At 55.7% G+C, this 368,234-nt stretch carries 325 protein-coding genes, 5 tRNA genes, 1 pseudogene and 1 riboswitch (1 of these 332 cut by a window edge); of the genes and pseudogenes, 184 read left to right on the top strand and 147 right to left on the bottom strand.

All coding sequences use genetic code 11. The annotated features are described in order from the left end of the window. From TH2_RS08925 to soxR, 7 genes are all read right to left on the bottom strand, one after another. A partial coding sequence (locus tag TH2_RS08925) for an autotransporter outer membrane beta-barrel domain-containing protein (RefSeq protein WP_008890090.1) occupies positions 1–1,849 on the bottom strand: 1,849 nt, incomplete at its 3' end. Between the two features lie 144 nt (positions 1,850–1,993). Continuing rightward, entirely contained in the window at positions 1,994–3,349 is a 1,356-nt protein-coding gene (locus TH2_RS08920) for an HlyD family type I secretion periplasmic adaptor subunit (RefSeq protein WP_008890089.1), read from the bottom strand. Then, on the bottom strand, positions 3,346–5,490 hold the full coding sequence (locus tag TH2_RS08915; protein ID WP_008890088.1) for a peptidase domain-containing ABC transporter: 2,145 nt from the start codon (positions 5,488–5,490) through the stop codon (positions 3,346–3,348). Before TH2_RS08915 ends, TH2_RS08920 begins: the two co-directional genes overlap by 4 nt. Next, positions 5,487–7,208, bottom strand: a complete 1,722-nt coding sequence (locus TH2_RS08910) for a peptidase domain-containing ABC transporter (protein WP_040823115.1) — start codon at positions 7,206–7,208, stop codon at positions 5,487–5,489. The genes TH2_RS08915 and TH2_RS08910 overlap by 4 nt, the downstream gene beginning before the upstream one ends. 199 nt (positions 7,209–7,407) lie before the next feature. Continuing rightward, entirely contained in the window at positions 7,408–7,815 is a 408-nt protein-coding gene (locus TH2_RS08905) for an RNA-binding S4 domain-containing protein (protein WP_008890086.1), read from the bottom strand. Between the two features lie 97 nt (positions 7,816–7,912). Then, entirely contained in the window at positions 7,913–10,846 is a 2,934-nt protein-coding gene (locus tag TH2_RS08900) for a helicase-related protein (RefSeq protein ID WP_008890085.1), read from the bottom strand. A gap of 157 nt (positions 10,847–11,003) precedes the next feature. Then, positions 11,004–11,465 (bottom strand): redox-sensitive transcriptional activator SoxR, encoded by a 462-nt coding sequence (gene soxR / locus TH2_RS08895; protein ID WP_008890084.1) that lies wholly within the window; start codon positions 11,463–11,465, stop codon positions 11,004–11,006. A 114-nt stretch (positions 11,466–11,579) separates the two neighbouring features. Here soxR and TH2_RS08890 point away from each other — a divergent pair, with 114 nt between their 5' ends. Then, a complete protein-coding gene (locus TH2_RS08890) occupies positions 11,580–12,167 on the top strand; it encodes an NADPH-dependent FMN reductase (RefSeq protein ID WP_008890083.1) in 588 nt (195 codons plus the stop codon). A gap of 186 nt (positions 12,168–12,353) precedes the next feature. On the opposite strand, the gene TH2_RS08885 is transcribed toward TH2_RS08890, so the two are convergent. Beyond that, positions 12,354–12,680: an HPF/RaiA family ribosome-associated protein gene (locus TH2_RS08885; RefSeq protein ID WP_008890082.1), complete on the bottom strand. Its 327-nt coding sequence runs from the start codon at positions 12,678–12,680 to the stop codon at positions 12,354–12,356. 286 nt (positions 12,681–12,966) lie between these two features. On the opposite strand from TH2_RS08885, the gene htpG reads away from it, so the two are divergent. Continuing rightward, complete coding sequence (gene htpG, locus TH2_RS08880) at positions 12,967–14,841, top strand: molecular chaperone HtpG (RefSeq protein ID WP_008890081.1); 1,875 nt, start codon at positions 12,967–12,969, stop codon at positions 14,839–14,841. Positions 14,842–14,927: 86 nt separating this feature from the next. Here htpG and TH2_RS08875 read toward each other — a convergent pair whose 3' ends face one another. Next, a complete protein-coding gene (locus TH2_RS08875; RefSeq protein WP_167549071.1) occupies positions 14,928–16,634 on the bottom strand; it encodes a methyl-accepting chemotaxis protein in 1,707 nt (568 codons plus the stop codon). A 304-nt stretch (positions 16,635–16,938) separates the two neighbouring features. Between TH2_RS08875 and TH2_RS08870 the strand changes: the two genes are divergently transcribed. Further along, a complete protein-coding gene (locus TH2_RS08870; RefSeq protein ID WP_008890079.1) occupies positions 16,939–18,264 on the top strand; it encodes a deoxyguanosinetriphosphate triphosphohydrolase in 1,326 nt (441 codons plus the stop codon). Between the two features lie 3 nt (positions 18,265–18,267). Then, on the top strand, positions 18,268–18,498 hold the full coding sequence (locus tag TH2_RS08865; protein ID WP_008890078.1) for a hypothetical protein: 231 nt from the start codon (positions 18,268–18,270) through the stop codon (positions 18,496–18,498). 104 nt (positions 18,499–18,602) lie between these two features. Here TH2_RS08865 and TH2_RS08860 read toward each other — a convergent pair whose 3' ends face one another. The 7 genes from TH2_RS08860 to TH2_RS08830 all read right to left on the bottom strand — a co-directional run bounded on the left by TH2_RS08860 (position 18,603) and on the right by TH2_RS08830 (position 24,354). Then, positions 18,603–18,800 carry a YqaE/Pmp3 family membrane protein gene (locus TH2_RS08860; RefSeq protein ID WP_008890077.1) on the bottom strand — a complete coding sequence of 66 codons (198 nt, stop codon included), beginning with the start codon at positions 18,798–18,800 and terminating at the stop codon, positions 18,603–18,605. Between the two features lie 30 nt (positions 18,801–18,830). After that, on the bottom strand, positions 18,831–19,676 hold the full coding sequence (locus TH2_RS08855) for an OmpA family protein (RefSeq protein WP_008890076.1): 846 nt from the start codon (positions 19,674–19,676) through the stop codon (positions 18,831–18,833). Positions 19,677–20,108: 432 nt separating this feature from the next. Continuing rightward, positions 20,109–20,975, bottom strand: coding sequence for a DUF748 domain-containing protein (locus TH2_RS08850; RefSeq protein WP_476686691.1), 867 nt, complete (start codon positions 20,973–20,975; stop codon positions 20,109–20,111). A 161-nt stretch (positions 20,976–21,136) separates the two neighbouring features. Continuing rightward, complete coding sequence (xth, locus tag TH2_RS08845; RefSeq protein ID WP_008890074.1) at positions 21,137–21,934, bottom strand: exodeoxyribonuclease III; 798 nt, start codon at positions 21,932–21,934, stop codon at positions 21,137–21,139. 60 nt (positions 21,935–21,994) lie between these two features. Next, positions 21,995–22,681, bottom strand: coding sequence for a fumarylacetoacetate hydrolase family protein (locus TH2_RS08840; protein WP_008890073.1), 687 nt, complete (start codon positions 22,679–22,681; stop codon positions 21,995–21,997). A gap of 146 nt (positions 22,682–22,827) precedes the next feature. Continuing rightward, positions 22,828–23,217: a hypothetical protein gene (locus tag TH2_RS08835; RefSeq protein ID WP_008890072.1), complete on the bottom strand. Its 390-nt coding sequence runs from the start codon at positions 23,215–23,217 to the stop codon at positions 22,828–22,830. Between the two features lie 150 nt (positions 23,218–23,367). Then, positions 23,368–24,354 (bottom strand): 2-hydroxyacid dehydrogenase, encoded by a 987-nt coding sequence (locus TH2_RS08830; protein WP_008890071.1) that lies wholly within the window; start codon positions 24,352–24,354, stop codon positions 23,368–23,370. 200 nt (positions 24,355–24,554) lie between these two features. On the opposite strand from TH2_RS08830, the gene TH2_RS08825 reads away from it, so the two are divergent. Beyond that, complete coding sequence (locus TH2_RS08825; protein WP_008890070.1) at positions 24,555–25,070, top strand: SH3 domain-containing protein; 516 nt, start codon at positions 24,555–24,557, stop codon at positions 25,068–25,070. Positions 25,071–25,109: 39 nt separating this feature from the next. On the opposite strand, the gene TH2_RS08820 is transcribed toward TH2_RS08825, so the two are convergent. After that, positions 25,110–26,159: a flagellin N-terminal helical domain-containing protein gene (locus TH2_RS08820; RefSeq protein ID WP_008890069.1), complete on the bottom strand. Its 1,050-nt coding sequence runs from the start codon at positions 26,157–26,159 to the stop codon at positions 25,110–25,112. Between the two features lie 178 nt (positions 26,160–26,337). Next, on the bottom strand, positions 26,338–27,729 hold the full coding sequence (locus TH2_RS08815; protein ID WP_008890068.1) for a class I SAM-dependent RNA methyltransferase: 1,392 nt from the start codon (positions 27,727–27,729) through the stop codon (positions 26,338–26,340). A gap of 374 nt (positions 27,730–28,103) precedes the next feature. On the opposite strand from TH2_RS08815, the gene TH2_RS08810 reads away from it, so the two are divergent. Beyond that, positions 28,104–30,728, top strand: a complete 2,625-nt coding sequence (locus TH2_RS08810) for a bifunctional diguanylate cyclase/phosphodiesterase (protein ID WP_008890067.1) — start codon at positions 28,104–28,106, stop codon at positions 30,726–30,728. 81 nt (positions 30,729–30,809) lie between these two features. On the opposite strand, the gene mgtE is transcribed toward TH2_RS08810, so the two are convergent. From mgtE to TH2_RS08795, 3 genes are all read right to left on the bottom strand, one after another. Next, positions 30,810–32,213 (bottom strand): magnesium transporter, encoded by a 1,404-nt coding sequence (mgtE, locus tag TH2_RS08805; protein ID WP_008890066.1) that lies wholly within the window; start codon positions 32,211–32,213, stop codon positions 30,810–30,812. 177 nt (positions 32,214–32,390) lie between these two features. Then, positions 32,391–34,682 carry an NADP-dependent malic enzyme gene (locus tag TH2_RS08800; RefSeq protein ID WP_008890065.1) on the bottom strand — a complete coding sequence of 764 codons (2,292 nt, stop codon included), beginning with the start codon at positions 34,680–34,682 and terminating at the stop codon, positions 32,391–32,393. 341 nt (positions 34,683–35,023) lie between these two features. After that, a tRNA-Leu gene (locus TH2_RS08795) sits at positions 35,024–35,110 on the bottom strand. Positions 35,111–35,227: 117 nt separating this feature from the next. Here TH2_RS08795 and lipB point away from each other — a divergent pair. The 3 genes from lipB (at position 35,228) to TH2_RS08780 (ending at position 37,793) form a co-directional block, all read left to right on the top strand. Continuing rightward, positions 35,228–35,878, top strand: coding sequence for a lipoyl(octanoyl) transferase LipB (lipB, locus tag TH2_RS08790; RefSeq protein WP_008890064.1), 651 nt, complete (start codon positions 35,228–35,230; stop codon positions 35,876–35,878). A 20-nt stretch (positions 35,879–35,898) separates the two neighbouring features. Continuing rightward, positions 35,899–36,915: a diguanylate cyclase gene (locus TH2_RS08785; protein WP_051007606.1), complete on the top strand. Its 1,017-nt coding sequence runs from the start codon at positions 35,899–35,901 to the stop codon at positions 36,913–36,915. Between the two features lie 338 nt (positions 36,916–37,253). Beyond that, positions 37,254–37,793 (top strand): hypothetical protein, encoded by a 540-nt coding sequence (locus TH2_RS08780; protein ID WP_120225574.1) that lies wholly within the window; start codon positions 37,254–37,256, stop codon positions 37,791–37,793. A 292-nt stretch (positions 37,794–38,085) separates the two neighbouring features. Here TH2_RS08780 and TH2_RS08775 read toward each other — a convergent pair whose 3' ends face one another. Next, entirely contained in the window at positions 38,086–38,358 is a 273-nt protein-coding gene (locus TH2_RS08775; protein ID WP_008890061.1) for a DUF4169 family protein, read from the bottom strand. Positions 38,359–38,508: 150 nt separating this feature from the next. Beyond that, positions 38,509–39,630 (bottom strand): OmpA family protein, encoded by a 1,122-nt coding sequence (locus TH2_RS08770; RefSeq protein ID WP_008890060.1) that lies wholly within the window; start codon positions 39,628–39,630, stop codon positions 38,509–38,511. A 336-nt stretch (positions 39,631–39,966) separates the two neighbouring features. Between TH2_RS08770 and TH2_RS08765 the strand changes: the two genes are divergently transcribed. Next, a tRNA-Arg gene (locus tag TH2_RS08765) sits at positions 39,967–40,043 on the top strand. Positions 40,044–40,097: 54 nt separating this feature from the next. Further along, positions 40,098–40,174: transfer RNA gene (locus TH2_RS08760), tRNA-Arg, on the top strand. A 171-nt stretch (positions 40,175–40,345) separates the two neighbouring features. Here the strand turns inward: TH2_RS08760 and TH2_RS08755 are convergent. Beyond that, positions 40,346–40,834, bottom strand: coding sequence for a fasciclin domain-containing protein (locus TH2_RS08755; protein WP_008890059.1), 489 nt, complete (start codon positions 40,832–40,834; stop codon positions 40,346–40,348). Between the two features lie 263 nt (positions 40,835–41,097). On the opposite strand from TH2_RS08755, the gene TH2_RS08750 reads away from it, so the two are divergent. Next, positions 41,098–41,619, top strand: a complete 522-nt coding sequence (locus tag TH2_RS08750; protein ID WP_008890058.1) for a glycine cleavage system transcriptional repressor — start codon at positions 41,098–41,100, stop codon at positions 41,617–41,619. A gap of 6 nt (positions 41,620–41,625) precedes the next feature. On the opposite strand, the gene TH2_RS08745 is transcribed toward TH2_RS08750, so the two are convergent. Further along, positions 41,626–42,786, bottom strand: coding sequence for a GGDEF domain-containing protein (locus tag TH2_RS08745; RefSeq protein WP_008890057.1), 1,161 nt, complete (start codon positions 42,784–42,786; stop codon positions 41,626–41,628). Between the two features lie 389 nt (positions 42,787–43,175). Between TH2_RS08745 and TH2_RS08740 the strand changes: the two genes are divergently transcribed. Beyond that, positions 43,176–44,162, top strand: a complete 987-nt coding sequence (locus TH2_RS08740; protein ID WP_008890056.1) for an HpcH/HpaI aldolase/citrate lyase family protein — start codon at positions 43,176–43,178, stop codon at positions 44,160–44,162. A gap of 62 nt (positions 44,163–44,224) precedes the next feature. Here TH2_RS08740 and TH2_RS08735 read toward each other — a convergent pair whose 3' ends face one another. Beyond that, entirely contained in the window at positions 44,225–45,064 is an 840-nt protein-coding gene (locus tag TH2_RS08735) for an NAD(P)H-dependent oxidoreductase (RefSeq protein WP_008890055.1), read from the bottom strand. Positions 45,065–45,161: 97 nt separating this feature from the next. Here TH2_RS08735 and TH2_RS08730 point away from each other — a divergent pair, with 97 nt between their 5' ends. Further along, the gene (locus TH2_RS08730) at positions 45,162–46,076 is read left to right on the top strand and encodes a LysR family transcriptional regulator (RefSeq protein ID WP_008890054.1); all 915 of its coding nucleotides are present in this window, start codon (positions 45,162–45,164) and stop codon (positions 46,074–46,076) included. 91 nt (positions 46,077–46,167) lie between these two features. Here the strand turns inward: TH2_RS08730 and TH2_RS08725 are convergent, their stop codons facing one another. Then, complete coding sequence (locus tag TH2_RS08725; RefSeq protein WP_008890053.1) at positions 46,168–47,190, bottom strand: zinc-binding alcohol dehydrogenase family protein; 1,023 nt, start codon at positions 47,188–47,190, stop codon at positions 46,168–46,170. Positions 47,191–47,368: 178 nt separating this feature from the next. Here TH2_RS08725 and TH2_RS08720 point away from each other — a divergent pair, with 178 nt between their 5' ends. Then, positions 47,369–47,737 (top strand): winged helix-turn-helix transcriptional regulator, encoded by a 369-nt coding sequence (locus tag TH2_RS08720; protein WP_008890052.1) that lies wholly within the window; start codon positions 47,369–47,371, stop codon positions 47,735–47,737. Here the strand turns inward: TH2_RS08720 and TH2_RS08715 are convergent, their stop codons facing one another. Next, positions 47,738–48,232, bottom strand: a complete 495-nt coding sequence (locus TH2_RS08715; protein ID WP_008890051.1) for a GNAT family N-acetyltransferase — start codon at positions 48,230–48,232, stop codon at positions 47,738–47,740. Positions 48,233–48,394: 162 nt separating this feature from the next. On the opposite strand from TH2_RS08715, the gene TH2_RS08710 reads away from it, so the two are divergent. From TH2_RS08710 to TH2_RS08680, 7 genes are all read left to right on the top strand, one after another. Next, positions 48,395–49,351 carry an acetyl-CoA carboxylase carboxyltransferase subunit alpha gene (locus tag TH2_RS08710; protein ID WP_008890050.1) on the top strand — a complete coding sequence of 319 codons (957 nt, stop codon included), beginning with the start codon at positions 48,395–48,397 and terminating at the stop codon, positions 49,349–49,351. Between the two features lie 126 nt (positions 49,352–49,477). After that, on the top strand, positions 49,478–50,314 hold the full coding sequence (locus TH2_RS08705; RefSeq protein WP_008890049.1) for an ion transporter: 837 nt from the start codon (positions 49,478–49,480) through the stop codon (positions 50,312–50,314). A 113-nt stretch (positions 50,315–50,427) separates the two neighbouring features. Further along, entirely contained in the window at positions 50,428–51,207 is a 780-nt protein-coding gene (locus TH2_RS08700; RefSeq protein ID WP_040823107.1) for an MBL fold metallo-hydrolase, read from the top strand. A gap of 107 nt (positions 51,208–51,314) precedes the next feature. Next, complete coding sequence (locus tag TH2_RS08695) at positions 51,315–54,506, top strand: ABC transporter transmembrane domain-containing protein (RefSeq protein ID WP_008890047.1); 3,192 nt, start codon at positions 51,315–51,317, stop codon at positions 54,504–54,506. Between the two features lie 77 nt (positions 54,507–54,583). After that, positions 54,584–54,829, top strand: a complete 246-nt coding sequence (locus TH2_RS08690) for a hypothetical protein (RefSeq protein ID WP_008890046.1) — start codon at positions 54,584–54,586, stop codon at positions 54,827–54,829. A 180-nt stretch (positions 54,830–55,009) separates the two neighbouring features. Next, positions 55,010–56,497, top strand: coding sequence for an NAD-dependent succinate-semialdehyde dehydrogenase (locus tag TH2_RS08685; protein ID WP_008890045.1), 1,488 nt, complete (start codon positions 55,010–55,012; stop codon positions 56,495–56,497). Between the two features lie 56 nt (positions 56,498–56,553). After that, the gene (locus TH2_RS08680) at positions 56,554–57,954 is read left to right on the top strand and encodes an aspartate aminotransferase family protein (protein WP_008890044.1); all 1,401 of its coding nucleotides are present in this window, start codon (positions 56,554–56,556) and stop codon (positions 57,952–57,954) included. Positions 57,955–58,117: 163 nt separating this feature from the next. Here TH2_RS08680 and TH2_RS08675 read toward each other — a convergent pair whose 3' ends face one another. After that, on the bottom strand, positions 58,118–58,543 hold the full coding sequence (locus tag TH2_RS08675; RefSeq protein ID WP_157193941.1) for a hypothetical protein: 426 nt from the start codon (positions 58,541–58,543) through the stop codon (positions 58,118–58,120). 187 nt (positions 58,544–58,730) lie between these two features. Beyond that, the gene (locus TH2_RS08670; RefSeq protein ID WP_008890042.1) at positions 58,731–59,750 is read right to left on the bottom strand and encodes a TRAP transporter substrate-binding protein; all 1,020 of its coding nucleotides are present in this window, start codon (positions 59,748–59,750) and stop codon (positions 58,731–58,733) included. Between the two features lie 227 nt (positions 59,751–59,977). Here TH2_RS08670 and ehuR point away from each other — a divergent pair, with 227 nt between their 5' ends. From ehuR to TH2_RS08605, 13 genes are all read left to right on the top strand, one after another. Further along, positions 59,978–61,375 (top strand): MocR-like ectoine utilization transcription factor EhuR, encoded by a 1,398-nt coding sequence (gene ehuR / locus TH2_RS08665; RefSeq protein WP_008890041.1) that lies wholly within the window; start codon positions 59,978–59,980, stop codon positions 61,373–61,375. A gap of 154 nt (positions 61,376–61,529) precedes the next feature. Next, on the top strand, positions 61,530–62,114 hold the full coding sequence (locus tag TH2_RS08660; protein WP_051007605.1) for a TRAP transporter small permease: 585 nt from the start codon (positions 61,530–61,532) through the stop codon (positions 62,112–62,114). 14 nt (positions 62,115–62,128) lie between these two features. Then, positions 62,129–63,412 (top strand): TRAP transporter large permease, encoded by a 1,284-nt coding sequence (locus TH2_RS08655; RefSeq protein ID WP_008890039.1) that lies wholly within the window; start codon positions 62,129–62,131, stop codon positions 63,410–63,412. 104 nt (positions 63,413–63,516) lie between these two features. Continuing rightward, positions 63,517–64,320: a maleate cis-trans isomerase family protein gene (locus TH2_RS08650; protein WP_008890038.1), complete on the top strand. Its 804-nt coding sequence runs from the start codon at positions 63,517–63,519 to the stop codon at positions 64,318–64,320. Continuing rightward, positions 64,317–65,306, top strand: coding sequence for a hydroxyectoine utilization dehydratase EutB (gene eutB / locus TH2_RS08645; RefSeq protein ID WP_008890037.1), 990 nt, complete (start codon positions 64,317–64,319; stop codon positions 65,304–65,306). The genes TH2_RS08650 and eutB overlap by 4 nt, the downstream gene beginning before the upstream one ends. 6 nt (positions 65,307–65,312) lie before the next feature. Next, a complete protein-coding gene (eutC, locus tag TH2_RS08640) occupies positions 65,313–66,305 on the top strand; it encodes an ectoine utilization protein EutC (RefSeq protein ID WP_008890036.1) in 993 nt (330 codons plus the stop codon). 48 nt (positions 66,306–66,353) lie between these two features. Further along, a complete protein-coding gene (gene doeA, locus TH2_RS08635) occupies positions 66,354–67,535 on the top strand; it encodes an ectoine hydrolase DoeA (protein WP_008890035.1) in 1,182 nt (393 codons plus the stop codon). A gap of 108 nt (positions 67,536–67,643) precedes the next feature. After that, the gene (doeB, locus tag TH2_RS08630; protein WP_008890034.1) at positions 67,644–68,642 is read left to right on the top strand and encodes a N(2)-acetyl-L-2,4-diaminobutanoate deacetylase DoeB; all 999 of its coding nucleotides are present in this window, start codon (positions 67,644–67,646) and stop codon (positions 68,640–68,642) included. 2 nt (positions 68,643–68,644) lie between these two features. Further along, positions 68,645–69,136 carry an Lrp/AsnC family transcriptional regulator gene (locus TH2_RS08625; RefSeq protein WP_008890033.1) on the top strand — a complete coding sequence of 164 codons (492 nt, stop codon included), beginning with the start codon at positions 68,645–68,647 and terminating at the stop codon, positions 69,134–69,136. A gap of 207 nt (positions 69,137–69,343) precedes the next feature. Further along, positions 69,344–70,750: an arylsulfotransferase family protein gene (locus tag TH2_RS08620; protein WP_008890032.1), complete on the top strand. Its 1,407-nt coding sequence runs from the start codon at positions 69,344–69,346 to the stop codon at positions 70,748–70,750. Between the two features lie 8 nt (positions 70,751–70,758). Continuing rightward, entirely contained in the window at positions 70,759–71,052 is a 294-nt protein-coding gene (locus tag TH2_RS08615) for a hypothetical protein (RefSeq protein ID WP_040823280.1), read from the top strand. A gap of 37 nt (positions 71,053–71,089) precedes the next feature. Further along, positions 71,090–71,830, top strand: a complete 741-nt coding sequence (locus tag TH2_RS08610; protein WP_008890030.1) for a hypothetical protein — start codon at positions 71,090–71,092, stop codon at positions 71,828–71,830. After that, positions 71,827–72,954, top strand: coding sequence for a sulfotransferase family protein (locus tag TH2_RS08605; RefSeq protein WP_008890029.1), 1,128 nt, complete (start codon positions 71,827–71,829; stop codon positions 72,952–72,954). The genes TH2_RS08610 and TH2_RS08605 overlap by 4 nt, the downstream gene beginning before the upstream one ends. A gap of 122 nt (positions 72,955–73,076) precedes the next feature. Here TH2_RS08605 and TH2_RS08600 read toward each other — a convergent pair whose 3' ends face one another. The 11 genes from TH2_RS08600 to TH2_RS08550 all read right to left on the bottom strand — a co-directional run bounded on the left by TH2_RS08600 (position 73,077) and on the right by TH2_RS08550 (position 85,492). Then, entirely contained in the window at positions 73,077–73,262 is a 186-nt protein-coding gene (locus TH2_RS08600; protein WP_008890028.1) for a hypothetical protein, read from the bottom strand. After that, complete coding sequence (locus tag TH2_RS08595; RefSeq protein ID WP_008890027.1) at positions 73,262–74,614, bottom strand: amidase; 1,353 nt, start codon at positions 74,612–74,614, stop codon at positions 73,262–73,264. Before TH2_RS08595 ends, TH2_RS08600 begins: the two co-directional genes overlap by 1 nt. A 12-nt stretch (positions 74,615–74,626) precedes the next feature. Further along, entirely contained in the window at positions 74,627–76,048 is a 1,422-nt protein-coding gene (locus TH2_RS08590) for a TRAP transporter large permease (RefSeq protein ID WP_008890026.1), read from the bottom strand. A gap of 71 nt (positions 76,049–76,119) precedes the next feature. Next, positions 76,120–76,692, bottom strand: coding sequence for a TRAP transporter small permease subunit (locus TH2_RS08585; RefSeq protein WP_008890025.1), 573 nt, complete (start codon positions 76,690–76,692; stop codon positions 76,120–76,122). Between the two features lie 97 nt (positions 76,693–76,789). Beyond that, entirely contained in the window at positions 76,790–77,947 is a 1,158-nt protein-coding gene (locus tag TH2_RS08580; RefSeq protein ID WP_040823277.1) for a TRAP transporter substrate-binding protein, read from the bottom strand. A 206-nt stretch (positions 77,948–78,153) separates the two neighbouring features. Then, on the bottom strand, positions 78,154–79,119 hold the full coding sequence (locus TH2_RS08575; protein ID WP_008890023.1) for a 2-hydroxyacid dehydrogenase: 966 nt from the start codon (positions 79,117–79,119) through the stop codon (positions 78,154–78,156). 415 nt (positions 79,120–79,534) lie between these two features. Beyond that, positions 79,535–80,698, bottom strand: a complete 1,164-nt coding sequence (locus TH2_RS08570; protein ID WP_008890022.1) for a Gfo/Idh/MocA family protein — start codon at positions 80,696–80,698, stop codon at positions 79,535–79,537. Between the two features lie 45 nt (positions 80,699–80,743). Continuing rightward, the gene (locus tag TH2_RS08565; protein WP_008890021.1) at positions 80,744–81,799 is read right to left on the bottom strand and encodes a sugar phosphate isomerase/epimerase family protein; all 1,056 of its coding nucleotides are present in this window, start codon (positions 81,797–81,799) and stop codon (positions 80,744–80,746) included. A gap of 112 nt (positions 81,800–81,911) precedes the next feature. Continuing rightward, entirely contained in the window at positions 81,912–82,868 is a 957-nt protein-coding gene (locus TH2_RS08560; RefSeq protein ID WP_040823275.1) for an ABC transporter substrate-binding protein, read from the bottom strand. Between the two features lie 64 nt (positions 82,869–82,932). Further along, complete coding sequence (locus TH2_RS08555; RefSeq protein ID WP_008890019.1) at positions 82,933–83,946, bottom strand: ABC transporter permease; 1,014 nt, start codon at positions 83,944–83,946, stop codon at positions 82,933–82,935. Continuing rightward, complete coding sequence (locus TH2_RS08550) at positions 83,939–85,492, bottom strand: sugar ABC transporter ATP-binding protein (RefSeq protein ID WP_008890018.1); 1,554 nt, start codon at positions 85,490–85,492, stop codon at positions 83,939–83,941. Before TH2_RS08550 ends, TH2_RS08555 begins: the two co-directional genes overlap by 8 nt. Before the next feature lie 439 nt (positions 85,493–85,931). On the opposite strand from TH2_RS08550, the gene TH2_RS08545 reads away from it, so the two are divergent. Further along, positions 85,932–86,966: a LacI family DNA-binding transcriptional regulator gene (locus TH2_RS08545; RefSeq protein ID WP_008890017.1), complete on the top strand. Its 1,035-nt coding sequence runs from the start codon at positions 85,932–85,934 to the stop codon at positions 86,964–86,966. A gap of 26 nt (positions 86,967–86,992) precedes the next feature. Here the strand turns inward: TH2_RS08545 and TH2_RS08540 are convergent, their stop codons facing one another. Continuing rightward, entirely contained in the window at positions 86,993–87,481 is a 489-nt protein-coding gene (locus TH2_RS08540; RefSeq protein ID WP_008890016.1) for a VOC family protein, read from the bottom strand. A gap of 444 nt (positions 87,482–87,925) precedes the next feature. On the opposite strand from TH2_RS08540, the gene nspC reads away from it, so the two are divergent. Both nspC and TH2_RS08530 read left to right on the top strand, forming a co-directional pair. Continuing rightward, positions 87,926–89,023, top strand: a complete 1,098-nt coding sequence (gene nspC, locus TH2_RS08535) for a carboxynorspermidine decarboxylase (protein ID WP_008890015.1) — start codon at positions 87,926–87,928, stop codon at positions 89,021–89,023. Between the two features lie 79 nt (positions 89,024–89,102). Next, positions 89,103–90,344 (top strand): saccharopine dehydrogenase family protein, encoded by a 1,242-nt coding sequence (locus tag TH2_RS08530; protein ID WP_008890014.1) that lies wholly within the window; start codon positions 89,103–89,105, stop codon positions 90,342–90,344. A 126-nt stretch (positions 90,345–90,470) separates the two neighbouring features. Here TH2_RS08530 and TH2_RS08525 read toward each other — a convergent pair whose 3' ends face one another. Beyond that, entirely contained in the window at positions 90,471–91,634 is a 1,164-nt protein-coding gene (locus TH2_RS08525) for an MFS transporter (RefSeq protein ID WP_008890013.1), read from the bottom strand. Positions 91,635–92,229: 595 nt separating this feature from the next. Between TH2_RS08525 and TH2_RS08515 the strand changes: the two genes are divergently transcribed. The 6 genes from TH2_RS08515 (at position 92,230) to TH2_RS08490 (ending at position 99,714) form a co-directional block, all read left to right on the top strand. Beyond that, positions 92,230–93,315 carry a substrate-binding domain-containing protein gene (locus TH2_RS08515; RefSeq protein ID WP_008890011.1) on the top strand — a complete coding sequence of 362 codons (1,086 nt, stop codon included), beginning with the start codon at positions 92,230–92,232 and terminating at the stop codon, positions 93,313–93,315. Further along, entirely contained in the window at positions 93,312–94,658 is a 1,347-nt protein-coding gene (locus TH2_RS08510; protein ID WP_008890010.1) for an ABC transporter substrate-binding protein, read from the top strand. The genes TH2_RS08515 and TH2_RS08510 overlap by 4 nt, the downstream gene beginning before the upstream one ends. Before the next feature lie 71 nt (positions 94,659–94,729). Beyond that, on the top strand, positions 94,730–96,046 hold the full coding sequence (locus TH2_RS08505; RefSeq protein ID WP_008890009.1) for a carbohydrate ABC transporter permease: 1,317 nt from the start codon (positions 94,730–94,732) through the stop codon (positions 96,044–96,046). Beyond that, the gene (locus TH2_RS08500; RefSeq protein WP_008890008.1) at positions 96,046–97,275 is read left to right on the top strand and encodes a carbohydrate ABC transporter permease; all 1,230 of its coding nucleotides are present in this window, start codon (positions 96,046–96,048) and stop codon (positions 97,273–97,275) included. The genes TH2_RS08505 and TH2_RS08500 overlap by 1 nt, the downstream gene beginning before the upstream one ends. A 5-nt stretch (positions 97,276–97,280) precedes the next feature. Further along, the gene (locus TH2_RS08495; RefSeq protein WP_202949000.1) at positions 97,281–98,639 is read left to right on the top strand and encodes an MGH1-like glycoside hydrolase domain-containing protein; all 1,359 of its coding nucleotides are present in this window, start codon (positions 97,281–97,283) and stop codon (positions 98,637–98,639) included. Position 98,640: 1 nt separating this feature from the next. After that, positions 98,641–99,714: an ABC transporter ATP-binding protein gene (locus TH2_RS08490; RefSeq protein ID WP_008890006.1), complete on the top strand. Its 1,074-nt coding sequence runs from the start codon at positions 98,641–98,643 to the stop codon at positions 99,712–99,714. A gap of 166 nt (positions 99,715–99,880) precedes the next feature. Here TH2_RS08490 and TH2_RS08485 read toward each other — a convergent pair whose 3' ends face one another. Next, positions 99,881–100,318: an Lrp/AsnC family transcriptional regulator gene (locus TH2_RS08485; protein ID WP_062955801.1), complete on the bottom strand. Its 438-nt coding sequence runs from the start codon at positions 100,316–100,318 to the stop codon at positions 99,881–99,883. Positions 100,319–100,530: 212 nt separating this feature from the next. Between TH2_RS08485 and TH2_RS08480 the strand changes: the two genes are divergently transcribed. The 7 genes from TH2_RS08480 (at position 100,531) to TH2_RS08450 (ending at position 107,511) form a co-directional block, all read left to right on the top strand. Further along, positions 100,531–100,764 carry a hypothetical protein gene (locus TH2_RS08480; RefSeq protein WP_008890004.1) on the top strand — a complete coding sequence of 78 codons (234 nt, stop codon included), beginning with the start codon at positions 100,531–100,533 and terminating at the stop codon, positions 100,762–100,764. 289 nt (positions 100,765–101,053) lie between these two features. Continuing rightward, complete coding sequence (locus TH2_RS08475; protein ID WP_008890003.1) at positions 101,054–101,515, top strand: (2Fe-2S)-binding protein; 462 nt, start codon at positions 101,054–101,056, stop codon at positions 101,513–101,515. 3 nt (positions 101,516–101,518) lie between these two features. Then, positions 101,519–103,693: a xanthine dehydrogenase family protein molybdopterin-binding subunit gene (locus TH2_RS08470; protein ID WP_008890002.1), complete on the top strand. Its 2,175-nt coding sequence runs from the start codon at positions 101,519–101,521 to the stop codon at positions 103,691–103,693. 87 nt (positions 103,694–103,780) lie between these two features. Continuing rightward, positions 103,781–104,776, top strand: a complete 996-nt coding sequence (locus TH2_RS08465) for an XdhC family protein (RefSeq protein WP_008890001.1) — start codon at positions 103,781–103,783, stop codon at positions 104,774–104,776. 10 nt (positions 104,777–104,786) lie between these two features. After that, entirely contained in the window at positions 104,787–105,389 is a 603-nt protein-coding gene (locus TH2_RS08460) for a nucleotidyltransferase family protein (RefSeq protein ID WP_008890000.1), read from the top strand. 98 nt (positions 105,390–105,487) lie between these two features. Further along, positions 105,488–106,168, top strand: a complete 681-nt coding sequence (locus TH2_RS08455) for a response regulator transcription factor (RefSeq protein WP_008889999.1) — start codon at positions 105,488–105,490, stop codon at positions 106,166–106,168. 5 nt (positions 106,169–106,173) lie between these two features. Beyond that, positions 106,174–107,511, top strand: coding sequence for a sensor histidine kinase (locus tag TH2_RS08450; RefSeq protein WP_008889998.1), 1,338 nt, complete (start codon positions 106,174–106,176; stop codon positions 107,509–107,511). A 52-nt stretch (positions 107,512–107,563) separates the two neighbouring features. Here the strand turns inward: TH2_RS08450 and TH2_RS08445 are convergent, their stop codons facing one another. The 4 genes from TH2_RS08445 to TH2_RS08430 form a co-directional block, all read right to left on the bottom strand. After that, on the bottom strand, positions 107,564–108,784 hold the full coding sequence (locus TH2_RS08445; RefSeq protein ID WP_008889997.1) for an amidohydrolase family protein: 1,221 nt from the start codon (positions 108,782–108,784) through the stop codon (positions 107,564–107,566). Next, positions 108,777–111,341 carry a branched-chain amino acid ABC transporter ATP-binding protein/permease gene (locus TH2_RS08440; RefSeq protein ID WP_008889996.1) on the bottom strand — a complete coding sequence of 855 codons (2,565 nt, stop codon included), beginning with the start codon at positions 111,339–111,341 and terminating at the stop codon, positions 108,777–108,779. The genes TH2_RS08445 and TH2_RS08440 overlap by 8 nt, the downstream gene beginning before the upstream one ends. Beyond that, the gene (locus TH2_RS08435; protein ID WP_040823102.1) at positions 111,341–112,216 is read right to left on the bottom strand and encodes a branched-chain amino acid ABC transporter permease; all 876 of its coding nucleotides are present in this window, start codon (positions 112,214–112,216) and stop codon (positions 111,341–111,343) included. Before TH2_RS08435 ends, TH2_RS08440 begins: the two co-directional genes overlap by 1 nt. Positions 112,217–112,321: 105 nt before the next feature. Continuing rightward, a complete protein-coding gene (locus tag TH2_RS08430) occupies positions 112,322–113,509 on the bottom strand; it encodes an ABC transporter substrate-binding protein (protein ID WP_008889994.1) in 1,188 nt (395 codons plus the stop codon). Between the two features lie 270 nt (positions 113,510–113,779). On the opposite strand from TH2_RS08430, the gene TH2_RS08425 reads away from it, so the two are divergent. Next, entirely contained in the window at positions 113,780–114,205 is a 426-nt protein-coding gene (locus TH2_RS08425; protein WP_008889993.1) for a nuclear transport factor 2 family protein, read from the top strand. Between the two features lie 107 nt (positions 114,206–114,312). Here the strand turns inward: TH2_RS08425 and TH2_RS08420 are convergent, their stop codons facing one another. After that, positions 114,313–115,026 carry a GntR family transcriptional regulator gene (locus TH2_RS08420; protein WP_008889992.1) on the bottom strand — a complete coding sequence of 238 codons (714 nt, stop codon included), beginning with the start codon at positions 115,024–115,026 and terminating at the stop codon, positions 114,313–114,315. A 140-nt stretch (positions 115,027–115,166) separates the two neighbouring features. Between TH2_RS08420 and TH2_RS08415 the strand changes: the two genes are divergently transcribed. Then, positions 115,167–116,759: a gamma-glutamyltransferase family protein gene (locus TH2_RS08415; protein ID WP_008889991.1), complete on the top strand. Its 1,593-nt coding sequence runs from the start codon at positions 115,167–115,169 to the stop codon at positions 116,757–116,759. Between the two features lie 18 nt (positions 116,760–116,777). Here TH2_RS08415 and maiA read toward each other — a convergent pair whose 3' ends face one another. The 3 genes from maiA to hmgA form a co-directional block, all read right to left on the bottom strand. Next, positions 116,778–117,437, bottom strand: coding sequence for a maleylacetoacetate isomerase (maiA, locus tag TH2_RS08410; RefSeq protein WP_157193939.1), 660 nt, complete (start codon positions 117,435–117,437; stop codon positions 116,778–116,780). 21 nt (positions 117,438–117,458) lie between these two features. After that, the gene (locus TH2_RS08405) at positions 117,459–118,478 is read right to left on the bottom strand and encodes a fumarylacetoacetate hydrolase family protein (protein ID WP_008889989.1); all 1,020 of its coding nucleotides are present in this window, start codon (positions 118,476–118,478) and stop codon (positions 117,459–117,461) included. Positions 118,479–118,543: 65 nt separating this feature from the next. Then, the gene (hmgA, locus tag TH2_RS08400) at positions 118,544–119,914 is read right to left on the bottom strand and encodes a homogentisate 1,2-dioxygenase (RefSeq protein WP_008889988.1); all 1,371 of its coding nucleotides are present in this window, start codon (positions 119,912–119,914) and stop codon (positions 118,544–118,546) included. A gap of 80 nt (positions 119,915–119,994) precedes the next feature. Between hmgA and TH2_RS08395 the strand changes: the two genes are divergently transcribed. Continuing rightward, positions 119,995–120,423: a MarR family winged helix-turn-helix transcriptional regulator gene (locus TH2_RS08395; RefSeq protein ID WP_008889987.1), complete on the top strand. Its 429-nt coding sequence runs from the start codon at positions 119,995–119,997 to the stop codon at positions 120,421–120,423. A 10-nt stretch (positions 120,424–120,433) separates the two neighbouring features. Here TH2_RS08395 and TH2_RS08390 read toward each other — a convergent pair whose 3' ends face one another. Continuing rightward, the gene (locus TH2_RS08390) at positions 120,434–121,276 is read right to left on the bottom strand and encodes an IclR family transcriptional regulator (protein WP_008889986.1); all 843 of its coding nucleotides are present in this window, start codon (positions 121,274–121,276) and stop codon (positions 120,434–120,436) included. 203 nt (positions 121,277–121,479) lie between these two features. Here TH2_RS08390 and TH2_RS08385 point away from each other — a divergent pair, with 203 nt between their 5' ends. The 3 genes and pseudogenes from TH2_RS08385 to TH2_RS08375 all read left to right on the top strand — a co-directional run bounded on the left by TH2_RS08385 (position 121,480) and on the right by TH2_RS08375 (position 124,383). Further along, positions 121,480–122,538 (top strand): TRAP transporter substrate-binding protein, encoded by a 1,059-nt coding sequence (locus TH2_RS08385; protein WP_008889985.1) that lies wholly within the window; start codon positions 121,480–121,482, stop codon positions 122,536–122,538. Beyond that, entirely contained in the window at positions 122,535–123,071 is a 537-nt protein-coding gene (locus TH2_RS08380) for a TRAP transporter small permease (RefSeq protein ID WP_008889984.1), read from the top strand. Before TH2_RS08385 ends, TH2_RS08380 begins: the two co-directional genes overlap by 4 nt. Beyond that, positions 123,071–124,383 (top strand): annotated as a pseudogene (locus TH2_RS08375) (TRAP transporter large permease). The gene TH2_RS08380 and the pseudogene TH2_RS08375 overlap by 1 nt, the downstream one beginning before the upstream one ends. An 80-nt stretch (positions 124,384–124,463) precedes the next feature. On the opposite strand, the gene hppD reads toward TH2_RS08375, so the two are convergent. Then, entirely contained in the window at positions 124,464–125,576 is a 1,113-nt protein-coding gene (gene hppD / locus TH2_RS08370; protein ID WP_008889981.1) for a 4-hydroxyphenylpyruvate dioxygenase, read from the bottom strand. A gap of 163 nt (positions 125,577–125,739) precedes the next feature. On the opposite strand from hppD, the gene TH2_RS08365 reads away from it, so the two are divergent. Beyond that, positions 125,740–126,210 (top strand): Lrp/AsnC family transcriptional regulator, encoded by a 471-nt coding sequence (locus TH2_RS08365; RefSeq protein WP_008889980.1) that lies wholly within the window; start codon positions 125,740–125,742, stop codon positions 126,208–126,210. Between the two features lie 366 nt (positions 126,211–126,576). On the opposite strand, the gene TH2_RS08360 is transcribed toward TH2_RS08365, so the two are convergent. From TH2_RS08360 to TH2_RS08340, 5 genes are all read right to left on the bottom strand, one after another. Next, a complete protein-coding gene (locus TH2_RS08360) occupies positions 126,577–127,329 on the bottom strand; it encodes an ABC transporter ATP-binding protein (protein ID WP_008889979.1) in 753 nt (250 codons plus the stop codon). Beyond that, a complete protein-coding gene (locus TH2_RS08355; protein WP_008889978.1) occupies positions 127,326–128,087 on the bottom strand; it encodes an ABC transporter ATP-binding protein in 762 nt (253 codons plus the stop codon). The genes TH2_RS08360 and TH2_RS08355 overlap by 4 nt, the downstream gene beginning before the upstream one ends. A 3-nt stretch (positions 128,088–128,090) precedes the next feature. After that, positions 128,091–129,269 carry a branched-chain amino acid ABC transporter permease gene (locus TH2_RS08350; RefSeq protein WP_008889977.1) on the bottom strand — a complete coding sequence of 393 codons (1,179 nt, stop codon included), beginning with the start codon at positions 129,267–129,269 and terminating at the stop codon, positions 128,091–128,093. A gap of 2 nt (positions 129,270–129,271) precedes the next feature. Continuing rightward, positions 129,272–130,288: a branched-chain amino acid ABC transporter permease gene (locus TH2_RS08345; protein WP_008889976.1), complete on the bottom strand. Its 1,017-nt coding sequence runs from the start codon at positions 130,286–130,288 to the stop codon at positions 129,272–129,274. A gap of 118 nt (positions 130,289–130,406) precedes the next feature. Continuing rightward, a complete protein-coding gene (locus TH2_RS08340; protein ID WP_008889975.1) occupies positions 130,407–131,768 on the bottom strand; it encodes an ABC transporter substrate-binding protein in 1,362 nt (453 codons plus the stop codon). A 202-nt stretch (positions 131,769–131,970) separates the two neighbouring features. Here TH2_RS08340 and TH2_RS08335 point away from each other — a divergent pair, with 202 nt between their 5' ends. The 4 genes from TH2_RS08335 (at position 131,971) to TH2_RS08320 (ending at position 137,082) form a co-directional block, all read left to right on the top strand. After that, a complete protein-coding gene (locus TH2_RS08335) occupies positions 131,971–133,548 on the top strand; it encodes a helix-turn-helix domain-containing protein (protein WP_008889974.1) in 1,578 nt (525 codons plus the stop codon). Between the two features lie 118 nt (positions 133,549–133,666). Continuing rightward, positions 133,667–134,050, top strand: coding sequence for a response regulator transcription factor (locus TH2_RS08330; protein ID WP_040823096.1), 384 nt, complete (start codon positions 133,667–133,669; stop codon positions 134,048–134,050). A 14-nt stretch (positions 134,051–134,064) separates the two neighbouring features. After that, entirely contained in the window at positions 134,065–134,313 is a 249-nt protein-coding gene (locus tag TH2_RS08325) for a hypothetical protein (RefSeq protein ID WP_008889972.1), read from the top strand. A gap of 3 nt (positions 134,314–134,316) precedes the next feature. Next, positions 134,317–137,082 (top strand): sensor histidine kinase, encoded by a 2,766-nt coding sequence (locus tag TH2_RS08320; RefSeq protein WP_008889971.1) that lies wholly within the window; start codon positions 134,317–134,319, stop codon positions 137,080–137,082. Between the two features lie 81 nt (positions 137,083–137,163). On the opposite strand, the gene TH2_RS08315 is transcribed toward TH2_RS08320, so the two are convergent. Next, positions 137,164–138,663: a CoA-acylating methylmalonate-semialdehyde dehydrogenase gene (locus tag TH2_RS08315; RefSeq protein WP_008889970.1), complete on the bottom strand. Its 1,500-nt coding sequence runs from the start codon at positions 138,661–138,663 to the stop codon at positions 137,164–137,166. A gap of 170 nt (positions 138,664–138,833) precedes the next feature. Here TH2_RS08315 and TH2_RS08310 point away from each other — a divergent pair, with 170 nt between their 5' ends. Beyond that, positions 138,834–139,721 carry a LysR family transcriptional regulator gene (locus tag TH2_RS08310; protein ID WP_008889969.1) on the top strand — a complete coding sequence of 296 codons (888 nt, stop codon included), beginning with the start codon at positions 138,834–138,836 and terminating at the stop codon, positions 139,719–139,721. Between the two features lie 141 nt (positions 139,722–139,862). On the opposite strand, the gene TH2_RS08305 is transcribed toward TH2_RS08310, so the two are convergent. Together TH2_RS08305 and TH2_RS08300 are read right to left on the bottom strand one after the other, a co-directional pair. Further along, positions 139,863–140,270 (bottom strand): DUF2218 domain-containing protein, encoded by a 408-nt coding sequence (locus TH2_RS08305; protein WP_008889968.1) that lies wholly within the window; start codon positions 140,268–140,270, stop codon positions 139,863–139,865. Positions 140,271–140,615: 345 nt separating this feature from the next. Continuing rightward, a complete protein-coding gene (locus TH2_RS08300; protein WP_008889967.1) occupies positions 140,616–141,458 on the bottom strand; it encodes a fumarylacetoacetate hydrolase family protein in 843 nt (280 codons plus the stop codon). A gap of 233 nt (positions 141,459–141,691) precedes the next feature. Here TH2_RS08300 and TH2_RS08295 point away from each other — a divergent pair, with 233 nt between their 5' ends. The 3 genes from TH2_RS08295 to TH2_RS08285 all read left to right on the top strand — a co-directional run bounded on the left by TH2_RS08295 (position 141,692) and on the right by TH2_RS08285 (position 145,219). Further along, positions 141,692–142,354: a dienelactone hydrolase family protein gene (locus TH2_RS08295; RefSeq protein WP_040823258.1), complete on the top strand. Its 663-nt coding sequence runs from the start codon at positions 141,692–141,694 to the stop codon at positions 142,352–142,354. 43 nt (positions 142,355–142,397) lie between these two features. Continuing rightward, a complete protein-coding gene (locus TH2_RS08290; RefSeq protein WP_008889965.1) occupies positions 142,398–143,354 on the top strand; it encodes a D-2-hydroxyacid dehydrogenase family protein in 957 nt (318 codons plus the stop codon). Between the two features lie 143 nt (positions 143,355–143,497). Further along, positions 143,498–145,219, top strand: coding sequence for an ABC transporter ATP-binding protein (locus tag TH2_RS08285; protein ID WP_008889964.1), 1,722 nt, complete (start codon positions 143,498–143,500; stop codon positions 145,217–145,219). 20 nt (positions 145,220–145,239) lie between these two features. Here the strand turns inward: TH2_RS08285 and TH2_RS08280 are convergent, their stop codons facing one another. From TH2_RS08280 to TH2_RS08245, 8 genes are all read right to left on the bottom strand, one after another. Further along, positions 145,240–146,031, bottom strand: a complete 792-nt coding sequence (locus TH2_RS08280) for an ABC transporter ATP-binding protein (RefSeq protein ID WP_008889963.1) — start codon at positions 146,029–146,031, stop codon at positions 145,240–145,242. Further along, positions 146,028–147,077 (bottom strand): FecCD family ABC transporter permease, encoded by a 1,050-nt coding sequence (locus TH2_RS08275; protein ID WP_008889962.1) that lies wholly within the window; start codon positions 147,075–147,077, stop codon positions 146,028–146,030. Before TH2_RS08275 ends, TH2_RS08280 begins: the two co-directional genes overlap by 4 nt. Then, complete coding sequence (locus TH2_RS08270; RefSeq protein ID WP_238538676.1) at positions 147,074–148,153, bottom strand: ABC transporter substrate-binding protein; 1,080 nt, start codon at positions 148,151–148,153, stop codon at positions 147,074–147,076. Before TH2_RS08270 ends, TH2_RS08275 begins: the two co-directional genes overlap by 4 nt. Before the next feature lie 125 nt (positions 148,154–148,278). Continuing rightward, positions 148,279–150,576 (bottom strand): TonB-dependent receptor, encoded by a 2,298-nt coding sequence (locus TH2_RS08265; protein WP_008889960.1) that lies wholly within the window; start codon positions 150,574–150,576, stop codon positions 148,279–148,281. A gap of 159 nt (positions 150,577–150,735) precedes the next feature. Beyond that, a complete protein-coding gene (locus TH2_RS20520; RefSeq protein ID WP_008889959.1) occupies positions 150,736–151,776 on the bottom strand; it encodes a FecR family protein in 1,041 nt (346 codons plus the stop codon). Positions 151,777–151,876: 100 nt separating this feature from the next. Continuing rightward, complete coding sequence (locus TH2_RS08255) at positions 151,877–152,464, bottom strand: sigma-70 family RNA polymerase sigma factor (protein ID WP_008889958.1); 588 nt, start codon at positions 152,462–152,464, stop codon at positions 151,877–151,879. Between the two features lie 115 nt (positions 152,465–152,579). Further along, positions 152,580–153,281, bottom strand: a complete 702-nt coding sequence (locus tag TH2_RS08250) for a GntR family transcriptional regulator (protein ID WP_008889957.1) — start codon at positions 153,279–153,281, stop codon at positions 152,580–152,582. Continuing rightward, entirely contained in the window at positions 153,278–154,651 is a 1,374-nt protein-coding gene (locus TH2_RS08245) for a formimidoylglutamate deiminase (RefSeq protein ID WP_008889956.1), read from the bottom strand. The genes TH2_RS08250 and TH2_RS08245 overlap by 4 nt, the downstream gene beginning before the upstream one ends. Before the next feature lie 82 nt (positions 154,652–154,733). On the opposite strand from TH2_RS08245, the gene hutI reads away from it, so the two are divergent. The 7 genes from hutI (at position 154,734) to TH2_RS08210 (ending at position 163,323) form a co-directional block, all read left to right on the top strand. Further along, positions 154,734–155,936, top strand: coding sequence for an imidazolonepropionase (gene hutI / locus TH2_RS08240; RefSeq protein WP_008889955.1), 1,203 nt, complete (start codon positions 154,734–154,736; stop codon positions 155,934–155,936). Positions 155,937–155,986: 50 nt separating this feature from the next. Then, positions 155,987–157,528, top strand: a complete 1,542-nt coding sequence (gene hutH, locus TH2_RS08235; protein ID WP_008889954.1) for a histidine ammonia-lyase — start codon at positions 155,987–155,989, stop codon at positions 157,526–157,528. Between the two features lie 2 nt (positions 157,529–157,530). Then, a complete protein-coding gene (hutG, locus tag TH2_RS08230; RefSeq protein WP_008889953.1) occupies positions 157,531–158,334 on the top strand; it encodes an N-formylglutamate deformylase in 804 nt (267 codons plus the stop codon). Beyond that, entirely contained in the window at positions 158,331–160,007 is a 1,677-nt protein-coding gene (gene hutU, locus TH2_RS08225) for a urocanate hydratase (protein ID WP_008889952.1), read from the top strand. Before hutG ends, hutU begins: the two co-directional genes overlap by 4 nt. A gap of 77 nt (positions 160,008–160,084) precedes the next feature. Beyond that, positions 160,085–161,179 carry a TRAP transporter substrate-binding protein gene (locus TH2_RS08220; protein ID WP_008889951.1) on the top strand — a complete coding sequence of 365 codons (1,095 nt, stop codon included), beginning with the start codon at positions 160,085–160,087 and terminating at the stop codon, positions 161,177–161,179. A gap of 75 nt (positions 161,180–161,254) precedes the next feature. After that, positions 161,255–161,776: a TRAP transporter small permease subunit gene (locus TH2_RS08215; RefSeq protein WP_008889950.1), complete on the top strand. Its 522-nt coding sequence runs from the start codon at positions 161,255–161,257 to the stop codon at positions 161,774–161,776. Then, entirely contained in the window at positions 161,776–163,323 is a 1,548-nt protein-coding gene (locus tag TH2_RS08210) for a TRAP transporter large permease (RefSeq protein WP_008889949.1), read from the top strand. The genes TH2_RS08215 and TH2_RS08210 overlap by 1 nt, the downstream gene beginning before the upstream one ends. A 74-nt stretch (positions 163,324–163,397) precedes the next feature. On the opposite strand, the gene TH2_RS08205 is transcribed toward TH2_RS08210, so the two are convergent. From TH2_RS08205 to TH2_RS08180, 6 genes are all read right to left on the bottom strand, one after another. Then, the gene (locus TH2_RS08205; protein ID WP_008889948.1) at positions 163,398–163,853 is read right to left on the bottom strand and encodes a DUF3237 domain-containing protein; all 456 of its coding nucleotides are present in this window, start codon (positions 163,851–163,853) and stop codon (positions 163,398–163,400) included. Positions 163,854–163,863: 10 nt separating this feature from the next. Continuing rightward, positions 163,864–165,159: a TRAP transporter large permease gene (locus TH2_RS08200; RefSeq protein WP_008889947.1), complete on the bottom strand. Its 1,296-nt coding sequence runs from the start codon at positions 165,157–165,159 to the stop codon at positions 163,864–163,866. Next, positions 165,152–165,739 (bottom strand): TRAP transporter small permease, encoded by a 588-nt coding sequence (locus TH2_RS08195; RefSeq protein ID WP_008889946.1) that lies wholly within the window; start codon positions 165,737–165,739, stop codon positions 165,152–165,154. The genes TH2_RS08200 and TH2_RS08195 overlap by 8 nt, the downstream gene beginning before the upstream one ends. A 65-nt stretch (positions 165,740–165,804) precedes the next feature. Next, complete coding sequence (locus tag TH2_RS08190; RefSeq protein WP_008889945.1) at positions 165,805–166,833, bottom strand: TRAP transporter substrate-binding protein; 1,029 nt, start codon at positions 166,831–166,833, stop codon at positions 165,805–165,807. 205 nt (positions 166,834–167,038) lie between these two features. Continuing rightward, positions 167,039–168,289, bottom strand: a complete 1,251-nt coding sequence (locus TH2_RS08185) for a thiolase family protein (RefSeq protein ID WP_008889944.1) — start codon at positions 168,287–168,289, stop codon at positions 167,039–167,041. 4 nt (positions 168,290–168,293) lie between these two features. Further along, entirely contained in the window at positions 168,294–170,156 is a 1,863-nt protein-coding gene (locus TH2_RS08180; protein ID WP_040823091.1) for a feruloyl-CoA synthase, read from the bottom strand. 244 nt (positions 170,157–170,400) lie between these two features. Between TH2_RS08180 and TH2_RS08175 the strand changes: the two genes are divergently transcribed. From TH2_RS08175 to TH2_RS08085, 19 genes are all read left to right on the top strand, one after another. After that, entirely contained in the window at positions 170,401–171,165 is a 765-nt protein-coding gene (locus TH2_RS08175) for an SDR family NAD(P)-dependent oxidoreductase (protein ID WP_040823089.1), read from the top strand. Positions 171,166–171,197: 32 nt separating this feature from the next. Then, a complete protein-coding gene (locus tag TH2_RS08170; RefSeq protein ID WP_008889941.1) occupies positions 171,198–171,977 on the top strand; it encodes a crotonase/enoyl-CoA hydratase family protein in 780 nt (259 codons plus the stop codon). Positions 171,978–172,133: 156 nt separating this feature from the next. After that, positions 172,134–173,186 (top strand): TRAP transporter substrate-binding protein, encoded by a 1,053-nt coding sequence (locus TH2_RS08165; RefSeq protein WP_008889940.1) that lies wholly within the window; start codon positions 172,134–172,136, stop codon positions 173,184–173,186. A 1-nt stretch (position 173,187) separates the two neighbouring features. Then, complete coding sequence (locus tag TH2_RS08160) at positions 173,188–173,748, top strand: TRAP transporter small permease (protein WP_008889939.1); 561 nt, start codon at positions 173,188–173,190, stop codon at positions 173,746–173,748. Then, complete coding sequence (locus tag TH2_RS08155; RefSeq protein WP_008889938.1) at positions 173,745–175,067, top strand: TRAP transporter large permease; 1,323 nt, start codon at positions 173,745–173,747, stop codon at positions 175,065–175,067. Before TH2_RS08160 ends, TH2_RS08155 begins: the two co-directional genes overlap by 4 nt. Before the next feature lie 26 nt (positions 175,068–175,093). Further along, a complete protein-coding gene (locus TH2_RS08150; RefSeq protein ID WP_157193935.1) occupies positions 175,094–175,573 on the top strand; it encodes a MarR family winged helix-turn-helix transcriptional regulator in 480 nt (159 codons plus the stop codon). A gap of 22 nt (positions 175,574–175,595) precedes the next feature. Then, positions 175,596–176,057 carry an acyl-CoA thioesterase gene (locus tag TH2_RS08145; RefSeq protein WP_008889936.1) on the top strand — a complete coding sequence of 154 codons (462 nt, stop codon included), beginning with the start codon at positions 175,596–175,598 and terminating at the stop codon, positions 176,055–176,057. A gap of 11 nt (positions 176,058–176,068) precedes the next feature. After that, positions 176,069–177,691 carry an acyl-CoA dehydrogenase family protein gene (locus tag TH2_RS08140; RefSeq protein WP_008889935.1) on the top strand — a complete coding sequence of 541 codons (1,623 nt, stop codon included), beginning with the start codon at positions 176,069–176,071 and terminating at the stop codon, positions 177,689–177,691. A gap of 112 nt (positions 177,692–177,803) precedes the next feature. Beyond that, positions 177,804–179,558, top strand: a complete 1,755-nt coding sequence (locus TH2_RS08135; protein WP_008889934.1) for a sensor histidine kinase — start codon at positions 177,804–177,806, stop codon at positions 179,556–179,558. Then, positions 179,527–180,897: a sigma-54-dependent transcriptional regulator gene (locus tag TH2_RS08130; protein ID WP_008889933.1), complete on the top strand. Its 1,371-nt coding sequence runs from the start codon at positions 179,527–179,529 to the stop codon at positions 180,895–180,897. Before TH2_RS08135 ends, TH2_RS08130 begins: the two co-directional genes overlap by 32 nt. A gap of 244 nt (positions 180,898–181,141) precedes the next feature. Beyond that, positions 181,142–182,479: an ABC transporter substrate-binding protein gene (locus TH2_RS08125; protein WP_008889932.1), complete on the top strand. Its 1,338-nt coding sequence runs from the start codon at positions 181,142–181,144 to the stop codon at positions 182,477–182,479. Between the two features lie 21 nt (positions 182,480–182,500). Further along, positions 182,501–183,814, top strand: coding sequence for an ABC transporter substrate-binding protein (locus tag TH2_RS08120; RefSeq protein WP_008889931.1), 1,314 nt, complete (start codon positions 182,501–182,503; stop codon positions 183,812–183,814). Positions 183,815–183,908: 94 nt separating this feature from the next. Then, the gene (locus TH2_RS08115; RefSeq protein WP_008889930.1) at positions 183,909–184,808 is read left to right on the top strand and encodes a branched-chain amino acid ABC transporter permease; all 900 of its coding nucleotides are present in this window, start codon (positions 183,909–183,911) and stop codon (positions 184,806–184,808) included. A gap of 1 nt (position 184,809) precedes the next feature. Next, positions 184,810–185,757, top strand: a complete 948-nt coding sequence (locus TH2_RS08110; RefSeq protein WP_008889929.1) for a branched-chain amino acid ABC transporter permease — start codon at positions 184,810–184,812, stop codon at positions 185,755–185,757. Further along, entirely contained in the window at positions 185,754–186,530 is a 777-nt protein-coding gene (locus TH2_RS08105) for an ABC transporter ATP-binding protein (RefSeq protein ID WP_008889928.1), read from the top strand. The genes TH2_RS08110 and TH2_RS08105 overlap by 4 nt, the downstream gene beginning before the upstream one ends. Beyond that, positions 186,527–187,189: an ABC transporter ATP-binding protein gene (locus TH2_RS08100; RefSeq protein WP_008889927.1), complete on the top strand. Its 663-nt coding sequence runs from the start codon at positions 186,527–186,529 to the stop codon at positions 187,187–187,189. Before TH2_RS08105 ends, TH2_RS08100 begins: the two co-directional genes overlap by 4 nt. Positions 187,190–187,236: 47 nt before the next feature. Beyond that, positions 187,237–188,391, top strand: a complete 1,155-nt coding sequence (locus tag TH2_RS08095; protein WP_008889926.1) for an iron-containing alcohol dehydrogenase — start codon at positions 187,237–187,239, stop codon at positions 188,389–188,391. A gap of 18 nt (positions 188,392–188,409) precedes the next feature. Beyond that, positions 188,410–189,885 carry an NAD-dependent succinate-semialdehyde dehydrogenase gene (locus TH2_RS08090; RefSeq protein WP_008889925.1) on the top strand — a complete coding sequence of 492 codons (1,476 nt, stop codon included), beginning with the start codon at positions 188,410–188,412 and terminating at the stop codon, positions 189,883–189,885. 21 nt (positions 189,886–189,906) lie between these two features. After that, complete coding sequence (locus TH2_RS08085) at positions 189,907–191,061, top strand: iron-containing alcohol dehydrogenase (RefSeq protein WP_008889924.1); 1,155 nt, start codon at positions 189,907–189,909, stop codon at positions 191,059–191,061. Between the two features lie 103 nt (positions 191,062–191,164). Here the strand turns inward: TH2_RS08085 and TH2_RS08080 are convergent, their stop codons facing one another. From TH2_RS08080 to TH2_RS08045, 9 genes are all read right to left on the bottom strand, one after another. Then, positions 191,165–192,112, bottom strand: coding sequence for a cyclase family protein (locus TH2_RS08080; protein ID WP_008889923.1), 948 nt, complete (start codon positions 192,110–192,112; stop codon positions 191,165–191,167). 214 nt (positions 192,113–192,326) lie between these two features. Then, positions 192,327–192,425 (bottom strand) — tRNA-Ser (locus TH2_RS21250). A gap of 372 nt (positions 192,426–192,797) precedes the next feature. Continuing rightward, on the bottom strand, positions 192,798–193,799 hold the full coding sequence (locus tag TH2_RS08075; protein WP_238538675.1) for an aldo/keto reductase: 1,002 nt from the start codon (positions 193,797–193,799) through the stop codon (positions 192,798–192,800). Positions 193,800–193,951: 152 nt separating this feature from the next. Beyond that, positions 193,952–194,590 carry a dihydroxyacetone kinase subunit L gene (locus TH2_RS08070; RefSeq protein ID WP_238538674.1) on the bottom strand — a complete coding sequence of 213 codons (639 nt, stop codon included), beginning with the start codon at positions 194,588–194,590 and terminating at the stop codon, positions 193,952–193,954. A gap of 9 nt (positions 194,591–194,599) precedes the next feature. Beyond that, on the bottom strand, positions 194,600–195,601 hold the full coding sequence (locus TH2_RS08065; RefSeq protein ID WP_008889920.1) for a dihydroxyacetone kinase subunit DhaK: 1,002 nt from the start codon (positions 195,599–195,601) through the stop codon (positions 194,600–194,602). A 10-nt stretch (positions 195,602–195,611) separates the two neighbouring features. After that, positions 195,612–196,676, bottom strand: coding sequence for an ABC transporter permease (locus TH2_RS08060; RefSeq protein WP_008889919.1), 1,065 nt, complete (start codon positions 196,674–196,676; stop codon positions 195,612–195,614). After that, positions 196,673–198,220, bottom strand: a complete 1,548-nt coding sequence (locus tag TH2_RS08055) for a sugar ABC transporter ATP-binding protein (protein ID WP_008889918.1) — start codon at positions 198,218–198,220, stop codon at positions 196,673–196,675. The genes TH2_RS08060 and TH2_RS08055 overlap by 4 nt, the downstream gene beginning before the upstream one ends. 99 nt (positions 198,221–198,319) lie before the next feature. Continuing rightward, positions 198,320–199,330: a substrate-binding domain-containing protein gene (locus TH2_RS08050; protein WP_008889917.1), complete on the bottom strand. Its 1,011-nt coding sequence runs from the start codon at positions 199,328–199,330 to the stop codon at positions 198,320–198,322. 59 nt (positions 199,331–199,389) lie between these two features. Further along, positions 199,390–200,412: an ABC transporter permease gene (locus TH2_RS08045; protein ID WP_008889916.1), complete on the bottom strand. Its 1,023-nt coding sequence runs from the start codon at positions 200,410–200,412 to the stop codon at positions 199,390–199,392. A 184-nt stretch (positions 200,413–200,596) separates the two neighbouring features. Here TH2_RS08045 and TH2_RS08040 point away from each other — a divergent pair, with 184 nt between their 5' ends. Continuing rightward, a complete protein-coding gene (locus TH2_RS08040) occupies positions 200,597–201,637 on the top strand; it encodes a LacI family DNA-binding transcriptional regulator (RefSeq protein ID WP_008889915.1) in 1,041 nt (346 codons plus the stop codon). A gap of 151 nt (positions 201,638–201,788) precedes the next feature. Here TH2_RS08040 and TH2_RS08035 read toward each other — a convergent pair. After that, positions 201,789–201,874: transfer RNA gene (locus tag TH2_RS08035), tRNA-Leu, on the bottom strand. 214 nt (positions 201,875–202,088) lie between these two features. Between TH2_RS08035 and TH2_RS08030 the strand changes: the two genes are divergently transcribed. From TH2_RS08030 to TH2_RS08010, 4 genes are all read left to right on the top strand, one after another. Then, positions 202,089–202,676, top strand: a complete 588-nt coding sequence (locus TH2_RS08030) for a YqaA family protein (RefSeq protein WP_008889914.1) — start codon at positions 202,089–202,091, stop codon at positions 202,674–202,676. 43 nt (positions 202,677–202,719) lie between these two features. Continuing rightward, positions 202,720–203,226, top strand: a complete 507-nt coding sequence (locus TH2_RS08025) for a disulfide bond formation protein B (protein WP_008889913.1) — start codon at positions 202,720–202,722, stop codon at positions 203,224–203,226. A 233-nt stretch (positions 203,227–203,459) separates the two neighbouring features. Next, a complete protein-coding gene (locus TH2_RS08015) occupies positions 203,460–204,347 on the top strand; it encodes a helix-turn-helix transcriptional regulator (protein WP_008889912.1) in 888 nt (295 codons plus the stop codon). Positions 204,348–204,516: 169 nt separating this feature from the next. Then, on the top strand, positions 204,517–206,679 hold the full coding sequence (locus TH2_RS08010; RefSeq protein WP_202949002.1) for a TonB-dependent siderophore receptor: 2,163 nt from the start codon (positions 204,517–204,519) through the stop codon (positions 206,677–206,679). 92 nt (positions 206,680–206,771) lie between these two features. On the opposite strand, the gene TH2_RS08005 is transcribed toward TH2_RS08010, so the two are convergent. Then, positions 206,772–207,338: an HNH endonuclease gene (locus tag TH2_RS08005; protein ID WP_008889910.1), complete on the bottom strand. Its 567-nt coding sequence runs from the start codon at positions 207,336–207,338 to the stop codon at positions 206,772–206,774. A gap of 390 nt (positions 207,339–207,728) precedes the next feature. Continuing rightward, a complete protein-coding gene (gene rpmB, locus TH2_RS08000) occupies positions 207,729–208,022 on the bottom strand; it encodes a 50S ribosomal protein L28 (RefSeq protein ID WP_008889909.1) in 294 nt (97 codons plus the stop codon). Positions 208,023–208,470: 448 nt separating this feature from the next. On the opposite strand from rpmB, the gene TH2_RS07995 reads away from it, so the two are divergent. Further along, positions 208,471–208,659 (top strand): hypothetical protein, encoded by a 189-nt coding sequence (locus TH2_RS07995; protein ID WP_008889908.1) that lies wholly within the window; start codon positions 208,471–208,473, stop codon positions 208,657–208,659. 88 nt (positions 208,660–208,747) lie between these two features. On the opposite strand, the gene TH2_RS07990 is transcribed toward TH2_RS07995, so the two are convergent. The 5 genes from TH2_RS07990 to TH2_RS07970 all read right to left on the bottom strand — a co-directional run bounded on the left by TH2_RS07990 (position 208,748) and on the right by TH2_RS07970 (position 215,652). Continuing rightward, positions 208,748–210,751, bottom strand: a complete 2,004-nt coding sequence (locus tag TH2_RS07990) for a putative bifunctional diguanylate cyclase/phosphodiesterase (protein WP_238538673.1) — start codon at positions 210,749–210,751, stop codon at positions 208,748–208,750. Between the two features lie 194 nt (positions 210,752–210,945). Continuing rightward, positions 210,946–211,785 (bottom strand): tRNA glutamyl-Q(34) synthetase GluQRS, encoded by an 840-nt coding sequence (gene gluQRS / locus TH2_RS07985; protein WP_008889906.1) that lies wholly within the window; start codon positions 211,783–211,785, stop codon positions 210,946–210,948. A 19-nt stretch (positions 211,786–211,804) separates the two neighbouring features. Further along, complete coding sequence (gene cobT / locus TH2_RS07980; RefSeq protein ID WP_008889905.1) at positions 211,805–213,730, bottom strand: cobaltochelatase subunit CobT; 1,926 nt, start codon at positions 213,728–213,730, stop codon at positions 211,805–211,807. A 51-nt stretch (positions 213,731–213,781) separates the two neighbouring features. Continuing rightward, complete coding sequence (gene cobS / locus TH2_RS07975) at positions 213,782–214,789, bottom strand: cobaltochelatase subunit CobS (protein ID WP_008889904.1); 1,008 nt, start codon at positions 214,787–214,789, stop codon at positions 213,782–213,784. 212 nt (positions 214,790–215,001) lie between these two features. After that, the gene (locus TH2_RS07970) at positions 215,002–215,652 is read right to left on the bottom strand and encodes a DnaJ domain-containing protein (RefSeq protein ID WP_008889903.1); all 651 of its coding nucleotides are present in this window, start codon (positions 215,650–215,652) and stop codon (positions 215,002–215,004) included. Between the two features lie 160 nt (positions 215,653–215,812). Here TH2_RS07970 and TH2_RS07965 point away from each other — a divergent pair, with 160 nt between their 5' ends. From TH2_RS07965 to TH2_RS07955, 3 genes are all read left to right on the top strand, one after another. Further along, positions 215,813–216,109, top strand: coding sequence for a BolA family protein (locus tag TH2_RS07965; protein WP_008889902.1), 297 nt, complete (start codon positions 215,813–215,815; stop codon positions 216,107–216,109). 140 nt (positions 216,110–216,249) lie between these two features. Further along, positions 216,250–217,503: a PQQ-dependent sugar dehydrogenase gene (locus TH2_RS07960; protein ID WP_008889901.1), complete on the top strand. Its 1,254-nt coding sequence runs from the start codon at positions 216,250–216,252 to the stop codon at positions 217,501–217,503. After that, complete coding sequence (locus tag TH2_RS07955) at positions 217,503–218,114, top strand: c-type cytochrome (protein WP_008889900.1); 612 nt, start codon at positions 217,503–217,505, stop codon at positions 218,112–218,114. The genes TH2_RS07960 and TH2_RS07955 overlap by 1 nt, the downstream gene beginning before the upstream one ends. 26 nt (positions 218,115–218,140) lie before the next feature. Here the strand turns inward: TH2_RS07955 and TH2_RS07950 are convergent, their stop codons facing one another. The 6 genes from TH2_RS07950 to TH2_RS07925 all read right to left on the bottom strand — a co-directional run bounded on the left by TH2_RS07950 (position 218,141) and on the right by TH2_RS07925 (position 224,258). Further along, positions 218,141–219,421: a transporter substrate-binding domain-containing protein gene (locus tag TH2_RS07950; protein WP_157193933.1), complete on the bottom strand. Its 1,281-nt coding sequence runs from the start codon at positions 219,419–219,421 to the stop codon at positions 218,141–218,143. Between the two features lie 167 nt (positions 219,422–219,588). Beyond that, positions 219,589–220,158: a DUF2889 domain-containing protein gene (locus tag TH2_RS07945; RefSeq protein WP_008889898.1), complete on the bottom strand. Its 570-nt coding sequence runs from the start codon at positions 220,156–220,158 to the stop codon at positions 219,589–219,591. Between the two features lie 212 nt (positions 220,159–220,370). After that, positions 220,371–220,820 (bottom strand): CBS domain-containing protein, encoded by a 450-nt coding sequence (locus TH2_RS07940; protein ID WP_008889897.1) that lies wholly within the window; start codon positions 220,818–220,820, stop codon positions 220,371–220,373. 252 nt (positions 220,821–221,072) lie between these two features. Continuing rightward, positions 221,073–222,347 carry an HlyC/CorC family transporter gene (locus tag TH2_RS07935; protein WP_008889896.1) on the bottom strand — a complete coding sequence of 425 codons (1,275 nt, stop codon included), beginning with the start codon at positions 222,345–222,347 and terminating at the stop codon, positions 221,073–221,075. 179 nt (positions 222,348–222,526) lie between these two features. Beyond that, positions 222,527–223,642 (bottom strand): 3-dehydroquinate synthase, encoded by a 1,116-nt coding sequence (gene aroB, locus TH2_RS07930; RefSeq protein WP_008889895.1) that lies wholly within the window; start codon positions 223,640–223,642, stop codon positions 222,527–222,529. Positions 223,643–223,646: 4 nt separating this feature from the next. Next, complete coding sequence (locus tag TH2_RS07925) at positions 223,647–224,258, bottom strand: shikimate kinase (protein ID WP_157193932.1); 612 nt, start codon at positions 224,256–224,258, stop codon at positions 223,647–223,649. A 387-nt stretch (positions 224,259–224,645) separates the two neighbouring features. Here TH2_RS07925 and TH2_RS21480 point away from each other — a divergent pair, with 387 nt between their 5' ends. The 5 genes from TH2_RS21480 (at position 224,646) to TH2_RS07905 (ending at position 230,369) form a co-directional block, all read left to right on the top strand. Continuing rightward, positions 224,646–224,783, top strand: coding sequence for a hypothetical protein (locus TH2_RS21480; protein ID WP_165374927.1), 138 nt, complete (start codon positions 224,646–224,648; stop codon positions 224,781–224,783). Between the two features lies 1 nt (position 224,784). Next, entirely contained in the window at positions 224,785–226,851 is a 2,067-nt protein-coding gene (locus TH2_RS07920) for a hypothetical protein (RefSeq protein ID WP_008889893.1), read from the top strand. 27 nt (positions 226,852–226,878) lie between these two features. After that, positions 226,879–227,829 (top strand): site-specific tyrosine recombinase XerD, encoded by a 951-nt coding sequence (locus TH2_RS07915; protein ID WP_008889892.1) that lies wholly within the window; start codon positions 226,879–226,881, stop codon positions 227,827–227,829. Between the two features lie 258 nt (positions 227,830–228,087). Next, complete coding sequence (locus tag TH2_RS07910; RefSeq protein WP_238538672.1) at positions 228,088–229,887, top strand: EAL domain-containing protein; 1,800 nt, start codon at positions 228,088–228,090, stop codon at positions 229,885–229,887. A 128-nt stretch (positions 229,888–230,015) separates the two neighbouring features. Next, complete coding sequence (locus TH2_RS07905) at positions 230,016–230,369, top strand: hypothetical protein (protein WP_008889890.1); 354 nt, start codon at positions 230,016–230,018, stop codon at positions 230,367–230,369. Positions 230,370–230,384: 15 nt separating this feature from the next. Here the strand turns inward: TH2_RS07905 and TH2_RS07900 are convergent, their stop codons facing one another. The 5 genes from TH2_RS07900 to TH2_RS07880 are packed head-to-tail and all read right to left on the bottom strand — an operon-like array spanning position 230,385 to position 233,963. Continuing rightward, complete coding sequence (locus TH2_RS07900; RefSeq protein WP_008889889.1) at positions 230,385–231,044, bottom strand: DUF459 domain-containing protein; 660 nt, start codon at positions 231,042–231,044, stop codon at positions 230,385–230,387. Continuing rightward, positions 231,041–232,399, bottom strand: coding sequence for a CCA tRNA nucleotidyltransferase (locus TH2_RS07895; RefSeq protein ID WP_040823231.1), 1,359 nt, complete (start codon positions 232,397–232,399; stop codon positions 231,041–231,043). The genes TH2_RS07900 and TH2_RS07895 overlap by 4 nt, the downstream gene beginning before the upstream one ends. Before the next feature lie 30 nt (positions 232,400–232,429). Then, positions 232,430–232,717: a hypothetical protein gene (locus TH2_RS07890; protein WP_008889887.1), complete on the bottom strand. Its 288-nt coding sequence runs from the start codon at positions 232,715–232,717 to the stop codon at positions 232,430–232,432. Between the two features lie 23 nt (positions 232,718–232,740). Then, positions 232,741–233,385, bottom strand: a complete 645-nt coding sequence (locus TH2_RS07885; RefSeq protein WP_008889886.1) for a CoA pyrophosphatase — start codon at positions 233,383–233,385, stop codon at positions 232,741–232,743. After that, the gene (locus TH2_RS07880) at positions 233,382–233,963 is read right to left on the bottom strand and encodes a DUF1285 domain-containing protein (protein ID WP_008889885.1); all 582 of its coding nucleotides are present in this window, start codon (positions 233,961–233,963) and stop codon (positions 233,382–233,384) included. Before TH2_RS07880 ends, TH2_RS07885 begins: the two co-directional genes overlap by 4 nt. A 113-nt stretch (positions 233,964–234,076) precedes the next feature. Here TH2_RS07880 and TH2_RS07875 point away from each other — a divergent pair, with 113 nt between their 5' ends. From TH2_RS07875 to TH2_RS07860, 4 genes are read left to right on the top strand one after another with little or no spacing between them, the layout of a single operon-like run. Next, entirely contained in the window at positions 234,077–235,117 is a 1,041-nt protein-coding gene (locus TH2_RS07875; RefSeq protein WP_008889884.1) for an AAA family ATPase, read from the top strand. Further along, positions 235,118–236,071, top strand: coding sequence for a DUF58 domain-containing protein (locus TH2_RS07870; protein ID WP_008889883.1), 954 nt, complete (start codon positions 235,118–235,120; stop codon positions 236,069–236,071). Next, positions 236,068–238,779, top strand: coding sequence for a DUF4159 domain-containing protein (locus TH2_RS07865; RefSeq protein ID WP_008889882.1), 2,712 nt, complete (start codon positions 236,068–236,070; stop codon positions 238,777–238,779). Before TH2_RS07870 ends, TH2_RS07865 begins: the two co-directional genes overlap by 4 nt. Beyond that, positions 238,776–240,851, top strand: coding sequence for a hypothetical protein (locus tag TH2_RS07860; RefSeq protein WP_008889881.1), 2,076 nt, complete (start codon positions 238,776–238,778; stop codon positions 240,849–240,851). Before TH2_RS07865 ends, TH2_RS07860 begins: the two co-directional genes overlap by 4 nt. Here TH2_RS07860 and TH2_RS07855 read toward each other — a convergent pair whose 3' ends face one another. Then, positions 240,852–241,817, bottom strand: a complete 966-nt coding sequence (locus TH2_RS07855; RefSeq protein ID WP_008889880.1) for a LysR family transcriptional regulator — start codon at positions 241,815–241,817, stop codon at positions 240,852–240,854. 150 nt (positions 241,818–241,967) lie between these two features. Here TH2_RS07855 and TH2_RS07850 point away from each other — a divergent pair, with 150 nt between their 5' ends. Continuing rightward, positions 241,968–242,927, top strand: a complete 960-nt coding sequence (locus TH2_RS07850) for a glutathione S-transferase family protein (RefSeq protein ID WP_008889879.1) — start codon at positions 241,968–241,970, stop codon at positions 242,925–242,927. Between the two features lie 78 nt (positions 242,928–243,005). Here TH2_RS07850 and TH2_RS07845 read toward each other — a convergent pair whose 3' ends face one another. The 9 genes from TH2_RS07845 to TH2_RS07805 form a co-directional block, all read right to left on the bottom strand. Continuing rightward, positions 243,006–243,509, bottom strand: coding sequence for a F0F1 ATP synthase subunit B family protein (locus tag TH2_RS07845; protein WP_008889878.1), 504 nt, complete (start codon positions 243,507–243,509; stop codon positions 243,006–243,008). A gap of 4 nt (positions 243,510–243,513) precedes the next feature. Further along, entirely contained in the window at positions 243,514–243,999 is a 486-nt protein-coding gene (locus tag TH2_RS07840) for a F0F1 ATP synthase subunit B family protein (RefSeq protein WP_008889877.1), read from the bottom strand. Positions 244,000–244,073: 74 nt separating this feature from the next. After that, the gene (locus TH2_RS07835; RefSeq protein ID WP_007089066.1) at positions 244,074–244,298 is read right to left on the bottom strand and encodes an ATP synthase subunit C family protein; all 225 of its coding nucleotides are present in this window, start codon (positions 244,296–244,298) and stop codon (positions 244,074–244,076) included. A 60-nt stretch (positions 244,299–244,358) separates the two neighbouring features. Continuing rightward, the gene (locus TH2_RS07830; RefSeq protein WP_008889876.1) at positions 244,359–245,081 is read right to left on the bottom strand and encodes a F0F1 ATP synthase subunit A; all 723 of its coding nucleotides are present in this window, start codon (positions 245,079–245,081) and stop codon (positions 244,359–244,361) included. 21 nt (positions 245,082–245,102) lie between these two features. Then, positions 245,103–245,468, bottom strand: a complete 366-nt coding sequence (locus TH2_RS07825; protein WP_040823076.1) for an AtpZ/AtpI family protein — start codon at positions 245,466–245,468, stop codon at positions 245,103–245,105. Positions 245,469–245,917: 449 nt separating this feature from the next. Continuing rightward, positions 245,918–247,249 carry a class I SAM-dependent methyltransferase gene (locus TH2_RS07820; RefSeq protein WP_157193929.1) on the bottom strand — a complete coding sequence of 444 codons (1,332 nt, stop codon included), beginning with the start codon at positions 247,247–247,249 and terminating at the stop codon, positions 245,918–245,920. 88 nt (positions 247,250–247,337) lie between these two features. Next, complete coding sequence (gene smc / locus TH2_RS07815) at positions 247,338–250,871, bottom strand: chromosome segregation protein SMC (protein WP_008889873.1); 3,534 nt, start codon at positions 250,869–250,871, stop codon at positions 247,338–247,340. Between the two features lie 73 nt (positions 250,872–250,944). Further along, positions 250,945–251,541: a thioredoxin domain-containing protein gene (locus tag TH2_RS07810; RefSeq protein ID WP_008889872.1), complete on the bottom strand. Its 597-nt coding sequence runs from the start codon at positions 251,539–251,541 to the stop codon at positions 250,945–250,947. A gap of 232 nt (positions 251,542–251,773) precedes the next feature. After that, a complete protein-coding gene (locus TH2_RS07805; protein ID WP_008889871.1) occupies positions 251,774–252,385 on the bottom strand; it encodes a DUF721 domain-containing protein in 612 nt (203 codons plus the stop codon). Between the two features lie 60 nt (positions 252,386–252,445). Here TH2_RS07805 and mutY point away from each other — a divergent pair, with 60 nt between their 5' ends. Further along, a complete protein-coding gene (gene mutY, locus TH2_RS07800) occupies positions 252,446–253,525 on the top strand; it encodes an A/G-specific adenine glycosylase (protein ID WP_008889870.1) in 1,080 nt (359 codons plus the stop codon). A gap of 90 nt (positions 253,526–253,615) precedes the next feature. Here the strand turns inward: mutY and TH2_RS07795 are convergent, their stop codons facing one another. Together TH2_RS07795 and TH2_RS07790 are read right to left on the bottom strand one after the other, a co-directional pair. Continuing rightward, positions 253,616–253,825 carry a hypothetical protein gene (locus TH2_RS07795; RefSeq protein ID WP_157193927.1) on the bottom strand — a complete coding sequence of 70 codons (210 nt, stop codon included), beginning with the start codon at positions 253,823–253,825 and terminating at the stop codon, positions 253,616–253,618. Positions 253,826–253,965: 140 nt separating this feature from the next. Beyond that, positions 253,966–255,066, bottom strand: coding sequence for a site-specific DNA-methyltransferase (locus TH2_RS07790; protein WP_008889868.1), 1,101 nt, complete (start codon positions 255,064–255,066; stop codon positions 253,966–253,968). Positions 255,067–255,543: 477 nt separating this feature from the next. Here TH2_RS07790 and TH2_RS07785 point away from each other — a divergent pair, with 477 nt between their 5' ends. The 8 genes from TH2_RS07785 (at position 255,544) to TH2_RS07750 (ending at position 264,876) form a co-directional block, all read left to right on the top strand. Continuing rightward, complete coding sequence (locus TH2_RS07785) at positions 255,544–256,551, top strand: BMP family protein (RefSeq protein WP_008889867.1); 1,008 nt, start codon at positions 255,544–255,546, stop codon at positions 256,549–256,551. Positions 256,552–256,682: 131 nt separating this feature from the next. Then, complete coding sequence (locus tag TH2_RS07780) at positions 256,683–258,290, top strand: ABC transporter ATP-binding protein (RefSeq protein WP_008889866.1); 1,608 nt, start codon at positions 256,683–256,685, stop codon at positions 258,288–258,290. After that, positions 258,287–259,357, top strand: a complete 1,071-nt coding sequence (locus TH2_RS07775; RefSeq protein WP_008889865.1) for an ABC transporter permease — start codon at positions 258,287–258,289, stop codon at positions 259,355–259,357. The genes TH2_RS07780 and TH2_RS07775 overlap by 4 nt, the downstream gene beginning before the upstream one ends. A gap of 17 nt (positions 259,358–259,374) precedes the next feature. Next, positions 259,375–260,316 (top strand): ABC transporter permease, encoded by a 942-nt coding sequence (locus TH2_RS07770; protein ID WP_008889864.1) that lies wholly within the window; start codon positions 259,375–259,377, stop codon positions 260,314–260,316. 48 nt (positions 260,317–260,364) lie between these two features. Continuing rightward, positions 260,365–261,654: an amidohydrolase family protein gene (locus TH2_RS07765; RefSeq protein WP_008889863.1), complete on the top strand. Its 1,290-nt coding sequence runs from the start codon at positions 260,365–260,367 to the stop codon at positions 261,652–261,654. 79 nt (positions 261,655–261,733) lie between these two features. Continuing rightward, the gene (locus TH2_RS07760; protein WP_008889862.1) at positions 261,734–262,339 is read left to right on the top strand and encodes a flavin reductase family protein; all 606 of its coding nucleotides are present in this window, start codon (positions 261,734–261,736) and stop codon (positions 262,337–262,339) included. Between the two features lie 166 nt (positions 262,340–262,505). After that, positions 262,506–263,807, top strand: coding sequence for an esterase-like activity of phytase family protein (locus tag TH2_RS07755; protein ID WP_008889861.1), 1,302 nt, complete (start codon positions 262,506–262,508; stop codon positions 263,805–263,807). A gap of 94 nt (positions 263,808–263,901) precedes the next feature. Further along, on the top strand, positions 263,902–264,876 hold the full coding sequence (locus TH2_RS07750) for an SAM-dependent methyltransferase (RefSeq protein WP_338010101.1): 975 nt from the start codon (positions 263,902–263,904) through the stop codon (positions 264,874–264,876). Here the strand turns inward: TH2_RS07750 and TH2_RS07745 are convergent. After that, entirely contained in the window at positions 264,867–265,313 is a 447-nt protein-coding gene (locus tag TH2_RS07745; RefSeq protein ID WP_008889859.1) for a GFA family protein, read from the bottom strand. The two genes, TH2_RS07750 and TH2_RS07745, sit on opposite strands and share 10 nt — an antisense overlap. A gap of 237 nt (positions 265,314–265,550) precedes the next feature. On the opposite strand from TH2_RS07745, the gene nadB reads away from it, so the two are divergent. Together nadB and TH2_RS07735 are read left to right on the top strand one after the other, a co-directional pair. Continuing rightward, complete coding sequence (gene nadB, locus TH2_RS07740; protein WP_051007609.1) at positions 265,551–267,197, top strand: L-aspartate oxidase; 1,647 nt, start codon at positions 265,551–265,553, stop codon at positions 267,195–267,197. After that, complete coding sequence (locus TH2_RS07735) at positions 267,198–267,647, top strand: MOSC domain-containing protein (RefSeq protein ID WP_008889857.1); 450 nt, start codon at positions 267,198–267,200, stop codon at positions 267,645–267,647. Here TH2_RS07735 and TH2_RS07730 read toward each other — a convergent pair. Then, a complete protein-coding gene (locus TH2_RS07730) occupies positions 267,644–268,243 on the bottom strand; it encodes a DUF4269 domain-containing protein (protein ID WP_008889856.1) in 600 nt (199 codons plus the stop codon). The genes TH2_RS07735 and TH2_RS07730 overlap by 4 nt on opposite strands. A gap of 100 nt (positions 268,244–268,343) precedes the next feature. Between TH2_RS07730 and TH2_RS07725 the strand changes: the two genes are divergently transcribed. Continuing rightward, complete coding sequence (locus TH2_RS07725; protein ID WP_008889855.1) at positions 268,344–269,300, top strand: AEC family transporter; 957 nt, start codon at positions 268,344–268,346, stop codon at positions 269,298–269,300. Positions 269,301–269,343: 43 nt separating this feature from the next. On the opposite strand, the gene TH2_RS07720 is transcribed toward TH2_RS07725, so the two are convergent. Then, a complete protein-coding gene (locus TH2_RS07720) occupies positions 269,344–271,218 on the bottom strand; it encodes an ABCB family ABC transporter ATP-binding protein/permease (protein WP_040823212.1) in 1,875 nt (624 codons plus the stop codon). Positions 271,219–271,469: 251 nt separating this feature from the next. Here TH2_RS07720 and TH2_RS07715 point away from each other — a divergent pair, with 251 nt between their 5' ends. The 7 genes from TH2_RS07715 to TH2_RS07685 all read left to right on the top strand — a co-directional run bounded on the left by TH2_RS07715 (position 271,470) and on the right by TH2_RS07685 (position 279,163). Beyond that, on the top strand, positions 271,470–272,756 hold the full coding sequence (locus tag TH2_RS07715; protein WP_008889853.1) for a glutamate-5-semialdehyde dehydrogenase: 1,287 nt from the start codon (positions 271,470–271,472) through the stop codon (positions 272,754–272,756). Next, positions 272,753–273,361, top strand: coding sequence for a nicotinate-nucleotide adenylyltransferase (locus tag TH2_RS07710; protein WP_040823073.1), 609 nt, complete (start codon positions 272,753–272,755; stop codon positions 273,359–273,361). The genes TH2_RS07715 and TH2_RS07710 overlap by 4 nt, the downstream gene beginning before the upstream one ends. Positions 273,362–273,416: 55 nt before the next feature. After that, a complete protein-coding gene (rsfS, locus tag TH2_RS07705; protein ID WP_051007601.1) occupies positions 273,417–273,806 on the top strand; it encodes a ribosome silencing factor in 390 nt (129 codons plus the stop codon). Positions 273,807–273,886: 80 nt separating this feature from the next. Then, positions 273,887–274,345 (top strand): 23S rRNA (pseudouridine(1915)-N(3))-methyltransferase RlmH, encoded by a 459-nt coding sequence (rlmH, locus tag TH2_RS07700; RefSeq protein ID WP_008889850.1) that lies wholly within the window; start codon positions 273,887–273,889, stop codon positions 274,343–274,345. Positions 274,346–274,559: 214 nt separating this feature from the next. Then, entirely contained in the window at positions 274,560–276,323 is a 1,764-nt protein-coding gene (locus TH2_RS07695; protein WP_008889849.1) for a methyl-accepting chemotaxis protein, read from the top strand. A 204-nt stretch (positions 276,324–276,527) separates the two neighbouring features. Beyond that, positions 276,528–278,336 (top strand): methyl-accepting chemotaxis protein, encoded by a 1,809-nt coding sequence (locus TH2_RS07690; RefSeq protein ID WP_008889848.1) that lies wholly within the window; start codon positions 276,528–276,530, stop codon positions 278,334–278,336. Positions 278,337–278,389: 53 nt separating this feature from the next. After that, the gene (locus TH2_RS07685; protein WP_008889847.1) at positions 278,390–279,163 is read left to right on the top strand and encodes a DeoR/GlpR family DNA-binding transcription regulator; all 774 of its coding nucleotides are present in this window, start codon (positions 278,390–278,392) and stop codon (positions 279,161–279,163) included. 23 nt (positions 279,164–279,186) lie between these two features. Here TH2_RS07685 and TH2_RS07680 read toward each other — a convergent pair whose 3' ends face one another. Both TH2_RS07680 and TH2_RS07675 read right to left on the bottom strand, forming a co-directional pair. Beyond that, complete coding sequence (locus TH2_RS07680; protein ID WP_008889846.1) at positions 279,187–280,521, bottom strand: aspartate aminotransferase family protein; 1,335 nt, start codon at positions 280,519–280,521, stop codon at positions 279,187–279,189. Further along, positions 280,518–281,519, bottom strand: a complete 1,002-nt coding sequence (locus TH2_RS07675) for a phosphotransferase enzyme family protein (protein ID WP_008889845.1) — start codon at positions 281,517–281,519, stop codon at positions 280,518–280,520. The genes TH2_RS07680 and TH2_RS07675 overlap by 4 nt, the downstream gene beginning before the upstream one ends. Positions 281,520–281,768: 249 nt before the next feature. On the opposite strand from TH2_RS07675, the gene fabG reads away from it, so the two are divergent. Beyond that, positions 281,769–282,548 (top strand): 3-oxoacyl-ACP reductase FabG, encoded by a 780-nt coding sequence (fabG, locus tag TH2_RS07670; RefSeq protein WP_008889844.1) that lies wholly within the window; start codon positions 281,769–281,771, stop codon positions 282,546–282,548. A gap of 81 nt (positions 282,549–282,629) precedes the next feature. On the opposite strand, the gene TH2_RS07665 is transcribed toward fabG, so the two are convergent. Both TH2_RS07665 and TH2_RS07660 read right to left on the bottom strand, forming a co-directional pair. Then, positions 282,630–283,163, bottom strand: coding sequence for a dihydrofolate reductase family protein (locus tag TH2_RS07665; RefSeq protein WP_008889843.1), 534 nt, complete (start codon positions 283,161–283,163; stop codon positions 282,630–282,632). A 162-nt stretch (positions 283,164–283,325) separates the two neighbouring features. Next, entirely contained in the window at positions 283,326–284,765 is a 1,440-nt protein-coding gene (locus TH2_RS07660; protein WP_008889842.1) for an L-serine ammonia-lyase, read from the bottom strand. A 193-nt stretch (positions 284,766–284,958) separates the two neighbouring features. Next, a riboswitch (glycine riboswitch) is annotated at positions 284,959–285,064 on the bottom strand. A gap of 273 nt (positions 285,065–285,337) precedes the next feature. Here TH2_RS07660 and gpmI point away from each other — a divergent pair. From gpmI to TH2_RS07605, 10 genes are all read left to right on the top strand, one after another. Further along, positions 285,338–286,930 (top strand): 2,3-bisphosphoglycerate-independent phosphoglycerate mutase, encoded by a 1,593-nt coding sequence (gene gpmI, locus TH2_RS07650; RefSeq protein WP_040823068.1) that lies wholly within the window; start codon positions 285,338–285,340, stop codon positions 286,928–286,930. Further along, positions 286,908–288,263 carry a murein hydrolase activator EnvC family protein gene (locus tag TH2_RS07645; RefSeq protein ID WP_008889839.1) on the top strand — a complete coding sequence of 452 codons (1,356 nt, stop codon included), beginning with the start codon at positions 286,908–286,910 and terminating at the stop codon, positions 288,261–288,263. The genes gpmI and TH2_RS07645 overlap by 23 nt, the downstream gene beginning before the upstream one ends. Beyond that, positions 288,260–289,561, top strand: a complete 1,302-nt coding sequence (locus TH2_RS07640) for a S41 family peptidase (protein ID WP_008889838.1) — start codon at positions 288,260–288,262, stop codon at positions 289,559–289,561. The genes TH2_RS07645 and TH2_RS07640 overlap by 4 nt, the downstream gene beginning before the upstream one ends. A gap of 58 nt (positions 289,562–289,619) precedes the next feature. After that, positions 289,620–291,176 carry a divergent polysaccharide deacetylase family protein gene (locus TH2_RS07635; protein WP_008889837.1) on the top strand — a complete coding sequence of 519 codons (1,557 nt, stop codon included), beginning with the start codon at positions 289,620–289,622 and terminating at the stop codon, positions 291,174–291,176. A gap of 42 nt (positions 291,177–291,218) precedes the next feature. Beyond that, positions 291,219–291,746 (top strand): RNA pyrophosphohydrolase, encoded by a 528-nt coding sequence (locus TH2_RS07630; RefSeq protein ID WP_008889836.1) that lies wholly within the window; start codon positions 291,219–291,221, stop codon positions 291,744–291,746. A 78-nt stretch (positions 291,747–291,824) separates the two neighbouring features. Then, positions 291,825–292,013, top strand: coding sequence for a hypothetical protein (locus TH2_RS07625; RefSeq protein ID WP_008889835.1), 189 nt, complete (start codon positions 291,825–291,827; stop codon positions 292,011–292,013). A gap of 121 nt (positions 292,014–292,134) precedes the next feature. Beyond that, on the top strand, positions 292,135–292,941 hold the full coding sequence (locus TH2_RS07620; RefSeq protein ID WP_008889834.1) for a methyltransferase domain-containing protein: 807 nt from the start codon (positions 292,135–292,137) through the stop codon (positions 292,939–292,941). A 36-nt stretch (positions 292,942–292,977) separates the two neighbouring features. After that, a complete protein-coding gene (locus TH2_RS07615; protein WP_008889833.1) occupies positions 292,978–293,823 on the top strand; it encodes an alpha/beta fold hydrolase in 846 nt (281 codons plus the stop codon). A gap of 280 nt (positions 293,824–294,103) precedes the next feature. Next, on the top strand, positions 294,104–294,718 hold the full coding sequence (locus TH2_RS07610) for a hypothetical protein (protein WP_008889832.1): 615 nt from the start codon (positions 294,104–294,106) through the stop codon (positions 294,716–294,718). A gap of 116 nt (positions 294,719–294,834) precedes the next feature. Further along, on the top strand, positions 294,835–295,821 hold the full coding sequence (locus TH2_RS07605; RefSeq protein WP_008889831.1) for a squalene/phytoene synthase family protein: 987 nt from the start codon (positions 294,835–294,837) through the stop codon (positions 295,819–295,821). Positions 295,822–295,896: 75 nt separating this feature from the next. On the opposite strand, the gene TH2_RS07600 is transcribed toward TH2_RS07605, so the two are convergent. From TH2_RS07600 to TH2_RS07590, 3 genes are all read right to left on the bottom strand, one after another. Further along, the gene (locus tag TH2_RS07600; protein WP_008889830.1) at positions 295,897–297,093 is read right to left on the bottom strand and encodes a phosphoglycerate kinase; all 1,197 of its coding nucleotides are present in this window, start codon (positions 297,091–297,093) and stop codon (positions 295,897–295,899) included. A gap of 151 nt (positions 297,094–297,244) precedes the next feature. Beyond that, positions 297,245–298,090 (bottom strand): diaminopimelate epimerase, encoded by an 846-nt coding sequence (dapF, locus tag TH2_RS07595; RefSeq protein WP_040823198.1) that lies wholly within the window; start codon positions 298,088–298,090, stop codon positions 297,245–297,247. Positions 298,091–298,190: 100 nt separating this feature from the next. Next, positions 298,191–298,697, bottom strand: a complete 507-nt coding sequence (locus TH2_RS07590; protein WP_008889828.1) for a hypothetical protein — start codon at positions 298,695–298,697, stop codon at positions 298,191–298,193. A gap of 418 nt (positions 298,698–299,115) precedes the next feature. Between TH2_RS07590 and ccoN the strand changes: the two genes are divergently transcribed. From ccoN to leuB, 20 genes are all read left to right on the top strand, one after another. Beyond that, positions 299,116–300,573 (top strand): cytochrome-c oxidase, cbb3-type subunit I, encoded by a 1,458-nt coding sequence (ccoN, locus tag TH2_RS07585; protein WP_008889827.1) that lies wholly within the window; start codon positions 299,116–299,118, stop codon positions 300,571–300,573. Positions 300,574–300,587: 14 nt separating this feature from the next. Further along, complete coding sequence (gene ccoO / locus TH2_RS07580) at positions 300,588–301,319, top strand: cytochrome-c oxidase, cbb3-type subunit II (RefSeq protein WP_008889826.1); 732 nt, start codon at positions 300,588–300,590, stop codon at positions 301,317–301,319. Between the two features lie 15 nt (positions 301,320–301,334). Next, the gene (locus TH2_RS20750; protein WP_008889825.1) at positions 301,335–301,496 is read left to right on the top strand and encodes a cbb3-type cytochrome c oxidase subunit 3; all 162 of its coding nucleotides are present in this window, start codon (positions 301,335–301,337) and stop codon (positions 301,494–301,496) included. A 15-nt stretch (positions 301,497–301,511) separates the two neighbouring features. Next, a complete protein-coding gene (gene ccoP, locus TH2_RS07575) occupies positions 301,512–302,384 on the top strand; it encodes a cytochrome-c oxidase, cbb3-type subunit III (RefSeq protein ID WP_008889824.1) in 873 nt (290 codons plus the stop codon). Between the two features lie 300 nt (positions 302,385–302,684). Next, positions 302,685–304,190 (top strand): cytochrome c oxidase accessory protein CcoG, encoded by a 1,506-nt coding sequence (gene ccoG, locus TH2_RS07570; protein ID WP_008889823.1) that lies wholly within the window; start codon positions 302,685–302,687, stop codon positions 304,188–304,190. A gap of 32 nt (positions 304,191–304,222) precedes the next feature. After that, a complete protein-coding gene (locus TH2_RS07565; protein ID WP_008889822.1) occupies positions 304,223–304,741 on the top strand; it encodes a FixH family protein in 519 nt (172 codons plus the stop codon). 47 nt (positions 304,742–304,788) lie between these two features. Next, positions 304,789–307,161: a heavy metal translocating P-type ATPase metal-binding domain-containing protein gene (locus TH2_RS07560; RefSeq protein ID WP_238538671.1), complete on the top strand. Its 2,373-nt coding sequence runs from the start codon at positions 304,789–304,791 to the stop codon at positions 307,159–307,161. A 4-nt stretch (positions 307,162–307,165) separates the two neighbouring features. Further along, a complete protein-coding gene (gene ccoS, locus TH2_RS07555; protein ID WP_008889820.1) occupies positions 307,166–307,354 on the top strand; it encodes a cbb3-type cytochrome oxidase assembly protein CcoS in 189 nt (62 codons plus the stop codon). 79 nt (positions 307,355–307,433) lie between these two features. Next, the gene (locus TH2_RS07550) at positions 307,434–308,132 is read left to right on the top strand and encodes a cyclic nucleotide-binding domain-containing protein (protein ID WP_051007599.1); all 699 of its coding nucleotides are present in this window, start codon (positions 307,434–307,436) and stop codon (positions 308,130–308,132) included. A 213-nt stretch (positions 308,133–308,345) separates the two neighbouring features. Next, positions 308,346–309,191: a 3-methyl-2-oxobutanoate hydroxymethyltransferase gene (panB, locus tag TH2_RS07545; RefSeq protein WP_008889818.1), complete on the top strand. Its 846-nt coding sequence runs from the start codon at positions 308,346–308,348 to the stop codon at positions 309,189–309,191. Between the two features lie 45 nt (positions 309,192–309,236). Beyond that, entirely contained in the window at positions 309,237–310,094 is an 858-nt protein-coding gene (gene panC / locus TH2_RS07540; protein ID WP_008889817.1) for a pantoate--beta-alanine ligase, read from the top strand. 265 nt (positions 310,095–310,359) lie between these two features. Further along, complete coding sequence (gene ffh / locus TH2_RS07535; protein ID WP_008889816.1) at positions 310,360–311,847, top strand: signal recognition particle protein; 1,488 nt, start codon at positions 310,360–310,362, stop codon at positions 311,845–311,847. 149 nt (positions 311,848–311,996) lie between these two features. Continuing rightward, a complete protein-coding gene (gene rpsP, locus TH2_RS07530; RefSeq protein WP_008889815.1) occupies positions 311,997–312,410 on the top strand; it encodes a 30S ribosomal protein S16 in 414 nt (137 codons plus the stop codon). Between the two features lie 47 nt (positions 312,411–312,457). Next, complete coding sequence (rimM, locus tag TH2_RS07525) at positions 312,458–313,132, top strand: ribosome maturation factor RimM (protein WP_008889814.1); 675 nt, start codon at positions 312,458–312,460, stop codon at positions 313,130–313,132. 3 nt (positions 313,133–313,135) lie between these two features. Next, entirely contained in the window at positions 313,136–313,852 is a 717-nt protein-coding gene (gene trmD, locus TH2_RS07520) for a tRNA (guanosine(37)-N1)-methyltransferase TrmD (RefSeq protein ID WP_008889813.1), read from the top strand. A gap of 3 nt (positions 313,853–313,855) precedes the next feature. Beyond that, the gene (gene rplS / locus TH2_RS07515) at positions 313,856–314,260 is read left to right on the top strand and encodes a 50S ribosomal protein L19 (protein WP_008889812.1); all 405 of its coding nucleotides are present in this window, start codon (positions 313,856–313,858) and stop codon (positions 314,258–314,260) included. Between the two features lie 545 nt (positions 314,261–314,805). Then, on the top strand, positions 314,806–316,212 hold the full coding sequence (gene leuC / locus TH2_RS07510) for a 3-isopropylmalate dehydratase large subunit (protein WP_008889811.1): 1,407 nt from the start codon (positions 314,806–314,808) through the stop codon (positions 316,210–316,212). A 12-nt stretch (positions 316,213–316,224) separates the two neighbouring features. Next, the gene (locus TH2_RS07505; RefSeq protein WP_008889810.1) at positions 316,225–316,413 is read left to right on the top strand and encodes a hypothetical protein; all 189 of its coding nucleotides are present in this window, start codon (positions 316,225–316,227) and stop codon (positions 316,411–316,413) included. 4 nt (positions 316,414–316,417) lie between these two features. Next, positions 316,418–317,029 (top strand): 3-isopropylmalate dehydratase small subunit, encoded by a 612-nt coding sequence (leuD, locus tag TH2_RS07500; RefSeq protein WP_008889809.1) that lies wholly within the window; start codon positions 316,418–316,420, stop codon positions 317,027–317,029. An 81-nt stretch (positions 317,030–317,110) separates the two neighbouring features. Then, positions 317,111–318,214: a 3-isopropylmalate dehydrogenase gene (gene leuB / locus TH2_RS07495; protein ID WP_008889808.1), complete on the top strand. Its 1,104-nt coding sequence runs from the start codon at positions 317,111–317,113 to the stop codon at positions 318,212–318,214. A 56-nt stretch (positions 318,215–318,270) separates the two neighbouring features. Here the strand turns inward: leuB and sigJ are convergent, their stop codons facing one another. From sigJ to TH2_RS07475, 4 genes are all read right to left on the bottom strand, one after another. Further along, a complete protein-coding gene (gene sigJ / locus TH2_RS07490) occupies positions 318,271–319,173 on the bottom strand; it encodes an RNA polymerase sigma factor SigJ (protein WP_040823064.1) in 903 nt (300 codons plus the stop codon). Positions 319,174–319,276: 103 nt separating this feature from the next. After that, complete coding sequence (locus TH2_RS07485) at positions 319,277–319,711, bottom strand: carboxymuconolactone decarboxylase family protein (protein WP_008889806.1); 435 nt, start codon at positions 319,709–319,711, stop codon at positions 319,277–319,279. A gap of 134 nt (positions 319,712–319,845) precedes the next feature. Next, positions 319,846–320,262 carry a hypothetical protein gene (locus tag TH2_RS07480; protein WP_008889805.1) on the bottom strand — a complete coding sequence of 139 codons (417 nt, stop codon included), beginning with the start codon at positions 320,260–320,262 and terminating at the stop codon, positions 319,846–319,848. Between the two features lie 235 nt (positions 320,263–320,497). Then, the gene (locus TH2_RS07475; RefSeq protein WP_008889804.1) at positions 320,498–321,721 is read right to left on the bottom strand and encodes an SAM-dependent methyltransferase; all 1,224 of its coding nucleotides are present in this window, start codon (positions 321,719–321,721) and stop codon (positions 320,498–320,500) included. A gap of 449 nt (positions 321,722–322,170) precedes the next feature. Between TH2_RS07475 and TH2_RS07470 the strand changes: the two genes are divergently transcribed. From TH2_RS07470 to TH2_RS07440, 7 genes are all read left to right on the top strand, one after another. Then, the gene (locus tag TH2_RS07470) at positions 322,171–323,193 is read left to right on the top strand and encodes an aspartate-semialdehyde dehydrogenase (RefSeq protein ID WP_008889803.1); all 1,023 of its coding nucleotides are present in this window, start codon (positions 322,171–322,173) and stop codon (positions 323,191–323,193) included. A gap of 189 nt (positions 323,194–323,382) precedes the next feature. Further along, positions 323,383–324,333 (top strand): sugar-binding transcriptional regulator, encoded by a 951-nt coding sequence (locus TH2_RS07465; protein WP_008889802.1) that lies wholly within the window; start codon positions 323,383–323,385, stop codon positions 324,331–324,333. Between the two features lie 198 nt (positions 324,334–324,531). Beyond that, a complete protein-coding gene (locus TH2_RS07460) occupies positions 324,532–325,842 on the top strand; it encodes an ABC transporter substrate-binding protein (protein ID WP_040823061.1) in 1,311 nt (436 codons plus the stop codon). 164 nt (positions 325,843–326,006) lie between these two features. Continuing rightward, entirely contained in the window at positions 326,007–326,879 is an 873-nt protein-coding gene (locus TH2_RS07455; RefSeq protein WP_008889800.1) for a carbohydrate ABC transporter permease, read from the top strand. Between the two features lie 9 nt (positions 326,880–326,888). Then, positions 326,889–327,719: a carbohydrate ABC transporter permease gene (locus TH2_RS07450; protein ID WP_008889799.1), complete on the top strand. Its 831-nt coding sequence runs from the start codon at positions 326,889–326,891 to the stop codon at positions 327,717–327,719. A 39-nt stretch (positions 327,720–327,758) separates the two neighbouring features. After that, positions 327,759–328,766: an ABC transporter ATP-binding protein gene (locus TH2_RS07445; protein ID WP_008889798.1), complete on the top strand. Its 1,008-nt coding sequence runs from the start codon at positions 327,759–327,761 to the stop codon at positions 328,764–328,766. Positions 328,767–328,844: 78 nt separating this feature from the next. After that, positions 328,845–329,615: an SDR family NAD(P)-dependent oxidoreductase gene (locus TH2_RS07440; RefSeq protein ID WP_008889797.1), complete on the top strand. Its 771-nt coding sequence runs from the start codon at positions 328,845–328,847 to the stop codon at positions 329,613–329,615. Between the two features lie 355 nt (positions 329,616–329,970). On the opposite strand, the gene TH2_RS07435 is transcribed toward TH2_RS07440, so the two are convergent. Then, complete coding sequence (locus TH2_RS07435) at positions 329,971–331,215, bottom strand: winged helix-turn-helix domain-containing protein (RefSeq protein ID WP_008889796.1); 1,245 nt, start codon at positions 331,213–331,215, stop codon at positions 329,971–329,973. 175 nt (positions 331,216–331,390) lie between these two features. Between TH2_RS07435 and TH2_RS07430 the strand changes: the two genes are divergently transcribed. Beyond that, the gene (locus tag TH2_RS07430) at positions 331,391–333,313 is read left to right on the top strand and encodes an SLC13 family permease (RefSeq protein ID WP_008889795.1); all 1,923 of its coding nucleotides are present in this window, start codon (positions 331,391–331,393) and stop codon (positions 333,311–333,313) included. A gap of 94 nt (positions 333,314–333,407) precedes the next feature. Here TH2_RS07430 and TH2_RS07425 read toward each other — a convergent pair whose 3' ends face one another. The 4 genes from TH2_RS07425 to TH2_RS07410 form a co-directional block, all read right to left on the bottom strand. After that, positions 333,408–334,178, bottom strand: a complete 771-nt coding sequence (locus tag TH2_RS07425) for a hypothetical protein (protein ID WP_008889794.1) — start codon at positions 334,176–334,178, stop codon at positions 333,408–333,410. Positions 334,179–334,397: 219 nt separating this feature from the next. Further along, the gene (folD, locus tag TH2_RS07420; RefSeq protein ID WP_008889793.1) at positions 334,398–335,297 is read right to left on the bottom strand and encodes a bifunctional methylenetetrahydrofolate dehydrogenase/methenyltetrahydrofolate cyclohydrolase FolD; all 900 of its coding nucleotides are present in this window, start codon (positions 335,295–335,297) and stop codon (positions 334,398–334,400) included. Then, a complete protein-coding gene (locus TH2_RS07415) occupies positions 335,294–335,626 on the bottom strand; it encodes a DUF167 family protein (RefSeq protein WP_051007598.1) in 333 nt (110 codons plus the stop codon). The genes folD and TH2_RS07415 overlap by 4 nt, the downstream gene beginning before the upstream one ends. A 37-nt stretch (positions 335,627–335,663) precedes the next feature. Next, positions 335,664–335,960, bottom strand: a complete 297-nt coding sequence (locus TH2_RS07410) for a YggT family protein (protein ID WP_008889791.1) — start codon at positions 335,958–335,960, stop codon at positions 335,664–335,666. 278 nt (positions 335,961–336,238) lie between these two features. Here TH2_RS07410 and TH2_RS07405 point away from each other — a divergent pair, with 278 nt between their 5' ends. Continuing rightward, a complete protein-coding gene (locus tag TH2_RS07405) occupies positions 336,239–336,841 on the top strand; it encodes a DNA-3-methyladenine glycosylase I (RefSeq protein ID WP_008889790.1) in 603 nt (200 codons plus the stop codon). Here the strand turns inward: TH2_RS07405 and TH2_RS07400 are convergent. The 6 genes from TH2_RS07400 to TH2_RS07375 form a co-directional block, all read right to left on the bottom strand. Further along, positions 336,823–337,875, bottom strand: a complete 1,053-nt coding sequence (locus tag TH2_RS07400) for a LacI family DNA-binding transcriptional regulator (RefSeq protein WP_008889789.1) — start codon at positions 337,873–337,875, stop codon at positions 336,823–336,825. The two genes, TH2_RS07405 and TH2_RS07400, sit on opposite strands and share 19 nt — an antisense overlap. Positions 337,876–337,991: 116 nt before the next feature. Then, a complete protein-coding gene (locus TH2_RS07395; RefSeq protein WP_008889788.1) occupies positions 337,992–338,603 on the bottom strand; it encodes an alpha-ketoglutarate-dependent dioxygenase AlkB family protein in 612 nt (203 codons plus the stop codon). Between the two features lie 95 nt (positions 338,604–338,698). Further along, positions 338,699–340,150: an efflux transporter outer membrane subunit gene (locus TH2_RS07390; RefSeq protein WP_008889787.1), complete on the bottom strand. Its 1,452-nt coding sequence runs from the start codon at positions 340,148–340,150 to the stop codon at positions 338,699–338,701. Position 340,151: 1 nt separating this feature from the next. Next, positions 340,152–343,343, bottom strand: coding sequence for an efflux RND transporter permease subunit (locus tag TH2_RS07385; RefSeq protein ID WP_008889786.1), 3,192 nt, complete (start codon positions 343,341–343,343; stop codon positions 340,152–340,154). A 2-nt stretch (positions 343,344–343,345) separates the two neighbouring features. After that, positions 343,346–344,512: an efflux RND transporter periplasmic adaptor subunit gene (locus TH2_RS07380; RefSeq protein ID WP_008889785.1), complete on the bottom strand. Its 1,167-nt coding sequence runs from the start codon at positions 344,510–344,512 to the stop codon at positions 343,346–343,348. Positions 344,513–344,855: 343 nt separating this feature from the next. Then, a complete protein-coding gene (locus tag TH2_RS07375; RefSeq protein WP_008889784.1) occupies positions 344,856–346,967 on the bottom strand; it encodes a methyl-accepting chemotaxis protein in 2,112 nt (703 codons plus the stop codon). Positions 346,968–347,130: 163 nt separating this feature from the next. On the opposite strand from TH2_RS07375, the gene TH2_RS21245 reads away from it, so the two are divergent. Beyond that, entirely contained in the window at positions 347,131–347,268 is a 138-nt protein-coding gene (locus TH2_RS21245) for a hypothetical protein (RefSeq protein WP_157193923.1), read from the top strand. A gap of 69 nt (positions 347,269–347,337) precedes the next feature. After that, positions 347,338–348,246, top strand: coding sequence for an AraC family transcriptional regulator (locus tag TH2_RS07370; protein ID WP_008889783.1), 909 nt, complete (start codon positions 347,338–347,340; stop codon positions 348,244–348,246). Between the two features lie 66 nt (positions 348,247–348,312). Here the strand turns inward: TH2_RS07370 and speB are convergent, their stop codons facing one another. Beyond that, on the bottom strand, positions 348,313–349,368 hold the full coding sequence (gene speB, locus TH2_RS07365; protein ID WP_008889782.1) for an agmatinase: 1,056 nt from the start codon (positions 349,366–349,368) through the stop codon (positions 348,313–348,315). Between the two features lie 166 nt (positions 349,369–349,534). On the opposite strand from speB, the gene TH2_RS07360 reads away from it, so the two are divergent. From TH2_RS07360 to TH2_RS07350, 3 genes are all read left to right on the top strand, one after another. Further along, positions 349,535–350,443 carry a LysR family transcriptional regulator gene (locus tag TH2_RS07360; protein WP_008889781.1) on the top strand — a complete coding sequence of 303 codons (909 nt, stop codon included), beginning with the start codon at positions 349,535–349,537 and terminating at the stop codon, positions 350,441–350,443. Positions 350,444–350,616: 173 nt separating this feature from the next. Further along, on the top strand, positions 350,617–351,474 hold the full coding sequence (locus TH2_RS07355; RefSeq protein ID WP_008889780.1) for an AzlC family ABC transporter permease: 858 nt from the start codon (positions 350,617–350,619) through the stop codon (positions 351,472–351,474). Beyond that, on the top strand, positions 351,471–351,800 hold the full coding sequence (locus tag TH2_RS07350) for an AzlD family protein (RefSeq protein ID WP_008889779.1): 330 nt from the start codon (positions 351,471–351,473) through the stop codon (positions 351,798–351,800). Before TH2_RS07355 ends, TH2_RS07350 begins: the two co-directional genes overlap by 4 nt. Positions 351,801–351,876: 76 nt before the next feature. Here the strand turns inward: TH2_RS07350 and TH2_RS07345 are convergent, their stop codons facing one another. The 3 genes from TH2_RS07345 to TH2_RS07335 all read right to left on the bottom strand — a co-directional run bounded on the left by TH2_RS07345 (position 351,877) and on the right by TH2_RS07335 (position 354,987). After that, entirely contained in the window at positions 351,877–353,472 is a 1,596-nt protein-coding gene (locus TH2_RS07345; RefSeq protein WP_008889778.1) for a peptide chain release factor 3, read from the bottom strand. A 103-nt stretch (positions 353,473–353,575) separates the two neighbouring features. Further along, positions 353,576–354,613, bottom strand: a complete 1,038-nt coding sequence (locus TH2_RS07340) for a permease (RefSeq protein ID WP_008889777.1) — start codon at positions 354,611–354,613, stop codon at positions 353,576–353,578. 50 nt (positions 354,614–354,663) lie between these two features. Next, positions 354,664–354,987 carry an ArsR/SmtB family transcription factor gene (locus tag TH2_RS07335; protein WP_008889776.1) on the bottom strand — a complete coding sequence of 108 codons (324 nt, stop codon included), beginning with the start codon at positions 354,985–354,987 and terminating at the stop codon, positions 354,664–354,666. A 161-nt stretch (positions 354,988–355,148) separates the two neighbouring features. Between TH2_RS07335 and TH2_RS07330 the strand changes: the two genes are divergently transcribed. From TH2_RS07330 to TH2_RS07310, 5 genes are all read left to right on the top strand, one after another. Beyond that, entirely contained in the window at positions 355,149–355,493 is a 345-nt protein-coding gene (locus tag TH2_RS07330; protein ID WP_008889775.1) for an ArsR/SmtB family transcription factor, read from the top strand. After that, positions 355,494–356,525: an ACR3 family arsenite efflux transporter gene (gene arsB / locus TH2_RS07325; RefSeq protein WP_008889774.1), complete on the top strand. Its 1,032-nt coding sequence runs from the start codon at positions 355,494–355,496 to the stop codon at positions 356,523–356,525. Between the two features lie 12 nt (positions 356,526–356,537). Then, a complete protein-coding gene (locus TH2_RS07320) occupies positions 356,538–357,563 on the top strand; it encodes an ArsJ-associated glyceraldehyde-3-phosphate dehydrogenase (RefSeq protein ID WP_008889773.1) in 1,026 nt (341 codons plus the stop codon). 5 nt (positions 357,564–357,568) lie between these two features. Continuing rightward, a complete protein-coding gene (gene arsJ, locus TH2_RS07315; protein WP_008889772.1) occupies positions 357,569–358,795 on the top strand; it encodes an organoarsenical effux MFS transporter ArsJ in 1,227 nt (408 codons plus the stop codon). Positions 358,796–359,135: 340 nt separating this feature from the next. After that, positions 359,136–359,906 (top strand): PhoH family protein, encoded by a 771-nt coding sequence (locus tag TH2_RS07310; protein WP_008889771.1) that lies wholly within the window; start codon positions 359,136–359,138, stop codon positions 359,904–359,906. A gap of 97 nt (positions 359,907–360,003) precedes the next feature. Here TH2_RS07310 and TH2_RS07305 read toward each other — a convergent pair whose 3' ends face one another. Beyond that, positions 360,004–361,023, bottom strand: a complete 1,020-nt coding sequence (locus TH2_RS07305) for a cation diffusion facilitator family transporter (protein WP_008889770.1) — start codon at positions 361,021–361,023, stop codon at positions 360,004–360,006. A 224-nt stretch (positions 361,024–361,247) separates the two neighbouring features. Between TH2_RS07305 and TH2_RS07300 the strand changes: the two genes are divergently transcribed. From TH2_RS07300 to TH2_RS07285, 4 genes are all read left to right on the top strand, one after another. Continuing rightward, positions 361,248–363,230 carry a heme lyase CcmF/NrfE family subunit gene (locus TH2_RS07300; protein ID WP_008889769.1) on the top strand — a complete coding sequence of 661 codons (1,983 nt, stop codon included), beginning with the start codon at positions 361,248–361,250 and terminating at the stop codon, positions 363,228–363,230. Positions 363,231–363,253: 23 nt separating this feature from the next. Then, the gene (ccmI, locus tag TH2_RS07295) at positions 363,254–364,516 is read left to right on the top strand and encodes a c-type cytochrome biogenesis protein CcmI (RefSeq protein ID WP_008889768.1); all 1,263 of its coding nucleotides are present in this window, start codon (positions 363,254–363,256) and stop codon (positions 364,514–364,516) included. A gap of 322 nt (positions 364,517–364,838) precedes the next feature. Continuing rightward, on the top strand, positions 364,839–365,285 hold the full coding sequence (locus TH2_RS07290; protein WP_008889767.1) for a response regulator: 447 nt from the start codon (positions 364,839–364,841) through the stop codon (positions 365,283–365,285). A gap of 23 nt (positions 365,286–365,308) precedes the next feature. After that, positions 365,309–367,891: an ABC transporter permease gene (locus TH2_RS07285; protein ID WP_008889766.1), complete on the top strand. Its 2,583-nt coding sequence runs from the start codon at positions 365,309–365,311 to the stop codon at positions 367,889–367,891. A 101-nt stretch (positions 367,892–367,992) separates the two neighbouring features. Here TH2_RS07285 and atpC read toward each other — a convergent pair whose 3' ends face one another. After that, positions 367,993–368,234 carry the 3' portion of an ATP synthase F1 subunit epsilon gene (gene atpC, locus TH2_RS07280; protein ID WP_008889765.1) on the bottom strand. The gene runs 163 nt beyond the window's last position, so 242 of the gene's 405 nt are visible here — the last part of the coding sequence; the start codon falls outside the window, past its right edge — the gene reads right to left on this strand; its stop codon occupies positions 367,993–367,995.

The raw sequence follows: 368,234 nt of genomic DNA, 5'->3' as shown, positions 1-368,234 counted from the left end.
CTGCCAGCTGATCCGAATTCAACGTCCAAGTCCCGTCACCGTTGTCGGCACCAGCCGACAAGGTCCCGCCGTTCGAAACGCCGCTGATTGTAACTGTGAGTGTCTCGGAGCTGTCAGCCAGACCCGCATCAATATCAAGCGCGATGGCGCTGTCTTCGTTCCCGCTGGCGTCAGAAACATCCAACGTCGGTGCATCTGCAACGCCAGCCACATCAACGGTGATTGAGCTGGTCGTTGTCGCAACATCCGATCCATCTGCTGAAGTTGCCGTCACACCAAGATCGAATGATCCGCTGAAATCCTCAGGCGGGGTGATCGTCAGTCCTGCAAGTTGCTCAGAGCTTAGCGTCCATGTCCCGTCACCGTTGTCAGTCCCGGCAGACAGCGAAGTACCATCCGGAACGCCGCTTATCGTGATGGTGAGTATTTCGGAATTGTCGGTCAGGCCCGCATCGATATTAAGTGCAATGGCTGCGTCTTCGTTGCCTGATGCATCGCTGATATCCAGCGTCGGTGTATCGGCGACGCCTTCGACGTCAACAGTGAGGTTTTGCATCACAACGGCGGTATCATCGCCATCGGTGGTCGAAACCAGAACCGAAAGATCGATTTCGCCACTGAAGTTTTCCGCAGGCGTGAGGGTGAGGCCTTCGAGTTGATCCGCACTCAGCGTCCAGGTGCCATCCCCATTATCCGTCCCGGCAGAGAGCGTCGCGCCATCCGGCACACCTTCAATGGTGATCGCGAGGTTTTCACTGCCATCTAGAAGTTCGGTATCGATATCAAGCGCGATCGCGCTGTCTTCAGTACCACTGGCATCGGAAACATCAAGCGTTGCGCCGTCTGCAACACCGGTGACGTCGACGGTGAAGCTGGCGTTTGTTGTCGCAACACTGCCATTGGCTTCGCGACTGGTTGCCGATATGTCGAGATCAATCGATCCGCTGAAGTTATCCGGCGGCGTCAGGGTCAAACCGCTCAGTTGTCCTAGCGTGAGGGTCCAGGTACCATCGCCATTGTCGGTACCAGCCGAAAGAACAGCACCGTCGGGCAAACCGGAAATCGTGATGGTGAGCGTTTCACTTCCGCCATCAAGGTCATTAAGCGATGCCGACAGATCAAGGGCAATCGCACTGTCTTCGGCACCGGTGACATCATCCGCACTCAGAGACGGCGCATCAGCCACCTTGGGGTCTTCAACCTCGAGCTCGTCCTCGGTATCAAGTTCATCCTCAAGAAGAAGCTCGTCTTCTTCTTCAAGCTCGTCTTCGGCAACCACGGCTTCTGGCGCTGCTGCCTGTTCAACGGGGGGAATGAATTCGGGCCGAAGACCTTCGTCCGCGCCCGGGCCAGGTTCTTCGCGCTCACCGCGCAGCGCGTTGGTATCATTGGTCGCAAGCGGGATTTCCGGCAAATCAACCGTGCTCGGCTCCGATTGCAGGGACAGGTCATCGGCCCCATCAGATCCAAGATTGCTTTGGAATGTATCAGCGCCGGTATCGAGATTGTTTTCGATCTCGGCCGCCTCGTTCAGGGAAATGGTCTGTTGTTCGGTGGCTTCTCTGGCCTGCGCACGTTCCTGACGCTGGGCTGCGGCATTCTGGCGCTGGAAAGCCTGTTGTTCTTCGCCTTGCGGATTTCGGATCTGGGTACCGTAATGAACCGATCCCAATTCCTGTTCCTGCGGACGCGCGGAACTGTCCTGGTCGTCATGCAATTCGACCAGTTCATCACTTTCGCCATCCTGACCAAGCGAACGCTCCAGATCCTCTGTCGAGGCCTGCTGGTCAAGATCACTCCGACCATCGTCAGAGCGGGAATTTTCAGTATCGCGCGCGTCGTCCGCCATCTAACCCATTCTCCGTAAAGTGCAGGACGGGATAGCCCCAACCTACACTTCTATACCATAGTATAGATTCACTGGTGACAACCAGCGAAATGTACGGCCAGGCAGTAGAAATGGGGACCATTTCCAGCGGGACCAGATAATTGCTCAGCGTTCGCTAAACGCTTGATCAAGCGAGACATAGACCGGCTTCAACAGATATTGAAGGAGAGTCCGCTCCCCGGTCTGGATATCGGCCTGAACCGTCATACCGGGAATGATCTTCTGAGCTGAAGCACCTTCGCCGACAGCATCGGCTTCCAGCGCAACCTTGCCCTTATAATACGGACGTCCATCCTCATCAACAAAAGTAGAGGCCGATATCGATACCAATTCACCGTTTATCCCGCCATAGCGGATGAAATCAAACGCACTGACCTTGACCGTGACCGGCTGGCCAAGGTGAACATGGCCGATATCCTCGGTTGAAATGCGGGTTTCGGCGATCAAAACATCATCAACCGGCACCAGCTCCATCACCACCTGTGCAGGCGCAATCACCCCGCCAATCGTGGTGAACTGAAGGCCTTTGATATAGCCGCGAGTGGGCGCAATGATTTCAAGCCGGTCGACGCGATCCCGCAGTTTGCGCAGCGCTTCGCGGGCCTGAGCAATTTCGCCGCCCAGACGGCCAAGTTCGGTAATGGCCTCTTCGCGTTGCGTTTTTTCAAGCTCGTTCAGGCGCAAATTTGCCTCGGCGATGGTTTCGCGCGCCCGCGCCTTTTCGGCAATCACGCCCGAAAGGTTGCCTTGGGCTTCGTTCAGTTCGCGCTGGATATTGAGGAACAGCACCTTGGAATTAAGCCCCTGCTCATAGAGCGACCGGCGCATGGTGACTTCCTGGCTCAGCAGATCAACCGATTTGCGAAGGGTTGCTTCCTGCTCGCTCAGTTGGGCCAGTTCGGCATTGCGTTCCTTGATCTGGACCTCAAGGATTTCGCTTTGGTTGGCATCAAGCTCGGTCTGGATGCGATAAATCTCATCCTGATTCTGCGCAAGTTCCGGATATTGCACCATCAGGGTGGTGAAATCCGGTTCGCGGCCTTCGGCCAGGGCGCGGTAGCGTTCGGCTTCAAGCTGCAAGTTGCCAAGCCGTGTTTCGGTCTGGGACAGTTCCGCCTGCGCCCCGTCGGCCTTGAGGCGGATCAGAACCTGTCCTTGTTCCACAAGGTCACCGTCGCGCACCATGATCTGCTCAATGATGCCGCCTTCAAGATGCTGGATCTTGTTGACCGCACTTGTTGGCATGACCTGCCCGAATGTGATCGCAGTTTCCTTGATTTCGGTGGTTGCAGACCATGCAATCAAGGCAAGGAAGCCAACCGAAAGCATCACCATCGCAGAACGCACAAAGACGGAAATCCCGCCTTCTTCCAGCAGGACCGCATGCGACAAATACCGCGCCATGCGCCGGGATCGCCGGAACCGCTGGATCGCAGTATCCTGAACTGCTGCTTCACTCATAGGTAGCCTCCGTCTATCACTTGCTGCTTGATCCGTTCGGGCGGCCCGTCGCCGCGCAACTGTCCGCCTTCAAGCACAAGAATGCGGTCCGCCAAATCCAGATGACTTGGTCGATGGGTAATCAGGAAAATGGTCGAACCGCCACGCAGACGATTGATCGTGCTTTGGAAGGCACGGTCGGCCCGCTGGTCGAGACCATTGGTGGGTTCATCAAACAGGATAATTGGCGCTTCGCGCACAAACGCACGCGCCAGCGCAAGTCGTTGCAGGAAACTGGCCGAGAAGCGCGATGAGTGCTGATCACCAACACGGGTCTTGAACCCGTTGGGAAGTGCTTCGACCTCATCAAGGATCCCCGCTGACATGCAGGCCATACGCAGATCATCATCGGTCGCGACCGGATTGGCCAAACGCAGGTTTTGTGCAATCGACCCCCGGAAAAACTCGATATCCTGCGGCACATAGGAAATGGCCTGACGCAGGGTTTGCGGGTCCATTTGACGGATATCCGCACCATCAATCAAAACAGCCCCCGCCTGCGGCTGATACATCCCGGCAATCAGTTTGATCAGCGATGATTTCCCTGCCCCGTTCGCCCCGACCACGGCAACCACCTGACCCGGTTTGATATCGAAATTGACCCCGACCAGGGCCGGATCGGAATCCGCACTGTAACGGAAACTGACCCGTGAAAATGTCACTGCCCCGTCAAAGCGATGTTGTTCGACCGAACGTGGGACAAGATCCCCTTCAGGCGCAATGGTCATCAGGCGGTTGATCTGGCGCACACTGCCGCGCAACTGCGCCAGCCGTGGCATGCCGAGAAACGCCTGATTGATCGGGCCAAGAACCCGCCAGGCCAGCATCATCGATGCCACCAGCGCACCGACACTCATTTGGGCTTCCATCACCCGCTGCGCACCAAAGGCAAGCACAAGCGCGCCGGACGTAATCATCAGAACCTGGGCCAATGTATTGATGACGTTATTGACCATCGCCACCCGATAGCCGGAATAAGCCGTATCAGCGGAAATATCGCGAAAGCGTGCCAACCAGCGTTGCTCGGATGCGGTGTATTTCAGTGCCGACATCTTGCCGACGGTCTCGACCAGGAATTCCTGACGGTTGGCGCCATGACGACCAAGTTCGGAAACGCGGCGTGCGACAACCGGAAAGGCAACGATGCCGATCAGTGCGAATACACCGATCAATGCAATCGGAATCAATGCCAGCCAGCCGCCAAGATAGAACATGACAATCAGGAAAAGCGGTACAAACGGCATTTCCATAATCACCAGTGCCATTGGCCCGGTGAAAAATTCACGCACGCTTTCAAAGTCGCGAATACGTGAAATCTGCACCCCCACCGGCGCACGTTCGGTAAAGGCCGGCGGCAAGGACAACAACCGTTCGAAAATGGCACCACTGACAAGCGTATCAAGACGCGCACCAAAGTGGCTGACGATCTGACTGCGAAGTGTGCGCAAAACCCAGCTCAGGATCAGGACGATGCCGATCCCGATGGAAAACTGGATCAACATCGGGATTGACCGCGTGCCGATGACCCGGTCATAGATGCCCATGACGAAAATCGGGGTCGCCAGTGCCAGGATGTTCAAAACAAACGTCATCGCCAGCAACTGATGAAGCAGCCCCGAAAACCGGTCGGCAATCCCCCCAAACCAGCCGCGCTTGTCATCTTCCAGATAACGTTCACGACGATCCGCCGCCGAGAACTGATAAATCTTGCCCGGAAGGGCCGACAGCCTGATGACCATTTCCCGATCCGTGCCACCGTCAAAGACGCGCACACCGTTTTCTTCGGGCCGGATCACGACAAGGGCCGTTCCCTCGTCCGGGACAAACAGGCACGGCATCAGGCGTTCGTCGATCAGGTCAAGCGTCGCGTCGATTTCGCGCGACTGATAGTTCAGATGCGCCATGACATTGCGGAAATCGGTCAGATCAAGCGCCTGATCCATATGTGGCAGCGCCTCGGCGACCTGACGCGGCAATCCGCGCCATCCCAGCGCCTGAAGCAGCGGCCAGACACATGCGTCGAAATCGGACAGCGCATCGGTGCTTTCCAGCCCCATCCGATAGTTCATCGCATAGTCCATGTTTTCGAGCTTTTTCATCATGCCTTCGACCCCGCTGCTGCCCGGGTGCCAGTGTTTTTGGCCGTCTCCGCAGTTTTATTGGTACGACGCAAAACAGGCACAAGATGCTTGTCGATCAGACGGTATTGCTTGTTGGCCATGGCAATCAGGGATGGGCGATGTGACACCATTACCAGCGTGCAGTGCTTTTTAAGCTCCACCATCAGGCTGGTCATGATGTTGTCACCCGCCATATCAAGCGAACTGTTGGCTTCGTCAAACAGGACAATGCGTGGGTAATCAATCAGGGCGCGCGCAACCGCGATGCGCTGTTTTACGCCGCGCGGCAGGGTTTCGGATGCCTGACCACCAACTTCCGTGTCATAGCCTTCGGGCATGCGCATGACGATGTCATCAAGCCCAAGACGCCGCGAAATCTCGATCACGCGATCGACGCCGATTTCCTTGCGAAACCCGGTGATGTTTTCAAGGATCGTGCCTTTGAACATCACGCCATGCTGCGGCAGATAGGCGATCTGACGACGGGTGGACTCGGCGGTGTAATCGGCCGGGTCCTTGCCATCCAAAAGCACTTCACCCCGATCCGGGCGCAAGGCCCCCATCAGAAGCCACAAAAGTGTGGTTTTGCCGGTGCCGTTGTCGCCGGTAATGGCGATGGAATCGCCCGGCTCCACGACCAGATCAAGGTTTTCGAAGATCTTTTTGCCATCCGCATGGGAAAACGCGACATTGCGCAACTCGATCTTGCCATCAAGCAACGGCATTTCCGCGGCCCCAAGCTGGTCTTCTTCTTCGATTTCAAACAGCTCGTTGACGCGCTGGCGCGCAACGCGAATGTTCTGGAATTGCGTCCACAGGGTCATGGCACGCTGAAGCGGCTGGATCGAACGGCCCGACAACATCGTGCAGGCAGCAAGCCCACCGACGGTCAAAGTCCCGTTAATCACAAAAACACTCCCGACAGAAGCCACCAGCACCATGGTCAGCATCGAAAAGGTCGCGCTGGCATTGACCGCTGTGTGGGCCGAGCGTGCGGCACGCAGATCATCACCCGAACATTGTGTCTGGAGCTGATCATGTCGGCGGATCATCAGGTTTTCCATCGCCATCGATTTGATGGTGTGAATGCCCGTCAGGGTTTCGATGATGAAGTTATAGCGCCGTTCATCTGACTGGCTGCGATCATCAAGTGCGCCCCGCAACTGGTGGCCCAGAAACATTGCCGTCAAAAAGAAGGCTGCAAGAATACCAAGCGGCACAAGCACCAATTGACCGCCAATCACTGCAATCAGGGCCAGGAACAAAACAATGAACGGCAGATCGACAACCGCACCAATTGCCTGTCCGGAATAGAAGTCGCGCAGCATATTCAGGCTGTTAAGGCGCTGCAGATGAAGACCCGGTGCGGTTTTGCCATAGTCGGTCAAGCTTGCCGACAGCAAATGTCCGACCGCCTGCTGGGAACTGTAATGTTCAAACTTCGCCGCCGAGAGCGAGGAGATATAAGCCCGGCCAAGACGCAGGATCGCCTCAAGCACAAGCGCGCCCAGCACCCCGAAAATCAAAAGGGTCAGTGTCGGTATGGAACTGTGTGGCAGGACCCGGTCATAGACCTGCAAAAGGGTAATCGGCAGGGCAAGCGTCAGCAGGTTGATCACCAACGCTGTGATCAACAGTGCGAAACGGCCGGTGCGCAAGTGCGACAATGTACCGATATTCAATCGAGACCGACGTCTCATCACGCAGGCGAGCTCCAGATCTTCACAAAACCTACCACCCCAAAGTATGGGGCATATACAATCAGATAGGATGCATACCGGATTGCCCCAGCCAAAGCAAGAAAATCGTGACGAGATTACAACCTGATGTGATCCATTCCATCCCGTGTAAACGGGCACGGGTCAGTTATGGGATACATATTAGCGATACCAGCACATACTATTCATTACTGCCATCACCGCGCAAGCGATCCAGTGCCCGTCGCTCGGCCTTTGTCGGACGCCCTGCCCCCGCTCCGCGTTCGGCCACAGGTGCGGTACGGATATCCGAAGCCACTTCTTTTTTGGGTGTTCGCGGCGGGGAATGATCGGCATAAAGCGCCTGGGCCTCGGGCGCTGGCCCACGTCGTTCTCCAAGGGCGACAACCTCGACAACGCGCAGGTGCGGCCCCTGAAAGAACTGCAGGCGATCACCGGCAACCACCGTGACGCTGGCCTTGGAAACCGACTGACCATTCAGAACAATATGCCCGGCTTGGCAAGCCTTGCTGGCGAGCGATCTGGTTTTGTAAAACCGCGCATGCCAAAGCCATTTATCAATACGAAGCTTCTCTGCCTGTTCCTTCACGGCCACCGATTCCCTGAAATCAACGGGATATTATACAGTTGGAAAGCAGAACGGCGACCCACAAGGGTCGCCGCTCGAGACATGATATCTGAAACGATCAGCCCTTGGCTTCAAGCATTTCCTTAAGCTTGGCAAACGGCGAATCTTCATTGATCTGGTTGGCTTTTTCCGGGGCCTGATTGCGACCACCGCCCGGTTTGCCACCACGGCCACCTTTGCCGCCCTGGTTCGGACGATTGCCGCCCTTGCCTTTCGGGCCACCTTTGCCGCCACCACGGGCTTCCTGACGCGGGCCGCGCTGACCACCACGGTTTTGTCCGCCACCGCGTTTGCGACGATCGACACGGACGAAGTATTTGACTTCGACCAGCTCATCACCATCGGCGTCGGTTTCAACCGCCGGCGTTTCCGAAGTTGCTTCGCCAGACGCATCCGTAGCGACCTCTGCCGGTTCTGCCTTTGCTTCAGCCGGTGCAGCTTCTTCGGCCGGGGCAGCAGCCTTGGCTTCGGTTGCAGCCGCCTCAGAACCCTCTGCGGTTACAGCTTCGGCTTTGCCCGCTTCAGGCTTTGCTTCCTCAGGCTTGGCTGCCTTGGCAGCTTCTTCGGCCTTTTTCTCGGCTTCCTTGGCTTCAAGCTCGGATTTCTTGACCTTGGTTACCTCGGCGCGCCAGCCAAGTGCCGTGAAAACACCTTCGGCCTGTTCGACCGTGCAGCCCAAAAGCGACAGCAGATCAGGATCCGGACGCACCTTGCCATCGTTTTCACGTGCCTTCTGACGCAGCAGGGCGGCAAAACGTTCCAGCATGTCGACACGCGCAGCAAGCGGGCCAACCGGCATGTAACCGGCAGCCAGATAGAAGCCCTTGGAATTCGCACGGTCATTGGGGACCGAGGTCCGGCCTGCCGGCGGCAGTTCCGGAAGGGCATCAAGTTCACGTGCCACCGCCCACAGAATGCCGCGCAGCTCAACCGGATCTGGTTTGAGCGCATCAAGCACATGGACGGTTTCAACACCCAGACGCACGCCAAGCTTGGCAAGTGCCTTGCGGTCTTCGTCAGACAGGTCCTTGACCAGACTTTCGAGTTCCGAACGCGGCACACAGCCCAGACCTTCGTTCAACTGGAACAAAAGTCCGCGAATCGGCCCGGACAACTGACAGTCGCGCAGGCGGGTCAGCATTTTAAGGCGCGTTTCGATATGGGAATTGATGAAATTCTGCAAACGGGTGCGTACCCGTTCGCGGGTCGGACCGTCAAAGAACTCGCTGTCGATGACCTGAACTTCGGGCGACAGAACCGTGTCCCCCTTTTTCAGCACACCAACCGGCGAACCGTTCCACAGCACCTGAAGCTGGCCGTTTACTGCGAACTTGTCGTCTTCGTCAGTTTCAAGTTGTTTGACACGTTGGGCGATTTCGCCGGTCAACGCGCGACGTGCGGCACTGGCAATCGCCTTGCCTTCAAAAGCAGCATCGGTTTCATCAGCAATGAAACGGAATCCGTCAAGACGGCCGACAAATTCACCTTCGACCTGTACTTCACCATTCGCAGTGATGGTAGACATGAGTTCAGACTTGTCCTTGAGACTTTTCAATAAAACCGAGGTCCGTCTGTCAACGAACCTTTGGGTCAGGCGTTCATGTAGCACATCTGAGAGCTTGTCCTCAATGGCCCGCGTGCGTTCCTGCCAATGATTGGCATCTTCGAGCCAGTGATGCTTATGCGATACATATGTCCAGACGCGAATACCTGCCAAACGTGATGACAACTGGTCAATATCACCATCATAACGATCCAGACGCAAGATTTGTTCGCCCAACCAGTCAATGGGCAGTTTGCTTCCGGGTTTCGCAAGATAGCGATAGATAGATGTTAGCAGCCTCGGATGGGCATCGGTATGGATATTTCTGAAGTCGGGAATCTGGCAGATTTCCCACAATAATTGCACCCGATCCGGGGCGGTTGCGATGCGTGCGACATCCTCGTTGCGCGCCAGATGATCAAGCATGATCTCGTCAACCGGTTCGCGCGCCAAAATAAGGGTCGGGTCATCCGACCGCCGGCGCAGCGATTTCTGCAGCGCATCCACGGTGCGAAAATCAAGCCGCGCGTTGCGCCAGAACACTTTTGCAAGCGGCTCGAACTCGTGTTCTTCGATCTGTTCGATGATGTCGGGATCAATCCCCGAAAGATTTCCCGTTACCCCGAACGTGCCGTCATTCATGTGCCGCCCGGCACGGCCAGCAATCTGGGCGGTTTCAGCCGCGGTCAGGCCACGATTGAACTTGCCGTCAAACTTGGTCATCGCGGCAAAGGCGACGTGGTTGAGATCAAGGTTCAAGCCCATGCCGATTGCATCGGTCGCAATCAGATGCTCGACCTCGCCATTCTGGAACATCTCGACCTGGGCGTTACGCGTGCGCGGGCTTAGCGCGCCAAGCACCACCGCCGCCCCGCCCTTTTGACGGCGCACCAATTCGGCAACAGCATAAACTTCCTGGGCAGAAAACGTGACTACCGCCGACTGGGACGGCAGGCGCTGGATTTTCTTGGCCCCGTTATAGGTCAGAGTCGAAAACCGCTCCCGGCGATCAAATTCGACATTATCAACCAGCTTGCGGATCACCGGGCGAATGGTTTCCGCCCCCATGAACATGGTTTCATGGCGTCCGCGCGCATGCAAAAGCCGGTCGGTAAAGACATGGCCACGTTCCGGATCGGCACACATCTGGATTTCATCAATCGCCAGGAAATCAACCTGCTTGGCAACCGGCATGGCCTCGACCGTGCACAGGAAATAACGGGCTGTTTTGGGAAGGATGCGTTCTTCGCCGGTAATCAGTGCCACCGCACCCTTCCCGACCTTGGCGACCGCGCGGTCATAGTTTTCGCGCGCCAGAAGTCTGAGCGGGAACCCGATCATCCCGGTCGTATGTGCCAACATCCGTTCCATGGCGAGATGGGTCTTGCCGGTGTTGGTCGGCCCCAATATGGCAAGGATACGAGGACCGGTTCGGGTTGAAATCTGCATCAAACTTTTCCAATCGACAGCCCAATGATCCGGGCCATCGCAATCATTGGGCCTTTCAACACGCGAACCAGCGCGCTGTCAAGCTTTCTGCCTGCCGTCGCAAGGCGCATCAAACTGGCGTATCGCGGCCCAAACCGCTGATGCCGCGCAAACCCGCCTATTCTTCCTTGAGTTCAAGCAATCTGGCGCCCGGGCCATCACTGCCAAGCGTGTCTCCGGGGTTGTATAGCGGGCATGCGGAAATCGACAGGCAACCACAGCCGATGCATTTACCCAACTGATCGCGCAAACGGGTCAATTGTTCGATGCGTTCATTCAAATCATCGCGCCATTGCGAGGAAAGCTTTTCCCAGTCTTTGATGGTCGGCACGGTATTGGGAGGCAGCTTATCGAGCGCCGCACCGATTTCCGACAGCGGAATACCGGTTTTCTGCGCGACCTTGATGATGGCGAGCTTGCGCAACACGCCGCGGTGAAAACGGCGCTGGTTGCCGTCGGTCCGGATCGAGCTGATCAAACCTTTGCGTTCATAAAAATGCACCGCCGAAACGGCAATGCCGCAACGACTTGCGACTTCTCCGACGCTCAGATAGCGCTGCAACACGCCTTTTTCTGCCATTTTCCCTGCTCCCATTGCCAGCTTTGAAAAAGTTCCAAAACGCGCTTGACCTTAACATTAGTTGAGGTTTTAGAACCTTACTCATTGAAGCGAAATTGGCAAGGAGAGAACACCGTGAAGGAGACATTTAATATCGCCGTCATCTTTGGCAGTGCGCGCGAAGGCCGCTTTTGCGACACGGTCGGGACCTGGGTCGTTGAAACCCTAAAATCGGATCACGAACTTTCTGTTGATATGATTGATCCCGCTGTCTTGAACCTGCCGGCGGCCCACGTTGGGGCTGATCACCCTGCGGTCGCGCACCTTAATACTGCCTTGACCGAGGCCGATGGTTTCATCGTCGTTACCCCGGAATACAATCACAGCTTTACCGGCGAGCTAAAGCTTCTGATCGATGCCGCCAAGCAACAATGGAAACGCAAACCCGTCGGGTTTGTATCCTATGGCGGAATGTCAGGTGGTCTGCGCGCTGTCGAACAATTGCGTCTTGTCTTTGCCGAATTGCATGCGGTGACCCTGCGCGATGTCATAAGCTTCGCCCAAGCCTGGGACAAGTTCGATGATACCGGTCGCCCGATAGACCTCGAAGGTACGAATAACGCCCTTCGTCACATGATGACCGATTTCAAATGGTGGGCTGCCGCACTGCGCGATGCGCGTTACCCGCAAGGCAAACACCATCTTCTTGAGGCGATTGCATAACGCGCGTCCTCTCCGTGGCTGAAGCGACTTCCCCCCGGTCGGTTCACCCCCCCGTATCAGTCCGGCACTGTTTAAATCCCCCAACCCCGGCGGTGTCGGGCTGATACATTTTTCCAACCACCTCGTGCCACCACACGACAAAGCCATCCGGTCGCCCCGCTTCATTTTTAAAGGTATTCAGTGACCTTAGTGGTTGCGCATCTTGTCGGCATATTCCTTGAGCTGTCGACGTGCGGCCTGGAAACTGTTTTTCAGCGCGATATAGACATCCTCATGGGCATGATCGGCACTGTCGCGCTTCACCATGATTTCCTTGCCCGGCACATTAATGCCGAAATGCACGGCAAAACGGTTTCCATGGTTATGAGATGCCTGCGGGCGTTCCACTACAACATGACAACTGGTCATGCGATCGAAGGTTTCTTCCAGTTTTTGCACCTTGAAACGAATGCGCTCGTCCAGCGCATCAGACTGATCAACATCACGGTAGGTGATTTGAACGGGAACCTTCATGGTACGGCCTCCTGTGTAAAGCCTTGGACGCAAGACAGGGCGTTGCACCCTGCCGATTACCCTAGCACTTTTGCTGCTCGGGAAGTTTCAGGAACGCTTCCAGAATGTGGCGTGCGCCCCTGTTATTAAAGCCTCTATATTTATACTTAGGATACAAGACTTGCGCTGCAAGATGCGTTGACGCATATCAAGCTCGGTTTAAAGTTCACCCCGTTAAGGTGTCGGTCCTTCTGCCAATATCGGAGGAGGCTGACAGACGCTTGAAACAAAGGAGAAAAAAGAGGTCATGACGGAAGAAAAAATGCGGTTCGAGGCTGAGGTTAGCCGACTGCTCGATATCGTTGTCCATTCGCTTTATTCCAACAAGGACATCTTCCTGCGCGAGCTGATCTCCAACGCCTCGGATGCGTGCGACAAGCTGCGCTATGAAGCGATTGCCAAACCGGATTTGCTCGCTGGTGATGCCGATTTCAAGGTGCGCCTTCTGACAGATAATGTCCGCAATGTTCTGACGATTGCCGATAACGGGATCGGGATGAACAAGGAAGATCTGGTCGAAAACCTGGGCACCATTGCCAATTCCGGCACCGCCAAGTTCCTTGATGCCGTATCGAAATCCGACAACGCCAAGGATGTCGACCTGATCGGTCAATTCGGGGTCGGTTTCTATTCCGCCTTTATGGTCGCGAGCAAGGTCGAAGTCGTCAGCCGCAAGGCCGGCGATGATCAGGCATGGAAATGGTCATCTGACGGCAAGGGCGAATACACCATTGCCGAGGCCGAAATGGAAGGCCGTGGCACCCAGATCACCCTGCATCTGACCGACGACAACAAGGAATTCACAGACGAACATCGTCTGCGGCATATCGTCAAAACCTATTCCGACCATATCGGCATTCCGGTGGTCCTGATGAAGGGCGACGGTGATGAAACGCTCAATGAGGCCTCCGCCCTCTGGACCCGCCCGAAAAGCGAGATCACCGAAGAACAATACAACGAATTCTACAAGCACACCTCGCACGCGTTCGATGATCCGTGGAAAACCATCCACTATCAGGCCGAAGGTGCGATTGAATATACCGGGTTGCTTTACCTGCCGACCATGCGCCCGTTCGATCTCTATGATCCGCAGCGCAAAGGCCATCTGAAGCTTTATGTCCGCAAGGTGTTCATCACCGAAGGTGCCAACGAATTGCTGCCGCCGTGGCTGCGTTTCGTATCCGGTGTGGTCGACAGTCAGGACCTGCCGCTTAACGTCTCGCGCGAGATGTTGCAGGACCATCCGCTTCTGACCAAGATCAAGAACGGCCTGACCAAAAAGGTCCTGTCCGAACTTGAAACCGCGGCCAAGAAAGACGCGGAAGGGTACGAAACCTTCTGGGAAAACTTCGGCTCGGTCGTCAAGGAAGGCCTTTACGAAGATCAGACCAACCGTGACCGTATCCTCAAACTTGCCCGGTTCCGCTCGACCCATGGCGATGGCTGGACCACACTTGCCGACTATGTCGAACGGATGAAGGACGGCCAGAGGGCGATCTATTACATCAGTGGCGAGGATATCGACGCCCTTAAACGCAGCCCGCAACTTGAAGGCTTTGCTGCCAAGGGGATCGAAGTCCTGCTTCTGACCGATCCGGTTGATGAATTCTGGATGCCGTCTGTCGGCCAGTTTGATGGCAAAGACTTCAAATCTGTCACCCGTGGCGGTGCCGACCTGAACGACATCAAGTCAGATGACAAGGATGACGCCAAGGACGAGAAAAAAGATGATGCCGCAAATGAGGCATCGGTCAGTGCCTTGATTGCCGCGATCAAGGTTGCCCTTGGCACCGGGGTCAAGGACGTTCGGGAATCAGATCGCCTGACCAGTTCGGCCTGCTGTCTGATTGCCGATGAGATGGGCATGGATCTGCGCATGGAACGCCTGATGAAACAGCACAACCGTGTTGATGAAATCAGCCCGCGTATCCTTGAAATCAATCCGAAGCACAGCCTGATCAAAAAGCTGTCTGACATTGCGACCAAGGATGCCAAGGCCCCGATCCTTCATGACGCAGCCCTGCTGTTGCTTGATCAGGCCCGCATCCTCGAAGGCGAAGCCCTGCCCGATCCGGTCAGCTTTGCCCGTCGCCTTGATACCGTTATGGAAAAGGGACTTTAAGGCCCCGACCAAGGACACCAATACCGTTTTGAAACGAAAAAAAGGGCAGCCCTTGTGGGGCTGCCCTTTCTCTTTGCGCTCAGACATCAGGCGGAATTGCGGATCCGCTTGATGAACTGGTCAACTTCCTGGCTCAGGGTTTTGGCCTGTGCGCCCAACTCATTGGCAGCCGACAATACCTGTGTCGACATCGAGCCGGTTTCGTTAGACGCCTGGGTCACATCGCTGATGCTTGCGGAAACCTGGGTGGTCCCGTGCGCAGCTTCCTGGACGTTGCGCGAAATTTCATTGGTCGCAATCGTCTGTTCACGCGCAGACACCGCCACGGTCGATGCCCGGTCGCTGATCTGGCGGACCATTTCGCGGATGGTTTGTACCGCGTTGATCGACACATCTGCACGGCTCTGCATTTCGGAAATCTGGTTTGAAATTTCCTGGGTTGCCTTGGCCGTCTGGGATGCAAGGTTTTTAACCTCGTTTGCAACAACGGCAAATCCCTTGCCCGCGGCACCGGCACGTGCAGCCTCGATGGTGGCATTAAGCGCCAGAAGGTTCGTCTGCGAGGCAATGTCCTCGATCAAAGAGGCAACATTTCCGATCTGCTCGACACTTTCTTGCAACGAAACCATCGTGTCGTTCGTTTTGTCTGCTTCAACCGACGCGCTCTGGGCCAGTTCGGACGCACCATCAATCTGCTGATTGATCTCGTTGATCGATACCGAAAGTTCTTCGGTTGCGGACGCGGCCGACTCAACGTTGGCACTTGCCTGTTCGGTTGCGGCAGCAACCGAAATCGACTGCCGGTTAGTTTCCTCGGCGATCGCGGACAGGTTGCCAGCACTGGTCTGCATCTGCTGTGCAGCGCTTGATACGTTCTCAACAACTTTCTTAACAGATGCCTCGAACTCGTCGGCCATTTTGTTCATGGCTGCTTTTTGCTGCTCAGCTGCGCGTTTTTCGCTTTCGGCTTGCTGTTTCTGCAGCTCTTCCATTTTCTGGGCGTTTTCTTTGAAGACCTGGGTGGCTTTTGCCATGTCGCCAATTTCATCGCCACGATCAAGGCCAATAATCTCAACCTCCAGATCGCCGCCAGCAAGTTTTGCCATTGCGGCTGTCATGCGATTGATCGGCCCGGAAATGCCATTCCCGATCAGAATCGCCAGACCGATCCCGACAGCAAGGGCAATCGCGATGGTTGCGATGATGATTGTGTTCGTCGTGCTGACGCGTTCGGCATTCTCAGCCTTACGCACGCCGATCAGTTTGGCTTCTTCTGCTCTGAAGTCAGCCATGATCTGGCGGAACTTGTCGAAATACAACTTCCCACGTGCTTCACCAACAATATTGGCGATGTCATTCATTGTTTGCCCGTTGCCCACTTCACCACGCATTTTGATGTAGGGCTCGGTGATATTGGCCTGCCAATCCTTTAGGACATTTGCCGCCTCTTCGAGACGCGCGACCTGTGGCGGGTTGTCACTTACGGTCTGCTGCAGTTCTGCGATGTTTTTATAAGTATTCGCCTGGCCCTGCTTGTAGGGATCGAGAAACTCTTCTTTCCCGGCCAGCAAATAGCCACGCATGCCGGTTTCCATATTGACTGCCGAGGCAACGATAGAGTCAGCAACCGAGAGAACCTCGTATGTGTGGTTTACCCAACGGTTCGACTCCGTCAGTTTGTGGAGACTGTTTGAAGCCACCAGACCAACGCCGATAAGGCACAGAAGAGGGAAACCAACCCCGATCATAAACTTGGTTTTGGTTTTAAGGTTAGAGAACTTAAGCATTCGCATTTCAGTGATCCTGGAAAGAGAAAGCCCACCCTCGCAACCTTTGGCCATGAGGACGGGCTCGCCGCGAGAGCATATACTTAAGTATCCACCTTGCACCTATACTTTGGTTTATATCGTATATATCTGATCAAATTTCAACCCTTAAGTATAGATTTACGCGAAAAAAACTGACCCATCACACGCTGCCCAAATAACACATTGAAAATAAATGATTTTCCATATCTTCATGGACTATTTGCCGGTTCATATTTAAAAGAAGCGCGCACAGTCAGCGCGCGCAATCCGGAACAGGGGCCTTCCAACCATGATGAACTGGCAGCAATTGCTATCTCCAGCTCGGCTTGGGTCGCGTCATTCCAGTGTGGGTACATTTGGCAGGTCCGATTTTCACAAGGATTATGACCGGATCATTTTTTCGGCGGCCTTTCGCCGCTTGCAGCGCAAAACGCAAGTTCATCCGTTGCCGGAAAATGACAATGTCCACACCCGTCTGACCCACAGTCTGGAAGTATCCTGTGTTGCCCGGTCTTTGGGATTGATGGTCGGGAACCGCCTGCATGAAAAGGGCAGCCTGCCCGATGCGATTGAGCCCGACCATATGGCCGCCATCGTACAGGCAGCCGCACTTTGCCATGATATCGGCAACCCGCCCTTTGGTCATGCCGGGGAATATGCCATCCGCCAATGGTTTGTCGACGCAAACCCCAAATTCACCGAAGGCCTGACAGAGGCACAGTTTGCCGATCTGACAACATATGAGGGCAATGCCCAGGGTTTCCGCCTTCTGACCAACAAACGGACCGGTCTGTATGACGGCGGAATGCGCCTGACCTATGCGACCTTGGCAAGCTTCTTGAAGTATCCGTGGTCAGCCGCTGGAAGTCCTTTTCCACAGAAAAAGAAATTCGGCGCCTTTCAAAAGGAATTCGGCCTGCTTGAAGAAGTCGCCGATGCCACCGGGTTGATCCGCACCGGCGATCAGGCCTTTTGCCGTCACCCGCTGGTCTATCTGGTCGAGGCTGCTGATGATGTTTGTTATGCCCTGATCGATATCGAGGACGGCGTTGAACTGGAACTTGTCGATTTCGCTATTCTTGAAAAGATGCTGCTGCCCTGCATCACTGATGACCTGCCGGCCGAGTACAACCGTGAACCCAATGTCAGCCGCAAGATTTCCTTCCTTCGGGGTAAAATCATTGCCGGTGTTCTTGATGCACTGGTTGACGCCTTTGTCGCCAACGAGGAGGCACTTCTGGCTGGCGAATGGAAGGGAGATCTGCTGGCATGTGCCAAGGGGCCCTTTAATGACCTGATCGCGCAAGCCAAGTCATTCTCCGAAAAACAGATCATTCTCAACCGCCGCAAGGTCCAGATCGAGGTCGGCGCCTTTGCCCATCTTGAAACCTTGCTCGAAACATTCTGCAAAACCGCCCTTGATGTGCATCACGCACAATCAGAAGCCGACATTTCCTATCGAACCGGACGAGTCCGTGAACTGATCGGCAATGATGCCATGTCCATCGGGGCGTCGCTTTATGATCTTTACCTGGTCATTCTCGATTACGTATCAGGCATGACCGACGATTTTGCCGCCCGTCTTGCCCGTGACATCGGTGGCGGACAGCACTAGGCGATGTGGCTCCTCGGTCCTTTTATTGCCCGCTATCGACGCAGAACGGCGTTTTTCGCCGCCGGCGCACTTGCCGCGATCATCTATGGATTGGTTGATCAAAGCACACGCCCGGAAATACAGGCGTGGTATTGGCCATCTGTTGCCAGTGCGGTGACGTTTTTTCTGACCCGGTTTATCATCTCCCGGCTGATTGGCCGGTTTATCGGCGGTGTGCGCCGTAAACTGCACTAGGACACCCGCCCGGCATTCTAGTCAGATAAAGAAAAAGGCAGGCTCGAAAGCCTGCCTTCTGATGTCGGGATCGTTGCTGTTTGCCATTGGGCAAACGGCTTCAATCATTCCTGACCGCCACCCATGGCGCTGCTGATTTTCTTGTCGGTGTTATACTGGCTGAGCGCGTAAACGGCCCAAATTGCTGCCGGAACCCAACCAATCAGCGTGATCTGCAAGATCAGGCAGATAACACCGGCAATCGGACGCCCGATGGTAAAGAAAAGCAACCAGGGCAGAAGAAGTGCAATCAATAGACGCATGGATGAAATCCCCTTTTTAGTTCGACGTGCTTACATGCCGTCTTCGAAAGTAACCGTCACAACGCGGTTGCCCTGTTCGGGCACGCCGTCAGCAGTTGAAACCGGCACATTGGCTTCACCGCTGATGCTGATTGCAAGTTTGCTTGCCGGAACACCGGCATCACGCAATGCCTTGACCACCGCATCAACGCGCGATTTGGCAAGGATGTCATTATACATCGCATCACCGGCACGGTCAGCATAGGCAACAAGGCTGATCATTTTCGGATCATACTTGCCATAGGCCTCGACAATACCGTTCACAACAGACATCGCCTTGCTATCAATGGCGGCACTGTCGAACCCGAAATAGACATTCATCGGAACCGGCATCGGCATCGCTGCCATCGGGGCCGGGCCGGTATCAAGTTCGGCCTGTACGATGGCCAGGGCCTGATAGAATGCCGAACGGCAGTTATCAATGTCTTCCTGCTGGATGTTTTCTTCGAGTTCCTGCAACCAGCAATCAAAGCTGCTCTGTGCCCGTGCGGCAGCACTGGCAGCCTTTTCACGACCACCGGCCTCAAGGGCCGCCATCAGGTCAGAACGGGCGACTTCGACCTCGGCCTCGGAACCTTCGGGCAGGTTACGTTCGGCAATTGCCTGCGGACCGGAATCCATGCCCATCGCCGCAGTCTTTGAACGGTTGGTGAAATAACGTGCATCGGCCCAGTCAGCCTCATCATATTCTGCCTGGGCAAGGTCTGCATAATTCTGGTGAAGAGCTGCGTCAAAAGCCGATCCTTCGTCGGCCATATCGCGCACTCCGGGAATGTTCATGTTCGCGCACGCGCTCAGAAAGGCGGCGGATACAACGGCAAGCAGTTTGGCTCTCATCGGTGTTACTCCTTGATCTGACCGACTATCGGGATCCCAATCCCATTCTATTTTTTTCGACCCTGCCGACATTTTTTCCAATGTCTTGTCAGGCCATATGGCGGGCCTTGTGACCCGTCCTGTTCCATGCCGTTCTTGTCATAATCAGATCAAAAGACCTGACCCCGAATTTCGATCCACCTCACGTCCGTGGTCGAAGCCCCAAGACAACACAGATTGTGGATATAACTATCCCTAACCCAAGATATATAGAAGTCAAATTCATGAAAAAAAGCAGTGGGATAGAGAAAATTCACAATCAACAGACATCCGGTCTCGCGGCCTGCCTGTTTGATTTGATCACGCTATCGCCAAAAACACAGCGGCCCGATGGATCAAAAACAAATCCATCGGGCCGAACATCACATCAGATCAAGACGATCACACGATGACCTAGTCCGAGGAACCGCCAAACAGCCCCTTGACCGCGCCACCAAGCGCATCGGCACCTTCTTTCAGCTTGGTGCCACCGCCACTTGCAGCGCCACCAATGGCACCGACGACGCCTTTGCCAAGATCACCGACGCCCTGCAACAGGCCATCGACATTCAAGCTTGAAACCGCCTTGAAGACGGCGGTATTGATCGCCGTCAGGATTTCACCGGCAACCTGGGCCGGGGTCGCGCCGCCTTCTTCCTTGCCCACATCGGTCAGATGAATTTCCGGCAGGCTGGCAGACAGTTTCTTGCCCTGCAGGAAGTCTGCCGAAACGCCAACATCACCGTTGCGGACATAGACATTGTCGATAATGATTTTGGTTCCGCCCGCGGCATCGTCGCCAGATGCGGCACCATCAGCGCCACCCGCCCCGGTCGGACCGGAAACACGTTGAACAAAGGCTTCGACGTTGCGCTGGATGGTTGCGATGTTTGAACTGCCATTGCCCAGCTCGTAAATGACACTTGGCTGATCAACCACCACTTCGATGATACGGATCGTGTCGCTGGTCAGGGTCGAACCATCAAGACGGACCGAGATATTGCCAAGCGAGAACGCATAATCGGAGTTGAATCCGTCCGGATTGCCGACCACAAGCCCATTGATCGCCGCTGTATTTTGCGTCGGCTCGATCGACACACCTTCAACCGCGACATCGGCCAGCGTCACACGCGTGCCAGCCTCTTCGATGGTGGATTTCACGATGTTATCAAGATTGACGTAAACATAGACGAGGGCCCCGACGACCAAAACGATGATCACGGCCAGACCAATCAGTATCTTTTTCATTGCCCGTTTCCTGCGTAGTGCCTCACCGAAAATACGCGAAATTCAACCCTTAGGGTGCAAATGGGGACGCATCCGGTTTCGTTCAACCAGAAGAGTTGCGCTGATCGGCCAGACAATCAAGTTATTTCACATGACAAAACAGCGGATTAGGCTTCCCTGATCCGCTGTTTTGAAATCTCGGCTAATCTGCGTATTCAGAGATTGAATTCCACCACAACGGGTGCGTGGTCTGATGGTTTTTCCCAATCCCGGGCAATGTCATAAACCGATGCTGTGCGCACCGTTCCAGCCATGTTTGGCGTCATCCAGACATGGTCCAGTCGACGGCCCTTGTTGCTCGCCCGCCAATCGCGTGCGCGATAGCTCCACCAGCTAAACAGTTTTTCGGGTTCGGGAACCACTTCGCGAACAGCATCGATGAAATCGCCCGATTGGCGGAATTTCTCAAGGATTTCAACCTCTATCGGCGTGTGACTGACCACGCGCAGAAGCTGCTTGTGCGACCAGACATCATTTTCCGATGGCGCAATGTTGAAATCACCAACCAGAACAGCCTTGCGGTTGGGATCGGTTGCCCGACGCTCCCCCCACCAGTTGGTCATTTCATCAATGAAGGACAGCTTGTGGGCAAACTTTTCATTGATTGCCGGATCGGGCTCATCCCCACCAGCCGGGATATAGAAGTTATCAAGTTCGACGCCATTTTCGAACTTTGCCATGCAGTGACGGCGATCTTCCTTGCCACAGAAATGCTTGATGTCGGTTTCGACAAACGGCAGGCGCGATATGATCGCAACCCCGTTATAGCTTTTCATGCCGTGATTATGGCGATGAACATAACCAGCCGCCTCAAAGGCATCATGCGGGAAATGCTCATCGGGGCATTTCAGTTCCTGCAAGCACAGCACATCAGGCTGCTGATCATTCAGAAACTTGATGACCTGTTCAATACGCAGTCGGACGGAATTGATATTCCAGCTTACGATTTTCAAAACGGGCTCCGTTTTTGCTCGATTGAGGATGGGCCCCTGCCCCACGATCCCCTGAAGGGTCTATTTCAAGGTCACAGACAGTTCCGCGACATCTACAATCACCAGATCCATGCGATCACCACGGACAACCTGGCCAACGCCTTCGGGCGTTCCGGTAAACAAAAGATCGCCCGGTTTCAGTTCGATCAGGGTCGAAAGGTGCACCAACGCATCCACCACCGGCCAGATCATTTTCGCCGTGGTGTCGTTCTGGCGCACATCGCCATTGACCGACAATTTAAGGTTGGTTGCATGCGGATTGCCGGCATCGGCCTTGGGCTTGATGGCGGAAATGGCCGCACAGCCATCAAATGATTTTGCCATATCCCATGGCAGGCGACGGTCCTTGAGACCGGCCTGAACATCGCGACGCGTCATATCAAGACCGGCGGCATAGCCAAAAATTGCATCCTCAACGGCGGCACGATCCAGATCCTTGCCCCCCTTGGAAAGCGCAGCCACCAGTTCACCCTCGTAATGCAGGTCTTCCGTGCCCGACGGGTATGGCAAATCACCATTTCCGACCACAAGGCAGTCCGTCGGCTTCATAAAGACACAAGGCGGCGTGTCCGAAGGATCGGAACCCATTTCGCGGACATGTTCGGCGTAGTTTTTGCCGATGCAGAAAATGCGATTTACCGGGAAAACGTCGTCGGTGCCCTGAACCGGAATGGTCGTCGGTGCAGGTGCGTCAAAGATCAAACTCATGATGACCCCGTGTTGTTTATGCGTGATATGCAACAGTCATAAACAAGCACGGATCAGAAAGAAACGCCCAATGCACATTGGCACGTATCTGCTGTCAGGAATTGTCAGCAGGTTGGATCACCGCGCAGCAACAATACGCAGACAGATCACTTGCACTTCTCGCGCAGGATCATATCGCGAACTCTGGTCTTGGCGATCTGCAAGGCAGAAAACTGTTCCGGATCCTGAACAGACGGCACAGCAAGGATCAAAAGTTTGGCGGTTTGGCCGGCATTGACATGAAGATGGTAACGCTGCCCCTGAAGGACCGAAATGCAGCCGTAGTGGCTTTCATATACATTCCCGTCGCCATCACTGACCATGACGGTTCCGGAACGCACAAAGACAATCTCTTCGGCGTGACGGCTTTGGATGCCTGATACCACACATGGCCCGTGCAAGACGACTTCGCGTGTTGCAAGCCCGGCCGCGACGTCGTCATTTGCCGGGGTCGCGACACCCAGATCAGCAACAAGCGTTTTTGGCCGTCTTACCATTTGCATACATCCCGAAATTGAAACCGGTTTGGTTTAATGCCGGGGAAAATGCCTGTAACGGCCACGTCACACCATCCACATATGGGGAGTGTATGAAAAAAGGGGTGATGTACGCGCCATCACCCCTTTGAAATCATTATGGAAAGCAGCCTACAGCAATCCTTCGATCACGCGATCTGGTGGTGTGTGACCGTCAACAAACGTCTTGATATTGATCAGGACCTTTTCGCCCATGTCAACGCGGCCTTCGATGGTGGCCGATCCCATATGCGGCAACAGAACCGCATTTTGCAGTTCCAGAAGCTTCGGGTTCACCGCCGGTTCGTGTTCAAACACGTCCAGTCCGGCACCGGCGATTTCACCATCGGCCAGCATCCGGGTCAGGGCCGGTTCGTCAACGATTTCGCCGCGTGCGGTGTTGACCAGAATGGCATGCGGTTGCATCAGTTTAAGACGACGCGCCGACAGCAAATGATAGGTCGCAGGCGTATGCGGGCAGTTGACCGAAATGACGTCAACATGGGCCAGCATCTGATCAAGGCTTTCCCAATAGGTCGCATCCAGTTCTTCTTCAATATCGGGATGCACACGGCGACGGTTATGGTAATGCACCGAAAGGCCAAAACCCTTTGCCCGGCGTGCCAGCGCGCGGCCGATACGGCCCATGCCGACAATGCCAAGGCGCTTGCCCCAGATGCGATGACCGAGCATAAGCGTCGGGCCCCAGCCCGCCCATTCGCCCTTGCGAATGAGGCGCTCGCCCTCTGCCAGGCGGCGCGATACCGACAAGATCAGCGCCATGGTCATATCCGCGGTATCCTCGGTCAGGACATCGGGCGTGTTGGTGACCGTAATGCCACGCGAACGGGCAGTTTGCAGATCGACATGATCGACACCGGTGCCGAAATTGGCAATCAGGCGCAGATTGGGACCCGCATGGGCCAGAACTGCCGCATCGATCTTGTCGGTGACGGTTGGCACCAGCACATCGGCTTCCTTGACCGCATCAATCAGTTCCTGCTTGCTCATCGGCGCATCATCGATATTCAGACGCGCGTCAAACAGTTCCATCATGCGGGTTTCAATCGCTTCCGGCAGTTTCCGGGTCACGACGACAAGCGGTTTTTTCTTGGTCATGTGCCGATCCTATGCGGTCTTTTAACTCTTTTTCAGACAAAATAAGGCATGGTGCATTTTTGTGCCCTGCCGCAGTGCAGTGATGCCATGCCGTAAGGTACAAAAGCAAGAATTTTGACGCACTTTTTGTAATTTTATTTCGCAACAGCGAATTATTACAAAACCAGCGCAAATGGAATAAATGAAGGAATACCAACAAGATGCCGCAGGTTTTGCGCAAATTTCTGTATCGCTTCATGGCCTTGGCGATTCTTGGCAGTCTGACCGCTCCGATCGTGGCCAGCGCACAGGAATCGGGCCTGCCGATCCCGCGATTTGTCGCGCTGCGCTCTGACAAGGTATTTTTGCGCTCTGGCCCCGGCCTGCGATATCCGAAAGTCTGGATTTATCACCGTCGCAATATGCCGATGGAAGTGGTGTCAGAATTCGATACCTGGCGAAAGGTGCGTGACTGGGAAGGCAGCGAAGGCTGGGTTCATCAAAGCCTTCTGATCGGGTCGCGCCACGTCATCGTGACCGATGAAAACATCACGCTCTATTCCGCCGCCGACAAGAATGCCCGCAAGATTGCGCTGGTCTCGGCAAGTGTGATTGGCCGCATCGAAGACTGCCCGGCGACGGTCGATTGGTGTCAGTTGCGGTTTGGTGATTTCGAAGGCTGGGCGCCCCGCCACGGGTTCTGGGGTATCTATGAAGGCGAGAATGTCGAAGGATAAAACGCCTTCTGTTGATCACCTCGGAAACCAAGATCAGGCTCACGCTTCGACAGAAATCCGATTGGCCGGACGATCCGCACTACCACTGCCGCCCGATGTTCCATTGCCACCGCTGTCATATCCGCCAAATCCGGTGCTTGCCAAAGGCCGGGTTGTTGCGCTGTCTGGAACCGCTTGGCCAAGGAAGTCTTGTGATTGGCTCGGATCGTCGTCTTCGGCGGTCGGGTCGAAGAACGGATATTCTTCCTGTTCGGGCACAGGATCAGGGCGCGGTTCTGGCAAGGCGATACCACCCACCGCGACGGTCTGGTTGGCAAGCTGTGCGGAAATATCGCCAAGATAGGCCTGCAGGTTTTGCGCAATGTTTGCCTGCGCATCCTCGCGACCAGATGGTGCCGATGCCGCCAGTTGCGCCTGGACAATGTTTTCACCCGCAACCTGCGAAACACGGTTCTGGTCCTGCGCTGTTCGCAGGCTCCCCTGATCGGCAGAAACGGAAATCTCGCGCTCACGAAGCGCTTGCTGCGCCTCGTCCACCAACGCACGCGCATTGGAAACGCCCGTGCTGTCGGAAACATTTATCGCCGAAAGGCCGGTCGCCAGATCTTCGGAACTCGAAGCCGACAACGTCACATCAATACGATTGTCTGATGATGTACCGCTGCCAACCTGCAGCGTAATTGTCTGATCCGATGCCAGAAGATCTCGACCCTCAAAATTGCTATTGGCCGCGATATCGTCGATCCGGGTCAGATAATCTTCGATCTGTGCGTTTAACTGGGCGCGTTGCTGTGTGGACAGGTCGCTGTTTTCTTCCGCGACCGTGACAAGCGCGTCAATTTCGTCAAGCGCATCGCCAATCCGAGAAAGATCGCTTGATGCCTGACCAAGAAGTTCACCCGCACTGCCCAAAGACCGGTTTAGTTGCGCATTGGTAGAACCTGCGCTGCGAAGCGGGTCAGTATTGCGGTTTGTGTTTTGATTGTTAGCGGAGAACTGGCTGCCTTCAGACGCAATCAACCGGTTCTGCGGGGCTATTGCACGCGCAGTACTGGTATAAATCGGCAACTGACTGGCCAGTGGTTCCATTGTTTTTCCGCTCAAACAAGCCGGCAAAACAACTACGTGCTGCACGGGCAAAGGGACTGATCAATTTCAATCCCTTGCCAACCTGACCATCCTGGTGTCCGGCGGAAATACCAACTGATAGTATAGTATATCAGTGAATAAAAATTAAGCCCCAAAGCGCACCGCTCTGCAAACGGCGTCAACCGGCAGAAACGCGGCGCAAAATGGCGAATAATTCAAGATGTGACGACCACAGGAACTGATCGACCGGCACGACTTTGGTGATTTCATAGCCGCCATTCCGAAGAACCCGCATGTCACGGCTAAACGTCGCCGGATTGCATGATACGGCAATGATCCATTCCGGCCCGTCGACGGCAAGCGTCTCTGACTGGGCAAGGGCCCCGGCACGCGGCGGATCAAACACCACAAGGTCAAAGCTGCTCAGTTCATCACCAACAAGCGGCTGGCGAAACAGATCGCGCTTTACGACTTTGACCGGGCTACCCGATTGTCCAACCGCATATTGCAGTAACTCCACGGCCCGCGGATCGCTTTCCACAGCCGTGACCGAACGCCGTTTGCCCGAAAGGGCCAGTGAAAATGTAAAACTGCCCACACCGCAAAAAAGATCGGCAACGTTTTTCGGCGCGATATCGGCCAATGCCGACTTGATGGCCGCAACCAGTGCCTGTTCCCCGTCCTGTGTGGCCTGCAAGAAACCGCCCGGCGCAATCGCCACTTCGACACCTTCAAAACGGACAACCGGCAAATGACGCGCAGCAACCGGTTCATCAGGACGATCCCCGGTTTTCCAGCTCAGCCGGGCGATATTTTGCGCTTCCGCGAATTCCGCCAGATCCTGTCGCATATCAAGGTCGGGATCGTTGCTTGCCTGAATAAGCACATCCAGACCACTATCGGTCAGGGTGACAAAAACTTCCTTGATGTCGCGTGCATGTTCCGGCGGGCAGGCTTCAAGGAACATGACAAATGCTTCACGAAACGCCATCAGTTCCGGACGCAAAACCGCACAGTCGGGCACATTCAGAACCGTATGACTGAACCGGCCATGGAAACCGACAAAAACGCCCGTTGCCCCGACATGCACCGAAAAGCCGGCACGACGGCGACTTGCCGGCGGTGAAATCTCCACATCCCCGACAAGCGTTTCGGCATCTTGCGGATCAATGCCAGCCCGCTGAACGGCGACCAAGGCCTTGTCACGTTTCCAGGTGCGATAGTCGTCATCGTTCATGTGCTGCAGGGCGCAGCCCCCGCATTCCTTGAAATGCGCACAGCGTGGCGTGTTATAGCCGCTTGATCGTGCGATTTCGGCAACCACCTCGGCCCCATACCCGTCGCCGCGTTTCTGGCGAAGGGCAACGCGCACCTGATCACCCGGCAACACGCAATCCACATAGATCAAAACCGACTTTCCATCGGGTGTCGCGACATGGGCAATGCCATCGCCGCGCGCACCGATCTGTTCGATGGTGACGTCTGCTTCAAACCCGATCAGCGGATCACGCCGGGATGGCTGACGTTTGCGTCCTCCCCGTGCACGGGGATTGCGGTTATGGTGTTTCATGGACTCTCTCTGGGGGTGATCTTTGTCACACAATGACCGGCCTTTACTGCGGGTGCCGGATTTCCGCCTCAGATACAACACTTCACGTTTTCAGAACAGGGGCTAACACGGATTTATTATCGCCAAACCTGTATCAAAACCCTGTCCCGGAACAGTTTTTGGCAATTACCGTCGAAAATTAATCCGTAAATGCAGGCGACCAACCCCTTAAAGTCGTGTAAGAATAACACCATAAACAAATAGTACCGGTTATCGGCCAGCAAAATACACTGGCATCTTTATCCATCGGTGCATGGATGTTTACTGGTGATAACCGTATGCACACACATCCTGATCGGGGAGGATCAGCAAGGGTCGTTGTGTTTGGGGGAGAGATGGAAGAAGAAACAAAGCACGCTGAGGAAAACGCAACCAAACAAACGTCACGCCTGAAAAAACGGGCGTTGGCGGCTGGTTTTCTGACGGCTGTTTTCTTCGCATCTGTCACCTATCTGATTTGGCAAATGGTTGAAAGCGATCGCCGCGTAATCCTTCAATCTGCGGGCCAGATTACGGCAAATTCCGTTTCCCAGCAGATCAAAGCCATTGTGAACAATAACCTCGCGGTGCTCGAAAGCTTTGCCGACAATTGGCAAGGCGGCCCGCCCGAGGACGAAAGAGACTATCTTTCGATTGCGACCCCGCTTCAAAGCCGCTTCCCGGCACTCCAGGCGATCAACTGGATAACGCCGAACTACATCATTTTGTATGTCGCCCCGATCAAGGGCAACGTTCCGGCCATGGGGGCGGATCTCAAACGCCATCCGCTTGCTGGTCCGGTTCTTGATATCGCGCTTGATCAACGCCGCACCCAGATCACACCAACGCTTGAGCTCATGCAGGGCGGGCGCGGCTTTGCGGCCTATACCCCGGTTCTGGGCCGCGATGGCGAGATTATCGGGATCATCAACGGGGCGTTTCGCATTCGCTCCATGCTGGCGGCGGTGATCAATACCGAACAGGTCGAAGATTACACCGTCCGTGTCCGCGAAGGTGACACCGTTCTGTTTGAAATCCGCGGCGAAGGTGACGATGAAACCCTTCAGCGCACAGTCGCCTTTGATGTGGTTGGCCGCCAATGGCAGGTCGATGTCATTGCCGATCCGCAACTGGCGCACAGCACGATCAATCCCGAACTGATCCTGATATTCGGTGCACTGACGACCATTTTGTTCACGACGATTGTCTTCCTGCTGAGCAACCGGCAGAAAATGGCAATGCGCCGCACGGTTCATCACATCCATGCTGGCGATGACATCAGTGACCTGTCGCTTTCGATCACCAAGCTTGACGGTCATCTGAAATCAATGTCGCCGGAAACCGCCGAATTCTTTGATTTGCGCGAAGAGGATTACGGCTTTATCCGGTTTTATAATCTGGCACCGGAATTCCAGTCGGATGGCACCGCATCCCGGCGTTCGCAGGAAAAGATGCTGCTGGCGATCAACCGTGGCGATGACGAACTCAGGCGTGAATGGATCGTCCGCAGTGCCGAGGGTGTGCATGTCGTCTGCGATCTGACAATGCGGCCCTCCACGACCCATCCGGACTGTGTTGACATCACCTTGCATCACAATCCGGCTGCCAATGCATCGGTCAACCGATTGCGGTATCTGGCGACGCATGATCCGCTGACCGGCCTTCCCAACCATGCCCTGTTTGAGGATCGCCTCAATCAGGCGGTTGCCCATGCCAAACGCTATGAAAAGCTTCTGTCGGTTCTTGTCGTCGATATCGACAATTTCCGGGCGATCAATGACCGGTTCGGGGCGGATGTCGGCGATGAAACGCTGCGCACCATTTCCGGGCGCCTGCGTGCGACCGTGCGCGAAAAGGATACCTGTGCCAGGTTCTCGGGCGATATGTTTGCCATCATCGCAACCGACCTGTCGGAGGCTGAGGGCGCAGCCCTTGTCGCCGAACGCGTGGTCGAAGCCATGTCGCAACCGATCCTGACCACCACGGGCGATGAAATTCGCCTGCATGTCAGTGTCGGTGTCGCACTTTATCCCAACGATGCACGCGCACCATCGCAATTGATGGCCAATGCCGACGCGGCAATGTATCGCGCCCAGAAATCCGCAGAATCATCTTATTGCTTCTTCGTCGAGACGATGAACAACGTGATGCATGCGCGCCTGTCGATGGAAACGCAGTTGCGCCGTTCGGTCGATGAAAAACGTTTTGTTCTGGAATATCAGCCGCGCTATCGCACATCGGACCGCACGCTTACCGGGTTCGAGGCGCTGCTGCGCTGGATTGATGACAGTGGCAAGCGCCGCCTGCCGCCCGATTTCATCGCGGTTGCGGATCGGACAGGCCTGCTTTCGCCCCTTGGTCACTGGATCATCGAAACCGTCTGCAAACAGGTCGCCGACTGGCGCCGTCAGGGCTATGTCCCGGTGCCGATTGCGCTTAACGTTTCAAGCCGCCAGTTCATTCAGGCCGATCTGATCAAGAACATCACCGATCTGACCGCCGAACATGAAGTTGATCCGGCAATGATCGAGATCGAGGTCTCCGAAGAAATCGTCATGCGCGATCCCGAACGCGCCCTTGGTCAATTCTATCGTTTCTCGGAGGCGGGCATTGGCCTGACGCTTGATCATTTTGCGGCGGGCAACACGTCGCTGCGGTATCTGAAACGCTTCCCGGTCCAGCGCATCAAACTGTCCAAGTCGCTGTTTAATGTCGCACTTGATGAACAACCCGAAAACAGCGTCCTGCAACCAGCGATCCGGTTGTGCAAAAGCCTGAACCGTAAGGTGGTTGCCGTTGGCGTTGAAACCGAAGAACAGATGGCATCCCTTCAGGCGGCCGAATGCGATGAAATTCAAGGCTTCCTTCTGTCGCCACCGCGTGATGCGGCCGATACGATGGAACTGCTGATACAGCAGAAACCGACAAAATCGGCAGCCAAAGGCAAGTCACGGCCTGCCAGCGACACGAAATCGGGATAGCCTGAGCCTGTCATTCCGATCAAACAAAACCCCCGCAATCAGATCGATTGCGGGGGTTTGTTTTTTTTGGTGTTCGGATGACTAAAGCAGGAAGACTGCCGCCAATCCCAGAAAGGCGAAAAAGCCGACAACATCGGTAATCGTCGTCAGGAAAACCGCCGACGAGACGGCCGGGTCAATGCCCGCACGTTCCAGACCAAGCGGGATCAGCGCCCCGAACAGACCGGCAAACAGCAGGTTGATGATCATGGCAACGCCGATCACACCACCAAGCAGCATGTCATCAAACCAGAACCACGTCACAGCCCCGGCAAGAACGGCAAAGGCCAGACCGTTCAGGCCACACACCGCGACTTCCTTGCGGATCACGCGCAATGCGTTGGTACTGGTCAGCTCACGCGTGGCAATCGCACGCACGGCCACAGTCAATGTCTGCGTGCCCGCATTACCGCCCATAGAAGCGACGATTGGCATCAGCACAGCCAGCGCAACAAGCTTTTCAATCGTGCCTTCAAACAAACCGATCACAACCGATGCCATGATCGCAGTGCCAAGATTAACCAAAAGCCATGTAAAACGTGATCGGGTGGTGGCAAAGATCGCACTTGAAAGGTCGTCTTCCTCGCCAACACCGGCAAGGCGCATCATGTCTTCTTCGTATTCCTCGTCGATAACGTCAACGACGTCATCAACCGTGATCACACCGACCAGCCGTCCGCTGTCATCCACAACCGGGGCGGAAATCAGGTCGCGCTGACGGAACAGGTGGGCGACGTTTTCCTGTTCCTCGGTCACGACGACCGTGCGCATTTCATCTGATTCCATCACATCGCGGATCAGCACCGGGCGGTTTGTCCGGATCACACGCGACAGCGGCACAATCCCGACCGGGCTATAGCGCGGATCAACGACAATGATGTCATAAAAATCTTCCGGCAGACTTTTGGCGGAACGCAGGAAATCAATGGTTTGCCCGACAGACCAGTAATCCGGGATCGCCACCAGCTCGCGCTGCATGATACGACCGGCGGTATATTCCGGATAAGACAGCGCCTCTTCAACGCGCGCACGCTCGATATCCGACAGCGCGCCAAGAAGTTCGCGCTGCTCATCCTCGTCAAAGTCCTCGATGACTTCGACGACGTCATCGGAATCAAGTTCGGTGATGGCCTCGGCCACCACATCGGTGCCAAGCAGACCAATGACTTCTTCACGAAGTTCATCATCAAGTTCGGTCAGGAATTCCGGATCAAAATCCGGCCGGATCAGATCGACAAGCAACTCACGCTGGTTGGAGCTTGCCCAACCCAGCAAATCGGCAATATCGGCAAAGTGCAACTCGCCCAGAAGATCAGCAGCCTTGCTGCCTTCTTCTTCGCCCAGCGCATCAAAGATTTCGCGGGCATATTCGGGAGTCAGATCGACATATTCATCGCCAGACGACTTTTCCGCCGGCCGGTCGAGTTCTTCAACTTGACCTGTCATCTGCCCCTCCCTGTTTAATGAGCCGCCAATTTTTCCTGCAAAAGATTAAACGCCGTGTCGGGCATTGTGTTCCAACGCCCGGCACGGCTGTTTCTGCGCTATCACATAGCCCCGGTCAAGAGCGCGATAGCAATTCACCCCAGCCCCGCTTGGGATCAAGACGGGGCTGGGAGTATGTTACTGGCTTTCCTGCGTACGTGTGACGGCATCAACAACGGCAATCGCCGTCATGTTGACAATACCGCGTACGGTGATCGACGGGCTGACGACGTGGGCTGATTTGGCCGCACCGACCAGGATCGGCCCAACCGGAAGCCCGTCGCCCAACATCTTGACCATGTTGTACGAGATATTGGCCGCATCGAGTGTTGGCATGACCAGAAGGTTGGCCGAACCGCTCAGCATCGAGTGCGGGAAGATCCGGTCACGGATCGGCTGCGAAATGGCTGCATCCGCATGCATCTCGCCTTCGACCTCAAGATCAGGTGCCTGCGTTCTGATCAGCTGAAGCGCATCACGCATCTTGCAGGCAGACTTGTTTTCGTGGCTGCCGAAGTTGGAATGCGAAATCAACGCGGCCTTTGGCGTCATGCCGAACCGCTTGACCACATCGGCGGCCATGATGGTGGTTTCTGCCACATGTTCCGGGGTCGGATCGACCGACACATAGGTATCGGTCAGGAAGAACGTCCCCTGCTTCATGATCATCATGTTGACCGTGGAGAAATCGGTCACACCTTTGCGCAGGCCGACAAGATTGCGGACATAGCGCAGATGGCGCAGGAAACCGCCCTGACAGCCGCACAGCATCGCATCGACTTCCCCGCGACGCAGCATCAGGGCCGCGATCACGGTCGGACGGGTACGCACAATCGCCCGGGCATATTCCGGGTTGATGCCGCGACGTCCCATGATGTTGTGGAAGTCCTGCCAATCCTGTTCGAAATGCGGATTGTCATCAGGATCGTGAATTTCAATCTGCTCATCGGGGACAAGACGCAGGCCAAGCTCGGTAATCCGTTCAAGGATAACCTCGCGGCGACCAATCAGCACCGGATGACAAATGCCGTCATCGACAAGCACCTGACAGGCCTGCAGAACACGGCGCGATTCGCCTTCGGGATAAACCACGCGTTTCTTGTGCGAGCGCGCCACGTCAAACACCGGCTTCATGACAAGGCCGGACCGGAAGACGAAACCTTCAAGCTGCTGACGATACTCGTCGAAATCCTCGATTGGGCGTTTGGCAACACCGCTTGCCATGGCGGCCTTGGCCACACGGGGCGGAATTTCCAGCATCAGGCGCGGATCAAACGGCTTCGGGATAAGATATTCCGGACCGAATTTAAGTTCCTCCCCGCCATAGGCAGTTGCCACCACGTCTGAAACCTCGGCAGTTGCCAGATCGGCGATGGCATGGACCGCGGCGATCTTCATTTCCTCGTTGATCTCGGTCGCGCCAACATCAAGCGCGCCACGGAACAGGAAAGGGAAGCAAAGAACGTTGTTCACCTGGTTCGGATAATCCGTACGACCGGTGGCCATTACGGCATCCGGGCGGATTTCCTTGACCAGTTCCGGGGAAACTTCCGGCGTCGGGTTGGCCAGCGCCATGATGATCGGGCCTTCGCCCATTTTGCGAAGCTCATCCTCGCCCATCACGTTCGGCGCCGAAAGACCCAGGAAGATATCAGCCCCTTCGATCACGTCGCTCAACGTACGCGCGTTGGTTTCAATCGCGTATTCGGCCTTCCACGGATCCATTTCCTCGGCCCGGCCCTTATAGACCACACCGAACCGGTCAGTGACCGTGATGTTGTGCTTGGGCAAACCCATGGAAACCAGAAGGTTCAGACACGCCAAGGCGGCTGCACCGGCCCCGGATGTCACAAGGCGGACCTTGTTGATGTCCTTGCCGGTCACACGCAGGCCATTGAGGACCGCGGCGGCAACACAGATCGCCGTACCGTGCTGGTCATCGTGGAAAATCGGAATGTTGCAGCGTTTGCGCAATGCCTCTTCGATGATGAAGCATTCCGGTGCCTTAATGTCTTCGAGGTTAACACCCCCGAAAGTCGGCTCCAGCGCTGCGACGATATCGATAAATTTCTGCGGGTCGGTTTCGTTCACTTCCAAATCGAAAACATCGATATTGGCGAACTTCTTGAACAGAACCGCCTTGCCTTCCATCACCGGCTTGGAGGCCAGCGGGCCAATCGGACCAAGGCCAAGCACCGCCGTACCGTTCGAAATCACCCCGACCAGGTTACCGCGCGCAGTGTAATCAGCTGCGGTATCGGGGTTTTTGACGATTTCCTCGCACGCGAACGCGACGCCCGGCGAATAGGCCAGGGCAAGGTCACGCTGGTTTGCAAGGGTGGTGGTTGCCGTTACGGACAATTTCCCCGGGGTGGGATACCGGTGATAGTCCAAAGCTGCTTCGCGCAGCTTGTCATTTCTATTTGCCATTATAATACCTTTGATTTCAGGTATTTACATAAATTAACCGTTAATCGGTTAAATCCTGATAATTCACTCTAGCGGGACCGGTAGACTAAATGAGTTTGGCCCGCGATTGAAGCACTCAGTTCATTCTTCGCCAAGGGGCTGCATTGCGTAATTTTCAACGCGGCACCGCACAATAAATCAATTGTTTATGCCGCAACCGCGTGATGACGCACACCAACCGATCCATTGCCGTATTCAAACCATTGTAGGGGATATATGGGGAAGGTCCACAAACGAAAAAACCCGCCATTGCTGACGGGTTCTTTTTCGTGACCTTCCCGATTGAACGGGAGGCCAGATAATGGTGCGGTCGAGAAGACTCGAACTTCCACGGGGGTTAGCCCACAGCGACCTCAACGCTGCGCGTCTACCAATTCCGCCACGACCGCATATGTTTTGCAGCAAAGCCCTTGAGGTAATTAAGTGGGCTTGCCTTGGTGCGGAAAGGGAGATAGCAAATTGGTATCCCCTGATCAAGGGCTCATTTCACTTATTTGACAGGAAAAATGCAAAGCAACGCCCCAACCGCGCAAATCCCCGAGTGGCGCACCACCCCGGAGTTGGTTTCCTACCCCGAAGCCCTTGCAGAAATGGAAGCCCGCGCAGAGGCCATTCATGCTGGCGAAGCCCATGAACTTGTTTGGTTTCTTGAACATCCGCCGCTTTATACCGCCGGCACCAGTGCCCATGCCGAGGACCTCGTCGATCCGGATCGCTTTCCGGTCTATGACGCGGGCCGCGGCGGGCAATATACCTATCACGGGCCGGGTCAGCGCACGGTTTATCTGATGCTCGACCTTAAGAATCGCGGTCGCGATGTCCGGGTCTATGTCCATAACCTTGAAGAATGGGTGATTCGCACCCTGGCCCTGCTTGGCGTCAAAGGCGAACGGCGTGATGGCCGTGTTGGCATCTGGGTGGTGCGCGATGATGGCCGCGAAGACAAGATCGCCGCCATTGGCGTTCGGGTGCGCCGCTGGGTGACGTTCCATGGCATTGCGATTAATGTCGCCCCGGACCTGACGCATTTCGGTGGAATCGTGCCGTGTGGCATTTCCGACCATGGGGTCACTAGCCTCAAAGATCTTGGCGTCGATATTCCTATGGCGGAACTTGATCGCCTGTTACAACAGACCTTTGGCGAAATCTTTTCGTAACACCAATCCGGGCCTTCCGAATGAGTGACAAGTCGCAACCGGCCAAGGCAGACACCCCGCCAGCTAAAGGCAGATCCAAGGGCCATAAAATGCCCGAAAGCATTGCCGATGGCGGGATGGCCGATGCCGAACGCGACATTCTTGCCGAACTTGAAAAGGCGCTTGGCGAACATATCGCCCTTTTGCTGCGCTGGAACCGCAAGCTGGTTCTGGCGGATTCGGGGACGTCATCTGACACCGACGAAGACGATCATGATTGTGATTTCGGGGCGTGGTACGCGCTTAATCGCCATAACCGCCTGATTGACCAACCCGCCATGCGCGCCCTGGCAACCACCCATCAGCAACTTCACGAGTCGGCCAAACGGCTTTTAAGCGCACATGATGTCGATCACGAAGTCGATTCGGCCGAGTTCGACATGATGGCCCTGCGCGCAGAATCGTTTTTTGCTCAGTTGCGTCGTCTGGAGCGTGCCTTTCGCACCGCGCGATCAGATGTCGATCCTCTCACGGGCACCTATAACCGTCAGACCATGATGGGTGACCTGAATGCCGAACGCGAACGTGCGATCCGCACCGGCGTCCCTACCGCGATCGCGCTGGTCGACCTTGATCACTTTAAATCGGTTAACGACACCTATGGTCATCAGGCAGGTGATCTGGTTTTGCAATCAGTCGCTGGCATCCTGCAATCGCATGTGCGCCCGTTTGATAAAGTATATCGCTATGGCGGTGAGGAATTCCTCGTCTGCCTGCCCAATGCCGACATGAAGCAATGCGCGCGCGTTCTCGAACGCCTGCGTCGCGTGATCGAGGCATCCCCGGTCGCCATCTCGGATGAAACGATATTGCCAGTCACGGCCTCCATCGGCGCGGCACCGATGACCAAAAACCGCACGACCGAGCAAATCATCGAGAAGGCCGACAAGGCCCTGTACGCCGCCAAGGAAGGCGGTCGCAATCGCGTGCGCGTCTGGCGAAACCCGGATGGCAAGACCGCGTCCACGGCCACAAAACCCGGCAAGAACGCGACCTGAGGCGATCTGCGCCGATGCACCAAGGCCGAGAGTGCTGCTACCTGGCCCAAGCCACACCAAATCAGGAAAAATTTTCACCAAATTCTGCTGCAACGCAGCAACGACAATAGGCACCTGTTTTCAGATTGTTACGCCGTGAAAGTGTTTTTGTTCACTACCAAGAACAAAAAATTCCGCATAAGCGAAATCTTGTCTTCACAAGTTGGCAACATATCTGCAAACTATAATAAGAAAAAGCAGCAGGGCTTTGCCCCCATCAAGACCGAGAGAGCAAGGCCAAGAGATAATCGCTGCCGACTTGGGAGGGAATTCGTTTAGACCCGAACGGAGGCCCATGAATGTCCAGTTCTATGGATTTCGCGCCTGGCGACCCGACCTTGATGCTGACCGTACTGCGCAGCGCCGAGGCAAATCTTGATCGCAGCATGTTGCTGCGCCGTGTCTTGTCCCTTTTCTGTACCGACGATTATGGCAATCAGGTTGCCATCCAGGACGGCCCTGACTTGCAGCGCCGCATCGACAATGCCATTGCCAATCTTCAACTGGCTGGCTTGATCCGCATGACGGCTGGCGAAGAACTCTCGATCACCTCGCTTGGCACCGCCATGATGATGGCCTACCCGCTTGGCATCGATGATGGTGTGCTGTGTTCGCTGCCGGCATTTCGCAACAGCCTTTATGAAACCCATGCGCCGGTGGTTCAGGAACGTCACCTGCCGAACTCGGCCTATGGTTCAGGTTTTTCGGCCGGGATCGATGCCCATCGCCTGACCGAAAACCCCTATCCGTCTGATTGCCGTGATCATGAAGACTGGTTGATGGGATGGGATGAGGCCCTTGATCAGGCCAAACGCGAAGCGGAAACGCTGCTGAACTGATCCCCGTGATCCGTTCACACTGCGCCTGAAGACTTGCGACCGGCAAACGGAATGCAATGTCCGAAGCCGCGATTTGAATACCCGGCACTGCCGGTGATGCCGTGCCACCTTGTGCAACGGCCGACACCTGCCCGTTTGATCCGCAACGATGGCAATATGCCATTGCCTCTGCACGTCACACGCGGGCAACAGTTCTCTGCCCCCTGATCACAACTTACAAACCAACAAAGCACCACACGCGGTTTATGCGCATGTAGTCGGCATCTTCTTGTTCACTTGATTGGTTGGGGCGCTATTTAACTTCGCTGTCGGACGGGTCATCAGATGCGAAGATTGAAACCACGTTATTTTCGCTGAGCTCTGCGGCTTGGTCTTCCTCACCACCGGTCGGCTTTTCACGCTTGTGCCCATCATGCTGTTTGTCGGCGTTCTGACGTTCATGTTCAGTCAGGGTGCGTTCGCCGCGCGTGCGCCCGTGCAGCAAGCGGTTCTGATCAGCCTTGCGCGCCTTTTCGTCGCGTTGCTTGCGTTTGCGTGCCTGACGCAGATTAACCAGATCGCCCATATCAGCCTTCTGTTTTCTGGCTTCTGTTTTTCTGGCTGACCGGATCAGGCGAAATAACCTGACCGGCATGACCCGAAATAAAAAACGGGTGCTTCGATCTCCCGAAGCACCCGCTAGCCGTTCTTAAAATCCGTAGGTGTCCGGCAGGACTTAGCGCACGAAGACGTGCACCTCGTTTGCCGAGACAGATGCGCTGGTCGCATCGGAAGCACGCACGCGCGAGCTTGGCATGCCCATATCGGTCAGCGACCGAAGAACTGCCTGCGCGTTGCGCTTGGATTTATTGGCATTCAGCGCAACCTGCGCCGGGGTACCACGATTCGGTGTCACCGCAACCACATCAAAGCTTGCCTGCGGGCGACGTTCAAGAACGCGGTTCACCGCGTTATACAACGCCTGCTCGTACTTGACGCTCGCCGTGTCAAAACGGATCACGACAAGCGGACGATCACTTGGTGCGGCTGCCATACGCTGACCGCTTGATGCCGGTGCAGCCTGCGACTGGAAGACACGCTTGGAAAGGGAATCCCCGAAGATCTCGCCATTCTTGACAGCCAGAGCCAGCGCATTGAGGTTCGCGCGTTCTGTGCTGACATAAGACGTCTGACGGGCAAGGCTTTCGCTGATTTCGTTCAGAAGACGATCAATCAGCACCGTGGTGCGGTTGGTTTCGTCTTCAAGCAGGGCCAGCTGACGGTGGTCTTCGTCAACAGCGCCTGAAACCTGATAGGCCGAACGAACCGACTCAAGCAGGAAGGTCGACAGCGTGCTGTCGGCAGCAACCTTGTTGGCCAGCGAGTTCAACGCGGCAATGTCATCATTCACACGGTCCAGTTCGGACTGTGCGGTGTTCCACTGCTGCACCAGAACCGGGTTACCCGGCGTGGTGCCGACCTGCAGACGGGCACTGATCGCGGCAACCGTGCCGTGATAGGCCTGCGAGTGCGCGACGGTCTGTCCACGCAGCTGCTGCAGTTCGTTGCTATGATTGCTCAAAGCGGATTTGAGACGGTTCAGCTCCTGCTGCATGTTCTCGACCTTGGTACCAACAAAGGTTCCGGTCTGAGATACCCCAGTCAGCGGTTCCGTGCTTGCAGCAACGTCATAGCTGGTGATGGCATCGGCACCAACAGGCTGATTGGCAACGACGTTTTGCTGCGTCGTTTCCTCTTCACCGGCAAGTGTCGGCCACAGGGCCTCAGAAGAAAAAGAACATCCCCCCAGCATCAGGGCGGTGCCGATTACGGCGAGGTAGGTTTTACGAACGGCCATTTCGATCTATTACCTAAGTAGAAATATGCGAATCTCCCTGGGCCTGCCTTTTTATCTAGGTGAAACAAGCCCCTGCTCCCCCGGGATTGAAAGCATCTTAGTCTACGACCACTTATGGAACAAGACGCATTTGCCCCTTTTTTGCCGAGTCTTGTCCTTATTCACTTCAAAGCGGACAAAGCCGGGCAAAACAGGGGCGTAGCAGTCAGGTAAACTGCGCCCTGTGAAAAAATGGCAAAAATTCAAATTTACTGCTTGCAATGGCATGCTCGTTTGCATAAGTTCCGCTCCGCCGACGGGGAGCAGACCTTTGCAAACCGCCGGAAATTAAGGCAAGCGCCCGTAGCTCAGCTGGATAGAGCATCTGACTACGAATCAGAAGGCCGGAGGTTCGAATCCTTCCGGGCGCGCCAGTGAAAGGCTCGACGTTACCGCGTCGGGCCTTTACCATTTATACAAGCGTAAAAGCGCCCGTAGCTCAGCTGGATAGAGCATCTGACTACGAATCAGAAGGCCGGAGGTTCGAATCCTTCCGGGCGCGCCAGTCAAAGGCCCGACGTTACTGCGTCGGGCCTTTGTTGTTTCGCCCACCTGCTTTGCGCTTGCTTGGTCCGGCGCACAATCTGCAAACAACCCCCAGCAGAAAAAAGCCCGGCACATATTTGCACCGGGCTTCGTATCTTATTTCGGGGACTTTATGTCGGTGTGTGCGGGATTACATGCCCGGCATGATCACGGTGTCGATCACGTGAATAACACCGTTGTCAGCTTCGATATCGGCATTGACCACAGTGGCTTCATCGACCATGACACCGTTCATGGCATTCACATCGATGCTGTCACCCTGGACACTGGCCACCATCATTTCCTTGCCTGCGATGTCACCCGACATCACTTTGCCCGGCACCACATGATAGGTCAGGATGGAAACAAGCTTGTCCTTGTTTTCCGGCTTAAGAAGGTCTTCAACGGTGCCTGCCGGCAGTTTGGCAAAGGCTTCGTCGGTCGGCGCAAAGACCGTAAACGGACCTTCGCCTTTAAGCGTATCGACAAGTCCGGCGGCCTGCACGGCCGCTACAAGCGTGTTGAACGAACCGGCGGCAACGGCGGTATCAACGATGTCAGCTGCTTTGGCAGACATGGCGCCAAAGGTCAGGCTGGCAGCAGTCGCAACGGCAATGAGAGACGATTTGATCGCAGACATGGTCCTATCTCCTGTTAACCAACGTGGAATTTCAACGTCGAATTGTTGCTGTCACAGGAAGGCATACGGCCCATCATCGCGTATCAGTTCAATCATATGATTGTGATAACAAAGGCGCATCCAATCACCTTTGCACAACGTACTACACCCTTGGCGCGTAGCCATCCGATCGACAAAATCACTGCATCTTGTATCGCTGCGGTGTTATGGTCAGCTGATCACAAGGGCAAAGCCCGATAAGGGACCTAGGACGGAGCGCACCAATGAATGCCAACACCCGGATCACCATTTCCTGCGATGACCGCGTCGGTTTGATTTCCGATATCACCGGACGACTGTTTGATATCGGCACAAACCTTGGCCCAACGTCATTTTCGCTCGACGGCGATGTTGCGAAGTTTGAAACCAGTTGCGAACTTCCCGACGAATGCCCGATATCCGAATGCGAGGCTGTGCTGCGCGGGCTTTCCCTTGGCAATGCCGACATCACGGTCGAAGCCATTGCCGCCGCCCCTGAAATGACCACGGCACCGGGTGCGACCCATCTGATCGAATGTTCGGGGATCGATCAGCCGGGCCTGATCGCGCGCCTGTCGGAAATCTTTATTGAATACAATGCCAACATCGTCCGTCTGGCGGCATCGGCAACCGATGAAAAGGACGCGCGGATTTATACCCTGCGCTTTGCCGTCGCCATTCCGCCGGAACGCGCCGCCAACTGCCTGGCAACCCTTGCCAATACCGCGGGCTCGATGCGGCTTGTTTTCAAATACGACGAACTTTAGGCCAGGCTAAATCACCACCCGGTTTCGGCCAGATTGCTTTGCCTGATAAAGCTTCTGGTCCGCACTTTTCAGGACTGCCCACGGGTCGGTGGTGTCTTCATCGCGTTCGCACACACCAACTGAAATGGTGACGGAAACGGATTTGTTTTTTTCCGGCGGAGTGATCTTGTTCTCTGCAATCCGTTTACGCAGCGCATCAAGTGGCTCTGCGGCACGTTCGGCACTTCGTCCGGCAAACAGCACGGCAAATTCTTCGCCGCCATAACGGTATGCCTTGCCACCACCGCCGACGCGCGCAAGCTCCCGCGCAACCTTTTTCAAAACGATATCGCCAACATCATGGCCGTAGGTGTCGTTGAACTTCTTGAAGTGATCAACATCAAGCATCGCAATCGCATATTGATTGCCAAGTTCCGCCATCGCATGACCAAGGGCACGCCGACCGGGCAATCCGGTCAGATCATCAACGAATGCCATCCGCCAGGCTTCCTGCGCCAGCCCCGCCAGAACCACACCGGTTGCCGCCAGATATCCATATTGAATAATGCCGGTGCCCATCACCGTTGCCACATCAATCGCAATGATCGCGGCCGCAAAACTGGTTTCAAGCGGCTTGTGCCGGATCAAAAGCAAGACCACCGCGATGACCGATATGATCATCGCCGGATGGGGCATTGCGCCCAAAATACCGGTGCTGACAAAAAAGCGCGTATCGAGCACGCGATGCAGCGCCGATCCGACATCGGGTTGGCCCGCCAGCATCAGCATGACAAAGATCTGCAATCCCAGAACCAGCATCCGGGCAATGCCGCGCGGGTTTAAAACACCGCGTTCGGCCGTAAAGCCCAGCAAAAGCAGATTGATCGGGATCAGATAAAGTGTCGCGACCCGCAGGAACGCCAATCCCTCGGCCGAAATGCCGGCCCCATTACCGACCAGAAGCCAATAGCAAACCAGCAGCAAAGCCATGACAAAAACCGCGCGCCCGCGGTTAAACCACCAGCCAATCGCCCCGCCCAGCACCGCAAGCAAAAACGGTCCGTATCGGACCAATCCGGAAAGTTCGGCTGGCACCAGTGTCGGTGAAACGGCCAGCACCAGACACGCGCCCAAAATCAGGGCAGGTGCCAGTCCGGCAGAAACAACAATGGAATAAGCGCGACGCATGGGGCGTTCGATACTACCTGCTGATGGGGTCTAAGGGCCCGCAACCGATGGCGTTCCCGGTATCGCCGGTAATCTAACGACAGTCCGGTTAAGGGGCTATTGCTTTATCCGGCTTATCTCGAGTTTTTCTGATTTACGGATCGTGTGCACCGAAAGCACTAGAGACATAAGTGTTTTAAAACTTGCCAGCATTCGCATCCGCACCCTAAATTACCCACAGGATTACTGCGACGCACAATGATCGCAGACCACATAACTGTCACGGCGGCCACGGTACGATCCCGAAAACGGGACGCAAGAATACGCCACATGCTTCGCGCGATGATCGATTGAGGATCCATCGCCTGCGACGCACTGATTGAAATGACAGGTTCTGGAGAAACGTTACCATGAGCTTCACCACACCGACCCCGGCCCCGGCACGCCTGAACCGGTCCGAACTTGCCGTTCCCGGCAGCCGGATCGAACTGTTTGAAAAGGCCGCGAAATCCAAGGCCGATGCCATTTTCCTTGATCTGGAAGACGCCGTTGCGCCCAGTGACAAGGAACAGGCACGCAAAAACATCATCGAGGCCATCAACGATATCGACTGGGGCGACAAGGTCCTGTCGGTGCGCATCAATGGTCTTGATACCCATTACATGTATCGTGACGTCGTCGATGTACTTGAACAGGCCGGTGACCGGCTTGACCTGATCATGATCCCCAAGGTCGGAACCGCTGCCGACGTCTATGCCCTTGATATGATGGCAACCCAGATCGAAACGGCCAAGGGCCGCAAAAAGCGCATCGGGTTTGAGCTGATCATTGAAACCGCCCTTGGCATGCAAAACATCCATGAAATTGCCGCAGGCTCCCCACGCAATGAAAGCCTGCATTTCGGGGTCGCCGATTACGCCGCCTCGACCAAGGCGATGACAACCGGCATTGGCGGCCCGAACCCGCATTATGGCGTTCTGACCGACAAGGATGGCGATAATCCGCGCGATTATCACTGGGGTGACATGTGGCATTACGCCATTGCCCGCATGGTGGTTGCGGCCCGCGCCAACGGTCTGCGCCCGATTGATGGTCCATTTGGGGATTTCTCTGACCCGGATGGTTACCGCGCGCAGTCGGCCCGCGCTATGGTTCTGGGCTGTGAGGGCAAATGGGCGATCCACCCAAGCCAGATCACCCTCGCCAACGAGGTCTATTCGCCTTCTGACGCCGAAGTCACCAAGGCCAAGCGCATCCTCGAAGCGATGGAAAAGGCCCAGTCCGAAGGCGCCGGTGCCGTGGCCCTTGATGGTCGTCTGATTGATATCGCATCCATCAAACAGGCCGAGGTCATGGTCCGTCAGGCCGAAGCCATCGCCGCACGCGACGCGGGTTAAACGCCTCATATACAGATCACATCAAAAGGGCCGGGATTTTCCCCGGCCCTTTTCAGTATCATCTAGGATGCCAATCGGCGTGATTGCCTGACCTGCCCGTGCAGGATTTCTTGGGGATCGCCTTCACGCACCAGATGCATGTTGATGCCATCCGACCCACCACCGAGTTCCGGTTTCAAGCGCTGCTTACCATCATAATGGCCACCATTTTGGGTGCGGTACGGGATTGGATCATCGGTGAACAAACCGGCAAGGCGTTGCTTGAACGCAGTCTCGATTTCTGCCCAGCCGTCCTCATCCATGCGATCGGTGCTGTAAACCGGGAATGGCGGCATGACATCCATACCGGGATAGAAAAGCGCACCATGCTGGATCGGCCACAACACATCATCGATGCTGCCATTAACACCGCGGTCACTGTAATGCGGCAAATGTCCACCAATCGGCACAATCAGCATCGCGCGGCGTCCGGCAAGCGTGCCTTCGCCATATCGATCGCCCCAATGCGTCTCACTATGTTCGCCGACACCATAAGCAAAGCCATAGGCGAACACCCGATCAAACCAGCCTTTCAGGATGGCGGGCATGCCGAACCACCACAGTGGAAAGCTGAACAAAACCGCATCCGCCCACAAAAGCTTATCCTGTTCGGCGGCGATATCCGCCGTCTGAAAGCCGGACGCATAGGCATTTTTGGACTCTGCCACATAGATCAGCCGATCAGGATTACGACGTTCGGTGAAATCGTGCGCATCAGCCAGCGGCTTCCATCCCATGGCATAAAGATCAGAAACCTGCACGGCGTGGCCGTCAGCACGCAGTGTTTCAACCGCAACATCCTTTAATGCGCTGGTCAGGGATGCGGGTTCGGGATGGGCATGGACAATCAAGACATTCGACATTGGGCCGTCCTTTCCAAAGGGGATCACGTTCGATGCGTGATCATGGCCTGATGTTCTGCTATCTTTGAAATTCAATAATTTTTGATCTGGTATAAATATGACAGATATCAGCAAGCTTGACCTGAACCTGCTGGTCACACTCGACACGCTGCTGGCCGAACGCAATGTCACGCATGCGGCAAGGCGCCTGAACCTCAGCCAGCCGGCGATTTCAACCCGGCTGACGCGCCTGCGTGATTTGCTGGGCGATCCATTATTACTACCCGCACAGCGCGGCATGATCCCGACCGAACGCGCACTGGAACTGCAAGAACCGCTGCATCAGGCACTGGAAGGTGTTCGCCGGGTCGTTGCGGAAAACAGTCCGTTTGATCCATCAACAATCACCGCCACCATCGCCATTGCCGCCAGTGACTATGTGCAATACGCGATCCTGATGCCGCTTCTTGACGTTTTGCGGCGTGATGCACCGGGGATCAAGGTCGCCTGGCGCACGATCAACACATCCATGCTTGATAGCCAGATGGCGCGCGGTGATGTCAGCCTTGCGCTTTCAACGCCTGAAACCGCGCCAGAAACGCTTCGGATGCGCAAAATCTATCGTGAGGAATATGTCGCAATCGCCAGATGCGATCATCCGGCAATCAGCGAGCCACTTGATCTTGATAGCTTTTGCGCACTTGACCATGTCGTGGTTTCCCCCGAAGGCGGCGGATTTAAGGGGCCCGCGGATGATGCCCTTGCGGCACTTGGACGCAAACGCAACGTTGCCCTGTCTGCACCGGGGTTTCTTGTTGTCCCCGAAATCGTCGCACGCAGCGATATGATCGCCCTTGTGCCCCGGCGGGTTGCCTGCGGTCGCAGCGGTCAGATCCAGATATTTGATCCCCCGATGCCTGTCACAGGTTTTGACATGGCCCTGATCTGGCATGATCGCACCACCACCCATCCCCTCTATCGCTGGCTCCGCGATCAGATCACAGCATTGATCGCAGATGCCTCCGGTGATTAACCGGCAGAGCCCGACAATAAAAAAGGCCGACCCGCGACATTCACGCGGATCGGCCCGAAATTCAGATGCCTGTTACTCTATGGCACTGCGATCAGTCGGCAATGCCGTCAAAGATGATCTTGCCAATGGCCTTGCCACTTTCCAGCAACGCATGCGCTTTCTGCAGGCTTTCCGGTGACAGTGCGCCAAAGCTTTCATTCGCCGTATTGGTAATGGTGCCCTCATCAACCAACTGGGCCACCGTCGCCAGAAGCTTGTGCTGTTCAATCATGTCAGCCGTCTGGAACATCGAACGGGTAAACATGAACTCGTAGGAAAAGCTGGCAGACTTGGCTTTCAGAAGATCCACATTGTGATTTTCCTGCGCCTCGGTGATCGTGACAATCCGGCCCTGCGGCGCGATGACACTCGCCATCACATCAAAATACTGATCGGTTTCCGACGTGCAGAAAATGTAATCAACATTGGCGACATCAATGGCTGCCAGTTCTTCATCCAGCGGATTGCGATGGTTGATCACCTGATCCGCGCCAAGCTTTTTGACCCACGAAATGGTTTCCGGGCGTGATGCGGTCGTGATGACTTTCAGACCGGCAAGCTTTGCCAACTGAATGGCAATCGATCCAACACCACCAGCCCCGCCAATGATCAGGATCGTTTTGTTTGCATTGGCGTCAGCCGCCTTGCGGTCAATCAGAAGACGATCAAACATCGCTTCCCAGGCGGTAATCGTCGTCAATGGCAGGGCGGCTGCGGCGGCAAAATCAAGTGACTTCGGCTTAGGCGCGACAATGCGTTCATCAACAAGTTGCAGCTGGGCATTGGACCCCGAACGGGTCACATCCCCGGCATACCAGACTTCATCGCCCGGACGGAAAAGGGTGACGTCTTCGCCAACGGCTTCGACAACACCGGCCGCATCCCAACCAAGCACCTTGAAGGCGCCGTCATCCTGCTTGCCCTTGCGGACTTTGAAATCAACCGGGTTCACTGCAACGCCCTTTACCCGCACAAGGATATCGTGACCCTCGGCAACCGGGGCATCGGTTTCGATCTGGGTGAACAGGCCGTCGGTTTCGACCGGGGCAGATTTATAAATACCAATGGCTTTCATCTTTGGCATTTCCTTCCATCAAAGGTTTGATTTGTGAATGGCCAAGTTTTAACGCATAATCCTTTTTGAAATAAGTACGCACAATTTCAGCATATAGTATCAATTTGTATACTATTGCGGATTTCCGGGCATTACAGGCACATCACCTGAACCGGTCTTGCTGATTTGGAGGTTGAAGATGAATAGCTGCCCACCCAACAGAAGCCCCGGCTGCCCGGTTGAAGGTGCGCTTGATATGATTGGTGGCAAGTGGAAAGGCGTTGTGATGTTCCATCTGCTTGATGGCACGAAACGCTTTAACGAACTGCGCCGTCTGATGCCCGGCGTCACCCAGCGCATGCTTACCCGCCAGCTCCGCGAACTTGAGGCCGACGGTCTTGTGCATCGTGAAGTCTATGCCGAAGTCCCGCCGCGCGTTGAATACAGCCTGACCCAAAAGGGTGAAACGCTGCGCGGCATTATTCTGGCCCTCAAGGACTGGGGCGAAACCCACGTTCCGTATTATGCGATGTCAAAACGCCCAATGCCCGAAAGTAAAACAGCCTGATCAGATTTGCTGCAAATCACGCGCCATTTTCCAGAATGTCGTTCTGTCATATCCGTCATGAACACCTTCGCCGACAATCGCAAACCCGCGTGATTTGAAGAACGCGATATTGTCTTCAAGTTCGATCCGAACACTAAGCCGCATATGCTGCTTGCCGCGATCACGCGCAAACGCGCAGGCGGCTTCGACCAATGCCTTGCCGATACCAGCCCCCTTGACCGCCGGGTCAACCGAAAGCTTGTAAAGATAGGCGTCCTTGCCGACATCCTCGATCCAGATTTGGCCGATGATGTTGCCATTTCCATCCCGGGCAACAAACAGTGTGTCACGGGCAAAACGCCATTGCAGTTCGGAAACCGAAACCGATTTGGCCGAGCTTGGCGGATCGACAATATCGTCCTGAAAGGCAAAGGCTGCCAAAAGAATTTCAACAAGCCGCTCGAACGAAACGTCGTCCGGGGCATTGATGTGTGTGATCTCGATACTGGACGTCATGGGGTTCCACGTGCAAACTGTCGGGCGTAATGAATGTATGAACACTACGCCATAATTATTACGTAAACGGAAAATATGGACTGTTCATAGCTCCGCCCTTGACGTGGCGGGTCGATATACTATGTTCCGCCCCATTGTTTCCCAGTCGGATATGATGCCCTGATGCATAACTTCCTCGATTTTGAAAAGCCGATCGCCGAACTTGAAGGCAAGATCGAAGAGCTCCGTCATTTGACGGGCAGTGACGAAGTCAACATCGCAGACGAGGTTTCCCGCCTGCAGGAAAAGCTGACCAAGCTTTTGCAAGGCACCTATGGCAAGCTGACCCCCTGGCAGAAAACTCAGGTGGCGCGCCATCCTGATCGTCCGCATTTCACCGACTATATCGCCAACCTGTTTGACGATTTCACCCCGCTTTCCGGTGACCGCCAGTTTGGCGAAGACGCCGCAATCATCGGCGGTTTCGGTCGTTTGCAGGGCCGCACGGTGATGGTGATCGGCCATGAAAAAGGCCGCGACACCGAAACCCGTGTGAAACACAATTTCGGTTCCGCCCGCCCCGAAGGCTATCGCAAGGCAATCCGCCTGATGCGCATGGCTGAGCGTTTCAACATCCCGGTTGTCACCCTTGTTGATACTGCTGGTGCCTTCCCGGGTGCCGATGCCGAGGCGCGCGGCCAGTCCGAAGCCATCGCACGTTCGATCGAAGCCTGCCTTGATATCAAGGTGCCGCTGGTGTCTGTCATCATCGGCGAAGGTGGATCGGGTGGTGCGATTGCGCTTGCGGTTGCCAACAACGTTCTGATGCTTGAAAACTCGATCTATTCGGTGATCTCGCCAGAAGGTTGCGCATCCATTCTGTGGCGTTCTGGCGACGAAGCCAAAACCGCCGCCGAGGCGCTCCGTCTTACCGCGCAGGATCTGTTGCAGCTTGGCGTGATTGACGAAATCGTACCAGAGCCGCTTGGTGGCGCACAGCGCGATGCCAAGGAAGCCTGCAAACGGGTTGGCAAAGCGATCATCAAGGCACTTGAAAGCATGGATGACGTCGAAGGTGGCGTGCTGAAGGCGCGCCGTCGTGACAAGTTCCTTGAAATGGGCCGCAAGGGCCTGAACTGATTTTCCATTCAGGGCGCAGACCATCGTCAATGATGCTGCGCCCTGTTGTCATTTTCCGGCGCAGTCTGTCCGTCGGTTATATCCGGCAAAATGAAGCGCCCTTTTCCGGCCTGGTCGGGAGGCACCATGAATTTTCTTCGCCGGATCGTTGAATCCAATCGCTTTCAAAACTTCATCACCGCCGTCATTGCGATTAACGCCATCATCCTCGGGCTTGAAACCTCCCCGACCGTGATGAATGCGGCGGGGTCGGTGCTGCATGTGCTCGATCAGGTGGCAGTCGCGATTTTTGTCATCGAACTGGTGATGAAACTTGCACTCTATCGGCTGGCCTTCTTCAAGCGCGCCTGGAATGTCTTTGATTTCACGATTGTTGCCATCACCCTGATGCCAGCGGGCCAGGGCGTCTCGGTCCTGCGTGCGCTGCGTATCCTGCGTGCCTTCCGCCTGATTTCGACTGTGCCCTCCATGCGCAAGGTGGTCGAGGCCCTGATGCGCGCCATTCCCGGCATGATTTCCGTCCTGACATTGCTGTCGCTGGTGTTTTATGTCTCGGCCGTGATGGCGACCAAGCTGTTTGGCGAAGGCTTCCCCGACTGGTTTGGCACGATTGGCGAATCACTTTATTCGCTGTTCCAGATCATGACGCTGGAAAGCTGGTCGATGGGCATTGTCCGCCCGGTGATGGAGTCTTATCCGCTGGCGTGGCTTTTCTTCGTGCCGTTCATTCTGGTGACGACATTTGCCGTCCTGAACCTGTTTATCGCGATTGTGGTTGATGCGATGTCGACACATGTCGATGTTGAAGAAACCCAGACCCGCGATGTGATCGAACTCGATCATCAGGAAATCATGACCGAACTGCGCGCTCTGCGTAGTGAAATGAGCAAACTTGCCAACGCCCGGAACGACCATCCACAAGACGTCCCATCCGATCAAAACAAGACATCGACACCATCCTGAACAGTCGGTCAGGCCAGGCTTGCCGGGAAAATTGAGCGGTTACTCATAAAAAGGGGGTGGTTAAACGCCCCGAACCTCGTCTAATCTTTCGACAAATATCGGGAGATCGGGGAATGAAGCTAACGTTTGCGGGGACAGGATCGGCCTTTTGTATGGCCGCTGACAATTTTCAGAGCAACATGGTTCTGGAAACGACCCCGTCGGGCAATGACCAACCACAGCGCCTGCTGATTGACTGCGGTTCAGACGCGCGCCATTCGCTGCGCAACATTGGTCATATGCCAAACGACATTCATGGTGTCTATGTCAGCCATCTGCATTCGGACCATATCGGTGGGCTCGAATGGATGGCGCTTGCCAATTATTTCGTCTTCGAGGGGCACCGGGCGGAACTGTTTGCGGTTGACGAACTGCTTGAACCGCTGTGGGAACACTCATTGCGCGGCGGCCTTGAAATCAGCGACCACGGCAACAGCAAACTGTCGTCCTATTTCGATGTGGTTCCGCTTTCCACCAAGAACGGATTTGACTGGCATGGCATGCATTTCGATGTCATCCCGGTTGCGCATGTCGTGACACCGGAAAGCACGATGTATTCCTATGCCCTGTTCGGTCACGGCCAGAACAAGTCCTTCTTTCTGACAACAGATGCGATTTTCAATCCCGAAGACCACATGCCGTTCTACAAAAAGGCCGACATCATCTTTCAGGATTGCGAACTCGGCCCCCGTCATTCCGGGGTCCATGCCCATTACGACCAACTTGTGACCCTGCCTGCCGAGATCAAGGCGAAGATGTGGCTCTATCACTATCAGGCTTATGATAAACCCGACGCCGTGGCGGACGGTTTCTGCGGGTTCATTGAACCGGAACAAAGTTTTGATCTTGGTTGATCAGACAACCGGCGCATAACCTGCACATTAGGGTCCTGACCCTGCCCAAATATAAAAACGAGCAAACGGAACAAAAATGTTCCACAACCACAAAACGGGACGTGCGAATGCCCAAATCGGTTTTTGCCTATATATGGCGTCATAGCCGCCTCCAGCAGATCATGCTGACATTGGTCACGCTGGCCTCTTTCCCGTTTCTGTATTACTCGCTTGATCTGCCCAAGCAGATCGTCAACGAGGCCATCGGTGGTGCCGGTGCGCCCTATGACATCCTTGGCGTCGATCTGACCCAGATCGAGTATCTGTTCGCCCTCTCGGGCATTTTCCTCGCCCTCGTCTTCGTGAATGGCGGCTTCAAATACTTCATCAACGTCTATCAGGGCGTGATGGCAGAACGCATGCTGCGTCGCATGCGCTACGAGCTTTTTGATCGTGTTCTGCGTTTTCCACTGCCGCATTTCCGCAAGACCAGCCAGGGCGAAATCGTTTCCATGATCACCGCCGAAGCCGAACCGTTGGGCGGCTTCTTTGGCGAGGCCTATGCCCTGCCGCTTTATCAGGGCGGCATTCTGATCACGATTTCGGCCTTTATCTTTATTCAGGACCCTTTGATGGGCCTGGCAGCGATCGCGTTTTATCCGTTGCAGGGCTATCTGATCCCGAAACTGCAACGCCGCGTGAACCTGCTTGGCAAACAGCGCGTTCAGAACGTGCGCCGCATGTCCGAACATATCGGCGAGACGGTTGGTGGTGCGACCGATATCCGTGCCAACGAAACCCAAGGGTTCGAACTGACCCACTTCACCCAGCGTCTGGGCCGGATTTTCGAGATCCGCAAGGAAATCTATTTCCGCAAATTCTTCATCAAGTTCCTGAACAACTTCATCGCCCAGATCACCCCGTTCTTCTTCTACTCCATCGGTGGCTATCTGGTGATTACCGGTGACCTCAGCTTTGGTGCGCTGGTCGCGGCCCTTGCCGCCTACAAGGACATGTCGGCACCGTGGAAAGAGCTTCTCGCCTATTATCAGCGCCTTGCCGATGCCAACATCAAATACGAACAGCTGCACGAACAGTTCGAGCTGCCTGATCTTGCACCGGAACACGAACTGATTGCACCGGTTTCGCCAAAACTGGCCGGCCCGCTGGATGTCAGTGCCCTGTCATGGACGGACGAGGATGGCACCCGCGTTGTCGAAAATGTTTCGTTTAACATGGGGTTGCCGGGCAAGGCCCTTTTGACCGGCGCATCAGACAGTGGCAAATCGCAACTTGCCCGTCTGATTGCCCATATCATGACCCCGACGGGCGGGCGCATTCAGTTTGCCGATTTTGATGCCACCACCCTTCCGGCTGCGGTGGTCGGGCAACGTCTGGCCTATGTCGGGGCGGATGCGTATCTGTTTAATGGCAGCATTTCCGATAACCTGTTCTATGGCCTGAAACACCGCCCCGTCCTTCTGGAGCAGGATAACGATAACCCCGCACCCGACAGCGATGCGGACGCCAAAGCCTATCCCGATCCCAAATTTGTCGATGTCGTCGAACTTGCCGATCCGGCAGACCTGCCGTGGAAGCTGACGCGCGAAATGTATGACGAGATCCAGATGTCGGGCAACATCCCCTATGATCCGTCTGCCGAGTGGATCGATTATGTCGGACCGGGATTTGAATCGCGCGAAGACATGCAAAAGGAACTGATGCGCCTGCTTGAGGTGGTTGGCCTTGATCGTGATATTTATCGCATTGGCCTGCAACGCCGCATCAGCCCCGAAGAACGCCCGAACCTTGTTCAATCGGTACTCGATGTCCGTCCGCGCCTTAAGGAAATTCTGGCCGAACGTCAGCTTTCCGATCTTGTCGAACCGTATGATTTCGACAAATACAACGACAACGCGCCGGTCGGTGTGAACATCCTGTTCGGGACGCCATCACGCACCGAATTCAAGCGGATGGACTTCCTGTCCCATCCCTATATCCAGAAAAGCCTGCGTGAAAGCGGCCTGTATGAAAAGATGATCAAGATGGGGCGTGAAACGCTTGATCTGATGATCGAACTGTTTACCGGCCTGCCGCCGGGGCATGAATTCTTTGACCGTTACAGCTTCGTCTCGGCCGATGAAATGCCCGAGGTGAAGAACATTCTGAAACGTACCGACGGTGTGCGTGTTGATGACATGCGCAAAGAGGACCAGTTGCGTCTTCTCGACGTTGCCATGCAACTGACCCCGGCCCGTCACCGCCTGCGCGTGATTGATGATGATTTCCGTGAACTTGTTCTTCAGGCCCGGCCCAAGTTCCGTGAAAACATGCCCGATGATCTGGCAGGCTATATCGACTTCTTCGAGGCTGATGGCTACGCATCAGCAGCGCCGATCCTTGATAACTTGCTGTTTGGTCGCTTTGCCTATGGCCGTGCAAATTCCGAGGAACGCGTCGGAGAGGTCCTGTTTGAAATCGCCCACGAAGGCGGCCTCTACGAAGGATTGGTGTCCCTTGGCCTTGAAAGCCAGGTCGGCGTTGGCGGCAGCCGCATGTCCCAGACATTGCGTCAGAAAATCGCCCTTGTCCGTGCACTGATCAAGAACCCGGATCTTCTGGTCGTCGACGAAGGTCTTTCGGCGCTGGATCGCGAAACCCGCGAAAGCATCATCAACTACCTGACAGGCGAAAGTGACCATACCAGTCTGGTTTGGGTCGATGATGATGACCATGCCGGTGAAAAGTTCGATACCTTGCTCTATATGTCGAACGGAAAACTGGTCAAACGCAAAAGCATTGCCGATGACAGTGAAACAACAACCGAAGAAACCGAAGACGAAGCCGCAGCTGCACTTGCAGCAGGCGACATCGATCAGGAAGTCCGGTTGCTGCGCACCATCCCGCTATTCGCAGGCCTCGATCCCAGTGTCGTCAAGCTGCTGGCCTTTACCAGCCCGCGCCTGACCTTCAAGCATGGCGAGGTTCTCGTCAAACAGGGCGATCCGGGTGATGCCGCCTTTATCGTCATTTCCGGGCGCGGTGAAATCTGGCTGACCACCGATGAACACCAGACGCTCAAACTGCGTGACGTCCATGCCAAGGAAGTCATTGGCGAAATCGCCCTGCTTGTCGATGCACCGCGCTCGGCAACAATCCGTGCGGTCGAAGACATGACGGTTCTGAAACTCGACAAGACCGAATTCCTCGGCCTTGTCCGACAGGATCAGGCTGTTTCCAATCAGTTGATCCGTGTTCTGGCCGAACGGCTTGATCAAACCACCAAACAGCTGACCAACCGAAACAACGACAAGAACTGACAAAACGAACGGACGGAGCTTCCCGGCAACGGGGCTCCGTCCATCCTTCTTTTGCCTGACCTTATGAACTGCGCCTTATGAACAAAATCGCCTCCATACTTCTTGCCGTATTGCTTGGCATCGTCATGCTGGGCGGCTTTATCGCCCTTGTTGGCGGCAGTGTTATCGGTGCACTGGCCTTCGTCATTGGCATCCCGGTGGCCTTCCCGATGACAACAAGCGTCGTGATCTTGTTTTTTGCCGCCATCATCATCCGAACCCTCATTGAAAAGCGCCGCCAGAAACGCGAAATGCGCAAATATCTTGATCAGTCAGAAGACTGATTTTCTGCGCGTTTTGGCGCTCAACAGAAAAAACATTCGCTTTTTGCCACTCCGCGCCAAAAAAAACGCATCAAATGGCGCCGAGTTCGGTCACCTCCTCTGATCGCCTGTTGATACCTTCCTCTCAGTTCAATGACATGCTTCGCGCAAACCGCGCCAAGCTTAAGGAAGGAGGCCACCATGACGGCACAATCAAAGGAACAGCGTTGCGTATCGCTCAGCCAGCTTTCCGATCTGCGTTTGCTGCGCGAACATGCCTATATTGATGGTCGCTGGTGCTCGGCTGACAACCTTCAGGTGATCGAAGTCACCAACCCGTTCGATGGCAGCTTCATCGGCACCGTTCCGAACATGGGCATTCACGAAACCCGCAAGGCCATCGCGGCTGCCCGGGAAGCCTTCCCGGCATGGGCAGCCCTTCTGCCCCAGGAACGCAGTGCCGCTTTGCGTCGCTGGCATGATCTTCTGATTGAAAACAAGGAAGACCTGGCGCTTCTGATGACCCTTGAACAGGGCAAGCCGATCAACGAAGCCCGCGGCGAGATTGATTACGCTGCAAGTTTCATCGAATTTTACGCCGAAGAAGCCAAACGGGTGAATGTCGAAAACATCACATCCCACCTGCCGGGCCGCAACATGTCGATCAAACGTGAACCGATCGGGGTGACTGCCGCCGTTACACCTTGGAACTTCCCGTGTGCGATGATCACGCGTAAGGCCGCGGCTGCTCTTGCCGCTGGTTGCACCATGATTGTACGCCCGGCCACCGAAACGCCGTTTTCGGCCACCGCACTGGCCGAACTGGCCGAACGTGCGGGCATTCCGGCGGGCGTATTTAACATCGTCACCGGCGATCCGAACCCGGTTGTGGGCGAGCTGTGCGGCCATCACGATGTCCGCGCACTGTCCTTTACCGGCTCGACCGAGGTTGGCCGTCTTCTGCTGTCGCAAGGTGCACAGACCATCAAGAAAATGTCGATGGAACTCGGCGGTCATGCCCCGTTCATCGTCTTTGATGATGTCGATCTCGACGAGGCGGTTGCCCACGCGGTGAACGCCAAATTCGCCACCAGTGGTCAGGACTGCCTGGCGGCCAACCGCATCTTTGTTCAGCGCGACATCTATGATGACTTCCTTGATAAATACGCCAAGGCCATCGCCGATCTGCGGGTTGGCAACGGCATCGAGGAATATGTCGAAATCGGTCCGCTGATGCATGACCGTGCGGTTGCCAAATGCGAAGAACATGTTGCCGATGCGCGCGCCAAGGGTGCCCGTGTTGTCACCGGTGGCAAGAAAATGGGCGGGCTGTTCTTTGCCCCGACCCTGCTTGCCGATGTCACCGAAGACATGAAGATCTTTTCCGAAGAAACCTTTGGCCCGGTCGCCCCGGTCATGCCGTTCGATACCGAGGACGAAGTCGTCGCCAAGGCCAATGACAGCGAATACGGCCTTGCCGCCTATCTGCTGACCAAGGACAACGACCGTGCCGCACGCGTCTCAAACGCCCTTGAATACGGCATGGTTGCGCTGAACTGCGTGAAAATCACCGGTGCACCGATCCCGTTTGGCGGCGTCAAACAATCTGGCCTCGGCCGCGAAGGATCGCGCCATGGCCTCGAAGAATTTACCGAACTGAAATACGTCTGCGCTGCTTACAAAGCCTAGGCTTCAACCTTGGTGCGCGCAAAAGACATCAACCGCATTCACATGGGAGAATTCAAATGAATGTCATCAAAAACACCACTGCTGATCTGCAGGAAATGGACCGGGCGCATTTCATGCACCCCTCGACCCACATGCGTCAGCACGCAGCGGGCGAAACCCCCAACCGCATCATCAATGGCGGCAAGGGCATCTATATCCACGACACCGAAGGTAAGGAAAGCCTTGATGCCTTCGCCGGTCTGTATTGTGTAAACGTCGGCTATGGCCGCACCGAAATTGCCGATGCGATTTATGCGCAGGCAAAGGAACTGGCCTATTACCACACCTATGTCGGGCACGGGAACGAGCCGGTCATTCGTCTGTCGGACCGCATTATCAAAAGCGCGCCCGAAGGCATGCAGCGCGTCTATTACGGCATGTCCGGATCGGACGCCAACGAAACCAACATCAAACTGATCTGGTACTACAACAACATCCGCGGCCTGCCGCAGAAAAAGAAGATCATCTCGCGTTGGCGTGGCTATCACGGCTCGGGCATCATGACCGGCAGCCTGACCGGCCTGGCTGCCTTCCACAACGCATTTGATCTTCCGCGTGCGCCCATTCTGCACACCACCTGCCCGCACCATTACTGGAATGCAGAGGCCGGCGAAACCGAAGCAGAATTTGCCAAACGCTGTGCCAATGATCTGGAAAAAATGATCCTGCGCGAAGGTCCGGAAACCGTTGCTGCCTTCATTGGCGAGCCGGTCATGGGCACAGGCGGCATCATCACCCCGCCAGAAGGCTACTGGGAAGCCATTCAGGCCGTTTTGAACAAATATGATGTGCTTCTGGTCGCCGACGAAGTTGTGACTGCCTTTGGCCGTACCGGGTCCTATTTCGGGTCGCTTCACTATGGCATCAAGCCGGACCTGATCACGATTGCCAAGGGCGTCTCATCTGGCTACCTGCCGCTGTCGGGTGTGATCATTGGCGAACGCGTCTGGAAAGTTCTTGAACAGGGTTCCGATCAGATGGGCCCGATCGGCCATGGCTGGACCTATTCCGCCCATCCGGTCTGTGCGGCGGCTGCCAATGCAAACCTTGATATCGTCGATGGTGAAAACCTGACGGGCAACTCGGCGGAAACCGGTGGTTACTTCCAGAAACGCCTGCATGAAACCTTTGACAACCACCCGCTGGTTGGCGAGGCGCGTGGCGTTGGTCTGATGGCCGCCCTCGAGTTTGTCGCCGATAAAACCAAGAAGGAACGCTTCGATCCGAATGCGAAAATCGGTCCGCGCGTATCAGCCGCCTGCCTTGAGCGTGGCATGATTGCACGCGCCATGCCGCACGGTGACATCCTTGGCTTTGCCCCGCCGCTTTGCATCACCAAGGCCGAAGTCGACAAGGTCATCGACATCGCCAAACAGGCTGTTGATGCAGTCGCCGACGAAGTTGCTGCTGGCAAATAAGCCAGACGGGTGTCACTGCGACATCAGAAATACCCGCCGCGTCAAACCTTCTTCCCGACGCGGCGGTGCACAGGGGCCGGGCCCATGACCGGCCCCTGTTTTATTTCCACGCGACGATGATCTCACTGCCACGATCTCACGGCCACCGGGCGCAAACCCATAGTTACTGGCAGGTCGTCGCAAACTTCCCGGCAGTATCTTTCTTGGACGTCAGCGTGCAAGCAGCGGTGACGCTGCCCGATGCATCTATGATTTGAAGTTGGATCTCGGCATTGCCGCCATCTGCTGACGGCCACCAGATCGAACCGGCACCGTCAGAACCAAACAGGTTCAGATAAGGTGCCGCACCCGCATTGGTCACACCGGCAACAACCGTGGCATTCCCGGAATTACTCAGCGCATCCTTTACCGTCACCTTGGCTGAGTCCGGGGATGTTTCGGCCCATTCGCTCGACGAGATCGGCACGCCATTGGGATTGTAAACTTCCGCCTTTGGCGACGACACAAGCGTACCAAGCGCCATCACGGCAAACATGATTGCCGGGAAGATCGCGTCACGGACAGTTTGAAGCAGGTTGAGCATATTCACAGCCAGTTCCTTTCACGTCAGTTTCATCACCACAGTCCGCTTATCGGAAAGGGCACGTATGAGACGCAGAAACGCTGATGTTGTGAGCATCACCGGGATCACAGACCGACCGTTCAAGACAAACAAAAACCCCCGCAAGCAGTGCCTGCGGGGGTTTGCGATATCTTACGAAATCGGGAAGGCCCGATTACATGTCGGTACCAAACTCTTCACGAAGCGAGTTCAGTACTTCTTCGGTGTCACCACCGACTTCCTCAACAAGGCTTGCGCCAACGCCTTTGGAAGCTTCCTTGAAGACCGAACGCTGTTCGTCATTCAGACGGATCACTTCGATTTCCGGCTTGGCTTCCTTGATGCGTGCAAGGGCTTCGTCATTGGCCTTTTTCTGGGCTTCATAGATGAAGTCATCCAGTTCGGCCTTTACTTCCGCCAGCATCTCTTTGCGTTCATCCGACAGGCCGTCATAGAACGCCGCGTTTGAAACCACGGTGGTGGTGTATTGCTGCTGACCGGCATAGATCAGATGGTCGGTCACTTCGTAGAATTTGGCACTTTCAACGAAGAAGATCGGGTTGACCTGTGCATCAATCACGCTGGTCTGAAGACCGGAATAAACTTCACCCCACGGCAGGGCGACCGGATCAGCACCGAAAGATTCATAAGTTTCGATCAGGATCGGCGAGGTCATAACACGGAATTTCACACCATCGAAATCAGCCGGTTTTTCGACCGGTTTCTTGGTGGTCCAGACCATTTCGCCTTCCGGGTACATGGTATAAAGCTTCAGCCCTTTGGACTCGAAGTCCTTGGACAGACCTTCGTAAATGGTCGGGCTCGAAGACAGGACCTTCTTGTTCACCTCGTTATCCTGCGACAGCAGGTAGGGAACACCAAAGACCTGAATTTCCGGAACGAAAGTCCCCAGGTGACCCGGCGATGCGTTCGAGAACTGAACAGCACCGGCTGCGGTCAGCTCGGTAATGTCGTTCTCGGTGCCAAGCTGGCCATAGGTGTAAATGGTGACATTTACGTCGCCATCGGTCTTTTCTTCGACCAGGCGTTTGAATTCCTGAGCATAAAGGTCCTGAACATCACCCGGGCTTTCTTCGTGGGCGAATTTCCATTCCTCGGCGTGGGCAGCGGTCCCTGCGACGGCAAACAGTGCAGCCGCCGATAGGGTCGCTTTAAGGAGTTTGTTCAGACTCATATCGAAGTCTCCCGTGTTATCGCGCTCAACGATCGGCGCCAACGCTTGTGAAGGCACTCGGATCGGAACGCTTAATTTCAACATCACTGTGATGAACGCCCAAAGTTTTGAAATGTTCCTGCATCAGGTCAATGTTAGTTTTGTCTCATGACAAATTAGTCCGAACACCTACACAGAACAGGTCCGCCATGTTACGCTGGCCAAAACATCAGGGTGGAAAGACAATCATGTGGTTACCTGACATCGACCTCAGCGGCGAAACAGGCCCGAAATACAAGGCACTGGTCGAAGCAATCATTACCGATATTGAATCAGGCAGATTGCGCCACGATGTCCGCATGCCAACACACCGTGAACTGGCCTATCGCCTGAAAGTCAGCGTTCAGACCGTCAGTGCGGCCTACAAGGAAGTCGAACGGCAGGGCTATTTGCGGTCCGAACGGCGTCGCGGCACCTTTGTCCAGGCCCGCCTGACCGACCGGGCATCGTCCTTTATCCTCGATAGTCGCCAACCCGATCTGGTTGATCTTTCGATTGTACGGGCGGCCTATACCGATTTTCACAATGATCTGTCGCGCCAGATGCATGCAAAACTGGCCGAAGAACCCCATCACGGCTGGATGGAAAGCTGCCGGCCGGTTGCCGGGTTTGATTATCACCGCGACATCGGGCGCAACTGGCTTTCCGGCATGGGGGTCGATGTTGAAATCCCCAACCTTCTGATTACCAATGGCGCGGCACAAGGCGTCTTTACCGCCCTTTCCACCGTCATTCAGCCTGATGACGTCGTCCTGACCGAAAGCCTGACCGATCACGGCGTGATCGGCTCGGCCAGCATCCTGCGCTTCAAGCTGGGGGCGCTGCCGACCGATGATGAAGGCATCCTGCCCGATGCGTTTGAGCAAGAATGCCGCACGCGCCAAATCCGGGCCCTTGTCGTCACCCCGATCTTTACCAATCCGACCAACTGCCTGATGGGGTTGGAACGGCGCAAACGCATCGCCGAAATTGCCGAACATTACGGCGTCTACGTCATCGAGGACGATGTCTATCGCCCCCTTCTCGAAGAAAACCTGCCACCAATCACAAGCTTCCTGCCCAAGCTTGGCTTTCATGTCTCAAGCCTGACCAAGGCGGTCATGCCGGGCCTTCGAACCGGCTTTCTGGCTGTTCCCGCGCATTTGTCGATTCGTGCCAGCAGCGTTTTGCGCGTCACCGGATGGATGGGGACTCCATTGATGGCAGAGATCGGCGCACGCTGGATTGCCGATGGCACGGTCGATCAGGCGGTGACAGTCCAACGCGCACTGATGCGCGAACGCCAGGCACTGGTCGCCGATATTCTCGGCGATGCGGTTGTGCGTCATCACCCGACATCGCTGTCGGCCTGGGTGCGTATTCCCGAACATTGGCAGGAAGAATGGTTTGCCTCCGAACTGCGCAAAAACGGCGTAGCTGTCACGATTTCCGACCCGTTCATGACCGTCAAGGTCCCCCGGCCAAACGCCATGCGGATCTGTCTTGGCGGCGCCCCGGATACGCCAACGGTTCAGCATGCCCTGATCCAAATTCGCCATACCATGGATCAAATGCCCGGCGTTCACGCTTTCGACGTGATGTATTGATTTTGTGTCATGACAAAAATCTGATTGAACCATCACAAAGCGTTTTTATTCTGACTGAACCGGCGTGAAGCGAACGACAATCCGTGTGGGAGGGAACCAACATCCGCACACAGCGTTCCACAAAAATGTCTCGCACACGCATCAAGGAGGTTCTATGTCAGGTGCAAACGGGGAGGCCCCCGCTCCGAGTGGCGGGGCGTTGGGGATTTTAAGAAAACTCGACCACGGCTTGTCCGTCGTCGAACGACAGCTCCTCGGATGGAGCATCATCATCATGGCGGTGAACACCGTCGCCAATGTGATCATGCGCCTGGGGTTCAGTTCGAGCATCTTCTTTTCCGAAGAGCTCAATCAGTTTCTGATCATTCTTGTGACATTTGTCGGCATCAGCGAGGCCGCCCGCATGGGGCGCCATATCCGCATGTCGGCCTTTACCGATATGCTGGGGCCGCGCGCCAGCAAGGTCATGATGATCTTCATTACGCTTGGCACGGCCTCTTTGCTGTTCCTTCTGGCCTGGTATTCGATTGATTACGTTTCGTCGCTGATCACATCGAACCGGCTGACCCCGGCCTTGCGCATCCCCTATTACCTGACCGTTCTGATCGTGCCGTTTGGCCTGTGCGTAACCGGCATCCAGTTTGTTCTGGCAGCGTTGACCAACATCCTCAAACCGGGGACGCACCTGTCCTATCAGGTCGAGGATACGTTTGACGACGCCGACGAGCATCATCTGTAAGGGGGAATGGAAAAATGGATTTAGGAACAACAATCCTTCTGGTGATGCTGGGGCTTCTGGTGCTGGGCTTCCCGATGATGGTGCCGCTGGCAACCGCCAGCGTGGTTGCCTTCCTGTTTTACATGCCGATTCCCGAACGCATCCTGATACAGCAGATGGTCACGGGCATCTCGCCGGTCGCCCTGATCGCGGTGCCGATGTTTATCTTTGCCGCCGATATCGTGACAAAGGGGCATACGGCCAACCGGCTGATTGACCTTGCCATGACCTTTGTCGGCCATGTGCGCGGCGGCCTTGCGGTCACAACCGCGCTTGGCTGTACCATGTTTGGCGCGGTATCGGGCTCCACACAGGCGACTGTGGTTGCCATGGGCGGCCCGCTGCGCCCCAAGATGCTCAAGGCCGGCTACGAAGACAAATTCGCCATGGCGCTGATCATCAATGCCAGTGACATCGCGTTTCTGATCCCGCCATCGATTGGCATGATCGTGTTTGGCGTGGTGGGCAAGGTTTCGATCGGTGAACTGTTCCTGGCGGGTATCGGCCCGGGCATTCTCATTCTGATCATGTTCTCGCTGTACTGCATGTACTACGCCAAAAAGAACGACATCCCGACCATCCCGCGCATGACCTGGGCCGAACGCGGCAAGGCCGTGATCAATGCTGGCCCCGCCATCATGTTCCCGGTTCTGATCGTCGGTGGCATCTATCTGGGCTGGGTCAGCCCGACCGAGGTTGCGGCTGTTGCCGTGGTCTATGCCATCATCCTTGAAGTGCTGATCTTCAAGTCGGTCAAATGGTCCGAGTTGCTGGCGATTGCCCGTTCAACCGGTCTGATCACGGCCGTCGTGTTCATTCTGGTCGGCGCGGGCACGACATTCTCGTTCGTGATTTCCTTTGCCCAGATCCCACAACACGTCATTGGCGCATTGGGGCTTGAAGGGGCGAACTCCTACGTGATTCTGGCCGCGATCTGCATTGCCTTCTTTATCGGCTGCATGTTCGTTGACCCGATTGTTGTCATTCTGGTCCTGACCCCGATCTTCATGCCGCTTGTCAATGCGGCCGGTCTGGATCCGGTGCTTGTCGGTACGCTGGTCACACTTCAGGTTGCCATTGGCTCTGCCACGCCACCGTTCGGGTGTGACATCTTTACAGCCATCGCAATCTTCAGGCGACCCTATGCCGAGGTGATCAGTGGAACACCGCCCTTCATCATCATGCTGCTGCTTGCGGCCGTGATTTTGATCTTTGTTCCGCAGATTGCGCTGTTCCTGCCAGAGCTTGCCTTCCGCTGATCAAGTTCTGGCCCGTAAATTCCGGCTGCGACCGGAAGCATATTTGAAAATTTGAAACTGGGTCGTCCTGATTAAATCGGGACGACCCGCTTCTGGAGTTCAGGATGATTTCCGTATCCCGTGCGGTTACGCCAGAGCCGGCAGACGTGCCCTATTCCCCTGATCCGGTCGGACCGGCAGGGCGGATTGGCCTGATCACGCTGGCAACCGATTTTAATAGCGAGGATGACCTGCGCGCCATCCTGCCGGGCGACGTGCGCCTGTTCACCACACGCATTGAAAACGCCAACCCGGTTACGGTCGCAAACCTGCAATCGATGGCGGCTGATCTGCCACGCGCAGCCAAAACGCTGTTGCCGGGGTATGGCGTTGATGTTGCCATTTTCGGCTGCACGTCTGGCACCGCCGTGACCGGTTCGGACAAAATCGCCGAACTGATCAATCAAGGCATGCCCGGCACCAAGGTCACCAATCCGCTTTTGGCCAGTGAATTGGCCCTGCGTGCGGTCGGTGCGCAAAAAATTGCCATCCTGACCCCGTATCTTGCCGATGTAACCCAATCGGTTGCCGACGGTTTTCACCAGCGCGGCTTTGATGTTACCCGTGTGATGGGCTTTGGTCTTGATAACGACTTTGACATGACCGCCCTGCCGCCCAAGGCGCTGCTTGAAGGTGCGCTTAAGGTCGACACGCCGGATGCCGATGCGGTGTTTATTTCCTGCACCGCGATCCGGTCTGCCGAAATCATCTCTGATGCCGAACGTCGCCTGAAGAAGCCGGTCATCACCAGCAATCAGGCCCTGATCTGGCATGCCTTGAACCTGATTGGGTACAAAAATCCGATCACAGGGTTCGGAACCCTGTTTGATCATGCCCCGCAACCAACGAACCAAGTCGAGGTCCCATGAAAGACCCCATCACATTTGCTGATGTTCTTTCTGCCCGCAAAACCATTGCGGGTCATGTGATCCACACACCCTTGCGCCCGTCCGCCGCCCTGTCTGATCGTATCGGAAGCCCCGTCTGGCTGAAATGCGAACAACAACAATATACCGGCAGCTTCAAGCTGCGCGGTGCCGCCAACGCGGTGCTGCGCCTCCGTGACGAGGAAAAGGCCAAGGGTGTCGTTGGCGTATCAACAGGCAACTATGGCCGGGCACTGGCCTTTGCCGCCCGCAATGCCGGGGTGCGATCGATCATTTGCATGTCCGAACTGGTGCCGCAAAACAAGGTCGATGGCATCCGGGCACTCGGTGCCGAAGTCCGCATCATTGGCCAGTCACAGGACGAAGCCCAGCACGAAGTCGACCGGCTGGTCGAACAGGATGGCATGATCATGTTGCCGCCCTTTGACCATGCCGATGTCATTGCCGGCCAAGGCACCCTTGGTCTTGAAATCGTCGAAGCCCTTCCCGACGTGGATACCTTGCTGGTCCCGCTGTCGGGCGGTGGATTGCTTGCCGGTGTGGCGCTGGTTGCCAAATCGGTCAATCCGATGATCCGGGTGGTTGGCATTACCATGGAACGTGGCTGTGCCATGATCACAAGCCTTCAGGAAGGCAAACCGACATCGGTCAAGGAATTGCCGACACTGGCCGACAGCCTTGGCGGCGGCATAGGTGAAAACAACCAGTACACGTTTGATATGTGCGGTGATCTGACCGACGATTTCGTTCTGGTCAACGAAGCCCAGATCGCCGATGGCATCCGGGCTGCCTACCATGATGACCAACAAGTCGTCGAAGGTGCCGGTGCCGTGGGCATTGCCGCCCTACGTGCCGGTCTGGTCGACAATCCCGGTCGCACCGTGGTGCTGACGACGGGGTGCAATATCGACATGGACCTGCACAAACGCATTGTTGGCGGCGAAGACGTCGACCTGATGGCGGAGTAACAAACCATGCCGACAATCAGAATTCTGACCGAAACCGACCTGCGCAAGGTCATTGATCTCGATATGGATGCCATCAACTGTGTCGAAGGCGCGTTCAAGGCGCTTGCCACACAGGACGTCCGCATGCCGCCGATCCTGCGTCTGGATATCGACGAATATAATGGCGAGGTCGATGTCAAAACCGCCTATGTGCCGGGCATCGACAGCTTTGCCATCAAAATCAGCCCGGGCTTCTTTGATAATCCCAAACTCGGCCTGCCATCGGTCAACGGATTGATGAACCTGTTTTCATCCAAGACCGGCCTGCTGGAGGCCGTCTTGCTCGATAACGGCTATCTGACCGATGTGCGCACCGCCGCCGCTGGCGGGGTGGCTGCAAAACATCTGGCCCGCGATGACGCCAAACATGCTGCCATCTTTGGTGCTGGCGTGCAGGCACAGTTGCAGCTTAAGGCACTCACACTGGTGCGCGATATTACATCCGCGACGATCTGGGCACGTGACATCGCCAAGGCCGAGGCGTGTGCCAAAAAGGCATCGCTTGAACTGGGCATTCCGGTGACCGCCACCACGGATGGCAAAGACGCCGCAAGCAACGCGGATATCATCGTCACAACGACGCCTGCGCGCGAACCGGTTCTGATGGCCGATTGGGTCAAGCCCGGAACGCACGTGACCGCGATGGGGTCCGATGCCGAACACAAAAACGAAATTGATCCTGCCCTGATCGGGCAGGCCGACCTTTATGTCAGCGACAGTCAGGCACAGACACGCATTCTTGGCGAACTGCATCACGCCATCGATGCCGGTGTGGTGTCCTCTGACGCGACATTCCCCGAACTCGGCCAAATCATTGCCCAATCCTTGACCGGCAGGACAAGTGCGGGTCAGACTACGGTCTGTGATTTGACCGGAACCGGTGTGCAAGACACCGCTATCGCCACTCTCGCCCGTCACCGCTGTGATGCAGCCGGTACAGGGGTCGAGATTACTTCTTAACAACAAAGGGAAACAGGGTCTGGACCCACCTTTATCTGGAGGCCTGCGATGAGCCAGGTAGAATTGAATTTCACGCGTGAGGAATATGCCGAGCGCCTGGAGAAAACCAAAAAAGCCATGGTGGAAAAGGGGCTCGATCTTTTGATCGTGACCGATCCGTCAAATATGGCCTGGCTAACCGGCTATGACGGCTGGTCGTTCTATGTCCATCAATGCGTACTGGTTCCAATCGAAGACGACCCGATCTGGTTCGGGCGTTCGCAGGATGCCAACGGGGCAAAACGCACGGTCTATATGCCGCATGACCGCATCATTCCCTATGCGGATTACTATGTGCAATCGACCACCCATCACCCGATGGACTACCTTGCCGAGGTGATCGAATATCGCGGCTGGGCATCGCGCCGCATTGGTGTGGAAATGGACAACTACTATTTCTCCGCCAAGGCCTTCCTGCAGCTCCAGACTCATCTGCCAAACGCCAAGTTTTCCGATGCCACGGCCCTTGTGAACTGGCAGCGCGCGGTCAAATCCGAGACCGAGATTTTCTATATGCGGCAAGCCGCCCGCATTGTTGAAAACATGCATGAACGCATTTTCGAAATCGTCGAACCGGGGATGAAAAAGAACGAACTGGTCGCGGAAATCTTCCGTACCGGGATCGCCGGTGTTGACGGCATTGGGGGCGACTATCCGGCCATTGTACCGCTTCTGCCATCGGGCCCGGATGCTGGTGCGCCGCATCTGACCTGGGATGAAAAACCCGTTCCGGGCAATGCCGGGACTTTCTTTGAAATTGCCGGCTGTTACCGCCGTTATCATGCGCCGCTGTCGCGCACGATTTTCCTTGGCGAACCGGATCAACGGTTCCTTGATGCCGAAAGTGCCCTGATCGAAGGCCTTCAGGCCGGGCTCGAAGCCGCCAAACCGGGCAATGTCTGCGAAGACATCGCCATCGCCTTCTTCGGGGTCTTGCAGAAATTCGGCATCGAAAAAGACAGCCGCTGTGGCTATCCGATCGGGCTTTCTTATCCGCCGGACTGGGGCGAACGCACCATGAGCCTGCGCCCCGGTGACCGCACGGTTCTTGAACCGGGCATGACCTTCCACTTCATGCCGGGCCTGTGGTTCGATGACTGGGGGATCGAAATCACCGAAAGCATGATGATCACCGAAACCGGGTCGAAAACCCTGACCAGCTATCCACGCCAGCTGTTTGTCAAAAACTAATTCCGCCAAAGCCGCACCGGACGCGCATCCCAAACATGCCACGTCCGGTGCCAGACGCCACAGCCTGACGACGACGGTCGCGAAGTCAGGCTTTTTAAGGATACGACCATGACAAAACCATCGCCCATCAGCCCGACGATCCCGCTTGATCAGGATGGCATTCACCACGGCTTTTTAAAGCTCCCCTATTCGCGTGATGATTCCGCGTGGGGTGCCGTGATGATCCCGATCACCGTGGTCCGCAATGGCAATGGCCCCACCGCCCTTCTGACCGGCGGCAACCATGGCGACGAATATGAAGGCCTGGTGTCACTATTCAAACTGGCGGAATCCCTGTCCGCGGGTGAAATCACCGGTCGTGTGATCATTCTGCCAGCCATGAACTATCCGGCATTTCGCAGTGCATCTCGGACATCCCCGATTGATGCCGGCAACATGAACCGGTCCTTCCCGGGCAAACCCGATGGCACGGTGACGCAAAAGATCGCCGATTATATCTTCCGTTATCTCGTGCCCGAGGCCGATATCGTTCTTGATATCCATTCCGGCGGCAAGACGCTTGATTTCATCCCGTTCGCAGCCGCCCACGTCCTGCCCGACAAGGAACAGGAAGCACGTTGCGTTGCCGCCATGAAGGCATTCGGCGCACCCTATTCGATGATGATGCTCGAACTGGATGCGGTCGGCATGTTTGACACCGTGGTCGAAGAAGCTGGCAAAACCTTTGTCACCACCGAACTGGGTGGCGGCGGGTCAACCACGGCCGAACGTGTCGCGATTGCGGACCGTGGTGTGCGCAACATCCTTATTCACGCCGGTATCCTCAAGGGTGAAATTGAACCGAGCCCGACCGGCACGACCATGCTTGATATGCCCGATGACCGTTGCTTTGTCGCATCGGAGGCATCCGGCCTGTATGAGCCGTGCGTTGATCTGGGCGACATGGTCAAGGAAGGCGATCTGATCGCGCGTATTTATGATGTCGAACGCACAGGCACCCCGCCGCGCGAATATTATGCCCCGCGTGAAGGCATCGTTTCGTGCCGCCATTTCCAGGGCCTGATCAAAACGGGTGACTGCTTGATTGTGATTGCCGAGGTGCTCTGACCATGGTCCGGCTTGATGAGCTCGATCTGAAAATCCTCAAAACCCTGCAACGCGAAGGGCGCATCACCAAGGTCAAACTGGCCGAGGCGGTGAACCTTTCGCCAAGCCCGTGCTGGGAACGGCTCAAACGCCTCGAAGACCTTGGCGTTATTTCGGGGTATCACGCCCATATCAATCTGGAAAAGCTGGTCAAACCGACACTGGTTCTGACCGAAGTCACCCTCCGTCATCACCAGCATGATGATTTCCAGATTTTCGAACGCGCCGTGCAAGACATCCCCGAAATCGTCGAATGCTATGCGCTTGGCGGCGGGGTGGATTACATGCTCAAGGTGCTGTGTCATGACGTTGATGCCTATCAACGTCTGATCGACCGGCTTTTGGTGTCCAATATCGGGATTGACCGCTATTTCACCTATATCGTCACCAAAAAGGTCAAAACCACCTCAATCACCCCGATTGAAAATCTGGTCGAGCCCCCCGAACGCAAATAAAACCGCACCAGCGGGCAGGATGATTTTTCCTGCCCCGTCTGCATCCGCGCCCCAAAAAAAACGGTATGATTGTTCATATTAACAATTAACGTTTAAGGCGAATTCGCGGCTAATTGCAGACCAATTCGCCGCAATTACCGATAAAATCGCCGTAAATTTGCCCGCACGTCTGCGTAACCTTTCTGTCAAAATACACGGAGGTTATGCGTGCCTGATACTCGTCAATACGAAGAGTCCAACACCACCAATACCGGTGATCGCCTGTTTCTCACAGCCTCTGTGATCGGAATTGCCGCGATCAGCTTTGGGCTTGGCGCGTTTGTGGTACTGGCGGAAGTCCCGCCGTACCAGTCTCTGAAAAATGCCTGGCGTGCCGGAACAGCACTTTGGGAACAACGGACCAAATATACCGATGTCGAACGGCTTGATTTCTGGTCACCGGCCCGCACCGATGAAGTCGGTGTCACCATCCACGACCAGGACAAGGCACAGGCTGGCCTGACACTGTATTCATCGGGCGATGGGCCGCATGCGGTTCTGATCGATATGGATGGCAACATCGTCCATGAATGGCGGATGCCGTTCAGTGCCATTCACGATGAAACATCCCCGATCCCCAATCCGCAAAAAGATGAATTCATGCATTGGCATACGGCCAAGATGGCACCGGATGGCAATCTGATTGTCCAGTATACCGCAGCTGGCGATACGCCTTATGGCTATGGCATGGCCAAGATTGATCGCAATTCAAAACCGATCTGGAAATATCTTGGCACCGCCCATCATGATTTTTCCATCGCCGATGATGGTCGTGTTTATGCGCTGACACAGGAATTCCGGTTCAACACCTATCCCAATCGCAAACAACTCAGGCCGCCGCGCCTTGATGATTTTGCCGTGATCCTGTCGCCCGATGGCAAGGAGATCAAACGCGTCTCGATCCTTGATGCGCTGATCAAGTCCAACTACGCCAACATGGTTGATTTTGCCCCCTATTTCGCCAATGAAGACATCCTTCACACCAACACGATCCAGTTGATCGACGATAAAACAGCCGCCAACTTTGCCTATGGCAAGGCGGGTGATGTTGTTCTGTCCTTCCGCGATCTTGGCATCATTGCCGTTCTGGATATGGATGCGGAAAAGATCACCTGGGCCACCCGTGGGCCGTGGCTCGGCCAACATGACCCGGATGTTCTGCCCAATGGCGACATCCTTTTGTTCGATAACCAGGGACAGTTTGCCGATCCCGATGCCGGGTTCTCGCGCATTTTGCAAATCGATCCGCAAACAAATGCCATTACCTGGCAATACAAGGGCAACGCCGATCAGAAGTTTGACAGCAACATTCGCGCTGATCAGCAACGTCTGCCCAATGGCAATACATTGATTACGGAATCAAGTGGCGGCCGCCTGCTGGAAGTCACCGACAGCGGCGAAATCGTTTGGGAATTCCACAACCCGATCCGCCGCGATGATCCCGACAATCCCGGCAAGAAACTCGTCCCCGTCGTTTCACAGGCCGAACGCATCAGCGATGCGCGTGCCGACCTGTTTCGCACTACCGCCCCCGCCTCGAATACAGGCACCTCCAACGCAGGAGAAGCACAATGAAACCGCAAATGAACAGCTCGATAATTCCGGCATTTAAAGCCAAACAATCCAAGACATTTCTGACCATTGGCACTGTAACGCTTGCAGGCGCGATGATGCTGATTGCCTTTCCCGCCCAGGCCTATGTCGGGCCGGGTGCCGGTCTTAGCCTGTTATCCGCCTTGTGGGCAGTTTTGGCGGCAATCGTCGTTGCAGTCGGTTTTGTCTTGATGTGGCCGCTTCGCAAAATGATGCGCAAACGCAAGGCAAACCGCGCGGCAAAGCCTGCGACCGCCAACGCATCAGAACATCAAAATTCCTGATTGGGCAGGCAGATGAACTCATACCGGACTATTTGCCATGGGATTGTTTGACTGGCCCGCCCCGGCATTTGCCGCCCTTGATGACCTGATGGCCACGGCCATTGGTCCATTTGGCCGGGTGCTGATCTGGGGGTTGATCTGTGCTGGCGTTTCCATGGTTTTATATCGCCTGATCTCGCCGCAAACCCGCATCAAGCAGGTAAAGGCCGAAGTCAAGGCAGCCCAGCGCGCCATGTCCGATGACGATGGCGAGGATTTCGGGCAGGGCATGCAACTTGCCAAGGCGCAGCTTGCCAAATCCTTCAAACTGGTCGGCTTTGTCATCGGCCCGGCGGTTGTGGCATCCCTTCCCGCCCTTGCCCTGATTGTTTGGCTGGACGGGCAATACGGATATAGCTGCCCGCCGCCCGGCGAACCGGTTCAGATCGATGTAGAACCCAAGGACACCGAGATCGAACAGATCGGCGGCAATCCTGATGCGGTCACCGGTGCCTGCCCGATTGTCCAGATCCCCGGACATATCGAAGGACACAGCCATATTGTCGAGGCAGCAGCCCCCATTCCGGTCATGCATCATAAAGTCTGGTGGAACAGCCTGATCGGCAATCCGGCGGGTTATTTGCCCGATGACACCCCGGTCACACAGCTTCGCTTTGCCCTGCAAAGTCAGGAAATCCTCTCTGCCGGTCCGGACTGGGCCCGCGGGTGGGAACTGACATTCTTCGTAAGCCTGTTGCTGGGGTCACTTGCCATCAAGAAAGGGTTTCGGATCGAATGACCAATGCGACCGCGAAACAGGCATCAAACAGCAATGCGTTTCATGTCTCTGGCTGGGATCACTGGCTAAGCGGGCTGGTATCACGCCACCCGCAACACTGGATCCGGCTGGGAAATTTCGAAACCAAACTGGCCGCCGACGCCATTGAAGATATCCGGATCGAAAAGCCGATTTTTGTTGCCGGCCTTGCCCGATCGGGCAGCACCATTTTGCTCGAAACACTGGCCGGTCACGCGGATGCGGCAACCCATCGCTATCGCGATTATCCGCCTGTTTTCACGCCCTGGCTTTGGAACCGCTTTGTCGATCTGGCCCCTGGCAAGAAAAACGTCGCGGTCGAACGCACCCATGCAGACGGCATCAATGTCACCCCCGAAAGCCCCGAAGCCTTCGAGGAAATGATCTGGATGGCCTTCTTTAACAATCTGCATGAAATCGGCAAAAGCAACGTTCTTGATGGCCATATCAGCAACCCGGCCTTTGAACAGTTTTATCGCGATCACATTCGCAAACTGATCCATGTTCGCGGTGGCCAACGTTATGTGTCCAAGGCCAATTATCTGGTCACGCGGATGGAATATCTGCTGTCGATTTTTCCTGATGCCCGGTTTGTCTTACCGGTGCGCGATCCGGTCTGGCACATCGCATCCCTGATCAAGCAGCATAAGCTGTTCTGCGCAGGCGAAGCCGACAACCCGCGCGCCATCGCCCATATGCAACGCGTCGGCCATTACGAATTCGGGCTGGACCGCCGCCCGATCAATACCGGTGATTTGCACGAAACCTTCGCAATCATGAAGCTCTGGACCAATGGCGATGAAATCGAAGGCTGGGCGCGCTACTGGTCCAACCTGCATCATTATCTGGCCGACCGGATGATCGTGAACAAGGATCTGGCAAACGCGACACTGGTCGTGCGCTATGAAGACCTGGTCGCCGATCCTGCCCATCAACTCGCATCCCTGTTTGACCATGTCGAACTGGATGATGCGGGGCCCCTCATTGATCGTGTCGCGCCGACCATTCATGGCCCGGACTATTACCGGCCGAAATTCGATAATGCTGAAATTGCCCTGATCCGCGATATCACAAAGATCGCCGCCAAACGCTTTGGCTATGAATAGGCATCTGTCTGATCCCGCGTGATCGGCCCCACGCGAACGTCACCAAATAAAAAAGCGGGACAGGATCATCATCATCCTGTCCCGCAAGTTTGCTTGCATCTTCTGGGGTTCTCCCCGTCAGATCAGTGTTTGTCTTCCTTGTTGCCCATGGCGACATGCCACATATCCCACCCGGCAAGTCCCACCGTCAGCGCTACGATCAACGCAAGGTCAAAGCGGGTGACATAGCCGACAAGAATGCCGACAAATCCGACAAGTACAGCAAAGGACAGAAGTGCCATGGCACGGTTCAAAAGACTGTTTTCCATTATGCGTTCTCCTGACTGCTGAGATGTGATTTCAACCAGTTGGCGGTCCGCATCAAACGCGCATCATCGCCAATGCGACCAACAAGCTGCACGCCCATCGGCATCCCGCTTTGTGACCACAAAAGCGGGATGGTCACGGCGGGCGTTCCGCAGAACGTCCACAACCCGTTAAAGATCGGGTTGCCGGTGGTCTGATGGTTGGCCGGTGCCGGGCCCGTGGCCGCAGGCGTGATGATCGCATCACAGCGATTGAACACTTCGTCTAGCCCGGCATTCAGGACCTTGCGCCAGTCAAGGGCCGCCAGATAATCCCGTGCCTTGACGTCATTGCCCTTGTCGATGGCCTCAAGGATTTCGGGTGACAGGTGATCACGGCCACGCTTTTCGTAACCGTAATAATCCTTGGCCATTTCGGCAAAGTTGATCCGGGCCCGCAGGGCATTGGCATCTTCAAACGCCTTGGGCAACGGGGCCTCGAAACATTGATCGCCCAGCATCTCGGTAATTTCCCGAAACGCCATGATGGTTTCCTTGTCCGCGACCTCGTCAAATTGCGGCGGCCGAACAAAGGCAAACATCGGTGTCACCAAGGGATCGCTTTTGGCGACATCGACCAACCTTGGCGTCGGGCTTGGTTCTGTTGCCGGATCCCCTGCGTCATATCCAAACAGGCTTTCGGCCACCATCGCCGCCCCGGTGATCGAATTGGCGAAAACACCAATTGTATCAAGGCTCGGACTTTGGCTAAGAACGCCGGTCCGGGCAATCGCGCCAAAGGTCGGCTTGAACCCGACAACACCGCAAAACGATGCCGGTCGAATAACCGATCCGCCGGTTTGCGTCCCCACGGCAAGCGGCACCATGGCGGCTGCCACTGCTGCTGCCGACCCGGCCGATGATCCACCGGGTGTATGATCCGGGTTATGGGGATTGCGCGTTTTAGACGGATGCATAAAGGCAAGCTCGGTCGAAACCGTCTTGCCCATAATGATCGCGCCGGCCGCCTTAAGACGCGATACCAGAACCGCGTCTTCTTCCGGCACGCGCCCCTTATCAAGGACGGTGCCGTTTTCAGTCGGGATCTTGGCGGTATCGATGACATCTTTCAGGCCGACAGGAAGCCCGTGCAACGGACCAATCGGCGCACCTGATTGACGCCTGGCATCAAGGGCACGGGCCTGGGCAATCGCGTGATCGCTGTCAAGCCACGCCCATGCCTGAACCTTTGGTTCGATCTCGGCAATACGCGCCAGACAGGCTTCGACATATTCGACCGCGCGCACCGCCCCGCTGGCAAGGCGGTCGCGCAGTTCGACAACTTCAAGTGTCAGTAGCGGGTTGATATTACTCATCTCATCCCTCCCTTAACGTGCGCCATAGAACAGATCGGGCAGATGGAACACGATTTGCGGGAAGGCGTACATCAGAACCATGCTGACGATCACCATGAACAGGAACGGCATGATCCCCTTGAAGATATCGGTCAACAATATCCCGCTGGGTGCCACCCCCTTAAGGTAATAGGCCGACATCGCCATGGGCGGGGTCAGGAACGAGGTCTGAAGGTTCAGCGCCACCAGAATACCAAAGAACAGCGGATCAATATCAAACAGCGGCAGAAGCGGCAGGAAGATCGGAACGAAGATAATGATGATCTCCGACCATTCCAGCGGCCAGCCCAGCAGGAAGATGATCAACTGTGCCAGCAAAAGGAACTGAAGCGGTGTCAGGTCCAGACCACCGACAAACTCGGCAATCACATGTTCACCACCAAGGTAGGAGAACACCGACGAGAACGTATAAGACCCGACAAACAGCCAGCACACCATCGCCGATGTCCGCACCGTCAGATAAACTGATTCGCGCAGGCGATCAAAGGTCAGGGCCCGATAAGCCGCCGCCAAAAGCATCCCGCCAAGCGCACCGATGGACGCCGCCTCGGTCGGGGTTGCCAGACCAAACAGGATCGATCCCAGAACCGCCAAAATCAGGAAGGCCAGCGGGAAGAACGAGGTCGCCAGCATCCAAAGGACTTTCGGCAACGGCACTTCCGGAATTTCATCGCTGGTTGGACGGGGGGCTGCCTTTGGCTGCAACATTGCACGCCCCATGACGTACAAAAGATACAAACCAACAAGGGTCAGACCCGGCAACAGCGCACCGGCATAAAGCCGCACGATCGACACACCCGACGCCGCGGCATACACAATCAGCATGATCGACGGCGGGATCAGAATGCCCAACGTCCCGCCAGCGCAAATGATGCCCGACGCAAAGCTTTTGTCATAGCGCGCCTTAAGCATCGCAGGCAGCGCCAGCATCCCCATAAGTGTCACCACCGCGCCGACAATGCCGGTTGCGGTTGCAAACAGCGCACAGGTAATCAGCGCCGCAACGCCAAGCGATCCGGGAATGTTACGCGCCGCAATATTAAGGGTGGAGAACAGCCGGTTCACGATATTGGCGCGTTCAACGATATAGCCCATGAACAGGAACAACGGCACGGCGGTCAGAACTTCGTTCGACATCACCGTGTATGTCTGGTTGATGAACAAATCGAATATTCGGTTGTTAAACGCCCCTTCGAACCACGTTATCACCGAGGTCAGGGTTTCGCTGTCCTCAGCCAGCCGGTTAAAGGCCCGCCACATGCGGCCTGCATCGAAATAAGCGTAATATCCAAACCCGATGCCAAGCGCCATCAGGGTAAAGGCAACCGGGAAACCGAGGAATACCAGTATAATAAAGATGCCCAGCATCATCAGGGCGACATGTGCGTCAATCACGTTGGCTGCTCCGTTCGGGGGCGTGTATCGCGTATGGCCGAGGGGTCTGGTTGATCTTGATCGTCATGGGATCAGTCTTCCTTGGCCACTTTTTGCTTCATCAGCAATTCTTCGGTTTCCTGAACATCATCATCGGCATTGCGCCAGTACCCTTCACGGATACACAAAATGCAGCGCATCACCTGTGCGATGCCCTGGATGAACAGAAGAATGCCGGCTGCGACAATCACTGCCTTGAATTGAAAGATCGGAACACCCGCCGGGCTGTTCACGCTTACTTCCCCATAGCCCCATGAACGGGCGGCATATTTCCAGCCCGACAGGATCAGGGCGGTCACACCCGGGAAGAAGAAGAAGATATAAAGAACCAGATCAACCTTGGCCTGGGTTGTGGGTTTCCACAGACGATAAAGGAAATCGCCGCGGACATGCCCGCCACGAGACAGGGTATAGGCCCCACCCATCATGAACAGTGTGCCATACATGATAAATGACACATCAAGCGACCATGTGGTTGGCGCATTAAATAGGTATCGCGATGCCACCTCATAGCTCATGCCAAGCGTCATGAGGATAATCAACCAGCCAAAGGCCTTGCCAAACCAGGCCGAAAGCTTGTCCGCGAATTCAATAAATCCAATCATGAAATCCTGTCCGTTCGCGTATTGACTGCTCCGCCAGCCAAAAGATCAGGCCAACGGAGCAGTCAGGATCATCAAAACACTGAAATCCGAAACAGGATCAGAGTTTCAGTTTGCCCGGGAAGTAGTGTTCATAAGCGAGCTGATAATCAGGCGAGTTCATCAGTTCATAGAAGGTCACACGTTCGACCCAGGCACGCTGGCTGTCGAGAACCCGTTTCATGAACGGATCTTCTTCAAGTGTCGGGATCAGTTTGTCCCAGGCTTCAAGCTGTGCGGCCAGGATCTCTTTCGAGGTCCGGTGAACTTCTACGCCCTCATCCTGCAATTTCTGCAGATCCGAGGAATAGTTGTCCATCGCAAGCGCCGTGTTCGAAGTCGACGCCGCCTCGACAGAGTGACGCAGGATCGCCTGCAGATCCGGCTCAAGGTCTTCCATCAGGGATTTGTTGAACAGGAACTCAAAGCTTTCCGATGCCTGATGGTACGAAGACAGATAGTAGTTCTTCGCAACATCCTGTGCGCCAAAGCGCATGTCAGACGACGGGTTGTTGAATTCGAACGCGTCAATCACGCCACGTTCCATCGCCGGCACAATCTCGCCACCCGGAAGCTGTGCGACCGACATGCCCATCGACTGCAGAAGGTCTGCTGCCAGACCAACGGTGCGGTATTTGAAGCCTTCGATATCGGCAACGGTGTTGACCTGCTCCTTGAACCAGCCGAACGGCTGTGCTGGCATCGGGAAGCCAAGAAGACCAACAACATCCAGCCCCATCACATCCTGGGTCAGTTCGCGATAGAACTCTTCACCACCGCCAGCATAGAACCAGCTCAGCATGGTGGTTGCGGAACCACCAAACACCGGACCGGTACCAAACAGCGATGCCGCCTTGTTTTTACCGTACCAGTAAACCGGCACGGAATGGGCGATATCAATCACGCCGTCATTGACGCCATCAAGAACCTGGAAGGCAGCAACAACAGCACCCGCCGGCAGAAGGTCGATTTTCAGACGACCACCGGACATGGCTTCAACACGGTCAACATACTGCTGGGCAAAGGTCATCCAGATGTCGGATGACGGCCAGGAAGTCTGCATCTTCAGAACCATTGGTGCCGGCTGCGCGTGGACAGCCGGTGCCGCAAACATCCCGGTTGCCGCAGCACCACCCGCCACAACCCCGGTCGCCCCTTTGGTCAGGAACGAACGACGGGATACTTCCTTGGACTTCACGTCTTCAGATTTGGTTTTCATTTCCATTTTTCCTCCCAGATATACCGTTGTTTGCCGTCCACCATTGGCGGGAAACAATCGGTAACTGTCAGCCTTCAAAAGCCCCTGATCTTGATATCCAAGACCATTTTTGATGCGCTTGGTCCGTTCCGGGACCGCAAAAACGGCGCGCATTTTGTTATTGTTAAAGACTTCAACAAACTGGACGCAGGCAGTCTTCCCGACTTCTACGCCACCCGGTCGCCGGGTTCTTTCCCCTGAAAATAGGCATCAAGGTTATCAAGTGCGCGAAACCCCATGGCATCACGCGTTTCTTCGGTAGCAGACCCTATATGTGGTAACAGAAAGACGTTATTCAACGCGCTAATCCGTTGATTTCCACCGGGTTCGTTGCAAAACACATCAAGGCCCGCTGCAAACAGCTTTCCGCTTTGAAGGGCGGCCACAAGCGCATCCTCATCCACCAGGTTGCCACGCGCTGTATTCACAAGGATCGCGCGGTCAGGCAGCATCGCAATTGTCTTGCTGTTGATGATGCCTTTTGTTTCTGGCGTTGACGGGCAATGCAGTGACAGTACGTCGGAATGGGCAAACAGGTCTTCGACCGTCTCGTGGAAAATCGCGCCCTTGGCCATATGATCGGGCAGTGGCTTGCGGTTGTGGTAATGGACTTCCATGCCAAATCCGCGTGCCCGTTCAGCCGCGACCTGACCAACCCGGCCCATGCCCAGAACACCAAACCGCTTGCCGGTGACCTGACGCCCGACCATAAAGGCCGGCGACCAGAAATCCCACTTCCCGGCCCGCACCATCGCATCGCCCTCGGCCCCGCGACGCGCCGCACCCAGCATGCACAGCATGGCAATCTCGGCCGTGGCATCCGACAGCACATCGGGCGTGTTGGTCACGACAATCCCTGCATCCTTGGCTGCAGCCAGATCAACGTGATCCACCCCGACCGAATGATTGGCAATGATCTTGAGGCTCTTGGGCAGTTCGGCAATGACATCAGCCGAAAAATGCTCGGAATGGCACGGCAGGACAGCATCGACCTGCTGGCACTTTTCAATAAGCTCCTCACGCGTGAACACGCGATCTTCGGCATTGGTCAGAACCTGATAGTCCCGCGCGGCGCGTGCCTGAACGGCATCACGCAATCGTCGCGTTATCAGAAGCTTTGGCTTCTCGGGCATGCGGACGCTCCCGGTGATTTCCCTGAAAGTAGTCTTATTTTTTATGATCCTAGGAAACACCTTTACGGAAAATCCAGCAATAGGGGATCAACCAAGAGGCAAGTCTTTTTCACTTCGTGGAAAACCACAAGGCGCGCGAAAGCCATAATATTCACGCCATTGGATATTCAAGCCGTTGATTTCAAATCCTAAAATTCAGAACAGCCCGTTATTTTGGAGTTCGTCCAGAAACAAACAATGTAAAGCAGTTCACACCTCCCGTTTCACCGGTCGCTAAATCTCCACCAGAACAAAAAAGAGCCGCAACCAATAAGGCTGCGGCTCAATGCCGACAGAGCGCCGGACGGGAAGAACACGTTTCAATGGTGAATTCGCGCACACGGAAATCCCCAGATTTCCCGATTGCGCGAAATGATCACATTTTGACCCAAACGGCCCCGTCCCGACCAGAACGCACGACGGCTTCGACAAATTTCATGCCCTCAAGACCTTCCTTGACGCCGGGCACCAACATGGCGGCGGCATCGGCCTTGCCATTGGTCAGATGCGCAACCAACTGATCGGCAAAATCGGTATAAAGGTTTGCAAAGCCTTCAAGATACCCTTCCGGATGCCCGGGCGGCACGCGCACACCATGAAGACCTTCGGCCCCGATGCCTGCCCCGCCGCGGGTCAGCAATTCCGGACGCCCGTCAAGCGGACGGAAATGCATGTGGTTTGGATGTTCCTGCGCCCATTCAAGGCCGCCCTTGTCGCCATAGATCCTCAGGCGAAGGCCGTTTTCATGGCCAATCGCCACCTGGCTTGCCCACAGCATGCCGCGCGCACCATTTTCATAGCGCATCAGGATCTGCACATTGTCATCAAGCTTGCGGCCCTCAACGATGGCATCAACATCGGCACAAAGTTCACTCGGCGTCATGCCAGACACAAAGTTCGCAAGGTTATGGGCATGCGTTCCGATATCGCCAAGCGCACCGCCCATCCCGGCCTTGGCCGGGTCGGCACGCCAGTTGGCCTGCTTGTTATCGGTATCCTCGACCTTGGTTGCCATCCAGCCTTGCGGATATTCGACCTGCACCAGCCGGATATTGCCAAGCTTGCCATCGGCCACCATCTGGCGCGCCTCGCGCACCATCGGATAGGCAGTGTAGTTGTGGGTCAAGGCAAACAGCAGTCCGGTTTCCTTGACCTTGGCCGCGATCTTTTCGGCCTCATCGACGGTCATGCAAAGCGGCTTGTCGCAAATCACGTGAATACCGGCATCCAGCATCGCCATTGCGGCCGGGAAATGCAGGTGGTTGGGTGTGACAATCGCACAGACATCAATGCCGTCTTCACGCGCAGCTTCCTGTTTGGCCATGTCTTCAAAACTGGCATAGCTGCGATCACTATCGATAAACAGCTCTGCTGCCGAGGCCGCTGCGACATCGGGCTTGGATGAAAGCGCACCTGCCACCAGTTCATAGCGATCATCCAGTCGCGCCGCGATGCGATGAACGGCCCCGATGAAGGCCCCCTGCCCACCGCCAACCATGCCCAGGCGCAAACGACGGCCAAGCGATGTTTGTTTGCTCATATCTGCCTCCAAAGTCGAAATGGACGAGTATTGCCCGTAATGCTGCTAGTCGATGCCAAGGATGCGGCGATTGGCCGCCTCGTCCGTGCCGCCATCGGCAAAGTCATCAAAGGCTTTCTCTGTCACACGAATGATGTGATTTTTAATGAATTCGGCCCCTTCGCGGGCACCGTCTTCGGGATGTTTGAGCGCGCATTCCCATTCGAGCACAGCCCAGCCATCAAAATCAATCGCCGCAAGCTTCGAGAAGATGGCGCCAAAATCAACCTGCCCGTCGCCAAGCGACCTGAACCGGCCCGCACGATCAACCCAGCCCTGATACCCGGAATAGACACCCTGTCGGCCGGTTGGATTGAACTCGGCATCCTTGACGTGGAACATCCGGATGCGATCAGCGTAAATATCGATGAAATCAAGGTAATCAAGCTGCTGAAGCACGAAGTGGCTCGGATCATACAGGATGTTGGCACGCGGATGATTTTTCACCCGTTCCAGAAACATCTCGAACGTCGCCCCGTCAAACAGGTCTTCGCCCGGATGGATTTCATAGCAAACATCAACACCCGCCTCGTCGGCGGCATTCAGGATCGGTGTCCAGCGCCTGGCAAGTTCGTCAAACGCGGTTTCGATCAATCCGGCCGGGCGTTGCGGCCAAGGATAAACAAACGGCCAGGCCAGTGCGCCGGAAAATGTTGCATGGGCGTTGATTCCCATATGTTGCGAAGCCTTGATCGCGGCCTTGACCTGTTTGACCGCCCATTCCTGGCGCGCCTTTGGATTGCCGCGCACTTCAGGCACGGCAAAACCGTCAAACATCTCGTCATAGGCGGGATGGACCGCCACAAGCTGGCCCTGAAGATGGGTTGAAAGTTCGGTCACCTGCACGCCGTGCCCGGCAAGTTTACCGATCACTTCATCACAGTAATCCTTGCTTTCGGCGGCCTTTTCGACATCAAACAGGCGCTTGTCCCAGCTTGGAATCTGAACACCTTTATAGCCGAGTGACGCCGCCCAGCGACCAATCGCGTCAAGACTGTCGAACGGGGCTTCGTCGCCGGCAAATTGCGCCAGAAAGATCGCCGGTCCCTTAAGCGTTTTCATCTCAGACCTCTTTAACTGCGTTCTGGTGGAAATCAGTGGAATTCAGTAGAAATCAGGCTGCGTCGGGCGGCGAGCGCCCGACGCAAGAGTGCTTGTCCCAACCAAAGCTCTATTAGAACGGGCTGTCCGGGAAATAGAAGTTCTCGGCATTTTCCTGGGTAACAACGGTCGCACCCAGGATATAGCGACCTTCAACCGGCGCATTCGACGTGAACTTCATAACCGTCACATCCATCGCAGTTGCGATCATTGCCGGCGGATACAGAACATCAATCGGGGTCAGTTCATCGCCATCCATCACGCGTTTGATGATGTCTTTCATGCCAGCACCGCCAACGATGAACATCTCATCGGTACGATCGGCCTGTTTGACGGCCTCGATCACGCCAAGCGCGATGTCGTCATCCTGTGCCCAGACCGCGTTGATTTCCGGGAAGCGTGACAGGAAGTCCTGCATCACTTCATAGCCGTCATCACGGTTCCAGTTGGCATGTTTCATATCAAGGATTTCGATGTTCGAGCCGTCAAGCGCTTCGACAAACGCGTCCACACGCTCGGTATCGATCGTGGTCGGAATGCCGCGCAGAACAACGATCTTGCCTTCGTCATTGAGGCGCTCACGGATGTATTCGCCCGAAACACGGCCAAGTTCCGGGTTGTTGCCCGCAACATAGACGTCTTCAATCCCCGGAAGCGAAAGACCACGGTCAACCACGGTAACAAACTTGCCCGCCTGTTTGACCTGCTGGACCGGAACGGTCAGCGGATCAGACTCAAACGGCAAGACAACCAACGCGTCGATATTCTGAACCGACACCAGATCTTCAAGATCGTTTGCCTGTTCGGTTGCACCATTCGCGCTGACCACAATGACATCGATATTGGGATAGGTTGCCTCAATACGCTTTTCGGCCTGTTCGGCATGCCAGTTCAGGCCACCTGCCCAACCATGGGTCGCTGCCGGGATCGAAACCCCGATCTTGATCTTTTCCTGTGCGATTGCACCGGTCGATGCCAAACCAAGGCCCAGAACACAGGCGGCCCCCAGATATTTTGTAAACGTTTTCATCAACGTTTCCTCCTGATCAAAAAAATGATGCGTTTTCACATTCTTCCCGGACGTTGATCGCCGGTTATTTGCTCTTTTTGCGTCGCCAGTCCCCGCGCTGCAGGAATACCGCAACGATGATGATCAGACCCTGAACTGCTCCGTTCAGATAGTTGCTGATCGCATCCGTCAAATTCAGAATATTGCCAATCGTGGTCAGCATGATCGCGCCGATCACCGTGCCCCAGATCCGGCCATAGCCACCCTTAAGCATCGTGCCACCAATGATCACGGCAGCAATCGCTTCAAGTTCCCAAAGCACCCCGGTCGAGCTTGAGGCCGACCCAAGACGCGGCACATAAATGATGGTCGCAACCGATACGCACAGCCCCTGAATGACATAGGTCAGGGTCTTCACACGGTCGACATGGATTGCCGAATACCGCGCGACCTGCTCGTTTGAGCCAATCGCAAAGCATTTCCGCCCGAACGGCGTCATGTTAAGTAATACATAGCCCGCAACCGCCACGGCAAAGAACACAAGTACCGGCACAGGAATGCCCAGAATGTCGCCGTAATAGACCGGGCGATAAACACCGCGCACATCGAAATCAAGCGACAGGGTCCCGCCATCAGCCATATAGGTCACAAGCGACCGGTAAATCCCCATGGTGCCAAGTGTGACGATAAACGCTTCGATCTTGCCCTTGGTACTGACCAGGCCATTAACGGCACCCGCCGCAATCCCCAGCAAGACTGACAACACCACACCGATCAAAACCGTCTCGATCCCGGCCCCCAGCGTTGCGACAAGCGTATTCATCACAACAATCATGGCACCCGAAATAAACGCCGCCATGGAGCCCACCGAAAGATCAATGCCGCCCGCGGTGATCACAAAGGTAGCACCCACCGCGATGATGCCGATAAAGGCCGCACGGGTGAAAATATTCGAAAGGTTGCCGCCGCTCAGGAACGCGTCATTAATACCCGTGCCCAGAACAAACAGGCCAACGAGGGCCAAAAACGGACCCAAGGCTTTGAAATCGATATTGAAACCACTCGAAGTCGAAGCTTCAGAGCGCTCAAGGCTACTCATAAACAGACACTCCCTGCTTGCCTGAAATTCCTGTCGCGTGCCGCATGATTTCATGCTCGTTGCGGTCGTTGCCTTCGAGAATGCCGGTGATACGCCCCGCCGCCATGACCGCGATGCGATCAGACAGGCCAAGCATTTCTGGCATCTCGGACGACAGGAGAATGACGGATTTACCGCGTTTGGTAAGATCGCCGATGAAATGATAAATCTGGCTTTTGGTGCCGATATCGATGCCGCGCGTCGGCTCGTCGATGATCACGACTTCCGGGTCGGTTTCCATGACCTTGGCCAGCAAAAGCTTCTGCTGATTGCCGCCGGAAAAATCACCGACCTTGGCTTTCGGATCGGCCGCGCGAATGTCAAAGGCCTCGATCGCATTTGCCAGTGCGGCTTCTTCGGCCTTGCGATTAAGGATCACGGTCCCGAATTTTTCAAGTGCCAGCAATGTCAGGTTGGGCCGCATATCCATATTCAGCAACAACCCGCTGCCCTTGCGATCCTTGGTCAGATAGGCAATGCCGCATTTCTTGGCATCTTGCAGGCTGTGGATCGAAACCGGCTCGCCATTGCGTTCGATCTCGCCAGATGATCTGTCGCGCAGGCCAATGATGGCTTCCATCAAGGCTGTCCGCCCGGCCCCGACAATCCCGGCAAAGCCCAGAACCTCACCCCGACGAAGGTCAAAGCTGGCGTCACGCACTTGGCCGTCAACGGATACATTGCGAACAGACATGGCCACATCATGGGCCTCAACCGGCGCGCGGTCGGGGAACATCTGTTTGATGTCCCGCCCGACCATCAGGCGCGCCATGTCGTCTTTTTCAACATCAGTCACCGGCTCGGTCGTGATCAGGCGCCCGTCGCGCAAAACCGTTACCCGGTCGGCAATCGCCTTGATCTCGTCGAGCTTGTGGGAAATGTAAAGGATCGCGACACCCTGTTCGCGCAGGCGCCGGATCTGATCAAACAGGATATCAACCTCGCGCCCGGTCAAGACCGCGGTCGGCTCATCGAGGATCAGAATATCGGCATTTTTGGAAAGCGCCTTGGCAATTTCGACCATCTGACGGTCCGAAACCGCAAGATCCTTGATGCGTGTGCGCGGATCGACATCGCATTGCAATTGATCGAGAAGCTTTTTGGCTTCCGCGCGCATCACCGCCTTATCAAGGAACCAGCCCCGTTTGATCTCGCGGCCAAGGAAGATGTTCTCTTCGACGGTCAGTTGCTCGGCCAGGTTCAGTTCCTGATGGATCAGGATGACGCCATGATTTTCGGCAACTTCACTGTCTTCAAAGGTGACGTCGGCCTGATCAAGGCTAAGCGCACCACTGGTCGGCTGATGATAGCCAGACAGGATTTTCACTAACGTCGATTTGCCCGCACCATTTTCGCCCAAAAGCGCGTGCACTTCCCCCGCATGCAGATCGATGGAAACATCGAAAAGCACCTGTGCCGGGCCAAATGACTTGCAAATCTCCCGACCGGACAACCGCACGCGCGCCTGCTGATCGGGATTAACGGCGTGAACAGCCGCATCCGTCATGAATATATCCTCCCTAGCGTCGCATTTCTTGCGATCAACTGCTTGTTAGGGTCAGGACCCACTAATTTGATTTGGATGGCAGACGTTATATCTGTGAAATCCAAGGAACAGCCCGACGGTCGGGTCGCCATCCCGACCAAGGGATATGACGCAGGAGTTCGCAGATATAACGTCTGTCCTTCGGATTGACCGGATTTGCACGGCCTACTTTGTCGAAAAACCTTGAAAGATATATATCTTCCAGCGGTTTTGCTCCGCGTATCCGCACAAATCCGGTCAACCATCTAAACCAAATTAGTGGGCCCTGACCCTCGCCTTATGTAAACGTTTTCATTTTCGATGTAAACCTTTACATTTTGCTCGGAGTGATCAAAATCACCTGCCGATCCGGGCGTCGAATGCCGCTGGACAGCCTGCAACCGGCGGAGTAGGAAGAAGAATGACTGAAAAAATCGCGACGATTGAAGATGTTGCCCGCCAGGCAGGGGTGTCTATTGCCACTGTCAGCCGGGCCTTGCACAAACCCAATGTGGTTTCCGAAACCACACGCGAAAGAGTGCAAACTGCCATCGCCGCGACCGGTTACACCGCCAATGTCATGGCCCGGAACCTGCGTCTGAACCGTTCGGGGATGATTCTTTTGCTGGTGCCCGATATCGGAAACCCTTTCTTTTCGGCGATTCTGTCCGGCATTGAAAAGGGTGCCAGCCAGGCGGGCTATAACGTCCTGATTGGCGATACGCAAAACGATCCCGAACGCGAAGCAACCTATGCCGCCTATCTGCGCAGCAATCAGGCCGATGCGATGATCCTGCTCAATGGCAGGCTCCCGGCACCGCTTGCCAAGGCCCCGGCAAACGCCACACCACCGGTGGTGATTGCCTGCGAACGCATTCCGGGATGTGCCTTGCCAACCGTCATCATTGATAATGACGAGGCATCCTTTGTTGCGACCAACCATCTGATTGATCTTGGCCATACCCGCATCGCCCATGTCAGTGGCCCGACGGGCAACATCCTGACCACGGACCGCGTGACCGGATATCGCCGCGCCCTGAAATCAGCCGGCATCACCCACGAGCCAAACCTGATTTATCGCGGCGATTTTTCCATCGATTCCGGTATTGCCGCCGGGCGCGCGCTTCTGGCTGATCCAAAGACCCGACCAACGGCTGTGTGTTGCGCCAGTGATGGCATGGCGATCGGGGTGATTGTGGCTGCCAAGGAATATGGGCTTCGCATCCCGCATGATCTATCGGTTGTCGGCTTTGACGATATTCCGCATGCCGCGGCCTATGACCCGCCGATCACCACCGTGCGCCAACCCCGCCGCCGTCTGGGCGAACAGGCGATTGCCTTGCTTCTCGATCGGCTGGGATCAAAAACGCCGCCGTCGCACGGCGAAACCGGACCGGTAATCATCCCGACCGAACTGATCGTCCGGCAAAGTACCGGTCCCTGCCCGTCATCGTAAACAGCCGAAATGACGTCACGACCGGTTCAGGCACTGGCAATCTTTTGCCACTCGCCCATGACGGAACGCGCGTTCCCTTCATGATCCTCGCCGGATTTGGCAATTTCAGAGGCAAAGATTTCAAACCGGATACCATTGGGATCGCGCATAAATAACCGGCGCGACTTGCCGTCATCCTCGCTGTGATAGACCACCTTGTGCTGGAACAGATGGTTTTGCCAGGCAATCACATCGCGCGGGGCGGCACAGCGCAACCCGATATGAAACACATCATCGGGCATGTTTGGATCATCCGGATAAGGCCCGGTATCGGCCGGCCAATCAAAGAACGACAGGCGCGTACCATCGGGCAGCGCATAGGTAATCAGCAAATAATCGGATTTCCACGACGGGCTATAGCCACTTTCCGCGTGGACCAGTGTTGCGCCCACCACTTTGGAATAAAAATGGTCGGTCGCCTCAAGATCGCGGGTCGGAAATGCAAGATGGTCGACACTTACAGGTGCAGGTGACATGGGGCCTCCTCCGTCTGAATGTATCCGTGTTACGGGCGCGACAACATGATGGTAATCATGAATGCGCCCCATGATCAACAGATGGGGCAATGGCCCTTCGAAATCAATGCGATTGCCCCTTGATCAAACCGTCATGAAACCACAACATGCACAGAGGCGCGAAATCGCCTAATAAAGGCGACATTGCAGTATTGACCGCCCCTGCCCCCGCTGCTATTGGGACGCAGCAAAACGCATTTGGCAAACCCGAAGGATGGAGGCATCTGATGAATGAATACAGTTTATCTGTCTCCGTCTATTGGATGACGCACCGTCAGGCTGACCACTAGAAAAGCCGGTTGCCCCACCAATTTGGTGATTTTGCCCAAACCCGGAACCTGACAGCGTGATCGCGCGTTCCGAGTTCACCCGCATTCCCCGTGACATAGTTGTAGAGAGCCGTCCATGCCCGCAACGCCCTATTATCTGATCGACAAGTCCAAGCTTAAAAGCAACATGGAAAAGATCGCCTATGTGCGCGAACATTCCGGTGCCAAGGCGTTGCTTGCGCTGAAATGCTTTGCGACCTGGTCGGTGTTTGACTTCATGTCAGAATATATGGACGGCACCACGTCTTCGTCGCTCTATGAGGTCAAGCTTGGCCGCCAGAAGTTCGGTAAGGAAACTCACGCCTATAGTGTGGCCTATTCCGATGATGAAATCGGCGAAGTGATTGAGAATGCCGACAAGATCATCTTCAATTCCATCAGCCAGCTGACCCGCTTTGCCGATCAGGCATCGGGCATCGTGCGTGGTCTGCGCCTTAACCCGCAGGTCTCGACCTCAAGCTTCGATCTGGCCGATCCGGCCCGCCCGTTCTCGCGCCTGGGCGAATGGGACGTCGCCAAGGTCGAAGCCGTGATGGACCGCATTTCCGGCTTCATGATCCACAATAACTGCGAAAATGCCGACTTTGATCTGTTTGATCAGATGCTGGGCAATATCGAGGAAAAGTTTGGCTCGCTTCTCGCGCGCGTTGAATGGGTAAGCCTCGGCGGCGGCATCCATTTCACCGGCGAAGATTACCCGCTCGATAAATTCTGTGCGCGGCTCAAGGCATTCTCCGAGAAATTCGGCGTGCAGGTCTATCTTGAACCCGGCGAAGCATCGATCACCAAAAGCACCACCCTTGAGGTCACCGTGCTGGATACCCTGTTTAACGGCAAAAACCTTGCCATCGTCGATAGCTCGATCGAAGCCCACATGCTCGATCTTCTGATCTATCGCGAAAATGCCAAGGTCCTGCCGAACACGGGCGATCACCCCTACATGATTTGCGGCAAGTCCTGCCTTGCCGGCGACGTATTTGGCGAATTTGATTTCGAAAACGAGATCAAGGTCGGCGACCGTATCTCCATTCAGGATGCAGCCGGCTACACCATGGTGAAAAAGAACTGGTTTAACGGGGTCGGCATGCCGTCCATCGTGATCCGGGAACTCGACGGAACAGAGCGCGTTGTGCGTGAGTTCAGTTTTGACGACTACGTTTCGAGCCTTTCGTAAATACACGAAAGCGCAGTTTTCATAGCGAACCGGGGAAGTGTTTCCCCACCTCTCAAAACAGGGGAGTTTTTGGCCCGACATGAAAAAGAATGTTCTGATTATCGGCGCAGGTGGCGTCGCCCAGGTCGTTGCACATAAATGCGCACAGCATAATGACGTGCTTGGCGATATTCATATCGCATCGCGCACGGCATCAAAGTGCCAGTCCATCATCGACAGCATCCATGAAAAGAAAAACCTTAAAGAGCAAGGCGTTCTTGAAGGTCACGCCCTGGATGCCACCGATGTCGATGCAACTGCGGCCCTGATCGAAAAAACCGGCTGCCAGATCGTCATTAATGTCGGCTCTGCCTTTATCAACATGCCGGTCATGTCGGCCTGCATTAAAACCGGTGTCGCCTATCTCGATACCGCCATCCATGAAGAGCAGGACAAAATCTGCGAAACCCCGCCATGGTATGCCAACTATGAATGGAAACGCCGTGCCGAGTGTGAGGCCGCTGGCGTTACCGCGATCCTCGGTGTCGGCTTCGATCCGGGCGTGGTGAATGCCTATGCCAAACTGGCTGTCGAAGATTACTTCGATAAAATTGACTCGATCGACATCATCGACATCAACGCCGGCAGCCACGGCAAATACTTTGCCACCAACTTCGATCCGGAAATCAACTTCCGCGAATTCACCGGCACAGTCTATTCCTGGCAGGACAGCAAATGGCAGTCGAACAAGATGTTCGAAGTCAAAAAGATCTGGGACATGCCGGTGGTCGGCGAAAGCCAGACCTTCATGACCGGCCATGACGAAGTCCATTCCCTGTCCCAGAACCTTGACGTGCCAAACGTCCGCTTCTGGATGGGCTTTGGCGATCACTACGTCAATGTTTTCACGGTCCTGAACAATATCGGCCTGCTGTCTGAAAAGCCGGTCACCACAGCCGAGGGCCTCGAAGTCGTACCGCTCAAGGTCGTCAAGGCCTGCCTGCCCGACCCAAGCTCGCTTGCCCCGGACTATACCGGCAAGACCTGCATCGGTGATCTGGTCAAGGGCACCAAGGACGGCAAGGAAACCGAAGTCCTGATCTATAACGTGGCCGACCACAAGGACGCCTACAACGAAGTCGGAAGCCAGGGCATTTCCTATACCGCCGGTGTGCCGCCTGTCGCGGCCGCGATGCTGATCGCAACCGGCGAGTGGGACGTGAAAAAGATGGCAAACGTCGAAGAACTGCCATCCAAACCGTTCCTGAATTTGCTCAACGGCATGGGTCTCCCGACCCGCATCAAGGACGCCAACGGCGACCGCGCGCTCGACTTCTCCTAAGCGCACCTGACAAAATACAAACAAAATGGCGGGCACACATTGCCCGCCATTTTTGTTTTTGATTAGACCGTCATTCCCGCGCAGGCGGGAATCTCCGGCCACTCGAACCGCTATGGATTCCAGATCTCAGGCGCGTCGCCAACTGACGATCACACCACACATCACCAGAACGGCCCCAAACCCGGCCACGGCTGCAAAGCCGAACCCGGCATAAATCGGTCCCATGATCATCGGCCCGGCAAACACCGCCGAATAGGTCACCGCACTATTCAGCCCCATCACCGCCCCGCGCGCATCAGACGCCTGACGGTTCAGCGACACCACCATCGCATTCAGACCAAGCTGATTAAGCATCCCCCAAATAGCGGTTCCGGCCATGGCGCTGATCTGGCTTTGCAGGGTCAATCCCCAGCTGGCGTAACTTGTCGCAATCGCGATCAACACCAGACACAAATACCCGCGGGTAATTTTGGGCGATATCACACCCAACACAAATCCCATGACGCCAAACCCCACGCCATAGGCCATCACGAACATACCGCTGCCCTGTGCTGACAGGTCAAAGGCCGTGCGCACACCCACCCCAAAAAATGCAAAACAGCCGTAAAACGCGGTCATATAAACCAGCATCACCGCCAGCAATTGCCAAACCCCCGGCAGCCGAAATGCGCGCAAGGGCGATGTCCGCGTGCTCATCCCGCCGCGCACATCCGACAGCAACATCACCAGAATACCGGCCACCAGGACCGACAACCCGGCCATCAGGAAATAAACCATCCGCCAGCCAAATTGCTCGGTAATGAACGCTGCGGCGGGGACCGCCACCACCAACGATAACGCCCACCCGGTCAGAACCACACCAAGCCGCGCGGCCTCGCGCCCCTTGGGGGCTGTGGCGGTGACCGTGGCATAGGATCCCGGCAACAACACACCAACCGCCACCCCGGCCAGCGCCTGCGACAGACACAGCCAAATCCAATGCTGACTGAGCCCGCTTGAAATCTGCGCCACCGCCAAAAGAAGTGCCGCACCGCCCAAAACACGCCCGACCGACATCCGGTCAATCATCCCCGCCAGGGTCAGCGCCGATAGGGCCGTCGCCGCCCCGAACGCCGAAATCGCCCAGGCCACATGATAGGTCTGCGTCGAAAGCCCGCCCGCGACTTCTGAGAGGATCGGGCTTAAAACAAACGAATTCGACCCGACAAGCAACACCGCGCCAAGCAAGGCAAGAACCTTTACTTGCGCAATGGCATTCGGATTAATCTCGGCATTTTGGTCTGTCATCATGCCATGTGATAGGGTTTTCCCTGTTTTAGGCAAGGAAATTCAATACTTAGCAGAAAAAAACGAGCCCTGACTTCAAGGCATGCCTCAAACGATAAAAGCAAAAAGGGGACAACCCCCTTTTGGAGATCGTCATTCCCGCGAAGGCGGGAATCCCCTGCCATTCGAACCGCTGTGGATTCCGGGTCTGCGCTTCGCTCAGCCCGGAATGACGAAGCTCGAGGGTTCTGAGGTTTGTCAATGTTCCGGTAGCTGATCATGAATGTTATCGAGTCCTGACCACAAGGTCAGGAAATGATGGCATGGGACATCCCACCCCGCATAGTGCGTCGCACAAAACAACCGGCGCCCAAAAACAATACCATTGGATAAAGGCGCCTCACGATAGACTGGTAGCGCCAAATTTTTCTGAAAACACCCCACCCTTACGAACAGCCCAAACCTGCTACCGCGCCGCAAAATAAACCGTTCAAAATCAACTGTTTGACAACCGAAAGCGGTTTCGGATAGCGTTTCCCTGTTCCGAAAGCGGTTTCGGAGCACCAAACACCGTCAAAAAGACGGTGAAAAGCACAAGAAAGACACTCAGGGAGGTTCCGTGCCGCGCGTTCGGAAGCAAAACGAAACCATGTCGATTGCCCGGCTGGCCAAACATCTTGGTTTGTCCGAGGGAACCGTTTCGCGCGCGCTGAACAATTATCCCGATATCGCCGAGAAAACCGTCGCCCGTGTCCGCAAGGCCGCCGATGAGCTGGGCTATCGCCCCTCGACCACAGCCCGGCGTCTTGCCCGTGGCGTGGTCGAAACCATCGGCTTTGTCCTGCCGGCCCGCGACGGTCATCAGATTGATCCGTTTCTGGCCGAAATTCTCGACGGGCTTGCCACCGAACTTGCCCTGTCTGACTGGGACTTGCTTGTTTCCGCCGTCCCTGATGGTCATGACGAGGTCGAAGTCATGGACCGTTTGATCCAATCGGGCAAGGTCGGCGGATTTGTTGTTGCCCGCACCAAACGCCATGATCCGCGCATTGATTTTTTGCGCACATCCCACATCCCGTTTGTCGCACAAGGCCGTACCGAAAACTGTGACGACTATGCATGGCTTGATATCGACAATGAAAAGGCCTTTGTCGATGCGGTGAATTACCTGGTCGGCCTTGGCCATCGCAAGATCGCCTATCTCGGCGGTGATCCCGAGCTGAATTACGCATGGCAACGGCGCGCCGGCTATCTTGCCGCGACCAAGGCCAAGGGCTGCGATATCGCGCCGGGCTATATGCATGACGGGATCACCAACGAACTGGCCGCCCGCGAGGCCGTCCTGGAAATTCTCAAACTCCCCGATCATCCGACCGCCATTTTGTGTGTGACCGATGCGGTTGCCATCGGCGCGATCCATGCGCTGGCCCATGCCGGTATCGACGTCGGATCGGAAATGTCCGTGATTGGTTTTGATGGCCTGCCGATGGGCGAGGCCATCCATCCCGGCCTGACCACCATGAGCCAGGCCAGCTATAAGATCGGCCGTGAAGTCGGGCGGATCGTTGTTGCGCAGGCGAACAAGGCAAATTCGCCTGCATCCGAATTTTCCCAAATCCTGTGGGAAGCATCGCTGACCGTCCGTGGGTCAGCCAACCCGCCAGCATTGAAGCTGGCCGCCAATGCCAAGGGAGGCATCTCATGAAAACAAGGTTTACGCGTGCATTGACACTCGCAGCCGCCGGTCTGCTGGTTTCCACCAGCATCGCCAGTGCGCAACTGCGGTTCTGGACCACCGAAGAACAACCCGAACGCCTGGCCAAGCAAGAAGAAATGGCCAAGGAGTTCGAAGCCAAAACCGGCACTTCTGTCGAAGTCATTCCGGTCACGGAAACCGAACTTGGCACGCGTGCCACCGCGGCCTATGCCGCCGGTGACTTGCCAGACGTCATTTATCTGACACTGCAATATGTCCTGCCCTGGTCCGAGGCCGGCATCCTTGATACCGAAGCCAATAACGAAGTCGTCAACCAGTTGGGCAAGGATACCTTCGCACCGGCCGCACTCAGCATGGCCGATTTCGACGGCGAAGTTGCCGCCGTGCCCTCTGATGGCTGGACCCAGATGGTGCTTTATCGCAAGGACCTGTTTGACGAAGCCGGTCTTGAGGCCCCCAACACGTATGCCAATATCGTCAAGGCCATCGAAGCCCTGCACAATCCGCCTGAAATGTATGGCTTTGTCGCCGCGACCAAGATCGATGAAAACTTCATGAGCCAGGTGCTTGAGCACGTCTTCCTGGCAAACGGCGCAACCCCGGTGGCCGCCGATGGCTCGGTCGGTTTTGACAAGGCAAAGCTCGTCGAGGCGCTTGAGTTTTATAAAAAACTCGCCGATGCATCGCCCCCCGGTGATCTGTACTGGAAACAGTCGCGCGAGGTTTACTTCGCGGGCAAAGCAGCGATGATCATCTGGTCGCCCTTCATCCTTGATGAACTGGCAGGCCTGCGTGACAGCGCCCCGCCCACCATCAATAACGATCCCACCTCGGGCGAGCTCGCCTCGAAAACCGGTGTTGTCACCCGTCTGATGGGCCCGTCCAATCCGAATGGCGCCGCCTGGGGTGACATTCGTTATTTCGGCATTACCAATGATGCCGATACCGACCCGGCCGAGGAATTTGTCAAATTCTCGCTCGGTGAAGGTTACACCAGCACCCTTTCCATCGCGCCAGAGGGCAAATTCCCGGTCCGTCATGGCACCGCCGAAAATCCCGATGAGTTTGTCAAGGCATGGGCCACCCTTCCGGTCGGTGTGGATCGCAAAAAACCACTGTCGGAGCTCTATGACCCGGCCGTCATCACCGATATCGTTTCCGGTCTTGAAACCGCAAACCGTTGGGGTGTTGCCGAAGGTCAGCTGGCCAAGGCATCGCGCATCATCAACAGTCAGGTCATCAATCGCCGTGTGCGCGAATTCATCGACGGCGAACGTAACGCCGATGCAACTGCTGATCTGATCAACGAAGAAGTCAGCAACATCGAATAAGCGATCTTGATCCGGGGCGCAGATTATCACCGCGCCCCGGATTTCCGATTTTCACAACGGATTTCAAGACGATGGCCCCTTCCAACTCAACCGCTCACCCCCCGGCAACCACCACGCCGCCGCGCAAAGGCAAACTGGGCCCGATGGCCCGGCGCGAAGCACGGCTTGCCCTTTGGATGCTGGCCCCGACATTTCTGATTGTCATGGGCATTGTCCTGTTTCCGTTGCTGGCCAATTTCTGGATTTCGGTCAAGCCGGTCACACTATCGGATTTGCGTCCGCCAACCCCGGTGGTGTCCGAACGGGTGCGGGGCGATTTTGACATCGCCGGACAGGAATTTGAAATCCAGTACCGCCTGCGCAATTCATCGCGCGACGGCGATATCACCGACGTCGTCCTGACCGATACTTTGCCTGCGGGCATTACGGTCATTGATCCGGGGGATGTTTGTACGGTCACGGGGGCTGAGGTCCGCTGTGCCCTTGATGGCCTTCCAGCTGGCGAGCGTACCCGGCTTAAAATGACGGCTGTTTCAGATGAAAGCTTTGCCGCCAATCCGGTTTCCCCGCGCGATAGCGAACCCACCGTTACCGGCACGTCCGACAACATCCTGACCAACAGTGAATTCACCCTTGATAACTTCGCGCGGATATTTGATTCCCACGAATTCTGGTCGGTGCTGTGGGTGACGATCACCTACACGGTCTTTGGCACGCTGGGCGCACTGGTTTTGGGCCTGTTTGCCGCACAGATGCTCAACAAACCCTTTGCTGGCCGCTCGATCATTCGCGGGCTTTTCCTGTTTCCCTATGTGGCACCGGTGATCGCGGTTGCCTTTACCTGGGTGATCCTGCTTGATCCCTTCAACGGCACCTTCAATGCCATCTTGCAACGCATGAACCTTGCCGACGAAGGCGTAAACTTCTTTGGTCAGCGCGACATTCCCATTGATGTTTTTGGGCTCACCATCGATTTCCCGCTGGCCTTGGCAACGGTGATTGCCTTTGAAGCCTGGCGTTATTTCCCGCTGTCCTTCCTGTTCATTCTGGCCCGGATGCAGTCGATTTCATCAGACATGTACGAGGCCGCAGAGGTCGATGGTGCCACGCCCTTGCAACAGTTCTGGCACATTTCCCTGCCGCAACTTCTGGGGATTCTGTCGACGCTGTTCCTGCTGCGCTTCATTTGGACGTTCAACAAGTTCGACGACATCTTCCTTCTGACCGGCGGGGCGGCAGGCACGCGCACACTCACGGTCGATGTCTATGAACAGGGCTTTGCCCTGTCCAATCTTGGCGCCGGGGCGGCGGTGGCGGTTGCCATCTTCATCCTGCTTCTGGTCTTTGCCGTGTTCTATTTCAAATTCGTCCATCGGGAGGATTCGTAATGCGTATCGGTACGGGTCTTCTTCTGGGTCTGCTGACCGGTTTGCTTTGGGGTACAATTGCCGTTGCCCTCACCGGCATTTCATTAACCCTGATCACTGGCCTTCCGGCCACACCGATCATATCGGCGGGCGCACTTGGCGGGGCGGTCAATGCCGCCATCATCATGCTGCGCGCGCCCGCGGATCGCACACCGGGGCTTTACCTTGTCGCCTTTGCTGGCGTCATCATAACCATGATGCTGGTCTCCTTTGGCGCACCGTTCAGTCTGGCCTTTTCGGAAAGTTCGCTTATTCAGGCATTTGGCGTCGGGTTGATCGCACTTACCGTGACTTTTGCCAACCGGGCGGTCCTGATCGACATTCAGTCGGGCATGCTCAAACGCTATAAGATTGATCTGGTGATTGTCCGCACACTCAAGGGCTTTGGCTTTGTGTTCTTTAGCGTCATTGTCATCCTGCCCTTCTACGTGATGGTGATGACCAGCCTCAAGAACCAGCAGGATCTGTTCCTGAACCCGCTGGATCTGTCGATTGATCTGACACAGGGTGCGGCCAGCCTGTTTGACAGCTATGTCGAACTGTTCACCAAGTTCAATTTTGGCCGCTTCCTGCTGATTTCGACCATCGTGTCGGTCTGCACCGTTTTGATCACGCTGGCCTTTTCGATCCCCGGCGCCTATGCGGTAGCGCGTTTGAAATTCCCCGGACAGACGGTGCTTTCAAGCTCGATCCTGCTGATCTATCTGGTGCCGATGATCGTTCTGGTCATTCCGCTTTATGCCGTGTTTAGCCAGCTTGGCCTGCGCAATACGGTAGTTGGCCTTCTGATCGTCTATCCGGCCACCACGGTGCCCGTGGCCCTTTACATGCTGCAGGGCTATTTCCGCGGCCTCCCCGCCGAACTCGAAGAAGCCGGTCTGATGGATGGTCTGTCACGCTTTGGTGTGATCTGGAAAATCACCCTGCCGCTCGCCTTGCCGGCACTGGCATCGGTGTCGCTTTATGTCTTCATGATCGCCTGGAACGAGTTCTTGTTTGCCTTCATGTTCCTTGATGATCCCGACATCTTCACCCTGTCGCGCGGGGTGGTGTCGCTCAATTCATCGGAAGTCCCGCGCCAACACCTGATGGCCGGTGCGGTGATCGCAACGGTGCCGATCCTGGTCATTTTCCTGTGGTTTGAACGCTTCCTCGTTCAGGGCCTGACCGCCGGGAGTGTCAAGGGATGAGTCAGATGAGCCAGATGCGCCTATCCCTCGATCAGCTTACCGGCACCAACAGACGTGCGGCCGACATCCTTATTGGCAATGATCGCGGCGGCTATACCGTGCCAAGTGCCAAGCTCTATCCGTTCCAGTGGAACTGGGATAGCGCGCTGGTTGCCCTTGGCTTTTCGGTGTTTGATTCTGACCGTGCCTGGCAGGAAGTCGAAAGCCTGCTTTCCGCGCAATGGGACAACGGCATGGTGCCGCACATCATTTTCTGGAAAGAGGAAAAAAGCTACTTCCCCGGACCGGAACAGTGGGGCACGACCGACATCGCCAAAAGCCCGCCAACATCGGGCATCACCCAGCCCCCGGTGGCGGCAACCGTGATCGAACGGCTTCTGGCCGAAGACAGTGCTGCCCATCGCGACCGCGCGGCAAAGCTTCTGCCCAAACTTGATCGCTGGCATCAATGGTTCCTCGATGCCCGCGATCCGGATGGGCGCGGCGTGGTTGCGATCATGCATCCATGGGAAAGTGGCCGCGATAATCTGCCCGACTGGGATCGCCCCTTATCCTTTATCGACACCACCGGGGTCGGCACCTATCACCGCCGTGATACCGATATCGTCAACGAAGACGAACGTCCTAAAAACAACGACTATGATCACTATATGGCGCTGGTCAAATTCGGACGCGATTGCAACTGGAACACGGACCACATCGCGCGCAACTGCCCGTTCTGGGTCGCCGAACCGGGCATGAATGCCATCCTGCGGCGGGCCGAACGCGACCTGATCAATATGGCAACGCTACTGGGCCAGGGTGATATCGCCGCCCGCGCCACCGCCCGCCTCGCCCGTCTTGATGCCGGGTTTGAGTTGCTTTGGTCAGAAACCGTCGGCGGCTATGTCACGCTTGATTTGCGTCGCGATGAACACGCCACCGGCCTGACATCAGGAAGCTGGCTTGCACTCTTTGCCGGTCCGGTCGAACCGACGCGCACAACCAAGATGGCCGCAACCCTGACCCACTGGCTTTCGCAGGTCAAACACGGCGTTCCAAGCTTCGATCCCAATCATGAACTGTTTGATTCCATTCGTTATTGGCGCGGTCCGGTTTGGGCCATGGTCAACTGGATGATTGCCACCGGATTGTCTGAGCATGGCGAAACCGACCTTGCCGAGCGTATCCGGCGCGATACGCAGTCCCTTATCGACCAATCCGATTTTCGTGAATATTTCTGCCCGGTGACCGGCCGTGGTGGCGGGGGCACGGATTTTTCGTGGACGGCATCGATGTCGCTTTATTGGGCGGCCCGTCCCGAAACTTTGCCCATCACCCCACACCTTTCGAAAACCGGCACCGCAGATCAGGAGAACACATAAAATGGGCCAGATCGAACTTAAAGGTATCCGCAAATCATTTGGCGGGATTGATGTCATCAAGGGCATCGATCTTCAGATCGATGAAGGTGAGCTGGTGATTTTTGTCGGCCCGTCCGGCTGTGGCAAATCGACGTTGCTGCGCCTGATTTCAGGCCTTGTCGAAGCATCCGATGGCCAGATCCTGATTGATGGCGATGATGTGACCGGCAAGCCCCCGGCGGAGCGCGAGCTTTCGATGGTGTTTCAGTCCTATGCGCTCTATCCGCACAAATCCGTGCGGGAAAATATGGGCTTTGCTCTGACCGTTGCCGGCATGCCAAAGGCCGAAATCACCCAAAAGGTCGATGAAGCCGCCGCAACGCTCAAACTCGAAGACTATCTGGATCGCAAACCCAAGGCACTGTCGGGCGGTCAGCGCCAGCGTGTGGCAATCGGTCGTGCGATTGTCCGAGAACCGCGCGCCTTCCTGTTTGACGAGCCGCTCTCCAACCTTGATGCGGCTTTGCGCGTTGAAATGCGCCTTGAAATCGCCCGCCTGCACCAGAAACTCGGTGCCACCATGGTCTATGTCACCCATGACCAGGTCGAGGCGATGACGCTTGCCGACAAGATCGTCGTTTTGCAAGCTGGCCAGATCGAACAGATCGGCACCCCGCTTGATCTCTATCGCCATCCGGGCAACCTGTTCGTCGCCCAGTTTATCGGCTCGCCAAAAATGAATGTGGTCGACTGCACGGGCAAGGGCACGCAGCTTACCTTTGGCAATGGCAACACATCCGATATTGCCCGCAATGCCGAAGGTGCCACCAAGATGGGCATTCGCCCCGAACATATGGCGCTTTGTGATGCCGGTGATGCCAATGACACCAACAAGGCCATCCTGACCGGCCAGATCGATGTCATGGAACATCTCGGCTCTGACAGCTTTGCCTATGTCAATGTGCCCGATGTCGGTCTGTTCACCGTGCGCATCGTCGGTCATTCCGACGCCAAGGAAGGCGACATGGTCGGCCTGCATTTCGCGTCAAACGATGTCCATCTGTTCGACGCATCGGAAAAAACCATCCCGGCATGACGAAACGCGCATGTCGGATTTTCGATTTGGGCGTCATTGCAATTGTATGAGGATTAAAATGATGTCCAATATCGGGCTTTCTGCCCGATGCCAGACTTTTCACCAATATTGAATAATGGGCTTGGTTATTCATTTTAAGTGAATACCCAAAAAGCCCCTTTTGGCGCTATTTCAGCGATCCCAAAACCGCCAGACTTTCATAGCGTTTGATATAGGGTTCATGAAACACCCGGTCGACAAAGGCGCTGTATTCTTCCATGTCGCTGACCTGAATACGCAGGACAAAATCATGCGCCCCTGTCACATGATGACACTGCACAACCTCAGGCATTCTGCCGAATTCCTCACGCATCAGCATATACCGATCCGGGCGGTCGCGCTCCATGGTCAGAAGCACGATCACCATCATCTTCTTGCCAAACACCTTGGGTGACACGATCGCAACATCGCGTTCAATCACCCCGGTTTCGCGCAGACGCTGCACCCGGCGCAAACAGGCCGCCGATGAAAGACCAACTTTCGCGGACAGCTCATTACCTGTTAAGCGACTGTTTTCCTGCAATAATTCCAGCAGGCGATAGTCAAATTTATCGAGTTCCGCCAAGGTCCAATATCCCAAACGACGCTGTAACATCCTTCGGATAAACATGACCGAAGCAGCCCGCGAAAGAAAATCGTTTTTACAGATTCTTTGCGAAAATCTCGCACGGATTTGCGAACTTTGCGCGCCGTTTCACATAATCCAGACGTAAATTGTTTGTGGGTCCGAAGGAAACTTTGTCCCCTTATTAGCAAACAAACTAGCGAGCCAGCATCATGCCAGCACAGTTTACAAATGGATCCCTCGTCGCCACCACCAATGTCGCGCCGGTATCAGGCGTAACCATCTGGCGCTGGCTCGTCCTTTTCCCGCGCAAATGGGCACAAGCCTACAAGGTCGCCCGTGATGCAGAAATGCTTCGCAACGCCCCACGCGAAGTGCTTGAAGATATCGGCATTGCCCGCAATGACGTCGCGTTCGTCTGCGAACATGGCCACCTGCCGAGATAACGACCTCCCTTATTAACGGTCATCAGGCGCCCCACCTGACGGACCGGCCTTAAAAGCCTGTCGGTGTCCATGCACTGGCAGGCTTTTTGTTTTGATCTCTTTCTCGTCTCCGACGTCCCGCGCGATCCTTCTTAATTCCCTTGGCAGGCTGCCGCTATTGCCCTCCGACCGGCCCGGAGATCGCCATCCCATCACTACCAGATCACGCATTCCGGGCGTTTACCGCTTGGTTACCTGCCCCCACGCGATGATCAGGCATAACAAGCCAAAAGAGAGAGATGAGGCGGTCATGCAATATCAGCTTAAGATCAATGGAGAATCCCGTACCGTTGATGTCGAACCGGGCACCCCGCTGCTTTGGGTTCTGCGCGACGAATTGGAACTTACCGGCACCAAATTTGGTTGCGGCGTTGCCTATTGTGGTGCCTGCACTGTGCATGTGGATGGTTACCCGACCCGTTCCTGCCAGACCTTTGTCGAGGATGCGGTCGATAGCGAAATCACCACCATCGAAGGGGCAACCGACAAGGTCGCCAAGGCAGTACAGGCCGCCTGGCAGGAAAAAGATGTCGTGCAGTGCGGCTGGTGTCAGTCCGGTCAGATCATGTCGGCCATCGGCCTTTTGACCGAAAACCCCAATCCGACCGATGAGGAAATCAAGGATTACATGTACGGCAATGCCTGCCGCTGTGTGACCTATGTCCGCATCAACGAAGCCATCAAGCTCGCATCTGAAAAGCTGGAGGCCTAAGCCATGAACATCAGTGTATCCCGTCGCGGCTTCCTTAAGGGATCGGCCGCTGGCGCCACAGCCCTTTTTGTCGGTGTGAATGCCAAGGGTGTTCTGGCTGCCGGAAGCTCGCTTGCGGCAAATACCGACCTGAACCCATTTGTCAAAATTGATGCCGACGGTGTTGTCACCGTCATCATCAAACATTTCGAAATGGGTCAGGGAACGACCACCGGCCTGACAACCCTGGTTGCCGAAGAAATCGATGCCAACTGGGACAGTGTCAAAACCGATTTCGCACCGGCCGATGATGTCCGCTACAAGAACCTGTTCTTTGGTGCGCAGGGGACCGGTGGTTCGACCTCGATTGCCAACTCGTTTGTCCAGTACCGCGAAGCTGGTGCTGCCGCGCGTGACTTGCTTGTCCGTGCAGCGGCCCAAAGCTGGGGTGTAGATGCATCGACCATCTCTGTTGAGAACGGCATCATTTCATCAGGGAGCAATTCCGGGCACTTTGGCGAATTCGTTGCGATTGCAGCAACCCTTGAAGCCGTTGAAAAGCCGACGATCAAGACCCCGGATCAGTTCAAGCTGATCGGCAACGAAAAGCTCCACCGCAAGGACAATCACGGCAAGACCACCGGGACCGCGATCTTTGCCATGGATGTCAATCTGCCCGGCATGATCTATGCCGCGATCATGCACAGCCCGAAATTCGGTGGCACTGTTGTTTCCTTCGATGACAGTGCGGCAAAGGATGTCGGTGGTTTCATCGCCGCACAGGTCCTGCCAAACAAGGCTGGTGTGGTTGCCTTTGGCAAAAACACCTGGTCGGCATTCCAGGCGCGTGATGCGCTTTCGGTTGAATGGGACTTCAGCGTTGCTGAAACCCGCAGCACCGATGCCCTGATCGCGGCCCATCAGGCCCTGCTTGATGAAAAGCCGGAATTCGAAATCGGCCACGAAATCACGACCGAGAATGTCGCACCCTTGATTGACGGTGCGTCAAAAACCATCGAGGCTGACTTCACCTTCCCGTACCTGGCGCATGCGTCAATGGAATCTCTGAACTGCACGATTGAACCAACCGATTTTGGTGTGCGTGTTCATGACGGTTGTCAGTTCCCGACCATCACGCGACCGACGGTTGCAGCAATCCTTGGGCTTAAACCCGAACAAGTCGAAATCAAGACGTTATATGCCGGTGGTTCGTTTGGCCGTCGCGCCAACCCGACCGCCGACTACAATGCCGAGGCTGCCATGGCCTTTGCCGTGTCGGGCAAAAAAGTCCCGGTCAAACTGGTCTGGAGCCGCGAAGACGACATGAAGGGCGGCTATTACCGCGCCATGTCAGCACACCGGGCAAAGATTGGCCTGGATGCGGATGGCAAGATCGTCGGATGGGACCATCGCCTTGCGATCAAGTCGATCATGAAAGGCACAAGCTTTGAAGGAATGATGGTCCGTGACGGGGTTGATGCGACCTCTGTCGAAGGCGTTTCCGAAAGCCTTTATGCCATCCCGAACCAGGCCATCGGCCTGACGGATTTCCATAACCCGGTGCCGGTTCTTTGGTGGCGTTCGGTGGGACATACCCACACCGCCTATGCCATGGAAACCCTGATGGATATGGTCGCAGCCGAAAGTGGTCAGGACCCGATCGAACTGCGTCTGGCCATGCTGGACGCAGCGCAGCCCAACCAGGCCCGCATGATTGAAGCCATCAAGCACGTGCGTGAGATTTCCGGATGGAAAGAAGGCGACAAGCGCGGCTTTGCCTGCCACTTCTCGTTCAATACCTGCGTCGCGGTTGTGGCGGATGTCTCGGTCGATGACACCAGCGTGCATGTCAACAAGCTGTTCATGGCGGTTGAATGCGGTGTGGCTGTAAACCCCGACGTCATTCGTGCGCAGATGGAAGGCGGGGCAGGCTACGGCCTGACAGCGATCTTGCGCAATCAGATCACCCTGACCGACGGTGAAGTCGATCAGTACAACTTCCCGGATTACGAATTGCTTCGTAATCCCGAAATGCCCGAAGTCGAGGTCGCCATCGTTCCATCGAACGGTGCACCGACCGGTGTTGGCGAACCGGGTCTGCCCCCAACCGGGCCGGCCGTTGCCAATGCGATCTTTGCGCAAACCGGCAAGCGGATCCTGGATCTTCCCATGACCAAGGCCGGTTTCGACTTCGTGTAAGAGATAACTGCTCGGGGGATCATTTTCCCCCATCCCCCACCCCGTGGTTTCCCGGGCAGTTACCCTTTTGCTGAAAGGGCGAGGAATATGACCAATCAACTTTCTGCAATGCTTGGCACCTGGCAGGAAAACCGCGACAGCACTGAATGGGTGCTGGGAACGGTTTATCGCACCGAAGGGTCGGCTTATCGCAAGGCCGGTGCCATGATGCTGATCAACGGTCACGGGCAACAGTTCGGACTACTCAGCGGCGGCTGCCTTGAGGCCGACATTACCCGCAATGCGCGCCGGGCCATGGTGACCGGCAAACCTGTCATGTTGACCTATGACGGCACTGACGAAGATGATCTGTCATTCAAACTTGGCGTGGGATGTGGCGGCACGGTCTATATCATGCTCCAGCCACTTGGCTCCGCGAATGATCTGGGCCTTGGCGATTTGTATGAAGCCCTGCAAAAACGTCAAAGCGGCGTCTATTTCCAGAAAATCGATGCGGTCGAAGGCTATTTCGAGACTGGTGCGCTTTATGGGCAACGCCCGGCCCATATTGAAAACCGTGAGGACGGCAATTGGCTGGTGACACCGATCCAGCCTGAACCCCATGTTCTTGTGGTGGGCGGTGGCCTTGATGCCCGCCCGGTAATTGGCATTGCCCATCAGATGGGCTGGCAAACAACGCTGGTCGATCCACGCCCGGCAAATGCCCGGGCGGAGCATTTCCCCATAGCAGGCACCATCCTGCGCAAGATTGATGGTGACCTGGCAACCTATGTGACCGATCACAAAGTTGATGCGGTTATTCTGATGGCTCATAGTGTCAGCATCGATGCCGCGGCCCTTGCGGTGCTTTGCGATGCACCGATCAAACATCTGTCCGCCCTTGGTCCACGCCATCGGTTTCGCGATGTTCTGAACGAAGCTGGCATTTCGCGGAACGATCTGGCATTTGATATTTCAAGTCCGGCGGGCCTCGACATTGGCGGACAACTTCCTGAAAGCATTGCTCTTTCGATGTTGTCAGGCATTCATGCCGCCCTGTTCAAACAATCAGCGGCCCCGGCCCTGGCACAAGCCGCCGAATAATGCGACCTTGATGATGACGTCACGCACAGACATCCCGAAACCGAAACTGGCCACACTTCTTCTGGCGGCCGGGGAAAGTGCGCGCTTTGGCGGGCGTAAGCAGCTTGCCGATATCAATGGCAAACCCATGATCGAACACGCGCTTGATGCCCTGTCAGGGATGCCAACATCAGACACCTTTGTGGTTCTTGGTGCCTATGGCGATGAAATCGCGCCGTGTCTTGATAGTGGCGTGACGATTATCACCAACGAAAAGTGGGCCACGGGGATGGGAAGCTCGATTGCGTGCGGCATGACGAAAATCGCACGCAACGGCGGGTATGATGGTGTTCTGATTGCCCTGTGTGATCAGGTCAATCTGACCGGCGATGATTACACCCGATTGATCACGGCCTTTGACGGCAAACAGATTGTCGCAACCCGGCACCAAGATGGGCTGGGCGTGCCTGCCATTTTTCCAAAATCTGTCTTTGATGATCTGCAAGGCCTTGCCGGGCCGATTGGCGCGCGCAAAATCATCGACAGCCATGCCGATAACGTGACCGCCCTATCACTTGTAAATGCCGCACTTGATATCGATACCCAAGATGATCTGAAACAAGTGACAGACTAACCGACCTTATGTGCCAAACCGGGCAGCGGGGTGTTTCCTGCTGACCCGTCGGCTGAATTGCGGCATGCTTGCATGTCTTGAAAAACGAGATGACGTGAATGAAAGCAACCGCCCACATCATGGTCCTTTTGGTCGAGGACAACATGGATATCGCCGCCACCGTCAGTGACTATCTGACGATTGAAGGCGTTGAATGCGACCATGCCTATGATGGTGAAACCGCCTATCAGATGGCGCTGACCGGCGAATATGACGTCATCCTGCTTGATCTAATGTTGCCATTCCGTGATGGCATCAGCATCTGCAAGGCGCTGCGCGACGAAGGGGTGGACACCCCGGTTCTTATGCTGACCGCGCGCGATACACTTGATGACAAGATCGAAGGGTTCCACGCCGGGGCGGACGATTATCTGGTCAAACCGTTTGAGCTTGAAGAGCTTCTTTTGCGCACGCGGGTTTTGTCGCGTCGGCGCAGTGGCGAGGTCAGGCGTTTCTCGCTTGGTGACCTGCTTATTGATTTTGAAAACCGTTCCGTGGTGCGGGCTGGTCAGAATATCAGTGTATCGCCAACGGGTTGGACCATTTTGGAAGTTCTCGCGCAAAACAGTCCGCAGGTTGTAACCCGTTCTCGTTTGTCGATGGCACTCTGGCAAGGCGATCCACCTGATACCAATGCGCTGAAGACACATCTTTACAAACTGCGTCATCGGATCGACAAACCGTTTGAGCAAAATCTGATTCACACCATTCCGGGCCAGGGCGTGGCCCTTCGCGAGTAGCCGCTATGAGCACATGTTGCGCACCCAAAACCCGATCCTTTTCCCGCTTTGTGCGCAATTACGTGCTGCTGGGTCTGGTGATTACGCTCGTGCTTTATACGGTGGTCGTCAATTTCTACATGCTGTATGGCAAGTGGATGGTGGCGTCCTTCCAGCTTCAGGTCATTGCCGAACAATATGACAATGAACTGGCCGAAAACCCAGAAGCCGCCTTGCCCAAGGGTTTCAATATTGAAACCTTCACCGGTTTTGATCAGTTGCCGGCGGAATTGCGCGCGCACGCAACACCGGATGATCTTGAGATTGGCGAGCTTTTCTATATCAACACCGACAAATACGCCGCCGAAGAAAACCCGGAAAACCCGGTCTTTCTGGTCTTTCCCTATCAGCTGCGCAATGGGGATGACATCCTGATCCTGCAGACCTATCACGCCGGGGATGAAGACAGCATCTATTTCGTGCGCCTGCACAAGCTGGCTCTGCTGTCGATCCCGTTTGCCATGGCGGTGGTCGGCATCTTTGCCTGGTTCCTGTGGGTGATTGGCAAACGCCTGACCAAGCCATCCGAGAACCTTCAGAACTGGGCCAACAATCTGACGGCAGATAACCTGCGCGAGCCGATCCCGGATTTCGGGTTTGAAGAGCTGAATGACGTTGCCCACGAACTGCATCGATCTGTTGATCAGATCGACAAATTCGTTGCCCGTGAACGTGAATTCCTCCGTCAGGCCAGCCACGAGTTGCGCACGCCTGTTACCATCGTTTCGGGCAATGTCGAACTTCTGGAAAAAAGCCCGCTTAACGCAACGCAGGCACGCGTTATGGCCCGCATCAAACGGGCCAACCGCAATATGCAGCAATTGCTTGAAACCCTGTTGTGGCTGGGCCGTGACAATGCACCGCTTGGCCACACCGAAACGATTAACATCAGCGCCTTCATCGAACAGGAAATCAGTGATCTTTCCTATCTGATGGAGGGCAAACACGTCAGTTGTGCGTTTGAACCTGACAGCCGCGAAACCGAGATCGCGACCTCGCGCGCGGCACTGATGATTGTGGTGTCCAACCTGATCCGAAATGCGTTCCAGCACACACCAAAGGGCGAGGTCAAGATCACACTTTCCGGCACGCAGATCTGTGTCGAGAACGCCATCCTGACCTGCAATGGCCAATGCACGATGCCACAGGGCGAAGGCATTGGCCTGCAACTCGTCCGGCGTATTTGTGAACGTCTTGACTGGACCTGCACGCTTACGCATCTGCCCAATGGCGGCATGTCGGTTTGCCTGGATCCCGGCGCCGAAACGCGGGTTGAGCGCAAACCCGAACTGGTTGAAAACTAATCCTCAGACAAAAAAGGGCAGCTTATCCGCTGCCCTTTTTTATTTGTCTGGCTTATGGCCGAAACAGCTTTGCCGCCGGATGTTCAAACGTTACCCGACCATCCTTCATACCCCAGATCGGGAGACTGATTTCTGAGACCACTTGTGCGCGGCTTTGGGCGGGCAGGACGATGAAGCTTGCGGCTTCGCCAACCGCGATTTTGTTGGATCGGCCGAGAAGTTTGGCCGGGGCGTCGGACACCATGGCAAAGCAGTTTTCAAGTTCGGCCTCGGTCGCGAGCTGACTGACATTGGCGTAAAGATTTGCCATGCGCGAAAGTGAACAGTCCCCATAGGGCGTAAACGGGTTCAGCACATTATTGGTCGCAATCGTGCAGCAAACACCATGGGCGGCAAGCTTGTGCGCAGGCGCGACACCGCAGGGTACGGAATGATCATGATCGCGCCCGGTCAGGAAAAGGTCGGTTGCGGGCAACACGGTCAGGCCGATCCCGGCATCGCGCATAATCGCAATCGTGTCTTCAAGTTCGGGTTTGGGCAAGACCGACAGTTTGGTCACATGCCCGATCATCACCCGGCCCTGCCAGCCAAAGGCGATGGATTGCTTGGCAACTTCGTCAAGATGCCGCCAGCTGGCATCGAGATCGAAATCAAGATGGAAATCCAGATCGACATCATAGTCGCGCGCCATTTCAAACAGACGCAGGATCTGGCCATGTGGATCGGTATCCATATAGGGACAACCGCCCAGTAGATCGGCACCGTTATCCAATGCTGCGCGCAACAGCTCCTCGGTGCCGGGATAGTTAAACAGGCCTTCCTGGGGGAAAACGCAAATCTCGATATCCATTGCCCAGGCATAGTCGGCCTTAAGCCGCTTGATGGCGTTAAAGCCCGCCAAGCCGATGCCCGGATCAATTTCGACATGGGTGCGCACCGCATTGGTGCCCTCAGTAATTGCCTTTTCAATCACGCGGGCACCGCGGGCGTAAATGTCATCCTCGGTAAAGCCGCTTTTGGCGTTGGCGACGGCACTGATCGCGCCCTGAAGCGTGCCGGTTTCGTTTTTGGCACGGTCAAGAATGCAGGCCTTATCAAGGTGAATGTGGCTTTCCACAAAGCCGCAGCTGATCAGCTGGCCAGCTGCATCAAAGCTTGGCGCATCGCCGGCAATTGATTGGGCGATCTCGACAATTTTTCTATCCGCCACGGCAAGATCGACAAGCGTATTCTCACCAGTCAGGCAGGCGTTCCTCACCAGATAATCAAGCATTCTCATGTGTTTCCTGTTTTGGTTTCTTATCGCCTTGTTCCGAGCCCCCCAGATAGGCGGTAATCAGGCGTTCATCTTTTCTCAGCTCGGATGCCTTGCCCTTGGCAACCACCTGCCCCTGTTCAAGGACATATGCATAATCAGCTACCGAAAGCGCCATGGTCGCCATCTGATCGACCAGAAGGATGGTGACACCCTCATCGCGCAATTCGCCGAGAATGGCATAAAGTTCCTCGACCATGGCAGGCGCCAGACCAAGAGATGGTTCATCAAGCAACAGCGCCTTTGGCTTGGCGACCAGACCACGGGCAATTGCCATCATTTGCTGTTCGCCGCCGGACAAAAGACCCGCCGGGCTGTTGATGCGATCGCGCAGACGCGGGAAGCGGTTCAGGATGGCTTCAAGTTCTTCCGAACTGACAGGTTTGGGTTGCTTATAGGCCCCCAGTTCGATGTTTTCGCGGACCGTCAGCTCCGGGAAGACCTGACGGCCTTCGGGCACCAGAACCAAGCCCTGTTCGACGATCTGATGCGGGGCAAGATCATGGATGTATTCGTTATTGAGAACGATCTTGCCATCCACCGGGCGCAGCAACCCGGCCAGTGCGGTCAGGAAGGTCGACTTGCCCGCACCGTTTGCCCCCAGCAGTGCAACCATTTCGCCCTGACGGACCTTAAGATCAATGGAATGCAGAACAGGCGCGGCGCCGTAGCCAGCCGTTAAACGCAGGGTTTCAATCACCGGGGAGTCCCCGGCCTCAAACGGGATCGGGCGCGGGCGGGCCTTCATTTCGCCGTCGCCAAGATAAGCGGCGATAACCTGCGGGTCGTTTTGCACGGCCTGCGGGGTGTCAAAGATGATCGCGGTGCCGGCATCCACGGCCAAAATCTGATCGGAAATGCCCATGACCATTTCCATGTCATGTTCGACCAGCACCACCGTAATCCCGGCATCGGCCAGTTGGCGCAGCAATTTCGCCAGTGACACCTTATCGGCATGCATCAGGCCAGCAGCCGGTTCATCCAGCAATAACACACCGGGTTTGGTCGCAAGCGACCGGGCAATTTCAACAAGCCTGCGATCAACATGCGGCAGGTCACCGGCACGGGCATCAATATCGCCATGATAGCCACAAAAGGCCAGAAGCCCGGCGGCATGGTTGCGGTTGCTATCCGACGCAATCGCACTGAACGGCTTGCCAAACCGGCCGACCGGAAGACCGGCAATGACGTTGTCGATCACCGACATGTTTTCAAACAGACGGGTCGCCTGATAGGTGCGCGCAATGCCATTACGCGCAGCAAAATCGGTTGGCTTGCCTGCGATGTCCTGATCCCCAATCCGCACCACACCTTCGGTCGGTTTGTAAAACCCGCTGATGATGTTCAAAAGTGTGGTTTTACCCGCCCCGTTCGGGCCGATGATCGATGTGACATCGCCCGGCTTGGCGGTGAAGGAAACGGCATTGACCGCCTTGACCCCACCAAACGCAATCGACAGGTTTTCAACCACCAGACCATCGGACTTGGCGTAATCCTTAAGCCCTGCCTCGATCTCGTGCGCCGGGGTGGCGGTGACACCGCGTCTGGTCAGCGGGATGAACCGTTCGATCACGCCGACAATCCCGCGCGGTGCAATCAGCAACACGACAATCAAAAGCCCACCAAAAATGAGCAGGCGATATTCGGCAAAATCCGCCAGCAGTTCGGGCAGCAACACCGAAACCGATGCGCCGACCAGCGGGCCAAGCACCGTGCCCGCCCCGCCCAGAATGACGGCAAACAGATACAGGATCGACTGACTAAGCGGGAAGTTTGACGGTGCGATAAACATCATAAGCGGCGCAAACAACGCCCCGGCAAGCCCGGCCATGGCAGCCGCAATGGCAAAGCCCGATGCCTTGACGGCAAAGGCGTTATAGCCAAGCGAACTTGCGGCGATTTCGGCATCGCGCATGCTGGTCATCGCCATGCCCCAGCCACTTGTTGCCAAGCGACGGAAGGCAAAAAGCGCGACCCCGGCCAGCAAGACACACAGCATCACAAGATCGCGTTCGCTAAACATATAGCCAAACAGGTCGGGCATCGGGAAGCCCATCAGGCCGTTTTGCCCACCCGTCAGTGCGCGCCATTCAATCGCGCCATGTTCAACAATAAAGGCGAAGGCAATCGTCACCATGGCCAAGAACGGCCCGGCCATCCGAACCGCCGAAAGTGCCAAGACACAGCCCGCCAAACCGGCAATCACGGTCGATGCAATCAGCGCCATCCAGAAATTAAGCCCGGCCAGCGTCAGGATCGCACTGGCATAGGCCCCGATGGCAAAGAACCCGACCTGCCCCAGCGACACCAGCCCGGTCAGGCCATACAAAACGTTCAGCCCCACACACAGAACCGTAGTGATGGCGACAAGGCCGATGACGAACTGGGTATAGCCGCCCGTGATCGTCACACCGATCAAACCGGCAATGATGGCGGCCAGGATAGTGGCATCAAGGGCGATGGATTTATTGAGTTTGGGCATCGGATTTTTGAATTTGATTTCGCGTTTCATCATCAGACCTTCTTGATCGCAGCACGGCCAAACAGGCCGCTTGGTTTGACGGTCAGAACCGCGATTACAAGCGCGAAGACGACGATGAAGGTGTAGGACGATCCGAGATAGGTGGTTACCCCGGCCTCAACCAGGCCATAGATAAAGCCGGCCAGCATGACGCTATAGGCCGATGTCATGCCGCCCAGAATGGCAACCGCAAAGGCCTTAAGCCCAAAAAGCGTACCCATATCCGAATGCACCGAAAACAGCGGCGCAATCAGAAGCCCGGCACAGCCGGCCAGCATCGATGAAATGGCAAAGGATCCGGTCACCATCAAGGTGGTGTTGATCCCCATCAGCTTGGCTGCCTGAAGGTTTTGGACCACCGCCAAAAGGGCGCGGCCCTGACGGGTATGACGGAACAGGGCATGCAGTGCGAGTGCCACACCAATGGCCGCGACCGGGATCAGGATCTGTTGCGGATAGACACCCGTGCCAAACACGTTCCAGCTTTCACCCACAAGGGCGGATGGCAGGGTGCGCGGTTCGTTACCAAAGGTGAATAGCACCGCGTTATCAAGCAAAATACCGCCGGCGACGGTGGCCATCAGCCAGGCTTCGGAATTGCGAATGGCAAACGGACGGACAAGGAAAAATTCAACCAGAATACCGGCAAGCCCGCAGCACAAAATGGCCAGCGGATAACCGACAATGACCGGAAAACCATATCTTTCGCAGAATACAAAGCCCAGAACAGCGCCCAGCATCACCATCGATCCTTGCGCGAAATTGACCTTGGAGGACACCGAATAGGTGATCTGGAAACCAAGCGCGATCAGCCCGTACATACTGCCCAGACCGATCCCGGTTATCAGAGCTGCGATTAAAAGTGTCATTGCCAGCCGCCTGCTTATGCCGTGCACGTAAGTGCATCATTTAAAATGGATAAATCCCCTGTCGGCGTGCATTGGGGAACACGCCGACAGGGTTGGATAAGTTGCTTATTTGATCGGAATGATCTGGCCTTCGACGAAATGCGCGAAGGTGTAGTCTTCAGGACCAAGCGCATCCTGATCGTCCGGGGTGAACGGCTTGTCATAGGTTTTGATCATGCCTTCGACACCGCTGATTTCGTACATGGCTTCGCGGATGGCCGGACCCTCGGTCGAACCGGCTTTTTCAATGGCGGCTGCAATCAGAAGGGTCGCGTCATAGGCATTGGCAATGCCGGTTGCCGGGGTCACGTCGGCAAGGGTTTCGATCTCCGGGAATTTTTCCTGAAGTTTAACGAACATCGGATTTGCCGGATCGGTGAACAGATAGGTCTGGATGAAGTGGACTTTCTCGCCCGACTTGCCAGCCAGTTCGGTGAAGCGGCCACCGGCCGGACCCCAATGCGATGAAATCGGCACATCCCAGCCCATGCGATCAAGCGACTTGATCACCTGCGCGGTCGGGGCGACGTTGGCAACGACAAACAGGGAATCAGCGCCGTTTTCCTTAAGACGGGTCAACTGTGGGACAACATCGACATCGTTTGATTCAAACTTTTCGATCCCGGCATGTTCCATGCCACGCTTTTCAAGCGCCTTGAGCAGGCCCTTTTCATTCGACTCCCCCCACGGGTTGTTGATCAGGATCATGCCCGGCTTCTTGGCACCGTAATTGGCGATCAGATATTCCGTGATGGCTTCGTCGACATATTCATCAACGGCCGAAACGCGGAAGACATAGTTTTCCTCGGCACCGTTTTTGGTGATCCCGGTTCCGGCAGCCCACGGACCAATGAACGGGATTTTCTGCTGGTTCACATAGGGCACGATGGCAAAGGATACCGGCGTATCAAGGCCGCCAATGATTGCCGCAACGCCTTCGCGCTGGGCCAGTTCACGGGCCGCAACCAGACCCTTGCCCGGGTTGCTTTCATCATCACGCGAAACAAGTTCAAGCGGCTTGCCAAGAACGCCGCCCTCGGCATTGATCTTGTCAATCGCAAGGGTGATGCCGCGGGTAATGGCTTCGCCCGATTTGGCCGACTGACCGCTAAGTGCGGCGACAAGGCCAAGCTTCACAGTGTCTTCTGCACGGGCATCATGGGAAGGCAAGGTGGTGGCGAACATCAGCGCAGCAGCAGCCCCGAGAAGGGCGGCACGCCGCGTTATTTTCCGGAAAGGCGAAGAAATAGGCATGTGAGACTCCCTGATTATGTGTCTGCGTCGTCCGGCGTCGCAAATTGGGCATGCGCACCAAATCGTCACCGCACTGCAGCAAGCGACATGCCAAGAATCACAATCATTCAAAATCAGGGACTTAGGCGTTTTCCCACCGCTTCGGAAAACAGAATTGCCTCATGTATACGCAGATTGCATGCAATTTTTGCATAAAATTAGTGCATGCAAAATTTCTGCACAGCGTTTATGCTGATGCCAGATCAATTCCCGAAACCAGAGGCCTTCCAAATGAGTGACCAAACCGCGGAAAATGTGCTCGATACCCTGCCGCCAGAGGCGCAGACGGTGCGTGATTTTCTTGACGCATCCATGAAGCCAGACCCGGAACTGGCGGCGACATTCATGTCCGATGATGTCGTCATCACCTTTACCGATGGTCAGAAATACGATCATCCAGCGGGCACAACGGCCTTTAACGCCGCGCGTTATAAATGGGTGAAAAAGAAGTTCGGCCAGTTTGATGTCGCCCACACCAACGGCCAGACTGTTGTTTACAGCACCGGGTGGCTTTACGGCGAATGGCCGGACGGCACCCCGTTTGAAGGCAACCGTTATGTCGACCGTTTCGTGATTGAAAACGGCAAGATCATCAAAATGGATGTCTGGAATGAAAGTGCGGAACGCATCCTGATCCGCAAGGGCATCAAGGCTTGAGCCAGACCGGAACCCGAATGATGCAGCCCGAACCAGCCATCTGCCATCCACACGCCACGCACGAAGTCCCGTGTGTGGCTGTTGATATGGCAGTGGTGCGCGCAGACTTAGCTGGTGCCGTCACGCACCTTTTTGGCATAGGGTTCCAGCGCATCAAGATACAAAAGCGGCCCGCTTTCCTTGGTTGTGAACAGGGCTCGGTCGGCAACTGCCGTCAGATGATGGCGCATCAGTTTACGCGCCGCATCTTCGTCGCCCTTGGCCAGGGCCTCGATAATCTGGCGGTGTTCCTGAATGCCGCAATCGGTCGAATGCGGGCGGGCATAAAGCGACAATGTCAGGCCACAGCGATATCCGATCTCCTCGACATAGCGCAGCAAGACCGGGCTTCCGGCAAGGCGGGCGAGCAGGATATGGAATTCGGTGGCAAGACGGATCGAAATCGGTTCGGACGCGTTTTCGGCTTCGACTTCCTTGGCAAGATGGGCTTCAAGTTCGCCGAGAATTTCCGGGCTCATATTCTTGATCACCCGACTGATGACAAGGTCTTCGATCTGGGTGCGGAGCTCAAACAGATCACGCGCCTCTTCAAGGCTGGGCTTGGCAACAGCAGCCCCCTTGTTACGGCGGAGTTCGACCAGCCCTTCGGCGGCAAGCCGTTCAAGCGACTGACGAATAAGGGTGCGGCTGACGCCGAAACGTTCACCAAGGGAATCTTCGGGCAGCTTCATGCCAGGCATCAGAACACGTTCGAGGATTGCCGAACGCAATGCCGAACTGATCATGTCTGTGCGATGCTTTGCCTTGTCCGCTGCTTTCATCCCGATCCGCCAAGTTTCTTGTTTCGATCACTTTATTGCCTGCGCCTGTATAAAGGATTGCATGCAATTTCGCCACAACCGATGCACGCATAACGCTAACCTGTTTGAAATCAATCCTTTTGGCTGAAAGAACCAAGCCCATGACCGACCATCAAACTGCCCCCGAACATCGCGCCATGGTGACAAGCCCCAGCACAGCGGCCAGCGAAGCCGGTGCGCAAGTCTTGCGCGACGGTGGCACCGCGATTGAGGCCGTCGTCGCCACCGCGGCAGTGTTGGCGGTAACATACCCGCATTTCTGCGGCATTGGCGGTGATGCAGTCTGGATGGTTTCAGACAACACGGGCAAGGTGCAGTCTTTCCTGGGTATTGGTCAGGCCGCCGAAAAAGGCGGCAATACAATCACGCCCGGCACGCCCATTCCGCTACGCGGTCCGGGCTCGACCCTGACCACGGCGTGCACGGTAGATTCATGGCAACACGCCCTTGATCATTCGGCAAAGAACTGGGGCGGGACCAAAAGCCTGTCGCAATTGATCGCGCCTGCGATTACGCTTGCGGAAAATGGCTTTGCGATCAGTCCGTCACAGTGTTTCTGGCTTGATTTCCGTAAAGAGGAAATCGCCAATTGGCCGGGCTTTATGGATGTCTTCACCCCGAATGCCAGAATGCCCCATGTCGGCGAAACATTTCATCAGCCGCATCTGGCGCAAAGCCTCAAACGCATTGCCGAATTTGGCGCGCGTGATTTCTATGAGGGCGGGCTTGCCGATCAGATCGTCAAAGGTTTGTCAGCCGTCGGATCGCCGATCACCAAGGGGGATTTGGCAAAAACCCGGACCCGCACGGTGGATGCGGTGTCGCTTGATTATGGGGACGTCACCCTGTTTGCCCCGCCTGCGCCAACGCAAGGATTGGCGACGCTTATGACCATGGGGGTGTTGCGCGAAATGGGCCAAAAGAACTGGGCAGAGGGAACGGCGGATCATTACCATCTGGTGGTCGAGGCCATCAAACGCGCATTCCTGAAACGCGATCAGATCGCCGATCCCGATTTTACCAGCACCGATTTTACGGCCCTTCTGGATCAAGCCGGTCTGGCCGCAGACGCCAAGGATATCTCGCCCAGCAAGGCGCTTGATTGGCCGCATCCGTTCCGGCATGGCGACACGGTGTTTCTGGCCGCCAAGGATGCCAATGGCAATTGCGCCAGTGTGTTGCAAAGCACCTATTTCGATTGGGGCAGCGGGGTTGTCGCGGGCGATACCGGCATTGTCTGGCAAAACCGCGGGGCAGCGTTTAGCACCGATCCGAACCACCCGAATGCCTTCGCACCGGGCAAGCTTCCGTTCTATACGCTTAATCCCGGCATGGCGCTTAAGGGGGGTAAGCCGCATTTGCTGTATGGCACGCAAGGGGCCGATGGACAGCCACAAACCCTTGCTATGCTGTTGACCCACCTGCTTGATTTCGGCCTGTCGCCGACGGACGCACTCGCCAAACCGCGTTTCCTGTTGGGCAAGACGTTTTCAGACACCAATGACAGCCTGAAACTTGAAGTAGATGCCGGGGATGACGTGTTTGACGAACTGGCCGCACGCGGCCACATCCTGCGCGCGATTGAACCGCAAAGTGCGCTTGCCGGTCAGGCGGGGATCATTCGCATTGATGACGATGGTTACGTCGATGGTGCGCATGATCCACGCAGTGACGGCAAGGCGATTGGCGTTTAGAATCTTCGTTCGCTTGGCCTAGCGCGGGCACTGGTCCGGATGGGCGTTGGCGAAGGCTGCAATCGCGTTACAGCGTTGTTCTATCGCGCAAATTCGCGGAAGGTGAGAAAAGCTCACATTCCAGCGGCGCGCGTTATAAAGCTGCGGGATCAGGCAGATATCGGCCATGGATGGGCGGTCGCCGTGGCAGAAATCGCCATGGTTGCCGTCCCCGTCACCGGCCAGCATGGCTTCAAACCCGGCAAGGCCCGATCCGATATATTTCGCCATCCATTCCTGTCGTGCGGCATCGGCGTCATCACCATGCGCCTCGGCAATATCCATCACATGGCGCACCACACCGAGATTACAGACCGGATGGGTATCCATGGCAATCGCATGCGACAGCGCCCGCACCCGTTGGCGGGCCAGCGTTTCGGTCGGCAAAAGCCCCTGCCCCGGCCGGGTTTCATCAAGATATTCGATGATCGAAACCGACTGGGTCATCATGACCCCGTCGATTTCAAGGGCGGGGACAAGGCCTTGCGGATTGCGCACCAGATGCGCGCCGATTTTGTGGCTGCCAGCCAACAGATCAACCGGCACCGTCCGGTACGGAAGGTCGAGCAACCCCAGCGCAATCCGAACGCGATAACTCGCCGAGGATCGCCAATAGTCATACAAAACGATCTCGCTCATGATCTCGCTCATAGTGGGGCCTTATGGTTTGTATTGGCGGACAGTTTGTTCAATCGCGCCAAAGATTGATTGGCCCTTGGCATCGCGCATTTCGATTTTGACGCTGTCGCCAAATTGCAGGAAGGGCGTTACCGCCGAGCCATTTTCAATGGTTTCGATCATGCGGATTTCAGCAATGCAGGAATAACCCGCACCGCCCGCGGCAACCGGTTTGCCCGGTCCACCATCCAGCTTGTTCGATACCGTGCCCGACCCGATGATCGACCCGGCACAGAGCGGACGGGTGCGTGCGGCGTGGGCCACAAGCTGGGCAAAGTCAAAGGTCATATCGATCCCGGCATTGGCACGCCCGAACGGCTTGCCATTGAGATCGACACACAGCGGCAAATGAAGCTTTCCACCATCCCACGCATCGCCCAGTTCATCCGGGGTCACGGCAACCGGGGAAAAGGCCGAAGACGGCTTGGACTGGAAGAAGCCAAATCCTTTGGCCAGTTCGCCGGGGATAAGACCGCGCAGCGACACATCATTGACCAGCATGATCAACCGAATGGCATCACGCGCCTGATCAAGGGTTGCACCCATTGGCACATCATCGGTGATGACGGCAATTTCGCCTTCCATGTCGATGCCCCAGGCGGTATCGCCCATCAGGATATCATCGCGCGGACCAAGGAAGCTGTCCGACCCGCCCTGATACATCAGCGGATCGGTCCAGAAGCTTTGCGGCATTTCGGCACCACGGGCCTTGCGGACCAATTCAACGTGATTGACATAGGCCGATCCATCAGCCCACTGGAACGCGCGCGGCAAGGGTGAATGCGCCTCGGTCTGATCAAATGCAACGCGTTTGGCCGGACCTGATCCGGCTTCGACATCGCCTGCCAGATCCTTGAGGCGCGGGGCAATATTAGCCCAGTTATCAAGCGCGGCCTGAAGGGTTGGCGCAATCGCGCTGGCATCGACATATTCCGACAGGTCCTTGGAAACCAGCACCAGCTGGCCGTCGCGGGTACCATTTTTAAGGGTGGCGAGTTTCATTGTTTTTGTGCCTCCGGCATTCTTTTCGTTAAGTCCTGAGTGATTGTTTTTGGGGTCGCGGTGACTTACGGGCGACCTTCAGGGGTGCCATCGAACTTACGTTCCAGCCCCGACCAACAATCAAGATAATCGTCCTGAAGCGTTTCCAGTTCGGCGGCGAATTTTGTTAATTGCTGCGGATAGCGGGTCTCGAACATGAACGCCATGGTACCATCGAGTTTTTGCGGCCCGAGTTCGGCGTTCGATGCCTTGTCAAACCCGTAGGCATCCGGGCCATGGGCCAGCATCATGTTATGCAGGCTCATGCCGCCGGGGACAAAGCCCTCTTCCTTGGCGTCATACTGGCCGCAAATCAGGCCCATGAATTCCGACATGATGTTGCGGTGATACCAAGGCGGGCGGAAGGTATTTTCGGCCACCATCCAGCGCGGCGGGAAGATCACGAAATCCACATTGGCGGTGCCGGCCTCGTCCGTCGGGGCGGTCATCACGGTAAAGATCGATGGATCGGGATGATCAAACAGGATCGCACCGACCGGCGAGAAGGTCCGAAGATCATATTTGAACGGTGTGTAGTTGCCGTGCCATGCGACGACATCCAGCGGCGAATGGCCGATTTCGGTGACATGGAACTGCCCGCACCATTTGACCAACACCCGACACGGGGTTTCCTTGTCCTCATAGGCGGCCACGGGGGTTTTGAAATCACGCGGATTGGCAAGGCAGTTGGCCCCGATCGGACCGCGTTCGGGCAGGGTGAATTTGGCGCCATAGTTTTCACAGACATAGCCACGTGCGCCACCATCAACCCCGGCCTCAAGGATGCTGACCTTAAATAACATGCCACGCGGAATAAGTGCTATTTCAAGCGGGGCGACATCCATCATGCCAAGTTCGGTGAAGATGCGAAGCGTGCCACTTTCGGGCACGATCAGAAGTTCGCCATCGGCATTGAAGAAATAGTCATCGACCATGTCGGTGTTACAGACATAGACATGGCTTGCCATGCCGGTCTGGGTCATGGCATCGCCCGCAGTTGTGACCGTGCGCATGCCAGAAATGAAATCAACCGCGTCCTTGGGCATCGGCACTGGATCCCAGCGCAACTGACCAAGGGCAAGGCTGTGATCATTCAAACAAGGTGCGGTTTTCCAAAACGGTCGATCAAGGGCGGCAAAGCGCCCGTTATGCTTTACACTTGGGCGAATGCGATACAGCCAGGACCGTTCATTGGTGCCGCGCGGGGCGGTGAAAGGCGATCCTGAAAGCTGTTCGGCATAAAGCCCATAGGCGCATTTTTGCGGGCTGTTTTGCCCCTGGGGCAACGCATCCGGAAGACTTTCGGTTTCAAAATCATTGCCGAAACCGGGCATGTAACGCAGATCGTTGGCACCACCTTTTTCGGCATTTTTGGTCGGCTCATTGTGATCCGTCATTGCCTTTTTCCTCCCAATCTTTGATATAGTTACATTCGTAACTGTAATTTTTGTAACTATCAAACAGCCTTTTGAAGCCAATGAAATCCGAATTCGATCTTCACAGTTTCCTGCCGTTCCTGATGCATCACGCCAGCGAAAAGCTCAGCCTTGGCTTTCGCGATATCTATCGCGACCGATACCGGATGACGCGGTCCGAATGGCGGGTTCTGGCGACACTCGGCCAGTATGGCGCCCTAACCGCGACCGAAATCATGACCCATACCGGACTGCATAAAACCAAGGTTTCGCGGGCTGTCTTTTCCATCGAGAAACGGCGTTGGTTGAAACGGTTTCAGGATGAAAATGACCGCCGTGTGCATCGCCTTGACCTGACTGCGCAGGGAAAATCGGCCTTCACGTCACTCTGTGAGGCGGGCGTCGCCTATGACCGGAAAGTGCGCGATTTTCTGGGCGAAGATGAATTCAAACGTCTTTCAGACCTCCTGAAACGGTTTAACGACCTGTGATCTCAGCCCCCTAGGCCTGATCAGACTCCGCGCGCGGCGTGCCACCCCAACTTTGCGTGAAATCGGCAATGGCACGGGTAAACACATCGAACGCGGGTTGGCCGGGCTGAAAGTAATTGGCATTGGGGTTCATCAACGTGACGCAACAGGCCACCGCCCCATCCAGATTATAAACCGGCGCACTGATCGCCGATAAACCGGGCACGATATCGCCTTCGATCACAGCCGCCCCGCGATGTTTGGTGTCGGCAATCAGCCGTTCCACCGTGGCATCATCCCAATGCAGGATATCCTGTTCGGCCGAAATAACGTGTTCGATCGCGCTGCGCGGCATGCTGGCCAAAAAGGCCTGCCCGGTCGCAGAGCGCAAAAGCGGCATGACGGTTCCAAGCCCCATGGTCGATATGATCGGCGGGCCACCATGTTCGGTGCGGATCAGGACCGGACCACGTTCCCCCCAGATCGCCAGATGCCCAGATGATCGCAACTCAATCGCCAGATTGCGCAACAGCCGACCGGCGCGCATCACCACATCATTGCGTTCAATCGCCGAAACACCCATGCGCAACGCCATCGGACCAAGACCATACAGCCCCGTCTGGTCATCCTGCCAGGCAAGGCCAATGCGCACCAGACTGGCAAGATAGCGATGGACCTTGGCCGCGGGCATAGAAACCGCGTCTGCAAGGTCCTTTAACGGCACCGGGAATTTGAAATCGCACAAGGCGGCAATAATGACGCCACTGACCTCGACCGACTGAATGCCTTTGCGCTTGTCAGCGGCATCAACCACGTCGGCGATGTCATGTTCGGTTTCGCTATCCGGGATATTTTTGGGCGAGGCTTTGGTCAAAATTTACCTGCATAAATTTCATATTGCGTAATTGATTATATATATCATAATTCCAATTCAAAGAAAAAACAGCATTCCAGGCGCGATCCCAGACTGCCATCCCGGACATGTACAGGCTGATGGCAACTGCACAGCAATCGCTTGGCCCGAAGCAGGTCAGACGCAAGACCAAATGAACGACTTAAAAAAACAGGGAGACATCCGTGAAACATCCTAATCTTCGTAAAACGCTGCTTGGTCTTATGACCGGCGCAACCATTCTGGCCGGTGCCGGTATCGCGCATGCGGCCGACATCACCCTTAAGGTCAGTCACTATCTGCCGCCAAGCCACGGCTTCCAGAAAGACTTCCTTGAAAGCTGGGGACAGCAACTGTCGGAAAAAACCGGCGGCAAAGTCGAAGTCGAGATCTATGACGCCACGTCGGCCTTTGGCAAAATCGACCGTCAGGCCGATCAGGTGCGCGCGGGCGTTATGGATATGGCCGTGGGCCTTAATGGCATTCCGCGTGACCGTTACCCGGCTGCCTCGGTGATTGAACTGCCGTTTTTGGTGAAATATGCCGATTCCGGGTCGGAAACCCTGTGGCAGCTCTACAAGGAAGGCCTTCTTGGCAGTGACTATCAGGACTTCAAGGTCCTTGGCCTGTTTACCCATCCGGGTGGCCTGATCCACACCCTTGATACACCGGTCAGATCGCTTGAGGATCTTAAGGGCCTGCGTCTTCGCACGCCAAGCCCGGCGATTTCGGCAATGCTGGAATCCTTTGGGGCATCCCCAGTCGGCCTGCCGCCTTCGGCCATCTACGAAAACCTTGAAAAAGGCAATATCGAAGGTCTGGTTGCCACCTGGGATCTGGTCAATGCGGTCAAGGCCAATGAACTTTTGAAATATCACACCGATGCTGCGGCCTACATCGCCGGCTTCTATTTCGTCATGAATCAGAAAAAATATGACAGCCTGCCCGACGAAGTGCGGGCCGCAATTGACGAAATTTCCGGCGATGTCCTTGTCGGGAAATTCGGCGACTGGTGGGACAAATGGGAAGCAGTTGGCAAGGCCGATGCGGAAAAACACGGCAATGAAATCATCACGATTGATGACGCCACCCGTGCGGAATGGCAGGAAGCATCCCAGCCGATGATCAAGGAATACCTTGCCAGCCTGAAGGAAAAAGGCGTCTCAGACCCCGAGGCCGTCTATGCGCGCGCGCAGGAACTTATCGCGGAATTTGATGCCAAATATCACGCTGGCGACAAATGACCCAACCGACTGAAAACTTTGGTGGATCGCGGCTTTATGCCGCGGTTCACCGCACTGACCGCTTTATGAACAGACTGACCGACATTCTGGCTTTTGTCGGCATGGCCGCCCTGATCGGTGCGATTGCCATTGTGGTTGTCGACATCATCTGGCGGCGCATTGGCGGCCAATCGATGGTGGGCGCGGTTGACCTGACCCAGTTTTGTGTCATGGCGGCGGCATCCTGGGCGATCCCCTATGCGTTTAGCGCCCATGCCCATGTCACGGTCGACCTGGTCGGCAAGAACCATCTTCGTTTCCTGTTTCGCATCATCGACACCCTGATCCCGCTTCTGTGTGCCGGGTTGATGGCGTTCCTGTTTTACCTGTCATGGGGACGCGCGATGGAACAATGGAGCTATGGCGATGTGTCGCAGAACCTTGAGATCCCGATGATCCTGTTCTGGGGCTTCCTTCTCAGCGGCATGGCGATATCGACAGTGGTCTGTCTTGTCCATTTTCTGAAAATGCTTTTAACGAACGAGAATAACTGATGGCGACGGAATGGGCGGGATTGATCGGGTTTGTTGCAGCACTTGCACTGGCCCTTCTGCGTGTACCGGTTGCTGTTGCGATGGCGGTGGTTGGTATTATCGGAACGCTGCTTTTGACCGACTGGATGTCGGCAAGCTATGTGATGGCAAGCCTGCCGTTTGAGGCGATCTTCCCCTATGGCCTTTCGGTGGTGCCGCTGTTCATTTTCATGGGCGTGTTCGCATCGCACTCAGGCCTTTCAAGCAACCTGTTTCGCGGTATCACGGCGTTTTCCGGACATCGTCCGGGCGGACTTGCCGCATCAAGCATCGCGCCAGTGCGGTGTTTGGCGCGATTTGCGGATCGTCGCTTGCGACCTGTGCGACCATGGGCCGTGTGGCACTGCCTGAAATGCGTCAACGCGGCTATGCCAAAAGTCTTGCCGGGGCATCGATTGCGGCGGGCGGTACACTGGGCGTTCTCATTCCGCCATCGATCCTGCTGGTGATTTACGCGCTGATGACCGAACAATCGATTGGCGCATTGTTTGCCGGTGCGATGATCCCGGGTCTGTTGGCGACGGTTCTTTATATCGCCTCGATCCGTATTCAGGTGATGCGCGATCCGTCGCTTGCGCCGGTCAGCACTTATGTGCCCTGGTCGCGACGCTGGGGCGCGTTGCTGCAAATGTGGGATGCGGTCCTTTTGATCGCCTTGGTGATTGGCGGTATTTATGCCGGCCTGTTTTCCCCGACCGAGGCCGCGGCCGTTGGCGCGGGGGCAGCGTTGCTGTTCGCCTTTATGCGCAAACGCCTGACCTGGAGCGTTTTGCGCACCGGTATTCGCGAAACGGCCGGCATGACCGGGATGATTTTCCTTATTCTGGTGGGGGCGGCACTTTTCAATTTCTTCATTGAAACCAGCGGACTGACCCAGACCTTGGTCGACTGGATCACCACACAGGGCTATTCGCCAATTGTCGTTTTGATCGCGCTTCTGGTGTTTTATGTCGTACTGGGGTGCTTCATGGACAGTCTGTCCATGATCCTTCTGACCGTTGTTCCGGCCTATGGCGTGATTACCGGGGTCGGCTATGACCCGATCTGGTTTGGTGTTGTTCTGGTATCGGTTGTTGAAATCGGCCTGATCACCCCGCCAATTGGCATGAACCTCTTTATCATTCAGGGCGTTTCACCGGACATGAAGATCACGACCCTTGCACGCGGTATCCTGCCATTTCTGGCGGCTGACTTTGTGCGGGTGATCCTGATGATCGCAATCCCGGGGCTGGTTTTGTGGTTGCCGCATATGCTGGGATTTGGTGCCTATTGATTGGTCCCACGGTAAAAAACGAAGCCCCGGAACAGGCAGAACCTGTTCCGGGGCTTTTGCGTTTCTGACCTCAATGGCGCTTATTCGGCGGCATCAACCTTCAACACGCCACGGCGGATCTGGTCTTCTTCGATGCTTTCGAACAGGGCGCGGAAGTTGCCCTCGCCAAAGCCTTCGTCGCCTTTGCGCTGAATAAACTCAAAGAAGATCGGGCCGATCACGGTTTTCGAGAAGATCTGAAGCAAAATCTTGGTCGTGCCGCCATCAACCACCCCTTCACCATCGATCAGGATGCCGTGGGTTTTCATACGTTCAATCGGCTCGTCATGGCCGTGCACACGTTCGTGCGATTTCTCGTAATAGGTTTCCGGCGGGCCGGGCATGAATTTCAGGTCATTGGCGGCAAGCTTGTCGGTGGCGTCATAGATGCCGTCCGTTCCGACCGCGATATGCTGAATGCCTTCGCCCTTGTATTTGCGCAGGTATTCTTCGATCTGGCTTTTATCATCGGTCGATTCATTGAGCGGAATGCGGATCTTGCCACAGGGGGACGTGATCGCGCGGCTGACCAGACCGGTGATTTTACCGGCAATGTCAAAGAAGTGGATTTGCTTGAAGCCAAACAGATCGCGATAGAAGTCCCACCATTTATCCATATTGCCGCGATAGACGTTATGGGTCAGGTGATCGAGGTAATAGAAACCAACCCCTTCTGGCTTCGGATCGCGTTCGCCCAGCCAGTCAAATTCCGCGTCATAGGCCGAACCGGTTTCACCATATTTGTCGACGAAATACAGCAACGACCCGCCAATGCCGACGATGGCCGGGACATCAAGCGTCTTGTCATCCCCGGTGTAGGGCTCCGCCCCCTTGGATACCGCATGATCAAAGGCATGCTTGGCATTCACCACGCGCCATGCCATCGAAGGTGCGCAAGGGCCATGCTTTTCAACGAACTTCATACCATGCGAAGATGGCTCGGCATTGAGGATGTAGTTGATATCGCCCTGACGCCAGACGGTGATGTTTTTGGTCTTGTGCTTGGCAACCGGGCTGTATCCCATGCGGGCAAACAGGGTTTCCAGTTTGTCGGCGTCTTCATGGGCGAATTCAACGAATTCGAACCCGTCGGTTCCGGCCGGGTTTTCATCGCTAATGGTTGCGCGCGGGGCATCATGCGGGAACGGACCCATCGGAAGTCTCCTTTGATTGGAACATTCGAATGATTGGAATTATTCGAATTCTTGTTATGTCCCAATCGTGCGCCAAACCGCGTGCAACGTGCGTGCATTTACGCTTGCTTTTCGGAATTCTTTGCATACATCATGCATTAAACAATCATTTGGCGCGTGAAACATGCAACTGGACCGACTGGACCTTAAACTGCTGGCGGAACTGCAAAAGGATGGCCGTCTGACAAACAATGATTTGTCAGAACGCATCGGTCTTTCGGCGTCACAATGTTCACGCCGCCGTGCCCGCCTTGAAGACGACAAGGTCATTCGCGGATACAGGGCCGATATTGACCGGCAAAAGATGGGCATGGGGTTGCTGGTGGTGATTTCGGTGACACTTGCCACCCATAACCGCGACAATGCCAAACGGTTTGCCAGACTGTTGGCCGATCTGCCCGAAGTACTCGAAGCGTTTTCGCTGACCGGGGAGATGGATTACCACCTTAAGGTCGCGACCAAGGACCTGGCCGCACTTTCGCATTTCGTCAATGAGGTGCTGTTGCCCCATGACTCGGTCCAGCATGTGAAGACGTCGATTGTGCTGAATGTGCTTAAGGATTTCGAGGGGCTTGCCGTTGATCCGGATCTTTAAGCCATAAAAAGGGAAAAGGCCGCGCCCCAGAGGCACGGCCTTACCTGTCCCGAAACTCCCCTTACAAAAAAGTTTCGGTGACGCCCCCCTGTCGTGAGGGTCAGGACCCATCAATTTGATTTAAATGGCAGACGTTATATTTGTGAAATCCAAGGAAAAGCCCGCAGGGCGGGTCGGTATCCCGCACAAGGGATTTGACGCCGGAGTTTGCAAATATAACGTCTGTCCTTCGGATTAACCGGATTTGCACGGGCTACTTTGTCGTAAAACCTTGAAAGATAAATATCTTTCGGCGGCTTTGCTCCGCGTATCCGCACAAATCCGGTCAACCATTAAAACCAAATTGATGGGTCCTGACCCTAATCACTAGATGGCAAGGTACTGGTCGCGCAGTTCCTCGTTATCGAGAACAGCCTGCGCGGTCCCGTCAAAGACGATCTCGCCGCTATCCATGATAATCGCGCGGTCGGCCAGTTTCAGGGCTGCAATTGCATTCTGCTCGACAATAATCGTCGTAATGCCGAGCTTCTTGACGTTTTGCAGGGTCTTTTCAATTTCCTGAACAATGACCGGAGCCAGGCCTTCATAGGGTTCATCAAGCAGCAGAAGCTTGATGTCACGGGCCAGTGCGCGGCCAATCGCCAGCATCTGCTGTTCGCCACCGGAAAGGGTGATGGCTTCCTGTTCCGCCCTTTCACCAAGACGCGGGAACAGCTCATAGATGCGCTGGATCGACCAGCCATGCGGCTCGGCAATCTGGGCCAGTTCAAGGTTCTGCTGAACCGTCATGCCCGGAATGATGCGCCGATCTTCGGGCACAAGTTGCAGACCCAGACGGGCCGCCTGCCATGCCTTCATTTCGTGCAACGGCTGGTGATCAAGCCAGATTTCACCATGCTTGAGTTCCGGGTCGCCCATGCGGGCGAGCGTGCGGAGTGTCGATGTCTTGCCCGCCCCGTTACGACCGAGAAGGGCCAGAATTTCGCCCTCGCGGACATCAAAGGACAGCCCCTGAACGATATAGCTTTCGCCGTAATAGGCGTGGATGTCATAGACCGAGAAAAACGCCGGATCTCCACCCTGTTTACGGACGGGTTCCTGTTTTGGCAAAGCGTTCATACCGTTTCCCCTCCGAGATAGGCTTCCTTGACCCGTGGGTCGTTACGTACTTCTTCCGGTGTGCCTTCACAGATGATGGCACCCTGGGCCAAGACGCTGATGCGATCGGCCAGACTGAACACAACATGCATGTCGTGTTCAATGATCACCTTGGTCATGCCGCGTTCCTTGATCCGTTTGAGCAGATCAATCGTGCGGTTGGTGTCATGGCGCGACATGCCAGCTGTTGGTTCATCGAGCAGGAACAGTTTCGGCTGCTGGCCAAGGCACATGGCAAGTTCAAGACGACGTTTGTCACCACGCGACATCGAACCGGCAAGATGATCCTGGTGCTGAAGCAAGCCGACATCTTCAAGAAGGTGTTCGGCATGTTCGCGGACTTCTTTTTCCGCAAACAGGCTTTTGAGGAAGTTCATCTTGAAAATGCCTTCGCGCTTGGCAAAGGCCGGAACCATCACGTTTTGCAAAAGCGACAGTTCCGGGAAGATTTCCGGCGTCTGGAAAACACGCGCGACACCAAGCTGGTTGATCTCGTGCGGTTCCTTGCCGGTCAGAACCTGGTCGCCCAGCAACACACGACCGCGGCTTGGTGCCAGACGCCCGACGATCACGTTCAGCAATGTCGATTTGCCCGCACCGTTTGGCCCGATGATCGCGTGCACGGTGCCTTCCTTGACCCGAAGGTTGATATCGGAAAGCGCCTGCAGACCGCCAAAGTTCTTGTCGACGTCGGTGACGTCAAGAATGTATTCGGACATGGATCAGACCTCCCCCGCCGATGTTTGTTCTTTTTCTTTGGTTTCGTGGGCTTCGGACTTCGGCTCGGCCTTGTCACGTTTGGTAACCAGGCGCGTCAGGCGCGTGATACCTTCCATGATGCCACCGGGCAGGAAGATCACGATCAGCATGAAGACAAGACCAAGGGTCAGGTGCCAGCCTTCGCCGACAAACAGACCAACCACGGATGCCACCGGATGGGCCAGCCAATCGGGCAGGAAGGAGAACGCATTCAGCAGCACGTCATCGTTAAAGGCCGAGAAGATGTTCTCGAAATACTTGATGATACCTGCACCCAAAAGCGGACCAATCAGGGTCCCGACACCACCAAGGATGGTAATCAGAACGACCTCGCCCGATGCGGTCCATTGCATGCGCTCGGCCCCGGCCAGCGGATCGGTGACCGCCAGAAGCGAACCGGCAAGACCGGCATACATGCCCGAGATGACAAAGGCGGTCATCAGATATGGTCGGGTGCTGAACCCGGTATAGCCCATACGGTTCTGGTTCGACTTGATCGCACGCAGCTTAAGCCCGAACGGTGAGCGGAAGATGCGCAGATATATGAAGAACGATATCAGCATCAGGGCGGCACAGATATAGAAGCCGGAATAACCGATCCCCTCGATCCCGAATAGGTTCGGGGTCGGCAGCGATCCGTCGGCAACGATGCCTGACATGTGATCAAGAATGCGCGGATCGGACTGTGCAAGTTGCAGACCGGTTTCACCATTGGTGATCGGGGTCAGAACCGAATAGGCAAGGTTATAGGACATCTGCGCAAAGGCCAGTGTCAGGATCGAGAAGTAAATCCCTGAACGACGCAACGACACAAAGCCGATCGCGAGCGCAAACAGCCCTGAGAGAACCGTGCCAAAGATCATGGCCGGAATAACGTTCATCGACAGCAGCTTGAACGACCACACCGCCGTGTAGGACCCCACACCCAGGAAGGCTGCGTGACCAAAGGACAGATAACCGGTCAGACCAAACAGGATGTTATAGCCGATGGCAAAGATGCCAAAGATCATGAACTTCTGCATCAGGTCAGGATAGGCCGCCCCGAAGGGCTGCAACCAGATCGGCATGGTCAGGACCACGACCGACAGGATGGCCATAAAGATCATATCTTTCTTGGGCGAGACGATTTTTGTATTTGACATTATTAGCTCTCCATCACGCCCCGGCGTCCCAGCAGACCACGCGGACGGGTCAACAGAATGACGACGGCAACAAGGTAGATGATGATCTGGTCAATGCCCGGGAAGATGTCTTTTACCTCGGTCATGGACGAGAAGGACTGCAGGATCCCCAGCAGGAAGCCAGCGGCCACCGCACCGGGCAAGGAGCCCATGCCACCCACAACAACCACGACAAATGACAGCACCAGGAAGTCCATGCCCAGATGGTAATCCGGGGGCAGAACCGGCGTGTACATCACGCCTGCCAGACCCGCGACCACTGCCGCGATGCCAAACACAATCGTAAAGCGACGTTCAATATTGATGCCCAGAAGTTCGACCGTTTCGCGGTCGGCCATCCCGGCGCGCACCACCATCCCGTAGGTGGTGAAATGCAGGAACGAGAACACAAGACCAATGGTGATCAGCGAGAACGCCAGATAAATCAGACGCCACCAAGGATAAACTACCGCTTCGCCCAGACCAAAGATCGCACCAACGGCGGCAGATCCGGAAACGATATCCGGTGCGCCCTGCGGGATCGGGTTTGCGCCAAAGGCGGCCTTGACCAGTTCCTGAAGCACGATGGCCAGACCAAAAGTCACAAGAATCTGTTCGGCGTGAGGACGCTTGTAGAAATGCCGGATGAGTGAGCGTTCCATGACAATGCCAATGAGCAACATCACCGGTATCGCCAGAATGATCGACAGCGGTACAGACCAGTCAATGATTGCCGTGCCGGTATCGCCAAACCACAGTTCGAGGTAGGGCGTTTCCTTGTAGGCGTCAAAGAAGGTGACCGACTCATCCTTGACCTTGACCGAAAGGGTCAAAAGTTTTTCGAGAGTTACCGCGCAAAATGCGCCCATCATGAAGATGGCACCATGCGCGAAGTTCACCACGCCAAGCGTGCCGAACACCAGAGTCAGGCCAAGCGCAATCAGTGCATAGGCACCGCCCTTGTCCAGACCATTCAGGATTTGAAGAAATATAGCGTCCATCAGATATCCGCCGCGTATTCGTAAGGGACTTAGTCAAAAGTCGTACAGGCCGAGGCCAGAGGGCAAACGGGCCGACCATTGGGAGATGGCCGGCCCTGCTTGCATCAATTTGGGTGCATCAGACTTGATACGGACCCAGTTCACCGCCGAACATGTCGGCCGGATACTCGACCTGTGCACGCGGCACTTCCTTGACGACTTCAAGAAGGTCGAAGTTGGACTGCGGGTTTTCTTTACCACGCACAACCAGAACATCCTTGAAGCACTGATGGTCTTCTGCACGGTACAGGGTCGGGCCATTGCCCGCGCCATCGAACTCGAAACCTTCAAGCTGTTTGATGACTTCCCAAGGTGCGAACGTACCGGCCATTTCGCAGGCGTTTGCATAAAGCAGCGTCTGGACGTAGCAGGTATGCGCAGCCTGGGACGGCGGGAAGCCGTATTCCTGACCGAACGATTTCACGAAGGCCTGCGAACCGGCATCCTGAAGCGACCAGTGCCAGTTGGTGGTCCCAAGGATACCCTTGGCTGCATCGCCAGCACCCTGTGCCATCAGGCGGGAATACAGCGGAACAACGATTTCGAAGTTCTTGCCATTCACCTGTTTGTCACGCAGACCGAACTGAACGGCCTGGGTCAGGGAGTTGACCATGTCCTTACCATAGTGGTTCAGGATCAGGACATCTGCGCCAGAGTTCAGAACCGGGGTGATGTACTGGGAGAAGTCACCAGCACCCACCGGGGTACGAACGGTGTTCACAGTTTCCCAACCGATATTTTCGGTCGCGGCCTTGATCGATTCTTCCTGGGTCCAGCCCCAGGTGTAATCGGCCGTCAGGTGATAGGCGCGGCGTTCTGCGCCATACTCGTCGAGCAGAACCGGCGCGATCGCCTGACCGGACATGTAAGCGTTGAAGAAGTGGCGGAAGCCATAACGCTTTTTGTCTTTACCGGTGGTGTCGTTCGAGTGGGTCAGACCCGCCATGAAGATGACGCCCATTTCCTGGCAAAGACCCTGCACGGCAACAGCCACACCAGAGGACGAACCACCGGTGATCATTGCCACATTGTCTTTTTCGATCATGCGCTTGGCAGAAGCACGCGCGGCATCGGACTTGGTCTGGGTATCACCGGTCACGAACTCGACTTTCTTGCCGAGGATGCCGTTACCCTTAAGCTGAAGCGGCTTGATGGTATTGAGCATACCGCCATCGCCTTCGCCATTAAGGTGCTTGACCGCAAGCTGATAGGCACGCAATTCGTCAGCACCCTCATCGGCATATGGGCCGGTCTGCGGCACGTTGAAACCGAGTTTGACGCTGGCAGCACTGCCCGGATCACCCCGGAAGGTCTGGGCATGCGCGTTCTTGATGAAATGCATCGGGAAAGTGCCGCCGATGAGGGCTGCACCCGTGGTTGCCGCGGATCCCTTCAGGATCGTACGACGAGATACATTTCCGATAAGCTTAGTCTCCGACATGGTTTTCCTCCCCAATGTCTTGGGATCTGTTTCAGAGAAATCTGAGGCCTGTTTTTTGGTTCGTTTTTTTATCGACCTGACAAAACAATGAGGATCATCTGAAAATGAATCAACACCTAGTTGATATAAAAGAACTTTTTTGTAAATATATAGATGAGCTTTGTGAAAATTAGTAAATTCTGTCAACAGGTAAGACTTTAGTATGGCGCGTCAGGCCCCCATCGGACACCGCATTCGCGGACGGCGAAAAGACATCGGGATGACCCAGAATGCCCTGGCGAAGGCTGCGGGCATCTCGGCGTCCTACCTTAATTTGATCGAACATAACCGCCGCTCGATCGGCGGCGGATTGTTGATGCGAATTGCCGAGGCACTGGAAATTCATCCTCACAGCCTGTCAGGGTCCGAGGAAAGCCGGTTGCTTTCGGATCTGGCCGAAGTTGCATCCGACCCGGTCTTTCGCACCACCCCGGTCGAAAGCCGCGAATTCCCCGCCATGATTGCGGCCTCACCGGGCATGATCACAGCGTTCTTGTCGCTGTATCGCGCCTATCGCAGTGGCCTTGATGATATTGACGCGCTGTCCGAACGGCTCAGCCATGACCCGTTCCTAACCGAGGCCAGCCATTCGATCCTGACCCGGATTACCTCGATCCGGACAGTGGCCGAGATTTTCGATGACTATGATGATCTGTCACCCGACCAGCGCGCACGCTTTAACGCGACACTGGTGCGCGAATCCCAGCGCCTTGCCGAATCCGCGACCGAAATTTTCAACTTCCTTGAACGCGGCGAGGCCGGCCGCCCGGCCGCCAGCCCGGCCGAGGAAGTTGATGATCTGTTATATGACAATGCCAACCACTTCCCCGCCCTTGAAGACCACGCCAACAAGATGCGCCCGGTGATTGATCCCGATGGCGGGCTCTATCTGACCGATCTGATCAATTACCTTGAAGACACCCACAACACCCGGATCGAACGCCGCCCGTCCGAGGACTTCCTGACAAGCGGCTATCAGTGGGATGCCAAGAATAATACCCTGTGCATTTCCCGCGCGCTTCCGATCACCTCGGCGCGTTTTCAGGCAGCGCGCACCATCTGCCGGCTTGAGGCCGCAGACCCGATCAACGAGATACTGGATCGCGCCCAGATTGGCAGCAAAGCAGGACGGGTTCGCGCATCCGAGGCATTGATATCCTATACTGCCGCCGCACTCCTGTTTCCCTATGACCTGTTTTTGGATGACGCGCGCAGCATGCGCCATGACATCGAACTTTTGCAGCAACGCTACGCGGCAAGTTGGGAACAGATTTGCCACCGCCTGACGACGCTTCGCCGCCCGGGGGCCGAAGGCATTCCGTTCCACTTGGTGCGCACCGACATCGCCGGGAACATTTCCAAACGGTTCTCGGCATCGGGCCTGCAATTGCCGCGTTATGGCGGGGCGTGCCCGCGCTGGGTGGTGCACGAAGCCTATACCGCGCCCGAACGTGTCATTCCGCAATTTGTCCGTCTGCCCGATGGCAGTGAATTTTTGTTTGTTGCGCGTGCGTTGCGGTCCGGGGCCGGGGGATATGGCGTTCCGCGCTCGGTTCATTCGGTGATGATCGGTTGCGACACGGCCTTTTCAAATGATGTGGTTTATGGCGACCGATTATCGCTTGATCGTCCTGAATCGGCGGTCCCGGTCGGGATTTCATGCCGCCAGTGCCCGCGCGATGATTGCGCACAACGCGCCTATGAAATGGCCGATGGCACGCCGAAAACCGCCAAAAAATGATCTGATGAGGGCTTTCAAGCAACGTCTTATCTATACCACCCCAAAGTAGCATTATCATTCAGCCCGTAAGTCGTTAGGATTGGGAATATAAAAATCCAAAAAATCGGGGAGAACGTCCTTGAATGAGAGACCAAAGGTCTTGATTGCCGAAGACGAGGAAACCATTGTCGAATCACTCAGCTTTCTGATGGAAAAGGAAGGCTATGACGTCAGTGTCGCAACGGATGGCCGTACGGCGATTTCGATGATTGCGCGCGATATTCCGGACATGGTTTTACTTGATGTCATGATGCCCGTTTGCGACGGGTTTGAAGTCGTGCGCGCAGCGCGCAACGACCCCAACACCCGACAAATGCCGATCATGATGCTGACTGCCAAAACCCGCGAAGTGGACCGCCGCAAGGGGCTTGAACTTGGCGTGGATGACTTTGTCACCAAGCCGTTTTCCACACGCGATGTTGTGTCCCGGGTCAAAGCCCTGCTGGAACGTGCGGAAAACTGAGACGCGCGTTTGCGTTGCCCATCAATGCGCAGGAGGCCCCCATCACACCACCACGCAAACTTACCGAACGCGCCCTTGTTCTGATGCTGGTGGCGCTGTTCATCTGGCTGCCGCCGATTGTGGGGATGTTTTCGCTTGATGGCACGATCCTTGGCCTGCCGATCCTGTTTGTCTATTTCTTTGCCGGATGGGCTATCCTGATTGCGCTGTGTGCTGTTCTGACACGTGCGCTGCGCAGTGCTGCCCAGATCGAGAGGAAATAGCCCATGCTATCCTCGGAACTGGTCATCCTTGTGTCGCTGATTTATGTCGGTCTGCTGTATGCGATTGCATGGTGGGGCGACAAACGCGCGCGTGATGGCCATTCCTGGGTCCGCAACCCGACGGTCTATACCTTATCCATCGCGGTATATTGCACGTCATGGACGTTTTATGGCGCGGTCGGAACAGCCGCGCGCAACGGGCTTGAGTATCTGACGATTTATCTTGGCCCGACCGTGATCTTTCTCGGCTGGTGGTTTTTGTTGCGCAAGATGCTGCGCATTTCCAAGGCCCATCGCATTACCTCGATTGCAGACTTTATCTCGTCACGCTATGGCAAAAGCACGCAGCTTTCGGTCCTTGTGACCCTGATCGCGGTGATCGGCACCACGCCCTATATCGCGCTTCAGCTCAAGGCGATTGCCACCAGTTACACTGTTCTGACCGGCTGGGAATTCGGCATGGTCGAACCGGTCCGCGAAACGGTCAGCATCTTTTCCGATAGCGGCTTTTGGGCCGCGGTTGGCCTGACGCTGTTTGGCATTCTGTTTGGCACGCGATTTATTGATGCTGATGAACATCACGAAGGCATGGTGGCCGCCATCGCCTTTGAAAGTCTGGTCAAGCTGTTTGCCCTTCTGGCCGTTGGCTTCTTTGTCTCGTTTGTGATGTATGACGGGCTTGGCGACCTGTTTGCCCAATCAGCCGAAAACGCCGATACGGCAAAGCTCCTGATGCTGCCCGAAGGGGGCAGCTCACGCTGGCTGACGCTTATGATGCTTTCGATGGCGGCCATCCTGTGCCTGCCGCGCCAGTTTCAGGTGATCATTGTTGAAAATGTCGATGAACGTCACCTTGCCACCGCAAGCTGGGCCTTCCCGCTTTATCTTCTGGCGATGAACCTGTTTGTTCTGCCGATTGCACTGGCGGGGCTCGGTGCCCTTCCGGTCTGGTCGGACCCGGACTTCTTTGTGATTTCCGTGCCGCTGTTTGAAGATCAATCGCTGCTGGCGTTGCTCGCCTATGTCGGCGGCCTGTCGGCCAGTACCAGCATGGTGATTGTTGCCACCATTGCGCTTTCGACCATGGTGTGTAACGACCTGATTGTGCCAGCGCTGTTGCGCATTCGCCCGCTGCGCCTGACCGAACGTGATGATCTGACCGGGCTTTTGATCTTTATTCGGCGGGCCTCCATCGTCGTCGTGGTGTTTATGGGCTTTGCCTATTATCGGTCTGCCGGGGCCAGTGATGCGCTGGCCGAAATCGGGCTGATTTCCTTTGCCGCCATTGCCCAGTTCATCCCGATCATGATTGGCGGGCTTTACTGGAAGGGCGGCACACGAACCGGCGCGCAGGTCGCACTCACCATCGGCTTTGCGGTTTGGGGCTATACCCTGTTGCTGCCATCACTTGCCGATAGTGGCTGGATGGATCCGTCGCTTATTCTCAATGGCGCGTTTGGTCATCCGTGGTTGCGCCCCGAAAGCCTGTTTGGTCTGACGGATTTCGCACCCCTGACCCATGCCCTGATCTGGTCGATTTCACTCAATACAGCGGCCTATGTGTTGATCAGTCTGTTTACCGAGCCAAGCGCGCTTGAACGCATTCAGGCAACCCTGTTTGTCGATGCCTTTTCACGCAAGGGGCAGGATACCGTGATCTGGCGGTCATCGGCCTCGGCCAACGATCTTTATGAACTGGTCGAACGGTTTTTGGGCCGGGATCGCGCCTATCAGTCCTTCCGCCAGTTTGATCAAAGCATCGATCCATCCTGGCGCGGCAAGGGCGAAGCCGATGCCGACATGATTGCCTTTACCGAACGGCTTCTGGCGGGCTCCATCGGGGCGGCATCGGCCCGTGTGATGGTGTCATCTGTCGCCAAGGGCGAGATGGTCAGCCTTGATGAAGTGCTTGAGATCCTCGAAGAAACCTCTCACGTCATTGAATATTCCCAGCGCCTTGAAACCAAGTCGCGCGAACTTGAAAAAGCCGCCGCCGAACTGCGTGCCGCCAACGAACGGCTCAAGGAACTGGACCGGCTCAAGGATGAATTCCTGACCATGGTCAGCCATGAATTCAGAACGCCGCTAACCTCGATCCGGTCGTTTTCGGAAATTCTGGTCGACTCCCCGAACCTTGACCCGAAACAAGCCGATCACTTCCTTGAAATCATTGTCCGCGAAAGCGAACGCCTGACCCGCCTGATTGATGACCATCTTGATCTTGCCCGTCTTGAAGCCGGTCATTCCGACTGGCGCGCGGTCGAAGTCGATCCGCGCACAGTACTTGATGAAAGCATTGATGCTGTCAAAGGCCTGTTTGATGCCAAGGGTGTTGTTCTGACCAAGGAATATTCGCGCAATTCGGCCCTGTTGAATGTTGACCGCGACCGCCTGACACAGGTCTTCATCAATCTGCTGTCGAACGCTGCCAAATTCTCTGCGCCGGATCACCCCGAAGTATCGGTGCGCGGGGAAGCCATGGATGGCGGCTATCTGGTTTCGATCACTGATAACGGCAAGGGCGTTGCCCCGAACGAGCTTGAAATCATCTTTGACAAGTTTTCGCGCGGCGGCAAATACGCCGATGACAAACCAAAGCCATCCGGTTCGGGCTTGGGCCTTGCGATCGCCAAGCATGTTGTCGAACATTGTCAGGGCAAGATATGGGCCGAAAGTCCTGCGGGACGCGGGGCAACCTTCCGCGTTTTCATTCCCGGCACCATCATGGAAGCCATCAAGCCCGCCAAACCGGCATCCTTTGGCAGCTAACACCCCGAACAAATAAGGGCGCGCAAATTTGGCTTTGCGCGCCCTTTAATACTGCGATGAGTGCAATACTTATTTCATCGCTTATTTCATGGTCGGCATGACGAATTCAGCACCCTTGCGAATGCCGGTCGGCCAGCGCGTGGTGATGGTTTTCAGCTTGGTATAGAAGCGAACGCCTTCCGGGCCATGCATGTGATGGTCGCCAAACAGCGATGCTTTCCAGCCACCAAACGAATGGAAGGCCATCGGGACCGGGATCGGCACGTTGATGCCGACCATGCCGGTCTGGGTGCGTGCGGCAAATTCACGGGCGGTATCACCATCGCGGGTGAAGATCGCGGTGCCATTGCCATATTCGTGGTCATCAACAAGGTTGGCAGCGGTTTCGAAATCATCGGTACGCACAACCGACAGAACCGGGCCAAAGATCTCTTCCTTGTAGATGCTCATATCCGGGGTGACGTCATCAAAGAGCGTACCACCGACGAAGTAACCGTCTTCATAGCCCTGCAGCTTGATGTCACGGCCATCAACCACCAGTTTGGCACCTTCTTCAACGCCCTTGTTGATATAGCCGACAACCTTGTCACGGTGGGCTGCGGTCACAAGCGGGCCCATTTCGGCCGCCGGATCAATACCCGGTGCCACGCGCAGTTCATTGATGCGCGGAACCAGTTTTTCGATCAGGGTATCGGCGGTTTCCTTGCCGACCGGCACAGCAACCGAGATTGCCATGCAACGCTCGCCGGCCGATCCGTACGCCGCTCCCATCAGGGCATCGACCGCCTGATCCATATCGGCATCAGGCATGATGATCATGTGGTTTTTCGCCCCACCAAGCGCTTGGCAACGCTTGCCCTGCGCGGTCGCGGTTTCATAGATGTATTTGGCAATCGGGGTCGATCCAACAAAGCTGATGGCCGAAACATCCGGATCAAACAGAAGCGCATCCACCGCTTCCTTGTCACCCTGAACAACGTTGAACACGCCATCCGGAAGGCCGGCTTCTGTCAGCCATTCAGCCAGCAGAAGGGAGGCGGACGGATCACGCTCTGACGGCTTCAGGATGAAGCAGTTACCACAGGCAAGGGCGACCGGGAACATCCACATCGGCACCATGGCCGGGAAGTTGAACGGCGTGATACCGGCAACAATACCAAGCGGCTGACGGATGGAATGGCTGTCAACCTTGGTGCCGACATTTTCGGTGAACTCGCCCTTAAGCAGCTGCGGCGCGCCGGTGGCAAATTCAACAACCTCGATCCCGCGGGTGACTTCGCCCAGCGCATCGGACAGAACCTTGCCATGCTCAGCCGTGATGGCGGCTGCGAGTTCTTCGGAACGATCTTCGAGGATGCCAAGGAATTTGTTCAGAATACGCGCACGGCGCAGCGGCGTGGTTGCGGCCCATTCGGCGGCAACGGCGGACGCGGATTCAACAGCGGCACGGACCTCGGCCTTGGATGCCAGATCAACCGTCGCACTCTGTGCGCCTGTTGCCGGATTGAAAACCGGTGCCGAACGCCCGGAGTTACCGGCAACGCGTTTGCCGTTGATGTAATGGGTAAGTTGGGTTGCCATTGGGTTTCTCCCGATAAACCTGATGATCAGTGGGACGATCTTAATATAAGTGGGGGTCTTCCCCCTTAATATCCTGCACCCATTATGACTATGCACAGGGATGCACATCAATTATCATTTCCGCAAATTCGATGTGCAAAAATTAAAGTCACAACAGGATCACACCCATCATGGATTGGGATCGCTTCCGCATCTTTCTGGCTGTTGCCCGCCAAGGCCAGATCCTTGCCGCTGCCCGGCAACTTGGCCTGAACCACGCAACGGTGGGCCGCCAGCTGACAGCACTTGAACAGGAACTTGGCACCAAACTGATTGAACGGCGCACCACCGGATCGGACCTGACCCCGGCGGGACGGGAATTGATGCAGGCGGCAGAGGCCGCAGAGTCGGCTTTTTTGCGTGCTGGCACCGCCGTTTCCAACCAGTCAGAGCTGATCAGCGGCACGGTCCGCGTCGGCGTCCCCGACGGATTGGGCAATTATTTTCTGGCAAGTGAGTTGGCTCACTTTGCATCCAATCACCCGGATCTAGTGATCCAGCTGGTGCCGCTGCCAAGGACATTCTCGCTATCGCAACGCGAAGCTGATATCGCCATCACGCTTGATCGACCCAAGCAAGGGCGCCTGGTGATCAGCAAACTCACCGACTACACACTCAGTGTCTATGCCAGCAAATCCTATATCGAACGTTTTGGTGCGGTCAAAACCGAGGCCGATCTGACAGACCGCCTGTTTGTCACGCATATCGAGGACCTGATTTACAGCCGAGCACTGGATTACGCCGCCCGCCTTGGCAAACTGATGAAACGCCGATTTGAATGCGGCAGCGTGGTGGCCCAGATGGAAGCGGTGCGCAACGGATACGGCATCGGCATCCTGCACGACTACGCCACCGAAGGCATCCCCGACCTCGTCCGCCTGCTGCCTGAAATCCGCTTCACCCGAAACTACTGGATGCTCCAGCACCCGGACACCAAGGATACGCGAAGTGTCGCGGCCATTGTCGATCATATAACGCGCGTCGTACGTGGGGCTCGTGATCGGTTTATCATGAGCTGAGAACACACAATTGCCGTCAACGGCACCGGCCTGAATGCGCAAAGCGGATCGCGATCACATTCCCGTTTGCGACCAGGCAGACAAAACAAAAGCCCGTTCAATGCTGAACGGGCTTTTTGATCACCAAGAAGTGACAAATGGTCATTTATTTCGCCAGTCAATTTCGATCTTGGTCTGCGGCGAGAGGGTCCGAAGCTTGTTTTCGAAATAAGCCTGCATGTCCGCAAGGCTGTGTTCATCGGTCGCCGACATCGCAACTGTCAGAAACAGCGGCGTCGCCGTCAGCTCGCACGCACCATTTTCAAATGCCAGTACACCAGCATCGGGTTTGCGCAGGGTTCCCTTGACGTCTTCGCCACGGGCTTGCAGCATCATCCCCTTGAGAAAGCAAGGCGCGCCGCGCAAATAGATATCTGCAAACGCAAAGCTACCGACACCATCCTGTGCCTTTGAAGTCCGAGACACAGGGCCAGCCTCATCAACTGAAACATCCATCGGATTGACCGAAACCGGCCAAGACTCGTTCACTTTGATCGCCAGATTAGACATGTGCATCACCAATCCTGTAAGGGCGCTTCATGCGCACGGTATCCCCATACCCCTTGGACAAGCATTTCACATTGCTTAAGCACTGAACAACAATGACCTAAAGTCACTTATCGCAGATTGCTTAACAACGTCAATGCACTTTGTTCTGACAAAAATGTCCTGAATTGGGCAAGATGCAAGTCCATGCCCACTAATTTTTGATTTTTTGTTCTCAAGCCAATGAAAACAGGTAGGCGGCACATAAAACAAAGACTTTTATAGAGGCTTAGATCTGCAGTTCACATTCATGTGAGCTGCAGATGTGATAACTATCCCGCCTACCGCTTATCGCAGCCTATTCCCAGCTTAGCCCTGAACGACTTCCTGACGCTGCGCCCCCAAGCCATCGATTCCCAGTTCCATCACGTCACCGGGTTTGAGGTACACCGGCGGGTTTTGCCCCATACCCACACCCGGCGGGGTGCCGGTCGAGATGATGTCACCGGGTTGCAGGCTCATGAAGCGCGACAGATAGCTGACGACGAACGCAACACCATAGGCCATGGTTTTCGTACTGCCATCCTGATAACGCTTGCCGTTCACATCGAGCCACATGGAGAGGTTCTGTGGATCGGCAACCTGATCACGGGTGACAAGCCACGGACCAATCGGACCGAAGGTATCGGCACTTTTGCCCTTCACCCACTGGCCAGAATGTTCGAGCTGAAACGCGCGCTCGGAAACATCATTGATCAGGCAATAACCTGCGACATGATCAAGCGCATCTGCCTCGTCAACATATTTGGTGTGCTTGCCAATCACCACGCCCAGTTCGACTTCCCAATCGGTTTTGGTCGAACCGCGCGGAATTTCAATCGTGTCATTCGGACCACAAACGGCCGAGGTTGCCTTGAGGAAAATGATCGGTTCTGGCGGGAGTTCCATACCGGCTTCTTGCGCATGATCGGAATAGTTCAAACCGATGCAGATAAACTTGCCCGGCCGCCCGACACAGGCACCAATGCGCGGATCACCCGACACGACCGGCAGGCTTTCCGGGTCAAGCGCTGCAATACGTGCAAAGGTTTCATCGGAAATCGTGGTTGGATCAAGATCATCAATCACGCTGGAAAGATCGCGGATTACGCCATCCGCATCACAAAGCCCCGGTTTCTCCGCCCCGACCGGGCCATAGCGCAAAAGCTTCATGAATTCTCTCTCCTGATATCGTCACGCGGGTTCTTTTGCGTCCTGCACAAGCCAAGTCCTGCAAAAAGAACGATTTATTCCTCATACCTTAGTGATGTCACATCATCATCCCAAAGGGCAAGCCAATTGAGGATACATTATCCGCTGTGACCATGATGATTGTTCTCGCCCCGCAATTCGATATCATCACCGAAAGGACCATTGCGCCGAGAAAGGAAAGGAAACGACAGGACATGATGGAGACCCTTACCGCAGCTGACGGGCACAAGCTTGATTGTTGGTTTGAGCCACCCGTTGGTGCAAGACGCGGCGCGATTGTAATCCTGCAGGAAATTTTTGGGCTCACCGAACAGCTCAAGGGGGTTGCGCGCAAATATGCAGCCCTTGGCTATGAGGTCGCCATCCCTGCCCTGTTTGACCGGGTGGAGCGTGGTGCGGTCGTTGACTTCAACGATTTTGATCGGGCGCGTGCGCTGATGATGGCGTCCGAGTTGCCAAACACCCTGACCGACATCGATGCTGCCGCCCGCGCCATGTCTGCCAAGGGTGGCAGGGTTGGCGTGATCGGTTTTTGCTGGGGCGGCGGGTTGGCCCTGCGCAGTGCCCAATGTCTTGATATCGCGGCGGGTGTTTCATTCTATGGCACGCGTATCGACCAATATCTGGATAAGCCGCTGCACACGCCATTTCTGGCACATTTCGGCCTGTCTGATGGCCACGTCCCGATTGAGATGATTGAAGACGCCAAGGCAGCCCTGCCCGGCATGGAAGTACATATGTATGAAGCCGGTCATGCCTTTGCCAACGAAGCACGTCCATCCGCCTATGTCGAAGCGGCCGCCGAAGTTGCGCATGCCCGCACAGCCGAATTTCTTGCCCTTCATATCGCGGCCTGACGCGACAGCCCCCCAGCCCTGACCCATTGGAAACACAGCCCAGATGCGTATTGCCATTCTTGATGACTATCAAAACATTGCCCTGCAGTCGGCCGATTGGACAGACGTCCAAAATCACGGCGAGATCACCGTATTTGACGATCATGTTTGCAATACGGGCGATCTGATCAGCCGCCTTGAGCCATTTGACGTCCTGTGTGTCATGCGTGAACGCACAGCTCTTACGGGCGACATTTTGCGCGCCCTTCCGAACCTGCGGCTGATCGTGACCACCGGCAAACGCAATGACGCCATTGATGTCGCAACCGCAAGTGAACTGGGCATCACAGTTTGCGGCACAGAGTCCCCATCCACGGCAACGCCGGAACTGACCTTTGCCCTGATGCTGGGATTGGCCCGCAATCTCATGGCGGAAAACGCATCGATGCGCGCCGGCGGCTGGCAAGTCGGAATCGGTCAGGATCTTGCAGGTTCGACCTTGGGGATTATCGGGCTTGGACGGTTGGGCGCAAAGGTCGCGAAAATGGCGCAGGCCTTTGACATGCATGTCTGTGCCTGGAGTGCCAACCTGACGCAGGAGCGCTGCGACGAACTTGGCGTGATCCATATGGCAACCAAGGAAGATTTGTTGCGCGCGTCGGATTTCGTCACCATCCATCAACGCCTGTCTGATCGCACCCATGGCCTGATCGGCACGAATGAGTTCAAACAGATGAAGCCAACCGCCTATCTGATCAACACATCACGCGGCCCGATCATTGATGATACTGCCCTGATTGATGCGCTCAACAGTGGCGGGATTGCCGGTGCTGCACTCGATGTCTACGACCACGAACCGCTGCCCGTATCGCATCCGCTGCGCCATTGTGACGGCCTGTTGCTAAGCCCCCATCTTGGCTATGTCACCCGCAACACCTGGAACGTGTTTTACGGCCAGACGGTCGAGGCCATTTTGGCCTGGCACAGCGGCGATCCGATCCGGGTTATCAATCCGGATTGATTGCGACTAGGCTGTCAAAACGCGCAAAGGAATTTTTTAGGCAAATCACGGTGATTTTCGCCTTGATAGCGCAGACTTATTCTATGCAAATAAGAACCATTCCTATATGAATAATCCTCCCGGTTATCGTTGGAATGCACGTGATGCTCAAAGAGTTCTTTTCCTATTATCTTCCGCACAAACGCTTGTTCCTGCTTGATTTCGGGTGCGCTGTTTTGTCGGGTCTGCTGTCTTTGGGCTTCCCGGTTGCTGTCGCCGGATTTGTTGACACCCTGCTGCCTAAACAGGACTGGGGTCTGATCCTGCTGGCGGCCCTTGGTCTGTTGATTGTGTATCTGGTCAATACCGGCCTGATGGCGGTTGTCACCTATTGGGGACATGTTCTGGGCATCACGATTGAAACCGAAATGCGCCGCCGCGCGTTCGACCACCTTCAGAAGCTCTCCTTTCGCTTTTACGACAATCAGAAAACCGGTCATCTTGTTGCCCGCGTGACCAAGGATCTTGAGGAAATCGGCGAGGTTGCCCATCACGGCCCCGAGGACCTGTTTGTCGCAATCATGACCTTTGTCGGCGCGCTCATCCTGATGTTTACCGTCCACACGCCGCTGGCGCTGATTGCGATGACCATCGCACCGCTGGTGATGTGGCTGGTGGTACGTTTCGGCGGGGACATGACGCGCAACTGGCAAAACCAGTTCGGGCGCGTGCGGGCTTTCAACGCGCGGATCGAGGAAAATGTCGGTGGTGTGCGTGTGGTGCGTGCCTTTGCCAATGAAGATCACGAACGCGCCCTGTTCCATCATGATAACGAGCAGTACCGAACTGTGAAGTTGCAGGCCTATGCCATTATGGCGATCAGCCTTGCGATCAACTATCTCGGCATGCGCATCGTTCAGGTCGTCATCCTGATCGCCGGCACCTATTTCGTGGTCAATGGCGGGCTGAGCATTGGTGGTTTTGTCGGCTTCCTGTTGCTGGTAAACGTCTTTTACCAGCCGCTTGAAAAGATCGCCGCTGTTGTTGAAACCTATCCCAAGGGTATTGCGGGGTTTCGCAACTATCAGGAATTGATGAACACGGAACCCGACATTGTCGATCGCCCCGATGCGCATGATGACCTTGTTCTGTCGGGCAACCTTGCCTTTGAAAAAGTCACTTTCGGCTATAGCCCGGACCGCACCATTCTTGATGATATCAACATCACGATCGAGGCGGGCGAAACCGTTGCCTTCGTTGGTCCGTCCGGCGCAGGCAAAACCACACTCTGTTCACTGGTGCCGCGTTTTTACGACGTGGATGACGGGCGCATCACCATTGATGGCACCGACATTCGTGACATGACGATGAAATGCCTGCGCAGTCAGATCGGCATCGTGCAGCAGGATGTCTTCCTGTTTGCCGGGACGTTGCGCGACAACATTGCTTACGGCCGCCTTGATGCCAGCGAGAATGAAATTCTTGATGCTGCCAAAAGTGCGCGTCTTGATGATTTGATCGCAAGCCTGCCCGCTGGGCTTGATACGGTGATTGGTGAACGTGGTGTGAAGCTATCAGGCGGGCAAAAGCAACGGGTTGCCATCGCGCGCATTTTCCTGAAAAATCCTCCGATCCTGATTTTGGATGAAGCGACATCGGCGCTGGATACCGAAACAGAACGCGCCATTCAGCAATCGCTTGATGATCTGGCCAAGGGGCGCACGACCCTTGTGATCGCGCACCGCCTTGCCACCATCCGCAATGCGGATCGCATTGTTGTCATCACACAAGATGGCATCGCGGAACAAGGCAGCCATGATGTGCTACTGGCCCGTGACGGTGCCTATCGCCGCCTGCATGAGGCACAGGTGCTTAGAACCGGCTAGGCGCCACGATAAACCTTGCGTTATGCGGTTTCAAAATCACGCAACGGGCGGATGACATGCACGATCGGTCGTCCGTCCTCATCGGCGGTGACGCGGGTTTCAACGCGATAAACACGTGCAAGGTTGGCTGGCGTCAAAACCTCTGACGGGGTTCCGGATGCGATGATCTTGCCCCGATGCAAAAGCACAATCAGGTCGCAATAGCGCGCCGCCAGATCAAGGTCATGCAGGGCTGCAATAACGACCCCGCCGCGCTCTGCCAAGCGTTCACGCACCAGATCAAGCACCACCATGCGCCAATGCAGATCAAGGGCCGATGTCGGTTCATCAAGCAACAACACTTCGGGATCGCGCATCAATGCCAGCGCCAAACCAACCAATTGGCGCTTGCCCCCCGACAGGGTGTGAAGCGGGGATAGGGCAACCTCTGCCAGTCCCAGTCTTTTGAATATGTCTTCGATCTGACGCCCTAGTTCCTGATCGGAAATATCAAGATCAAGCGCACGCGCCGTACTCCACATCAGTTCAGTCGGCAAAAGCGCAGATGGATTGGGTGGGGACTGATGCATCGACGCCAAACGGTGATGCCAACCGTCATGCCCCATATCCGCGCGCGTTTCACCATCAATCGCGATCCGGCCTTCGGTTGTCTTTTCACCAGACAGGCAGCGCATCAAAGTCGACTTGCCCGACGCATTGGGCCCAAGAAGCCCGAGAACCTGATTATCCGTCAAATCGGGGAGATCAACCCGGTCAAGCACATGCTTGCGCCCGTAAAACGCGGATATGCCGCGTGCTGTAAACCGGGTCATGCCATGCGCCTCCGCCCCGACAACAATCCAAAAAACACCGGCACACCGACAACGGCGGTTAAAATACCAACCGGAATAATCACACCGGGTATCAGTGCCTTTGACAGGAAGGACGCGCATGACAGGATCAGCGCGCCGCATAAGGCCGATCCGGGCACCAGCATCCGGTGATCTTCGCCCAGCATCAACCGCGCGATATGCGGCCCGACCAATCCGATAAAGCCGATTGCACCGACAAAGCACACGGCAAAGGCCGCCAGAAGCGAGACCCGCAAGATCACCCAAAGACGCAAACGTGCGACATTGATCCCCATGCTGCGCGCATGAGCCTCCCCACCACGCAAAAGCGTCATGACCCACACATGACGTAGCGAAAACGGCAGGACACACACAAAGCACGCACCGACCATGGCAACCTCGGGCCATCCCGCGCGGGTCAGGTTGCCAATCGTCCAGAAGACAATCTGCTGAACCGCCTCAGCACTGGCGATATATTGCAGGCCAGCCGTCAGGGCATTGCACAAAAAGACAAGCGCAATGCCAAACAGCACCACGGTTTCACGCGCCCCGTTGCTCCATCGCACGATCATCAGGATCAGCACCCCCGATCCCAATGCAAACAGCAACGCCATCATCGGTAAAACTGCCGCCTCGGCAAAGAATGGGACAACTGGCACCACGACAATCGCCAGACTGGCCCCCAGAACCGCGGCCGATGACACGCCAAGCGTAAACGGACTGGCCAATGGGTTATCGAGAATGGTCTGGGTCTCGATCCCAGCAAGTCCAAGTGCCGCGCCCACCGCCAATGCAATCAGGGCATCGGGCAGGCGCACATCCCACAAAATGATGCGATGACGAAGTTCAAGCTGTTGCGGGTCTATCAATCCCAAAACGATATCAGAAAACGCAAGTCCGGCTGGCCCGGCCCAAAGATCAAGCCCTAGCATCACCACAACCCCGACCGCCAAAGCCGACACCGTCACAAGACGCCGCTTGTGAATGCTGCCAAACCGTTGATAGAGCGTCGCGCCGATCTCTGTCATTGGACGGTCCCAACAGTGGCGGCAAAGGTCCCGTTCAACGTAAACGGAAGCCAGCGGTCATAGATCTCGGCCAGGGTTTCCATCGGATCAATGTCGTTGAAAATCTCCGGATGAATCCATTTGGCAAAGGCCTCAAGCGCGACAATATTGAACGGCGAGTTATAGAAATTATGCCAGATGCTGTGCGACCGACCGTTGCGGACCGCATCCAGCGCGGCAAATTCCGGGGCTGACAAATAACGTGTCAGGCTTTGCGATGCCGTTTCGGGCGTCATGCCTGCGCCAAGTGCGACCGGTTCCGCACCATCGGTAAATTCGTCAAAGGTGCCGGAAGCCGTTCCGATCCAGACATCTGGATTTTCGGTTAGCAGGAACTCCGCTGTATGCTGGGCAGTCGGCCCCGGTGCCACCGCGTCGGCAATGTTTGTGCCACCGGCAATTTCAATAAATGGCCCCAGCATGCCATCCGCCATCCCCCAACAGCATTCAAAGCGCCCAGAATGAGCTTGCAAGAAAACGCTCGGACGCTGTTCAGTCTGGCTGACGCGGGTGACAACGCGATCAAAGCGGGTTTGATAAAATTCCGCATATTCCTCTGCGCGCTTTTCCGCACCCAGCAGACGCCCCAGCAACCTTATCGATGGCAAGGTGTTATGAAGCGGGTCGGATCGGAAATCGATAAAGACGATCTTCGTACCTGCCGCTGTTAGCTGATCAATCAATTCAGCATTTTTTGCCCCGGGCCCGTGATCATTCAGCCCGAAAATCGCCAGTTCCGGTGCCAAATCAATGATCTTTTCGACAGACACACTGTCCTTGTTCTGTCCGCCAAAAAGCGGAATATCACGCGCGTTCGGGTGCTGTTCAAAAAGCTGTGCTTCAAGTTCTGGATGCGTCCAGTTAAGCGGTGTCATGGTCCCGACAATGCCACCAACCGGATCATCTGGCCGCAAAAGTGCTAGCAACGGGATATAGCGCGCTTCGCTGACCACCATGCGTTTGACCGGCAATTCAACCGCCACCGAACGCCCGGCAATGTCGGTCACCGTGACGCTACTGGCCTTTGCAACTGGCACCGCGACAAGCATTCCAAGCAAAATCAGAAAACATGTCCGTAAGGTTTTCATTTCCCACCTCAAAATCACGAAATCCGGGGCAACTGATGCTGCCCCGGGTGAAACGTCACCAAAACATGGCGGACTTAGAAAGTTGCCTTTGCCTGTAGCAGGAACGAACGACCCGGTTCATAGAGCGGCTCCACCGTTGTGAAGTCCTGACCGTAGGTCGCACGACTTGCATAGTTTTCATCAAACAGATTGTTGACTTCAGCACGCAATGTCAGGAAATCCGCCCCGGATGGCTTATATTCCGCGTAAAGGCCGACCACCTCGTACGCCTCAAGCGCCAATCCGCCGGCATCCTGAGTATCGGTATTTTTCAGCGCAGCTTCACCGGTACCGCCAACGCGCAAGTTCAGGTCCTCAAATGTATGACCAACTTCAAGGGCAAAGATCCGACCAAGCGGCGCACCAAGATATTGCGTGTCATAAGAACTGGCAGAACCACCATTCACTGTGATTTCAGTGTCGGTGTAATTCAGGCGGGCAAAGCCGGCACCCCAATTATAGCCGACACCAAAGCCATATCCGCGTGTTTCAAAATCACTGTAAAGCGAAGGACCGCCGTTATAGGTCGGGTTGCGAACGTTATCGAAGACACCGCGGAAAAGATCACCGCTAAATGTGAAGCCGTCATAATGGGCTTCAAACCCGGTCGTGTAGTTCTCTGCACGCACGGCTTTTACGCCCTTGCTATAATCCCACGACGGGTTGTGCAAGAAGCTCTCGGCCAGTGCGATCCCACCCCAGACATTGGAGTAGCCTGCCTTCAGGGTCAGGAAATCGGTCGCGTCGAACGCTACCGAAGCATTGCCGCTTACACCATCAAGGTCGATCTCTGTCCCGTCGATACCTTCAAAAGCCTGACGGTCACCGCGCAGGCCAAAGGAAAGGCGCAGCGGATCAAGCGGTTGCAGGCGTGCCTGACCATAGGCGCCGACATTGGTCGCGACCTCGTCGGTCGAATAGTTCGGATCATGGTATTTTGAACGGTCATGATAGAAATCGACACCGGCGGTGATTTTATCAACATCGGTGATGTTGAAGTCGTTCTCGACCTTGCCGGAATAACTGGCTGACAGCCCTTCGCTGTTGTCCGGACTGGGAACACTCAGATCCGACTCAGAATAGGCCATCACAACTCTCGGATCCCAAATGCCGTCTGCTGTCGGCGTGTCATAGTTAAACACGAACTTCCGCCGTGCCAGATCATAAACACGTTCCGCCGGGTCGTTCCGGTTGGTCAGGTTACTCATGTTCGCGCGGTATGGACGGCGCGCATTGTCGCGGACCTGTTCGGCAGAGACTTCAAAGCGATGATAATCGTTGGCTTCGTAAGCGCCTTTCACAAGGCCGGATCGCAGGTCCGAACCCGTACCTGGCATTTGATCGCCATCGCCGGATTCAAAATCATCGCCCTTGGCCCATTTGAAATAACCAAGAAGCTCAACATCGCCTGCGCGGCCATAACTTGAAAGATCGTTGGTAAACCGACCACCATTGGTATCAAAGCTGGCAACCGCAAAACCACCCAATGTACGATCCGGCGCCAGAAGGTCGCCGACATCTACCGTCTCATAGACGATGGAACCACCAAGTGCTGCTGGTCCGGCATCAGCCGGGGCAACACCCGGATCAACACGCGCAGCCTTCAGCAAGGCCGGATCAATCAAAGTTGTCCCGTTATGGTGAAACACCTTGTTGTTCTGACGGGCGCCATCGATTGAAACCGCAAGATTGGTTTCTTCAACGCCATTAACATAGACCTTCTGGCTCAGCGGCACGGAACCACCGACAGAAACACCCGATTCACCGCCAAACACCTGTTTGACATCCTGCGGATTGCGGCGTTCGAGATCTTTCTTCGTGACATAGATCGAGCTTGCCCGATCTGCCGCACCGGCATGGTCATCCGAGATGGCGTTGGCTTCAACAATCACCGGGGCCAGAACATCACCATCGTTTGCTGAACTCTGAGCGGAGCCGGTGATCGTGATCGCACCGCTTGTCGCGATCCGGAATGTCAAACCCGTCCCTGCTAGAAGGCGCTGCAATGCGTCCTCGGTCTGGTATTCACCCGACACACCGGACGTTTCAACACCGCGTACCAGCTCGCCATCGGCTGAGACCTGCACGCCGGCCTGCTGACCAAACAGCGCGAGCGCATCGGCCAGCATTTGCGGCGCGATGTCAAAGCTGTGCGTTGCAGACGCTTGTGCAAGTTCCCGACTTGCATCCGTAGTCAACATGTTTGCCGTTAGTTTTTCGCTTGCACCCGCTTGCGAACCGATCACCGGCAGCGCCAGAACCGACAGAGCAGTCGTTAACACAAGGCGATGACGCCATTTCCCCGCAACGACCGACAACTGATCCCCCATCATTCCATATTCTCCGCTTCGCTAAGCCTGTTTGAACCGGGCAAATTGCAAATGATACTTAAATTCACCCTATATCCAAGCAACGAAGCGGCGCGGGCCGATTTTCAAATTAATTTCAATTTTCTTGGATTTTTCTGCACAAGCCTTTGATAAGGCGCGAAATTACTTTGGCGAAATCAGCACCAACCATGGGGATACCTGCTTGATTTCCGCCCCTTGTGCATCCGCCATCGCCTGAAGCGCTGCTAACGGATCGTTCAGATCATAGAAACCGGTCAAAGACGTTGCGGCCAGATCGTCATCGGTCACAACCACCCAACCGCTTTGATAGCGATCAACGGTTTCAACCATGTCGGCAAAGGGCTGATCCTTGGCAATCAGTTGCCCATTGCGCCAGGACGCGACCAGCGCTGGGGACATCTTGCGCATCACGGTTTGTCCATCTGCCATGACATGCACAGCATCACCAGCATGCAATTCGCGCGGCGTTGCAACGCCGGAACCATCAACGCGAACATGGCCATGCTCCACCGCGACATCTACGCTGGCGCGGTCGCTTTGCACATTAAATGCCGTTCCCAGAACGGTCACCCGGGCTTCTTTGGCGCGCACCACAAACGGACGTTTTTCATCGGGTTTGACTTCAAAGAACGCCTCCCCATCAAGCAGCTTGATGCGGCGCCCCTCATCAAAATCAAGTGCAATCGCACTTTCGGGCCCAAGATGCATGATGGAGCCATCAGGCAGATCAACAACCAGTGTTTCCCCGGTGGCGGTAATATAGTCAGCTGCCAACCGCTCGGTCACGGCAGGAGATACAAGCAACAGCACACAGGCAACCAGGGTGGCAAAAACACCGCCGACGATACCGGCCCTGCGCCATGAACGGCGCGCATGACCGAGTGCCGACGCGCAACTGGCGGGCCGATTTGTCCGCAGTGAATGCCCAATATCTCCGACGGGCGAAATACGATCTTGTTGCGGTGTGTTTGCACGTACCCGGTGCGCCCATTCCGCCCCATGGACCGGGACAGTCATATCAAGCATCTGCCAAACCCGGAGCGTCTCATCCCAATCCGCCCGGTTTTCCTCAGACGCCATCAACCAAGCATCATGGGCGTGGCGCAACTGCGCGTTATCCGGTTCATCGGCAAGGCGCGTAATCCATTCACTTGCCGTGGCGGGGATTGTCATATTGCTCATGGCCGTGCATTTCTCCAAACGGCATCAGAACAGAATGCTGCGCTTTGGCAGTTTTCTTGGCTTGTCTTTCTGTTCTGGCACATTTGCATCTCTCTCCTGTTTAATAAACGAACCGAGCCCGGCGGATTTTCAAATTTCCGCGGACTTTTTTGTCGTTTACCCCCCCTTTCGCCAGAACTTGTTTGCAGTGCTCGATGGCTCCGGCGACCAGCGCATGCGCGGTTCCAACCGAAACATCAAGCCGCCGGGCAATTTCGGTATATTTGCAGCCACCAAAACGATGCATTTCAAGTGCGATACGGGATTTTTCAGGCAATTGGGACAGGGCCTGTTCCAGTAACCGAACCTGACCGCATGCAATGGCCTTTTCTTCGGGATCGGGGCCGTCTGCAGCAATCATGTCCGTTGCATCGCTGGCATCGCCCTGGATCAGTGTGCTTTCGCGCCCGATCCGGCGCCGACCATCAATGGCAAGGTTGCGTACGATGCGGAAAATATAGCCAACCGGTTCATCAAGCTTGTCATCAAGCTTGACCTGCTGGGCGCGCTCAAGCCGGAAATAGGCATCCTGCACCACGTCTTCGGCCAAGGCTGCGTCCCCGACAATTGCGCGCGCATAGTTTACCAGCTCTGCCCGATGGGCAATCAGCAAGGTCAACAGTTCCCTATCGCGCAAGGTCGCAACCATTCCCAAAACCTGTCCGCATCGCAATCAAAAGCGATTGCGAATTGTTTGCATTTACTTGGAATGGAACGAGCTGTCAAATCGCCCGTTGAGAAAAGCGTGCATTTATGCGCGAGGATCAGATCGCAGAATGTTTGCGATAGCCCGGCGCGAACAGAAGTCTGGCCGATGTGATGCCGGTGTTATTTTCCCAAGTGGTACGTTCCATCAGGAAAAGCGATGTGCCGGGATCGGTGCGCAGCACCTTGGCCTCGGCCGCGCTGGCATTGACGGCGGAAAAATAGATATCGCCGCGGGTATAGGGCGCATGCAGAACCAGCCATTCATTGGCACTGATTTTTTCAAGATCGGCATCAAGGATTGTCGGCGTTGCGGCAATCGACACCCAGCGATCTTCAAACATGAACGGCTTGCCATCGGCCAGATGAAGCGAGGTGATATGCAACATGTCACTTTCGGCCGTGACGCCCAGATTGGCGCAGATTTCCGGCGGCGGGGTGCGCCGTTCGCTAAACAGCAGGCCATAGGCATATTTCTGCCCGCGCCCTTCGATCTCAAGTCGGATGACCGGAATATCAAGCTTGGCGCGCCGCACCGGGTGGGCCGCGACGCGCGTGCCGGCCTTCCGCCTGCGATCGAGGAACCCTTCGGATGCCAGTTCACGCAGTGCACGGTTCACGGTGGCACGCGCACAGCCAAGTTGCTCGGCAAGTTCGACTTCCTTGGGGATCAGGTCGCCGGGTTTCCACTCACGGGTATGAATGCGGCGCAAAACCTCGTCATGGACGGATTGCCAGCTTTGCTGTTCCAGGCTGTTCACACTGCTTCCTTGAGTTGTTCCATCACCTTGCGATACCGGTTGGTGATCGCGTCATGGGCGATGTGGCGGCCCTCGGTCACAACATGGCGACCGGCCGACCAGACATCACGCACCATGCGATCATCTCCGGCAAAGATATATGTATCGAGGATCGTATCGCCTGTCCGACCGATCAGGTCAACCGCCGAACCATCCAGCGCCATCAAATCGGCCAGTGCGCCAACTTCAATCCGGCCTGAATCGCGCCCGGCGGCCTGTGCCCCGCCCTTGGCGGCGGCGTCATAAATGCGACGTGCAGTCGATTTTTGTTCGGTTGCCAAAGCCGCGCGGGAATTATCACGCAGACGCTGGCTGTATTCGAGGGTCCGCAATTCTTCCGAGAGCGAAATACGGATATTGGAATCCGATCCCACACCAATCACGCCATCGGCATTCATATAGCGCACGCCATCAAAGATACCATCGCCCAGACTGCTTTCGGTGATCGGGCAGAGACCGGCCACAGCGCCGGTTTTGGCCAGCTCAAGCGTTTCGTGTTCTTCCATCTGGGTGCAGTGGATCAAACACCAGTTCGCATTCACATCGGCATTTTCAAGCAGCCATTCCGTCGGGCGCTTGCCCCAGCTTTCGCGCACTTCATCCACCTCGGCCAGTTGTTCGGCCAGATGCATGTGGATCGGGCCGTCCTTGGAAAGAAGACTGGTCGCAAGCAGATCTTCACGGCCAACAGCACGCAAGGAATGTGGCGCAACACCCATCACCGTATCCGCGGGCAGGTTTTTGATCGCGCGAACGGATTCCTCATACAATTTGGTGAACTGGTCGGGATCATTGCCAAACCGGATCTGACCGGGACCAAGCGGGCGCTTGTCACAGCCGCCATATTGATAATGCACGGGCAGAAGCGTCAGGCCGATGCCGGTGATTTCGGTCGCCGCCGCAATGCGTTCAGCCATCTCGGCGATATTGTCATACAAATGCCCGCCGGGACGGTGATGCAGGTAATGGAACTCTGTATTGTTGGCGTAACCGGCTTCCAGCATTTCCATCTGAACGAAGGCCGCAATCGCCTCGACATGGTCCGGAGTCAGCTGATCAAGGAAGCGGAACATCAATTGTCGCCAGGTCCAGAAGGTATCGCGCGGGTCGGGGCCGCGCCGTTCCGTCAGGCCGGCCATGGAGCGCTGAAACGCGTGGCTATGCAGGTTTGAAATCGCCGGTAGAAGAATATCGGTTTTGCTGGTGGCATCGGATGACGCAGCAGAATCGGCCTGAATCGCAGCAATTCTGCCATTCTCATCAATCTCGATCCGGACATTGCGCTGCCAGCCTGATGTCGTAAGTGCCTGATTTGCCCAAAGAACCTTCATTGCCTCTACCCGTCTTGACAGAAATATTATGTACGTACATATTATCTTTAATAACAAACTTATCAAGGGGTGATGCTTCGCGATGCTGCTTCGAAACGCAAAAATCGTCACGATTGAGGATCAGGACAGTTATGGCCTGATCGAGTGCGGCGCGATTGCCATCAAGGACGGCCTGATCGATTGGGTCGGTGCCGATGAAGCCATCCCGGCAGCCTACCTTGACGCCCCAACGCGTGACCTTGAAGGTCGCCTGATCACTCCGGCCCTGATTGATTGCCATACCCATGTTGTTCATGGTGGCGACCGCGCGGTTGAATTTGAAATGCGCCTGAAGGGTGCAAGTTATGAAGAAGTCGCGCGTGCTGGCGGCGGCATTGTTTCGACCGTGAAGGCGACCCGCGAAGCATCGATTGAGGACCTTCTGACATCCGCCCTGCCGCGCGTGGACGCGCTGCTGGCGGAGGGCGTTTCGGTGATCGAGGTCAAGTCGGGTTACGGCCTTGATCGCGAGACCGAGCTTAATATGCTGCGCGCAGCCCGCATGATTAGCGCTCATCGTAATGTGCGGATCAAGACCACCTTCCTTGGCGCCCATGCGGTGCCGGTTGAATATAAAGATAATCCGGACGGCTATATTGATGAGGTCTGCATTCCGACCCTGAAGGCCGCCCACGCTGAAGGACTGGTCGACGCCGTTGACGGGTTCTGCGAAGGCATTGCCTTCAACACCGATCAGATCAGACGCGTTTTTGATGTTGCCCGCGAGCTTGGCATTCCGGTCAAACTCCATGCCGAACAGCTATCGAATATCGGCGGCACCAAACTGGCCGCCGAATATGGGGCAATTTCGGTCGATCATATTGAATACGCCACCGAGGAAGACGCGATCGCCATGGCCAAGTCTGGCTCCGTCGCAGTACTTCTGCCCGGTGCGTTTTACACCCTGCATGAAACCCAATTGCCGCCCATCGATGCTTTTCGCAAGCACGGCGTGCCGATGGCAATTGCGACCGATTGCAATCCCGGCTCATCGCCGCTGGCATCGATCCTTCTGACCATGAACATGTCCTGCACCCTGTTCCGCCTGACGCCCGAAGAGGCACTTGTTGGCGCAACCGCCCATGCGGCGCGCGCCCTTGGCCTGTCAGATACCGGGCGGATCAAAGTAGGCCTGCGGGCAGATATCGCCATCTGGAATGCCAAACACCCGGCCGAGCTTGCATACCGCATTGGTTTCAACCCGCTGTTCGAACGCATTATTGGCGGTGAAAGCACCGCCGCCTGAGCCCAAAGATAACTGCGCCACCGCATCAACATATGCCCTGAGGATAGATTATGACTGTCACCCTTATCCCCGCCTCGGTCAAACTGGCAGAGCTTGAACGCATCTGGCGTGATCAGGTCGCAGTCAAACTCGACCCCGCAGCCCGCGACGGTGTTGAAGCGGCGCACGCAATGGTGCGCAAGGCCGCCGACGGCAGCGATGCGGTATATGGCGTGAATACCGGCTTTGGCAAACTGGCCTCGGTCAAGATCGCCCCGGAAGATACCGAAACCCTGCAACGCAACCTGATCCTCAGCCATTGCTGCGGCGTGGGCGAGCCACTTGATATCGCGACCACCCGTTTGATGATGGCATTGAAATTGCTGTCGCTTGGTCGTGGGGCATCAGGTGTGCGTTGGGATCTGATCGAACTGATCGAAGGCATGCTGGCCAAGGGTGTTACCCCCGTCGTCCCATCGCAAGGATCGGTTGGCGCATCGGGCGATCTGGCCCCGCTGGCGCACATGGCAGCCGTCATGATCGGTGCGGGCGAAGCCACATATGAAGGTAAAACCCTTCCGGGTGGCGAGGCACTTGCCAAGGCGGGCCTGCCCCCGGTGGTGCTGGGTCCGAAAGAAGGCCTGGCGCTGATTAACGGTACGCAGTTTTCAACTGCCTGCGCGCTGGTCGGGCTGTTTTCGGCATGGCGCAATGCGGCAAGTTCGATTGTCACAGCATCGCTTTCGACCGATGCCATCATGGGATCGACCGCCCCGCTGGTCGACGAAATCCATACGCTGCGGGGGCATCCGGGCCAGATCAATGTCGCGCGTGCGATGCGCGACCTGATGACCGGATCGGAAATCCGCGAAAGCCACCGCGAAGGCGATACCCGTGTTCAGGACCCCTATTGCATCCGCTGCCAGCCGCAAGTCACCGGGGCGGCGATGGATTTGCTGCGCTTTGCCGGTCAGACGCTTGAGATCGAAGCCAATGCCGTGACTGACAACCCGCTGGTTCTGAAAGAAGACGGCCGCATTGTTTCGGGTGGCAACTTCCATGCCGAGCCGGTGGCGTTTGCCGCCGATCAGATCGCGCTTGCCGTTGCCGAAATCGGCGCGATTGCCCAGCGCCGTGTTGCATTGATGGTCGATCCGACCCTGTCACATGATTTGCCGCCGTTCCTGACCCCGGAACCCGGCCTGAATTCCGGTCTGATGATTGCCGAGGTGACGACGGCAGCCCTGATGAGTGAAAACAAGCATCTGGCCAACCCGTGTTCGACGGACAGCACGCCGACCAGTGCCAATCAGGAAGACCACGTGTCGATGGCGGCCCACGGCGCACGCCGCCTGGCCCGGATGAATGCCAACCTCTCCTACATACTTGGGGTCGAGCTGATCTGTGCCGCACAGGGTGTTGAATTCCGTGCCCCGCTTAAGACCAGCCCGGGTCTGCTCAATGTTCTGAAATCGGTTCGTTCTGACATCCCGACCGTCAAGGAAGACCGTTACATGGCACCGGATCTGGCGAAGGCGGCCGAACTTGTCACTGGCGGCACGCTTGTAGATGCCGCCAAGCTTTCAGGCTTTGTCGTCGGGGAGGCAGCATAACCATGACCGATCCGGTTGAAATCAAACGCGGTGATGGCCCCATTGTCCTGGGACTGCCCCATACTGGTACTTATGTACCCGATGACATAGCGGCGAAACTGAATGATCGTGGCCGTGAACTGGCCGATACCGACTGGCATATTCATACCCTTTATGACGGGTTGCTCGATGGTGTGACGACGGTGCGTGCGACGTTTCATCGTTATGTGATTGATGCCAACCGCGACCCCGAAGGGGTCAGCCTTTATCCCGGTCAGAACACCACCACCCTTGTACCCCTGACCGATTTTGACGGCGAAAATATCTGGGACGTGGCACCGACCGAGGATGATATCGCCTATCGGGCCGCAACCTTCCACGCGCCCTATCATCAGGCACTGGCGGCCGAGCTTGAACGGGTGCGCGCCAAACACGGGGTGGCGATCCTGTATGATTGCCATTCGATCCGCTCAAACATTCCTTTCCTGTTTGAAGGGACCCTGCCGGACTTCAATATCGGCACCAATCTGGGCGCGACATGCGATCCGATGATCGAGACGCTGACGTCGGAAATCTGTTCGCAGGCCCAAGGATACAGTGCGGTTCTGAACGGTCGTTTCAAGGGTGGCTGGACCACCCGCCATTACGGCCGCCCGGAGATCAATCAACACGCCATCCAGATGGAACTAGCGCAATCCACCTATCTGACGGCCGAGGAAGCTCCTTGGTCCTATGACGAAAGCCGTGCAGCAAAATTGCGCACGCATCTTACTGAAATCCTGAAGACACTGGCCGATTTGGCCCCAGCACTAAGAGGCAAGTCATGACCAACAATCCGCGTCACAACCAGCGTGATATCTATCCCGATACCGGGAGCGAAATTTCGGCGAAAAGCTGGCTGACTGAAGCGCCGATGCGCATGTTGATGAACAACCTGCATCCCGATGTTGCCGAAAACCCGCATGAGCTGGTTGTTTATGGCGGCATTGGCCGGGCAGCGCGCACCTGGAAGGATTTCGATCAGATCGTTGCCAGCCTGAAGGAGCTTGAAGATGACCAGACCCTTCTGGTGCAGTCGGGCAAGCCGGTTGGCGTATTCCGCACGCATAAGGACGCGCCGCGCGTTCTGATTGCGAACTCCAACCTTGTGCCGCATTGGGCCAACTGGGACCATTTCAACGAACTCGATAAGAAAGGTCTGGCGATGTATGGCCAGATGACCGCGGGGTCGTGGATTTATATCGGGTCACAGGGCATTGTTCAGGGCACCTATGAAACCTTTGTCGAGGCAGGCCGCCAGCATTATGACGGTGACCTTACGGGCAAGTGGATTTTGACCGGTGGCCTTGGCGGCATGGGTGGCGCACAGCCGTTGGCCGCTGTGATGGCCGGTGCTTGTTGCCTCGCGGTCGAGTGCGATGAAACCCGTGCAGACTTCCGCCTGCGGACCCGTTATGTCGACGAGAAAACCCATTCGCTTGATGAAGCGCTTGAAATGATCGAGCGTTGGACCAAGGCAGGCGAAGCCAAGTCCGTTGCCCTGATCGGCAATGCGGCCGATGTCTTCCCGGAACTGGTCAAGCGCGGCGTTCGCCCGGATATCGTCACCGACCAGACGTCAGCACATGATCCGGTGCATGGATACCTTCCGCAGGGTTGGACCGTTGCCGAATGGCGCGAAAAGCAGGAATCTGATCCCAAGGCTGTTTCCAAGGCCGCACGTGCATCGATGCGCGTTCAGGTCGAAGCCATGGTTGCCTTCCACGAGGCGGGTGTCCCGACGGTCGATTACGGCAACAACATCCGTCAGATGGCGCTTGAGGAAGGGTTCGAAAACGCATTCGCCTTCCCGGGCTTTGTTCCGGCCTATATCCGCCCGCTGTTCTGCAAGGGCATTGGTCCGTTCCGCTGGGCGGCCCTTTCGGGTGATCCCGAGGACATCTACAAGACCGACCAGAAGGTCAAAGAACTGATCCCCGATGATCCGCACCTGCATAACTGGCTGGACATGGCGCGCGAGCGCATTTCGTTCCAGGGCCTGCCGGCGCGTATTTGCTGGGTCGGTCTGGGACAGCGCCATCGTCTGGGTATGGCGTTTAACGAAATGGTCAAGAATGGTGAACTGAAAGCCCCGGTCGTCATCGGGCGTGACCATCTTGACAGTGGTTCGGTTGCAAGCCCGAACCGCGAAACCGAAGCCATGAAAGATGGCTCGGATGCGGTCAGTGACTGGCCGTTGCTTAATGCGCTGCTCAATACGGCGTCCGGGGCAACCTGGGTATCGCTGCATCATGGTGGCGGTGTTGGAATGGGCTTCTCGCAGCATTCCGGCATGGTGATTTGTTGTGACGGCACAGAAGATGCCGCACGCAGGGTCGAACGCGTCCTTTGGAACGATCCGGCAACCGGTGTGATGCGTCATGCGGATGCAGGATATGACATCGCACTGGATTGCGCCCGGGAACACGGGCTGAACCTGCCCGGGATTCTCGGCAAGTAATTAAAACTCACGCGTGGGGGCAGTGACGACTGCCCCTGCATCGCCCTGTCAGGGTACAATCAAGGAGGCTTCTTAACATGAAAAGACGTGAATTTCTGACTGCCGGTGTTGCCGGCGCAGGTGCAGCGGCCGCTGCAACATTCGCAACCCCTGCCATCGCACAGGACAAGCGCCAGTGGAACATGGTTACCGCATGGCCGAAAAACCTGCCTGGGCCGGGTGTGGCTGCGCAGAAACTGGCAGACCGTATCACCACACTTTCGGGTGGTCGTCTTGAAGTGAAACTTCATGCCGCGGGCGAACTGGTTCCGGGCAATGGTGTGTTTGATGCCGTTGCCGAAGGTACGGCCGAGATTTATCACGCGGTTCCGGCATACTGGGGTTCAAAATCCAAAGGTATCCTTCTGTTTGGTTCGCAGCCGTTTGGCCTGCGTGCCGATGAACAGGTTGGCTGGCTGAACTATGGTGGCGGTCAGGAACTGTATGACGAGATTTATGGTCAGTTCGGTCTGAAGCCGTTCCTGTGCGGTAACTCCGGCCCGCAGTGGGCAGGTTGGTTCCGCAACGAAATCAACTCGGTAGATGACCTTAAGGGGCTTAAGTTCCGCACCACCGGTCTGGCATCGGAGATGTGCTCGAAACTTGGCATGGCGGTTCAGGCCATGGGCGGTCGTGACATGTTCCAGGCACTTCAGTCTGGTGCGCTTGACGCCGGTGAGTTCATCGGCCCGTGGAGCGACAGTGCGCTTGGCTTCTATCAGGTTGCCAAGAACTACTACTGGCCAGGTGTTGGCGAGCCGTCCTCAGCCGAGGAATGCGCGGTGAATGCCAAGGCCTATGCCGATCTTCCTGATGACCTGAAAGCCGTCGTCAAGTTCGCGGCAGACAGCCTTTATAACGAAGTCTGGACCGAGTATGAGACCAAGCATGCCATGGCCCTGAAACAGCTTGTTGCAGAACAGGATGTCAAGGTTCGCAAGCTTCCGGACGAAGTTGTTGAAGCCATGGCCAAAGCCGGTGCCGAGGTGATTGCGGAGCTTCGTGAAAGCGACGATGCACTGACCAAAAAGGTCACCGAAAGCTTTGTTGCCTATCGTGACCTGATCGGTGGTTACATGACCTATGCCGATAACGGTCAGATGAATGCACGCGCCAAAGCGCTTGGCTTCTGATAGACGTTATGACCGGTGCCGGAAATATCCGGCACCGGTTTCTTTTTTCAGGCGTGCCTTTCACGGGGAGATGTCATGCAACGCCTTGCTGATGCACTTGACCAGATAAACCACTGGACCGGGATGACCGTGCGCTGGTTCGCACTTCTGATGGTTCTGTTGCAGTTTACCGTGGTCTTGCTGCGCTATGTTTTCGGGTTCAGTTCAATCGCGCTTAATGAAAGCGTTCTGTATCTGCATGCCGCTTTGTTCATGTTGGGGGCGGGCTATACGCTGTTGGTTGATGGCCATGTCCGGGTGGACATTTTTTATGCCGCAGCCACCGACAAGACCAAGGCGCGGATCGATGCCTTTGGCTATGTGGTTCTGGCAATCCCGTCGATGGCAGCCCTGCTGTATTGGACCTGGCCATCGGTGATCAATTCGATCTCGATGATGGAAGGGGCGATTTCGGTGGGGGGCATTCCGGCCGTCTGGTTTTTGAAATCCCTGATCCCGGCCTTTTGCATTCTGTTGATTATCCAGTCCGTCGCCTGCTTGCTCAGGCAGGTGGTTTTGCTGCGCGGCAATGTTGAAGATCAAGGCGGTGCGAAGTGATGGAATATCTTGATCTTTTGATGTTTGCCGCCCTGATGGGCTGCATCCTTTTGGGCTTTCCGGTGTCGTTTTCGATTGCCGGAACGGCGGTGATTTTCGGCTATCTCGGCTGGGTCACCGATACGATGAATATCGGCCTGATGGGGGCGTTCGGGCAGCGCGTGTTTGGCACACTGACCAATGATGTTCTGATCGCGATTCCGCTGTTTGTCGTTATGGGCGTTGTCCTTGAACGGTCGCGCATTGCCGAAGATTTGCTCCATACCATGGGCCGACTGTTTGGTCAGTTGCGCGGCGGTTTGGGGATTTCGGTAGTACTGGTGGGGGCGTTGCTCGCGGCCTCGACCGGGATTGTCGGGGCCACCGTGATTGCCATGGGCATGATTGCGCTTCCGACCATGTTGCGCACCGGCTATAACCCGAAAATGGCATCGGGCCTTGTTTGTACCGCGGGCACATTGGGCCAGATTATCCCGCCCTCGACGCTTTTGATCATTCTGTCGGACGTGATGTCGTCGGCCTATCAGCAGGCGCAATATGAACAGGGCAAGTTCACGATTGAAACCATTTCGGTCGGGCAGATTTTTGCCGGTGCGCTGATCCCGGGTCTGACGCTGGTGGCGATTTATATCATCTATATCCTGCTGCGCGGGCTGATACGCCCGGCCGATATGCCACCGGTTCAAAGTGATGATGGCCGCCCCAGTGCGGGCGAAGTGGTCGGTGCGGTTTTGCCGCCTGTGCTTTTGATCATTGCCGTTCTTGGTGCCATTCTGGGCGGGGTCGCCACCCCGACCGAGGCTGCATCAGTGGGTGCGATTGGTGCGATCCTCATGGCGGGCGTCCGTCAGGGGGCGAACCGCAATCTGGTTCTGACCGGGACCGTGGCACTTTTAATCCTGGCGATCATGGCCGGTGTCGCGCCGGTGCGTTTCCAGCGCAGTGACCTGACCGGTGTTGATTATGCCCTGGGTGCTGGGTATGTGGCGCTGGCCGTTATCGGGATTATCGCGATCCTCGCCTGCCTGCGTCAGGCATGGAAAGCCGACATTCTGAAATCGGCGCTGACATCGACCATGACGGTCAGTTCAATGATCTTTGCCACCATCCTGACGGCCAGCATGTTCTCGCTGGTGTTTATCGGGCTGGGCGGCGAAGACCATGTCGAGGAAATTCTTGAATCGATGCCGGGTGGCCCGACAGGGGCGCTGATCTTCTGCATGGCGTTGATCTTTGTGCTGGGCTTCTTCCTTGATTTCGTCGAAATCACGGTGATCCTGCTGCCGCTGATTGCGCCGGGGCTGATCATGATGGGCCATGATCCGGTGTGGCTTGCGATCCTGATTGCGATCAACCTGCAGACATCGTTCTTAACACCACCATTTGGCTTCTCGCTGTTTTACCTGCGCAGTGCCGCCCCGCCGGAAATCACCACCGGCCAGATTTATCAGGGCGTGGTGCCGTTTATCGCGCTTCAGCTGTTTGGCATTTTCGTGATCTGGCTTTGGCCGTCACTGGCCAACTGGCTGCCAAGCGTGGTGTTCTAGGCAAAGAACTGAAAATGAAAAACGCCCCCGATTTATTGGGGGCGTTTTTGTTTGGGGTATGGCCAAAGCGGCTATTACAGGACTTCGTAAACCGACACATAGACCGTGCTTTTTTCGCGCTGCCCGGATCCGACAAAGATGCGATGGTTCAGCCAGCTATAGCGTTCATCGCCGGTTTCGAACCGGGGCTGGGTGCGCATGTAATATTTCGACGGATCGACATGTTCGCCGCGTGCAAGCGCGTCCAGAACATCCTTCGGACCATGCCGGAACCCGAAATTGCGGATATCAATCAGCGCCCCGTCATGGGTTTCGATGCAATATCGGGTATCAAGTTCGGCCACACCGTTGTCGAAAACGGTTTGCCAGTCCGCCCCCAAAGCCAGAACACGGCCGTTCAACGATTTGCCTTCGACATGCCCGCCAATGATCGGAATGATCCGGCGTGTGCCACGCATTGAGTTGCCAAGCTCCATCGGGGTTTCCAGCTCGACCGTCAGATCGCAAAAATGTTCAAGTTCAAGCTTCATATCGGCCTCTTTAGTTCATGGTCGTCGGCAGGAAAAGAACGATGGATGGCACAGCAACCAAAAGGATCAGGCGAATGATGTCGACCGCAACAAACGGGATGACGCCCTGAAACACCTTTTGCAGGGGCACTTCGCGGGCAATCGAATTGATGACAAAGACATTCATCCCGACAGGCGGTGTGATCAGGCCAAGTTCGACCGTCATGACAACGATGATGCCAAACCAGATCGGATCAAACCCCAACTGGGTGACCACTGGAAACACGATGGGCACCAGAAGAATGATCATAGCCATCGCATCAAGGATGCAACCCAGCAACAGGAAGAACACAAGGATCAGCGCAAGCGTCGGATAGGCCCCGATATCAAGCCCGAGCAGCCACGCGGTGATCTTTTGCGGGGTCTGGGTGATGGCCAGAAAATAGCCAAACAGGATCGCACCGATCAGGATGGTATAGATCGCAACCGAGGTGCGCAGGGCCTCGACCAGACTATCAAGAATGCTGCGCCAGCCAAGCCGCCCCCGGATCACCCCGATCAGGGCGGTCAGGACAGAGCCAACCGCCGCAGCCTCGGTCGCGGTGACAACACCCAGATAGATGCTGCCGATAATGGCGATGAACAGGGCCAGAACCGCCCAGACATCGCGCAAGGATCGAATGGCGTTGCGCAAATCAAACGGTTCGCCCGCCGGCAACCCACGGGCATAGGTCACCCGAAAGGCCAACATATACATCACAATCGCCAGAAGACCTGGGATGATCCCGGCAATGAAAAGCTTGCCGACATCCTGTTCGGTGATGAAGCCATACACCGCCAGGACAACCGATGGCGGGATCAGAATGCCAAGCGTTCCACCCGCGGCAATCACACCGGTCGCGACATGATCGCGATAGCCGCTGCGCTGCATTTCCGGCAATGCGACCTTGGTCATGGTTGCCGCCGTTGCCACCGATGATCCCGATATGGCGGCAAACCCGGCACAGGACGCAATGCTCGAAAGCGCCATGCCGCCCCGAAATGATCCCAGCCACGCCTGCCCTGCGCGAAACAGTTCGCGTGACATGCCGGAATTGGTGGCAAGAACGCCCATCAGAATAAAGAACGGAATGAGGCTGAGGTTAAAGTCGGTGATGGTGCGGATCGGCGATTGCGCCAGCAGGTTGAGTGCCGGCGTCGGGCCGACGATTGCGGCAAAACCGCCGACACCGACAATCCCCATCGCAATGCCGATCGGCACCCGAAGCAGCATCAAGGCAAACAGCGCAACAAACCCGCCGAGTGCGACAAAATCGGCTTCAGTCATCAAATCCCCCTGAACCACCAGTTTGCTTTTGTTTTTGCGGGTCGGAGGCAATATGCGGCTCTGACTCGGCGGGTTCAAAATCATCCAGACCGGCATTGGTTAGCGCGATCATCAAGGCACGCGCCAGAATGGTCAGCATGCTGACCGCAACGCCAAGCCAGATCAGCCCCATGACCGGCCAGACGGGAACCTGCAGATCAAATGTCGTCTCGCCGCTGTTATAGGCGCTGGTGACACGCGCCAGCATCTTCCAGCACAGCAAGCCGGTGAAACCCAGCAAGACCATCCAGGCAAAGAAATCCGTCCATCGGCGAACACGCGCGGGCAGCATCAGGGCAAACAGATCGACCTTGATATGCGATCCACGATACCCCACGCAGGCAAAGCCCCACATGATGACCACGCCCAGAAACAGGCGCGAAAAATCAAATGCATCGGGGATCGGCCATGCAAACAGGTAGCGACCAATTGCGGATGCCAGAACCAGCAACGTGATCACCGCAAGCAAAATGGCCGAGACCATTTCGACCTTGCGCGAAAAGGCTTCGAGATATGTCAGGGAGCGATGAAGAACCCGCATGATTTATGCACTTTCAGAGGTATCGGCAGCACCGGGATACGATGCCGCCGATACAGGGAGTGTCATCAATATTTGGCGTTCTCGGCTTCGAGCGCGTCGATGAAGGCCTTGTAAATGGCATCGGCGTCACCGCCCTTGGCCGTAACGCTTTCGCGCCATTGGGCAACAAGCGGTTCGGCGGCATCGCGCCATTGTTGCAGTTCATCGGCGGTCGGCTGATACAGTTCGTGATCGCCAGATGCCATCATCTTGTCGCGACCCGATGCCTCGTTCTCGGCCCAGCCCTTGGAAAAACGACCGGACCATTCCGGCGTGCAATGATCATCCATCACCTTGCGGTTTTCGGCGGACAATCCGTCATAGACACCACGATTGATCACAAGGATCTGCGAGGACACATAGAACGGCATATCGAGGTGATATTTGGTTTCCTGATCAATTCCGAAGATATAGATCGAGTTCCACGGGAAGGTGATTGCATCTGCCGTGCCCTTGGCGATTGCTTCGCGGGCCTCGGGGGCTGGGACCTGAACACTTGCCCCACCCAGCAGGTTTACAAACCGTGCCATGGTGGCATGGGCCGGACGCACCGCATGGCCGTTGATATCTTCTGGCACGCGGACCGGCATTTTTGAATGGATGGTGCCGGGATCATGCGGGTTGACCAGACAGAGTTTGACTTCCGGCATTTCCTGTTCGGCGTAGTTGTCATACCACTTGTGAAGGGCGACCGATCCATTGACCGCATCCTTCACATTGAAAGGCACCTCGGTCAGGCCATAGATCGGGAAACGCCCGGCCTGATAACCCGGATTGATATAGCCGATATCGGCAATGCCATCGCGGGTCATGTCATAGTGATCAGGTGCTGAGCCCAGCTGTTGGGCCGGGAAAATGGTGAAGTCGATTTTACCCCCGGATACCTCGCGGATGGAGTTTGTCCATTCTTCAAGACCCATGGTTTGAACCGGATGGGTTGGCGGCAACCAATGGGCCAGACGGAAATTCACTTCCTGGGCAGACGCACCAGAAATGGCAGACATGGCGGCAACTGACGCCAAGGCAATCACTGAACCAAGTTTAAGTCGTTTCATTGTTTCCTCCCTGAGAAAACCGACACCGGCAATTTTGTTTTTGTTGCCTTGTCTGTCGGTAACTCGATTTGATCAAACCACCCTTGGAAGCCTTTGCCCCATGGGTTGGGCTGATCGCCAAACCGGGCACAAAACCAATGTCCCGGTCAAAAATAACGTCTCCGTTTGTCGCGACCCGGCGCGGCTGATGGCGCCCTGGATCGTGCTATGCCAATTTCGTGTTTTCGATCAGAACAGCAATGCCCTGTCCGCCACCAATGCAGGCCGATGCGATGCCATAACGCTGACCGGATTTGACCAGTTCGCGCGCCAGCGTATTGGTGATGCGAACCCCGGTTGCGCCCAGCGGATGACCAATGGCAATCGCGCCGCCATTGACATTGACCTTGTCTTCATCAAGACCAAGTTCGCGGATGCAGGCCAGGATCTGTGCCCCAAAGGCCTCGTTGATTTCGATCCGGTCAATCTGATCAAGGGTCATACCGGTTTGATCGAGAACAGCCTCGATGGCCGGGACCGGGCCAATGCCCATGATTTCCGGCGGCACACCGACAGCTGCGCCTGCGATGATGCGGGCACGCGGTGTCAGGCCGTGTTTGCGGGCGTAATCGGAACTGCCCAGAACAACACCGGCCGCGCCATCCACCACGGCTGATGAATTGCCACCGGTCTGAACCCCGCCAAAGGCCGGGCGCAGTTTGGCCAGAATGTCATAGGGCGATGGCCGGATGTGGCTGTCGCGGTCGACCTGATCGATCTTGCGCGGCAGGCGGATGGAGCGCGGATTACCATCGGCAAATTCAAAGGTTTCGTTGGTCACGGTCGCAATTTCACCAGCAAGGAAGCCGTTTTCCTGTGCGCTCACGGCACGGGCAAAGCTGCGTTCGGCAAAGCGATCCACTTCTTCGCGGGTGATGTTGTATTTCTTGGCAAGATTTTCCGCCGTGTCGCCCATGGAGCAACTGACCGCCGGATCCAGAAGCGCTTCCCACAGGAAGTCCTTGAATTCGACCTGCCCCATGCGAAAACCACTGCGATGGGTGTAGGCGGCAATCGGATTGCGGCTCATGGATTCAGTCCCTACACAAAGGGCAAGATCCCCACGACCGAGTGAAATATGATCAGCAGCCTGCAGGATGACTTCGATCCCGGTGCCACATATCCGCTGCACAAGATGGGCGGGGCGATCCACCGGCACCCCGGCGTAAATCCCGATATGGCGCGGCGTCATATAGGCATCATAGGATGCCTGGGCCATCGATCCGGCGACGGTGAAATCGATATCAGCGGCGCTCACCCCGGCATCTTCGATGGCCGCGCGGGCGGCCTTGATGCCGAGATCAATCGGGGAGACCAGCCCGAAGGCCCCGGTATAATCGACAAACGGTGTGCGTTTTCCGCCCAGCAGCCAGACATCTTCAAATTCGGTCCGAAGACCTTTGGCGTTCGCAGTCATCTGCTTATCCCTTTTTGGCAATCATGACCCCGGCGGGTGACGGGTCGGTATAAAGTTCGGCGACCTTGTCAGCGCGTTTGGTCAGAACCGCGCGCTGATTGATCGAGCCCTTGTCGGTGACTTCGTGCGCATCGAGTTCCGGCGAACTTTCAAGCAGGATCGCGCGCGCGACAAAGTTCGAACTGCCGGTGGATTTGGTCGCCAGTTCATTGAGGCATTTCTGGAAATGCGCCTGCACGGCCGGATGGATGGCGATGTCACGCTCCGACGCGGTGACGGGCAGATCCGGGCACAGTTTTTTGCAGGCGGTGAAATCGGCAAAGATCAGCGCACCGACATAGCCTTCGTTCAAACCGGTCAGCACGGCATCACGCACATAAGGCGCAAAGGTCTGGGCAATGGCGGTGCGGATGGCCGCAACATGCACCCAGGTACCGGTCGAGAGTTTGAAATCTTCGCAAACCCGACCATCAAACAGGAAGCCCCGTTCGATATTATCTGGATCAACAAATTTCAGGGCATCCCCAATCAGGTAATATCCTTCATCATCAAAGGACTCGCTGGTTTTATCAGGTTGCTTCCAATAGCCCGGTGTGATGCTGGGTCCCTTAAGGCGAACTTCAAGCTTTTCGGCATTGGGCACCAGTTTGATATCAAGCCCGACGGCTGGCAGACCAACACTGCCCGCCTGATCAACCGCCCAGGTGGTGGTAAAGGCAAAGGGAGCCGTTTCGGTGGAGCCATAGCCGGTGACGATGACGATCTTTTCGCCAACCGTGTCCTCGGCGATCTTTTCCAGATTGTCCCAGACATATTGCGACAAGCCGGCACCGGCATATTGCATGAGTTTGAGCTTGGCAAAGAACATCTCGCGCAGTGTTTTGTTTTCGCGCAGATGATGGACAAGTGCCTCGTACCCCTTGGGGACATTGAAATAGATGTTGGGCGATACTTCGCAAAGATTGCGCACGGTTTCATGAATACCGTCCGGGGTCGGTTTGCCCTGATCGATATAGAAACTGCCGCCATTATAAAGCGCAATGCCGAAATTATGGTTGCCGCCTGCGGTGTGGTTCCACGGCAGCCAGTCAACCATCACCGGTGGTTCATCCTGCAAAAACGCCAGCGCGTGACGCAGCATCATCTGGTTAAAACACAGCATCCGCTGGGTATTGATCACGGCCTTTGGCATTCCGGTGGAGCCGGACGTGAACAGGAACTTGGCAATCGTGTCTTCGGTGATTTTGCCATTGGCGGCATCGACCGCATCGGTCGGTGTGGTCTGACGAACATCATTGAAAACATCGCAGTCATATTGCGACAGCGGATTTTCCAGAACCAGCAGACGGGCATCCTTTGGCATGATGGCGGCCAGTGCCTTGGCATATTTGGCACCATCATCCACAAAGATCAGACCGGGGTTTAACAGATCACAGATATGGCGCAGCTTGGCAAAATCGGACGACACCAGCGAATAGGCCGGTGACACCGGCGCATAGGGAATACCGGCATACATCGATGCCAGCGCAAGAAGCCCGTGTTCAAGGCTGTTGCCCGACAGGATCAGGACTGGGCGATCTTCGGACAGGTCCTGTTCGATGAGGTATTGCGCAAGACTGCGGACCTCGTTTCGGGTTTCAAGGAAGCTTCGTTTTTGCCAGCCGCCGGTTTTGTCGCGGTCGGCCAGAAACATATGATCGGGTGTTTGTTGCGCCCAATGGTCAAGCTTGTCGGTGATGGCGCGCGGATAGTCATCCGGCGTTTCCGTGGATCGGATATAGATCGTGCCGTTGTCCTTTTTGGACATCGAGACACGCGTATCTCCCATGCGAACCGGACGGAGTCCGGGTTCAGCAATCATAGGCATGAGACGAAACCTCCAGTTTTCATTTTCTTATTTGTTATAATTCATAACAATCATAATTCATCACATCAAGCGCAATATCTTTATGCGTGTACGCGGACCCAACAATTTGACCTTGAGTATAATTATGCTCGCGCGCGAGAGGTGCGAATTTCGATGCGATTTCAGTTGACTAATGACGATTGACGCCGCTCTTTTACTGTGTAAACATAATTGTTATAAAACATAACAAACTTTGGGTAAGGAAATGCAGCTCAATCAGGTTCCCGCCATCATTACCGGCGGCGGCAGCGGCCTTGGTGCCGCCACCGCACGCACATTTGCGGTTGCGGGCGCGAAGGTCGCGGTGTTTGATCGCAACGGCGATGCCGCCAAACGAGTCGCCAGTGAAACCGGCGGAATTGGCCTGGAAGTCGACGTCTCTGACCGAAGCTCGGTCGAAGCTGCATTCAAGACCGTGAAACAAAATCTTGGCCTGCCGCGCATCCTTGTGAATTGCGCGGGCATTGGCACCGCCAACCGCATTTTGCCACGCGATGGCAGCCTTCCGATTGAAGATTTTATCAAAACACTGAACGTCAATCTGACCGGCAGCTACATCACCATGAGCTATGCCGCGCAGTTGCTGTCGGAAGCCACCCCGGTAAATGACGATGGCGAACGCGGCGTGATCATCAATACATCGTCCGTCGGGTATGAAGACGGGCAGATCGGCCAGTGCGCCTATGCGGCATCAAAGGGCGGGATTGCGTCGATGACGCTGCCAGCCGCGCGCGAGTTGGCGCGGATCGGTGTGCGGGTGATGGCGATTGCGCCGGGACTGTTTTCCACCGCAATGACCGACACCCTGCCCGAGGAAGCCCGTCAGGCGATTGAAGCCAACATTCCGTTTCCCAAGCGGCTGGGCAAGGCACAGGAATATGCCGACCTTGCCCGCCATATCGTCGAAAATACCATGCTGAATGGCACCGTTGTTCGGATCGACGGCGCGGTTCGCCTGCAGGCGAAATAAAGACCAGATTGCTTTACGTAAGGAACAAGAACATGACCAACGGCGCGAATGACGTATTGAACGTCGCAATCAACGGATCGATTGCCCGTTTGACCATCACGCGACCTGAAAAGCGTAACGCGGTCAGCGATACTTTGATGGCAGCACTTGAGGCGTTTTTTGCCAATCCACCCGAAGGGGTCCGGGTTGTCATCCTTGCCGGTGAAGGCGGGCATTTTTCAGCCGGGCTTGATTTGGCCGAGCATGTTGCACGAAATGCCGCCGATACGATGCGCCATTCACGCAACTGGCACCGCATCATGGACATGATCCAGTATGGTGGATTGCCGGTGATTTCGTTGCTTAAGGGGGCGGTCATCGGTGGCGGCCTTGAACTGGCCAGTGCGACCCATATTCGTATTGCCGATGAAACCGCCTTTTTCCAGCTTCCCGAAGGACGCCGTGGCATTTTCGTTGGCGGCGGCGCATCGGTCCGGGTCGGCCGGATTCTGGGCGCGGATCGCATGATCGAGATGATGCTGACCGGGCGCAAATACAACGCCGAAGACGGCCTTCGCCTTGGCCTGACCCACTACGTCTGTGACAGCGAGGAAGCCGCCGAAGCAAAGGCCATCGAACTTGCCAATACGGTTGCCGAAAACGCCCAGCTTTCGAACTATGTCATGATCCAGGCCCTGTCACGGATCGAAGACATGGCGAAAACCGATGGCCTGTTTACCGAAAGCCTGTGTGCCGCCCTGACGCAAACCAGCGAAGATGCACAGGAAGGATTGAAGGCGTTCCTTGAAAAACGTGCACCTAATTTCAAGTAACCGCCTATAACAGAGCCGCAGATAATTGCGGCCATCAGATCGCATACCATAAGATCAAGGATCGGCAAGAAACCGCACAAAGCGGACGCCAGAACAATCAGGAAGGAACAGGGCCACCCAAAAAACCGGTGCGCCCATAATGTGAGGAGACGTTCGATGTCAGGATTTTCCGTTAATCGCCGCCAGATGCTCGGCATCATGGGCGGCGCACTTGCAGCCCCTGCAATCATTGGCAAGGCACGCGCAGCCGAAGTCACCCTTCGTCTGCATCATATGCTGCCGCCGGTGGCCCCGATGCACAAGGCGTTCTTCGAACCGTGGTCCAAGACCATCCGCGAACAGTCCGATGGCCGTATCGATATTCAGATTTTCCCGGCCATGCAGCTTGGTGGCAAACCACCGCAGCTTGCCGAACAGGTGGCAAACAACGTTGTGGATATCGCCTGGACCTTGACCGTCTACACGCCGGGTCGCTATCCGATTTCCGAAACGCTGAGCCTGCCCTTCATGGTGACAACCGCCGAGGCAACATCGGTTGCCATGCACAAGTTCATGGATGAGTTTGGTCAGGACGAATACCGCGGCATGAAGCCATTGGCCTATCATGTTCATGCCGGTGGCAAGTTCCACATGCGCGACAAGGCGATTGAAAATCAGGCGGATCTTGACGGCCTGCAAATCCGCGCCCCGAACCAGAATGTTGGTAAGGCCCTGTCCATTCTGGGTGCTGAGCCGGTCTTCTTCCCGGTCACGGAAATGGCCGTCGGCCTTGCCAATGGCGTGATTGATGGCACCTGCCTGCCCTATGAAGTGGTTCCGGCCTTCAAACTTCATGAATTGACGTCGGTGCATTGCGCCCCGGCAGAAGGCGGACGTGGTCTTTATGCCAACTCGTTTGCGCTTTTGATGGCGGGCAATGCCTATGACAATATGCCCGATGATCTGAAAGCAGTGATTGATGCCAATTCCGGTATCGACCTGTCACGCCAGATTGGCAAACAGTTCGATAGCTTTGAATCGGTTGGCTACAAAATGTGTGCTGATCGCGGCAACAAGTTCGTCGAGATTCCCAAAGACGAAATTGAACGCTGGCAGTCTGCGACCCAGCCGGTCGTCGATGAATGGATCGAGACGCTCAATGATGCCGGACATGATGGCAAGGCGATGATTGATCGCCTTAATCAGCTGATCGACGCCGAGACCGCCTGACATGTCAGGAGCCACCCGTGATCACAATGGGCGCGGCAATCGCGCTGCGCCCATTCATTTTCTTGGTCAGTTTGTTGATCGTGCCTGCATTGCATCCGCTACTGTTGCGGGTGCAGTGATGCTTGCTGTCGCCGTCACGGTAACGCTGTCAGTGACGATGCGATATATCGGCATTGGCGGCATTCGTGGTGACTTTGAAATTGTCGAAATGGGATGCGGGATTGCCGCATTTCTGTTTTTGCCGTTGTGCCAGCGCAAGGGCAACCATGTCATGGTCGACATTTTCAGCATGGCCTTCCCCCAACGCACCCGCACCATTCTGGATCAACTTTGGGAGATCCTGTTCTGTTGTGGCTGGGTGATTATTTCCTGGCGGGTCGCATACGGCCTGATTGATATGTTTGATTATAACGACCGCAGCATGCTTTTGAGAATGCCCACCTGGATTATCTACGGCTTCGCACTGTTCGGACTTGGGCTTTCAGCCCTGACCGCCTTGTCGAACGTGATCGAACAATTTGTTCGCCCAACCACCTCATCGCAAACGGATGCCCCACAATGAGCCCGGTTGAAATCAGCATCATTATGGTCGTCGTCCTGCTGGCGCTTATTTTCCTGCGCATGCCGATTGCATTGGCGATGGCCGTTGTCGGGGCGGGCGGATATGTGGTCCTGTCGGGATGGTTGCCGCTGTCGGCCTATCTCAAGACCGCGATTGTCGATAAATACATTTCCTATGACCTTGCCGTCATTCCGCTGTTTATCCTGATGGGGCAGATCGCCACCAGAACCGGTATCAGCCGCGCAATCTTTACCGCATCCAATGCCTGGCTTGGTCATTGGCGGGGCGGACTTGCCATGGCATCGGTTGCCGGTTGTGCGGCGTTTGGGTCGATTTGCGGATCCTCGATTGCGACCGCAACCACCATGGGCCGGGTGGCCCTGCCCGAAATGCGGCGCCACGGATATTCCGGCGCACTTGGGGCCGGAACACTTGCCGCGGGCGGCACACTTGGCATTCTGATCCCGCCATCGGTGGTTTTGATCATTTACGCCCTTCTGACCGAACAAAACATCGTCAAACTGTTCCTGGCTGCGACCATTCCGGGGCTTCTGGCCGTGCTTGGCTTTATTCTGGCGATTGGCGTTTACGTTCGCCTGTTCCCCGAAGAAGGCCCAGCACATGCCGGACTTCCGATGCGCGAACGCATCAGGTCGCTTGGCGGGATCTGGCATGTTGCGCTTGTTTTCATTGCCGTTCTGGGCGGGATTTATGGCGGTGTCTTCACCCCGGCCGAAGGGGCATCTGTTGGTGTGGTCCTGATTGCGTTGACCGGTTTTTTGATGCGCAGCCTTTCGATCAAGGGCCTTTTTGAATGCGTGATCGAGACTGCCGGGACCACGGCAATGATCTTTGCCATCATTTTTGGTGCGGATCTTTTCAATGTCGCCCTTGCCCTCACGCGGGTGCCGACCATGGCCGCCGAGTGGGTCGGCACGGCCGGGATCGCCCCGATGACGGTTCTGATGGTGGTGATCCTGTTTTACATCGTCATGGGGTGCATCATGGACAGCCTGTCGATGATCCTTCTGACCGTGCCGGTGTTTTTCCCGGCCTTCATGGCGATGGATTTCGGGATGGATCCGACCCATCAGGCGCTGTGGTTTGGTATCATCACCCTGATTGTTGTCGAACTGGGGATGATCACACCCCCGGTCGGGCTTAATCTGTTTATGATATCGGCGATGGCACCCGACATTCCGACCCGCAAGATTTTCCGCGGGGCGGTGCCTTTCCTGCTGGTCGAGTGCCTGCGCATCGCGATCATTGTCGCGTTCCCGGTACTGACATTCTGGCTGGTGGATATCGTCACAGGATAGCCGCGTCCAAAAAGATGGAGACACCGTTGCAAGCAAACAAAAAGAAGAAGAACGATACGGATACCGGTATTGCCGGATTGTCGCCCGACAGTCCGCTGCGCGGTTTTGTCGGCTATAACCTCAAGCGTGCCTATATGTCGATCCATAGCGATTTTGTCGCCAGTCTGACGCATCTTGATCTGAAGCCGACGACCTATAGTGCGCTTGCCATCATCAATGAAAACCCAGACATCAGTCAGACCGATCTGGCCAGATCCCTTGCCATGGAACGGTCGAACATTGTCGTCATGGTCGATGAACTTCAGGCGCGCGGATTAATCGTGCGCAACAAGGTGCCAACCGATCGTCGCGTTTATGCGCTGCGCACCACCGCCAAGGGGATCGAGCTTTTCCTTGAGGCCAGCCGTGCAGTTCAAAAACACGAAGACAAGCTTCTGGAAGGGTTTGATCCCGAAGAACGCGCGCACCTTGTAGAGATGCTGATCCGTATTCAGCAGGTCAAATAACGCTTAGATCAGGTAAGGTTCAATGTTGCGACTGTCCCGTGAAATCCGTGTTGAATGGGGTCACTGCGATCCGGCCCGGATTGTCTATAACCCGAACTTTTATGACTGGATGGAAGGCGGCCTTCTTGCCTTGTTGTCAGTTGCCGGGTTCGACCTTGCCACCATGATCGCAAAGGATGCCGATTTTCGCGGAACGCCACTTGTGCGTGGTGATGCCAGTTTTATGGCCCCTGCCCGGGTCGGGGATTTGATCGTGCATCATGTCGAAGTATCACGCTGGGGCGGCAAATCGTTTGACCTTTCCCATCGCTTTACGCTGGGTGAAACCACCTTGCTTGAAGGATCGCAAACCCGCGTCTGGGGCCGTGCCAACCCGGACAACCCGGCAAGTCTGGTTGCTGTTCCCGTGCCCGATGCGGTCAAGGCCGCCTTGTCAGAAAACAAGGTTATCCGCCTGACACTCCATCAGGAAACGCAAGTTTAAGAGACGCCGCCGTGATCCCCTTCAAAGCCCCGATTGACGATATTCTGTTTGCCCTGTCAGTGACCAGCGATGAAAACGGTGCTGCGGAACACGGCTTTGATGCGGAAATCACCCGCGAAATTCTGGATCATTTTGCCCGCTTTGCCGAAGACGTCATCGCCCCGATTGACGAGCCGGGCGATCAGGAAGGCTGCCGGATCGAAAATGGCCGGGTCCGGATGCCATCGGGTTTCAGCAACGCCTATCAGGCCTATGTCGAACAGGGATGGCAATCGATTTCACTGGCCGAGGAATTTGGTGGTCAGGGCGCCCCGGCCACCGTCTGTGGCGCGATCAGCGAAATACTGGCCGGGGCCTGTCATTCGTTTCAGATGGTCACCGGACTTGTCCCTGGTGCCGCCAGGCTGATTGCGCAATTTGGCACCGATGACCAACGCCAGACCTGGCTTCCCAAACTGGCATCGGGCAGCCACCTTGCCACCATGTGCCTGACCGAACCGCAAGCAGGATCGGACCTTTCAGATATCCGCACGGTCGCAAGCCCGCAACAAGACGGCAGTTGGGTTCTGTCCGGGGAGAAGATCTTTATTTCCGGTGGGGATCAGGATCTGAGTGATGAAATCCTGCATCTGGTTCTGGCGCGGACCGGCACCCGCGAAGACGGGGTTCGGGGGCTGACCCTTTTTCTCTGTCCGTCACATTCGAGCGAGACCGAACGCAACGCCATCACGGTCACCCGGATCGAAGAAAAGATGGGTTTGCATGCCTCCCCCACCTGCCAACTGGTGTTTGATGGCGCAATCGCCACCCCGATTGGCCCGGTTGGCAAGGGGTTAATGTGCATGTTTACCATGATGAACCATGCCCGCCTTGATGTCGCCTTGCAGGGGGTGGCACATGGCACCCGCGCCCATCACATCGCGCAAAGTTATGCCGCGGAGCGCAAGCAGGGCCGTGACCGAAACACCGGCCAACCGATTGCAATTGATCAGCATCACGACGTTGCGCGCATGCTGGCCCGTCAGGACATGCTGGCGATGACCGGCCGCTTGATGGCCTATAAGACCTTTGCGTTGATGGAGACCGGTACAAATTTCGACCTGATCGAATTCCTGACCCCGATTTGCAAATCGTTCTGCACCGATGCCGGGGTTGAAGCTGCCCAGATCGGCATACAGGTGCTTGGCGGTTATGGTTATTTGCGAGAATACCGGGTGGAACAAACACTTCGCGATGCGCGCATCTGCCAGATTTATGAAGGCACAAACGGCATTCATGCCCTGACCCTTGCCGGTCGATTGACCCGCCACAAGGACGGCGTAAGTGCCAAGGCGTTCGAGGCCCTGATCAGCGACCTGATCGCGGGCACCCGCAGCGATAGCGAGCTGGCAAAGCAACTTTTGGCATATTGGCAACAGATGACATCAGAAATCATCGCCAGCGATACGCCTGAAAAATTCGCCCACGATTATATGCAGATCAGCGCAGCAACCTATGGCGTGGCACTTTGGACGGAACTGGCGGATCGACTTTCAGCCGATCAAACCAGTCGCTATGAGAAATGCCTGGCGCAGGCAATGGAATGGGGTGCTGTGACACTCGCCTGCAGCACCGCACGTATGGCGCATCCCTAAAGCCATGGATGCCTCCTCGCCGTCAAACTCGAGCATTTAAATTAAACACGTTTCTTTGGCACGTGGGCCAATTTATAGTTCGAGAACCGAGTCCTAATTCAAGGGAACGCTTTTGGCCGGATTTCATTGGTCCCGAAATCAACGACTAAGCCTTGTTGGCCGATATACCTTGTTATCGGTCGGTGTTGTCGTGTGCGCGCTTCTGGCACTCAGTTTCTTTTATCAGCGCTTTTCCAATGAACTGATTGACCGTCTGACAGGCGAACGGCTCAGTGCGCAGGTCGCGGCGACGTCAAACAAGCTTTCTGCCTTTCTAGATGCGCGCATCTATCAGTTGGTCACCCTGTCAAACCACCCGGCCCTGCCGGCCTTTATTGAAGCGCCGAACTCCCCACAGGCGGAAGAGGCCCTGACGCTGCTTCGGGTGGAGGCAGATTCACCCGACCTTTATGGTGTGCTGTTTTTTGACTGGTACGATAATCTTGATCGGCTGGTCGCAGGCCAAGCCGCGTCGGGACCGCCTTATTGGTCGAAAAACGGCTGGGATATTTCCGGCCTTCCACGTGTCGAACATGAAGGCATTGAGTTTATCGGCCCCAAATTGCCTGAAAATGGTAATTCCGGCTGGATTTTAATGCGTGCACATATTCGCGATACCGGTCTGGGGCAGAACACGTCTGTCGCCCTGCATGTGCGTCTGGCATCCCTAACCGAGCTTCTGGCAAGTGCCGGGGTATCGGGCGTGATTGATCCGCTTTTGCGCACGCCGGGCGGCATTGTTCTTGATGCGACCGGGCGCCCGACCGAGGTCACTAGCGAGCTAATTGAAGGCCCCAGCATCCTTCCGGGATGGAACCTTGTGATGAGTGTTCGACCGGGCACCATCCTGCAACCGATTGATGAAACGCGCTTTTGGCTAGCGGTGACAGCCGCCGTCATCATTGTGGTTATTCTGGCGATCTTTTTTGCCCTGTCACGCAGCCTGCGGCGGCGGGTCGATACGCTTGTTCAGGGGGCACACAGTATTGCGTCGGGCGATCTGTATTACCGCCTGCCCGAAGGTCGCCGTCGCGATGAAATCAGCACGGTCGCCAAGGCCTTCAACACCATGGCATGGCAGCTTAAAGACCTGATTGATCGGACAGTACGCGCCGAAAAACTTGCCGTTCTGGGCCAGTTTGCCACCGGTGTCGCGCATGAGGTCCGCAATCCGCTGGCCACCATGAAAACCACCGTTCAGGCCCTTGTGCGCAAGGAGCCCGATGGCGAGCGCAAAACACTTTTGGATGATATGGGCCACCAGATTGATCGTCTGTCACGCGTGGTGAATGATCTTCTGGCTTATGGCCGACCCGGTGAAGCCTGCCCGCAGGAAACCGAAATACGGGATCTGTTCCGACAGTCATCGCGCGTCCTGACCCCGGTCGCCGAAGAGGCCCAGGTGCGGTTTTACACCAGCGGCGATTCCCGCCTGACGATCTTTGTCGACCCGGATCAGGTGCTGCAGATCCTGCTAAATATCGGGATCAATGCCATTCAGGCCTGCCAGCCCGGTGGCACGGTGAGCCTGCGCGCAGAACGCCACAAGGATCAGGTCGAGATCCGCGTCACCGATGATGGTTCGGGCATCCCCAAAGAGCATTTGCTTGACGTCGTGCAGCCATTTTTTACCATGAAAAGCAAAGGAACCGGACTTGGCCTGACAATCAGCCAACAACTGGTCGAGTCAAATAACGGTTCAATCAATATTGAAAGTGCCCCGCAAGAGGGCACGACAATCACATTGAAGTTCCCGGCAACGAAATCGGAAACTTCAAAGGAGGAAACATCGAAAAATGCCCCGCCAGATCAGGATTCTGATCGTTGATGATGAGGAATCATTCGTCCGATCACTAAGCTTTGCGCTTCGTACCGAAGGCATGGATGTCACCGGCGTCCATTCCGGTGAAGATGCGTTTTTGCAAGTCCGTGAAAACAAGTTCGATATCATCCTGCTTGATCTGCGCCTGCCCGGTGCCAATGGCATGGAGGTCCTTGATAGCATCCGCAAACTTGATATCGACGTGCCCGTCATCATGATTTCGGCCCATGGCGATACCCGTGCGGCGGTAAAGGCCGTCAAACTCGGTGCGGCCGATTACCTTAGCAAGCCGTTCGAACTTGATGAGCTGATCCACACGATCAACACCACCCTTGATCAGAACCGCACCGCACTTGAGCTTAATTACCACCGCAAGCGCAATGTCCCGACCAACGGTCTGATTGGCGAATGCGCGCCGATGCGCGAATTGCGCACAACGATCGACCGTGTCGCACAAAGCAGTGCCAGCCGCATCCTGCTGCAAGGGGAGTCCGGGACCGGCAAGGCGCTAGTTGCGCGTGCCATTCACGGCCAAAGCCCGCGTGCTTCCAACGCCTTTATCGAAGTCAACTGTGCCGCCCTGCCAGAACAGCTGATCGAAAGCGAACTGTTTGGTGCCGAAAAGGGCTCCTACACCGGTGCGCATCAGAAACGCACCGGCCTTGTCCGTCTTGCCGATGGTGGCAGTCTGTTTCTGGATGAAATCGGCGAATTGCCACTGGCACTGCAGGCAAAGTTCTTGCACTTCCTTGAAAACGGCGACTATCGCCCGGTCGGGAGCGAACATTCCGCATCGGCCGATGTCCGCGTGATTGCCGCGACCAACCGCGACCTTGCCGAGGAAGTCCGTCTGGGCAATTTCCGTGAAGACCTGTTTTACCGGTTAAATGTCATCACCATTGATATTCCGGCCCTGCGCCACCGCGGCGAGGACATTATCAAACTGGTCTACCATTTCGCCGATCATCAGGCCAAGGCCGAAGGGTGCCATCCGATCCATTTTGACGATGCAACCCTTGATCTGCTGCGCCACCATCGCTGGCGCGGCAATGTGCGCGAACTTAAAAACCTGATTGAGCGTCTGACCATTCTTTATCCGTCCAAACAGATTTCGCCGGACCTGCTGCCAGCTGAATTCCACGTCACGGATGATAACCCGGATGATCTGCATGGCGGAGTTTCGGATGGTAATGCGCAATTGCAGGACCGCATGGACAACACCGAGCGTCATCTGGTGCAAGACGCGCTTGATCAGGCCGACGGTCACAAAGGCCGTGCGGCAGAAATACTTGGTATTTCGCGTCATGCCCTGAAACGCCGACTACAAAGGCTGGGCCTGCAATAACGTATCCCCAACCCGAAGCATTTCCGATGCACCCTTGAGCGGTTTCCGCTCAAGGGTGTTTTGCTGTTTGAGCGCCTAACGCTCAAATTCGCGCTCAAGACCGCTCCATGATTTCGGCCCAAAACGGTCAATCGCGCGGCTTTCCTGACTTTGCGCCGAAATTTCGCAACTGGCACAGCCTTTGCGGAATAGCGAGACAAAGGTACAAACGCGGATGGAACAACCATTCGCAGGGAGGAAAGTCATGGAGATGTTCAAACACCCGGTTTCCGGGTGCATCACCATTATTGTAGCCACGTTCGTACTGTTTGCGGCCAATACCGCACAGGCAGAACGTTTTGAGCTGGGCGCATCTGCCCAGAACGCAGATGCTGTCATCGGCTGTTTGTACCCGATGACCGGACGGTCGGCCACCTATGGCCGCGACAGTATTTCCGGTATCAAGATCGCCCTTCAGGACTTGGAGGCCGAAGCTAAATCCGGCCTGGATGTGCCCAATCTGCGCGTCATCGCCGATGACCCGCGATCAAAGGCATCCTATGCAGTCCGTCTGGCACAGGATTTCATCACCAATGACAATGCCAAGTTCTTCTGCGGCATCGTGTCATCGGGTGTGGCCCACGCCGTAAGCGATCTCGCCAAGAACGAAAAGATCATCATGGTCGGTACCGACCATGCGTCATCGCGGCTCAGCATCGAGGCCGGTCACGATTATTACTTCCGCGTTACCAATGACAGCTGGACGTCGATGGCCGCCGGTGCGCGTTATTTACGCGATCTGCAAAAGGAAACCGGCTGGAAACGCCTTGCCTTTGTCGGACCGGATTATGATTACGGCCATGTTTCCTGGACGGATCTGCAACTCGCCCTTGATGAATTGGGCGTCGAATATGAGACCGTCGGCGATCTGTGGCCGAAGCTTTATGAGCCGGATTATTCGATCTATATCAACGCCCTGCAATCGGCGAAGGCCGACGTGGTCGTAACCGCCCTTTGGGGCGGGGACTTCATCGCCTTTATCAAACAGGCGGCATCAACCCGTTTCTTTGAAACCACCCGTCTTGCCAATTTCGATACCGGAGCCAATTACGATGTGATGATGGCCCTTGGCGATCAGCCCTATCCGGGTTTGATCCTGTCAGCGCGCCATCACAATAACTGGCCCGACACCGGACGTAACAAGCGGTTCGTCAAACAGTTTCACGACATGACCGGGCGTTATCCGACCTATGCGGCCGAAGGCGCCTATACCGGGATCATCGCCATTGCACGCGCCATTGAGAAGGCTGGCGGCGTTGACGATGACCGCGCGCTCATCACCGCACTTGAAGGATTGCAACTGGCCCTGCCCGAAGATCCGCCGGGCTTTGCATCATATATCGACCCCGAAACTCACCAGATTGTCCAGGCGCAAGCCGTGGGCACGGTCGTCCACAACGAAGACTTTCCGCCATCGAAACTGATGGTGGGGAACTGGGCGATCTACGATGCCGAAGACCTCAAACCATCAAAAGAGATGGTCAAACGTCGCCGCGATGCCGTGGCCGGCGGGTCGGAGGCAGTTCCACCGCCAACTCCATGACCTTTCCCAAGGGAGGAAATAGTGAAGAACAATAAATCAAAATTCAGCAAATACCTTGTATCGGGCGTCGCAGCGCTTGCCCTTGCAGCTGGCGCAGCCGGTTCTGCATCGGCCGCTGAGAACGGCAAATTCCGCGTCGGGATCGTGACCTTCCTGTCCGGTCCGGCAGCTGGTCCGTTCGGCGTTCCGTCGGCAAATGCCGCCAAGGTTCTTGTTGAAGAATTGAACAAGGGCAACCTGCCCGCACCATACGACAAGATCGGCATCAATGGCGCCGAAATCGAAGCCGTGATCATCGACGAAGCCGGTGGTGCAACCAAGCAGGTTGAAGAATATCGCAACCTTGTTCAGCGTCAGAAAGTCGATGCCGTCATCGGCTATGTTTCTTCGGGTGACTGCCTGGCAATTGCACCGGTTGCCGAAGAACTGAAAACCTTCACCATCGCATATGATTGCGGTACTCCCCGTCTGTTTGCGGATAACCCGGACGCGCAATACATGTTCCGTACCGGTCTTGACGCATCTGTCGATAACATCGGTGCTGTACGTTACCTTGCCGCGACCCGCCCGAACGTTACCCGTCTTGCCGGCATCCAGCAGAACTATTCCTGGGGTCAGGACAGCTGGGCTGACTTCACCGCCGCTGCATCGGCACTCCTCCCTGAAGCAGAAGTTGTCGAAGAACAGTTCCCGAAAATCTATCAGGGTCAGTACGGTGCAGAAATCTCTGCCCTGTCCGTGAAACGCCCGGAAATCGTTCACAGCTCCTTCTGGGGTGGTGACATGGAAGCCCTGGTTCTGCAGGCAAATGCCCGTGGCCTGCTTGAAGACGCCACCGGCCTTCTGACCTGCGGCGAAGCATCCTTTGCCACCTACAAGGATCAGGCCCCGAACGGCATGATCATCGGTGCACGTGGCCCGTTTGGCCAGTTTGCCCCGGACAACGAACTGAACACCTGGTTTGAGGGTGTCTATCAGAACGCTTATGACCTTGAGCCGGTCTATCCGGCAACCAAGATGGCCCAGGCGATCCTGGGTCTGAAGTATGCCGCCGAGAATGCCGGTGTCGCCGATAAGGAAATCCCGTCGGCAGAGCAACTTGCTGCTGCGATGAAAGGTGCAACCTTTGAGTCGGTTTCGGGCACGGTTGAAATGGCACGCGGCAATGGTCATCAGGCCATGCAGGGTATCACCTATGGTGAATACCACTACGAAGATGGCGTTGCCTCGATCAAGAACGCTGTTTCGTTTGATGGCGAATGCGTAACACCCCCGGAAGGTGTTGCTGCTGCGGACTGGATCGCAGACGGCTTCCCGGGCGCTAAGTGTAACTAAGTTGCCCGCTCTGTTTCACAGAGCTTCCTGATCCTGCGGACATCCCGTCTCCCTTGGGATGTCCGCCCCTTTCCCTGCACACTGGATATTTGTGATGACAAGTCTTCTTGCCGTCCTGATTGATGGCTCGATCTATGCATCGTGGCTGTTTCTTGTGGCTGCCGGCCTGACCGTGATTTACGGGGTGATGCGCATCCTGAACATGGCGCATGGCAGCTTTTATGCAATCGGCGCCTATTCGGCAGCGTCACTGGTTGGCTGGTATTTCAACAACGGCATGGGCCCGGCATGGGTCAGCTATTTGTTGCTGGTTGGTGCCGCGCTGGTTGCCGGTCTGATTGTCGGTGTGATCGTCGAACGCGGATTGCTGCGCCTCATGTATGGCCGCGACGAAATCCTGATGGTGATCATTACCTATGCCCTTCTTCTGATTCTTGAAGACGGTATGAAAATCGTCTGGGGTGTCAGCCCATATTTTGCCTATCAGCCTTATTCCGAGCTTGGGCGAACATCGCTCGGCTTGCTTAAGGTTTCCAATTACGACGTCGCCCTGGTCGGGGTATCCGCATTGCTCGGGCTTGGCCTGTGGGCGTGGCTTGAACGCACCAACCAGGGCAAGGTCCTGCGTGCAGTGATCCATGACCGCGAAATCGCGGTTGCCATGGGCGTGAACGTGAAACTGATGTTCACCATCACCTTCGTTCTGGGCACAACACTGGGCGCACTTGCCGGTGCGCTGACTGCGCCTGCGATCTCTGTCGTGCCGGGGATCGGCATCGAAGTGATCGTTCTGGCCTTTGCCGTGGTGGTTATCGGTGGCCTTGGCAGCATCGGGGGGGCCGCTGTTGGTGCCCTTTTGGTCGGGCTAAGCCGTGCAGCGGCCGTTCACTATGCCCCTGAATTCGAACTGTTCGTCATTTACGGCGTGATGTCACTGGTTCTGGCGTTCCGTCCCGAAGGCCTGTTTGGCCGTACTTTGGCGAGGAAAATCTGACATGCGTCTTGATAAAACTGAAATCTCGCTCGGACTGATCGCGCTTGCCTGCGTTCTGTTCGGCTTCGTTTCGCCGGGTTGGCTGATCTTCCTTTTGACCATCGCACTGGCCAAGGCACTTGTCGTCCAGGGCGTCGTCATGCAGATGCGTTCCGGCCTCGTATCCTTTGGTCAGGGCCTGTTCTATTGCATCGGTGGTTACACCGTTGGCATGGGCGGCCAGTTCTTTGGCATTCATGATGCGATTGCTGCCCTGTCACTTGGCATGTTTGTCGCAATCGTTGTCGCCATGCTGTTGGGTCTGTTGCTGACGCGCTATCGCGAAATCTTCTTTGCCATGCTGTCGCTGGCATTTTCGATGATCCTGTTTGGCATCCTTGTCAAAAGTCAGGAACTGGGCAGCACGGACGGCTTTAACGTTCATGACTGGACCCTGTTTGGCTGGGCCCCCGAAGCAGGCGCTGGCAGCCAGCACACCGTCTTTACCATGACTGTGGTCTCTGGTCTGATCGTTGCTGTTCTGATCCATCGGTACACCAAGGCAGGCATTGGCGTCATTTGCGAGGCCGTTCGCGAAAATGAAGTCCGTGTTGAATATCTTGGTCTGTCGCCGCGCTGGTTGCTTTATGGCAACTATGTTGCTGCGGCGGCGGTATCGGCCCTTGGCGGCGGTCTGACGGCCCTTGCCACCGGCCACGTTGATCCAGAGATGGCTTATTGGACCACGTCGGGCGAATTTGTCTTCATCGCGCTTTTGGGTGGTTTGGGCCACGTGGCGGCACCGTTTATTGCGGCCATCGTATTCTCGTTCGTGCGGACCTACGCCATCGAATTCGTTCCCCACACCTGGCAGATGATCCTCGGTTTCACGCTGCTTGCGGTCATTATCTTCCTGCCCAAAGGGCTGTGGAGCCTGGTCAGCCGTGAAAAAACAGGAGAACGGGCATGACCTGCATTCTTGAAACACGTTCGCTGAACAAGGAATTCGGCGCGGTCATCGCCGCAAAGGATTTGAACGTTCAGATCAACAAGGGTGAAGTCGTTGGTGTGATCGGCTCCAACGGGGCTGGCAAAACGACCTTCATCAACATGGTGACTGGCTATCTCAAGCCAACACGCGGCGAGATCCTGTTTAACGGCAAGTCCATCATGGGCCATTCCCCGCGTGCGATCACCCGGGCCGGCATGGCGCGCTCCTTCCAGGTTGCGCAGCTGTTCCCGGAAATGACCGTGATCGACAACCTGATTGTCGCGCTGGCTGCTGCCGAAAGCGCCCGTCCGAGTTTCCTAAGCCCCCTTCGCAGCGATGCCCGTATTGCCAGGGCTGAGGAAATCCTTAAGGAATTCGGTGTCGAAAACTATCGCGATTCACTGGTAACCGCCGTTCCGCAGGGTGCGCGTAAACTGGTTGATATCGCCATGGCGTTGATCGGCAATCCTCAGATGCTGCTGCTTGATGAACCGACCAGTGGTGTCAGCGTGGATGAAAAAACCGACCTGATGGATACGGTCATGAATGCCGTGCGTCAGCATGGCGTGACCGTGCTGTTTGTCGAACATGACATGGATGTGGTCGAACGCTATGTCTCGCGCGTTCTGGCATTCTATAGCGGCGAAATCATTGCTGATGGCGAACCTGCGGCTGTTCTGGCCGATCAGCAGGTCCGCGATCTTGTGACCGGCCATCGTCCCACCACCAAACAAGGGAATGGCGCATCATGACCCTGGAAATCAGTAATCTCGATGTATCGATCGGTAATATTCCGATCCTGCGCGATGTCTCGCTTTCGGTGCCGTCCGGCAAAATGTTTGGCCTGATTGGTCATAACGGGGCGGGCAAGACCACGCTGATGCGCGCCATCATGGGCCTTCTGGACGCAGATCAGGGCACCATCACCTTTGATGGGCAGGACCTGCGCAAGATGGCTGACTTTGCCCGTGCCAAAGCCGGCATCAGCTATATGCCCGAAGATCGCCGTCTGATCCCGTCCCTGACGGTCGAGGAAAACATACTTCTTCCGGCCTGGACCAACGGTATTGCGGACGCCGAGGAACGGTTGAAATGGGTCTATGACCTGTTGCCGGAAATCGCCCAGTTCCGGGATCGCCGTGCGCTGCAGCTTTCCGGCGGTCAGCAGAAACTGGTCTCGCTCGGGCGTGCATTGATGCCCGGTCGCAATCTTTTGTTGCTCGATGAACCGTTCGAAGGGGTCGCACCCGTCCTGTCACGCCGCCTGTCGGAAGTCATTTCCGATCTTGGCAGCAGCGGGCTGTGCGTGCTGATCTCTGAATCTGATGACAGCCACTCCGCCGATCTGGTGGCGGGCAGTTATCGCATCGAACGTGGCACCGTTTCCAAGGCTGAACTGGAAACCGCCTGATCCCGACGACAGCCCCGATAACAGACATGTCAAAAGACGAGGTCCCCATGTCAGACTTTGTGTTTGAAACCACCCCTCGCGTCATCTGCGAGTTCGACGGTGCCTTGCAACTCGGCACCCTGTGCAAGGAGAACGGCGCGAAACGCGCCGTTCTCCTGTCCGATCCGGGCTTGCAGAAGGTTGGCCTGATCGACGCCCCTTATGCAGCCCTTAAAGAAGCCGGGATTGAAACCCTGCTCTGGACCGATGTTCGGGCAGACCCGCCCGAGGAAAGCATCCTTGCCGCGGTCAAGGGTGCCTGTGACTTCAAGGCCGATATCGTCATCGGCCTTGGCGGCGGTTCATCGCTTGATACCGCAAAACTGGTCGCCCTTCTGTGTGGTAAGGGTCAGAAACTTGACGAGATCTATGGCATCGGTCTGGCGACGGGCCCGCGCCTGCCGCTTATTCAGGTGCCGACCACGGCGGGCACCGGTTCGGAGGTCACGCCGATTTCGATCGTCACCACCCCAACGCACGAGAAAAAGGGTGTGGTGTCCAGCCTGCTTTATCCCGATGTCGCACTGCTTGATGCCAAGCTGACCATGGGCCTTCCGGCCCCGATCACGGGCATGACCGGCATTGATGCCATGGTGCACGCCATTGAGGCCTACACCACCAAGCACAAGAAAAATGCCCTGTCGGACGGACTTGCCATCCGCGCGATGCAGTTGATGACCGCCCATATTGATGATGCGGTTTCTGCCACCCCGTCACGCGAAGCGCGTGAAGCCATGCTTCAGGGGTCCATGCTGGCCGGAATGGCCTTTGCCAATGCCCCGGTCGCAGCTGTTCATGCCCTTGCCTATCCTTTGGGCGGGCATTTCCATGTCCCGCATGGACACAGTAATGCGCTGGTCCTGATCGAGGTTTTGAAATTCAACCGGGATGCGGCCGTATCACAATATGCCGAACTTGCCCGCGCCATTCTGCCGGATGAAAAGTTCGCTAATGACGATGCTGCCTGTGATCGCTTCATTGCTTTCATGACCGACATGGTCGAACGCATGCCGTTCAGCCGCACCTTGCGCGAAGTCGGCGTAGCGGAAAGCGATCTAGATATGCTGGCGACCGATGCGATGAAGGTGGAACGCCTTTTGATCAACAACCCGCGTGAAATGACGTTCGACGCCGCCCGCGCGATTTATGCCGCCGTGCTGTAACGAAAAGGAATAGCCACCATGACCATCCAGCTAAATGATACTGGCCTTTGGCAAACCCAGGGGCATATCGACGGCAAATGGGTTGCATCCGACAGCGGCAAGACCTTTGCGGTTGTTGACCCGGCCACCGGCGAACATCTTGCCGATGTGCCCGATATGGGCGCGGCCGAAACCAATCGTGCGATTGATGCCGCCAATGCCGCCCTTCCAACTTGGCGGGCCAAAACCGCCAAGGAACGTGCAAATGTTTTGCGTAAATGGTTTGACCTCTGCATTGCGGCACAGGCCGACCTTGCATTGCTGATGACCCGCGAACAGGGCAAACCCCTGGCCGAGGCATCCGGCGAAGTGGCCTATGGCGCGTCCTTCCTTGAATGGTTTGCCGAAGAAGGCAAACGCATTTATGGCGATGTTATCCCGTCGCATGGGGCGGACAAACGCATCATCACCGTCAAACAACCGATTGGTGTTGTTGCCGCAATTACGCCATGGAACTTCCCGATGGCAATGATCACGCGCAAATGTGCCCCGGCCCTTGCCGCGGGTTGCACGGTCGTCATCAAACCTGCGGAAGATACCCCGCTGACCGCGCTTGCACTGGTCGAGCTGGCCAAACGCGCCGGGTTCCCCGATGGCGTAATCAATATCGTCACCGCATCACACGGGGCGGAAATCGGTGGTGAACTGACTGCCAACCCGATCGTGCGCAAGCTGTCCTTCACCGGCTCTACCCAGGTCGGCAAACTTTTGATGCGTCAATGTTCTGATACCGTCAAAAAAGTCAGCCTGGAGCTTGGCGGCAATGCACCGTTTATTGTCTTTGACGATGCCGATCTGGATGCGGCCGTTGCAGGCGCGATTGCCTCGAAATACCGCAATGCCGGTCAGACCTGTGTCTGTGCCAACCGCATTCTGGTTCAGGAAGGTGTCTATGACGCCTTTGCCGCCAAACTGGCCGAGGCCGTTGGCAAATTGCGTGTCGGTTTGGGCACCGAAGAAGGCATCACCCAGGGCCCGCTGATCAATGCCAAGGCGATTGAAAAGGTCGAAGCACTGGTCGAAGACGCCGTTTCACGTGGAGCAAAGGCTGTTCTGGGTGGTGACCGGGCCAAGCCCGACAGCAACTTCTTTACCCCGACCATTCTGACCGGGGTTACGTCGGATATGCGGATTTTCTCCGAGGAAATCTTTGGTCCGGTTGCACCACTGTTCAAGTTCAGCAGCGAAGAAGACGCCATTCGCATGGCCAATGATACGCCGTTTGGTCTGGCGGCCTATTTCTATGCCCGTGATATCGGCCGCATCTGGCGGGTTGGCGAGGCGCTTGAATACGGCATCGTTGGCATCAACGAAGGCATCATTTCGACCGAATCAGCCCCGTTTGGCGGGGTCAAGGAATCCGGCATCGGCCGCGAAGGGTCGAAATACGGCGTCGATGACTTCGTCGAGATTAAATATATGTGCCTCGGCGGTCTCGCCGGGAATGCCAACTGATCCCGGATAAGGAGACACATCATGAGTTTCATGTTCCGAAGCGTGCCACGCGTCGTCTGCGAAGCCGGTGGCATTGCCAAGACCGGTATCCTGATGAAGGAACTCGGCGCCAGCCGTGTCACCATTGTCTGCGATCCGGGCATCGTCAAACTGGGTTTTGCGCAAAAGGCGCAAGACGCACTTGAGGCCGCCGGTATCGCGGTTCAGGTATTTTCTGACGTCGAAGCCGACCCGCCCCAGAAAATTGTCGAAGCCGCCATTACCGGGGCACGTGACTGGAAGGCGGATGGCGTAATCGGTCTTGGCGGCGGCAGCTCGCTTGATAGTGCCAAGCTGGTTGCATTGCTTGCCAACAGCGACCAGACCATCGAAGAGATCTATGGGGTGGACAAGGCAACTGGTGACCGCCTACCGTTGATCCAGATCCCGACCACCGCCGGGACCGGATCAGAAGTTACATGGGTGTCGGTAATTACAGATAACGACCACCTCAAACAGGTTGTCTACACCCCGCAACTGATGCCCGATATCGCCCTTCTTGATGCGGAACTGACCTATGGCCTGCCGCAAAAGGTCACAGCGGCCACGGGCCTTGATGCCATGGTCCATGCGATCGAAGGCTATACCAGCCGCACACGCAAAAACCCGATTGCCGATGGCATGGCGGTCACCGCCCTTTTGCTGCTTGGCAAGAACCTGATGAAGGTGATTGAAAATCCGGGCGACAAGGAAGCACGCTCTGCCATGTTGCAGGGATCGCTGATTGCCGGGATGGCGTTTGCCAATGCATCGGTTGCCGCCATTCATGGATTGGCCTATCCGCTTGGCGCGCGTTTCCACATCCCGCATGGTCATGCCAATGCGCTGGTCATGGCGCAGGTGATCCGCTTTAACCTGCCTGCCGCGAAAAAACTGTATGCCGAACTCGCTCCGTGCCTGATCGAAGGGGTCGATTTCGACAGCGAAGACGCCGCCGCCGAGGCGTTTGTCAAACGGATCGAGGAAATGGTCCCGGCCAGCGGTCTTGAAATCCGCCTGCGCGATCTTGGCGTCACCGAAGAGTCCCTGCCGGAAATGGCTGAGGAAGTCTTTACCAAAATCCATCGCCTGATCGACAGCAATCCGCGCGACATGACCGCCAAGGAAATCGAGGCGATTTATCGCAGCGTTTATTAATTTGCCCGTCTGCAAACTTCGGTTTGTATCGCGGCACAAGAACCGGCGGCCTGTTTGGTCGCTTGGCCGCCGGTTCTAAAGTTATCAAAATGATCAGACCGGCTTAACGAATGGCAACCGGGTTGATGATCATCTGTACAGCGCCCTTAAGCTTGGCCTGCCCGAGAACGAACAGGAACTCGTGCGCCCGGTCTGCGGCCAGGTCCCGGGTGACGATATTTTCAAGAATATAGACACCGTTTTCTGCCAGAAGCTTCACATGGACCGGGAAGAAAGCACTTGGATCTTCATGGGGAACAGCTTCAAGCCCCCATGTATCGGCGCCAACGGCGACAACACCCTGATTTGCCAACCATTCCGCTGCTTCCAGACCAAGGCCCGGTTCGGTCGTTCCGTACAGCTCATTGTCCTTCCCGACCAAATCAAGCCATCCGGTATGGATCAGAGCCACATCTCCCTTGCGAATTTCGGTACCGGCCGCTTTTTGAGCCGCCATGATGTCCTCAAGGGTGATGACATAGCCGCCTTCCAAACGCTTGGTACCCTTGATCGCCGCAACATCCAGCAAGACACCGCGTGTTGCCATCGGCGGCACATGCTCAATACCAAGCTTGGTCAGGCCGGTTGCTGCCACCATGTCTTCGGCGTGGTTATTGTTATAATAGGTATGATGATCACCCAGATGGCCCAGACCATCAATCTGTGTCCCGACACCGAGCCAGCCGGTGAACATGTCATCGTTATAGGTTCCTGCATTGCTGCCGATTGTTTTGTTGCCGCTTTGTCCAGGCGAGAAAACCGTCACAGCGACACCACGTGGTGCAAAGGCCGGCGTATCACGTGAAATTTCCATCCCCAGTGAATAGACCTTGCCTTCGGAAATCAGCTTACTGGCTGCAAGTGTTACGTCCGAAGTGAGATAGTTCGCTGCCCCGATTTGATCATCAGGTCCAAACGGTGATGTGAACCGGTCATCGGCCAAAGCGGTACCGGTTGCGCCGATAAGACCAAGCATCATGGATGCAGAGAAAAGCATTTTTGCTTTTTGCATTTTTTCCTCCCTAAGTTGATAAGGACTCAGGGAACAGCAATTCCAATGCCAACAAAAAAATGGCTCAAAACGGCGATCGTCAAAAGGAATTTGAGCGGCAACCGATCAATCGAACACCTGACATGATCGGTTATCGCTCCGGCAAAACACGCAGGCGATCAGCCTGTCTCACCAAGCTCGCAATTTTTGTCATTCTATCTTTTGGGAAAAGTGATGGTGCCCCCGGGGAGAATCGAACTCCCACTCACTAAGTGAAACAGATTTTGAGGGCGGAGAAAACTCAATGAAATCAGTACATTTCCAAAATACAGGCAGCATTTCGGAGCTTGTATCTTGTACCTCGTGAATGAATTTACGGAATGGATTTCATCATATCCGCTGACCACGCAGTACTTAAGATTTCTCGGCTCAGATTGCTGTCAACTCCAAAGCTGAAACAACATGATTATTCAACCTGCCGTTCAGCGAAGCTGTGAAAAATCGATATGCGAAGATGACCGCGCGCCGAAGAACTCGGGGCTTTCTCAAACGAAAGTCCCTTTCATTTGACGGGCACATTCAACTTTTACGCCCCCAAAATTGGAAACGAGGGCCGCGCATCACAGCTTGCTCAACAAGACACGTTCATTCTAATTGAAAAGAAAATCATGCTTAACTCATGGACGATACTTTCCGAAAGGGCCTGCTATTTACCCGGCCTAGCATGCAAGGCCCAATCACCTTCGGAAAAACGGTCATGTGCAAATTGCCCCTGATGCCAGTAAGGATAAATCAACGGCGGAGCACTGACCTGATCAAGACGTTTAAGATCATCTGGATCAAGCTTGACATCAAACGCACGGAAATTAGCTTTGAACTGATCGATATTGCTGCCCCCAATTACAAGCGATGAAACTGCGGGGCGGGTTAACAACCAAGCCAGTGCAATCTGGGCGGCTTCAACGCCATGTTTTTCACCCACCGAGATCAGGACGTCAACTATGTCCCACAAACGATCCTGATCCCGGATGGGTGGTTCGGTCCAGCCCGCAGCCTGCCGTGACCCTGCCGCAACAGGCTGACTACGGCGATGTTTGCCCGAGAGCAATCCCGCCGCCAATGGGCTCCAGACCAAAACCCCAAGCCCTTGGTCCACCGAAATCGGCAGAAGTTCATATTCTGCTTCGCGGGCTTCAAGGGTGTAATGAATTTGCTGTGTGACGAACCGCACACGGCGATCCCGTTCGGATGCCTGCAATGATTTCATGATGTGCCAGCCCGAATAGTTTGAGCAGCCGACATAGCGCACCTTGCCCTGTGTGACCAAAGCATCAAGAGCGGCCATCTTTTCTTCGACCGGGGTGACGCCATCCCATTCGTGCATGTAATAGATGTCGATGTGGTCGGTGCGCAGATTCTTGAGCGTCTTTTCGCATTCCCGGATCAGGTGATAGCGACTTACCCCCTCATCATTCGGGCCATCGCCAACCCGCATGCGGGCCTTGGATGTGACAAGAACCTGATCACGTCGGCCGTCAAGGACTTCGCCAAGGATTTGCTCGGACAGACCCGTCGAGTACATATTGGCAGTGTCAAACAGGTTCACACCGTGATCAATGCAGCAATCGACAAGACGGCGTGCTTCGGGCACTTGTTGCGAACCGACCATTGCGAACGGTCCGTCGCCGCCAAAAGTAAATGTTCCCATCGAAAGGGCTGAGACTTTCAACCCTGATCTGCCTAGTGTTCTATACTCCATAACCCGGTCCTTTCGATGCAAGTCATTGCGGTGTGGCGCAAGGAGGAAAAGGTCTCAGCATGCCGCCCAAGCACGGCGCAATCATGCTGAGACTTAGAAAGTCAGCCTTTTACAAAGCGTGCGAGCGTTTCAATCAACAGGAAGGCAACCGTGCCCCCCGCATCCTGAAGACCTTTGCTTTTATCGGCAAACGCCGCGGCCTTGCCGTGCTGGGCGACCATATCCTTGGTTGCTACCAGCGCTGCCTGTCCGGCACGTGCGGCGTCTGCAACCGCATCGACCAACGGGGCGTGTTGGTCGGCAGATTGTTCAAGGCTTTGGGCGATGGGCTCAAGCACATCCAAGACAGTTTTATCGCCAAGTTTGGCTTTGCCGCGTTCGGCAATCCCGTCGGCATACGCCCGCCAGAAGGCCATCATTTCCTTGGTGCCAATCGCGTCAGCATCATCAACAGCCTTGCCTCCGCGCATAAATCCGGTTGCTGTCAACGTCCCCATTGTCGAGGGCGCTGCCTTTGCCATTGCCGCACCAGCCATTTTGAACTGCTTGCCCAGTGGTTCGCCATCCATGTCAGAGACCGTTTTAGAGGCAGCCTCAAACGCAGAATTCATTGTTATGCCAAGATCACTGTCACCGACCTTTGCATCCAGGGCGATCAGCTCATCACGCTTGTCGCGAAATGTGGTATGAAAGGCCTCGAACAGGGCGGCAATATTGCCGGTATTAATTGTGTCCATCATGGCCTCCGATTACTGCGCGAAATGTTTGAAGAATGGCGTGTCGGCTTTGGCAGCCATCAGGCGATCAAGTTCTTCGTCAAGATGCAGAACCGAAACAGATGCACCGGCCATTTCCATCGAAGTCGCAAATTCACCGACCCAAACATGCTTCACGTTGATGTCGCGCTCGCTCATCAATTGGGAAACACGACGGAACATGATGTAAAGTTCTTCAAGCGGTGTCGCGCCAAGACCGTTAACCAGAATGGCAACATCGTCGCCTTTCTTGTAATCCTGCTCGGCGAAGATTTTCGCCATCATCTCGTCGACGAGCGGATCAGCAGCAGTCAGTTTTTTACGGGTAATACCGTTTTCGCCATGGATCCCCATGCCGATTTCCATCTCGTCATCGCCGATTTCAAAGGATGGCTTGCCAACTTCGGGAATGATGCAGCTGCTCAGCGCGACACCGATGGTGCGTGTGCGATCTTTGGCCTTTTCAGCAACGCGAACGACCTCTTCAAGTGACATGCCTTCCTGTGCGGCCGCACCGGCAGCTTTATAAAGGAAGAATATCCCGGCAACGCCACGGCGCTTGTGTTCTTCACCAACGACAGAGGACGCCACATCATCATTGCCGACAACCGACATCACCTTGATGTCTTCAAGGTCGGCCAGCTCGGTCGCCATATCGAAATTGATGATATCCCCGGTATAATTGCCGTAAATGTAAAGGACACCCGCCCCCTGATCGATATGCTTGGTCACTTCAAGCATCTGTTCGGCACTGGGTGACTGAAACACGCCGCCAACAGCCGCACCATCGAGCATGCCTTTGCCGACATAACCCAGAAACAGCGGCAAATGCCCCGAACCACCACCGGTGGCAATGCCAACCTTGCCTTTGACCGGCTCGGCCTTGACATAGCAGCGCTTGTCATCGGCAACATAGGTGACCTCTTTGTTCGCCAGATAGATGCCTTCAAGCATTTCATCGACGAAATTCTTCGGATCATTCATAAATTTTTTCATGATTTTCTCTTTATTTCGCAGGTTTGAATTTGCGCTGACGGGTTACGAAGAACGCCGCGGCAAGCAGAATGAACGCGCCGACGAACACCCGTTGCCATGTGCTTGGAATTCCAACCATCACAAGAACATTATCGACCACAACGACAAGCAAAACGCCCAGCATGGTGCCAATCACCGACCCGGTTCCGCCGGTGATCCGGGCCCCGCCCAGAACAACCGCTGCAATCACCGCAATTTCGGTTCCGACAAGATCAAACGGGTTCGCCAAACGGTTGGCCGTCACATGAACGATGCCTGCCAGGCCGGCCAAAGCACCGGCATAACCAAACACGAAAAGATGGACGATCTTGACGTTGTACCCCAGACGGGCGGTGACATCCGGACTTCCACCAAGCGAGAAGATGGCGCGTCCCATCAGGGTACGGCGCATGATCCACCAGGTCAGGATCGCTGCTGCTGGCAGGATCAGGAAGTAAACAGGCAAACTGACCGTTGCGCCATTTGCCGTTTCAAATTCTAGCAGGGAAATACGCCCGAACGTGCCCATCTGACCGGGCAACTCCATGATCCAGGTCGTGCCAACAAAAGCCAGCAAGCCGCCCCGAAACAGGTACTGCGTCCCAATCGTGACAATCAGAGACGGCACACGCAGCGTATAAACCAGAAAGCCATTGAGAACGCCCAGTGCAATGCCACCGGCAACCGCGATCAGGAACACGACATAGATCGGCATGTTCGGTGCATGGTTGATTGCCAGAAGTGTGATCGAATACATCGTCAGTGCTGCGATGGCCGTAAATGACACATCAATGCCGCCTGCCGCCAGGATCACAAAAACACCCAATGCAAACAGGCCGGTCACGACACTGGCACGACCAATATCAATCAGGGTGGATGGCTGCAAAAAGGCCGGGTTTGCAATGGCGACAGCGATACAAATGGCAATAAGAAGACCCAAGGTCACCAATTCCGGTTTCTTGGCAATCAGATCACCCAATCCCCGGCGCTGCTGCAATTGCCCGGATGCCGATACATGGCCCGGAGCAGGTTTGTTTGAGGTTCCAGCCGAACTCATGCTGCACCTTCCTGTACTGAACCAAGCATCGCTTGGTAAATATCGTCTTCACTTGCGGATGCCCCATTGAGGTCTGAGACGACCTCGCCGGCATTCATCACAAGTATGCGGTCACAGTTTTGAAGAAGTTCAGGCAAATCGTCGCTGACGATGATCAGCCCCATACCGTCTTCAGCCATTTTCTGAATTGTCTGATAGATCGCGTCCTTTGACCCGACATCGACACCAACAGTTGGACCATGCAGCACGAGAATTTCCGGATTGATGCTTAACCAGCGACCAATCAGAACGCGTTGCTGGTTCCCACCCGAAAGCGATGAAACCGGCAATTCGATATCTGCGGTGTTCAGACGCATGTCGGCCGAAATTTCGCGGGCAATTTCCTTACCCTTCTTCATGTCGAGAATGCCCATGAACCCCGCAAGTTTACGCAGGATCAGAGCCACTTCGTTCTGATAGATAGATTTGCTTAAAAACAGGCCTTCGGACAGACGATCTTCCGGGACATAGGCAATGCCGGCATCAATTGAATCCGATGCTGTTGCAATGCGGATGTTCTTGTCATTGATGGAGATCGTGCCACTTGCCGCAGGCCGGATACCGGCTATTGCCAAAGCAAGTTCATTTCGCCCGGAATCCGACAGCCCGGTAATGCCAAGTACCTCGCCTTTGCGAAGATCAAATCCGACATCGTTGAAACGGCCCGGCATGCTGAAGTTCGAAAGCGACATCAGCGTATCTTCCGAAGGGCTACCTTCGCGGTATCGCTTTTCGCTGATTTGACGACCTGTCATCAGTTCGGCCAAATCGGCCCTGCTATAACTTTCAATCGGTCCTTGTGCCACGCATTGCCCGTCACGAAACACGATCGCATGCCCGCCAATACGATAGCATTCTTCGAGTTTGTGGGTGACAAACAGCACCGCGACATTTTGCGACCGCAGACGTGAGACCACATCAATAAGGTTTTCCACCTCGCGACGGGTCAGCGACGTCGTCGGTTCATCCATGATGACAAGGCGTGCTTCACAGGCAATCGCACGGGCAATTGCCACAAGCTGACGTGTTGCCAAAGGCAGTTCCGAGACAATCGTCGACATCAGTTCGGGTGTTACGTCCAGGCCCACTTGCGACAGGGCTTTGGTCGCCGTTTGCCGCATCCGCGCCCGGTCAATACGGCGCAGAAGCCTGCCGTGGCCTTCGACCAGTTGCTCCCCAAGGGCAACATTTTCCATTACGCTCAGATTGGGGATCAAAGACAGGTCCTGATAGACGGTCTCAATCCCGAAATCGAGAGATTGAATGGGGGTAAGTTCGTTAAACACCTCGCCATCAAGAACAATCTGGCCTTCGCTGGGCGGATGCGCCCCGGCCATGATCTTGATCACGGTGCTTTTGCCACAACCGTTTTCGCCCAGCAGGTGGTATACCTCCCCGGCTTCAAGTGACAGGTCAACACCGCGCAGGGCATGGACACCGCCAAAACGTTTGTGAATGTTTCTTAGTTCAAGAAAACAGCGATTTTTCTGCGTGTTTTGCGTCACCAGTCAGACCCTTTCCTGCTGACATGTCCCGGCCTTTGACGAGGCCGGGCGGCCCGAAACATGCCAAGACACATTCCGGGCTGCCTCAACCGGGTTCGCTTAGAAAAGGTAATCTTTGTAGGTTTCCTTATCGACAAGGACCATGCCATTGCCAACAATCAGAAGACCTTTGCCTGCGCCTGGTGTGACGGTCACGCTTTCGTAGCCTTCAACACCAAGGTCCATGCCATCGGTAACTTCTTTGCCTTCAAGCATCAGCTTGGCAACGGCATTCATTGCCATGCCAGCTTTCTGCGGATCCCAGAAACCAATTGCGGTGATCGCACCAGATTCCAGATAGGCCGTTGACGGGTTCGGAAGACCGGTACCAACCAGGCAGACCTTGCCGGCAAGACCAGCTTCTTCGATCGCACGTCCGACACCAAGAACATCGTTGCCAGCCGAAGTCTGGAAGCCCTTGATGTCAGGATGTTTGCGGAGGATTTCCTTGGCTTTTTCATAGGTACCATTGGCATCATCGAACGATTCATTGTTCGGGTCGACCAATTCCATACCCGGATATTTTTTGGCATTTTCTTCGCCGGCACCAACCCACTGCATGTGCGTACGGCTTCCCAGCGATCCAACAAACGTTGTCCACTTGCCTTTTTCGCCCATGCACTGCGCCAAACGTTCGTTCAGGGCCGCACCATAATCGCTGTTATCGAATGCTTCGATATCGGCATGGGTGTTGGTCTGGTTATCGGCTTCGTGCGTCACAACGATTGTGCCGCGATCCATCGCGCGGCCAAGGATACCTTCGAGAATATCTGGATCCATCGGCACAACAGCCAGTGCGTCTACGCCAGTTGCCACAAGATCATTGACGATCTGAAGCTGCTGGGCGGAATCCGCCGTTGCCGGACCGACCTGACGAATATCCATTTCGGGGTTTTGTTCGGCAAACTTGGTAACACCGGTTTCCATACGATCAAACCATGGAATACCGCTAATTTTAACGACAGTCGTAATGGATTTTGTGTCCTGCGCCGAGGACGGAGCAGCAAAACCAAGAACAGACATCGCAGCCAGTGCGAAAGCTGTGGTTTTCATAAGGTTGGCAATTTTCATAATGTTTCCTCCCAATTGGAAATATTCTGTTTGGCCAGATGTTTCCCTCTGATTTTTGATTACTTCTGTGCGTGAGGGCTGCGCACAGAGGCAGAGATCGCATGTTTTTGCAGGTTAATCAGATCAAGCAATCTGAACCGCCCGATCGCAAGGAATCCAAGCAACAGGGCCCCCCAAGCGAAATCACGAATAAAGTTTGAAAGGCCCATGAAGTTGAGCATGCTCGACATCATCTGCAGCGTGATTGCCGACAGAACAACACAGATCACCCGCCCATAACCGCCTTCGGGTTTAACACCGGCCATCACCGCAATCAGGATTGCCACCAGAAGGTAGGATGTGCCGTAATCCCACTTCACGTTGATGGTCCGCGCGGCAATTATGATCCCGGCAAGCGACGACAGGATGCCGCTTACGGTATAGGTCGAAATAATCACTTTGTTTTTTGGAAACCCGGCATACTCAGCGGCCTTGGGGTTTGACCCATTGAGCATCAGCCACATGCCAAACGGCGTATAGCGCAGAACAAAACCGATGATGCAGGCAACCCCGATGAACAAAAGGAAACTGATCGGGATTTCAAACAACAATCCGTTGCCGATTTCATAAAGCGGGCCCGGTGCACCAACCCTTACTGAACGACCATCGGAAATCGCAACGGCAAGCCCGATAAACAGCATTTGCGTGCCCAGCGTGCAAAGGATCGCCGTGATTTTAAGATAGGCAATCAACAGGCCGTTCAGCAAACCGCCAAGAAACCCGGTTGCCAATGCCACCACGATAAAGATGAGCGAGAAAATCTCCGGGTCCTGAGAGGCAGAGAAAAAACTTACAGCAATGGTCGCAGCGACGACGCCCGAAAGATTGGCCAACGCGATCCCCGACAATTCGATGCCGCCATTCCCGACACACATCGCCAGCAAAACACCGATCGCCAACAACCCGATTTCAGGCACTTGGCCCGCCATCGACTGAAGATTAAACAGCGAAAGATAGTTTCCATCAGAAACAATCGCGCCCGCCGTCATCAACGTGATGATCAGCCCGATTAGAACGGTCAGGTGCCCGTCAAAAAAGCGCATGGATCCTCCCCATACTTTTAGTAAATTTTTATGTTTATTGACTAAAAACTATCAATTCATTTTTATGTTGGCAAGCATCTGTTTGACACAAACTGTTACATCACAGTTGCATTGATATCCGGCAGGATGTTTACTAAAAAACATAAACAATGAAGAATCAGGGAAGAGCACCAAGGTTAAGTACATGAAAAAAAATAACAAACCGACGATCAAACAGATTGCCGAACAGGCGGGCGTCTCCCCTTCGACGGTGTCGCTTGTTCTGAATGGCAAGGGTGAAATTTCCGGCGTTACCCGTTCACGGGTCCTTGAAGTTGTTTCTTCGTTGAACTACCTGCCGCGCGCTCCCAAAAATCGCGAAAAAACGGCGAGAACCATCAAGTTTCTCAAGATCGCCAAACACGGTCATACTGTGAACCGTGACCATAGCCATTTCATTTCTGATTACATTGACGGCATGTCATCAGAGGCAACCAGTCGTGGTTATAAGCTGCAGGTTTTAAGCTATGAAAATGTCACAGCAAGTGACATCACAGACATCCTGGCAAATTCGGATGCAACGGCCGCCATCATACTTGGCACCGAGCTAACGCGTGAAGATATTCAGAAAATCCAGGACTTCAGATTACCAACTGTTTTTATTGATTCTTTTTATGATCTCATTGATGCAAATTTCGTCGACATGAACAATGGCGATGCGGTTTACACCGTGCTTTCGCACTTAAAAGATCTTGGTTTTAGTAAAATTGGCTTTGTCGGCAGTGAAACTCAGACCCGAAACTTTGCTCTGCGCAAGAAAGCCTTCCTGAAAAACATGCACCATCTCGGACTGACAGTGAACAGCAGTCACATCCTGTCAATCGGTTCCACCATCGCCTCGGCATATGAAGATAGCTTCAAGGCGCTTTCCAATCAAGGCAGCGTTGCCGAAGCTTATTTTTGCGCGAACGACATCATGGCATATGGATTTACCAAAGCCCTGAAAGAAAAAGGATATAAGATTCCACAGGACATCTCGATCGTCGGGTTTGATAACCTTCCAATGAGCGCCACTCTTGACCCGTCCTTAACGACGATAGATGTTTCGAAACGCAAAATCGGAAGCATGGCTGTTACGGTACTTGATGAACTCTTAAATGCAGAGGGCTCCCTGCCTGCGGTCAAGGTTCAGGTCGGCGCAGAGCTTGTTGTCCGCGCAAGTACAACCCCGAAGAAAACCGACTGATAACGCAATGTTCCATCACCATTGCCAACACTGCCTTTAAGCACCCCGTATCTCAACGTGGCACATATCGATTAATACGCAGCGTCTGGAAAAGATGTGGGAAGCTAAAAGAGCAAAACCCAACCGATTACGGCTGGGTTTGGAAAAGCGATGGTGCCCCCGGGGAGAATCGAACTCCCACTCACTAAGTGAAACAGATTTTGAGTCTGCCGCGTCTACCAATTCCGCCACAGGGGCAGGCAATTCGGGTGCGTGTGCGCACCCTCCATCAACGGGCGGGATAATAGCCGTAAATTTCGCCGGGTCAATGGGGCTTTGTGCAAAAATACGTCTGCGTCGATACGGATAAACTGCGTCATTGCGATTGCCGGCAAAATGCGGTTTGATCTGGCCTGTTTTCAAGGCCAAGCGCCGCTCCAAATCGCAGACAACATGACAAGGCGCTATTGCCGTGATCCGCAGCCTCTATGACTGGACCATGAACCTTGCCGGCCACCGCCATGCCGGCTGGGCCCTGTTTTTCATTGCAGCGATTGAAAGCTCTGTCTTTCCGATCCCGCCTGACATTTTGCTGATCCCGATGATCATTGCTGCCCCCACGCGTGCCTGGCGCTATGCGCTGATTTGCCTCGTGGGGTCGGTCCTTGGTGGACTTGTCGGATACGGTATCGGCTTCTTCCTGTTTGAAACGGTCGGACAGCCTGTGTTGGAGCTTTATGGCTATGCCGACAAATTCGATCAGTTCCGCGACTATTATAATGAATGGGGCGCCTGGGCGGTGTTTATTGCCGGTGTAACGCCATTCCCCTACAAGGTGATCACCATCCTGTCGGGTGTGACCGCACTTGACCCGGTTGTCTTTACGCTGGCATCGATCCTGGCGCGCGGATTGCGGTTCTTCGTCATTGCCGCCCTGATCTGGAAATTCGGCCCTGTCATCCGCGACTTCATCGAACGTCGACTGGGCCTCGTTTTCACCATATTTATCGTGGTTCTTGTCGGTGGGTTTGCCGCGATAAAGCTGATCCCGCATGGTTGACCCGACGCCAAATTCTGATGCACGCCAATAAACGGACCAACTGATGTTCAATTTGCTGCGCCCACGCTTCATCCCGGCCTTTCCGCCCCTTGCCCTGCTGCTGGTTTCAGCAGGCAGCATCGGCTTTGCGTTTTACGCGCAATATGTCCAGAAGCTGCTTCCCTGTGTGCTGTGCCTGTATCAGCGTGTGCCATTTTATATGGTTGCCGGTCTTTCGATCGTCGCGCTGTTGCTGATCCGCTTTCCTGCCGCCGCACGGGCGGTGGTTTATCTGTGTGCCGCGACGTTTGCAGTCGGGACGGCGATTGCATTTTACCATGTTGGTGTTCAGGAACTGTGGTGGGAAGGGCCCGCCATGTGTGGTGGTGTGCAAAGCGGTGCTGCATCCGTGGCAGATCTGAAGGCGCAGCTTATGGCGCAACCGATCATTCGCTGTGACAAGATCGACTGGACCCTCTTTGGCATCACCATGCCGACCGTCAACGTGTTCTTTTCAGCAGCACTGACTGTTTTCTGCCTGATCGCACCGTCGCGCTGGATGAAGAAATAACCGCGAACACCTTCGGCGCTGCTGAAGCCAAGCCTCACAAAACCCGTCTGACACGTCAGGCGGGTTTTTGCATTTCCAAAGGCCGCCTTTTGCGCGAACAATTGCTCAGAAATTTGACAATTCTTCGCATGATAATGAGAATTGTTATTGTTTGCAGAAAATTCCCGGTTATATTGAGACCCATTCGCACCATAAGTTCCGACTGCACAAAGGACCCCATTGTCGTGAGCGCCATGGCATTCCATCCGCATATGACCAGCCACATCGAAGGTATTTCGCATCTTGATGACCTGCGGTTCCGTCGCTGGAACACCGCCATTTCCGATTTATGGCATGTGGAATGTGAAGCAGAGGCCGGGGGAACCTATGTTTCGCAAGCCCCCCGTCTGGTGGCGATCCTTGATTGCGTGGGCAATGGGCGTATCAACGTCCGTTCCTCAGATGACGCGGCAGATCAGCAACGTCGCGGCAAAGGATGCCTGTCCTACATTCCGGCCGGGATGGAGGTCTCATCCGAGGTTTTCGGCGCGTGCCGTCTGCGACATCTTGATATCCATCTTGATGTCGACGCTCTTGAAAACAGCATGGGCGTGCCACTTGACCGTGCGACCCTGGAAACACCGCGCATCGGTTTTTGCGATCCGCGCATCAATACTTTGGTACGGTTGCTGGCCGATGACATGCAAAGCGACCACCAAAGCCCACAGATCTATGGCGAAGGTTTGATCAGCGCGCTGACCGCGGCCCTCCTGCAACCGCGCCAAGTCAATGAACCACAACGCAAACGCGGCAAACTCGCACCCTACCATTTGCGCAAGTCAGTCGATTATATTGAACAGAATTGCGGACGCACCATCCGCCTTGATGAACTGGCAAAGCTGACCGGGTTGTCACAATCCTATTTCTGCTCGGCCTTTCGCGAAAGTACCGGCATGCCGCCGCAACAGTGGCAAATGAAAGCCCGGGTGGAGCGCGCCAAAAGCCTGCTTAAAGATGCCGAAACACCGCTTGCCTCGGTGGCCCTTCGGGTCGGCTTTGCCGATCAGGCGCATTTGACCCGCGTGTTCCGCAAAATCGTTGGCACCACGCCGGGTGCATGGCGCAAGGAACAGATCGCGTAACTTAAGCCAAATTCCGTTCAATACGCCGAAATCCGGTTCAATATTCCATCCCCCACCGCGTGATATCGAAAAGGCCATCATCATAGATGGCCCGCCGGTTCCCGCCCGACAGGTCGTCGTCAAAGACAACCGATACAGGGAATCCCAAATGCGTTTTACAGGACAGAAATTGTCTTCAACCCTTTTGCTGGGTACGGCACTTGCGTTGGTTTTTGCCGCACCCGATTTTGCGCTGGCGCAGTCTGCAGATGACGCGACAGAACGTGACGGCGAAAGCACTACCCTTAAACCTCTGATCATTGAGTCCGAAGCAGAGCCTGCACATGCTCCTGTAAGCGGATATGTTGCTACACACAGTTCAACCGGCTCAAAAACCGGCACCGCCATTGAGGAAATCCCGCAATCCGTATCCGTTATCGGCCGCAAAGAGATGGACAGCCGCGGTGTCGACAAAGTCGATGAAGCATTGCGATATACCGCTGGCGTATTCACCCAGCCTTATGGCTCCGACACGGATACCAACTGGTTCTTCATTCGTGGCTTTGAAGCAACCCAGAGCGGAGCTTATCTTGATGGCTTGCAAAACTACGCCTATGGCTTTGGCGCATTCTTGGTCAATGATTACAATCTTGAACGGGTAGAAGTTCTTCGCGGTGCCGCCTCTGTCCTGTATGGCAGCACCAATCCCGGCGGCATGGTAAACTATGTCAGCAAACGCCCGACCGATGTGCCACTGCGCCGTCTTGAGTTTTCCGTCACCGAGACTGGGAAATATGGCACAGGCATCGATTTCAGCGACAAGCTTAGTGACGTTGCAGCATACCGCCTGACCGGTAACTTTACCAATGGCGACGAACAGGCCGACGACAATGAAGGTTTCCAGGGGACGGTTGCACCAAGCTTCGCCTGGACGCCGAACGAAGACACCAGTCTGACCCTGCTTAGCAGCTTTACCTTCGTGGACGGCAAGCATAATGGCGGCCTTGGTTTCCTGCCCTATTTCGGCACTGCCAAAGATGCGCCTTATGGCAAGATTGATCCGGAAACCAACTTCTCTGAACCCGACCTTGATAAAAACCTGCGCCGTCAGGCTATGGTCGGTTACGAACTTGAACACGATCTCAATGACGACCTAACCTTCCGCCAGAATGCGCGGATCGGACATGCAGACATTCATGAGATTTACTACTACCCAAGTGGCTATGCCACCGGTGGAACGTCACCGACAACCACCAATTACGACCTTGATCGCTGGGGGTTCGAACACCGCACCCAGATCACATCCATCGGTCTTGATAGCCAGCTCGAACAACGCTTTGAGACCGGTGCACTTGATCACACATTGCTTGGTGGCATCGACCTAAAGCGGTTTGATATGTCGCGCAAAGAATATTCCGGCGCAGGTACCGATATTGATCCGCTGAATCCCGTACATGGCACCGCACAGGTCGCACGATCTGCCTATCTCGATCAGGACATTGTCATGAACCAGGTCGGTGTCTATGCACAGGATCAAATCCGATTTGGTGACGGCTGGATTACGACGCTGAATGGTCGCTATGATTATGTCAAAACCGATGGTGACGATCCGATTTCCCGGTACAACAACTATAGCGAAACCACAGGTGAGTGGAGCGGTCGCGCTGGCTTGGCATATACCTTCGACAATGGTCTGACCCCGTATGTAAGCGCTGCAACGTTCTTTAACCCGGTTCTCGGTTCAAGCTCCCAAGGGGTGTATGAACCGGAAACCGGCAGCCAGTATGAAGCAGGCCTGAAATACGTCCCCAATAGCTTCGACGGCCTGTTCACGGTTGCTGTATTTGACCTGACCCGTCAGAACGTGATTACCGGCACCTTCCAGAACGAGCGTCAGCTTGGTGAAGTTAACTCACAGGGTATCGAGTTTGAGGCCAAGGCGAACATCACTGAGAACCTTCTGCTCAGCGCTAGCGCAACTGCCTACGACCTTGAAGTTACCAAGGACGAAGACGCGAGTGTGATTGGTAAGCAACCGGTCACCGTCCCGACTGAAATGGCGACCCTTGGTCTCGATTACACCATCCGTCAGGGCACGCTCAGCGGCCTTCGCCTAGGTGGTGGTGTACGCTATCAAGGCGCATCCTATGCGGACGAGGCCAACCAATACGAAGTACCGGCAGCAACATTGTTTGACGCGGGCCTTGGCTACGGCGTTGAGAACCAGTGGAACCTCAGCCTCAATGTCAGCAACCTGTTTGACAAGGAATATGTCGCAGGTTGCAGTTCAGCCACGGCCTGCGGCTATGGCGAAGGACGTACGGCACTTCTAAAGCTTACCCTCGATCTGTAAGTTTTCTTGAACCAGCGAATACAATGAAGCCGACGGTCCTGCCGTCGGCTTCATTGTTGCCAAGCTGAACTTTGTAAAAGTTTTGGTGTCGACTAGAAGTCGTATTCCAGTTCGGTATCCCAGTATAAAAAATCCCGCCAACTTTCGTGAAGATAGTTTGGCGGGAAACGGCGTCCTGTGGTCTGAAGTTCGTGCATCGAGGGCTGTCCCGGCGTCCTGCGCAGTCGCAGGCCGGCCTCACGCACCGATCGACTGCCCTTAAACAGGTTGCAGTCAGAACAGGCCGTGACGATGTTTTCCCAATTGGTTCGTCCACCGCGCGCACGCGGGATGACATGATCAAAGGTCAGCTCATTTGTCGGCAGGCGGTCACCGCAATATTGACAGGAAAATTCATCGCGCAAAAAGACGTTAAACCGGGTAAAGGCCGGGCTGCTTTTGAGCGGGACATATTCCTTGAGCGAGATAACGCTCGGCAGGCGCATTTTAAAGGAAGGAGAACGTACTTCGCGGTCGTATTCGGACAGAACATCGACGCGTTCAAGAAAGACTGCCTTGAGCGTATCCTGCCATGACCAAAGAGATAGCGGGAAGTAGCTCAACGGCCGAAAATCGGCGTTAAGAACAAGTGCCGGACACGCATTGGGCGATAAATGCATACCATCCGCTCCACCGTGTTTACCGAGTCGCTTGCCTTATTTAGCAGGTCCGGGAATCGCTGTTGATGAACATATCATGACGTTTCACCAAACCGGGCGACACGGCGACGTAAACCACTGATAGAGCAAAGTATAGAGCAAATTTCCAAAAGCGCAAAGCTCGTGTTCTGCCGAGTCGCGTTTATTGAGACAGTACCCTTGCCCAACCTAAGGAACCCTTGGATAACTGCAGTACGGCACGGCACAAAAAAAGCCGCCCGACGATGTCTGGCAGCCTGTCTGCTGTCCCCGAACCGATGCATCGGTTGCCCAAGCCCAGAGCCGAAAAAAACGAAAGGCCCGCTAAAAAGCGAGCCTTCGTAAATTCTGTCTGTAAAGCAGAAGCCTTAATTAGGCAGCTTTTGCTTCAACAGCTTTGGCGACCTGGCGTTTGATTTTCACCAAATCTGCCGGCAGCTTTGCATTTGCAGTGCTGAGCAGATACGCATCCAGACCACCACGTTTTTCGATGGTGCGGACAGCATTGGTGGTCAGACGCAGACGCACCGAACGACCGAGCGACTCACTAAGCAGCGAGGTCGGCTGCAGGTTCGGGAGGAAACGACGTTTGGTACGATTGTGGGCGTGGCTCACATTCATGCCGACCAAAACGCCTTTGCCGGATACCGGGCAGCGACGTGCCATGACCTGATCTCCTGGTCTATAAATTCGCAAAAGGACGCTTGGCCTGAACATGCAGGCCCGCGCTTGGAAGCGGGTTATTACCGCCTCTAACCCATGCCGTCAAGCCTTCATCAACCGAAAACCGCGACAAAAACGCTTATCAGAGCTGTTTTGACGATAATCCTTGGTTTGTGCCGGTATTTGCCCAACTCAACCGCACGGAATCTGATGTTTTCCAAACCGGGGCGACAATAACAAAGACCCCATTTACAGGCAATTGCGCCATTCTGACACAGGGCGAACAATCGATTCTCTGTGTTTATATAATAAGAGTACCCTGCTTGATGCCTGCAACAGCCTTTGGATTCAATCTGTCGCGTTTATTGATACGGATCAAAACGCCTACGCGCACAGCATGGTAGGTTCGACACCATGAGTTAAGAAATCCGTTTCGGGAGCATGACGGGACATGAAATCAGATAGCAAAGTTTCTCTGCCGCTTTTGGGCATTCTGCTGGTCGCTGTAATCGGCTTGGCACTTTATCTTGCCGGTTATGTTCTTGCCGCGTTCGGCGTTCCGATCGCATCCTTCTGGATTTATGTCGCGCTGGCGCTTGTGCCGGTCAGCTTCCTTGTTCTGATTGATTTTAGCCGCTGATTCTGTCCCCCAGCAGAACAGGACTGTGAACGGCTTGCCACGCTTACGGCAGGCCGTTTTTTTTTGCGCCAGCTCCAAAGAAACAGCCTCAGGTCGGCAAATCCGGATCAGTTTGCCAGTGAATGTCGCGACACGGGAGTTGCCCCGGACGGGCAAAGAAATATCCCTGATAGGCATCTACCCCCATCGCGTGGAGTTCCGCACGCTGTTGCGGCGTCTCGATCCCCTCGGCAATGACCTTAAGACCAAAGCGATGAGCGATCAGGATTGCCGCCTCGATCACCACGCGGGCATTTTCATCCATCGACAAGACAAAGGACTTGTCGATCTTGACCGCATCCACATGAATTTCATGCAGGCGCGACAAGGATGAATACCCGGTCCCGAAATCATCAATATGAATACCAACTTCCATCGCGTGCAGATGATCAAGCACGGCGGAAATCTGGGACGTCTGGCGTTTTTCAAAGATCGATTCCGTGACTTCCAAAACCAACCGATTTGATGCAAGACCAGTTTCCGGCAGGATGCGCGAAACCATATCGGGAAAATTCGGCATCACGATCTGACGGATCGAGACGTTGATGGCAATTTTCGTGGTAACCGGAATCTCGGTATTGTCATGGAGGGTCTGGCAGGCGCGCCGCATGCACCATTCCCCGATATCAACGATGAGCGCACTTTCCTCGGCAATCGGAATGAATTCATCGGGTGGAACAGTACCAAGCACCGCGCTGTTCCAGCGTAAAAGCGCCTCGTAGGCAATGATGTCGCCACGGGTTGCATCAATGACCGGCTGGTACTCGATATAAAATTCATCGGCACTCAGCGCCCGTCGCAGCGCCTGTGTCACGCTCAGGCGACGTTCCTGTTCCGTCAGCAGCATCTTGTCGTAGTTATGCACACTGCCACGACCGGATCGCTTGACCTCGGCCGCGGCCAGATCCGCCCAGTGGATCAGTTCCGATATCGACGGATTACGTCCGGATGAAAAGGCAACGCCGGTACTGAACCCGACATGCAGTGTATGACCGACAATATTGATCGGCTGATTAACCGCGCGCTGAGCCAGTTCAACCGTGGTTTCGACCAGTGGGTGAAGCTCTTCATGCGGGGCGGCCAGAACGATCAGAAACTCATCCCCGCCCCAACGCCCCAACGCATGGCGGTCATCAACACATTCCCGAAGCCGCATGCTGACAGCACGCAGAACTTCATCACCAATCGCGTGACTGAGGCCATCATTGATCTGTTTGAACCGGTCGAGATCAATAAACAGCACAGCGTAATCCAGAAGCGCGTCCGATCTCTTTTTGTGCTCGAACCACGCGACAATCCCGTCACGGTTAAGAATACCGGTCAGGGCATCGTGTTCGACCAGATTGCGCAGCTCCTCTGTGCGCTGTTCGACCCGCGCTTCAAGGGTGGCATTCCAGTTTTCGGTAATCCGGTTTTTCTGCCTTAGGTCTTCGACCAGCCCCTGATTTTGATGCTTGAGGACAAAAGATCTGAAAAGAACCGCGTGATTGTTGCGATGTGTAACCAGCATCACCAGCAGGAACACCAGCGCCAAGGCGGACAGGATATAGTTCGCATCCCCCATCACCGACAGGATCACGGCTGGCGGCAATAGCAGCGCACACAGATAAAAGCGCCCGACGAGGAAGACAGGAGCAAGAATACCCGTGGCACCCCCAGCCATACCGGCAATGATGATCATGGTCAGAAACTGGCTTTCGCCCTGAACAGCGGGAATTTCAATCGCACCAACCATGGACCATAGCAGTCCGGTGACAATCACCCCGATCTGATAGCGAAAGCGCCATTTTCGAAGCAGATCAGAGGAGAGCTCCGTACTGTTTTCACGCGTCAGGTGATAGAGATACCCACCCCAAAGCCGAATGCTGCAAATCAAGGTGACGGCCAGAAGCCAGATAACGGTTTCGGCGCGCAAATCGCCGCGCAGCCAGAACATCGCAACCATGCTGGTGCCAGCGGCCAGATTGACCAGAATGTTAGCCCAGTTATTGCGATAGGCCAGATCAAGAAGGTCTCGCTGAACCTTTCCGTTCAACTCTTCCCCGGTACTCATTTCTATGCCCGGGTCGAGAATGCGTTTCGCAATTCCCCTAACCAAGCCAGCATCTTTTTTCATCTGGTCTTGTGCCCCCGACATCATCGTTCGATCAAAACATCCTATACGGAGGTAATAATCAACGACAACGGGAATATGAAAAACACAAAATATTAAGGCTTACTAAGAGATCACCGCCGAGCCCCGGTCAATCAGAATTGATCAGCCAGTTTGATCACGTCGGCGGACAACATCCCTTCTTCGCGCATGGATCTGAGCGTCCTGGATTTGTCACGCTTGGCAAAGCGTTTGCCATCCGGCCCGGTCAGAAGCCCGTGATGGTGATATTCCGGCACGTCATAGCCCAGCAATTCCTGCAACAAACGATGCAGGTGGCTGGCAAAAAACAGATCCTCACCGCGGGTGACGAGGGTTATGCCCTGCAGATCATCATCATGGGTAACCGAGATATGATAGCTGGTCGGGGTATCCTTGCGCGCCAGAACTACATCACCAAAGATTTCCGGGGTGGCGATCTGTTTGCCCGCAGCGCGATCAAACCATGTCAGTTCCTTGCCGACCCGTTTGATCGCCGCAGCCATATCAAGGCGAAGTGCATAGCTTTCACCGGCCGCAATGCGATCCTTGCGTTCGGTTGGCGAACACTGTCGGCAGGTACCGGGATAAAGCGCGCCATCCGGGCCGTGTGGTGCGTTGCCGATGCGGGCTATTTCTGCCTGAATATCCTTGCGGGTGCAAAAGCACGGATAGAGCAATTCCATATCCGACAAGCGATCCAGCACCGCTTGATAATCGGCGAAGTAATCGGACTGCACCCGGACCGGCACTTCCCATTCAAGGTCAAGCCAGGCGAGATCTTCATAGATCGCATCAAGATATTCCGGGCGGCACCGGGTTTGGTCGATATCTTCGATCCGCAAAAGAAAACGGCCATCCGGCCCGGCCTGTTTTGCAGAAAACAGGGCCGAGGCCGCATGGCCGAGATGAAGATATCCGGTCGGGCTTGGTGCAAAGCGGGTGATCGCGGTCATCCTTCAAGCACCCCTGCCCTTACCAGCGGTCGCGATCGCCTGTGGCGTGATCGCGGGCCTGCGCGTTATCGGCGGGCACATGGCGCATCGGGCGTTTGGGTTGACGCGCGCCTTGTTCGTCAAACAGGTCGGACAATTCACGCAGCATGGTGCCACCGAGTTCTTCCGGATCGTTGATCGTGACCGCACGACGGTAATAGCGCGTCACGTCATGGCCGATACCGATCGCCAGAAGTTCGACCGGTGATCTGGTTTCGATCCATTCGATCACTTCGCGCAGATGGCGTTCCAGATAGTTTCCGGAATTGACCGAAAGGGTCGAGTCATCGACCGGCGCACCATCGGAAATCACCATCATGATCCGGCGTTGTTCGGTACGACCCAGAAGACGTTCATGCGCCCAAAGCAGTGCTTCGCCGTCGATGTTTTCCTTAAGCAGCCCTTCGCGCAGCATCAGACCAAGGTTCTTGCGCGCCCGACGCCACGGCGTATCAGCAGCCTTGTAGATGATGTGCCGCAGATCGTTCAGACGACCGGGCTTCGGCGGTTTTCCGGCCTCGACCCAGCTTTCGCGCGACTGGCCACCTTTCCACTGACGGGTGGTGAAACCAAGGATTTCGACCTTAACGCCACAACGTTCCAGCGTACGGGCCAGAATATCAGCCGACAGGGCGGCAATCGTGATCGGACGGCCGCGCATGGAGCCGGAATTATCGATCAGAAGCGTCACCACCGTATCGCGGAAATCGGTATCCTGTTCCTGCTTGAACGACAGTGACGTCGACGGGGTCGAGACGATGCGGGCCAGCTTGGCGGCATCAAGAATGCCTTCTTCAAGGTCGAAGTCCCACCCACGGTTCTGCTGCGCCATCAGGCGGCGTTGCAGACGGTTGGCAAGCTTGGAAACCACGTTCTGAAGATTGGCCAGCTGCTTATCAAGCATGGCGCGCAGACGCGACAGTTCGAGGTTTTCACACAGATCATCTGCGGTGACGACCTCGTCAAATTCGCGGGTAAACGGTTCATAGCCGCGTTCGACCGGCTCGTTGCGGCCATCAAATTCCGGCTGCTCGCCCGGTCCGGCAGGCTTTTCTTCCTGCGACATGGCTTCAAGCTGCTGGTCGTCGATGTCGCCTTCACCGGCTTCGGCTTCTTCGGAACCGGCGTCGGTTTGATCATCGCTGCCATCAGGTTCGGAATCGTCATTCTGGCCCTGCTGGCCGCCCTGACTTTCCATGTCTTCCTGATCGGGGTCGTTTTCGCCGTCTTTTTGCTCGTCATCCTCGCCTTCCTGTTCGGGCGGGGCATCATCGAGGTCGTCTTCAAGCGAAAGGTGATCAAGCAATTTGCGCATGCCGCGTGCAAAGGCATCCTGGTCATCGAGCAGATCGCGCAGGTTGCTCAGGTCTGAACCGGCATTTTCTTCGATATGTGAACGCCACAGGTCAATCAGCGGACCGGCGGATTCAGGGGCCTTTTCACCGGTAAAGATTTCACGCGCCAGCATGCCGATGGCATCAGCAAAGGGGGCATCGTCGCGTGAGGTCACACGGTGATAGTTCTTGGCATGGCAATCCTGTTCGGCATGTTCGCGAAGGTTTTTGCGCACACCGGGGAAATACCGCGAACCAACTGCTTCGACACGAGCAGTTTCAAGCGCATCGTAAACAGCCTGAGCCTCGGCGGTTTCGGGCATGCGCTTGGCGTGCAGGGTCGCATCATGGTGACGCATCTTAAGCGCCCAGCCATCGGCAACACCGCGCAGATCGGCGACTTCATCCTTGGGCATGGACTGTTTGGGCATCGGCAAACGCACATGTTCACCATAGCCGCCCGGACGCCCGCCTTTGACAAAGCCGACTTCCAGATCATTGCGCCCGGCAAGCGCACGAAACGTCGCTGCCGTGCCGCGCAAGAAGCCGGAAAGAGCCTCATCATTCTTCATCGCACTACTCGCTTGTGGAACCAGTTCGCCAATCTGCTTAAGAGCCACGCCTTAGCGGACCATTACATTAATGGCTTCCTCAGGCAGTTCTTCACCAAAGCAACGCTGGTAATATTCCGCCAAAATCGGACGTTCGACTTCATCGCAACGGTTAAGGAACGTTACGCGGAAGGCATAGGAAACGTCGCCAAAAATCTTGGCGTTTTCGGCAAGCGTGATCACGGTACGCGGACTCATGACGGTTGAGATATCACCGGCTACAAAGCCCTGACGTGTCAGGTTGGCAAGGGCAACCATTGCCTCGATCTTCTGGCGGCCTTCGGCAGTATCAAATGCCGGAACCTTGGCGGTGACGATGTTGGTTTCGTCTTCGACCGACAGATAATTCAACGTCGCAATGATCGACCAACGGTCCATCTGGGCCTGGTTGATCTGCTGAGTACCGTGGTAAAGGCCCGTGGTATCGCCAAGACCGACCGTGTTCGAGGTCGCAAACAGGCGGAAATGCGAATGCGGGTGGATGACCTTGTTCTGATCAAGAAGGGTGAGCTTGCCATCAACTTCAAGCACGCGCTGGATCACGAACATCACATCCGGGCGACCGGCATCATATTCATCAAACACCATCGCGACAGGGCGTTTGAGCGCCCAAGGCAAAATGCCTTCGCGGAATTCGGTGATCTGTTTGCCATCACGCAAAACAATCGCGTCCTTACCGATCAGGTCGATACGGCTGATGTGGCTATCAAGGTTTACACGCACGCACGGCCAGTTCAGACGCGCTGCCACCTGTTCGATATGGGTCGACTTACCGGTGCCGTGATACCCCTGGATCATCACGCGGCGGTTATGGGCAAAACCCGCCAGGATCGCCATCGTGGTGTCGCGATCAAAACGATAGGTCGGATCAATCGCCGGCACATGTTCGCTGCCCTGACTGAATGCCGGGACTTCCATATCGATATCAATCCCGAACGTTTCACGGACGGAAATGGTGATGTCGGGTGTATCAAGCGGATGTTCTGCCGCTGCACCGCTCGCTTCGTAACCTTGGCTCATAAGTACTCGCGCGTTTTTCGGACCGGCGCTGGTGACGCGGTCGTTTCGTTAAACTTGCTCATTAATAGCGGTTATGACGCATCACACAAAGGGAAGATGCGCAAAAAATATCTATTATCGCAAAAGGTTTGGTCGATAAGACCTTCGAGATACGCAAACTGCAACCAGATAGACCGGTTTTGATCAAATTTCGCAGAAAATTAGCCAGAAAGCTAAAGTGTCACACGCGCTTCAAGATCACGGATATAGCGTGTGAGTGACGTATAGGCCGCACTGATCCGCTTGAACCGTTCCTCGGCCGCCTTGTCGCCGCCATTGGCATCAGGGTGGTACTTTTTGGAAAGTGCCTTGTATTTCGTCTTGAGTTCATCGCGGGTGAAGGGCCAGCCCAGATCAAGGGTCGCCATGGCCTCTTGCTGTTCGGCAGGCATGCCCATGGCACCGGCGCGACGCTGGGCTTCTTCACTTTTGCGTTTGCGCTCGGCATTAGCCCTGGCTTCGGCGCCGGGGCCATGATGGGTCTGGTCGCCGTCTTCATTAAAGAAGCCGAACCCGTCCTTGAATTTGAAATTGAACGGTTTTTTTGATCCGCGGATATGACCGAACTGCCATGTCGGGCGTTGCCAGTGGGTATCGCGACGCATGTCGTTTTCGATATCCTCGGCCTTCATGCCGGCATAATAGTTCCAGGACTTGTTGTATTCGCGGACATGTTCCAGACAGAACTTGTAATAGTCGCGCAACTTGCGATCCTTGGGCGCACGGAATTCCCCATGCCCGTCACATTCCGGCCAGTCACATTCCGGCAGAACGGGTTCTTCATGGTAGAGCGTCTTGCGCTTGTTGCGGTGTCCTCGGTTCATTTGCGTCTATATGTTCTGAAAATTCGATGCGCGCAATATCATACGGGCGCTTTAAATGCGATAAAAGGCTTGAAAAACGGTCACCGCATGACAGAACGTGACGTAAAGAAACGTTTTTGCAGCAATCTGCAAACATCACCAGAAAACAGAGGCCCTTACCATGCAGGTCGCCAACCAGATCCGTGACATCCTGACCGAACAGTTCAGCCCGGTCGAACTACAGATCAATGATGATTCGTCCAAACATGCCGGTCATGCCGGTGCAGACCCGCGTGGCGAGTCCCATTTTTCTGTTCTTGTGGTTTCCGAAAAATTCGAAGGCGAGAACCGCGTCAATCGTCAACGCCTTGTATATGGCGCGCTTGATGCGTTGCTGAAGGATCGCCTGCATGCGCTGGCACTCAAAACCATGACACCAGCGGAATACGAAACCGCACTGGCTAACAAAAACAATTAAGAATAATTCCACATAATGAAATCAACCTAGACGTTCATCCCGATTAGGCGCAATGCTTATACACAAGCCGTGCGAATGGTGAAATTCGCGCGGCACGGATGCCGGTCAATGGCATCCGCGACAATCGGGAGGACTACGTAATGACGAAACGCCTTCTAATGGCGAGCATTGCGCTTGCCATGTCCGGAACCGCCTATGCGCAAGCACCTGCGCCGGACAATCTTGAAAAACTCTCCAACTTCCAATCAACCGGAACGACAGAATTCACCGTCATCGAACAGGGTGGTGATTACGCCGAAGGGATCAAAAAGACCCTTGAGCGCATCAAGCTTCCTGATGGTTTCAAGATCGGTCTTTATGCCATTGTCCCCGATGCCCGCCATATTGCCGTCGGGCCACAGGGGGTTGTGACCTTTGTCGGCACGCGCAAGGACAAGGTGTGGTCAGTCACAGACCGCAACAAGGACCGTGTCGCCGACGAGGTAAAGGACTTTGCCCCGTCGCTTCGATTTAGCATCCCGAACGGTCCGTGCTTCTCGTCGGACGGGTTCCTTTATATCGCCGAACAGAACCGTGTTCTGGTATTCCCGGCGGCCGAGTTTTTCTATGAAAGCCCGGATGTCGCGGCCTTTAACGTGGTCAAGCAGGGTGATCTGATCCCGCCAGCCGAGGAAAGCTATAACCACACCGCGCGCGTTTGCAAGATCGGCCCGGACGGGAAACTTTATATCTCGCTTGGTCAGCCATTCAACGTGGCGCCGGAAGACAAGCTGGATCTTTATCGCGAGTGGGGAATTGGTGGCATCATCCGCATCAATACCGATGGCACCGGCCGCGAAGTCTACACATACGGGGTGCGCAACTCCGTTGGTCATGACTTCCATCCGGTCACAGGTGAGCTGTGGTGGACCGATAACCAGGTTGATGGCATGGGCGATGATATCCCGCCCGGCGAGATCAACCATCAAACCGCAGCTGGCCAACATTTTGGCCATCCTTGGTATGGCGGCGGTGATGTCCGCACCAATGAATATGCTGGTCAGGAAGTGCCGTATGATGTGGTCATGCCTGCGGTTGAAACCGTGGCCCATGCCGCCGACCTTGGCATGAGCTTCTACACCGGCAACATGTTCCCCGCCAAATACAAGAACGCGATCTTTTCGGCCCAGCATGGGTCGTGGAACCGCACAACCCCGGTGGGCGCGCGGGTGATGGTCACCTTCATTGACGATGAAGGTAACGCCACCATCGAACCATTTGCCGAAGGCTGGATTGACGAGAACGAAGAATATCTTGGACGTCCGGTTGACGTTGCCCAATTGCGTGATGGCTCGATCCTTGTTTCCGATGATCTGGCCGGTGCGCTGTATCGCATCTGGTATGAGAGCAATTGATGCGCAGATTTATGATCGCACTCCTCGGCGGGCTTTTGTCCGCCGGGGGCGTATCCAATGTGGCGGCCCAAGATACGCCCACGCCAGATGCCGACGCCCTTCAGGATGGCCGCAAGGTTGCCGGAATGTGCCGTACCTGTCACGGGCTTGATGGTCTGGCACGCATTCCGATTGCGCCGCATATCGGCGGCGAGCCGGTCGATTATCTGATCGCCCAGCTAAATGCCTTCAAGACCGGCGAACGTGAACATGAAATGATGACCGTGGTGGCAAGCGGCCTGTCTGATGATCAGATCAGCAAGGTTGCACTTTGGTTCAGCCATTTCGAGGTATCAGGCACCCTGCCCGCGGACACATCCGAAAACGATGCACCCGAACTTTGCGTTGGCTGTCATAGTGCGAATGGCATTTCAACACTGGAAGACGCCCCCAATCTGGCGGGCGAGACCAACATTTATATCGAAACGCAACTCAAGGCGTTTCGCACCGGCAAGCGGGTTCATGACGTCATGACACCGATTGCCAAGGACCTGACGGATGCGGAGATGCAGGCCGCGGCAGACTGGTACAGTAATATCGCGATTGAAATTTCCGAGCCGCCCGGCAAGTAATCCGGGCGATTTGCCGATAGGTGATTTCAGCTTTCCGGACGCAGTGCTGCGGAAACGTTCAGGCCCACCGTCAGGGCGGCAAGCGTCTGACCACTATCCGGGTCAATGATCGGCACCGTGATTTGCGACAGGAACGCACGGGTCGAGGCGTCATACCAAATATCGGTGATCAGTGCCTTTTCACGATTAAGGCTATCGATCATCTGAAACTGGGCTTCGTCACTCTGATCAAAATCCGATGTCAGGCGGCTCATGCCGATGATCTGACCATGGGTGTCAAAAACGAATGCCTCTGCCACTTGTTCGCCAATACTGGCCTGAAACGTGCGAAGGTATTTTGACAACTCATTGCCAAGGATTTCCGTCGCAATTGCACTGGCGGCACCTTCGCGCGCCAGCGTGATCCATTCTTGATCGGTCAGGTGTTTTTGATCAGCACTCTGTATCTCTGTCCCATCCAACTGGTTAAAAACATGGCCCAAAAGTTCCGGGGAACTTGCAAACTGGCGAATACCGGGTAGTTGAACATTCTGGATTGCTTCGCGTTCCCAGGCTTCCAAATGCATCGGGCGGGTTTCACAAAATTCCAAAACAGCATTGAGGTCATCAAGCAGCCGCGGGAAAGTCGCAACGTAATGTTTGGAAAAATACACAACCAGTGGCACATAGCGCTCGAACTGCATCCGGAACTTATCGGCTGTCAGTTGTAGTTCCTTACGGGCGAATTCAAAACTGTGCTTATCGACAAGGGCATATTCGACCCGACCTGCGGCGACTTGCCCAACCAGTGATGCAATCGAAGGTACCCGCATGACATCCGTGTAACCCTGTTCAAGCAGCCATTCGGCCTCGTTCGATCCCAGTATCGCCCCGACTGTAGAAAAATCACCGGGCTTTGGCCGCCGACTGACACGGGGATCGTCCGATTTGATCGCGGGCGACACCCATACCCATTTTTCAAGCGCCAACGGATTTGACGCCACGGCATATTCGTCCATCGCGTCGCTGATGCGGGCCAAAAAGAACCCGTCCGCCTTGCCGGTGCGCACCATTTCGCGGTTGCGTTGACGGGGGGCAATCGCCAGCCCATAGCCAATATCAAGCCGATCAAACACACAATTCAGGATCGAAACCGAATATCCGCTGAGTATGCCGTTCTGAAGTTCCTGATAGGGGGGGTGCAGGTTGGTCTGCAAGATCAGGAAGCCATCCTGTCCATCAACATTGGCTTGTCCGGCTTCTGCCTGTGGCGATGCAAGATCATGCGCGGTCGCCCAGGATGATATCAGAAGCAAAATGGCAGTCACGCAACAACAGAACACCGCCATTTCAAACGGGTGCAAGAAGCCTTTGCAATCTTTCTCGTTATTGGCGTTTCCACACCGGCGCAACATGAACACACGCCACCTGACAATTACACGTTACGGACCATTTGGATATTGGACCGCACAGATGCACTTGCAAGACGCCCCCGTTAATCGTCACCGGTATAGAGTTCAGGAGATATCCGTTTGACGGCGGGCCCGTCACTGCGCCAGCCATGGCAGGTATTGATCAAGGGATTGCGTCGTGGCGGTTTTTCATCGTTTTCATCGCGTGCCTGCAGGGATTCCTTGGCAAGGATCGGGAAGACTGTCTGAAACGCGGTGGTCGCAACAGGTCCCATCAATTCATTCAGATGCGTACAGCCATGAACGCCCCCTACCCGGTCGCGGATCTGTTTGCGCAGGCCTGGGCCAAGCTTCAAACCGACAAGCTTTTCGTAATTCGGGGCAATCGCATCGCAGGCCGAAAACGGGGCAAAGTCGGTCACCGCCTCGACCTCGCGAATCACAAGATCATCGCCAATGGTAACACGTATCCACATCCCGTGGACCGGCTCGCCAGCAGGGATTTCACCACGATCATGATTGGAAAAACCATAGGTTTTGACATCGGTGATGTGGCCTTCGATATCCCAAAGGCCGTCTTTGCGCCGGAACCCCTGACAGGTCACCGTGCGGGTATGGATGTGTTCGCGTTCTGCGGGGCGGGACAGTGGCATCGGAATTTCTCCTTTACGTAAACGTAAAGACGTTCACCTGCATGCTGTCAAGTCGCAAACGCATTTTCCGTCATCCCCGCCGCCCAAACCTGGCGGCAAAAGACGATCACCGGAATTTCGGGAAATTCATCGGAATTCATCACGGCGCACAGGCCTGACGGGGAATTCCCCATCAGGCCGATGCCATATGCTGCTTCCAGAAAACCGGTGCTTCAGGCCACGCCGTAGTCCGAGCCGAAGATGAACTTTTCGCGTTCCCGCACATCTTCTTCGAGTTGGCGTTTGACCACATTAAACAGGTCACGGATCGACACCATGCCAACAACCTTGTCGCCATCGACAACCGGCAGGTGGCGGTATCGCCGTGCACTCATCAGATCAAGCGCACTCATGGCGGAATCGTTCGGACCAAGCGTATCAGGATCAGCGGTCATGACTTTGGAAAGCGGAACAGATGCCGCATCCAGCCCCTTTGCCACCACACGGTTGACAAGGTCACGCTCGGTAAAAATTCCAGCCAGTCTGGCGTTGTTATCAACGATGATGACAGCGCCAATCTTACGCTCGGCCATCATGGTGACGGCGTCCATCACGGAATCGGCGGGGTTGAGTGTCGCGATGGATTGTTCCTGGACCACACCCGGTACAATTTTCGTATCCATGCATCTCTCTCTGCAGGTTGCTGTTGCCACATGCCCAAACCCGATCAGATCATCTGGTTTCACACTGACTGACGTCACATAGAAATGACGGCACTGGATGACACAGTGTGACGGGCCCTTATTTGCAAGTGGCCCTGCAATCCTTTGGGTCAAGACCCTGAAACAAGAGTTTAACCCATAAGTAGATAAAGCTGAAATTTTTTACGCTATAGTGGTTTGCTGGCAACACACCGGTAAAGCGGGGAAGAAGGTTTATTCCTGTTCTTCCCCGGCCGGATCCGTCACCGCGCGCAGACGCACACGGGTGATCTGGTTGCGAATACGCCGCAGCACTTCAAACTCAAAGCCATGGAAGCGGAACTGTTGCCCGACATCGGGAATACGCCGGGTTTCATACAGCAAAAGACCGGCCACGGTGGCGGCTTCTTCATCTGGCAGACGCCAGCCGAAACGACGGTTCAGGTCGCGAATGGTGACATCGCCGCGCACAATGACCGATCCGTCAGCCTGCGGCTGGACACCAACCACTTCGACGTCGGTTTCATCGGCAATATCGCCAACGATTTCTTCCAGAATGTCTTCAAGCGACACAACGCCTTCGAACGCGCCATATTCGTCAACCACGATGGCAAAATGTTCGTGCCGTTCCTTGAACGCCTTAAGCTGGTCGGCAAGGGTGGTTGAATCCGGGATAAACCAGGGTTCGGAACTCAGTTCGCGGACATCCTCGGCGCTGGCGGGCTTGGCCCCGCGTACAATCGCCTTGAGAACTTCACGCGCATGCAGGACGCCGACAATATTGTCCGGGTCCTTTTCATAGATCGGAATACGGGTGTGCGGACTTGCCAGAACCGTATCAAGGATTTCTTCCATCGGGCGGGAAATGTCGATCATTTGCACCTTGCGACGGTGCACCATGATTTCCCACACGCCGACATCTTCAAGATCAAGCACCCCGTGCAACATCGTGCGTTCGGCATGGTGGTTACCGACAACCACGTCATCGGCATGCAGTTCGATGGCACCACGCAATTCGCGTTCGCTATCAAGACCGGGGCCCTCGCCACTGCCAAACAGGCGCAGGGTCGCCTGCACCAGGACCTGAATGGTCTGGGTGATCGGCGCGAACAGAACGACAAGGATGCTCATCGGGCGCGCGACGCGCAGCGCCATGGTATCGGCATGCTGAAGCGCGTAGGTCTTTGGCAGAATTTCCGAGAAAATCAGAACAAGCGCGGTCATCACGGCTGTCGCATAAACGACACCGTTTTCACCAAACAGTTCGATCATCACCGATGTTGCAAGGGCAGAGGCCAGAATGTTGACCATGTTGTTGCCAAGCAGGATCGCGCCCAGCAACCGTTCCTGATACCGGCGCAACCTGTTGACGATTGCGGCCCGAATGTCACCATCCTGTTCCTTGTGATGCATGACCGGACGCGACGCCGCCGTCAGCGCGGTTTCCGAGCCAGAAAAGAATGCCGAAAGCATCAGCAGCAAAAAAATCACGACAATCGTGATCGTCATTCAGGGCCGTCTCCAAGCGGTGATTGCAACAGAGCAAGTTTGTTCTGTGTTCATCTATAAGGTCAAATGCCGTTAAACAAGTTAACAACAACACATTGGCGGCAAAGTCACCACCGCGAAGTGATCGCCACCATGCACGTCCGTCGACCCACACGCATTGTGGATCAGAAGAATATTGATCAACCGCGGCAGGATCGGGTGATCGCGGCACGCATTTTTTCAACATCCATTGCCTTGGATGTAAACGCCTTGCCGATCCCGCGGGTCATAACAAAGGTGATCTCGCCGTCGCGGACTTTTTTGTCGCGCGACATGTGACTGATCACCTTGTCGATATCCCAATGCATGCCCGTCACTTCGGACGCCGTCACCGGAAGACCAACCGATTTCAGATGGGCAACAATCCGGTCTTTCTCGCCCGCAGGTGCCATACCCATGGCACCACAAACGTCATGGGCAATGACCATGCCCATGGCAACGGCTTCGCCATGCAAAAGCTTTTCGCCATATCCGGTTTCGGCTTCCAGCGCGTGGCCAAAGGTGTGACCAAGGTTCAAAAGTGCACGTTTGCCGCCTTCGCGTTCATCCTCGGACACAATGCGTGCCTTGGCCGCACAGCTTTTGATCACGGCCTGACGGCGCTCAGGCCCGTCTTTATCAAGAACCGCCTGCCCGTTTTCTTCAAGCCAGGCAAAGAATTCCGGATCATCGATCAGGCCATATTTGGCAATCTCGGCATAACCCGACCGCAATTCACGTGCTGGCAAGGTATCAAGAACGGATGTATCGGCCAGAACCAGACGCGGCTGGTGAAACGCACCAATCAGGTTCTTGCCCGACTTGGAATTGATCCCGGTCTTGCCACCAACGGAGCTATCAACTTGCGACAGCAAAGTGGTCGGGATCTGAACGAAATCAAGACCGCGCAACAAAGACGCCGCAACAAACCCGGCAAGATCGCCGACAACCCCGCCACCCAGGGCAATGATCAGGGTGGACCGTTCGATCCCCATCGCCAAAATCTGTTCGACGACGTTTTCGAACATGGCAAAGCTTTTGGACTTTTCACCAGACGGCACAACGACTTCACGGTGAGGAATGCCTGCGCCGTCAAGGGATGCCAGCACGGTCGGCAGATGATTGTCCGACAGTGCCGCATCGCTGATCACGACCACACCGGCCTTCTTGACGAACGGGGCAATATATTTGGCGGTATCGGCCAAAAGGTTGCTGCCAACAAGGATGTCATAGCTGCGCGCGCCAAGTTCGACGCGAAGGGTGTCGTGATTGCTCACTCTGTCAGGTTCCTGTCTTGATCAAATGACCGTTGTCATCAAAAGAATTCGCAAGCAGTTCAAGAACCGCATCGCGGGTGGCTTCCTTTGAGGATTCATCACAGTCGAAAATAATGTCTGCCCCGGAATAGACCGGGTAACGCGTCTCGATCAGATCCGCGAGAATTTGTCTGGGATCACCGTTATTCAGCAACGGACGATGGGTCCGCCCGCTGGTGCGGTGCATCAGCAGATCAAGGTCGGCGCGCAGCCAGACCGATACGGATTTTTCGAGGATTAATTGTCGGGTACGTTCGCGAATGAACGCACCACCGCCTGTGGCCAACACGATCTGTTCGCCATCAAGCAAACGGGCAATTACACGTTCCTCGCCGTCGCGAAACGCCTCTTCGCCATACAGCTTGAAGATATCGGCGATCGAGCAGCCAGCGGCTTCTTCAATTTCGCGGTCGGCATCGACAAAATCCAGCTTGAGTTCCTTGGCGACCATACGGCCGATGCAGCTTTTTCCTGCACCCATCAGTCCAATGAACACCAATGTCCGGCCTTTCAGGCCGTCCCGAATTTTGGCGATCACGTCTTCGTGCAAACCCGACTCGGCAATGTTGCTGTCCATGTTCGGTTTGCAGTCCTGTGGTTCAATCATTGAGATACAAATTACCCAAATCTTTAGGCCAGCTTGCCCCCGAACGCAAGCAAACCGGACAGAAAACACGACAAAAATACTGCGCCAAATTGCCCCTTTCAGTCACTTTAGGCATGGCTATGCATCGTTTTGCCCAATGTTGTTCTGCGCGATGGTATTAACTCTCTGTGAGTAACAGGCACTTATACTGCCTTTAAGTTGCCGAATTGGAGTGCGACCACCCCAATGCGATGACAGGTTCAAGATACTTGGACGGATGGCCAGAATGATTGGCGGTTGCGGTTCTTGCATCTTTGATTTTCGTCCGCATACTGGTATTCGCGTCCATCGCTTAAACGCTTCGAAGTCTGGATTAAAATGAGAATTTTATCGCGCATCATCCTGTTGCTGGTTATCGCCGTGATTGCCGGCGGTGCCACTTTCCTGGTGACCTGGGACATTCCTGCCCCGACCGCCCAAATCGAAGAAACCATCCCGAATTCGAGGTTTAACTAAGATGACATTGCGTTCCCGCCTGTTAATGCAGACCTGTTTACTGGCCATGATGACGGGAACGGGACTTGGTTCCGCCCCTGCAAGCGCGCAAAACTCGGCCCCCGTGCCGTTGTTTTTAAAACAGGAAGCAGAACAGGACGCGGAACGCCAGGTTGCCCCAAGCCCAACCAATCCGGGGGCCACATCGGCCCCGCGATCAGGCGGCTTTGGCAATACGTCATCTGGCACCACCGAGACTGATACATTCCCGTCGGATCCGAACGCGGTGCAATCGCTGTCGCTTGGCGCAGTCGATGCCGAGGCCGTCGGGACCATTGATCAATCGCGCGGCGGCCTTGGCACCGATATGTGGAACGGCACCACCCGCCGGTCTGCGGCACAACTGATTTCAGAATTGCCCGCGACCCCGGCGACCCATGCTGCGCGTGACTTGCAAAAACGCCTGCTTCTGTCCGCAGCAGCCCTGCCACAGGGGTCGGCCGATATCAGCCTGCTTGAAGCACGTGTGGCCAAACTGATTGAGATGGGTGCGCTTGATGACGCCATCGAACTTGTTCGCGCCGCCCCGCAAGGATCGCGCGGCTCGATGCTTGCACAGGCAGAGGTTAATGCCCTTCTGATCGGTTCAAACATCGATGCGGCGTGTGACGCGATTGAAGGTTACGGCGCAAGTTACGAGGAACTTTTCTGGCTCAAGGCGGTGGCGATGTGCGCGTTTTACGCCAACGATCCGACTTCGGCGGCCTTCACAGTCGATCTTGTGCGTGAAATGGGTGGTGAAAGTGATGCCACCTTCTTTGGTCTGGTTTCCGCAATCCGCAGTGGCGGCACTGCCGATGCCGATTTGCTAAGTGATTTGCGCCCGATCGATCTGGCACTTCTGGCGATTGCCAAACAATCGATCCCGACGAGCCAGCTTGAAACCGACAATCCAGCAGCCATCATTGGCATTACCACTGCCGATGCGACTGCGACCGATGTTCGCCTTGAGGCCGCCCGCAAGGCTGAAAATCTTGGCCTGATCAGCCCGGAAAAGCTGGCTGATGTGTATCAGTCGGTGAATTTCGAACCGGCGGCATTGGAAAGCGTTCTTGATGATGCCAGCGAAGGCATTCAGGCGCGCCAGTATGCCAAGCTTTATCAGGCCGCGGCACAAAGTGATGTTGCCGCCGCACGGGCCGAAATTCTGGCCGCCCTGTTTGAAGCCGCCGATTTTGAAGGCGATTTCATGCAGGCCGCAAGGCTGGCAGCGCCGCTGATGACCGACATTCCGGTGAATGGCGACTTTTCTTGGTTTGCTGTTCCCGCCCTTCGGGCATCAATTGCCGCAAACAGTTTCGAGCGGGCAGAAAACTGGCTTCAGGTTGCCAAATCATCGGCCAATGCATCGAATGATATTTCATCACGACTGAGCCTGCTTTATCCGGTTCTGGCGATTTCCGGCCTTGAAGAAACCGGTGCCGTTCGACCGACCGCCATGGCATCAGATGGAAGTTCTTCGCAGAGTTTTGGGTCTGATCCGCAATCCGGCCCGACGCAAAACTTCGGGCTTGGCGGTGCCGTCGTGCCGGGCGCACCGACATCAAGTGGCGGCATGGCATCGGCAACCGTCATGCCCAACTCGGCCTCGGCCGAGGATGTGCAAAGTGCATCTGATCGTGCAGCCGCCCTTGCCCGTCATCGTGCCCGCATGGTCGAATGGCAGGAAATGCAGGCAGCGCGCGGTGATCAGGCCGCTGCACGACGTTATAGCGAACTGATTTTCAACCTGTTTGAAGGTTTCGGCATCGAAGTCCCCAATACGTTGTGGGACAGCATTCTGACCGCACCCTATGCCGAACAACGCATGACAACCAGTAGTGCTGTATCGCATCAACTCAAAGCAGCTGCGGCTGCGCGGCAAAAGGCGAAAACCGCGGCATTGGCCATTCAGGCCCAACAGGTCGCAGCCGTTGATAATGCCGACCCCAAGGTCCTGAGCGATACCGTGACATCGCTTCTGATCATCGGGCAGGAAAATGACGCGCGGCGTCTGGCGACAGAACTGCTGATGTCGTTTAATCAGTAGGCTCTTTAATCACTGGCAGGACCGGTCATGGCCAAGGCACTGACAAGCTCGTTGATATCGGCCTTTCTGGAAATGATGGCCGCTGAACGCGGGGCCAGTGTGCACACGCTTGATGCCTATCGGCGTGATCTTGAAGATTATGCGTCATCGTTGACTGCGGGCAAAGCCGATCCGGTATCGGCAAGTGATGTAGATGTCAGGCGCTATATGTCCGAACTGGGGTCTGCCGGGTTTGCGCCGCGTACACAGGCGCGGCGTCTGTCGGCCTTGCGGCAGTTTCACAAGTTCCTTTATTCCGACGGGTATCGCAATGATGATCCGTCGTCGAATATCGACAGTCCGCAACAGGGTCAGACCCTGCCCAAATTCCTGTCGATTGAGGAAATTGATCGTCTGATCATCGCCGCAACCAATCATCCGGGTATCAAGGGCAAGCGCTTGCTTGCGATGGTGGAGCTGATGTATGCCACCGGCATGCGCGTTTCGGAACTGGTCGAGCTCCCCTTTGCCGCAGCGGCGCGTGATCCGCAGATGCTGATTGTGCGTGGCAAGGGCAGCAAGGAACGGCTGGTGCCGCTTTCAGATCCGGCCCGTGATGCGCTGCGTGATTATCTTGAAGTGCGCGATGCCTTTATTCCATCAGACAAATCAAACGGCCATGCCGATCGCCCCGGGCAATCCTCATACCTTTTCCCGTCACGGGGGAAAACCGGGCATTTGACCCGTCAGATGTTTCTGAAAATGATCAAGGATCTGGCGATTGAGGCCGGTGTCCCGCCATCAAAGGTTTCGCCGCACGTCTTGCGCCATTCCTTTGCAAGTCACCTTCTGGCCAATGGCGCAGATTTGCGCAGCCTGCAAAAGATGCTGGGCCATTCCGATATCTCGACCACGCAGATTTATACCCATGTTCTCGAGTCACGGCTGCGCGGACTGGTTCAGGAACATCATCCGCTGGCCACACGGGCAATTGGTTAGTCGAAGCAGTATCGGGCTCGCCGATTTGTCTAACCCCTTTGTATAGAGATCCCGCCGTTTCTTGATAAAAAAGTGGATGTTTTCTGCGGATGTCACATATTCGTAACCCCACTGTCATGAACTTGTTGTCATATCTGGGATAACAGCAAACCTCGGAACTTCTAATTCTCACAACTTCCGGGAAAGCCGACCATTTTGAAGATCGGGGTACTGCATTTGACCTTTGATGCAGATGAACAGTGGATATCCGACCGACCCATGACCCAACCGGTCATGCTCCGTAACTGGCAGCAGGTCGTCGAAAAAGTCGACTTCGCCTTCCAGCCCATTGTCAGTCCGCACACCGGTCATGTTTTCGGCTATGAGGCGCTTTTGCGGCGCTGGGAAGAAGCCGGATTTACATCCATTCAGGCCCTGTTTGATACCGCATGGGATACTGGCAACCTGCACAGTGTCGATATGATGCTGCGCGCCAAGGCGATTGAGAAATTCGCGCGTTTCCCCGGCGCCAAGCGGCTCAAGCTGTTTTACAATTTCGACAATCGCGTTGTGAAAACCGAGGATTACCAACCCGGTCAAACCGCCGCCCTGCTGAGCGATGCCGGACTTGAACGCGATACCATCTTCCTTGAGATTTCCGAACGCCACGACATCAGCAATGCCGGATACCTCAAAGACATTCTGGTGCGCTACCGCAGTCAGGGCTTCAAAATTGCCATTGATGATTACGGCAGTGGCTTTGCCCAGTTGCGCGCCCTTTATGAATGCGAACCAGACATCATCAAGATCGACCGGTTCTTTATCGATGGCATCGACCGTGACCGTCGCAAGGAACTGTTTGTCACGCAAATAACGGCGTTCGCCCACATGATTGCGGCACAGGTCGTCGCCGAAGGTGTGGAAACCCGTGAGGAGTTCCTGTGCTGTCGGCGTTTGGGTTGTGATCTGGTACAGGGTTTCTTTATCGCGCGCCCGTCACTCGACATCCCCGAACAGACCGATATTGTGTCCTCAGCGGCCGACATTGCCGCAGATTCGCGCCGCCAGTCGGATCGCGATGATGATGTTGTCAGATCCTACCTGCTGGAAACACCGGCCCTGCCGATTGATATCAATCCGGTCGATATCCTGAGCTATTTCCAGCAAAATCCGGATATCTCGCTGGTGCCGGTGGTCGACCATGACGGCAAGCCATTGGGCATTGTCCGGGATTCAGAATTCAAGGCGTTTATCTACACGCCGTTTGGCCGTGAATTGCTGCAAAACCCGGCCAACCGGGCGAATATCAAACGTTTTTTGCGCCGTTGTCCGGTTGCCGATATCCGCACCAGCCTGTCGGAGCTTCTTGAAACCTTTGTCGCGACCGAGGCGCTGGACGGGGTGATATTGACGGAAAATGACCAGTATCTCGGTGTTCTGGATCAAAGTGCGCTTTTGCGGGCGGTCAATGAACGCAATACGCTAAATGCCCGCGATGAAAACCCGCTGACCCGCCTACCGGGCAATAGTGCGATTTACCGCTATGCCGCCCGCGCCCTGGCCGAGCCACGCCGACGCCGGTTTGCCGTCTATTTTGATTTCGACAATTTCAAACCGTTTAACGACCAATACGGGTTCCGCCAAGGTGACCGCGCGATCCTGCTTTTCAAGGATATCCTGGGCAAGGTCCTGAGCCAGAATGACTGGTTTGTTGGCCATATCGGCGGTGATGATTTCTTTGCCTATGTGCAATCGATTGACTTCGAAGATGCGGTCGCGGCCGTCCAACGCGTTCAGGCCATGTTTGATGCCCAGATCAAAAGTTTCTATGACCCGGAAACACGTGAAAGTGGATACCTGACCGGCAAGGGTCGGGATGGCAAACCCGCGCGGTTTGATCTGATGAGTGTCAGTGCCGCGCTGATCCGGATTCCGGCAGAACGCACCGACATCACCCTTGATCATATTTCGGTCGAAGCGGCAAAACTCAAGGCGCTTGCAAAGACCAGTCCACGCCGATTCGCGGCAGGTATTTATGATCCGGACAGCAACAACGCAAGCGAACCAAAACTTCTTTGATCGCTTTTTCAAAGACTTGTCATTTTTGTCACTCTGAAGCGCAAATTAGGGCTTCAAATCCGAGTCACTCTGAGTAATATTCCGGCCGAATTAAAAACACCAATCGGTTCAAACGAGCAGTTCCGTCAATGGTAAATATCGCGCCTTTTTCTGATCTTTCGCTGTCCAATCCCGTCCGCCAGACCAGCCCCATCGCCCCGCAACGTGGCGATGAGCAACGGTTTGCCGAACAAAACCGGATTATCGATGGGACACGCGCCTCTGTCCTGACATCGGATCAGGAGATCGAGCGCGCTGTTCAGTCCTATCAGCGCGACCGCAATGAACAAAAACAGTTCCTGAAAGACGGCGAACAGAAAACTATTTCAGACAGCTATGTCGAAAAGATCTCGTCACCGACATACAGCGCATCTGGTGATCCACTGAATAACCTGACCTCGGGTGCCGGCGGTCGTGGTCAGTATTTCGATATCCTGACCTGATCGTTTGCCCGACCGTTAATCGTCTGACGCCGAGAGACCGATGGTCTTTTGCACGGCACCCCATTCCCAGATCAGATCTGCCAGCCGGTCATAGCCGAATTTGTCGGGATGATATCCATCGCCGCGCCGCAATGCGCGTTGCCATGTATCGTCTTCAAGCGTCGTGGCAAGCAGATCGAGATAGGGCACATCGAACCCGCGCGCAGTTTCGAGATAAATCTGGTTTAGCCCTTCGAGGCGCTGGTTGATTTCCTGACTGGATTTGCTGCCGTTAATCACGGCCTGCGGCCCGACCCAGAGGGTTGGTGCCAGTTTGACAGCCGCCCCGATAATCTCGGCGGCGTTGGCGGCCGACTTTGCCGGGGAAACCCGCATGGTGGTCTCCTCGCCACGGTCTTCGGCGTGGTTGGCGTCATTGACACCGAAACTGAAAATCAGGACCGTCGGGAATTCTTCAACCATGCGAAGGCTTGCTTCAACCTGCCAGCGGGACTTGAGCCCCTCGGACGTTTCAGCGCGAATACCAAGATTATAGATCGTGACGTCACGCCCGACCTCGTCCAGAAGACGCCGGGCCAAACGCATCGGCCAGCCGCCCTTTTCACCGTCGCGAACACCATTGACCAGACTATCGCCAAAACAGCAAATCCGATGTCCAATTGCGCCTGTCGTCATTCTTTCTCCTCATCGCCTGCCGTGATCTGGCGGGCAATATAGTCCATCAGTTCATCCCGACCGGGCTGGAAATCGTGATCGATCCAGTATTCCTCGGCCTGTCTTAAAAGCGCCCCGACACGCGGCCCCGCAGGTGCAAGGCCAGCTTTCAGAATATCGCGGCCTTGTATCGGCAATTTCACCGGTTGCCAGTTTGCCGCGGCCTCAATCAAGGCTTTCCATTCGTCATTTTCTGCACGTGTGCAACGTGGTGGCACCGCGGCGCGTGCGCTCCACGCCAAGAGCACGGCATCCCGAAATGCAGCGGCCCCCATCCGGTACAGATCGCAGCGCACGATTTCCGGCCGCAATTTCGGATCAATCAGCGGCGCATGCGCGACCATTTCAGCAAAACGGTCGGTTTCCTCGTTCGACAGTCGCAAATCGCGCGCAAAGCGTTCTGCCGCCGCCAGATTGTCTTCGTCATCATCGCTGTTGCGTCTATCGCCCCCCGGCGCAAACAGTGCCGCAAGGCGGCGCAACGGATCGGGCTGTATCGCCGGATCGGCAAGGGCGGTGCTATCAAGCCACTGCATGATACGCAGGCAATCGGTGTGGATCAGTTTGGGCAGAATGGCGGGTAGAATGCCAAACCCGATCATGTCGTTGATCGTACCAGCAGGACTGCGCGAGCGCAGAAGCTTGAACATCTCGTCGCGAATACGTTCGACCGAAATATCATGAAGACCGTTTACCGCCTTGCGACAGGCTTCCGCCCCGACGGGATCAATCGGCGGGCGTCCAAACCACGCCTGAAAGCGGAAGAACCGCAAGATGCGCAGGAAATCCTCGGCAATGCGGTTTTCGGCCACCCCGATGAACCGCACGCGCCCGTCGCGCAAATCGGTTTCTCCATCAAACGGGTCATAGATCGTGCCATCAAGGTCGCAGTATATGGCGTTGAAGGTAAAATCACGGCGCTTGGCATCTTCAAGCCAGCTGTCGGTAAAGGCGACCTCCGCGTGGCGGCCATCGGTCAGGACATCGACACGCAGCGTCGTAATTTCATAGACCCCGGCATCGGTAATTGCGGTGACAGTCCCGTGTTTCAGGCCAGTGGGGATGACACGAATACCCGCCTTTTCAAGGGCGGCCTGCGTTTCCTCGGGCGCGAGATCACAGGCAATATCGACATCGACCAGATCACGTTTAAGCAACGCGTCACGCACGACACCACCGACAAAGCGCGCACAACCGCCTTGCTGCGCAATGGCATCAAACACGCGGGCGGTATCATCGGCGACCATGATCCCGTATGGCCGCAATCTGCCGGTTACTTCGAGTGCTGTCATCGCTGCCTTGTTGCCACCTGTCATATCAAGTGCCACGACGGTGGCTGGGCTGTTCTATTCCTTGGGTTCGAAATAGCCCGGCTCGACCACGCCGTCACGCAATACCGGCGCATGATAAATGGAATCGGGCGGCGCACCAGTCCCAAGTGCAGTGAAAATCAGGATTGCGGCGGTCAGCAACACGCCCAAACCAAACAGCATCAGCCACGGCCCCTTGTTCCATGGCGGAATGATGTCGTGACCTTCACGGATGGCCTTGGCACGGGCCCATTTCAACCACAGCCCGTAAATCACAAAGGGCAGGATCAGAGGAAGACCGATCTGGATGATTTGTCGTAACATAAAGCTCTGTCCTAATATTCGGATTAACGGTTAAGCGATGGTGCATTGGCCCGGATGACTTCAGAGAAGTTGACAAGCATCCCGGCGGTCGCGCCCCAGATGTAATATTCGCGATACGGAATCGCAAAATACCGCCTGCGGGTGCCCTCGAACGTCACGGTTTGCAGTTTCTGATTTCGTGGATCAAGAATGAAACTGAGTGGTACTTCAAACACTTCGGCCACTTCGTGGTCATCGGGCTTAAGATCGAATGGCGGTGTAATCAGACCGACAACCGGGGTCACCTGATAGCCGGTCACGGTGTAATAATCATCAATCCGGCCCACCAGATCGATGTGACGGCGGGCAAGACCAATTTCTTCCTCCGTCTCGCGGAGCGCAGTTTCTTCAAGCGTGGTATCAAATTCTTCCTGCCGCCCGCCGGGGAAGCTGATTTGACCTGCATGGTCGCTGAGGTGATCAGTACGCCTTGTCAGGATCACATGCAAACCCGCATCTCGTTTGACCAACGGCACCAGAACGGCTGCCGGACGCGAAATCAGTTCCCCGTCGGCAAATGCCCGTGCGCGCGATTTCGAACCCGGAAAGTCCACCGCATGGTCGCCACGGCGCTGCAAAACATCGCCAGTTGGCGCGCGCAAGGCGGCAACGATGTCATCGGGTGTCATTCCGTGGCCTCCATCCGACCGATCTCAAAAAACTTCCCATGACTGTAAACACCGATACGTATCATGTTGTGGTCAGGGTCACTAACTTCTTCGGCCAATTCGACCAATTGATAGAACACCGCCCGGTTCAGGCGCGCCTCAAGGCCGCGCTCAAGCCCGACATAAGGCGATGGTTCGTCGGTTTCAGGGTCGTGTTCGACGCGCAGGGGATGATCATCATCAAGTTCCACCCACTGGTCGATATTGGTCCGAAAACGGATATTCTGATCTTTGCCTTCGCCTTCGTTTTGCATTTCAACTGCGATGAAGGCGACGTCCTCGACCTCGATCCGGGCCATCTCGGCCGGGGTCACCAACCAGTGCCCGCCTTCCTCATCACGCTGCAACACGGAAGAAAAAAGCTTAACCAGCTCAATTCGGCCAATCGGACCACCTTGATAGAACCAGGTTCCATCCCGACCTATAGACATAGGGATATCGCCACAGATTTGTGGGTGCCGCCCGGTGTCGGGCTTCTGCCCGCGCAAGCGCGTCCACAACTTCTCGGCGAGATCGATGGTTTTTTGGTTTTCATTCATGCTGTAGAGTTGATCCTGAACCAGACGTTTTCCCGTTATGCTTATGCGATTTCATCTGCGTTCTCTGGCCTGCCAACGCCTGCACTGCAACATAGGAAGCACAGTCAACCGCCATGACAAACGCGCCACAATTCCCCGAAGAAATGGGTTTCTCCCAGGAAAGCAGTCTTGAACGCGATGCAGCCCGTCTGGACGAGTGTGTCGCACGGCTGGCCGAAGCCCGCAAAATGATTTCCAGTATTATATTTGGGCAGAATGATGCCGTAGAGCAAACACTTATCGGCATTTTATCCGGTGGACATGTGCTGATGGTCGGTGCGCCGGGCCTTGGAAAGTCGCTTCTGGCGCACACGCTGGGCAAGGTTCTTGGCCTGCTTGACAAGCGTGTCCAGTTCACACCCGATCTGATGCCCGCCGATATTCTGGGCTCCGAAGTTCTTGAAGAAGGGGCAGACGGCAAACGCGCGTTTCGCTTTATCAAGGGACCGGTATTTTGCCAGTTGCTTTTGGCCGATGAAATCAACCGTGCCAGCCCCCGCACCCAGTCCGCCCTGTTGCAGGCAATGCAGGAACGCGAAGTCTCGGTTGCCGGTTACAGCCACAAACTGCCTGAACCGTTCCATGTTCTGGCCACCCAGAACCCGTTGGAGCAGGAAGGCACCTATCCCCTGCCCGAAGCACAGCTTGACCGTTTCCTGCTTGAGGTCCGGCTCGGCTATCCCGATGCCGATGAAGAACGCAAGATCGTGACAAAAACCACCGGCAGGTATCCGGCCCGCCCGCGACAGGTTCTTCAAACCGATGATCTGGTGGAGGCACAGGACTTTGTCCGCCGCCTGCCGATGCCGGACCGGGTTCTTGATACCATCATTACCCTGTGTCGCGAATGCCGCCCGGAAAGCACATCACTTGCCGATATTCGTGAAAATGTCGCCTGGGGCCCCGGTACACGTGCGGCACAGGCCTTGTCACTGGCGTGCCGGGCGCGTGCGATGCTGTTTGGCCGCTTTGCCCCCTCGATCGAGGATATCGAAGAACTTGCCGTTCCTGTTTTGCGCCATCGTTTTGGCCTGACCTATGGCGCACGCGCCGAAGGCTTTACCGCCAAGGGGCTGATTACCGATGCGCTTGCCCACCTGCAGGAGAAAAACTAATTGGTCACCGCCCCCGTGCAGGATCATGTTGCCGCCGCCCGCGCCCTTGCGGCGAAACTGCCACAGCTGATTGATGAGTCGCGCCGAACGGCCATCAGTCTGCGCAGCGGCCTGCATGGCAATCGCAAGGTCGGACCGGGCAGTGATTTCTGGCAGTTCCGCCCCTATGTCCCCGGCGATCCAACCAACCAGATTGACTGGCGCCGATCTGCGCGCAGCGAACATACCTTCATCCGCCAGACAGAATGGCAGGCCAGCCATAATTACTGGATCTGGCCGGTACTTTCGCTGTCGACCTATTGGGCATCAAGTGACAAGCTGCCGTCAAAGGCCGAACGCACCCTGATCATATCCATCGCATTGGCCGACCTTCTGATCCGTAACGGCGAAACCGTTGGCACCTTTGATGGCGAACGTACGCGCATCACATCGGCAGAGCATCTTGAAAAACTCGGTCACGCGATGCTGGCAAGTCCACAAAGCATCGCTGGTCAGGCGACAAACATTCACCCGGGCCGCAAACATTCAGTTCTGATCCTTGGCGACTTCCTTGAATTTGCGGATCAAAGCGAACAATCGGCACGTACGGTGCGGCGTTTGGGCCAATACCAGAATGACGGTGCGCTGGTGCAAATTCTTGATCCTGCGGAAATCGCCCCACCATTTCAGGGGCGGGTTGATCTGTTTGATACCGATGATCAGATGATCTTTCGCAGCGAAAAGTTCGAAGATCTTACGGAGGGCTATAAACTTCGTGCACAGAAATGGCGGGCACTGGTCCGCGATGCCGCGCGCCAGAATGACTGGCTTTATGACCGGCATGTCACATCCGAAAGTGCCAGCCCGACATTGCTGGCCCTGTATCAGCATCTGAGCGAACGACAAAATCAAAGCGGATCGAACGGGCGCGGTCGTCCTAACCTGCACCGCCATAACACGCAGGAGATGTCATGAGCCTGTCGGCCATCACATTCCTGTATCCTGCGATGCTGGCCGGGCTGCTGGCATTGCCGATTGTCTGGCTTTTGATCAGATCGGCACCACGGTCACCCAAGACCGTTATCTTCCCGGCTGCGCGCATTTTGCGCGGTCTTAAAAGCAAACGCCGCGATATTCAGCGCGCGCCGATCTGGCAAACCATTCTGCGCTGTCTGATCCTGACGCTTCTGATCATTGCCGCTGCCCGCCCGGTGATGAACCGCAATGATTTTGCCGCCAATGATGGCGCGATATTGATCATTGCCGATAATGGCTGGGACAGTGCGGCAAACTGGCGGCAATACCGCACGGCATTGCAACAGATCGCCAATCAGGCCCGGTTCGAGTTGCAAACGGTCTATATTGCCCAAACCGCGCCCGAGGCCGCAGGTGCGACCACATGGAAACTTCCAGACATTGTCGGGCCGGTATCGCCCAACGATACCAAAAACCTGTTTGATCGCTTGCAGCCAAGGCCTTGGCCCTCGGATTATACCGCCCTTTCGGATTTGATTTCCGAACGCCCCGAAATGAACAGGGCTGTTGGCAGCATCTTGTGGCTAACCAGCGAGATGGACAGCCCCGGCAAGGCCAAAATCGCATCCGAGCTGCTTGATATCGCGCCGATCACAACGATCTCACCAACCATCACCGACCGCATTGCCATCCGGTCGCTTAGCCGGTCGGGTACCGGCATGTTGGCAACATTGGCCCATAATCGCGATGACCAACCGCGCGAGATTAATCTGCTGGCCCGCGGCGAACGCGGCAATGTGATCCTGCGCCATACGGTGGAAATCACACCGGACAGTGATCAAAGCGATGTCGCCATTCTGTTGCCGCGCGATATTTCCAACGCCATTCAATCCGTTGGCATTGAGGGGGTCGAAAGTGCCGCATCGGTATTTCAGACCGGTGCCCGCTGGCAACAACGCCGGGTTGGCGTCGTGGTCAGTTCTGGCGACGGTCCGGGGGTTTTGTCTGATCAGTATTTCTTCCTTGATCGGGCGCTTTCGCCCTATGCCGATGTGACTTATGCGCCACTTGGAACATTGCTTGAAGACAAGGTCGATGTCCTGGTCTCCGCCGGGCCGATTTCAGGGCTGGGCAGCCAGTTTGACGCGCTGGAACGCTGGGTCAACGAAGGCGGCATGCTGGTGCGGTTTGCGGGCGACAGTTCGTCGCAGATCGGCAACGAATTCCTGCCCGTCACACTCAGACTGGGTAACCGGGACTTTGGCGGGTCGATGTCGTGGGAAAAGCCCAAAAGGTTGCTCGACTTTCCGGACAACAGCCCGTTCCACGGGGTCGAAGTGCCGGACGACATCACGGTCACGCGCCAATTGCTGGCCGAACCGGACCCGGACATTGTCAGCAAGACGTGGGCACGTTTGACCGATGGGACGCCCCTGATCACAAGCACACCGCGCAATGCCGGACGGATTGTTCTTTTCCATGTCACACCTTGGGCGGACTGGTCCAACCTGCCGATGTCGGGCCTGTTTGTCGAGCTGTGGCAGCGGCTTCTTCCCCTTGCAAGTCCGAGCAACCGCAACGATGCCGAACTGCAAAGCAGCCTGCCAGCCCAGACCATTCTGGATGGCTTTGGCCGACCGCATCAGCCTGATGCCTTGATCCTGCCGGTTCAAACCCCGCTTCCGACACCAAATCCGCGCCATCCGCCGGGCATTTACGGTGAAAACGGACAGGCGGTTGCGCTGAACCTTGGCCCGTCACTTACCGATATCGGACGCGATGTGGTCTGGCCTTCGGGCATCAGCACACGTGAAATCACCGATCAAAGCCAGGTTGATCTTGCCGCCCTTTGCCTGTTGGCGGCCTTTATTCTGATCTTGTTTGATGCCGCGATTTTGCTGGTACTCAACAACGTGTCGCTGCGGCGCAGTCGACGCAGCAATGCCCTGACATCGCTTCTGCTGGCCGCCGTCCTGACGGGTGCGGCCTCCGCCAGCGTGATGATGCCCGCAGCATCCATGGCGGCAACACTGCCCGAAGCAGCCCTGCAACCGCGTCTGGCGTATCTTGAAACCGGAAATGCGCCGGTAGATCGCCTCAGCCGTGCCGGGATGACCGGCCTGACCGAAATCCTGCGTCGGCGAAGTGCGGCAGACCTCAACACTGTCGATGGCGTTAATCCGGAGACCGACGAGCTTAGTTTCTATCCACTGATCTATTGGCCGCTGGTTGACGGGCAGGAACCGTTTTCCGAACGCGCACAGGAAAGATTGAACCGTTATCTGAACAATGGTGGCATGATCCTGATTGACAGCCGGGACCGCGAAGTCCAGCCGGCGCGGTTGCGGCGTCTTTTGGCCGGGTTGGAAGTCCCGCTTTTGGATCGCGCGCCAAGTGATCACATTCTGTTTCGCAGTTTCTATCTGCTTGACCATGCCTTTGGCCGGTTTTCCGAACCACTGTGGCTTGATGCCCGCCCCAGTCAACGCCTTGATGGGGTTGCATCGGTTCTGTTTGGGGGCAATGACTGGGCATCGGCCTGGATCATTCCCGAAGGCCGCGATGAACTGCGCAGCGAAGACATATCCCCCCGGCAACGCGAAATGGCCTATCGGTTTGGCGTCAATTTGGTGATGTATGCCCTGACGGGGAGTTACAAGGGCGATCAGGTGCATATCCCGGCCATTCTGGAAAGGTTGGGCCGATGAACCAGGGATGGCAGAACCTTCAGATTTCCCCGCTTCTCGATATCACCATCCTGCAAGGGTTGGCTGTTTTGTGTTTGGTTGCCGTCATTGTCTTCACGATTTTCCGGCTGCGTGGAACGGTCTGGCGCGGGGTGGTGATGGTGCTGGTTCTTCTGGCCCTTCTGGCACCGCAATTTACCGACCGTGAAAGCGAAAAACTAAGCGATATCATTCTGGTCCTTGTCGACCGATCGGCAAGTCAAGATATCGCAAACCGTACGGCACAAACCGATGCGGCGATTGCCGAACTGCAAGATCGCTTTGCAGATGATCCATCGGTGGAGCTTCGCTTTGAAGAAGTTCCGGGTGATACCGATACCCGCATGTTTGCCGTCCTTGACCGGTTGCTGGGCGGGTTGCCGCGCGAACGGCTGGGGGGTGTCATGATGATTACTGACGGGCAGGTTCATGACGTGCCAAGCAGCCTTGATCTGAACGCGCCCCTGCATGTTTTGATCAGTGGCGGACGCGATGAACGTGATCGCCGGTTGGTCATTCGCCAAAGTGCCGATTACGGCATTGTCGGCAAGGATGCCGAATTCATGATCGAGGCGGTCGATCCGCAATTGCCCCCCGGCACGGCGATCCCGGTTCGGATGCTGCTTGAAGACGGTACGGAACGCGAAATTGCCCTGCCCGCCAACGAACAACGCCGGGTCAGCATCCCGGTGCCGCATGCCGGATCGGTTCTTGCCGAATTGCGCATGGATACGCTTGAGGAAGAAACCGACAAATCCAACAACCGGCTGATCCTTGAAACCACCGGTGTGCGAGATCGGTTGCGTGTGCTGTTGTTATCTGGTGAACCCCACCCGGGCGAGCGGGCCTGGCGTAACCTTTTGCGGGCTGATCCCGGTGTGGACCTTGTGCATTTCACGATTTTGCGCCCGCCTGAAAAGGGTGACGACACCCCGATCAATGAACTGGCGCTAATCCCGTTTCCGATCCGTGATCTGTTCGAAGTGCGCCTGCGTCAATTTGATCTGATCATTTTTGACCGCTATCAGATGCGCGGCGTCTTGCCGCCGCACTATCTTGAAAAGGTGGTTGATTTCGTCAAATGGGGTGGCGCGGCACTGGTCGTCGCCGGGCCGGAATATGTCGGCCCGGACGGGCTTGCCAGCACCGCCTTGAATGACCTGATGCCTGCCGCGCCAACTGGCCGGGTTATCGAACAGGCCTTTGTCCCCCGTGTTAATCAGGCTGGCCGCCTGCACCCGGTCACAACCGCCATTGCCGGATCCCCCAACACGCCCCCGAAATGGGGTCAGTGGTATCGTCAGATCGAAACGCGTATTTCTGATCCCGATGCCATGACGCTTCTGACCGGTGTCGATGACCTGCCACTTCTGACCATGCAGCGGGTCGAGGAAGGCCGTGTGGCGATGTTAAGCTCCGATCAGATGTGGCTTTGGCAGCGTGGCCATGATGGCGGTGGCCCTGTGGCAGAATTGCTGCGGCGTTTATCGCACTGGCTGATGAAGGAACCGGCTCTTGATGAAAACACCGTGCTGACCGAACGCAGTCCAGATGGCGAGAGCCTTATCCTCAATTGGCGCAAGATCGGCGCGGCCCCCGAAGCAGCCAGCGTGATCAATCCGGAAACCGGTGAACAGATCAATGCCGCCTTCGAACAACTGCCCGATCAATCCTGGCAGGCGACTGTTCCGATTGAAACCCGCGGTCTGATCCGGGTTCGGGTACGTGATCAGGATGATCGCAGTCAAACCGCGTTGCATGTCGATCGTGATGTCCTGACCGCCGAAACCCGAAATACTAATTCCACCCCGGATCTTTTGACCGGGCTGGTTGCGGAAAATGATGGCTATATCGGCCGGATCGAAGATGGTTTGCCCGATTTCCGCCATGTGCCCGACGACCGTATCTGGCATGGCAGCAACTGGGCCGGGTTCCTTCAGACCAACAGTTTCAAGACCGTGATTGGCGGCATTACAAACTTGCTGCCGATCCCGTTTGTCGCGCTTTTGATCGGGGCGATCTGTTTGTTGGGCTGGCGGGTCGAAAGCAAGTGATTAGGGCCGTGGTCTTTGGCGGCCACGCCCTTCACGATATTCCGCACAGGCTTCCTGATGGAAGTTGCACAATCCGCCTTTGAATTTTTCGACCAGAAAATCGATGAAGACGCGCACCTTGCTGGGTAGGTGGCGGCGTTCGGGATAGACCGCGTAAATACCGCCACTGCTGAGCGGATCGTAATCATGGAGGATGCGGACAAGACGCCCTTCGCTCAGCGCCTCTGCAACGATGAATTCCGGTTCTCGGGCAATACCAAGGCCGCGAATGGCCGCAACGGATGTGAATTCACCATTATTGCATGACATCACCGGATTGACCCGGACTGAGACCTGACCATCTGGTCCATCAAAATCCCAGATATTGGGGCTTGGTACGTTGGTGTAGGAAATCGTTCTGTGCTCGGCCAGTTCCTGTGGCGTTTTGGGTTCGCCATACTGTTCCAGATAACCCGGTGAGGCCACCACATGGCCGGTGAAATCGGCCAGTTTACGGGCAATCAGGCTGGAATCCTTAAGCCGGGTGATCCGTATTGCCATATCAATCCCCTCGGCCACCAGATCGACCATATGATCGGCCAAATGGATATCGACATGCAGGCCGGGATACTTATCCATGAACTCGGTCACCAGTTGCGGCAAATACATCTGCCCAAAGGTCAGGGGGGCCGAAATACGCAATGTGCCGCGCGGCGTGCCGCGCAAATCGGTCAGGGCATGTTCGGCTGTTTCGATTTCTTCAACGACACGCGCGCAGTGCTGATAGAAGGTCGACCCGGCATCCGTCAGGCTGAGCCGACGGGTGGTTCGGTTCAGAAGCCGGATACCAAGATTGTCTTCAAGCTTGGTTACATGTTTGCTGACTGCGGATTTGGACATGCCAAGCTTGCGCGCCGCACCGGAAAAACTGCGTTCCTCGACGACACGGGCAAAGACGGTCATGCCGTCAAGATTTCCGATCAGCATTGTGCGGCTCCTGAGCGGGGTACTGTTGCGCGATTGGAAACAAATTAATGTCACATCAACGGATTGTCTTCAACGCGCAAATAAGCACAATAAAGCTTAACCGCGGCAGAATGCCTGCCAGAACCGATTAACAAAATTTGGGAAACGGACATGGGATTACTTGTCGACGGAGTCTGGCACGACAAATGGTATGACACGAAAAGCAACGGCGGAAAATTCAAACGCCAGGATTCAGCTTTTCGCAACTGGGTGTCTGCCGATCAGGATGCCGAATTTCCGGCCGAAAAGGGCCGCTACCACCTGTATGTATCCTACGCCTGCCCCTGGGCCCATCGTACGCTGATCTTCCGTGCGCTTAAGGGACTGGAAGACATGATCAGTGTATCGGTCGTGCATTGGCACATGGGCGAGAACGGCTGGAAGTTTGATCGCGATGCGGGCCTTCCCGACCATCTCGAAGACCGTGACTTCATGCATCAGGTCTATACCGATGCGATGTCGGATTACACCGGTCGCGTCACCGTGCCGGTGCTTTGGGACAAGAAGACCAACAAGCTGGTCAGCAATGAGTCGGCTGAAATCATCCGCATGCTTAACAGCGCGTTTGACGGTCTTGGCGCAACAGAGGTTGATTTCTATCCCGAAGATTTGCGCACCGAAATCGATGAAGTGAACGAACGGGTTTATCACGATGTGAATAACGGCGTTTACAAGTCCGGCTTTGCCACCACGCAATCAGCCTATGAAGAAGCCGTCACCACGCTGTTTGATGCGTTGGACTGGCTTGAAGAACGCCTTTCAAAGCAACGCTACCTTGTTGGCAACCAGCTTACCGAAGCCGACTGGCGCCTGTTCACGACCTTGTTGCGCTTTGATCCGGTCTATCACGGCCATTTCAAATGCAACCTGCGCAAGCTGAATGAATATCCCAATCTTTGGGCCTATACCCGCGATCTGTATCAACACCCGGGGATCAAAGAGACGGTCTTTATGAACCATATCAAGGGCCACTATTACGAAAGCCACCCGACGATCAATCCGTCCGGCGTGGTGCCATTGGGCCCGGTCCTGGATCTTGATGAACCGCATGGCCGAGAACAGTTGTCCTGACCCTCAGGCAGACTGTCGAACAACAAAAAACCCCGCAGCATCGCTGCGGGGTTTTTGGTTTCCGGAAACCGGAAAAAATCAGTTCAGACGAACTTTGAGTTCCGCGATCGCGCTATCAACCAACTCGTCTGCCTTTGCACCAGAAACCTTGTCACTGACAAGGGCCATGGTGGCCTTGGCTGCGATTTCGGCAACATGTGCACGAACTTCGGCGATAGCCTGGCTTTCGAGGTTGGAGATACGGTCCAGAGCTTGCTGTTCACGACGTTTAAGCGCCGCTTTCAGTTCTGCCTGGGCGTTCTCGAGCATACGGTCGGCTTCCACCTTGGCATGCGCACGGATTTCGTCAGCTTCCTTAAGCGCTTCACGCTGTTTGGCCTGATAATTGGCCAGAAGCTCCTGGGCTTCTTCGCGAAGACGCTGTGCTTCGTCCAGTTCGTCGGAAATCTTCTGTGCACGTTTATCAAGTGCGGCAGAGATCCCTTTGACGGCTTTGAAACCGCCAAAACCGACGACCAGCACGAAAGAAAGCGTGGTCCAGGTGTATGGATCGGTAAGGAAAGTAACCTCTTGGGTTGCCATTGTCTTACTCTCCTACGATTGCCGAAACAGCCTTGTCGGCAGTTTTGGCCTGAACCTTGACACCGATAAGTTTGTCGGTTGCTTCACGGGCAATTTCCGATGCTGCTTCTGCAACACCCGTCATTGCATCCGCTTTGGCGTCCGCAATTGCCTTCTCGGCATCAGATGTCTTTTTAGACAGCTTCTTGACCATAGCTTCGGTTTTCTTAGCCTGCTCTGCAGCAGCCTTTTCCGATGCTTCGCGAATGTCAGCCTGAGCGGCTTCACGAGCTTCTGCGAGAGCAGCCTCGTATTTCGCGATGGCGGCATCGGTTTCGTCTTTCAACGCCCGAGCCTTGCCAAGGTTGTCTTCGATGGTTTTTTGACGGCGTTCAAGAACTTCACCAACCTTCGGAAGCGCAATTCTCGACATCAGGAAATACAAGATGGCGAAAATGACGAACAGCCAGAAGATCTGTTCCGAGAACGTCGCAATATCAAACTGCGGCATAGCCTACTCCCGAATTCAACGACGCCGGCGAGGGAGTGCCTCGCCGGGCCGTGTATTCGCGCAAAAGGCGCCGATTAGCCGAACAGAACGATCAGCGCAACGACGAGTGCGAACAGTGCAATAGCTTCGGTAACAGCAAAGCCGATCCAGCCATACAGTTCAACGTCGCCTTTTGCAGCCGGGTTACGGCCAACAGTCGCAATCAGGCTCGACCAGATGTTACCAACACCGATACCGGCACCAATCATGCCAATAGCAGCCAGGCCAGCACCGATCATCTTAGCAGCATCGAGTTCCATAACTTCACCCTTTCGAATTTCTTAAAGGCAATCAGAAGAGATCACACCAAACCACACACATCAGTGCATGTGGATTGCATCATGGAGATAGATGCAGGTGAGAATTGTGTAGACGTAAGCCTGAAGCGCAGCAATGCCGAACTCCAGAACAGTAATCCCCGTCAGCAAAGCAAAGGGAAGCACGCCGAGAATGCCAATCAGGCCAACGAACCCACCGATAACTTTCAGCATGATGTGGCCGACGGTCATGTTCGCAAACAGTCGGATCGCCAGGCTGAACGGACGAGAGAAATAGGAGATGATTTCGATCGGGATCAGAATGATCGCGGTCGCAATCGGCGCACCTTCAGGGAAGAACATCCGAAGGTAATGCGTACCATGACGCATGAAGCCGATGACCGTCACACCGAGGAAGATCACCAGAGCCATCGCAAAGGTAACAGCGATGTGGCTCGTAAAGGTAAAGCTGTGCGGGATCATGCCAAGCAGGTTCCCGAACAGAACAAACATAAACAGCGTAAAGACGAACGGGAAATATTTGCGACCTGCGCTTCCCACGTTGTCCTTGAGCATATTGGCGACGAATTCGTACATCACCTCGGCAGATCCTTGCCAGCGGCCCGGAACCAGCGCGCCGCGACGCATCGAAAGCGTCATGAAGCCCGTTACGAGAACGGCTGCGATCACCATCCAAAGTGCGGAGTTGGTGAAGGAAATATCAATGCCGGCAACCGAAAGTTCGGCCAAGGGCTTGATTTCAAACTGCTCTAGCGGTCCAGCCACCGTAATCCTCGCTCAATATTATCAGGGTTCGGATTTGTCCCCGTTCCCCTGCTTGCGCTCCCCCATCGCACGACCAAGTCCGACAGCACTGTCAAAACCCTTGGCAACGCGATAAGCGTTCAAACCTCCGGCACCTGCTCCGAGAAAAACAAACAGAACAAGCAGCCAAGGTGTCGTATCAAGCACCCGATCCAGCGCCCAGCCAATCAGCAAGCCGACAAGAACCGCAGCGATCATTTCCGCCGAAATCCTCATGCCAAGCGCCATCCCTTGAGATGGTTTGCCGGTCGCCCGGTTCGGGCTGTGCAGTTCCTCTCGCTTGCCTGCTACAGCTGCCAGTTTGCTCTCAAGCTCTGCTAATGAAGCGCGATCTTTATCATCGCTCATTGTCCTGAACCCCGCTTTGGCAGCCCTGCAAACGTCGCAAGGAAATGCGCGGGCAACATACTTAGCACCCCATGGGCTGTCAAGCTGTAAAACCCCGTCTCCCCGGACCTTTGAAAACCGAAATAATAATAATTATTTCAGTCACTTAACCCCTTAAATGTGAAGGAAAACACTTTTAGAGTTAGGCAATAGTCGCAGTCAAAAGAATTGACAGTGATCTGCGCCACTGGCCTGCAACCGGCGGTTTTCCTTGGTTCCTGCCGGTTTTATCACCTTTGACATCACAGATGACAAATTTGGTGTTTTTCACCGGGCCCCGGCAATTTGCCAAAATCAGGAGCGTTTTTGCCCAAAACCATGAAATATCGGCGGATTAAAGAAAGTCGGCATTCCCGATTCACCAGCGGTCACCGAATGACGCTTGCAGGGGCACTACCCCCGTAAACCAATCAGATCTTGCGCACGCCAAGTGTTCTCTCACCGTCGGTTTTTTGCCAGCCGCCAGGCTTTGATGACAGCATCCAATCAAACTTGTGAAACAGCGCCCACACAGCCCCCAATGTATTGATCGCAATCGAGTTCATATCAATCGGCTGGGTATCAAGAATTTCATCGCGCAGAATGGCGACAAGTTCTGCAACCGTCTTTTTGCCATCAAAGACCGCCAGCAAGCGGGCCAGATCCGGTCCACCGGTCAGGTCAACTGCATTGCCACTGCCGTCTTCGATCAGAACAGGTTGTCCGGCGAGTGCCACCAGATCATCAAAGAAGGTCTTGTTGGGCGGGACGAAGAAGTAAGGTGCCAGTTCTGCGTCGGGCAGCATTTCGGCAGTTTGGCCCTTGTCTTCACGGGTCAGGTAGAATGCATGAAGCGGCATCGCGCCACTGAACCGTTCGCAAAAGGCCTGCTGATCGCGAAGCGGCTTGGCCGCCAATTCGCGCAGAATGGCCGGATCACGCACCAGATTATCGATCTTGTAATGGGCCTTGCCCGTTCCACCAAACCCGAAGAAGCCGGTGAAGGCCGCAACATGCAGGTCCGCGGAAGAGGCGAAATCATATACCCCGTGGACGTCATATGCGCATTCAACGGGATGAAGCAGCAAATCAACGATTTCCGGATCGTTTTCAAGCAACCCTTTGATAAAGCCCGAACCACCGCCCATTTTAAGCAGCATGTTGTCTTCCGGCAGGGCCGATAACAATGTTCGCGTCATGGCCAACTGTTGCTGCAGGTCTTTGTCTTCCAGCAATGGCTCGATCATTTTGCGCCACTCGGTCACGGCAAGACGCCCATGTTCGCCATAAACCATGATGCCCATCGCACCGTCGGCCTTAAGCACCGACGTCAAATCGCGAAGGCCTTCTTCCGGGTCTTCAAGATGGTGCAAGACACCGGCACAATTGATGTAATGAAACGGCTCGGGCTTGGATTTGGCAAATTCAGAGATTGTCTGATTGACGTAGGTGACGTTTGAAAGACCGCGTGCCTCGGCCCGGGCGCGGGCGACCTTGGTGCTGGCCGCGGACGGTTCAAGATAGGTGACCGATCCACCGACATCGCGCAATTGTTCTGCCAGCCAGATCATCGAATCCCCGGTGCCGCCACCGGCAACCAGTGCGCGGAAGGTGGCATCAAATTCCTTTGTCCCGCCAAAACAGTAATGATTGACCCGTGACAGGGTATCGATCGGCGGCATTAACAGGCGGTCTTTTTCCTGCCCTGGATCGCGCAACGGATAGGGAAACTGTTCATAAAGCTCGCGCACTTTCTGGGACATCAGGCCTTCACCATCATTGAGTTTCAATGATGTGTAACATCGCGTGCCCTATCAGTTTATTAATGGATTGCTTAATAAACGGCACGGATTAGCTGGTGAAGTCGAGCTCGGTCTGTTCTTTCTTGGAATAGACTTCTGCCTGATGCAGGTCGACCGAGACCAGCGAAGACACACCACGTTCGGCCATGGTCACCCCAAACAGACGGTTCATGCGGGCCATGGTCATGCGGTGGTGGGTGATGACCAGGAAGCGGGTATTGGCATGACGGCCAATGGCCTCCAACAGCTTGCAGAAGCGGTCAACGTTGGCGTCATCAAGCGGGGCGTCAACCTCGTCAAGGACGCAGATCGGGGCCGGATTGGTCAGGAAGACCGCAAACAGTAGCGCCACAGCCGTCAGCGCCTGTTCGCCACCTGACAGAAGCGACAGATGCTGAAGCTTTTTACCCGGCGGGGATGCCATGATTTCAAGTCCGGCTTCAAGCGGATCATCCGCATCGGTCAGCATCAGATGCGCACCACCGCCACCAAACAGGCGGACAAACAGTTGCTGGAAATGCTTGTCCACCTCGTCAAAGGCCGCTTTCAAACGGGCACGGGCTTCGCGGTTGAGCTGATTGATGCCATTGCGCAATTTTTCAATGGCAGCAATCAAATCATCGCGTTCAGACACCATGGTGTCTTTCTGTTCCTGCATCTCGGCCAGTTCGACCTCGGCACGCAGGTTAACCGCACCGAGATTTTCGCGTTCGCGGGTCTGGCGTTGCAGGCGGGCTTCGATGTCGCCTTCGCTTGGCAGGTCCTTGGTCAGGTCAATCTTGCCAAGCTCGACCAACTGATCCGGCGTCGCATTGACACGTTCGCGGATACGTTCGATCAAATCGCGGCGATGCTGTTCGGCTTGCTCAAGCAACGCTTCACAGCGCACGCGACCCTCGCGGGCTTCGGCCAGTTTCTGGTCGGCTTCGCGCAGGTTGATATCGGCTTCGCGCTGGGCGTTCTCAGCGCGCTGTAACTCATCAGCGGCATCCTTGCGGGTTTGATCGGAAAGTTCGATCCGGTCAGAAAGAATGGCACGACGTTCTTCGATCTCTTCGGGCTTGAGTTCAAGCTCCTCGATCTCCATACGCGCTTCTTCCTGACGTTCGCGCAGTTCGGCAACCCGTTCACCGGCACCCGATGCACGTTCATTCCAGGTGGCAATTTCATTTTCAACGAATTCAAGGCGCTTGCGCCGGCCTGACATGGTGCTTTGCATGCGTTCAAGCTGACTGCGGGCTTCCATATGGTCCGCACGCGCATCGGCCAGATTGGCGCGCTTTTCAATCAACTCAGCCTTGATTTCCATCAGGCCCTCGCTGCTTTCCTCTGGCAGGGCGGCGAGTTCTTCCTGTTCGGCAATCAGTTCATCAAGGTCCTGCTTGGCGCGTTTTTCGGCCTCTTCGGCGTTTTGAAGGCGGCTTTCAATCGCGCTGGCATCGCGTTTGATATTGGCAATTTCTTCGCGTGCGGATGACGCCGCAGTTTCAGCATCGCGCACCGCGCGGTGTGCTTCCTGTTCGGCCGTACGGGCCGCCTCGATTTCTTCATCAAGGCGTTCGACATTTTCGCTGGCGATTTCGGCGCGCTCGCTTGCGGCTTCGACAACTGCATCGGCTTCTTCAAGTTCGCCGCGCAATTCATCAAGGCGGTTACGCTGGCGCAGACGAACCGCGGCGGGAAGTTCTGCACCGGCCAGAATACGATAGCCATCCCAACGCCAAAGTGCTCCTTCGCGCGACACAAGGCGCTGACCAACCTTGAGGTTTTTGGCAAGGAAGTTACCGGTTGCTTCGTCTTCAACAATGCCGATCTGCCACAGACGCCGGTTCAAAAGTGCGGGTGCCTCGACATATTTGGCAAGGGCCGACACGCCATCGGGCAGAGCCGGGTCATCAGTCGCCGGGTCAATGGCGGCCCAATGCATTGCGGCATCGGTTGCATCCGGCGCGTCAAGGTCTTCGCCAAGGGCGGCTGCCATCGCAAGTTCAAAGCCGCTTTGCACCGTGATGTTTTCGATCACACCGGGATATTTATCATCGTCACCGCCACGCAGCAGGCTTTCAAGTGCGTCGATCTCGGCAGTCAGGCGTGCCTTGCGGCTTTCGGCATCACGCAGTGCATCGCGTGCATCACTTTCGGCGATTTTCAGGCCATCTTCGCGATCACGCATTTCGGCCAAGCGCATCTCGGCCTCTTCGACCGCCATTTTGCGCTGTTCGACCAGCTCCTCGCACTCTTCAAGGTGCATGCTGGCTTCTTCGAGCGCCTCGGAAAAGTCGGCCTCAATGCGGATATCATCAAGCTTGGCAACCGCTTCGTCATGGCGTTCGGTCAGACGCGACCGGCGGGCATTGAGTTCGCTTAAGCGCTGTTGCACCGATTTGAGGCGTGCCTCTTCCTCGGCGACCTTGTTGGTCATCGCATCAACATCGGTTTCAAGTTCTTCAACCCGAAGGGCCTTTTCCGATGCGACTTCGCGGGCTTCATCAAGCGCGTCGTCTTCGCCGCCCTGCGCTTCGCTTAGTTCTTCGCGCTCGTCCTGAAGTTTTTTAAGCGCGCCTTCCGCGTCACTTGCCAATTCCGCCTCACGGGCAAGGTCGGCATCAATCTGTTGAATGCGACCACGCAGCTGCCCCATCTGGGTTTCGATCTGAGCCTTGTCCTTATCAAGGCCTTCGCGTTCGATCAAAAGGCGCTGAAGGGCGGCGGCGGCCTCAGACTCTTTTTTACGAAGATCAGGCAGGCTGGCAGCGACATGGGCCTGAACCGTTGTGGCCTCTGTCACTGATGAGGTCAGGTCACGCACGGCACTTTCACCCGCGACCAGCAATTCCCGGGCATCTTCCTGACGTTTCTGGGCGTCGGTCCAGCGGATGTGGAACAACAGTGCCTCGGTCTCGCGGACACTTTCGGAAAGCTTGCGATACCGTTCGGCCTGTCTTGCCTGTTTTTGCAGCGAAGCAATCTGACCATCAAGCTGCAACAGAACGTCTTCAAGACGTTCCATATTCTGTTCAGCGTTTTTAAGGCGAAGTTCCGCCTCATGACGGCGCGAATGCAGACCAGTAATGCCGGCAGCTTCTTCAAGGATCAGGCGACGCTGGATCGGTTTCGCGCCGATCAGTGCACCAATCTTGCCCTGCGACACCATGGCGTTTGAGCGCGCACCGGTCGCGGCATCGGCAAACAGCAATTGCACGTCACGCGCACGCACATCCTTGCCATTGACGCGATAGTTCGACCCGCCGCCGCGCTCGATACGGCGTGTGACTTCGAGCATGTCGAAATCATTGAACATCGCGGGCGCCTTGCGTTCACTATTATCAAGGGTCACGGAAACTTCAGCGACGTTACGCGCAGGGCGACTTGATGTGCCGCCAAAAATCACGTCGGACATGTCGGAGCCACGCATCTGCTTGGCCGATGTTTCACCCATCACCCAGCGCAGTGCTTCGACAAGATTGGATTTGCCACAGCCGTTCGGGCCGACAACACCTGTCAGCCCGTCTTCAACGAGTAGATCTGTTGAATCGACGAAGGATTTAAACCCCGTCAGCTTTAGCGATTTAAACTGGACCAATCATGTCCCCCGGTCCGACCCTGTCCCCTGTTGTCGAACACCGCTTCTGCGGTGTTCGACGGAATTGTTTTATTTAGTCGATAAGGTCTTCGACTTTTTCGATAAAGAATTCTGCTTCGCGCGACCCGGCAATGGTGTCGCCATCAAGGATGAAGCTTGGCGTGGAGCTGACGTTGAATTCCTGCTCGCCGGTCATGCGCGAACCAACAATACCATCAATCAGTTCCTGATCCGCAATGCAGGCATCCACCGCATCGCCGGTCATGCCGGCAAAGCGCACCACTTCCTTGATGCTGCCAATCGGGTCCTGCGAACGTGCCCAGGTCATCTGGGATTTGAACAACATGCCCAGAACACCGAAATAGCGATCTTCGCCCGCGCACTGCGCAATGGCCGCTGCACGCAATGCAACACCATCAAGCGGATAGTCACGATAGATCAGCTTCAGTTTGCCAGTATCAATCAGCTTTTCCTTGATCTCAGGCAGAACCTCGGTGTGGAAGGACGCGCAATGCGGGCAGGTCAAAGATGCATATTCAATCATGGTGACCGGCGCGTTCTCGTCCCCCATCACATGTTCTTTCCACTCAACTGCTTGTGCCTGTTGGGCGCTTGCCAGCCCAACCATCATCAAAAAAGCACCAGCAAGAAACTTAACTGCCTTTAGCAAGGAAACCTCCGTTAAAACAAAGTTTTGTGATTACAAGCCTGTTGCAGCGCGGGAGTCAACACACCCCCGAAAACGGCTATGCCACCAACGAGTCGCCAAGTTGGCGCGCAATTGCGGCAACTCCGTGATCGTTCATTTAAGAAAACTGATTCGATTATTCACAAAGCACAATCCAACAGGCCGTGATCGCCAAACACAGGAATGCAGACACACGGTAACGACGCCGAATGCCTTATTTCTTGCCGTTCTTGGGACGCAGGCCACCGCTTGCGCCGGCGATATGTCGGCCAAGGCGCGCAAGCACTTCACGAAGATGGGGATCTTCGATCTTTTCGAGGTCGGCCTGACTGGTTGGGCTGATGTCGGCTTCGGGGACTTCGGCCGGGCGATGGACGGTGCGTTCGGGGCGGGAAATATCACCCTGAAGCATCGTGATCTTGTTGATCGCACGATAGCCGAAATAGCTGTTCACCCGCTCAATGATCTGCGGCATGCGGTGTTGCAGCTCAAGCGCAACCGGACCAACCACCCGGATCAGCAATGTGCCCCCGGCAATGCTTTCCTTGGGCGGCGGGCTGTATTTCAGCGGCATGGTATATTGTTCAAGATCACGCCCGACGATCTCGGCCCAATGCAGGATAATCTCGGTTTGGAAAAAGCCACGCTTACGCACAAGCGGCCGGGTCAGATTGCCGACAAGCGGGGCAACATTACGAAGGCCCATGCGGCGCTCTGAACTGCCCAGCGGGGCAAATGCCTGCTTCTTTTTGGGTGCCACGGATTTGGATGCTTGATCCATCACCGAGCCACTTTTCGTACCAGCACTATCTTTTTTCTTGCTCACGCCCGCTTCTTTCGTAGGGTCTGCTTCAAAGTCGGCAAAACAACATAACACGGGATCGACGTGCATTTCACCCATCAGGACACCCAACGCCTCGCAGAAACGATGCTGGAGTGGTACGACCGCCATCATCGCACTCTGCCCTGGCGATCAGAACCCGGCGAGACGCCCGATCCATATCACGTCTGGCTCAGCGAAATCATGTTGCAACAAACCACCGTGCAAACGGTGGGACCATATTTTGCTGCCTTTTTGAACCGTTGGCCGACAGTGATCGATCTTGCCAATGCCGAACTTGATGATGTTCTCCATGCCTGGCAAGGGTTGGGATATTATGCCCGTGCGCGTAATCTTCATAAGTGTGCCAAGGTGGTTGCATCGGAATATGACGGTGTTTTTCCCGATACCGAGGAAGGCTTATTGAAGCTGCCGGGCATTGGGCCCTATACCGCCTGCGCAGTTGCCGCCATTGCCTTTAACCGGCATGCCAGCCCGGTGGATGGCAATATCGAACGGGTGATTTCGCGCCTGTTTGCGCTGGAAACGCCGTTGCCCGACGTCAAACCCGAAATCAAGGAAAAGTCGGCCGCCCTGACCCCGTCTGATCGCCCCGGCGATTACGCCCAGGCGCTGATGGATTTGGGGGCGACGGTCTGCACGCCGCGTAATCCGGCATGTGGCATTTGTCCGTGGCAGGCCGATTGCGAGGGTCGCAAGTCCGGCATCGCGCCCGATCTTCCGAAAAAACGCAAGAAGGAACCGAAACCCACCCGGGTCGGCTATGCCTTCTGGATCCGACGCGAAGATGATGGCCGTATTCTGGTGCGTCGTCGCCCGGAAAAGGGATTGCTGGGCGGCCTTTATGAAGTGCCCGGCAGCGACTGGCGCGCGATTGAAGCACCCGATGATGTCATGCTGTCCGAAGCACCGGTGTCGGCAGAATGGTCGGAACTGGACGGTACGGTGGGCCATACCTTCACGCATTTTCATCTTAATGTCAGCGTGCTTGCGACCACCCTGCCCGTTGAGGAGGCCGATAAACTTGACGGCAGCTGGACAACAATTGACGGGCTGTCGGACTTTGCCCTGCCGACCGTCATGAAAAAGATCGTCCGTCATGCCCTCAAATACGGGCCAGCCTGATCTGGCAGCTCTGTCGCATAAAACCTGCGTAATTAAAAAGGCCCGTGATCAAAACCACGGGCCTTTGTTTATTAACATCGTGCGGCGCGATCAGGCGTAAATATCGATTACCTGTCCACGGCCCTCTGTCGGGGTCGGTGCGGCCTGCTGCGACGTTTCGGTTTCTGCTGTTTGCTCTACCCGCTGTGTCGGCGGTGTATTCAGGTCGTTATTACCCGTTTCAGCAATCGGCGCGGTTGCCTGCTGAATTTGGACCGGGTTGGGTGCGTATGCGGCACCCCCTACTGCACCTGGCTGCATAATCTTCTCCATCTATCCTTGCGGATAAGTTTGAATGGAAAAGATAACAAGATTTCCCGGGAAAAGCAAAACCGGCGGGTTTTGCAACCACGCCGGTTCTGTTGGGCATCAATCATTTAGCCGGATTGAACCGACAATAATCAGGCGGGGACCTGACCCATTTCCTTACGCAGCTGGCTGCGCAGATTATCGATCGAAACCAGTCGGCCATCACACTTGTAATGCCAATAAGTCCAACCATTACAAGCCTGTGCGCCCTGAACGTGCGCGCCAATCTGATGGATTGAGCCTGCGTTGTCCTTATGACTGATCGAACCATCAGCACGCACCATGGCGGCGACATTGCCCCGGTTGTCATAGATCTTGTCACCCGGTGCAAGCAGGCCACGTTCAATCACCGCACCAAACGGAATACGCGGCAGGGAACGCTTCGACTCGGTCAGCTCAAGGCTGTCGCCATCAAGCATCTGAACCTTGGCAATGCGGTCACGTGCGGCTTCCGCATAGCTTTCTTCACGTTCCAGACCGATGAAATGACGGCCCAGACGGCGCGCCGCCGCACCGGTCGTCCCCGTGCCAAAGAACGGATCAAGCACCACGTCACCCTGACGGGTAGTTGCCATCAGAACACGCTGAAGGAGTGCTTCGGGTTTCTGGGTCGGATGGACCTTCTTGCCTTTTTCATCCTTGAGACGTTCGGAGCCCGAACATATCGGCATCAACCAGTCTGAGCGCATCTGCAAGCCTTCATTAAGCTGCTTCATCGCTTCGTAGTTAAAGGTGATGGCTTTCTGCTCTTCGCTTTTCGAGCACCACAAAAGGGTTTCATGCGCATTGCAGAAACGCTTGCCACGGAAGTTCGGCATCGGGTTGGTTTTGCGCCAGACGATATCATTGAGGATCCAGAACCCGATATCCTGCAGCGTGTTACCAACGCGATAAATGTTGTGGTACGAGCCGATCACCCAGATCGCACCGGTGTCCTTAAGGACACGGCGGGCCGCCGTCAGCCAGTCACGAGTGAACGCGTCATAGTGACGGAAGCTGTCAAACTGATCCCAATGGTCGTCGACGGCGTCGACCTTGGAATTGTTCGGCCGTAGCAGATCACCGCCAAGCTGAAGGTTATAGGGCGGATCGGCAAAAATAAGATCGACGGATTTTTCCGGCAGGCTGTTCATCAGTTCGATGCAATCGCCAACCATCACCTGATCAAGTGGTAAAGATGTCTTTTTTGTCATGATGCCTTCTAGGTTCCCCCTTGAAATCTTGATGAAAGCATCAACCGAAATAGTTAATGAAAGAGTTAACCGACTCCGAAATTTTTCAAGGATTCGCATTGTGTTAGAAAGTGCGTCATCTGTTTAGACAATCTTAACTGCTATGGTCGAAAAACCGGAAGATTTTGCCCCTGCTACCGCATGACCGTAAATGCGGTTGGTACAGCCCGGACTCGGGTATCGGGCCTGTGTGGAACAGCACCAATCGGCACCGGAATATGCGCACCTCACCTTTTGGCTGCGCAGAAACCCGCCAATTGCACGCGTTAATTCACCCCAAACCCCGTGCATTCCCAAATACTTACACCAAAGAGTGGAAAACTGACCATTTGGACAGAAGGTGCTTTGCCTCTTTTGTGATCGCGTATACAATCTGCCCACAATCTATGCAAAAGGTTGAGTTTCGCATAACGGCAATAAATCCGCAGGGGGACAAAAATGAAGTCTGGTACTTTCCGCCTATCGCGTCGTGCCATGCTGTCGGCCATCGCTGGCGCAGCCGCAGTCGTATCGTTTGGCTTTGGCGCACCGGCCGAGGCCGCCGATCCGCTCAAGGTTTCGGCAATCTACACTGTTCCGGTCGAACAGCAGTGGGTATCGCGCATTCACAAGGCGCTTAATGCTGCCGAAGAACGCGGCGACATTTCTTATGAATTTTCCGAAAACGTCGCCAACACCGACTATGAGCGCGTCATGCGCGAATATGCCGAAAACGGTTCTGACCTGATCGTTGGTGAAGTGTTCGGCGTTGAACGTGCTGCGCGCAAGGTTGCAGCCGACTATCCGGAAACCGCGTTCCTGATGGGGTCAAGCTTTGCACCGGATGGGGAAAACTTCTCGGTCTTTGATAACTTCATCCACGAGCCGAGCTACCTTGTCGGCATGGCGGCTGGTAAGGCGACCGAAACCAACAAGATCGGCATGGTTGGCGGTTTTGCCATCCCGGAAGTGAACCGTCTGATGCATGCCTTCATGGCAGGTGCCAAATCGGTCAATCCGGATGTCGAATTCATGGTGACCTTCATCAACAGCTGGTATGACCCGCCCAAGGCCAAAGAAGCAGCCTTTGCCATGATCGATAGCGGTGCGGACATCATGTATGCCGAACGCTTTGGTGTTTCCGATGCTGCCAAGGAACGCGGTATTCTGGCCGTTGGTAACGTGATCGACACGGCGGCGGATTACCCGGGCACCATTCTCGGCTCCGCGCTTTGGCACATGGAAGCCACCATTGACCACGCGATTGAGGCGGTCAAAGCCGGTGAATTCGAGGCCGAAGATTACGGCAAGTTCAGCTACATGGAATATGGCGGTGGTTCTGTCGTTCTCGATCCGGCCCTGCTGCCGGACGGCACGGTTGAAGAAGTCGAAGCCAAACAGGCTGAAATCCTTGATGGGTCCTTCACGGTCGACGTAAACGACGAAGAACCGAAATCATCAATGTAAGATTTCGCTGAAATCACTGGGCAGTTCGGTTAAACAATCGAACTGCCCTTTGTCATTTACGACATAATACCCACCACAAAGCCGCCCACTGCCCCACAGCGTGACGCATAAAAACAAAACGGATTACCCGAATGTCATCTGCTGCGCACACACCATCCGAAACGTCGCAAGACCTGCTGCTGTCGCTGGCAGGTGTCACCAAAAGATTTGGCTCACTGGTTGCCAATGACGCCATCGACCTGACCGTTCACAAGGGCGAAATCGTTGCCCTTCTTGGTGAAAACGGTGCGGGTAAAACCACCTTGATGAATATTCTGTTCGGTCACTATGTCGCAGATGAAGGCACCGTTACGGTTGCCGGTCGCGATGGTAACCTTGAACAGCTTGAACCGGGCGCCCCGCAGGCAGCCCTTGATGCCGGGATCGGCATGGTTCACCAGCATTTCACATTGGCCGAAAACCTGACCGGTCTTGATAACATCGTCCTTGGGACCGAACCGATTTTCAGGCTCCGTCGTGATCGCAGCTCTGCCCGCGCAAAGCTTGGTGAACTGATGGCCGGATCGGGGCTTAATGTCGATCTCGATCAGCCGGTTTACAAATTGACTGTGGGCGAAAAGCAGCGTGTGGAAATCCTCAAGGCGCTTTACCGCAATGCACGGCTTCTGGTTCTTGATGAACCCACCGCCGTTCTGACCCCACAAGAAGCCGACAGCCTGTTTGCCATCCTGCGCAAACTTGCCGCAACCGGCCTTGCGGTGATCATCATCGCCCACAAGCTGGCCGAGGTTCTTGCCGTATCGCACCGGATTGCGGTTCTGCGCGGCGGGGCCAAGGTTGGCGAACTGAAAACCAGCGACGCGAACCATAAATCCATCGCCGAACTGATGGTCGGTCGCGAAGTTCCCGCCAGCCGCCGTACACCGCGCGCGCCCGGAAAGCCCGTCATCACCCTTGCCGATGTGACCATTGATCGCGGAGATTCCCGCCGGTCCCTGCATGGGGTGAACGTCACCGCCCGTGAAGGTGAAATCCTTGGCATCGCCGGGGTATCGGGCAATGGGCAGGCGGCGCTCGCACAGCTCATCGCCGGGCTCGACAAACCCGATAGCGGCACAGTCGAAATATTTGGCGAAAAAGTCACCAAGTTTGATGCCCACACTTTCGCGCAGAACGGCATCGCACGCATCCCCGAAGACCGCCATCACGATGGCATGGTCGGATCGATGACGGTGGCTGAAAACATCGCGATTGAGGATGTTCGAAGCGCGGAATACCAGAAACTCGGCTTCCTTGATTTTGAGGCCATCCGCAAACGTGCTGAACATGCGATTGCCGATTATGATGTGCGCTGCCCGGGTCCTGATGCCCCGGCACGCCTTTTATCAGGTGGAAACATACAGAAACTGATCCTGGCGCGTGTTCTGGAAAAATCACCCAAGCTGATCCTTGCCAACCAACCATCGCGTGGCCTTGATGTCGGTGCGCAATCCGAAGTCCATCGTCGCTTGCTGGAAGCCCGTGAGAGTGGGGCGGCAATCATTCTGATTTCCGAGGACCTGGATGAACTTCTGACCATTTCCGATCAGATCGCGGTGATCCATGCCGGGCATATAACCCCTGCCATGCCAACCGATAGCATTGATCGGTCCGAACTTGGCCTGATGATGGCCGGACAAAAAGCCGCCCCGCATGCCCCCGATGGCACAACGACCACCAAACCGGGAGAAACGGCATGATCCGCTTTGAACCACGCAGCAATCCCGGCCCGCTTCTTGTCTATGGTGTGCCGGTTTTGGCGGCAACGATTGCCATTCTTCTGGCCGCCATTCCGCTCGCTCTTGCCGGTGCCCCGATTATTGAGGCCTATGGCCTTATGATCAGTGGTGCCTTTGGCTCGGTCTTCTCGACCTCGGAAATGCTGACACGTGCAACGCCGCTGATCCTGACAGGGCTTGCCGCCGCCATCGCATTCCGGGCCAAGCTTTGGAATATCGGTGCCGAAGGCCAGCTTTACATGGGGGCCATGGCCGCCGTTGCCGTTGGTTCGGGTGTGATTGACGGGCCAAGCTGGGTGATGATCCCGGTTGTGATTATTGCTGGCATGGCTGCCGGTGCGTTGATGCTGATCGGGCCCACGCTTTTGAAGACCCGCCTTGGTGTGGACGAGGTCGTCACCACCCTTCTTTTGAACTTCATCGTGTTGTTGTTCGTGCAGATGATGCTGGAAGGGGCGCTTAAAGACCCGATGTCGATGGGCTGGCCGCAATCCGAACCGGTCATTGACAGTGCCGCTTTCCCGGCACTTCTGGAACGCATGCGGGTGCATATCGGCTTGATCATCGCACTGGTCTCCGCCGTTGCCTTGGCGATTTTCGTCAAACGCACGATCTGGGGCTTTGAAATTCGGGCGGTTGGGGAAAATGCCGCGGCTGCCAAATTCTCCGGCATTTCGGTAACCAAAACCATGATCCTGGTTGCGGCCCTTTCGGGCGGTCTGGCGGGTCTGGCCGGGGTATCGGAAGTGGCGGGTACACGTGGGTATCTGGCAACCGATCTGTCGCCGGGCTATGGCTATGCCGGGATCGTTGTGGCGATGCTCGCCCGTCTGTCGCCCATCGGGGTGATTGCATCGGCCTTGTTCGTGGCATCCGTTTTTGTCGGTGCAGATTCCATGAGCCGTGCAATTGGCGTTTCAAGCTATCTGGCGGATCTGATTGTTGCCATGGCGTTGCTGTGCGTTTTGATCGGCGGGTTCTTGACCCGATTTAAAGTTCATTTTGATCGCAAATCGGTGCACGGCTAGGGGCGAGGGAAAAGACCATGGAAATCATTGATATTCTTCTTGCCGCCAGCTTCTGGGAAGCCGCCATTCGCATCGCGACCCCATTGATATTTGGCGTTCTGGGCGCACTGATTTGCGAACGCGCCGGTGTGCTTAACCTCGGGATCGAGGGCATCTTTACCGCCGGTGCCATGGCGGGCTGGATGGCCGTTTGGCTTGGTGCCGGGCTTTGGGGTGGCGTATTGGTTGCCGCCCTTGCCGGGGCATTCTTTGGCCTGATCCATGCGATCCTGACGGTACCCTTGGGGCTGAGCCAGCATGTGTCAGGGATTGGCGTGACACTGCTTGCCACCAGCCTGTCTTATTTCACCTATCGCACGGCATTACCCGATGTTTCGTCCCCGCCACGGATCGAGCCATTCCGTCCGCTTGATATTCCGTTCCTGTCCGACCTGCCCTTCATTGGACAGGCGCTGTTTTCGCAAACGGCGATGACGATGCTGGCCCTTGTGTTGGTATTTGTGACGGGTTGGGTTTTGTATCGCACCCCGCTGGGCCTTGCGATCCGGGCGGTTGGTGACAACCCTTCTTCGGTTGAGGCACAGGGACTTTCGGTTTATGGCCTTCGCATTGGTGCGGTCGTGGTTGGCTCATCACTAATGGCACTGGGCGGGGCGTTCCTGACCATGTCGGCCTTTGATGCGTTCTTCTTTGGCATGATCAACGGCCGTGGCTGGGTCTGTATTGCGTTGACCGTGTTTGCCAGCTGGCGACCGGGCAAGGCCTTGATCGGGGCGTTGCTGTTTGGTGCATTTGACGCGTTTCAGGTCCGCCTTCAGACAGAAGTCGGTGCATTCCTGCCCTCGCAGGTCTTCCTGATGATGCCCTATATCCTGTCGATCATTGCGCTTATTGTTGTTGCCCGTAAAGCCGATTACCCCAAGGCGCTTCTTGTGCCATGGTTCAAGGGACAGCGTTAAGCCACGCATACCATTTGTGACTGCCACCACCAGACCAAGGATGACATCATGCAACCCGATCTGATCCTGAAAAATGCCAATATCGCTAACGGCCAGACCGGTGTCGATATTGCCTGTCAGAATGGCAAGATTGTCGAGATCGCCAGTCATATTGATGTTCCGGCGGTCGAGGAGCTTGATTGCGGCGGCATGCTGGTCAGCCCTCCCTTTGTCGACAGCCACTTCCATATGGATGCGACTCTGTCACTGGGTCTGCCGCGCATGAATGAGTCGGGTACGTTGCTTGAAGGCATCGCGCTTTGGGGGGAGCTCAAACCCCTCCTGACCCCCGAAGCGGTCATTGAACGCGCGCTGAAATATTGCGATCTGGCGGTGTCAAAAGGCCTGCTTGCAATCCGCACCCATGTCGACGTTTGTGATTATCGCCTGCTTGCTGTCGATGCGTTGCTTGAAGTCAAGAAACAGGTCGCACCCTATATCGACCTGCAGCTTGTTGCGTTCCCGCAGGATGGCTATCTGCGCAGCCCGACGGCCAAGAGCAATGTCATTCGCGCTCTTGATAAGGGGGTCGATGTGGTCGGTGGCATTCCGCATTTCGAACGCACGATGGCCGATGGTGCGCAAAGCATTTCGGAACTCTGCCAGATGGCAGCCGACCGTGGCCTTATGGTCGATATGCATTGCGATGAGTCGGATGACCCGCTGTCACGGCATATCGAAATGCTGACCTATGAAACCCAGCGCCTTGGGCTTAATGGTCGGGTGGCGGGATCGCACCTGACATCGATGCATTCGATGGATAACTATTATGTCTCCAAGCTGATCGCCCTGATGGCCGAGGCAGAGGTTTCCGCCATCGCCAACCCGCTGATCAACATTACCCTGCAGGGCCGCCACGATACCTATCCCAAACGTCGCGGTATGACCCGTGTACCGGAACTGCGCAATGCGGGTCTCACGGTCGCCTTCGGGCATGATTGCGTCATGGACCCCTGGTACTCGATGGGGTCGGGCGACATGCTTGAAGTCGCCTCCATGGGGATGCATGTGGCGCAGATGACTTCGCGTGAGGATATCCGTGCCTGCTTTGACGCGGTCACCACCCAACCAGCCAAGATCCTTGGCCTTGAAGGTTACGGGATCGAAGTCGGCAACAAAGCGGACTTCGTCATCCTTCAGGCCCGTGACACCATCGAGGCCATCCGCATGCGCGCCAACCGCCTGTTCGTTATTCGCCGGGGCAAGATCATCGCCGAAACGCCAATGGCGCAGACACGACTGCATCTGGCAGACCGCCCGGATCATGTACGCGAACACGAATACGCGCCGGGACAATAAAATATGACGCATGATCAAGTGATCTGATTGCTTTTTGCAGTCGGATAAAAGACACCGCCAACCAAAAACGGACGTCCCGATGTTTTACGAGCCCGGAAAAACCGCCCACAATCTTCCACATGATCCGTTCAAGGCCTGTGTGGCGCCGCGTCCGATTGGCTGGGTATCGACACTCGATAAAGAAGGCCGGGCCAACCTTGCGCCTTATTCCTTTTTCAATGCGGTGCATGGCAATCCGCCGATGGTAATGTTTTCGTCGGGCGGGTCGGTCGACAGTTTGCGCAATGCGCGCGATACCGGCGAGTTCGTTGTTGGCGTTGCGCCGAAGGCGATGCTGAAAGAACTTAATTTTTCCTCCGCCCCGTTGCCGCCGGGCGAAGATGAGTTTGAATATGCCGGGCTGGAAAAGCTGCCGGCTAAATGCGTCAAACCGCACTTGATCAAGGGCGTGCCGATCCATATGGAATGCGAAGTGTTCCAGATTGTCGATCTGCCAAGCGCCAATCCGGAACGCCCATGCGCGATGGTGATTGGAACCGTTGTGGGCCTGCATATTGATGATGACATCATTCGCGATGGCATGGTCGATATCACCCTGTTTGAACCGCTCGCACGGCTTGGCTACCAAGAATATGCCAGCGTTTCGGAAACCTTCACGGTCCGGCGCGAGGATTTCTGGAAGTAGTACATTCCAAACCTGGCCAAGCGTCTGATTTGTTTCATCAAAGCGACGCTCAAGTGCAAACAAACTGTCACACAGAACCCTTAATGTGAACAGGAACACAGTTCGCCCGAACATTGCGGGCTTGAGCTTAGGTGTTTTTGTGAAATTTTTCGGGGAATTCCCAGTGATGAAACGGACGTTTGCAGCCGGTCTTTTCGGTGTTACCGCCATGCTGATGGCGGGTTCTGCCATGGCAGGCGAAGCCAAGGTTTTTGAAACCAAAAGTGCGATCAACAACCTTTCAACCGTCATGGTTGACGGAGGCAAGGCACGCGCGCTTACCGTCGGCTTTGGTTCCGGCGCATACCGCCGCCCAGGCGATCCGGCCAACATGTTCTATGCCGTTTCTGACCGTGGCCCGAACTTTGTCTGTGGCGATGTTGAAACCGTCCTTGGCGTTTCGGCCGATCAGGTCTGCAAGGGGCAGAAAGTCCGCGTTTATCCGACCCCGGATTACTCGCCTTCGATCTACACCATCTTCCTGAATGACGATGGCAGCTTTGACGTCAAGGACGTCATTACGCTTAAGGATCAGAATGGTGTGCCTTTGACCGGCCTGACCAACAAGCTGACCGTCGCCAAAACCGAAAAGCCGGTCGATGCCAATGGCAATCCGCTTGAACAGTCGGTGTCCTCGATCGATGCCGAAGGCATTATTCGTTTATCTGACGGGTCTTACTGGATTGGTGAAGAAAACGGCCCGTCGATCCTGCATGCGTCGGCGGACGGCACCGTTATCGAACGTATCGTTCCGGCCGGTTCGGAAAAGGATTTCGAAGGTTCGGCTTATAAAGTCACCGGTGGTCTTCCGGCCATTCTGGTCAAACGCCAGACCAACCGCGGCATTGAATCGATGGCCGTATCACCAGACGAAACCAAGCTTTACTTCATGGTTCAGAACCCACTGGCCAATCCGAATGCCGATGCCTACAAGGCGGCCAAGAACACCCGTCTGTTCGTTTATGATCGCGCAGCGTCCAAACTGAGCGGCGAATATATCTATCAGCTGGATGACCCGCAAAGCTTCCGCAACGACCCGTCCAAGAAACAGAACGCACCGCGTATTTCCGAAGTTCTCGCCCTTGGCAATGACCGTCTTCTGGTGCTTGAACGTACTGACAAGACCACGAAGCTGCATGAAGTCGAACTTAAAGGTGCAACCAACATCCTTGCCACCCGCTGGGATGACATGTCGACCAGCCCGACTTTGGAACAGCAAAACGATCTTGGCAGCATCAATCTCACCCCGGTTTCCAAGACGCTTCGTTTTGACAGCGTGGACTACCCGGAAGCACCGAACAAACTTGAAGGTCTTGCGATCATGGGCGACGGCGCACTTGCGATGATCAACGACAATGACTTTGGCATCAAGGGCGATCCGACCAAGGTTATCCTGATCGACGGTCTGGTTCAGGCTGACAAATTCTGATCTGTCGTCTTACTTCTCGACAATCACAGGCGGGAAAGCTGTCATGCAGCTTTCCCGCTTTTTTATTGGGTCAAAACGGCGTAAAAGCAGGCCCATGATGGAAAACACACAGACATTCGATACCCCGGACGGCGTTGATGCCGTGATTGAGCCGATGGATGCCACCGGCTACCTCGCCCCTGTCGGCTTTGAGGATCAACTTGAAGCCGAACTTGGCGACGTCATTGAACGCCATGACCGGTTGATGTTCGCCCCCGGTCCGGAACGGCGCGTATTCTGGGCGCAGAATGTCTGGCGCAATCCGGTGCGCATTGCCATCCCGTCGATCAAGGGTGCGTCCAAAATCCTGAAATTCAATCAGCGCAACTGGGCCCTGTTCAAGTTCGACCATTTTTCGCGCGCCAAACTGATCGAAGGGCATCTGCCCCATGTATCGGCAAAACGTCAGGTATTTGGTGAACCGGCCCCGACCGCACCGCTTGGGTCATGGACGCTGATTGATCCCGATACTATCATTGCATCGGCCGATTGTTCCAGCCCGTGGAAAAACGGCGAGGTCGAGTTTGAAGAAGACAAGGTCACCCCGCCGAACCGTGCCTACCTTAAACTTTGGGAAGCCTTCACGCGTCTTGGGGCCTATCCGCAGGCCGGTGATCGCACCATGGATCTGGGCGGAAGCCCGGGCGGCTGGACTTGGGTTTTGCATGAATTCGGCACCGATGTGATTTCCATCGACAAGGCGCGTCTTGATGCCAAGATCGCCAATCTGCCGCGTGTGGATTTCCGTCAGGAAAGTGCCTTTGGCCTGAACCCGGAAGAAATCGGCTATATTGATTGGCTTTGCTCGGACGTCATTTGCTATCCGGATCGCCTTTTTACGCTGGTCAATCAGTGGATGGATGCCGGGATGGCGACCAATTTCATCTGCACCATCAAATTGCAGGGCGATACGGACTATTCCGCAATCACCCAGTTTGCCGATATCCCAGGATCAAAGGTCGTGCATTTGTATAACAACAAGCACGAACTGACCTGGATGAAGGTGCCCGGCGTTACCGATCAGGATTGATCGGCAACGGCAGCATTGTCGGCCTTGTCTGAGTGATCATGTTGGGGAATTGCCGGATCAAGCGGATAATAATCGCCTTTATCCGCGCAATAAATCTGCCCGACTGTGGTCATACCCTTTGTATCATCGAGAGTTCCGGGCATCAGTGCCATATTGTCGTTGCGCACAGGGCGCCAAAACAGGGCAGTGCCGCATTCATTGCAAAATCCGCGATCGGTTTTATCGGACATGCGATACCAGCGCAGCCCTTCATCCTTAGCCAGTTTCAGATGATGGCGGTCAAAGCGGGCATAAGAGCTGACATGTCCGTGCAGCTTGCGACACAGTTCGCAGTGACACATCACCGCATCGTCAACCGGCCCATGAACTTCATAACGGACATCGCCGCAATGACATCCACCGCGATAAACCGTCTCCTTGTGCGCAGAATTGCCCACAGCAAACTCCCCTGGTTGGTGTTGGGTGGTCCTTCTTAATCTGTCTGGTTGGCGGCCATTTGCAAGCAACGCGCAATAAATCTGACACAGGCAGACAGAAATCATCACACCATTTCAGACAAATATGTTTGAGATTGGCTAAAAGCAGTCCTATTCTGCGCCTCTGTTCGGAGCCCGATGTTGACGCCACCGCGCCAGTTTCCGCCATCTGGCACCGCCCGAAAGCGATGGGAAAAAATGTCCGAAAATTCTTTCCAGTATGATGTGCTTATTATCGGCAGTGGTGCTGCCGGTTTGTCCACGGCACTCAAACTTGCCCCACATGTAAAAGTCGCCGTTCTTTCCAAGGGAAAGATCGACGATGGATCGACCAACTGGGCGCAAGGCGGCATTGCCGCCGTGCTTGATGCCGCCGACAGCATCGAAAACCACGTTCGCGATACGCTGGTTGCAGGGGCCGACCTTTGCAAACGCGAAACCGTCGAATTCGTCGCCACCAATGCGCCAAAGGCGATTGCCTGGCTTGATGAACTTGGCATTCAACTGACCCGCGACCCCAACGGGGATAACAATCAGCCGTTCCACCTGACCCGCGAAGGCGGCCATAGCCACCGGCGCATTGTGCACGCTGCGGATGCCACCGGGCGTGCGGTCCAGACGACGCTTCAGGGGCAGGCGGTCAATCATCCAAACATTGATGTTTTTGAAAACTATTTGGCGATTGATCTGGTGACCGATCGCAAGTTCGGTGGTGAAGGCCGCCGTTGCATCGGGGCCTATGCGCTTGATCTTGGTACCGGAAAGGTCAAGTCATTCAATGCGCGCACCGTGATCCTTGCCACCGGCGGGGCGAGTAAGGTTTACCGGTTCACCTCAAACCCGGACGGGTCAACGGGCGATGGTATTGCCATGGCATGGCGTGCGGGTTGTCGCGTGATGAACATGGAATTCAGCCAGTTCCATCCGACGTGCCTGTATCATCCGCAAGCCAAATCCTTCCTGATTTCCGAAGCCGTACGTGGTGAAGGCGGCAAGCTTTTGCTGCCTGATGGCACACGCTTCATGGACCGGTTTGATGAACGTGGCGAACTGGCCCCGCGTGATATCGTTGCACGCGCGATTGACCATGAACTCAAACGTCTGGGTGCGGATTGTGTTTACCTTGACATCACCCACAAGGGGGCAGATTTCATCAAGGAACACTTCCCGACCATCTATGAAAATTGCCTGAGCTACGGCATTGACATGACCCAGCAACCGATCCCGGTTGTTCCGGCGGCCCATTATACCTGCGGCGGGGTTCTGACCGATTTGCGCGGGCGCACCGATCTGACCGGGCTTTATGCCATCGGTGAATGTGCCGGCACCGGTTTGCATGGTGCGAACCGCCTGGCATCGAACTCGCTTCTGGAATGCCTTGTGTTTGGCGAGGCCGCGGCAAAGGACATTATCGAAGCCCTGCCGGTCGAGGATCTTTTCAAACCGATCCCGGACTGGGATGAAACCGGCATCACGGATTCCGACGAAGAAGTCATTGTTGCCCATAACTGGGAACAGCTGCGCAACGTGATGTGGGACTTTGTCGGCATTGTCCGCACAACCAAGCGCATGCAACGCGCTCAGCACCGTGTTGATTTGCTGTTATCGGAAATCGATGAATATTACGGCAATTTCCGTGTCACCAATGACCTTCTCGAACTGCGTAACCTGTCTGTCGTTGCCAAGCTGATCATTCAATCTGCCCTGTGGCGGCGCGAAAGCCGTGGGCTGCATTACACCACCGATTACCCTGATCTTGATGAAAGTGGCACGCCGCGCCAGACCATTCTGGTGCCGGAAAACTTTGCAGGTCGTTGGGTGATCTCCGGTCAATGGAAAACCTGAATGGTCGATAAAGCCGAACTTGTAGGTATCGCGCGCAAGGCACGCCCGCGTGCCCCGATGGAAAGCCTTGAAAGTGTTTCAGTAACAACCGAGCTGGGCATCGAAGGGGATTTTCGCGGCAAGCAGCGCCGACGTCAGGTCACCATTCTTGCCGAAGAAGACTGGCAGACGGCATGCCATGAAATTGGCCGCGATGACATTCACTGGACCGAACGCCGCGCTAACCTTTTTGTCCGCGGGATTGCCTTGCCACGCAGCAAAGGCAGCAAACTCTCAATCGGTGACGTGGTGTTTGAAATTACCGGCGAAACAGACCCGTGCAATCGCATGGATGCGGTTGCCATGGGACTGCAAGAAGCTTTGAGACCAGACTGGCGGGGTGGTGTGACCTGTCGCGTGATCACGGGTGGCACAATGACCGTCGGTGATCCGGTGACTGAGAACACCTAGTTTCCACCAACACCAAGTAGTTGGCAAAGCTGTGGTGGCGAAAGGCTGACAAGTTCAGCCAGTTCAATATACGGGTCGCCGGACAATCCCAGAAGTCTGGCAAAGGCCGGTTCGGTCTTGATGCCTGACTGCTTCAGCGCCCTGACCTCGCGGGCAAATTCATCGCCCATCACACATAGTATCCTCGCCTCGACCAGCATATGGACAAAACCGTATTGCGAGCGTGTCGGACAATCGGTGGCAAAGATTTCGACAGGCAGTCCGTCACACTCAAATCGGACAACCGATGCTGCCGCGACATGGCGGGTTGCAGGACGCTTGTGAAGACGATAACCGTCAAAATGACCAAACACCCGGTCTGAGAGTTCAGAGAACGCCGTCAAATCAGGGGCGTTGCACAGGATATCAATGTCAGAATCCGGCGTATCAATCGCAAGCGGCAAGGTCCCGACAACCTCGGGCTCATACACCGCCAAACAATCAAGTAGCCGGTGACGGTCAAGAATTTCGGCCGCGCGTGCGCCACGTGGAGACGCATTCGCAAGCCGGGTCACCCCGGAAAAGCTATTGCCATCCAGTCCTTCTGGCCAATCCATTACCGTATGGTTCTTTTTTGAAATCATTCTGTTTCTTGACCTTAGGCCAATAGGGGGCTAGCTGATGAAGGCCTTACCACAATGAAAGCCTCTGGCCCAGATGCTTGATATCCTTGCCGTTACATTGCCGATATTCCTGATCATCGCCATTGGCTATATCGCTGTCTATCGCAACATCGTTGCGCAAACGGTCGCACGTGGCATGGGGGCATTTGTGATCAACTTTGCCTTGCCGTGCCTTTTGATCCGCACGTTGATTGCCCATGACATCAATAAGGTGTTCGACACCAACTATCTGGCGGCATATGGCAGCGGGTCCTTGATCGTGTTCGCGCTGGGCTATTTCTTTGCCCGATTGATCGCCAAGAAAAGCCAACAGAATGCCGCCCTGCAGGGTATGGGCATGTCGATGTCCAACAGCGGCTTTATTGGCTATCCGATTGTTCTGCAGCTGCTTGGTCCGACGGCGGGTATTGCACTGGCACTTTGCTTTATCATCGAAAATCTGGTGATCACGCCACTGACCCTGATCCTGGGCGATAGTGCCGAGGCTGAGGGCACCAGTCGTTGGCAAATTCTGCGCAAGACCTTTACCCGGCTTGCACGCAATCCAATCATTGTCGCCATTGTGATCGGGATGAGCATTTCGATCTCCGGGATCACGTTGCCCGGTCCGATCTTTTCGGTGATTGATATGCTGGCATCGGCCTCTGGGCCAGTGGCGCTGTTTGTCATCGGTGGCGGGCTTGTTGGGCTCAAACTGCGCGGTTTGCGGTTTGACATGGCGCGCATCGTGTTTGGCAAACTTGTGCTGCACCCGTTGATCATTTTCCTTTTGCTGGGACTTGTCCCCGATCTTGATCCGGTGATGAAGATCGCTGCTGTCGGTTATGCCTGTGCCCCGATGTTTAGCGTCTACCCGATCTATTGTCAGCGCTACGGGCACGAAGCAATGGGCGCGGCATCCCTGATGGCAGCCACATCGCTGTCCTTTATCACCATCAGCACGGCACTTTGGTTGCTTGATAGCACCGCGGTATTCGGGCCATTGCCTTAGGCAACCGCCCGAAACCACAGTTTCAAATCTGCCCGCAGAAAAATCAGCCCGGAATTTCACCCGCGTGGGCAAGGATTTCCTCGGCCTGGCGGATTTCCTGTTGCTGGGCCCACATCTCGGCATACAGGCCATCACGATCAAGCAATTCCTGATGGCGGCCACGTTCGGCCACCTGCCCATCGCGCAGCACGATGATTTCATCGGCGTCAATCACGGTGGACAGTCGGTGCGCGATAATCAGGGTGGTATGCCCGCGCGACACTTCACGAAGCGCCTGCTGGATATCCTTTTCGGTGCGGGTATCAAGGGCGGACGTGGCTTCGTCAAAGATCATGATTTTCGGACGTTTGAGCAACATGCGCGCAATCGACACGCGTTGCTTTTCACCGCCCGAAAGTTTCAGGCCACGTTCGCCGACCATGGTTTTGAAACCTTCGGGAAGGCCTGCGATAAATCCGTCGATGCTGGCAAGCTTGGCGACATTTTCGATCTCGACCTGTTCCGAACCGGGACGGCCATAGGAAATGTTATAGGCAATGGTATCGTTAAACAGGACGGTATCCTGCGGCACGATGCCAATTTCGCGACGAAGCGAGTTTTGCGTGACGTCACGGATATCCTGACCATCAATCGTGATCTTGCCACCTGACACATCATAAAACCTGAACATCAGCCGCGTCAGGGTCGATTTGCCCGCCCCGCTTGGCCCGACCACGGCAACGGTTTTGCCCGCCGGCACTTCAAAACTGACCCCCTTAAGGATCTTGCGATCCGGGTTGTAGGAGAAATGCACGTCTTCAAACCGGACGGTTGCCGCATCACAGGCAAGGCTTTTGGCACCCGCCTTGTCTTCAACTTCCTTTTCGACATCCAGAAGCGAGAACATACGTTCCATATCGGTCAGCGACTGCTTGATCTGGCGATAGACAAACCCAAGGAAGTTGAGCGGCATGTAAAGCTGCAGCAAATAGGTGTTCACCAGAACGAAGTCACCGACCGTCATGCTGCCATCCTTCACCCCCTGGGCGGCAAGCAGCATGTTCAGAACAAGGCCGACGGCAATGATCGCGCCCTGCCCGACATTGAGCTTGGAAAGCGAGACTTGCGACTGCACAGCGGCAACTTCATAGCCCCGTAGCGCCTTGTCATAGCGGGTTGATTCATGGGCTTCGTTGTTGAAATATTTGACGGTTTCGTAGTTGATCAGACTGTCGATGGCCTTGGTGTTGGCCTCGTCATCGCGCTTGTTCATTTCGCGACGGAACTTCATACGCCATTCGGTCACCACCAGCGTGAAGACGATATAAATCACGATGGTGGTAAAGGTGATCAGCGCAAACCAGACATCATAAAGCGCCCACAGGATGATCGAGACCATGAAGATCTCAAGCAAGGTCGGCAGGATGTTGAACAGCATGAAGGACAAAAGAAATTCAATGCCCTTCACCCCGCGTTCAATCGCACGTGAAAGCCCGCCCATCTGACGATCCAGATGGAACCGCAGTGATAATCCATGCAAATGTTCAAAAACGCTGAGCGCGGATCTGCGAATGGCACGTTGGGCCACCTTGGCAAAGACCGCATCGCGCATCTCGCCAAAGGCCGAAACCAGAATCCGCACAAGACCATAGCCGACGATCAATGCCACCGGCACGACAATCAGGGCTGTGGTATCTGTTGATCCCGACTGGGCGGCGTTTGCCGCCGCATCACCGGCCTTGTCACCACCGCCAAGGGCATCGACGGCGTATTTGTACAGCACCGGAATATAGACGTTTGCCACCTTGGCCCCGACCAGAAACAGCAGAGCCAGAACAACACGTACCTTGAGCTCAAACTCCCCGCGCGGCCACAAATAGGGCAGGAACGTCTTCACGACGCCGAACTCTGCACGCGCAGTCGGTTGATCGGAACCCATATTTTTCAAAATCTTATCCCCAATCAGCAACCGGGCAGCATTGCGGTATGTGCACGGCATGTCATCTCTTTGTGTCATCAACAGATGGACCGCCACGCACTATTTGGCAAGCATTCAGCGCGCTTTGTCCATTCAAGGACATTGCAGATAGCCGGTTTGATGTCTATTTTGCCAATTTGTTGATAAAATCTCAGAACAATTGGCCAAGTGCGTTTTGCACTGGCCAGAATGACAGGAACGGAACCAGGACCATGACGGCGCTTGCCAGTATCGAAAGCCAGGATATCGCAGCACTGATGCGCGATATGGGAATCAAAGCCCGCAAGGCGGCACTCGAACTCGCACAGGTCCCGGCCGAGCCAAAGGAAGCCGCCCTTAAGGCCGCAGCCGCCAAACTGCGCGAAAACGCAGATACCATCCTTGCCGCCAACGCAAAGGACATGGAAGCCGGTCGCGCCAAGGGCCTGACGGCAGCCTTGCTGGACCGTTTGGCACTGGATTCTGATCGCATCGAAGGCATTGCCACGGGTATTGAGGCCGTTGCCGAGCTGCCCGATCCCGTCGGTCGTGAGCTGGCGCGCTGGAGCCCGGAACATAACGGCCTTGATATCGCGCGCGTATCTGTCCCGCTTGGCGTGATTGGCATCATCTATGAAAGCCGCCCGAACGTGACGGCCGATGCCGGTGCCATGTGCATCAAGTCGGGCAATGCCGCCATCCTGCGTGGTGGGTCTGAAAGCTTCCACTCATCCCGTGCGATTTTTGACTGCATGGTGGCTGGCATCCGTGAAGCGGGCCTTCCCGAAAATGCCCTTCAAATGATCCCGGTAACGGATCGTGCCGCAGTTGGCGAAATGCTGAAACTGTCGGATTACATTGATGTCATCGTCCCGCGCGGGGGCAAGTCGCTGATTTCACGCATCACGGATGAAAGCCGCATTCCGCTGTTCAAACATCTGGAAGGGCTTTGCCACACTTATGTCCATGCCAGTGCCGATCCGCAAAAGGCAGTCGACATTGTTGTGAATGCCAAGATGCGCCGTGTCGGGATTTGCGGTGCGACGGAAACCATCCTGATCGACAGTTCAGTTGCCGGGCGTCTGTTGCCCCGCATTTCCGAAGCACTGGTTGCAAAGGGCTGTGAACTTCGCGGGGATGAAACCGCACAGGCGATTGATGGCCGCATCAAACCGGCCACGGCCGACGATTGGGTCACCGAATATCTTGATGCGATTGTATCAATCAAGGTTGTGTCGGGCGTGCAAGAGGCGGTTGATCACATCAACACGTTTGGATCGCACCATACCGATGCGATTGTTGCCGAAAACGCCACCGCAACGGCCACCTTCCTCAACGGGGTGGATTCCGGGATCGTCATCGTCAACGCATCGACCCAGTTTGCAGATGGTGGCGAATTTGGCATGGGGGCCGAGATCGGCATTTCGACCGGCAAGCTGCATGCACGTGGCCCGGTCGGAGTCGAACAGCTGACCAGCTATAAATACATTGTTCGTGGTAACGGTCAGACCCGTCCATGACGTCATCTGCCCCCAGATCACATGCGGCCCCACCACGGGTCGGCCTGTTGGGCGGGTCGTTCAATCCCGCCCATGAAGGTCACCTTCACATATCGCTCGAAGCGTTGAAACGCCTACAGCTTGATGCGGTCTGGTGGCTGGTGTCGCCGCAAAACCCGCTTAAGTCATCGACCGGCATGGCGGACCTTGCCGACCGCTTTGATTCGGCACTGATGATGGCAAAGCATCCCCGCATTGTTGTTTCTGCAATTGAAACCGAGCTTGGAACCCGTTATACGGCCGACACTCTTGCAGCCTTGCAACGCCGTTTTACCCGAACAAAGTTCGTTTGGCTGATGGGAGCAGACAACCTGGCCCAGTTCCATAAATGGAAATGGTGGGAAAGGTTGATTTTACGTGCTCCCATTGCGGTTCTCGACCGTGAAGGGTATTCTAACAAGGCATTGTCCGGGACCGCCGCGCGCCGTATGGAACGCTGGCGCATTCCCATGGACAGGGCGGGTTTGCTGGCCGATCTGGATGTTCCGGCCTGGGTATACCTGCCAATCAAGCGCCATCCGGCCTCTTCGACCGCAATTCGCGCCGAAGGCAGATGGCAGGTGTAAGCATCGCAGCGATGTATTTGGCTGGTGAAGTCCGGCCTTCGCGCGAAACATTAAGGTGGCGACCATAGGTACCGCAAAACAGACTCTGACCTCCGGCGAAATGCTTTCGCTGATCCAGAGAACGCTCGAAGATGACAAGGCCGAAGACCTTGTTACCATTGATCTGACCGATAAAACCTCCCTTGCCGATCACATGATCATCGCAACCGGCTCGTCATCGCGCCGGGTCGCATCCATGGCTGAACACCTTGTCGAAGCCATCAAGGATGCCGGTCAGGGCCGTGCATTGGCCGAAGGCAAGGAACAGGGTGACTGGGTTCTGGTCGATACGGGCGACGTCATCGTTCATCTTTTCCGTCCGGAAGTTCGTGCCTTTTACAACATCGAAGAGATGTGGGGCGTTGAAAACCCGGCTCTGAAACAGCAGGCAGCGCGGCTGTACTAACAGCCCGCGCTGTTTGGCGCCTGCCCAAGGCGGGTAACGGCGCCAAACAGATATCTTGCGTAACGGTCTGGATCGACGACATGCAAATCACCCTTGCTGCGGTGGGACGGATGAAAGCCGGCCCCGAGAAAGATCTTTTTGACCATTACGCCGCCCGACTGCGCTGGCCTTTTGTACTGCGCGAAGTCGAAGAAAAAAAGAAACTCCCGCCCAATCAGCTTAAAGACCGTGAAGCAGAGCTTCTGCTTGGTGTCATTCCGGAAAATGCCTTCCTGATCGCGCTCGATGAGCGCGGCAAGGAATATGGATCGATCGAATTTTCGCAAAAGCTTGAAGGCTGGATGGATCAATATGCCGGCAATGTCGCCTTTGCCATTGGCGGGGCGGACGGCCATGGCGCAGCCCTGAAATCACGCGCCAATACGCTTTGGTCGCTGGGCAAGGCCACATGGCCCCATATGCTGGTCCGTGCCCTGATTGCCGAACAGCTGTTTCGCGCCCACGCCATTCAGACCAACCATCCCTATCACCGCGAATAATGCCGCATCGCGGCATAAAGATAGGGCCAGACCCTACCTGCAGTGCAAGGCACCCTATACCGTAGCTCAAATTATGCCCGAGAAAATAAAGATATTTTCTCGTTTTAGCCCATGCTGCCTTGCAACATACAAACAGCGCCGCTAACATTCCCCAGAAGAAAAAAATATTCCCAAAATCAAAGAATGACTCTTGGGTAATGGTAAGGCGTTGAATATGGAACAAACTGTTTTGGCTGCGCAGGACGGCGAAACTGCGCGCAAGGTCGCCCAAACCAATGCTGGCATCGAAGACCTGATGCGCGGCATCTCCACCTCACTGGATTACATTCAGCATCTTCTGGAATTTGCCAATACGGCGGGCGAAACCCAGGACAGCCTGATGCGCGAAATTGACGTGCGATCAAACAATCTGCGTGCCGGTCTGGATGACACCGGGCGCGAGATCGAAAACAGCACCTCTGTTGCCCATGACGTTCAGGAAGCCACCCGCGCCACGGTGGCGGCAAAAACCGACGCCATCCGAACCGACCTTGAACGCATCAGCGCCGAACTGGAAACCAAGGCCGAAGGTGCGAACAAGGTACTGAGCGCGATTGAGGATATCGGCAAGGGCATCAAGCTTTTGGCCCTTAACGCCGCGATTGAGGCGGCGCGTGCCGGTGATCATGGCCGTGGATTTGCCGTTGTTGCCAAGGAAGTCGGCAACCTTGCGCAAAGCACCATGCAACGCACCCACGAGGCGGTTGATCTGATTGATCTGTCGGATGTCACAAAGGCGCTGCGCGAAAGCATGGCCAGTATCGGCAATGACCTTGATAGCCTTGGCAATGAAATCGAAGGGTCGCTTGCCACCCTTCAGGAACGCTTTGCCAACATGTCAGAACGGCTATCTGACATCTCCGAGCACAATCAGGTGGTGTTTGAATTGCTGGCTGGCAGCAAGGATGCATCGGCCCGCACACGCAGCAAGGTCTCCTGGGCGCATAATGACACCAAGGCGCTGAGCACAAGCCTTTCGGATGCGACGTTGGCGCATGACAACCTTGCACAGTTTTTGAAGTCCCATCACCTGCATGATGATCCAACCTATGACCGACTGGCCGATATCAAGGCGCGCGGCAAAATCCGCATCGCCATTGAACCGGCCTTTGTCGGGCTGTCATTCCGCCTGAAGCCAAATGATCCGCTGCGTGGCCTAGATGCCGATTACGCAAGGGCACTTGCCAAATGGCTGGGCGTTGAATGTGAATTTGTTGAACATCCCTGGGATCTTCTGACAGAGCTTCTTTTTGTTGGCGCAAAGCCCGGCGCACCGACCGCCGATGTGGTCTGGAGTGCCCTGCCCCCCAGCGACTTTTACAAGGGTGTCGCTTATTCAGATACCTACACGTACCTCAACTTCGCGCTTTGTCGGCGGGCCGGAAATACCGCGATCAATCGCCTTTCGGACCTTGATGGCAAGGTGTTGGGTATCATCAATGATCCGGTGGCGTTTCAGGTTCTTGAAGAACAGGGGCTGCGCTGGGCAGATAATGAAAGCAAGCCGGGCGGCATCGCGAAGCTTTCCAACCTGATTGCCTATAGCGACCAGACACGCCTGCACGATGCCTTGGCCGACGGGGCCGTTGATGCCTTTGCGGTTGATCAGCCGATCTTCCACTGGGCGGCAAATAACCCGGAAAGCCCATGGCATGGCCGTATTGAAGTCCTGCCGGGTAATATCCTGCCGCTGCCTTATTACTATACTGCCGCCGTGGCCGCCGAACCGGCATCCTGGAAGTTGCTGTGCGCGATCAACGCATTCATTGCCGAATTCCGTGGCACGTCTGCGCGCGCCGACATCGAAAAACTTTGGCAGGGCCAGGCGCTTGAACATCACCTGACCTACAAGGACGAGGCCGGAAATCTGATCGGAGCCGATGAATTGGCAACCCTGTATCACGCTCATTGCCGCAAGTTCGGTATTGCCGAGTACTAGCCATTGCAACGCAACACAAAATTCTGGTGTGCCGGTGCACGGCGCCCTACGAGATTTGAAAAGCATTGCAACTTCAAGGCATCACAACACCTGTTATCAACTTTCATAATATGCTGCCTTGCAACATTTTCCACCCGACGATAGAGTTTCCTTATAAGAAATAAAAATTCACAAAATTCAGTGGCAGTGGTGAGGCTTTGAAAAATGGAAGAAACCATCTTGGCGCCGCGTGCGGACCTGGTCGATCAGGACGAGCCGCAACAATCATCAGACACTCAGCCCATGCAGGCGGATACCCCACCACCACAAGCCGACCAACTTGACGGGCTGATGCGCGGTATTTCTACGGCCCTTGATTACATTGAAAATCTTCTGAAATTCGCCAATACGGCGGGCGAAACCCAAGACAGCCTGATGCGCGAGATCGATGTGCGATCCAACAATTTGCGCACTGGTCTTGAACAAACGCGCCGCGAAATCGAAGAAAGCACCCATACCGCCAACGACGTGCAGGAAAGCACGCGTGCAACGGTATCGTCGAAAACCGATGCCATTCGTGGCGATCTTGAAAAGATCAGTCAGGACTTGGAAACCAAGGCCGAAGGTGCGGCAAAGGTTCTGAGTGCGATTGAAGATATCGGCAAGGGGATCAAGTTGCTTGCCCTTAACGCCACGATCGAGGCCGCCCGCGCCGGTGAACATGGGCGCGGCTTTGCAGTTGTTGCCAAGGAGGTTGGCAATCTTGCGCAAAGCACCATGCAGCGCACCAACGAAGCGGTCGATCTGATTGATCTGTCCGATGTCACCAAATCCTTGCGCGAAAGCATGGGCAATATCGGCAATGACCTTGATAGCCTGGGTGGTGAAATCGAAGAGGCGCTGGGCGGGCTTAAGGATCGCTTTGCCCAGATGTCGGGACGCCTTGAACATATCAGCGGCCACAACCAGGTCGTGTTTGAACTGCTCGATGCCAGCAAAGACTCATCAGCCCGCACACGCAGCAAAGTAAGCTGGGCATCAGGCGAAATCGCCAAACTCTCAAGCTGCACCACCGATACAGCAAACGTATCGACCAAACTTTCGCAGTTTCTGTCCGCCAGTTACATTCCCGAAGACCCGGCCTATGACCGCCTTGCCGATATCAAGGCGCGCGGTAAAATCCGCATCGCCATTGACCCGGCACTGGTCGGGGCATCGTTCCGCCCGCAAAAAGGTGGCCCGCTGCATGGTATTGATATCGACTATGCCGAGGCCTTTGCCAAATCCATCGGCGTTGAGTGCGAGTTCATTGAACATCCGTGGGATCTTTTGACCGAACTTCTGTTTGTCGGCAAAAAGGCCGGACAACCGCCCGCCGATGTTGTCTGGTGCGCCTTGCCACCCAGCGATTTTTATAAGGGTGTCGCGTTTTCAGATACCTACACCTATCTGAACTTTTCGCTGATCCGCCGTCCTGACAACACATCCATCAACACCATTGCCGATCTTGAGGGCAAGGTACTGGGCACGGTTAATGACCCCGCCGCCCTTGCCGTGCTTGAAGATGTCGGTCTTCGCTGGGCGGATAATGAAAACAAACCCGGCGGCATAGCTAAGCTTTCGAATATGATCGCCTATGGCGATATTTCACGCGTGCATGATGCGGTTGCCGACGGGGCGATTGATGCCTTTGCCGGCGACCATCCGGTATTTTACTGGGCATCGAAAAACCCGCAAAGCCCTTGGCATGGCCGTCTGGAAGTCCTGCCCAAACCGATCCTGCCGCACCCGTTCTTCTATGTCGCGGCGGTCGCAGCCGATCCGGCGTCCTATCCCCTGCTTTGCGCCATCAACGGCTTCATTGCCGATTTCCGCAAGACGCCGAAACGGGCCGAGATTGAAAAGCTCTGGCAGGGTCAGCCGATTGAGCATCACCTGACCTACAAGGACGAAGCCGGCAATCTGATTGGCGCAGATGAACTTGCCAGCAGCTACCACGCCCATTGCCGTAAATACGGGCTGAATTCCGATTGACGGATTGCTTAAAACGGCTGGCGCGATGATGATCCGGGCACTATCATCGCGTCATGGCAGCAAACAAGAAATCCCTTCGACAACAACGCATTCTTGGCGAACTGGACCTCGAACCGTCATTGCGGATCGCGGATCTGGCCGAACGTTTGAATGTCTCGAATGAAACCATTCGACGCGACTTTGACGAATTGACGTCGCAAGGGCTGATCAACCGTACCTATGGCGGTGCTGTCCGCCGTCAGGCCAGCGAGCCCGGGCTGAACGAACGCCATCAGCTTCACATTGCCGAACGCGAAAGCATCGCCAAACAATCCGTGCCGGTTCTGGCCGGTGCGCGCCATATCATGATCGGATCCGGGGCCACGACGGTTCATGTCGCCAAACGACTGGCGGTGACGATGACGGACCTCACCGTCATCACCCATTCGTTTGGCGTTGCCACCGTACTTGCGATCAACCCGACGATCCGGGTGATCATGGCGCCCGGCCTTTATCACGCACAGGAAGGTGCTATGCACGGCGCGCAGACCGTGCGGTTTTTAGAAAACTATCGGGTGGAATGGGCCATTCTGGGGGCCAGTGGCCTTGATGGTGACGGGGCAAGCGACGCCCTGATCGAGGCGGCTGATGTCTATTGCGTCATGATGGAACGTGCCACGCGGAGCATGATCGTTGCCGATCACACCAAGTTCAATCAGGCCTTCCCGGCGCGCTATTGCGACTGGACGTCGGTCGATGTTCTGGTGACTGATGAAAGCCCGATGGGGGTTCTTGATGAAACCATCCGTGCCGGTGGCTGCATGATCAAGGCGGCGACGCGTAACTGATCCCTAAATCGCAGTCCGGACGCTTAGCGACAGGCGCGCAGCGACTTCGCCAGCGCCTCGATAAAGAAATCGACCTCGGAAGATTTCAAGCAAAGTGGCGGGCGGATTTTCAATGTCTGGCCGTATTTCCCGGCCGCCCCGATCAGAACCCGGTTCTCGCGCATGGCATTGATGATGTCACTGACCAGTTGCCCGCTAGGCTTGGCAGGATCACCATCGGGTGACAGATCAACACCGATAAACAACCCAGCCCCGCGCACATCGCTGATACGGCCATCAATATCAGCCAGATGCAGCAACCCTTCGCGCAATGATTTGCCACAAAGCGCAGCATTCGCCTGAAGGTTTTCATCGCGGATGACATTCAAAACGGCCAGCCCCGTCGCCGATGCCACCGGGCTTGCCGCGAATGTGTTGAAATACCCGACGTCATCGCAAAATGCGCTGAGCAATTCCGGCCGCACCGCAATGCCAGCCATCGGAAAACCATTGCCCATCGGTTTACCCATGCTGACGATATCGGGTTCGACATCGTGTCGGGCAAAACCCCAGAACGCATCACCAGTTCTGCCAAACCCCGGTTGCACTTCATCGGCAATAAACAAACCGCCTGCCCGATGGACAATCGCGACCGCCAGACGCAGGAAACCACGCGAGTTGGAAAACACACCGTCACTGGAAAAAATGCTATCGGCGATCAGGGCCGCCACCCCATATCCGCGATCCTGCAAAACCAGTGCGGCCTTGTTGACCTCATCTGCAAAACCAGCAGCGATATCATCGCCGTAGGTAAGCTTGCTTGGGGCTGGAATGGCAATCACGTGATCGGGCAGTTGGCCACGTTTCAACGCCGATGGCGAAATGTCGGTTACCGCCGCCGTGTTACCGTGATAGGCGGACTCAGTCACGATAAAACCACGCGCACCCGTCGCACGCTGGGCAATGCGCAGCGCAAGGTCATTGGCCTCGCTGCCGCTGCAGGTCAGGACGATATTTTCAAGGTAATTAGGAAATGTTGCCTTGAGCCGATCCAGATATTCCTCGGTCGTCTGATGCAGATATCGACTGTTGATATTAAGCTTCGCGGCCTGCTCGGCCATGGCGGCCACCACACGCGGGTGGCAATGCCCGACCGAGGGCACATTGTTATAGAAATCCAGATAGCTGGTGCCATCCGCCGCCGTCATCCAGCAGCCTGATCCCGACACCATTTCAATCGGATCGCGGTAAAACAGAACCGATGCCGCACCAAAGTTCCGGGTGCGGCGCGACAAAAGGTCATCGCCCTCCTTGGTCTGCGCGAAAGACGTTTTGCCATCATAGGCGTTCATATCAAGGATGGGGCGCACAGGCTTCATTTCGCACTCTCGGCAGTCAGATAATCCTGTGCCATTTGCAGGGTCCCGGCGGCAAAGCCTGTGCCCATTTCCTGCGCGGTCGGTGTTTCCGGATGGCTGGCAATCCAGGCAGTCAAAAGCAGGCGACGCAGCATAACAAAGCTATCAAGCATCGCCACGTCGCTGGCTGAGAACGGGGCCACGGTCCGGTATCCCTCAACCCAGGCTTCCTTGAGCGCCGGGACAATCGGATCAAGCTCGATAAAGCTGATGGCGGCGGCAAAGTCATAACCAAACCAGCCAAAACCGCAGTCATCGAAATCAATCACACCCAGCCGGTCGCCATCGACCAGAAGGTTCGCCAGACGCAGATCGGCATGGATCAGACCATATCGATCATTGCCCATCCCGAAAGACGCAAACTTCTGATCAAGATGGCTGCACAGACGTTCAAGCAACGCCAGACCATCTTCATCAAGGCCCGGCGCATCCCGCCAATCCCCCCAATGCGGATTGGCGCCAAGGGTGGTATCGAATGTCCAGCTTTTGCGCACAAAATTAACCGATCGCGTCCATTGCCGCGCATGACCATGCAGGCGCGCACTGATCGCACCCAGCTTGAAAAATCCATCAACCAGCGCCTCATCAGCAGAGGGTTCGGCGCCACGCATAAAATCAAACGCGACCACATGGCGACTGACCCCGCCCTGATCAAACTCGGCAACCAGTGATCCGTCACTGCGCATGCGTGGCTTGGGTGTATCGACGATATCACTGGCACGAAGGGCATTGATCCAGGCGAGTTCAGACTCGATTTCCGCACGGGTGTGATAGCCCGGCCGATGAACGCGCAGGATCAGTTTTGCCCCGCTATTTGGATCGGTTGCCAAAAAGGTCGCATTTTCCGAAACGGTCAGAAGCGACACCTCGGCATCCGGCCCCATGCCCCAACCGGGCAGGACCGATATGGCGCCCTCTTTCAGGACATCAATCATGTTGTCATCGTAAATGCCGCCCAATTGATGCCTCCTGTCGCTATCTAGTGACCGCCTTGAAACGGGCGTTGCGCCCCGTTTCAGGACCATCTCAGTGTCATTTTGTGAATAATGCGGCACAAAATGTGTAACTTGCAACATTTTTTGTTGCATCACGGAATATTTCGACCAATCATCAAGAAAACATAACGCAGCGCACAATCAGGGAACCGGCAATCCGCAGCACATTGCAAAGCTGGCGCATTGCCCAAACACTTCACGAAAGGATCGACCATGCTGACTTCGATTTCCGGCAAAAGCGTCATCGTCACCGGTGGCTCAAAGGGCATTGGCAAGGGCATCGCCAAGGTATTTGCCAGCAAGGGCGCAAAGGTCATGATCGCCGCCCGCACCGAAAAGGACGCGGCCGCGACGGTGGATGAAATCAAGGCCGCCGGGGGCACCGCCGACATGTTCCTGTGTGATGTCTCGGATTTTGATCAGGTTTCCGCGCTGGCGGACTACACGGCCAAGACCTTTGGCGGGATTGACATCCTGTGTGCCAATGCCGGCATCTTTCCACAGGTCAAGATGGTCGATATGACGGCGGATGACTGGGATCAGGTGATGTCGACCAACCTTAAAAGCAGCTTCTTGTGCGTAAAGGCCTGCATTCCCTATTTCGAAAAAAGCGGCAAGGGCCGCGTGGTGATCACGTCCTCGATCACCGGGCCAATCACCGGCTATCCGGGGTGGTCGCACTATGGCGCGTCAAAGGCCGGCCAGCTTGGCTTTATCAAGACCGCCGCCATGGAATTGTCGCGCTATAACACGACAATCAATGCCGTCATGCCCGGCAATATCATGACAGAGGGACTGGCCGATCTTGGTGAGGATTATCTGAGCTCGATGGCAAACTCGATCCCGCTGAAACGTCTGGGCAGTGTCGAGGATATCGCCAACGCCGCCCTGTTCTTTGCATCCGATGAAGCGGCATATATCACCGGCCAGCAGATCGTGGTCGATGGCGGTCAGATCCTGCCAGAATCGCTTGAGGCACTTGAGGAGATCTAAGGCTTCATCCTGCGCAAAATGGCATAGAACGACAAAGCCCGCATCCGGCTCACCAGATGCAGGCTTTGTGTGTTCTCGAGCTTAGGCCAAACCGTACTGGCTGCGCACGACGCCGGAATTGTAACGCTCGGACGCCAGTAGACGGGGCTTAAGCCCGCCAGCGTCACGCCCGAACAATGAAATGCCGGACCCCAGCACTTCCGGGATCGTAAAGATATCAAGCTGATCGGCGAAACCGCCAAACAGGAACTGTGTGACCACACTGCCCCCGCCGACGACCCAGATATCACCATCTGCCGACCGCCGGTCGCGCAATTGATCGACCAGTTCGATGATACTCCCGCCATAGGCCTCGGTATTGGCAGGCCGATCTTTGGGTAGTTCGCGTGAAGTCAAAACGATTGTGCGGCGGGCCTCATAGGGCCAGTCGCCAAATTCCATCACCTGATCAAAGGTGTTTCGCCCGATGATCAGCGTACCGACGGAGTCCAGAAAGTCGTCAAAGCCGAACTCGGCCGGGTCATATTCCCCCAACCAGTCCACCGCACCATTAGCACGCGCAATGAAGCCATCCAGACTGACCGCGATGTAAATGCGGAACAGTTTTTTGCTCATGTCTATGTCCAACCGATATTGGGGTCTTTGCCCCTATTTTTAGTCGGCAAATCATAGCAAAACACCAACCGCAAGTCGCAGGAAACAAAAACAGAAAACCGTATAATTTACATTGCAGATGTCAAAAAGCCCGGTTTTCCGCCCTATTCTTAAGAGTTGGGGCTAGCACTCGACCACGTTGACATTGACCGCAAGACCGCCCTGGCTGGTTTCCTTGTACTTGCTTTGCATGTCGAGTCCCGTCTGGCGCATGGTCTCGATCACCTTATCAAGCGACACGGTATGCTGTCCGTCACCGCGCAATGCCAGGCGCGCAGCATTGATCGCCTTGACCGCGCCCATGGTGTTGCGTTCGATACAGGGCACCTGCACCAGACCGCCAATCGGATCGCAGGTCAGGCCAAGGTTATGTTCCATCCCGATCTCGGCGGCGTTTTCGACCTGTTCGGGCGTTCCGCCCAGCACGGCACACAGCGCGCCAGCCGCCATTGAACAGGCAACCCCGACCTCACCCTGACAGCCAACTTCGGCCGCGGAGATTGAGGCGCGCTTTTTATAGATCGACCCGATGGCCGCCGCAGTTAAAAGGAATTCACGAATTTTGTGCTGATTGGCGTTGGCACCAAACTTTTCGTAATACCGCAGAACGGCGGGAATAACGCCGGCCGCCCCGTTGGTTGGTGCGGTCACTACCCGCCCGCCTGCGGCATTTTCTTCGTTCACGGCAAGGGCATAAAGATTGACCCAGTCAATCACCGTTAACGGATCTCGCAGGCCTGCTTCGGGCTTTTCGGTCAGTTCCTTGTAAAGGTTCGATGCCCGGCGTTTGACATTCAGGCCACCGGGCAAGATACCGTCAGTGCGGATGCCACGGTCAATGCAGCTCATCATCGCGTCATGAACGCGATCAACAAAGGCGATGGTTTCGTCAGAGCTGCGCCAGCTTTGCTCGTTCTCCATCATGATTTCCGCTATGGAGCGCCCTTCGCGCTTGCAGATTTCCATCAGTTCATCGGCGGACGAGAACGGAAATGGCAAGGTGATGTTATCGCCGGAATATTCCGCACCGTGATCGTCACTGGATACGATAAAGCCACCCCCGACCGAGAAATATTCCTGGGTATGGATTTTCACGCCATCGTGGTCAAAGGCGGTAATGCGCATGCCATTGGGATGCTGCGGCAGGGTTTCGGTGAAATGAAACACCAGATTGGTATCGCGGTTAAACGCAACCGGATACTGCCCATAAAGCTGCAACTGGCTGGTTTCATCAATCGCCTTCACAGTCGGCACAATATCATCAGGATCGATATTGCGCGGGCGCTTTCCATTCAGGCCCATGATCACCGCGGTATCGGTTGCGTGACCCTTGCCGGTCAGGGCAAGCGATCCATAAAGATCAACCACGACACTGCCGGTCTTTTGCAAAAGGTTGCGCGCCTCAAGTTCAAGGCAGAAACGATATCCCGCACGCATCGGGCCAACCGTATGCGAACTCGAAGGACCGATACCAATCGTGTAAAGGTCAACAACCGACAGGTTGACGTCATGTTGGGATTTCTTTTGCGATCCCGAAGTGGGATCGGTCGCGGGATTTGTCATCAAGGGCCTCCTTCACGGCTCAATAACGCGCTTGTTTTCGCGCTGTTTACGAACCGGTGTTTTTGCCCCCTCTGTCCCTTGACCTGAGATTATCCGCCCTGCCCGATCAAGATCGGCTTGAGGCGTTCATCCTTCGGTGGAAACCTGACTAGCGCTTTCTCCCAGGCGCTTTTTGGTTTCTCTCTCCAGAGCCTCTTCCGTGACGGTCCATCTGCCTGAGAGTGTTTATGAGGCATTGCTCCTTCGGCGCCGCACATCATGCAAATCGCGTGATATCCGAACTCTCCCGTCACGGTGCGAGATAACATTTCTGCCACCTCAGAGGTTCACCGTCAGATTGAACACTATCTGCGTCTTTAGACACTGTCAAAAGAACTGGTTTGCATCTGCAAAATTTTCTGCGGCAGATGCTGTTAAGCAACGGTAATCGTGCTAAATTGCCCGGGTAATTGATGTACCTGTCGTGCGCGAAGACTGACCCACCCTGTCCGCATGGCGGGATTGATGGCGAAAGAGCCCGTAAGTCACCATATTTACGGGACATTCAGCCTTTTCCTTTATCTGTGGGGTTTATGAACGTGACTGTATCGAATTCCGTAAAGCGCCCGCGCCCTGTGGTACTGTGCATTCTGGACGGCTGGGGTTATCGCGAAGAAAGCAAGGACAACGCTGTCGCCCTTGCCAACACGCCTGTCTGGGATGACCTTTATGCCAACAATCCGACCGGGTTCCTCAAGGCCTGCGGTCTGGATGTTGGCCTGCCCGAAGGTCAGATGGGCAACTCGGAAGTCGGTCACATGAACCTCGGTGCTGGCCGTGTGGTCATGCAGGAACTGCCCAAAATTGACGATGCCGTCAAAACCGGCACCATCGCCGATACCGACACCGTCAAAAAGATCATCGCCAAACTTTCCGATTCCAAGGGCGTTTGCCATATCGCGGGTCTTCTGTCCGAAGGTGGGGTGCATTCCCATCAGGCCCACATGGCGGCCCTGGCCAAGATCATTGCGGGTGCCGGTGTGCCGGTAAAAATTCACGCCTATCTTGATGGCCGTGATACCGCACCGAAAAGTGCCGCCAAGTTCCTTGAGAAATTCCGCGCCCTGATTGGTGATGCCAATGTTGAAATCGCCACCATCACCGGCCGCTATTACGCCATGGACCGCGACAACCGTTGGGAACGTGTAAGCCAGGCCTATTTCACCATGGTTCAGGGCAAAAATTACGCCGATGGCCGCAGTGCTGACAGTGCGGAGGCCGCGATTGCCAACGCCTATGAAGCCGGCACCACCGATGAATTCGTTCTGCCGACCGTGATTGGCGATTATGACGGCATGAAGGATGGCGACGGCCTTCTGATGACCAATTTCCGGGCGGACCGCGCACGTGAAATCCTTGCCGCCCTTTGCGCACCGGAGTTTGACGGCTTTGGTCGCGGCACGCCGGTCAAGTTCGCCGTTCAGGCCGGGATGGTCGAATATTCGTCCGAACATGCGAAATATATGGATGCGATCTATCCGCCACAGACCCTGCCAAACATCTTTGGTGAAGTGGTTTCCAAGGCCGGCATGAAGCAGCTTCGCATCGCCGAGACCGAAAAATACCCGCACGTTTCATTCTTCTTTAACGGCGGCGAAGAACAGGTATTCGAGGGCGAGGACCGCATTCTGGTCGCGTCCCCCAAAGTCGCGACCTATGACCTGCAGCCGGAAATGTCGGCACCGGAAGTGACCGAAAAACTGGTCGCCGCCATCAAGTCGGAAAAATACGACACCATCATCCTGAACTTTGCCAACCCGGACATGGTCGGCCATAGCGGCATCCTTGAAGCCGCTATGAAGGCCGCCGAGGCTGTTGATACCTGCCTTGGCAAGGTGATTGACGCAATCAAGTCGGTCGGTGGCGTTGCCTTTGTCACCGCCGATCACGGCAACTGCGAAGTGATGGTCGATCCGGAAACCGGTGAACCGCACACGGCACATACACTTAATCTCGTTCCGACCATCCTTGTTAACGGTCCGGAAGGGGTAACATTGGAAGATGGTCGTTTGGCCGATGTCGCACCGACCTTGCTGCAATTGCTTGGCGTGCCGCAACCGGCAGAAATGACCGGTAAACCCTTGCTTAAGGGCCTGAAACAGAATGACGCGCTTCTTGCGAGCTAAGTTAGCTTATGAGATCGCCCTGCCTGCGCTGATCGCTTTTGCGGTTTTTGCTGCAGGCGGGGCTGCGCCTTCTTTTGCCCAATCGCTGCAAAAGGTTGATCAGCAACTTGATCAACTTGAAAACCAGCTTTCCGAACAACAAAAACAGGAAGAGTTCCTGTCACGCAAATCACGGGAACTCTGGACCGAGGAACAAGCCCTTCAGTCCGAGGCGATATCTGTCGCCAGACGAACCCAGCGCCTTGAAACCACGCTGACCGAACTGGAAGATCAGCTCGAAACGCTTGAATCACGTGAAAAGGTCGCGGCCACCAGCCTCGAAGACAAAGCCGGGCAATATGCCCGCATCCTGATGGCCCTGCAACGCCTGTCGACCACCCCGCCCGAAGCAGTTATTGCCCTGCCGACATCACCGCAGGATACGTTGCGTTCGGCGGTATTGCTTAAGGCCGCCCTGCCCGGTGTCGAACAGCACGCCCGCGATCTGCGCAAGGAACTGGGCGAGATTGCCACGCTGCGCGAAGATATTCGCAATCGTCGTAGCGAATTGGCCGCTGCCACCCAGGAATTGCAACAAGAACGCGCATCCCTTGCCGCCCTTCTGGATGAAAAGCGCCGCCTGCGCGCCCAGACAGAGGCCGAAGCTGAAGAGGCCGCCAAGGCCGTAAGTGTGCTTGCCGATGAAGCCAAATCGTTGGGCGAGCTTTTGCGCAATCTGGAAAATCGTGCTGAAGGGCTGCCACGCCCGCGCGCCCGCCCGGAAGTTCGTGTTGCGACACGTACTGAACCGGATGCAGACACGCTTGGTGCGACAACAATTGCCAAAAACACACCGCCAGCGCCGCCCGAAAGCAAATCTGATGCGGGCAAGACCGGTGGTAACGACACAAGCGACGAAGAATTCGCTGTTGGCAGCTCGATCACACTGGCACAGGGCAACCTCCGCATGCCCGCCAGTGGTAAAGTGGTTACACTTTTTGGTGAAAAATCACGCGGCCCGGATGGTTTGACCGTAAACAGATCCAAGGGAATTGAGATCAGCACACGCGCAAATGCGCAGGTTGTCTCGCCTTTTGACGGCAAAGTTGTCTTTGCCGGCCCCTTCCGCGGGTATGGCCGGCTCTTGATTATCGAACACGGCGAAGGATACCATAGCCTTATCGCCGGTTTTGATCGGCTGGACAGTGTGGTAGGACAATATCTATTGGCGGGCGAACCTGTTGGTATTATGGGTGAAACTTCGCCAAAACTATATCTGGAGATGCGCCAGAACGGGGAAGCAATCAATCCGCTTCCATGGCTGGCCTCGAAAAACGGCAAGGTAAGTGGATGAAAACCTCACGATTGGCAGTACTCGCACTCGCGACCGGCATGACTATCGGCCTTGCGTCGCCAGTTTTGGCGCAATCTTCAACCTCCTCGGCTGAGACCTATCGGCTGCTCAACCTGTTTGGCGATGTGTTCGAACAGGTCAAAAGCAAATATGTCGAAGACGTCGATGACAAACGACTGATCGAAGCGGCCATCAACGGCATGCTGACATCGCTTGATCCGCATTCCTCATATCTGAATATGGATAATTTCGAGGAAATGCAGGTCGATACCCGCGGCGAATTCGGTGGTCTTGGCATCGAAGTCACCATGGAAGACGGCTTTGTCAAAGTTATCGCACCGATCTATGACACGCCGGCCGAAAAGGCTGGCCTTCAGCCGGGCGACTTCATTACGCATATCGATGGCACCGCCATTCGCGGCATGACGCTGAATGACGCGGTCGAGATGATGCGCGGCAAGGTCAATACCGACATCGTCCTGACCATCATCCGCAAGGGCGAACAAGCACCATTTGACGTGACCCTGACCCGTGCGGTGATCAAGATCCAGTCGGTCCGCGCCGAACCGAAAGACGATATCGGCTATATCCGTATTACCAAATTCAACGAACAGACCGCCAGCGGCCTGCAGCGCGCCATTGCCGACATGCGCGAAGAAATCGGCCCTGAAATCAAGGGTCTGGTGATTGACCTGCGCAACAATCCGGGCGGTTTGCTTGATCAGGCGATCTCGGTTTCCGATGCCTTCCTTGATAAGGGTGAAATCGTATCGACCCGTCCACGTGATACCGAAAACACCGAACGGTACAATGCACGCAGCGGTGACCTCAGCGAAGGCTTGCCGATTGTTGTGCTGATCAATGATGGCTCTGCCTCGGCATCCGAAATTGTTGCTGGTGCGCTTCAGGATCACCGCCGTGCGGTCATTATGGGTACACGCAGCTTTGGCAAGGGATCGGTCCAGACCATCCTTCCGATGCCCGGAAACGTGGCACTTCGTCTGACCACGGCGCGGTATTACACGCCATCAGGCAAATCCATTCAGGAAGTCGGCATTGTGCCGGACATCATCGTTCCGCAGGCACGTGTCGAAAGCATTGAGGCGGATACCCGTCGCTCCGAAGCATCGCTTAGTGGCGCCCTTCGCAACGAGGACGAAGGCATCACAGATGCGGAACAGGATGCAAATTCCCGCCGTGACGAGGCCGAACAGCTGGCGATTGATGATTATCAGCTGTCGCGTGCGCTTGACATGATCCGGGGTATTTCGCTGTTTGGCCCGCGTCCGAATGGGTAAGGTTGGACCCGGCATCGTGAGAGACTAGTTGCGCGTGTTCAGGAAAATCCTAAATTCCTTGCCGTTCCGAAAGAAAAAGAACGGTGACATCGACGAGGACATGGCCAGTGATTTGGCCGACGACCTTGGCGACGGGATGACTGACGCCGACGACGATGAAGACAACATCAATCTCGATGACCTTCCCTTCAATGAACTGCCGATCGAGGTGCAGTTCAAACGAATGCCAAAGCGGCCGAAATCCCGGCGCAGCTGGCTTTCGAAACTGCTGATCATTACCCTGTTCCTGTCGCCGTTTTGCGCAACAGCGGTCGCGATGATCCCGGTGCTTGATCCGGAAACCGGCTGGCGGCTGTTTCATGCTGGCGGGCCGGAAGCCACGATCACGGTTCCGGGCACCGAACGCGAACTGCAAGAAGAAATCGCGCGCGGTGTTAAGGACATTCAGGATCGCGATCGCGCCGCGATGGAGGCTGCAAATGGTGCAAATGGCCAAGGCCAGTCGGCCGAAGACATTGCCGGCAACCTTGATGGCGTTTCCGACCTGATCGGAACACCGGGGGCAACCGATGGCACCGGTGATGGTGCCCCGACACCAGAAGAACTCGCCGCCCTGATCGAGGAAGAAGGATCGTTTGACGAACCGATTGAACCCGATCCCTTGCGCCCGGCCCCATTGCCCGGTCTTGACGAGGAAGGCAGTTTTGGCCGCATCCCGCGCATCGGCGATGATGGCACCACACCGTTTGAAGCCTACAAACGCCCGTTCGAACTGCCCGAAGGTACCCCGGTTGTCGCCGTGATGCTGACTGGTGTTGGCCTGAACGAAGAGCGCACCGACGCGGCCATCAATGATCTGCCCCTGAACATTTCACTGGCGATTTCGCCCTATGCCCGCGATCTGCAAACAGTTGCCCGGGAAGCACGCGCCATGGGCCACGAGGTCTTCCTTGAACTTCCGATGGAACCGGCGGACTTCCCGCTGTCAGACCCCGGACCGCGCGCACTTTTGACATCCCTGTCAGAGGGTGAAAACCTTGTCCGGCTGGAATGGTTGTTGGCACGTTTCCCGGGCTATGCCGGTCTGGTCAGCCGTCAGGGATCGAAATTCGGCAGCCTAGATAGCGCCATTCGCCCGGTGATCGAATTCATTTCGCGCACTGGCCTGATGTATGTCGAAGGCACCGGAAGCGGTGTCGCCAGCTATGGCGCGCAACTGGCGGCAAACGACGGAACACCGAATGCGATCAGCAATGTCATCATCGATGACACGCCAAGCCGCCGCCACATCGACAGGCGGCTGGCCGAACTGGTCGAGATCGCCAAACGCAATGGCGTTGCCGTCGGGATTGCGCAATCCTATCCGGTGACGATCCAGCGACTGCGCAACTGGGCCTTCCGCCTGAAACGTCAGGGCGTTGTTCTGGTCCCGGTCAGTGCCGTATCAGGCCAGCAGGTCACGCCGCAATCTGCGGACGAGGCAGAGGCCGCCCGCATTGAAGCCGAAGAACGCGAACGTGAGGTCATGGCCGAACAGGCCGAGCAGGAAGAAGCACTTTCGGAACCTGCCGATCCGGCGGAGCCCGACGAACCCGCCAACACAATCGAGAACTAATGACAGATGCCGGCACCCCGGCCCTGTCAGTCAGGAGCAGTCATGGCAAAGAAGTCCGACACCCCGAACGCAGACAAAGTCACGGCAGATGATCTTCCTTATCGGCCATGCGTCGGTATTGCCCTGTTTAACGCAGACGGCTTGGTCTGGATGGGGAACCGTTTCGGGTTTGAAGGCGCCTGGCAACTGCCGCAAGGCGGTATTGATGACGGCGAAACGCCGATTGAAGCCGCCATGCGTGAACTCAAGGAAGAAATCGGCACCGACAAGGCCGAAATCATTTCCGAAACACCGAACTGGCTGACCTATGATCTGCCCGAACACCTGATTGGCAAGGCGTTCAAGGGCAAGTATCGCGGCCAGAAACAGAAATGGTTCGCCATGCGCTTTACCGGCAAGGACAAACACATCAATATTGATGTCCCGGATCCGGAATTTGACAGCTGGCGCTGGAACGATCTGGCGACCCTGCCGGACCTTATTGTGCCGTTCAAAAGGCCGGTTTATTTGCAAATTGCCGCCGAGTTTCATGACATACCGCAAAGAATTCGGGAAAAGGGTCAGGCATAAGACGATGTTTGCGGTTTGATCGCAGTACAATTTTCGATAAATTTGAATAACAAACATTCGGCTTAGAGGAGTTCCAACATGGGTATGGATCGGTTGATCTTTGGTGTTCTGACCATCGTGGTCGGTCTTTTCGGCCTGTTTTACGCGTCAGGTTCGCAGGACGGTTATTCCTACTTCGTCGGACTTGCGATGTTCATTGGTGCCGTGCTGTTCATGTTCCATCTGATCAAGGGCCATTATGACCAGCTTGAAGCGTCCGATCACTGATCGCTGCGTTTGATATATAATCGGATTTCTGCGCCCCAACCTCTGGTCTGGGGCGCTTGTTTTTGGCGGCACCTCTCCTCGATGCTTCAAATGACATCCGAAACGCGATAAGACTTTCCCCATGAGCAATACACACTGGGATCCTGCCCGTTACGGTTTGTTTGGCAATGAACGCCTGCGACCGGCCATCGATCTGATTTCGCGTTTGCCCAAACCGGCAAGCGGGTTTTCACCCCGTCATATTGTCGACCTCGGCTGTGGCCCGGGTTCGGTAACAGCCATACTTGCCGATGCATATGGCTCAAGCGATCCTGACGGACCACGTATCACAGGTGTTGATTCGTCTGACGAGATGCTTGAAACCGCGCGCAAGCGGGATGAAAAAATCACCTGGCAAAAGGCCGACATCGCCGACTGGCAACCGGACGCGCCAGTTGATCTGCTGTTTTCCAATGCGGCCCTGCACTGGGTACCCGATCACTCAAAGCTGTTTCCGCGCCTTCTTGAACATCTTCGCCCCGGCGGCATTATCGCCATTCAGGTGCCCAACAATTTCCTGGCACCCAGCCACCAGTTGATCGGCGAAGCCGGGATGGACTGGCGCAAGGAAGTGGCAACCGCGATGCATGCGGCCCGCATCATGCGTCCGGGTGATTATTTCGATGTGCTGACACCCGTATGTGATGAAGTCGACCTTTGGCAAACCCAGTATTGCCATGTGCTGACCGGGCCAGACGCGGTCTATAACTGGACCAGTTCAACGATCCTGCGTCCCGTCATGGATGCCTTGCCCGATGATGAAGCGCGCGCAAAATTCACTGCGAAATACAAGGAACGGCTTAATCAGGTCTATCCGTCACGCGATGACGGACGTACCCTGTTTCCGTTCAATCGCCTGTTCATGATCGCCCGCAAGAAATCCGCCTGACGATCCGAACAATACATCCCTGACAAGGAGCACCCCATGGCCGATTTTCGCGAACATTTCGTCAAATCCTGTGGCTATGAAGTCCACGTCAGGGCGTGGGGAAATCCGGCCAATCGACCGCTTCTGATGATGCACGGCCTAGCGCGTCTGGCAGATGACTTTGACCATGTCGCGCCGCATTTCACCGACAAGTACTATGTTCTTTGCCCATCAATGATCGGACGGGGATTTTCCGGCTGGGCCCGCGATCCGGACACGGAATACACCGTGCCATTCTATGTGGCGCAGATGTTTGAACTGCTCGATCATTTCAATATCGATACCTGCGACTGGATCGGCACATCTATGGGCGGCCTGATTGGTCTTTATGCTACAACCGAAGTCGCCGGACGCATCGAACGGCTGGTGCTTAACGACATTGGCCCCGAACTTGATCCTGCTGCGGTTGCGCGCATCAAATCCTATGTCGGGGCGTCCCCGGAATTTGAAACCATCGACGAGGTCGAACAGCTTGTTCGTTTGGTTTATGCATCGTTCGGGGTGGCCGATGATGCGACATGGGCCTTTTTGGCATCGCGTTCCGTACGTCGCCTGCCCAATGGCAATTTCATGATGCATTACGACCCGCAAGTGATGCGGGTTTTTGCCGAACATATTGATAACTTTGATGCCTGGGCTGAATTTGAAGCCCTGCCCTGCCCGGTCATGCTGATCAGTGGCGAACAGTCTGACCTGATCCCGAAATCCATCGTCGATAAAATGAAACAGAAAAAACCACAAATGCCGGTTTTTGCAGTGGCGAACTGCGGGCACGCACCCCACTTAAATGATAAAGCGCAAATCGACGCAATTCGGGACTTTCTAAGCACGAGCACATCCTGACCGGCAATCCCCGGTAAATCGCAGGATCAAGTCACGCCTGAAAACCCCGTCCGTCAAGAACCCGATAAAGTTTGCTACGCGCCAAGAACGCAGCAAGGGTTCAACGGTTGTTGGTTGGGACCAACAAAATCAAACCATTCAAGCGTCCGGCAAAGGACGCAGTCTGGCTGTTGCCTCGATTGCTGCGGTTATTTGATCACCTGTGGGCACAGGCGACATGAAAAAGCGGCATTGGCCAAATTGGGCAAAAAGACACCGGATATGGATATTTCTGACGGCTTTGCTGCATGCGGGTCTGGTTCAGAACCCTTCGGCTTTTGCCCAATCGCTGCAAACTGAACCAACATCGCAAACCGGCGTTACGTTGATCCCGGGCGGCAGCGCATTTGGCCCCGGTGGTATTTCATCCTCAAACCCAACCGGCTTTGATCGCAGCTTCACCCCGTCGGCACGCTATGGCCTGACACTTGGTCCCGATGCAACAGATCCTCACAATCCGGCACAGTACTGGCTTGAATTCGGTGGTACGCCGCGTTCTGATCACGGCATGAATGCGCAAATCGGGTTTGGCTATTCACCGTCTCCTGATGTTGGTTTTACCGTAGGACCGTTCGTTGATCTTGATGCCGCGACGCCGGGCAGTTTTGGTGTTTATCAGACCGATGCATTCGGTATGCAACATCGTGCCCGTCCAAGGTTCGGCTTTACTGGCACAGGTCTGACCAACGATGCCGGACTTGCCGGTTCACTGTCCTACATGCCGCTCGAAGATATCTGGATCGGTCTGCATGGCTCGGTTTCACGTGATTTGACCACAACGAGCCCGAGTGACGGTCTACTTGATGGCATTGATGCGATGTTGGGGCTGACGGCCAGATACCGGATCCAGTTCTGATATTGTAATCGCGCACCGTATGCCAACGCCCCTGACAATTCCAATTCGGATGTTGCGCAGCGCTGGCAGTGCTGTATGACTGTTTGAAAGCAAACCAACGGGACATCCAGACACGCATGAGCCATTCGCTCCCTCCTGAACACGCTGTACTTGGACCACCATTCGATGCCTGCAACGAACTGGCAGCCGCAAAGAATGCCAATCTGTATCGTGCCGCAATGCGCCTTTCGCCCGAACGGCAGCGTTTCTTTCTGGCAGCCTATGCCTCGATGCGTGTGATCGACGATATCGTAGATGACGGGTTCCTTGAACTGCCCGATGCCGAGCGCGATGCCCAACGCGAATTTGTCCTGCAAACCATTCATCAATGGCAAGCACAGGTCATCGCCGCCAAGGCAGATCTGGATAATCCGCTGCCCGAAAACGGCCCTTTGTCGGCTGAGGTCTATCAGGCCCTGCGCCTGACGTTGGGGCGCAGCGACCTTCCCGCAGATCCATGGATCGAACTGGCGGACGCGCTTCATCGTGACATCGCCGAAGAACCGATGGACGAATGGGACGATTTTATCGCCTATTGCGAAGGGGCAACCGCGGCACCGGCATCGATTTTTGTCTATCTGTTGTCCGCCCGTTATGACGCAGAGATCGGCTATACGTCGCCACTGACCAATCCGCCGCTCTATCACGCACGGGACATGGCGATCTTTTGCTATATCATTCACATCCTGCGCGACCTGCCCGAAGACATCAAAGGCCCCGACCGCCTTGTCACCATCCCTTCAGAAGTCCTGATCGCTGCCGACATCACCCTTGGTGAAATCCGCAATGCCATCGGCCAGGGCAAATATGGTGATCTCGATTATCTTGGTAAAATCCTGCTCGAACATGCATGGGAGCATTTCGAAACCGGGCAAGCCAGATCGGGTGAATTGTTGTCGGTTCTTGATACGGACGAGGCCGATACCTTATCGCGCCTGTTCACCGTCTATATCGAACTGGGCGGAGCCATGATGGAAAACGGCTATGCAGGTTTCCTGACCGAACGCGATGAAATCATGCAAAGCACGGCCCAAAACAGCCTGCCTGACGTCAAAAAGGACTAGGCTTCCTAAACGCGCCGCAAAGAAAAACCCCGCCAATTCGGCGGGGTTTGTTGTTTTGCAGGCAAACCAAATGGCTTAGCTGGCGCGAAGGGCTGCCACCCCCGGAAGGGTCTTGCCTTCCAGCCATTCCAGGAACGCACCACCCGCGGTCGAGACATAGGAAAATGCCTGATCAGAAGCGGCATGACGCAGGGCCGCGACCGTGTCGCCACCGCCTGCAACCGACAGAAGCTTGCCAGCCTTGGTCAGTTCTGCTGCATGCTGGGCGACCGAAACGGTTGCCGTGTCAAACGGTGTGATTTCAAACGCACCCAACGGGCCGTTCCAGACCAACGTTTCACAAGTCTCAAGACGCTTGTTCAGGTCTTCGATGGTTGCCGGACCGGCATCAAGGATCATGCCATCGGCAGCGACGTCGTTGATGTCACAAACATCATGCGGCGCATTGGCGGCAAATTCCTTGGCCACCAGACCATCGACCGGCAGGACGATTTCGCAATTGGCGGCTTCGGCCTTTTTGAAAATCTCACGCGCGGTATCAAGCAGATCATGCTCGCACAGTGACTTGCCAACATTGACACCCTTTGCCGCCAGGAAGGTGTTGGCCATGCCACCGCCAATCACCAGCTGATCGACCTTGGCAACAAGGTTGCCCAGAAGATCAAGCTTGGTGGAAATCTTTGCACCGCCAACAATCGCCATCACCGGATGCTTCGGCGCTTCCAGCGCATTGCCAAGCGCTTCAAGCTCAGCCTGCATCAAACGACCGGCATAGGCCGGAAGCGCACGTGCCAGCCCCTCGGTCGACGCGTGCGCACGGTGCGCACAGGAAAACGCGTCATTGACATACATATCGCCAAGCTTTGCCAGCTCAGTGACAAAGGCCGGGTCGTTCTTTTCTTCTTCGGCATGATAACGCAGGTTTTCCAGAAGGGCGATTTCGCCATCCTCCAGGCTGTTGACCACGCTTGCCGCTGCATCACCGATGCAATCATCCGCAAACTTCACCGGACGGCCAAGCTGCTTGGCAAGGGCATCGGCAACCGGTTTCAGGCTCATTTCCGGGACGCGCGCACCTTTGGGACGACCGAAATGCGTAATCACCACCAGTTTCGCCCCGGCATCGGCCAGTTCGATCAGGCCCGGTACGGTGCGGTCGATACGAGTCGTATCGCCAACAACACCATCCTTCATCGGAACGTTAAGATCAGCGCGCAGCAAAACGCGCTTGCCAGCGACATTGACACCGTCAAGCGTATTGAAGTCAGCCATTATCTGAACCTGCTTTTGAGTTTCACAAAAGACGGGATTGGGTGTCCCGACATGGATTGAACCAAATCCTGATGCGCCTTGTTTTGCCCGATCACCTCATCCGACGCAAGGCCAGATCAAATCGGCAAAAAGACCAATCAGGAAAACCTGATCAATGGTTTCCCAGAAGGGACGCGTGCAAAAAGCCAGAAAAACTGGTCGCGACCGGGCCGGTCATCAACACATGATCATCGGGCAGCCATTCAATGGTCAGTGGCCCGCCATCAAGGATCACTTCGACCTTGCGACCGGTCAGGCAGCGGCGTGCCGCCGCAACACCAGCCGCACAGGCGCCCGTCCCACACGCACGGGTCACGCCGACACCACGTTCCCAAACACGCATACGGATCTTGTTTTCATCAATAATGCTGCAAACTTCGATATTGGCGCGTTCCGGGAACATTTCGTGATGTTCAAGCACCGGACCGAATTTCTCGATATCAATGGACTCGGCATCATCAACAAAGAAAACACCATGCGGATTGCCGACATTAACACCCACCGCATCCGAGAGCGGGCCGAGTGAAAGCGGGATGTGGTTGGTATCGACCGCCTCGGCCAGCGGAATGTCACGCCAATCCAGTTTGACCTGCCCCATATCAACCGTGACACGGCCATCAGCCAGACCATTGGCATCCAGCAAACCGACAACGGTTTCAATGATTACGTCTTTGCGGCCAAGCTCGCCCATGACGATATTGGCCACACAGCGGGTCGCATTGCCACACGCCTGAACCTCGCCGCCATCATTGTTGCGAATGCGCATGAAGGCATCGGCCAAATCATCGCGGGCCGGTTCGATAACGATCAACTGATCGCAACCAACCCCGGTTTTGCGATCGGCAATACGGGCAGCGGTCGCGTCATCAAGATCAAGCACAGCGGGATCGCGTCGTCCGTCAAAGACAACGAAATCATTTCCCAAACCATGCATTTTGACAAAAGGAATACCGTTCATACCCGCCTTATAATCCTGATTGCGCAAGGCGTCCACAGTTGGAATTCCCGACAGAGCGGGCGTTTTATCAAATCGGAAAAGGTCAGACTTGGATTGAACTCTAGGCCGTCAAGCGCGGGCTTGCTGGCGCACAATAGCGCACCTTGCTTGGCGCATAGCCGGCCCGGGAAAAATATTCCCTGAGACGTTCATCCGGTTCACCAAGCGAGACATAGACATTACTGCAGGCATGCACACGGGCAAGTCGGCTCATGGCGTCGCGCATCGCATCAAGAACATAGTCGCCCGACACGATTTCAACCGCCATCACATTGTCGACATGCAAGACAACGCCATCGGTCATGTCATCGCGGACATAATACGAAAACAGTCCATGGATATAGCCACGCTCGTTGGCGATCACGATGATGCCGCGCTCACGCTGCCAGAGGATGTCATCACCGTCGGTGCCTGCACCAACGGACTCCTTGTTAACCGGCATGCAATACTGATCGACGAATGCACGCCAACGGTCAAAAGACATGTCGACTTTCAACATCTGAACCAGCGGATATGTCATATCCGCGGTCTGTGCTGTAAGTGGAAGTGACTTATAGGCTTCTGACATGATCCTGCCCTCTGGAATTTAGCAGATCATGCCGCAAATAAATCGGCCCCACCTTGATGTGCATCAACACCTTTTGAGGGTTTGGCGCGCATAAACACAGCCAGTACAGAAGTACCCAGCCGAAGGGCCAATACGTTTCCGCCGATTGAATTTCTGACGGGTTTGCAAGCCGAGATTGACGTAGGTCAATGGCTTTTGGATGAACTGTCCGCATACTCGCCGAACGAATTGGGAAACCTCGCCCGGAATAACGCGCCCTGACTTTCAGACAAGGTGCATTTTGGGTGGGGCTTTTTGTGCAGGTGGACCGAAGATCAAGAAGGTCGTCGGTTCATCGGGACTATTGAAGCTGCCCGAGAGGGTTTTGGGCAGTTCACCCGACCACCTTGAACGGGAGTCAAGCATGAGCCAGGGGAGCATGGCACAGGCAGCATCGCCTTCAGTTGCTGTCAATTATAATATGGACGTTGTGCGCTGGGCCGCACTTGCGACCGTATTTTGGGGAGTAGTCGGATTTTTGGTGGGCGATGTCATTGCATGGCAGCTCGCATTTCCGGTTCTCAATTTTGATACAGAATTTCTGAACTTCGGACGCCTGCGTCCGCTGCACACCTCGGCAGTGATCTTTGCCTTTGGCGGTAACGCGCTTCTGGCAACGTCATTTTATGTCGTGCAGCGTACCTGCCGCGCACCGCTTTATGGCGGCCGCGCACTTCCGGCGTTCGTGTTCTGGGGGTACCAGCTGTTCATCGTGATGGCGGCCATCGGTTATGTTACCGGTGTGACCCAGGGTCGTGAATATGCCGAACCGGAATGGTTCGTTGATATCTGGATCACGATCGTCTGGGTTTGCTATCTGGCAATGTTTGTCGGCACCCTTTTGAAACGTACCGAGCCGCACATTTACGTCGCGAACTGGTTCTATCTGGCCTTCATCGTGACCATTGCGATGCTCCATCTTGGCAATAACCTTGCCATTCCGGTCTCGTTCATGGGCACGAAGTCCTATTCGATGTTCTCGGGCGTGCAGGATGCATTGACCCAGTGGTGGTACGGCCATAACGCTGTGGGCTTCTTCCTGACGGCTGGCTTCCTCGGCATGATGTACTACTTCATTCCGAAACGTGCCGAACGTCCGGTTTATTCCTATCGCCTGTCGATCATCCACTTCTGGGCGCTGATCTTCCTGTATATCTGGGCTGGTCCGCACCACCTGCACTACACCGCACTTCCTGACTGGGCACAGACCCTTGGCATGACCTTCTCGATCATGCTGTGGATGCCGTCATGGGGCGGGATGATCAACGGTCTGATGACGCTTTCGGGCGCCTGGGACAAACTGCGCACGGATCCGGTTCTGCGCTTCATGGTCGCGGCTGTCGGTTTCTACGGCATGTCGACCTTCGAAGGCCCGGTCATGTCGATCAAGGCGGTCAACGGCCTGTCGCACTATACCGACTGGACCATTGGTCACGTGCATTCCGGTGCGCTTGGCTGGGTTGCCTTCGTATCGTTCGGTGCGATCTACTTCCTGATCCCGGTCCTTTGGCACCGTGAACGCCTGTATTCGATGCGCCTCGTGGCCCATCACTTCTGGCTCGGTACCATCGGGATCGTTCTTTACATCACCTCGATGTGGGTTTCGGGGATCATGCAGGGCCTGATGTGGCGCGCCTATGACGACCTTGGCTTCTTGCAGTATTCCTTCATCGAAACTGTCGAGGCAATGCATCCCTACTACATCATTCGTGCAACCGGTGGCCTGCTGTTCTTGCTGGGTTCGCTGCTGATGGTCTGGAACATCTACAAGACCATCAAGGGTGACCTCCGTAACGAAGCACCAATCGGCACACCTGCACCCGTTGCAGCCGAATAAGGGGGGAACCAGAGATGCTTCTTAAAAAACACCATATCGTAGAAAAGAACGTCTTCTTTCTGATCCTTGGTATTTTCCTGACCATCATCATCGGCGGTATCGTTGAAATTGTACCGTTGTTCACGATGGAACAGACCATTGAGAAAGTGGAAGGTGTCCGTCCCTATTCGCCACTCGAACAGGCCGGTCGTAACATCTATCTCCGCGAAGGTTGCTATAACTGCCATTCCCAACAGATCCGTCCGTTCCGTGACGAGGTCGAACGTTATGGCCATTACAGCCTTGCAGCAGAATCGATGTATGACCATCCGTTCCAGTGGGGGTCAAAACGAACCGGTCCGGATCTGGCACGTGTCGGCGGAAAATATTCCAATGCATGGCATGTGGCCCACCTGATTGACCCGCGCGCTGTTGTGCCGGAATCGATCATGCCGGGTTATCCGTTCCTGGCGGAACGCAAACTGAATTTCGATGACGCTCAGGCACATCTCGAGACCCTCAAGATGGTAGGTGTCCCCTACACAGACGAGATGATCGAGGCAGCCAAGGCAGACCTGTATCTGCAGGCCAGCGAGGATGCGGCCTATGACGATGATTTCCTCGCGCGCTATCCGAATGCGGCAACAGGTGACTTTGACGGCAACCCGGCAGAATTGACCGAAATGGATGCGCTTGTCGCATACCTGCAGGTCCTGGGCCGGATGGTCGACTTCACCACCTATAACCCGCAGATGAACCTGCGCTAATGCAAGGGGATCGTCATGGAATTCTTTACGCAACTCGCTGACTTTTTCCGCCCTCTGTGGGGTCTGTGGCTGATGCTGCTGTTCGGCGCAATTATTGCCTGGGTCATGTGGCCAAGCAAAAAGCGCAACAAGGACATGGAATCGCATGCGCAGATCCCCTTCCGGGATCAGGATTGAGGGGAGAACAGAGCAATGTCGACAAAAGTCGAGAAAGATCAGGTATCCGGCACAGATACCACCGGTCATGAATGGGATGGCATCAAGGAACTGAATACTCCGCTGCCGTCCTGGTGGGTCTATGTCTTCTGGATCACCGTCATCTGGTCTGTTGGTTACTGGGTGGTTTACCCGTCCTGGCCGACTGCCAATGACTACCTCAAAGGTATGTTTGGCACCACCAACCGTACCGAACTGCACGAAACCATGGCCAGTGTTGCGGCCGAACGTGCACCTTACATGGAACGTCTGGCTGCCCTGGATGTATCGGAAATCGCCAATGACAGCGAACTTCTGAACTTCTCCATGGCTGGCGGCAAGGCCGTTTTCGCTGATAACTGCGCACCGTGCCATGGCACCGGTGGTTCGGGTAACCCGGGCTTCCCGTCGCTTCAGGACGATGCGTGGCTTTGGGGCGGGACGCTTGATGCCATCAACCAGACACTGCATGTCGGTGTGCGCTGGGATGCCAATGAAGATACCCGCTTCAATGATATGCCGGCATTTGGGCGTGACGAACTGCTTGAACGCGACCAGATCGAAGATGTGGTTCAATATGTTCTGTCCTTCACGGACCGTGCAACTGACGCCGCTGCTGCCGATCGCGGTGCGGTGGTCTTTGAGGAAAACTGCGCTTCTTGCCACGGTGACGATGCCAAGGGCGTTCAGGATCTCGGTGCACCGAACCTGACGGATGCCATCTGGCTCTATGGTGGTTCGAAAGAAACCATCACCGAAACGGTCATGAATTCCCGTCGCGGCGTAATGCCGGCATGGGAAGGCCGTCTGGACGAAGAAACCATCAAAATGCTGACGGTTTATGTCCACTCGCTCGGTGGCGGCCAGTAAGTCCGCGTTCAAATACAACTTTTTCAAAAAGGCCCGTGATTTGTAATCGCGGGCCTTTTTCTTTGCCGGGCGGCTCACCCACAACAATTCATACCAATATCGGCTAATAAATTGACATGTGTCATGGTGAGCAAGCCGGGTCTCTCGTATTTTCTGCCTGAGATTTGAATAATTAGAGTTTGCTCTGCAAAGCTGCCAGAAACCCAAGTTCTCCTGACAGACCAACCTTCAAAGCGACTGGCGGGTTCGCCCCGCACAGAGAGCAGTCGCAAGGTTCAGAGCAACAACCAGGTAGCGAACATGGCCATGTCCACTTTGCAGCAACCAGATATCGAACCCAAAAACGTCCCGCACATCGTCGACGAAGGCGATTACGATGAAGTCCCGCTTTATAAAAAGCGCGACAAAGTCTATCCGAAGCGCGTCTCAGGACGTTTCCGGAATCTGAAGTGGTTTGCGCTGATTGCACTTCTGGGCATTTACTGGGTCGTGCCATGGCTGCGCTGGGACCGTGGACCAAGCGCACCGGATCAGGCCGTTCTGATCGATATGGATCTGGGGCGTGCCTATTTCTTCTTCATCGAAATCTGGCCGCAGGAAGTCTATTACATCACCGGCATCCTGATCATGGCTGCCGTTGGGCTGTTTCTGGCCACGTCGTTGTTCGGGCGTATCTGGTGCGGCTATGGATGCCCGCAAACGGTTTGGACCGACCTGTTCATGTTGGTGGAACGCTATATCCAGGGTGACCGCAACGCACGTGTTCGTCTCGACAAATCGAAATGGACGCTGGAAAAAATCTGGAAAGTCGGGGCAACACATGTGGCATGGATCGCCATTTCCATGGCGACCGGTGGTGCTTTTGTCCTTTATTTCCACGATGCCCCGACCGTGATGGTCGATATCTTCACCGCCAACGCAACCTTTGGCACGTATGTCACCATCGCATTCCTGACGGGCTCGACCTACCTTCTGGCAGGCTGGGCACGTGAACAGGTTTGCACCTATATGTGCCCGTGGCCGCGTTTCCAGTCCGCCATGCTTGATGATGAAAGCATGATCGTCACCTATGAAAGCTGGCGCGGGGAAACGCGTGGCCCAATCAAACGTAAGAACCTTGTGCGCGGCGAAGTGCCCGAAACCGGTCACTGCATCGACTGCCACGCCTGCGTGAACGTTTGCCCGACCGGCATTGATATCCGCGACGGCTTGCAACTGGAGTGCATTGGCTGTGGGCTGTGCATCGATGCCTGCAACGAGATGATGGACAAGGTCGGCTTTCCGCGCGATCTGGTTCGGTTCGACTCGGTCCAGAACTCCCAGCTTCGTTCACAGGGCAAGGCGACCCGCGTGCGCATCATTCGCCCGCGCACCATCTTCTATTCATTGCTGCTGGTGATCATTGCCGTGGTCATGATGTTTGGTCTTGCCAACCGCTCGGTGCTTGAACTCAATGTTCTGCGCGACCGTAACCCGCTGTTCGTTGCCCTGTCTGATGGTGACGTGCGCAACGGCTATACCCTTAAGGTTCTCAACAAGGAACAGGCAGAAAAAACCTATGTTCTGTCGCTTGAAGGGATTGACGCAACTGATTTCCAGATCATCGGCCTGACCCCGAACCAGGACGGCACCTATGATCTGGACGTGGCCCCCGACCGGGTCGGCAGTTTCCGTGTCTTTGTGGCAGCTGATCCCCAAACACTTGATGGTAAATCGACACCATTTGAATTCACGGTGACCGATAAGGAAACCGGTAACACCGAAACATATGATACAGTGTTCGCCGGTCCGGAAAACGACCGCTGATCGCAAAAGCGTTTCAGTTCAGGAGACAAGATATGGCAATGCAGATGACATCACCTTCCACAGATCAGAATGGACCGCGCAAGTCGGATCGCTGGATTCCGTGGTATTTTGTCGGCGGCTTCGCCGTCATGCTGATTGCCAATATCTCGCTGATCACCTTTTCGATGACCAGCTGGAATGGCCTTGTGACCAAACATGCCTTCGAAGAAGGCAACAACTATAACGCGGCCATTTCCGGTGCTGCCCGTCAGGAAGAACTTGGCTGGCGCAGCAAGCTTAGTGTCGATGGTGTCATTGATCAAAACGGCACCATCACCGTCCTGTTCCGCGACAAAGATTCCAATCCGATCACCGGGGCGAAAATGTCCATTGTGATGTCGCGGGCGGATCGTGATGATCTTGATACCACCATCGCGATGGCCGAAATCGCACCGGGTGAATATCGTGCAAGTGCTGCCTTCCCGGTTTATGGTCGTTGGCAATTGCGCACCATCGCCAACGCGATGGGGGATGATTATCAAACTGTCGAGTATGTCGTCGTAAATCCATGAACGTCGCCCTTCAGCCCTGTCGCCATTGCGGCGAGCCGGTGACAGCCATGTCACCTGCCGCACCCGACTTTTGTTGTGCCGGGTGTGCTGGCGCTTTTGAGCTCTTGGGCGAAATGGGGCTGACATCCTATTACAATCGACGTGCCTTTGATCCCAAGGTCCGGGCCCTTCGCCCGGACGAAGACGAAATCGCAAGCTTTGATTTCACCGAACTGGCCAGCACCGATACCGAAGGTCATCATCATCTGAACCTGATGGTCGACGGCATCCATTGCGCTGCCTGTGTCTGGCTGATCGAAACCCTGCTGCAACGAAACAGTGCCGTGTTGCAGGCCCGGGTCAATATGACGACACGCCGCCTGCGCCTGAGCTGGCAGGGTGAAGTCGCCGATATCGAAGACATCATTCGCCCGGTGATGCAAATGGGCTATCGCCTGATCCCGTTTGATCCGGCCGCCCTTGAACAGGCAACAACTTCACGCAACAAGGAATTGCTGCGCTGTCTGGCGGTTGCCGGGTTTGCGGCCGGGAACGTGATGTTGCTGTCGGTCTCGGTGTGGGCCGGATATTTTCAGGGCATGGGCGGGGCGACCCGCGATCTGTTTCACTGGATATCGGCCCTGATCGCGCTGCCTGCGGCGGCCTATGCCGGATTGCCGTTTTATCGATCCGCCTTTGGCGCCATTCGCAATCGCCGGGTCAATATGGATGTGCCGATCAGTCTGGGCGTCATTCTGGCACTTGGCATGAGCTTGGCACAAACCATTCGTGGCGAACCGCATGCCTATTTCGACAGTGCGATTACCCTTTTGTTCTTCCTTCTGATCGGACGATATCTTGATGGTCGTGCACGCGGGCAGGCACGCTCGGCGGCTGAACATCTTCTGTCGCTTAATGCCCGCTCGATCACCGTGATTGAACCTGATGGTACGCGGCGCCTGATCGCACCGCAAAAGGCCACACCGGGCATGATCGTTCTGGCTGCGGCCGGTGAACGGATCGGCATCGATGGCAAGGTGATCGACGGCCAATCTGATGTCGATACCAGCATCATTACCGGTGAAAGCATCCCCGTCCTGACCCGTCCGGGCACCACCGTATTTGCTGGAACCACCAATATTTCCGCCCCGCTTCGTATCGAAGTCACCGCCACCGGTGGCAATACGTTGCTGTCCGAAATCGTGCGTCTGATGGAAAATGCCGAACAGGGCCGTGCCAGATATGTCGCGATCGCCGATCGGGTGGCAAAGGCCTATGCGCCGGTTGTTCATACCCTGTCGCTGGCGACCTTTATCGGCTGGTGGCTGATTGGTGGCATTGGCTGGCAGGATGCGCTGATGAATGCCATCGCGGTTCTGATCATTACCTGCCCCTGCGCATTGGCCCTTGCCGTTCCGGTGGTTCAGGTGATTGCGACCGGGCGTCTGTTGCGTGCGGGTATTCTTGTCAAATCGGCAACCGCCCTTGAACGACTGACCAAGATTACCGGCATCATTTTCGATAAAACCGGCACATTGACCACGGGCAAACCTGAACTGGTCGGCGAGCCACAGCAAGACAAACTGATGCTTGCCGCCAGCATGGCCGCCAACAGCAATCATCCGTTATCCCGCGCACTGGTGCGTGCCGCCGGAAACGTGACCCCGCAAACCAATGTTACCGAACAAGCTGGCCTTGGCCTGATGATGCAGGGTCCCGCGGGTCCGATCCGGCTTGGCAGTCGTGCTTTCTGCGATGTTGCCGAAAACGCCGATGTGCCATCCGATATTACCGGACCGGAATTGTGGCTGTCTGAGCCGGGCATTGCCCCGACCCGGTTTGTCTTCCGCGATACGATGCGCAGCGACGCACCCGAAGTGATCGACACCCTGCGCACGCGTGGTTTTGAAATGACCCTCTTGTCGGGTGACCGCGAAAGCACCGTGCGCCAGCTTGCCGAAACACTTGGCATTACCAGCTGGATGGCACGGATGTCGCCGACCGAAAAAGCCAACCATATTCAGGCCCGCGCTGATCGCGGCAACCATGATTTGATGGTCGGCGATGGTATCAACGACGCACCGGCGCTTGCAGCGGCGCATGCGTCAATGTCCCCGGCGACGGCTGCTGAAATTTCGCAAAATGCGGCCGATATCGTGTTTCAGGGTGATCGGCTTGGCGCCGTGATCGAGGCAATTGATGTCGCGCGCAAGGCTGATCGACTTGTCCGTCAAAATTTTGCCCTTTCCTTTGCTTATAACGTGATCACGATCCCGCTGGCGGTATCAGGGTTTGTCACCCCGCTTTTTGCGGCAATCGCCATGTCATCCTCATCCCTGATTGTGATCGCCAATGCCTTGCGTTTACACGCAAAATCGGGCAAGTCTGACGGGGTCGGCATCAAACCGGCGACCACGTTGTCGCAGCAGGCAGGGATATAATGCCATGAGCAACCTCCTTCTCCTGATCCCGATTGCATTGTTTCTGGGGCTTCTTGGCCTTGGGGCCTTCTTGTGGTCGTTGCGTTCCGGGCAGTTTGACGATATGGAAGGTGCGGCAAATCGCATTCTGTTTGATGACGATGACGTCACGCCTCCGGGGAACTCAAAGAAGTTCCATCAAGGCGATAGTTAGAATTGCTTGAAACAGGGCTATCTCATCGGATAGATTTGTTTACAATCCGCCTACCGGGTCACCAGCATCGGAGTCTACGATGGCAGTCCGCCCCCAAATCTGCGAAGCCTGTTCTATCAAGGACTTAACTTTTTGCTCCGCATTGCATGGCGATGAACATGATCAGCTGCGTCAATTGCTTACGCATGCACACTATGACCCGCACACGACGATTTTCCACGAGGCAGAAGACGCAGACTACGTCTTCAACGTCACATCCGGCTCTGTAAAGTTGTATAAATTGCTCGGCGATGGCCGCCGCCAGATCACAGGTTTTCTGTTTGCGGGTGACTTTCTTGGTCTCGCACTGAATGCCAATTACAGCTACACCGCCGAGGCGATTGAACCGGTAACCGCATGTCGGTTCCCGCGTCAGAAGCTGGAAAAACTGTTCGACAAGTTTCCGCATCTTGAAAAACGCATGCTGGGCATGGCGGTCGATGAACTGGCCGCCGCACAGGATCAGATGCTTCTGCTTGGCCGCAAGACCGCCAAGGAAAAGGTCGCATCCTTCCTTCTGATGCTGGCCCGCCGTCAGGAACATCGCGGCGAAAGCAGCGAGACCATCAACGTGCCCATGAGCCGTTCCGACATTGCCGACTATCTGGGTCTGACCATTGAAACCGTGTCACGTACCCTGACCCAGTTGCGCAAGGAAGCAACGATCACGCTCAAGGATAACCGCCATATCGAGGCGGTCGGTCTCGACATGCTTGAAGATCTTGCCGAAGGTCTGTGATTTCTGCGTGCCTGTAATCGGCCAATAGCAATTTAGGACGCTGATCCTTCGAACGATCAGCCAAACTATGCCCAAAATCCCGGTTATTGGCCGAATTGCCTATTTCGCGATTGCAAAAAAGGTTTCCCGATCGCGGTCATGATATTGTAAACATGACCGCACGCTCGACAAAGATCGGGCAGAGAAATCCGGTTGTACCGGGGGAGAAACGTCATGAGTGCCACCAGCAAAAAGATGGGCCGGACCTCCGTCCCAGAACTCCGTGCCCGTAAGGGCAAAGATCCGATTGTCTGTCTGACGGCCTATACCGCGCCGATGGCGCAACGCCTTGATGAACATTGCGACCTGCTTCTGGTCGGCGATTCACTTGGTATGGTTGTCTATGGCATGGAAAGCACGCTTGCCGTGACCGTCGATATGATGGTCAACCATGGGAAGGCCGTGATGCGCGGATCAAAAAATGCCTGTGTTGTTGTTGATCTGCCCTTTGGCAGCTATCAGGAATCCAAGGAACAGGCATTCCGCACGGCATCCCACATTCTGGCTGAAACCGGCTGTGCCGCCGTCAAGCTTGAAGGCGGTGCCGAACTTGCCGAAACCATTGAATTCCTGACCATGCGCGGCGTGCCGGTCATGGCACATATCGGCCTGATGCCCCAACAGGTCAACACCATGGGTGGCTTCAAAAGTCAGGGCCGCGACGAAGAAACCGCACGCAAAACCCTTGCTGATGCCAAGGCGGTTGCCAAGGCGGGTGCCTTTTCGGTTGTTGTCGAAGGCACGGTTGAACCCGTCGCACGTCAGATCACCGAGGCCATCGACATCCCGACCATCGGCATTGGTGCCTCGGTCGCCTGTGATGGGCAGGTTCTGGTCACCGAAGACATCCTTGGTCTATTTTCCGACTTCACGCCAAAATTCGTCAAACGCTACGCCAATCTTGGCGATGCGGTATCCGAGGCCGTCGGCCAATATGCCGACGAAGTGCGCACCCGTCAGTTCCCGACGGATGAACATTGCTTTGGGTTAGCGAAAAAAGGTAAGTTGCGCGCGGTCTGATCCAGACCGCCGCGATTTTCTGCAATCTTCGATACGACGAAAACGATGTCCCTTACGACTGTTCACACTGTCGCTGATCTGCGCGCGACTGTTGCCAACTGGCGCGCCGAAGGCCTGCGTGTCGCCCTGGTTCCGACCATGGGCGCGCTTCATGATGGCCATATCAGCCTGACACACCTTGCCCGTGAACATGCTGACCGGGTGATTGTTTCGATTTTCGTCAATCCGACCCAGTTCGCCCTGAACGAGGATTTCGGCGCCTATCCCCGCACCCTGCCCGCCGATCAGAAACTGCTCGATGACGCCGGGGTGGAGCTGTGCTTTGCTCCCTCGGTCGAGGAAATGTATCCCGACGGCTTTGCCACCAAGGTCTCTGTTGATGGCGCGATGACCAATGTGCTGTGTGGGGCGGCCCGCCCCGGCCACTTTGATGGCGTGGCACAGGTTGTTACCAAGTTGCTGCTTCAGGCCCTGCCAGATTGTGCGATTTTCGGACAGAAAGACTATCAGCAACTGATGGTCATCCGGCGTTTCAGCACGGATCTGAACATTCCGGTCGAGATCATCGGCGCCAAAATCCTGCGTGAAAATGACGGTCTGGCGATGTCATCGCGCAACCGCTATCTGACACCTGACGAACGTGCGATTGCCCCGACACTCAACAAGGTCTTGGGTGACATCACTGCCAAGGCCGCCAAGGGCGCCGAACTCGGCCCGCTTCTGGCCAGGGGGCGCGAAGATATCCTCTCTGCCGGGTTTGATCCGATTGACTACCTTGAAGTCCGCGATGCCGATACGCTGGAACTGATCAGTGATACGGTGACAAAACCGGCCCGAATCTTTGTTGCCGCCCGGCTTGGCAAAGCGCGTCTAATTGACAATCACGCGATTGAGCCTGCGTAATTCTGGGCATGGGCCGGGCATGACTGCCGGTTAAACACCCGGGCACAGTGGCGGAATCGCCGATTGCGCAGCAAACAGGATGAAAAGCGCAGAATAACGCGCTTTTGCGCCCGATTGCGCTTGACTCCCACCCCCTGATCCAATAAACCCTCCCCACCAAAGGTCGCCCAAGAGGTGACTCCCCCAGTCCTCGAGTTTCGAGCACTGGGTTTTAGTTTTTTGTGCGCACACGGTGGAAACACCAGCAACACAGACGGGATTTGGAATGTTTGAAGGACTAAGCGATCGCCTTGGCGGGGTTCTCGATAAGCTGCGCAAACGTGGCGCGCTGAAAGAATCCGACGTCAAGGAGGCCATGCGCGAAGTACGCGTCGCCCTGCTTGAGGCGGACGTGGCACTTCCGGTCGTTAAAACCTTTATCTCCAACGCCACCGAACGTGCAGTTGGTGCTGATGTTCTGCGCTCGGTCACGCCGGGCCAGATGGTCGTCAAGATCGTCCATGACGAACTGAAAAACATGCTGGGCGAAGGCGAGGAAATCAATCTCGCGTCCACCCCGCCGGTTCCGATCCTGATGGTCGGTCTGCAGGGTTCGGGTAAAACCACCAGTTCCGCCAAGATCGCGCTGAACCTGACCAAAAAGCGCAACAAGAAAGTCCTTCTGGCATCGCTTGATATCTATCGTCCGGCCGCCCAGCAGCAGCTGAAAGTGCTGGCCGACGATAACGGTCTTGGCATTCTGCCGATCGTCATGGGCGAGAAACCGGTTTCGATTGCCAAGCGCGCGATGGATACCGGCCGCAAGGAAGGCTATGACGCGGTCATCCTTGATACCGCCGGTCGTCTGCATATCGACATGGAACTGATGAGCGAAGTCGCCCAGATCCGTGATGCGGTCAACCCGGTCGAGACCCTTCTGGTCACCGATGCGATGACCGGTCAGGACTCGGTAAACGTTGCCAAGGAATTTGCCGACAAGGTCGGCATCACCGGTATCGTTCTGACCCGTGTGGATGGTGATGCGCGCGGTGGTGCCGCCCTTTCGATGCGTCAGATCACCGGCTGCCCGATCAAGATGATCGGTATCGGCGAAAAAATCGACGAGATGGAAGCCTTCCATCCTGATCGTATCGCCAACCGTATTCTTGGCATGGGCGATGTTGTCAGCCTGGTTGAAAAGGCTGCCGAAAACATCAAGGCCGAAGACGCCGAGAAAATGGCCAAGAAGCTGCGCAAGGGTCAGTTTGACCTGAACGACCTTCTGGCACAGCTCAAACAGCTTCAGAAAATGGGTGATCTTTCCGGCATCATGGGGATGCTGCCGGGCATGGGCGCGCTGAAAAAACAGATGTCGCAGACCAAGCTTGATCCCAAACTTCTGACCCACCAGGAAGCGATCATCTTGTCGATGACGCCAAAAGAACGTGAAAACCCGGCCCTGATCAAGGCATCGCGCAAAAAGCGTATTGCCGCTGGCTGTGGTCTGACGGTTCAGGATGTGAACAAGCTTCTGAAGCAGTACCAGACCATGTCCACCATGATCAAAAAGATGGGCAAGATGGGCAAAAAGGGTCTGTTTGGCGGCATGCCGAAAATGGACCCGGCAATGCTTGAGGGCGGCGATATGCCCGACCTCAACAACTTGCCAAAAGGATTTACCGGTGGCGGGGGCGGTTTGCCGCCCGGGTTGCCGGGATTGGGAGGCGGCGGTGGCTTGCCTCCGGGATTCCCGGGGTTCGGCAAAAAGAAATAGCCAAGCCCCCGGTTCTGAAATGGGTTCTTCAAGAATTCCTCTTAGGAACCAAAACCGGCCCACAAGGCCGGATCAAAGACCAAGTGAATAGGCCCCTCGGGGTCATGATTTAGAAGACTACAAACCCAAGCTGAAAGGAACTTATCCGAATGGCTGTCAAGATTCGTCTTTCCCGTGGCGGTGCCAAGAAGCGTCCGTACTACCGTATCGTAGTTGCTGACGTTCGTGCCCCGCGTGACGGCAGCTTCATCGAGCGCGTCGGTACCTACGACCCGATGCTCCCGAAGGATGCTGACAACCGCGTTACCTTCAAAGAAGAGCGCATCAAATACTGGCTGTCCGTTGGCGCACAGCCGACCGATCGTGTTGCACGTTTCCTGGGCAAAGCTGGCCTGGCTGACGCGTTCAAACCGACCGAACAGCCGCAGAAGTCTGCTCCGAAAGCGAAAGCTCAGGAACGTCTTCGTGAGAAAGCTGAGAAAGCCGAAGCTGCTGCTGCCGCTGCTGCGGAAGCCGCTGCCGAAGCAGCAGCACCTGCTGAAGAAGAAGCTGCAGGCGAGTAATCGCTGAACGCACGCTTTGATCAGATACCGGAAACTTGTGAACCGAAATGGCTGATACCCGCAAATCCAAAAACGACGAAGCTTATGTCTGCGTCGGCATGATCACCGCCCCGCACGGGGTGCGTGGTGCCGTGCGCGTCAAAAGCTATACCGTCGATCCGGATAACCTTGTCGGTTACGGCCCGTTGTTCGACGCCAAGGGACGCGTGAAATACAAGTTGTCTCCTGTCGGACATGTCCGCGACCAGTTGATCGCCAAGATCGAAGGTGTGGACGACCGGGACGCTGCCGAACGGCTGCGGGGCACCAAGCTGCATGTACCGCGTGCTGCACTGCCTGACACGGTTGAAGAAGATGAATTCTACCTTGCTGACCTTGTCGGCCTGAAAGCGTTCCACATTGATGGTTCGGTTTTTGGCACCGTACGGGGTGTGGCTGATTTTGGCGCTGGCGACGTAATCGAAGTCGCGCTCGAAGAAGCCAAAAACAAGGTAGTTGTTCTTCCCTTCACCAAGGAAGTCGTGCCCGAGGTCATTCTTTCGGAACGCAAGATGGTGGTAAATCCGCCCGAGGGGCTACTGCAGGATGAGGACGGACCCGGTAATCGTAACCGTCGTCCGAACAAACCCCGCAAAGACTCTCAGGCCGACCGCGATTCTGATGCCGTTGCTGCAGATGCAGTAGGCGCGGAAACCGCGACCGGCAGCGGGAAGGAGGCCTGATCGATGTCTGTGTGGCAGGCAAAAGTTGCAACCCTGTTCCCGGAAATGTTTCCGGGTGTGCTTGGTCAGTCTTTGGCTGGCAAGGCGCTTGAAAACGGGATCTGGTCGCTTGATGTCAAAGACATCCGCGATCATGCAACCGACCGCCACCGCACTGTAGACGACAATCCCTTCGGGGGCGGGGCCGGCATGGTCATGCGCCCGGATATTGTCGACGCCGCCCTGCGTGAATTGCGTGGCTCTGCACCGCAGTTGCCGCTGATTTATCTCAGCCCGCGGGGAAAAGTGCTGAACCAGAAACGCTGCCGCGAATTGGCAGCAGGCCCGGGTGCCATCCTGCTTTGCGGTCGTTACGAAGGTATCGACCAACGGGTTCTAGATGAACACGAGGCCGAGGAAATCAGCATCGGTGATTACATCCTCATGGGCGGCGAACTGCCGGCCATGGTCCTGATTGAATCGTGCATTCGCCTCATCGAGGGAACGGTCAACAAGACCGAGTCTGTCGACGAGGAAAGCTTTGAAACCGGGTTGCTTGAATATCCGCATTACACGCGCCCGGCCAACTGGAACGGGCGTGAAGTGCCGGAGATCTTGCTTTCCGGACATCATGCCAAGGTACAAGCCTGGCGGCATGCTCAGGCAGAAGAAATTACCCGCGCGCGACGCCCGGACCTTTGGGACCGGTACGTGGCAAACGGGAACATCAAAGAGGGTTAAACCATGACCAACATCATCCAGCAGCTCGAGAAAGAGCAGCTCGACAAAATCGTTGCGCAGCGCGAAGTTCCGGAATTCGATGCAGGTGATACCGTCCGTGTACACCTGAAAGTCGTTGAAGGTACCCGTGAGCGTATCCAGCAGTTCGAAGGCGTATGCATTGCGCGTAAGAACCGCGGCCTGAACTCTTCCTTCACCGTGCGTAAAATCGCATCGGGCGAAGGCGTTGAGCGTATCTTCCAGTCTTACTCCCCGGCCATCGACAAAATCGAAGTCGTTCGCCGCGGTGACGTACGTCGCGCGAAACTCTACTACCTTCGTGGTCGTACCGGTAAATCTGCACGTATCGCCGAGCAGACCACCGGCCACAAAGGCAAACTGACCGCCGAAGAACGCAAGAAGAAGTAATTCTTCGCTGTTTTCAGCATCAGAACAAAGACGGGCTCACCTTCGGGTGGGCCCGTTTTCGTTTCCGGTCCCTGGTCGGGGCGAGACCAGAAACCACCTAATGCACTCATTAGTTGCATTATAGCGAATCGCCGGATTTAACCTCAAACAATGCAGTCCCGCAGAAATCCGACGATAAATTTATCAGCTTTCATTATATCAGATATCCCTTATCTATATCGTTACACGCTGATTTGGCTACTCTGGGATGCTGTAAAACGGCACACTCTATTTAAAAGTGTGCATAACCCAAAAACACGCGCCCGATACCTTGCGATTTGGAAGGCGGCGTGTATAAAGGCACTCCCGCGGCAAAAACGAACAAACCCGCGTGGTTCTGGATAATAAAATTTCGCAAACCGGATAAAGCCGGTTGCGCCGGAGAAACGCCAAGCCCCACCCGCCGTCAAAAGCAGGTATCGCAGCGATCTTCGTCCCATTCAGAACCGCACCCAGCGGCTTGATCGTTGCTGCTCAAAAGATCGATGTATTATGAGGAGGTCGAGATGGGTCAACCTAAAACCCTTTTTGACAAGATTTGGGAAAGCCATGTGGTCGACACGCAGGATGATGGTACCTGCCTGCTTTATATTGACCGTCATCTCGTCCACGAAGTGACCAGCCCGCAGGCCTTCGAAGGTCTGCGCAATTCGGGCCGCAAAGTGCGCCATCCGGAATTGACGCTCGCCGTGCCTGATCACAACGTTCCGACCTCTGACCGTTCCGAAGGCATCAAGGAAGAAGACAGCCGCATTCAGGTTGAAACCCTTGACCAGAACGCCAAAGACACCGGCATTCACTATTTCCCGATGAACGATCTCCGTCAGGGCATCGTGCACATCGTCGGCCCGGAAGAAGGCTTTACCCTTCCTGGCGTGACCATGGTTTGCGGTGACAGCCACACCTCTACCCATGGCGCATTTGGCGCGCTGGCATTTGGTATCGGTACGTCCGAAGTTGAACACGTTCTGGCCACCCAGACGCTGGTTCAGAAACCGGCCAAAAACATGCTGGTCAAGGTCGAAGGCGATCTGCATCCGGGTGTAACCGCCAAGGACATCACCCTTGCGATCATCGGTCGCATCGGCACTGCTGGCGGCACCGGCTATGTCATCGAATATGCTGGCTCGGCCATCCGTTCGCTGTCGGTTGAAGGCCGCATGACGGTCTGCAACATGTCGATCGAAGGCGGCGCGCGCGCAGGCCTGATCGCCCCGGACGAAAAAACCTTTGAATATATCAAGGGCCGCCCGATGGCGCCGAAAGGCGCCGCGTTCGAGCAGGCTGTTGAATACTGGAAGACCCTGCCGTCTGACGAAGGCGCACATTACGACAAGATTGTCGAAATCGATGCCGCCGAAATCGTCCCGCAGGTTACCTGGGGCACCAGCCCGGAAGACGTCGTTCCGGTTACCGGCACCGTTCCGTTCCCGTCTGACGGCAAGGATGCCGGCAAGCAAAAGGCCATTGCCCGTTCGCTGGAATATATGGGTCTGACCGCCGGCACCCCGATCGAGGAAATCAAGATCGACCGCGTCTTTATCGGTTCTTGCACCAACGGTCGTATCGAAGACCTGCGTGCTGTTGCCGAAGTCGCCAAGGGCCGCAAGGTTGCAGAAACCGTCAATGCCATGATCGTTCCGGGCTCCGGCCTTGTGAAAGAACAGGCAGAGGCAGAAGGCCTGCATGAGATCTTCATCGAAGCAGGCTTTGACTGGCGTGAGCCGGGCTGCTCGATGTGTCTGGCGATGAACCCGGACCGTCTGGCCCCGGGCGAGCGTTGCGCTTCGACCTCGAACCGTAACTTCGAAGGCCGTCAGGGCCGTGGTGGTCGTACCCACCTCGTCAGCCCGGCCATGGCAGCTGCGGCTGCGATCACCGGTCATCTGACCGACATTCGCAAACTCGGTTAAGGAAGGTTCCCCATGGCCGATCACACATTGATCAATTTCCGCGAAAGTGCCCCTCGTCTGGGCCGCGCACCCGTGCTTGAGCACCTCCTGCCGCAACTGACCGGCATCAACCTGCCGGACTTCGTGGCCCAGGAACTCGACGCGACCGAAGAATTGATCGAAGCACTCGGTCTGGCCTGGGAAACTGGAAGCAAGGGATAAGATAATGGAAAAATTCACCAAGCTCACCGGTGTTGCAGCACCGCTGCCGATGATCAATGTCGATACCGACATGATCATTCCCAAACAGTTCCTCAAAACCATCAAACGTTCGGGCCTTGGCAAGAACCTGTTTGATGAAATGCGTTACGACGATAACGGCAACGAAATCCCGGATTTCGTTCTGAACAAACCGGCCTATCGCAATGCCAAAATCCTCGTATCGGGTGACAATTTCGGCTGTGGCTCGTCGCGTGAACATGCACCGTGGTCGCTGCTTGATTTCGGCATTCGCTGCGTGATCGCACCGAGCTTTGCCGACATTTTTTATAACAACTGCTTTAAGAACGGCATCCTTCCGATCCGTCTGCCGCAGGAAGATGTCGACAAACTGATGGCCGATGCCGAACGCGGTGCCAATGCCACTGTCACGGTTGATCTTGAAAATCAGGAAATCACCGGTCCGGACGGCGGCTGCATCAAGTTTGAAGTCGAAGAATTCCGCAAGCATTGCCTGCTGAATGGCCTCGACGACATTGGCCTGACCCTGCAGAAGGCCGATGCCATCAACGATTTCGAAGCCAAGCGCGCTGCATCGCAGCCCTGGCTGTCGCTGTAATTGCAAAAAACATCGGTTTGCCGCCCGTTTTCTGATCGTTACGGGGTGAGCGGCCCCAAAAAATCTGGGAAGGAAGCATTTATGAGCACCACCAAAAAAGTACTGATGCTGCCGGGCGACGGAATTGGCCCGGAAGTCATGCGTCAGGTTCAGCGCGTCATGGACTGGATGGCGAAAAAGCGCAGCGTGAATTTCGAAATCACCGAAGGTCTGATCGGCGGCGCATCCATTGATGCCCATAAAAACCCGCTGACCGACGAAACGCTTGCGGATGCCATGGCAGCCGACGCTGTTTTGCTGGGTGCTGTTGGTGGTCCGAAATGGGACGACATGCCGTTCGACATCAAACCGGAACGTGGCTTGCTCAAAATCCGTAAGGAAATGGGCCTGTTTGCCAACCTGCGTCCGGCACTGGTGTTTGACGCCCTTGTTGGTGCATCGACGCTTAAAGAAGACGTCGTTAAGGGTCTTGATATCATGATCCTGCGTGAACTGACCGGTGGCATCTATTTCGGTCAGCCGCGCGGCATCGAAGAACGCGACGGTGTCCGTCACGGCTTCAACACGCTGGTCTATTCCGAGCCGGAAGTCGAACGCATCGCACGCGTTGCCTTTGACATGGCAATGAAACGTAACAAGCGCCTGTGCTCTGTCGACAAGGCCAACGTTCTGGAATCCACCGTTCTGTGGCGCGAAGTTGTCGAACGTGTTGCCAAGGACTTCCCGGAAGTCGAACTGAGCCACATGTATGTCGATAACGCCGCCATGCAGCTCGTGCGTAACCCGAAACAGTTTGACGTGATGGTCACCACCAACATGTTTGGCGACATTCTTTCCGATTGTGCCGCCATGCTGACCGGATCGCTTGGTATGCTGCCGTCTGCATCCCTTGGTGCGGCCGACGCAAACGGTGCGCGCAAGGCGCTTTACGAGCCGGTACATGGCTCTGCCCCGGACATCGCTGGTCAGGACATCGCCAACCCGCTGGCAACCATCCTGTCCTTCGCCATGATGCTGCGCTATTCGTTTGACATGGGCGACGATGCCACCCTGATCGAAGACGCGGTACAGAACGTCCTTAAGGGCGGCCTGCGTACAGCAGACATCATGCAGCCGGGCATGGCCAAGGTTTCGACCACGGTTATGGGTGAATCGCTGATCAGCGAACTCGACAAGCTCGTCTGATCGTTTCCAACGATCCCGATATTAAAAAGGCCGGATTTTGATCCGGCCTTTTTGCGTTAATGGGCAATCTCGACAGCTTCGGCAAGAATGCCGGAAAACAGCGCCAGCTTGTCCGGATTTCGATGAACAAACAGATCAACAATCTTCCCGTCGCGTTCGGTCGCGCAGAGTGCGGTTGCCACAACACCGTCTTCGGCCATAAGGATCCAGCATTGATCCTTGATCGTGACGCCAAAGATGCGCTCGCCCGGACTGCGCTTGCCCCAGACACCAAGAAAGAACCGCGATACATGGTCCGCACCAAACAGCGGATTTGCCGTCGCCAGTGCCTTGCCCCCACCATCGGAATGCAAAATCACGTCAGGTGCCAGCAGATCTAGTAACCGCCCCACGTCACTCGTTCCGATGGCCGTGACAAAAGCATCCAGCCGATCCCGATCACAGGCCGTTGCATTCGGTTCGGGCGTCGCATCGCGATCACTGTCGCGCTGCATCTTGCGCCGGGCGCGGAACAGGATCTGACGGGTATTATTCGGCGTGCGTTCGATCAGGGGGGCGATATCGTCATGCATCCAGTCAAAAACTTCATGCAGCACAAGTGCCACCCGCTCCACCGGTGCAAGACGTTCAAGCATCAACATATAAGCCTGCCCAAGGCCGTCCTGCTCGATCAGTTGCGTTTCGGCTTTGGGTTGTTCGGGCGGCAACCACGGTTCTGGCAACCACTGACCGACATAGTTTTCGCGCTGGCGGCGGGCTGATTTCAAAACATCGAGGCAGATATTGCTGCACACCCGGACAAGCCAGCCGGTGGCGTCATTGATCGTCTCAAGATCCTGATTGCGCCACCGCAGCCAGACATCCTGAACCGCATCCTCGGCATCGGCGTGACTGCCCAGCATGCGATAAGCCAACGCGGTCAACCGTGCCCTGTGTTGTTCAAAAACCCGATCTGCCACAGATGTCCCACCAAACGCGTGAAGCGATACGGGGAAATCCCGTATCGCTGTGTGTCTCCGATTGTAAGGGGTTTTTACGCCTCCGTCAGGAAGCTTACGACGATCACGCAAATTCATGCTGCGCAATGCCCAACCGGTTCCATGCATTCATCGTGGCAATGACGCAGGTCAGCTCCGAAATCTCGGCTTCCTCGAAATGATCAAGAAGCACGCGATGGCATTTCGAAATCGTGACTTGGCATTCCGCCCGGGTCAGGCATTCGGCCCATGCCAGTGCCGCACGCTCTGCCGCGCTAAACCCTTCGGCACTCTGCCAAACCGGCAACATCGCAAGCTTGACCGGATCGCCGCCATGTTTGGCAAAGCTGTCAGAATGCATCCGAACGCAATAGGCACAGCCATTGATCTGCGATACCCGGCACTCAATAAGGTCACGCAGCACGGGTGCAATCAGCGGGTTCTCGCCAAGCTTGGTGGCAAGGTCAAACTGGGCCTGAAACAGTTTCGGGCTGACTTCATGAAAGGCAAAGCGGGTCATGGCAATTCTCCTTGGTGACACGAGGAATAACGGGGGAAGTTCTCCCCTCTGCCCACAAGGACGAAACACGGGCGGCCCGCGTTACACGACCCGTCCGCAAAATTCGAAATTTATGAAATCAGCAATCCGGGATTTCAGACGATGCCCGCATCCGCAAGCGCACGGGCGACATTGTCATGCATCACCCATGTCCAGTCCTCGCCATCGCTTTGCGTGCCATCGGCAAGGGTGAATATAGACGCCAGATAATCACTGACATCACTCTTGCAAATCGGAAGGTCTGCTGCGGCCGCGATCTTGGCGGCAAGCCGGCCATACTTCTTATTGCCAATACGGCATCCGAAATGCCCGACCGTCTCGGCCAGCTTCAGCCCGGTAATCTTGCGCCCCGGTGCTTTGGCGTGCGCACGCAGCATATCGCGTTCGCAGCTCGACATTTCAATTTCGGCCAGGGCCCGGACATAGTCCTCTGGCCGTCCGATATGCGGTGCAAGTGCCGTATCACCGCCTCTGGCGCGGGTCGCGTCATCCCGGCTGATCATTTCAAACATGTCGTTTCCTCCCGACAGAATGATCGGTTTTCCGCTTTTCACATCTGTCGTGCCGGTCCATCACGCGATGTGGCTTGGTTTGCAGGCACGTCTTTGATCTTCTTTGTTTTGATTTTGATTTGCAGTCATGCAGTGCATTTTGCCGCAACAGGGTCGCACGGCTCATTATTGAATATGGGAAGCAGCAAGCAGAAAACAAACAGGGCGGGAAACCATCGCTCCCCGCCCTGTTTCTTTAGGCATATTCAAAGCCCGGCTTGGTAAAGACGAACTGGCCGACCCGCATGCCGCCGCCGCCCTCGCCCGCGTCAAAGGCATTGATGCATCCAGCCAGATAGAATTCCCACATGCGTTTGAATTCTTCGTCGTACTTTTCCGGATCAAGCTCATCGGCGACTTTACGGAACCGATCGCGCCACGCAATCAGGGTTTGGGCATAGTTGCGACCCGCATGGAAGTTTGAGGCCTCTACCGTCAGGTTGGCATGTTCGGCTGCCTCGATCACTTCATGCACCGCCGGAATGTACCCGCCGGGGAAGATATATTTATCAATCCACGGCGAGGTAAACTCAGCCCGCGGTTTGATGATGGTATGGATCACAGCCCGCCCACCGGCCTTAAGCAACTCACTGACCTTTTCGAAATAGGTTTTGAACTGATGGCGACCGACATGTTCAAACATGCCGACCGATACCACCCGGTCGTACTTCCCGGCATTGGCATCGGCAAACAGCCGATAATCCAGCAGGTGGTAATCAAGCCCCGCCTTCATATTGCCGCCCATCTCGGAACGTTTTTCCTGCGCCCAGTTATATTGTTCGGTCGAAAGCGTGATGCCATGCACCTCGGCCCCGGTTTCACGGTGGATAAAACGGCTTAAACCGCCCCAGCCGCAACCGATATCGACCACACGCAGGCCCGGCTCATTGATCTTGAGACGCTGGGTGGTCAGGCTCATTTTCCGATGCTGGGCTTCTTCAAGGGTCTGGGCCCCATCATCCCAGAAGGCACATGAATATTGCATCTCCGGATCAAGGAACCGGGTGTAAAGATCATTGCCGATATCATAGTGATGGCGCACGCGGTGCGACGCGGCCCGGACAGATGTAAACTGCCCGATCTGGAATTTCAGCGCCTGCAGCTTTTCAATAAAGCTGCCAAACCCGCTGGTCGAATGCCCGCCTTCGAAATTAAGACGCAGCACCTTGATCAGGTCCTCCATCTCGCAGTTCACAAGGTCGAACCCGCCATGCATGAAGGCTTCGCCAAAGCCCGGGTCCGGGCTCAGTGCCATTTTAAGTGTGTTGGTCCAATCCGGGACGGTCATACCCGCCCGCGGTTCTGATCCATCTCCCAGCACGATCTCGTGCTTGTCATCCACACGGAATACCAAAGTCCCGCGCGTGACATGTTCCCGAAAGAAATCGAGAACCTTTTTCTGTGTCCAATCCAAACTCATCGGGTACGTCATTGGCCGTCCTTTTGATAAAAGTCCGAATAGTGATCGCCCCATATGCAGCAATGCCGCATATCTGTATTGAACCCGTGATCAGGATCGTTTTGTCTGGCCGTCCGGAGGATCGTCAGGTGGTCACATCGGTGGCGTGGACGCCAACCAGGCAGAAATTCAGAAATCAACCTGGCAAGATGCAAAACGTTTCTGATTTCAGGTTCGCTACATGAACCCCTTTGGTAATTCTGCCAGATTTTTCTGCGATCTCAAGTAGTAATCATGATCACATTGGCAACGACATGCTTGCGCAATCGCCGAGAAACCCTTACATCTCGCCGCAGATTATCAGACATTACCCAAAGGCATGGTCGCTGCGTCATCCGTTGTCGCACGGGGTTTTCCCGTTCTGGCACCATTTTGATCACCATGCCGACAAGACTGAAAGAGGCACCCTGATGGGCTACAAAATCGCCGTTGTCGGCGCGACCGGAAATGTCGGGCGCGAGATGCTTAACACCCTTGCCGAACGCAAATTCCCGGCAGATGAAATCTTTGCGCTGGCATCGTCGAAATCTATCGGGCGCACCGTAGGCTATGGCGAAGATGACCAGATCAGTGTTCTCGATGCCGCAACCTTTGATTTCTCAAAGGCCGATATCGCCCTGTTCTCGGCCGGTGGTGAAACCGCCAAGAAACTGGCCCCCAAGGCCGCCGAGGCAGGCTGCGTTGTCATCGACAATTCCAGCTATTGGCGCATGGAACCGGGTGTTCCGCTGGTCGTGCCCGAGGTCAATGGCGATGCGCTCGCCGGATACGCCAAAAAGAACATCATTGCCAATCCGAACTGCTCGACCATTCAGATGGTGCTGGCCCTTAAGCCGCTTCATGACATCGCCACGATCAAACGCATCGTTGTTGCGACCTATCAGTCGGTGTCGGGTGCCGGTCGTGCCGCCATGGACGAGTTGTTTAACCAGACCAAAGGCATCTATGTGAATGATCCGCCCAAGAAGGAGGAATTCACCAAACAGATCGCCTTTAACGTCATCCCGCATATCGACAATTTCATGGATGATGGCGCGACCCGCGAAGAATGGAAAATGTCGGTCGAGACCCGCAAAATTCTTGCACCGGAAATCGCAGTCCACGCCACCTGCGTGCGCGTCCCGGTCTTTGTCGGCCATGGCGAAGCGGTCAATATCGAGTTTGAAAAACCGATCACGGTCGAAGAAGCCCGCAAGGCGATGAAAAACTTCCCCGGTGTTTCGGTTGTCGATTACCGTCAGGACGAAGGCTATGTCACCCCGCAGGAAGTCCAGGGCGAGGACAATGTCTTTGTCTCGCGCGTGCGAAAGGACCCGACGGTCGCAAACGGCCTGTCGCTTTGGTGCGTTGGCGACAACCTGCGCAAGGGTGCCGCCCTGAACGCGGTTCAGATTGCCGAAAAACTGGTCGCAGAATTCCTGCCGAAGAAATAAGCGATCCCTTGGATCCGCAACAGATTTCCAACAAAACCCGCCTGTCATGGGCGGGTTTTGTCGTTCCATATCCCGGCAAGATGCTGGTCAGAGGCAAAAAAAGGCGCTAGGGAAAAAGAAGACAAATTTTCAAAAGCAAAAAATACCTGTTCGCCTTTTGGCAACGGATCAAAAAGTCCGGGGAATGAGATGGTCAAACGCACCCGCAAGGAAGCGGCCCGCCTCGATGAAGCAGCCCGCGCTGGCTGGCTTTATTATTGTGCTGGTAACACGCAAGATGAAATCGCCCAGAAGCTTGGCGTGTCACGCCCGACCGCACAGCGTCTGGTATCTGCTGCCGTCAGCGAGGGGCTGGTAAAGGTTCGCCTTGATCACCCGATTGCGCGTTGCATGGAACTGGGCAAGGCGATCTGCGAGACCTATGGCATTGCTGGTTGCGATGTGGTGCCAACCGATCCGGCCGCCCCCGATGCAATGTTTGGCATGGCGCAGGCCGCGGCAAACTATCTCGAACGTGCGCTCCATTCCACCGAGCCAAAAATCATCGCACTCGGTACTGGGCGCGCCATGCGCGCCATGGTCGATGAAATCGGGCGTATTGATACCTATCATCACAAGATCGTCTCCCTGGTCGGCACCATCGCCCATGACGGGGCGGCGAGTTTCTATGACGCGGTGACGGATCTTGCCGACCGCACCCGTGCGCCGCATTACCCGCTGCCGATCCCGGTTATCATCGCCGATCCACAGATGCGCGAACGCATGCAGCAACAGCCCCCGATGGACAATATCCTCAAACTCGCGCGCGAAGCCGACATCCGCTTTATCGGGGTCGGGCATCTGGGCGATGATGCACCGCTGCATATTGACGGCTTTATCTCGAAAGACGAGCTGGTATCGCTGCGCGAAAGTGGCGGCATCGGCGAAGTGATCAGTTGGTCGTTTGATCAGGACGGCAATATCCTCGATCATCCGGTCAATCACTGTGTCACCAGCGCGCCGGCTGTTCAGCCCGCAACCAATACCATTGCGGTCGCCAAGGGTGCGAAAAAAGTCGCCGCGATTCGCGGTGCGATGCGTGGCCAACTGATTTCAACGCTGATTACCGACGAAGCCACTGCGGAAAGTTTGCTGCGCTAGCACGCGGCATTTTTCACCCACACAGCAAATAGTTCTGCGCCCTGCCACCCATATTGGCAGGGCGTTTCTTTGTGCGCCGCAAAAACGATTTTGTTTGACAAGCAATGGTGAAATTGAGTGAATGCTCATTACCTGAACAAATGATCAATGTGGGCAACCGAAGTTGCTCAGCGGGTAAATAGTCCTTTGGGAGGAAATATGAAACGCGTAATGGGAGTAGCGCTTTGTGCGCTGCTGGCAGGCGGTGTTGCACACGCCAATGCCGAAACGAAACTGACCATCGCTACCGTCAACAACGGTGACATGATCCGCATGCAGAAGCTGACGGATGATTTCACCTCCAAGAATCCTGACATTTCCCTTGAGTGGGTCACGCTCGAGGAAAACACCCTGCGTCAGCGCGTTACCACTGACATCGCCACCAAAGGCGGTCAGTATGACGTCATGACCATTGGTACCTACGAAGTGCCGATCTGGGCTGAAAAAGGCTGGCTCGCACCGCTCGATAATCTTGGTTCCGACTATGACGTCGATGACCTGATGCCTGCGATCCGCTCTGCCGTTTCCAACGATGGTCAGCTTTATGCTGCACCGTTCTACGGCGAAAGCTCGATGATGATGTACCGCACCGACCTGTTCGAAGCTGCCGGTATTGAAATCAACGGTCGTCTGACCTGGGACCAGACCCTTGAAATCGCCAAGAAACTCCACAAGCCTGACGAAGGTGTCTATGGCATCTGCCTGCGTGGCAAGGCCGGCTGGGGTGAAAACATGGCGCTGATCACCACCATGGGCAATGCCTTTGGTGCACGCCTGTTCGACGAGAACTGGAACCCGACCTTCGACAGTGCCGAGTGGAAAAATGCACTCGATATGTATACCAACGTCCTTGGTAACTACGGTCCTCCCGGTGCGACCTCGAACGGCTTTAACGAAAACCTTTCGCTGTTCAACTCCGGCAAGTGCGGCATGTGGATTGACGCCACCGTTGCGGCATCCTTCGTAACCAACCCCAAAGAATCCAAAGTTGCAGACAAGGTCGGCTTCACCGAAGCTCCGTGCGCTGTAACCTGCACCGGTGCGAACTGGCTCTGGGCTTGGAACCTTGGCATTCCGATGGGTTCCCAGAAAGTAGAAGCTGCTCAGAAGTTCATCTCCTGGGCAACCTCGAAAGCCTATCTGGAACTGGTTGCCTCCAAAGAAGGTTGGGCAAACGTACCGCCGGGCACCCGTATGTCGCTTTATCAGAACCCGAAATATCTTGAAGCGGCACCGTTCGCAGACGAGACCCTTCTGGCGATCGACAGCGCAGACCCGATCAACTCGACCCTGGAACCGAAGCCCTATGTTGGTGTTCAGTTCGCTGCAATCCCTGAATTCCAGGGTATCGGCACCACGGTCGGTCAGCAGTTCTCCGCAGCCCTTGCTGGTCAGATGAGTGTTGAAGAGGCCCTTTCGGCCGCACAGTCCAGCACTGATCGCACCATGCGCAAGGCCGGTTACTACTGATACACTACCCAGACCGGACTTCCGTCCTTGATGCGACGTCCGGTCTGAACCTCCTTGACCTGAGAGAAACTTGGGTGGTGGTTGCAAAACACACCACCCTTTTTTTCCCTTAAAGACTAGGCTCAGGGCCTAAGGATCGAAACGACAATTTCGGGGAGCACATCATGTCGACACGGGCCTCGACCCTTACCGGGCGTATCATGTCCGCACCGTCGATCATCGTCCTGTTCTTGTGGATGGCCGTCCCGCTGGGCATGACGATTTACTTCTCCTTCCTGCGCTACAACCTGTTGTCGCCGGGAATGGAAGAGTGGATCGGTACACTTAACTACGAATTCTTCCTGACAGATCCGGCGTTCTTCGCGTCCCTTACCAACACCCTTTTGCTGGTCGGGTCTGTTCTGGTCATCACGGTGGTGGGTGGCATCCTTCTGGGTCTGATGCTTGATCAGCCGATCTTCGGGCGCGGTGTCTTGCGCCTGCTGGTGATCGCACCGTTCTTCATCATGCCGACCGTGAATGCGCTGGTCTGGAAGAACCTTTTGATGGATCCGGTGTCAGGCATGTTTGCCTGGATCGCCAGCCTGTTCGGGCTGCCCGCGATTGACTGGTTCACCAATGCACCGCTGACCTCGATCATCATCATGGTGTCCTGGCAATGGTTGCCCTTTGCCGTTTTGATCCTGCTGACTGCCCTGCAATCGCTTGACCGCGATCAAAAAGAAGCCGCCCAGATGGACGGTGCCGGTCCGGTCGCGATCTTCTTTTATATCACCCTACCGCACCTTAGCCGTGCGATCACGGTGGTCGTTCTGATCGAAACCATCTTCCTGCTTACCGTCTTTGCCGAGATCTTTGTCACCACTGGTGGTGGCCCGGGCCTGGCAACGACCAACATCGCCTTCCTTGTTTATACGCAGGCGCTGTTGCAGTTCGATGTTGGTGGCGCATCTGCCGGCGGCATTGTCGCGGTCATTCTGGCCAATATCGTGGCGATCTTCCTGATCCGCCTCATCGGCAAGAACCTGGACAAATAGGGGCACGACATGGAAAGCAAACAAACACCCCTTGGCTATGTCAGCTTCTCGGTCTTCGCGTGGATCGTGGGTCTTCTGATCTTCTTCCCGATCTTCTGGATGGTGCTGACCAGCTTCAAGACCGAACTCGAAGCGGTGTCCATCCCGCCAAGCTTCATCTCGTTCGACTGGACACTGGAAAACTATGCCGAGGTCCAGCAACGCTCGAACTATTTCAAGTTCGCCATGAACTCGGTGATCCTGGCGGTCGGCTCCACCCTGGTGGGTCTGGTCTTTGCCGTGACGTGTGCCTGGGCAATGGCCTTTAACCCGACCAAGCGCACCAAGGACGCTCTTCTGTGGATGCTCTCGACCAAGATGATGCCGCCGGTCGGCGTTCTGGTCCCGATCTATCTGGTGTTCCGCGATTGGGGACTGCTTGATACCCGCTTTGGTCTGATCATGGTTCTGTTCTTGATGAACCTGCCGATCATGGTCTGGATGCTCTACACCTATTTCAAGGAAATCCCGACCGACATCCTCGAAGCGGCCCGCATGGATGGCGCAACCCTGCCCAAGGAAATCATCTTTGTGCTGTTGCCCATGGCGGTTCCCGGCATCGCATCGACCATGCTGCTCAACATCATCCTGGCATGGAACGAAGCCTTCTGGACGCTCAACCTGACAACGTCCGATGCAGCCCCGCTGACAGCTTTCATCGCCTCCTATTCAAGCCCCGAGGGCCTGTTCTGGGCGAAGCTTTCAGCGGCATCGACGCTCGCGGTTGCCCCAATTCTCGTGATTGGCTGGTTCTCTCAGAAACAGCTGGTTCGTGGTCTGACATTCGGCGCGGTCAAGTAACCGCAGCCTGATAGCAATCTGGAAAGAAGGAACACCAAAATGGGTGCTATCCGACTGGAAAAAGTCAAGAAAACCTTCGGCACACTCGATGTTATTCCCGGTGTCGATCTTGATATCAATGACGGTGAATTCGTGGTCTTCGTCGGTCCGTCGGGCTGTGGCAAATCAACGCTTCTGCGACTGATTGCAGGCCTTGAAGACGTCACCGATGGCAAAATCCTGATCAACGGAACCGATGTCGCCAACGAGGCCCCGGCCAAACGCGGCCTGTCCATGGTCTTTCAGTCCTATGCGCTTTACCCGCATATGACGGTCTATAACAACATTGCCTTTGGCCTGAAAATGGCTGGTGAAAGCAAGGAAGTTATCGAAGAGAAAGTCCAGTCGGCGGCCAAGATCCTGAACTTGACCGACTATCTCGAACGTCGCCCGGGCGCACTTTCGGGTGGTCAGCGTCAACGTGTTGCCATTGGCCGTGCGATTGTCCGTAATCCAGCGGCCTTCCTGTTTGACGAACCGCTTTCCAACCTTGATGCGGCGCTGCGTGTGAACATGCGGCTCGAAATCACCGGTCTGCATCAGGAACTGAAAACCACCATGATCTACGTGACCCACGATCAGGTCGAAGCCATGACCATGGCCGACAAGATCGTGGTCCTTCAGGCGGGCCGTGTTGAACAGGTCGGCAAGCCGATGGAACTTTACAACAACCCGACAAACAAGTTTGTCGCAGGCTTCATCGGGTCACCGAAAATGAACTTCCTGGGCGGGGAGCTTGCAAAAAAATACGATTGCCACGAAATCGGCATTCGCCCGGAACACTTCGCGATCAGCACCGAAAAGGGTGAAATCCCGGCCACCGTCAAGATCGCCGAACACCTTGGTGCCGAAACATATCTTCATGTCGAAGCCGACGGTCTCGGTCCGATGACGGTCCGTGCCACCGGGGAAATCCCGCTTGGCGAACATGACAAGATTTTCCTGACCCCGGAACAGGATCGCATCCATCGCTTTGATGCCCAAGGGCTGGCGCTGGCCAAATCCTGATACGTGCAAAAACCGGATCGCGATGTCCCACAAACATTGCGATCCCGTCTTACCAACCAAGCCACTTGTGAGTCCAAAATGTATCTGAAAAAGTTCGATCTTACGGGCCGTCGGGCCTATGTCACTGGCGGCGGTCGTGCCATCGGCCTGTCCTGCTGCGAAGCTCTGGCAGAGGCCGGTGCCCATGTCATCATCGGTGACATCAGCGAAGGTGTTGCCGAAGAAGGCCGCGATTACCTGAAATCCAAAGGTTACTCGGCTGATATTGACATCATGGATGTCACCAACACCGATCAGGTCCGTGCAAGTGCCGAAAAGATGGCCAAGCAGGGCGGCGTTGATATCCTGGTCAACAATGCCGGTATCGCACGTTCGGAAACCCCGGCGGAAACCGTCACCGATGAACATTGGCTCAATGTCATTGACGTCAACCTGAACGGCACCTTCTGGTGCTGCCGTGAATTCGGCAAGCAGATGCTTGAAAAGAAAAACGGCGTCATCGTCAATGTCGGTTCCATGTCCGGCTTCATCGTCAATAAGCCGCAGGAACAGGCCTATTACAACGCCTCCAAGGCAGCGGTCCATCATCTGACCAAGTCGCTGGCGGCCGAATGGGGCAACCGTGGTGTGCGCGTCAATGCCGTCGCACCGACCTATATCGCAACCCCGCTCAATGAATTCGTAAAATCCAAGCCGGAAATGTATGACGCATGGATCAACGGCACCCCGATGGCCCGTCTGGGCCTGACCGAGGAAATCGGATCGGTTGTCCTGTTCCTTGCCTCTGATGCTTCCAGCCTGATGACCGGGTCCATCGTTCTGGCAGATGGGGGTTACACCTGCTGGTAAGGCCAGGTGAAACAATATGACCACATTGTCCTGAAGCTTTTGTGGTCAGCCAGTTCGACGGATAAACGGGGCGCGGATGTGGGACCTGCGCCCCGTTTACCTTAAGGGTACGCTGGATAGGGTCAGCACCCATTAATTTGATTTGAATGGCAGACGTTAAATTTGCGAAATCCAAGGAAAAGTCCGCCGAGCGGGTTGGTATCCCGCGCAAGGATTTTGACGCAGGAGTTTGCAAATTTAACGCCTGTCCTACGGATTAAACGGATTTGCACGGGCTACTTTGTCGCAAAACCTTGAAAGATGCATATCTTCTTACGGCTTTGCTCCGCGTATCCACACAAATCTGTTTAACCATTTAAACCAAATTAATGGGTGCTGACCCTATATACTTTGAAAAGTCATTGGCGGGCATCACTTCGACCCCGCCCAGTCCCAAAAAGACCGCCAAGCGGTGCAGGTTTTCCATCAACGGCCCGGCAACATCGGCGGCCTTCACATGGTCTTCAAGATGCGCACTTTGCACTCTAAGCACCCCGGCCTGCCGATCTGATTTCAAATCCACCCGGGCAACAAATTCGCCGTTTAACATGAATGGCAAAACGTAATAGCCGTGCTGGCGTTTCTCGGCCGGAACATAAATCTCGATCCGGTAGTTAAAGCCGAAAATCCGCTCCACCCGATCACGTTCCCACATCACCGGATCAAACGGCACCATCAGGCATGTCGGCTTGGCACGTGACCGCGGATTAACCTTCGGGCACAGATAACCCGGCTGTTTCCATCCTTCGACGTCGGCCTGCAACAACCGGCCCTCTTCGACCAGTCGCGCCAGACAGGCCTTGGTTTCATCGGTTGGCAGGCGGAAATATTTGCGCAGATCAATCTCGGCTGCCACCCCCATGGCCGCAATCCCCTGACAGATCAGGTCGCACATCGCATCCTGCCGATCGCGGTCGGGTTCATGTGCCGCATCGCCAATGATCCGATGCGGCAAATCATATTCGCGCTCAAAACTGCTGCGCCGTTTGCGCGCCATCACCTGCCCGCTCCAGAACAGATATTCCATCGCGGTTTTGGTATTCGACCAACCCCACCATTTCTCGCTACTACGCCCCTCGGTCTCAAGGGAACTGGCTGCAACCGCGCCCTCTTGGTCAATATGGCGCAGGATGTTGTCAATCAGATCGGGTTGTTCGCGCTGAACCCGCGCGATCCGTCCCCACGTGCCCATGCCCCGTTCGGCATCACGCATCCGCCAACGATAAAGCGGGTAATCCTCAACCGGGATCATCGATGCTTCGTGGCCCCAATATTCAAACAGCTTGCGTTGGCGCGCCGTTCCCCAGACCATTTCATCAAGCATCTTCGGGTCATAAACGCCCAACCGCGAAAAGATCGGCATGTAATGCGCCCGTGTCAGGACATTGACACTGTCGACCTGCAACATATTGGTCGCGCGGATGGTTTTAAGGATCTGGCGCTTGGTCACATCCCGGTCGGGATTGGCGGCAAAGCCCTGCCCGACAAGTGCCAGGTTACGCGCCTGTTTGGCAGATATCGAAACGGTCGGGGACGGGATGGCAGCACTGTCAATCGGCATCAGGACACACTTGGAAAATCGAATAAAAACAGGTGCATGCTAACACAGGCTCCTGACAATTCTGGCAGGATGATTTTGCCGTCGTTCGCACGGACGAACTTGACCGCGCATCGCCGCCCTCATAGGCTTCAATCCTGATCGCGACAAAAGCGCCCCAACAAACAGGACAGCCCGAATGACCACCCCGCAAATCATGATTCTGGCCGTGCTGCTTGGCACCGTCGTGCTGTTTTTGTGGGGCCGCTGGCGCCATGATATGGTGGCGATGGCATCCCTTCTGGTTTGTGTGGTTCTGGGGTTGGTTCCGACCGACGGGGCCTTTGTTGGATTTGGTCATCCCGCCGTCATAACAGTCGCCTGTATCCTGATCCTGTCATCAGCCCTGCAAAGGTCAGGGGCGGTTGATACCCTTTCGCGCACGGTCCTGCCGCAATCGGCGGGCCCGTTTGTCACCATGGCAGCGCTCAGCCTTCTGGCCGCGATCCTGTCGGCCTTCATGAACAATGTCGGGGCACTGGCCCTTTTGATGCCGATTGCCCTTCAGATCGCCAACAAACAGGACCTGCCACCGGGCAAAATCCTGATGCCGCTTGCCTTTGGCTCGATCCTTGGCGGCATGACGACGCTTATCGGCACGCCCCCCAACCTGATCGTTTCGGGCTTTCGGGCCGAGGTAAACGGGGCAGGCTTTTCGATGTTTGATTACAGCCCGGTCGGCGTTGCCATCGCCCTTGCCGGACTGCTGTTTGTGATTCTGTTGGGCCGCTTTCTGGTACCAACCCGTCAACGCGCCGGGGCCGAAGGGTTCGAGACCGGATCCTATTTGACCGAGGCCCGCATCACCGAGGGCAGCAAGGCCATCGGCATGTTCATGCGCGACATCAATGACGAGCTTGAAAAGTCGGACGCGCAGGTGATCGGCCTGATCCGCAACGAACGCCGCATTCCGGCACCAAGCCCCTATCGCGAACTGCAACAAGACGACATCCTGCTGATCGAAGCCGAACCCGAAGGATTGGCAAGTGCCCTGTCTGGCCTTGAGCTGACCCTGGAAGCCGAACTGCGCAGCGAAGAAGCCAACGCCGAACAAAAGGAAGAAGCCAAGGAACAGGTCCGCGCGCAAAAGGCTCAAAAGGCAGCCGAAAAATCCGGTGACGCACCAAAGGCTGACGCTGAAAACGATGACGCCTCCAAATCGGAGAAAAAGGACTCTGATACAAAGAAAACGGCCCTTCAGTCCGACGATATCTCCCTGATCGAGGTCGTGGTCCTGCCGAACGCATCCTTCATCGGGCGATCTGCGGCCGATATCCGCATCCGCAGCCGCTATGGCATCAACTTGCTGGCCCTGTCCCGTCAGGGACACCGTTCGATGTCACGCTTGCGCACCATGAAAATGCAGGCCGGAGACGTGCTTTTGATGCAAGGCACGCCTGCGGCCATTAACGAATTTGGCAATCGCCTGGGCTGCGCGCCGCTTGCCGAACGGTCGCTCAACCTTGGCGACAAGACACAGGCCGTCAAGGCCACCGCCATCATGGCCATTGCGATTGCGCTTGCGGCCTTTGGCATCCTGCCTGCCGCCATTTCGTTTGCACTTGGCGTGCTTGCCACTTTGCTGGTGGGTGTGGTCTCGCCGCGCACCCTTTATGATGCGGTCGACTGGCCGGTGGTTGTGTTGCTGGCCGCCCTGATCCCGGTCGCCAATGCCATGGAAAGTACCGGAAGTGCCGATCTGATTGCGCGCTTCCTGCTCGATACCGTCGCACAAGGAAGCGCGCCAGTTGCCCTTGCCCTGATCCTTATTGTCACCATGACGCTCTCGGATTTCATGAACAATGCCGCCACCGCCGCCGTCATGTGCCCGATTGCAATTGGCAGTGCCGCCCAGCTGGATGCCAGCTCCGACCCGTTCCTGATGGCAGTGGCGATTGGCGCCTCCTGCGCCTTCCTGACCCCCATCGGCCATCAGAACAACACCCTCATCCTCGGCCCCGGTGGCTTCCGCTTCAGCGACTACTGGCGCCTTGGCCTGCCGATCGAAATCATCGTTGTGGCAGTTGGTGTGCCGATGTTGTTATGGGTTTGGCCGTTGTAAGGAATAGAATGTTACTTGGACGGAGTTAAAACGGGTAGCTTGGAAAACATCAAATGTTCAAGCGACGCAACTTTAACGACCTACTCTAAATTTTTCAGTCAAACGTTACCAGCTGTTGTCTCATTAGGGGGAATAGTTCCTCTTGCGGCATAACCTGCATTGCTCGCGGAGCGATCTGATAGCTCACGACATGCTCACCTTGTGCTTTAGCCTGCATATAGGCTCTCACTTGTTCAAAACAAAGCAACCAAAAATCAAGCGCATTATCTGTGGTCTCACAAATAGCATTGCCCATACCTGATAACATTGATGCGTAATAAATAGTTCGTTCTGCGGTCATATCGCTCTCTAGCGCCTGCTGAGCGATCAGATTGTTTCTAGTTCGAGCGTACTCGTTTAGCTCCTGAGTAAACGTCACAGCACGATGAACAAACAATGTTAATGCCGGCATATCTTTGCTTAAGGATGAATACTCCGAGAACGCTGGAGGATGCATAATGGAGGTTTCTGGCAAGGTCATGTAGAAATGAAGCATTGACCCGGAAAGAGTTACCAATTCGGAGACGCGCTTCGCACGTTCCTCACTCGGGGCTTCATAAATCTCATCGGATATTGCCTTTATCGCATCCACCTCCGGCTTCATATCCGCAATGAGATGTATCTTACTATTAGCCAGTGCTTCTATATTTGCGCCAGCTGCCATAGTTAGACGATTGAGCGCATCAAGTGCTGATCTCCACTCTTCTTTCTCTTGCTTAGATAGCTGAGAACGCTGCTGCCAATGAAAAGCTGCGATACCGAAAAAGAAACCCACAGCGGAACCGATCATAGTTTGCAACACGCCCAACCAAAACTCGCCCGCCATTCTCCCGCTCCCGTAAAGTAGTAGCTTTGTTCTATATGGCTTCGTGCCTCAATCTCAAATCGATAGTACAGCATGAAACATGCCCAAGAATACCCAAAGCCGTTTTATGCTACGAAGCTGGTAGTAACGGCATTTCGAGTACACCTAATGGCACTATTGGGCTGAAACTTGTTTAAGTTCCAAAGCAGTGGAAAACTGCCGATCACCTGACGCCAAAACTTATGCCGCGAATCCAAGGTTCGGCACATCAAGGCCGTTGGCTCGGCAGGCCGAAATCAGGGTGTTGTTGAGCAGACACGCGATGGTCATCGGGCCGACACCGCCCGGAACCGGGGTGATGGCACCAGCCACCTTGGATGCGGTTTCAAACTCGACATCACCGACCAGCTTCATTTTGCCTTCAGAACCTTCAACGCGGTTGATACCAACATCAATCACGGTGGCACCCGGGGCGATCCAGTCGCCCTTGATCATGTTCGGGCGGCCAACGGCGGCAACCACGATATCGGCACGACGGACTTCTTCGGGAAGGTCGCGGGTACGCGAATGCGCGATCGTGACCGTGCAGCTTTCCTTCAGCAGCAGTTGCGCCATCGGCTTGCCAACGATGTTCGAACGGCCAACCACGACCGCACGTTTGCCCGACAGGTCCCCAAGCGTATCTTTAAGCAACATCAGGCAGCCATACGGCGTGCAGGGCGCGAAACCTTCGCCGCCCGTTGCCAGTGCGCCAGCATTTACAACGTGGAAGCCGTCAACATCCTTGGCCGGGTCGATGGCGGCCAGAATGGCCTGCTCGTTGATGTGCTTGGGCACCGGAAGCTGACAGAGGATGCCATGGACATTTTCATCGGCATTCAGCTTGGCGATCAGGGCCAGCAGGTCTTCCTCGCTGGTTTCCGCCGGGAGCTTGTGCTCATAGGAATTCATGCCGCATTCAAGGGTTTGTTTGCCCTTGTTGCGGACATAGACCTGACTGGCGGGGTCTTCGCCGACCAGAATGACGGCCAGACCCGGTGTTACGCCATGTTCGGTTTTAAGTTTCGATACTTCGGCTGTGATGTCGGTGCGCAGTTTGGCTGCGAATGCCTTGCCGTCGATGATTTTCGCGTCACTCATATGTCTGTCCGCCCCGTGAGTTGGGATATTTTCGCCATCAGCTCTTCGGGATTTCCGTCGATCAGCAGCGTTTTGGTGCGATCAGTTTGCCCGGAAACAATCCTGACCGACGATTTAGGACATTTGGCCGCTTTTGCCAAAAGTTTTATCAGCGCCTGATTGGCTTTGCCGTTTTCCGGCACCGCCGTCACCAACACCTTAAGCCACTGCTGCCCGTCAGCGTCGGCCACCACATCGCCAATCGCGTTGCGCGATGCTTTTGGTGTTAACCGAACAAACAGCCGAACCCCTGATGGCTCGGACCGTAACACGGGCGAGTGATCAGACATTGTCTAAATGAGACATTTTACTAGGCGGAATGAGACATCAATAGCCGACAAGCGCCATCCGGACATCGGTCTGGATCAGCATGTTGGCGAACTGCAAAATCAGGATCAGGATGATCGGCGAAATATCAATGCCGCCAAGATCGGGCATGATCCGCCGGATCGGGCGCAATACCGGTTCGGTAACCCGATAGAGGAAATCACCAACCAAATAGACAAACCGGTTGCTGGTATTGATCACGTTGAACGCCACAAGCCATGACAGGATTGCAGATGCAATCAGCATGAAAATGTAGATCCCCACCACAGTGTCAATAAGCCAAAAAATCGCCAGCATCGCCGCTCCTTACAATCGCCGGGCGCACGGATGCTTTGGGCCCGGAAAGATGTTTGCACGCAGCAAAACCTAGTCGGCAATGGCCGCTAACGCAAGCACACAGCGTTGATTTTGCCGCAAATGAGGGGAAGTTTTCATCGCTTTGTGATCATGCTCACCAACCGGCTTGCCAAAACGCCTGCCAGAAACTGTCAGGAGATGTCAGGCGCACCCCGATTACGGCTTGCGAGTTCGCATGCTCCACGGCCAGAATGCGCACGCCACAAGGAGGATTTAGCATGCAGAACCAAGATCACCTGCGCCACCAGCACCACCCGCGCTGCGGCTGGGCCCTGAGCCATGCCGACAAGCCGTTCTATGTTGATTATCACGACACGGAATGGGGTGTGCCGGTGCATGATGACCGACATTTCTTTGAAATGCTGATCCTTGAAGGTGCGCAGGCGGGCTTGAGTTGGCTGACCATTCTGACACGGCGGGATACCTATCGCGCGGCCTATGACAATTTCGATGTAAACAAGGTCGCGACCTATGACGCGGCCAAGCAGGAAGCGCTTCTGGCCGATCCGGGGATTATTCGAAATAAATTAAAAGTCGCGGCGTCTATTCAAAATGCGCAAACATTCATCGCCATCCAGAAAGAGTTCGGAAGCTTCGATTCCTACATCTGGTCATTTGTAGGAGGAATGCCGGTGATCAATCATTGGAAGCGCATGTCGGACGTGCCGGTTTCGACCGACCTTAGTGACAAAATCTCCAAGGATCTGAAAAAGCGCGGCATGAAGTTTGTCGGCACCACGATCATCTATTCCTTTCTGCAGGCCACCGGCATCGTGATGGACCACACCACCGACTGTTACCGTTACCCCGAGCTTTCCTGAGTAGACCCGCGCAACAACAGGCTGGTTTGAAGAGTGATGGTTTTGCCCGGCTCATCGGACAGCGCCATTTCGGCAGCAAGCCTTCCTTTTTCCACCGAATCCTGATGCATGGTGGTCAGTGGCGGGTCGGTGCGTTCGCCAGCGACAATACCATCAATGCCAATGACCTTGAGATCGCCCGGCACGTTGCGCCCGATGGCACGCGCGGCGTCAATTGCGCCGATGGCAATCACGTCCGACATGGCGAGAATGCCGTTGATTTCGGGATGATCTGCGAGGAGCGCTGTCGTCATTTGCGCGCTTTGTTCGGACTGGTTGTCACATTCGATATGCACAACATCGCTGGCAGTAATGCCAGCCGCTTCAAGCGCCGCGTGATAACCCGCCAGCCGTTCGCGCACCACCCGGTGGCTGGCCGCACCCAGACGGTTGGGGCTCATCGGGCCGAAATGATCGTGCTCGGTCGCCTGAAGCGACAGAATGGCGAATTTCGAGGCGCCGCAATCGAGTAAATGCCGCGCCGCATTTTTCGCCGCCGCGAAGTCATCAAGCACCACGGTCCCCGCTGCACCGGCGATGTCGGTATCGATGCTGATCAAGGGCTGATTGCGGCGCTGGATGGCCGCGATGATGTCGTTATTATCGGAATAGCAATGCACCAGAAAGGCATCGACCGCGGCATTATTGACCGCGGCAATCGCTTGTTCGGGGTTTTCGGCCGAAATGATCATGACATTGACGCCGTGGCGCGCGCATTCGCGCCCGATCCCGCGCAGCAATTCAATCGCCACCGGATCGGTAAAGGCATATTCAAGATTATCGGGGAAAACGACACCCAGCGCACCCGCCTTCCCGGTGCGGAGCATGCGCGCCATGACATGCGGCCCGCGATAACCCAGTTCGCGCGCGGCTTCAAAGATGCGTTCGCGGACTTCCGGGCGGACCAGATCAGGCTTGCCAAACGCATTGGAGGCTGTCCCTTGCGAAACCCCGGCCGCCTTGGCGACATCCAGAAGTTTTACGCGTTTTGCCATGCGTGCCTTATCCCCGAAACTGTCGTGTGTGATCTTTACCCAGTTGAATTGCCGACACTATAGCCAGAACCAGCACGATACTACCAGAACGCATTACCACGTCAGGATACGATCACTTATCGGCTTTCGGGGCGGGTATTGCGGAAGGTCAGGTTGATCCGCGGTCCGACCTGACGCGCCGTTTTGGGCAATTGATGCAGCCAGCAATGCTGTGTCGCACCCGACATGATCAGGGCCGAGTTATGCGGCAAATCAATGCTGAGGCGATCACCGGTTTTCTTATGGCGGAAATGAAACCGGCGTTCCTGCCCGAAGGTCAGGCTGGCAATCACCGGGTTTTCGCCCAGCACTTCCTCGTCATCCGCATGCCAGGAAACGCTGTCGCGCCCGTCGCGATACTGGTTGAGCAGCACGGTGTTAAAGTGCGCCCCTGCCAGTTCTTCGGCCAAGGTGCGTAAAGGGGCGACGATAGAGGGGAACGGGCTTGCCGGGTGATAAACCCCGCTATAGCGATAGGCGACTTCGCCATACCATGCGGTCAGACGCGGGACCGGGATTTCCTTGCCGTGGAGTTTGGCGATTTCCTGTTGCCAGACGATGTTGCTTTGAAGCCGGGCAAAGGTCTTGTCGGCTTCATCAGCATCCATGATGTCACGCAGCAACAACACTTCGCCATCAAAGGGCAAAAGGTTGCGTGGTGGTTCATTGGCAAACAGATCGCCGGTCATGATTTTCCCCGGAATACAGATTGCCAAAGACCTAGGATGAACGGCGCCGAAACTCAAGCCACAGTTTGCTGATATGTGCTTTGCCGCAACAGGTTCTAGCCGTTTGCCAACGTCACACCGGCCTCATTGGCATAACGTTCGACATCCTCAACACTCAGTCCCGCCGCGCTATAGAGATTGATGGTTTCAAGTTCCAGATCGGTTTCGGAATCGGCCAATGATTGCAGCGATGTGGTCAGGCTGCGTTGGGAATCGAGCACATCAAGGAAGTCCGACAGCCCCTGCACGTAGCGCACGCGTGACTGCTCAAAGGCATCGCGGTGATATTGCACCGATGCGATCAGGGAATCGCGCTGTGCCACCGCCCCGACATAGCCGTAGATCGCACTTTCAACTTCCTCAATCGCGCTCAGAAGCGTCTGGCGATAGGTGAGGAAGGCTTGTTCTGCCTCTTCCTCGGCCACCGTGATATTCGCACGCCGTTCGCCGCCATCATAAAGGGTCGCATCAATCAGTGCCCCGATGGCGGCCATGGCCGTTCGGACAATCGGACCTGTGCCATAGCCCGTCACACCAAGCGCCAAGGACCCATCAAGGGTCAGTTCCGGATACAGCGTTGCGGTTTCCACCCCGATTTGCGAGGTCGCGGAAATTAGCGCCAGCTCGGCCGCGCGCACATCTGGCCGACGGCGGAGCAAATCGGCCGGGATGCCAATTGGCGGGCTGCTTTGAAATTCGGGCAGTGGCGATGCATCAAGCAACAGATCGCGATGGGTGCCCGGCTGTGCGCCGACCAGAATGGAAATCGCATTGATTGACCGGTCAATGGTGGTCTGCAGGATCGGAACCGTCGCCTCAAGATCGGCGACCTCGGCGCGTGCCCGAGAAAGATCAAGCTCGGAGCCAAGACCGGTTTGCAAACGGACCTGCACGATGTTGCTGGTCTGGCGTTGCAGATCAAGCGAGTCCCGCAAAAGGGCCAAGCGCCGCTGCGCCCCGCGCAGTTCGATATAGTTGCGGATGATGTCGGCAATCATGGTGCGATAGACGTCTTCACGCAGATAGACCTGCTGCAGGTAATCCGCCTCGGCGACTTCTTCCTCGCGGGTTTGACCGCCCCAGATATCGGCGGTCCAGGACAAATCAATGCCAGCACCATAGCCCATATCGGTTACCTGATCACCATTGGCGCGGCTGGAGGTCGACCGACTGGCCGATCCGTTAACCGATGCGCCAACCTGCGGCCCATTGGCCCCGGCAACGCCACGTGCCGTTGCGGCAGCGGCACGGATGCGACTGATTGCGATCTGAAGATCGATATTGTTTTCGACCCCTTCATTAATCAGACCATTTAAAACCGGGTCGGTGGTGCTTTCCCACCAGCGGTCCTGTTTGCTTTGATTGGCGGCAATCACCGGGATTTCCGGGGTATAGGCGCCGACAAGATCGAAATTCGGCGCGGTATAATCCGGCCCGACAGACTGACACCCGGCCAGTGCCAGCAAAAGGGCAATTCCCGAAATCGCAGAAATGTGAGGATTATTCATATTATTTCGCACTTCCTTGCAGACCGCCACTTCCGGGCTCCGCCGCGACATGTGATGCTGCCTCGCCATGATCGGGAATGGCTTCGGCGGCGCGCAGTTGCGATTGCAGTTTCTTGCCGCCATCGGCACGGGCCGACACCAAGGGCGCCAACAACAGATACAGCACCGGGGTCAGGAACAATGTAAAGACCGTGGCAAAGCCAAGACCGCCAAACACCACCCAGCCGATGGCCGCACGGGCCTCGGCGCCGGCACCGGTGCCAAGAACAAGCGGCAAGCCGCCCAGAACGGTAGAAATCATGGTCATCATGATCGGGCGCAAACGCACCATCGCGGCATCATGCACGGCATCGCGCACGGATTTACCGGCATCACGCAACTGATCGGCAAATTCGACAACCAGAATCCCGTTCTTGGCCATCAGCCCGACCAACATCACCAACCCGATCTGGCTGTAGATATTGATCGAGGTGCCACTCAGCGCCAGCGCATAGATCGCAGCCGCCAAACCAAACGGTACGGTGAGTACCACCACAAGGGCGGAGGTAAAGCTTTCGAACTGGGCTGCCAGAACCAGCAGCACGACAAGAACCGCAATCAGGAAGGTGATCTGCACGTCATTGGCGGTTTCGCCAAGGGCAGCAGCATTGCCAAGGAACAGGATGCCGACACCGGGTGGCAGCAACTGATCGCCGACCGTGTTCACATCCGCGACCGCCTCAGCCAGGGTATAGCCCGGTGCCAGGTTGGCCGAGATGGTGACGGCGCGTTGTTGCCCTTCACGTTCAAGTTCGGAGGCGACGGCTTCCTCGGTCAAGGTGATGACAGAAGACAGCGGCAGGATGCGACCATTGGTGCCGGTGACAAACAGGTTTTCAAGATCCGACGGGTCGTTGATGCTGCCCAGCGCACTGCGCAGCTTGATCGGGACGTTCTGGTCATCGACATTGATTTCGGTGACTTCGTATCCTTCGATCATCGCACGCAGCGTGGTATCAAGTTCTTCGATCGGGATGCCGAGATCAAAGGCGCGCTTGCGATCAATATTGACCAGAAGCTGCGGCTGGGTGGTTTGATAGGATACCCGAAGGCCGGTGAGGCCGGGATAGTTTGCCTCGATCTCCTGCTGCATGGCGCGGGCATTTTCGGCCAGCGTGCGATAGCTTGTCCCGGTCAGGGCAAATTCAAGTCCCTCCCCGGTGCCGCCGCGCAAACCCAGACTGTTGGGCTGCCAGACATAGGCCTGCACGCCCGGAAGCGCATTAAGATCCCCACGGATGGATGCGGTAATTTCCTGCTGCGAGCGGCTCCGTTCTTCCCACGGTTTTAGCGGGGCGATCACAAGGGCGCGGTTCGGATCCCACAGGCCGACAATGGTGTAAATGTTATAAGCATCGCCAGCCTCGACCACCGGGCGCAGAATGTCTTCAACCGCCTCGACCTGACGGTCCATATAGTCGATACCGACCCCGTCAGGCCCCCGCATGGAAACAAGAATACGCCCGCGATCCTCATCGGGCAGCAATTCCTGCGTCACGTTGGTGTAGACGCCAAAGGCAAGCCCACCGGCAACGACACAAATCATCACGGTAATGATCGGGCTGCCAAGGGCGGCTTCGAGAATGCGGCGATAAATCCCGGCACAGAAGAAGCCGAAACGCTCCAGCATGTTGGGGGCATCATCGGCCTTGCCATCATGCGGATCGATATGTTTCAGCCGCGATGCCAGCATCGGACACAGCGACAATGCGACAAAGGATGACACCACCACCGCAAAGGCCAGCACAAAACCGAATTCACGGAACAGACGTCCGGCCGTACTTGGCAGGAAAGAGATCGGAACGAACACCGAAATCAGCGTTAGCGTGGTGGCGATCACGGCAAAGAACACCTGCCGCGAGCCAAGCACTGCGGCGGCCATGGAGCCAAGCCCCTGATGACGGCGGCGCTGAATGTTTTCAAGCACAACAATCGCGTCATCGACAATCATGCCGGTTGCCAGAACAAGTGCGAGAAGGGTCAGGATGTTGATCGAAAAGCCCATCGCCCAAATGGCGGCAACCGTGCCGATCAGTGCAATCGGAATGGTGATGGTCGGAATAAGCGTCGCGGTAAAGGATCTGAGGAACAGATAAAGCACCCCGATCACAATCGCGATGGCAAGGCCGAGGCTAAAGATTACTTCCCAAAGCGCGCCTTCGATAAAGACCGCGTCATCGGAGTTCACGAACACATCAAGATCGTCATATTGCTCGTTAAGGCGTTCAACGACATCGCGCACGCCATTGGAAATCGCAATGGTGTTGGATTGGGCCTGACGGGTAATACTCAGCCCGATCACCGTGCGCCCATTGAGGCGTACATAGGACGTTGCATCATCCGGGCCGTAATAGATATCGGCGACATCGCCCATCTGCACACCATCGCGCACCAGCATCTGGTTCAGTCTGTCGACTTCCCAGACGGATGCATCGGCACGGACAAACAGTTTCTGATCGGATGATTCAAAACTGCCGGCGGGAATATCAAACTGGGCTGTGCGCAGAAGGTCGGCGACATCCTGAACAGACAGGCCGTAACTTGCCATGCGAAGCGGGTCGATGCGCACATGCAAAACACGTTCGCGATCACCGTTGACCCCGACCTCTGCCACACCGGGCACAGACAGCAAGGACGGGCTGATCTGGTCTTCGACGATGTTGGCGAGTTCTTCCTCGGTCAGGCTGTTGCTGACAACCGCGATGCGCATGATCGCACTGGCATCGGCATCGGCCTTGACGACGCGAACATTTTCCACCCCGTCGGGCAGGCTGCGTTCGGCACGGCTGATGGCTTCGCGGATGTCACTGGCGGCATCGTTGATTTCAACATCTGGGTAGAATTCGATGCGAATGCGGGCGTTGGCCTCTTCGCTTTGCGAACTGATTTCCTTGATGCCACTGACACGTGATGCCGCACTTTCGATGATCCCGGTGACTTCGGAATCGACCGTTTCCGGCGATGCGCCGTCATAGTCCGCGGTCACAGTGATGGTCGGGCGGTCGACATTGGGCAGTTCGCGAATTTCGACCCCCAGCATCGCGGCAAGACCGGCCAGGATGATCAGCATGGACACCACACTGATCAGAACAGGGCGGCGGATACTTAGCGATGCAAGATCGTTATGATCGTGATTTTCGCTTCCTGTCGTCATGATCAGGACCCCTCGCCAGCGCCTTCGCGGGTGGCAACGCCGCCCGCATCCGACGGCGCATTTTCAGGCGCGGGGTTATCACCGCGAATGGTTGCCGAAACAGTCCGGCCCGGACGCAGACGCAAGACGCCCTCGACCACGACCAGATCGCCCTCGGCAATCCCGCCATCGAGAAGGATCCGACCATTGGTCCGTTTCACAACACGGACGGGAACGCGCGAGACCTTGTCTTCATCGTCGATCCGCCAGACATAAGTGCCTTCATCGCCCCAAAGGACCGAGATTTCGGCAACTGCGGGATATTGTTTGCCTTCGATGTCGACATAAACCGCAAAGGACATCCCCGCAAGCAAGCGACTATTGGGGTTTGGCACCCGGGCGCGCACCGCAAAGGTGCGGCTTTCGGGATCGATGCGGCTGCCAATAGATTCAACCACACCGGTGAATTCCTCGCCCGGCAGGCTCCAGGTTTCAACCCGGACAGACTGGCCGGGACGGACATTATCGAACCGTGTTTCGGCAACTTCGAAATCGACCAGAATGCTATCGATATTATCAAGCGTCACGATGGCGGTGGAGCTGTCAACACGGTCGCCGGCCTCAACCTGCGGGATGCCGACGATGCCATCAAACGGGGCCAGAATGGTGCGATCGGCCAGATTGACCTCTGCCTGATCAAGGGCGATGCGGGCCTCGGCCAAGGCGGTGCGGGCACTGTCGACTTCACTTTCGGCAACGGCACCCAGCGGACGGGCCTTTTCATAGCGGGCAAGGAGTTGTTCGGCATCGCGGGCCTGAACAGCGGCAAGATCGCGGGCAAGGCGTTCGCGATCAGAGTCCAGAATGACAAGAACCTGTCCTTTGGTTACCTTGTCACCGGCGCGCACAAGCACATCGGCAACTTCGCCCGACACGGCTGGATAGATCGAAACACCCAGGGCCGATTTACCCGTCCCGACCGCTTCGACAACGGTTTTTTCATCCATCAGGCTGGCATATTCGGCAATCACCGGAAGACTGCGTTCGCCGCCCCCGCGCTGCCCGGTGCTTGCGGGTTGCGCATCGGGCGCGATCAACGCCGTGATGTCGTCTTTGGCAAAGATATAGGCAGAGGCCGCAACAACAATCAGTGCAACACCTGCGATCAGAAGCGTTGATTTACGCGCCATCACATTGATACTTCCAAGTCGGGCTGACCAAACAACCTTACTGCAAATGACACTGTTCCCGCGCCGGGAAAGTGCCGGTATTTCAATTCAGTACCGAATAGTAGGCTTTATGCTTTTGATGAAATACCGTTGCCCCGAACGATATTGCAACCCGCCAGTGAGAACCACACAAAAAGTGTATCAGAAACGTCGCAGTTTGTATCTTAACTGCTGACAAATCCTGCGTTTTGCGCCGATAGCACTGAGCTAATGCATTAGGCCTGCACACCCCCTATACGGTGTGCAGGCCTTTGTTGTTCAATTTTGAATTTTAGCAGTGAAACGGCGGGCTGACGCCGACAAATCAGGCGGCACCACGCTGTTGCGTTTGCGGGAAGACCACCAGATTATCATCGTGCCATATGGTGGTTTCTGCGTCGTTGTCGTCAGCGGCATCTGCGTCTTCGTTGCCAGCCGCAGCGGCCACCGCACGGTCAAGGGAAGCTGTGAGCTCGGTCACATTGCGGTCAACCTCATCGGCACGACGATTAAGATCAAGGCTGAGCTTGCGGGTGACTTCGATGTCTTCGGATACCGCACCGATGGCGGTCGCAACATTGCGCACCGCATCGCCGGCAAGGGCGATGGCACCGGTAATTTCCTCGGTCTCGCGGCGTTGATGTTCAACATCGCCTGCGACCTCTTCGGAAATCGACATCATCGACCGCACGGTTACCCCGACATCCTCCATCGAGGCAACACAGCGATCCGTAACAGCGCCCATGGCGTTGACATGTTCGGTGATCTGTTCGGTTGCGCGTTCGGTCTGGCTGGCAAGGTTTTTGACCTCTGCGGCGACGACGGCAAAGCCCTTGCCAGCATCCCCCGCACGAGCGGCCTCGATGGTGGCATTCAGGGCTAGCATGTTGGTCTGTCCGGCAATGCCGCGGATCAAGTCGACAATCTGTTCGATGCTGGTGGCAACTTCGCGCAGATCATCGACGGCCTTTGCCGATTCCTCGGTCGAGCCGACGGCACTTTGGGCGATTTCGCGTTGATGTTCGACGCGGTTGGCGATTGAGACGATGGCTTCGCGCAGACGGTTGGCAGCATCGCCGATGGCATTGGAATGCGACTGGCTGTCATGTGCGGCACTGGTTGCGGTTTCGGTTTGTCCGGTGACGCGTTCGGCGGCGGCGGCGACTTCGACCACGGCTTCACGCATACGGGTCACCTGATGATTGACCGATTTGACAAGACCGGTGGTCTCGCCCTCAATCGTTTCGGCCATCGCGCCAAGCGATGCACGTCGTTTTTCTTCCTCGATGCGCTGAAGCGTGATGCGTTCTTCGGCCATTTTTTCGATCTTGAGCGCGTTTTCGCGGAAGATCGCAACGGTGCGTGACATCGCCCCGAATTCATCGCGGCGCTTGATATCGGCAAGGGCGATATCGGTGTCGTTTTCACTGAGCCGCGTCATATCACCATTCACCCGACGCAGCGGACGCAGGATGCTCATCGCGATGCCAAGCGCAAGGGCGACGGCAATCAGAACCCCGATAGCAGCAACCACGATGTTGGTAAGGGCCGAGTTTTCCGACTGATTATGGGCGGCCTCGACCAGGGCGGTTTGATTGGTCATGGCGTCTGTTCGGATATTCTGGGTGATGGTCTGGACTTCACGAACGGCCGATTTGAAGTCATCCATCGATTGACGGAACCCGGCGATGGAGGCTTCGAGCTGGTTTGCACCCTGTTTTAGCAAGTCATTGTCGCGGATCGCGTAGGAGAACAGCTTTTTCTCGTTACGCGTCAGACCGTCAAAGGACGCTTTGATTTCTTCCTGAAGATCGGTCAGGGCCGAAGTCTGCGTGCGGGCGGCATCAAGTGAGTCCGCGGTGCGCAGGATCGGGAATTGCAGGGAATTGACGATGGCGGCCAGATTGGCAGCACCAAGCTTGTCTGCATATTTCTCGGCGATGACCGGATCGCGTTTGGCGATGAAATCTTCAAGCTGGCTTGCGGATTTGCCAAGCTGATTGGCGCCAAGCAGCATGGTTTCCGATGCCGCCGACAGGTTTTCAGCCCGCAGCACAAGCGGCTCGAGCGTTGCGATGTAATCAGCACTGAGGCTTTCAAGCGCATCTGCGCGATCACTATCGCCGTTTTGACGCAGTTGCGTGACAAGGGTGGCACCGCTTTGTTCGGCCGCCTGGCGCATGGTGGTGATGCCTTCGCGGTCAAGCGGATCAACCGTCTGGGCAAACAACAGGACCTGGTTGGAAAGACGTTCCAGACGCAGTGCATAGTCATTGGCAAGCCCGACCAGACCAGTACTTTTGGCAATGCGGTCTGCATGCGCGCCAAAGCCCAGAAGATAGGTTGATGACAGGGCGGACAGGCCAACCAGCAGAACAACCAGAACAAAGAAACCGGCGAAGATGCGCGATCCGATACGAATGCGATCAAGAAACATGGGACATCCAAACAGCAAAATTTACGTTTGGCGCGATTCATACATGTGGGCAGGGCGCGGTTTTGTAACAGTTGGATGAAACCCGCATTTGTCGATCAAACAAGGTGCCGGATGGTGATTTGCGCTGCGTAAAACAACATTCTGGGCACGCGGAAATGTTCATATGAACATCGCATTATACAATTGGACGAAGGTCATTATCCGTTTCGAAGGGCTTCAAAGCGGCAGATTTCCCAAAATCGACCGCGACTCGACCATCCGCCGCAAGGTTACGCAGGCGTCCGGCGATTTTTTGGAATGATGCCAGCTAAAATGTCACGATGACAATATTGTACAAGCTGGCACCCGGCCTTGGCGTTATAATGGCCCGATGAATAGTGCTGCGCGACAGAACACGGCAGCCCAGCGTCGCCAGACGTCATCGCGACCGGCGACCGGCCGCCCCCGCGAGATTGCCCGCCACTGGCGGGCAGCCGACGGCATTGATATGTTCGAAGCCGATTACAAGAATTTCTCTTTCCCAAAGCACAGCCACGATTATTACGCCTTTGGCACTGTCCTGAACGGGGCGGAGCGGTTTACCACCCGCGGGACAAATTATGTCGCCGCGCGCGGGCAACTTTTGATGATGAACCCGATGCAGGTGCATGATGGCAGCCCGGCATCCGATGATGGCTATCAATACCAGATCATGTTCATCGACCCGAAGGTGTTTGGCGATCTGGTGACGGAGCTTTCGCCCAAAAACAGCGGCCTGCCGTTTTTCGGATCCTGTGTCGTCAACGACCCGGAATTGCATTTGCAACTGCAAGGCCTGCACCGCCTGTTTCGCCCGAATGACGATGGCAGCAACGGCAGCAACAGCTTGTTGGAACGTGACAGCCAGCTTCTTTATAGTGCTGCCCGCCTTGCACTGCGCCATGCCGATGCCCCGCCCTATCTCTATCAGCCGGGGTCAGAGGACAAACGTGTTCGGGCGGTGATTGACTATATGGCGGCACATCTGGATGCCAATATATCGCTTGATGATCTTGCCATGATTACCGGGCTCAGCCGGTTTCATTTGCTGCGCGTGTTTCGCGCCGCAACCGGGCTTCCGCCGCATACCTATTTCAACCATATGCGGTTACGGCGGGCCAAGCGGTTGCTGTTTGACGGGGCGAGCATTGCCGATGCGGCGGCGGCCACCGGCTTTGCTGATCAAAGCCATCTGAACCGGCACTTCAAGGCCATGTGGGGCGTCAGCCCCGGCGCGTTTATCGCAAGTCTTGATCCTTAAACCGGCATAAAACCAACATCGCCTGCCCGTCACACGCTTAGCTTGGGCAGGCGACATCAGTTGTATTTACGCGCCAGCGTCGCGGCGTTTCATCGCCTCAACCACCAGACACAGTTCTTCGAACAGGACCTGTGCGGCGATATGGGCGGTGTTGGTGGTGGCATCATATTGCGGGGCGACTTCGACAACATCCGCACCGACAAAATCAAGGCCCTTGAGCCCGCGCAGGATCGCCAATGCCTCGCGCGAGGTAAGGCCACCGACCTCTGGCGTGCCGGTGCCCGGTGCGAAGGACGGATCAAGGCAATCAACATCAAAGGACAGATAAACCGGGCCATCGCCGACCACTTCACGGGCCTTGGCGATCACGGCATCAATGCCCATTTTCGGTACTTCTTCGGCGTGGATGACGGTCATGCCGCTGTCATAGGAAAACTCCCAGACATATTCCGACGCGCCGCGAATACCGATCTGGATGGTGCGTTCCGGATCAAGGACGCCATCCATCACCGCCTCGCGGAACGGGCCGCCATGATGGAAACGCGACCCGTCATAGGCCCCGCAGGTATCGCAATGGGCATCAAGATGGATCATGCCAACCGGACGATCCTTGCCCACCGCCTTCTGGATGGAATAGCTGATTGAATGATCACCGCCGACCGCAATCGGAATGACGCCAGCGCCGACAATTTTAGTGAAGTAGGCTTCGATATCCTCGTGGCAGCTTTCAAGCGAATAGCGGCTGCGGAACGGGACATCGCCAATATCGGCAATGCGCGCCATCGCACCGGGCACCATGCGCAGGACATGTTCATACGGACCGATGCGTTCGATATTACGCACCGCGCGCGGGCCAAGACGGGCACCGGCACGGTTGCTGACCCCAAGATCCATCGGAACGCCAACGAGTGCGATGTCGAGGTCTGCGAAGTTGTCACTTTCGGCATCGGCGGCAAATGGCGCATCGAGGAAAGTCGGCACCCCGGCAAACGGCCATTTGCGCCCGCCACTTTCTGAAAACTGTGTTGCCGCCACTTCACGGAAATGCGGATCAAAGATGTCGGCACCTTTGGCGTTGCCGTATTTTTCGCGCAGTTTCGCAAGCTTGTCGTCTGTGAACATGGGACCTCCTGAAGAGGCACATCGGTTTGATAAAACCTGAACCAATGGCCGAATGTTTTTGTTGGCCCGATCAGATCAAATTGCGCGGCCGTTAAAAATCACGTATTTCTGAACTTTACTTTGGCAATCCCCAAAGTAATGACCGCTTACCCATGGACCCCGCCCGATGATCACGGAACAGGCCGATCTCAAGCTTTTGCGTATCTTCCTGACCATCGTCGAGGCAGGGGGATTTGCCGCGGCGCAAAGTGATCTCAATCTGTCACTTTCAACAATTTCAAGCTATGTTACCGCCCTTGAAACACGGCTGGGCTTCACGCTTTGCAAACGCGGGCGGGGTGGCTTTGCCCTGACACGCGAAGGCCAGGTAGTGTTTGAAGAAGCCCACCGGCTTTTCAAATCGGTCGCGCAATATGAAACCAAGATGCGGGCGCTCCGCGATAAACTGAGCGGTACACTGACCATCGGGCTTACCGATAATACCATCACCGATCCGGGAGCGCGGCGGATCGAAAAGACCATTGCGCGGTTTATGGAACGCGCACCGGATGTGACGCTGAATGTCGTGACCTATCCGCCCAATGACCTGCTGCGCGAAGTGGTGACTGACAATATCCAGATCGGTATTTGCAGCTTCCCGAAAACCGTGCTGGGTCTGCGCTATATCCCGCTTTATGACGAAGTCCACCGGTTCTATTGCGGATCGGACCATCCGCTTTTTGCGCTGGATGATGCGGACATTGATATTGATGAAATCCGGCGTTATCGCCTGATCGGGCGCAAATCCTGGCTGGGTCGGGATTTGAAGGAATTCGCCATTTCGCGCCCGCATGCGACCGTCTCGGACATGGAGGCCGAGGCACGCTTGATCCTGTCTGGCGCCTTTTTGGGCTATCTGCCCGAACATTACGCCAAGCAGTTTGTCGAGGCAGGGCGCATGCGCATGGTCCTGCCAGATCGGTTGAAGGTCAAAGTTACCTTTCAGGCAAGCCTTGATGACAGCAAGCAACCCGATCCGATCACCAAGCTGTTCCTTGATATGCTGATCGCCGATTTCGCCACCGAACGGGCCTGAGCCGCAGTCCCAAAACCGGCACCAACAACCGATAGCAATATCGTCCAATACCGCCTATTTGATATCGGGCAGTATGGTGCCTGAAATGATGGCTCCTCGCCCACCCGTTTACGCCCATGAAAGTGCCGGTCGCCAAAACGAACAGGCACCAACAACCACAGGAAACGTCGGAAATGTCACGCCCCGGACAGACCGAAAATCAGATACAAAACCCACTCCAGAACCAGTCCCAGTCAGGGCATTTCGACGCGGACACCATCCGGCGCGGCGCCCTTGCCTGCCTGCCGCTTTTGCCCAGCACCATCATCTTTGGTGCCGTGCTTGGGGTGCTGGCCGCACAGCGCGGCTTGTCGCTTGGCGAGCTGTTGTTCATGAGCCTCGCCGTATTTGCCGGATCGGCACAGTTCGTGTCGGTCGATCTTTGGCGCGAAACCATTCCAAGTGCGACCATCATCATCGCAACGGCGGTGATTAATATGCGCTATATCCTGATCGGGGCGTCACTGCGCCCGGTGTTTCGCGGTCGTCCGCTGTGGGTCAAGGTGACCGGCATGCATATGGTCGCCGATGAAAACTGGGCCGTGTCGATGACACAAAAGGATTTGGCCAATCCGGGCTTTTTGCTGGGCGGCGGAATTTTCCTGGGCGTGGTCTGGGCGACCGGAAATACAGTGGGCTACCTGCTTGGCGGGGGTATTCCCGATCCGGAGGTTTATGCGCTTGATTTCGCCTTCACCGCCGTCTTTGCCGCACTGACCATTGGCATGTGGAAGGGCAAGGTTGACCTTTTGCCATGGATTGCCGCCGCAGTCGGATCGGTCATCGGCCATTACACCTTGCCCGGCACCTGGTCGATCCTGGCCGGTGCGGGTGCCGGTGTCCTTGTCGCCGCCCTGACCTGGCGCGAAGACATGGATGATGACAGCCTTGAAGCTGAATTTGCCGTTGAAGGCCGGGATGCTTATGGCGCGCCCGAAGGCACAAACGCTGCCAAACCTGCGACAGAGACTGCAATGGAGACGGGCCAATGACCCAATTCCCCGATCTGACAAGTTTCAGCCTTGAGGCCGTTCTGACCATCCTTGGCATGGCGGCGGTGACCTATGGCATGCGTCTGGGTGGGCTTTTAATGGCTGATCGCCTGCCGCAACATGGCCGCTGGGCACATGTGCTGGAACGCCTGCCCGGTGCGGTTTTGATTTCCGTCTGGGTGCCAAGTGCGCTTTCGGCAGGTGCGATTGGCATTACCGGGGCGGCAGCCACCGTGATTACCATGGCGCTTGCGCGCAACCTGTTTGCCGCCATGGCGGTGGGCATGGTTCTGGTCGGTGTGGGCCGATATTTCATCGGTAACTAGACAACGGCCGAAGACAAACAAAGAAAAAGCCGCCCTCGGATGAGGACGGCTTTTTGCGTTTGGGTGCGTGCGAAAGTTACGCAGCAATCAGGTTCTGTTCGCGGGTGGCTTCGAATTTGAGGTTCGGCCAGTCGCGTTGCGTGGTTTCAAGATGCCAGGCGTTGCGCGCGATGAAGACCAGTGTTTCGTCATGGTCTTCAAACAGGGCGGACTGGTTGGCATCCCGGAATTTCTTGATTTCAAGCGGATCATCGCCCACCACCCAGCGGGCGGCATAGGCAGGCGTCGGTTCGAAATGCACCTTGATGCCGTATTCGGCCGAGATGCGTTCTTTCAGAACCTCGAACTGAAGCTGTCCGACCACGCCAACGATCCAGTCCGCACCCATCATCGGCTTGAAGACCTGGGATGCACCTTCTTCGGCGAGCTGTTCAAGCGCGCGCTGAAGGTGCTTGCCCTTCAGCGGATCATCAAGGCGGACTTTCTGGAGCAATTCCGGTGCAAAGGCCGGAACCCCACGGAAGCGAAGATCTTCGCCCTCGGTCAGGGTATCGCCAATGCGCAAGGTGCCGTGGTTTGGAATACCGATGATATCGCCCGGCCAGGCTTCTTCGGCAATGTCACGTTCATTGGCAAAGAACAGCATCGGGTTATGCACGGCCATCAGTTTGCCTGCACGCACATGCTTAAGCTTCATGCCGCGTTTGAAATGGCCCGAGCACAGACGAATAAACGCAATACGGTCACGGTGGTTCGGGTCGATGTTGGCTTGTACCTTGAACACGAAGCCGGCGACCTTTGGCTCCACCGCTTCGACTAGGCGCGTTGCCGCTTCTTGCGGGCGCGGGGTCGGTGCGATTTCGCCAATGCCGCGCAACAATTCACGCACGCCAAAGTTATTGACCGCCGACCCAAAGAAGACCGGGGTCAGATGGCCTTCGCGGTAGCTTTGCAAATCAAATGGCGGGCAGATTTCGCGCACCATTTCGACTTCTTCACGCAGCTTTTCCAGAAGGTAATCCGGGATCAGTTCATCAAGCTTTGGATCATCAAGCCCCTTGATCGGAATGGCTTCCTTGACGACATTGCCGCCTTTTTCCATGAACAGAAGCTGATCATTGACCAGATCATAACAACCATGGAAATCACGGCCCGAGCCAATCGGCCAGGTAACCGGCGACACATCAAGGGCAAGATCCTGTTCGATCTGATCGATCAGTTCGAACGAATCCCGTGCTTCGCGGTCAAGCTTGTTAACGAACGTCGTGATCGGCACGTCACGCAGACGGCAAACCTCAAACAGCTTGCGCGTCTGGGCCTCGATGCCCTTCGCGCCGTCAATCACCATGACAGCCGAGTCAACGGCGGTCAGCACGCGATAGGTATCTTCGGAAAAGTCTTCGTGGCCCGGCGTATCAAGCAGGTTGAAGATATTTTCTTCGAACTCGAACGTCATAACCGCAGAGGACACGGAAATACCGCGATCCTGTTCGATCTTCATGAAGTCCGAACGGGCACCCTTTTGTTCCTTTTTCGCCTTCACTGCACCAGCCATCTGGATGGCACCCCCGAAAAGAAGCAGTTTTTCGGTCAGGGTGGTTTTACCCGCATCCGGGTGGGCAATGATAGCGAAGGTACGGCGACGCGATACCTGCTTGTCAATCATCGACATGGTTATCAACTTTAATCCGATATGAATTTCTTGGCGCGCAATGTAGCGATTTTTAACGTCATTGCCACCGTGAAATCATCATATCGGACATGAAGCGGGCGGTTTAACCCAGCCAGGCTTGCGAAATAACGCCAATTGCGAACGAACCGACCAGCGCATAAACCAGATACAGCGCAAAGACCGGCTTTTTGACCAGCGCAAAAACGGCAATCGCCGCCGGGATGGACGATACCCCGCCGGCCACCAGAAACGCCATCGCCGCCCCCGATTGCATGCCCTGCGCAATCAGGCCTTCCATGATCGGAAGGGCGGCATAGCCATTCAAATAGGCCGGAACCCCGACAAGGGTGGCAATGGCAATCGGGCCAATCCCGTCACCACCAAGCAATCCACTGACACTTTCAGCCGGGACATAGGCGACCATGATGCTTTCAAGCAGGAAGGCAAAGGCGATCCACTTGCCCAAAAAGAGCATGTTGGCAATCGCGGACGATCTGAACTTTTTGATCCGTTCATCATCGCGCCAGAACTTCCAGACAACCGCCTTGTGTGAACGGACCTTGGCCCCGCCGCAGCCACCATTTCCCACCCCGTCACGCAACGGATCAGAAAGGAAGCCCCGCGAGCCCAGCCATAGGGTGACAAAGCCGCCCATCAAACCAAGACCAATCGCCGAGATCATTTTAATCACCGCGAATTCGGTCCCAAGCGTGCCCGCGGTCAGAACAAACATCGCCGGGTCAATCACCGGACTTGCCAGCCAAAATGCCATGACCGGTGCCAACGGCACCCCCATGGCAAGCAGGGCCGCAATCAGCGGGATCACCCCGCAGGAGCAAAAGGGCGACAGTGCCCCGAAGGCGGCCGCGGTAAACACCATCCGCACAGGCCGCCCGGCAAAGGCGCGCGAAATCAGGTTATCGGCCCCGGTTGCCGTCGCGTAGGCGGCAATGCCGATTGAGAGCACCAGAAACGGTGCCGTGCTAACAAAGGACTCAGCCGTGAACTGCAAACTTGGGACAAATTGCGGCGCGTCAAAGATAAAGATCGCAGCAAGGATGATGCAGGATGCCAGCAAAACCCGGTCTGTTTGTCGGGCAGAAGTGCCGATGCGGCGCAATTGAAATGTCAGGGCACTCATATCTATATCCCTAGAAAATTAGTTATATTGATCCAAAAAAAATGCCCGACCTAGCAGGCCTTTTCCGTTTGATGGGCGGCATCAAGATCGACACCGCTGCAACATTCATCGGTGATGAAGCCGACAAGATCGCGCATAACATCGAAATCAGCCCGATTACGGGTTTCGCGCCCCAGTTTTTCCTGTTTGACCAGACCAGCCTGAACCAAGGTGCCGAGATGATGGGAAAGGGTTGATGCCGGAAGGCCAAGCACCCGCCCGATATCGCCAATATTAAGCCCCTCGTCCCCGGCCTTGACCAGCAGACGATAGATTTTCAGACGGGCTTCGTGGCCCAGTGCGGCAAAGGCCGGTGCAATGGTTTTTTCACTCATGCGGTCATTATAACTATATTTCTAGTTATTTAAATACATTTTCTGCAGCTCCCACATCTGACTGATTCAAATATCCTTTTTAGCATCAGGCTTGAGCATGACCACTACTGCAATACAAATGTCACTTGCCAGCACCGATATATGTCGATATTTCCCGACATATGGAAACAAAGCACGCAATCAGCGCCCTTGGCGCCTTGGCACAGGAACACAGACTGGCAGCATTCCGCTTGCTGGTCCGGGCCGGGAATGACGGTATTGCCGCGGGCGAACTGGCCCGGCAGATAGCCATTCCGCACAACACCATGTCATCGCACCTGACAACACTTAGTCAGGCCGGGTTGATTACCAGCACCCGCGAAGGCCGGTCGATCATTTACCGGATCGTTCCCGATGCCATGCGTGATCTTCTGGGGTTTCTTGCCGATGACTGCTGTCAGGGGCAACCCGAATTGTGTGGGCTGCCAAGCCGCTCTGCCACCGTCGATAAAAAAGGATGCTGCTAGATGGGTATTTTCGAACGTTTTCTGACCATCTGGGTTGCTGTCAGCATCGTGGTCGGCATCGTCTTGGGCGAAATGTTTCCCGGCGTGTTTCAGGCGATTGGCAATCTGACCGCCTATGAGATCAATCTGCCGGTGACGGTTCTGATCTGGTTGATGATCGTTCCGATGTTGATGAAGGTCGACTTTGGTGCGCTTCATGAAGTCGGTCGACAGTGGCGCGGGATCGGCGTCACGCTTGGTGTGAACTGGCTGATCAAGCCTTTTACCATGGCAGCCCTTGGCTGGCTGTTTATCGGCTTTCTGTTCCGCCCGCTTTTGCCCGAGTCACAAATCGAAAGCTATATCGCCGGTCTGATCCTTTTGGGGGCTGCCCCCTGCACAGCAATGGTGTTTGTCTGGTCACACCTGACCAAGGGGGATGCAAACTTTACGCTGACCCAGGTGGCACTGAATGACACGATCATGATCTTTGCCTTTGCGCCGATTGTGGCCTTGTTGCTCGGCATTTCGGCAATCACTATCCCGTGGGAAACGCTGACCATTTCGGTTGTGGCGTTTATCGTTATTCCGGTGATTGTTGGCCAGATCATCCGAAACCGCGTCATGAAAGGCGGGGTCGCGGCATTCAACAGCTTTGATGCCAAGCTCAAACCCGTATCGATGATTGCGTTGCTTAGCACGCTGGTTCTGCTGTTTGCCTTTCAGGGGCAGCAGATCATTGCCCAGCCGATGATCATTGCCCTTCTGGCGGTGCCGATCATTTTGCAGACCTATTTCATCGCGGCCATCGCCTATGTCGCCAACAAGCTGCTGGGTGTGGAACACAAAATCGCCGCCCCGTCTTCGATGATCGGGGCATCGAACTTCTTTGAACTGGCTGTGGCGACTGCCATCGGGTTGTTTGGTTTTTCATCGGGTGCGGCCCTTGCCACCGTGGTTGGTGTGCTGGTCGAAGTGCCGGTGATGCTGTCGCTTGTCGCCATTGCCAACCGCACCCGTGGCTGGTTCACCCCATCAAAAATTGCAAACTAACGGAGCCCTGATATGAGCCGCAAAATCCGCATTGGCATCAATGGTTTTGGCCGCATGGGCCGTCTGGTTCTGCGCGCAGGATGGGGGCATCCGGACCTTGAGTTTGTCCATATCAACGAAATCAAGGGCGGGGCTGTTACTGCGGCACACTTGCTGGAATTTGATTCGGTCCATGGCCGCTGGGGCAATGGTGTTGCCTGCATCGATGATAATGTGGTGATCGATCAGACGCACAAGATCAGTTTTAGCGAAAATGCCACCCCCGGCGAGACCGACTGGGTCGGCATGGGATGCGACATTGTTCTGGAATGCACCGGCAAGTTCAAAACGCCCGAGACATTGCAGCCCTATTTCGATCAGGGGGTTAAGAAAGTCATCGTTGCCGCCCCGGTCAAGGAAGGCGCACTTAATATCGTCTATGGCGTAAATGATGATCTTTATGACCCAGCCCAGCATCACCTTTTGACCGCGGCGAGTTGCACGACCAACTGTCTGGCACCGGTGGTAAAGGTTGTGCATGAAAAGCTTGGCATCGTGCATGGATCGATCACCACCATTCATGATGTGACCAACACCCAGACGATTGTCGATCTGCCGCACAAGGATTTGCGCCGGGCGCGGTCCTGCCTGCAATCGCTGATCCCGACCAGCACCGGGTCGGCGACCGCGATCACGCTGATTTACCCGGAACTCAAGGGCAAGCTGAACGGTATTGCCGTGCGTGTCCCGTTGCTGAATGCGTCGCTGACCGATTGTGTGTTCGAAGTCGCCGAAGACACCGATAATGAGACCGTCAATCGCCTGATGCGTGAGGCATCTGAAACCTATCTTGCCGGTATTCTTGGTTATGAAGAACGCCCGCTGGTCAGTGCCGATTACCTTAATGACAGCCGGTCTTCGATTATCGATGCCGGGTCGACCATGGTGATCGACAAGCGGCAGGTCAAAATCCTGGCCTGGTATGACAATGAATGGGGTTATGTCTGCCGGATGGCGGATTTGGCGGCCAAAGTCGCGCAACACCTGTTGGGGAAATAGCAAAAATGTCGGCCGCAATCCGCAACTATGCGCTGGTCACCGGGGCCTATTGGGGTTTTACCCTGACCGACGGGGCGCTTCGTATGCTGGTGCTGTTGCACTTTCATGCGCTGGGCTATTCGGCATTTGAAATCGCGCTTTTGTTCATCCTGTATGAAGTGGCCGGGATCGTCACCAATCTGGTTGGTGGGTGGCTGGCGCAGGCGCGCGGATTGCGTTTTACCCTGTTTGCCGGGCTGGCATTACAAATTGCGTCGCTGACCGCGCTTTCATTTACCAATCCCGATTGGCTCCCCGCCATTTCTGTCGCCTATGTCATGGGACTTCAGGCGGCATCGGGGGTTGCCAAGGATCTGACCAAGATGTCGAGCAAATCGGCAATCAAGGTTCTGGTGCCGGCCCATGCCGAAGGGGCGCTTTTCCGCTGGGTGGCGCTTTTGACCGGATCGAAGAACGCGCTTAAGGGTGTTGGCTTTTTCATGGGCGGTGCGTTGCTGTCCTGGCTTGGTTTTTCCGGTGCGCTTTTGGCGATGGCGGCGGGTCTTGCGCTGACCCTTGTGGCGGTTGCGATATCGCTCGGCTCTGCAATGGCTGGACCAGCCGGCGCGATGAAGCCGAAATTTCGCGATGTCTTTTCGCGTGATCGCAAGATCAATGTGCTGTCCGCCGCTCGTCTGTTTTTGTTTGGCTCGCGCGATATCTGGTTTGTCGTTGGCCTGCCGGTATTTCTGGCCTCCGAGCTTGGCTGGGGCCATATCGAAGTCGGCAGTTACATGGCGCTTTGGGTGATCGGATATGGCTTTATTCAGGCCATTGCGCCGAAGATGCTGCGTGCCAAAACCCGCGAGCCGGATGGCCGAACCGCGCAAATCTGGATTGCCGCCCTTATTGCCGTGTCTGCTGCTATTGCCATCGCCATCACACAGGACTTTGCCCCGGAACTTGCCGTTCTGGGTGGGTTGCTGGTGTTCGGGATTGTCTTTGCGATCAATTCATCGCTGCATTCCTACCTGATCCTTGCCTATGCCGAGGGCGACAAGGTCGCGATGAATGTCGGGTTCTATTATATGTCGAACGCCATCGGTCGATTGACCGGAACTGTGCTGTCGGGGGTGGCGTATCTTTATGGCGGGTTGGCCGGATGCCTTGTGACATCAATCGCGTTTTTAACGCTCGCCTGGGTGATCAGTGCCGCCCTGCCTTCGCGCTCAGCGACACCAACGCACGGTTGATTGGAAAAAACTTCCTTCGCAGATGCGGGATAAATACCTGAAAAGACTCATAAACCGAATTCATGAAACTTTAATCGCGCAAAAAGCCGTGACAAGACACTGCATATAGGGGTACGATTCCAATTAACGGTCAATAACTGGACCGCAGGAGGAGTTCCCGAGTGCCGCGAAAAAGCGTCTTAAACCGAGAATTTTCGCCCCCCGGATCGCACATGCAACATGCTGTGACCGGCGGAAACTCCTACCGCCACTTCCATCGCGAGATGAAAATTGAATGCGCGCCTTTCCATAACGGAATGGCGCGTTTTGCTTTTTTGGCCACTTTGTTGAGGTGATTGTCATGGGTAAGCGCGCAGCACGTCGTCGTAACCGTCCGCAGCAGTCTAATAACAATGTTCATGAACTGTTTGATGAAAACAATGCTGATTGGCACCCGCTTGGCGGGTCGGATCAGACCGGAACAGAACAGAAAGGACAACGCGATCAAAGCTACCGCCGCAACATCCGCCCGAAAAGTGAAAACCAGGCAGCCCTGATGGATGCCATCGACAATTACAATCTGGTCATGGCCCTTGGCCCGGCCGGCACCGGCAAGACCTATATCGCTGTATCCAAGGCGGTCGAAGCCCTTGATAACGGCGACATCGCCCGCATCGTTCTGGCCCGCCCGGCGGTTGAAGCCGGGGAAAATATCGGTTTCCTGCCAGGTGATGTCGAAGCCAAAATGGCCCCGTATCTGCGCCCGCTTTATGATGCGCTCAATGATCGTCTGGGGGCCAAGCGCCTTAAGACTTACATCTCGGACGGCACGATCGAGATTGCACCGATCGGTTATATGCGGGGTCGTACACTCAACAACGCCTTTGTGGTGATCGACGAGGCGCAGAACTGCACATACGGACAGCTTAAGATGCTGGTCACCCGCCTTGGCTGGAACTCCACCATGATCCTGACCGGCGACCCTGACCAGACCGACCTTCTGCCGGAAATGTCGGGTCTTTCGGAAATGTCCGAACGTCTTGAAAATGTCGAGGATGTCGCCTGTGTCCAGCTGCGCGACAAGGACATCGTCCGCCACCCGCTGGTCGCAAGCATGTTGACCGTTCTTTAGGTTTCAACACAGCAAACTGCAAAAACACTGCATAAAACAAAGGCGGGCCCGAAAGGGTCCGCCATTTTTTGTGGTCATCTGTGAAACCGGCTGGCGCCTAGCGCCCCATGGCCGCGACTTCGCCGCCACTGTTATTGACCGGAATATCATGTTGGCCTGCACGTTTGGCGCGGCCGGTGTGCCAGAATTCCGGATCCTCGGTATAGCCGCTGAATTCATCAAGATGGATGTCTTCGGGCGGTTCGGGATGGATGGTGATATCGAGATCAGGATATTCGGCACGGATGCTGTCCATCACCTGATGGCAGATGGTGTGCGATTCGCGCATCAGCATGCCGCCATCCATGATCAATTCGATCTCGGCAAAGCGATGCACACCCGATGACCGGGTCCGCAGACGGTGAATACCAATGACATCGGGGTTTTTCATCGTCAGTTCGATGATGCGCTGGCTATCAGATTCGGGAAGTTCCGCATCCATCAGAACCTTGACCGAGGTCCGGCCGACCTTGACCGCGGAATAGAGCAGGAAGATCGCAACCAACCCGCCAATCGCCGGATCGGCCCAGGCAAGGCCCGACATCCCGCCAAACAGGGCAATCATCACGGCCAGATTGGACAGGATATCGCTGCTGTAATGAAGGGAGTCCGCCTCGACCGCGGCTGAGCCTGAAATACGCACCGCCTTGCGTTGAAGCAATACCAGGCCAATGGTCATGATCAGCGAAACGCCCATGATCCAAAGGCCTTCGACGGCAAATGAAATTGGCATGGGTTCGGTGATGCGCGATGCCGCCTCGGCCAGAACCAGGATCGCAGCCCCAATCATGAAGGCCGATTGGAACAGCCCCGCCAGCGGTTCTGCCTTGCCATGGCCAAAGCGGTGATCGTAATCCGCTGGGCGCCAGGCCGAACGCACAGCCATGAAGTTGATCACAGAGGTACCAACATCAAGCATGCTATCAATCATGGAAGATAGAAGGCTTACGGAATCGGTCAGGAACCAGCCGACAGCCTTGATCAGGATCAGTGTCGCAGCAATGACAATGGAGGCCGTCGTTGCACGACGCGCCCAAGTCTCTTTCTGTGCTATGTCAATGACGGGACATTGACTCATCAGTTGTCAACCTCTGGCCTACCAATACGCTTACTGACCACCGTTTTATAGCCTGTTTGCGTACAATATGTAATGTCTATTGCCATATTTTCGCCCGTCCTAGGGCAGCAAATAGCGCATATTTGATATTCCGCAAGGTTTCCAAGCCTTTTTAAAGGGATTATATGTCGCATCCGGGCACATAATTGATACTGTAAAGCCTGTTAGGGACGAGAAACGATAATATGATTGTAGAGATCGGACATTACGCGCTGATACTGTCATTGGTGATGGCAGTGGCCCAATCCACCGTACCGTTTCTGGCGGCATCGCGGCGTGACGCCGCACTTCTGGCCGTCGCACCACGGTTGGCTTTGGCCTGCTTTGCACTGGTCGCGGCGAGTTTCCTTGCGCTGACCTATGCCTATGTCAGCTCTGATTTCTCGGTCCTCAACGTTCTGGCTAACAGCCATACCTCCAAACCGATGATCTACAAGATCACAGGCGTCTGGGCCAATCACGAAGGATCGATGTTGCTTTGGGTGCTGATCCTGACCCTGTTTGGCGGCGCGGTGGCAGCATTTGGCCGCAATCTTCCGCCGACCTTGCTGGCGCGCGTTTTGGGTGTGATGGGCCTGATCGGGGCTGGCTTTATCCTGTTTATTGTTCTGACGTCGAACCCGTTTGAGCGCGTCCTGAACCCGCCGCTTGACGGGGAAGGCATGAACCCGCTGTTGCAGGACCCGGGCATCGCCATTCATCCGCCGTTCCTTTATCTCGGCTATGTCGGGTTTTCAGTCGCCTTTGCCTTTGCCGTCGCAGCCCTGATTGAAGGCCGGGTTGATCCGGCCTGGGCACGTTGGGTGCGCCCCTGGACGCTGGCAGCCTGGGTATTTCTGACCGCTGGCATCGGGCTTGGTTCCTGGTGGGCCTATTACGAGCTTGGCTGGGGCGGCTGGTGGTTCTGGGATCCGGTCGAAAACGCATCCTTCATGCCGTGGCTGGCCGGGACTGCGCTTTTGCATTCGGCCATCGTGGTGGAAAAGCGCGACGCACTTAAAAGCTGGACCATTTTTCTGGCGATCCTGGCGTTTTCCTTCTCGCTTCTGGGGACCTTCCTGGTGCGGTCGGGTGCTCTGACATCGGTGCATGCCTTTGCCACCGATCCGACGCGCGGGGTGTTTATCCTGTTCCTGCTGTTCATTGCGGTTGGCGGGTCGCTAACACTTTATGCCTGGCGGGCACCGACATTGAAGGGCGGCGGGTTGTTTCAGCCGATTTCGCGTGAAGGGGCGCTTATTTTTAACAATGTCCTTTTGTCGATTGCCGCCGCCATGGTGTTGCTCGGCACGCTTTATCCGTTGCTGCTTGAAACTCTGACTGGCGAGAAAATCTCGGTCGGGGCACCGTTCTTTAACGCGACCTTCGTTCCGATCATCACCCCGGTAATTGTCGCAATGGCCTTTGGCCCATTGATGCCGTGGAAACGTGCCGACCTTCTTGGCGTGTTTAACAAGCTCAAGATCGCCCTTGCGGCTGCCGCCGTTGTCGTACTGGTGACACTTTGGCTTTCGGGTGGCCCGGCCTTTGCCCTGTTTGGGATGGGGCTGGCAGCCTGGCTGTTTGTCGGATCGATCCTTGAATGGTCGGGCCGCATCAAGCTGTTCCGCGAGCCAATTGGCACCAGCCTGCGCCGCATGCGCAATCTGCCGCGCTCGGCCCATGGGACGATGCTGGCCCATGCCGGTGTGGCAATCGTGGTGGCCGGTATCACCGGATCGCAGGCCTGGACCGAGGAAGCCGTTCAGTCACTTGCCGTTGGCGAAAGCACCGAACTTGCCGGGCATACCTTTATCCTGTCTGGCATCCGTGAATATCAGGGCCCGAACTATGCCGCCCGCGAAGCGGAAATCACCATCACCACACCGGGCGAACGCACCGTTGTCCTGACACCGGAAAAACGCGTCTATACGGTCGAAGGCATGCCAACGACAGAAGCCGGCATTCAATCAAGCTTCACCGGCGACATCTATGCCGTGATCGGCGATCAGGATGAAAGCGGCAAATGGATCACGCGGTTTTACGTCAAACCCCTGATCCCATGGATGTGGTTTGGTGGGCTTGTCATGGTGTTTGGCGGATTGATGTCGCTTTCGGATCGTCGTTATCGCATCGGGGCACCAACCCGTTCCCACAAAACTGCCGCCAAAGCAGTGCCCGCAGAATAAGCCAAGGACAGGATACCTAAATAATGACCATCTGGATTGTTCTTGGCGCGATTACCCTGCTGCTTGCGGGGTTCATTCTGTGGCCGATTTTTGGCGGCAGTCGTAAAGCGGCGTCGGATGAGGCAAGCGATGCGCCGTCCGCATCGGAGCTTGAAGATGGCAGCCCGGAAAACGAGCTTTCGCGCGACCTGGCGGTTTATCGTGATCAGCTTTCCGAGATTGACCGTGACATTGAACGCGGGGTTCTAAGCGCCGAGCAGGCCGATGCGGCGCGCACCGAAGTTCAGCGTCGTATTCTGGCGGCCGATCAGCGCATCAAAAAGCAACAGCCCACTGACACCATCCAGCAGACATCGGCAAACAAGCCCGTCCGGGCCATTGCCGCCGGTTTTATCGTGCTGTTCATTGCAGGCGGGTTCGGGCTTTATCTTGATCTTGGCAATCCGACCATGCCAGACCGACCGATCACCAGCCGCACCGATGAGATCAACGCCGTGCGGATGGCCCAGACGGCGGATGAAGACCGCCAGTCGGTGCTTAATCGTGCCGTCAGCGACCTTTCGCAGAGGCTTTTGGAAAATCCAGATGATCTACGTGCCTGGGAATTACTGGGTGCCAGCCTGATGGCGCTTGGCCGCCCGGAAGAAGCGCAAACCGCGTTTCTTGAAACCGTCAAACGGTCGGGACGCGACGGTGACTATCTGGCCATGTATGCCGAAAGCCTGATCCGCAGCAATAATGGCCAAATCAACACAACCGCCCGTGGCGTGCTGCGCGAAGCCGAAAAAACCGACAGTACCGATCCGCGCATCCAGTTTTATCTTGGCCTTGCCGATGCACAGGAAGGCAATGTCGGTGCGGCGGTTGATCGCTGGATCGCGCTTGCCAATGGGGCACCGGGCGATGCGCCGTGGTTGCCGATGGTGGTTGGCCGGATCAATGAAGCCGCCCTTGCCCAGGGGATCGACATTGAAGGACGCCTGAATCTTGCCGAAAACACTTCCCCCGGTCCAAGTCAGGAAGATATCGCCGCCGCGCAGGAAATGACACCTGAAGAGCAGCAGCAAATGATCATGTCGATGGTCAATGGATTGGCCGAACGGCTGGAGGCTGAACCGAACAATCCCGACGGGTGGGCCCGCCTGATGCAGGCCTATATGGTGCTGGGCCGGGAAGACGATGCCAAGGTGGCGTTCGAGAAGGCCAGAACGGTGTTTGCCGACCAGCCGGAGCTGTTAGCCCGATTCGACTCGCTGGCACAGGAAATCGGCATCTCGGCGAACTGAACAGGCATTTATCGGTAATATTGCCGATAAAAATTGTTTTGCAGAAACTCTTTTCCCTGCACTTTTGAACCATTATATCCCATACAGTCGGATAATATCTGCAACTTTACTGAAGTCTTATTGAATTGAACTTCGTGCTGAGGTATGAAATTAAGACTTAAGGATAGATAAGAAATACATCATATATGTAATTCCAAAGAATACCTTTCGATGGTGGGGGCCATCTTTTTCTTTAGGATCAATATATTGACAGGCTCACAAAACAAAAGATCAGGGATGACCATGCGCACCAAAAGCTCATCCCTAAGGATAGCGGATCAGCATGCCGGATCAAAAGAACGGTTCAATAAACAACCTGTTGTTGATTGAAGATAATCCTGGTGATGCGCGCCTGGTGCGCGAAGCACTTCGGGAATTCAAACAACCGGTTGAATTGCATCACGTAAAGGATGCGATGACCGCGCTGCAGTTTTTGCAGCAAGATGGTCCGTATCGCAATTCACCGCGCCCACGCCTGATTCTTCTGGACCTCAACATGCCGCGCAAGGATGGCCGCGAAATGCTGCGCGATATCCGCAATGATCCCAATTGCGCATCCATTCCGGTAATCGTTCTGACAACATCCGGTGCCGAGCATGATGTCGATCTGTGCTACGCCGCCGGGGCAAACTGTTATTTGCGCAAACCGGTTGATGTGACAGAATTCATCGAACTGATGAAAATGATCGAATCCTTCTGGCTGGGACTGGCGTTGACCCCCACGCCGTAACCCCCTGCCAGAGAGAGACTGCCGTGCGCCGCCCGACATCTCTGCTTTTGACATCCCAGTCCATCCCGACGAGCCTTAGGATTGCGCTGCGTGAATTGCGCAAGCCCGGTATCGGCATTGTCACCCTGTTCGCCACCCTTGTCTTTGCGGCAACCATTCTGGTCCTGACCGTCAGTCTGACCCAGTCGGTTCGCGATGGGTTGCGCCAGTCGGCACAACAGACCATCGGCGGGGATATCTCGCTGCGTCTGTTTCACCGGGCACCGACGTCAGATGAAATTGCCTTTCTTGAAACAATTGGCACCCTCAGCCTGACAATCGAACAAAGGGTGATGGTTCAGTCATCCGATAATCAACCGACCGTACTTTCCGAACTGAAGGCGGTTGATGCCACCTATCCGCTTTTTGGCAATCTGGCACTGTCGCCAGACATTCCGCTTTCGGAAGCCCTTGGCACCCGCGATGGCACACCCGGCATTGTTGTTGGCCCCGAACTGGTTGAGGACGGCGGGTACAGGGTTGGCGATACTCTTTATCTTGGGGGTCAGCCTTATCAGATCCGCGCGCGCATCGCCGCCGAGCCCGAACGCAAATTCAGGCTGTTCTCGCTTGGTCCCCGCGTGATTGTCGGGCTAGATGCGTATCGCAACAGCCCACTTTTGGCACCGGGAAAGCAGGTTTACTGGTATCTGCGGATCAAGCTGCCACCGAATAACACGCAAACGCAGGATCAGATTATTGCCGCCATCGAAGGCCGATTTCCAGATAGCGGATGGCGGATTGTCAGTGCTGCGGACGGGGTCCCCGGGCTTGAACGGATCGGGGATTTCGCGTCTGCCTTCGTCAGCCTGATGGGAATTGCGATCTTTGCCATCGCGACAAGTGCCATCCGAAATGCCCTGACAGCCGATCTTGCCGCACGACGTCCCCGCTTTGCGACCCTGCGCAGTCTGGGCGCCCGGCCACAGGAAGTTGCCACCAGCATTATCTGGCAAATGGGACTTATTACTGGCTTTGCCATCCTGATCGCGGTTGTTTTGACTGTAATCGCGGGCGCGGTGCTTGGTCCGTTGTTCGCCGAAATGTTTGGTTTTGAAGTACGGCCAACTTTCGAGAATGGCCCGCTGATTACGGGTTTCGTTTTCGGCTTTGTTGCCCTTGTTTCTATCAACCCGATCCGCGATGCCAGTGATGCTTCGCCGGCCTGCCTATTTCGCCATCAGGATCAACGTGAAACGCAAAGCCCCTTAAAACGCCGTTGGACCAAGCTCATAATCATAAAGGCCCTCATTGCAGGCTGCTTGCTTGGCATTGCCAGTGCCCTGATTGACCTTGGCTGGTTTTCGCTTGTCTTGTTGGCGGTTCTTGTCGGATGTCAGGTTCTTTTTGTCGGTCTCGGGCGGATAATCCAGGCAATGGCAGGACGGCTTTCGACACGACATCGCCTTTCCCCCACGCTTCGTTTGGCATTGCGCAATATCGCCCGGCCATCTGCGCCGACCGTGACCATCACCGCGTCCTTTGGCCTGGCGATGGCATGTCTGACCGCTGTTATTCTGTTTGGCAGCTTGGCGGGTCAGCATTTGGAATCTGTCTTGCCGTCCCAGACCCCGGATGTGGTGTTTTTCGATATCCCACCAACCACACAAGACGCCTTTCAGGCAGATGTCCTGCGTGCTGATGGTGTTCAAAGCGTCACCCAGATGCCGTTTCTGCACGGTCGGGTCACGCATCTGAACGGCTTGCCATTGACGCAGACCCAAGTACCACGGCGCTATCACTGGTTCCTGCGCGGCGACCGGGGCATGTCATGGACAGATCGTCCGACAGCAAACATGAGCCAAAGCACGCTTACAGATGGCCATTGGTGGCCGCCAGAGAGCGTTAATGAAGATTTGGCATCCGTTGACGCCGGTGTTGCACAGGCAATCGGTGCGGCGGTCGGAGACAGCCTGACGGTCAATATCATGGGAAAACCCCATAACGTCCGCATTGCCAATCTGCGTCAGATTGACTGGACACGACTTGACCTTGATTTCCCGATTGTTCTGTCGCCAATGTCGCCGCCCTTTGACCATGGGGTGATCAGTGCTGTGCAGCTTAGTGACACAATGGATGCAACGGCGTCGATGGCCCCGATCCTTGAGACCTATCGCGATATCCCGGTGATTTTCGTCAACGACGTTCTGGCAAAACTGACCCGCTTGTTTGACGGCGTGGTGGCAGGGCTGCTCGCGATCACCACACTTGCGACCCTTGGCGCGGTTCTGGTGATTATTTGCGGGCTGATCGCGCTACGCCAGCGCCAGACAGAGACACTTGCCATGCTGCGCGCCCTTGGTATTCGGCCGCGTCAAATCAGCCAAACCGGGGCGCTTGAAACCGGACTGATGATTGCGACCAGTGGCCTGATCGGCCTTATGGCAGGCAGCGGAATTGCAATTATCGCCGCACAAGCCATCGGCACCATCGATCTGGCGAAGGTCGCGGCACTCGCCGGACCGATGATCGCAACAGCATTTGGTATGATCGTGGTGCTTGGGTTTGGTGGTGGCTGGATGTTGCAGGCGGCAAGTTTGCGTGCACAGGCGGGCTGGCGCGGTTAGACCGAAACCCTCCAGCCCCAAAACGACCCCAAACGATATCGGACAACAAAAAAGGCCGCCCTATCAGGACGGCCTTTTTAAATGATTTTCTGAAAGCAGGCTTAGTTGCTCAGGGCCTGGATCTGTGCACGGGCAATGTCGAGCGCGCGCTCGGCATTGGCTTTGTCGTGTGCAGTCTCGGCAGACTTGAGAGCGGCCTGAGCCTCTTCAAGACGGGCCTGTGCTTCGTCAGCTTTCAAATCGGAAACCGGAACCGCTTCTTCTGCCAGAATGGTGCAACGCTCGGGATTAACCTCGGCAACACCGCCAGCAACGAAGATACGTTCGGAAACCTTACCACCTG

The organism is Thalassospira profundimaris WP0211 (genome assembly GCF_000300275.1).
Classification (GTDB): Bacteria; Pseudomonadota; Alphaproteobacteria; order Rhodospirillales; family Thalassospiraceae; genus Thalassospira; species Thalassospira profundimaris.
Note: the sequence above shows the minus strand (reverse complement) of the source record. Positions and strands in the feature narration are given on the sequence as shown.

What these genes read in the sequence shown, in the direction of transcription:
- TH2_RS08920 (WP_008890089.1), bottom strand. Translation starts at nt 3,349, where the DNA reads ATGAGTGAAGCAGCAGTTCAGGATACTGCGATCCAGCGGTTCCGGCGA.
- TH2_RS08915 (WP_008890088.1), bottom strand. Translation starts at nt 5,490, where the DNA reads ATGATGAAAAAGCTCGAAAACATGGACTATGCGATGAACTATCGGATG.
- TH2_RS08910 (WP_040823115.1), bottom strand. Translation starts at nt 7,208, where the DNA reads ATGAGACGTCGGTCTCGATTGAATATCGGTACATTGTCGCACTTGCGC.
- TH2_RS08900 (WP_008890085.1), bottom strand. Translation starts at nt 10,846, where the DNA reads ATGCAGATTTCAACCCGAACCGGTCCTCGTATCCTTGCCATATTGGGG.
- soxR (WP_008890084.1), bottom strand. Translation starts at nt 11,465, where the DNA reads ATGGCAGAAAAAGGCGTGTTGCAGCGCTATCTGAGCGTCGGAGAAGTC.
- TH2_RS08885 (WP_008890082.1), bottom strand. Translation starts at nt 12,680, where the DNA reads ATGAAGGTTCCCGTTCAAATCACCTACCGTGATGTTGATCAGTCTGAT.
- htpG (WP_008890081.1), top strand. Translation starts at nt 12,967, where the DNA reads ATGACGGAAGAAAAAATGCGGTTCGAGGCTGAGGTTAGCCGACTGCTC.
- TH2_RS08875 (WP_167549071.1), bottom strand. Translation starts at nt 16,634, where the DNA reads ATGCGAATGCTTAAGTTCTCTAACCTTAAAACCAAAACCAAGTTTATG.
- TH2_RS08870 (WP_008890079.1), top strand. Translation starts at nt 16,939, where the DNA reads ATGATGAACTGGCAGCAATTGCTATCTCCAGCTCGGCTTGGGTCGCGT.
- TH2_RS08865 (WP_008890078.1), top strand. Translation starts at nt 18,268, where the DNA reads ATGTGGCTCCTCGGTCCTTTTATTGCCCGCTATCGACGCAGAACGGCG.
- TH2_RS08860 (WP_008890077.1), bottom strand. Translation starts at nt 18,800, where the DNA reads ATGCGTCTATTGATTGCACTTCTTCTGCCCTGGTTGCTTTTCTTTACC.
- TH2_RS08855 (WP_008890076.1), bottom strand. Translation starts at nt 19,676, where the DNA reads ATGAGAGCCAAACTGCTTGCCGTTGTATCCGCCGCCTTTCTGAGCGCG.
- TH2_RS08840 (WP_008890073.1), bottom strand. Translation starts at nt 22,681, where the DNA reads ATGAGTTTGATCTTTGACGCACCTGCACCGACGACCATTCCGGTTCAG.
- TH2_RS08835 (WP_008890072.1), bottom strand. Translation starts at nt 23,217, where the DNA reads ATGGTAAGACGGCCAAAAACGCTTGTTGCTGATCTGGGTGTCGCGACC.
- TH2_RS08830 (WP_008890071.1), bottom strand. Translation starts at nt 24,354, where the DNA reads ATGACCAAGAAAAAACCGCTTGTCGTCGTGACCCGGAAACTGCCGGAA.
- TH2_RS08825 (WP_008890070.1), top strand. Translation starts at nt 24,555, where the DNA reads ATGCCGCAGGTTTTGCGCAAATTTCTGTATCGCTTCATGGCCTTGGCG.
- TH2_RS08820 (WP_008890069.1), bottom strand. Translation starts at nt 26,159, where the DNA reads ATGGAACCACTGGCCAGTCAGTTGCCGATTTATACCAGTACTGCGCGT.
- TH2_RS08815 (WP_008890068.1), bottom strand. Translation starts at nt 27,729, where the DNA reads ATGAAACACCATAACCGCAATCCCCGTGCACGGGGAGGACGCAAACGT.
- TH2_RS08810 (WP_008890067.1), top strand. Translation starts at nt 28,104, where the DNA reads ATGGAAGAAGAAACAAAGCACGCTGAGGAAAACGCAACCAAACAAACG.
- mgtE (WP_008890066.1), bottom strand. Translation starts at nt 32,213, where the DNA reads ATGACAGGTCAAGTTGAAGAACTCGACCGGCCGGCGGAAAAGTCGTCT.
- TH2_RS08800 (WP_008890065.1), bottom strand. Translation starts at nt 34,682, where the DNA reads ATGGCAAATAGAAATGACAAGCTGCGCGAAGCAGCTTTGGACTATCAC.
- lipB (WP_008890064.1), top strand. Translation starts at nt 35,228, where the DNA reads ATGCAAAGCAACGCCCCAACCGCGCAAATCCCCGAGTGGCGCACCACC.
- TH2_RS08785 (WP_051007606.1), top strand. Translation starts at nt 35,899, where the DNA reads ATGAGTGACAAGTCGCAACCGGCCAAGGCAGACACCCCGCCAGCTAAA.
- TH2_RS08780 (WP_120225574.1), top strand. Translation starts at nt 37,254, where the DNA reads ATGTCCAGTTCTATGGATTTCGCGCCTGGCGACCCGACCTTGATGCTG.
- TH2_RS08775 (WP_008890061.1), bottom strand. Translation starts at nt 38,358, where the DNA reads ATGGGCGATCTGGTTAATCTGCGTCAGGCACGCAAACGCAAGCAACGC.
- TH2_RS08770 (WP_008890060.1), bottom strand. Translation starts at nt 39,630, where the DNA reads ATGGCCGTTCGTAAAACCTACCTCGCCGTAATCGGCACCGCCCTGATG.
- TH2_RS08755 (WP_008890059.1), bottom strand. Translation starts at nt 40,834, where the DNA reads ATGTCTGCGATCAAATCGTCTCTCATTGCCGTTGCGACTGCTGCCAGC.
- TH2_RS08750 (WP_008890058.1), top strand. Translation starts at nt 41,098, where the DNA reads ATGAATGCCAACACCCGGATCACCATTTCCTGCGATGACCGCGTCGGT.
- TH2_RS08745 (WP_008890057.1), bottom strand. Translation starts at nt 42,786, where the DNA reads ATGCGTCGCGCTTATTCCATTGTTGTTTCTGCCGGACTGGCACCTGCC.
- TH2_RS08740 (WP_008890056.1), top strand. Translation starts at nt 43,176, where the DNA reads ATGAGCTTCACCACACCGACCCCGGCCCCGGCACGCCTGAACCGGTCC.
- TH2_RS08735 (WP_008890055.1), bottom strand. Translation starts at nt 45,064, where the DNA reads ATGTCGAATGTCTTGATTGTCCATGCCCATCCCGAACCCGCATCCCTG.
- TH2_RS08730 (WP_008890054.1), top strand. Translation starts at nt 45,162, where the DNA reads ATGACAGATATCAGCAAGCTTGACCTGAACCTGCTGGTCACACTCGAC.
- TH2_RS08725 (WP_008890053.1), bottom strand. Translation starts at nt 47,190, where the DNA reads ATGAAAGCCATTGGTATTTATAAATCTGCCCCGGTCGAAACCGACGGC.
- TH2_RS08720 (WP_008890052.1), top strand. Translation starts at nt 47,369, where the DNA reads ATGAATAGCTGCCCACCCAACAGAAGCCCCGGCTGCCCGGTTGAAGGT.
- TH2_RS08715 (WP_008890051.1), bottom strand. Translation starts at nt 48,232, where the DNA reads ATGACGTCCAGTATCGAGATCACACACATCAATGCCCCGGACGACGTT.
- TH2_RS08710 (WP_008890050.1), top strand. Translation starts at nt 48,395, where the DNA reads ATGCATAACTTCCTCGATTTTGAAAAGCCGATCGCCGAACTTGAAGGC.
- TH2_RS08705 (WP_008890049.1), top strand. Translation starts at nt 49,478, where the DNA reads ATGAATTTTCTTCGCCGGATCGTTGAATCCAATCGCTTTCAAAACTTC.
- TH2_RS08700 (WP_040823107.1), top strand. Translation starts at nt 50,428, where the DNA reads ATGAAGCTAACGTTTGCGGGGACAGGATCGGCCTTTTGTATGGCCGCT.
- TH2_RS08695 (WP_008890047.1), top strand. Translation starts at nt 51,315, where the DNA reads ATGCCCAAATCGGTTTTTGCCTATATATGGCGTCATAGCCGCCTCCAG.
- TH2_RS08690 (WP_008890046.1), top strand. Translation starts at nt 54,584, where the DNA reads ATGAACAAAATCGCCTCCATACTTCTTGCCGTATTGCTTGGCATCGTC.
- TH2_RS08685 (WP_008890045.1), top strand. Translation starts at nt 55,010, where the DNA reads ATGACGGCACAATCAAAGGAACAGCGTTGCGTATCGCTCAGCCAGCTT.
- TH2_RS08680 (WP_008890044.1), top strand. Translation starts at nt 56,554, where the DNA reads ATGAATGTCATCAAAAACACCACTGCTGATCTGCAGGAAATGGACCGG.
- TH2_RS08670 (WP_008890042.1), bottom strand. Translation starts at nt 59,750, where the DNA reads ATGAGTCTGAACAAACTCCTTAAAGCGACCCTATCGGCGGCTGCACTG.
- ehuR (WP_008890041.1), top strand. Translation starts at nt 59,978, where the DNA reads ATGTGGTTACCTGACATCGACCTCAGCGGCGAAACAGGCCCGAAATAC.
- TH2_RS08660 (WP_051007605.1), top strand. Translation starts at nt 61,530, where the DNA reads ATGTCAGGTGCAAACGGGGAGGCCCCCGCTCCGAGTGGCGGGGCGTTG.
- TH2_RS08655 (WP_008890039.1), top strand. Translation starts at nt 62,129, where the DNA reads ATGGATTTAGGAACAACAATCCTTCTGGTGATGCTGGGGCTTCTGGTG.
- TH2_RS08650 (WP_008890038.1), top strand. Translation starts at nt 63,517, where the DNA reads ATGATTTCCGTATCCCGTGCGGTTACGCCAGAGCCGGCAGACGTGCCC.
- eutB (WP_008890037.1), top strand. Translation starts at nt 64,317, where the DNA reads ATGAAAGACCCCATCACATTTGCTGATGTTCTTTCTGCCCGCAAAACC.
- eutC (WP_008890036.1), top strand. Translation starts at nt 65,313, where the DNA reads ATGCCGACAATCAGAATTCTGACCGAAACCGACCTGCGCAAGGTCATT.
- doeA (WP_008890035.1), top strand. Translation starts at nt 66,354, where the DNA reads ATGAGCCAGGTAGAATTGAATTTCACGCGTGAGGAATATGCCGAGCGC.
- doeB (WP_008890034.1), top strand. Translation starts at nt 67,644, where the DNA reads ATGACAAAACCATCGCCCATCAGCCCGACGATCCCGCTTGATCAGGAT.
- TH2_RS08625 (WP_008890033.1), top strand. Translation starts at nt 68,645, where the DNA reads ATGGTCCGGCTTGATGAGCTCGATCTGAAAATCCTCAAAACCCTGCAA.
- TH2_RS08615 (WP_040823280.1), top strand. Translation starts at nt 70,759, where the DNA reads ATGAACAGCTCGATAATTCCGGCATTTAAAGCCAAACAATCCAAGACA.
- TH2_RS08610 (WP_008890030.1), top strand. Translation starts at nt 71,090, where the DNA reads ATGGGATTGTTTGACTGGCCCGCCCCGGCATTTGCCGCCCTTGATGAC.
- TH2_RS08605 (WP_008890029.1), top strand. Translation starts at nt 71,827, where the DNA reads ATGACCAATGCGACCGCGAAACAGGCATCAAACAGCAATGCGTTTCAT.
- TH2_RS08600 (WP_008890028.1), bottom strand. Translation starts at nt 73,262, where the DNA reads ATGGAAAACAGTCTTTTGAACCGTGCCATGGCACTTCTGTCCTTTGCT.
- TH2_RS08595 (WP_008890027.1), bottom strand. Translation starts at nt 74,614, where the DNA reads ATGAGTAATATCAACCCGCTACTGACACTTGAAGTTGTCGAACTGCGC.
- TH2_RS08585 (WP_008890025.1), bottom strand. Translation starts at nt 76,692, where the DNA reads ATGATTGGATTTATTGAATTCGCGGACAAGCTTTCGGCCTGGTTTGGC.
- TH2_RS08580 (WP_040823277.1), bottom strand. Translation starts at nt 77,947, where the DNA reads ATGAAAACCAAATCTGAAGACGTGAAGTCCAAGGAAGTATCCCGTCGT.
- TH2_RS08575 (WP_008890023.1), bottom strand. Translation starts at nt 79,119, where the DNA reads ATGCCCGAGAAGCCAAAGCTTCTGATAACGCGACGATTGCGTGATGCC.
- TH2_RS08570 (WP_008890022.1), bottom strand. Translation starts at nt 80,698, where the DNA reads ATGAGCAAACAAACATCGCTTGGCCGTCGTTTGCGCCTGGGCATGGTT.
- TH2_RS08565 (WP_008890021.1), bottom strand. Translation starts at nt 81,799, where the DNA reads ATGAAAACGCTTAAGGGACCGGCGATCTTTCTGGCGCAATTTGCCGGC.
- TH2_RS08560 (WP_040823275.1), bottom strand. Translation starts at nt 82,868, where the DNA reads ATGAAAACGTTTACAAAATATCTGGGGGCCGCCTGTGTTCTGGGCCTT.
- TH2_RS08555 (WP_008890019.1), bottom strand. Translation starts at nt 83,946, where the DNA reads ATGAGTAGCCTTGAGCGCTCTGAAGCTTCGACTTCGAGTGGTTTCAAT.
- TH2_RS08550 (WP_008890018.1), bottom strand. Translation starts at nt 85,492, where the DNA reads ATGACGGATGCGGCTGTTCACGCCGTTAATCCCGATCAGCAGGCGCGC.
- TH2_RS08545 (WP_008890017.1), top strand. Translation starts at nt 85,932, where the DNA reads ATGACTGAAAAAATCGCGACGATTGAAGATGTTGCCCGCCAGGCAGGG.
- TH2_RS08540 (WP_008890016.1), bottom strand. Translation starts at nt 87,481, where the DNA reads ATGTCACCTGCACCTGTAAGTGTCGACCATCTTGCATTTCCGACCCGC.
- nspC (WP_008890015.1), top strand. Translation starts at nt 87,926, where the DNA reads ATGCCCGCAACGCCCTATTATCTGATCGACAAGTCCAAGCTTAAAAGC.
- TH2_RS08530 (WP_008890014.1), top strand. Translation starts at nt 89,103, where the DNA reads ATGAAAAAGAATGTTCTGATTATCGGCGCAGGTGGCGTCGCCCAGGTC.
- TH2_RS08525 (WP_008890013.1), bottom strand. Translation starts at nt 91,634, where the DNA reads ATGATGACAGACCAAAATGCCGAGATTAATCCGAATGCCATTGCGCAA.
- TH2_RS08510 (WP_008890010.1), top strand. Translation starts at nt 93,312, where the DNA reads ATGAAAACAAGGTTTACGCGTGCATTGACACTCGCAGCCGCCGGTCTG.
- TH2_RS08505 (WP_008890009.1), top strand. Translation starts at nt 94,730, where the DNA reads ATGGCCCCTTCCAACTCAACCGCTCACCCCCCGGCAACCACCACGCCG.
- TH2_RS08500 (WP_008890008.1), top strand. Translation starts at nt 96,046, where the DNA reads ATGCGTATCGGTACGGGTCTTCTTCTGGGTCTGCTGACCGGTTTGCTT.
- TH2_RS08495 (WP_202949000.1), top strand. Translation starts at nt 97,281, where the DNA reads ATGAGCCAGATGCGCCTATCCCTCGATCAGCTTACCGGCACCAACAGA.
- TH2_RS08490 (WP_008890006.1), top strand. Translation starts at nt 98,641, where the DNA reads ATGGGCCAGATCGAACTTAAAGGTATCCGCAAATCATTTGGCGGGATT.
- TH2_RS08480 (WP_008890004.1), top strand. Translation starts at nt 100,531, where the DNA reads ATGCCAGCACAGTTTACAAATGGATCCCTCGTCGCCACCACCAATGTC.
- TH2_RS08475 (WP_008890003.1), top strand. Translation starts at nt 101,054, where the DNA reads ATGCAATATCAGCTTAAGATCAATGGAGAATCCCGTACCGTTGATGTC.
- TH2_RS08470 (WP_008890002.1), top strand. Translation starts at nt 101,519, where the DNA reads ATGAACATCAGTGTATCCCGTCGCGGCTTCCTTAAGGGATCGGCCGCT.
- TH2_RS08465 (WP_008890001.1), top strand. Translation starts at nt 103,781, where the DNA reads ATGACCAATCAACTTTCTGCAATGCTTGGCACCTGGCAGGAAAACCGC.
- TH2_RS08460 (WP_008890000.1), top strand. Translation starts at nt 104,787, where the DNA reads ATGATGACGTCACGCACAGACATCCCGAAACCGAAACTGGCCACACTT.
- TH2_RS08455 (WP_008889999.1), top strand. Translation starts at nt 105,488, where the DNA reads ATGAAAGCAACCGCCCACATCATGGTCCTTTTGGTCGAGGACAACATG.
- TH2_RS08450 (WP_008889998.1), top strand. Translation starts at nt 106,174, where the DNA reads ATGAGCACATGTTGCGCACCCAAAACCCGATCCTTTTCCCGCTTTGTG.
- TH2_RS08445 (WP_008889997.1), bottom strand. Translation starts at nt 108,784, where the DNA reads ATGCTTGATTATCTGGTGAGGAACGCCTGCCTGACTGGTGAGAATACG.
- TH2_RS08440 (WP_008889996.1), bottom strand. Translation starts at nt 111,341, where the DNA reads ATGATGAAACGCGAAATCAAATTCAAAAATCCGATGCCCAAACTCAAT.
- TH2_RS08435 (WP_040823102.1), bottom strand. Translation starts at nt 112,216, where the DNA reads ATGACACTTTTAATCGCAGCTCTGATAACCGGGATCGGTCTGGGCAGT.
- TH2_RS08430 (WP_008889994.1), bottom strand. Translation starts at nt 113,509, where the DNA reads ATGCCTATTTCTTCGCCTTTCCGGAAAATAACGCGGCGTGCCGCCCTT.
- TH2_RS08425 (WP_008889993.1), top strand. Translation starts at nt 113,780, where the DNA reads ATGAGTGACCAAACCGCGGAAAATGTGCTCGATACCCTGCCGCCAGAG.
- TH2_RS08420 (WP_008889992.1), bottom strand. Translation starts at nt 115,026, where the DNA reads ATGAAAGCAGCGGACAAGGCAAAGCATCGCACAGACATGATCAGTTCG.
- TH2_RS08415 (WP_008889991.1), top strand. Translation starts at nt 115,167, where the DNA reads ATGACCGACCATCAAACTGCCCCCGAACATCGCGCCATGGTGACAAGC.
- maiA (WP_157193939.1), bottom strand. Translation starts at nt 117,437, where the DNA reads ATGAGCGAGATCGTTTTGTATGACTATTGGCGATCCTCGGCGAGTTAT.
- TH2_RS08405 (WP_008889989.1), bottom strand. Translation starts at nt 118,478, where the DNA reads ATGAAACTCGCCACCCTTAAAAATGGTACCCGCGACGGCCAGCTGGTG.
- hmgA (WP_008889988.1), bottom strand. Translation starts at nt 119,914, where the DNA reads ATGACGGATCACAATGAGCCGACCAAAAATGCCGAAAAAGGTGGTGCC.
- TH2_RS08395 (WP_008889987.1), top strand. Translation starts at nt 119,995, where the DNA reads ATGAAATCCGAATTCGATCTTCACAGTTTCCTGCCGTTCCTGATGCAT.
- TH2_RS08380 (WP_008889984.1), top strand. Translation starts at nt 122,535, where the DNA reads ATGACCCAACCGACTGAAAACTTTGGTGGATCGCGGCTTTATGCCGCG.
- hppD (WP_008889981.1), bottom strand. Translation starts at nt 125,576, where the DNA reads ATGGGTCCGTTCCCGCATGATGCCCCGCGCGCAACCATTAGCGATGAA.
- TH2_RS08365 (WP_008889980.1), top strand. Translation starts at nt 125,740, where the DNA reads ATGCAACTGGACCGACTGGACCTTAAACTGCTGGCGGAACTGCAAAAG.
- TH2_RS08360 (WP_008889979.1), bottom strand. Translation starts at nt 127,329, where the DNA reads ATGAACGCTTTGCCAAAACAGGAACCCGTCCGTAAACAGGGTGGAGAT.
- TH2_RS08355 (WP_008889978.1), bottom strand. Translation starts at nt 128,087, where the DNA reads ATGTCCGAATACATTCTTGACGTCACCGACGTCGACAAGAACTTTGGC.
- TH2_RS08350 (WP_008889977.1), bottom strand. Translation starts at nt 129,269, where the DNA reads ATGTCAAATACAAAAATCGTCTCGCCCAAGAAAGATATGATCTTTATG.
- TH2_RS08345 (WP_008889976.1), bottom strand. Translation starts at nt 130,288, where the DNA reads ATGGACGCTATATTTCTTCAAATCCTGAATGGTCTGGACAAGGGCGGT.
- TH2_RS08340 (WP_008889975.1), bottom strand. Translation starts at nt 131,768, where the DNA reads ATGTCGGAGACTAAGCTTATCGGAAATGTATCTCGTCGTACGATCCTG.
- TH2_RS08335 (WP_008889974.1), top strand. Translation starts at nt 131,971, where the DNA reads ATGGCGCGTCAGGCCCCCATCGGACACCGCATTCGCGGACGGCGAAAA.
- TH2_RS08320 (WP_008889971.1), top strand. Translation starts at nt 134,317, where the DNA reads ATGCTATCCTCGGAACTGGTCATCCTTGTGTCGCTGATTTATGTCGGT.
- TH2_RS08315 (WP_008889970.1), bottom strand. Translation starts at nt 138,663, where the DNA reads ATGGCAACCCAACTTACCCATTACATCAACGGCAAACGCGTTGCCGGT.
- TH2_RS08310 (WP_008889969.1), top strand. Translation starts at nt 138,834, where the DNA reads ATGGATTGGGATCGCTTCCGCATCTTTCTGGCTGTTGCCCGCCAAGGC.
- TH2_RS08305 (WP_008889968.1), bottom strand. Translation starts at nt 140,270, where the DNA reads ATGTCTAATCTGGCGATCAAAGTGAACGAGTCTTGGCCGGTTTCGGTC.
- TH2_RS08300 (WP_008889967.1), bottom strand. Translation starts at nt 141,458, where the DNA reads ATGAAGCTTTTGCGCTATGGCCCGGTCGGGGCGGAGAAACCGGGGCTT.
- TH2_RS08295 (WP_040823258.1), top strand. Translation starts at nt 141,692, where the DNA reads ATGATGGAGACCCTTACCGCAGCTGACGGGCACAAGCTTGATTGTTGG.
- TH2_RS08290 (WP_008889965.1), top strand. Translation starts at nt 142,398, where the DNA reads ATGCGTATTGCCATTCTTGATGACTATCAAAACATTGCCCTGCAGTCG.
- TH2_RS08285 (WP_008889964.1), top strand. Translation starts at nt 143,498, where the DNA reads ATGCTCAAAGAGTTCTTTTCCTATTATCTTCCGCACAAACGCTTGTTC.
- TH2_RS08280 (WP_008889963.1), bottom strand. Translation starts at nt 146,031, where the DNA reads ATGACCCGGTTTACAGCACGCGGCATATCCGCGTTTTACGGGCGCAAG.
- TH2_RS08275 (WP_008889962.1), bottom strand. Translation starts at nt 147,077, where the DNA reads ATGACAGAGATCGGCGCGACGCTCTATCAACGGTTTGGCAGCATTCAC.
- TH2_RS08265 (WP_008889960.1), bottom strand. Translation starts at nt 150,576, where the DNA reads ATGATGGGGGATCAGTTGTCGGTCGTTGCGGGGAAATGGCGTCATCGC.
- TH2_RS20520 (WP_008889959.1), bottom strand. Translation starts at nt 151,776, where the DNA reads ATGAGCAATATGACAATCCCCGCCACGGCAAGTGAATGGATTACGCGC.
- TH2_RS08255 (WP_008889958.1), bottom strand. Translation starts at nt 152,464, where the DNA reads ATGGTTGCGACCTTGCGCGATAGGGAACTGTTGACCTTGCTGATTGCC.
- TH2_RS08245 (WP_008889956.1), bottom strand. Translation starts at nt 154,651, where the DNA reads ATGAAGGTTCTTTGGGCAAATCAGGCACTTACGACATCAGGCTGGCAG.
- hutI (WP_008889955.1), top strand. Translation starts at nt 154,734, where the DNA reads ATGCTGCTTCGAAACGCAAAAATCGTCACGATTGAGGATCAGGACAGT.
- hutH (WP_008889954.1), top strand. Translation starts at nt 155,987, where the DNA reads ATGACTGTCACCCTTATCCCCGCCTCGGTCAAACTGGCAGAGCTTGAA.
- hutG (WP_008889953.1), top strand. Translation starts at nt 157,531, where the DNA reads ATGACCGATCCGGTTGAAATCAAACGCGGTGATGGCCCCATTGTCCTG.
- hutU (WP_008889952.1), top strand. Translation starts at nt 158,331, where the DNA reads ATGACCAACAATCCGCGTCACAACCAGCGTGATATCTATCCCGATACC.
- TH2_RS08220 (WP_008889951.1), top strand. Translation starts at nt 160,085, where the DNA reads ATGAAAAGACGTGAATTTCTGACTGCCGGTGTTGCCGGCGCAGGTGCA.
- TH2_RS08215 (WP_008889950.1), top strand. Translation starts at nt 161,255, where the DNA reads ATGCAACGCCTTGCTGATGCACTTGACCAGATAAACCACTGGACCGGG.
- TH2_RS08210 (WP_008889949.1), top strand. Translation starts at nt 161,776, where the DNA reads ATGGAATATCTTGATCTTTTGATGTTTGCCGCCCTGATGGGCTGCATC.
- TH2_RS08205 (WP_008889948.1), bottom strand. Translation starts at nt 163,853, where the DNA reads ATGAAGCTTGAACTTGAACATTTTTGCGATCTGACGGTCGAGCTGGAA.
- TH2_RS08200 (WP_008889947.1), bottom strand. Translation starts at nt 165,159, where the DNA reads ATGACTGAAGCCGATTTTGTCGCACTCGGCGGGTTTGTTGCGCTGTTT.
- TH2_RS08195 (WP_008889946.1), bottom strand. Translation starts at nt 165,739, where the DNA reads ATGCGGGTTCTTCATCGCTCCCTGACATATCTCGAAGCCTTTTCGCGC.
- TH2_RS08190 (WP_008889945.1), bottom strand. Translation starts at nt 166,833, where the DNA reads ATGAAACGACTTAAACTTGGTTCAGTGATTGCCTTGGCGTCAGTTGCC.
- TH2_RS08185 (WP_008889944.1), bottom strand. Translation starts at nt 168,289, where the DNA reads ATGACTGCGAACGCCAAAGGTCTTCGGACCGAATTTGAAGATGTCTGG.
- TH2_RS08180 (WP_040823091.1), bottom strand. Translation starts at nt 170,156, where the DNA reads ATGCCTATGATTGCTGAACCCGGACTCCGTCCGGTTCGCATGGGAGAT.
- TH2_RS08175 (WP_040823089.1), top strand. Translation starts at nt 170,401, where the DNA reads ATGCAGCTCAATCAGGTTCCCGCCATCATTACCGGCGGCGGCAGCGGC.
- TH2_RS08170 (WP_008889941.1), top strand. Translation starts at nt 171,198, where the DNA reads ATGACCAACGGCGCGAATGACGTATTGAACGTCGCAATCAACGGATCG.
- TH2_RS08165 (WP_008889940.1), top strand. Translation starts at nt 172,134, where the DNA reads ATGTCAGGATTTTCCGTTAATCGCCGCCAGATGCTCGGCATCATGGGC.
- TH2_RS08160 (WP_008889939.1), top strand. Translation starts at nt 173,188, where the DNA reads ATGTCAGGAGCCACCCGTGATCACAATGGGCGCGGCAATCGCGCTGCG.
- TH2_RS08155 (WP_008889938.1), top strand. Translation starts at nt 173,745, where the DNA reads ATGAGCCCGGTTGAAATCAGCATCATTATGGTCGTCGTCCTGCTGGCG.
- TH2_RS08145 (WP_008889936.1), top strand. Translation starts at nt 175,596, where the DNA reads ATGTTGCGACTGTCCCGTGAAATCCGTGTTGAATGGGGTCACTGCGAT.
- TH2_RS08130 (WP_008889933.1), top strand. Translation starts at nt 179,527, where the DNA reads ATGCCCCGCCAGATCAGGATTCTGATCGTTGATGATGAGGAATCATTC.
- TH2_RS08125 (WP_008889932.1), top strand. Translation starts at nt 181,142, where the DNA reads ATGGAGATGTTCAAACACCCGGTTTCCGGGTGCATCACCATTATTGTA.
- TH2_RS08115 (WP_008889930.1), top strand. Translation starts at nt 183,909, where the DNA reads ATGACAAGTCTTCTTGCCGTCCTGATTGATGGCTCGATCTATGCATCG.
- TH2_RS08110 (WP_008889929.1), top strand. Translation starts at nt 184,810, where the DNA reads ATGCGTCTTGATAAAACTGAAATCTCGCTCGGACTGATCGCGCTTGCC.
- TH2_RS08105 (WP_008889928.1), top strand. Translation starts at nt 185,754, where the DNA reads ATGACCTGCATTCTTGAAACACGTTCGCTGAACAAGGAATTCGGCGCG.
- TH2_RS08100 (WP_008889927.1), top strand. Translation starts at nt 186,527, where the DNA reads ATGACCCTGGAAATCAGTAATCTCGATGTATCGATCGGTAATATTCCG.
- TH2_RS08095 (WP_008889926.1), top strand. Translation starts at nt 187,237, where the DNA reads ATGTCAGACTTTGTGTTTGAAACCACCCCTCGCGTCATCTGCGAGTTC.
- TH2_RS08090 (WP_008889925.1), top strand. Translation starts at nt 188,410, where the DNA reads ATGACCATCCAGCTAAATGATACTGGCCTTTGGCAAACCCAGGGGCAT.
- TH2_RS08085 (WP_008889924.1), top strand. Translation starts at nt 189,907, where the DNA reads ATGAGTTTCATGTTCCGAAGCGTGCCACGCGTCGTCTGCGAAGCCGGT.
- TH2_RS08080 (WP_008889923.1), bottom strand. Translation starts at nt 192,112, where the DNA reads ATGCAAAAAGCAAAAATGCTTTTCTCTGCATCCATGATGCTTGGTCTT.
- TH2_RS08075 (WP_238538675.1), bottom strand. Translation starts at nt 193,799, where the DNA reads ATGGGAACATTTACTTTTGGCGGCGACGGACCGTTCGCAATGGTCGGT.
- TH2_RS08070 (WP_238538674.1), bottom strand. Translation starts at nt 194,590, where the DNA reads ATGATGGACACAATTAATACCGGCAATATTGCCGCCCTGTTCGAGGCC.
- TH2_RS08065 (WP_008889920.1), bottom strand. Translation starts at nt 195,601, where the DNA reads ATGAAAAAATTTATGAATGATCCGAAGAATTTCGTCGATGAAATGCTT.
- TH2_RS08060 (WP_008889919.1), bottom strand. Translation starts at nt 196,676, where the DNA reads ATGAGTTCGGCTGGAACCTCAAACAAACCTGCTCCGGGCCATGTATCG.
- TH2_RS08050 (WP_008889917.1), bottom strand. Translation starts at nt 199,330, where the DNA reads ATGAAAATTGCCAACCTTATGAAAACCACAGCTTTCGCACTGGCTGCG.
- TH2_RS08045 (WP_008889916.1), bottom strand. Translation starts at nt 200,412, where the DNA reads ATGCGCTTTTTTGACGGGCACCTGACCGTTCTAATCGGGCTGATCATC.
- TH2_RS08040 (WP_008889915.1), top strand. Translation starts at nt 200,597, where the DNA reads ATGAAAAAAAATAACAAACCGACGATCAAACAGATTGCCGAACAGGCG.
- TH2_RS08025 (WP_008889913.1), top strand. Translation starts at nt 202,720, where the DNA reads ATGTTCAATTTGCTGCGCCCACGCTTCATCCCGGCCTTTCCGCCCCTT.
- TH2_RS08015 (WP_008889912.1), top strand. Translation starts at nt 203,460, where the DNA reads ATGGCATTCCATCCGCATATGACCAGCCACATCGAAGGTATTTCGCAT.
- TH2_RS08005 (WP_008889910.1), bottom strand. Translation starts at nt 207,338, where the DNA reads ATGCATTTATCGCCCAATGCGTGTCCGGCACTTGTTCTTAACGCCGAT.
- rpmB (WP_008889909.1), bottom strand. Translation starts at nt 208,022, where the DNA reads ATGGCACGTCGCTGCCCGGTATCCGGCAAAGGCGTTTTGGTCGGCATG.
- TH2_RS07995 (WP_008889908.1), top strand. Translation starts at nt 208,471, where the DNA reads ATGAAATCAGATAGCAAAGTTTCTCTGCCGCTTTTGGGCATTCTGCTG.
- TH2_RS07990 (WP_238538673.1), bottom strand. Translation starts at nt 210,751, where the DNA reads ATGAGTACCGGGGAAGAGTTGAACGGAAAGGTTCAGCGAGACCTTCTT.
- gluQRS (WP_008889906.1), bottom strand. Translation starts at nt 211,785, where the DNA reads ATGACCGCGATCACCCGCTTTGCACCAAGCCCGACCGGATATCTTCAT.
- cobT (WP_008889905.1), bottom strand. Translation starts at nt 213,730, where the DNA reads ATGAAGAATGATGAGGCTCTTTCCGGCTTCTTGCGCGGCACGGCAGCG.
- cobS (WP_008889904.1), bottom strand. Translation starts at nt 214,789, where the DNA reads ATGAGCCAAGGTTACGAAGCGAGCGGTGCAGCGGCAGAACATCCGCTT.
- TH2_RS07970 (WP_008889903.1), bottom strand. Translation starts at nt 215,652, where the DNA reads ATGAACCGAGGACACCGCAACAAGCGCAAGACGCTCTACCATGAAGAA.
- TH2_RS07965 (WP_008889902.1), top strand. Translation starts at nt 215,813, where the DNA reads ATGCAGGTCGCCAACCAGATCCGTGACATCCTGACCGAACAGTTCAGC.
- TH2_RS07960 (WP_008889901.1), top strand. Translation starts at nt 216,250, where the DNA reads ATGACGAAACGCCTTCTAATGGCGAGCATTGCGCTTGCCATGTCCGGA.
- TH2_RS07955 (WP_008889900.1), top strand. Translation starts at nt 217,503, where the DNA reads ATGCGCAGATTTATGATCGCACTCCTCGGCGGGCTTTTGTCCGCCGGG.
- TH2_RS07945 (WP_008889898.1), bottom strand. Translation starts at nt 220,158, where the DNA reads ATGCCACTGTCCCGCCCCGCAGAACGCGAACACATCCATACCCGCACG.
- TH2_RS07940 (WP_008889897.1), bottom strand. Translation starts at nt 220,820, where the DNA reads ATGGATACGAAAATTGTACCGGGTGTGGTCCAGGAACAATCCATCGCG.
- TH2_RS07935 (WP_008889896.1), bottom strand. Translation starts at nt 222,347, where the DNA reads ATGACGATCACGATTGTCGTGATTTTTTTGCTGCTGATGCTTTCGGCA.
- TH2_RS07925 (WP_157193932.1), bottom strand. Translation starts at nt 224,258, where the DNA reads ATGGACAGCAACATTGCCGAGTCGGGTTTGCACGAAGACGTGATCGCC.
- TH2_RS21480 (WP_165374927.1), top strand. Translation starts at nt 224,646, where the DNA reads ATGAGAATTTTATCGCGCATCATCCTGTTGCTGGTTATCGCCGTGATT.
- TH2_RS07920 (WP_008889893.1), top strand. Translation starts at nt 224,785, where the DNA reads ATGACATTGCGTTCCCGCCTGTTAATGCAGACCTGTTTACTGGCCATG.
- TH2_RS07915 (WP_008889892.1), top strand. Translation starts at nt 226,879, where the DNA reads ATGGCCAAGGCACTGACAAGCTCGTTGATATCGGCCTTTCTGGAAATG.
- TH2_RS07910 (WP_238538672.1), top strand. Translation starts at nt 228,088, where the DNA reads ATGACCCAACCGGTCATGCTCCGTAACTGGCAGCAGGTCGTCGAAAAA.
- TH2_RS07905 (WP_008889890.1), top strand. Translation starts at nt 230,016, where the DNA reads ATGGTAAATATCGCGCCTTTTTCTGATCTTTCGCTGTCCAATCCCGTC.
- TH2_RS07900 (WP_008889889.1), bottom strand. Translation starts at nt 231,044, where the DNA reads ATGACGACAGGCGCAATTGGACATCGGATTTGCTGTTTTGGCGATAGT.
- TH2_RS07895 (WP_040823231.1), bottom strand. Translation starts at nt 232,399, where the DNA reads ATGACAGGTGGCAACAAGGCAGCGATGACAGCACTCGAAGTAACCGGC.
- TH2_RS07890 (WP_008889887.1), bottom strand. Translation starts at nt 232,717, where the DNA reads ATGTTACGACAAATCATCCAGATCGGTCTTCCTCTGATCCTGCCCTTT.
- TH2_RS07885 (WP_008889886.1), bottom strand. Translation starts at nt 233,385, where the DNA reads ATGACACCCGATGACATCGTTGCCGCCTTGCGCGCGCCAACTGGCGAT.
- TH2_RS07880 (WP_008889885.1), bottom strand. Translation starts at nt 233,963, where the DNA reads ATGAATGAAAACCAAAAAACCATCGATCTCGCCGAGAAGTTGTGGACG.
- TH2_RS07875 (WP_008889884.1), top strand. Translation starts at nt 234,077, where the DNA reads ATGACAAACGCGCCACAATTCCCCGAAGAAATGGGTTTCTCCCAGGAA.
- TH2_RS07865 (WP_008889882.1), top strand. Translation starts at nt 236,068, where the DNA reads ATGAGCCTGTCGGCCATCACATTCCTGTATCCTGCGATGCTGGCCGGG.
- TH2_RS07860 (WP_008889881.1), top strand. Translation starts at nt 238,776, where the DNA reads ATGAACCAGGGATGGCAGAACCTTCAGATTTCCCCGCTTCTCGATATC.
- TH2_RS07855 (WP_008889880.1), bottom strand. Translation starts at nt 241,817, where the DNA reads ATGCTGATCGGAAATCTTGACGGCATGACCGTCTTTGCCCGTGTCGTC.
- TH2_RS07850 (WP_008889879.1), top strand. Translation starts at nt 241,968, where the DNA reads ATGGGATTACTTGTCGACGGAGTCTGGCACGACAAATGGTATGACACG.
- TH2_RS07845 (WP_008889878.1), bottom strand. Translation starts at nt 243,509, where the DNA reads ATGGCAACCCAAGAGGTTACTTTCCTTACCGATCCATACACCTGGACC.
- TH2_RS07840 (WP_008889877.1), bottom strand. Translation starts at nt 243,999, where the DNA reads ATGCCGCAGTTTGATATTGCGACGTTCTCGGAACAGATCTTCTGGCTG.
- TH2_RS07835 (WP_007089066.1), bottom strand. Translation starts at nt 244,298, where the DNA reads ATGGAACTCGATGCTGCTAAGATGATCGGTGCTGGCCTGGCTGCTATT.
- TH2_RS07825 (WP_040823076.1), bottom strand. Translation starts at nt 245,468, where the DNA reads ATGAGCGATGATAAAGATCGCGCTTCATTAGCAGAGCTTGAGAGCAAA.
- TH2_RS07820 (WP_157193929.1), bottom strand. Translation starts at nt 247,249, where the DNA reads ATGTCCCAGAAAGTGCGCGAGCTTTATGAACAGTTTCCCTATCCGTTG.
- TH2_RS07795 (WP_157193927.1), bottom strand. Translation starts at nt 253,825, where the DNA reads ATGCAGCCAGGTGCAGTAGGGGGTGCCGCATACGCACCCAACCCGGTC.
- TH2_RS07790 (WP_008889868.1), bottom strand. Translation starts at nt 255,066, where the DNA reads ATGACAAAAAAGACATCTTTACCACTTGATCAGGTGATGGTTGGCGAT.
- TH2_RS07785 (WP_008889867.1), top strand. Translation starts at nt 255,544, where the DNA reads ATGAAGTCTGGTACTTTCCGCCTATCGCGTCGTGCCATGCTGTCGGCC.
- TH2_RS07780 (WP_008889866.1), top strand. Translation starts at nt 256,683, where the DNA reads ATGTCATCTGCTGCGCACACACCATCCGAAACGTCGCAAGACCTGCTG.
- TH2_RS07775 (WP_008889865.1), top strand. Translation starts at nt 258,287, where the DNA reads ATGATCCGCTTTGAACCACGCAGCAATCCCGGCCCGCTTCTTGTCTAT.
- TH2_RS07770 (WP_008889864.1), top strand. Translation starts at nt 259,375, where the DNA reads ATGGAAATCATTGATATTCTTCTTGCCGCCAGCTTCTGGGAAGCCGCC.
- TH2_RS07765 (WP_008889863.1), top strand. Translation starts at nt 260,365, where the DNA reads ATGCAACCCGATCTGATCCTGAAAAATGCCAATATCGCTAACGGCCAG.
- TH2_RS07760 (WP_008889862.1), top strand. Translation starts at nt 261,734, where the DNA reads ATGTTTTACGAGCCCGGAAAAACCGCCCACAATCTTCCACATGATCCG.
- TH2_RS07755 (WP_008889861.1), top strand. Translation starts at nt 262,506, where the DNA reads ATGAAACGGACGTTTGCAGCCGGTCTTTTCGGTGTTACCGCCATGCTG.
- TH2_RS07750 (WP_338010101.1), top strand. Translation starts at nt 263,902, where the DNA reads ATGATGGAAAACACACAGACATTCGATACCCCGGACGGCGTTGATGCC.
- nadB (WP_051007609.1), top strand. Translation starts at nt 265,551, where the DNA reads ATGTCCGAAAATTCTTTCCAGTATGATGTGCTTATTATCGGCAGTGGT.
- TH2_RS07735 (WP_008889857.1), top strand. Translation starts at nt 267,198, where the DNA reads ATGGTCGATAAAGCCGAACTTGTAGGTATCGCGCGCAAGGCACGCCCG.
- TH2_RS07730 (WP_008889856.1), bottom strand. Translation starts at nt 268,243, where the DNA reads ATGGATTGGCCAGAAGGACTGGATGGCAATAGCTTTTCCGGGGTGACC.
- TH2_RS07725 (WP_008889855.1), top strand. Translation starts at nt 268,344, where the DNA reads ATGCTTGATATCCTTGCCGTTACATTGCCGATATTCCTGATCATCGCC.
- TH2_RS07720 (WP_040823212.1), bottom strand. Translation starts at nt 271,218, where the DNA reads ATGGGTTCCGATCAACCGACTGCGCGTGCAGAGTTCGGCGTCGTGAAG.
- TH2_RS07715 (WP_008889853.1), top strand. Translation starts at nt 271,470, where the DNA reads ATGACGGCGCTTGCCAGTATCGAAAGCCAGGATATCGCAGCACTGATG.
- TH2_RS07710 (WP_040823073.1), top strand. Translation starts at nt 272,753, where the DNA reads ATGACGTCATCTGCCCCCAGATCACATGCGGCCCCACCACGGGTCGGC.
- rlmH (WP_008889850.1), top strand. Translation starts at nt 273,887, where the DNA reads ATGCAAATCACCCTTGCTGCGGTGGGACGGATGAAAGCCGGCCCCGAG.
- TH2_RS07695 (WP_008889849.1), top strand. Translation starts at nt 274,560, where the DNA reads ATGGAACAAACTGTTTTGGCTGCGCAGGACGGCGAAACTGCGCGCAAG.
- TH2_RS07690 (WP_008889848.1), top strand. Translation starts at nt 276,528, where the DNA reads ATGGAAGAAACCATCTTGGCGCCGCGTGCGGACCTGGTCGATCAGGAC.
- TH2_RS07685 (WP_008889847.1), top strand. Translation starts at nt 278,390, where the DNA reads ATGGCAGCAAACAAGAAATCCCTTCGACAACAACGCATTCTTGGCGAA.
- TH2_RS07680 (WP_008889846.1), bottom strand. Translation starts at nt 280,521, where the DNA reads ATGAAGCCTGTGCGCCCCATCCTTGATATGAACGCCTATGATGGCAAA.
- fabG (WP_008889844.1), top strand. Translation starts at nt 281,769, where the DNA reads ATGCTGACTTCGATTTCCGGCAAAAGCGTCATCGTCACCGGTGGCTCA.
- TH2_RS07665 (WP_008889843.1), bottom strand. Translation starts at nt 283,163, where the DNA reads ATGAGCAAAAAACTGTTCCGCATTTACATCGCGGTCAGTCTGGATGGC.
- TH2_RS07660 (WP_008889842.1), bottom strand. Translation starts at nt 284,765, where the DNA reads ATGACAAATCCCGCGACCGATCCCACTTCGGGATCGCAAAAGAAATCC.
- gpmI (WP_040823068.1), top strand. Translation starts at nt 285,338, where the DNA reads ATGAACGTGACTGTATCGAATTCCGTAAAGCGCCCGCGCCCTGTGGTA.
- TH2_RS07645 (WP_008889839.1), top strand. Translation starts at nt 286,908, where the DNA reads ATGACGCGCTTCTTGCGAGCTAAGTTAGCTTATGAGATCGCCCTGCCT.
- TH2_RS07640 (WP_008889838.1), top strand. Translation starts at nt 288,260, where the DNA reads ATGAAAACCTCACGATTGGCAGTACTCGCACTCGCGACCGGCATGACT.
- TH2_RS07630 (WP_008889836.1), top strand. Translation starts at nt 291,219, where the DNA reads ATGGCAAAGAAGTCCGACACCCCGAACGCAGACAAAGTCACGGCAGAT.
- TH2_RS07625 (WP_008889835.1), top strand. Translation starts at nt 291,825, where the DNA reads ATGGGTATGGATCGGTTGATCTTTGGTGTTCTGACCATCGTGGTCGGT.
- TH2_RS07620 (WP_008889834.1), top strand. Translation starts at nt 292,135, where the DNA reads ATGAGCAATACACACTGGGATCCTGCCCGTTACGGTTTGTTTGGCAAT.
- TH2_RS07615 (WP_008889833.1), top strand. Translation starts at nt 292,978, where the DNA reads ATGGCCGATTTTCGCGAACATTTCGTCAAATCCTGTGGCTATGAAGTC.
- TH2_RS07605 (WP_008889831.1), top strand. Translation starts at nt 294,835, where the DNA reads ATGAGCCATTCGCTCCCTCCTGAACACGCTGTACTTGGACCACCATTC.
- TH2_RS07600 (WP_008889830.1), bottom strand. Translation starts at nt 297,093, where the DNA reads ATGGCTGACTTCAATACGCTTGACGGTGTCAATGTCGCTGGCAAGCGC.
- dapF (WP_040823198.1), bottom strand. Translation starts at nt 298,090, where the DNA reads ATGAACGGTATTCCTTTTGTCAAAATGCATGGTTTGGGAAATGATTTC.
- TH2_RS07590 (WP_008889828.1), bottom strand. Translation starts at nt 298,697, where the DNA reads ATGTCAGAAGCCTATAAGTCACTTCCACTTACAGCACAGACCGCGGAT.
- ccoN (WP_008889827.1), top strand. Translation starts at nt 299,116, where the DNA reads ATGGCACAGGCAGCATCGCCTTCAGTTGCTGTCAATTATAATATGGAC.
- ccoO (WP_008889826.1), top strand. Translation starts at nt 300,588, where the DNA reads ATGCTTCTTAAAAAACACCATATCGTAGAAAAGAACGTCTTCTTTCTG.
- TH2_RS20750 (WP_008889825.1), top strand. Translation starts at nt 301,335, where the DNA reads ATGGAATTCTTTACGCAACTCGCTGACTTTTTCCGCCCTCTGTGGGGT.
- ccoP (WP_008889824.1), top strand. Translation starts at nt 301,512, where the DNA reads ATGTCGACAAAAGTCGAGAAAGATCAGGTATCCGGCACAGATACCACC.
- ccoG (WP_008889823.1), top strand. Translation starts at nt 302,685, where the DNA reads ATGGCCATGTCCACTTTGCAGCAACCAGATATCGAACCCAAAAACGTC.
- TH2_RS07565 (WP_008889822.1), top strand. Translation starts at nt 304,223, where the DNA reads ATGGCAATGCAGATGACATCACCTTCCACAGATCAGAATGGACCGCGC.
- TH2_RS07560 (WP_238538671.1), top strand. Translation starts at nt 304,789, where the DNA reads ATGTCACCTGCCGCACCCGACTTTTGTTGTGCCGGGTGTGCTGGCGCT.
- ccoS (WP_008889820.1), top strand. Translation starts at nt 307,166, where the DNA reads ATGAGCAACCTCCTTCTCCTGATCCCGATTGCATTGTTTCTGGGGCTT.
- TH2_RS07550 (WP_051007599.1), top strand. Translation starts at nt 307,434, where the DNA reads ATGGCAGTCCGCCCCCAAATCTGCGAAGCCTGTTCTATCAAGGACTTA.
- panB (WP_008889818.1), top strand. Translation starts at nt 308,346, where the DNA reads ATGAGTGCCACCAGCAAAAAGATGGGCCGGACCTCCGTCCCAGAACTC.
- panC (WP_008889817.1), top strand. Translation starts at nt 309,237, where the DNA reads ATGTCCCTTACGACTGTTCACACTGTCGCTGATCTGCGCGCGACTGTT.
- ffh (WP_008889816.1), top strand. Translation starts at nt 310,360, where the DNA reads ATGTTTGAAGGACTAAGCGATCGCCTTGGCGGGGTTCTCGATAAGCTG.
- rpsP (WP_008889815.1), top strand. Translation starts at nt 311,997, where the DNA reads ATGGCTGTCAAGATTCGTCTTTCCCGTGGCGGTGCCAAGAAGCGTCCG.
- rimM (WP_008889814.1), top strand. Translation starts at nt 312,458, where the DNA reads ATGGCTGATACCCGCAAATCCAAAAACGACGAAGCTTATGTCTGCGTC.
- trmD (WP_008889813.1), top strand. Translation starts at nt 313,136, where the DNA reads ATGTCTGTGTGGCAGGCAAAAGTTGCAACCCTGTTCCCGGAAATGTTT.
- rplS (WP_008889812.1), top strand. Translation starts at nt 313,856, where the DNA reads ATGACCAACATCATCCAGCAGCTCGAGAAAGAGCAGCTCGACAAAATC.
- leuC (WP_008889811.1), top strand. Translation starts at nt 314,806, where the DNA reads ATGGGTCAACCTAAAACCCTTTTTGACAAGATTTGGGAAAGCCATGTG.
- TH2_RS07505 (WP_008889810.1), top strand. Translation starts at nt 316,225, where the DNA reads ATGGCCGATCACACATTGATCAATTTCCGCGAAAGTGCCCCTCGTCTG.
- leuD (WP_008889809.1), top strand. Translation starts at nt 316,418, where the DNA reads ATGGAAAAATTCACCAAGCTCACCGGTGTTGCAGCACCGCTGCCGATG.
- leuB (WP_008889808.1), top strand. Translation starts at nt 317,111, where the DNA reads ATGAGCACCACCAAAAAAGTACTGATGCTGCCGGGCGACGGAATTGGC.
- TH2_RS07485 (WP_008889806.1), bottom strand. Translation starts at nt 319,711, where the DNA reads ATGACCCGCTTTGCCTTTCATGAAGTCAGCCCGAAACTGTTTCAGGCC.
- TH2_RS07480 (WP_008889805.1), bottom strand. Translation starts at nt 320,262, where the DNA reads ATGTTTGAAATGATCAGCCGGGATGACGCGACCCGCGCCAGAGGCGGT.
- TH2_RS07475 (WP_008889804.1), bottom strand. Translation starts at nt 321,721, where the DNA reads ATGAGTTTGGATTGGACACAGAAAAAGGTTCTCGATTTCTTTCGGGAA.
- TH2_RS07470 (WP_008889803.1), top strand. Translation starts at nt 322,171, where the DNA reads ATGGGCTACAAAATCGCCGTTGTCGGCGCGACCGGAAATGTCGGGCGC.
- TH2_RS07465 (WP_008889802.1), top strand. Translation starts at nt 323,383, where the DNA reads ATGGTCAAACGCACCCGCAAGGAAGCGGCCCGCCTCGATGAAGCAGCC.
- TH2_RS07460 (WP_040823061.1), top strand. Translation starts at nt 324,532, where the DNA reads ATGAAACGCGTAATGGGAGTAGCGCTTTGTGCGCTGCTGGCAGGCGGT.
- TH2_RS07455 (WP_008889800.1), top strand. Translation starts at nt 326,007, where the DNA reads ATGTCGACACGGGCCTCGACCCTTACCGGGCGTATCATGTCCGCACCG.
- TH2_RS07450 (WP_008889799.1), top strand. Translation starts at nt 326,889, where the DNA reads ATGGAAAGCAAACAAACACCCCTTGGCTATGTCAGCTTCTCGGTCTTC.
- TH2_RS07445 (WP_008889798.1), top strand. Translation starts at nt 327,759, where the DNA reads ATGGGTGCTATCCGACTGGAAAAAGTCAAGAAAACCTTCGGCACACTC.
- TH2_RS07440 (WP_008889797.1), top strand. Translation starts at nt 328,845, where the DNA reads ATGTATCTGAAAAAGTTCGATCTTACGGGCCGTCGGGCCTATGTCACT.
- TH2_RS07435 (WP_008889796.1), bottom strand. Translation starts at nt 331,215, where the DNA reads ATGCCGATTGACAGTGCTGCCATCCCGTCCCCGACCGTTTCGATATCT.
- TH2_RS07430 (WP_008889795.1), top strand. Translation starts at nt 331,391, where the DNA reads ATGACCACCCCGCAAATCATGATTCTGGCCGTGCTGCTTGGCACCGTC.
- TH2_RS07425 (WP_008889794.1), bottom strand. Translation starts at nt 334,178, where the DNA reads ATGGCGGGCGAGTTTTGGTTGGGCGTGTTGCAAACTATGATCGGTTCC.
- folD (WP_008889793.1), bottom strand. Translation starts at nt 335,297, where the DNA reads ATGAGTGACGCGAAAATCATCGACGGCAAGGCATTCGCAGCCAAACTG.
- TH2_RS07415 (WP_051007598.1), bottom strand. Translation starts at nt 335,626, where the DNA reads ATGTCTGATCACTCGCCCGTGTTACGGTCCGAGCCATCAGGGGTTCGG.
- TH2_RS07410 (WP_008889791.1), bottom strand. Translation starts at nt 335,960, where the DNA reads ATGCTGGCGATTTTTTGGCTTATTGACACTGTGGTGGGGATCTACATT.
- TH2_RS07405 (WP_008889790.1), top strand. Translation starts at nt 336,239, where the DNA reads ATGCAGAACCAAGATCACCTGCGCCACCAGCACCACCCGCGCTGCGGC.
- TH2_RS07400 (WP_008889789.1), bottom strand. Translation starts at nt 337,875, where the DNA reads ATGGCAAAACGCGTAAAACTTCTGGATGTCGCCAAGGCGGCCGGGGTT.
- TH2_RS07395 (WP_008889788.1), bottom strand. Translation starts at nt 338,603, where the DNA reads ATGACCGGCGATCTGTTTGCCAATGAACCACCACGCAACCTTTTGCCC.
- TH2_RS07390 (WP_008889787.1), bottom strand. Translation starts at nt 340,150, where the DNA reads ATGAATAATCCTCACATTTCTGCGATTTCGGGAATTGCCCTTTTGCTG.
- TH2_RS07385 (WP_008889786.1), bottom strand. Translation starts at nt 343,343, where the DNA reads ATGACGACAGGAAGCGAAAATCACGATCATAACGATCTTGCATCGCTA.
- TH2_RS07380 (WP_008889785.1), bottom strand. Translation starts at nt 344,512, where the DNA reads ATGGCGCGTAAATCAACGCTTCTGATCGCAGGTGTTGCACTGATTGTT.
- TH2_RS07375 (WP_008889784.1), bottom strand. Translation starts at nt 346,967, where the DNA reads ATGTTTCTTGATCGCATTCGTATCGGATCGCGCATCTTCGCCGGTTTC.
- TH2_RS21245 (WP_157193923.1), top strand. Translation starts at nt 347,131, where the DNA reads ATGAACATCGCATTATACAATTGGACGAAGGTCATTATCCGTTTCGAA.
- TH2_RS07370 (WP_008889783.1), top strand. Translation starts at nt 347,338, where the DNA reads ATGAATAGTGCTGCGCGACAGAACACGGCAGCCCAGCGTCGCCAGACG.
- speB (WP_008889782.1), bottom strand. Translation starts at nt 349,368, where the DNA reads ATGTTCACAGACGACAAGCTTGCGAAACTGCGCGAAAAATACGGCAAC.
- TH2_RS07360 (WP_008889781.1), top strand. Translation starts at nt 349,535, where the DNA reads ATGATCACGGAACAGGCCGATCTCAAGCTTTTGCGTATCTTCCTGACC.
- TH2_RS07355 (WP_008889780.1), top strand. Translation starts at nt 350,617, where the DNA reads ATGTCACGCCCCGGACAGACCGAAAATCAGATACAAAACCCACTCCAG.
- TH2_RS07350 (WP_008889779.1), top strand. Translation starts at nt 351,471, where the DNA reads ATGACCCAATTCCCCGATCTGACAAGTTTCAGCCTTGAGGCCGTTCTG.
- TH2_RS07345 (WP_008889778.1), bottom strand. Translation starts at nt 353,472, where the DNA reads ATGTCGATGATTGACAAGCAGGTATCGCGTCGCCGTACCTTCGCTATC.
- TH2_RS07340 (WP_008889777.1), bottom strand. Translation starts at nt 354,613, where the DNA reads ATGAGTGCCCTGACATTTCAATTGCGCCGCATCGGCACTTCTGCCCGA.
- TH2_RS07335 (WP_008889776.1), bottom strand. Translation starts at nt 354,987, where the DNA reads ATGAGTGAAAAAACCATTGCACCGGCCTTTGCCGCACTGGGCCACGAA.
- TH2_RS07330 (WP_008889775.1), top strand. Translation starts at nt 355,149, where the DNA reads ATGGAAACAAAGCACGCAATCAGCGCCCTTGGCGCCTTGGCACAGGAA.
- arsB (WP_008889774.1), top strand. Translation starts at nt 355,494, where the DNA reads ATGGGTATTTTCGAACGTTTTCTGACCATCTGGGTTGCTGTCAGCATC.
- TH2_RS07320 (WP_008889773.1), top strand. Translation starts at nt 356,538, where the DNA reads ATGAGCCGCAAAATCCGCATTGGCATCAATGGTTTTGGCCGCATGGGC.
- arsJ (WP_008889772.1), top strand. Translation starts at nt 357,569, where the DNA reads ATGTCGGCCGCAATCCGCAACTATGCGCTGGTCACCGGGGCCTATTGG.
- TH2_RS07310 (WP_008889771.1), top strand. Translation starts at nt 359,136, where the DNA reads ATGGGTAAGCGCGCAGCACGTCGTCGTAACCGTCCGCAGCAGTCTAAT.
- TH2_RS07305 (WP_008889770.1), bottom strand. Translation starts at nt 361,023, where the DNA reads ATGAGTCAATGTCCCGTCATTGACATAGCACAGAAAGAGACTTGGGCG.
- TH2_RS07300 (WP_008889769.1), top strand. Translation starts at nt 361,248, where the DNA reads ATGATTGTAGAGATCGGACATTACGCGCTGATACTGTCATTGGTGATG.
- ccmI (WP_008889768.1), top strand. Translation starts at nt 363,254, where the DNA reads ATGACCATCTGGATTGTTCTTGGCGCGATTACCCTGCTGCTTGCGGGG.
- TH2_RS07290 (WP_008889767.1), top strand. Translation starts at nt 364,839, where the DNA reads ATGCCGGATCAAAAGAACGGTTCAATAAACAACCTGTTGTTGATTGAA.